This window comes from Mycobacterium sp. AZCC_0083 (assembly GCF_014202335.1).
Classification (GTDB): Bacteria; Actinomycetota; Actinomycetes; order Mycobacteriales; family Mycobacteriaceae; genus Mycobacterium.
This window is the reverse complement of record NZ_JACHGP010000006.1, coordinates 114,231-476,462: the sequence shown is the minus strand read 5'-3', so window position 1 is coordinate 476,462 and position 362,232 is coordinate 114,231. Positions and strand designations below refer to the sequence as shown.

The 362,232-nt window shown below is 66.1% G+C and carries 327 protein-coding genes, 1 tRNA gene and 9 pseudogenes (1 of these 337 cut by a window edge); 165 read left to right on the top strand and 172 right to left on the bottom strand.

Annotated features, from left to right (window positions below; genetic code table 11):
- Window positions 1–539: fumarylacetoacetate hydrolase family protein (locus HNP02_RS17820; protein ID WP_184440750.1), on the top strand; the 539-nt coding region annotated here is incomplete at its 5' end.
- 366 nt (window positions 540–905) lie between these two features.
- Here the strand turns inward: HNP02_RS17820 and HNP02_RS17815 are convergent.
- On the bottom strand, window positions 906–2,138 hold the full coding sequence (locus HNP02_RS17815; protein WP_309241600.1) for an FAD-dependent oxidoreductase: 1,233 nt from the start codon (window positions 2,136–2,138) through the stop codon (window positions 906–908).
- Between the two features lie 257 nt (window positions 2,139–2,395).
- Between HNP02_RS17815 and HNP02_RS17810 the strand changes: the two genes are divergently transcribed.
- Window positions 2,396–2,857 carry a hypothetical protein gene (locus HNP02_RS17810; RefSeq protein ID WP_184440747.1) on the top strand — a complete coding sequence of 154 codons (462 nt, stop codon included), beginning with the start codon at window positions 2,396–2,398 and terminating at the stop codon, window positions 2,855–2,857.
- A 21-nt stretch (window positions 2,858–2,878) separates the two neighbouring features.
- Here the strand turns inward: HNP02_RS17810 and HNP02_RS17805 are convergent, their stop codons facing one another.
- Entirely contained in the window at window positions 2,879–3,508 is a 630-nt protein-coding gene (locus HNP02_RS17805; protein ID WP_184440745.1) for a TetR/AcrR family transcriptional regulator, read from the bottom strand.
- Between the two features lie 161 nt (window positions 3,509–3,669).
- Between HNP02_RS17805 and HNP02_RS17800 the strand changes: the two genes are divergently transcribed.
- Together HNP02_RS17800 and HNP02_RS17795 are read left to right on the top strand one after the other, a co-directional pair.
- On the top strand, window positions 3,670–4,533 hold the full coding sequence (locus HNP02_RS17800; RefSeq protein WP_184440743.1) for a phytanoyl-CoA dioxygenase family protein: 864 nt from the start codon (window positions 3,670–3,672) through the stop codon (window positions 4,531–4,533).
- On the top strand, window positions 4,530–6,092 hold the full coding sequence (locus HNP02_RS17795) for an APC family permease (protein ID WP_184440740.1): 1,563 nt from the start codon (window positions 4,530–4,532) through the stop codon (window positions 6,090–6,092). Before HNP02_RS17800 ends, HNP02_RS17795 begins: the two co-directional genes overlap by 4 nt.
- A gap of 17 nt (window positions 6,093–6,109) precedes the next feature.
- On the opposite strand, the gene HNP02_RS17790 is transcribed toward HNP02_RS17795, so the two are convergent.
- Window positions 6,110–7,015, bottom strand: coding sequence for an alpha/beta hydrolase (locus HNP02_RS17790; protein ID WP_184440738.1), 906 nt, complete (start codon window positions 7,013–7,015; stop codon window positions 6,110–6,112).
- Window positions 7,016–7,551: 536 nt separating this feature from the next.
- Here HNP02_RS17790 and HNP02_RS17785 point away from each other — a divergent pair.
- The 10 genes from HNP02_RS17785 (at window position 7,552) to HNP02_RS17740 (ending at window position 17,745) form a co-directional block, all read left to right on the top strand.
- Window positions 7,552–8,361 carry an ABC transporter permease gene (locus HNP02_RS17785; protein WP_309241599.1) on the top strand — a complete coding sequence of 270 codons (810 nt, stop codon included), beginning with the start codon at window positions 7,552–7,554 and terminating at the stop codon, window positions 8,359–8,361.
- A 92-nt stretch (window positions 8,362–8,453) separates the two neighbouring features.
- Window positions 8,454–9,221 (top strand): ABC transporter permease, encoded by a 768-nt coding sequence (locus HNP02_RS17780; RefSeq protein WP_184440855.1) that lies wholly within the window; start codon window positions 8,454–8,456, stop codon window positions 9,219–9,221.
- 2 nt (window positions 9,222–9,223) lie between these two features.
- Window positions 9,224–10,738, top strand: a complete 1,515-nt coding sequence (locus tag HNP02_RS17775; protein ID WP_184440735.1) for an MlaD family protein — start codon at window positions 9,224–9,226, stop codon at window positions 10,736–10,738.
- Window positions 10,735–11,775 (top strand): MCE family protein, encoded by a 1,041-nt coding sequence (locus HNP02_RS17770; protein WP_184440733.1) that lies wholly within the window; start codon window positions 10,735–10,737, stop codon window positions 11,773–11,775. The genes HNP02_RS17775 and HNP02_RS17770 overlap by 4 nt, the downstream gene beginning before the upstream one ends.
- Before the next feature lie 5 nt (window positions 11,776–11,780).
- Window positions 11,781–12,806, top strand: coding sequence for an MCE family protein (locus HNP02_RS17765; RefSeq protein WP_184440731.1), 1,026 nt, complete (start codon window positions 11,781–11,783; stop codon window positions 12,804–12,806).
- Window positions 12,803–13,912, top strand: a complete 1,110-nt coding sequence (locus HNP02_RS17760; RefSeq protein ID WP_184440729.1) for an MCE family protein — start codon at window positions 12,803–12,805, stop codon at window positions 13,910–13,912. The genes HNP02_RS17765 and HNP02_RS17760 overlap by 4 nt, the downstream gene beginning before the upstream one ends.
- Window positions 13,913–13,968: 56 nt before the next feature.
- The gene (locus HNP02_RS17755) at window positions 13,969–15,030 is read left to right on the top strand and encodes an MCE family protein (protein WP_255506606.1); all 1,062 of its coding nucleotides are present in this window, start codon (window positions 13,969–13,971) and stop codon (window positions 15,028–15,030) included.
- On the top strand, window positions 15,027–16,295 hold the full coding sequence (locus tag HNP02_RS17750) for an MlaD family protein (protein ID WP_184440724.1): 1,269 nt from the start codon (window positions 15,027–15,029) through the stop codon (window positions 16,293–16,295). Before HNP02_RS17755 ends, HNP02_RS17750 begins: the two co-directional genes overlap by 4 nt.
- A gap of 10 nt (window positions 16,296–16,305) precedes the next feature.
- Window positions 16,306–16,965 (top strand): Mce protein, encoded by a 660-nt coding sequence (locus HNP02_RS17745; protein WP_255506605.1) that lies wholly within the window; start codon window positions 16,306–16,308, stop codon window positions 16,963–16,965.
- Window positions 16,966–17,022: 57 nt separating this feature from the next.
- Window positions 17,023–17,745: a DUF3298 domain-containing protein gene (locus tag HNP02_RS17740; protein ID WP_309241596.1), complete on the top strand. Its 723-nt coding sequence runs from the start codon at window positions 17,023–17,025 to the stop codon at window positions 17,743–17,745.
- 9 nt (window positions 17,746–17,754) lie between these two features.
- On the opposite strand, the gene HNP02_RS17735 is transcribed toward HNP02_RS17740, so the two are convergent.
- Complete coding sequence (locus HNP02_RS17735; RefSeq protein WP_184440859.1) at window positions 17,755–18,060, bottom strand: hypothetical protein; 306 nt, start codon at window positions 18,058–18,060, stop codon at window positions 17,755–17,757.
- A 74-nt stretch (window positions 18,061–18,134) separates the two neighbouring features.
- On the opposite strand from HNP02_RS17735, the gene HNP02_RS17730 reads away from it, so the two are divergent.
- Both HNP02_RS17730 and HNP02_RS17725 read left to right on the top strand, forming a co-directional pair.
- Window positions 18,135–18,881, top strand: coding sequence for a class I SAM-dependent methyltransferase (locus tag HNP02_RS17730; RefSeq protein WP_255506649.1), 747 nt, complete (start codon window positions 18,135–18,137; stop codon window positions 18,879–18,881).
- Between the two features lie 76 nt (window positions 18,882–18,957).
- Complete coding sequence (locus HNP02_RS17725; protein ID WP_184440720.1) at window positions 18,958–19,218, top strand: hypothetical protein; 261 nt, start codon at window positions 18,958–18,960, stop codon at window positions 19,216–19,218.
- Between the two features lie 157 nt (window positions 19,219–19,375).
- Here the strand turns inward: HNP02_RS17725 and HNP02_RS17720 are convergent, their stop codons facing one another.
- Complete coding sequence (locus HNP02_RS17720) at window positions 19,376–19,984, bottom strand: TetR/AcrR family transcriptional regulator (protein ID WP_184440718.1); 609 nt, start codon at window positions 19,982–19,984, stop codon at window positions 19,376–19,378.
- Between the two features lie 25 nt (window positions 19,985–20,009).
- On the bottom strand, window positions 20,010–21,056 hold the full coding sequence (locus HNP02_RS17715) for a TIGR03857 family LLM class F420-dependent oxidoreductase (protein WP_184440716.1): 1,047 nt from the start codon (window positions 21,054–21,056) through the stop codon (window positions 20,010–20,012).
- 91 nt (window positions 21,057–21,147) lie between these two features.
- On the opposite strand from HNP02_RS17715, the gene HNP02_RS17710 reads away from it, so the two are divergent.
- Window positions 21,148–22,197 (top strand): phosphotransferase family protein, encoded by a 1,050-nt coding sequence (locus HNP02_RS17710; RefSeq protein WP_184440714.1) that lies wholly within the window; start codon window positions 21,148–21,150, stop codon window positions 22,195–22,197.
- Window positions 22,198–22,271: 74 nt separating this feature from the next.
- Here the strand turns inward: HNP02_RS17710 and HNP02_RS17705 are convergent, their stop codons facing one another.
- The 3 genes from HNP02_RS17705 to HNP02_RS17695 all read right to left on the bottom strand — a co-directional run bounded on the left by HNP02_RS17705 (window position 22,272) and on the right by HNP02_RS17695 (window position 24,336).
- Window positions 22,272–22,838 (bottom strand): YceI family protein, encoded by a 567-nt coding sequence (locus tag HNP02_RS17705; RefSeq protein WP_184440712.1) that lies wholly within the window; start codon window positions 22,836–22,838, stop codon window positions 22,272–22,274.
- A gap of 140 nt (window positions 22,839–22,978) precedes the next feature.
- Entirely contained in the window at window positions 22,979–23,605 is a 627-nt protein-coding gene (locus tag HNP02_RS17700) for a TetR/AcrR family transcriptional regulator (RefSeq protein ID WP_184440710.1), read from the bottom strand.
- 104 nt (window positions 23,606–23,709) lie between these two features.
- Complete coding sequence (locus HNP02_RS17695) at window positions 23,710–24,336, bottom strand: VOC family protein (RefSeq protein ID WP_184440708.1); 627 nt, start codon at window positions 24,334–24,336, stop codon at window positions 23,710–23,712.
- Between the two features lie 112 nt (window positions 24,337–24,448).
- Here HNP02_RS17695 and HNP02_RS17690 point away from each other — a divergent pair, with 112 nt between their 5' ends.
- Window positions 24,449–24,985, top strand: a complete 537-nt coding sequence (locus tag HNP02_RS17690; RefSeq protein ID WP_184440706.1) for a carboxymuconolactone decarboxylase family protein — start codon at window positions 24,449–24,451, stop codon at window positions 24,983–24,985.
- A gap of 34 nt (window positions 24,986–25,019) precedes the next feature.
- On the opposite strand, the gene HNP02_RS17685 is transcribed toward HNP02_RS17690, so the two are convergent.
- Entirely contained in the window at window positions 25,020–27,026 is a 2,007-nt protein-coding gene (locus tag HNP02_RS17685; protein ID WP_184440704.1) for an NAD(P)/FAD-dependent oxidoreductase, read from the bottom strand.
- 128 nt (window positions 27,027–27,154) lie between these two features.
- Entirely contained in the window at window positions 27,155–27,562 is a 408-nt protein-coding gene (locus tag HNP02_RS17680) for a nuclear transport factor 2 family protein (RefSeq protein WP_184440702.1), read from the bottom strand.
- Between the two features lie 135 nt (window positions 27,563–27,697).
- Between HNP02_RS17680 and HNP02_RS17675 the strand changes: the two genes are divergently transcribed.
- From HNP02_RS17675 to HNP02_RS17665, 3 genes are all read left to right on the top strand, one after another.
- On the top strand, window positions 27,698–28,816 hold the full coding sequence (locus HNP02_RS17675) for a nitronate monooxygenase (protein ID WP_184440701.1): 1,119 nt from the start codon (window positions 27,698–27,700) through the stop codon (window positions 28,814–28,816).
- Window positions 28,817–28,917: 101 nt separating this feature from the next.
- Window positions 28,918–30,468, top strand: coding sequence for an acetolactate synthase large subunit (locus tag HNP02_RS17670; RefSeq protein WP_184440849.1), 1,551 nt, complete (start codon window positions 28,918–28,920; stop codon window positions 30,466–30,468).
- A gap of 73 nt (window positions 30,469–30,541) precedes the next feature.
- Window positions 30,542–30,958 (top strand): aldehyde dehydrogenase family protein, encoded by a 417-nt coding sequence (locus HNP02_RS17665; protein WP_184440691.1) that lies wholly within the window; start codon window positions 30,542–30,544, stop codon window positions 30,956–30,958.
- Between the two features lie 55 nt (window positions 30,959–31,013).
- Here HNP02_RS17665 and HNP02_RS17660 read toward each other — a convergent pair whose 3' ends face one another.
- Window positions 31,014–32,006, bottom strand: coding sequence for an aldo/keto reductase (locus HNP02_RS17660; protein WP_184440689.1), 993 nt, complete (start codon window positions 32,004–32,006; stop codon window positions 31,014–31,016).
- A gap of 112 nt (window positions 32,007–32,118) precedes the next feature.
- On the opposite strand from HNP02_RS17660, the gene HNP02_RS17655 reads away from it, so the two are divergent.
- From HNP02_RS17655 to HNP02_RS17635, 5 genes are all read left to right on the top strand, one after another.
- The gene (locus tag HNP02_RS17655; protein WP_184440687.1) at window positions 32,119–32,571 is read left to right on the top strand and encodes a nuclear transport factor 2 family protein; all 453 of its coding nucleotides are present in this window, start codon (window positions 32,119–32,121) and stop codon (window positions 32,569–32,571) included.
- Between the two features lie 3 nt (window positions 32,572–32,574).
- Window positions 32,575–33,279, top strand: coding sequence for a siderophore-interacting protein (locus tag HNP02_RS17650; protein WP_184440685.1), 705 nt, complete (start codon window positions 32,575–32,577; stop codon window positions 33,277–33,279).
- 225 nt (window positions 33,280–33,504) lie between these two features.
- Window positions 33,505–34,146 (top strand): hypothetical protein, encoded by a 642-nt coding sequence (locus tag HNP02_RS17645; protein ID WP_221317730.1) that lies wholly within the window; start codon window positions 33,505–33,507, stop codon window positions 34,144–34,146.
- 2 nt (window positions 34,147–34,148) lie between these two features.
- Window positions 34,149–36,149, top strand: coding sequence for a YhgE/Pip domain-containing protein (locus tag HNP02_RS17640; RefSeq protein WP_184440683.1), 2,001 nt, complete (start codon window positions 34,149–34,151; stop codon window positions 36,147–36,149).
- Window positions 36,150–36,185: 36 nt separating this feature from the next.
- Window positions 36,186–36,767 carry a GNAT family N-acetyltransferase gene (locus tag HNP02_RS17635; protein WP_184440681.1) on the top strand — a complete coding sequence of 194 codons (582 nt, stop codon included), beginning with the start codon at window positions 36,186–36,188 and terminating at the stop codon, window positions 36,765–36,767.
- A 30-nt stretch (window positions 36,768–36,797) separates the two neighbouring features.
- On the opposite strand, the gene HNP02_RS17630 is transcribed toward HNP02_RS17635, so the two are convergent.
- Entirely contained in the window at window positions 36,798–37,502 is a 705-nt protein-coding gene (locus tag HNP02_RS17630) for a cutinase family protein (protein ID WP_184440679.1), read from the bottom strand.
- A 235-nt stretch (window positions 37,503–37,737) separates the two neighbouring features.
- Here HNP02_RS17630 and HNP02_RS43730 point away from each other — a divergent pair, with 235 nt between their 5' ends.
- Entirely contained in the window at window positions 37,738–38,658 is a 921-nt protein-coding gene (locus HNP02_RS43730) for an FHA domain-containing protein (protein ID WP_184440677.1), read from the top strand.
- Here HNP02_RS43730 and HNP02_RS17620 read toward each other — a convergent pair.
- Complete coding sequence (locus HNP02_RS17620; protein WP_184440675.1) at window positions 38,652–41,738, bottom strand: FAD-dependent oxidoreductase; 3,087 nt, start codon at window positions 41,736–41,738, stop codon at window positions 38,652–38,654. The genes HNP02_RS43730 and HNP02_RS17620 overlap by 7 nt on opposite strands.
- A gap of 188 nt (window positions 41,739–41,926) precedes the next feature.
- Here HNP02_RS17620 and HNP02_RS17615 point away from each other — a divergent pair, with 188 nt between their 5' ends.
- Together HNP02_RS17615 and HNP02_RS17610 are read left to right on the top strand one after the other, a co-directional pair.
- Complete coding sequence (locus HNP02_RS17615) at window positions 41,927–42,670, top strand: Rv3717 family N-acetylmuramoyl-L-alanine amidase (RefSeq protein WP_184440673.1); 744 nt, start codon at window positions 41,927–41,929, stop codon at window positions 42,668–42,670.
- A 75-nt stretch (window positions 42,671–42,745) separates the two neighbouring features.
- Window positions 42,746–43,657, top strand: coding sequence for a hypothetical protein (locus HNP02_RS17610; RefSeq protein ID WP_255506603.1), 912 nt, complete (start codon window positions 42,746–42,748; stop codon window positions 43,655–43,657).
- A 13-nt stretch (window positions 43,658–43,670) separates the two neighbouring features.
- On the opposite strand, the gene HNP02_RS17605 is transcribed toward HNP02_RS17610, so the two are convergent.
- Both HNP02_RS17605 and HNP02_RS17600 read right to left on the bottom strand, forming a co-directional pair.
- A complete protein-coding gene (locus HNP02_RS17605; RefSeq protein WP_184440663.1) occupies window positions 43,671–45,272 on the bottom strand; it encodes a serine/threonine-protein kinase in 1,602 nt (533 codons plus the stop codon).
- A 161-nt stretch (window positions 45,273–45,433) separates the two neighbouring features.
- Window positions 45,434–46,360, bottom strand: coding sequence for a zinc-binding dehydrogenase (locus HNP02_RS17600; protein WP_184440661.1), 927 nt, complete (start codon window positions 46,358–46,360; stop codon window positions 45,434–45,436).
- A 100-nt stretch (window positions 46,361–46,460) separates the two neighbouring features.
- Here HNP02_RS17600 and HNP02_RS17595 point away from each other — a divergent pair, with 100 nt between their 5' ends.
- The 6 genes and pseudogenes from HNP02_RS17595 to HNP02_RS17570 all read left to right on the top strand — a co-directional run bounded on the left by HNP02_RS17595 (window position 46,461) and on the right by HNP02_RS17570 (window position 52,772).
- Window positions 46,461–46,955 (top strand): MarR family winged helix-turn-helix transcriptional regulator, encoded by a 495-nt coding sequence (locus tag HNP02_RS17595; protein WP_184440659.1) that lies wholly within the window; start codon window positions 46,461–46,463, stop codon window positions 46,953–46,955.
- 136 nt (window positions 46,956–47,091) lie between these two features.
- The gene (locus tag HNP02_RS17590) at window positions 47,092–47,937 is read left to right on the top strand and encodes a cutinase family protein (RefSeq protein ID WP_184440657.1); all 846 of its coding nucleotides are present in this window, start codon (window positions 47,092–47,094) and stop codon (window positions 47,935–47,937) included.
- Window positions 47,938–48,075: 138 nt separating this feature from the next.
- Window positions 48,076–48,564, top strand: a complete 489-nt coding sequence (locus HNP02_RS17585) for a hypothetical protein (RefSeq protein ID WP_184440655.1) — start codon at window positions 48,076–48,078, stop codon at window positions 48,562–48,564.
- A gap of 82 nt (window positions 48,565–48,646) precedes the next feature.
- Window positions 48,647–49,378 (top strand): annotated as a pseudogene (locus HNP02_RS17580) (acetaldehyde dehydrogenase (acetylating)); the annotation flags it as partial.
- Window positions 49,375–50,454 (top strand): 4-hydroxy-2-oxovalerate aldolase, encoded by a 1,080-nt coding sequence (dmpG, locus tag HNP02_RS17575; RefSeq protein WP_184440653.1) that lies wholly within the window; start codon window positions 49,375–49,377, stop codon window positions 50,452–50,454. The pseudogene HNP02_RS17580 and the gene dmpG, both read left to right, overlap by 4 nt.
- A gap of 323 nt (window positions 50,455–50,777) precedes the next feature.
- Complete coding sequence (locus HNP02_RS17570; RefSeq protein WP_184440651.1) at window positions 50,778–52,772, top strand: universal stress protein; 1,995 nt, start codon at window positions 50,778–50,780, stop codon at window positions 52,770–52,772.
- Between the two features lie 42 nt (window positions 52,773–52,814).
- On the opposite strand, the gene HNP02_RS17565 is transcribed toward HNP02_RS17570, so the two are convergent.
- The 3 genes from HNP02_RS17565 to HNP02_RS17555 all read right to left on the bottom strand — a co-directional run bounded on the left by HNP02_RS17565 (window position 52,815) and on the right by HNP02_RS17555 (window position 55,176).
- The gene (locus HNP02_RS17565) at window positions 52,815–53,852 is read right to left on the bottom strand and encodes a Gfo/Idh/MocA family protein (protein ID WP_184440649.1); all 1,038 of its coding nucleotides are present in this window, start codon (window positions 53,850–53,852) and stop codon (window positions 52,815–52,817) included.
- Window positions 53,853–53,945: 93 nt separating this feature from the next.
- Window positions 53,946–54,125, bottom strand: coding sequence for a hypothetical protein (locus HNP02_RS17560; RefSeq protein ID WP_184440647.1), 180 nt, complete (start codon window positions 54,123–54,125; stop codon window positions 53,946–53,948).
- 148 nt (window positions 54,126–54,273) lie between these two features.
- A complete protein-coding gene (locus HNP02_RS17555; protein WP_184440843.1) occupies window positions 54,274–55,176 on the bottom strand; it encodes a LysR family transcriptional regulator ArgP in 903 nt (300 codons plus the stop codon).
- Window positions 55,177–55,347: 171 nt separating this feature from the next.
- Here HNP02_RS17555 and HNP02_RS17550 point away from each other — a divergent pair, with 171 nt between their 5' ends.
- The gene (locus HNP02_RS17550; RefSeq protein ID WP_221317673.1) at window positions 55,348–56,985 is read left to right on the top strand and encodes an NPCBM/NEW2 domain-containing protein; all 1,638 of its coding nucleotides are present in this window, start codon (window positions 55,348–55,350) and stop codon (window positions 56,983–56,985) included.
- A gap of 133 nt (window positions 56,986–57,118) precedes the next feature.
- On the opposite strand, the gene HNP02_RS17545 is transcribed toward HNP02_RS17550, so the two are convergent.
- The 9 genes from HNP02_RS17545 to HNP02_RS17510 all read right to left on the bottom strand — a co-directional run bounded on the left by HNP02_RS17545 (window position 57,119) and on the right by HNP02_RS17510 (window position 67,545).
- The gene (locus tag HNP02_RS17545) at window positions 57,119–57,949 is read right to left on the bottom strand and encodes a hypothetical protein (protein WP_184440645.1); all 831 of its coding nucleotides are present in this window, start codon (window positions 57,947–57,949) and stop codon (window positions 57,119–57,121) included.
- Between the two features lie 187 nt (window positions 57,950–58,136).
- A complete protein-coding gene (locus HNP02_RS42770) occupies window positions 58,137–58,262 on the bottom strand; it encodes a hypothetical protein (RefSeq protein WP_255506602.1) in 126 nt (41 codons plus the stop codon).
- On the bottom strand, window positions 58,259–59,290 hold the full coding sequence (locus HNP02_RS17540; RefSeq protein ID WP_255506646.1) for an aminoglycoside phosphotransferase family protein: 1,032 nt from the start codon (window positions 59,288–59,290) through the stop codon (window positions 58,259–58,261). Before HNP02_RS17540 ends, HNP02_RS42770 begins: the two co-directional genes overlap by 4 nt.
- 119 nt (window positions 59,291–59,409) lie before the next feature.
- Window positions 59,410–60,201, bottom strand: a complete 792-nt coding sequence (locus HNP02_RS17535) for an SDR family NAD(P)-dependent oxidoreductase (protein ID WP_184440641.1) — start codon at window positions 60,199–60,201, stop codon at window positions 59,410–59,412.
- Window positions 60,198–60,665, bottom strand: a complete 468-nt coding sequence (locus HNP02_RS17530) for an SRPBCC family protein (protein ID WP_184440639.1) — start codon at window positions 60,663–60,665, stop codon at window positions 60,198–60,200. The genes HNP02_RS17535 and HNP02_RS17530 overlap by 4 nt, the downstream gene beginning before the upstream one ends.
- A complete protein-coding gene (locus HNP02_RS17525) occupies window positions 60,662–62,176 on the bottom strand; it encodes an aldehyde dehydrogenase family protein (protein WP_184440637.1) in 1,515 nt (504 codons plus the stop codon). Before HNP02_RS17525 ends, HNP02_RS17530 begins: the two co-directional genes overlap by 4 nt.
- Window positions 62,173–65,544, bottom strand: coding sequence for an AMP-binding protein (locus tag HNP02_RS17520; RefSeq protein ID WP_184440635.1), 3,372 nt, complete (start codon window positions 65,542–65,544; stop codon window positions 62,173–62,175). The genes HNP02_RS17525 and HNP02_RS17520 overlap by 4 nt, the downstream gene beginning before the upstream one ends.
- A 72-nt stretch (window positions 65,545–65,616) precedes the next feature.
- Window positions 65,617–66,030: an SCP2 sterol-binding domain-containing protein gene (locus HNP02_RS17515; RefSeq protein WP_184440633.1), complete on the bottom strand. Its 414-nt coding sequence runs from the start codon at window positions 66,028–66,030 to the stop codon at window positions 65,617–65,619.
- A gap of 33 nt (window positions 66,031–66,063) precedes the next feature.
- Window positions 66,064–67,545 carry a carotenoid oxygenase family protein gene (locus HNP02_RS17510; RefSeq protein ID WP_184440631.1) on the bottom strand — a complete coding sequence of 494 codons (1,482 nt, stop codon included), beginning with the start codon at window positions 67,543–67,545 and terminating at the stop codon, window positions 66,064–66,066.
- Between the two features lie 348 nt (window positions 67,546–67,893).
- On the opposite strand from HNP02_RS17510, the gene HNP02_RS17505 reads away from it, so the two are divergent.
- The gene (locus tag HNP02_RS17505) at window positions 67,894–68,952 is read left to right on the top strand and encodes an Lrp/AsnC family transcriptional regulator (protein ID WP_184440629.1); all 1,059 of its coding nucleotides are present in this window, start codon (window positions 67,894–67,896) and stop codon (window positions 68,950–68,952) included.
- Window positions 68,953–68,976: 24 nt separating this feature from the next.
- On the opposite strand, the gene HNP02_RS17500 is transcribed toward HNP02_RS17505, so the two are convergent.
- The 13 genes from HNP02_RS17500 to HNP02_RS17440 all read right to left on the bottom strand — a co-directional run bounded on the left by HNP02_RS17500 (window position 68,977) and on the right by HNP02_RS17440 (window position 81,171).
- A complete protein-coding gene (locus HNP02_RS17500; RefSeq protein WP_184440839.1) occupies window positions 68,977–70,134 on the bottom strand; it encodes an acyl-CoA dehydrogenase family protein in 1,158 nt (385 codons plus the stop codon).
- Window positions 70,135–70,136: 2 nt separating this feature from the next.
- Window positions 70,137–70,973: a hypothetical protein gene (locus HNP02_RS17495; protein WP_184440627.1), complete on the bottom strand. Its 837-nt coding sequence runs from the start codon at window positions 70,971–70,973 to the stop codon at window positions 70,137–70,139.
- Window positions 70,974–71,316: 343 nt separating this feature from the next.
- A complete protein-coding gene (locus HNP02_RS17490; RefSeq protein WP_309241593.1) occupies window positions 71,317–71,715 on the bottom strand; it encodes a hypothetical protein in 399 nt (132 codons plus the stop codon).
- Between the two features lie 22 nt (window positions 71,716–71,737).
- Window positions 71,738–72,385 carry a hypothetical protein gene (locus HNP02_RS17485; protein WP_184440625.1) on the bottom strand — a complete coding sequence of 216 codons (648 nt, stop codon included), beginning with the start codon at window positions 72,383–72,385 and terminating at the stop codon, window positions 71,738–71,740.
- A 67-nt stretch (window positions 72,386–72,452) separates the two neighbouring features.
- Window positions 72,453–73,421, bottom strand: coding sequence for an MlaD family protein (locus HNP02_RS17480; protein ID WP_184440624.1), 969 nt, complete (start codon window positions 73,419–73,421; stop codon window positions 72,453–72,455).
- Window positions 73,418–74,416 (bottom strand): MlaD family protein, encoded by a 999-nt coding sequence (locus tag HNP02_RS17475; RefSeq protein ID WP_184440622.1) that lies wholly within the window; start codon window positions 74,414–74,416, stop codon window positions 73,418–73,420. The genes HNP02_RS17480 and HNP02_RS17475 overlap by 4 nt, the downstream gene beginning before the upstream one ends.
- A complete protein-coding gene (locus tag HNP02_RS17470) occupies window positions 74,413–75,495 on the bottom strand; it encodes an MlaD family protein (RefSeq protein ID WP_184440620.1) in 1,083 nt (360 codons plus the stop codon). Before HNP02_RS17470 ends, HNP02_RS17475 begins: the two co-directional genes overlap by 4 nt.
- On the bottom strand, window positions 75,495–76,454 hold the full coding sequence (locus HNP02_RS17465) for an MlaD family protein (protein WP_184440618.1): 960 nt from the start codon (window positions 76,452–76,454) through the stop codon (window positions 75,495–75,497). The genes HNP02_RS17470 and HNP02_RS17465 overlap by 1 nt, the downstream gene beginning before the upstream one ends.
- On the bottom strand, window positions 76,451–77,452 hold the full coding sequence (locus HNP02_RS17460) for an MlaD family protein (RefSeq protein ID WP_184440616.1): 1,002 nt from the start codon (window positions 77,450–77,452) through the stop codon (window positions 76,451–76,453). The genes HNP02_RS17465 and HNP02_RS17460 overlap by 4 nt, the downstream gene beginning before the upstream one ends.
- Before the next feature lie 5 nt (window positions 77,453–77,457).
- On the bottom strand, window positions 77,458–78,489 hold the full coding sequence (locus HNP02_RS17455) for a Mammalian cell entry related domain protein (protein ID WP_184440614.1): 1,032 nt from the start codon (window positions 78,487–78,489) through the stop codon (window positions 77,458–77,460).
- A 7-nt stretch (window positions 78,490–78,496) separates the two neighbouring features.
- A complete protein-coding gene (locus HNP02_RS17450; protein WP_184440834.1) occupies window positions 78,497–79,357 on the bottom strand; it encodes an ABC transporter permease in 861 nt (286 codons plus the stop codon).
- 8 nt (window positions 79,358–79,365) lie between these two features.
- A complete protein-coding gene (locus HNP02_RS17445; protein WP_375373681.1) occupies window positions 79,366–80,301 on the bottom strand; it encodes an ABC transporter permease in 936 nt (311 codons plus the stop codon).
- Window positions 80,302–80,574: 273 nt separating this feature from the next.
- Window positions 80,575–81,171, bottom strand: coding sequence for a hypothetical protein (locus HNP02_RS17440; protein WP_184440610.1), 597 nt, complete (start codon window positions 81,169–81,171; stop codon window positions 80,575–80,577).
- 249 nt (window positions 81,172–81,420) lie between these two features.
- On the opposite strand from HNP02_RS17440, the gene HNP02_RS17435 reads away from it, so the two are divergent.
- The 3 genes from HNP02_RS17435 to HNP02_RS17425 all read left to right on the top strand — a co-directional run bounded on the left by HNP02_RS17435 (window position 81,421) and on the right by HNP02_RS17425 (window position 83,199).
- A complete protein-coding gene (locus tag HNP02_RS17435; protein WP_184440608.1) occupies window positions 81,421–81,879 on the top strand; it encodes a hypothetical protein in 459 nt (152 codons plus the stop codon).
- 157 nt (window positions 81,880–82,036) lie between these two features.
- Window positions 82,037–82,675 (top strand): hypothetical protein, encoded by a 639-nt coding sequence (locus tag HNP02_RS17430; protein ID WP_184440606.1) that lies wholly within the window; start codon window positions 82,037–82,039, stop codon window positions 82,673–82,675.
- A 2-nt stretch (window positions 82,676–82,677) separates the two neighbouring features.
- Window positions 82,678–83,199, top strand: coding sequence for a hypothetical protein (locus tag HNP02_RS17425; RefSeq protein WP_184440604.1), 522 nt, complete (start codon window positions 82,678–82,680; stop codon window positions 83,197–83,199).
- An 84-nt stretch (window positions 83,200–83,283) separates the two neighbouring features.
- Here HNP02_RS17425 and HNP02_RS17420 read toward each other — a convergent pair whose 3' ends face one another.
- Window positions 83,284–84,408, bottom strand: coding sequence for an oxygenase MpaB family protein (locus HNP02_RS17420; RefSeq protein WP_184440602.1), 1,125 nt, complete (start codon window positions 84,406–84,408; stop codon window positions 83,284–83,286).
- Window positions 84,409–84,848: 440 nt separating this feature from the next.
- Between HNP02_RS17420 and HNP02_RS17415 the strand changes: the two genes are divergently transcribed.
- Complete coding sequence (locus HNP02_RS17415) at window positions 84,849–85,442, top strand: TetR/AcrR family transcriptional regulator (protein ID WP_184440600.1); 594 nt, start codon at window positions 84,849–84,851, stop codon at window positions 85,440–85,442.
- Between the two features lie 169 nt (window positions 85,443–85,611).
- Here the strand turns inward: HNP02_RS17415 and HNP02_RS17410 are convergent, their stop codons facing one another.
- The 3 genes from HNP02_RS17410 to HNP02_RS17400 form a co-directional block, all read right to left on the bottom strand.
- Entirely contained in the window at window positions 85,612–86,232 is a 621-nt protein-coding gene (locus HNP02_RS17410) for a TetR/AcrR family transcriptional regulator (protein ID WP_184440598.1), read from the bottom strand.
- Window positions 86,233–86,297: 65 nt separating this feature from the next.
- Window positions 86,298–88,472, bottom strand: a complete 2,175-nt coding sequence (locus HNP02_RS17405) for a 3-hydroxyacyl-CoA dehydrogenase NAD-binding domain-containing protein (RefSeq protein ID WP_184440596.1) — start codon at window positions 88,470–88,472, stop codon at window positions 86,298–86,300.
- A gap of 23 nt (window positions 88,473–88,495) precedes the next feature.
- Window positions 88,496–89,707 carry an acetyl-CoA C-acetyltransferase gene (locus HNP02_RS17400; RefSeq protein WP_184440594.1) on the bottom strand — a complete coding sequence of 404 codons (1,212 nt, stop codon included), beginning with the start codon at window positions 89,705–89,707 and terminating at the stop codon, window positions 88,496–88,498.
- Window positions 89,708–90,115: 408 nt separating this feature from the next.
- Here HNP02_RS17400 and HNP02_RS17395 point away from each other — a divergent pair, with 408 nt between their 5' ends.
- A complete protein-coding gene (locus HNP02_RS17395; protein WP_184440592.1) occupies window positions 90,116–91,696 on the top strand; it encodes an NAD(P)/FAD-dependent oxidoreductase in 1,581 nt (526 codons plus the stop codon).
- On the opposite strand, the gene HNP02_RS17390 is transcribed toward HNP02_RS17395, so the two are convergent.
- The 4 genes from HNP02_RS17390 to HNP02_RS17375 form a co-directional block, all read right to left on the bottom strand.
- Window positions 91,678–92,367 (bottom strand): TetR/AcrR family transcriptional regulator, encoded by a 690-nt coding sequence (locus HNP02_RS17390; protein WP_184440590.1) that lies wholly within the window; start codon window positions 92,365–92,367, stop codon window positions 91,678–91,680. The two genes, HNP02_RS17395 and HNP02_RS17390, sit on opposite strands and share 19 nt — an antisense overlap.
- A 158-nt stretch (window positions 92,368–92,525) precedes the next feature.
- Window positions 92,526–93,338 carry a hypothetical protein gene (locus HNP02_RS17385; protein WP_184440588.1) on the bottom strand — a complete coding sequence of 271 codons (813 nt, stop codon included), beginning with the start codon at window positions 93,336–93,338 and terminating at the stop codon, window positions 92,526–92,528.
- Complete coding sequence (locus tag HNP02_RS17380) at window positions 93,335–94,096, bottom strand: hypothetical protein (protein WP_184440586.1); 762 nt, start codon at window positions 94,094–94,096, stop codon at window positions 93,335–93,337. The genes HNP02_RS17385 and HNP02_RS17380 overlap by 4 nt, the downstream gene beginning before the upstream one ends.
- A gap of 444 nt (window positions 94,097–94,540) precedes the next feature.
- The gene (locus tag HNP02_RS17375; RefSeq protein WP_184440584.1) at window positions 94,541–95,260 is read right to left on the bottom strand and encodes a hypothetical protein; all 720 of its coding nucleotides are present in this window, start codon (window positions 95,258–95,260) and stop codon (window positions 94,541–94,543) included.
- Between the two features lie 204 nt (window positions 95,261–95,464).
- Between HNP02_RS17375 and HNP02_RS17370 the strand changes: the two genes are divergently transcribed.
- On the top strand, window positions 95,465–95,929 hold the full coding sequence (locus HNP02_RS17370; RefSeq protein ID WP_184440582.1) for a hypothetical protein: 465 nt from the start codon (window positions 95,465–95,467) through the stop codon (window positions 95,927–95,929).
- 124 nt (window positions 95,930–96,053) lie between these two features.
- On the opposite strand, the gene HNP02_RS17365 is transcribed toward HNP02_RS17370, so the two are convergent.
- Both HNP02_RS17365 and HNP02_RS17360 read right to left on the bottom strand, forming a co-directional pair.
- On the bottom strand, window positions 96,054–96,560 hold the full coding sequence (locus tag HNP02_RS17365) for a DUF417 family protein (RefSeq protein WP_184440580.1): 507 nt from the start codon (window positions 96,558–96,560) through the stop codon (window positions 96,054–96,056).
- On the bottom strand, window positions 96,550–96,825 hold the full coding sequence (locus HNP02_RS17360) for a hypothetical protein (RefSeq protein ID WP_184440578.1): 276 nt from the start codon (window positions 96,823–96,825) through the stop codon (window positions 96,550–96,552). Before HNP02_RS17360 ends, HNP02_RS17365 begins: the two co-directional genes overlap by 11 nt.
- 155 nt (window positions 96,826–96,980) lie before the next feature.
- Between HNP02_RS17360 and HNP02_RS17355 the strand changes: the two genes are divergently transcribed.
- From HNP02_RS17355 to HNP02_RS17340, 4 genes are all read left to right on the top strand, one after another.
- Window positions 96,981–97,703, top strand: coding sequence for a response regulator transcription factor (locus HNP02_RS17355; RefSeq protein WP_184440576.1), 723 nt, complete (start codon window positions 96,981–96,983; stop codon window positions 97,701–97,703).
- Window positions 97,700–98,842 carry a cell wall metabolism sensor histidine kinase WalK gene (locus HNP02_RS17350; protein WP_255506600.1) on the top strand — a complete coding sequence of 381 codons (1,143 nt, stop codon included), beginning with the start codon at window positions 97,700–97,702 and terminating at the stop codon, window positions 98,840–98,842. The genes HNP02_RS17355 and HNP02_RS17350 overlap by 4 nt, the downstream gene beginning before the upstream one ends.
- Window positions 98,843–99,107: 265 nt before the next feature.
- On the top strand, window positions 99,108–100,289 hold the full coding sequence (locus tag HNP02_RS17345; protein ID WP_184440574.1) for an MFS transporter: 1,182 nt from the start codon (window positions 99,108–99,110) through the stop codon (window positions 100,287–100,289).
- Window positions 100,290–100,349: 60 nt separating this feature from the next.
- Window positions 100,350–100,907 (top strand): TetR/AcrR family transcriptional regulator, encoded by a 558-nt coding sequence (locus tag HNP02_RS17340; RefSeq protein ID WP_184440572.1) that lies wholly within the window; start codon window positions 100,350–100,352, stop codon window positions 100,905–100,907.
- Window positions 100,908–100,920: 13 nt separating this feature from the next.
- Here the strand turns inward: HNP02_RS17340 and HNP02_RS17335 are convergent, their stop codons facing one another.
- On the bottom strand, window positions 100,921–101,412 hold the full coding sequence (locus HNP02_RS17335; RefSeq protein ID WP_184440830.1) for an Lrp/AsnC family transcriptional regulator: 492 nt from the start codon (window positions 101,410–101,412) through the stop codon (window positions 100,921–100,923).
- A gap of 130 nt (window positions 101,413–101,542) precedes the next feature.
- On the opposite strand from HNP02_RS17335, the gene HNP02_RS17330 reads away from it, so the two are divergent.
- Window positions 101,543–103,888, top strand: a complete 2,346-nt coding sequence (locus HNP02_RS17330; RefSeq protein WP_184440570.1) for a pyruvate dehydrogenase — start codon at window positions 101,543–101,545, stop codon at window positions 103,886–103,888.
- Between the two features lie 164 nt (window positions 103,889–104,052).
- Entirely contained in the window at window positions 104,053–104,625 is a 573-nt protein-coding gene (locus tag HNP02_RS17325) for a hypothetical protein (protein WP_184440569.1), read from the top strand.
- Between the two features lie 166 nt (window positions 104,626–104,791).
- Here the strand turns inward: HNP02_RS17325 and HNP02_RS17320 are convergent, their stop codons facing one another.
- A complete protein-coding gene (locus HNP02_RS17320) occupies window positions 104,792–105,298 on the bottom strand; it encodes a hypothetical protein (RefSeq protein WP_184440567.1) in 507 nt (168 codons plus the stop codon).
- Between the two features lie 58 nt (window positions 105,299–105,356).
- Here HNP02_RS17320 and HNP02_RS17315 point away from each other — a divergent pair, with 58 nt between their 5' ends.
- Genes HNP02_RS17315 through HNP02_RS17305 form a run of 3 tightly spaced genes read left to right on the top strand, consistent with a single transcriptional unit; the run spans window position 105,357 to window position 106,835 of the window.
- The gene (locus tag HNP02_RS17315; protein ID WP_184440565.1) at window positions 105,357–105,758 is read left to right on the top strand and encodes a hypothetical protein; all 402 of its coding nucleotides are present in this window, start codon (window positions 105,357–105,359) and stop codon (window positions 105,756–105,758) included.
- Window position 105,759: 1 nt separating this feature from the next.
- Window positions 105,760–106,482, top strand: coding sequence for a hypothetical protein (locus HNP02_RS17310; protein ID WP_184440563.1), 723 nt, complete (start codon window positions 105,760–105,762; stop codon window positions 106,480–106,482).
- Window positions 106,479–106,835, top strand: coding sequence for a hypothetical protein (locus HNP02_RS17305; protein WP_184440857.1), 357 nt, complete (start codon window positions 106,479–106,481; stop codon window positions 106,833–106,835). The genes HNP02_RS17310 and HNP02_RS17305 overlap by 4 nt, the downstream gene beginning before the upstream one ends.
- Before the next feature lie 84 nt (window positions 106,836–106,919).
- Here the strand turns inward: HNP02_RS17305 and HNP02_RS17300 are convergent, their stop codons facing one another.
- The 4 genes from HNP02_RS17300 to HNP02_RS17285 form a co-directional block, all read right to left on the bottom strand.
- Window positions 106,920–108,122 carry a hypothetical protein gene (locus HNP02_RS17300; RefSeq protein ID WP_184440561.1) on the bottom strand — a complete coding sequence of 401 codons (1,203 nt, stop codon included), beginning with the start codon at window positions 108,120–108,122 and terminating at the stop codon, window positions 106,920–106,922.
- A gap of 278 nt (window positions 108,123–108,400) precedes the next feature.
- Window positions 108,401–110,467 carry a serine/threonine-protein kinase gene (locus tag HNP02_RS17295; RefSeq protein ID WP_184440559.1) on the bottom strand — a complete coding sequence of 689 codons (2,067 nt, stop codon included), beginning with the start codon at window positions 110,465–110,467 and terminating at the stop codon, window positions 108,401–108,403.
- A 99-nt stretch (window positions 110,468–110,566) separates the two neighbouring features.
- The gene (locus tag HNP02_RS17290) at window positions 110,567–111,748 is read right to left on the bottom strand and encodes a hypothetical protein (RefSeq protein WP_184440557.1); all 1,182 of its coding nucleotides are present in this window, start codon (window positions 111,746–111,748) and stop codon (window positions 110,567–110,569) included.
- 44 nt (window positions 111,749–111,792) lie between these two features.
- Complete coding sequence (locus tag HNP02_RS17285; RefSeq protein ID WP_184440555.1) at window positions 111,793–112,884, bottom strand: FHA domain-containing protein; 1,092 nt, start codon at window positions 112,882–112,884, stop codon at window positions 111,793–111,795.
- 174 nt (window positions 112,885–113,058) lie between these two features.
- Between HNP02_RS17285 and HNP02_RS17280 the strand changes: the two genes are divergently transcribed.
- From HNP02_RS17280 to HNP02_RS17260, 5 genes are all read left to right on the top strand, one after another.
- Complete coding sequence (locus HNP02_RS17280) at window positions 113,059–114,015, top strand: hypothetical protein (protein WP_184440552.1); 957 nt, start codon at window positions 113,059–113,061, stop codon at window positions 114,013–114,015.
- Between the two features lie 65 nt (window positions 114,016–114,080).
- On the top strand, window positions 114,081–117,407 hold the full coding sequence (locus HNP02_RS17275; RefSeq protein WP_255506599.1) for a sensor domain-containing protein: 3,327 nt from the start codon (window positions 114,081–114,083) through the stop codon (window positions 117,405–117,407).
- 163 nt (window positions 117,408–117,570) lie between these two features.
- Window positions 117,571–118,290, top strand: coding sequence for an LppX_LprAFG lipoprotein (locus HNP02_RS17270; protein ID WP_184440550.1), 720 nt, complete (start codon window positions 117,571–117,573; stop codon window positions 118,288–118,290).
- A 74-nt stretch (window positions 118,291–118,364) separates the two neighbouring features.
- A complete protein-coding gene (locus HNP02_RS17265) occupies window positions 118,365–118,742 on the top strand; it encodes a DUF4189 domain-containing protein (RefSeq protein ID WP_184440540.1) in 378 nt (125 codons plus the stop codon).
- Window positions 118,743–118,821: 79 nt separating this feature from the next.
- Window positions 118,822–119,295, top strand: a complete 474-nt coding sequence (locus tag HNP02_RS17260) for a hypothetical protein (protein WP_184440538.1) — start codon at window positions 118,822–118,824, stop codon at window positions 119,293–119,295.
- 33 nt (window positions 119,296–119,328) lie between these two features.
- Here HNP02_RS17260 and HNP02_RS17255 read toward each other — a convergent pair whose 3' ends face one another.
- On the bottom strand, window positions 119,329–120,210 hold the full coding sequence (locus HNP02_RS17255) for an FHA domain-containing protein (RefSeq protein WP_184440536.1): 882 nt from the start codon (window positions 120,208–120,210) through the stop codon (window positions 119,329–119,331).
- Window positions 120,211–120,554: 344 nt separating this feature from the next.
- Here HNP02_RS17255 and HNP02_RS17250 point away from each other — a divergent pair, with 344 nt between their 5' ends.
- The 8 genes from HNP02_RS17250 to lysE all read left to right on the top strand — a co-directional run bounded on the left by HNP02_RS17250 (window position 120,555) and on the right by lysE (window position 127,300).
- Window positions 120,555–121,295: a sensor domain-containing protein gene (locus tag HNP02_RS17250; RefSeq protein WP_184440534.1), complete on the top strand. Its 741-nt coding sequence runs from the start codon at window positions 120,555–120,557 to the stop codon at window positions 121,293–121,295.
- A 41-nt stretch (window positions 121,296–121,336) separates the two neighbouring features.
- Window positions 121,337–121,819: a WhiB family transcriptional regulator gene (locus tag HNP02_RS17245; RefSeq protein WP_184440532.1), complete on the top strand. Its 483-nt coding sequence runs from the start codon at window positions 121,337–121,339 to the stop codon at window positions 121,817–121,819.
- Between the two features lie 57 nt (window positions 121,820–121,876).
- Window positions 121,877–122,473: an FxLYD domain-containing protein gene (locus tag HNP02_RS17240; protein WP_184440530.1), complete on the top strand. Its 597-nt coding sequence runs from the start codon at window positions 121,877–121,879 to the stop codon at window positions 122,471–122,473.
- A gap of 73 nt (window positions 122,474–122,546) precedes the next feature.
- On the top strand, window positions 122,547–123,518 hold the full coding sequence (locus HNP02_RS17235) for a sensor domain-containing protein (protein ID WP_184440528.1): 972 nt from the start codon (window positions 122,547–122,549) through the stop codon (window positions 123,516–123,518).
- Complete coding sequence (locus HNP02_RS17230; protein ID WP_184440526.1) at window positions 123,515–124,447, top strand: sensor domain-containing protein; 933 nt, start codon at window positions 123,515–123,517, stop codon at window positions 124,445–124,447. The genes HNP02_RS17235 and HNP02_RS17230 overlap by 4 nt, the downstream gene beginning before the upstream one ends.
- Before the next feature lie 15 nt (window positions 124,448–124,462).
- Complete coding sequence (locus HNP02_RS17225; protein WP_184440523.1) at window positions 124,463–125,590, top strand: sensor domain-containing protein; 1,128 nt, start codon at window positions 124,463–124,465, stop codon at window positions 125,588–125,590.
- On the top strand, window positions 125,587–126,615 hold the full coding sequence (locus tag HNP02_RS17220) for a sensor domain-containing protein (RefSeq protein WP_184440521.1): 1,029 nt from the start codon (window positions 125,587–125,589) through the stop codon (window positions 126,613–126,615). The genes HNP02_RS17225 and HNP02_RS17220 overlap by 4 nt, the downstream gene beginning before the upstream one ends.
- Window positions 126,616–126,700: 85 nt before the next feature.
- The gene (gene lysE, locus HNP02_RS17215; RefSeq protein ID WP_184440519.1) at window positions 126,701–127,300 is read left to right on the top strand and encodes an L-lysine exporter; all 600 of its coding nucleotides are present in this window, start codon (window positions 126,701–126,703) and stop codon (window positions 127,298–127,300) included.
- 335 nt (window positions 127,301–127,635) lie between these two features.
- On the opposite strand, the gene HNP02_RS17210 is transcribed toward lysE, so the two are convergent.
- The 8 genes from HNP02_RS17210 to HNP02_RS17175 form a co-directional block, all read right to left on the bottom strand.
- A complete protein-coding gene (locus HNP02_RS17210; RefSeq protein WP_184440517.1) occupies window positions 127,636–128,136 on the bottom strand; it encodes a hypothetical protein in 501 nt (166 codons plus the stop codon).
- A 32-nt stretch (window positions 128,137–128,168) separates the two neighbouring features.
- Window positions 128,169–130,196, bottom strand: a complete 2,028-nt coding sequence (locus tag HNP02_RS17205) for a CocE/NonD family hydrolase (RefSeq protein WP_184440515.1) — start codon at window positions 130,194–130,196, stop codon at window positions 128,169–128,171.
- Window positions 130,197–130,210: 14 nt separating this feature from the next.
- A complete protein-coding gene (locus HNP02_RS17200; RefSeq protein WP_309241591.1) occupies window positions 130,211–131,287 on the bottom strand; it encodes an ABC transporter ATP-binding protein in 1,077 nt (358 codons plus the stop codon).
- A 14-nt stretch (window positions 131,288–131,301) separates the two neighbouring features.
- Entirely contained in the window at window positions 131,302–132,111 is an 810-nt protein-coding gene (locus HNP02_RS17195) for an ABC transporter permease (RefSeq protein WP_184440513.1), read from the bottom strand.
- On the bottom strand, window positions 132,108–132,914 hold the full coding sequence (locus HNP02_RS17190) for an ABC transporter permease (protein ID WP_184440511.1): 807 nt from the start codon (window positions 132,912–132,914) through the stop codon (window positions 132,108–132,110). Before HNP02_RS17190 ends, HNP02_RS17195 begins: the two co-directional genes overlap by 4 nt.
- 100 nt (window positions 132,915–133,014) lie before the next feature.
- Window positions 133,015–134,139 carry a PotD/PotF family extracellular solute-binding protein gene (locus HNP02_RS17185; RefSeq protein WP_184440509.1) on the bottom strand — a complete coding sequence of 375 codons (1,125 nt, stop codon included), beginning with the start codon at window positions 134,137–134,139 and terminating at the stop codon, window positions 133,015–133,017.
- Window positions 134,140–134,304: 165 nt separating this feature from the next.
- Entirely contained in the window at window positions 134,305–135,135 is an 831-nt protein-coding gene (locus HNP02_RS17180; RefSeq protein WP_309241590.1) for a nitrilase-related carbon-nitrogen hydrolase, read from the bottom strand.
- Window positions 135,132–135,923, bottom strand: a complete 792-nt coding sequence (locus HNP02_RS17175; RefSeq protein WP_184440505.1) for an IclR family transcriptional regulator — start codon at window positions 135,921–135,923, stop codon at window positions 135,132–135,134. Before HNP02_RS17175 ends, HNP02_RS17180 begins: the two co-directional genes overlap by 4 nt.
- Window positions 135,924–136,095: 172 nt before the next feature.
- Here HNP02_RS17175 and HNP02_RS17170 point away from each other — a divergent pair, with 172 nt between their 5' ends.
- From HNP02_RS17170 to HNP02_RS17145, 6 genes are all read left to right on the top strand, one after another.
- Window positions 136,096–136,764: a DUF1028 domain-containing protein gene (locus tag HNP02_RS17170; RefSeq protein WP_184440503.1), complete on the top strand. Its 669-nt coding sequence runs from the start codon at window positions 136,096–136,098 to the stop codon at window positions 136,762–136,764.
- Complete coding sequence (locus HNP02_RS17165; protein WP_184440501.1) at window positions 136,761–137,960, top strand: M20/M25/M40 family metallo-hydrolase; 1,200 nt, start codon at window positions 136,761–136,763, stop codon at window positions 137,958–137,960. Before HNP02_RS17170 ends, HNP02_RS17165 begins: the two co-directional genes overlap by 4 nt.
- Window positions 137,961–138,142: 182 nt before the next feature.
- On the top strand, window positions 138,143–139,327 hold the full coding sequence (locus HNP02_RS17160; protein ID WP_184440499.1) for an acyl-CoA dehydrogenase family protein: 1,185 nt from the start codon (window positions 138,143–138,145) through the stop codon (window positions 139,325–139,327).
- The gene (gene solA / locus HNP02_RS17155; RefSeq protein ID WP_221317671.1) at window positions 139,324–140,520 is read left to right on the top strand and encodes an N-methyl-L-tryptophan oxidase; all 1,197 of its coding nucleotides are present in this window, start codon (window positions 139,324–139,326) and stop codon (window positions 140,518–140,520) included. The genes HNP02_RS17160 and solA overlap by 4 nt, the downstream gene beginning before the upstream one ends.
- Window positions 140,517–141,752 (top strand): aromatic ring-hydroxylating dioxygenase subunit alpha, encoded by a 1,236-nt coding sequence (locus tag HNP02_RS17150; protein WP_184440497.1) that lies wholly within the window; start codon window positions 140,517–140,519, stop codon window positions 141,750–141,752. Before solA ends, HNP02_RS17150 begins: the two co-directional genes overlap by 4 nt.
- Window positions 141,749–143,032: an MmgE/PrpD family protein gene (locus HNP02_RS17145; RefSeq protein ID WP_184440495.1), complete on the top strand. Its 1,284-nt coding sequence runs from the start codon at window positions 141,749–141,751 to the stop codon at window positions 143,030–143,032. The genes HNP02_RS17150 and HNP02_RS17145 overlap by 4 nt, the downstream gene beginning before the upstream one ends.
- 80 nt (window positions 143,033–143,112) lie before the next feature.
- Here HNP02_RS17145 and HNP02_RS17140 read toward each other — a convergent pair whose 3' ends face one another.
- Window positions 143,113–143,361, bottom strand: coding sequence for a hypothetical protein (locus HNP02_RS17140; protein ID WP_184440493.1), 249 nt, complete (start codon window positions 143,359–143,361; stop codon window positions 143,113–143,115).
- 55 nt (window positions 143,362–143,416) lie between these two features.
- Here HNP02_RS17140 and HNP02_RS17135 point away from each other — a divergent pair, with 55 nt between their 5' ends.
- Window positions 143,417–144,214 carry an SDR family oxidoreductase gene (locus HNP02_RS17135; RefSeq protein WP_184440822.1) on the top strand — a complete coding sequence of 266 codons (798 nt, stop codon included), beginning with the start codon at window positions 143,417–143,419 and terminating at the stop codon, window positions 144,212–144,214.
- A 2-nt stretch (window positions 144,215–144,216) separates the two neighbouring features.
- On the opposite strand, the gene HNP02_RS17130 is transcribed toward HNP02_RS17135, so the two are convergent.
- Window positions 144,217–145,941, bottom strand: a complete 1,725-nt coding sequence (locus HNP02_RS17130; protein WP_184440492.1) for a BCCT family transporter — start codon at window positions 145,939–145,941, stop codon at window positions 144,217–144,219.
- 235 nt (window positions 145,942–146,176) lie between these two features.
- Here HNP02_RS17130 and HNP02_RS17125 point away from each other — a divergent pair, with 235 nt between their 5' ends.
- The 4 genes from HNP02_RS17125 to HNP02_RS17110 all read left to right on the top strand — a co-directional run bounded on the left by HNP02_RS17125 (window position 146,177) and on the right by HNP02_RS17110 (window position 150,615).
- On the top strand, window positions 146,177–147,289 hold the full coding sequence (locus tag HNP02_RS17125) for a phenazine antibiotic biosynthesis protein (protein ID WP_184440490.1): 1,113 nt from the start codon (window positions 146,177–146,179) through the stop codon (window positions 147,287–147,289).
- Between the two features lie 44 nt (window positions 147,290–147,333).
- Window positions 147,334–148,695: an aldehyde dehydrogenase family protein gene (locus HNP02_RS17120; protein WP_184440820.1), complete on the top strand. Its 1,362-nt coding sequence runs from the start codon at window positions 147,334–147,336 to the stop codon at window positions 148,693–148,695.
- 108 nt (window positions 148,696–148,803) lie between these two features.
- On the top strand, window positions 148,804–149,757 hold the full coding sequence (locus HNP02_RS17115) for a ferritin-like domain-containing protein (RefSeq protein WP_184440488.1): 954 nt from the start codon (window positions 148,804–148,806) through the stop codon (window positions 149,755–149,757).
- 156 nt (window positions 149,758–149,913) lie between these two features.
- Entirely contained in the window at window positions 149,914–150,615 is a 702-nt protein-coding gene (locus HNP02_RS17110) for a hypothetical protein (RefSeq protein ID WP_184440486.1), read from the top strand.
- Between the two features lie 3 nt (window positions 150,616–150,618).
- Here HNP02_RS17110 and HNP02_RS17105 read toward each other — a convergent pair.
- Both HNP02_RS17105 and HNP02_RS17100 read right to left on the bottom strand, forming a co-directional pair.
- Window positions 150,619–151,855, bottom strand: a pseudogene (locus HNP02_RS17105) (fatty acid desaturase family protein).
- A 15-nt stretch (window positions 151,856–151,870) separates the two neighbouring features.
- A pseudogene (locus tag HNP02_RS17100) lies at window positions 151,871–153,002 on the bottom strand (ferredoxin reductase).
- Between the two features lie 291 nt (window positions 153,003–153,293).
- Here HNP02_RS17100 and HNP02_RS17095 point away from each other — a divergent pair.
- From HNP02_RS17095 to HNP02_RS17055, 9 genes are all read left to right on the top strand, one after another.
- On the top strand, window positions 153,294–154,418 hold the full coding sequence (locus HNP02_RS17095; RefSeq protein ID WP_184440484.1) for a YeiH family protein: 1,125 nt from the start codon (window positions 153,294–153,296) through the stop codon (window positions 154,416–154,418).
- 17 nt (window positions 154,419–154,435) lie between these two features.
- Window positions 154,436–155,416 (top strand): ABC transporter substrate-binding protein, encoded by a 981-nt coding sequence (locus HNP02_RS17090; protein WP_184440482.1) that lies wholly within the window; start codon window positions 154,436–154,438, stop codon window positions 155,414–155,416.
- A 12-nt stretch (window positions 155,417–155,428) separates the two neighbouring features.
- Window positions 155,429–156,112, top strand: coding sequence for a queuosine precursor transporter (locus tag HNP02_RS17085; RefSeq protein WP_184440480.1), 684 nt, complete (start codon window positions 155,429–155,431; stop codon window positions 156,110–156,112).
- Between the two features lie 74 nt (window positions 156,113–156,186).
- Window positions 156,187–156,855 (top strand): allophanate hydrolase subunit 1, encoded by a 669-nt coding sequence (locus HNP02_RS17080; protein WP_184440473.1) that lies wholly within the window; start codon window positions 156,187–156,189, stop codon window positions 156,853–156,855.
- A 10-nt stretch (window positions 156,856–156,865) separates the two neighbouring features.
- Complete coding sequence (locus tag HNP02_RS17075; RefSeq protein ID WP_184440471.1) at window positions 156,866–157,747, top strand: 5-oxoprolinase/urea amidolyase family protein; 882 nt, start codon at window positions 156,866–156,868, stop codon at window positions 157,745–157,747.
- Between the two features lie 39 nt (window positions 157,748–157,786).
- The gene (locus tag HNP02_RS17070; RefSeq protein WP_184440469.1) at window positions 157,787–158,380 is read left to right on the top strand and encodes a GNAT family N-acetyltransferase; all 594 of its coding nucleotides are present in this window, start codon (window positions 157,787–157,789) and stop codon (window positions 158,378–158,380) included.
- A gap of 127 nt (window positions 158,381–158,507) precedes the next feature.
- Entirely contained in the window at window positions 158,508–159,656 is a 1,149-nt protein-coding gene (locus HNP02_RS17065; RefSeq protein ID WP_184440467.1) for a uroporphyrinogen-III synthase, read from the top strand.
- Window positions 159,653–160,333, top strand: coding sequence for a sirohydrochlorin chelatase (locus HNP02_RS17060; RefSeq protein WP_184440465.1), 681 nt, complete (start codon window positions 159,653–159,655; stop codon window positions 160,331–160,333). The genes HNP02_RS17065 and HNP02_RS17060 overlap by 4 nt, the downstream gene beginning before the upstream one ends.
- Before the next feature lie 15 nt (window positions 160,334–160,348).
- Window positions 160,349–161,239 (top strand): hypothetical protein, encoded by an 891-nt coding sequence (locus tag HNP02_RS17055; RefSeq protein ID WP_184440463.1) that lies wholly within the window; start codon window positions 160,349–160,351, stop codon window positions 161,237–161,239.
- 3 nt (window positions 161,240–161,242) lie between these two features.
- Here the strand turns inward: HNP02_RS17055 and HNP02_RS17050 are convergent, their stop codons facing one another.
- Window positions 161,243–162,478: an LLM class flavin-dependent oxidoreductase gene (locus HNP02_RS17050; protein ID WP_184440461.1), complete on the bottom strand. Its 1,236-nt coding sequence runs from the start codon at window positions 162,476–162,478 to the stop codon at window positions 161,243–161,245.
- Window positions 162,475–163,128: a hemerythrin domain-containing protein gene (locus HNP02_RS17045; RefSeq protein WP_184440459.1), complete on the bottom strand. Its 654-nt coding sequence runs from the start codon at window positions 163,126–163,128 to the stop codon at window positions 162,475–162,477. The genes HNP02_RS17050 and HNP02_RS17045 overlap by 4 nt, the downstream gene beginning before the upstream one ends.
- 132 nt (window positions 163,129–163,260) lie before the next feature.
- On the opposite strand from HNP02_RS17045, the gene HNP02_RS17040 reads away from it, so the two are divergent.
- On the top strand, window positions 163,261–163,833 hold the full coding sequence (locus tag HNP02_RS17040; RefSeq protein ID WP_184440457.1) for a TetR/AcrR family transcriptional regulator: 573 nt from the start codon (window positions 163,261–163,263) through the stop codon (window positions 163,831–163,833).
- Here the strand turns inward: HNP02_RS17040 and nirD are convergent.
- From nirD to HNP02_RS17020, 4 genes are all read right to left on the bottom strand, one after another.
- On the bottom strand, window positions 163,830–164,201 hold the full coding sequence (gene nirD, locus HNP02_RS17035; protein WP_184440454.1) for a nitrite reductase small subunit NirD: 372 nt from the start codon (window positions 164,199–164,201) through the stop codon (window positions 163,830–163,832). The two genes, HNP02_RS17040 and nirD, sit on opposite strands and share 4 nt — an antisense overlap.
- Window positions 164,198–166,726: a nitrite reductase large subunit NirB gene (gene nirB / locus HNP02_RS17030; RefSeq protein WP_184440452.1), complete on the bottom strand. Its 2,529-nt coding sequence runs from the start codon at window positions 166,724–166,726 to the stop codon at window positions 164,198–164,200. The genes nirD and nirB overlap by 4 nt, the downstream gene beginning before the upstream one ends.
- A 96-nt stretch (window positions 166,727–166,822) precedes the next feature.
- Entirely contained in the window at window positions 166,823–167,197 is a 375-nt protein-coding gene (locus HNP02_RS17025; protein ID WP_184440450.1) for a hypothetical protein, read from the bottom strand.
- A 43-nt stretch (window positions 167,198–167,240) separates the two neighbouring features.
- Complete coding sequence (locus HNP02_RS17020) at window positions 167,241–168,014, bottom strand: isocitrate lyase/phosphoenolpyruvate mutase family protein (protein ID WP_375373680.1); 774 nt, start codon at window positions 168,012–168,014, stop codon at window positions 167,241–167,243.
- Window positions 168,015–168,113: 99 nt separating this feature from the next.
- Here HNP02_RS17020 and HNP02_RS17015 point away from each other — a divergent pair, with 99 nt between their 5' ends.
- The 5 genes from HNP02_RS17015 to HNP02_RS16995 all read left to right on the top strand — a co-directional run bounded on the left by HNP02_RS17015 (window position 168,114) and on the right by HNP02_RS16995 (window position 172,267).
- Window positions 168,114–168,404 carry a hypothetical protein gene (locus tag HNP02_RS17015; protein ID WP_184440448.1) on the top strand — a complete coding sequence of 97 codons (291 nt, stop codon included), beginning with the start codon at window positions 168,114–168,116 and terminating at the stop codon, window positions 168,402–168,404.
- Between the two features lie 45 nt (window positions 168,405–168,449).
- Window positions 168,450–169,271: a hypothetical protein gene (locus HNP02_RS17010; RefSeq protein ID WP_184440446.1), complete on the top strand. Its 822-nt coding sequence runs from the start codon at window positions 168,450–168,452 to the stop codon at window positions 169,269–169,271.
- Between the two features lie 44 nt (window positions 169,272–169,315).
- Window positions 169,316–171,265, top strand: coding sequence for a fumarate reductase/succinate dehydrogenase flavoprotein subunit (locus HNP02_RS17005; protein ID WP_184440443.1), 1,950 nt, complete (start codon window positions 169,316–169,318; stop codon window positions 171,263–171,265).
- A gap of 1 nt (window position 171,266) precedes the next feature.
- Window positions 171,267–172,016: a succinate dehydrogenase/fumarate reductase iron-sulfur subunit gene (locus HNP02_RS17000; RefSeq protein WP_184440441.1), complete on the top strand. Its 750-nt coding sequence runs from the start codon at window positions 171,267–171,269 to the stop codon at window positions 172,014–172,016.
- Window positions 172,017–172,105: 89 nt separating this feature from the next.
- The gene (locus tag HNP02_RS16995) at window positions 172,106–172,267 is read left to right on the top strand and encodes a hypothetical protein (RefSeq protein WP_184440439.1); all 162 of its coding nucleotides are present in this window, start codon (window positions 172,106–172,108) and stop codon (window positions 172,265–172,267) included.
- A 116-nt stretch (window positions 172,268–172,383) separates the two neighbouring features.
- On the opposite strand, the gene HNP02_RS16990 is transcribed toward HNP02_RS16995, so the two are convergent.
- Both HNP02_RS16990 and HNP02_RS16985 read right to left on the bottom strand, forming a co-directional pair.
- Window positions 172,384–172,869 carry a flavin reductase family protein gene (locus HNP02_RS16990; protein WP_184440437.1) on the bottom strand — a complete coding sequence of 162 codons (486 nt, stop codon included), beginning with the start codon at window positions 172,867–172,869 and terminating at the stop codon, window positions 172,384–172,386.
- A gap of 40 nt (window positions 172,870–172,909) precedes the next feature.
- A complete protein-coding gene (locus HNP02_RS16985) occupies window positions 172,910–173,923 on the bottom strand; it encodes an isopenicillin N synthase family oxygenase (protein WP_184440435.1) in 1,014 nt (337 codons plus the stop codon).
- 168 nt (window positions 173,924–174,091) lie between these two features.
- Between HNP02_RS16985 and HNP02_RS16980 the strand changes: the two genes are divergently transcribed.
- Entirely contained in the window at window positions 174,092–174,766 is a 675-nt protein-coding gene (locus HNP02_RS16980) for a GAP family protein (RefSeq protein WP_184440433.1), read from the top strand.
- Between the two features lie 24 nt (window positions 174,767–174,790).
- Here HNP02_RS16980 and HNP02_RS16975 read toward each other — a convergent pair whose 3' ends face one another.
- The 4 genes from HNP02_RS16975 to HNP02_RS16960 are packed head-to-tail and all read right to left on the bottom strand — an operon-like array spanning window position 174,791 to window position 182,176.
- Complete coding sequence (locus HNP02_RS16975; protein ID WP_184440431.1) at window positions 174,791–176,530, bottom strand: AMP-binding protein; 1,740 nt, start codon at window positions 176,528–176,530, stop codon at window positions 174,791–174,793.
- Between the two features lie 13 nt (window positions 176,531–176,543).
- Window positions 176,544–177,653 (bottom strand): acyltransferase PE, encoded by a 1,110-nt coding sequence (gene pe / locus HNP02_RS16970; RefSeq protein ID WP_184440429.1) that lies wholly within the window; start codon window positions 177,651–177,653, stop codon window positions 176,544–176,546.
- Window positions 177,654–177,710: 57 nt separating this feature from the next.
- The gene (locus HNP02_RS16965; protein WP_184440427.1) at window positions 177,711–180,710 is read right to left on the bottom strand and encodes an RND family transporter; all 3,000 of its coding nucleotides are present in this window, start codon (window positions 180,708–180,710) and stop codon (window positions 177,711–177,713) included.
- Between the two features lie 44 nt (window positions 180,711–180,754).
- The gene (locus HNP02_RS16960) at window positions 180,755–182,176 is read right to left on the bottom strand and encodes a condensation domain-containing protein (RefSeq protein WP_184440425.1); all 1,422 of its coding nucleotides are present in this window, start codon (window positions 182,174–182,176) and stop codon (window positions 180,755–180,757) included.
- Window positions 182,177–182,407: 231 nt separating this feature from the next.
- Between HNP02_RS16960 and HNP02_RS16955 the strand changes: the two genes are divergently transcribed.
- On the top strand, window positions 182,408–193,549 hold the full coding sequence (locus HNP02_RS16955) for a type I polyketide synthase (protein WP_184440423.1): 11,142 nt from the start codon (window positions 182,408–182,410) through the stop codon (window positions 193,547–193,549).
- 10 nt (window positions 193,550–193,559) lie between these two features.
- Here the strand turns inward: HNP02_RS16955 and HNP02_RS16950 are convergent, their stop codons facing one another.
- A complete protein-coding gene (locus HNP02_RS16950) occupies window positions 193,560–194,642 on the bottom strand; it encodes a dihydrodipicolinate reductase (RefSeq protein WP_184440421.1) in 1,083 nt (360 codons plus the stop codon).
- A 246-nt stretch (window positions 194,643–194,888) separates the two neighbouring features.
- Between HNP02_RS16950 and HNP02_RS16945 the strand changes: the two genes are divergently transcribed.
- The gene (locus HNP02_RS16945) at window positions 194,889–196,724 is read left to right on the top strand and encodes an acyl-CoA dehydrogenase (RefSeq protein ID WP_184440419.1); all 1,836 of its coding nucleotides are present in this window, start codon (window positions 194,889–194,891) and stop codon (window positions 196,722–196,724) included.
- 49 nt (window positions 196,725–196,773) lie between these two features.
- On the opposite strand, the gene HNP02_RS16940 is transcribed toward HNP02_RS16945, so the two are convergent.
- The 4 genes from HNP02_RS16940 to HNP02_RS16925 all read right to left on the bottom strand — a co-directional run bounded on the left by HNP02_RS16940 (window position 196,774) and on the right by HNP02_RS16925 (window position 200,336).
- Window positions 196,774–197,214, bottom strand: a complete 441-nt coding sequence (locus tag HNP02_RS16940; RefSeq protein WP_309241588.1) for a DUF2510 domain-containing protein — start codon at window positions 197,212–197,214, stop codon at window positions 196,774–196,776.
- A gap of 29 nt (window positions 197,215–197,243) precedes the next feature.
- Window positions 197,244–197,891 carry a response regulator transcription factor gene (locus HNP02_RS16935; protein ID WP_184440417.1) on the bottom strand — a complete coding sequence of 216 codons (648 nt, stop codon included), beginning with the start codon at window positions 197,889–197,891 and terminating at the stop codon, window positions 197,244–197,246.
- On the bottom strand, window positions 197,888–199,177 hold the full coding sequence (locus tag HNP02_RS16930) for a sensor domain-containing protein (RefSeq protein WP_184440414.1): 1,290 nt from the start codon (window positions 199,175–199,177) through the stop codon (window positions 197,888–197,890). The genes HNP02_RS16935 and HNP02_RS16930 overlap by 4 nt, the downstream gene beginning before the upstream one ends.
- 238 nt (window positions 199,178–199,415) lie before the next feature.
- A complete protein-coding gene (locus tag HNP02_RS16925) occupies window positions 199,416–200,336 on the bottom strand; it encodes a TIGR03564 family F420-dependent LLM class oxidoreductase (protein WP_184440411.1) in 921 nt (306 codons plus the stop codon).
- 42 nt (window positions 200,337–200,378) lie between these two features.
- On the opposite strand from HNP02_RS16925, the gene HNP02_RS16920 reads away from it, so the two are divergent.
- Window positions 200,379–201,509 (top strand): TDT family transporter, encoded by a 1,131-nt coding sequence (locus HNP02_RS16920; RefSeq protein WP_184440409.1) that lies wholly within the window; start codon window positions 200,379–200,381, stop codon window positions 201,507–201,509.
- A gap of 117 nt (window positions 201,510–201,626) precedes the next feature.
- On the opposite strand, the gene HNP02_RS16915 is transcribed toward HNP02_RS16920, so the two are convergent.
- Window positions 201,627–202,940 carry an acetyl-CoA C-acetyltransferase gene (locus HNP02_RS16915; RefSeq protein WP_184440407.1) on the bottom strand — a complete coding sequence of 438 codons (1,314 nt, stop codon included), beginning with the start codon at window positions 202,938–202,940 and terminating at the stop codon, window positions 201,627–201,629.
- Between the two features lie 85 nt (window positions 202,941–203,025).
- On the opposite strand from HNP02_RS16915, the gene HNP02_RS16910 reads away from it, so the two are divergent.
- Both HNP02_RS16910 and HNP02_RS16905 read left to right on the top strand, forming a co-directional pair.
- Window positions 203,026–204,378: a 3-oxoacyl-ACP reductase gene (locus HNP02_RS16910; protein ID WP_184440405.1), complete on the top strand. Its 1,353-nt coding sequence runs from the start codon at window positions 203,026–203,028 to the stop codon at window positions 204,376–204,378.
- A gap of 17 nt (window positions 204,379–204,395) precedes the next feature.
- On the top strand, window positions 204,396–205,256 hold the full coding sequence (locus HNP02_RS16905; RefSeq protein WP_309241587.1) for a MaoC/PaaZ C-terminal domain-containing protein: 861 nt from the start codon (window positions 204,396–204,398) through the stop codon (window positions 205,254–205,256).
- A 48-nt stretch (window positions 205,257–205,304) separates the two neighbouring features.
- Here the strand turns inward: HNP02_RS16905 and HNP02_RS16900 are convergent, their stop codons facing one another.
- Window positions 205,305–205,448 (bottom strand): hypothetical protein, encoded by a 144-nt coding sequence (locus HNP02_RS16900; protein ID WP_184440401.1) that lies wholly within the window; start codon window positions 205,446–205,448, stop codon window positions 205,305–205,307.
- A 96-nt stretch (window positions 205,449–205,544) separates the two neighbouring features.
- Entirely contained in the window at window positions 205,545–206,192 is a 648-nt protein-coding gene (locus tag HNP02_RS16895; RefSeq protein ID WP_184440399.1) for a class I SAM-dependent methyltransferase, read from the bottom strand.
- 117 nt (window positions 206,193–206,309) lie between these two features.
- Between HNP02_RS16895 and HNP02_RS16890 the strand changes: the two are divergent.
- Window positions 206,310–206,450, top strand: a pseudogene (locus tag HNP02_RS16890) (dehydratase); the annotation flags it as partial.
- On the opposite strand, the gene HNP02_RS16885 reads toward HNP02_RS16890, so the two are convergent.
- Complete coding sequence (locus HNP02_RS16885; RefSeq protein WP_184440397.1) at window positions 206,437–208,284, bottom strand: ABC transporter ATP-binding protein; 1,848 nt, start codon at window positions 208,282–208,284, stop codon at window positions 206,437–206,439. The pseudogene HNP02_RS16890 and the gene HNP02_RS16885 overlap by 14 nt on opposite strands.
- Window positions 208,285–208,445: 161 nt before the next feature.
- The gene (locus HNP02_RS16880; protein ID WP_184440395.1) at window positions 208,446–208,784 is read right to left on the bottom strand and encodes a hypothetical protein; all 339 of its coding nucleotides are present in this window, start codon (window positions 208,782–208,784) and stop codon (window positions 208,446–208,448) included.
- 286 nt (window positions 208,785–209,070) lie between these two features.
- On the opposite strand from HNP02_RS16880, the gene HNP02_RS16875 reads away from it, so the two are divergent.
- Window positions 209,071–209,673: a TetR/AcrR family transcriptional regulator gene (locus HNP02_RS16875; protein ID WP_184440393.1), complete on the top strand. Its 603-nt coding sequence runs from the start codon at window positions 209,071–209,073 to the stop codon at window positions 209,671–209,673.
- Between the two features lie 152 nt (window positions 209,674–209,825).
- Here the strand turns inward: HNP02_RS16875 and HNP02_RS16870 are convergent, their stop codons facing one another.
- The 3 genes from HNP02_RS16870 to HNP02_RS16860 are packed head-to-tail and all read right to left on the bottom strand — an operon-like array spanning window position 209,826 to window position 212,177.
- A complete protein-coding gene (locus HNP02_RS16870) occupies window positions 209,826–210,506 on the bottom strand; it encodes a TetR/AcrR family transcriptional regulator (RefSeq protein ID WP_184440391.1) in 681 nt (226 codons plus the stop codon).
- Window positions 210,507–210,531: 25 nt separating this feature from the next.
- Window positions 210,532–211,389, bottom strand: coding sequence for a MurR/RpiR family transcriptional regulator (locus HNP02_RS16865; RefSeq protein WP_184440390.1), 858 nt, complete (start codon window positions 211,387–211,389; stop codon window positions 210,532–210,534).
- Window positions 211,386–212,177: a class II glutamine amidotransferase gene (locus HNP02_RS16860; RefSeq protein WP_184440388.1), complete on the bottom strand. Its 792-nt coding sequence runs from the start codon at window positions 212,175–212,177 to the stop codon at window positions 211,386–211,388. Before HNP02_RS16860 ends, HNP02_RS16865 begins: the two co-directional genes overlap by 4 nt.
- Window positions 212,178–212,317: 140 nt before the next feature.
- Here HNP02_RS16860 and HNP02_RS16855 point away from each other — a divergent pair, with 140 nt between their 5' ends.
- The 5 genes from HNP02_RS16855 to HNP02_RS16835 are packed head-to-tail and all read left to right on the top strand — an operon-like array spanning window position 212,318 to window position 219,101.
- Window positions 212,318–213,643, top strand: a complete 1,326-nt coding sequence (locus HNP02_RS16855) for a glutamine synthetase family protein (RefSeq protein WP_184440387.1) — start codon at window positions 212,318–212,320, stop codon at window positions 213,641–213,643.
- 47 nt (window positions 213,644–213,690) lie between these two features.
- Window positions 213,691–215,190 (top strand): APC family permease, encoded by a 1,500-nt coding sequence (locus HNP02_RS16850; RefSeq protein WP_184440385.1) that lies wholly within the window; start codon window positions 213,691–213,693, stop codon window positions 215,188–215,190.
- Window positions 215,187–216,494 (top strand): aspartate aminotransferase family protein, encoded by a 1,308-nt coding sequence (locus HNP02_RS16845; RefSeq protein ID WP_184440383.1) that lies wholly within the window; start codon window positions 215,187–215,189, stop codon window positions 216,492–216,494. Before HNP02_RS16850 ends, HNP02_RS16845 begins: the two co-directional genes overlap by 4 nt.
- Window positions 216,481–217,656 carry an amidohydrolase family protein gene (locus HNP02_RS16840; protein WP_184440381.1) on the top strand — a complete coding sequence of 392 codons (1,176 nt, stop codon included), beginning with the start codon at window positions 216,481–216,483 and terminating at the stop codon, window positions 217,654–217,656. Before HNP02_RS16845 ends, HNP02_RS16840 begins: the two co-directional genes overlap by 14 nt.
- Window positions 217,653–219,101, top strand: a complete 1,449-nt coding sequence (locus tag HNP02_RS16835; protein ID WP_309241586.1) for an aminotransferase class I/II-fold pyridoxal phosphate-dependent enzyme — start codon at window positions 217,653–217,655, stop codon at window positions 219,099–219,101. The genes HNP02_RS16840 and HNP02_RS16835 overlap by 4 nt, the downstream gene beginning before the upstream one ends.
- 3 nt (window positions 219,102–219,104) lie before the next feature.
- On the opposite strand, the gene HNP02_RS16830 is transcribed toward HNP02_RS16835, so the two are convergent.
- Window positions 219,105–220,262: a glycoside hydrolase family 3 N-terminal domain-containing protein gene (locus HNP02_RS16830; protein WP_184440379.1), complete on the bottom strand. Its 1,158-nt coding sequence runs from the start codon at window positions 220,260–220,262 to the stop codon at window positions 219,105–219,107.
- Between the two features lie 40 nt (window positions 220,263–220,302).
- Here HNP02_RS16830 and HNP02_RS16825 point away from each other — a divergent pair, with 40 nt between their 5' ends.
- Window positions 220,303–220,476: a DUF2613 domain-containing protein gene (locus HNP02_RS16825; RefSeq protein WP_184440377.1), complete on the top strand. Its 174-nt coding sequence runs from the start codon at window positions 220,303–220,305 to the stop codon at window positions 220,474–220,476.
- A 16-nt stretch (window positions 220,477–220,492) separates the two neighbouring features.
- A complete protein-coding gene (locus tag HNP02_RS16820; protein WP_184440812.1) occupies window positions 220,493–224,668 on the top strand; it encodes an alpha-(1->3)-arabinofuranosyltransferase in 4,176 nt (1,391 codons plus the stop codon).
- A 202-nt stretch (window positions 224,669–224,870) separates the two neighbouring features.
- Here HNP02_RS16820 and HNP02_RS16815 read toward each other — a convergent pair whose 3' ends face one another.
- The 6 genes from HNP02_RS16815 to HNP02_RS16790 form a co-directional block, all read right to left on the bottom strand.
- Window positions 224,871–225,023, bottom strand: coding sequence for a DUF1490 family protein (locus HNP02_RS16815; RefSeq protein WP_184440375.1), 153 nt, complete (start codon window positions 225,021–225,023; stop codon window positions 224,871–224,873).
- Complete coding sequence (locus HNP02_RS16810) at window positions 225,020–225,973, bottom strand: metal ABC transporter permease (protein WP_184440373.1); 954 nt, start codon at window positions 225,971–225,973, stop codon at window positions 225,020–225,022. Before HNP02_RS16810 ends, HNP02_RS16815 begins: the two co-directional genes overlap by 4 nt.
- Window positions 225,970–226,821 carry an ATP-binding cassette domain-containing protein gene (locus HNP02_RS16805; RefSeq protein ID WP_309241585.1) on the bottom strand — a complete coding sequence of 284 codons (852 nt, stop codon included), beginning with the start codon at window positions 226,819–226,821 and terminating at the stop codon, window positions 225,970–225,972. The genes HNP02_RS16810 and HNP02_RS16805 overlap by 4 nt, the downstream gene beginning before the upstream one ends.
- Before the next feature lie 2 nt (window positions 226,822–226,823).
- Window positions 226,824–227,825 carry a metal ABC transporter solute-binding protein, Zn/Mn family gene (locus HNP02_RS16800; RefSeq protein ID WP_255506594.1) on the bottom strand — a complete coding sequence of 334 codons (1,002 nt, stop codon included), beginning with the start codon at window positions 227,823–227,825 and terminating at the stop codon, window positions 226,824–226,826.
- A gap of 181 nt (window positions 227,826–228,006) precedes the next feature.
- Complete coding sequence (locus HNP02_RS16795) at window positions 228,007–228,465, bottom strand: Fur family transcriptional regulator (protein ID WP_184440371.1); 459 nt, start codon at window positions 228,463–228,465, stop codon at window positions 228,007–228,009.
- A 256-nt stretch (window positions 228,466–228,721) separates the two neighbouring features.
- On the bottom strand, window positions 228,722–229,627 hold the full coding sequence (locus tag HNP02_RS16790) for a dioxygenase (protein ID WP_184440369.1): 906 nt from the start codon (window positions 229,625–229,627) through the stop codon (window positions 228,722–228,724).
- 357 nt (window positions 229,628–229,984) lie between these two features.
- Between HNP02_RS16790 and HNP02_RS44050 the strand changes: the two are divergent.
- The 4 genes and pseudogenes from HNP02_RS44050 to HNP02_RS16775 form a co-directional block, all read left to right on the top strand.
- Window positions 229,985–230,209, top strand: a pseudogene (locus HNP02_RS44050) (helix-turn-helix transcriptional regulator); the annotation flags it as partial.
- Window positions 230,210–230,393: 184 nt separating this feature from the next.
- Window positions 230,394–230,888, top strand: coding sequence for a hypothetical protein (locus HNP02_RS44045; protein WP_375373686.1), 495 nt, complete (start codon window positions 230,394–230,396; stop codon window positions 230,886–230,888).
- 10 nt (window positions 230,889–230,898) lie between these two features.
- Complete coding sequence (locus HNP02_RS16780; protein WP_184440367.1) at window positions 230,899–231,876, top strand: phosphotriesterase-related protein; 978 nt, start codon at window positions 230,899–230,901, stop codon at window positions 231,874–231,876.
- A gap of 1 nt (window position 231,877) precedes the next feature.
- The gene (locus HNP02_RS16775) at window positions 231,878–233,353 is read left to right on the top strand and encodes an AMP-binding protein (RefSeq protein WP_184440366.1); all 1,476 of its coding nucleotides are present in this window, start codon (window positions 231,878–231,880) and stop codon (window positions 233,351–233,353) included.
- Window positions 233,354–233,368: 15 nt separating this feature from the next.
- Here the strand turns inward: HNP02_RS16775 and HNP02_RS16770 are convergent, their stop codons facing one another.
- Window positions 233,369–234,478 (bottom strand): acyltransferase, encoded by a 1,110-nt coding sequence (locus HNP02_RS16770; protein ID WP_184440799.1) that lies wholly within the window; start codon window positions 234,476–234,478, stop codon window positions 233,369–233,371.
- Between the two features lie 202 nt (window positions 234,479–234,680).
- On the opposite strand from HNP02_RS16770, the gene HNP02_RS16765 reads away from it, so the two are divergent.
- Together HNP02_RS16765 and HNP02_RS16760 are read left to right on the top strand one after the other, a co-directional pair.
- Window positions 234,681–235,889: a DUF3068 domain-containing protein gene (locus HNP02_RS16765; protein ID WP_184440365.1), complete on the top strand. Its 1,209-nt coding sequence runs from the start codon at window positions 234,681–234,683 to the stop codon at window positions 235,887–235,889.
- 77 nt (window positions 235,890–235,966) lie between these two features.
- Window positions 235,967–237,622, top strand: a complete 1,656-nt coding sequence (locus tag HNP02_RS16760) for a hypothetical protein (RefSeq protein ID WP_184440797.1) — start codon at window positions 235,967–235,969, stop codon at window positions 237,620–237,622.
- Here the strand turns inward: HNP02_RS16760 and HNP02_RS16755 are convergent.
- Entirely contained in the window at window positions 237,619–238,779 is a 1,161-nt protein-coding gene (locus HNP02_RS16755; protein ID WP_184440364.1) for a glycosyltransferase family 4 protein, read from the bottom strand. The two genes, HNP02_RS16760 and HNP02_RS16755, sit on opposite strands and share 4 nt — an antisense overlap.
- 115 nt (window positions 238,780–238,894) lie before the next feature.
- Here HNP02_RS16755 and HNP02_RS16750 point away from each other — a divergent pair, with 115 nt between their 5' ends.
- From HNP02_RS16750 to HNP02_RS16740, 3 genes are all read left to right on the top strand, one after another.
- Window positions 238,895–239,641 (top strand): class I SAM-dependent methyltransferase, encoded by a 747-nt coding sequence (locus HNP02_RS16750; RefSeq protein ID WP_184440796.1) that lies wholly within the window; start codon window positions 238,895–238,897, stop codon window positions 239,639–239,641.
- A 55-nt stretch (window positions 239,642–239,696) separates the two neighbouring features.
- Window positions 239,697–241,172 (top strand): aldehyde dehydrogenase, encoded by a 1,476-nt coding sequence (locus tag HNP02_RS16745; protein ID WP_184440363.1) that lies wholly within the window; start codon window positions 239,697–239,699, stop codon window positions 241,170–241,172.
- A gap of 69 nt (window positions 241,173–241,241) precedes the next feature.
- Window positions 241,242–241,463, top strand: coding sequence for a hypothetical protein (locus HNP02_RS16740; protein ID WP_184440362.1), 222 nt, complete (start codon window positions 241,242–241,244; stop codon window positions 241,461–241,463).
- 10 nt (window positions 241,464–241,473) lie between these two features.
- Here HNP02_RS16740 and HNP02_RS16735 read toward each other — a convergent pair whose 3' ends face one another.
- Genes HNP02_RS16735 through HNP02_RS16725 form a run of 3 tightly spaced genes read right to left on the bottom strand, consistent with a single transcriptional unit; the run spans window position 241,474 to window position 244,260 of the window.
- Window positions 241,474–242,190, bottom strand: coding sequence for a DUF6199 family natural product biosynthesis protein (locus HNP02_RS16735; RefSeq protein ID WP_184440361.1), 717 nt, complete (start codon window positions 242,188–242,190; stop codon window positions 241,474–241,476).
- A 46-nt stretch (window positions 242,191–242,236) separates the two neighbouring features.
- Window positions 242,237–244,072, bottom strand: a complete 1,836-nt coding sequence (locus tag HNP02_RS16730) for an acyl-CoA dehydrogenase (RefSeq protein ID WP_184440360.1) — start codon at window positions 244,070–244,072, stop codon at window positions 242,237–242,239.
- Between the two features lie 53 nt (window positions 244,073–244,125).
- Window positions 244,126–244,260, bottom strand: a complete 135-nt coding sequence (locus HNP02_RS16725) for a hypothetical protein (protein WP_255506593.1) — start codon at window positions 244,258–244,260, stop codon at window positions 244,126–244,128.
- Window positions 244,261–244,429: 169 nt separating this feature from the next.
- Here HNP02_RS16725 and HNP02_RS16720 point away from each other — a divergent pair, with 169 nt between their 5' ends.
- The 3 genes from HNP02_RS16720 (at window position 244,430) to HNP02_RS16710 (ending at window position 247,068) form a co-directional block, all read left to right on the top strand.
- Window positions 244,430–246,127: a hypothetical protein gene (locus HNP02_RS16720; protein ID WP_184440359.1), complete on the top strand. Its 1,698-nt coding sequence runs from the start codon at window positions 244,430–244,432 to the stop codon at window positions 246,125–246,127.
- A gap of 180 nt (window positions 246,128–246,307) precedes the next feature.
- Window positions 246,308–246,445 carry a hypothetical protein gene (locus HNP02_RS16715; RefSeq protein ID WP_184440358.1) on the top strand — a complete coding sequence of 46 codons (138 nt, stop codon included), beginning with the start codon at window positions 246,308–246,310 and terminating at the stop codon, window positions 246,443–246,445.
- Window positions 246,445–247,068 carry a TetR/AcrR family transcriptional regulator gene (locus HNP02_RS16710; protein ID WP_255506592.1) on the top strand — a complete coding sequence of 208 codons (624 nt, stop codon included), beginning with the start codon at window positions 246,445–246,447 and terminating at the stop codon, window positions 247,066–247,068. The genes HNP02_RS16715 and HNP02_RS16710 overlap by 1 nt, the downstream gene beginning before the upstream one ends.
- Before the next feature lie 17 nt (window positions 247,069–247,085).
- On the opposite strand, the gene HNP02_RS16705 is transcribed toward HNP02_RS16710, so the two are convergent.
- The 4 genes from HNP02_RS16705 to HNP02_RS16690 all read right to left on the bottom strand — a co-directional run bounded on the left by HNP02_RS16705 (window position 247,086) and on the right by HNP02_RS16690 (window position 250,025).
- The gene (locus HNP02_RS16705) at window positions 247,086–247,607 is read right to left on the bottom strand and encodes a dihydrofolate reductase family protein (protein ID WP_184440357.1); all 522 of its coding nucleotides are present in this window, start codon (window positions 247,605–247,607) and stop codon (window positions 247,086–247,088) included.
- A 1-nt stretch (window position 247,608) separates the two neighbouring features.
- Window positions 247,609–248,523 carry a helix-turn-helix domain-containing protein gene (locus HNP02_RS16700; RefSeq protein ID WP_309241584.1) on the bottom strand — a complete coding sequence of 305 codons (915 nt, stop codon included), beginning with the start codon at window positions 248,521–248,523 and terminating at the stop codon, window positions 247,609–247,611.
- Window positions 248,524–248,652: 129 nt separating this feature from the next.
- Window positions 248,653–249,078 carry an SRPBCC family protein gene (locus HNP02_RS16695; RefSeq protein ID WP_184440356.1) on the bottom strand — a complete coding sequence of 142 codons (426 nt, stop codon included), beginning with the start codon at window positions 249,076–249,078 and terminating at the stop codon, window positions 248,653–248,655.
- Entirely contained in the window at window positions 249,075–250,025 is a 951-nt protein-coding gene (locus HNP02_RS16690; RefSeq protein WP_184440355.1) for an NAD-dependent epimerase/dehydratase family protein, read from the bottom strand. Before HNP02_RS16690 ends, HNP02_RS16695 begins: the two co-directional genes overlap by 4 nt.
- A gap of 95 nt (window positions 250,026–250,120) precedes the next feature.
- Here HNP02_RS16690 and HNP02_RS16685 point away from each other — a divergent pair, with 95 nt between their 5' ends.
- The 4 genes and pseudogenes from HNP02_RS16685 (at window position 250,121) to sigJ (ending at window position 254,396) form a co-directional block, all read left to right on the top strand.
- The gene (locus HNP02_RS16685) at window positions 250,121–251,080 is read left to right on the top strand and encodes a GlxA family transcriptional regulator (RefSeq protein ID WP_184440353.1); all 960 of its coding nucleotides are present in this window, start codon (window positions 250,121–250,123) and stop codon (window positions 251,078–251,080) included.
- A gap of 129 nt (window positions 251,081–251,209) precedes the next feature.
- Window positions 251,210–252,358, top strand: a pseudogene (locus tag HNP02_RS16680) (acyl-CoA dehydrogenase family protein); the annotation flags it as partial.
- Window positions 252,335–253,393 (top strand): acyl-CoA dehydrogenase family protein, encoded by a 1,059-nt coding sequence (locus HNP02_RS42765; RefSeq protein WP_375373685.1) that lies wholly within the window; start codon window positions 252,335–252,337, stop codon window positions 253,391–253,393. The pseudogene HNP02_RS16680 and the gene HNP02_RS42765, both read left to right, overlap by 24 nt.
- 82 nt (window positions 253,394–253,475) lie before the next feature.
- Complete coding sequence (gene sigJ, locus HNP02_RS16675) at window positions 253,476–254,396, top strand: RNA polymerase sigma factor SigJ (RefSeq protein ID WP_184440351.1); 921 nt, start codon at window positions 253,476–253,478, stop codon at window positions 254,394–254,396.
- Here the strand turns inward: sigJ and HNP02_RS16670 are convergent.
- Window positions 254,380–254,808 (bottom strand): hypothetical protein, encoded by a 429-nt coding sequence (locus HNP02_RS16670; protein ID WP_184440349.1) that lies wholly within the window; start codon window positions 254,806–254,808, stop codon window positions 254,380–254,382. The two genes, sigJ and HNP02_RS16670, sit on opposite strands and share 17 nt — an antisense overlap.
- A gap of 101 nt (window positions 254,809–254,909) precedes the next feature.
- On the opposite strand from HNP02_RS16670, the gene HNP02_RS16665 reads away from it, so the two are divergent.
- Window positions 254,910–255,344: a carboxymuconolactone decarboxylase family protein gene (locus HNP02_RS16665; protein WP_184440347.1), complete on the top strand. Its 435-nt coding sequence runs from the start codon at window positions 254,910–254,912 to the stop codon at window positions 255,342–255,344.
- Here HNP02_RS16665 and HNP02_RS16660 read toward each other — a convergent pair.
- Window positions 255,341–256,198 carry an arylamine N-acetyltransferase gene (locus tag HNP02_RS16660; RefSeq protein WP_184440345.1) on the bottom strand — a complete coding sequence of 286 codons (858 nt, stop codon included), beginning with the start codon at window positions 256,196–256,198 and terminating at the stop codon, window positions 255,341–255,343. The two genes, HNP02_RS16665 and HNP02_RS16660, sit on opposite strands and share 4 nt — an antisense overlap.
- Before the next feature lie 139 nt (window positions 256,199–256,337).
- Between HNP02_RS16660 and HNP02_RS16655 the strand changes: the two genes are divergently transcribed.
- The 7 genes and pseudogenes from HNP02_RS16655 to HNP02_RS16630 all read left to right on the top strand — a co-directional run bounded on the left by HNP02_RS16655 (window position 256,338) and on the right by HNP02_RS16630 (window position 262,460).
- Window positions 256,338–256,817: a hypothetical protein gene (locus HNP02_RS16655; protein ID WP_184440343.1), complete on the top strand. Its 480-nt coding sequence runs from the start codon at window positions 256,338–256,340 to the stop codon at window positions 256,815–256,817.
- A gap of 725 nt (window positions 256,818–257,542) precedes the next feature.
- Window positions 257,543–258,283, top strand: coding sequence for a 1-acyl-sn-glycerol-3-phosphate acyltransferase (locus HNP02_RS16650; protein ID WP_255506621.1), 741 nt, complete (start codon window positions 257,543–257,545; stop codon window positions 258,281–258,283).
- Between the two features lie 80 nt (window positions 258,284–258,363).
- Window positions 258,364–259,971, top strand: coding sequence for an acyl-CoA ligase FadD12 (gene fadD12 / locus HNP02_RS16645; RefSeq protein WP_255506620.1), 1,608 nt, complete (start codon window positions 258,364–258,366; stop codon window positions 259,969–259,971).
- On the top strand, window positions 259,961–261,184 hold the full coding sequence (locus tag HNP02_RS16640) for an alpha/beta hydrolase (RefSeq protein WP_184440786.1): 1,224 nt from the start codon (window positions 259,961–259,963) through the stop codon (window positions 261,182–261,184). The genes fadD12 and HNP02_RS16640 overlap by 11 nt, the downstream gene beginning before the upstream one ends.
- Window positions 261,185–261,273: 89 nt before the next feature.
- A pseudogene (locus HNP02_RS43560) lies at window positions 261,274–261,426 on the top strand (acyl-CoA dehydrogenase family protein); the annotation flags it as partial.
- A 14-nt stretch (window positions 261,427–261,440) separates the two neighbouring features.
- Window positions 261,441–261,545, top strand: a pseudogene (locus HNP02_RS44040) (acyl-CoA dehydrogenase family protein); the annotation flags it as partial.
- Window positions 261,546–262,460: an alpha/beta fold hydrolase gene (locus tag HNP02_RS16630; RefSeq protein WP_184440339.1), complete on the top strand. Its 915-nt coding sequence runs from the start codon at window positions 261,546–261,548 to the stop codon at window positions 262,458–262,460.
- Here HNP02_RS16630 and HNP02_RS16625 read toward each other — a convergent pair.
- On the bottom strand, window positions 262,435–263,847 hold the full coding sequence (locus tag HNP02_RS16625; RefSeq protein ID WP_184440338.1) for a wax ester/triacylglycerol synthase family O-acyltransferase: 1,413 nt from the start codon (window positions 263,845–263,847) through the stop codon (window positions 262,435–262,437). The genes HNP02_RS16630 and HNP02_RS16625 overlap by 26 nt on opposite strands.
- A gap of 21 nt (window positions 263,848–263,868) precedes the next feature.
- Window positions 263,869–265,092 (bottom strand): alpha/beta hydrolase, encoded by a 1,224-nt coding sequence (locus HNP02_RS16620; RefSeq protein ID WP_184440337.1) that lies wholly within the window; start codon window positions 265,090–265,092, stop codon window positions 263,869–263,871.
- 132 nt (window positions 265,093–265,224) lie between these two features.
- Between HNP02_RS16620 and HNP02_RS16615 the strand changes: the two genes are divergently transcribed.
- Both HNP02_RS16615 and HNP02_RS16610 read left to right on the top strand, forming a co-directional pair.
- Complete coding sequence (locus HNP02_RS16615) at window positions 265,225–267,396, top strand: acyl-CoA dehydrogenase (protein ID WP_184440335.1); 2,172 nt, start codon at window positions 265,225–265,227, stop codon at window positions 267,394–267,396.
- 78 nt (window positions 267,397–267,474) lie between these two features.
- On the top strand, window positions 267,475–268,866 hold the full coding sequence (locus HNP02_RS16610; protein WP_184440332.1) for a septum formation family protein: 1,392 nt from the start codon (window positions 267,475–267,477) through the stop codon (window positions 268,864–268,866).
- A gap of 86 nt (window positions 268,867–268,952) precedes the next feature.
- Here the strand turns inward: HNP02_RS16610 and HNP02_RS16605 are convergent, their stop codons facing one another.
- From HNP02_RS16605 to HNP02_RS16580, 6 genes are read right to left on the bottom strand one after another with little or no spacing between them, the layout of a single operon-like run.
- On the bottom strand, window positions 268,953–269,750 hold the full coding sequence (locus tag HNP02_RS16605; RefSeq protein ID WP_184440331.1) for an ABC transporter permease: 798 nt from the start codon (window positions 269,748–269,750) through the stop codon (window positions 268,953–268,955).
- Window positions 269,725–270,654 (bottom strand): 2-aminoethylphosphonate ABC transporter permease subunit, encoded by a 930-nt coding sequence (locus tag HNP02_RS16600; protein WP_184440329.1) that lies wholly within the window; start codon window positions 270,652–270,654, stop codon window positions 269,725–269,727. Before HNP02_RS16600 ends, HNP02_RS16605 begins: the two co-directional genes overlap by 26 nt.
- Window positions 270,651–271,880 (bottom strand): ABC transporter ATP-binding protein, encoded by a 1,230-nt coding sequence (locus HNP02_RS16595; RefSeq protein WP_184440327.1) that lies wholly within the window; start codon window positions 271,878–271,880, stop codon window positions 270,651–270,653. The genes HNP02_RS16600 and HNP02_RS16595 overlap by 4 nt, the downstream gene beginning before the upstream one ends.
- A 2-nt stretch (window positions 271,881–271,882) precedes the next feature.
- Entirely contained in the window at window positions 271,883–272,947 is a 1,065-nt protein-coding gene (locus tag HNP02_RS16590) for a 2-aminoethylphosphonate ABC transporter substrate-binding protein (protein ID WP_184440324.1), read from the bottom strand.
- 31 nt (window positions 272,948–272,978) lie between these two features.
- Window positions 272,979–273,629, bottom strand: coding sequence for a phosphonatase-like hydrolase (locus tag HNP02_RS16585; RefSeq protein ID WP_221317705.1), 651 nt, complete (start codon window positions 273,627–273,629; stop codon window positions 272,979–272,981).
- A gap of 47 nt (window positions 273,630–273,676) precedes the next feature.
- Window positions 273,677–274,792, bottom strand: a complete 1,116-nt coding sequence (locus HNP02_RS16580) for a TIGR03364 family FAD-dependent oxidoreductase (RefSeq protein WP_184440320.1) — start codon at window positions 274,790–274,792, stop codon at window positions 273,677–273,679.
- Between the two features lie 110 nt (window positions 274,793–274,902).
- Here HNP02_RS16580 and HNP02_RS16575 point away from each other — a divergent pair, with 110 nt between their 5' ends.
- Window positions 274,903–275,457: an HD family phosphohydrolase gene (locus HNP02_RS16575; protein ID WP_309241581.1), complete on the top strand. Its 555-nt coding sequence runs from the start codon at window positions 274,903–274,905 to the stop codon at window positions 275,455–275,457.
- A complete protein-coding gene (locus HNP02_RS16570; RefSeq protein ID WP_184440782.1) occupies window positions 275,436–276,149 on the top strand; it encodes a GntR family transcriptional regulator in 714 nt (237 codons plus the stop codon). The genes HNP02_RS16575 and HNP02_RS16570 overlap by 22 nt, the downstream gene beginning before the upstream one ends.
- Window positions 276,150–276,178: 29 nt before the next feature.
- Here HNP02_RS16570 and HNP02_RS16565 read toward each other — a convergent pair whose 3' ends face one another.
- Entirely contained in the window at window positions 276,179–276,550 is a 372-nt protein-coding gene (locus HNP02_RS16565; protein WP_184440318.1) for a nuclear transport factor 2 family protein, read from the bottom strand.
- Between the two features lie 123 nt (window positions 276,551–276,673).
- Between HNP02_RS16565 and HNP02_RS16560 the strand changes: the two genes are divergently transcribed.
- On the top strand, window positions 276,674–277,585 hold the full coding sequence (locus HNP02_RS16560) for an alpha/beta hydrolase (protein ID WP_184440316.1): 912 nt from the start codon (window positions 276,674–276,676) through the stop codon (window positions 277,583–277,585).
- Here HNP02_RS16560 and HNP02_RS16555 read toward each other — a convergent pair.
- On the bottom strand, window positions 277,557–277,826 hold the full coding sequence (locus tag HNP02_RS16555; protein WP_184440780.1) for an aldo/keto reductase: 270 nt from the start codon (window positions 277,824–277,826) through the stop codon (window positions 277,557–277,559). The two genes, HNP02_RS16560 and HNP02_RS16555, sit on opposite strands and share 29 nt — an antisense overlap.
- A gap of 209 nt (window positions 277,827–278,035) precedes the next feature.
- Between HNP02_RS16555 and HNP02_RS16550 the strand changes: the two genes are divergently transcribed.
- Window positions 278,036–281,317: a LuxR C-terminal-related transcriptional regulator gene (locus HNP02_RS16550; protein WP_184440314.1), complete on the top strand. Its 3,282-nt coding sequence runs from the start codon at window positions 278,036–278,038 to the stop codon at window positions 281,315–281,317.
- Between the two features lie 22 nt (window positions 281,318–281,339).
- Here the strand turns inward: HNP02_RS16550 and HNP02_RS16545 are convergent, their stop codons facing one another.
- From HNP02_RS16545 to HNP02_RS16535, 3 genes are read right to left on the bottom strand one after another with little or no spacing between them, the layout of a single operon-like run.
- Entirely contained in the window at window positions 281,340–282,644 is a 1,305-nt protein-coding gene (locus tag HNP02_RS16545; protein ID WP_184440312.1) for an amidohydrolase family protein, read from the bottom strand.
- Window positions 282,638–283,831, bottom strand: a complete 1,194-nt coding sequence (locus HNP02_RS16540) for a CoA transferase (RefSeq protein ID WP_184440310.1) — start codon at window positions 283,829–283,831, stop codon at window positions 282,638–282,640. Before HNP02_RS16540 ends, HNP02_RS16545 begins: the two co-directional genes overlap by 7 nt.
- 49 nt (window positions 283,832–283,880) lie before the next feature.
- Window positions 283,881–284,876, bottom strand: a complete 996-nt coding sequence (locus HNP02_RS16535; protein ID WP_184440309.1) for a MaoC family dehydratase — start codon at window positions 284,874–284,876, stop codon at window positions 283,881–283,883.
- A gap of 60 nt (window positions 284,877–284,936) precedes the next feature.
- On the opposite strand from HNP02_RS16535, the gene HNP02_RS16530 reads away from it, so the two are divergent.
- Both HNP02_RS16530 and HNP02_RS16525 read left to right on the top strand, forming a co-directional pair.
- Window positions 284,937–286,088 carry an acyl-CoA dehydrogenase family protein gene (locus HNP02_RS16530; RefSeq protein ID WP_184440307.1) on the top strand — a complete coding sequence of 384 codons (1,152 nt, stop codon included), beginning with the start codon at window positions 284,937–284,939 and terminating at the stop codon, window positions 286,086–286,088.
- Window positions 286,089–286,092: 4 nt separating this feature from the next.
- Entirely contained in the window at window positions 286,093–286,821 is a 729-nt protein-coding gene (locus tag HNP02_RS16525) for a GntR family transcriptional regulator (RefSeq protein WP_184440305.1), read from the top strand.
- On the opposite strand, the gene HNP02_RS16520 is transcribed toward HNP02_RS16525, so the two are convergent.
- The 3 genes from HNP02_RS16520 to fadD4 all read right to left on the bottom strand — a co-directional run bounded on the left by HNP02_RS16520 (window position 286,818) and on the right by fadD4 (window position 289,641).
- Window positions 286,818–287,117: a hypothetical protein gene (locus tag HNP02_RS16520; protein ID WP_184440302.1), complete on the bottom strand. Its 300-nt coding sequence runs from the start codon at window positions 287,115–287,117 to the stop codon at window positions 286,818–286,820. The two genes, HNP02_RS16525 and HNP02_RS16520, sit on opposite strands and share 4 nt — an antisense overlap.
- A 131-nt stretch (window positions 287,118–287,248) precedes the next feature.
- On the bottom strand, window positions 287,249–288,130 hold the full coding sequence (locus HNP02_RS16515) for an enoyl-CoA hydratase/isomerase family protein (protein WP_184440300.1): 882 nt from the start codon (window positions 288,128–288,130) through the stop codon (window positions 287,249–287,251).
- Entirely contained in the window at window positions 288,127–289,641 is a 1,515-nt protein-coding gene (gene fadD4 / locus HNP02_RS16510) for a fatty-acid--CoA ligase FadD4 (protein ID WP_184440298.1), read from the bottom strand. The genes HNP02_RS16515 and fadD4 overlap by 4 nt, the downstream gene beginning before the upstream one ends.
- A 105-nt stretch (window positions 289,642–289,746) precedes the next feature.
- Here fadD4 and HNP02_RS16505 point away from each other — a divergent pair, with 105 nt between their 5' ends.
- Together HNP02_RS16505 and HNP02_RS16500 are read left to right on the top strand one after the other, a co-directional pair.
- Window positions 289,747–290,406, top strand: a complete 660-nt coding sequence (locus tag HNP02_RS16505; RefSeq protein ID WP_184440296.1) for a hypothetical protein — start codon at window positions 289,747–289,749, stop codon at window positions 290,404–290,406.
- Window positions 290,407–290,481: 75 nt separating this feature from the next.
- Window positions 290,482–291,720, top strand: a complete 1,239-nt coding sequence (locus HNP02_RS16500) for a cytochrome P450 (protein WP_184440294.1) — start codon at window positions 290,482–290,484, stop codon at window positions 291,718–291,720.
- A gap of 30 nt (window positions 291,721–291,750) precedes the next feature.
- Here the strand turns inward: HNP02_RS16500 and HNP02_RS16495 are convergent, their stop codons facing one another.
- The 3 genes from HNP02_RS16495 to HNP02_RS16485 all read right to left on the bottom strand — a co-directional run bounded on the left by HNP02_RS16495 (window position 291,751) and on the right by HNP02_RS16485 (window position 295,825).
- A complete protein-coding gene (locus HNP02_RS16495; protein WP_184440292.1) occupies window positions 291,751–293,577 on the bottom strand; it encodes a phosphoenolpyruvate carboxykinase (GTP) in 1,827 nt (608 codons plus the stop codon).
- 92 nt (window positions 293,578–293,669) lie between these two features.
- On the bottom strand, window positions 293,670–294,827 hold the full coding sequence (locus HNP02_RS16490) for a hypothetical protein (protein WP_184440290.1): 1,158 nt from the start codon (window positions 294,825–294,827) through the stop codon (window positions 293,670–293,672).
- Window positions 294,824–295,825 carry a hypothetical protein gene (locus HNP02_RS16485; RefSeq protein ID WP_255506591.1) on the bottom strand — a complete coding sequence of 334 codons (1,002 nt, stop codon included), beginning with the start codon at window positions 295,823–295,825 and terminating at the stop codon, window positions 294,824–294,826. Before HNP02_RS16485 ends, HNP02_RS16490 begins: the two co-directional genes overlap by 4 nt.
- A gap of 137 nt (window positions 295,826–295,962) precedes the next feature.
- On the opposite strand from HNP02_RS16485, the gene trmB reads away from it, so the two are divergent.
- The 5 genes and pseudogenes from trmB (at window position 295,963) to HNP02_RS16460 (ending at window position 303,959) form a co-directional block, all read left to right on the top strand.
- A complete protein-coding gene (gene trmB / locus HNP02_RS16480) occupies window positions 295,963–296,727 on the top strand; it encodes a tRNA (guanosine(46)-N7)-methyltransferase TrmB (RefSeq protein WP_184440288.1) in 765 nt (254 codons plus the stop codon).
- Window positions 296,724–297,425, top strand: coding sequence for an NYN domain-containing protein (locus HNP02_RS16475; protein WP_184440286.1), 702 nt, complete (start codon window positions 296,724–296,726; stop codon window positions 297,423–297,425). The genes trmB and HNP02_RS16475 overlap by 4 nt, the downstream gene beginning before the upstream one ends.
- Window positions 297,426–297,478: 53 nt before the next feature.
- The gene (locus HNP02_RS16470; protein WP_184440284.1) at window positions 297,479–300,316 is read left to right on the top strand and encodes an MMPL family transporter; all 2,838 of its coding nucleotides are present in this window, start codon (window positions 297,479–297,481) and stop codon (window positions 300,314–300,316) included.
- Between the two features lie 14 nt (window positions 300,317–300,330).
- Window positions 300,331–300,609 (top strand): annotated as a pseudogene (locus HNP02_RS16465) (NYN domain-containing protein); the annotation flags it as partial.
- Window positions 300,610–300,662: 53 nt separating this feature from the next.
- Window positions 300,663–303,959, top strand: a complete 3,297-nt coding sequence (locus tag HNP02_RS16460; protein WP_184440282.1) for an MMPL family transporter — start codon at window positions 300,663–300,665, stop codon at window positions 303,957–303,959.
- Here the strand turns inward: HNP02_RS16460 and HNP02_RS16455 are convergent.
- Complete coding sequence (locus tag HNP02_RS16455; RefSeq protein ID WP_184440280.1) at window positions 303,956–305,119, bottom strand: AI-2E family transporter; 1,164 nt, start codon at window positions 305,117–305,119, stop codon at window positions 303,956–303,958. The genes HNP02_RS16460 and HNP02_RS16455 overlap by 4 nt on opposite strands.
- A 100-nt stretch (window positions 305,120–305,219) precedes the next feature.
- Between HNP02_RS16455 and HNP02_RS16450 the strand changes: the two genes are divergently transcribed.
- The 3 genes from HNP02_RS16450 to HNP02_RS16440 all read left to right on the top strand — a co-directional run bounded on the left by HNP02_RS16450 (window position 305,220) and on the right by HNP02_RS16440 (window position 308,106).
- On the top strand, window positions 305,220–306,404 hold the full coding sequence (locus HNP02_RS16450; RefSeq protein WP_309241597.1) for a YbhN family protein: 1,185 nt from the start codon (window positions 305,220–305,222) through the stop codon (window positions 306,402–306,404).
- A 102-nt stretch (window positions 306,405–306,506) separates the two neighbouring features.
- On the top strand, window positions 306,507–307,745 hold the full coding sequence (locus tag HNP02_RS16445; RefSeq protein ID WP_184440278.1) for a M23 family metallopeptidase: 1,239 nt from the start codon (window positions 306,507–306,509) through the stop codon (window positions 307,743–307,745).
- Window positions 307,732–308,106 (top strand): DUF3054 domain-containing protein, encoded by a 375-nt coding sequence (locus HNP02_RS16440; protein WP_184440276.1) that lies wholly within the window; start codon window positions 307,732–307,734, stop codon window positions 308,104–308,106. Before HNP02_RS16445 ends, HNP02_RS16440 begins: the two co-directional genes overlap by 14 nt.
- Here the strand turns inward: HNP02_RS16440 and HNP02_RS16435 are convergent.
- The 4 genes from HNP02_RS16435 to HNP02_RS16420 all read right to left on the bottom strand — a co-directional run bounded on the left by HNP02_RS16435 (window position 308,021) and on the right by HNP02_RS16420 (window position 311,377).
- Window positions 308,021–309,451, bottom strand: coding sequence for a HAMP domain-containing sensor histidine kinase (locus HNP02_RS16435; RefSeq protein ID WP_184440274.1), 1,431 nt, complete (start codon window positions 309,449–309,451; stop codon window positions 308,021–308,023). The genes HNP02_RS16440 and HNP02_RS16435 overlap by 86 nt on opposite strands.
- Window positions 309,452–310,129 (bottom strand): response regulator transcription factor, encoded by a 678-nt coding sequence (locus tag HNP02_RS16430; RefSeq protein ID WP_184440774.1) that lies wholly within the window; start codon window positions 310,127–310,129, stop codon window positions 309,452–309,454.
- Between the two features lie 86 nt (window positions 310,130–310,215).
- Window positions 310,216–310,599, bottom strand: coding sequence for a heme-binding protein (locus tag HNP02_RS16425; protein ID WP_184440272.1), 384 nt, complete (start codon window positions 310,597–310,599; stop codon window positions 310,216–310,218).
- A gap of 172 nt (window positions 310,600–310,771) precedes the next feature.
- Window positions 310,772–311,377: a hemophore gene (locus tag HNP02_RS16420; protein ID WP_184440270.1), complete on the bottom strand. Its 606-nt coding sequence runs from the start codon at window positions 311,375–311,377 to the stop codon at window positions 310,772–310,774.
- A 311-nt stretch (window positions 311,378–311,688) separates the two neighbouring features.
- Between HNP02_RS16420 and HNP02_RS16415 the strand changes: the two genes are divergently transcribed.
- Genes HNP02_RS16415 through HNP02_RS16395 form a run of 5 tightly spaced genes read left to right on the top strand, consistent with a single transcriptional unit; the run spans window position 311,689 to window position 317,708 of the window.
- Window positions 311,689–314,625, top strand: coding sequence for an MMPL family transporter (locus tag HNP02_RS16415; RefSeq protein WP_184440268.1), 2,937 nt, complete (start codon window positions 311,689–311,691; stop codon window positions 314,623–314,625).
- Window positions 314,622–315,143, top strand: coding sequence for an XRE family transcriptional regulator (locus HNP02_RS16410; protein WP_184440266.1), 522 nt, complete (start codon window positions 314,622–314,624; stop codon window positions 315,141–315,143). The genes HNP02_RS16415 and HNP02_RS16410 overlap by 4 nt, the downstream gene beginning before the upstream one ends.
- Before the next feature lie 10 nt (window positions 315,144–315,153).
- On the top strand, window positions 315,154–315,846 hold the full coding sequence (locus HNP02_RS16405; RefSeq protein ID WP_184440264.1) for an alpha/beta fold hydrolase: 693 nt from the start codon (window positions 315,154–315,156) through the stop codon (window positions 315,844–315,846).
- 58 nt (window positions 315,847–315,904) lie between these two features.
- Window positions 315,905–317,230, top strand: a complete 1,326-nt coding sequence (locus HNP02_RS16400) for an O-acetylhomoserine aminocarboxypropyltransferase/cysteine synthase family protein (protein ID WP_184440262.1) — start codon at window positions 315,905–315,907, stop codon at window positions 317,228–317,230.
- Window positions 317,223–317,708: a CoA-binding protein gene (locus HNP02_RS16395; protein WP_184440260.1), complete on the top strand. Its 486-nt coding sequence runs from the start codon at window positions 317,223–317,225 to the stop codon at window positions 317,706–317,708. The genes HNP02_RS16400 and HNP02_RS16395 overlap by 8 nt, the downstream gene beginning before the upstream one ends.
- Here HNP02_RS16395 and HNP02_RS16390 read toward each other — a convergent pair.
- Window positions 317,661–318,239 (bottom strand): TetR/AcrR family transcriptional regulator, encoded by a 579-nt coding sequence (locus HNP02_RS16390; RefSeq protein WP_184440258.1) that lies wholly within the window; start codon window positions 318,237–318,239, stop codon window positions 317,661–317,663. The genes HNP02_RS16395 and HNP02_RS16390 overlap by 48 nt on opposite strands.
- A 79-nt stretch (window positions 318,240–318,318) precedes the next feature.
- Between HNP02_RS16390 and HNP02_RS16385 the strand changes: the two genes are divergently transcribed.
- Window positions 318,319–319,080 carry an SDR family oxidoreductase gene (locus HNP02_RS16385; RefSeq protein ID WP_184440257.1) on the top strand — a complete coding sequence of 254 codons (762 nt, stop codon included), beginning with the start codon at window positions 318,319–318,321 and terminating at the stop codon, window positions 319,078–319,080.
- Between the two features lie 13 nt (window positions 319,081–319,093).
- Here the strand turns inward: HNP02_RS16385 and HNP02_RS16380 are convergent, their stop codons facing one another.
- Together HNP02_RS16380 and HNP02_RS16375 are read right to left on the bottom strand one after the other, a co-directional pair.
- The gene (locus tag HNP02_RS16380) at window positions 319,094–319,783 is read right to left on the bottom strand and encodes a hypothetical protein (protein WP_184440255.1); all 690 of its coding nucleotides are present in this window, start codon (window positions 319,781–319,783) and stop codon (window positions 319,094–319,096) included.
- Window positions 319,780–320,370 (bottom strand): hypothetical protein, encoded by a 591-nt coding sequence (locus HNP02_RS16375; RefSeq protein WP_184440253.1) that lies wholly within the window; start codon window positions 320,368–320,370, stop codon window positions 319,780–319,782. The genes HNP02_RS16380 and HNP02_RS16375 overlap by 4 nt, the downstream gene beginning before the upstream one ends.
- A gap of 59 nt (window positions 320,371–320,429) precedes the next feature.
- On the opposite strand from HNP02_RS16375, the gene HNP02_RS16370 reads away from it, so the two are divergent.
- Window positions 320,430–322,451: a M13 family metallopeptidase gene (locus HNP02_RS16370; protein WP_184440251.1), complete on the top strand. Its 2,022-nt coding sequence runs from the start codon at window positions 320,430–320,432 to the stop codon at window positions 322,449–322,451.
- A gap of 7 nt (window positions 322,452–322,458) precedes the next feature.
- The gene (locus HNP02_RS16365; protein ID WP_184440249.1) at window positions 322,459–323,475 is read left to right on the top strand and encodes a magnesium transporter CorA family protein; all 1,017 of its coding nucleotides are present in this window, start codon (window positions 322,459–322,461) and stop codon (window positions 323,473–323,475) included.
- Between the two features lie 10 nt (window positions 323,476–323,485).
- Here HNP02_RS16365 and HNP02_RS16360 read toward each other — a convergent pair whose 3' ends face one another.
- Window positions 323,486–324,505, bottom strand: a complete 1,020-nt coding sequence (locus tag HNP02_RS16360) for a L,D-transpeptidase family protein (RefSeq protein ID WP_184440247.1) — start codon at window positions 324,503–324,505, stop codon at window positions 323,486–323,488.
- Window positions 324,506–324,743: 238 nt separating this feature from the next.
- On the opposite strand from HNP02_RS16360, the gene HNP02_RS16355 reads away from it, so the two are divergent.
- The gene (locus HNP02_RS16355) at window positions 324,744–325,133 is read left to right on the top strand and encodes a PPOX class F420-dependent oxidoreductase (protein WP_184440245.1); all 390 of its coding nucleotides are present in this window, start codon (window positions 324,744–324,746) and stop codon (window positions 325,131–325,133) included.
- A gap of 3 nt (window positions 325,134–325,136) precedes the next feature.
- On the opposite strand, the gene HNP02_RS16350 is transcribed toward HNP02_RS16355, so the two are convergent.
- From HNP02_RS16350 to HNP02_RS16330, 5 genes are all read right to left on the bottom strand, one after another.
- Window positions 325,137–325,427 carry a metal-sensitive transcriptional regulator gene (locus HNP02_RS16350; protein ID WP_184440243.1) on the bottom strand — a complete coding sequence of 97 codons (291 nt, stop codon included), beginning with the start codon at window positions 325,425–325,427 and terminating at the stop codon, window positions 325,137–325,139.
- 1 nt (window position 325,428) lies between these two features.
- Window positions 325,429–326,085: a DUF305 domain-containing protein gene (locus HNP02_RS16345; RefSeq protein WP_184440241.1), complete on the bottom strand. Its 657-nt coding sequence runs from the start codon at window positions 326,083–326,085 to the stop codon at window positions 325,429–325,431.
- A 97-nt stretch (window positions 326,086–326,182) separates the two neighbouring features.
- Window positions 326,183–327,232, bottom strand: coding sequence for a hypothetical protein (locus tag HNP02_RS16340; RefSeq protein ID WP_184440239.1), 1,050 nt, complete (start codon window positions 327,230–327,232; stop codon window positions 326,183–326,185).
- A gap of 526 nt (window positions 327,233–327,758) precedes the next feature.
- A tRNA-Thr gene (locus HNP02_RS16335) sits at window positions 327,759–327,857 on the bottom strand.
- 28 nt (window positions 327,858–327,885) lie between these two features.
- Window positions 327,886–328,533 carry a DUF222 domain-containing protein gene (locus HNP02_RS16330; RefSeq protein WP_184440237.1) on the bottom strand — a complete coding sequence of 216 codons (648 nt, stop codon included), beginning with the start codon at window positions 328,531–328,533 and terminating at the stop codon, window positions 327,886–327,888.
- A 91-nt stretch (window positions 328,534–328,624) separates the two neighbouring features.
- On the opposite strand from HNP02_RS16330, the gene HNP02_RS16325 reads away from it, so the two are divergent.
- Entirely contained in the window at window positions 328,625–329,236 is a 612-nt protein-coding gene (locus HNP02_RS16325) for a LysE family translocator (protein ID WP_184440235.1), read from the top strand.
- Window positions 329,237–329,361: 125 nt separating this feature from the next.
- Here HNP02_RS16325 and HNP02_RS16320 read toward each other — a convergent pair whose 3' ends face one another.
- Window positions 329,362–329,802, bottom strand: a complete 441-nt coding sequence (locus tag HNP02_RS16320) for an SPW repeat protein (RefSeq protein WP_184440233.1) — start codon at window positions 329,800–329,802, stop codon at window positions 329,362–329,364.
- Window positions 329,803–329,995: 193 nt separating this feature from the next.
- Window positions 329,996–330,226, bottom strand: coding sequence for a hypothetical protein (locus tag HNP02_RS16315; protein ID WP_184440231.1), 231 nt, complete (start codon window positions 330,224–330,226; stop codon window positions 329,996–329,998).
- Window positions 330,227–330,299: 73 nt separating this feature from the next.
- On the opposite strand from HNP02_RS16315, the gene HNP02_RS16310 reads away from it, so the two are divergent.
- Window positions 330,300–330,512 (top strand): hypothetical protein, encoded by a 213-nt coding sequence (locus HNP02_RS16310; protein ID WP_184440229.1) that lies wholly within the window; start codon window positions 330,300–330,302, stop codon window positions 330,510–330,512.
- A 391-nt stretch (window positions 330,513–330,903) separates the two neighbouring features.
- On the opposite strand, the gene HNP02_RS16305 is transcribed toward HNP02_RS16310, so the two are convergent.
- From HNP02_RS16305 to HNP02_RS16280, 6 genes are all read right to left on the bottom strand, one after another.
- A complete protein-coding gene (locus HNP02_RS16305; RefSeq protein WP_184440227.1) occupies window positions 330,904–332,145 on the bottom strand; it encodes a hypothetical protein in 1,242 nt (413 codons plus the stop codon).
- A gap of 195 nt (window positions 332,146–332,340) precedes the next feature.
- Complete coding sequence (locus HNP02_RS16300) at window positions 332,341–332,826, bottom strand: DUF6790 family protein (protein WP_184440225.1); 486 nt, start codon at window positions 332,824–332,826, stop codon at window positions 332,341–332,343.
- Window positions 332,827–332,835: 9 nt separating this feature from the next.
- Complete coding sequence (locus HNP02_RS16295) at window positions 332,836–333,507, bottom strand: O-methyltransferase (protein WP_309241580.1); 672 nt, start codon at window positions 333,505–333,507, stop codon at window positions 332,836–332,838.
- Between the two features lie 14 nt (window positions 333,508–333,521).
- Complete coding sequence (locus HNP02_RS16290) at window positions 333,522–334,013, bottom strand: TIGR04338 family metallohydrolase (protein ID WP_184440223.1); 492 nt, start codon at window positions 334,011–334,013, stop codon at window positions 333,522–333,524.
- Window positions 334,014–334,022: 9 nt separating this feature from the next.
- Window positions 334,023–334,772: a DUF2786 domain-containing protein gene (locus HNP02_RS16285; protein ID WP_184440221.1), complete on the bottom strand. Its 750-nt coding sequence runs from the start codon at window positions 334,770–334,772 to the stop codon at window positions 334,023–334,025.
- Between the two features lie 44 nt (window positions 334,773–334,816).
- Window positions 334,817–335,749, bottom strand: a complete 933-nt coding sequence (locus tag HNP02_RS16280) for an NADP-dependent oxidoreductase (protein WP_184440219.1) — start codon at window positions 335,747–335,749, stop codon at window positions 334,817–334,819.
- Between the two features lie 115 nt (window positions 335,750–335,864).
- Between HNP02_RS16280 and HNP02_RS16275 the strand changes: the two genes are divergently transcribed.
- Window positions 335,865–336,986: an epoxide hydrolase family protein gene (locus HNP02_RS16275; RefSeq protein WP_184440217.1), complete on the top strand. Its 1,122-nt coding sequence runs from the start codon at window positions 335,865–335,867 to the stop codon at window positions 336,984–336,986.
- Between the two features lie 30 nt (window positions 336,987–337,016).
- Here HNP02_RS16275 and HNP02_RS16270 read toward each other — a convergent pair whose 3' ends face one another.
- Window positions 337,017–338,075 carry a hypothetical protein gene (locus HNP02_RS16270; RefSeq protein ID WP_184440215.1) on the bottom strand — a complete coding sequence of 353 codons (1,059 nt, stop codon included), beginning with the start codon at window positions 338,073–338,075 and terminating at the stop codon, window positions 337,017–337,019.
- A 26-nt stretch (window positions 338,076–338,101) separates the two neighbouring features.
- Window positions 338,102–338,941, bottom strand: coding sequence for an alpha/beta hydrolase (locus HNP02_RS16265; RefSeq protein ID WP_184440213.1), 840 nt, complete (start codon window positions 338,939–338,941; stop codon window positions 338,102–338,104).
- Between the two features lie 66 nt (window positions 338,942–339,007).
- On the opposite strand from HNP02_RS16265, the gene HNP02_RS16260 reads away from it, so the two are divergent.
- A complete protein-coding gene (locus HNP02_RS16260; RefSeq protein ID WP_375373684.1) occupies window positions 339,008–340,042 on the top strand; it encodes a sigma-70 family RNA polymerase sigma factor in 1,035 nt (344 codons plus the stop codon).
- Here HNP02_RS16260 and HNP02_RS16255 read toward each other — a convergent pair.
- The gene (locus tag HNP02_RS16255; RefSeq protein WP_184440770.1) at window positions 340,039–341,871 is read right to left on the bottom strand and encodes a CocE/NonD family hydrolase; all 1,833 of its coding nucleotides are present in this window, start codon (window positions 341,869–341,871) and stop codon (window positions 340,039–340,041) included. The genes HNP02_RS16260 and HNP02_RS16255 overlap by 4 nt on opposite strands.
- 210 nt (window positions 341,872–342,081) lie before the next feature.
- On the opposite strand from HNP02_RS16255, the gene HNP02_RS16250 reads away from it, so the two are divergent.
- On the top strand, window positions 342,082–343,206 hold the full coding sequence (locus HNP02_RS16250) for an NDMA-dependent alcohol dehydrogenase (RefSeq protein WP_184440209.1): 1,125 nt from the start codon (window positions 342,082–342,084) through the stop codon (window positions 343,204–343,206).
- Window positions 343,207–343,210: 4 nt separating this feature from the next.
- Here the strand turns inward: HNP02_RS16250 and HNP02_RS16245 are convergent, their stop codons facing one another.
- Both HNP02_RS16245 and HNP02_RS16240 read right to left on the bottom strand, forming a co-directional pair.
- Window positions 343,211–343,987, bottom strand: a complete 777-nt coding sequence (locus HNP02_RS16245) for an SDR family NAD(P)-dependent oxidoreductase (protein ID WP_184440207.1) — start codon at window positions 343,985–343,987, stop codon at window positions 343,211–343,213.
- A gap of 9 nt (window positions 343,988–343,996) precedes the next feature.
- Window positions 343,997–344,452, bottom strand: a complete 456-nt coding sequence (locus HNP02_RS16240) for a MarR family winged helix-turn-helix transcriptional regulator (RefSeq protein ID WP_184440768.1) — start codon at window positions 344,450–344,452, stop codon at window positions 343,997–343,999.
- A 74-nt stretch (window positions 344,453–344,526) separates the two neighbouring features.
- Here HNP02_RS16240 and HNP02_RS16235 point away from each other — a divergent pair, with 74 nt between their 5' ends.
- From HNP02_RS16235 to HNP02_RS16225, 3 genes are all read left to right on the top strand, one after another.
- Window positions 344,527–345,291 (top strand): pirin-like bicupin family protein, encoded by a 765-nt coding sequence (locus HNP02_RS16235; protein WP_184440205.1) that lies wholly within the window; start codon window positions 344,527–344,529, stop codon window positions 345,289–345,291.
- Window positions 345,269–346,576, top strand: a complete 1,308-nt coding sequence (locus HNP02_RS16230) for a sorbosone dehydrogenase family protein (protein WP_184440197.1) — start codon at window positions 345,269–345,271, stop codon at window positions 346,574–346,576. Before HNP02_RS16235 ends, HNP02_RS16230 begins: the two co-directional genes overlap by 23 nt.
- A gap of 146 nt (window positions 346,577–346,722) precedes the next feature.
- On the top strand, window positions 346,723–347,805 hold the full coding sequence (locus tag HNP02_RS16225; protein ID WP_309241579.1) for a phosphodiester glycosidase family protein: 1,083 nt from the start codon (window positions 346,723–346,725) through the stop codon (window positions 347,803–347,805).
- A gap of 4 nt (window positions 347,806–347,809) precedes the next feature.
- On the opposite strand, the gene HNP02_RS16220 is transcribed toward HNP02_RS16225, so the two are convergent.
- The 13 genes from HNP02_RS16220 to HNP02_RS16160 form a co-directional block, all read right to left on the bottom strand.
- On the bottom strand, window positions 347,810–350,407 hold the full coding sequence (locus HNP02_RS16220; protein WP_184440195.1) for a hypothetical protein: 2,598 nt from the start codon (window positions 350,405–350,407) through the stop codon (window positions 347,810–347,812).
- 332 nt (window positions 350,408–350,739) lie between these two features.
- Entirely contained in the window at window positions 350,740–351,510 is a 771-nt protein-coding gene (locus HNP02_RS16215; protein WP_184440193.1) for a fructosamine kinase family protein, read from the bottom strand.
- Between the two features lie 9 nt (window positions 351,511–351,519).
- Window positions 351,520–352,350: an SDR family NAD(P)-dependent oxidoreductase gene (locus HNP02_RS16210; protein ID WP_184440191.1), complete on the bottom strand. Its 831-nt coding sequence runs from the start codon at window positions 352,348–352,350 to the stop codon at window positions 351,520–351,522.
- A gap of 8 nt (window positions 352,351–352,358) precedes the next feature.
- Window positions 352,359–353,051 carry a YoaK family protein gene (locus tag HNP02_RS16205; RefSeq protein WP_184440189.1) on the bottom strand — a complete coding sequence of 231 codons (693 nt, stop codon included), beginning with the start codon at window positions 353,049–353,051 and terminating at the stop codon, window positions 352,359–352,361.
- A gap of 7 nt (window positions 353,052–353,058) precedes the next feature.
- Entirely contained in the window at window positions 353,059–354,066 is a 1,008-nt protein-coding gene (locus HNP02_RS16200) for a mammalian cell entry protein (RefSeq protein WP_184440187.1), read from the bottom strand.
- Window positions 354,033–354,587 carry a mammalian cell entry protein gene (locus HNP02_RS16195; protein ID WP_184440185.1) on the bottom strand — a complete coding sequence of 185 codons (555 nt, stop codon included), beginning with the start codon at window positions 354,585–354,587 and terminating at the stop codon, window positions 354,033–354,035. The genes HNP02_RS16200 and HNP02_RS16195 overlap by 34 nt, the downstream gene beginning before the upstream one ends.
- On the bottom strand, window positions 354,584–355,555 hold the full coding sequence (locus HNP02_RS16190) for an RDD family protein (RefSeq protein WP_184440183.1): 972 nt from the start codon (window positions 355,553–355,555) through the stop codon (window positions 354,584–354,586). Before HNP02_RS16190 ends, HNP02_RS16195 begins: the two co-directional genes overlap by 4 nt.
- Window positions 355,552–356,274: a hypothetical protein gene (locus tag HNP02_RS16185; RefSeq protein WP_184440181.1), complete on the bottom strand. Its 723-nt coding sequence runs from the start codon at window positions 356,272–356,274 to the stop codon at window positions 355,552–355,554. The genes HNP02_RS16190 and HNP02_RS16185 overlap by 4 nt, the downstream gene beginning before the upstream one ends.
- The gene (locus tag HNP02_RS16180) at window positions 356,244–357,791 is read right to left on the bottom strand and encodes a virulence factor Mce family protein (RefSeq protein ID WP_184440178.1); all 1,548 of its coding nucleotides are present in this window, start codon (window positions 357,789–357,791) and stop codon (window positions 356,244–356,246) included. The genes HNP02_RS16185 and HNP02_RS16180 overlap by 31 nt, the downstream gene beginning before the upstream one ends.
- Window positions 357,792–357,794: 3 nt before the next feature.
- Entirely contained in the window at window positions 357,795–358,946 is a 1,152-nt protein-coding gene (locus HNP02_RS16175) for a virulence factor Mce family protein (RefSeq protein WP_184440176.1), read from the bottom strand.
- Window positions 358,946–360,559 carry a virulence factor Mce family protein gene (locus HNP02_RS16170; RefSeq protein ID WP_184440174.1) on the bottom strand — a complete coding sequence of 538 codons (1,614 nt, stop codon included), beginning with the start codon at window positions 360,557–360,559 and terminating at the stop codon, window positions 358,946–358,948. The genes HNP02_RS16175 and HNP02_RS16170 overlap by 1 nt, the downstream gene beginning before the upstream one ends.
- A gap of 9 nt (window positions 360,560–360,568) precedes the next feature.
- Window positions 360,569–362,173, bottom strand: coding sequence for a virulence factor Mce family protein (locus HNP02_RS16165; protein WP_184440172.1), 1,605 nt, complete (start codon window positions 362,171–362,173; stop codon window positions 360,569–360,571).
- Window positions 362,170–362,232, bottom strand: partial view of a virulence factor Mce family protein gene (locus HNP02_RS16160; RefSeq protein WP_184440170.1) — the end only. It continues 969 nt past the right edge of the window; only the last 63 of its 1,032 coding nucleotides appear in the window; its start codon lies off the right edge, out of view — the gene reads right to left on this strand; the stop codon is at window positions 362,170–362,172. Before HNP02_RS16160 ends, HNP02_RS16165 begins: the two co-directional genes overlap by 4 nt.

Here is a 362,232-nt window from a genome sequence, read left to right as displayed (position 1 = left end):
ACGCGGTGATCGCCAGCGGTGACGTCATTGCGGTACCACCGTCGGCACCCAGTCAGGTGGACTACGAAGGTGAAATCGGGGTGGTCATATCTCGATCTGCCCACCAGGTCCCCGCGGCCGACGCCTGGTCCTACGTTGCAGGGTTGACACCGGTCAACGACGTGAGCGCGCGCGACGTGCAGAAAGCCGGCGCCGCGCAGGGCGACATGGACCGCGTGCTGTCCTCCAAACGCTTCCCAGGGTTCAAGCCACTCGGACCCGGAATCTTGATTGGCGCTCAGCACGCCGACCTCGCAGTGACCACATCGGTCAACGGCGAACTGCGACAGCAGGCCACCCTCGGGGACCTCATATTCGACGTGCCGACGTTGATCGAAACAATCACCGCCAGCATCGAACTTCGGCCCGGCGATGTCATCTCCACCGGTACGCCCGCGGGTGTCGGGTTCGTCAGCGGACGCTACCTCGTTCCCGGCGACGTCATCGAGATCACCCTCGGCGACCTCCCGCCGCTGCACAACGCATTCGGCCACGGCTAACCGGCCCGCCACCAAGGTCCACCAGCCGCTGGTGCCTACGAAGTGAGCACGACGGTGAGGCCGGCGAATTCGCCCTCGGCATGTATCTCGACAACGCGCCAGCGGGCGCGAAATTTCAGCGCATCCGAAGAAACTCGGCAAGCCACGCATCTGTGGAGCCGTACAGAGGTCAGTGACCTCACCATCGAAGGCGCCTGGGCAGGCCCTGTGCGGCTGCACCAGTTCGACCACGCGCTGGCCCGTGGCCGAAGTGCCCGTGCTGGAAATCGTTGCTGCCAGCCACATTTTGGCGGACCGCTCGCCGGCCCCCACCACGGTCGTGCACTATTTCAGGAGCCCGGCGGAACTGGAAATGGAGGATGGCCTTCACTGGACTCGGTGGCGCCGTAGATACCACGGCATGACCAGTGACCGGCGTACCCAGGTGTTGAATCTTGGCGCATTGAGCACCAACCGCCCGATCACGAGCAACGCCGCCCCGCCGATGTTGACCCCGTAAGGGGCTCGGTTGTGCAGGCGGTAGGACGCAAGCGGTGGTGCCCCGTTGGGATAGTGAGGTGGCTCCGCTGCCAGCAGCATGATGTTGCGCGCAACGACTTTGGCCTGCGGTGAACACTCAGACGCCCGTTGTACCGTCGGCCACTCGCTGGTTCCGTCGACCACACGAACCGCGTCCCCGAACGCAAAGATGTCGGGCTGGCTCGACGGCGCAGGAAAGCACTGGAACGTAGGACCGACAGCCAGCCAGCCGGTCGGCGTGCGCGGCAGATCGAGGTCCGCGATCACCTCCGCCGGTTGCAGCCCGCCCGCCCAGTACGTCCCATCGCAGGGTATCTCCTTCGCGCCGTCGGGTCCGTCCACCGTCACCGCTGCACGCGCGACCTGGACCGCACGCGTCCGCAAGAGTACGTCGACGTGCTGCTGTTGTAGGAGGTGTCCTGCTCGACGACCTGCCCGTTCGGATAGGAATGGAAGCAGCCGCGTTCCGCTGTGGATGAGGGTCACCGCGGGCGCCCGCCATCCCGGTGGTCGGACCCGCGCCAAGCGGGCCAACTCGCCCGCCAGTTCGACCCCGCTGATCCCACCGCCGATGACCACGAGCCGAGGCTCGCCGACCGTGTCAGTGCCATAGGGCTGGCCCCGCGTTCCGTTGGCCTGCAGAATCTGCGCATGGGAGCTGTCGAGCAACGCGACGAGATGCGCGTGGGCCGCGTCGAACTCGCCGGCGAACTTGTAGCCCAGCAGGAGCTCGCGGCCCGGTAGCCACTGCGGCGCCGCCAGTGCCGACCCGAGCGCGACTACGACAAATCGCCCACTGAGCCGTTCGCCCGAGGCGAGCTCGACCGTCTTCGTTGGCACGTCCATTCCCACTACGTCACCGAGCACGTACCGGTATCCGGCGTTCTCCACTTGCTGCGCGGTCGCCAGCTCGCTCTTCGACATGGGCAGCCGCAGGCAGAGGCGCTCGTGCGCCAAGGGGATGTACCCGTGTGCCGCCTGACGGTCGATCACGACGATCCTGAGGGCCCGCCCGGCCGGGATGCGTCGCAGCTGATGGACCAGCTCTATGCCGGCCATGCTTCCCCCGAGAATCAACACGTCACAATCGGCAACGGATTCTTCTCGAGGCACATTTCCTCCTGAAGGAGCTGGGTGTTCGAGGGCAGCTTGCGCTCAGTCTGATCATCGAAAGACAAGGCAGAGAACGAGTATATCGGAACGGGTCCATTCAATGGCTAATGCTAGTAACTCTTGTAACAGTGCGAATTTCGGGGTACCGTTCCGATCTGTTGAACTCGATGGGAGGGACCGCGATGGCTGCCACCCAGTCAATTTCAGCTGTCTTCGCTGCAGGGATGGCTCTGTTGCTAGCAGCAGAGCCATCCGATAGTCCGGGGGGTGGTCAGGAGTTCGGTCAAAGTGAGCGCGCCACCGCTGCAACCGATTCCGAACAGGCCATGGCAGTCGGGCTGGGCTGGGCCCGGGCCGCCCTCGGCGCCGTCATCATCACGGTGCCCGGGTTCTTGCTAAGCCGGTTGTTCCCCGGCAAGGATCCCGACCCGGTGGCGGTGGCCATCGCGCGCGGGTTCGGGGCCCGAAACATCGCGGTGGGCGCCGGCATCGTGTGGGCCCACCAGTCGGGCGACGCGGAATTCGAGCGCCGGTGGTATCTGGTCGCCGCAGGCACCGACCTCGTCGACGCGCTGGCCATGGTGGTGGGCCGGGGCCTGCCCAAGGCGCACCGAGTAATCGGGGCGCTGGCAGCCGGTTCGGCCACCGCCGCCGGGGTAGCCGCCGGCCTGCGGGCGGGTGACTAAGGACCACCCCGCTGCCGGCCGCTAGCAGCCACCGTCTCCGGATGACTCCGCGGACAGGAAAGCGCGCATCGCAGTTTTCGCCTTGTCCTTCGCCTCGAGGTCTACGTCGCCGTTGCGGTATGCGTAGCGCGAGAGATGATCGGACATCTCGACAGCAACGATGCAGGTCACTTGGGAAAGATTGAGTTCGAATTGCTCGTTCAAGACGGTTCGAAAGCGCTCGGCGATGTATTGATTGGTGACGCCATCGAGTTCTTTCATTGCCCTTGAGATGTAGCCACGACACCACAACTCGTAGGGCACGGGGCGACTGTAGAAGGCGCTGAATGTTTCGAGAAACGAGTCACACGCTGCGTCAAGACTCGCGAACGGGGTGTCCCCGAACTGATCGGCCAGCCGTCGGCATTCCTCCATCGACTGTTCGGCTAGGGCGTCAGCCACGTCGGTGAGGTTCTCGAAGTACGCGTAGAACGCACCGCCAGTGACAGCCGCCCGGTCGAAAAGCTTTGTGGGGCTGAGGATAAACGCTTCGTACCCGATCTCGGACATGAGTTCTCCCGCAACCGCGAGTATGTGCTGCACCTTTTCGCGGCTGCGTTGTTGCCGTGGAACTCGCCGCATCACTCTGCTGCCCTTACCCTCGCCGGTCATCCCGCGGTCCGCTCAACCCTAAAGCGAAATGCAGATTTAACGCCCTGCAGGTTGCGTGGCGGGGCTTCGGCAGCGACGATGAACACGACCAGAGTCTAGACTCCAGTCTGATATGTGGCCCACTGGTGTGCCGCGCATGCCGCCGCCGCTGAAGGATCGCCATGAGAATCGTCAAGCTAAATCACTTGCCCGCAACGACCTCGCCGTCAGACATTGCGACCGCGCTCCGCGAGGACGGCTACGTCATCGTCGACAAGCTCGCCTCCGATGACGTCATGGACCGGTGCGAACGCGAGCTCAATCCCTATATCGAGGCGACCGGCACTGGCCTCGACGCCATCGCAGGGCGCCAAACGCGGCGCACCGGCGCCCTGGTTGCGCGCTCCCCTGCCGCCCGCGAACTCATCACCCATCCCCTCGTGCTGGGAGCTGTCGGTGAGGTGCTGTCCCACGCCCACACCTATCAGCTTCATCTCACACAGGTGATCTCCATCTACCCCGGCCAACCGGCACAGGTCATTCACCGGGACGAATTCGCTTGGGACGGCTTCAAATTCCCGAGCGACTACGACGTCCAGTGCAACACCTTGTGGGCGATGAGCGAGTACACCGATGAGATCGGCGCAACCCGGGTGGTCCCGGGAAGCCACACGTTGTCCGACCACCACACCTTTACCCCGGCGGACACGGTGCCTGCCGAAATGGAACGCGGCTCGGTGTTGATGTACACCGGCAAGCTGTATCACGGGGGCGGCGCCAATCGCACCGCGGATCGGGTCCGAAAGGCGATCAACATCACCTACGCCGTCGGGTGGGTCCGTCAGGAGGAGAACCAATACCTCTCGACGCCCCTCGATGTCGCGAAAACCCTTGATGATGGTTTGCTGCGCTTAATGGGCTATCAGATGGGGAATCCGGTAATCGGTTACATCAACGACAACGAAGACCCGATATCCGCCATTCATGGAGACCGCCGGCCACTCAACTGGTCGAACGTCGACATCAGCTATGCGGACAAGAAGTGAAAGCCCCGATCCCGAGCGTGGTCCTCGCTGCACGTGACGACGAGGATCTGCAATCGCTCGGCTACACCTCGCAGCTCAAACGCAAACTCGGCCAATCGGCGACGTTCGCGGCGGGCTTCGCGTTGATATCGGTCCTGGTCGGAACCTCGGTCACCTACGGTATCGGTTGGTCGAGCGCAGGTCCGGCAGCCGTGTGGCTCGTCCTCGTCGTATTCCTCGGACAATTGATGACGACACTGGTGTTCGCTGAACTCGCCGCGAAATACCCGATATCGGGGTCTATCTACCAGTGGGCCAAACGGATTGGTGGCGAGTTCCTTGGCTGGATGACGGGCTGGGTGTACACGGTGGCGTGGTTGATCGTCGCCCCCACCATTGCTCTTGGACTGCAGGCAACCTTGACCGCTTTCTCGCCACGCTTTCAACTGTTCGGTTCGGACGTCGTCGCGGCGACGGACCCCCTGTACGCCGCGAACGCAGCGCTTCTTTCGCTCTTTCTCTTCGCGGTGACCACGGCCGTCAATGTCATGAAGGTGTCCGTTCTGCGGCTGTTGAGCTACATCGGAGTGTTCGCGGAGCTGGCCGGCGTGGCGCTCCTGCTGGTGGTGTTGATGTCTCATGTGCGGCGGGGTCCGTCGGTCCTCGCCCATGGCATCGACGTCACCGCAGGCGGCACTCAAGCCGTCGGAGGTCTCCTCATTGCCGCGTTTCTGCCGCTCTACGTTTTGTTCGGAATGGACGAAGCGACATCGCTGGCCGAGGAAACGCGGGACCCGCGCCGCAATGGTCCGCGGGCGATGTTGAAAGCGCTCGGCGTCGCCGGAGGATTGTGTTTTCTCATCGTGGCTCTCGTCCCAATGGCCATTCCCGATCTCACCGATCCCCATATCGGAGACGGGCTGAGCTACGTCGTAAATCTGCTCGCAGGACCCGTGGTCGGCAAGGTCTTCTCGCTGGTCGTGTTGATCTGCATCGTGTGTGCCGCCACGGCTGCCCACGCCCTCGTGGCACGCATGATCTTCTCCCAGGCCCGCGACGGTCGATACTGGGCGGCGACGAAACTGTCACGGGTATCCCATTCCGGGCATACCCCAATTTGGGCAACGCTCCTCGTTGCCGTGCTCTGGTTTACCGCCTTGCTCATCAACATCGCCGTGCCGAGGGTGTTCAGTGCAATCATCGGTGCCGGCACCTTTCTGATATACCTGGGCTATCTGACGGTCAGCGCCCTCGCGCTCCGAAGCAGGCTCCGCGGAGACTGGTCGACACAGCCCGGTCATTTCAGTCTCGGGCGGTGGGGTCTCTACATCAATGCTGCTGCCGTTCTTTTCGGGGTCCTGGCGTGTGTGAACATGATGTGGCCGCGAGCCGCTTTCTACGGCAGCGAATGGTGGCAACGTTATGCCGGAATGTATGTGCCGGTAGTCGTCATCGGCGTGGGCCTCGTCCATTATCTCGCGGCCGGGAAACGGAATCGTGACGTGATCCCGGGCAGCCCCACCGCGAGCTCGCAGCCGATCGGTCCCGCCCAATGGGCGGCCACGCCGCCGGCTTCCTGAGCGATCCGGGTCCGTGACTAGGCCGCGCTGCCTGCGGTGAGAGCATCGTGCAGGCTCGCGCACTGGCTGTCGAAGAAGGATTGCGACACCGGCGCGCCGGGAGCCACCGTGTCGAAGCCGTGGAAGGCGCCGGTAACCACCTCCACGCGGCACGGCACGCCGGCCTTCTTCAGCCGCTCGGCGTAGGCCAGATTCTCGTCGTGGAAGAGGTCGAGCGTGCCAACGCCGATCCATGCCGGCGGGAGGCCGGCCAGATCGGTGTTCCGCGCCGGGACGGCGATGTCGGGGTTCGCATTCCCCAAGTACGCCGCCCACCCGAACCGATTGCTGCGCTCGGTCCACACTCGGTAATTCCGCGCGTCCGATGGGCTCTTCGCCACGGTCCTGTCGTCGAGCATCGGATAGACCAAAAGCTGTAGGGCAGGGTCGATTTCGCCGCGGTCGCGGGTCATCAGCGCCAATGCGGCGGCGAGGCCGCCACCCGCGCTGGCGCCACCGATCGCCACCCGCGCAGGGTCCACGCCCGGCAGTGCCACCAGCCGCTGCAAGGCGGCGTAGCAATCTTCGAGCGCAGCAGGAAACGGATGCTCGGGTGCGGGCCGGTACTCGACCGACCCGACAGTGATCCCCAGCTTCAGGGCGAATCGCCGGCACAACGCGTCGTCCTGCCGTGCATTGCCGAGCAAGTACCCGCCGCCGTGGATCCACAGCAGGGCACCAGCAGTAGCGGCCGACTCCAGCGGCCGGTGCAGCCTGACACCGGCGCCGGCAGCGAACGTGACTACCTCCACATCGTCGCGCCGACGAGGCAGGTGCAAAAACGCTAGCGCGCGCAACAGCGGCAAGGTCCGACGGGAAACCAGTGGGCGCGGCGCGAACCGGGCAACCCGTCGCAGGTCGGGGTGAAAGTCTTCGCTCGGCACGGTTCGAACCCCCTACTTCAACGACGGCCTCGGGGCGATGCGAAGCCCAGCTCTGTTATGTGTTGCGGCCGTTGGTTATCGGCATTCCGGTGACGTTGCCGTCGGTCCGGGCTCCGCGCCCGCGATGGCCCGGCGGAGGTTGAGCCGGCGCAGGGTCGAGGTTGAGCGGACGGGCATGGCGATCTCTCCTCGCTCGGGTGAAGGCAGGTCGGACGTCCAGTCTGCGCGCAGCTACCTAGGTTTCGCAAGCCACTTGCATAATCACGTTACTGGCGGTAATACTTGCACCGATCAGCCGTGACTGTCGTCACATTGCGCTGGTCCGGCCGAGGCGAGAGCGGGGATACGAGATCGATACAGCGAGACAATCCGCGATCGGCATTGACGCCGGTGAGGCCGATGCTGACCAGACGGATGTGGGCGAGCCTGCGGGGTCATCGCGGCCCATAGCACGCTCCACAGCGGCCCACGGAGAATCGTCGACAGTCTCTGACGGTCCGCGACCGCCGGTCGAGGAGCGTTCGGCCGTCGGGGAGATCAGCAATTGGGGCCGCCGGTATCTACGGTCTCATCCGTTGATGTCGCTGGGCACAGTGGGCGGCCAGGTGATGCTGGGTGTGCGCACTCTGCAGTACTTCTTCGTCGACCTGTTCAGCCGCCGATTCAGGATGGGAGAATTCGTCCGGCAGGCCGCCTTCATGGCCGGGACAGCCTTTGTCCCCACACTTTTCGTGACAATTCCGATTGGCGTCACACTATCCATTCAGTTCAGCTTGCTTGCCGGTCAGGTCGGCGCCACCTCGTTGTCGGGCGCGGCGACCGGGATGGTGGTGATCCGCCAGGGCGCACCGTTGGTGGCGGCGATCCTGCTCGCGTCAGCGGTTGGCTCGGCTGTGTGTGCGGATCTGGGAGCGCGGACGATGCGCGAAGAAGTCGATGCGATGGAGGTGATGGGTGTTTCGGTGATCCGCCGGCTGGTGGTTCCCCGGTTCGCCGCGGTCATCGTAGTGGGGGTCGCTTTGACCGGGTTGACGTGTTGCGTCGGGTACATCGCCGGCTACCTGTTCAACGTGTACATGCAGGACGGCACCCCGGGCTCGTTCGTAACGACGTTCGCATCATTCGCCACCGTCGGTGATCTGTTACTGGCTTTGGTCAAGTCGGTGGTCTTCGGGGCGATCGTCGCGATTGTCAGCTGTCACAAGGGCTTGGACACCCGCGGCGGTCCGGCCGGGGTGGCCAACTCGGTGAACGCGGCGGTGGTCGAGGCAATACTGCTGCTGATGCTGGTCAATGTCGTGATGAGCCAGCTCTATATCCTCGTCTTCCCGAGACAGAGTCTGTAGTCGTGGCGACCACAACGTATCGTCCCCGCGGCACCGGCCCGGTTGTCGAAGCGGCGGGTACGGTCGGCCGAACGGTGGCCAAAGCCGGCCACATGATGTATCTGTTCGGCCGGGTTGTGACGTCGATCCCGATCATGCTGCGGCAGTACCGGCGAGAATTCCTCCGGATTCTGGCGGACGTCGCGTGGGGTAACGGTTCGATCGTCGTCGGTGGCGGGACGGTTGGCGTCGCGTTGGTGTTGGGGGTTAGCGCAGGTGCGCTGACCGCCGTCGAAGGCTACAACGCGTTGAACCTGCTGGGCCTGGGTCCGGCGACCGGTCTGATCTCCTCGTTTGGGTCTACACGCGAACTCGCGCCGATCATGGTTGGCCTCGCGTTCGCCATTCAGGCGGGATGTCGCTTCACGGCACAGCTGGGCGCCATGCGCATCGCCGAGGAAATCGACGCCATCGAATCGATGGCGATCAACCCCATCCCGTATCTGGTGACCACCCGGGTCGCGGCATCCGTCGTTGCCGCTATTCCTCTTTTCGTCGCGTGCTTGGCGGTGACCTACTTGTCTGCTCAGCTCGTGGTCGGAATATCCTCAGGTCAATCCGCCGGGACATACCTGCACTATTTCTCGTTGTTCATCAGCGGTCGAGATGTGCTGTACGCGACGGTTAAAGCCGTCGTCTTCGTCTTCGTCGCATCGACGATTCAATGCTATTACGGATACTTTGCGTCCGGCGGTCCTGAGGGTGTGGGCGTGGCTGCGGGACGGGCGATGCGCGCGAGCATCACCGTCATCATCATCGTGAACATGTTTCTGACCATGGCGCTGTGGGGCGTGGACAGCGGCGCAAGGTTCGGCGGGTAGCGATGCCGAACTCCTTCGACTACGACTCTCGCAGCCCGTCCAACCGTCAGCTATTCGTAGCGGGCGTGTGCTTCGTGCTGGTCACGGCCGTCATCGTCGCGCTGCTTACCGCGAAATCCGAAGGCAAGCTGGACAGACTGGTGCGGGTCAGCGCCGAGTTGGTCAATGTCGGCGACGGTCTGCCGGCCAAATCGGACGTCAAGTTCCGTGGTGTTCTGGTGGGGTTCGTGACCGATGTCGTTCCCGCCGGGACTGGACGGCCGAACATCGTCCACATGAACCTCATGCCCGAGTACGCCCGTGGTATCCCCAACACCGTTACCGCGCGGGTGGTGCCGTCGAACGTCTTCGCGGTGTCGTCGGTGCAACTGGTGGGCAATGGACAGGGTTCGACCCCATTGCGGTCGGGCACGGTGATCCCCGCGGATCAGAGCATGCCGACGGTGCTATTCCAAACCACGTTGAACAAGGTCCGCGAGCTGCTGACCGCCGTGGGCCGTGAGCCCACCGGTGACAGTATCGGGATGCTGGCCACCCTGGGTGAGGCCACACACGGTCGCGGCGACCGAATGCTCGACGCTGGACGTGACCTGAATGAGATTGTGACGCAACTGAATACCGTGGTTGCCAGCGATACCGGCCCGTCCACGATTTCCGCCCTGACCGACGCCGCGAACGGCTTGCGGGACGTCGCACCCGACCTTTTCGACGCACTTGGTAGCGCGGTAAAGCCGATGCAGACCCTCGCCGAGAAGCGATCGGCGTTGTCCAATTTCGTGTCTGCTGGTCTCGGCACGGTCGGCACGCTGGCCGATGCCTTCGACCATCAGACCGACAAACTCATCAACATCACCACCCAAATGACACCAGTGGTGGGCGTCCTTGCCGATAATCGCGGCCAGTTCCAGCCGATCTTCACTCGGATGCAACGCCTCGGCAACAAGTTCTACGACGAGGCGTGGAACCAGGAGAAAAGCCAGTTCACCATCAAAGCGGTCGTGTCGTTTACCCCAACTCGGACGTACATTCGCCAAGACTGCCCCCGCTACGGCGAAATGGCCGGCCCGAGTTGTCAGACCGCGCCGGAAGTGCCGACCGCCCCGGCGTTGTTCCCTGCACTCGGGTCTCGGGGATACCCGCCAACTCCGGGCCTCACCGAGAACAGAACCAACCTGGCGCCGCCACGCAATTCGGTACCGGCACCCGACCCCGGCTCTCCCCCAACGCAAGACAGTCCACCCGGCCCGCCGGCCGAGTTGCCGGCCGCGCCGCCAGCCGACACGCCCCTGCTCCCGGCCGAGTCGCCTCCGCCCGCTGAACCCACTCCGCCTGCCAGTGTCCAGCCACAATCGATTGTCATCGGCGGAAATGTCGGACCGGTGGGCAGCCCTCAGGAGAACGACCAACTGAGCCGCATCGTGGGCGGTGAAGCCAACGCGGCCACTCAGTTGCTGTTGGGACCGGTCGCGCGCGGCGCGACGGTGCGCATCGCTCCGGATCCAGGAGGGGGACAATGAATTACCGCAAGCCGTTGATCGGCCTGACCCTGTTCGTGGTCATGGCAATCGTGCTTACTTGGATGGTCTTCGTCACGCTACGGCGTGAGATCGCGGGTCCGACGAACACCTATTCGGCGACGTTCACCGATATTTCCGGAATGCATCCCGGCGATGACGTTCGGGTTGCCGGGATTCGAGTCGGCCGGGTTGACAGCGTCGACCTGGAGGGCACCCTGGCCAAGGTCACCTTCAGAGTGCAAAAGGATCAAGTGCTCTACAGCAACACCATCGCGTCGGTGACCTATCAGAACATCATCGGTCAACGTTACCTGGGACTGTCGCCAGGCCCGGCGGGAGACCAAAAACCGCTTGCGGACCGAGGCCAGATACCGCTGGAACACACTGAACCGTCCTTCGATATCGCCTATCTGCTCAACGGATTCGAGCCGCTCCTCACGTTGTTGGACCCCCAGCAGGTGGACAACCTCACGAACGGGATCATCCAGGCGCTGCAGGGGGATTCCGGCTCGGTACTGACGCTGATCACCCAAACATCCGCATTGACTGAGTCATTCGCCGGACCCGACCAAATCCTTGGCGAGCTCATCACGAACCTCAACGACGTGGTGACCAACCTCGCGGGGCAGAACGCCAACCTGCAGACCGTCATCGGGCACACCCGGGATGTGATGGTCGGTCTGGGGAACCGCCGGGCCGAGTTGGTGGCGTCCGTGGGTTCCATCAACGCGACCGTGGGGCGGCTGGCGACGATCACGTCCAACGTGTATCCCGATGTGCAAGAACTCATCCGGCGGGAACCGGGTTTCACCGCTCACCTCGCAGGCGACGGTCGGAACCGGATTGCCTTCATGGGGGCGAACCTTCCATTTCTCCTCAAGGGCCTTGCCCGAGTCACTCAGGAGGGCAGCTACATCGACGCATATGGATGCGACGTCACCAGCACCATGTTCGCCTTCCTCGGCAGGCTGATTCCCAGCGTCGTCCAACGGGCGACACCAGGTGGTGTCGCCCAACACTCTCCGATATGCAGGTAGGTGCGATGTTCGTTCACTTCAAACGCCCGGTTGAGGCGTACAACAAGATTTGGCTCGGGACCGTCTCGTTGGCAGTCGTTGCGGCCGTCGTGGCGGGCGTCCTCTTGATCGGCTCGCTCTCCCTGGGCCAGACCCGATACCGGGCCGATTTCGCCCAGGCCGCCTCGATCCGCCCGGGCGACCAGGTCACCGTCGCGGGGATCTCAGTGGGCGCGGTCGACAAACTGGCACTCACTGGTGACCACGTGACCGTTGCATTCAATATCCGCAACGACGTTCACCTCGGCAGCGACACCCGCGCCGCCATCAAACTAACCACGATTCTGGGGTCCCGGTATGTCGAGTTGTCTCCGGCTGGCAGCGGCGACCTCAACGACCGGATGATCCCGTTGGCGAACACATCGGTGCCCTATGATTTGCAGAAGACACTGGCCGATGCGACGACCACCTTCGAACAGGTCGATGCCGATCGTATCGCCGAATCGATGGCGGTTCTTTCTCGAAGCCTCGACGGGGTCCCCGAAGCGTTGCCGCAAGCATTGGACAACCTCAAGTCGCTATCCGCCGTCATCTCCAGCCGACGCCAGCAGATCGGCACCTTGCTGACCAGTGCCGACAGCGTCACAACGATGATCCGGGATCAGCACGCCAATCTCGGGTCATTGGTGTTGCAGGGCCGCGACTTGATCGGCGAGCTCGTTGCCCGCCGCGCCGCGGTGCAGCGGCTCTTCGCCAGTACGACTGCGCTGGTCGACGTGATCAAGTCGATCGTGTCCGACGAGCCAGCCCTCAACGAAACCCTGGCCGCGCTAAGGGATTTCTTGCGCATGGTCGGTGAGCACGACGCGCTGCTTCGTAACGTCTTGCAGGCGTTGCCCGTGCCCATGCGCAATTTCGCCAACGCCACTGGCAGCGGGACTGCGATCGACATGAACATGCCGGCCGGCACCATGTTCGACTCGTGGATGTGCGCGATCAGCGGACGGGCCACGCAGTTCAACCTGCCCGAGTACTTCAAGGACTGCAAATGAGCCGCAAACTTGGGCGAACCGTTGCCGTGCTGCTGATCGTCGTGGCTGGGTTGGCCGTTGCGGCCTTCACCCTGATCCCACGCAGCGCGGACCAGCCGATGACGGTGACGGCTCAGTTCGAGGACAGCGTTGGACTGTACGAGGGCAACGCGGTCTCGGTGCTGGGAATGCCGGTCGGAAAAGTGACCAGCATCGTTGCCAAGGACAGCTACGTCGAGGTCAAGCTCGCGATCGACAAGGGTTTCGATGTACCTGCCAATGTTTCAGCCGTCACGGTATCGACATCGATTCTGACCGATCGCCATATCGAGCTCACACCGGTCTACCGCGGCGGACCGAAGTTGAGGAACGGGGATGTATTGAGCCTGGCCCGTACCCGCACACCGGTCGAGTTCGACCGAACGCTCGCGATGGTCGACAAACTGTCGCGCTCCCTGAGCGGAGACGATCAGGGTCACGGGCCGCTGGCGGGCCTCATCGATATCGGCGACAAGGTCACGTCTGGCAACGGCCCGAACATCAAGACCACCCTCGATCAGCTGTCCCAGGCACTGCGGCTGAGCGCCGACAACGGCGCCGGCAGCAAGAAGGACATCCAGGCGATCGTCGCCAATCTCGCGGACTTGACGCAAGCTGCTGCCGACAACGATGCCGCCATCCGCGAATTCGTGTCGAACATCCGCCAACTCAGCGACATCCTGGCCGATGAAGACTTCGGCGCGGGGACCACCGGCACGAAGATCAATGAGATTCTCGCTCAAGCCACTTCGCTGCTGGACCACAACCGCGAGGGCCTGAAGGGCACCGTTACCGATGCCCAGGCAATCACCACGACGGTCAACGACTACCGCCGCGAATTGGCGGAATTCTTCGATGTGACACCGCTGGCCATCGACAACGTCTACAACGCAATCGACGCCAACGCCGGCAGTCTGCGCGTGCACGCATTGGCCGACAAGATTCTCTTCGACGGTCAGATGGCAAAGGAACTGTGCAACCTCATCGGGGACAAACAGCTGGGGTGTTCGACCGGCACAATTCAGGACTACGGACCAGACTTCGGCGTCACCGGCATGCTCGAACTGATGGCGGGCGTTCAGCGATGAGGGCCGGCCGACGCGCCACGCGCCGCCGTGGCTTTCGAGGTGGCATCGCGGCCGCAATGATCGTGCTGCTCGCCGGATGCGCGACCGGTTTGGAGAGTTTGCCGCTGCCGGCCCCCGGGGTCACCGCCGACAGCTACACGTTGACCGCCGCATTCTCAAACGCGTTGAATTTGCCGGCCAAGGCGAGGGTCAAGCTCAACGGCGCCGACATCGGTGAAGTCGAATCGTTCCGAGCGAAGGACTTTACCGCGTACGTGACGATGCGGATCAACGCCACTATTCCGTTGAGGGTTGGCAGCACCGCCGAGTTGCGCTCGGCCACCCCGCTCGGCGACCTCTTCGTCGCGATCCGACCCGCTCCGGACCAGGCTCCCAACGCGGCGCTCCTGCACGACGGAGACGCGATCCCCTTGAGTTCGACCTCTGCTGCCGCAACCGTCGAAGAACTGCTCAGCGCGGCGGCGCTACTGGTCAACGGGGGTGCAATCCGGCAGCTGACGTCCATCGTCAACGGTGCGGGCACGGCGATGGGCGGACGCGGCGCGAAGATCGCCACGCTCCTGCAACAGTCCAACACGTTGATCTCTCGGCTGAACGCGCGGTCGGCACAGATCGAGACGGCGGTGCGCGGTACATCGGCGCTGGCCACCACGCTTTCCGCGCGCCAGAACACGCTCAACGAGGCCCTCGCTGCCGCCGGGCCAGCGACAAGCGTCATCGCCGACAACACCGCGCAGCTGGCCGACCTGGTGGATTCGGTCGCGCGCATCACCAGCCAACTCTCCCGGTTCCCGTCCTTGCAAGGGACCGACACCCGCAGTTTGATCGCCGATCTCAACCACCTGTCGGCGGTGTTCAACGATGTCAGTCTCGACCCCAATCTCTCGTTGACGGCGTTCAACAAGCTGATCGGGATCATGATGAAGACCACCAACGCAACGGCGGCGCACGCCAACGGGGACTTTGCGCAGCTCGCGTTCGGTTCCCTACCTGACATGAACTATCCCGGTGATCCTGAGTTTCACGGGCCTGACGGCACCGATTATCACGCGATGATCGGGAGTCTGAGATATCAGTGGAATCTGTTGCTAAACAAAGCGTTTGGACCCGGGCGATGACGGCGTCACCGAACCCGCTCGAAAGGGCCGCGCGACTCATCGTCGACTGCGTCCGCGCGGTGACACGACGCCGCGTCGCGGTGGCATGTATTGGCTTGGTCCTGACCTTGATCGCCGCGGCGGGCTATGTCACGTTCGGGTCGCTTCGCGTCAACCCGGCGCGTTCCACCATCGCCGTGCGGGTGTTGTTACCCGAGTCGGGTGGGCTTCTCGCCAACCAAGACGTCACCCTGCGCGGTACACCGATCGGCCGCGTCGAATCGGTCAGCTTTACCGACACCGGTGTGGTGGCGGTAGCCGCCATCGATGCCGACGTGCGGATCCCGCAGGACAGCCTCGTGCGCGTCTCGGCCCTGTCGCCGGCCGGCGAACAGTACCTGGATTTCCGGCCGCAGGACGACCACGCACCGGCCCTGACCGACGGCAGTGCCGTCGGCGAGCACCAGACCACCATTCCAGTGTCGTTGGCGCATCTACTCGGTGACGCCGACGGTGCGCTGGCTCAGCTGGATCCCGCGAAGCTCGCAGCCATCACCGATGAACTCCGCGTCGGACGCCAGGGTCCGCAGAAGCTGGCGGCGCTGCTCGACGGGGGCACCTTCTTGATCTCCACCCTTGATTCCGTGCTGCCACAAACCGTTAGCGTGCTGAAGAACAGCCAGATCGTCTTGACCACACTGGCCGACGTCAATCCCGGGCTCCGGCACACCACGCAGAATTTGCGGCAAATCTTGCGCGGTGTGAATGCCATGGACGGCGGTTTTCGGACCCTGCTCGACCGTGGCAGCGCACCGATGACCGCGCTGGACAACGTCATCGCCGACAATTCCGAGACCATGTCCCAACTGCTGGGCAATCTGACCACGATCGCACAACTGTCGTATGTCCGGGTCCCGGCCCTGCAGGCGCTCTTCCCCACCACTCGCGGGTCGATGCTCGACGCGGTCGCCAGCATGATCCGCGATGGTGGCGCGTGGTCGATCGTGGACATCTACCCGCGCTACAGCTGCGACTACAACCTTCCGCGGCGACCACCCTCGACACCCGATTTCCCCGAGCCCTACCGCTACACCTACTGCGCCAACCCCGATCCCGCCGTTCTGATTCGCGGCGCCCGCAACGCGCCGCGCCCCCCCGGCGATGACACCGCGGGGCCGCCGCAGGGCTACGACCCACTCGCGCACACCGACCCAACACCGGTGGGTCCCAACTCAATACCGACGCCATACGGGGGACCTCAGCTCCCCGCAACACCACCGAATTAGGACGGCCAACATGGAGATGAAGGTTTTCAAGCCCACGAACGGCAGTAGCGACGTCTTCGACATGCTCCGCCTGCGCGACGATCTCCCAGACATCGAGGAAGCGAATAGCGCAGCAGACGACGAGGCCGCGGAGGCGACCGAGGACGCGCTGGACGACGCCCACGAGACCCCAGCAGTGTCACGGTCCCGTCGTCTGCTGCGCAGAGGCATCGTCGTGGCGGCCGGCATTCTCTTCGTGGCGGCGCTGGGAATGTCGGGGTTCCTGGGCTGGCAACTCAAACAGGAACACGACACCGCCGCCGCCGGCCGCGCCGCGCTGGCGGTAGCGCAGAGCTATGCCGTCACGTTGACCAGCGTCGACACCAAGGACATCGACCACAATTTTGCCCAGGTGCTCGATGGCGCCACCGGAGAATTCAAAGACATGTACAGCCAGTCGGCCACCCAACTACGACAAGTCCTGATCGACAACAAAGCAGTGAGCCATGGCACCGTGGTCGACGCGGCCATCAAATCGACCACGAAGACCAAAGTCGAAGTGCTGCTCTTCGTCGACCAATCAATCAGCAACGTCGTGAATCCCGAGCCCCGGATCGACCGCAACAGAGTCGAGATGACCATGGAACTCATCGACAATCGCTGGCTGGCCAGCAAACTCGACATCCAATAACGTCGTGACCGCGACCGAGTGCTTACCCGTGATTGCCGGCTCGCCGTGGGGGCAGGCGTGAAGCTTGCGAATATCGGCCGCATCACGCTGATGGCAGTCGCAACCACTTTCTTGTGGTCTGCGGGCGATGCTCACGCCGACTCCGTGTCGAATGGTGTCAGCTACTCCGTGGTGCCGGATCTGCTGGCTGGCGGGAGCCCAAATGGTTTGGGGGACTGGACTGTTCAATATCAACGAATCGCGGGTGGCGACCAGGAAATCACAGACGCGATCAACGGTATCCTCGAAGACGAGGCCCATGGCCAGGGTTGGTTGCACGTAGCCAGCGCAAGTAAGACCAACCATTGGACGTTCCACACAACCGGCACGCTGGACTTCCGTCCAATCACTATTTCCGAGGTATTTCTTGGCGAGTACAACACCGACATGCCAAACATGCCTTTTCAGACGGTGGCGACGCGAGTGTTCGACGCTCGCAGCGGTGTCCAGATCGTCTGGGACAATTTGTTCCGGGACGAACGCGTCGGCCTCGCTCGGCTGTCTGAACTGACGAAAGCGATTCTGCCGACCGCATATCCGCCGCCACTGGGCGGTTGGGAGCAGTACAGCGCCGGCTTGGCTCCCACCGACATAAACTTCAAATACTGGGTTCCGAGGACCGGCGGTGTTGAATTGCACTTTCCTGACTATCAATTCGGTCGCGGACTTCACACGATCACCATTCCGTGGACAGCGGTAAGCGACCTCTTTGCCCCGGAGTTCCTGCCCATCATCGAGTAGTCCGCCTACTCAACCCTCAAGGCGGCGGCCGCTGCGCCGCAATGCGTTCGAGAGTCGTGTCGTGCAGTTGCGGGAGACGCCATGCAAGGCTTGACGGACAAGGTTTTCATCGTTACGGATGTTGTCCAGGTTTACGGTCTGATTGACGAAGAGCAGCACCACGGCTTGGTTCTCCGACACCGACGCCGCCGCGGGGACGGTGGCCGCCGCAGACACCTGCCTTTCCTTCGCTCCGGGGACGACGACGTCGCGGGTATGCGGAATGAAGCCCCATGCGAGCGTGCGATTCTGTTTCGCAGAATGTGGGCGCAGCACCGCACCGCACCGACCGAGCTGCGAAGTACGCTGCGAGAGTGACGACTCCAGGGACCTTCACTCCGCCCCCCGAAATGTACGACAAGCTCTACCGCGGCGAGCCCACCTTCGCAGGGGCGCCGCCACCGACCGCGATTCCCTGGGACATCGCCCAGGCGCAGCCCCGGCTAATGGAACTCGAAGCGCTCGGTGCCATCACCGGCGACGTGCTCGACATCGGCTGCGGCCTCGGCGACAACGCCATTTTCCTTGCCTCCCGGGGACATTCGGTGACCGCGCTCGACGGGTCTGCCGCCGCGATCGAGCAGGCCCGCGGCCGGGCTGCCGAGGCCGAAGTGACGGTGACCTTCGGCGTCGCCGACGCAACGGACCTGACCGGGTACGACGGACGGTTCGACACGGTGATCGACAGCGCGCTGTATCACTGCCTCGACGACGAAGCCCGCCTGGCATACGCGGCCGCCCTGCACAGGTCGACGCGACCCGGCGCCCGCTGGTACATCTACTGTTTTTCCGACCGCAGTGTCAACGGCATCATCGCGTCGATGGGTGCCGTGCCGGAGTCGAACATCCGTAGCACGCTCACCGCGAACGGGTGGCGAATCAACTTCCTCGGCCCGACGACTTACCTGGGCAATGGCGCCGCGCTCAGCGGTGGTGTGGACGAAATCCCGGCACCGATCCGGGAACAAATGGCCCCCGAACAGCTCGAACAGATGCGGGACGTAACCGGCCGGTACGCCACGATTGCTCCGCTGCTGGGTGGCGACAGGGTGCTGCACATGCCCTTCATGGTGGTGCACGCCGAGCGCGTCGACTGAGGGGGTCGCCAACTTTCGCGCGCCCTCAACTAAGCGAAACTCCGTCGAGCCAAACGTCTTTCAGAGTTCGACATCGATGCTGCAGCCGCCATTCAGCCTGCCCAACTGGCCAACCTGGCCTCTGGGGCGCTATCTCAAGGCCAGCGAGCCGGTCGTGCTGCCCGGTGACAGCGGCACTGGCACAACCCATTTGCTCATCGGTCTCGGCGCCCACATCCTCGAAACCCAGATGTCAAACGGAGAGATCGACTTGGCTGTCGGCACGAATATCCCGAACCCTGTCACGGCGCACCAAAACGGTCGCCTACTGGACTGCGACCGGTTTGGTCGTAGCTGAGCTAGCTCGGCGCGGCTGCACTACTTGCACGGCGGTTTCCTTTTCTAAAGGAGTGGGCCTACGCTGGCGCGTTCTGGTCGCCGACACCGACGCCTCGGCGGGGACAGTGGCCACCGCAGACACCTGTTTCGCTGCTCTCGTCCCCGACCGCGGGATGTCAGTGATCGGCCTCGATGTCGTCGAGTGCGGCCTGGAGGAGTCGGCTGGGGTCGGTCTGGTCGCCGTCAAGCAAGTACAGGTAGGCCGAGCCGATGGTGAGGGCCAGGAGCTCTCTGGCCTTGTTCTCGGGGTGGACCGAGAGCCGGATGGAACCATCACCGATGCCTTCGGCGACGTGCGCCCGGAAGTTCCGTTCGACCTCCCCTAGCCACACCGTCATGCGCGGCTGGAGCTCGGGGATCGACGTGGCGGCTTCGAGGTTCAGGACGAAGACCGCTCGCAGGAAGACGGACGATTCGTCGGCGAGCTCCTTGAGTGCGTGCGCTGACGCGCGCAGTCGAGCGAGCCCAGTGTTGGCCGACGGCACCGAAGCACTCAGAAGACGTCGCTGGTAATCACTGGCGAGGATGTCGGCGATCAGTCCGGCCTTCGAGCCGAAGCGCACCCGGACCATCTCCCGGCTGTAGCCGGCCCGCTCGGCGATCTGGGCTGCGGTCGTCCGGTGGTAACCCTGCTCGGCCACGAGCTGGGCAGCCGCTTCGAGCAGGCGATGGGTGGACTGGTCGACCCGTTCGGCTTGCGTCGGCCGTTGGAACGAAGCGGGCATTCCTCGATTCTGCCCGCCGGATCCCCTACGGGCTGGTTTGGCCCTCGCGGTAGGCGGTGACGACGGGGGCCAGTTCGCTGGGCGTGGCGCCGTGCAGGATCACGGCGTCGGCACCGAGGGCACGTTGGCCGCGGATGGCACGGGCGCACGCCTCGGGTATGCCCGTTGCAGCGGGCGCGAGCCACTCCTCGGGGATGAGTGTGGCGATGTGCTCGAGTTGGTCGGTCGTGGCGTGCCCGTCGATCGAAGCGGTGAAGCCAGCAACGAGCGGGTCGGCGCGGAAGCGGGCCAGTACCACCGGGTCCCAGCCGTTGGTTTCGACGAGCAGGTCGCCGTATGCCTGTAGGTAGGTGGCGAGCCGGCCGACGGACTTCTTGAGCCGCAGCGGCTCGGGGATGTGGTCACCGATCGTGGCGAAGCAGGACCACACCCGCACGTCGTCCGGGTCGCGGCCGGCGTCGGCGGCCGCGTCCTTCACGATCCCGACACAACGAGCCAAGGTCTCATCGGCGAAGTACGTATGCAAGATGACGTCGTCGAACAATCGGCCGCCGAGGGCGAGCGAGTTGGGACCGAACGCCACCAGGCCGAGCGGGATGGTCTCGTCGAACCCTGGATCGAGCCGAAGCAACGGATAGGACCCGGCTGGTCCGTTGTGGCCGATGATCGCCTCTCCCTTCCACAGACGGCGCATCAGGCCGACGAAGTCCTCGAGCTGGGCGGTGGTGATGCGGGACAGCCCCATGGCGTCAAGAAGGAGTGGGATACCGCGACCGAGGCCAAGCGTGAAGCGCCCCCCGGTCATGCGGTGCATCGTCGTGGCGTAGGAGGCGGTCACGATCGGATGCCGACTGTTGTGGTTGGTGGCCGCGGTGATGATGCGCAGACGACTGGAGACCGCAGCGGCGGCGCCCGAGAGGGTCACCGCCTCCTTGAGGTCGAACCGCTCGGAGATGAAGAGAGCGCCGAGACCGAGATCCTCAGCGTCGCGAACCTCGTCGATGAGCGCGCGGGGAGACTCCGGCGCGCCGCCCAAGACATAGAAGCCGAGTTCGGGTAGTAGCTCCTGCATCCCGTCAGCCTATGCAGATAGTTGCGGATCCGCAAATAAACGCACTACTGTCACACGCATGGGTTCAGTGGCCGCGAGTTCGTCTGCGTCGATGCCGTTTTCGATTGGGGAGGTGACGCCCGAGTGGCTGACTGCAGTGCTGCGAGCCGACGGTGCGCTCGCCTCCGAGGGCACCGTGACGGGAGTCGCCGCCGAGCAGATCGCCGTTGGCACCGGCTTCCTGTCCGACTTGTTTCGTCTACGTCTGCAAGGCGACGGGCCCGAGAGCCTCATCCTCAAAATTCCTGCGACGTCCGCGCTGTACCGGGCCACGGCCAAGGGCGCCAACGTGTACCAGCGCGAGGTCGTGTTCTACCGGGACCTGGCAAGGTCCTGCCCGCTGCGAACGCCACGTGCGTATTACGCGGAGTTCGAGGAGTCCGGCGCGATGGTGCTCCTCCTCGAAGATCTCGGCCTCCTCGAAGCACCCGACCATCTCGAGGGCCTGCAACTCGGTCGGGCCGGCCAGGTGATCGATTCCCTTGCCGAATTCCACGCTTGGGGAGCTTCGCCCAACCGTCCACCCCTGGATCCAGCAGTCTTTCCCGCAGTGGTCGACCAAGTCGGACAACTCGGCTCCGTCATCCCGCTCGGGTGGGAGATCTATCTCGCCAACCGCAGACAGGACCACCCGCCCGCCGTCGACCGATTGATTGAACGCCTGCCCGATCTGACCCTCGAGCTGGCGGCTTCGCTGACAGATCCGGCCTGCCTCGCGCACGGCGACCTGCGGGTCGACAACCTGTTCTTCGACGGCAACGAAGTAGCCGTCGTCGATTTTCAGTTCTGCACGCGGGCCAGCGGCATCTACGACGTCGCCTACTTCCTCTCCCAGGGCCTGGACACGACCGTCCGTCGCGGACACGACCGCGACTTGGTCGGCCGATATGTCCGCGCACTCGGCTCCGCCGGGCTCGTCATCGATGATGACACCGCTTGGGAGCAGTATCTGCGGGCCACTGCCCTCCTGGTGGTGTTCCCGCTGGGCGCAATCCTGGGCTGGCCCACGCTCGGCGAGCGAGCGCGAGATCTCGTCCTCACGCTCATCGAACGATGGGTGGCCGCGGCAGTCGACGTCGACGCCACGACGCTGGCGTCATGAGGACGCGCCGAGAAGGAGGTCGTGTGGCAATGACGCGAGCTGGATGACGTTGGCCGCGGTCGCGAACGGCGCCGTCAGCTGGCTGGCTCGAGCAGCTCGAAGTCGAGCTCGACCTTCACCACCTCGCCGAGCATGACGGCACTGACCCCGGGCGGCAGCTGGACATCGATGCCGAAGTCCTTGCGGCGGACCTCCATCGTGGCCTCGAAGCCGGCGTGGCGCGGCCCGCCCGGGAAGCTCTCGATGCCGCCGAACTCGACGGCGAGGACGGTCGGACGGGTGACCTCGCCGATCGTCAGCTCGCCGTCGACCCGGTACTCCGAGCCTGCGCCGGTCACCCGAGTGGAACGGAACACCATGGTCGGACGCTTCGCGACATCGAGGAGGGCAGGTGACAAAGCGTTCTTGTCACGGTCGGCGTTGGCCGTGTCGATCGATGCGACGTCGACGGTTGCGGTGAGGGTGGTCGTGTCGAGTGTGTCGCCGACGACGATCTCGGCGTCGAAGCGGTTGAAGCGCCCCCGCACCTTGGACACGCCGAGGTGCCGGATGGCGAACCCGACGAACGAGTGGTGGGGGTCGACCGCCCACCGGCCGGGGGCCAAGGGCAGCGAGACGACGTTGGTTGATGCGGTGGTCATACCTGGAACGCTCCTCGACGGTGGCGGGACGGAAAGGCGACCGGTGCCAGCCGGCCCCCCGACGGCGTTGAGCAAGGGCGCCCGATACATGCAAGTTACAGCATTACGCCAGTCACTAGCAATAGATTGTTGATCGCATCTTACTCGGCGGACGCGGCGACGAAACCCCGGACGAGGTCGATGATGCGATCGACTGCATCTTCGGCCGAGCTGGGCAGGTCGCCGGTCCGCACTACATAGTCGCGATACCAGTTGGCGGCGAGGATGCAGGAGGCGGCGAGCAGGTACGGTCGACCGTCGCGTGCTGGGTCAACGGCCATGCGGTCGGCGATGGCCAGAGCTACCCCCTCGATCAGTGCCTCGCGAACGGCGAGTCCTTGGGCCCGGACACTGGGGGAGGACTTGGTGAGCTGGGCGCGGTGGCGCTCGTTGTCGACGTCGACCATCAGATTCGCCGCGAGGTCCTTGAGGCCCGTGCGCATCGTCTCGAGCAGGGGCAGCTCGGCCGGCTGGGCGCGGACGGCGTCGCCGAGGTGTCCGGTCCAGTCGCCGAGGTCCGAGAAGATCACCGCCTCCTTGGAGCCGAAGTGGCGGTAGAACGTGGAGGGGTCGACATCGGCGCGATCCGCGATGTCGTTCACGGTGACGGCGTCGAAACCCCGTTCGGCAAAGAGCTCGAGCGCGACTGCCGCCAGGCCATTTCGCGTCTCGAGGCGCTTGCGGTCACGCCGACCGAGCACAGGGCGGACATAGGCATTCTCGGGCACTGCGGGCTCCCGCCTCAAAGGGGACTTGTAAATGTTAGTCCCTCGCAGAGTCGAGTCGCTGCCGACTTTGGCGAGCCGGTCGCTTTGCGGCGTAACCGGCGGGGTCAAGTTCCGGAAGGACTGGTCGCGTATTGGTCGCGACCAATCGTCATCAGCTCGGCGAGCGGCATTCCGGCCTCGTAGCCAGCCAGCAGGTCCTCAGGGTCGAAGGGCCAGCCGACCGGATTGACGGCGAACTCCGGGCTGTGGATCCACTCGTCGGCCAGCTCCATCGGCATCGCCTCGACCATCATCTCGTTCTTGTGGCCGTCAGGATCCGCATAGTAGATGCTCACCGTCGCACCGTGATTCATGCAGTACACCGGCTTGAAGCCCGCCGCCTTGGCCCGCACGTACATGCCGAGGAGCGCCCCCATTGACTCGAAGACGAACGCGAGGTGCTCGAGGCCCGGGGCCACGGCGACGTCCACCCCGACGGCGCCGGTGGCGTCGGCGACGCGGAGGCCCTCGCCCGCGCTCTTGTCGGCCAGCTCGGGCACGGCGACGAACGCGAGGCGGTGGTGCTCCTCGTCATAGGTGATCGCAGCCCCGTAGGGGCGCTGGTCGAAGACCATCCGGGCATTGAGCAGCAACTCGTAGTGGCGGATCGTCTCGTCCAGATGGGCGGTGCGCAGCACCGCGTGGGCCAGCTTGTAGGGCGCGACCGGCTCGGTCGGCAGGGTCCTAGCCATGGGGGCTCCTCGGGTGGATGGCCATTGGTGCGTGGGGCGATTTGCCCACTATATGCAAGTTACATGGTTACGCAAGTTGCTTGCAATACCCAGTTCCTTGTACCGTCAGCCTATGACCGGACCGCGCATCGCACCCTTGCCTGCCGACCAGCTAGAGGCGGAGCACGCCGACCTCGTCGACAGGATCAACCGTGACGGGACCGGGGCGAGCAACGTCGTAACCACGCTCCTGCGCCACCCTCAGCTGTTCCGCCTGTGGGCGCCGCTGTCGGGTGGGCTCCTCTACGGTTCGCTTCTCCCCCACCGTGACCGCGAGCTGCTCATCCTGCGCACCGCCTCGAACTGCCACGCGCAATACGAGTGGGCCCACCACGTCGCGCTCGGCAAACAGGCTGGCCTAACCGACGAGGAGATCGAACGCGTCCGCAACGGACCGACCGACGCGAGCTGGAGCGGCGAGGACGCCGTCCTTCTGACCGCGGCCGACGAGCTCCACCACGACAGCCACATCAGCGACACGACGTGGGCCGCGCTTGCAGCTCGCTATGACGAAAAGCAGCTGATCGAGCTGCCGATCCTGGTGGGCCAGTACCACGTGGTCGCCTTCAGCCTGAACTCCTTCGGCGTCGAGCTCGAACCCGGCTTCTGAGCTCGAACTCGGCTTCTGACGCCGAACCGCACGTTCACTGCACGACGAGGTCGTGGCCGAACTGTGGCACGACGGCGCAGTCGGTGGCCGTCTCACCAGCGGCCTGCCGCTCAGAAGCAGTACGGGCATTTTCCGGGTTGCGGAGCCACCGCCACATCTTCCGTATGTCGAAGGGAAGGTTGCCTGCTGACCGCCCGTGTTCGTTCTTGAAGTAGTTCTGCGCGCGGGGGTCGGTATACATCTTGGTGGCCTCCACGCGATCCAGTTCGTCGTTGTATCGCCGGTACGCGTCCATGGTCACCTCCACCATCGACTGGTTCTCGTCGGTGGCCAGGTGTGCGAGGCACCCGAGGATGAATCTGGTCACCATCTCCTCGACATCGACGATTCCGAGGCCCCCGGTGGCGTTGGTGTTCGGCCCGTAGAGCATGAAGAAATTGGGGAACCCCGGCAGCATCGTTCCGAGGTAGGCGCGGGCACCATCCTTCTGCCACAGCTCCTCGACGCGCCTGCCGCCGCGTCCGCGCACCTCCATGGGCCACAGGAAGTCGTTCGCCTTGAAGCCCGTCGCAAAGACGATGGCATCGACCGGGCATGTGCCTACGCCGTCGACCTCGATCGCCGTCGGCGAGATGCGTCGGATCGGATCCGTCACCAGTGTGACGTCGGGTCTCAGCAGCGCGTCATAGATGCTGTTCTTGTCGTCGATCAGCACCGGTCGTGAGGACATCGGCGGCGCGGTAGGCAGCATCCTGTCGACGAGTTCGGGGCGATCGGCGAACTTCTTGCGCAGAAACTCGAGGCGGCCCTCACGCAGCCGGTGGTTCCACTCGCTCCTGGTGTGCGGATCGTCGAACGCCGGGTCGATCTCGAATGCGCGCATCATGCCTTGCGGGCCGAAGGGCCAGCTGGACCGGAAGCGCATGAAGTTGGTGTGGAACGGCAGGTTACGGTCCAGCCAGCTCACCTGCGGGGGGAAGGTGGCCAGGTATCCGGGAACCGCGAAACACCAACTGGGCGTGCGTTGGAAGACATAGAGGTGGCCGGTCGACTTCGCCAGTTCGGGCACCAGTTGGTAACCAGTGCAGCCGGTGCCGATAACCGCGACGTGCTTGCCGGTGAGGTCGGCGCCCTGAGGCCAGCGGGCGGTGTGGAAGGTGGAGCCGGCGAATTCGTCGAGCCCCTCGATGTCGGGAACGTTGGGGCGCGAGAGGAATCCCACTGCGCTGATCACCGCGTTCGCTCGCCAAAGACAGGGTCCATCGGGACCTTCCGCCCGGATCTCCCAGACCGCGTCGTCCTCGTTCCAGATCATCGAGGTGACCTCGGTGTCGAACTCGATGTGCTTGCGGACGTCGAAGTGATCGGCGACCCAGTTGAAGTACTTCTCATTGGCCGCCTGCTCTGAGAAGGCACCGGGGAGTTCGAAGTCGACGCCGTAAATATGGGTGTAGGCGCGGCTGGGTGAATCGACCCTGGCGCCGGGATAGCGGTTCTCGTACCACGTCCCCCCCACCGCGGAGTTCTTCTCGAGAAGGGTGAACGGAATTCCGGCATGTTTCAACTGGACGGCGGCATTGAGCCCGCCCATACCGGCGCCGATCACCGCGACCGAGAACTGTTGGAGTCGTTCTGGGGAGGGCTGCTGCTCGTGCCAGGCGTGACCCCGCGCCCACGGGTCCAAAGCCAGTTGCTCGAGCCACATTTCGATTTCGGTGTCGGGGATGTCGACTCCAGCGGCCAGGCTCAGGCTGCGTTGCAGGCGCGTCTGTGGGCCGATGGAGATGTCACCGGCCCCGCGGTCACGGTAGGACTTCAAGAACTCTGCTGCTTTGGACTGAATCAGCGCCCACGCCGCCGGACTGGCCGGCATGTGCGCCTCGAGGAAACCAAGCTGTACTGACGTGACTTCGGTGGCTTGCAGGCTCTCATCGCCCGTGAGTTGATAGAGGAGACCGCGCAGCACCATGGGGTCGGCGTACTTCACCGCGTCGTCGATCATCTCATCGGTCGCGTCGAGCAATTCGGGCCGTTCGGTCATCTGTGCACCGCTCCTGTCGGGTTCGCGTTCAGGTGCCACGGGCGAGGGCGGTTGGCCGACGGTCACGGACGCTTCTCGTCGCCGTCGCGGCGGGCCGCACCCACAGTCGTCTGAAAGAGCTGCACGGGCTATGCCGGCGGCGCGTCGAGGACGGGTGTGATCGTGCGGGACGCGAGGCGCCAGCCTTCCGGCGTCCGTGCCCAGCGGTCGGCGAAGTCGGCGATCGTGCGCGTGGTGACCTCCGCGCCCTCGTCTTGGCGATGAACGCACATCACGAACGCGATGTCTACGGCATCGCCATCGACGGCGAGGACCCGCAGGCCGCTCCACTGATGCCGCGTCTCATACGACGCCGCGACCCGGGCGGTCATCATCTTCTCGAACTGCTCCAGGTCAAGGTCGACCCCTGGCCCGTGCAGCGCGAACCCTTGGGCGCATAACTTCGGCACGCGATCGGCCTCGCCGTGGTCAACCCACGCGAAGGTGTCGCTGAGCAGCTGCTCGATTTCCTTGCGCTCTGACGGTTCGACCAACATGCAAGTCAACCTACGTGCGCAAGTAACTTGCAGTCAACAGTTACTTGCACAATCATCACTGAGTGCCGGCCCGACACCATCTTCGACGGAGGACCACATGACACGACACCTCGCAATCGGCCAAGGGCTCCCGCTGTGAAGCCAGCCATCTGTGAGAAGTTCGGTATCGATTTCCCGCTCTTCGCGTTCAGTCACTGCCGCGATGTCGTTGCGGCAGTGACGAATGCCGGCGGATTCGGCGTGCTCGGCGCGGTCGCGTACACCCCGGACCAGCTCGAGCAGGAGCTGTCCTGGATCGACGAGCACGTGCACGGCAAGTCGTACGGCGCCGACATCATCGTGCCGGGGAAGTTCGAGGGCAAGGGCGAGAAACTTTCCCGCGACCAGCTGGCCGAGCGGATCCCGGACGACTATCGACGCTTCGTCGCCGAACTACTGGCCCGCCACGACATCGACACCGAGCAGACTGCGCGGGTCGGCGCGCCGGCACTGACCGGTGACAGCGGCCGCGCGCTGCTGGACGTGGCGATGAGCCATCCCATCAAGTTGATCGCCAACGCGCTCGGTGTGCCGCCGGACTACATGATCGAGGCGGGCAATGAACACGGGGTGTGCGTGGCTGCATTGGTCGGAGCCAAGGAGCACGCGATCAAGCAGGTCAACGTCGGCGTGGACCTGCTCGTCGCACAGGGCACCGAAGCCGGCGGACACTGTGGCGAGGTCACGACCATGGTTCTGATTCCCGAAGTTCTGGAAGCCATCGGCGACGCCATCCCGGTCCTCGCCGCTGGCGGCATCGTCACCGGAAGGCAGATGGCCGCCGCGGTCGCGATGGGCGCGGCCGGCGCATGGACGGGCTCGGTGTGGCTCACCACCGAGGAAGCCGAAACCGCGCCGCACACCGTCGAAAGGATGCTCGCCGCGACCTCACGCGACACCATCCGTTCGGCCGGACGCACCGGAAAACCGTCTCGGCAATTGGTGTCGGAATGGACCGATGCCTGGCAGCCTCACGAGGGCGGTAAGCAGCCGCTGGCGCTGCCGCTGCAGTCAATGATCAGCGAGCCCGCGCTGCGCCGCATCGACGCGTTGGCCGCCAGAGGTCATCCCGGCGCGAAGGCGTTGGCCACATACTGGGTCGGGCAGGGCGTCGGCTTGATGAACAAGGAGATGCCGGCCCGCGACGTGGTGATGGCGTTCATCGAGGACTACCTCGCCGCCACGGAGCGACTGAGTAACTCGCTGCCGGAGTAGCCAATCGGTGGAGGTGGGGCGCACCGAGCTCCACGACATCTTCGCCCCGGGCAGGCGCTCGGCGGCACCATCTTCGACGAGGACGACACATGACGCAAAACATGAACGGTGCCCAAGCCCTGATCCGCACGCTCGTCGACTGCGGCGTCGACACGTGCTTCATGAACCCGGGTACTTCGGAGATGCACTTCGTCGCCGCCCTCGATGCCGTGCCCGAAATGCGCAGCGTGCTAGCGCTCTTCGAGGGCGTCGCCACCGGGGCGGCTGACGGCTACGGCCGCATGACGGGGGGCCCGGCCGCCACGTTGCTGCACCTCGGGCCGGGGTTGGGCAACGGCCTCGCCAACCTCCACAACGCCCGCAAGGCCCGCACGCCGATCGTCAACATCGTCGGTGATCACGCCACGTACCACAAGCAGTACGACGCCCAGCTCGAGTCCGACATCGAGACGGTGGCACGCAACGTGTCGACGTTCATCCGCTGGTCGGCCAAGCCCGACGAGGTTGGCGGTGACGCGGCCGAGGCCGTCTCCGTGGCCAGCGGCCCGCCGGGCCAAGTAGCCACGCTCGTGCTGCCCGCCGATGTGTCGTGGTCGGAGGGCGGCGTGCCCGGCCGGCTGTCCGCTCCGACGCGTCTGGAGTCGCCCGACGACGCAGCGATCGCCGAGGTCGCCGCCGCGCTGCAATCGGGTGAGCCCGCCTGCGTCTTCGTGGGCGGACGGGCGTGTCGAGCCGAGCCGCTGGCCCAGGCGTCGGGCATCGCCGCCGCCACCGGCGCCAAGCTGCTGTGTGAGACGTTCCCCGCGCGGCTCGAACGCGGCGCGGGGCGGGCGCCGGTCGACCGCCTCGCCTACCTCGCCGAGTTGGCGGCGATGCAGCTCGACGGCCTACGCCATATCGTGCTCGTCGACGCCAGAGCGCCGGTCTCGTTCTTCGCCTACCCGGGCAAGGCCAGCGACCTGGTTCCAGAGGGCTGCCGCATCCACGTGCTCGCCCCGCCCGACGGCGACCTCGCCACCGCGCTGGCCATGCTCGCCGAACGCGTCGGGGCTTCGACGGCACCCGTGCAACAAGCAGCCGTCCCCGGGCTGCCGACCGGCACACTCACCGCCGACGCCGTCTGCGCCGCGCTCGCAGCGTTGATGCCCGAGGGCGCGATCGTCTCCGACGAGGGCAACACCTCGGGGCTGTCGGCCGCGGGATACTCCGCGGGCTCGCCCCCGCACGACTGGCTGTGCCTCACCGGCGGCGCCATCGGCCAAGGACTCCCAGTAGCGGTCGGCGCAGCCGTCGCGTGCCCCGACCGCAGGGTGATCGCGCTCGAGTCCGACGGCAGCGCGCTCTACACCATGCAGTCGTGGTGGACGATGGCCCGCGAGAACCTCGACGTCACCACCATCCTGTTCAACAACCGGTCCTACGCGATACTCAACATGGAGCTGGGCCGGGTCGGTGCCGGGGCCGGCGGCCCCAGAGCCAAGGCAATGCTCGACCTGTCCCGCCCCGACATGGACTTCACCGCCATCGCCAAGGGCCTCGGTGTCAACGCCACCAGGGCCACGACTGCCGATGAATTCGTCGACCAGCTCGGCCGCGCCCTCGCCACTCCGGGCCCCACCGTCATCGAAGCGATGGTCCCCTCGATCCTCTGACTCGCGCCAAACGGATGAGCGCCGCAGATCGCGCTTCGTCCCAGTCTTCCGAACCCGCTGAAAGGGACTTGCCATGCGGAATTACACCAAGAACTACATCGATGGACAATGGGTCGATTCGTCTGGGAGCAGGGTCCACGAAGTGGTAGATCCAGCCACCGAGGAAGTGATCGGCAGCGTGGCGCTGGGCGGCGCCGTTGACGTGGACCGCGCCGTGACAGCCGCTTACCGGGCGTTCGCTACCTACTCGAGGACGTCCCGCGAGGAACGGATGGCGCTGCTCAAGCGGATCTGCGCCGAATACGAGCGCCGCTCGCCCGAGCTCGCGGAGGCCGTCATCGCCAGCGGGACCGACTTGTTCGATCCCACCGTTCCCTTTGGCGGGCACAAGAAGTCCGGCAACGGCAGGGAGTGGGGCGAATACGGCTTCGAGGCATTCCTCGAGCCGGTGTCACTGGTGGGATACCACCCCGCGCCTGTCACCCCATAGACGGCATGGTGGCCGACCTGTGGCCTTCGGGCTCAAGTCGGCCGCCATACGCCTGCTACAGCGTGATCCGATCGACCTCGGCCATGTCGGCGTCGGTCAGAACCCAGCCTGCGGCACTGGCGTTGGACTTCACCTGCGCCGCCGAGGTCGCTCCGGCGATCACCGTTGCGACCCTGGGCAGACAGGCCAGCCACGACATCGCCAGTTCGACCAGCGTGTGCCCGCGCTCAGCGGCGAACGCCTCGAGAGCCTCGACGATGTCGAAGTTCTTCTCGTTGAGCAACGAGTCTTTGAAGGCCTTGAACATTGAAGCCCTGCGCTCCTCCGGCGCCGTGCCCAACCGGGTGCCGGTGGGAGGCTCCACGCCCCGTCGATATTTGCCAGTGAGCATGCCGCTCGCCAGTGGGAAGTACGGGAGTACCGCCAGATCGTGGCGCTCGGCCGTCGCGATCAGTTCGGCTCCGCGGGCGGGTCGCGCTTCGAGAGTGCTTGCGTGTGCACCGGAGGTCTCCCGCCGAAGCAAGCTGAGTTCGTTCTCCACCGCCACGAACCGCGCCGTACCCAGGCTCGCAGACGCCTTCGCTGCTTCGTCGATCTGGCTGGACGCGAAGTTGGAGCACGCGATCTCGATAACCTTGCCGGCCTTGACCAGCTCGTCGAGCGCGCCGAGGGTCTCCTCGATCGGCACCGTCGAGTCGGCGATGTGCTGGTAATAGAGATCGATGCGGTCGGTGCCGAGTCGCTTCAGGCTGGCGTCGCACGCGGTGCGCACGTACTCGGGCGACGCATCGGGTTTCCCGTCGGAGAGTGGCATGCCGAACTTCGTGGCGATCACGACGTCGTCACGCCGCGAGCCGAGCGTCCTACCGAGGATTTCCTCCGACGCGCCGCTGGCGTAGACGTCGGCGCAGTCGAAGAAGTTGATGCCCGCGTCGAGGGCGGCGTTGGTCACTTCCTTGGCGACGGCTTCGTCGATGTATGCACCGAAGCTGTTGGTCCCGAGGCCGACAACGGTGACCTCGAGGCTGCCGATGGGACGTGTCTCCATGTGCTGTGTCTCCTTGTATCAACTCCTGCGGGCGGCAGATCCGCCCGCACACCACCATCTTGATGCCAATGACTCTTGACTGCAAGTAACTCGCACAAGTAGGTTCACTTGCATGTTACTTGAGCCGTCCGAACACATGGAGCTCGAGCAGCTCCTCAGCGATTCCTGCGCGTGGGGCGACCATGGCGATCCCGCTGATTGGGTGCTGAAGCTGTGCACTGAAGGTTTTGCCTTGCGCGGCCCGGGAGTCGACCTGACCCGGGGACAGTTCGAGCAGTGGATCACCATGCGGGCCGCGGCGCCGTTCGAGACGCGGCATCAGTGGACCAACCTGCGGATCCTCGCTGTCGATGGCGATGCCGTCGACATCGAGTGGCTGGAGTGCGTCCATCGCCGCGACGAGGGCTCGGACATCACCATTCGCACGGTCGGTGACATCGCCGACCGCTGGGTTCGGACGCCGGATGGCTGGCGCCTCGCGTCCCGCACGATCACACCCGTCTTCGACCCGCCGCCGGCCTACTGGAATGGCGCCGAAGTGAGCGCAGCTCACCCAGACGTGTGATTCATGAGCCGCCTCCACGACCTCGTCGCCGACACGGTGTCGAACCGGCTCTTCCGCGCCGTGCGAGTCACGAAGGTCTCCGACCTGGGACCGTTTCGAGAGATCAGCCTGACGAGCGTCGCTTCCTGGACCCCGGGCGACAAGATCCAACTCCGCGTCGCCAGGGATGGGTTGACGATGCGCACCTACACGCCAGTCCGCTGGGACAACACCACCGGTGACACCACTATCCTCAGCTATTTGCACGGGGCCGGGCCGGGCTCCGCCTGGGCCCAGAACGTCGCGGCTGACGACTCCGTCCAGGTCGTCGGCCCTCACCGGTCGATCGACCTGAGGAGATTTTCCAGCGCGCCGATCTTCGTCGGCGACGAGACGTCGGTAGGTCTTCGCATGGCGTGGACGGCCGCTCACCCGAACCTCCATCCCGTGCGCGACATCTTCGAGGTGGGCGCCGACAGTCCGACTGCACTTCGTGCACTCGGACTGGAACCCATGCTCGTCACGCGCGAGGAGGCAGACGATCACCTTCCGTCGCTCGTCGAACTGGTCGTCGCTGCCGCCGCCGAGCACCACGAGTCGCCGCTCATCCTCACGGGCCGCTCTACGACCATCGCCGCGATCCGCCGAGCGTTGAAAGCAGCCGGACACGCACAACGCATGACCCGTGTGAGGACATATTGGGATCCCCGACGAACGGGACTTGACTAGAACGTGGCTTCAGAACTGTGCGGTCAAGCCACGCTGTTCAACGACGTCTTGACATCACTCGCCGACCAAGGTGTCGTCCTCCCCACACCGCTCGATCGCGTGACTTCGGCGCCTCGCCCGTAGCGTGAGCGGGTGGCACCTGAAGAGAGCAACCCCGTGGACGCACCAGACGAGCAGGAAGCCGAAGCGCCGCAGGAGTCGACCGATACTCCCCCCGCCCCAGCGCTGATCACCGCCACCGGACTGGGAGTGGACGGTGAGCACGGGCCGCTGTTCTCGGGCATCGACCTTGCGCTCACGTCGGGATTTCACGCCATTCAGATGCCCGGTGGACCGGGGCAGACCGCACTGTTGTTGACGCTCGCGGGCCGCTTCAAACCGAGCCACGGCAGTTTGACGGTGCTCGGCGACACCGGGCCGCGTGCCATCCGCAGGCACTGCGTGATCGCAGCGTTCGAGGACATCGACGAACTGGACGAGTCGGTGACCGTGAAGACCGTGCTCGCCGAGCAACGGCGGTGGCTGGCGCCGTGGTACTCGCGGGTGCCGATCGACGCCGGCCGGGTCGAACTGGACTTGGTGTTCGGCGAGATTCGCCCGCCCTCTGCCGACACCTTCATCGTCGAGTTGTCCGACCTAGAGCTGTTCTTGCTGCGGATCACGTTGGCACTGCTGTCGGGACGCCCCATCCTCGTGGTCGGGGACCTCGAACAGGTTCGCGACATCTCACGGCGGGCGGTCGCGGTCGAGAGACTCGGCGCGATCGCGACGCAACGCACGGTGATCGTCGGGGTGACCAACCCACTGGGCGCGCAAGCTCCCGAGCACGATCTGCACGATCACCGCATTCTGACCGGGAGGGACTGACAATGCTGGCTGGACTCGCATTCGGTTCGGAGCTCAAGCGTTTCGGCCGGAACCGGATGACGCGCATAGCGATCGTGGTGCTGATGCTGCTGCCGCTGGTGTACGGGGCGCTCTATCTGTGGGCGTTCTGGAACCCGTTCGGCAACGTGGACAAGATGCCCGTGGCCCTTGTCAACGCCGACCGCGGGACCGTCGTATCCGGCCAGCAGATCAACGCGGGCGCCGAGATCGCCAAGAGTCTGACGGCCGACAAGAGCCTGGACTGGCACGTCGTGGACGCCGAGGAAGCACGCAACGGCGTGGAGCACGGCAAGTACTACTTCATGCTCGAGTTGCCCGCGGACTTCAGCGAAGCGGTCGCCTCGCCAATGACCGGGCAGCCGAAGAGGGCCGACATGCGCGTGGTGTACAACGACGCCAACAACTACATCTCGTCGAGCATCGGTCGCAGCGCGATGAGCCAGGTACTCAACGCGGTATCGTCCCGGATCTCCGGGCAGGCCGTCAATCAGGTTCTGTCTCAAGTGGTTTCGTCCGGTGCGGGGATCAAGCAGGCCGCCGACGGTGCCCAGCAGCTCGCCGACGGCGCGGCAAAACTCGACACCGGAATAGGGCAGGCCGACGATGGCGCCGGTCGCCTGGTATCGGGCCTGGATACCGCACGCTCGGGCTCGGCGAGGCTAGTCACCGGCGCCCAGCAACTCTCGACCGGCATCGATCAGGCCACCGACCCGCTGCTCAAGCTGACCAAGGCGCTGTCACTCATCGGCGGCAACACCGATCAGCTGCAGAACGGCGCCAACGCGATCGGGCAAGCCGCCGACCAGATCGGCGCGATCGCATCCGCGCAGGACGCCGCCGCCTCCGTGATCGCGTCGGTCATCCAACAGCTGTCCACTAGCCCGGATCCGGTGGCAGGCGGCGCCGCCCAGACCCTGCGCGGACTGCAAGACCAGCTCCAGGCGCATCAGTTCACACCCCAGATCCACCAGCAGCTGACCGACGCACAGAACGCCGCGATATCGCTGACGTCGACGCTGCGCACACCGGGCAGTCCTCTGCAAACGGCCCTCGATCAGGTGGGCAGCACCGGCCAGCAGCTGACCAGCAAGCTGAACCAACTACGCGACGGCGCCCAGCAACTCGCCTCCGGCAATGCCCAATTGTCGCGCGGCATCGTACAACTCGACGACGGCGCACGGCAGCTCAAGTCGGGCACCGCACAGCTCAAATCCGGGTCGGCCCAACTCAAGACCGGGTCGGCCGAGCTGGCGACCAAGCTCGGAGACGGCGCCAAACAGGTGCCCAGCTGGACGCCCCAGCAGAAGAATGCGATCGCCGACACCATCGGCGGACCGGTGCAACTCAACGTCACCGACGACAACCCCGCACCCAACTTCGCCACCGGCATGGCCCCGTTCTTCCTCACGCTGGCCCTGTTCTTCGGCGCGCTGGTGCTGTGGATGGTGCTGCGGCCGTTGCAGAGTCGCGCGATCGCCGCGGAGGTGCTCGCGATCCGGGTGGTGCTCGCCAGCTATCTGCCCGCCGCGGCCATCGGGATCTTCCAGGCGATCATCCTGTATTGCGTGGTGCGGTTCGCCCTTGGCATGCAGGTGGTGCATCCGGTCGCGATGTTGGGATTCATGATCCTGGTGTCGTTCGCGTTCGTGGCCGCGACGCAGGCGATCAACGCACTCGTCGGCCCAGCCGTGGGCCGCGTGCTGATCATGGCGTTGCTCATGCTGCAACTGGTCAGCGCGGGCGGCATGTACCCCGTGGAGACCACGTCGCAGCCGTTCCAGACGCTGCACGGCTTCGACCCGATGACCTTCGGTGTCAACGGATTGCGACAACTCATCCTCGGCGGAATCGACGGCAGGCTGTGGCAGGCGATCATCGTGTTGCTCGGCATATGGGCCGTCGCACTGGCGATCTCTTGCCTGTCCGCCCGACGTGACCGACTCTGGAGCCTCGAGAGATTGATTCCGGCCATCAAGATGTGACGGACGTGCTCCGCCAACCGAAGTGAGGAGAGCCGAATGCCCCAACTCGTTGCTCCGGTCATCGCGGCCGGCTCGCTGGGCGAGGTCGAACAACCTCGTATGTCGGGGGCGGATTTGCTTCTGCGGCCTTGGGTGCCTGCAGACGCGCCATGGATCGTCGATGCATTCCGCGACCCGGCCGTTCGACACTGGCACACTCGTGCGGTCGATTCGATTGGAGAGGCGGAAGAGCTGATCGAAGCGTATTCGCAGCGATGGCGCGCCGAGTCCAGCGCGAACTGGGCAGTAGTGGCGCCAGACGGCGAAGTGCTCGGCAGGGTGGCGCTCTGCGCCATGTCCCTCGAATCCGGCGAGGCTGAAGTGGGGTACTGGGTTCGCGCCGCGACTCGGGGCCGCGGCACTGCCAGTTCCGCGGTGCGGATCCTCAGTTCCTGGTCGTTCGGCGCCGGATTCCATCGGCTGTTCCTGCACCATTCGACCGCCAACGCGGCATCGTGTGGCGTCGCCCGAAAGGCCGGTTTCACCTTCGAAGGCACCAAGCGCAGCGCGGGGCTGCACACCGACGGATGGCACGACATGCATCTGCACGCCTTGGTCGGCCCAACCTCGAGCGGCTGACCGCAGCGATCAAGATGTGACGAGTGGGCGCTACTGGCTACCCGCCCCGCTTCCGCTCAGGCGACTTGCGGCATAGTCGGCCGCCTGACCGGCCAGCCCGTTCACCGCGTACTGGGTGTGCGCGGCCTGGTCGTTGCCGCCCGGCGCGCAGACCGGATCGTCGGGAATGCAGATGTCCGTGGTCTTCCCCGTGTAGAGGTCACCCACTGAGATCGGCGGCGCTCCGGTGTAGATCTGCTGCAAGAAGCCGCTGGATGGCTTTCCGAAGAGAGCGACCGCCGCGACGTGGTTGGCCACCTCGGGCGCCATCGGGCCGGTGATGCCGGGCGGCAGGGTGTAGCCGGCGGGTATCGAGTCCTCGGTGGTGTAGGCCATCACGGCCGCCCCCTGGGAGTAACCGCCGAGCACCATCTTGGTCTTCGGACAGGTTGCCGCCACGTCGCGGACCTTGTTGCTCGCATCGATCACACCCGCGGCGGCAGTGGAGAAGTCGAGCGACGCCGGATAGTTCACCGGATACACGTCGACCGACTTGCCGCCGAGTTTCGCGCGCAACGCATCGACGAAGGCTTGCCCAGTGTCGCCGACGCCTGGTGGCTCGAATGTGCCGCGCGCAAATAGCACCTCGACATCGGAACACGGGGCAGCGGACGCGGACGGCATACCGATCGCTGGGCTCACGACCCCCGCGAAGGCAACCACCGCAGCACCGAACAGACGACTGATCACGCTCATTTCGACTCCACCGCCTCATACTGATTCCCGACCCGGCGCCAGGCCCCGATGCCCGCTCCACGGAGACACAATTTTTTACCCGTTACCGCACCCGGTCAAACCCGGCGACATCACCTCGTGACGGACACCACATCCGTCGTCGCCGACCGGCACCGGCGGCCGATGGATTCGTGCAAGATGATGCCCTGACAACCATGACGACGGGCGGCCCGGGGTGGATCTGAGAAGTTACCGAGTGGCCGTCGGGCGCGGCGACGGTCTGGTGGCACGCACCGGCGATGCGGTGATGTACATCGCGGACGAGACCGCTGGTGCCGCTCCCCTGCTGGCCGCCCTCGACGCAACCGCGGGCGTCGAGTCGCCCGGTCGCGCTCTGGCCAAGGCGCTCGCCACCATCGCACTGGGTCCCGACTCGGCCCTGATTCCCCCATTCGGTCTCGTCGCTCCCACCGCTGACGGTCTGCTGTTGATTCTGCGAGGGCCGGTGACCGCCGACGTCGAATCCGATGGCCAGGGCCGCAGGCTGACTGGAGAGCGAGCGCTGACCTGGGTCGACGAAACGCTCCCCCCAACAATCGACAAAGTCACGATCGGCGGCCCGGGCGGCCTGGCGGTCGGCATGGGAGGCCACACAGTCCTGCGCGCGGGCGTGGTACCCGCCGGAGGCTTTGCCGCGCTCAAGTTGGATTCATCGAAACCGGTTGCACCCCAACCACACACGCCCGAGAGGCGTGACCCGCCGCCGCGCCAAGCCCCTCGGGCCCGACCTCCGGCACAGGCACCAGCCGCCGAGACGGCCAACCCGCGCCCGGTTGCCGGTGCCCTGACCACTGGTGGCGATGCGGTCTACCCGCTGGACCGGCCCTATGTGATCGGACGCAACCCGCTGGCCGACCCGATGGTGCGCGACTCGGCGGCCTCTCCCATCGTGCTGGCCGATGACCCGCAGATATCCCGGGTGCACGCATACGTCACCGTGGGCGCCGAGTCCGTGTTTGTGCGGGATGCCGGCACGCCGGCAGGCACGTACGTCGCCGCACCGGGCGCCTCGGAATGGACCAGGGTCGGCGTACAACCCGTGGTGCTGCAGCCCGGATGGTGTCTTCGGATCGGCTCGAAGATGCTGACGTATCAAGCAACCGGTCCTGCTCAGTAGGCCAACCGTTCGCGGTCGCCGAGCACACTCCAATTGCCTGAGCGCAGCATCCCCATCGACATGGGGCCTACCGCCGCGTTGTCCCGGACCACCTTCTGCGCCGCGGCCAGGTCGGCGGGGTGGTGACCCAGAACGGTAGCCCCCACCGCACGGCCCCGCGAAACCACCAGGCGCCGGTACGAGGGGATGGCGGGCAGATCCGACGTGACCACCTCGTCGCCCGGTTCAGGTTCCACTTTTCCGATCGAAAAGAGTTCCAGATCAACGCCTTTGAGGATGGTCGCAGGGTTTTCCATGGGCACGACCTGGTGCCCGCCCAACGCGTTGACGGCCGCGGCCTCCGCCTGCTCGGTGGCCACCGGCCACAATCCCAGTACCTTGTCGCCATGCTCGGCGACGTCTCCCGCGGCGAACACGCCGGGCACCCAGGTCTGCATGCGGTCGTCGACCAGCACGCCCTTGCCCACCGGTACCCCTGCGTCTCGGGCCAGCGCGACATTGGGACTGTTGCCCGTCGCCGCCAGGAACACCTCACACGGCAGGGTGCGGCCATCTTTGAGCGCCACACCGGTGACTGCCGGTGACCCGACGACATGGTCGGTTTCGGCTTTGCGTGCCACCGCGATTCCCACCCTGGCGAAATGATCGGCCACGATCTCGGAGCATCGCGGGTCGACCGAACGGCTCAGCAGCCGCGAACCACGCTCGAGCACCGTCACGTCGAGCCCCAGTTGGTGCAGACCGTAGGCCGCCTCCAGCCCCAGCAGCCCGCCGCCGGCCACCACCGCACGATGGGCGCGGTGCTGCTGAGCGTAGGCGCGGATGCGCATCGCGTCGCCGGCCTCGCGGAGCACGAAACTGCCTGGCCTTCTGATCCCGTCGATCGACGGGATCGCCGCGCTGGCGCCCATGGCCAGGATCAGTCGGTCGTAGGGCAGCGTGTCCCCGGTGCCCAGCCGTACCATCCGCGAGCGCAAGTGGATACCGGTCGCCACCGTGTTGAGCCACGCGGTCACGGCGTGCTCGTCGTACCACTGTTCGGGTAGTAGGTACAGACCTTGCATCGCCGAACGGCCGTACACCAGGCGGGAAATGCCCATCCTGTTGTAGAGGGCATGGGGCTCGGCCCCGATGAGGTGGATCTCGCAGTCGGGGTGACCGCGCCGGATGAAGTCGGCGGCGGTCACCCCCGCGATGCCGTTGCCGATCACTACGACGCTGACGATGGACTTGTCGTAGCTCACCGGTGCGCTACCGGTCGTGGTGGCCCGTTCGGGGGTCAGCGAGACGGTGACCTCGCCAGTCTTGATGCGCGCACAGCAGGCCATCCGGCTCGATGCGCCAAGGCCCAGCCGTTTGAGCGTCTTCAGTTCGTCGGCCTCCGGCGCCGACAGCTGGTCCATCCCGGCGAGCACCGCGACCGGGTCTGCCCCGCACACCCCCATCCGGCAGCCCGCCTCGATCGGCTGGCCGCCCTTCTCGGCGATGTCGAGCAGGCTCATCCCGACGTCGGCGCCCACCGGCGGCCCGTCGACTCCGAAACGCACTCGCGCCGCGGCGCTTTCGGCGGACGGCGCGGCGCGCACCTTGGGGGATTCCAGAAGCACGGGTTCCTTGCGTGTGCCGGTGGTCCAGGCGAACTGCAGTTCGCTCACCCTCGTCCTGGCGATCCACAGCACGGTCAAGACGGCGATCGTGATGGTGATCGGCCAGCGCAGCCATGCGGCCTGGATTCCGGTGACCTGCGCGAGCGAATCGGTGATGATCGGTCCGGTGAACCAGTAATACGCATTGAGCGCGATGGCAGCAAATCCGACCGTCAGCATTGCGGCGCTCAACGGGGTCATTGCGTTGACCGCGTAGAACAGTCCGACGCTGACGAGTACGAAAAGTACCAGCAAGCCGTACTTTTCGGTGGTAGCGGCGTCGACCTGCGCACGCACGGTGAAGAACCCGAGAATGAAACCGGGCAGCGCGGCGACGAACAGCATCCGCGGCGCACTCCACTTCGGGTCGGCTTCGGCCATGTCCGCCTGCCACGCCGCCCTCGGCTTGAAGTCATAGCAGTTCTTCGTGCAGCCAACGCAGGGACGGCAATGGCTGTTGGTCGACGTGACGTAGGGCGTCTGCCCGTAGGCGCGCTGAAGCGGAAGCAGCGGGCACACACTGCTGCACCAGCCGCTCTTGCCCTTCAGGAACACCCCTCCGGTGAAGGCGGAGGCAATGATCACCGCGAGTACGACGGCCATCGCGGGACCGTTGCGGTCCAAACCGGCGATGCGTGCACCGGCAATGCCAAGGAACAAACTGGTGGCTATCAGGAAACCGTTGCGCGAGAACCAATTCGGCGCAGTGCCAGCGCGGCTGAACCCGGCGACGCGCGGAATTTGATTCGACGCCGCGAGCGGGCAGATGTTGCGCCACACTCCTGGCGCGATGAAGAACAGCGCAGGCCACAGCGGGACGATGACGTGGAAGAACACGAACAGTCCGCCTGCGGGCCGCACGAACAGCGCCACGATCACCGCCAGATAGGCCAGTACGCTGCAGCCGCGCAGCACCTGCCAGACCCGCAGCGGCACCGTCTTCGGCAGATCGGTGTAGGCGGGAAACAGCTCATGGGTGCCCGTCGGGTCGATCCCCAGGATGCGTTCGGCGAGTTGCAACGCCCCCGAACGGGTGGGGTCCGCCGCTGCCGGCGGTGGCGGGAGGTGAGCGACCGCGCCAAGGTCGATGAGGCTCGTCGGATCGTGCTCATACCTCGCGGCCGGTTGTTCGACTGCCGCCGGAGCGCTCAGCACGATGAGCTCGGTGCGGCCAAACCGTACGACGTCGCCTGCCGACAACGTGCCGCGGCCCGTCAGCGCAACGCCGTTGACCGTGGTGCCGTTGCGGCTGTCCAGGTCCACCACCGAAAGCGCCGTGGGACTCGGCACCAACCGCAGGTGCTGTCGCGAGACTTCGTCGTCGGCGACGTTCTCCCCTGCACATTCCCGGCCCATCAGCACTGGCCGGCTCAACGTCAGGCGCCGGGGGGGACGACCCCATTCCCGGATCTCTATCACGGGCGGGACAGCCATAGTTAGTTCCCCCGAACCACTTCTGAGTTCCCCGAACTGCTGATGAGTGAATGCGGGTTCCCGTAGGGCTGTACGGGCCCGCGCCGTCAGCATAAATTGCCCGCGGCGTGGCCACAGGCTTTGTCGACCTTCCTGCGATGAACGGCGCACGGATCGGCCATCCATCCCAGCTGAGGCACCATGGTGCGATGCGTACTTCGCGCGCCGTGCTCGTCGCGGCTCTGGTGTGTGCCCTCGTGAGCGTTACCCCTGGTGTTGCGTTCGGCGCTCCGAACCTGGCAGGGATGTCGGTCTTCCTCGACCCCGGGCACAGTGGCGTCAACGACTCCAGTCTCGACCGGCAGGTGCCCACCGGGCGGGGAGGCACCAAGGACTGTCAGACCAGCGGCACCGCCACCGACTCCGGCTACCCCGAGCACGCCTTCAATTGGGACGTCGTGCAGCGAATCGCCGTCGCGCTCAATCAGATTGGTGTCAGAACGGAGTTGTCCCGGCCGGATGACGACTCCGCGGGTCCTTGCGTCGACCAGAGAGCAGCGAATGCCAACGCGATGCATCCCGACGCGATCGTGAGTATTCACGCCGACGGTGGGCCGCCTTCTGGACACGGGTTCCACGTCAACTACTCGTCTCCGCCGCTCAACGGTGCTCAGGCCGGTCCCGCAATGCAGTTGGCGACGGTGATGCGCGATTCGCTAGTGGCGGCGGGTCTGCAGGAGTCCACGTACATCGGTTCGGACGGTCTGTACGGTCGCGCTGACCTTGCAGGCCTGAATCTGGCGGAGTATCCCGCTGTCCTGGTCGAACTCGGCAACATGCGCAACGCCGACGAGGCAGTCCAGATGCAGTCGGCCGACGGCCGGGCACGGTATGCCGAGGCCGTGATGCAGGGCATCATCGCCTATCTCACGGCCAAGGCCCCTGCCTCGTAGCAGCGCGGGGCGCTGCCCGGCGACACGTCGGAAGTGGTGACGGAGGCGTTGGCGCCGACCAGCGACACTAGACGTATGCCGAAACGAAGGAACCCAGCCCGCTGGATCGTCGCGGGCACGGCCTTCGTCTTGGTGACGGTCGCGATATCCGCTGGTGGGGTGATTGTCGGCCGCCATCTCTCGCCGAGTACGGCGTCGTCCCCGCAATCGAGCCTGTCAGCCCCGCAGGCACCGGCGGCGCCGCCGATGGTCGGAACCGTGCCGTCGAATCTGGAAGCCGCCTTCGCCCAGCTGCAGACGCAACTGCACGCCCCGGTCGGCATCGCGGTGACCGCGGTCGGCTCCAACCAACCGCCGATCACCATGGGCGATCTGCAAAGCGGTCCGGCCTGGTCGACGATCAAGGTACCGCTGGCGATTGCTGCACTGCGACAGGAGAATTCGCCGACTCCCACAGCCGCGATGACTGCGGCAATCACCGAATCCGACAACGCGGCGGCCGAATCCATCTGGGCGGGGCTCGGCGATCCGGTCACCGCAGCGCACGACGTCGAAGCAGTGTTGCAGGAGACCGGAGACCCGACCACCGTCGAATACCGGAAAGTGCGACCCGAGTTCACTGCCTTCGGCCAGACGGACTGGTCGCTCGAGGATCAAGTGAAGTTCCTCTCGAGTGCCGTCTGCGACTCTCGCAACGACCCGATCTTCGCGTTGATGGGCGAGGTGGTGTCCGATCAGCGTTGGGGCATCGGCACCATTCCCGATTCGCGTTTCAAGGGCGGGTGGGGTCCGTCGCCCACCGGGAACTACCTCGTCAGGCAGATCGGCACCCTGAACGCTCCAACCGGCACCGTTGGGGTGGCGATCGCCGTCACGCCCGCTTCGGGGTCCTTCGACGAGGGCACCTCGGACCTCACGGAGGTCGCGAACTGGCTGCACGACCATCTGGCGGCCCTTCCTGCAGGCCACTGCTCCTCGCCAGGGTGAGTTCGGCCCGCTTTCAGTACAAGTACACGCGGGCGTTGTTTCCTCCGGTGCAGGTGATCCAGTTGTCCGTGCCGACCGCCGCGCATTGCATGAGGAAGTTCGGCCCGGCGCACTCGGCGCCGGCGATGGTGTTGCAGTTCACTGCGCCGGGCGCCGCCACGGTGCGCGGCAGGCGACTGGCATTGCCGTACTGATTCCAGTACGAGGTGAGCACGCTGCTTGCGAAGTAGCAGGATGTCTCGGGAGTCCCTCGCCCGGCGTGGCTGCCGAATCCTGAGGCGGTGGGCAGCGAAAATCCCTGGTCACACGACTGATGGCTGAGGCTGCTGTCGGGACCTTGAATGATCGGCGGCAGCCCGCCCGCCTGGGCAGGTGAGGTCGGTGTCTGAGGCAGGCTGACGACGGTCTGGCTCGATTGCCCGCCGATCGGCGTCGGGCCGGCGGCCTGTCCCGAATTGCCCCTGCCTGCCAGAAGTCCGATGACTACCCCGATGGCGCCAAGCAATACCGCTGCGAACACGATCCCTGCAGGGAGCAGCCAGCGCGGGCGGCGTTCGGCCGGCCTCGGCGCTGAACTGGCTACCGTCGAGCTTGCAGGCATAGGCCAGGATGGAGGCCCGCCGTTGTAGGCCGCCCAGGTTTGTGGCGAGGCTGGCACTGGCGGGGAGCCACCGTAGGGGGCCGTCTGCATTACCGCCCCCGGAGGCCCGGCGTGCGTCGGGTCGTCGTAGGGCGCCGAGTTCGGCGTCGAGAACGGTCCCACCGTCGTTACGAAGTTTCCCTGCGGCTGCCCGGTCTGCGCGAGGGCGCGCTGAGCAGCACGCCCCAACGCTGCCGCCGAGCCGTAGCGGTCATCGGGATCTTTTGCCATGCCGCGGGCGACGACCGCATCAAAGGATGCCGGCACGCGTCGATTGACTTCACTGGGCCGGGGAGGCGACTGGGCGATGTGCGCCGCGATGACGTGTTCCACGTTGTCGCTCGGAAATGGCCGATCCCCGGTGAGGCCCTCGTAGAGCACGCACGCCAACGCGTAGATGTCGACTGCCGGTGTGGCCGGTTGATTGTTGAACCGTTCCGGGGCCATGTATGCCATGGGCCCAATGTGGGTGCCCGCCATGGTGAGTCGTGTGTCGGTTCGGGTCTGGGCGATTCCGAAGTCGACGAGGTACGCAAAGTCTGCAGGGGTCACGATGATGTTCGCCGGCTTGACGTCGCGGTGAATCAGGCCATGTGCGTGCGCTGCGTCCAGGGCGGCACCGATCTGAGCGACGATGGCCACCGCCCGCTCCGGAGCGAGCGCACTGTCGGCGATCAGATCGTCCAGCGTCTGGCCGGTGACGAGGCGCATGTCGATGAACAGGTTGCCGTCGACGTCACCCCAGTCATGAATCGGGATGACGTGCGGTTCCTGTAGCACCGCCGCGGAGTGAGACTCACGAAGAAACCGGGCACGAAACGTCTCGTCCTGCGAGAACTCTTCACGAAGGATCTTCAGCGCAACCGTTCGGTTCTTGCTGGTGTCGTGGGCTTCATACACCTCGCCCATTCCGCCCCGCCCCAGCAAGCTGATGATTCTGTACTTGCCGAACGTCTGACCGACGCGCGAGCTCACTGATTCCCCCTCGAATTCGCACTGCGAATGGAGTATCCGCCTGATCGCCTTACGGTGCACCCATTGCCGACGAAACGCCTGCACGGACGATGCCTTGCGGCGCTTACCGACGGTTTGCAATCGCCTCGACGAGGGTGCAGGGGCCCGAACTGCGGTCCGGATCAGCGGACGAGCACGATGCGGCCGCCGTCGGCCGTGCTCCGTGCGATGACCGCACCGGCGAGCTGATCGAAGGACACGGTGCGGTGCACATAGCTGTCCAGGCGGTGCGCGGCGACCTTGAACAGGAGATTCATCAGCTCGTGTCCGCTCGGGGCGACGTTGGTCGGCACGAAGCCCCCATGCGTGTCGAAAACGGATCCGTCGGCAACGGAGGTGAACCTCCCACCCGGCCGCACCACGCCCGCGACAACGGCGCGGTGTCCGGCGACGTGGATGGCGGTGTCGACGCCGCCGCCAAAGATGCTCTGCACCTTCTCAATTGATCGTGTGGCGCTTGGGCCGTCCGGAATGACGACGTCGGCACCGAGCGCCAACGCCAGGTCAGCTTGCTCCTGCGGGGTGATGGCCGCGACAACGGCGCCGCGTGCCTTCGCCAGTTGTAGCGCGAATCCGCCAACCCCGCTCACGGGACCGTGGACCACCATGTGCCCAAGGCTTGCCAGGCCCAGCGCGTCGACTGCGTCGGAGGCCGTCACCCCAGCCAAACCCACGGCCGCGGCTTCCACGACGTCGACACCGTCGGGGATGGGAGCTAGCAGTCTTGCCGGAACCGCAACCTTGTCGGTGAAGGTGCCTGGCTGGCCCGCCGGTTGCGGCGCCAGAGCTCCGGCCACGTACATGCCGACGTCGATGTAATCCACGTCATCGCCGACGGCGGCCACCCTGCCGACGAAGTCGCGGCCCAGCAAGATGGGCGCGAATTGGTCTGTCGCAGCGAGGTAACGCCCGCGGACGGCGGCTCGGTCGAAGTCGTTGACCGAGGCGGCGATCACGTCGACGACGACTCCGTCGGGCGCGGCGAATGGTTCGTCGACGTCGAAGAGGCGCGGCATGAAGTCCGGCCCGGTCACTCCCATTGCCTTCATGGCTGACCCTCTTCCGTACTGTGGCCTTCGGCCCTCTTCTCGGTTAAACACTTAAGCGTGGGCAGCATTCCCGGTTCAACGATTAAGTTAGGATGAGAACATGAGTACCGCCGACACGACTCGATGGCTGGACCCGCAGGAGCAACAGGTTTGGGCGCAGCTGTCGACGATGGTCCTGCGATTGCAGCCGGTGTTGAGCTCACAGCTCCAGCGCGAGTTCGGGATCAGCCAGTACGAGTACCTGATCCTGGCGCGGCTGTCGGAGGCGCCGAAGACGAGGCTTCGGATGAGCGTTCTCGCCACGGTCGCGGGCAGCTCGCTGCCGCGGTTGTCCCAGGCCGTAGGCCGTTTGGAGAAACGCGGCTGGGTATCACGTCGGCCCGATCCGCAGGACAGTCGTTACACCCTTGCGGTTCTGGCCCCCGCGGGACATCGCAGCCTGAAGGAAGCCGCCCCGTCGCATGTCGGCGCGGTGCGCGAGCTCGTCTTCGACCGCTTGACCCAGGCTCAGGTTCGTCAGCTTGGCACGATATGCCAGCGCATCATCGATGGCCTACCCGCGGACGACAGCTGGCCCAGCGCCGCACCATCCTGAGCCGCACCTTTGCTCAAGTGGTGTAGATCACTTGACTTCGCGGAATCGTCGGTCCGGTATCCCACTTGTACGTGCCAGGAAGCCACTTAAACATTGAAGTGGCGACAAGCAGGGTACTTGGCAGAGGAGCCGGATGATGAGCACCGTTACACCCCAGGCAGTGAGGAAGAATAGCTTCACCCGCGCAGCGGTGTCGGCGGTCTTCGCCGCACTCGCCGTGGCTGGGATCTACGCCGGATCGTTTGCCGCCCCGGCCGGATGGTCCGCCCAAGCCCGTGCCGCCGACGACGCATGCGCCAACGTCGAAGTCCTCTTCGCCCGCGGCACCAACGAAGCACCCGGAGTCGGAGCCACCGGCCAAGCCTTCGTCGACGCGCTGAACGTTCGGATGCCCGGCAAGTCGATCGCGGTCTACCCGATCAACTACCCCGCATCGCTGAACTTCGGACAAGCCACCGAAGGCATCGCCGACGCGAGCAACAAGATCCAGTCGATCGCCACCAGCTGCCCCGACACCAAGATCGTCCTCGGCGGTTACTCCCAAGGCGCCGCAGTCGCCGGCTACACCACCGCCGACAGCGTCCCCGCAGGCATCGACCTGCCCGCAGGCCTGACCGGCCCCATGGCTCCCGCGGTCGCCCCGCACGTCGCCTCAGTGGTGCTGTTCGGAACCCCCGACCCGTGGTTCATGAACCTGGTCGCCAGCGACGCACCAGCCATCAACATCGGCGGGGCGTACGCACCCAAGACCCTGCAGCTGTGCGCCACCGGCGACCCGGTCTGCTTCCCCGGTGGACTCGACCGCTCCGCGCACAGTTCCTACAAGGACAACGGAATGGCCGTCCAGGCAGCTGACTACGTGGCCAGCAAGTTGGGTGTTCCGGCCCCCTCGGCCACCGTGCAACAGACCGCAGGCCAGGTCGGCACCGACCAGCCCGCCGCCCTCCCCGCAACCGAGAACGACGCACCGTTCGGCAACTGAATGACACCGCCAGCAAGGCGGTAACCGACCAACGGCCGGAAGTGAGTCCCCAGGACCACTCCCGGCCGTTGGTCCATTTCGTGGTGAGAATATGCTCTAGGGAAGACGTGCGACCCCCAATGGCCTTACCCTTCGGCGATGAGATCATTCGTCTCCGCCCTATCAGCGTTGCTGCTGGCGACCGTCTGCTCCTCGTGTGGCATCGCCGATGGCGCGTCCAACTCGACCGTCAGACGAACCAGCTCCGACGTGCCGGAGACGTTGTCAGCAGCCGTTGCCGCAGCACAGTCAAACGCCGACCGCTTCTCATCAGGCGATTTCGCCGGGGTGTGGGAACGCATGTCGCACGAGGTCCGCGACCGGATCACCCAGGACGACTTCGTGACTTTCTACGAAACCTGCAAGAAGGCTGGCCCGACGATCCGGGTCGCCGGGGTGAGCCTGGACGCTGCGGCAGGCACGGCGGTCGTGCGCATGGACGTCGGAACCACCGAGCAACCTCGGATCATGCTCTTCGAGGACGGCAAGTGGGTCATGAAGCCCACACCGGGTTTCGCGGCGCATCTCGGCCAGCCGGTCGCGCAGATCATCGCAGAAGAGACGTCCGCGGGCCTCTGCCCGCACTGATCACCTCGCCCGCAGGCCCCCCGCGCAGGAGCTACTCGGCGACCTCCAGTCGCCACATGTGACGTCGCCTAGCGCCGCTAGCATCGTCTTCGATTCGACGTCCGCCAAGGCGCACGTGGCCAACGAGGAAGCATTGCGCCAGTACGGAAAGCGCCTCATCGACCTCACACCGGCCGCGATTGGGCCGTACGTGGTGCCTGCGGTCAACCTGCACGAACATCGTGACGCTCCAGACGTGAACATGGTGACCTGCGGTGGCCAGGCAACCATTCCGATCGTGGCGGCGATTTCGTCGGTGACGACCGTGCACTACGCAGAGATCGTTGCCTCGATTGCGTCGAAGTCGGCCGGGCCGGGAACCCGGGCGAACATCGACGAGTTCACCGAAACTACTTCAGCGGCAATCGAAATGGTGGGGGGAGCAGCGCATGGCAAGGCGATCATCGTGCTCAATCCGGCAGAGCCGCCGCTGATCATGCGCGACACGGTATTGGCGCTGGTGACGAATCCGGACCAGGACGAGATCCGCAAGTCGATCGGCCAGATGGTCTCGAAGGTGGCCGCCTACGTTCCGGGTTACCGGCTCAAACAGGAGGTGCAGTTCACCGCCCTCGACGATGCCGAGTCCGTCACCACGCTGACCGGGGGTGTCGACGTCGGCCCGGGCTTGTGGAAGGTGTCGGTGTTTCTCGAGGTCGAGGGCGCCGCGCACTACCTCCCGGCGTATGCCGGAAATCTCGACATCATGACTTCTGCAGCCCTCCAGGTGGCAGAGAGAATCGCCGAAGACAAGACTTTGGAGGTGGCACGGTGACCGATGTGAAATCGCGTCCGAACGCGAAAGACGGTGCGGCCCTGTACATTCAGGATGTCACCCTGCGCGACGGCATGCATGCAATGCGTCATCGAATCAGCCCGGACAACGTGGCGACGGTCGCCAGCGCACTCGATCGCGCTGGCGTCGACGCCATCGAGGTCACCCATGGTGACGGTCTTGCCGGACACAGCCTCACCTACGGGCCGGGCAGCAACACCGACTGGGAATGGATCGAAGCGGCGGCGTCCGTGGTTCATCGCGCCAAGCTCACCACGCTGCTGCTGCCCGGTGTCGGTACGGTCGCCGACCTCGAGCACGCATTCGCGCTCGGCGTCACCTCGGTGCGTGTCGCCACTCATTGCACCGAGGCCGACGTCGCAGCCCAACACATCGGCAAAGCGCGCGAACTCGGCATGGATGTGTCCGGTTTCCTCATGATGTCGCACCTCGCCGAGCCCGCCAGGCTGGCCGAGCAGGCGAAGCTGATGGAGTCATACGGTGCACACTGCGTGTACGTGACCGACTCTGGTGGTCGATTGACGATGGACGGGGTCCGTCAGCGCGTACGCGCGTATCGTGCCGTGCTGGATCCCGACACCCAGATCGGTATCCATGCACATCAGAACCTGTCGTTGTCGGTCGCCAATTCCGTTGTGGCCGTGGAGGAGGGCGTGGCGCGAGTCGATGCTTCGCTCGCGGGTCACGGTGCCGGCGCGGGTAATTGCCCGATCGAGCCGTTCGTTGCCGTGGCAGATCTGTATGGATGGAAGCACGGTTGCGATCTGTTCGCGTTGCAGGATGCGGCCGACGACATCGTGCGGCCGCTGCAGGATCGACCGGTCCAGGTGGACCGCGAAACCCTGACGCTGGGCTATGCGGGTGTCTACTCGAGTTTCCTGCGTCATGCTGAAACGGCGGCGAAGCAATACGGACTCGATACGCGCGCGATCCTGCTGGCAGTGGGTGAACGAGGACTGGTCGGCGGTCAGGAAGACCTGATCACCGATATCGCACTGGACCTCGCGGCAGAGTCGGTGTCGGGTCTTCGCGATTACGGCAATCTGCGCAGCTAATTCGGACCACGCCGTACGGCCCTTCGCCGCGCCTGCCGGGACCTGATCGGACGCCGACCGACCCTCGTTGGGCGTTCACCGATAACATAGAGTCGTTGCTTCGGCTAACGAAGCTATTACCACGATCACGTTTTCCCGAACATCTCACTGGCCGTTCGTAACTCGTGAACACCACCGTTTCGGAAGGCCGTCTCGATCGCCAATGCCGGAACAAACCCCGCCAGGAAGGAGTTGCAGCACCACGTGCCTGCCCCGATCCCCTCGACTAGCCGGCCGAATCGCATCCCGCATTGCCAACTAATTCACAGTTTCGAGCAAAGCTGATGCGCCAAGGCCCACTCGCAGGCCGCTATCCGGCGGTCGCCGCCATGGTCACGCTCGCGTTGATCCCGTACCTGGCGCTGTCCGCGGCGATCGACCCATTGGTGCCGATCATCTCCGAGCAGTTGCACATGACCGCTCAGGAGATGAGCCTCAGTTCCGGTCTTGGCAACGCGGCGTACGCCGTCGGCACGGTGCTGGCGGTCCAGTTCGCACAACATCTGCCGCAGCGCAGGATGCTGCTTGGATACGCGGTGGTGCTGGTGCTGGGCTCGGTACTCGCCGCCGCTGCACCCAACGCCGGCACGTTCATCAGCGGGCACGTGCTGCAGGGACTGGCGACCAGCATGCTGTTGATCGCGGCCGCGCCTCCACTCACGATCGGATTCCCGAGAGACAAGCTCAGGAACACGGCCGTGATCATGAACATGTGCGTGTTCGGGGCGGTCGCCCTCGGCCCGTTCATCGGTGGCGTGCAGGCCGAGTCGCACGCGTGGCGACCGCTGTTCTGGATCGTCGCCGGGATTGCGTCGCTGGCTCTGATCCTGGCCGCGTTGACGTTCGACGACGCCCCGCCCGCCGACCTCGACGCACCACGTGACCTGCTGGCGATCGCACTGGCGGCCGTCGGGTGTACGGCGGCGTTCGTCGGCGCTGCTCAATTGACCACCCACGGTTTCGGGGATGCCGCGGTGACCGTTCCGATGCTCGGCGGTCTCGCCCTGATCGTGGTGTTGATCGTCTACCAATTCCGCGCTCGCCGTCCGCTGCTGACGGTCCGAACGATGCTGACGAGTGCGATTCCAGTCGCAGGCGTGGGCGTCGCACTGTTCGCCGCGGCCGCGTCGGTGGCAGCGACCGTGCTGACGGCCAACGTGTTCCTGCGTACCTACAGCCCGGTCCACGTCGGGCTGCTGTACCTGCCAGAACTCGGCGGCGCCATCGTGATGGCGTTCGTGTTCGGGGCGGTCATCTCCCGACGTGCCATGCACTACCTTCCGCTCGTCGGGATGGCGTTCCTTGCGGCCGGGATCCTGGTGTTTCGGCTCGCGTTACCCGCCAACCAGCCACTTGCCCTGCTCGGCGCGGCACTGACGGGGCTTGCCCTCGGTGCCACCGTCGCACCCGCACTGTTCGTCGCGGGCTTCTCGTTGCAGTCCAACAGCCTGCAGCGCGTCTTCGCGATCATCGAACTCCTGCGGGCAGTGGCGGCGTTCCTGGTCGCGCCAATCTTCGTGCACTTTGCGGTGACGTTCTCGGGTGATGTCGTCGTCGGCACCGGAATCGCACTGTGGATCGGATTCGGGCTCGCGATCGGCGGAGCCGTTTTCGGGGTGGCGATCTACGTACTCAGTGGAGCTCGGCCGCAACCGCCCGATCTGGACCGATTCCTCGACGGCGAATCCCCCGCCTGGTACTCGCCGCCATTGCTGGCGCGACTCAGGAAGGGTCTGCCACCCCAGGCCGAACCCGCACGGGTCGTCGCGACGCCCCTCCGGCCCGAGGCGCCGATACCCGTCGGCCCCGTGGTCTTCGCCTACGACGGATCCGATCTCGCCGCCTTCGCCATCCAACGGGCCGCGAGCCAGTTGGCGCCGGGACGCGACGCCCTCGTCGTGTGTGTCTGGCAGCCCGTCGACGTCGGATTCACACCCACCGACAACGGCCATTTGGTTGGGCACTTCGACGCCGACCAAGCCACCGAGGTACGGCGAGCCGCCGAACGGACGGCCGCCCACGGGGCGTCGCTGGCCGTCGCGGCCGGATTTCAGGCGTATAGCAAGGCCGTTGAAGCGACGCCGACGTGGAAGGGCATCGTTGCGGCAGCCGACGAACACGAAGCAAGCTTGATCGTGCTCGGACCGCACCGCCGCAACGGGCTGCTGGGACATTTGCAGGGCAGCGTGGCGGCCGCGGTCGTCGCACACACCAGCACTCCTGTCCTCATCGTTCCGCAGAGCTCAGCGGCGTCGAACCTCTGCACGACGGTCGCCTGACGGCTAGGGCGAACCGTCAGGGCGAGCCGGCGTTCGCCTAACTCAGCGGGCAGTTGCGGCGTCCTGGAAGTCCACGGCGACACGGGTTCCGGTACGTGCGGACTCGAGGATCGATTCGCACACTGCCAGAGCATTCACCGCGTCCTGGCCGTCGACCACCGGGCGGCCGTCGCCGACGACGGCGCGGGCGAAGTGTTCGATGGTGATGTCGTAGGTGTGTCTGTGGTCTGGCACGTCGACCTCGGTCTCGCCCCGCGCGGTGCGCAGCAGCACCGTGCCGATCGGTTCCGGAGTCATCACGTCTGGCGCGACGATGCTTCCCTCGTCGCCGTGCACCTCGAGATAGGTCGGGGTGTGCGGTGTTGTGAACGCGTCGTGGAACCGGACGAGGACGTCGTCCTCGTATCGGATCACCGCGGCCGACGCGTCCTCGGTGGCGGTCTCCCAACGTCCTTGCCGCACGGTGATCGCGACGGTCTCCAATGCCCTGGTGCCCAGCAGCGGATTGACCACCGACGCGTCGTGGCACGACAGATCCATGACCACTCCTGCCCCTGGCCGATCACTGAGCCGCCAGCCGCGCAGCCGTTCTGGCAGCAGTGAGGTGTGCCGCACGTTCACCGACAGCACGCGCCCGATCGCCCCGTCGCGCACCAGCTCCCGCACGGTGCGGTGCGTCCCGGCTGCTGGCAGGTGGTGGTTGACGCCGAGAACGATCCCGTGCGTGGCACATGCGGCGGTGATCTGTCGTGCGCCGTCGAGATCGACCGACAGCGGCTTCTCGCACAGCACGTGCTTTCCGGCGACGGCAGCGGCCTCGGCATGCGCCAGGTGGTGCTCATTGGTGCTGGAGATGTAAACGGCGTCGATACTGGGGTTGGCGAGCAACCCATCTAGGCTGTAATCACCATTGTGCGAAGGTATTTCGTTGCGAGCCGCGTAGTCAGCGGCATGGTCGGCGTTGTTGCTCGCCAAGCCGAGGATGCCTTGGTTCATCCGCCGCAACGCGGGAATCATCAGAGTTTGGGCGATGTCACTGGCGCCGATCAGACCCCAGTTCAGCGGTGCGCTATCCGACATGCCCTCATCTTGCCGCCTTCGACACTGGGAGACACAAAGACACTGGCCGTGGTGCACCGCAATGGTGCGCCACGGCCAGTTGGGTGGTGCCGATCAGAAGGGGATGTCCACGAACCCGTCGGTGGTGCTCACTTCGTCGTGGTTGTCGACGGAGTAGTGCGGCAAGGCGGGGGTGGGGCTGGTGTTGATGCTGGCCTGGGCCGGTCCCGCGAAACCCAGCAGGGCTGCGGTCAGACCGCTGGCGATCAGTGTGGCAAATCCGAACTTCTTCATCTCAGTGTCTTCCTCTACATCCGGCCGTATTGCTAACCTCTTTGGCCGACCTAAAGGGTTAAACGCACTGTTCGGAGGGTTAATTCCGGCGTCAGGAACTGATCGGCGATTGGCAGGAATCGGCCGCTTTTCGGACTTCCGCCGGCGGCTAGCGCCGATGCCTGCGAAGACCTGCAGCAGCTGACCGCACCGCATTCGTGACGGTCTCGATGATCGGACTATCCAGCTTCCAGCACTGCCAGTACAGCGGCACGTCGAGATGCGCATCGGCGATACGGACGAAGGACCCCTCGGCCACCGCCGGGCCCGCCGTCTGCTCCGGGTACATGCCCCACCCCAGGCTGGCCCGCACCGCGGCCCGAAAGCCCTCTGCCGTCGGTACCAAGTGCACTGGCCGGGTAATAACGCGGCGAAACACCTTGCGCAGCAACATGTCCTGCAGTGCGTCATCGGGATTCCAGGCCAGGGACGGAGCCACCGCGACGGATTCCGCGGTGAAGCCCTCTGGCAGGTACCGCTCGACGTAGGCCGGGCTCGCCACGGACACGTAGCGCATCACACCCAGCGACTGCACCCGACACCCCGGAACCGACGTGCGCTCGGTGGTGACCGCGCCCATCACCGTTCCGTCGCGCAACAGCCGAGCGGAGTGATCCTGATCCTCGATGCGGATGTCGAACAGGACGTCGTCCAGCTGGCCAAGCACGGCGGTGAACCACGTCGACATCGAATCGGCGTTGACCGCGATCGCGACCCGCTGCCGTCCCGCGCCTGCACGGTGCCCCAGCGCGTCGAGCGCCTCCGACTCCAGCATCGCGGTCTGCGCCGCCAGCCGGATCAGTGGAACGCCGGCCGCAGTTGCCTTACAGGGCTTTTCGCGGACGATCAGTACTTGGCCAACCCGCTGCTCGAGGGCCTTGATGCGCTGGCTGACCGCCGATGGGGTCACGTGCAGTCGCTCGGCGGCGGCGTCGAAGCTGCCGAATTCGACCACCGCAGCCAGGGCCGCGAGCTGGTCGGCGCCGAGCCGATTCTCGTACTCGTGGCGCATTTTGACCTGCGGCTTTCGTCGGTGCTTCACGGCGTTGTCGTCCAGTTTGCCTCATGTAATGATGCATCTCCTGGAGCGCACCGCACCCGTGCTCACACATACATTCGCAGCAAAGATTCCATAAGCTCGTCGGGTGGAACCGACCGCCGCCGCGACCCTCGGACGCGAACAGTGATTGGCGGACGCACGATCGCGATCCTCATCACGTTCGGCGCCATGGTCGGCGGTGCCATCGTGTGGCCATGGACGTCCCCGCCAACCGCATCGGATGGACTGGCACCGACCCCACCCATGGGTTTCAACAGCTGGATCACGACGTACTGCGACGGCAGCCTCGACGACGCGATGATCAGGGGCATCGCGGACGCGATCGTGGACAAGGGCTTGAAGGACGCCGGCTACCAGTACGTAAACATCGATGATTGTTGGGCACTGCCGGAACGCAACGCCGAAGGAAACCTCGTACCCGACCCGAGGAGGTTCCCCGACGGCATCAAGGCACTCGCGGACTACGTCCACGAGAAGGGCCTCAAGTTCGGAATCTACACGAGCGCCGGTACCAAGACCTGCGACCCCAACGGGTTTCCCGGCGCGCTGAACCACGAGGTCGAGGACGCGAACTTGTTCGCATCCTGGGGAGTTGACTTCCTCAAATACGACAACTGCAACAACCAGGGCGTTGACGCCCAACAGCGTTACCGCACGATGCACGACGCCTTGAGTGCGACCGGTCGCCCGATCGTGTTGTCGATCTGCGAGTGGGGTCAGAACAAGCCGTGGGAGTGGGCTGCCGGCATCGCAGACCTGTGGCGCACCGGCGGCGACATAGCAGACAATTGGGACAGCGTGCTGGACAATCTGAACAGCAACCTGTCGCCCGCGCGGTACGCAAGCCCGGGCAATTGGAATGACCCGGACTTCCTTCGAAGCGGCAACGGGGGCATGACCGACACCCAGTACCGCAGCCAATTCAGCCTGTGGTCGGTCATGGCGGCGCCGCTGCTCATCGCGAGCGACCTGCGCAACGCGTCGCCGGAGACGATGGCCACGATCACCAATGCCGATGTGATTGCGGTGGACCAGGATCCACTGGGCATCGGAGGTCGCGAGGTTCAATCGGGCGATGGCTTGCACGTGATCGTGAAGCCACTGGCGGGCGGTGACCAAGCCGTGGCTCTGTTCAACGAGACCAATACCGACGCGACCATCGAGACCAACCTCGACAAGATCGGGTTCGACGCCGGAAGGTATGTCGTCAAGGACCTGTGGTCCAAGGCCACTCGTGTCGCAACCGGTGGCACGCTGAGTGCATCGGTGCCTGGCTATTCCACCGTTCTTCTTCGCATCAGCCCCGTGGCCGCACGGCACGCCGGGCGATGGAACCTGTCCCACGTGGTCGAGCTCAGCAGTTCCAACGGTTGGGGCCCATTCGAGACGGACCGAAGCAATGGCGACCAACCCATCGGCGACGGGCGAGCGCTGACACTGCACGGCGTCAAGTTCACGAACGGGCTTGGCGCGCACGGTCCCAGCGAGATCGCGTACTACCTCGGCGGGTCGTGTTCGACACTGACCGCCACGGTCGGCATCGACGACGAGGTACAAGGACAGGGCTCCGTGGCGTTCAAGATCTACGCCGATGACAAGCTGGTCGCCGACAGCGGGCTCGTGTTCAACGCGACGCCCCCGAAGTCGCTGGCCGCCAACATATCGGGCGCTGAGACCGTGAAGCTCGTCGTGACCGACGGCGGCGACAACATCGAATTCGACCACGGCGACTGGGCCGACCCGATGATCGACTGCGCCTGACGCTGGCCGCAGTTACGTCAGGGATACGGACGATCGGTGAAGTCAAGCTGATGTGCGTCATCCAAGCGACAGATCGGCAGGCCCTCGTAATCTGGCCGCCCAAATTGGTGCCGGCTGGCGATCTGAGGCAGGACTAGCCAGCTCTGGCAGCGGGGTGGGCAGTTCCCACGCCGCGGCGCTGCGGTTCCGCGTCGGAGGGTGACAACGACGCCGATGTGCGCGATCGGATCTCACTGTTGGCGAAGGCGACCACTGCGAACGCCATCGAGATCGCATACGCACCAGCCACGTAGCCCAGCCAATGCGGCGCGTTCGAGTGTAGGCAGACCCAGACCGGCCACGCGCAGGTCGCATGCGTCGCGCCGAACGCGGTGGCCGACACCGGCAGCAAACCGATACGTCGCCATCCAGTGAGCCGGGGCTCCAGAACGATGAGCAGCCAGACCCCGACGGCGCCGGCTGCACCGTTGACAAATGCCCACCAGATTGGAAAGCCCAGCACATTGAATGGTGAGAAGTCGTAGTAGACACCAACTTTGAGTATCGGTGCTCCCAAGTACTCGACAAACAAGTCCATCGCGAAAACGGTCGCGAAGACCTTCCACAGACTTGTTCCGTTCAAGACAAATCGTGAACCCACGTAGACGCTGCCGCCCCAGAACAGCGCATAGCCAAGCACGAGGAATGCCGGCTGCGGAACGCCCATCCCGGTATAGACGACCCACGGATTGTCACTGGCGTACCAAACTTTGCCCATGGTATCGACAACCGGTTCCAACCCGACCGATAGCAGACCGCTGCCAAGCATCACCAGCGGCAGCACATCTCGACGGTGGATGGCGTAGGTGAGACACCAGGCCGCAACCAGGACGAACCCGATCCCGACGACGAGAGTGAACACCCAAGCCGCGCCAGAGGCATGCATGTCCTCTGGACGTGGACCCAGTGCTGCCAGCGCTTCCACGTTAGGCACCATCAGTTAGCCTTCTTCCCTCGTTAACGCCGAATACAACCGTCGCACGTCACCGGGGTGTGTACCAACCATTTTCGTGCCAACGATCCGCGTCACGACGGCCAGTCGATCGTCTCCAATATGGCCCAGATGTCGGACGCCGGAGCCTGTGCGAGGACGGGCTAGACGCGAGTGGCCGTTATGCATCGATCGCGTCGAGATCGTCGATGGCTGTGAGAATGCGCCGCAGCATCTCGGTGGTCATGGATCTGGGCTGCATGGCGGGCAGGAATCGCGGTGGGTGATGGGTCGGTGTCCACATCACCAGGGCACCAAGCGTCTGCTGGCGGTAGAGGTCCCACGTGGCGGGGAATCGAGTGCATCTCCTCCAGCCTCCGCGAGCCGCTCGAGATAGTTCGCGATCAGGTCACGTTCCCAGTCGCGCCGCTGGTCGACCGTCAGTGTCGAGGTCAAGGCGTAGGCGAGGTCGCGTGACCAATGTCCGGCTGAAACACACTGCCAGTCGCAGAGTCCCATCCCGCCTGCGGCGGTTAGGTACCAGTTGCCCAGGTGTACGTCGCCGTGAATCAGGGTGTGCGGCAGTGCGAGGTGGGCGTCGACGGATTTCACGAAACGGTTCCACAGCGCGGACGATCGGCCACGCAAGCGCGGAGGCGTTATCTCCTCGTTGTCGGCGGCGGCCTGCCCGCGGTGGTGATATCTGCGGATGTAGGTCGCCGAACTCGCCGCCTGCCACCACTGGGGGTACGTCCGAAGCCACGGTGGTTGCTGCTGGCACCCCACACCCAGGGTGGTTGCCGTCCCGTGCAGCGTCGCCAGTTGGTCAACGATCTGCTCCGCCTGGTTCCGCGATATCGACGTCGTCGGCGTGCAGAAGACAGCGTTTCTCGTCGATACGAGATCCTCAAGGAGATGAATCGTGCGAAAGGACCGTGAGTCGATGGTGCAGTGGTAGCCCCTAGGTGCCTCCAGGGACAAGTGTGGGCGTAACTCGTTGTAAAAACCTGCCTCGGCGCGGGCGGTGCCGGTGATGCCATTGGCAATCCTGGTGACCAGCGTCGGCGTGCTCTTAGCGAACAGGGTTTCGGGGAGGTCGTGCAGAGGTCCGAACCGGTTGTACTGCAGATGAAGTCGGCCACGAACCGACGTTCCTGACGTTTGATCACCGACGGACACGCCCGTCACGCGAGCGTCCCGATGCGGTCCGCAGAGAATCGCGGTCAGCCACTCCTCGGTGACGTCCTGTATCCGGGCGGGCACCTGCGTGCGTTCCCACACCACCGACCGGCGGATCTTGTCGAGTGCGGTGTGCGTCCCCGCGCGGGCCACCATCACTGCGACTCGCCCGGCGTCACCCAGCGAGGGGGCGTCACGAAAATGACTCGCAGCACGGCGATCTCGAGAAGACCTTGTCTCCAGGTGCTCCTCGGGGAGGGCTCGACGTTTGTCCATCAGAAGATTGCCGGCGATACACCGCCTCCGTCGAGGACGAGGCGCTGGCCGGTGATGTATCCGGCGTGGTCACTGGCCAGGAAGCACACGGCGGCGGCGATATCCGCGGGCTCGCAGATCCGGCCGAACGGGCCGGTCGCGGCGGTGTCCTGGAGGCTGCCTCCGTTGGTGCTGGCCTTCACCAGCCGAGCGCCCATGTCGGTATTCACCAGTCCCGGAGCGAGAATGTTGACGTGAACGCCGTACTGGCGTTCCTCGCGGGCCAGGGTGCGACAGGCGCATTCCATCGCCGCCTTCGCCATCGCGTAAGGGGCGGACCGTTCGGGTGCCTCCGAGGTGATGGCGCTGGAGATCATCACGATGTCCGCCCGGTCGGCGGTGCGCATGCCCGGGAGCAATCGCTGGATCAGTGCCAACGGACCGAAGGCGTGCACGTCCATCAACCGCGCGAACTCGGTCAATGGTGTGTCGAGCACGGACCTGCCGGTGCTGGCCGATCCGGCGTTACTGACCAGCAGATCGACCGGACCGAACCGGGCGTCGACGACGTCGGCTGCGGCGTTCCAGGACTCTGGGTCTGCGGCGCTGGCTTGAATGGCGACGGCCCGGCCACCGCTGCCCCGGATGGCATCGACCACGGCGTCGGCGGCGTCCGTGTCCCGGTGGTAGCTGAGGGCGACCGCGCAGCCCGCGTCCGCCAGTCCGCGGGCCACCCCCGCACCGACACCACGCGACCCACCGGTGACCAGAGCGATGCGCCCCTTCAACGATTCGTGCAAGACCGCGTTCATGACGACGCCTGGTCGGTCCACGCCGCGTTGTCGGCGGCATGCGCCAACCGAGCGGCCAATCGCTCGATGACACGCGACAGAACACGATGTGTCGGCGCACCAAACGCCGCGAAGCGAGTGGTGAATTCGACCTGCCAGGTGATCAATGTGCCGGTGCCGCCTGGGGAGAACACCGTGACGCGGCCGACGTAGTCGCGGAACAAGTGCGGGCTGAGCACGGTGTATTCCTGGTGATCGCCGCGTTGGTACGAGGTGATCTGCTCGCGGATGAAGATCGGCCACAGTCCGAGGCGGCGAACCGCGCCGGCGCCCCCTGGTGCCGGACTCCCCCACCGCTCCCACACCGTTTGACTCAGCAGCGGACGACTCCACGTCGACCACGAATCGACGTCGTCGAGCAGGTCGGTCACGGTCGCCGGGTCGGCGAGAGTGCGCGCGTGATGGGTGAATCCTCGCGAGGTCATGGGTTTCCACGGCTTCTCTTGGAGAATCGCAGCGCAGTCATGAGACGCAGCGCCCGCATCGTCACCGCGGGACGGTCCAGCCTCATCGCGTTCATCCCGGGTACGTCGTAGCGCTTCGTGGCAACCGCCTTCGGGACCGAGAATTCCCGGAGCCCCTCGTCGCCGTGGATCCGGCCGTATCCGCTGCTGCCGACGCCGCCGAACGGCAGCGCTGGGATGCTCACGAACGCGATGACCGAGTTGATCGACACCATGCCGCAGCGCAGTTGCGCAGCGATGCGCTCACCGTGGCGTTTGGAGAAGACGGCTGCCCCGAGTCCGAACGGGCTGGCGTTGGCCAGCCGGATCGCTTCGTTCACGTCGGGCACCGTGCGGACCGTCACGATGGGACCGAACGTCTCTTCCTGCACCGCGGCACTGCTCTCGGCGCAGTCAACCAGGATGATCGGGTCGATGTAGCGGCCGCGGATCCGTTCCAAACCGCCAAGGGGCAGTGCGGCTGCCGATTCGATGCCGTCCAGTAGATGGCGGCGCACGGTATCGACCTGAGCGGGAACGGTCATCGGTCCGTAGTCGCCGCCGGGCCGCGGGCCGGCCTTGACGTCGTGCAGGGCGGCGGTGAGCGCCTCGATGAACGGTGCCGCGACCGATTCGACGACATAGATCCGTTCCACTCCGACGCAGGTTTGACCACCGTTGCTGAAGCCGCCCCAGGCCGCGGCTCGAGCCGCGGCCTGCACGTCGGCATCGGCGTCGACGATCAGCGCGTCCTTCCCACCGCATTCCATCACCACCGGCTTCAGCGACGCCGCGCACGACGCGAGGATGCGCCGGCCGGTGGCCGGCGAGCCGGTGAACTCGATCTTGCCAACGGCACTGTCCACCAACGCCGCCCCGGTTCGCCCGTCACCGGTGACCAGAGCCAGAACAGAGTCGGGCAGCGACGGGTTCGCCGTGGTGAAGCAGTCGACGAGCAGCGCGGCGACCGAGGTGCCGTACTCACTGGGCTTGAGGACGACGGTGTTTCCGGCCGCCAGCGCCGAGGCCAGCGCGGCCACCGGGGCGAACAACGGATAGTTCCAGGGACTGATGACGCCGATGACGCCGTACGGTTCGTGGTGCACCGTCGCCGAGTAATTGGCCATCAGAAGACCGGAACGCACCTTGCGCGAGCGCAGTACACGCTCTGCGTTGCGGGCCACCCACACGATGTGTTCGACGGTAATGATCAGCTCCATGTAAGCGTCGTCGGCGGGCTTACCGTTCTCGCACCCGATTTGTGCAACGAATTCATCAGAGCGCGAAACGATTTCGCGTGCCCATCCGGTCAGCGCGCGACGGCGGACGGCGAACCCCGCACTCGACCACACCTGGGCGGCGCCGCCCGCCCGTGCGACGGTCGCGTCGACGTCGGCCTGACCCATCATCGGGAAGGCGCCGAGTTCGATCCCGGTCTCCACGTCTCGAGAGACCATGGTTTCGGCGTCGCCGAGGCGGTCGTCGACGGTCACGAGGTCACCCGCGCTTCGGAGTACAAGGCGTCGATGTCCGCCTCGTAGCGTTCGGCAATCTTCTTCCGCCTCAATTTCAGCGTCGGGGTGAGTTCGGCACCACCGGGTATCCAGACATCGCCGACGAGGACGTGCCGCTTGACCTGCTCGACCCGGGACACCTGCGCATTAGCAGTAGCCACCGCGTCCTCGATGATCTGCCGGATCCGGTCGTCGCCGGCCAGCTCGTCGAGCGCGGTGGCGGTGACGCCGACACCGGCCGCATACGCCGGGGCCGCTTCGGGATCCAACACGATCAGCGCCGTGATGAACGGGCGCCCGTCACCGATGGCCACCGCCGCACCGATCAGCGGAGACGCCGCTTTGAGCGCCGCTTCGATCCGCAGGGGCGAGATGTTCTTGCCCGCCGCGTTGACGATCAGTTCCTTCTTGCGGTCGGTGATCGACAGGTAACCGTCGGCGTCGACGGTCCCGACGTCACCGGTGGCCAGCCAACCGTCGGAGTCGACGGCCTCGGCGGTCTGCACCGGATCGCCGCGGTAGCCGCGCATCACGATCGGTCCACGCACGAACACCTCGCCGTCGGCCGCAATGCGAACTTCGATGTCGCGTAACGGTTTCCCCACCGTCGCGGCCTTCGACACCCCGGCCGTATTAATGGTGGCGACCGCACCCAACTCCGACATCCCCCAGACTTCGACCACGTTCAAGCCCAGCGCCGCGATGAAGTCCATGACGTGCGGCGGTGTCGGCGCCGCTCCGACCATCAGCCATCGCAGCTGATCCAGCCCGAGTGACTGCCGGATCGGGGCCAGTATCCGTCGGTCGGCATCGGCGTAGGCGGTGGCCAGCTCGGGTGACAGTTCTGCGTCGCCGTCGGCCTTGCGGGCTGCCACTACCGCCTGGCCAATCTCAAGCGCCCAACTCACCGCGGCTCGCTTCTTGAGATCAGTCTCAGCGGCGAACTTCGTCTGCAGTCCAGCGGTGATCTTCTCCAGGATCCGCGGCACCGTTCCCCAGATCTGCGGCCTGACCCGCACCAGGGCGGGCAGCAGCGCGGCGACGTCGTCGACGCAGGTCACGTCGAGGCCGAACGCGACGCCGGCGTAGTGCGTGCCCCAGCGTTGGGCCGCATGCGCCATCGGCATGGCCGACGGCACCCGATCACCGGCGCGGAAGTCGAGCACTTCGCTGGTCAATTCCAGCTCGGCGAGCATCGCGGCGTGGGTCAGTTCGACACCCTTCGGAGTGCCGGTGGTACCCGACGTGTAAATCAGCGTGAGGACGTCGTCGGGGCCGACCGTACGCCAGGTCACCTCGAAGTCGAATTCGGCGGGCGCGGGACGCGGGAGATCGTTCAGCGCGACGGTGCCATCGACATCTGCTGCGGTGCAGATGATTTCACACGTCGCGGGGGCCGCAGCGGCGAGCTTCGTAGCATAAATCTCTTCGCATATCGCAAGCGTCGCACCGGAATTGGTTAGCACGTATGCGATGTCGGCGACCGGTGAGGTGTTGTAGACCGAACAACTGGTGGCCCCGAGGTGCATGACCGCGGCATCGACGAGGTGAAACTCCGGGCGGTTGTCGAACATCAATGCCACCACGTCCCCATGCCGGACGCCGCGCAGGTGCAGTGCTCCGGCGATGTCCACCACGGCGTCACGGTATTGCCGGTAGGTCAGGGTGAGTTCGCCGTCGGTGGAATGCAGAGCCGGTTGATCGGCGTACGCCTTGGTCGTCGCATCGAACAGTTCACAGATACTGCGGGCCGACCGGAACGGTCGTGTCGCCGGACCCGAAGGCGTTTGCGCCGCAGTGCTTGTCGCGGAGATCGGTGCGGATACCGCGGCCGCTCCCCGCGAAGCGCTTACGGCGACCACGTACCGCTCGGGATGGAAGCGTGCGGTAGCGCGGGCATAGGCCAGGTGCGAGGCCGGCCACATCGCCGTGACCTTTCCTTCGGCGTTCGTGTACCAGCCTGGGCAGTTGTCGGTGAAGACCGTGGCGTCGAGCTTCTTCTGAAGCCAATCTTGGAAGAGGTCGTGGGTTTCACGGCTGACGTCGATCCACGCCGCGTGGTGTTCCTCCTTGTAGTCCAGGGCCTGCCGGATGTAGCTGGCTTGGCGTTCCAGGAGGAACACGATGGTGTTGGTGATGCTGTTCGTATTGGGGCCGAACAGCATGAACATGTTGGGGAAGTTGATGGCGCTGATACCGAGGTACGCCTCGGCGCCGTGCCGCCACTGGGCGTGCAGGTCGATTCCGTCGCGGCCGATGATGCTGATGGGACTGAGGAATTCGCTGGCCTTGAACCCGGTGCACCAGATCAACACATCAGCGTCGATGCTGCGGCCGTCGGCGGTCACCACACCGGTCGATGTGACCCTCTGCACCGCCGATCCGACCAAGTGCACGTCGTCGCGGCCCAGCGTCGGGTACCAGTCGTTCGACAGCAGCAGCCGGTTGCACAGCAGCCGATAGTCGGGAATGGCCGCCGCAATCTCGTCGGGGTCGCTCATGTGGCGTTTGATGATGTGGATCAGCAGCCATTGCGACAGCTTCCGAACCGGATTGGCCGCGCGGGTGACAAGGGGGTATCGACTCTCGTAGGCGAGGAAGAGCACGATGTGGTGGATGGTGCGGAGCAGGCCGAAACGCCGCATCAGCGCGGTCTGCAGGGCTCCGGGCTTGCGACGGCTCTTCCACATCACCCAGTTGGGTGAACGCTGCACCACGGTCAGGTCGGCGGTCGTCTCGGCAATGGCAGGCACGATCTGAATCGCGCTGGCGCCGCTACCGACGACGACGACCTTCTTGTCCGTCAGGTCGACGTCGTGGCGCCATTGCGCCGAGTGGAATGCATCCCCGCCAAAGATCTCGAGGCCTTCGACCGTGGGCATCTTGGGTCGGCTCAGCTGACCAGTGGCCATGACGAGCGCGTCCACCCGCAGCGGCTCCCCCGCCGCGGTGGTGACCACCCATTGGCCGGTGTTCTCGTCGAACACCGCAGAGGACACTTCGGTGTCGAACCGGATGTGTTCGGTGATGCCGAAGTCGTGTGCGACTTCTTCCAAGTACCGGTGGATTTCGCCCTGCTTGCCGAACAGGCCGGACCAATCCGGTTTCAGCGCATAGGAAAACGAGTAGATCGGTGACGGGACGTCGCAGGCCGCGCCGGGATAAGTGTTCTCGCGCCACACGCCGCCGACGGAACTTGCGCGCTCGAAGATGACGAAGTCCTCGAAGCCCGAACGTTTCAGTTCGATGGCGGCGGCCAAACCACCGAATCCGCTCCCGACGATCGCGACCGACGTGGTACGTGGCGTGGCCCCGCGGTCGCTGAGCCGGAAAGTGCTAGTGCTCACCGGGATGAACCTCCAAGATCTGGTGACGGGATCCGGTGTTGGCCGCATCCGCGATGGTGTGGAGCCGTTGCCTCACGGGCCGACGAGGTTTGAATAGCCCTTCTCGGCGAGGTACGTCCGGTACCGCGCGAAGGCCGGATCAAGCGCCGGAAGTAGGTTCATCATCTTCGTCACTTGCCCGTTGACTTTCACTTTTCGCTTCGTGATCGCCGTGGTGATCTTCAGCTTGCCGATCCAGAAGAGGTGGCCGTTGTCTGCCGACATCGTCAGCTCCACATCGGGTTTGACGTCCGAGGGTCCCCGCGTGACGTGGATCGGGTCGTGCGTGCAGTCGATGAGGATCGATGCCTCGGGGTCGGCGTAATTGATGCGGAAGATCGTCTTGGACTTCACGAATTTCGGGCCAAGCACGGGGTCGGCAGCCATGTCTTCCATGAAGCCGACGAAGACGTCGTAGAGCTGGTCAGAGGACGTGAAGATAGCCAAGGATCGGTCTCTCTATCGGCGGGGCAGGCGTCGTCACTTCGCGAAGTTCATGTAGTGACCGTGAGGCGTCCAGCCGATCTGAAACGGTAGATCGATTCGGGCCACTGGTCCACTTGCGAAGTCGCGGGTATCGAAGATCTGGTACTCGGAGGTGTTCTCCATGAAGTGCGAGATCGGCACGATCAGGAAGCCGTCCGCTTCCGGCGAATCCGTTGCCCGGGGCGCGAAGGTCGGTTCGAACAGCACGGCGGACTGTTCCTCATTGTCGATCGTGTAGCTCTCTTCACTGCCGGTGCGTACGTTGCGGCGGACCAGGGTGTCCAGTGACCACAGGCTGTCGCCCGCGGTGAGGAAGGCCCATTCGTAGTTCTTGCCGTAAAACCGTTCGTCGACCTTGGGGAATTCGACCGAGCGGTCGTCGAGTCGTTCACTGGCCATGACACCGGTGTTCAAGTCCACGGTCCATCGGCCCGTGACGCCGGAGCCGAACGGTACGAAGTCCACACCGAATTCGACCTGGTCCTCGAAGGGAAACGGGGGGCGATCGAAGATCGGCCCATCGAGGACCAACGTGTCCCCAATGTGATTGGCCGACATCGTATGCATGATGTATTCCTCGTTGAAGTCAGCGGTGATCCACTTGATCGGCGCGTTGATGTCCTTGCGCGAGATCAATGCCAGCTTTGTCGGGAGGGAGGGTTCCCAACCAAACACCGAGAGCCCCTTGGTGATTCGATCCTCGCCGACGATGAACGGCTGGAACGGCAGTACGACGTAGCTCTCGGTCAGCCACATGTCGTGCGCGTTCTGGGCGTATGGCGCATCGTCGATGTCGCGGGTCTCCACGTGTCCGTCCGGATGTACCCAGTGCAGCGTCACATACGGCTCGGTATCGCGATAGGTCCAGCCGTACAGAACTCCGGTGTCGTTGTCCCACTTCGGATGGGCAGTGAACGCGTTGTCGCCGAAACAGGCCGGCGGTGTCATCCCCGGAGAAAGCTTGTCCGACCAGGTGACGAAGCCTCGAGTCTCCAGCGTGATGGGGTCGACGGCGACCGGCGGCAGTCCCTGCTCGCCACTGCCGAGGATCTCCCCCGCGAACGGAAAGACGTTCACGATCGGGCTGCCACTCGGCACGCCGTCGGTGAACTCATTGGGGATCGAGCGGCCCAACCCGTAGCCTCGCCAATCGCTGAACTGGCCATCGGTCCATTCGAAGAGACCAACGCCGTGCTTCTGCTCCAGGAGGTACTTGGGCGTCTTGACCCATTTGTTGGTGAAGTCGGCCTTGCCGTCGCGGAATACCAAGCCCTGCACCATGCCGTCGGTGGCGGCAAACCCATTGAACCCCTGCTTGGTTGGGCGTTTCCAGGTCGGACCGATGCGATAGAACCCGCCGTTGAGCTCGCGGGGAATCTCGCCGTCGGAGACCACGCAGTCTTCGATGTGGGCCTCGAAGCGCATCGGCTTCAGTGGGCCGAACAAGCGGATGTCATCGGGGATCGCGGTAACCATGAGCGGGTCCTCCTGCATCGTCGGTGACGACAGTCACTTTATGCACTTCACAGTGAGTCTGTCAAAGATCCGCACAATTAACCCCCTATATGCGACGCAAAACATGCCTCGGATCGGACATCGCATGGCATTTGCGGATACGACTGTCCGTACCAAACTGCAGTCATGTGGGCTCGTCCGCTCGATACTGGTCGCTCCCACGTTGCATCGAACAGGTCGACGAATCGATGGCGAGGCATCGGCGCGGCGTGGTTCGCCGGGCTGGTCGAAATCCCGTCCGGACCCGAACGCCACCGCTCATCGCTAGAATTGTGCGATGGACGTCAGGCAACTTCGGGCAGGGACACGATGAGCGACACGTCCAGGCCGGACCGGGCGAGGCTGCTGCCGCCGACGGTCCAGGGGGCGTCGGCTGGCGCCCAGCTCTTCGGCGGCGACGGCGCCGCTCCGACGACGACGCTCGACGACCTCGACCGCACACTGGTCGAGAATCTGTTGCTCGACGGCAAAATGACCAACCGCGAGCTGGCACTGCACACCGGGATCAGTGAATCGGCGGTCAGCATCCGGCTGCGCAAGCTGGCAGCCAGCGGCGCGATCATCTTCACGGCACTCATCGATTGGGAAGTCGCCGGATTCGAGTGGTTCGTCGTCGTCCGCATCAAGACCCGGGCCCGATCGCCCCGCGACGTCGCGGTCGACGTCAGCGGATTGGAACAGTGCGAGGCGGTCTCGGTCGCGCTCGGATCCCACGACGTCATCGCCTACTTCCTCATCAAGGACCGGGCGGAGCTGCGCCAACTGACCAACGACGACCTGCCTTCCATCGCCGGCATTGCCGAAATGAGCGTGGACCTGGCGACCGACACCTCGGTGAGTCCTAACGGTCGACGATTGTTCCTGGCACGTGGTGCCCCACCGATCCGGCTACCCGCACCGCGCATCGACCTCGACGACCTCGACATCGCCATCCTGCAAGCGTTGATCGACGACGGCCGTCAATCAAGCCGCAAGATCGCACGGACACACGACGTTTCGGAGGGCACGGTGCGCGCTCGGGTGAACCGGCTCTCTCAGGCTGGCCTGGTACGCGTCGCGGCGATGGTGGAGCCCGTCGCGCTCGGGATCGCCGGCGTCATCGCCTGTGTATCCCTGCGCGTCGACCGCGCTCAGCTGGGTGCCATCCAAAAGGAACTCAACTCGATGGCCGAGATCGTCTTCCTCGCCGTGTGCGTCGGCAGTTCAGACCTGCACGTGACGTTGACCGCGGCAAACCCCCAGCAGCTCATCGAAACGGTGTCGACTCGCCTGCAAACAATCGAGGGCGTGTCGGCGACCGACACCCTATTCATGGTCGACGTCATACGGTTCAGCCCGTACATGAAGCGTCTCGACACCGCTGACTGAATCTTGGCACTGTAGCGCGCTGACTTAAAGTGAGCGCGAGATGAGCTCCTTCATCACTTCATTGGCGCCCGCGTAGATGCGTTGAATCCGCGCGTCGGCATACATCTGCGCAATCGGGTATTCCAGCGTGTAGCCGTAGCCGCCAAAGAGTTGCAAACACCGGTCGATCACGGCGCACTGTTGATCGGACAGCCAGTATTTCGCCATCGCCGCAGTCGCACCATCGAGTTCGCCCCGCAGATGGCGATGGACGCAGTCATCGAGGAACACCCCAGAGACCCGCGCAAGCGTCGCACATTCGGCGAGCTCAAAGCGGGTGTTCTGCAACGCAAATAGCGGAGCACCAAATGCCTGCCGCGACTTGGTGTACTCCACGGTGAGCGCGACGGCGCGCTCCATGGCGGCCACCGCCGATACACCCAGTATCAAACGCTCTTGGGCAAGTTGAGTTTTCAGCTGGGAGAACCCGGAATTCTCGGCGCCCAGCAGAGCTGAAGCCGGTACGGCCACGTCCTCAAAGAACAGCTCGGTGGTGTCTTGGCCCTTCTGCCCGAGTTTGTGGATCGGCTGCCCACGGCGAAAGCCCTTCGGCTCCTCGGCGACGTCGACGATGAATAACGACACTCCCGCTCCGCGGGCCTCGGGATCTGTCTTTGCGGCCACGATGACGACGTCACAGTTGAGGCCGTTGGAGATGAACGTCTTTGCCCCCGTGATCCGGTAGCCGTCGCCATCTCGGACGGCGCGGGTGGTGATCGCCTGCAGATCGCTTCCGGTGCCAGGCTCGGTCATCGCGATCGCGGCGACCCATTCACCGGATGCGAAGCGCGGAAGGTACCGCGATTTTTGCGTCTCCGAGCCGTACGCCAGGATGTAGTGCGGAACGATCCCCGAATGCACACCCAGGTGCAGCGACGAATCCCCGGCCAACGCCTGTTCGCGGAACAGAACCGCCTCGTGCGCGAATGTACCTCCGCCGCCTCCGTACTGCTCGGGCACCGACATACACAACAACCCAAGCTCGCCCGCCCGTCGGTAGAGGTCTTTATCGGGATGACCTTGCGCGGTGAACTTTTCGATCTTCGGGATGACCTCGCGGGTGAAGAAGTTTCGCGCCAGCTCGGCAAGTGCACCGAGTTCGTCATCGCCGGGCGGCACGGCCGAGGTCTGTTGGTAAGCAATGCTCACGACGAAACCATCTTTTTCACTGCACCCGGTTCACTGAGTCCTACACCAGCTTTCGATTTCAAAACGTCGAGAAGTGTTGCCGAAGTGTCTACTTCGATGCCGGCATGGCGTTGAGCGCGCCCGATCTCGCCGATCACCAGCCACAAGAAGAACAGGCACAGCGCAATTGTTCCGGTGCCACCAAGCCAGACCAGCGGATCTGAGGCATTTCCGTTGCGCGTGGCGTCGAAGTTGCTGTTCAATGCCGCGAACACGGGGACGCCGGCGGCCCCGTTGAGTGCTGCATAGAGTGCCGGGACCAACGGAATCAGGATTAGCCGACCCCATCCATGCAGGCGGTGCCTGAGCGCGAAGGCGATCAGCGCGGTGAGGATCGGCATGACCGCGTCGATGGAGAACCACCATGCTGGGGCGCCCAAGATCATGTAGGGCTGATTCCCGTAGTACTTGTACAGCCCGAATGCGCTGCCTGTCGCCTGCAAGGCGAGGTCGAACACCCACGACACCGCGTAGGCATAGACGAAGAACCGCGCGCCCTTGCCGACGGTGATCGCCAGGTACATGAAGTAGGCCTGCAAGCCGAAGAAGAACGAATACCCCATCACCACATAAAGCGGGATGTGGCGGCCAAACATGTTAATGGCGATCGCAGCGTTGTCTTGGGCAAACCACAGCAGACCGAGGTAGTCGAGACCCGGCTCCAACGTGCCCATGAGCAAACCCGCGGCCAGGAAGTACACACCGAGGACATCGCCGTGGACCGCCCGCCAGGCGACATAGCCGACGGCGGCCGCCATGAAGACCGAGCAGATGATCAGAAAGGCGACGCTCATCGGTTGTGATGCCGACAGGTCGGCTGGCGGGACGGGGTACTGCGGACCCGCCGCCAATACGTAGTTACCCATGGGTGTGCTCCCCCTTGTTCGCGGGACGAAGTAGCCGGGCAAAATGCTAGTCGATTTTGCGTACTAGTCTCGATAATATTATACGCACAATTCACTATTCCATCGCATTTCGACAATACCGGGCGGTCAGCAGAAGTTCATGATCCGCAAGATCCATACATCCTTCAGACGTTCGGCGTAGACAAGCGCCTCGTCATGGAGCAATCGAGCGTGCCCACGCCAATCCACGCAGGCCGCGTCCGTTCTGCCGGCATCGCCCGCCGGCACCGGATTATGTGTACCGCTTACCGTCGTACATGTGTGGCGTGTTCCCGTAGCAAGTGGCGTCACCGACGTCGAGAGTGCTCTCGCACAACAGGTCCGGGCCGTCGTAGATCCGGACCGTCACGTCCCGCCACTTCGACTTGAGCGGGCGCCAGTCGGCGCGCAGCTGAGCGCCGGGCCCGGTCGGCCCACGGGCGTCGTCGAGCGTTACATCGATTCGCCAGGGCAGGGCGACCGCCTCCAGAAGCTGCCGTCCGGACGCATCGACGTACTCCACGTTCGCCTGCGGAATGGTGTCGGAGACGACCTCGTAAGTGACGACGTCGCTGGCATGCGCAGTGGGTGCCAGCATGGCGGCCGCGGCACCGACGATCAGCGACAGCACCGCAGCGCAGCGGCGCATCATGTCGACGTCCCGAAGTGAGGCATTACTTCGCCCCAGCGACCGCACCGATGCCACCGACATCGCTGATCTGCCAGCCGTTGTTGCTGTCGATGGTGATGCTGTAGGTAGCGGTGGATTGCAGATTGTCCGGCGCCTGCGTGGTCTTCGTCAGCACGCTCACGAACGTGTCGATGACGTAGACGCCGTTCGTGTCCGATCGGACCTTGGCCACCAACGGTTGCGCGGTCGAATTCCATTCCAGCGGAACGAGAATCTGTTGCATCGAGCCGGCCGCCTTGGTCAGCTTGTCGTTCAGGGCGGGGGTCGTGCCGTTGACCAGTTTGGTCTTCCAGGTGTTGAGATCCCGGAAGTTCATCGTCGCCGCGCTCACTGCGTAGTCGAGGGCGATTTGCTCAGCGTGCTGATAGTTGGCGACCTGGCTGTGCTGCGCCTCGACCTTGTCGCGCTCACCAAGGTACAACCAGGTCATCACGGCGACTCCGGCGACAAGAGCCAGGATCACGGCCGATGAGATCAGCGTCCGGATGCTCAACGACACCTGCCGCGACGACGTCGTGCGGGTGGCCGGAGGCTCGTCGCTCTCACCGCTGACCGGCGTGGACACCGGCAGACCGTCGAGCTCCGAGGGACCCCCACCTCCAAGTACGACGTCGTCGTCCGAATCCGGCACTGCGGACCTACTCTCAGTGATTTGCAAACCTCTCACGTAGATCATCGTCCTTTCGTAGTTCTGGAAGCTAGGGGCCGGGTGGCGGCCCGGGCGTCGTGACGTGGAGTGTGATCGTGCCGTCCTCCGGTACCGAATCGAGCATGTTGGACAGGAGCTGGCCGGTGTCGAAGTTCATCAGCGCCCCACTGATGTTTTGGATTTGGGGCATGAAGGCCTCTGCGTACACCTTGAGATCGGGCCCTCGGGTGTCCAGGAAGTTCTGAACCCTTGCCAGCAACCGCCCGAAGTTCTTGATCGACTCCGGCGCGCCCGTGTCGGTCACGACGTGGTACGCGGCCCAAAACAGTCTGTACAACGGCGTTCCCGTGGCGAGCAGACCCGGACTGATCTCGGAGAGGATCGGGCCGACGAAACCTGCGTTCTGCAACAGGGTCTGGAAGTTGGTCATCATGGCGGAGCCACGTCCCTGCATGCTGTTCGCGGTGTCACGGAGCAGCGTGCTGGCGCGAGACAAGTTGGGCAGCACCTCATTTGACGGAGGCAACCCTTGGTCGACTTCGTCCACCATCCGGTTGAGCTGACCGGGGTCCATCTGGTTCAGCACGCGCACGACGCTGGTGGCGAGTTCGGATATCGACGACGGCTGTGTCACGTTCTCCGTCGCCACCTGTTGTCCGTCGTGGAACGTCGGACCGTCGGATGTGCGGGGCACCAACCCGATGTAGGACTCACCCAGTGCCGACAGGTTCTCCAGCCGGACGTCGCTGTCGACGGGGATCGGGTACTGCTTGTCGATGTAAAAGTGGACGGTGGCGCTTTGGATCGTGGTGTCGATTCCGGTCACCTTGCCGACCGGCACGCCTCGGAGCAGGACGTTGGAGTCGACCACCAGGCCGTTGATGTCCGGGACCTGCATCGCCACGTTCACGCGGTCATCCGGTGGTCCGACTCGGACTCCGAGCTCCGCGATGTAGTACACGGCGTAGGCCACGATCAAGCCGAAGGCAATGAATGACACGGCGTGGCTGATCTTCACGGTGTCGCTCCTAGGATGCGCAAGACCTCTTGGACGTTTCCGGTGATGTCACGTCCGTCTGGAGCCACGACCGAGGTGATGTTCATCGCTGGATACTTGTCTGCGGGGAGGAACATGTCGGTGAAAAGCTGTCTCCACGCCGGATACTCGCTTTCCACCGCGACCTTTGATTTCTGCACCGCACCCACCGCAATGCCCAACGATTCCAGTAGGGGCACCAGCCAGAACCCGCCGGTGTAGATGCTGCCGATGGACGGCAGCAGCGTGCTGATCGCGACCGAGGCCTCGGTGACGCGGTTGAACGCCAGCATCCCTGCCGGTGAGAACCAGTACTGCAGCTGCGGGATGCGACGAGCCAACACATCGGCCGTCCCCGACACACCGTTGAGCCATTGATCGACAGTGGCGATGTTCCCGGACAGGTCGGACAGGTCGCGCGATACCTGGGAGGCGATCTCGCGCACCTGGCCTGCACGCGCGGGTGTCACCTGATTGATGTTGATGATCGAGCTCTGGATGCGTTGGATCGACCCGCTGGCCACGAAGTTCGCCAGATTCGCGAGGGTGTCCTCCAGTTGGGGGGGCGAGGTGGTCTGGGCCACCGGAATGCGGCCCCCCGCGGGCAGAGGGCCGCCACCGCCGGCGGCGGCTGTGGTGGGTCGGTCGAGCGCGACGTATATGTCGCCGAGAACCGTGGCTTGCTGGAGCACTGCACGGATGTCCGACGGCACCTGGATCGACTGATCGATGCGAGCGGTCACGTCCACGTCGGATTTGCCGACCGCGACGCGTTCGACGACTCCGATCGTGGTGCCATCCATCACGACTTTCGCGCGATCGGGCAGGTTGAGTACGTTGGCGAACTCGATGACGATGTCGTACCCGTCGCTGTAACTGTTTCCCGGCTCGGGCAGGGAGTTTGCGTTCAGCGACGCGCAGGACGACAAGACGACCGCGCACAGCAGCGAAAGCATTACCGATGGTCGACGCATCATTTGTTCGCCTCCGTGAAGACGTACTGCAGCAGATTGACGTCAACGGCGTAGGGCTGTCCGGCGACGTTGGCGCAACTACCGGGCATCGAGAAGTTCATGAGGTTGCAGGTCGCCACACCGTCCGGTGTTCTGATTCTGTAGAGCGGCGGGCGGTAGAAGAGGTCGAACTGCTTGTTGTTGAAGTGGTTGTCGGCGGTATTTATCAAGAACGGGATTCCTCCGAGGAGGCTTGCCAGGCCGCGGGCGTGCGGGGTGAAGATGCGCACGGCGTCCGACACGGTGTCCAGGGTCAATTGCAGTTCGTCACCGGCGTGGATCTCGAGGTCGGAGACCATGGTGATGATGGGCGGAAGCGGCTCGGCCAAGTTTTGCGATCCGACGATGGCGTCATGGACGTATGGGGTAGTCGTCACCGAATCGTTGAGGATCTCTTTGAGGGGGTCGCGCATGTCGACCAGCGTCGAGGTCAGCGTGGAGAGGTTGCCCACGATGGAGCCGATGTCGCTGATCGGCTGGTCCGGGTTGTCCAGCAGTCGCGAGGACGTCGTCAGGATCTGGTTGATGCCGCCGCCATTTCCGTGGGCGGCCTGGTCGACCTGGGCCAGAGCGGCCTGGATGTTCGTCGACCTCTCCGGGGTGATGCCGCTGACGAACGCATTGGCCGACCCGATCACTTGGGACAGGCTCTTGGGCGTGACCGACCGGCTCAACGGGACGCATTCCCCTGGTGCCAGTTTGGGTCCGGATTCGTAGTTGCCGACCAGCTCCAAGGCTCGGTCGGCGAGTATGGACGTCGAGCGGATGACCGCCTTCGCGTCATGTGGGAGCGGGCGAGTGTCGGTCACCGAGAATTCGACCCGCACGCTGGTGTCGCCGGGCGTAATCGAGTTCACCGTGCCGATCGGATATCCCATCTGAGTGATGGGGTTGCCGACGTACAGACCGATGGAGTCGGGAAGGATCGCGCAGTACCCGGTCGCGTGGGACCCGCTTGAGCCGCCGCACGACGTGCTGGCGATCATCACTGCGCACGCCGCGAGCAACCCAGCGGCGGTGCGCACGCGTCGTATCATCCTCATCAGCAAGGACTTTCGGGCAACGGGATGCACACGTCAGTGGCCAGCAGTTCGGGGGGCGCGTTCTGTGTTCCCAATGTGCGCTCCATTCTGTCGCGGGTTCGACGGAGAATCCTGACGACAAGCCCGCTTCGGTCGGCCCAAGCCCTGACGACCTGCTGCCCGTGGATGAACCGCTCGAGGAATTTGTCCCGGTGCTTGGCGTAGAACACGCCGAGCGGACCAATCCCCTGGACGATGTTGCCCATCCCGACAAGGGCCCCAGCGAAGCCCTTTCCGTACAACACCAGCGTCTGCTCGAGGATGGAGATCTTCTGGATCAGCTGTTGAAGTTCGCCGCGGTAGTTGGCGAGTTGCGCGATGTACTCGTCGCTGAGGTTCAGAATCGCCGACATTTGTCCGCGTTGCTGGTCGAGCGTGGCGGTGAGCCTGTTGCCTGCATCGACGATCGAAGAAACCGAGTCGATGTTCGCGCCAGTCAGCCCCTGCTGGACCTGGTCCAGGGACTGACTGATCGGAGCGGTCTGGACGCCCTCGGTGATCTTCGTGCTGTCGGTCAGCGTCCGAATCAGACTGTAGGGCAAGGTGACTCGTTCTCGCGGGATCGACCGCTCGCCGAGCGGCGAGTCGCCGAGCGAGTCGACGTTCACGTAGTAACCACCGACGACGGTGAGCATGCGAACCTGAACGTTGGATTGGTCGCCGACGAAGGCGTCGCCCTTGACCGTTGCGCGGACCCGCACCTGCTCGGGTTCGATCGACAAATCCTTGACGGTGCCGACGGTGATGCCTGCAATCCGGACGGTGATGCCAGGCGTGATCGATGACGCGTCGTCGGTGTAGAAAGTGACGATCTTGTCTCCGGGCGGGCTGACGTAAAGCATCGCCGCGACCAGGCCGAGAATCGCAAGCAGGGCAAACGCACTCGCCCCCCATAGTCGCGGGTCCCGGATGACCCTCATTGGTTGCACAGTGTCACCTTCTGGCCGTTGAGCAGCACCTCGACTGGAAAGGGAAGCTCGGCGCGCCCGGCCGAGCACTCCAGGGGATGTCCCTGCTGTGACGGCGGAGGGATGTTCTCCCACATCACCGGCACCAACTTGACCGCCTCAATGGTGTTGTCCAGGTTGATAAGTGCTTTGTCGATCGCGTCGTCGATGTTGATGCCGGGCTTGAACCCAGCGTTGTTGAGAAGGTCGACCACGGAGGTGGTGAAAGCAGGACCATAGATATCGGACTTGCGGAATTCGTCAAGCACCGACAGCGCCCCGTCGATGGGCCGATTGGCCCAGTCGATGATCTGCGTGAAATCGCGAGCATGACCGGACATCGTTTCGGCGACCGCCTTGAGATTCGCGATGAGCGTGGAGACGATCTGCTGGCGATCGGCGAGGAATTGCGTGAGCGTGTGGATGCTCTCCAGTACCGGTCCGAGCCCGCTGCCGTCGCCGGAGAGAAACGTGTCGACGTTGGCGGTGAAGGTGTTCAAGTCGTCGGGGCTTAGCGTCGCCAGCACCGGTTGCAAACCGTTGAACAGCGCGGTGATGTCGAAGGACGGTTGGGTCATCGAGGTAGGTACGTGTTTCAGCGCCGAGCCCGCCGGGGCTCCGTCGGAGGGATTTGCCACGTCTAGGTACCGCAGGCCTGTCAGTGCCTGGTACTTCACTGCTAGCCGGGTGTTCTCGCCAATGCCGTAGCGGGAGTCCAGGGTGAAGGCGACCTCGGCGATGCTCTGCCCGGAACGTCGGAGAAGCTCAACCGAGTCGACCTTCCCGACCCGAACGCCGCGAACCCGGACGTCGGCGCCGGTGTGCAGGCCTGAGATGTCAGTGAAATCCGCTGTGTAGATGCCCAGTTTGTCAGCCACGGGATTGGTAATCACATTCGACACCAGGACCATCAGCAAGACCGCCGCAATCACCGCGATGGCCAACCGCCACAGGGCTGCAAGGGGTGTCATTCGTTTCATTGCGGGCCTGCCACGGCTTCGATGGGGGCCGCTACGCCAGGCAGGACGTCCAGCATCACCCGCACATTGACAGCGCGTTGGTCTGGCGACCCGGCGAAGAGCCGCTGCAACCGAGTCCGCAGTTCGAATGCCGTGTCGGCGATGTCGTCGGAGGGCACCAGTCCTGGGGCGACATCGGTCAGGACCTTGATCATGTTGGTCAGCGGAGCGAGGTCGGTGCTGTGCTTGCTCACCAACGTTCCGACCGCGCCGAACAAGCCCGTGGACGTGATGGCGATGGTGGGTTTGTAGGTGTTCTGGAAGAAGTCGTCCGTGACGTTGTCCAGGCTGGCGTGCACGAAGTTGTCGCCAAGGTCAGTCGTTGCGTTGACGAACCCGGGGAATGCCACGCTGATCCCGGTAGCGTTCGTCAAAAGTTGTGCAGTGCTGACCTTTTGGACGTTCGCGAGCGAGGTGGATACGACGAGCATCGTCTCGAGCAGCGGATCCAGACCGTCGGTGTACTGCGTGGCGCGCTGAATGACGTCGACGAGGCGGGGCGTCAACACCCCGTGGGATATCTCCCCCAGCCGGGAAAGCAACGCCTGCAACGTGAAATTGCCCGAAGGCGTGGTCTTGATGACGCTTCCATTGGCGAGGGCCCGACCCCCAGCGCCGGGCACCAGGTTGATCCCGGTGACGCCGAAGTAGTTGGCAGGCCTGAAGTCGATGGTCATGGCATCGGTGAGGCCCGTGGTTGGCCCGTGGCGCAGGTTGGCGGCCAGACGGACCCCGCCGCCAGGAAGGCTCGCCACCTGCGTGACTTCGCCGACCTTCACGCCGTGCACGAGAAGGGATGTTCCCGCGGCGACACCTTCGCCAACGTAGGGCGATTCGATCACCACACCGAACTGATCACTGGGACGCCCGCCGAACGGATCGACCACGGCGAACGCCGTGACGGCCAACACCACGCATATCGCCAGGCCCATCCCGACCGCGGTCAGGATCCGCGCCTCGCGTTCCTCCGATGCCTTGTGGAACAGCAACTGCCACCTATCCTTTGAACACGAAAACAGGCTGAAGGCCCCACAACACCACGGTGAGCGTGAAGTCGAGAACCATGATGGCGACCAGGCTCGCCCGGACCGCGCGCCCGGATGCCAGGCCGACACCCACGGGGCCGCCGGTGGTGAAGTAGCCGTAGAAGCAGTGGATCAGTGTTACTGCCGCGCAGAAGATCGTCGCCTTGATCAGGGAATACGCGATGTCGGTCAGCGGCAAGAACTGGACGAAGTAGTGATCGTAGGTGCCGCCTGGCTGGTCGTGAAAGACGCGAATCACGGTGTTGGACACGAAGAAACTGACCACCAACGTCATCAGGAACCCGGGGATGACGCAGATCATCGCGCCGACCAGGCGGGTGCCGACGACGAACGGGATCGCCCGTAGGCCCAGTGCCTCCGTGGCGTCGATCTCCTCGGAGATTCTCATGGCACCGATTTCAGCGGTCATGCGGCAGCCGGCCTGCGCCGCGAAGGCGATACCAGCGACAAGAGGCGCCATCTCACGGACGTTCGCGAGGCCACCGACGATCCCGGACAGCGCCCCGAAACCGATCAGATTCAGCGTCGCAAAGGCCTCGACGGCCACCGATGCACCGATGGCGATGCCCAGGATGAGCAGGACACTGATCACACCCCCGTCGACGATGATCGATCCGCGGCCCCAGGCCAGACTGTTCATGGCTTGGAAGGTTTGGCGACGGTAGCGCCGCACGGTAATGGGCAGTAGCCACAAGGTCTGAACGGTGAACACGACGAACTGGCCGATCGTGCGAAACGCGCCTTGGGATATGCGTGCAGAGACCAGTCGGGAGGCAAAGGGCACCGAATGCGCGGACGGACCGCTCGCCATCGGGGTCACTACGAGATCTCCATCGGAAAGAACATGGTCTGAAGCTGGGTGACGGCCAGGTTCGCGAGTGCGATGCATACGACGTTGAGCACGACCGACGAGTTCACTGCGTCCGCGACGCCGCGCGGTCCGCCCTTGGCCTCCATGCCGCGAAGGCACGAAATGATGGCGACCATCGCGGCGAAGAGAACCGCCTTTCCCATGGTGAACCAGACGTCCACCATTTTCGCGAAGGAGCCAAATGACATCCAGAAGCTGCCACTGCTTACGCCGCTGACCGTCACAGCCAGCGTGTATGAGGCGCCCACCGCAGCGGCGATGATGATCGCGCACAGGATCGGCGCGATGATGATCAGCGCCAAGAAACGGGGCACGACAAGACGGCGGACGGGATCGATGCCCAGGACGCGTAAAGCATCTAGCTCTTCGCGGATCGCGCGGGCGCCGAGGTCTGAGGCTATTGCTGCCGCGGCGGCGCCACCCATGAGCAGGCCTGCCGTGATCGGCGCACCCTGTCTGATCACGCCGACTCCGCTGGCCGCTCCCACCAATGAACTTGCTCCGACCTGGTTCACCAAGCCCGAGGTCTGCACGGTCACCATCGCGCCGAACGGGATGGCCATGAGTAGCGCCGGAGTTGCGGTGACCTTGAGCAAGGTCCAGGCCTCGACGACGAGTTCGCCGAACGGAAGCCGCATCGAAATCGTGTCGATCACCGAGTACCGCACCACGGACACTGCCATCGCGACTCCCCGGCCGGTCGTTGCCGCACTCAGAACGGGGATCATCAAGATGTGTGACACGACGCGCGATACGGCGCGCCACGACTTGTTCGCTGACGACCTCGCCGATTCGCCGGAGGTCTGCGCGGGTGGCTGCGACGCCGGCGCCGGCGTCGCGGGGGGTGTCCGCGTGTCGGAAACTACTTGCAAGGCGCTGATCATTGGTGCGGTGCGCAACCTTCCGGTGTTGGATGCCCAATGCCGTGAGTTTGCACGATCAGCCCCTCGCTTTCTTACGGATTATGAGTCGCGACTATGACTGTGTACACACCTTACTGACCTTGTGTCAATGCTCACACGGCGAAGGGCCGATTTGCCGCGTGGCTCCCTCGATGGGCGAGCCGCGCACCGGGGCGAAGGGCCACCCTGCAACGCGATTTCCTGATTCGCGCAGGCACGCGGAGAACGGTCGACGGCGCTGGCGGGGCATGACGACTAGCGGCACACGTGAGAACGATTGATTTCGCTGCCCCACCGCATCGCACGTTGGTACGCCGGGCCGACGAACCAGGCGGGCTGGTGGCCGTGGATACCGGCACTCACTTCCGACAGGAGCTGCCAGAGTATGTAGAAGCTACGGCCCTGGTACAGGGGAAAGTACTGGTCGCCCGCGAAGTCCTGGCTTTGAGTTAGAGCCTGGGCGCGAGGAGCCAGGAACGCTTCTGTTTGGTCGATGTTGGCTACGACGGCATCCGCGGTTTGCTGATTGTCGCTCACCGCGTAGTCGCCGTTGTCCTTGATCAGGTTCGCGTTGAACCTCTCGATCTGGGTCATCAGCGTGTCGTACTGCGCGTTGTACCACTGGCACATTTCGCGTTCGGCATTGATGTCTGCCGCGGTAACGCTGCCCCTCGTTTGGTCGAACGGGTGGGGGAACTGAGGCGTGAAGTTGCTGGGCATCGGGACGAACACAGGCAACGGAGGGGCGATCTCAGCGGCGCTGGGATCGGCGACAGCGGGTCCGATAAAGACCATCGTCGCCGAGGACAGTACTGCGATAATCGATAGGAATATGCCTACGTGTCGGCGCATCCTTCACCTCCTGATGTCATAGACTTCAATCCGCGTAGGCCATACCGTACTAAATTGACGGTCTTTGTTTGGTCGGCTTCAAGTCTGGACCACGCTCATCGGGTCCGCCGAGTTTTGCGGGATCCGCTAGTTTTCGCGGTCGACACTGGCACTACCGCAGCTCAGTCGGCGCTGGAGCACGCATTCTTTCGCTAGCGTCGGCTGGTGGTATATCTTTGCTCCACACCTAGGCTTGGACAGCGAGGAACGATGCAACGTAGCCGAACCGCTCATTTCGCCGCGGTCTCGCTTCTGGGCCTGGCAGCGGCGGTGGTGACGGCACCAGCGGCGACCGCGGACCCACTGTCGAGCCTGACCAGTGCCGTCGACACGATCCGCAGTACGTCGTCATGTCCACCGCTGAAACCCGACGCCCTCGTCCAACGTGCCGCTGAGATGGCCATGCAGGCGACCAGCGACTACATCAGCCATCGCAGCGCTGCCGTTCCGTTCACCGACCCGATGCCTGCGCTGAAGACCATTGGCTACACCGGAGGCAAAGCCCTACTCCTGTCGGGTTACGGCTCCGACGAAACGGACGCCAATCACGGGCTTGTTCTGCAAGGCCGAGAGTTGATTTCGGACTGCGCATACACCCAGTACGGAGTGAGCGCCGCACGAGACGGCGGAGGGTTCAATCTGACCTCCGTGGTCCTGGCTGCCCCGTAAGTCGACGACTGCAGTACGGACGTACATTGCCGCCGTCCGCGCCCCTAAAGTACGCAATACCCGAGCATGCGCGCCGATGACGCATGATTCGCGCGGTATGACAACCATGTCAATGCGGATAATTGACTAATCGAAAGCGGCCTCCTAGGGTGATGACGTGGTCGACGTCACAGATGCGGTGCCCACCCACGCCGCCGTCGATCGGCCTTTGCGTTTCGTCACGGTGACGATACGAGTCGCACGTCACCTTTTCGGCGGCGTTGCGGATTCGGCGTGCCCAAGGCGGGTCAAGCCGGTGGCAGCCCGACTCGGTGTCCGTGGAGTACTCGCATTGATCGCAGTTGCCGCGACCGCCATGACGGGGCCCGTCATGGCGGCCCACGCTGACCCCGCCGCGGCCGACGCGCCCTCCGACCCTTACCCAGAGCTGCGATACTTCACCGAGATCGATTCTGCACCTTACTTTTTGGAAAACTCTGGCGTGTGGTTCGTGACCGCCCAGGGTTTGAATTGCGGCATCTGGTGGCGCGGAAGCTTCGGTTGCACCGGCGATATCCCCGGCGCTCCGGCTGGCGTGCACCAGATCGGGTGGATCACCGGGGACGCACGCGTCCACTACGACTGGACGATGGCCATCCGGTTCCCTCTGTCGCAGGGCTCGATGACGATACCGCCCTTGAACTACATCACCTTTGAGGGCACCACGTGCGCAACGACTTTCGACGGCAGCACGTATTGCGAGCGTGGGCCGTTCCGCATGTTCATCACGCCGACGCACACCTGGCTCAACGGGTAGTCATGCGTCGATTCGTCGAGGCGCCGGGGCGTCTGTTCGCTGGGGTCCTTGCCTGCACCTTCATCGGGGTGAGCGTCGCGGCGCCTGCCGCGGGGATTCCCTCCACGGGGCCATATCCGGACATCGCAAAGTACCAGCCGGTCAGCAACATCTTCAACTACATCGTCACCGACAGAGACGGCATCTGGTTCACCACCCCCGAGGGCGTGTACTGCGCGATCGAGGATGACGGCAGCTATGGATGCTCAGGAGACCTGCCCGGAGCGCCTCCCGGAGAGAACGAAGTCGCATGGTTCGTCGGTGACCCCTTTCCTCGCCTGTACCACACCGACGAACCTCGGTTCAATTCCGGTACACGCCAGACGATTCTGATCGGAGAGACATACCTCGACTACCGCGGATCGCGCTGCGCCGTCAACCGGGAGTCGGCGGTCTACTGCATCCGCGGCGGCGACCCCAACAGCCAGTTGATGGTCTCCACCACCATGACCTGGCGCGGCAGCGACGCGACGTCGAGTACGTAGGAGTCCACTCTTCCGAACCGCAGGGCGGTGCCAGACTAGCGCCCCGCCGGAGGGTCGGGCTTGTGGACTCCTACGTCTCTACGGTCAAGACGACGCAGTGGTGCGGCGCAATACGGTCGGTGCAACAACCGTCGTCGAGTCCTCGCGCCCGTCCGCGCCAAGTGCGTACTTTTCAGGGGAGCCGGGCCAGTTGCGGGACAGGTCAGCCAGCCTCACCAGGCTGGGTGCAGCGTCGGGAACGACGAACTGCGCCGCACGGGTCCGACCGCCCGGCGCCTCGTCGGCCGCAACGCCCCGGCGGTAGATCCCGGCGATGTGCTCACCGAGGAAGTCATCGAACAACGCCTTACCCCTGTGGCTGCCGAAACCCTTGGACAGCAGACGCAGCGAAGCCTTGACCATGCGTGCTGATCCCAACTTCGGCCGCCTGTTGACCGAGACCAGCTCACGCTCCTCCCACGACATCGTGAGCATCGCCATGTCGGCGAAGGATCTCAGGACGAACATCGCAGGACGCCGGATCAGTGGGTGAAGATCACCGATCACGGTGCCCGGGGGGTATTCGCCGGTTGCGAACGGAGACAGGATCTCTCGGGCCTGCAGACCGGTGGCGAATCGGTTGCGAGCATGGGCGAGCTGATCGATCATCTCGCCGTAGGTGACCGGCAGGTGTTCGGGGTTGGTGCCCAACAGTGCCGCGGGCACCATCTGCTCCCGAAAATATTGATCGCGTTGAGCGCTCGTCAGTTCGCCGTACAACAGTTCATATGTCGCCAGGAAAGACGCCGAGAGCATCGCTTGGGTCAGCGCCAGTTCGTATTCGGAGTCGGCCCGGTATGGCAACTGAGTAAGCGGCTCCATGCCGACGATGGTGGTGTGGCGGCGTCGCACGATCGAGCTGACGTATTCGGCGTCGCTTGGCGTGCCGTAGGTGGCGGCGTACGTGTACCAGGCGACGTGCTTGAAACGTCCGATGGGGTCATCACCGAAGCTATCGTGATCGACCGCAGCGGCCGCGAAGGCGGGGTGCAACGTCAACAGCATTGCCTCGCGGAGCAGGCCCACGATGAATACCGTCGGATCCCTCATCACCTTCCAGGTGACCGAGCCAGGCCCCAGCGCCCAATTCACCTGCTCGTCCGCGGACTGAGTGTGAGTCGGCCCCGACCCGTTCGAGGTGCTCTTCGTGTTCGCAGCGGCGATCTTCACGGTCGGCCCTTTCTTCGTTGTTGAGGCACTCCAAACCCGATGGGCAGGAATGCGCGACACCTGAGGTGATGCGAGATCCCGGCTTGGCCGCAACCACTATCCGGGTTCACCATAACCAAACTGGCCGATGCGGCGACCAATTAGGATCTAATCCGCACACTATTTACCTCACTCTACCGGGGTCAACAGTTTGCGCAATATTTGACATCATTTACACTGCAGTCATCACTGAGCCTGGACGCCTCTTCTGAGCGGCCGGCCCTGTACGGCACGCCCTCGTCGACTTCGGCGGCGCGGCAGAGACGGAGAGTCTGTGGTTACAGTGACCCCGCGGGTACCGACCCGCGCACGGACAGGAAAGAGATTGGCAGGTCATCCGGCTTCGACGGCCCGTGATCGAGGAGTGCGCCATTAGCGGCGGCGCCCCAGTGCGGCAGCGCATGGGCCCGACCGAGCGTCGCGAACAAATCTTGGCCGTGGCGGCCCGGCATTTCGAGGGGCGCTCCTATTCCGAAGTGTCGACCTACGCCATCGCTGAGGAAGCCGGCGTCGGCCGGCCGCTGATCCACTACTACTTCGGCACCAAACGCGATCTCTACCTCGAGGTGGTGCGGCGCTTTGCCATGGTGCCCCCGGACGTCCCAGCGGCCGCCGTCCGAGGGATCGCCGAAGATGCCCTCGACGAAAGGATCCACGCCAGCATTGACTACTGGCTGTCGGTAACCTCACGCCACCAGTCGATGTGGATTTCTACGATCAGCTTCGATGCACCTACTCGGGATCGCGAGATCGCGCAAATCATCGAACAGGCGGATGAAATCGCCGCTGACCGAATGCTCGAGGCACTCGGCTTGACGACGCACCCTCAACGGAAACGTTTGCACGCGATGTTCTTGGCCTTCGGAGGACTTGCGCGTGCGGCCGCTTGGCAGTGGTTGGAGCGCCACGCATTGACCCGGGAAGAGGTCACCGTGTTGTTGAGCCAATCGCTGCTGACCATCATCAAAGACATTGCGCCGCAGTTCGACTCCTGAACTCGCAACGGGCATTGCTTTCGGTGAGAGATGTTGCCGCAGTGTGCTAGTCGTAACTCGAGCGGCGACTCCGTTGCGGACGGTGGGCATGCCTCTGCGCCCGACGCATCCACAGGCCAGCGCGTTGTGATCCGCTGCGGAGTCTTGGAGACTACAGACGCTCTCTACGCTACGCGGAGGCCAGCATTGCCAAGGCGAGCTCTTTCCACTCGGCGAGGTGCGGATCGGAGTGCGGATCGCGAGGTTCGATGGCGTAGGTCAGTGCGATGCCACGCATCGCCGCGATGAGGACTTCCCGCACCGGACGGTAGCTCGGTTGTCGGGACAGCTCAGCTCCGAAGAACGCGTCGGTGGATTCCCGAAGAAGCCGGCCGAGACGTCTCTCCTCGGGAAGGAGAGCCTGTCGCAGCTCGCCGTTGGACCTCGCCGCCAACCACAACTCCGTCGCTGCCCAGAAGTAGGGCTGGTGGTATGTGCTCCACATGGTGTCCACTGCCTGGTCGATCCGCGTGAGCGGATCGTCGGACCAGTCGTCACGATGCCGGAGATCGTCGATCCGCGACGCCGCTAGATGCTGCACTGCCGCGACGAGCAGTAGGTCTCGTGACGGAAATTGGTGCAGCAGGCGACCTCTCGACACGCCGGCTGCCTCCTGGATGCGCAGGGTACTGGTCGCCGAATACCCCTCTGCGCTCAGAATCTCGACCGCCGCATCGAGGACCCGGCGACGTGAGATCTGACTACGCTCCTGCTGCGTCTGCTTCTGGGTGCCCTCGGTGCGCTCCGCCATCACGCTCCTTTCTTCTGGTGCATGCTTGCACAGTCGAAAGCGATCGCGACTCGCCGACTTGTCCTCTAGTCGTAGGTACCGCCGGCCGCGGCCTTGGCCAGCAGCGAGTCCGGCGGAGTGAACTGAGCTCCGTACTTTTCGGCGAGTTGGCGGGCGCGTTCGACGAAACCACTGACCCCACCGGGATAGCCGTTGATGTATTGCAGTACTCCACCGGTCCAGGCCGGATAGCCGATGCCGAACAACGACCCGATGTTGGCATCGGCGACAGAGTTCAGCACGCCCTCGTCGAAGCATCGGACCGTTTCGATCGCCTCTGCGAACAGCATTCGTTCCTGGACGTCGCGGAAGGAGATGTCTGTCGTGCCGGTGCTGAATGCGTCCCGCAGGCCTGGCCAGAGCGCAGTGCGCTTGCCTGACTCGTCGTAATCGTAGAAACCCGCGCCCGTCGAGCGGCCCTTGCGGTCGTACTTGTCAATCATTGCCGCCAAGACGGTATCGGTCCCATGCTCGACCCAAGTGCCACCGCTGCTCTCGGCCGCGGCCCTGGCCTCGGCGCGAACCTTGCGGGGCAGCGTCAACGTCAACTCGTCCAACAACTGCAGCGGAGGTGCCGGGTAGCCCGCTTGAGCGCCCGCCTGCTCGATGACGGCGGGGTCCACACCCTCGCCGAGCGCGGCCAAGGCCTCGCCGAGGAAGGTGATGATGACTCGGCTGGTGAAGAACCCGCGGCTGTCGTTCACCACGATCGGGGTCTTGCGGATCTGCAGTGTGTAGTCCACGACCTTGGCGAGGGTCTGTGCCGAGGTGTGCTCGCCCGCAATGATTTCCACGAGCGGCATCTTGTCTACCGGTGAGAAGAAGTGAATGCCGATGAAGTCGGCTGGCCGGTCCACACCCTCGGCCAGTGCAGTGATCGGCAGCGACGACGTATTCGATCCCAGTACGGCGTCGGAGTTGACGATGTCCTGAATCTCCTTGAACACCGAGTGTTTGAGCTCGACGTTCTCGAACACCGCCTCGACGACGAAGTCAACGCCGGCGAAATCACCTGCACTGTCGGTGGGCGTGATCAGGTCCAACAACGCCTGGGACCGCTCGGCGGTCGTCGCCCCCTTCGCCAGGGCCTTGGCTTCGAGTCGCTGGGCATAGGCCTTACCGGCGCGTGCCGCCTCGAGACTGATGTCCTTGAGCAACACGGAGATACCGGCTTTGGCCGACACATAGGCGATCCCTGCGCCCATCATTCCCGCTCCGATCACCCCGACTTTGGTGGCGGTGAACGTGTCGAATCCTTGCGGGCGGCTGCCACCGGAGTTGATGGTCTGCAGATCGAAGAAATTGGCCTTGATCATGTTCTTCGACACCTGCCCCGTGACCAGGTGCACGAAGTAGCGCGTCTCGATCAGGGACGCTGTGTCGATGTCGACCTGGGCGCCCTCCACGGCGGCCGCCAGAATCGCGCGCGGCGCCGGTGCGGGCGCACCGTTGAGCTGTTTACGCAGGATCGCGGGTAGCGCGGGTAGTGTCGCGGCGAACTCCTGGCTGGCCGGCGCACCACCGGGAATGGTGTATCCCCGGACGTCCCACGGCTGGGTGGCAGCCGGGTTGGCGACGATCCAGGCCTTGGCCGCGCCGAGCAGATCATCGGTCGAGGAGACGACCTCGTCGATCAGTCCCAGTTGGCGGGCCTTCTCCGGGCCGAAGCGTTGACCTCGTAGCAGCACCTCGGTCAGTGCGGTCTGAATGCCCAGCAGGCGAACGGTGCGCACCACTCCCCCACCGCCAGGCAGTAGGCCCAGTGTCACTTCGGGTAGTCCGAGGACCGCACCCTTGACGTCGACGACTATCCGGTGGTGAGTCGCGAGTGCGATCTCGAGGCCGCCGCCGAGTGCCGCGCCGTTGATCGCCGCAACCACCGGCCTCCCAAGGGTTTCCAGCCGGCGCAGCTGGGTCTTGATCCGGTTGACGTGCTCGGTGACCGCGGGTGCATGCGCGGGTGTGAACGTGATGAGCTCGTTGAGATCGCCGCCGGCGAAGAAGGTCTTCTTCGCAGAGGTGATCACCACACCGGTGATGGAGTCCTTCTCGGCCTCCAGTCGGTCGACGGTCACGGCCATCGACTCGACGTAGTCGGTGTTCATGGTGTTGGCCGATTGTGCGGGATCATCCAACGTCAGCACGACGATTCCGTCGCTGTCCTGGTCCCACCGGATTGTCTTGGACACGGATGTAGCCATGGTTTCGTCGCTCCCTGTTCCTGTCAGACCCGCTCGATGATGGTGGCGACTCCCATGCCGCCGCCGACGCAGAGGGTGATCAATGCGCGGTGCTCGCCGCGGCGTTCGAGTTCGTCGACCATGGTGCCGACGAGCATCGCGCCGGTCGCCCCGAGCGGGTGGCCCATCGCGATGGCTCCCCCGTTCACGTTGAGTTTCTCGTCGGGAATCTTCATGTCCTGCTGGAACTTCAACACCACCGATGCGAACGCCTCGTTGAGCTCGATCAGGTCGATGTCCTCGATGGACAGGCCGGCCACCGCCAGAGCTTTCTCGGCAGCGGGCTGCGGGCCGGTCAGCATGATGGTGGGATCGGAGCCCGTTACCGCGGTGGCGACGACCCGCGCTCGAGGCTCCATCCCGAATTGCTCGCCCGCCTTCTCGTTTCCGATCAGCACGACAGCGGCGCCGTCGACTATGCCCGAGGAGTTGCCGCCGTGGTGAACGTGGTTGATTCTTTCCACCGAGGTGTACTTCTGCATCGCGACGGCGTCGAAGCCCAGCTGTCCCAGGCCGGCGAAGGACGGCTTCAGGGCCGCCAGGGATTCCAGCGTCGTTCCCGGGCGGCGGTGTTCGTCGTGGTCGAGGATCGTGACGTCGTTCATGTCCTTCACCGGGACAACTGATTTGGCGAAGTAACCACCCGACCACGCGGCGTCGGCACGCTCCTGAGACCGCACGGCATAGGCGTCGACGTCGCTGCGAGAGAAGCCCTCGATGGTCGCGATCAGGTCAGCCCCGATGCCCTGCGGAGCGATGTAATGGTCGTAGACGAAGGCGGGGTCATTGAACATGGCGCCGCCGTCAGAGCCCATCGGTACCCGCGACATCGACTCGACGCCGCCGCCGATGACCAGATTCTCGAAACCCGACCGCACCTTCTGGACCGCGAGATTCGTCGCCTCCAGGCCCGAGGCGCAGAAGCGGTTCACCTGAACACCGGCGACCGATTGCGGCAGGCCCGCCTGCAGGGCAGCGCTGCGCGCGATCACGGCGCCCTGATCGCCCACGGGAGCGACGACGCCCAGCACGACGTCGTCGACGTAGCCGGGGTCCAGATCGGGAAAGCGGACCTTGAGCTCGTCGATGAGACCCACGACCAGGTCCACCGGCTTGACCCCGTGCAGCGTCCCAGTGGCCTTGCCCTTGCCGCGGGGCGTCCGAATCGCTTCGTAGATGTATGCCTGCTCAGACACAATTCGCCTCTCCTCGGTGGATGTGGGACGTCGGAAGCCTGCGCGTGCGGGTTCGCCTGGACACCTCGCGCCACGGTGCGGCACTGGTCCGCGGCGCCCGGCGACGAGTTGAAGCTAACCCAGTTTCATTATTCAGTCAATACTGACCGTAAGGTGCGTTGCGGTCGGCGAATGCTGGCCTGCGACTGAGGGATCCCGTCTTGATGGAACACGGTGAACGTGTTACTAATGAGCTGTGTTCAGTAACGTTGGTGATATGGTCGGCAACGGTGACCATTCCGGTCCGTCAGCAGAACGAGTGGCCCGCAGGATGCCGAACACACCGTCGCACCCCCGGGCCGAGCGCCCCCCGACATGCAATACCACTGCGAAGGTGGCCCCACGCGAGAAGGCCGCGGCGTCCCGCCCATGAGCACCGCCGAAATCTTCGATGTGGTGGTCATCGGCGGCGGCCACAATGGCCTGGTCGCAGCCTGCTATCTTGCCCGCGCCGGGCAATCGGTTCTGCTGGTCGAACGACACCACCAACTCGGGGGAATGGCACTGAGCGCACCGTTGATCGACGGCGCTCCCAATCACATGGTCAATCCTGGTGCCTACGAGAACGTCTATCTGCGCTCCGGTGGCGTGGTAGAGGATCTGGAACTGCGCCGCTACGGCTACCGTGAGGTCGACAGCGTGGGATGGGCCTGGCTCGGCGACAACGGCGAATCCTTGCTCTTCCAGGCAAGCGTCGACGAGACCGCGAACGACATCGCCCGCTTCAGCACGCGGGACGCAACTGCCTACCGGGAACTGGTCGCGGTCGCGATGAAAGCCGTTGAACTCCAGGGCCGTTACGCCTCAGGGCTCCCGGGGCGCCCTACTCTGGGAACTGTAGCGGTTGGCCTCCGGACGCTAGTGGGTGACCGCAAGCTCCGCTCGACCCTCGCGGGACTACTCACCGGCACAGCCGCCGACGCGATCGTGTCAACGTTTGAGTCGGATCAGATGCGCGGCGCTTTCGCCTCCATCGCCACCATTCTCGGCGCCCCGACCGCGGAAGGTAGCGCGCTCGCGCTACTGGGGACATCGACGCTGCACGGAGCGGGCGCCGCACGACCCATCGGCGGCATGGGCGGACTCGTTCTGGCACTGGAGAAATGCCTGACCTCGCACCGCGGGGTCGTGCGCACCGGAATCGCGGCATCAGAAATCCACCACGATGCCAAGCGTGCCACCGGCGTCACCCTGAGCGACGGCACCGCCGTCACCGCACGAAGTGCGGTCGTCACGGCGATTCCGCCGCAGCGAGTGCCGGATCTCGTCGGTGACGGGATCCCGTCAGCACATATCGAGCGTCTGCGAGCCGCCCCCGCAAACGCCGGAGGTGTCGCAACTCTGACCGTCAACCTTGCACTCTCCGGCCGGCTGGAACTGCCCGCGCATCAGCCGTCACGCACCGATGTCGACCTTCGTCAGCCCGCGCTGTTCACCGGCTCCTTCGACGGTGTCATGACGAGCTGCGTGCAGTCCTCACGAGGTGAGCTCCCCACCCATACGCCTTGGTGGTGCACCATCTTCACCGCGATGGACCCGTCACAAGCTCCATCAGGCCAAGACACGGCGCAGCTGTACGGTCCCGTGCCGGTCGCAGCGGCAGGAGGGTGGGCCCAGCGTCGCGACGAGGCGGCCAAATTATTGGTCGACCAGGTCGCCAGCGTGCTGCCCGCAGTGCACGAACTCGAAATCGGGCGGTTCGTGGAAACCCCGGACGACCTCACCGATCGCACCACGACCGTCAACGGTTGCCTCTATCACGTCGATCACCTGGCGACCCGGATGGGGCCGCTGCGTCCGGCTCTCGGAGCCGCGGGATACCGAACGCCGTTGACGGGGCTCTACTGCACCGGCGCGGGATTCCACCCGAGCGGCGGCATTTCGGGCCTGCCGGGTAAGCATGCCGCCACCGCGGTGCTGCGCGACCTCGGTCATAAACTTCGTCGCTGATCGCAGCCGCGCACGACTGACCGCTGCTCAGCGCCAAGGATTCGTTCGACGACCTTGCGAAGGAACGCGCGTCTCACGGCCCGGGACTTCCGCAGGGCTGGATCCGGCACCAACACCAACGAGACCACCAGTCTCATCAGCAGGCTGCCGACGAGCTCGGCTTCCTTCTGCGGCAACGGATCAGCGAGACGACTGTCGTGTAGCAGATACGCGATCAACGCAGCGCCGACCGCCTGCCCATCGAAATCTGTTCTGCCGCTCCACAGTTCGAGTATCGCCGCGGGCTCGACTTGCACCAGCCGAATGCAGATTGGATTTGCCTCCGCGCTGCTGATCAGTTGCACCACAATGATCTCGGCGCGGTCGACGGCAGCTGATACCGATTCCGCGGCAGTCGTTACCTCTTCGAGGACCAGGCGAAGTTCACGGGCATACGTCGCCCGCAGGAGCTGATCGCGGCTGCCGAATCTGCGAAAGACCGTCATGCGCGTGAAACCGGCGCGTTCGGCGACTTGGTCGATGGTCAGGTTGCGTTCACCGGCGACACTGATGACTTCAGCAGCGGCTTTGAGGATCGTCCCGTCAGTACGGTTCTCGCCTTCGCCTGGCGAAGCACCAGTCGTTGCCGCGATGAGCCCTTGCAATGCCACACGGGTACCGGCGGACGTCATTGCTCGATCGTGGCACGGTTGCCACCCCGTCGACCAGTTCAGCAGCAACGACGCTGCGCCGTGAAACAGATCGGAGTGTCAGCATCGCGCCGACGGCCAGCCGTCAACGTCACCCCAACGACGAGCCTAGATACGGGCGCCCGATATCCCAGCTGACATCAGACGAGCGCCGGATCCGTTTGCGGAGTGCTCTGTCGACTACCTAGTCCCGCCCGCCACTTCTCGGCAAGGAACGTCGCCGCCACGCCCATCGCGACACACAGCCCCAACATCACCACCGACAAGAGCCAGTCGAGCCCGGCGGGAAGATCGGAGTACAGCGCTACATAGACCGGCCACGACGCTCCGGCATAGACGATGGGCAACGCGACGGCCGCGACGACGAACCCGATCGCGGGACGGCGCCACCCGCTCGCCTGACCGGCGAGCGCATACAGCAGGAACCCGCCGAGCAGCGGAAGAGCCACCTGTTGAGGTGCAACCACGAGGAACTTCATCGGCGCCTCCCCGTAGTAGAGCCAGAGGTGAAGCAGGTTCCCGAACGTCTCGATGACGACCACCGAAACGAAGAGCAGCCCCGCCGCGATGTGCAATGTCCGCCGGCTGATGCCGGCTTCCATTTTCTTGTAGACGACGTAGGGCGCCAGGCCGACCCACGGAAGATAACCGATGACCAGGAACCACGGGATCGCCCTACCGAACGCGTTGAACGCCATCGGGTTGTTCTCCGCGTAAACGATCTTGCCGAGGATGTCGTATATCGGCTCGTTGAAGGACGCCACCAACGCACCCGCGCAACACGCGATTGGCAGAAAGTCCCGCTCCTTCACGGCCAGTGATATCGCCCACGCGATCGCCGCGACCACGATGGCACCGAAGACGCCCAGCAGCAGCCACGGGCTGACATCCGAGACCAGCGGCGGCGGAGCCGGGAGCCCTGCGTCGGCCAGCGTTGCGACACGTCCACTCACGACACGTCCTCCATCACGGGGTTTGGCTTGATCGATTGACCGGTTTTCACGGGCTGAAAGACGAGCCCTCCGCCGTTACGCCACAGTTCGGTGAGGTGCACCGTACCGACGACGGACGCCCAGATCAGCGCCAAAAGAGCCACGACGGCAACATAATTGAACGCGGGCGGGAAATTGCCGTATAGCGCGATGTAAAGCGGCAAGCCGGTCGATGCGAACATCATTGGCAGCGACAGGAGAGGGATGAACAGCCCGGCGATGAGCCGGCGAAAACCTTTGGCGGGCAAGGCCAGTGCGTACAGCAGGAAGCCTGCCACCAGCGGTACCGACGCCATTGCGGCCACTCCACCGAAGAACTGCAGGGGCGGCTCACCGTAGTACTTCCAGGCGTGCACGAATCGATTGACGACTTCGGTGCCGACGACTGACAGCACCCCGAGCACTGATACCAGATACAGCCGGCGCTTGGACCATCCCGCCGCCATCCATCCCGCGATGACATAGGGGAACAGGCCAACCCACGCGATGTAGCCCACGACGAGGAACCACGGGATCGCCCTGCCGAACGCGGTGAACGCGATTGGATTGTTCTCGGCGTAGGTGATCTTGCCCAGAATGTCGAAAATGGGTTCATTCAGTGCACAAACCGCGGCGCTGAGGCACGTGACGATGGGTAGCGCGTCGCGGCGAGTGAAAGCCCAGTAGCAGGCCAGGCCGAGAGCAGCTACAGCGGTCGCACCGAAGAACAGCAGCATCACAGCCGGATGGAATTCCGACACGAGGACGGGCGGATCCGGTAGCCCCACAATGACTTCCCTCATTCGCGGATTCCTCTCCCACACAGATGGGGTGGCCGGTGCGAACGGCCACCAGTCGGCCACCGCCGATGACCGCGACCGGGCTGTGGCGAAGCGGCGGTGACGTTGATTGGATCGCCGCCACGAAAGCAACCAGCCCGCCTGGAGCGAATCAATGGCACCTCATACTTCAACACCGAGCAAGTCAGATTGTAACGCAACCCAGATGTTTCCCGCAATTATATTAAGATAACAGCAGCATCAACGCCAAATCGATACGCAATCTACGCAAGATGCTCTGGGTTCGCTTGCTCCAGCCCGAAGGCGGTGACCGTTCGCAGTCAGAAAATTAGTGCGACCGCCCGCGGTCTATGCACGTAGTGCACTTTTGCCGGTGACCTACTGCTATTCGAAGCTGATGTCGCTGAAGTCGATCGCCACCATGAGCTGATCTTCGATGCCGTTGCCGTGGTCGTCCGCGCGGTAGGCCCGTCGCTTCGAGGGCAGTTTGATGCCGTCGGCCTCCACGATGTCGTAGGTGTACTGGACGGCGGGAAACGCGCCCGCCACCTCGACGCGGTAGTCGTGGCGGCGCAGCAAGCGATCGTCGCCGAAGTAGAACTCCTGAACCGTGGAGTGCGTCGCGACGTCGGCGGGGAACGTGGCCTGTAGGCCAACCCAGGTCTGCCCATCGTCTTCGACCGGCGCGATCTCGCGCACCGAGACGCCCTCCAGCGCCAACAGGAACGGCGTCGTGAGGTACGTCCACATCGCGTAGCCGTTGAAGTAGGCACGCTGCAGCGGGTTCCACGGTGTGGCGAACTCATGCCCGTCGAACGATTCCCGCGGGTCATGCCGTTCGGAAACCACTCTGCCGTCCAGCTTTTCGATGGCAACGCGCTGCGGAGTGAAGTCACTCTTCTGATCGTGAGCACCGAACGGCCGTACCGAGGCCCATTCGTGGTCCAAGGCGACGCTCATCCTTCGCGGGAGCGGGTCCTGGGGCTGACCCTTGATGGCCCACAGCTGACCTCCGGTGACGATGGTCGCCTGTGCTCGGCTGAACTGCCGCCAGTGGTCGAGCCCGCCGTGCGCGAGCAGAACTTCGTCGAGTAAGTCGGCCATATGAATCCCCTTGGTGTCAACCGAGTATCGGTTTTGACTATGTCGTGGTGAACGCGCGAACGTTGACGTTCACTCCCTCGATCCGATGCCAAGGGTGTTCCTGCGGATACCAGTCCCAAGCGGGCCCGGCTGCCAATGCCTTCGCCGGAATCGGGCACGGCCGGTGTGCGCTGTTTCTGACACATCTATTGAAAGGACCCTCCAGTGGCCACCATTCGCTTCCATCAGACCACTACCGCGACGCCTGAGGACTTCGTCGCGGGGCTCACCGACTTCGGACCCGGCCGGTCGAAGCTGTTCAAGAACAGCGCCGATGGCTACCTCGTCGTTCACAGCTTGGGTGCCAATCGGGCCGACGTCACGGAGGGCTCGGGTGGCATCTGGGAACGGCTGCACTACGACTGGTCGGATCCGCGCCACATCAAGCTCACCACCGTCGACTCCAATCTCTTCGGTGGCGCATCGGGTCACACGTACACCCTGACACCGCAACCCGACGGCACGACCGAGATCGACGCCGTGCTGGTTCGCGAGGGCAAGAACCTCCGCGGACGGGTCATCGCATCCTTCCTCCGATCGGTCGGAAAGCGCTCCCTGGCCAAGGCGTTCGCCGGCACTGTCAAGGCCATCGAGGCCCGCAGCAATGCTGGTGCGGTGGAGCGCTCGTAGCGGCAATCCGGCACCGTAACGACTGTTCCGCAGCGGATTTCGTAGCCGCCCACCCCCGAGTCACGTCTTCGGGACCACGGGCAGCTACCGCGGGTCTCGCGGCCGTAGGTGATCTTCTGCTTGCCTAATTGGCGTTGGCTATCCGGTGGCGGCGCGCGGGCACGTCGCCGCGCAGTGCTTCGCCCAGCGTCCAGATCGCCACGCCGATGAGCACCAGGTCCTTGAGAAGGAACTGTCCAGGCTGGGCCGACAGCACGGGCAGACCCGCGGCGTGTGTGGCCACGACCCCGGCCGTGGTGAACAAGAAGCTCAACGTTCCGATGAACAGCACGACGGCTAGCGCGCTGCCTACTGCCGAGACGCGCGGCCACACCGAACGCAACGCAATGAGAACCGCCGCAACGATTTCCATCGTGCCCAACCCGCGGGCAACCGCAGTGACGCTGAGATAGTCGTAGATCCAGCTCATCAATGGGCTGTGCTCGATCAACACACGCGATTCCATCTTCACGTACTTGCCGAACCCAATCCAGGCCAGGACGACGACCAGGCCGTAGCGGGCGACGTTCTGGCCCACCCGCATCAGCAACGGGGCAACCCTGTCCTGCAGCGTGGTGGCACTAGTGGTCATCGGGGCAAGACACGTCGACGTAGACGGTCGTGAACGAGTGCGCGCCCGTGGCGGGAACGCCGTGGACCGCGGTGGTTCCGCAGGCGGACAGCGCATCCGTCACGCTGCCGTTGATCTGCACGCTGTAGCCCTGGGCTTGGAGCTCCTTGACGGCGTCGGCGGCGTTGCCGCCGCCCGTGGGAGCCGCCGCTGCGGTGCCGGCCAATCCCACCGCCAGGGCGCTGAACGCCGTTGCGGCCGCGACGGTGAAGCTGATCTTCTTCATCTCGGTACTCCTTGGTGACGTGTTACAAATCTCTTTGCTTGGACACCAAGAGCCTGACCGCGGGGAACGTACTTCTGCTGTTCCTTCATTGAAGTTTCGATAAAGAATCGCGGCCCCAGCAGAGACATTGCTCCGATCCGGGGCACTATGGATCCATGGACGATGCCGCACCCGACTTGCGGGCGTTGGTGGTCGATGACGAAGCCCCGTTGGCCGACGTGATCGCGAGCTACCTCAAGCGCGAGTCGTTCGAAGTCCACCTCGCCCACGACGGCCACAGTGCCCTCACCCTGGCACGCGAAGTCGATCCCGACATCGTCATCCTCGACATCGGACTACCCGGCGTCGACGGCATCGAGGTGTGTCGACAACTCCGAGTGTTCTCCGACGCATACGTGATCATGTTGACCGCCCGCGACACCGAGGTGGACACCATCGTCGGGCTCTCCGTCGGCGCCGACGACTACGTCACGAAACCGTTCAGCCCCCGCGAGCTCGTGGCCAGGGTCCGCACGGTGCTCCGACGGCCGCGCCGGACGGCCGCGCATAGCTCGGACCCAGGCCACGTGCTGAGCCCGCCCCGCGGGTTCGGCGCTCTCCGGATCAACGTCGACAGCCGGGAGGTAGACCTCGGCGGCACACCGATCATGTTGACCCGCACGGAATTCGACGTGCTCGCCGCCTTGTCGTCGCGTCCGGGTGCGGTGCTCAGCAGACGGCAGCTGCTCGAATCGGTATGGGGCGACACGTGGGTGGGCAGCGACAACATCGTCGACGTCCATGTCGGGCATCTGCGGCGCAAGCTTGGCGATGACCCAGCGCTGCCGAAATACGTCACCACCGTGCGCGGCGTCGGATATCGGATGGGTTCGGGATGACGACCATTGCGCGACGTCCGACGCGGGGCGCTGGCATCCGGATGCGGCTGGTGGTCGCCAATTTGGCGGTGGTCATCGCAGGCATCGCCACGACGATCGCCGTTGCCGCCATCGTCGGTCCACCGATGTTTCGTCGGCTCATGGACCAGGCGGTGCAGCCTGGCGCCAACGGCAATCATCCCTACGAGCGCGCCTTCCGAGATGCGACCGCGATGTCCGTGGGTATCGCGCTGGCAGTGTCCGCACTCACCGCATTGACGCTGAGTTGGTACCTCAGTCGTCGCGTGCACCGGTCGGCGACCGCCTTGTCGGAAGCGGCCTCCGCGGTTGCAGGAGGCCACTACGACATCCGGGTTCCACCACCACGTCTTGGCAAGGAATTCGACGCGGTCGCCGCGGCCTTCAACAAGATGGCCCAAGAGCTCGGCGTGGTCGACGAGACACGGCGCCAGATGCTCGCCGATCTGGCCCACGAGATCAGGACCCCGGTTGCGGTGCTGGACGCCTACATGGAGGCGTTGGAAGATGGAGTGCGCCAGCTCGACCAGGACACCATCGGCACGCTGCGCGACCAGACCCGCCGGCTGACCCGGTTCAGCGTCGACGTCAATGCACTATCTGCCGCGGAACGTCGCACGACTTCCATTGACTCTCAGTGGATATCACCCAATGCCTTGATCGACACGGCGGTGGCGGCGTTCGCTCCTCGTTACAGCTCGAAGGGCGTGGACTTGACGTCTCACATCGACGATGGTCTACCCACCTTGTGGGCCGACTACGAGCGGCTCGGGCAGGTGCTCGGCAATCTGCTCGACAATGCGTTGCGCCACACCGGCCCTGGTGGTCGCGTCGACGTGACGGCCGCCGTCGACGACGACGAACTGTTGATCGCGATCTCGGACACCGGCGCCGGGGTGGCGCGCGAACATCTTCCTCGGTTGTTCGATCGCTTCTATCGGGCCGACGCCGCCCGCGATCGCCAGCACGGCGGGGCTGGCATCGGGTTGTCGATCGCCAAGGCACTCGTCGACGCCCACGGCGGCCACATCGAGGCGCACAGCGAAGGCCACGGAACCGGAACCACCTTCACCGTCATCCTGCCATGCAGCCGGCAGCCAATCGACGGCATGCCGTCCTAGGCGAAGCCTCGCCCGGTTTGGTATTGCGCCTAGGGCTGCGATCCGGCCGTCGGGACGACCCTGCACGCAATCTCGACACGAAATGTGGCGCATAGGCCGGCCGTCCAGAGGCGTCTCCTGAGATGCCGAGCGTGGTTCCACCGCTTTCCAAAAAGTCCTTTGATTACTGTACCGTCCGGACGGTACAGTTCTGCAGGTCATCCATGCTCGACACGGCGTAGTGCGGGCTGGAACACACCTGCTCTTCGCCATCCAAGGAGGTCCCGTGGGCAGCTACTTGCGGTTGCTCCGGACACCCGGCGTGTTCCGAGTGACGGCGTCGCAGCTGTTCGCGCGACTGCCGCTCGGAATGCTGTCGCTGGCGATCCTCATGCACGTCTCGGAGACGACCGGGTCGTACGGGCAGGCCGGTCTCGTCGTGGCGTGCGTCAGCATTGCCGAGGCGATCGCGATGCCCATCAGCGCCCGGCTCACCGGGAGATTCGGTGTCACGCCCGTCGTGCTGATAGCCGCGACGATCAACAGCATCGGTTTCCTGGCATTGGCACTGGCGCCCGCGCACCTGGTCTTACTGTGTGCCCTGGGTGTCGTCGTGGGGGCGTCGATCCCACCGATGATGCCGGTTGTGCGCGCTCTATACCCACGGATGGTTCCCGCCGATACGGTGCGCGCGTTGTTCGCGTTCGATACCACTGCGCAAGAACTGATTTGGGTGACCGGCCCGGTGGTGGTGACCGTGTTGACCTCACTGGTGTCCACCGCTGCCCCGCTGCTGGCCGCGGCGGGTATCACGCTCACCGGGTCCATCGCGTTCGTGCTCAGTCTGCAACCGCGACAGCCCCTGATCGCCCGTAGCAGTTCGTCATTCGGCCGGGTACTGGCCCGCCAAGAGGTGCTTCTGGCCTTCGTCGCCAATCTTGCTCTGGTTGCGTCGTTCATGGCCTTGGAGGTCGGCGTGGTCGATCAGCTGGGTCACTCGATGGCCGGTGTGGCGATTTCGGTGTCGAGCCTTGGATCGCTGATCGGCGGCCTGCTGATTGGTCAGCGCCAACTCGGTCTTGGGGGGCTGGCGGCGACACTGGCGGTGGTCGTGGTGGGGACGGCAGGGACCGCAGTCGTCACCGGACCGCTGCAGTTCGTGGCGTTGTTCGTCGCTGGATTCGGCTTCGCACCTGCGATGGCAGTTCTCTACCACGCGGTCTCCCGCGGAGTCGCCGAAAGTGCTGCCGCCGAGGCCTTCGGCTGGCTCAACACCGGTGCGCTGGCCGGTGGCGCGGCCGGCACCGCGGTGTCGGGTGTTCTCAACGACGCATGGGGCCCAATCGGGTCGTACGCGGTGGCGCTTGCCCTGGCCGTTGGCGCGGCGGTCAGCCCACTGATCGCGCGGTTGGCCGGTCCGGTCCGCGGATTCTCAGCGGAACGGCAGACAGTGTCCACCGCGAGTTAATCTGGACCGCGACACATCGCATATCCAGGCCTCCCAGGAGGCAGACGATGAGAGTGCTCAGTGCCAAGAGGGGAACGACGCGACGAGCTGCTGGACGCCGCCGAACAGGTGTTGTCCCGAGGCGGCCCACAGGCATTGACCCTGCAGGCGGTCGCCGATGAGGCCGGGGTGTCCAAGGGCGGGCTGTTGTATCACTTCTCGAACAAGAGCGAGCTGGTTCGCGGACTGGTGGAGCGGCTGGTCGACGATACGAACACCAACTACGCCCATTGGGACGACGGCGAACCCGGCTCGTACACCCGCGCCTACATCGCATCTACCTGTCATCACCTAACGGCCGCGGACGCCGACCGGGTGCTACGCCGGTGGTCGGTCATTCTGGCTGCCAGTACCGAACCGGAGATGCGGGGACCGATCGCTGAAGCGTTCGAGGCGTGGATGTGGCCGGCGCCGGGGGTGGACCGTTACCCGGCGCGCGCGCAGATCGCCCGGCTTGCAGCCGACGGATTGTGGTGGAACGCCATGTTCGTCAACGCCTTTCGTGATCCCGAACTCAACAAGCGGATCAGTGCCGCACTCGTCGACTACGCCGAGGGCAGAGACCAACCCGAGGAATGACGAGGGGATCGGTTCATTCCGGTGTCGTGCCATCGAGTAGCCGATCCACCAGTGGTGCGAGACGGAAGTCCACCAGCTCGCGCATCACCAGCGCGGTATTGGTGCGCTTTACCCCCCGGATGCCGAGAATCTGTCCCGCGACTCGATACAGGTCGTCGGCGTCGCGTGCGACAACCTGGATGAGTAGATCGGCAACACCGCTAAGGCCGTAGACCTCAACGACTTCGGGCACATCCGCCAGTGCGACGGATACTTCGCCGAGCCGCCGTTGCTTGACATTGGTCAACATGAAGGCGCGCAGAGGGTAGCCCAGAAAGTCTGGGCTGATGGTGCGTTCGAATGACGTGAGCGCGCCGGTCTGTTCCCACCGCGACAATCGTGCTTGCACGGTGTTACGTGAGACGCCGGTGCGCTCGGCGAGCGCGATGGTCGCTGCGCGTGGGTCGACGGTAAGTGCCCGCAGCAATCTAGCGTCAATCGCGTCGGCGGTGTTCTTGCTTGCCAATGTGGTCACCTCGGGTTCATCAAATGCGGAATCGGTGTGCAGATTGTTCAAATTGTGCGGACGTGATTGCCAGTATCGTCGCAGAATGCTCGACTAGTGGAACATCTGCCAAGTAGGCAGTCGTGCCCTCATGCAGGAAGTGACCGTGAACGCCGCCATTCTCGACCCGCAGCCAGCTTCCGCCGCCGCAATCGATCCGCTCCGGGAGATCGAACGGCGGGTGTTGTGGTTGTCGACGGCGATCATTCATCACGCCAACCGAATCCGGCCCAACCCGTCAGGCTTGAAGGTCGGCGGCCACCAGGCCTCGAGCACGTCGATCGTGTCGATCATGACGTCACTGTGGTTCGAACAGCTCGAGTCAGGCGACCGGGTGTCGGTCAAACCTCATGCGTCCCCGGTGCTGCATGCCATCAACTACCTGTTGGGCCAGCTCGACGAGAAGTACATGACCACCCTGCGCGAACTCGGCGGACTACAGTCCTATCCCAGCAGGGCCAAGGACCCCGACCCCGTTGACTACTCCACCGGATCGGTGGGAATCGGCGCCACAGCACCCATTTGGGGTGCGTTCGCCCGCCGCTACGTCAATGCCACGATCACGGATACTGGTCGGGGCCGGCAGTACTCGTTGGTCGGCGACGCGGAGTTGGACGAAGGCGCAATCTGGGAGGCGGTCCTGGACTCCTCGGTCAGCGAACTCGGAGAGATCGTCTGGATCGTCGACCTCAACCGACAGTCGCTGGACCGGGTCGTCCCCAACATCGCCGCCGGGCGCCTCGAGAAGATGTTCACCGCAGCCGGTTGGCAAGTCATCACGGTCATCTTCGGCAAGCTGCTGGAGCAGCTGTTCACGCGCCCCGGCGGTGACGCGCTCCGAGCGCGCATCGTGGAGATGCCCAACCCCGAGTACCAACGTCTGCTGCGGTGCAGCGCAGCAGAATTGAGGGACCGGCTCCCGGGCACCGGCGCGACGGCGAGCGCCATCGCCGCTCTGATCGGCGAGCTCGACGACGGTACGCTCCACGACGCAATCCGCAATCTCGGTGGCCACGACCTGGAGGCGCTACGCGGTGCCTACCGCCAGATCGACGACGCACGGCCCACCGTGATCATCGCCTACACGATCAAGGGTTACGGCCTGCCGATCGAAGGACACCCGCAGAACCACTCCTCGCTGCTGACCGTGGAGCAGTTCGACCAGTTGGCCACCGCACTCGACATGGACGCCGCTCATCCGTGGCGCCGACTCGACCCCGACACCGCGGCCGGGAAGCTGTGCGCACAGGCGGCCGATCGGCTGCAGCGAGACGAGTACGCCTACACCCCACCACCATTGGTGCCGACCGACATGGGGCGCACTCCATCCGGTACCGCAACGACCCAGGCCGCTCTTGGCCGCGCACTGCTCGACCTGACCCGCGAAGCGCCCGAGGCCGCCAAACGCGTCGTGACGGTCAGTCCCGACGTCAGCTCGTCGACCAACCTCGCCGGCTGGTTGAACAAGGTGGGGGTGTGGTCGCCCAACGAGCGTCAAAACTGGTTCGCCGACGACGCCGAGACGATCATGCACTGGCGGGAGAGGCCCACCGGCCAGCACATGGAGCTCGGCATCGCCGAGGTCAACCTGGTGGGACTGATGGGGGAACTCGGCGCAACGTGGAGCCGGTGGGGCCAGCCACTCTTCCCCATCGGCGTGCTCTACGACCCGTTCGTCGAACGCGCCCTCGAGCCATGGTCCTACGGGATCTACGCAGGCGGCCAGTCGATCCTGGTCGGCACACCCGCCGGTGTGACCCTTGCCACCGAAGGTGGGGCGCATCAATCCATCAAGACTCCGTCGATCGGGCTGGAGCAGCCGGGCTGTATCAGCTACGAGCCGGCATTCGCCATCGAAGTGGAATGGACCCTGTTCGACGGCATCGCTCGGTTGGGCCGCCCCGACGGCAGCTCGTCGTACCTGCGACTGTCGACCCGTCCCGTCGATCAGACCCTGGCCGCCGTGCCGACCGATCCTGCGGCCCGTGAGCGCCGCAGGCGCCAGGTGATCGCAGGCGCCTACACACTGCGCCGCAGCCCCGGACGCCCAGCAGTGACACTGGTCGGAATGGGCGCCATGATCACCGAAACGCTGCAGGCGGCAGACCGGCTGGCAGAGAACGGCACTGCAGCCGACGTGGTGTGCGTCACGAGTCCCGGTCAGCTATTCGATGCGGTACAGGCCCGCGGTGGTCTGACGAACGCGCCGAGCTGGATCCTCGAGCAAGTGCTGCCACCCGAGCGCGCGGCACCGATGGTGACGGTGCTGGACGGGCACCCGCACACCCTGGCATTCCTCTCGACGATCAACCGTGTCCCGAGCACCGCTCTTGGGGTCTCGCAGTTCGGCCAAGCGGGTGGGCTCGACGACGTCTACCGCTACCACGGCATCGACACCGACTCGATCGTCCGCGCTGCCCTCGACCTGACCACGTAGCGCGCATATTCCGCGATGTGAGATCCATCGCTCTGACCGGCCAAAACTGGCAACTCGGCGGCTCTGGTGTCACCATGGGAAAGGTGTTTGCGAGAAATGGAGAAATCCCGGCTAGGTCGACTGTAACGGGCGTCACATCGTTTGCTGGACGCCTGCGCTGGCACGTGCAAGCTCTCGGATTCAACCCGCTGATTCGCACCACCGATCGACTCGAAGCGCTCGCAGTCCTGGCCGCGCTCCTCATCGCACTCATTGCGATCCCCGCCGCGGCGCAGGCAGGAGACCTGGTCTACGCATCGTCTGCACACACTGCCGATTTGCAGGCACACGATCGCCACCCCGTACAAGCTCTGGTGGTTGACGGCGGCGGACGCATGCCGTCGGATGTCGAAAGCTCTGCTTCCGGCGGTCCCACTTCAGTCACGGCGCAGTGGCACGAGGGAACGCGGATGCGGACCGAACAGATCACCAGCACTTCGACGGCCAAAGCGGGCGAGTCACTGACGGTCTGGCTGGACACCACCGGCAAGGTGGTCGCCGCACCGATGACGGCGGATGACGCCGAGCTGAGTGCGGCCATCGCTTCGGGGACGGTGTGGATCGCGATCGTCGCCTGCGGCGCACTGGCGGTCTTCCTGATCCGCAGGGGGCTGGACCGATCCCGCGACCGCGCATGGGACAGCGCACTGCACCTGCTTGCCCACAACGACGACGGCTGGGCCAACCGGCACGCGTAAGAGTTTAACCCGTTATGGGTCATGCAGCGCCAATCAGCTTGGGTGCTAATTGTTTTCGGCTGGTCCCGTGACGTCCACGCTGCGGGCGTGGTCTGTTCGGGGGCGTGCAGGCCGTCAAGGATTTGGATGACAAGCGCCTGCCGAATACGCCTCGAGCAGAGCCCGTTCAGGCCCGGCCCCGCCGCTTCCTGTCCGCCTCAAAGGCCGCAGCGGTGCCGAGTTCGTGGAGATCATCGATGAATTCGTGAAAGGGAGAGTGGTTCCATTCCGCGACGACAGCGTGAAATCCGGCCCGGTACTTGATCGGCTCGCCGGCCACGGCGGCGATGGGCGTGACTTCCCTATCGGCCAGCCAATCGCTGTAACGGTTGTCCATCCAGTAGGCGAAGGTCTCTTCCGGCAGAAGTCCTTGACACCACGATTGGTATTGGTCGAACTGTAGGTTCCAAAGACGGTCGTAATAGAGCGTCGGGTCACGCTGATGTTCCGGCTTTTGCTGCATCTCCAGCACCTGCGTGTAGCGCCGATTGAATTCGCTCAGCAGGTCGGCTTGCTTGCTCTGTCGAGCGAGTTCCTGGCCCTGCCGCGCCAATTCGTGGCCGACGAAGCCCGCCACGAGTGGCAGCGCTACCGCAATCAGGTAATCGGCCGGCACACCGACTAAGCCGCCCAACGACTAGCGCACCGTTTCACACCGAACCCCATAGCCACTCAGGATAGGAAGATCACCCATGTATGCACCGCATCAGCCCACCAACTACGGTCCGCAACTTCAGGTTCCACCGGCTTGGCACAGCCACGCCGTTCGTGAACCCATCTTCCAGGTGCGCGTGATGAAGCACACCGGCGCGCTGGTGCTGTGGATCAACCAGAGTTCCACCGTCACCGGCACATACAGCCAATGCGACGCGGCGATCCGGTCGGCCCAGCTGCACTGCCTGCTCGTCGGATGGTGGAGCCCAGTGTCGCTGCTGCTATTGAACTGGATCGCATTGCTCGTCAATGTGTCGGCGCGCAAAACACTGCAGCGCAGCGCAACCCAGGCGCACGGGCAGATCGGCTACGTCCCCCATATGGCAATTCGTCCTGCCGCCCCTTGGGGCCCGCCGGCACCGCAGTTGCAAGCGCGCTGAGATGTCGACCTTTTCCGTTGGGTCTCGACTGCTGTTGTTCGCCGGCGTTGCGGTGCTCTGCGCCGCGATGATGGGCTCGCACTTCTTCTCCGGTCGAAGCAGACAGCGTCGCGCGTACTGGCTGGGCTGGCTGCTCGGCGGATCGCTGGTGGTCATCTCGGTCGCACACCGCGGCCTGGACTGGGCTCTGATGCTGGCCGGCACCATCACGTTCTACGCGGTGTTCTGGGCCTTCATGAAGACGCCATACCTCAAACTCGGTGACCGAATCCTTGCGCTGACACTCGACAATCGGCGTCCCGACCCGTCTAGCCGGGCAAACGACCACGACCCGTCACCGGACCTGCCGGCCGACCGGTATGGCAACTTGTCGGCCGGCGCCTTCTGGTGGCTGGCCACGCTCATGATCTCCGCCGGCGGCGCCGCAGTGACAATTGGCGGCTGGCACAACATCAGACTGAGCCTGTGGGCCGGATTCCTCACCCTGGCAGCGGGATTGGTGGGCTACCGCGACGCGACCGGAGGCTTCGCTCGGGCCCGCGGCCAACGCCTTCCGGCTCTGCTCGCAACCGCGGCCTCGGTCCTGCTCTTCGGTGTTCCACCTGTGCTGTACCTGCTCGCATACCAGATCGGATATCGGACACAGGCCGAGCACGGCGGCGATCCCAACGGGAATGAGGGCGCGGCACCGTACATGCGACCCACCGGACGGCTGCGGCCGTGACCCGCAGCCGCGCGGCACGCGGATGGCTGTCGCTGATCATCGCCACGGCAGTCGTTGCGCTATCGCTCACCGGCTGCGGCTTCCCCAACCGTCGCGGGGCAGCCGACGCGATCGACAAGGCGATTCGAACGATGCCCGGCGTCGCCAACACCGACATCCGCTACGACACCTCATTCGACGGCGGTGCGTACTTCTCCATGACTGTCACCCTGACTGCACAGACGTCCCATGATCAAGCCGCCAGAAGTCGCAATGCCAGAACGCATGTCCGGCGCTCACCGAGAACAGCTGCGACGACCGGGCTCAGCGGATGGTACGTCCAATCCGGCACCCCCCGATTGTCACATGGCTAGGTGGGCAGGCTGGTCGGGGGTGATCGACGTTCAGGACGGTCAACACTTCCGGTGAGCCGTGGGCGACCGCCGCTAGGCCCGCGCTTACTTTCCGAGCAGCAGCAGGTACTGCGCCGAAACCTGTTGGGCGATGTCAGTAGCTTGCTGGGCGGCGGCGAGCACCACCCACCGACCCATCGGGGTGACGCACCGGTAGTTCGGAGGGGCGGTCGGATCGGGGGTGGCGGTGTGGGCTTTCGCCGATTCCAGGCATTTCGCCGCCGGTAACCCAGCCACCGTGGGTCCGGGCTTGTCGTCACCCTTGTTGGCATCGAAGATCACCGACGCCAGCGTGGTCGCCGCGGCAGGGTCCTTGGTCTGGATCACCGCGGTCCCGCCGTTGGACTGGTAGTCCATGCCGGCCGCAGTGCGGCTCTGTGCGGTCTTGAGCGGATCGTCGGAGAAGTGCAGTTGTCCGTAGAACCCGAACACGGAGACGTTGTGGGTGTTGGGGCTCGGAATCGTCTTGGCTACCAGACCCGTCGGATCCAGCGACTGCGGTTGCGCCGGATCACTCGGGTGATACTCGTCTATCCGCGGCGCCTGCAGATCCAGGGTCTTTCCCACCAGCGTGGCGGCGGCCTCGGCATTCTCCGGTGACTGCGCTTCCTGGTAGAGCACGAACGGACCGTGTGCGGTCAGGCCGGTCACCTGATACTTCCCGCCCGGCTGAGGTGACTGGGTGGCGTGCGTCTCGGGATGGCCCGGGATGAACGCCGTCTCCTGGGCGCCAGCCTTGAGGTAGGAGCCCAGTTCTGCGCTGAGGTCGCCGGCGGCCGCTTCGGCGTCCTCGGGCGTCGGGAAGCGCATCACCATCGTCACCAGACCCTTACCGTCGGGATTGTTGCGGTCGACTCGACTGTCGGCGAAGGCGTTGAGGAAGTGATGCTCGGCGGCCGTCGTTCCTTCCGTCGTCAGGACTGCCCTCAGGTTCTTGGCGTCGGTGATCGTAAAGGCTTGCAGGCCAATTCCGGTGAGATCTGGATCGACCTCCCAGGGACCCACCACGAAGTCGGCCATCTGCTCTGCTTGCATCACCAGGGCTGCTTGCAGGCTCCAGGGTTGCGCTGGCGCCGGCGTGACGGGGTAGTTCCCCGTCTTGAGCGCCCCGGTGTCGACGCCGGTACTCGTCGTGCTGGTTGCCGGCGGGGCCGCGGTGGTGCCCGCCTGGTTGGGCGGGTTGCTGCATGCGGCCAGCGCGACTGCGGTGAGCAGTACGGTTCCGGCGTGCATGAGGTTGCGGTTCATGGTGTTTCCCCCTTCGTTGAACTTAAGCAAAGATGCCGTCCTCACTCGCGGCCCGTGCTGGGTTTCCGTGTCACGGCTCGAGCATCAAGTATTGCGCGACTGCCCGCTGCCAACCGACACTCTTCTGGCGGGGCACACCCCGAGGGGGTAGCGGCTAGCCGTCAGCCGCGAATTGCAGTGCCGCATAGGGATAGCGCGGATAACCAGGCTGCTGGGGATATAGGCCGACCCCTGTTGCAACGGCGGGCAGGCATTGATGCGACAACACGTCGTCGTCCTCATGCTGGTATTTGGCTGGCGAGATTGGGCACGAAGTGCGAATCGAGGAACTGGTAGGCGAGGACGCCTCCGGGTTCGGCGAGCGCGGCGATGGTGTCGGGGTCATCGACGATGACCATGACACCGCGGTAACCGTTGAGTTGCGTGGGCAGCCCCGCGGCGCCGCCCCCGCCGGCGGTCTTGTCGGTGCGCACCACCACCAGGACGTCGGTATCGATCATGTATAGCTTGGCGAGGTCGGTGACCGCCCGCGTCACGCCTTGATCAGTGGGTTGACGTTGCAGCGAATCGCCGAAGCTCGATTTGCTATAGCTCAACCCCAGTGACGTCAGGAAATCCGCCGCGTTGGACGGCGTCAACGTTTGGCTAACCCCACCGTCAGAGATGTTGAGCACGGAGACGGTCTTGCCGACGACCTTGCCGTTCTGATTCTTCAAGTCGTTCTGCTGGGCAACGACCGTGCTGATGAGCTGCGTCGCGTCACTGTCGCGGCCCAGAATCCGTGCGATCCAGTGCAATTGGGTCTGCCAATTCCACCCCTGACTGGTGTCCGAGGGTCTGGTGATGGTCGGGGCGATCGCCTGCAACTTTTGATAGGTGGCGTCGTCCAGGTCTCCAGTGGCGATGATGAGATCGGGTTTGGCGGCCTGAATTGCGTTGGTGTCGACGAAGGTCATGATCGCCGGTGAACCGGTGATCTTGTCGTGCAGCCACGACGGTAGCGGCCCGTTCGCCGAGTCGATCGCCACCGGTTGAACACCCAGCGCCAGCACGGCATCGGCATCACCGGGGCCGACCGCTGCAACCGCCGTGGGTGCTTCGCTGACTTGGGTGGTGCCGTGCACGTGAGTGAATGTCTGCGCTTTGTACGCCGACTTGCGTGACGAGCCGTTGAAGAGCAGCACCGCGCCCACCGCGACGACGGCGATGACCATCAGAAGCGTGCCTGCGATCACCAACCGGCTCTTCAACGGCTTCTTGGGGACCGGCGGCAGGCCCGCCGGTGGTGGTGCTTGCGGGCCTGGTGCGAATTGTCGAGGCATGGTCTGGCCTTGCGGCCCGCTGAAGTGTCCAGTGGGATAGGTGATGGCCGCAGGGCCGCTGTGCGTCCCGACCCCTGCGGGCGGGGTGTTGTAGGTCGGTGGACGCGGCGCTGCACCCGTCGGCGAAGGCGTCGACCATTCCTGAGTCAACGTCGACCTCGGAATGGCGGTGGTGGTGTCCGCGATCGCGGCGGTCGCCGCGTCAGCCAACTCCCGCGCTGTCTGGTATCGCTGCGCGGGGTCCTTGGCCATCGCGCGGGCGATCACGTCGTCCAGAGCGCGCGGCAACCCCGGAACCAGATCGGTCACCCTTGGCGGTGGTGCCGTCATGTGCGCGGCGGCCATCGCCGCCAACCCGCCCGGCAGCCCGGAGTAGGGCCCCTTGTTGGCGAGCATCCGAAACAGGCTGCACCCCAACGAGTAGATGTCGGCGCGACGATCGACGCCCACCCCGGTCAACACCTCGGGGGCGGCGTAGGCCACCGATGCCATCACGGTGCCGTCGGTGGTCAGATGGGCGGCATCGTCGAGGGCGCGGGCGATGCCGAAGTCTGCGAGAAAGACTCGCTCGTCGTCACTATCGTGTTCGGCCGGCGAGATCAGGAAGTTGGCGGGCTTGACGTCGCGGTGCATGATGCCGCGACGGTGCGCGTAATCCAAGGCCTTGGCGACCTCGGTGATGATAAGGGCAGCCCGCTGCGGGGTCATGGTGCCCGCCTTCAATTCCCGGTCGGCGTCGGAACCCGGCACGTATTGCATGGCGATCCACAGCTGCCCGTTGAACTCGCCTCGGGTGTAAACGGCAACGATGTTGGGGTGATCCAAGGTGGCCGCGACGTCGGCCTCACGCTGGAATCGCGCCCGGAATTGGTCGTCACGGGAGAACTCGGCACTGAGGACCTTAAGCGCGTCGCTGCGCGGCAAGGTGGGGTTGGTGGCCCGGTACACGGTGCCCATGCCGCCCGAACCCAAGACGCTTACGACGGTGTATCCACCGACGACATCACCGGCATTGAACTCCATTGCGCCCCTTTTACTTTCCGACCAGCATCAGGCACTGGGCTGCGATCTGCTGGGTGACGTCGTTCGCCTGCTCAGAGAGGGCGGCCGTTGTGGGCCGACTCATTTTGCCGTCAACGTGATGTACTGCGCGGCCGTGCGCTGGTATACGTCATTCAATTGGAGGCCCGACACCTCGAACTCGTAGCGGTCGACGGTGGCCACACACCAAAAACCGCCGTCCTCACCGCTGAATTTGAGGCAGCGACTGCCGGGCAGGTTTGGTACCGGATCCACAGGCGTAGCCCCAGTGCCGGTGAAATCCTTCACTGCATCATCCGCGACCGCTGCCGCACCGGCAGCGTCGCGGGCTTGGATAACCCAGTCATCACCACTGACCCCCACGTCCACTCCAGCGTCGGCGAACACCTTCGCCGAAGCCACCGGGTCGATCTGGTAGTGCAACAGCCCGTACCCGAACAAGGTCGCCCTGTTGTTGAGCCTTCCGGACCCTTCTGGCACCGGCAGCGCCTTGGCAAGCAGTCCACTGGGGTCACGTGGCAAGTTGGGCAATTGCGCGGGATCGGTTGGAGTAAACCCGTCGATACGGGGGGCCTGCAGGTCTATCGCCTTGGCGATCAATCCTACTGCGATGTCGCTGTTTTCGGTCGATTGAGCCTTCTGCATCAGCACGTAAGGCCCGTGCGCGGTATACGATTCGACGACATTCCACCTGAGGTTGCCGCCGTACTGGTCGAACGAATGGCTGATCGCGTTCGCCTCGGGATGCCCGGGGATTCGTATCGGCGACATCGCCGCTGGCGATGTGCCTTCCGCCGGATTGTCACGGGTAGCCTGCGCCATGTCTCGAGCGGCGGCGCTCGCCGACTTCGGATCGGCCGTGCGCAGCACGAAGTTGAACAAGACCTTCTGCCCCTGGACTTCTCGGGCGTCGACGTAGCCACCGATGTAGTTGTGCTTGTAGACCGCCTGGGCCACCGGCGGGAATACAACCGCTTCGAGGCCGTCGGACTTGAGCGGAAACGCACCTGCGGTGCCCAAGAAGTGATAGCCGGCGACCAACGCCGGATCGACTTCCCAAGGGCCGATAACGAATTCGGCCATCCGCCGGCCCTCCAGCAGCGCGCCCGCCGCCGGGCTCCCCGCGACACCCATCGGCGGTTGCGGTTTGGTCGGGTAGTTGCCCGGGTTGAGCAACGCGACGTCAATAGTGCCGGGCGCCGGCCCGCCCGCCACCGTCACTGCGCTGCCGTCCACCACCGCGGTGCATCCGGCGACCAGCACTGCAACCGCCGCCAGAAGGGAAACCCCGCGAGCCTGGTGGCACCTCATTGTTGCAACGCTGCCAGCAGACGGTTCAGCGCGTCGAATTGAGCCGGCGCGACCGCGTTGCCCGCCTCGGCCGCCGCGACGTCATCGGGTGTGAGCCCTGCCATCGTGGCAGCCTCCTCCACGCTCAGTTCGGCTCGGTGACGGGCGGCAAACAATCGCTGCCCCACCGTTGCATGCGGCGACTCAGCCGCCCGCAGCAGAAGTCCGCGCCTCGCGCGTCGGATGGCACCCAGTACGCGAAAGATGTCCTCGGCACCACTGCTGCCGCGCGAGGCGTTGGACGCCAAGGCTTCCAACCGGCTCAGATCGGCGATCAACCCCTTGACCGATGCCTGAAACGCGGACGCAGAGGGAGCCGGAAGTACCTCGATCTGTCTGGTGATGTTGTCCAACGCCATTGCGGCGGTTTCGGCCATGTACTTCGAGTCGACCGTCGTGGTACCCCCGGTTTCCAGCATCACCGTGCGTTCCCCATCGTCAACGGTCTGGGCTGAGTCAGCTCCCGCCGCGGAATCGCTGCCGAACTGGCGGCGCAGCCGCGCTATTTCACCCGGCGGCCACCCTAACGCTTCCTCCAGTTTCGTGCGCGTGGCTTCCCGCGGCCAGCTCCGCCCCTTCTCGAACGCGATCAGCGTGCCGGCGTTGATGATCTTGTTCTCGGCCAGCTTTCGTTGGGAAAGGTCGAGTTCATTGCGCCTCTTGGCGACCTGCGCCCCGACGTTGACCACTGCGGGGTCGAGCGTGGTGAAGTGCACCGGAATGCCGCCGACCGGATGTCCGAGGGTCGCGGTCAGCCCGTCGTCCGGGATGACGAACTCGCCGGTTACTTCGCGGCCATCAATGAATGTGCCGTTGCGTCCGGTGGCCTCACCGATCCACTGGCCGCGGCGGACGTCGACGACGATGTGTTGGCGCGAGACCCGGGAATCCGAGATGCGGATGTGGGCCTCTTGGCTGGCGCCAGGATCCGGGCGGCCGATGATCACGGGGGCGTGTTCGGGATCCACCCGATGCGTCTCGCCCATCACCCGGATGGTCAGCGGGAGGACCGCGTCGGAGGCTGCGTCGTCGACCTCAGTGGATGCCATAGTCACATCGTAAACCGTAGCGGTGCTACATGTTGCGCCGCCGACACTTGAGTAGAATTGAAGCGCTTCGATTTCGCCGGACGCCCGGGCGCCGTCCAAAAGTGGTGTCGGTGATCCGTCGCAATGCCACGTACCGTAGCCGTCGAACATCCCGTGAAGTGAGGAAACATCAGCATGGCTGACGAAGAACTGACCCAGCGCGTCACCAGTGCCTCACCGGCGCCATCACCTGCCGATGAGGACAAGACACAGGTGGTGCCCCGTATGACGCCCACCGATGACGCGACGGCGGTTGACCCCGAAGCCGAAGAGAAGACGACGCTCATCGCCGCCAGCCAACCGCCCCCGGCTCCGCAGCCCCCGACTGCGCCGCCTCCCCCACCCACCGGTCAGCAGCAGCATCGCGCTGGGCCGCCGCCTCAGCAGCCCTACGGTCCTCCCCCCTCGGCACCGACACCGCCGCCGTACGGCGGTCCCGGCCGTGGCGCACCGCAACCGCCACCGGGATACGGCCCGCAGTTTCCTCCACCGCCGGGATACGGCGCGCAGTTCGCACCCCCGCCGCCCCAGCAGCCCTACACCGCCGGCGCACCAACCGCGCCGCCGAACGGGTACGGAACGAACGCCTCGCAGAACCCCATGGAGGCCGCCAATGCCCTTCTCGCCAAGGGTAATTCGCTGATCTCCAAGCTGATGTACCGCGGAATTCGCGGTGAACTCATTCGCCAGCCCTGGTTCGTGAACTTCCGTCAGCAGTCAGCCGATCAGTTCGTGTACATCACCTATGGAATCGGACTGTTCCTGGCGATCGTCATGAGCCTGCTGCCCGGCTTCATCGGCACCATCATCACCGACCTCATCTTCGCGGGACTGATCTATCTGTACTTCGCACTCGGCACCAAGCTCGCTCACCAATTCGTGGCCTACGGCATCTGCGGTGTCGGAGCCGTCCTCGCATTGTTGAGCGCGCTCTACGCGGTCGCCACATTCTTCGACCTCGCGTCGCTGCACTTGGCCGGATACGCCATCACGCTGCTCTTTAGCTTGGCCGTCACCGTGGTCAGCGGCCTCGTCTTGGCCTACATCGGCTTCCAGGTGTATCGCGGGATCCAGCGGCTGTCCTCGCAGTAAGTAGGGCGGCTAGCGAGCCGCCGCATACAGTCTCAGCTGGAGGAGCCAGAAGCATGGGAGGGGCCATGGTGACCCGGGATGTGACGCCTCCGCTGGTGGTGCGGCTCGGAGAGTCGATGTTCGCGTTCGCCCCTGGCCCGGACATCACCGTTGGCCGCGATAGCAGCCGCCCTGGCCAGGACCTACACCGTCACATCCGCGTCGATACCGCTGCCAAGCAAGCGATTTCGCGGGTTCACATGGTGCTGCACGCCGACGGACCACAGTGGGTCGCGATCGACAAGAGCCGCAACGGCATCTACGTGAACGGCAAGCGCGTGGGCAGCGTGCCGATCGACGATGACGTGCGCATCAATCTCGGCGCTCCGGATGGGCCTGCGCTGACGTTCCAAATCACCACGCAGCAGCTACAAGTCGCGCGCCTCGTGCCACCGCGCCCGGGGCCGCCAACAGTACCGCCCCCGATGCGGCCGTCACCGCCCCCGCGACCCGCAGCACCACCACAGCAGCGGGGCACGCCACCTCCGGTGCAGCGACCGCCGCAGCCACGCCAGCCGGGGCCGCCCGCACCACCGCAGCCAAGGCCCCCCGTCCCACCGCAGCGGCCGCCCGCAGCACCGCGACCGGCACCGCCCCAACCGCCGGCGCCCTCCCCGGCGGCCCCGCAGGATGCCGACATGGTCGGGCGGATGACGGGCGTGGTCAAGAAGGTTCTGCCGCAACGCCCGTCCGAACCGCCGCCAGGGGCGGTCACGATCGGCAGGCATTCCACCTCGACCGTCCGCATCGACGACTCACTGACCTCGCGCACGCACGCCTACCTGGTGGCGGCACCTACGGGCACTCAGCTGTTCGACAACGCCAGCGGCAACGGCACTTTCGTCAACGGGGTCCGCATCACCGCGGTGACGCTGCGGGCCGGCGACGTCATCACCATCGGCAACACCGACCTGGTCTTCGCGGGCGGGACCACGGTGACGCCGCGGACGGCGACCGAGACGACCGGCGGCGTTCAGGCCCATCAACTCGGTCTTGCCATCGACGGCCACCAGCTGCTGACCAACGTGTCGTTCACTGCGCGGCCTGGCACCCTCACGGCGGTGATCGGGCCCTCCGGCGCGGGCAAATCCACGCTGATCAAGCTGCTCGGCGGCGCCGCGCAACCCACCTCGGGGCAGGTGACGTTCGACGGGCACGACGTGCACGCCGAGTACGCCTCCATGCGCTCCCGGATCGGCATGGTCCCCCAAGACGACGTCGTGCACCGGCAGCTCACCGTCGACCAGGCGTTGTCGTATGCCGCGCAGCTGCGGCTACCCCCGGACACCAGCAGGGCCGATCGGCGGGCGGTCGTAGACCGCGTGCTCGGCGAGCTCGAGCTCACCGAGCACCGCAACAAGCGCGTCGACAAACTGTCTGGCGGGCAACGCAAACGCGCCTCGGTGGCGTTGGAGTTGCTGACCGGCCCGTCGCTGCTGATCCTCGACGAGCCGACGTCGGGTCTGGACCCAGCCCTGGACCGCCAGGTGATGTCGATGCTTCGCCGGCTGGCCGACGCCGGGCGCACCGTGGTCGTCGTCACCCACTCCCTGACCTACCTGAGCATGTGCGACCAGGTGCTGTTGCTGGCCCCCGGCGGCAAGACCGCGTACGCCGGTCCGCCGGCGGCGATCGGCGCTGCGATGGGCACGACCGACTGGGCCGACATCTTCGCCTGGGTGTCCACCCGGCCGGACGACGCCCATGCGGCCTTCCTGGCCCGCAACCCCGAGGCGGCGCAGCCGGCGGCGCCCGCCACCCCGGCCGGACCGCTGGGCGAGCCTGCCCACACCAGCACCACCCGTCAAATGCTCACGCTCGCAAGGCGACAGGTGCGGCTGATCTTCGCCGATCGTGGCTACACCGCCTTTCTGGTGCTGCTGCCGTTCGTCCTCGGCGCGCTGTCTCTGGTGGTGCCCGGCAAGGTGGGCCTCGGTGTGGCCACCACGGCCAGCGGGGCACCCAACGAACCGACCCAGCTGCTCATCCTGGCCAACATCTCCGCGGTCTTCATGGGTACCGCCTTGACGATTCGCGACCTGGTCGGTGAGCGCACCATCTTCCGGCGCGAGCAGTCCGTGGGGTTGTCATCGGGGGCGTATCTGGCGTCAAAGATCTTCGTGTACAGCGGATTCGCCGCGTTGCAAACCGCGATCGTGACCGCGATCGTCGTCTACGGCAAGGGCGGACCCACCCAAGGCGCCATCGCCTTGGGCAACCCGATCTACGACCTCTACGCCACCTTGGCGCTGACCGCGATCGTGTCGGCGATCTTCGGTCTGCTGTGGTCCTCACTCGCCCGATCCAACGAGCAGATTCTGCCCATGCTGGTCGTCGTCATCATGCTCAGCATCGTGTTCTCCGGCGGATTGATCCCTGTCACGGCCCGCATTGGGTTGGAGCAGGCATCGTGGTTCCTGCCTGCGCGTTGGGGTTTCGCGGCGTCGGCGTCGACCATCGACCTGCTCAAGGTCGCGCCGTTGATCACGGTCGACGACCCGCTGTGGCGCCACACCCTGCCGTGGTGGGCGCTCGACATGGGTGTGCTGCTGCTTCTTGGCATCGTGGCCGCCATTCTGGTGCGACGCCGACTACGTCTTCCCACCCCGGATGGTGGCGAACGCACGCGCGGCGTGGCGTCGAAGGTCGCCGGCATCGTCGTGGTGGTGGTCCTGGTGGCCGCATTCATCGCGGGCCTTTCGGTGCTCACCCGTGGCGGCGGAACCCGCGACCCCGCAGCCAATGCGGGGATGCCGTCCATCCCCACGCAGGGCGAGGCGCCGCCGCAGCAGCCCGTTGCGCCCGACCAGCTCGGCGGGCTCCTTCTAGACGCCAAGACGGTGAGCTCCGTGATGAACGCGCCGGCCCTGGCTGATCTCGTGCCGTCCCCGTCGACCACCCACCGGGTAAGCACCGCAGCGCCGCCGAATTGCGCGGGCGCCGCTGATGCCGGCAACGCTGCGATGTACCCCGGCACCGACTTCACCGCGACGGCAGGCAGCGACCTGTCGATCCCGAGTGATCCCACCATCGCCGCCACCCAGTTCGTCACCAGCTACCCCAGCGCGGAAGCTGCTGCGACAGTGCAGGATACGCAGATCAACGAGTGGCGTAACTGCGCCAAGACCGCGGTCACCCTCACCAGCGACGGCAAGCCGCCCCGCACCGTCACCGTCGGTGAGCCCAAATCCGTGGAAGGTCGCCTCACCGTCACCTCCACCGAGCCAGGGCGGTCCTGCCAGCACGTGCTGACCACCGATTCCAACGTCGTCATCGACGTCGCGGCGTGCACCTCGACAGGCGGTCAGCAGGCCGACGACATCGCCAAGCAGATCACCGACAAGATCGCCTGACGCGCAGCCCAAAACGTCGATGAGCAGCCCTGATTCCGCTCACGTCGGTGCTCGACGTGAGTCTCCAGATGTGTCAGCGGGGGTCGTCGCTGAACGTTTAATGTGTGATCCGACCAAGGCGCCGCGGACAGCCCGGGTGCTGGCTACCAGAAAGCGAGAATGTATGAGGCTTCGATTCGGTGCAGCGCTAGCGCTCACCGCTGCGGCTGCGATCACCCTGTCGGGCTGCTCGTCGAGCCCAGACACGGGAACATCCGGCGGTGGCGCAGACGCCGCCACTTTGGTCAAGCAATCGTCGGATGCGATGAAGAATCTGACCAGCGCCCACTTCGTGGTCACCGCCGACGGCCAGATTCCCAATCTCAAGGTCACCAAGCTCGAGGCCGACGTCGCGTCCAAGCCCGCCGTGGCCGCCACCGGGACTGCCTCCATCCAGATGGGCCAAGACACGCAGGAAGCCAAGCTCATCTACGTCGACGGCAAGCTCTACTCCGACATCGCCGAGCCAGGAATATTCGTCGACTACGGACCGGGCAGCTCGATCTACAACCTGTCCGTTCTGCTCGACCCGCAGCAGGGCTTGGCCAACGCGCTGGCCAAGCTCAAGGATCCCAAGTCCGCTGGCACCGAAGACATCAACGGGACCAAAACCACCAAGATCACCGGTACGGCGTCCACCAACGACGTCGCCGAACTGGCCGGCGCGCGCAAGGCACCCGAGAAGGAGCAGACGGTGCCGATGACGGTGTGGATCGCCGATAGCGATCCGCACTATCTGGTGCAAGCCCAAATCGACCCGACGCCCGACACGAAGCTCGTCATGACGCTGTCCGACTTCGGCAAGCAGGTCACCGCCACGAAGCCGGCATTGCCCACTCCCTGACCGAATTCTCTTCACTCCCAAACCCGTTCACATTGTCCGGCGCGCCGAACCGGCGCCCAGAAAAGGATCTAGTCATGAAGGTGTCTGTCCTCTCTCAGCGCGCGGCCATAGCGGCCGCGGGCGTTATCGCCGCCGCAGCGGTCAACGTGGTAGTCGCCCCACAAGCAGAAGCTGCGTTGGCCTACGGAGCCATCGCCTACGCCACCAATGGTGCCGGCGGTTCGGTGTGGAACTACCCGTCGCGTTCCAACGCCGAACAAGCCTCACTGAGTTACTGCGGGTACTCCAGTTGCGAGGTACTGAGCAGCTTCAAGGACTGCGGCGCCGTGGCCTTTGACGGCAGCACCTTGCAAGGGGGCTATGGACGTAGCCTGTCGGCGGCCATCGCCGACGCCAAGAGCCGCCTCCCCGGCGGCTGGGTCGACTCCTGGGCCTGCAACACCCTGAGCTGATCGTCGAGTACTTCTCCTGGCCGGTGACGACGACATCGCCGGCCAGGATGCTTTGTGGCGGACCCGGAGGCAGAAACCCATGAGAACACGGCTACTCATCGTCGGTGTCACTGCCGTGGTTCTGGTCGTCGCCGGTATCGTCATGGCGCTCGTCGATCGTCCCCATGGTGATGACTGCCGACAAGCCGAGCGTGCCCTGCAGCCCTGGGGCGCCACCATGCCCGACGTTTACCAGAATCTCCCTCCCGACATCGCGTCTCCCCCTACAGGGGACGACGAGCAGCCCGACTACGCGGCCGCCGCTGCCCGGGAGGCGCAGGCAGCCAACGACATTCGCACTGCAGCCGATCTCGTCGGATCTGCGACGCTTCGCGCCAACCTCTACACGGTTGCCGACGCGTTCGACGAGCTCAGCCGGAGCCGGCTGACGCCCTCGTCGCCATCGGCCCCCAGCACGGACTTCTTCCGCGCGACCACCCGCATGACCGCCGCAATTCACGACATCAAGCAGGCATGCCCAACCATCGGTGAGGGGACGCCGGTCACTCCGTGACGGCGGGGACAGCCAACTCATTCGCCAAAACCGTCACCTCGCGGCGCCGGCAAGCGTGAGGATGCTGGTATAGACGCGCGTGACGGTGCGCAGCATTTCCGCGCCGCCACCATCTTCGAGGGCGGGGGTGGTGCCCAGTGAGTTCTCCAGTGCGGCCAGGAGGTTCAGCAGCCGTTCGGCCTTGGTGGTGAACCGGGGGTCGGCGGCCGGGGGCAGGTCGGCGATGGCCCTGTCGACGTTGGCCAGCGTCAGGGCTGCGGCATCGATCAGTAGTGCCCGCCGCATGGCGGGTGTGATGACTTCGGTGATCTCGCCGTCGGGCTCGCCTCGGCGGACCTCCTCGAGGGCAGCCGTCGGCCAGGCCAGGGCGGTCTCGATTGCGCCCCGTGCTGCCGCGTCGGGCCAGCTGAGTCCTGCGATCAATCCGTCCACTATCGCTGTGTCGATGCCGGCGTCCTTGCCGAGTTCGCGTGCGGACAGTCCCAGTTCTTCGAGTCGGTCGGCGACGGCATGACCAGTGCGCTGCACGTCCGGGTCGAAGACTTCATCGGTCGGCGTGTGCTGCTGCTCGGCGGGGACGTAGAGGAAGGTGACGGGGATTCCGTCGTAAGCGCCGAGGTGCACGGTCATGCCGTCGGTGATTGGCATTTCGTATTCAATCCGGTGCCCATCTAGGTACACACCGTTTCGACTGTCGTAGTCGACGAGTTCCCAGCGGGCCCCCGGCAACAGGCGGACGTGCAGGCGCGAGATCCCCGGGTGATCGATCCGTATGTGCGATGGCGGGACGTCGCGCCCAATGATGAATGCGCCGTCCACTGCGCGGCGGAGCACCCGCGCCCCGTTGACGTTCACGAGTAGATCGTCGCCGACGGCGTTGGTCGGCCCACGGCGATCGGCGGATGCGATGTCCACGGGGTCCCCTGTCTGAGCATCGGCAACATTTCGGAGTGACAGTCGTAGCACTGGGGCGCTGCGACTGCTTGAAACGTAGCGCAAGGCGCATCGACTACGCAAGTTCTTGTTGCAGCACTGCGGCGATTCGACGTCGTTAGATGCAATGGATTCATGGGTCAACAGCGTCGGCACACAAGCAACAGGCTTCCGCTTGGTTGACTATATTCGCACGTAAATCGCTTTTCAGCCGCGCCCAGCGGCGTCGGTCGACACCAATTTCACCGTTCTTCTTGCGCTACGACTTACGCTATGGTTATAGTCATCGCATCGCTACAACTTCACTTCCCCCGAGAGGTCAGCTCATGAGCATCACCGCCCGCCAGAACAACGCCCGCGCACTCGTCGTTCGGCAGACGTCCGCCCACGCTCGTCCCACCGTGGTGCGACTGGCCACCGCCAGCGTGCTTGCCGGCATGGCCGTCGCGGTCAGCGCGGGAACCGCCGCCGCCACGCCCGCCGCTCCGCTCCCCACCTTCACCGGAACGACGAGCCTGGAAGCCCTGCTCGTCACCGACCGCGAGGCAGGCAGCCTGCTCGGCGCCCGCGACCTCGACGAGGTCAGGTCGGGCAACAAGCTCGGAACGGGGTCGGTGCGGCCCTCCCAATGTGTCAGCGCATTCAGCCCGGGCCAGGCCGCTTCCTACGCCGACACCGACCCACAGGACGTCGCGTTCAAGGTCCTCTCCGACGACGGTTCGGGACCGAACTTGATCGTCACCGAGGCGGTCGTGCAACTGGACAGCAAGCGCGAGGCCCTTGCCCACATGACGGCCACCGCCGACGCGTGGGCGGATTGCAAGGGCAGGACCGTCACCGCTGGCGGCGACTCCTGGGTTCTCGACGCACCGCGCGTCAACGACGCCCACACCATCGTCACCTTGGGTCAGACATCAGTCGGCGGCAGCAGCACCTGCGAGCGCGCGATCGCCACCTATCGCGACATCTTCATCGACGTGATGTCCTGCTCGACGGGTCGCGCCGAGGAGCAGGCCGTCAAGATCACCCAGGCCATCGCCGACAACGCCGACTCGCAGTCGGTATGAGCCCGTTACCACATCCAAAACCAGAGATACGGCGAAACATCATGCACTCCAACACCATTGCAACCGACACTCTCAGCGGCACCGGTGCAGCTCCGTGTAGCGCCGACCCGGATCTGTTCTTCGGCGGGCACACCGAACGCGAAGACGGAGACATGGGTGGCCCCACTCTCGAGGTGATGCAGCGGGCAGCACGCCTGTCCGAAACCGCGCGTACCGCCTGCCTTCTGCGTTGCCCCTTGGCCCAGCAGCGCCGCTGCGCCAAGGAAGCCCTGCACCAGGAAATCGCCTACGGCGTGTGGGCCGGTGTGCAGCTGCCGGGCGACCTGGCCCGCAAGATTCCCGTGTTGAACGCCCAGCGCGAGATCCTGCGAGGTATCGCCGATGGCACCATCGACCCGCGTACACATCCCAGCAACGCCCCATTGTTGCGCGCAGCGAGCGACGAAACCGTGCCCGCCGTGGCGCAACTGCGTCCACCACGCAACCCGTCCTCGCCGGCACTGCGCACCGCCGCCACCGCGTAGTTCAACAATCTCGCCAAACCCGCTACACCCCAAGACTTTCAAGAAAGGTCACACGACATGTCCTACCCATCACCGCATTCAGGCTGGCAACCCAACCCCTACGAGCAGTCCACTCCGCCGTACGGCTACGGGGCCCCGGCTCCCTTGCCGCCCAACGGTTACGGATATCCGCCAGCACCTCCGAAGAAGCGCAACAACGGCGTGATCATCGCGGTCATCAGCGGCGTCGTGGCGATCGTCCTTGCCTTCTTGGTGTTCGTCGCACCATTCATCTTGATGTCGAGCAGCGTCGACGAGATGACCAGCAACAGCAACGAGCTTCTCAACAACAGCTCGGGCGCCAACACCGAGAAGATCCTCGATGACGACCTCGACGTCGACTTCGGCACCTTCACCAGAGACCGCACCTACAGCAGCATCACGGTCGGCAAACTGCCCGTCACCGTGCACAACAAGGGCAGCGAGCGAGCCACCTACAGCATTCAGATCGAGGCCGTAGACGCAAACGGTGACCGCATCGCCGAAGACACCGTCTACGTCGCCAACCTCGCACCTGGCCAATCCGTCACCAATGACGCCTTCACCACCAACTCCGACAACTACTACGAGCTGACCAAAGCGACGTTCAAGGTCGCAGGAATCAGCAAGTACTGACACGGCGGCCGAAACCCCTTTCCGGCCAACGCATCCAGAAACCCGCTGACCGCCCTACGCACAGGAGACGTTGATGTACAACACCACCCCCAACGCCTGGGGCGAGAACGACCCCGGCATCCCCGCCCAACAGCGCCCGTACGGGCAGCCACCGACTCGTCCGCAGTGGGGCGGTCCGCCGGCCGGCGGCTACGGCGCCGCATTCACCGAGCCGCCGCCGTCAATGCCGTATCCCGGTGGCACCCCCTGGGCGGCCCCCGGCTGGCCGGGGGCACCGGCCACCCCGCCGCCCGCTCAGCGCCGCGGCCGTCGGTGGGTGGCGGCAGTCACCGGCGTCGCCGTGCTCGGCGCGGTCGCCTCCGCGATCGTGTGGTGGCCGCTCGGCACCGGTGAGAGCGGTTCACCGACTGCGGCGGCGACAGCGGCCCCCATGGCAGCAATTCCGGTGTCGGCGATGGACGAACTGCTGCTCACCCGCGCCGAAGCCGGCAAGATCTTCGGCACCGGCCCGCTTGGCCCCCGCGGGGCGCGCTCGGATCGGGTCTACACCCAGATGACGGCGCATCAAGCCACTGTCGACGATGACTGCAACGTGGGAGTGCCCGCAGCAGCCAACGAGCACGAGGGCAGCGGATGGCAAGCGGTGCGCCGGCAGTTCCTTGCCACCCAGGACGACCCGACCCCCCAGGACAACCAGTCTCTGATTCAGGCGGTCGTGAACTTCCCCGACGCCGCCACCGCAACCCAATTCGTCGACACCAGCACGACCGCATGGCAGCGCTGCGTCAACCGCAGCATGAACCTCAAGGTCGCATCCGACGCCAGCGCGCCCAACGACTATTGGAACTCCAGCGAGTTCTCCGACGCAGGCGGCGGGATCGGGATGACGTTCACCCAGGAAGGCGCTGACGGCTGGGCCTGCCGTGATTCGATGACCTCGGTCAACAACATCGTCATCGAACTCGAACTGTGCGGGCTAAGCCCATCAAAGCCCGTCGACGAAGTACTCGCCCAGATCACCGCCAAGATTGAGTCCAGCAAGTGACACACGACAGCGATGGGGAGCTGACCCGGCCCTACATCGGGCCCCCGTCAACCCCGGTCGGCGCGCCCAGACCGCCCGCCATGGCACCGAACCAGCCACAGTGGACACCACACCCAGTGAATCCGTGGCCGCCGCACGTCCCGCCGCCGGCGCCGGCACGCGGAAAGGCGCTGCGCTGGGCCGTGATCGGGGTATCGGTAGTCGCGGTGATCGCCGCCGCACTCGCCGCCCGAGTCACCATGCATCAGGCGCCCGCCCAGGCCGCCGGCACCGAGCCCAGTGCGGAGTCATCCCCGGGCGCGAACACCGCTGACGCTCCAAGCACCACTGCCAGCGCGCCGGCAGTCGGCTCGGTGAGCAGTGCGCGCCTACCGGAGTTTCTGCCCAGCGCAAGCACTCTGGCCGATCTGCTCGTCGTCGAGGGCCTCGTCCAGGTCGCCGACGGCGAAGCCCTCTACACCACCAGCACCACCGATCGCCCGGACTGTGGCGGCGCGATCAACGTCGGGCTGCCGGTGGCCTACGACGGTTCTGGCTTCACCGCGATCCGGCTGCAGGAGTACCACGACGTGCCTGGGCAGACCTATCAGTACGGCGTCACGGAGGCGGTCTCGGCATTCCCCAGCGACCAGCAGGCGCAGGCCTTCGTGAGCACCGAGGCCAGTCGGTGGGCCAAGTGCAAGTACAAGTCAGTCGTACTCGTGAACAGCGGCAGTGAGGCGTTCTCCGCCATCATCCTGCCGCCCGAAACCAACGCAGGCGTCCTGTCGGCATCGACGCTGAACAAGCAGTCCAGCGGGCTGGGCTGCCAACGCGCCCTCAAGGCACAACGCAATATCGTGATCGACGTGCAGATCTGCAGTCCGGGCGGGAGCGCTCAAGCACCGGCGCTGGTTGCTCAGATCGCTGACCGCATCCCCACCACATAAGGCAGGCTGAACTCGATGAACACACCCGACGACGACCGCGATGCCGAGATGACCACCGACTGGCCGGGCACCCAGCGTGGCCCCGCCGCCGACGACGGCGAAGCCACCACGGTGGTCCCGAGAACGCCGCAGCAGAGCGCACCACCGCCGATGAGCCCGCCGCCACGGCCCGCGCCGCCGCCGGCCGCCCCACCGCCGATGTCACCTCCCCAAGCCGGGCAGTGGGATCCCCGATGGAACACCCCATCCGGGCCCGGTTCGCCTCCGCCCGGCGGCGGCGCGTGGGCACCGCCGGTGCCTCCCGGCCCATACCCGCCGAGCCCGTACCCGCCGGTGGCCCCGAAACCGCGGAAGGGGCCGCGATGGGGCCTGCTCGCCATCGGCGCTCTCGCCCTGGTCGTAATCGCCGTTGCCGTCACGGTATTCGTCACACGAGGTGGCGACTCGTCAACGACGACCGCGCGGTCGTCGACGTCCGCGGCTTCCACCCCAACGACCAGTGCATCGTCATCCGCGCCGAGCACCGGAGCCGCGCCATCGACTGGATCCTCCGCACCGACGTCCGCAGACGTCGTTGATCCCACGGCGCTGAAGGGCCTTCTCGCCTCCGTGGCCGACGTCACTCAGCTCGCCGACAACGCGATGATGACACCCCAAACCACTCAGAGCTCGCCGCTCGGCGGCGCCATCGTCACCCCCGACAGCTGCACCGGCGCGGTGATGCCCGGACTTGACTCCGTCTACCGCGGCGCGGGATTCACCGGATTCGCCGTCCAAGTGCTCAGCAACGAGCCCCAGAACATCGCCGTGATCCAGTCGCTAGCGTCGTTCCCCAGCGAGGCGGAAGCGCAATCGTTCGTCGACAGACAGTTCGCCGACTGGCAGGCCTGCAAGTACACAGACGTCACCGTCACGATCGGCAGCTCGACATCACGCAGCAAGGTCGCCATCAGCGCCAACACTCTGGGCACCAACAACGTGTTCATCTTCCCGCCCACCGGAGGCGACGGTCGCCAATGCCAGCATGCGATGTCAGCCCGCAAGAACCTCGTCGTCGACGTGCGAGCCTGCGCCCCTAGCGTCGGCAGCATGGGATGGACCCTGGCCCGCGACATCGGCGAGAAGATCACCGGGCAGCGATGAGCACACCCGACGACGGCGACGCCGAGAGAACCACCGACTGGCCAGGCGCCCAGAATGCGCCCGCCGACGACGGTGAAGCCACGACAGTGGTACCGAAAACACCGCAGCAGAGCCCCCCTCCACCGATGAGCCCACCGCCGCGACCTGTGCCGCCACCCCCGATGTCACCTCCGCAAGCCGGGCAGTGGGACACCCGATGGAACACCCCACCGATGCCGGGCTATCCGCCGGGCCCGTATCCTCCGGTGGCCGCAAAACCGCCGAAGGGGCCGCGGTGGGGACTGCTCGGCATCGGCGCCCTCGCCCTTGTCGTAATCGCCGTCACCGTAACGGTATTCGTCACCCGAGGTGGCGACTCGTCAACGACGACCGCACGATCGTCGACGTCCGCGGCACCCACCCCGACGACCAGTGCCTCGGCATCGACGCCCAGCACGACGGCCGCAGACGTCATCAACCCCGCTGCGCTGAAGGGCCTACTGTCCTCGGTGCCCGAGATCAACCAACTTGCCGACAACGCGATGATGACACCCTCGCCAGTCGTCGCCGCTCCGTTCAATGGCGCTACCGTCACCCCTGTCAGCTGCGCCGGCGCGGTGAATCCCGGAATAGACATCGTGTATCTCGGTTCAAGCTTCACCGGATTCGCCGGCCAATTGCTCGACAACGAGCCGCAACATGTCAGTGTGATGCAGGCGCTCGCGTCGTTCCCCGGTGCCGCAGACGCACAAACCTTCGTCGACCAGCAGTTCGCCGACTGGCAGCACTGCAACGACGTCGACATCACCCAGACTGTTGGCAACGAGACCCCGCAATACCCCAAGGTCGCCACCAGCGCCAAAACTCTGGGCACCAACACCGTCTTCATTTCCGTTCCCGTCGACAGCGGCAAGCGCGAATGCCAGCGTGCGATGTCAGCCCGCAAGAACCTCGTCGTCGACGTCCGCATCTGCGCCGCCAACGTCGGTAGCAAGGGATGGACCCTCGCCCGCGACATCGGCGAGAAGATCACCGGGCAACGGTGAACGCTTCGCCTTGCATTAGTTCTGCTAATTCAACTGAAGAATCATTAGCTGTACTGCTGCGGCCATCGGCCCTAGCGTCGATGGCGTGAACTCACCCCTACTCGTCGGATTCGTCGCGTCCTTCACGCTGATCGCCGCCATCGGCGCGCAGAACGCGTTCGTCCTGCGCCAGGGGATCCGCCGCGAGCACGTGCTGCCGGTGGTGGCCATGTGCACGGTGTCCGACATCGTCCTCACCGCGACGGGCATCGCGGGGTTCGGCGCACTGGTCAATGCCCACCCTGGCGCCGTGAACGTGGCGAAGTTCGGCGGCGCCGCGTTCCTGGTGGGCTACGGGCTGTTGGCTGCGCGCCGCGCATTCCGGCCATCGGCGCTGACCCCGGCCGACGCCGCGCCCGCGCGACTGGGCGCAGTACTACTCACGTGCGCCGCGTTGACGTTCCTCAACCCGCACGTCTACCTGGACACCGTCGTGCTGCTCGGCGCACTGGCCAACCAACACCAGGACAGTCGCTGGTTGTTCGGCGTCGGAGCGGTCGCGGCCAGCGCGGTGTGGTTCGTCAGCCTCGGACTCGGCGCCCGATGCTTGGCCGGCCTCTTCGCCACCCCGTTGACCTGGCGCTTCCTCGACGGGTTCATCGCCGTAATGATGATCGCCCTTGGTGCCTCGCTGGTGTTGACCTAGCCGGCGCGCCCTGAGTGTCAAGAGACCGGTGCTCGTCGGTTGTTCGGTGGCTTTCGTTGGCGCACAACACCTCCGGCGGCCACGACGATCGGGGTGCCGCTGGTGTAGGTGGGCGGACGCGGCTGCGGAACGGAATCGATCGATGGTGCGCCGACCCGGCCGAGGATCTTGCCAGCGCAAAAGGCACCGATCCCGCGACAGATGAATCAGTGACGTCCGCCGCGCGGGGTCCCTATCGGATCCAAGTGTTCCGTTGTAGCCCAGTCTGTTTCCAGGCGTCGTATCCTTACAGCCTCGCGATGGACGCCGACGCGGTCAACGTGGAGACGGTGGGTTTATCCGGGCTCCTCGGCGAGCTCCATGCGGTGCACCTGTTCCATCATCTGCTCGATGGACCCGACGATCAGTGGCGCCTGGCGACGGATCTCGGCGAGATCGTGCCGATATGCCGTTACGTCGGGAACCTTGGCCGCGACGATCTCCTCGACCTGCTCGATTTGCGTCGCGATCCAACCGAGGGGATCCGCCTTGATCGCAGGTTCGAACTGGCGATCACCGGGTTCGTCATCGGCCATCAAGGGGTGGTAGTGCATCCTGTCGCGGGCACCGGGCCCCGCGGCGACGGAGCCGAGCAGATCGGCGCGCCATATCGCGGTCCCGATGGAGATGGGATAGGCAGAGTATCGAGAGCCTGACAGCGGGTGGTTCTCGATGTGCCGAACCTCGACTCGGACGCCGCGCTCAGGCCCTTCCTCCCCGGGGTCCGGGTTCGGCTCGACGAAGTAGATGTCCTCGATCACGATTCCCAGACGTTGGTAGAGATAGGCGACGTTCATGAGGGCTCCAATGTTGGCCGATCGTTGGTTCGCTAATTGTGGTGTCGTGCAACGGCTGCGTCGTAGTCACGGGAGAAGACCAGATCCTCGCCCTCCCATGCCCGCAGCGTCGTCCGCACCAAGAAGTCGTGGGCTGTGCTGCTCATCGTCGAGCTGGTCTCCACTCGCGTCGACCAGCCATCGCTTCTCGACATCACGACAGTGCGGCTCAGCTCTAGACGCGCCGAGAGCGGATCACGATCTCTGATCACAAAATGCCCATCCTCGGTGTCGTCGTATAGCAGTCCGTTGGGAAAGCGTTGGATCCCGTTGAGGTCTCGGCGCAGCGTATAGACGTGCTCGCCAGTCTGCGGGTCCACGGCCGTCTCCCCCATCAGCGGCCGCCGAGGCCGCAGTGATTGGACCGCCGGCGCCGCGGTAACGACCGGTGGACCCCAGATCGGCGGAGGCAGCACCGCCTTGCCCGGCTGTTGTGGCAGCGCCAGTCTTCCTCCGCGGACAGTCACGGTCGCCTCTTCGGGGGCCGGCCAAATCCATGGCCAATAGGTGGTGGAGAGCGCGACTCGGAGCCGGTGCCCTGGTGCAATCGTTGCCGCCACCCCTTTGAGTGGGATTGCGACGTCGTAGACCTTGCCCGACTCGAGCGCCACGGCATGGTCGTGGCCTTCGCGGTGGGTGAGGTTGAGCGCGCCACGTGTCAGCAGCAACGACGTGCCGTCAGGTGCGACGTCGCACAGACGCACGATCACGTGTGCTTGTGGTTTGTCGGCCTCCACGGCAAGCCGCAGCACCGGCTCCCCGACGAACTCCAGTGGTGTGTTCTGTCGCGGCCCATCGAATGTCAGCGACGCGGTGTCCTCCGGAGCCTGATCGGCCGGCAGGTCGGTGGGATTGCCCCACGGCAACCAGGATCCCGCCAGCGAACCGAATGATTGCGGAGTACGGCAGGTCAACGCGAACGGACCCGACGGTGCGCGGTCGAGCACTCCGTCGGAAGAGAGATGCAACACGACGGCACCGCGATCTATCGTCGGCACCAGGGCACTGGAACGCCATGAGCCGCAGCGGGTGTCAGAGTCGGCGGCAGGCGGGTCCCACTGCTCCTGGTAGTACCGGAGTGGCGGCTCGTCCTCGATTCCGTTCGCAACACCCTTGAGCCAGTGGTCCCACCAGCGCACCGCCAGCTGGAGGTAGCCGATCGAGGGTCCGGGTACGGCGCGCTCGGGCCACGTGTGACCCCACGGTCCGATGATCACCCACACCGGAGCGTTGTCGACGTGGAGCCCCATTCGCAGCGCCGAGTCGGTATAGGCGTCTGCCCAGCCGCTCAGCGCAAGCGTCGGCACCTCGATACGCCCGTAATCGGCGGCAATGGAACCCGTACGCCAGTACTCGTCGCGGGTGGGGTGCAAGAGCCAGTGTTGGCTGAGCATCCGATTGGCTTCCAGCCGCTCCAGCCACATCCGCCGCCAATCCGATCCGACGACGGCAGGGTCGGGGGGACGGGCGTTGAAGGCAGTGACCACATGCGACCAGACGTGCATGTAAAAGCCCAGTACCGCGCCGCCGATGTAATGCACGTCGTTGAGGAAACGGTCATCGCTCGAACATGCGGTGATCACAGCCGCCAGGCCAGGTACCTGGTTCCATGCCGCAAGCGCTGACGAACTACCGCTCCACGAGATCCCGGTCGCACCGACCTTGCCGGTGCACCAGGACTGTTCGCTCGCCCACGAGATCGCATCGGCAACGTCGGCCTGTTCCTGTTCCGAATACTCGTCATCGAGAACGCCGTCGGAGTCCCCGCTGCCGCGCAGATCGACCCGGATGCACACGTACCCGTGTGCGGCGACGTAGCGGAACCGCATCTCATCGTCGACCAGACTGATATCGGCGCGACGGTACGGCATGGCTTCCAAAACCGCTGGTACCACCGGGGTCTCGGGGAACCACACTCGAGCCGAGAGCCGTCGCCCATCCCGCATCGGGATCCACACCGGGTCGACGATCCGGACGCGCTGTGGCAGTTCCTCCTGCGGGATGACGGTCGGTTCACCCATGAGGGCATGCGAGGTCACAGTGTCGGGATGACCCATAGGTCTTCTCCTGCGATGTCGACCACGACCTGTTCTCCGCGCACGAGCCCGGCCGGAATGGTGTGGCTCGGCTGCACCAGTGTGAGACTGACACCAGCTCCACCCTGTACGAGGACGGAGGTCTGGGGACCTTGGAAACTGACGTCCTCGACCGTGAATCTGGCCCCGGTACCGGACCGCGTCAACGTCGCCACCTCCGGTCGGATGATCACCATCGCTTCCGATCCCAATCCGTCCGCAGCGGGAGCCCTGCGGCGCCCGAACAGCGGGATGTCGACATCGGCCGTATCCGGCTCCTGCGCTATCACCTTGGCAGTCAATTGATTACGTGCACCTACGAAGTCGGCGACGAACGGCGTAGCCGGCCTGCCATATACGTCGCGTGGTGTCCCGACCTGGACCAGCACCCCCTGGTCCATAACTCCGACCCGATCGGACATCGAGAAGGCCTCTTCCTGGTCATGCGTGACATAGACGAAGGTGATCCCGACTTCGTGCTGAATCTGTTTGAGCAGCAACTGCATTTGGCGCCGCAGACGCAGGTCGAGAGCACCGAGGGGTTCATCGAGGAGCAGCACCGCCGGGTCTAGCACCAGGGCGCGCGCCAATGCGACACGCTGCTGCATTCCGCCCGACAGCTCACGGGGCCGAGCGTGCTCGCGCCCGGCCAGCTCAACCAGCTTGAGCATGTGTTGCACCTTGTCCCGCACATCGCGTCCCTTGCCATGCTTCTCCTTGAGGCCGAAGGCGATGTTCTCGGCAACCGTAAGATGGGGAAACAGCGCGTAATTCTGAAACACGGTGTGCACGTTGCGGTCATACGCCGGTTTCGCGGTCACGTCGCGTCCCTCGAGCACTATGGTGCCCGACGTGGAGTTCTCCAGGCCTGCGATCATCCGCAGGGTTGTTGTCTTACCGCAACCACTCGGACCGATGAGCGAGAAGAATTCACCGTCCTCGAGCGCGAGGTCGATACCTTCGACGACGACTTTCTCACCGTAGCTGCGTCGTAGCCGACGCAACTCGAGCACCGCCCATTCGCCAGACTGATTCACGGCGGATGTCTCCTTCAGGACTGCGGCCGGTCACGCGTACCCGCGACCGATCGAATGTTGGTCACGGCGACGAGCAGTGCGACCGCTGCGAGTGTCACGATCATGACCGTGGCTGCGATGGCGTTGACCTCGGGGGTTACGTGCTGGCGGATCATTCCCATCATCAGGATAGGCAGGGTCTCGGTATCGGGCCCGCTGAGGAAGGTCGTACTCAACACGTCGTCGAAGGAGAATGCGAACGACAGCAGCGCCGACACGAACAGCGCGGGCGCAAGCAGCGGCACCGTCACTCGCCGGAACGTCCTCATCGGTGTGGCGCCGAGATCCGCGGCCGCGTCGGCGTAGCCGTCGGAAATCCCGGCATATCGGGCCTGAATGACCACCGTCGCATATGCCGAGCAGAACAGCGCGTGCCCGACAACGACGGTCGCGACGCCAAAGCCGATGCCGAGGTAGCTGAACAGCAGATACAATCCGACGGCGGTCACCACCTCGGGCAGGATCAGGCGGGCATAGGTGGTGAGAGTGAACGCGGTTTGGGCCCGTTTCGGCAACAAGCGGGCGGCCAGCGTAGTCATCACACCGATGACCACCGAGACCACAGTCGCGAACAGCCCGATGACAACGCTGTTCCAAAAGGCGGCACGAATCCGGTCGTCGCCGATGATCTCGCCGAACCAGCGCAGACTCACGCCGGTCCAATCCGTCACTGTGTCACCGGCATTGAGCGAATTGATCGCCACGGCCAGGATGGGCAGGTTGAGCAGCAGCAGAACCGCGCCCAGCACGATGGTGGGAAACAGCGGGCGCTTTCGGGCCTTCACAGCACATCCTCGAGTTGACGAATTCTCTTGCGGCTGGCGACCAGAACCACGATGAGCAGCCCCATCAAGGTGGCGGCGAGAGCTGAACCCAATGGAAAGTCGCCCACACCAAGGAATTTGTCGCGGATGACGTTGCCTACCATCAGCGTCTTCCCACCACCCAGGATGGCGGGAATCGTGTACTCCCCTGTCGCCGGGACGCCGACCAGGAGTACTCCCGCGATCAACCCGGGAGCCGACAGTGGCAGGACTACCCGTCGGAAGGCGTGGACACCGTGCAAACCGAGGTCTGCAGCAGCGTCCAGTACCGCCGGGTCAATGCGCTCCAGTGCCACGTAGATCGGCAGGATCATCAAGGGCAGATAGCTCGAGACCATGCCGATCACGATGGCGGTGCTGGTGTAGCGCAGGTCTTTTCCGACATCGACGACGTGCACCGCCTCCAAGCATCTGGTGACCATCCCGTCGGGACCCAGCAATGTCAGCCAGGCATAGTTGCGCACGACGAAGCTGATCCAGTACGGCACGATGACGGCCAGCAGCAGGATGTTCTGCATGCGAGCGGGCATCCGGGTCATACCCAGTGCGGCGGGGAAGGCGATCAGAACGCACAATGCCGTGGAGACCACGGAAAGTACCACCGAACGCAGGAGTGCTGAAGCATAGATTCCGGTGAAGACGGTCCGCCAATTCTCGGTCGTCCAGCCGAAGCTGATCTGGAAGGTCAAGATGTCCATCTGGCCGAAGCTGTAGAGCACCAGCAGCGCGAGCGGCGCGACGAAGAAGATCAGCGTAAACAACATCGGAGGCGTCGCCAGCGCCCATCCCCTGAACGATCGAGGAACCCGCGCCTGCGACGCTTTGTTCTGCAGACGTGAACGAGTGAGGCCCGATGCGGACATCTCAGGCGGCCTTGATTTGTTCCCAGATCTGTGAGCGGAGTTTGACCGCGTCGGCGCCCTTGAACTCGTAGAACTTGAGGTTCAGCGACGGGTCGTACTTGAGCGCGGGGTCGTTCTTGATGGCAGCGTCGATGAAGGGCTCGGCATCGGGCAGGAGGTAGGAGGCGCGTGTGGCGTTGATGAAGCCGCCGTACACCTTCGGTTGCAGCTGGAACTCCATGAACTTCGCCAGTTGCGACATGTGTTGTGTTCCAACGAGTGGCGCCCAGCCGTCGACATAGGCCGGCAGGCCCTCAGATGGCGCCGACCATTTGATGGCCGCGTTGTCCGGCGCAACTGAGGCGTAGCTGTAGTCATAGAAGACGGCCAGCGCGGAGGAGCTGTCGGCCAGACTCGCACCTTGATCCGTGGACAGGAACGCCTTCAGGTGTGGTTTGACGCTGATGATCAGATCCTTGGCCGCGTTGAGTTCTGACTGGTTGTCCGAGTTCAGGTCGTGCCCCAATGCGAGAAGCGCGATGCCGAGGACATCTACGTCATAGTTGGGGAAGATGACCTGACCGGAGTACTGCGGGATGATCTCGAACAGTTGCTTCCACGTCGTCGGAGGACTCTTCACCAGATCGGCGCGGTAACCGATCCCGACCTTGCCGAGATCGGTGGGCAGGCCGTAGGGGAAGATGTCGCGGAAGTTCTGTGGGATTTTGGTGAGGCTTGGAACTAGCCCGGGGTCGAACTCCGCCAACAGGCCGCCGGCCTTCAACTGAGCCGCGTTCAACTCACCGAGCAGTGCGAAATCGAAAGTGCCCTTGTTCTGGGCGATCTGGGCCGAGATCGCCGACACACCGCCTTCTGCCGCTGCCGTCTCGACAACTGTCACTCCTGGAGTGGCGGCCGCAAACGCCGAGTACTCGTCCTTGCCGATCCAGTCGGGGTAGTTGAGGAATCGCAGGGTGGCCGATCCATTCTCCGCGCTGCCGGGTGCGGTAGCCGGCGAACTGCCGGTGCTCGATCCGCAGGCCGCAAGGGCTGCAACGCCGGCGAACCCCAACCCCAGTCCGAGAACCGAGCGGCGGGAGAGCGGGCGCGGAGCGGCCAGGTCGAATGGCGCGCGAGATGCACTCATCTGGGTTGGTTCCTCTGTCGGTGTAAGTGAAGCGACCACTCAGATTGTTGTCATGTTTCCAACAATGATTGACGTATTGACATCATTGCCACTATCGCGGTGGCGCACAAGTGCACCGACAAACAGAAACAAAGGCCTTACCCGCACGTAACACCGCTCACCGGCTCAGGACGGGTAGAGCTCAGGACGGCGATCCCCCCACATGTGGTTGACCTCGCTGAGCTGCCGATCTCGCGACGCAGCGAGATCCACCCAGGCAAGGGCCATCCCTTCTGAATCAGGTGTGGACAACACCCAGCCCTCTGGATCTACGACTGCGCTCCCGCCGGTCCAACGCTGGTCCCGCTCGATGCCGCAGCGATCGCACACGGCCAAGAAGACGTGACTGGCGCGCGCGGCCATCCGCGCGTTGAGAAGCTGGGGAGCCGATTCTCCAGCGGGACGATGCAACAGACCCCAGTTGGTCGGGACGAGCAGCAGATCGGCACCACGAAGGGCGAGCGAGCGCGGCATCTCGGGGAACTCCAAGTCGTAGCACACCAGAACGCCCACCATCCCGTGCGCGGTCCGGATCACCGGGGCGGCCTGACGACCCGGTGCGAAGAACCGCTTTTCGCGATTCCACAGATGAATCTTGCGATAGACCGCCACCACACCCGAGGCGTCCAACATCACCGCGCTGTTGTAGACGTTCCCGTCCTGCCCCCGTTCGGCGATCCCGGCCACTAGGAATGCCTCGGACCCTGCCAAGGCCCGGCGCCAGACGTCCAGCCTTAAGTCATCCACCCCGAGCGCCACGGCCTGAAGCTCGTCTGCGCTGCCGAACATGTACCCGCTGGTGACCAGCTCGGGCAGAACGACGAACGATGCACCCGCTTCCACGGCCTGGCGCACTGCCGACGCACTGCGCACGAGATTGCCCTCCAGATCCAACATCTGGGGATCCATCTGGACACACGCGACCCCGATGACTGCGCCCCTGGGGTTCGGGCTCACCGGGCGCCGACATCGCGCAGGCCATGGGTCACGCCGGCCGCCGCGCTGCACGCCAGCGCGGCCGCCTCGTCCACCCGCGGCGCGAATCGGAAGGAAGGCCCGGATACACCGACTGCGGCCAGCACCTGGCCATCGCCATCCGACACCGGGGCTCCCACCGCCGTCAGCCCGATCTCGAATTCGTCGACCACGATCGCGTAGCCCTGCTCCCGTACCTGTGCCACACGCTCGAGGAGAAGCTCGGTGGCCGCCGAGCCCTTCTGCTCGAGGAAGCGAAAATCTCTGCCGGAGTAGCGCCGTCGCAGATCGACCTCTGTGAAAGAGGTCAGCAGAACCTGCCCCACTGCAGTCGCGTGCAGCGGCCAGTCGCTGCTGCGTGCCTGGACCGCATGGGATGACTCGTAGCTGAGCACCGTCAAGGCATTCGGCCCGCCGACGACTGCCAGGTAAACCGACTCCTCGATCTTGACGAGCAGGCCCTTGAGGATTGGTTCGGCGACCGAGAGCAGCCGCCGGTCGCCGCTCAGTCCGGCCATGGCATACAGCTGCCACCCGAGTCGAAAGGCGCGGGTCCGCGCGTCGCGCTCGATCATCCCGTACTCGGCCAACACCTTCAGGCTGCGCGAGATCTGACTCTTGTCCTGACCCAACAGTTCGGCGACGCGAGTGACGCCGAGGCCACCAGATCGCTGGGCTTCCGCACCGGCCAGGCACGTGAGGATGTCCAGACCCCGGCGAAGACCGGTATCGCGATCTGCCGAGGTGCGTACGTCATCGTTCGTTGCCACAAAGCTCCTTGGGTTCGTTGGCTCATAGTCGCTTCGGGTTGCCACTATCGCAACTGCAGCAGAAGTTACGCCGACGAAACCCAGCGGAACCCGGTGGTATCTACTATCACAATTTCAGATGACACTATTGCAAATAGTGCGTCGTGGCCCGGCGTCAATACAGCGGAGGATCATGACCTTTTCGATCGTCGGGCGATGTGAACGAACCGGCCAGCTCGGCATCGCGACCACAACCTCCGACATCGCAATCGGTTCCCGAGTGCCCTGGATACGCGCGAGAGTCGGAGCTGTGGTCACCCAGCACCGCACCGACCCGCGACTCGGTCCACGCATGCTCGAACTGATGGCCCTGGGTGCGACCGCTCGGGAATCCGTCGACGGGACAAGGTCTTCCACCGTCCACGCGCAATGGCGCCAGCTCGCCGCCATCGGCACGACCGGACCGGCCTACGTGTGGACCGGCGATCGGGCTGATCGGACCGGTCTCGCAGAGATCGCAGCCTGTGACCATGGGGTCGCGGGCAACATCCTCGCTACACCCGCGGTCGGACCGGCAGTGAGCGATGCATTCACAGCCTCGCCCGATGACGCCCTGTCCCGCCGGCTGCTCGAAGCTCTGGAAGCAGGACTGAGCGCAGGCGGCGAGGTGAACCCGCTGCGCTCGGCTGCGCTGCTGGTCTACGCCGAGAATCCGTTCCCCTTCATCGATCTGCGGGTCGACGATCACTACCGGCCATTGACCGAACTTCGCAGGCTGCACGAGCTCTACGAGCCCGCAGCGCACGAGTATCGAAGCCGCGCCCTGAACCCCGACGCAGCAAGCGGATCGATCTCCGCATGAGCAATGCTCTCCCGTCAGTCATGGAGCAACTCTCCGGATTACTCGGCAATCGCCTCGACGCGATCATCGAGCAAACCGGGGTACTGGTCGAAATCGACAGTGGCTCACATGATCCCGACGGTGTCAACGCTGTCACCTCGGTGATCGGCGAGGCGCTGAATCCATTGGGCTTCATCAGTCGCCACCGCGAGATCGGACCGGACCGCGGTCGGCTGTTCACCTCCTCCCTACGGCTCGGCAGTGGCCCGAAGGTGCTCGTGCTGGGACATGCCGACACCGTCTGGCCGCGGGGAACCGCCGCGCAGTGGCCTTTCGCCAATGACGGCACCCGGTTGAGCGGACCCGGCGTCGGGGACATGAAGTGCGCATTGGCGATGGCGGTGGAAGCGATTGCCGCCGCCATCACCATCACACCGCAACACATAGGCGAGATCACCTATGCGCTTGTCCCCGACGAAGAACTCGGCAGTGTGGGCAGCCGGGCCATGATCGAGGAGCTCGGACGAGCCGCGGATTTATGTCTGACATTGGAGGCCGGTGCCGAAGGCGGCGGAACGATCACTTCCCGGGGTGCGGTCGGCGCCATGGTTGTTCGATTCATCGGCCGGACATCACATTCGACCGACCCCAGCGGGATCAGCGCACTGAGCGCGGCGGCCAGACTCGTCATCGCAGTCGAAGCGCTCACGGACCGCGATGCTGGCCGCATCTGCACGGTCGGCATCCTGAATGCCGGGACCGCACGACAGGTGGTACCCGATCACGCCGAACTCCACATCGATCTGCGGGCCCCCGACACGCAAACGGGATGGCAATTGGCGCAACAGATCCGAGACCTCGCGTGCACGGTGCCGTGCGGGCGGCCCGAGGTTGAGGTGCTCGGTGGTATCACCCGGCCCGCCATGGCCGCCGAGCGCTCCGCGCCCGTCTTCGCCATGGCCGTCGAGCTGGCTCAAACCGCCGGTTGGACACCGTTCGGCGTCGCCGAGGCGGGTGGGTCCGACGGCAGCTTCGTTGCCGACCAGGGCACGCTCGTGCTCGATGGTCTGGGACCCGTCGCGTTCGACGAGTGCAGCAGGCGCGAAACCGTCGAGATCGCGAGCATCGTCCCCCGCACCGCACTGCTGGCCGGTCTGATCGCCCACGCCGGTGTGATCGCGGAGATGGAACCAACGACAACCCGCTTTCGGAGTTAACGCAGTCTTCACACCCGACACTTGGCTCGGCGGCGGCGATCATGTGAGGATTGTTGCAATAAACCCCACTCAAATTGTCATAGTTGCAATTGATGCCCTCGCAGCAGACTCGGGCACCGCTCATTTCTCGAGGTCAAGTCCATCCTGCGCCATCCACTCAGGCGCCAGATCCAAGGAGCACGATGACAACCGAAAGCAATGCCAAGCGGCTGGCAACCCTCGATGCGCTCGCTCCGGCCTTCCGGGAACGTGCCGCACGGTACGACTCCGAAGCAATCTTTCCCGAGCAGAATTTCGTCGACCTCGCCAACGCCGGACTCCTGGCGTTGACCGTTCCGGAGAAGTGGGGCGGGGACGGGCTCTGGCGCGACGAAGGGTACGTCGAGTACTACGAGGTTCTCGAGCACCTGGCCAGCATCGATCCGCCCACTGGTCAGCTACTGCAAGTGCACTCCCACGCCATGGGCATGCTCGCCCACGTCGCCACCGAGGAACAGGCCAAGGAGTACCTGATCCCGATCGCGAAGGCCGGGCAGCGAGTCGCGTCCATCGGCAGCGAATCGGTGCCTGGCAAGACCAACAAGGGCAACTCCACCTCCGAACTGGTCCGTGGCGACAACGGCCGGTGGCGTCTGACGTGCGAGAAACACTTCGCGTCGGTCGGGCCGGGCGCGGACTACCTGATCATCTGGACGTCCGTCCCCGGTGATGAGGACTACGACGCCCGCAGCGTGGCCATCCTGGTGCCCCGCGATAGTCCCGAGATCGATTGGATCAACAACTGGGACACCCTCGGTATGCGCTCCACAGTCAGCTGGGGATTGCGCATCAATGACTGGGAGGTACCCGACTCGGCGGTGTTCGGTCACAGCGGCTGGTTCGAGAACAGCGACCCGCGAACGTTCACACTGGGGTTCGCCGCCAACCACATCGGTTCCGCCCGAGGCGCTTTGGAGTTCGCCATCCAATGGGTGCAGGAACGTCCGCACCTGAGTTCCGATCACCTGATTCAGCATCGACTTGGCATGATGTCGTCCTACGTGCAGGCCGCTCGCACATCGCTATTCGCAGCCGCACGGGCGTGGGAGGAACACCCTGGCGCATCCGCCGAGCTGGCGTCGGTACAGGCGCTCGCGGTGGCCAAGGAGATCTCCCTGCAGGTGACGCAACAGGCCTTCGACGTATGCGGTGCCCGGTCGATCTTCAAGAGCTACCAGCTCGAGCAGATCTTCCGCGATACGCGCACCTTCACCCTGCACTACCGCGTCGACGGTTACGTCAGGGACCTCGGCGCGTCTCTGATCGCCGGCAACTACGACCTACGGGGCCATGGCGGCGTGGCACCCGCGCCCGCCATCGAGGCATGAGCTCCGTCATGAATCGCGACTTCGGCACCATCGTCGTCGGTGTGGGCGGGATCGGCTCGGCCGCATGCTACTGGGCGGCCCGAGCCGGCGAACGCGTCCTCGGCTTGGAGCAGTTCAACCTGCGTCACTCCAACGGCGCCTCGCAAGACCACTCCCGCATCATCCGGCTGGCTCAGTTCGAGGAGCCCTACGCAACCCTTGCGCCCGGCGCCTACCGCGCCTGGCACGACGTCGAGACTGAGTCGGGGATCCAGCTCGTGCTGAAAACCGGCGGTCTGATCATCGAAGACGTCACTGCGCGTGCCGGACTCGACACGGGAGACAGGAATATCGCAGGCTACGTCCGCGCATTCCGCGATCATGGTGTGGACTTCGAGCTGCTCACTGCGGACGAGGTGATGGCGCGTTGGCCGCAGTACACCCTCCGGGGCGACGAGATGGCGATCTTTCAAAGGGAATCCGGTCTCGTCGACGCAGCCAAGGGCGTCGCAGTGCACGTCGCGCTGGCTCGCTCACGAGGCGCGGTGATCAAGGAGGACAACCCCGTCCGCGCGCTGCGGTCGTCGCCCCGCGGCGTGGAGGTGGTGACCGACGACGAGACCTACCTGGCCCGCCGCGTGATCACCGCCGCCGACGGCTGGACCAATGAGATTCTGCCGCCCGAAGCGACACCGCTGCCCTATGTCGTCACCCAGGAGCAGGTCACGTACTACGCGACCCAGAATCTTGCCGACTTCGCTCCCAAGAGATTCCCGGTGTTCATGTGGCACGGCGAAGACAACTTCTACGGATTTCCCGTCTACGGCGAGGTCGCCACGAAATTGGGCCAGCATCTGGGCGGTCACCACGTCACCGCGCGCTCACGGTCATTCGTCGTCGATCCCGTCAGGATCGAAAGGCAGCGAAACTTCCTGGCCGAACGCATCCCGGGATTCCTCGGACCGGAGCTCTACACCAAGACCTGCCTCTACACCATTCCCCCTGACAACAACTTCGTCCTCGGTCCGCTGAAGTCCGATCCCCGGATCTGCGTCTTCATCGGCGCTGGACACGCATACAAGTTCGCCAGCCTGATGGGAAAGGTCCTCACCGATCTCGCGCTGAAAGGGACGACGTCACAAGACATCACGGGTCTGGAACCCGGCCGACCCGCATTGACCGACCCCGGTTTCAGCGCCCACTATCACCGATGAGAGCTGACGCGACCATGATGACCTCACACCAGCCGGCTCCGGTGCCGGGCGTTCGGCCTGGGTGGGCGCTGCCGAGTGCCGCCTATCACGACCCAGCGATCTTCCAGCGGGAACTCACCGACGTCTTCCACGGCGGATGGTTGCTTGCCGCCACCTCTGCACAGATCGCGAATCCGGGCGACACCCTCACGTGGACCGTGGGACCAGAATCGGTGCTGCTCGTCCGCACCGCAGAGGGCACCCTGACCGCCATGCACAACACCTGCCGCCACCGCGGTTGCCGGATCAAGCCGGATGGGACAGACCATGGCCGAGCGTTGGTGTGCCCGTATCACAACTGGGCCTACCGGCTCGACGGGTCCTTCGTCGGTGCGCCCCATATGGGTGATGCCATTACGGCCGAACTGCGATCCGATCTCGGTCTTGCGCCAGTATCGGTGCGCGAATTCGCAGGGTTGGTCTTCATCTGTTTCTCCGAGAATCCACCACCGATCGATCCCGCTTCCGATGCGATCACTGCGCACGTCGCACGGTATCGCCCCGAGGCCACACAGATCGTCTCCATTCACCATTACGAGGTGGCCGCCAATTGGAAGGTGTTGGTGGAGAACAACCGCGAGTGTTATCACTGCTCGCCAAATCACCCTGAGTTCTGTCTGTCCAATTACGAACTCGGCATGTCCGGCGACAGCCGAACGAACAAGCGCTACGAGGCGGTAGTCGCGCAGCAGCGGAGTCGCTGGGCTGAACAAGGATTCCCCGTCGACGATGTCAGCTTCCCCGATGGTGACTTCTTCCGGGTCGCACGTCTCCCGCTCAAGGACGGCTTCTTGACCGAGTCCATGTCCGGCCGACTGGTCGGACCGCTGCTCGGTGACCTGACCTCACCCGATGTCGGCAGCGTCCGAATAGTGACGTTGCCCAACAGCTGGATTCACGTGAACGCAGACTATGTGATGACCACGCGGCTCACACCGATCGACGAGAGAACCACCCACGTCGACGTCACGTTCCAGGTACGAGAGGGAGCCCGCGCCGGTATCGACTACGAGATCGGCGACGTCGCGGCGGTGTGGGTCGCCACCTCCGAACAGGACTGGGCGTTGTGTGAGAAGACTGCTGCCGGAATAGCGTCCTCTGGCTATCGCCCCGGCCCGCTGTCTCCCATCACCGAGAGCTCGGTCATGGACTTCCACGCATGGTGGGCACGCAGACTTGGCCGCGTCTCGTGAGCGCTGCACGCACCGCTAGTGAGTTCGCGACGACATTCGAACTCGTAGATCTGTCACAGTCGGCGCGGCGCCGCCTCGAACTGGCCGTGCTCGATCTGGCAGCGGTCTGTCATGCCGGGCGACCGGCACCGGCGGCCCACATTGCCGCCGACACGGCGCAGACGATCTTCGGCACTGGCCGTTCAACCGCCTGGCTTGACGGCCGACAGTTGAGCCCGGCAGCCGCAGCCTGGGCCAATGGGGTGCTGGCCAACGTCTTGGACCTCGACGACGGGCACAGCCTGACCAAGGGGCATCCGGGCGCCGTCGTCATCCCGGCAGCGGTCGCGGTCGCCGAGCACGTACAGGCGTCGGCAAACGAAGCGCTCGCCGCGATTGCCGTCGGCTACGAGGTTGCGGTGCGCGCCGCCATCGCCCAACATGACCGGTCGCCGCAGTACCACGGCACCGGCTCTTGGGGTGCCGTGGGTGCCGCCGCGGCAGCCGCCCGACTGCTCGGGTCCGATGAGGCGGCTTGTCGTCACGCGATCGGTCTCGCCGAGTACCACGCCCCGCTCGCACTGATCATGCGATCGGTGGCAGAGCCCGCCATGACCAAGGACGGCATCGGTTGGGGAGCAATGGTCGGGGTCTCCAGCGCATTTCTCGCAGCTTCCGGTTTCACGTCCACGACAGGGCAATTCGCGGATTTGGAGCTCACCGACTGGGATCGGCGCCGGGTGGTCGAGGAGTCGTATGTAAAGCCATTCCCCTGTTGTCGGTGGGCGCAGTCGGCTGTCGTAGCCGCCAAGACCATCACGGAAACAGCGGAATTCGACCCGGCGAAGGTCATCTCCATCGAAATTCGTACCTTTGATGCCGCCGCAGCACTCGCGACCGCGCCGCCCACCGACACCGAGCAGGCTCAGTACAGCCTCGTCTGGCCGGTCGCCTGCCAACTGGGGTTGGGCCGGTACGGGGTGCCAGAGGCATTGGGCGACTTCGACAACCCCGCCGCGAACCGGCTGCTGCCACTCATGCGCGTCGTCGTGGATCCGGACCTCACGGCCGAGTTCCCGAGACGACGGCTGAGCTCAGTCGTGGTACGAACCGACGACGGTACCGAGTTGTCATCGGGCATCACCGAACCCTGGGGAGAGGGCGACGACCCGCGTTGGGAACACCGCACCCTGGACAAGGCGCGCCGCCTGCTGGGACCGGTGCCGATATGGCCGACCGCGTTCACCTCGATCGGCCTTGCGGACGTCGTGTCCGTTGCCCTGAATTCGCCACCCCTTTGACCTGGCGCTTCCTCGACGGTTTCATCGCCGTCATGATGATCGCCCTTGGTGCCTCGCTGGTGTTGCCCTAGCCGAAAGGCCTAGGGCCCGACGGGGACCGACGACCCGAAGCTGCCGTAGCAGATGTAACCGCAGCCGTAGCCGAAGCCAAACCCGTAGGCGGGCCGACTCGGCGGTGGCGCATGCGTGCCACGGATGTCGCCCTGCGCGCAGACCGTCGTCCCACTGGAGTCGTTGCAGTCCGCCGCGGCCACCGGCGCAGCGATCAGTCCTGCCAACCCGAGTGCGACCAGGCAACCCGGTATGGCGAGGTGCGCGAGCATTCGCATGGCCACTCCTTTGGTGCCCCCCAAGCATGCACCCGCACGAGACATCATGACCACTATGAACAACCAGAAGTCCGTCTTCATTACCGGTGCCGCCGCGGGCATCGGCCGTGCGACCGCGTTGTCCTTCGCCAAGAACGGCTATCTGGTCGGGGCGTACGACATCGACGAGGTCGGCCTGAAGTCCTTGACCGACGAGATCGACGAGTTCGGCGCGAGGGTGGTCACGGGCCATTTGGACGTCACCGACGCCGACGAGATGGCCGAGCGGGTCGCCGAGTTCGTGCAGGCCGCCGACGGCCGCCTGGACGTGATGATCAACAACGCGGGCATTCTGTTGGCCGGCCGCTTCGAGGACATCGCGGTGCGGGCACACCACGAGGAGATCGACATCAACACCAAGGGCGTGGTCAACGGATTACACGCCGCGTTTCCCTACTTGAAGTCCACGGCAGGCGCCGTCGTCGTCAACCTGTCATCCGCGTCGGCGATCTACGGCCAGCCCGAGCTTGCGAACTACAGCGCGACGAAGTTCTTCGTCCGCGCCATCACCGAGGCACTCGACATCGAATGGAACCAGTACGACATCCGTCTGGTCGCCATGTGGCCCCTGTACGTGCAGACCGCGATGACCGAGAACGTCAAGACCGGCACGACGGAATCGCTGGGCATCCGCTTGACCGCACAGGACATCGCCGACGACATCGTCAAGGCCGTCGACCCGTCGTGGCCGCGGCGAGTGCTCCACCAAGTGCACTACCCGGTCGGTTCGCAGGCCAAGTCCTTGGCGTTGGGATCCCGGTTCTCGCCGGCCTGGTTGACGCGGCTGGTGAACAAGCGGATCTCACACAACTAACGTCAGTCGTCGACTCCCGTTGTGACCGTGGGTTTCTCGGTCTCGGCGACCTCCCCGTCGTAGGTGCCGTCGCAGCCCAGTGTCGCCAGCGCAATCGACTGATGCTGCAACCGGTCTTGCTGCTGGGCGTGGAGTACTGCGCGGCGTACCCGCGGCGGCAGCGTCGATTCGTACGGTTCCTCCCGCAATGCCTTCAACGTGGATACGCACATCGCGATCAGCACCAACATGAACGGCCCGGCTACCAGGATCACCAGCGTCTGCAATCCACTCAGGCCGCCGGCCCACAGCAGCACCGCAGCGACGGCTCCCGTCGTGACACCCCAGAAGACGATCAGCCCGCGCCGGGGTTCCTCGCAACCCTTCTGGCTGAGCATGCCCATCACGATCGAGGCGCTATCTGCACCGGTGACGAAGAAGATCGCGATGAGGAACACCGCCAGCGCAGAGGTGAAGGCCCCGAGTGGGAAGCTGCCGAGCGTCTCGAACAGGGCGCCCTCCATGCCCGCGTTGACGACCGCACCCATGTCCTTGCCTTCGTTCAACTGCAGGTCGAGCGCCGAGCCACCGAGGATCGAGAACCAGACGAAGGACACGAAGCTGGGGACAAGGATCACGTAGACCACGAACTCACGGATCGTGCGGCCCTTCGAGATCCGGGCGATGAACATGCCAACGAACGGCGTCCAGGAGATCCACCACGCCCAGTAGAAGATCGTCCAGGTCGACAGCCACGGCGCGGCAACGCCCGAGTCGAAGACACCGTCGCGGAAGCTCATCGCAGGCAGATTCGTGAGGTAGCCGCCCAGCGATTCTGTGAAGGTGCCGAGGATGAAAACCGTTGGCCCGACCACGAATAGGAACAGCGCCAACACCGCGGCGGCCACTGCGTTGGCGTTCGACAGCCACTTGACGCCGCGCTCGATCCCACTGACCGCAGAGATGACGAAGCACGCGGTGAGGAACACGATCACCCCGACGGCCAGCCACTTGGAGTTGGCGCCGTGGCCGAAGAGCCGGTCGATTCCCCCGGTGATCTGCAGCGCCCCAAGGCCCAGCGACGTCGCCGAGCCGAACAGGGTCGCGAAGATCGCGACGATGTCGATCGCCTTGCCCGGTGCCCGGTCGACCCGGTCACCCATGAGCGGCCGGAATGCCCCCGACACCAGGTTGCCGTTGCGCTTGCGGTAGGCGAAGTACCCGATGGACAGGCCGATCACGGCGTACATCGCCCAGGGGTGGAAGCCCCAGTGGAAGAAGGTGTACTCCATCGCGAGCTGCGCGGCGGCGGGCGTGCCGGGCTCGGCCATCCCCATCGGTGGGGCGTTCAGGTGGAACAGCGGCTCGGCAACGCCGTAGAACATCAGCCCGATGCCCATGCCGGTGGCGAACATCATCGACACCCAGGAGAACTTGGAGAACTCCGGCACGGAGTCATCGGGGCCCAATTTGATGTTGCCGTACCTGCTCAGAGCCAGGTATGCGGAGAACAGCACGAATGCCGCGCTGGTCAGGATGAACAGCCAACCGAACGACCCGGTCACCCAGGACATGGCCTTGCCGGTGAGGTCATCCATCTTCTTCGGCGCGACCACACCCCAGACCACGAAGGCGACGGCGAGGGCGGCGGCCACCGCGAAGACCACACGGTCGACCGGCGGGCCCTTTCGAGACCTCACCTCACCGTCTGAGGCGTCCTCGGTGGACTCGGACACGGTGCTGGTCATCGGGCCTCCATCTTCGGGGTGGGCTGCGATTTGGTGAGCATGTTGCGCATTGCACACCTTCTCGCGCTATGCGCAACAGTTCATGCCATGTATGTTGGGCGCCCAACACTCCTGAGTCAAGTGCTGAGCGAACGTTCGGCGCACTTTCCGGACATCGCTGCATACCCGCTGTTCGCCGTCCGGACACCGAATGTTTCGTGGCGCCAACCGCTTACGACCGGCGCGCTGCGTCAGGATGGGCGACGTGGCCGATTCCGATTTCACGGCAGACTTCACCCTGCTCGACGTGCCCCGCGAGACACCGCCGACGGACGCCGACGCCTACCTGCGGGCAGCGATTGCGTGGCACTTCGGCGCCGACACCGGGTCGACGTTCTGGTTGCAAGCCGCCAAGGGCCTGGACTTCGACGCGCTGACCGAGATCCGGACGTACGCCGACCTTCGCCTGTTCCCGAACCTGGTCGACGAATTGCGAAGCGTGCCAGTCGAAGACCTCATCCCCCGCGGCTACGGGTCACCGCTTCCGATCCCCCGGATCTACGAATCCGGCGGCACGACGGGAGCCCCGAAGCGGACCGCGCAACTCCCCGACTGGGTCGAGCAGGTCACCCGCTGGCAGGTCCAGGACTTCACGGCGGGCGGTTTCGTGCCTGGCCGCGGGCTGCTGTGCATGATGCCGAGCGGCCCGCACGGCGTCGGCCACTTCGACCGCGAGGTCGCCGAGCGCCTCGGGTCGACGTTCCACCCGATCGACCTCGATCCACGGTGGGTGAAGAAACTCGCCGCCCGCGACGCGACCGCCGAGGTGGCGGCGTACGTCGACCACGTGATCGATCAGGCTCGTTTCATCCTCGAGACGCAGTCCGTGGCCAACCTGCACGCCACACCCCCGCTGCTGGAGACCATGGCCCGCGACGACGCCCTCGTGGACCTGCTGAACGAGAAGATCCGGTACATGCTGCTCAGCGGTGCGCACGTCGACCTGGACACCCTCGACGTGCTGCGCGACATGTTCCCTGACACTGCCGTCGCGACGGTGTTCGGCAGCACCATGATCCTGTCGCAGGCCGCCACAAGAATCGCGGGCGACACGTTCGTCTTCGACCCGAGGAGCCCGTACGTGGTGTTCTGGGTCATCGACCCCGACACCGGTGAGCAGGTGCCGTACGGCGAGCGGGGCCAGGTGGTGATGAACCACGTCAGCAAGGGCATGTTCATTCCGAACAACCTGGAGCGCGATACCGCGATCCGGACACCAGGCCCGGCCGGACACGTCGGCGACTCGGTCAGCGAGGTCGCGCCCGTCGCCGTGTTCGGCGGTGAACCCGTCATCGAAGGCGTGTACTGACCATGACGGGTGACCTGGGGCGAGCGAAGCGACGGGAATGTGATCTGGTCGCGCTCGACGCCCTCGGTCCGAGCAGCGAATACCCAACGCGCAAGCGTGAACTCATCTGCGATACGGGCGGGGTGCCCGTCGCCGCGATGAGCCTGGTGCCGCGACTGTTCGTCACGCGGTCGATCAACGCGCAGCGGGCGGCACCGCCCTTGCCGTTCGCCGATCGCGAGGCGGCGTTGCCCCACGCGGCGGAGATCTTCGTGACGTCCTCGATCGCCGGACTCGGCTTCGACGACTACGTCGCGCTCACCTGCCGCGTCTCGGGCCTGCCGCTGGCCGTCGCCCGTGCGGGCGCCCGCGTCGTCGCGGACTCCCTGGCCACCGCCCTCGACGCGGTGCGGCCGGCCCGCCCGACCGGCGCGACCCTCGACTGGCGCGACCAACCCGGCGGCGCGGTGTGGGCGCGCCGCGGTGAGGTGCTCGCCGTGCACGCACCCGGCAACGCCCCCGGTGTGCACGGCCTGTGGCCGCAGGCCCTCGCACTGGGCTACCGGGTTGCGGTACGGCCGTCGCGGCGGGAGCCCTTCACCGCGCACCGGCTCATCACGGCGTTGCGTCGCGCCGGCTTTCACGACGAGGACGCGCTGTTCCTGCCGTCCGATCACGCCACCGCCGACGAACTCGTCCGCGCCGCCGACCTCGCGCTGGTGTACGGCGGTCAGGACGTGGCGAGCCGCTACGCCGACGACCCGACGGTGCTGGTGAACGGCCCCGGCCGGACCAAGATCGTCATCACCGCCGAGCAGGACTGGCGCGAGCACCTCGACGTGATCGTCGACTCGATCGCCGGACTGGGCGGCATGGCGTGCGTGAACGCCACCGCCGTGCTCTACGAGGGCGACCCCGCTCCGCTCGCGGACGCCATCGCCGCGCGGCTGTCGGCACTCAAGTCACTACCGAACATCGACGAAAATGCGACTCTCCCAACCACCCCCGTCGCCAACGCGCACGCTCTCGCGGAGTACCTCGCCCGCGCAGCGGTCGGCGCGGAGGCGTTGCTCGGCGCCGATCAGGTGGTCGCCGACCTCGGCGACGGCTTCGCGGCGCTGCGCCCGGCGGTGCACCTGCTGCGCCGACCCGACGTGCGCATGATCAACGTCGAGCTTCCGTTCCCCTGTGTGTGGATATCGGGCTGGCAGCGCGAGGACGGCCTGGCTGCGCTGCGGAACTCCCTGGTCGTCACCGCGATCACCAGCGACGACATTCTGATCGACGCACTGCTCGCCGAGCCCAGCGTCACCAATGTCTACCGCGGTGCCGTACCCACACACCTTGCGGCACAGCACATTCCGCATGACGGCTATCTCGCTGACTTCCTGATGCGCACCAAGGGGTTCATCCGCCGCGCGGAGTGACCTAGGACACACCGGCCTCCGCGTTAGTCCCCGGCGCGACCCGGGTAGCCGAATTAGTGGTGCAGCCCGCGCCGACACATTCCGTCAACGCCAAAGGGGCGAAACACCATGACAGACACCACCACGCTGGTCACGCAGCTGCGTGCCGTACTCGAACTGACCAATACCGAAATCCAGGTCGCGCAGACCCGAATCGCGCAGGCCCGGACGGACGCGGTTCGCAAGGAACTCACCGAGAACGCCTCCAACGCGCGCGACCGCGCGGAGTCCATAGAATCGGCCATCCGCGAACTTGGCGGCTTCCCCGACGTGATCGGGCCGTTCATCGGCCGCCTCGCCGCGGCGGTCAAGGCCCTCACCGAGCAAGCCCAGCCGTTCGACGAGGCGCTGCTCGGAGACCTGGTGCTCGAGCACCAACTGCTCGACCGCGCCCGCTACCTGAAGGCTCTGGCCGTTTCCGCCGGCAACATCGACGTCGAGAAGCTGGCGACCCGATTGATCACCGCGCACTCGGCCACGGTCGACTGGTGGACCATCGTGCTGGCCGAGGACGCCCTCGGCGGCCCGGCCGCACTGCGGCGCACACCCCTTCAGGTTGCAGCGGGTACTGCGGTCAAGCTGGTCAACCTCCCCGTGACGTGGTCCGCTCGCCGATTGGACCGGGCCTTCGAAACCGTCCGCTCGGCTCCCCCGGCCGTCAGTGAGCTGTTCAGCCGCGGAGCCCATGCCGGCGGCGTGGCCGTAAAGACCATGACCGCGTCGCGCGACGCCGCCTTGGACGCCGCCGAAACCACTTCCCGACAGGAAGGTGCCGACGACGCCGCGGACGCAATTCACTCGGTGCGCACCGCAACCGGCGCACTCGGGGTCGACGAGCTGCCGATCACCGAGTACGACGACCTCAACGTGAACCAAGCGGTCGCGGCGGTGAGGGAGCTTGAGGCTCCTGCCGATATCCGCGCGATCATCGCCTACGAAGAGGCCAACAAGGATCGCCACGGCATCGTCTCGGCCGCTCAGACCCGCATCGCTGCCCTTGCGCAGGAGATCGTCGGCGTCTGAGTCCCCACCTCGACACCGCGCCCCCGGTCATCGGTGACCGGGGGCGTTGGCGTTGGTAAACGAGCGGTTCATCCGCGCTTGTCCTGCCCGCCGGCTGCGAGTCGGTCGGGCGGTGTGGACTGACTGGAGTTCCAACACTGCGACGGAGGACCCCTGATGCCAGACCAAGACACCACCATCGATCAAGAAGCGGCCATCGATCCAGAGACCACCATCGATGAAGCCCAGGCCGCGGAGGAGGTCCGTTCCGAGCCGACCGAGGTCACCGTCGTCGAGGTCGTCAACACCGACGACGACCGTGCAGAGATCGACGGCGGAGAGCGCGAATCGACTCGCAGCATCGTCATCCGCCACGTCCTTGAGCGCCAGCTCGTCGCAGGCCAGGGTCTGAGCACCCAGCTCGTCGACGCTGCCACCGACGTGACGGTCGCCCTCGCTCAGGCGCCGGCCGGCGTCGTCGGCGAGATCCGTGGGGGCGCAACGCTGCCGACGGCCTTCGCCCGCACCGGTACCTCCGTCCGCGAGGTCGTCACCGGCGCAGGTGGCCGGGTTCGCAGCGCGGTCGGCGAGTACGTCGGCAACCAGGCCACCCTGCCCAACGCCGTCGTCGTCGGGGCCGCCGACGTCGCCGAAACCGTCGTGCGCGCTCAGGGCACCGTCACGGCATCGGCGCTCAACGCCGCGTTCACGCTCGCCACGTCGGCCACGCAGGGCGGCGACCTGCGGGAGGTCTTCAGCCGCGAGCGCCACGAGGTCGGCGCCGTGGCAGACGCCGCCCGCGGCCGCATCGGCGAGTCGGTGAGCCGTGCGCGTGACGAGATCCGCAGCCGTATCAACGATTACGACGCGCTGACCTGACGCTCAGGCGGTGGCCATCGCGCCGTTCTGCACCTCGCGGATCGCGGTACGGAGACCACGTCGCCTACCGGTGGCCGGGTCGACTCCGAAGCTCTCCCGCATTCCGTCATAGATGCGGAACTTCAGTTCCGAGTGCGTCTCGGGCGCATCGTCGGAGCTGGCCTTGAGCAGCTTGTTGGGCAGGGCCAGCTTGAGAATCGCCCAGAACGACTGCATGTACTGGCTACCAAGTGATCCCGTCGTGTACGGCAGGTCGTATTTGTCGCACAACGCCCGCACCCGGACGCCGATCTCCGCATAGCGGTTGCTCGGCAGGTCGGGGAACAGATGGTGCTCGATCTGGTAGCACAGATTGCCGCTCATGAATGCCATCAGTGGTCCGGCGTGAAAGTTGGCCGATCCCAGCATCTGTCGTAGGTACCACTCCGCATGGGCTTCGCTGTCGAACTCTTCCCTTGTGAATTTCTCTGCGCCATCCGGGAAGTGTCCGCAGAAGTTGGCCATGTACGACCAATAGTTTCGAATCAGATTGGCGACCGCGTTTGCGCCAAGCGTGTGCTTCCAGGCCTTCCCGGTCAATGCCGGGAAGACGAGGTAGTCCTTGCCGACCTGCTTGCCGACCTTCTTCCCGATGATCCGCAGGTCCTTGCGAACCTCGGCCATGGACTTCTCGCCCCTGCGGTACTTCGTCGTCCAGTCCGTGTGCGGCGACGCCCCATTCGAAGAGTGTGCCGAGCAACAGGTTGTAGACGGGGTTGCCGATCATCCACTTCTCCCACCGTTGGTCGCGGGTGAGACGCATGATGCCGTAACCGATGTCGTCGTCCATGCCGACGATGTTGGTGTACTTGTGGTGGATGAAGTTGTGCGACTTCTTCCAGTGCACACTCGGTGAGGTGGTGTCCCACTCCCACTCCGTGGAGTGGATCTCGGGGTCATTCATCCAATCCCACTGCCCGTGGGTGATGTTGTGTCCGAGTTCCATGTTCTCGATGATCTTGGCGGTGCCCAGCATGGCCGTCCCTGCAACCCAGGCCACCTTGTTCCGGCTGGCGAAGAGGGCGATCCGACCGGCCGCGGCCAGTCCACGCTGCAGCTGGATGGACCGGCGGATGTAGCGGGCGTCGCGCTCGCCGCGGGATTCCTCGATGTCGGCGCGGATGGCATCGAGCTCGCCCGCCAAGGATTCGACGTCCTCGGCGGTGAGGTGTGCGTACCGCTTGATGTCGGTGATGGCCATGTGTCGTCCTTCCTCTTAGATCTTCAAGGTGCAGTCTCCGGATGCGGTGGAGATGCATGTGTTGATGCGGTCGCCCGCGCCGTGCTCGTCTCCTGAGCGGAAGTCGCGGACGTAGCCGGATTCCAGAGGCAGCACGCAGGTTTGGCAGATGCTCATCCGACAGCCGAACGGCATCTGAATCCCGACCTTCTCTCCGGCTTCCAGAAGCGAAGTGGCACCGTCGATGTCGATGGTCTTGTCCGAGATCTCAAAGGTGACCGTGCCACCCTCGCCACCCTTGTCGGTGCGCGCAATGGCGAACCGCTCGGTGTGCAGGTCGTCCCGCCGCCCGGCGGCGTCCCATACCGCTTCGACCGCGTTCAGCATGGGAGTGGGACCGCACGCCCACGTTTGTCGATGTCTCCAGTCCGATACCAGGCGATCGATGCGTTCGAACTCGACCTTGCCGTCCTGCTCGGTCAGCTGAAGATGCAGTCGGTAGCCGGGCTGCGTCGTCTCCAATTCGCGGACCTCGTCGTGGAAGATCACCGAATCCGCCGATGGAGCGGAGTGAACGTGCACGATGTCCGGTCGCTGCCCGCGTGCCTTCAACGAGCGCAGCATCGCCATGAGCGGGGTGATGCCGCTGCCCGCGCTGACGAACAGGACCTTCGGTGGCGGCGGGTCCGGCAGCGCGAAGTCTCCCTTGGGTGCGGCGAGCCGGACGATCGTTCCCGGCTTTACGCCGTTGACCAGGTGTGTGGACAGGAAGCCTTCTGGCGTCGCCTTGACGGTGATCGTCAGGAGCTTGTTGTCCCGCAGGGGAATCGAGGTGAGCGAGTACGAGCGCCAATGCCAACGGCCGTCGACGCGCAGGCCGATTCCCACGTACTGCCCCGGTTGGTAGTCGGCCGAGAAGCCCCACCCCGGTTTTGATCGTGACGGTCGCGGAATCCGCCGTCTCGGTCCGAACGCCCACCACTTCGCCTCGGAGTTCCCGCGCCGTCCACAACGGGTGGAGCAGCTTGAGGTAGTCGTCCGGCAGCAGCGGCGTCGTGGCGCGGGCGGCCAGACCCCGCAGAACGTTGACCTTCGGAGTCAGCGCCGTCTCGACGTGTCTGGCAGGCGCGACGCTCCATCGAGTCAGACTCTTGAGTTTCGAACCCATTCTGCAGCTCCGCTCTGGTGCGGTATGGCGAACGTTTCGGTGTACGTCTGTTCACTGGTACCCGGACCCGAACTGCTACGAACATCACCCTTGGCGCGATCGATCGGTGTTCCCGTCACAGGACATCCGCAGTGCTCGCTCAGGATTGTGTTCGCGCTGATCGCAACCGGGGCTACCGCTCGCGCCCGTCGGTAGCGTGCGGCCGATGAACGAGGATTGGCTCGCCGTCATCGTCGGCCTGGCACTGTTGGCGTTCGTGCTCGCCGGCGCCCTACCGGGCGGCGTGATCCCATGACCGAACAGACGACCACCGAGGACGCCGAGGAACACCCCGCGACCACGCGACCCGTACTGGGTTACGCGATCGCGGGTGTCCTCGTCGTCCTCGTTCTTGGTTCTGCAACCCGCTTCCTAGAAACCCAGGTACCGCACTGGGCGGCGGGCACACCGTTCGCCAAGGTGGCAAATTCGATCGAATTCCCCATCTACGCAATCGCATTGGGGCTGATCGGCAACGCGATACTGACCAAACTGGCCGTGCGCGACGCGCTCTCACACGGCTTCCGCACCGAGTTCTTCATCAAGACCGGCCTGGTTCTCCTGGGCGCATCGATCAACCTCAAGGTGCTCGTCACCGCCGCAGGACCCGCGATCATCCAAGCGCTGCTGTTGATCTCCATCGTGTTCGGCTTCACCTGGTGGCTAGGCGGCAGGCTTGGCCTCGACGACAAGCTGCGCGCCCTGCTCGCCTCCGCGGTGTCGATCTGCGGGGTCAGCGCCGCCATCGCCGCCGCGGGCGCAGTGCAGGCCAAACGCGAACAGCTGGCGTATGCCGCCTCCCTGGTGATCGCCTTCGCGTTACCGTCGATCTTCTTGTTGCCGTGGCTTTCTGACGTGTTGCACCTCTCCGATGCCGTGGCCGGTGCCTGGATCGGCGGCAACATCGACACCACCGCGGCCGTCGCGGCGGCCGGTGCACTCGCAGGGGAAGACGCACTGCAGATCGCCACCATCGTCAAGACCACGCAGAACGCGTTGATCGGCGTCGTGGCGATCGCCCTTACCGCCTACTTCGCGTTGAAGATCGAACGCAAGTCCGCCGAAGAAGCCCGGCCATCCATCGGGCAGTTCTGGCAGCGCTTTCCGAAGTTCGTGCTCGGCTTCATCGCTGCGTCGGTGATCGGCACCCTGTACCTGCAGTGGGGCGGCGACAAGAACGCCATCGCCACCGTCAACGACCTGCGCACCTGGTTCCTGATCTTCGCGTTCGTCTCGATCGGCCTCGAGTTCAGCCTGAAGGGCCTTCGTGAGGCGGGCTGGCGACCGATCGCGCTGTTTGCGTCGGCCACCGTGGTGAACATCGTGGTCGCGCTCGGCCTGGCCGCGGTGTTGTTCGGCAGCTTCACTCTGGGTTAGCGGTTACGCTCGGCCGCGTGCGCTCAACGTGGTCCAGGCGGAGTTTCCTTGCGATGACCGCGGGCCTCGCGGTCACTGCCGCTGCCTGCAATTCGGAGAAGCCCGGCGTGGTAGCCAAGGACGGCTCCGTCACCATCAGGCACGCCTTCGGCGAGACCAAGATCCCCGGCCCGCCCAAGCGCGTGGTGAGCGCCGGCTACACCGACCAGGACGACCTGCTTGCAGTAGGCGTGGTGCCGGTCGCCGTGACGACCTGGTTCGGCGATCAACCGTTCGGCGTGTGGCCGTGGGCGCAGCCCAAACTGGGCACCGCGCGGCCGGTCGTGCTCGACCTGTCCAACGGTATCCAGATCGACCAAATCGCCACGTGCAAGCCCGATCTCATCGTCGCGACCAACTCAGGCCTCGACGCCGACACCTACGCCAAGCTGACGGCGATCGCCCCGACCATCGCCCAGTCCGGTGAGGACGCCTTCTTCGAACCGTGGAGGGGCCAGGCCACCACGATCGGCCAGGCGGTGTTCAAGGACGCCGAGATGGGCGCGCTCATCTCGGGTGTCGACGATCGGTTCGTCAAGGCGGGCAAGGACAACCCCTCGTTCAGCGGCAAGAAGGTGTTCCTGGTGCGTGGCAATTTCGCCGGGGACGTCGCCCAGATCACTCCTGCGGGTTGGCGTACCGACTTCCTGGCCCAGATGGGGTTCGTCATACCCGACGGCATCGACAAGTACGTCAAGGCCAACGAGGCACTGGTCCCGCGCGATCACGCCGCGTCGATGCTCGACGAGGCCGACGTGCTGATCTGGACCACCGAGAGCGACGAGGAACAAGCCGCCCTGCTGGCCGATCCGACGTTCGCCCAGTTGAAGGCGACGAAGACCAACCGCAACGTCCTCACGGGCAAGGATTTGGCGGGGGCGATAGCCTTCGCCAGCGTGCTGTCCTACGCCGTGGTGGCCGACCAACTGCCACAGCTGATCGCCAAGGTGCTCACCTGAGAAGATGACCGGGTGACAGAACTCGTCGACGGAGATCGGCCCACCTTCGCCAAGGTCGGATCCGCCTACTATCCGATCCTCGTCGCGGTCTTCACGGCGTTGGTGATCATCTCGAATGTGACCGCCACCAAGGGCGTCGCGTTCGGCCCGATCGTCACCGACGGCGGCTTCATCGTGTTTCCGTTGACCTACGTGATCGGCGACGTGCTCTCCGAGGTGTACGGGTTCAAGGCCGCCCGTCGCGCGATCGTGCTGGGATTCTCGATGAACGTCCTGGCCGCGGCCGCGTTCTGGGTGACGATCTACCTCCCGGCTGCCGACTTCTACCCCAACCAAGCGGCGCTCGAGAACGTCGTGCACGCCTATACGCAGCTGATCATCGCGGGGCTGGCCGGGTTCATCGTCGGCCAGACCATCAACGCCTGGGTTGTCGTCGCTATCAAGGAGCGCACCAAGGAGAAGCACTTGTGGGCCCGGCTGGTCGGCTCGACCTTCGCCGGCCAACTCGGCGACACACTGGTGTTCTGCAGCATCGCGGCCAACGCGATCGGCATCGACAGCTTCAAGATCTTCGTCATCTACACCGCGCAGGGCTGGTTCTACAAGACGGCCGTCGAAGTGGTGATGCTGCCCATCACCTACCGCGTGATCGCCTACATCAAGCGAAACGAACCGACTTACCAGCTCGCCGTATGAGCCTTTGCTAAGGCTCCTCTGGCGAGGTGTTAAAGCTTGGTATGAAGTTACCTACTCGTGGGTAGCTTATGAGGATGACCGTGACCGCGGAATCGATGGACGTGATGTCGCTGGGCACCGTTCATGACTACGGAGACCAAGGGCTGCTGCTCGAGTTCGAGAGCACTGCCGAAGTGCTGGCATGGAACGGCGCCTTGCGCGAGGCCGATCTGCTCGGCGTGCTCGACATCGTGCCCGCGTCCAGGACCGTGCTGCTCAAGCTGGCTGGCCCGCGATACCAGGAGCCGACCCGGCTGCGGCTCTCCAAGTTGCGGATCGAGCAGGTCGCGGTCGATGACGCCACCGCACCGATCGACCAACGGGCCGACGTCGAGATCGACGTCACCTATGACGGGGCCGACCTCGAAGAGGTGGCCCGACTGTCCGGCCTCACTCCTGACGAGGTGGTGGCCGCGCACACTGCAGCCCCGATGCGCGTTGGATTCGGCGGCTTCGCACCGGGTTTCGCGTACCTCGTCGGCGGTGACGAGCGCCTGAACGTCCCGCGCCGCGCGGATCCACGCACCCGGGTACCGGCCGGCTCGGTGGCCCTTGCCGGCGAGTTCAGCAGCGTGTACCCCCGCGAGTCACCCGGCGGCTGGCAGCTGATCGGGCACACCGACGCCGTGATGTGGGACATCGACCGAGATCCACCCGCACTGCTGACCCCCGGCTCGTGGGTCCGCTTCCGCGCGATCGGTTAGGAGGTCACCGATGAGCACGCTCGAAATCATCAAGACCGGACCGCTGGCCCTGCTCGAGGACCTCGGCAGGCCCGGCCTCGCACACATGGGTGTGACCCGCTCCGGGGCAGCCGACCGCCGCTCCCACACCCTGGCCAACCGTCTCGTCGCCAACCCCAACGACCGCGCCACCATCGAGGTGATGTTCGGCGGCTTCTCCGCGCGGGTGCACGGGGACGACGTGGCGATCGCCGTCACGGGTGCCGACGCCAATCCCTCGGTCAACGGAGTTCCCTTCGGCACCAACAGCATTCACTATGCCCACGACGGCCAGGTGATCTCGCTGGGGTCACCGAATTCCGGCCTGCGCAGCTATCTGGCGGTCCGTGGCGGCATCGAGGTGGCACCGGTGCTCGGCTCGCGCAGCTATGACGTGATGTCGGCGATCGGCCCGCAACCCCTGCAGGCCGGCGACGTGCTGAACGTGGGCGATCACACCGACGACTTCCCCGAACTGGATCAGGCGCCGGTGGCCTCGATCGCCGACGACCTGCTCGAGGTGCTGGTGGTGCCCGGCCCGCGCGACGACTGGTTCACCGACCCGGACGCGCTCGTGCACACCGACTGGATCGCCACCGACCGCAGTGACCGGGTCGGCATGCGACTTGCGGGCCGGCCACTGCAGTACCGGTGGCCCGACCGCCAGCTTCCCAGCGAGGGCGCCACCCGCGGTGCAATACAAGTGCCGCCCAACGGGTTACCGGTGATTCTGGGCCCCGATCATCCCGTCACCGGCGGCTATCCGGTGATCGGTGTGGTGGCCGACGCGGACATCGACAAGATCGCCCAGATCCGCCCCGGCCAGCACGTTCGGCTGCACTGGTCGCGGCCGCGCCGCCCGAATGTGAACTGAGCACGACACGGGTCGGCTCACCCTGGTAGGAACTTAGGTGTGATCGCAGAGGTACATGGTGCTCCTCGCGTGCGCGGGGTATTGACCGCGCGCCTGGTCCACACCGCAGACCTCGACGCCGAGACCCGTGAGGGTGCCCGGCGGATGGTCATCGAAGCGTTCGGCGACGGCGAAATCGACTTCACCAACGACGACTGGGAACACGCGCTCGGGGGCATGCACGCCCTGATCTGCCAGCACGGAGCCCTGCTTGCGCACGGCGCCGTCGTGCAGCGCCGAATGATCTTTCGTGACACCGCGCTGCGCTGTGGCTACCTCGAAGCGGTCGCCGTGCGCGAGGACGCGCGCGGTCAGGGTCTGGCGATGGCCGTGATGGACGCGCTCGAGCAGGTGCTGCGTGGCGCGTATCAACTGGGCGCGCTCAGCGCCTCGGAGGCGGGCAGGCCTCTGTACGTCGCGCGTGGCTGGCTGCCGTGGCTTGGCACGACGTCCGTGCTGGCTCCCGCGGGGGTGACCCGCACGTCGGACGACGACCGGTCGTTGTTCGTGATGCCCGTCGGCTTGCCGCACGGCATGGTGCTCGACACCACGGCCGAGATCACCTGCGACTGGCGTGACGGCGACGTCTGGTGACCGACTAAGAGTTCACAGACCCACCGCCTCAGCAGTGAGGGGAAGTTCTCGTGTCCGTTCACCCGCGACATGGCCCGGCAACGGCCGGGTAATCGCTCGGAAACACGCGGTGCATTCACTGTTGGGTATGGCCGAGCCCACCTGGGCACCGCTCACCGGTTTCCGTGTGGCGGTGACCTCCGCACGACGCGCCGAGGAACTGAGCGCGCTACTCCAACGCCGCGGCGCCACCGTGACCAGCGCCGCAGCCATCGCCATGGTCCCGCTGCCCGACGACGACGAGCTACACCAGCACACCAAGGCCTTGATCGCGGCACCGCCGGACGTGGTGATTGCGACCACGGGCATCGGCCTGCGCGGCTGGATCGCCGCCGCCGACGGCTGGGGGCTGGCCAATGACCTGATCGAGGGACTGAGCAAGGCCAGGGTCGTCTCGAGGGGGCCGAAGGCCACCGGCGCGTTGCGGGCGGCCGGGCTGCCCGAGGAGTGGTCACCCGAATCGGAGTCCTCCCGTGAGGTCGTCCACTATCTGGTCGAAGGGGGCATCAACGGGCTGCGGATCGCGGTGCAGTTGCACGGCGCCACCGACGACTGGGACCCCTACCCCGAGTTCCTCGACGAGCTGCGTGCGGCGGGCGCCGAGGTGGTGCCCATCCGTGTCTACCGCTGGCATCCCGCACCCCGCCACGGCGCCTTCGACCAGCTGGTGGCTGGCATCGCCGAGCGCAAGTTCGACGCCGTCAGCTTCACCTCCGCTCCTGCCGTTGCGGCGATGCTCATGCGTGCCGTCGAACTGGGCCTCGAAGACCGGGTGCTCTCGGCGTTGCGGACCGACGTCCACGCCATGTGCGTCGGGCCGGTGACCGCCCGGCCGCTCGTGCGTCTCGGGGTGCCGACGTCCGCGCCGGAGCGGATGCGGCTTGGCGCATTGGCCCGCCACATCACCGACGAGCTCCCGCTGCTGCAGTCGCGGACCGTGAAGGTGGCAGGCCACGTGCTGGAGATCCGGGGCACCTGCGTGCTTGTCGATGGCGTGGTCAAGGAACTCTCGCCAGCGGGCATGGCGACCATCCGCGCGCTGGCCCATCGGCCCGGCACCGTGGTGGCCCGCCGCGACCTGCTCAACGCGCTACCGGGGTGCGGCACGGACACGCATGCCGTCGAGACCGCCGTGCTGCGGCTGCGAACGGCGTTGGGCGACAAGCAGATCGTGTCGACCGTGGTGAAGCGCGGGTACCGACTGGCCGTCGACGAGTTCCCCGCGGGCGTGGCGTGAATCCCATTCTGGTCGCGCATGGCACCCGCAAGGCCCACGGCGTGACGATGATCGGCGATCTCGCCGAACGGGTAGGCGACGTGCTCGGCGTCCCGGTCCGCACCGCGTTCGTCGACGTTCTCGGGCCGACGCCTGCCGACGTGCTGCGTGCAGTGCCCGGCCCCTCCGTGCTCGTCCCCGCGTTCCTCGCAAGCGGATATCACGTGCGCACCGACATCCCAGCGCACGTCGCCGCCAGCCGTCACCCCGACGTCATCGTCACCGATCCACTCGGCCCGTCCGCACAGCTGGTGCGCGTGATGACCGACCGCCTGGTGGAATCTGGTTGGCGACCTTCTGATTCCGTGGTCATGGCCTCGGCGGGCACCTCGGATCCCTGTGCACTGCGCGACCTCCGCGTGACCGCCGCACTGTTGTCGGCCGCGATCGGACGCCGGGTCGAAATGGCCTACGCGGCCACCGGGGAACCCCGTGTTGCCGACGTCGTCGACCGTCTGCGGTCCCGCGGCGCGCGCCGGGTGGTCGTGGCGTCATATCTGTTGGCTGACGGGCTGTTTCAAGATCGACTGCGGGCTTCCGGCGCCGACGTCGTGACCGACCCGCTGGGCACTCATCCCGGAGTCGTGCGGCTCGTCGCAAGCCGGTTCCGGCGAGCCCGGCTGCCTGTCGCCGCCTGAGCGCAGAATGGCGGCATGGACCGCGACACCGCCTTGGACACCTACCGGTATCTGCGCGGCGGCATCCCGGTCATGCTGGTACTGCTCGCCGCGGCGCTGATCATCGAGCGCGCGGGCGCGACCTGCTGGCAGACGTCCATCAGCGCGTACTACTTCACCTCGGCGCACGGTGTGTTCATCGGCGCGATCTGCGCGATCGGCACACTCCTGATCGTCTACAAGGGCAGCAGGGACACCGAGGACATCCTGCTGAATCTGGCGGGGATCCTGGCGTTCGTCGTCGCGTTCGTGCCGACGTCGCGGCCGGTGCTGCTGTGCGGTGAATCCGCCCTTCCGGTCGGCGCCCTGACCGACGACGCGGTCGTCGACAACGTGTGGGCGCTCGTCATCGCGCTGGTGCTGGCCCGCGTCGCGTCGTGGTGGATGTACCGCCGCACCAGGACCGGGCGCACCCGCAGCCCGCTCGGCGAGGTCGCCACGTGGATCCAGCGGGCCGTCCTCGCGGTCGGCCTGCTGACGCTCATCTTCGCTCCGCAGTGGTTAGTGGCGAACGCACACGGAATGGCTGCAGTGACGATGTTCGTCTCGTTCATCGTCACGGTGCTGATCAACGCGTTCCTCGCCGGGCGGCAGGACGAGGACAAGTGCCCGAACACGCGGACGTATCACCGTGTCTACCAGGTGATCTCGCTGGCGATGGCGCTGACGCTGGTCGCTGCGGTGACGACGCACCTGGTCCTCGACGGTTTCAACCACGCGGTGCTCGTCGTCGAGGTGGCGCTGATCGCCGAGTTCGGCGCCTACTGGCTGGTGCAGACGGTCGAGTTGTGGAACACCTCGATCCGTGACGACGTCGTCGACGTCGATTGCCAGCCCGCAGAGAAGCGACTGCTGCGCGCGCTGTAGCGGTCACCGGAACGCCGGTATGACCTCCTTGGCGTAGGTGCTCAGCTGGTAGCGGTGGACGTCGCCGTCCTCGTCGTCGGGCAGTGACTGGCCCCAGGTCTCGTAGATCAACCACTCGAGAGCACCGCCACCGTAGACGCTCGCCACCTCCGTGATTTGCTCGCGGACCTGGTCGGCAGTGCCGCACAGCAGATGGCCGCTGTCGATCATCCGTTGTGTCAACGCCCGTGCATCACCGAGGTCGAATGGTGCGTTGGGGTCGTCGGCTTCGGTGCGGAACACCTCGGTGAACCGAAACTTCTGGAAGAAGTTCTGGTACCAGAAGCCGTAGGTTCGGACGGCGTAGTCGAACGCGTCGTCGTAGGTGTCGCCGAAGGCGATCTTCGCGAGGACTCCGAAGTTCTGGCCCAGACGCAGATCTCGGCCCGCGTCGCGCGCGGTGTGGCGGTAGAGCTCGGCGGTGGCGCGCGCCCGCTCGCGGCTTCCCGCCGCGAAGACCAGGGTGCGTCCGTGTCGGGCGGAGTCGATCGCCGTCTGCGGCGAGAACGTGTTCGGAATGAAGACCCTTGGCTGGTGCAGCGGTTTCGGCACGACGCCGATCTCGCGGACCGTACCGTCGGCGTCGACCTCCCCGGGCCCACCGTAGGCGCGCGTCCAGCCGGCGAGCGGCCAGTCACGGATCCCGTCGGCCGGGTAGGGCGCTTGGTAGAACTCGCCGTGGTGGTTGAAGGAATCCTCTGTCCACGCCTTCTCGATGACCGATAGGTAGTCGTTGAACCTGTCGCGATTTCGCTGATCGGACAACGGGTTCAGGGCGACGACGTTTTCGGACTGGGTCAAGGTCTGCATCCAGCGGGTCTGATAGCCGCGGGCGAACTGAACACCGGCCAACCGGCCAGGGAACATGTGCGTGAACAGGGCAAGGTCCTCGGCAACCCTGATCGGATCGTGCGACGTCACGACGACCGACATGGGCATGAACTGAAGCCGAGAGGTAACCGCCGCCAACTTGGCATAGAGCAGAAGGGGATTCGGCATCGACTCCCCGCCTTCGGTTTGCAGATGGTGTTCGGTACTACCGAGACCGTCGAAGCCGAGTTCGTCGGCCAGCCGTGCCGTCTGCTCGTACTTGCGCAGCATGCGTTGGTAGAGCTCGACGTCGCGCGCTACCGGGCGACGCGAACTGCGTTCTTCGGGAGTCACCGGGATGGCCGCGGTGCTCATCAGCATGGTCTTCATGAATCCTCCTGTACGAGTGGGTTGCTGGGCGTGAGATGCCACGGCGATCGACGCCGATACCGTGGCTCCCAGATCAGTCGGTAGACCACCCGCAGCGGCGCCGGGACGATGGCCAATACCGTCGCTTGAACGTCAGGCGACGTGCCGTCGAGCAGCCACGGGAAGAACCAGCCCGCGCCGCTCACGCCGACACGGCGCCGCTGGTCGTCGCCGAACGCCTTCCACTCCGCTGCGGTGAGCGTCTCCCGTACGAGCGGCAATGCGTCGGCCTCCTCGTGCTCGAGGTGCCCGGCCAAGAGGTCGGCGAGAGCGCCGAACAGGACGACCAGGCGTGGGGCAGATCCCTGCGTCAGGTTGTCGTCGATGTCGTGCAGCACGGGGTCGAGCTGGGAATGCTCGTCGGCCATCGCGTCGAGCAAGCGCGTCTCGTCGATCCGATCGCGGAGCTTCGCCCGCATCGGCGGCCACAGCGTGTGGTCTTCGGCGACGTGATGGATGGTCAGGTACTGACTGAACCTCGCCCAGCCGGCGCGCAGTGCCTTGCGGGTGACCGGATCGTCTACCCGCGACGCCGCCGCCTGCATTCGGGCCAGATCGCGTCGGAAAGCGTTGTGTGCCACCAGCATCATCGTGACGTCCGGACGGTCCATGACGGTCTTCCCCTCGCTCAGTTTGTGAAACATTCTGTTCCATATCTATAGAACAGTGTGTACCACAGTTGACTTTGGTGCAAGATGTTCCACAAGATGTGATCCCCACCCCATCGCGGAGGACCCGTTTCAGTGAGCGACGATCGTGGCCCCGACCCACGGGTGCTGAGGAGCCAAGAGGCCGCCCTGACCGCAGTCCGAGAACTCCTCGCCGAGCAAGGCTGGACCGGCGTTACCCACGTCGCCGTCGCAGGCCGCAGCGGAGTCGGCCGCACCACGCTGTACCGGCACTGGCCCGATGTCGCAGCGCTCATCCACGACGCGATCGTCGAGCGGATCGGCCAGGCCAGGACCACACGAACCGGAGACGTGCGCGCCGACTTGATCAGTGAACTGAACGGATTGCGACGCCTGCTCTACGACCCGGCGAGCGAACGGACCATGCGCGCAGTGCTGGAGCGCGCGCCATTCGATCGCTCATTCGCCGAACTCAAGGAGACCCTCTACCTGTCGGGCTCTGCCGGGTTTCGGGCGATCCTGGAAGCCGCCGCGAAAGGCGGTGAACTGCAACCGGATATCGACGTCGACATGGCCATCGATCAGCTGGCTGGCCCCGTGATGTACCGGCGTCTGTTCGCCGGCCTCACCGTTGACAAGAAGTTCGTCGAGGCCATCGTCGACGGGGTCTTGCGGCTCCTGCGCTAGGCGGCGACCTGCACGTCACCGTCGGCGGTCAAGCGGGTCCGGAAGATGGGCAGCGCCACCGCGGCATCATCGAGGCACTGGCCGTCGTCGAAGGCGAACGCCTGCTTCTTGACCGGCGTCTGCACACAGGCGCGGCCCGACCGGTCTCCGACTATCCCCCTCGACATCACCGCGGCACCCGAGAAGGGGTCGATGTTGCCGACCGCCCGCAGCGATCCGTCGTCGAGACGAAAGAGCGCCACCTGCGTGCCATCGGGCAACAGCACGCCGACGCCGCGGCAGGGCACCAGACGGTCATAGCCGCATGCGGTCGTCCAGACCGGGTCGTCCTGCAGGTCGAGGTCGTCGAGGTGCTCGAGAAGGGTCACGTGGTCTCCTGAAGGGGACGGAACTTGGGCATGCCGATCGGTACCTTGCGGCCGGACCGCTCCGTAAAGGCGACGGTGGGGTCGGCGACGTCGGGCGCGTTGACGAACGACACGAAGCGCGACAGCTTGTCCGGATCGTCCAGTACGCCCTTCCACTCGCACGCGTACCCGTCGACGTGGCGGGCGACCGCGTCCTCGAACTCGGCGGCAAGGCCGAGCGAATCGTCGCAGACGACTTCCCGAACGTGCTCCAGCCCAAGCTGTTCCACCCACGGCGCGGTGCGCTGCAGCCGGTCGGCAGTGCGGACGTAGAACATCAGGAAACGGTCGATGTAGCGGACCAGCGTCTCGTCGTCGAGGTCACCGGCCAGCAGCTCGGCGTGCCGTGGCGTCGCGCCACCGTTGCCACCGACGTAGAGGTTCCAGCCGGTCTCGGTGGCGATCACGCCGACGTCCTTGCCACGCGCCTCCGCACACTCGCGGGCGCAGCCCGACACCCCCATCTTGATCTTGTGCGGGGCGCGCAGGCCGCGGTAGCGCAGTTCGAGATCGATCGCCATCTGCACGGAATCCTGCTGGCCGTAGCGGCACCAGTCGCTGCCGACGCAACTCTTCACGGTCCGCAGCGCCTTGCCGTACGCGTGGCCGGATTCCATTCCGCCGTCGACCAGGCGTCGCCAGATCTCGGGTAGCTCGTCGACCCTGGCGCCGAACATGTCGATCCGTTGGCCTCCGGTGATCTTCGTGTACAGGCCGAAGTCGCGGGCGATCTCACCGATGAGGATCAGCTGCTCGGGGGTGATGTCGCCGCCAGGCACCCGCGGCACCACCGAGTAGCTGCCGTTCTTCTGGATGTTGGCGAGGAAGTGGTCGTTGGAGTCCTGCAGGGAGGCCTGCTCGCCGTCGAGGATGTGGTCGCTGCTCGTCGACGCCAGAATCGACGCGACGACGGGTTTGCAGATGTCGCAACCCATTCCGGTGCCGTGACGTGCGATGAGCCCCGAGAAGGTGCGCACCGAGGTGGCCGAGATGATCTCGAAGAGCTCCGCACGCGACACCGCGAAGTGTTCGCACAACGCCTTGGACTGCTCGACACCCTCCGCTTCGAGCAGCTGCTTGAGCAGCGGCACGCACGACCCGCACGACGTGCCCGCCCTGGTGCAGGCCTTCAGCGCGGGAACGTCTCCGCAGCCGGCCGCGATCGCATCGGTGACATCGCCCTTGGTCACGTTGTTGCACGAACAGATCTGCGCGGCACCCGGCAGCGCGCCGACGCCCAGTTGCGCACCGCCCGAATCACTTCCGCTCGGTGCGATGATCCCCAACGGGTCGCCAGGCAGGAGTTCGCCGACCATCGGCCGCAGCATGCCGTAGGCCGAGGCATCGCCCACCAGGATGCCGCCGAGCAGCGTGGCGGCGTCGTCGGACAGCACCAACTTGGCGTAGGTCTGCTTGACCGCGTCGTTGATCACCACCTCGAGGCAATCCGGGGTGCTACCCATCGCATCGCCGAAGCTCGCCACGTCGACGCCCAGCAGCTTGAGCTTGGTCGACGTGTCCGCCTCGCCGAACTCGGCGGCACCACCCATCAGCCGGTCGGCGACCACCTCGGCGCTGGTGTACCCAGGCCCGACCAGCCCATAGCAGCGCCCGTCGATCGCCGCCACCTCGCCTATCGCGTAGACGTTGGGATCCACTGTGGCGCAGGATGAGTCGGTCAGCACGCCACCACGGTCGGCAATGGGCAACCCCGCCGACCGGGCCAGGTCATCGCGCGGCCGGACACCTGCGGCGAAGATCACGACACCTGCATCGATGAGCGTGCCGTCACCGAGCAGCACCCTGACCGCGTCGTCACCGAGCCGTTCGATCGAGTCGGTGCCGACGTCGACGTGCACCGAGATGCCCAGCCCGCCGATCATCCGGCTCAGCAGAGCGGACCCGGCCTCGTCGAGCTGCTGGTTCATCAGGCGCGGTGCGCGCTCCACGATGTGTGCATGCAAGCCGAACTGGCGCAACGCATTCGCGGCCTCTAAGCCGAGGAGCCCACCGCCGATCACCACTCCGGCCGCGGTGCCTGCCGACACGGCACGGGTCGCGTCCGCGCGAATCGCGTCGAGGTCGTCCAGCGTGCGGTAGACGTGGCAGTTCTGCAGGTCGTGGCCGGGCACGGGCGGGATGAACGCATACGACCCGGTAGCCAGCACCAGCGCGTCGTAGGAGATGCGTCGGCCCTGCGCCGTCGTCACGTGCTTCGCGGACCGGTCGATGTCGGTGACGCGGTCGCGCAGCGTCAACTCGACGAGGTCGTCGCCCCCATACCGGTTGCCCGGCAGAGCGAGAAGGCCACGGTCCCAATGCTCGGTGTAGCCGGTGAGCCCAACGCGGTCGTAGGCGGCGTCGTCCTCCTCGGCGAGCACCACGACGCGCCAGTCGCCAGCGTCGTCGCGGGAACGCAAGGCCTCGACGAACCGGTGGCCGACCATGCCGTGCCCGACAAGGACAGCCGTCTTCGCAAAACCCATGGCCGAAGGCTAGGGAGCCGATATTGCCGACATGTCGCGTCGTGTGAAGCGCCCATCACGGTGTGCTCACGCGTGCTCGGCGGTCGCTGTGAGCCGTCAGATGTGGCCGGCATTGGTCGGGGTGGTCGAGCTGTACGGGTTGTAGATCGTCGTGGACGTCGTCGTCTCCGTCGGCCCGGACCGATCCTCCGTCGACGCCTCCGGCGGCGGGCCCGTCACCGGCGCCCCGGTGTCCTCACTGGTCTGCACGCTCGGCACCGCGTAGCTGGTGGTCGTCGAGTTACCCGTGCTCGACGACGTGGTGGCATAGGAGGTGGCCGTCGGCGCGTCGCCAGGCAGCAGCGACGACCCGCCCGACACCCGGATCACCGCGTACACCAGCAATCCCACCAGGGCGAGCGCGGCCAGACCCGCGGCCCAGATCACGCCAGGGTGGTCATGCCAGTCCAGCCGCCCGTCCTCGTCCTTCACGGGCGGCATGCTAAACCGGCCAGCCGAACGGCCGGGAAACGAGCTAACTCCAGCGCGCCAGAATCTCCTCTGCCCGCCCCGAGAGCGCGCGCTGGAAGAACGGGCCGAAGCTGATCCGGCCGACGCCAAGAGGGCCGAACGACGCCGGGTCGTCCTGATCCGGTATCGCGATCGCATTGATCGGCAACGGCAGCTCGGAGGCCAGGCGCATCAGGGTGTCCGCGTCATGGCGGCCGACCGGATAGAGGCTGTCCGCACCGGCATCGGCGGCCAGCTTCAACCGGGCCACCGCCCGCTCCACGCGGTCCGCGTCGTCCCCGTCGTTGCGCAGGAACAGGTCCGTTCGGGCGTTGAGCACGACGTGCACTCCTGCGGCGTCGGCCGCCTTGCGCAATTCCCCGACGAGCGCTGCGTGCTCCTCTGGCGCGCGCAGCCGCTTGCCCTCCTTGTGCACGGTGTCCTCGATGTTCAACCCAACCGCGCCCACCGAGAGCAGCCCCTCGATGATCCGCTGCGGCGCCTCGCCGTAACCGGATTCGATGTCGACCGAGATCGGCGCGTCGACCGCGCCGGTGATCTGACCAACTCGATCGATCAAGTCGTCGAACGACATTCCCTCACCGTCGGCCTTGCCGACCGAGTCGGCCACTGGATGGCTGCCGACGGTGAGCGCGGCAAACCCCGCGTCAACGGCCAACTTTGCCGACCACGCGTCCCAGATCGTCGGCAGAATCACCGGATCGCCGGGTACGTGCAGGGCCAGCAATGCGTTGGCCCGCTCCTCAAGAACCTGCTTGGACAACTCGTCAACCTCCACTCTTGAACGTGACCTGTGTCACGCCGATCTGGCGATGTGGCTAGCATCGATTGTCGTACTGTGATTGCTGACACCCTTCAGCCCAAGGAGGTCGATCTCTTGTCCACCACTACCGAACTCGCCCAGCTACACGAACTGATCGGTGGCTTACGGCGGTGCGTGACGTCACTGGCTTCACGCTACGGCGACACCCCTGCGATGCGCCGCATCGTCAATGATGCCGAGCGCATTCTCAACGACATCGATCGGCTCGACATCGACGCCGAGGAACTCGAAATCACGAGAGGGACGGCGCAGCACCACCACGCCGGGGAGAAGATCGCGATTCCGGACACGCAGTACGAGACCACCTTCTGGGGCGAAGTCGACGACGGGGGCGTCGCCGGCTAACTCCGCGGCAGACGTTTCCGGGACAACCACCATCGAGAGGGAACAGTGAGCGCACCCACCGCCGGCCGCAAAGCGACCGGGGTCTTCTCACCGAGCCGTGCCCAGATCCCGCAGCGCACGCTGCGCACCGACCGATGGTGGCAGTCGCCGCTGATCGTCGACCTCGGCTTCGCCGCGTTCGTGATCTACGCGACGGTGCGGGCGTTCCTGCAGAACAACTACTTCGTCCCGGAATACCACTACCTGACGCCGTTCTACTCGCCGTGCATCAGCACGGGCTGCACCCCTGAAGCCAGCGGCTTCTGGCCACAGATCCTGCCCGACGTGTGGTGGCTGCCCTATGCCGCTGCGTCGCTGCCGTTCCTGCTGCTGTTCCGGTTGACCTGCTACTACTACCGAGGGGCCTACTACCGCTCGGTGTGGCAGTCGCCGACCGCATGCGCCGTCGCCGAGCCGCACGCGAAGTACACCGGCGAGACCCGGCTTCCGCTGATCATCCAGAACACGCACCGGTACTTCTTCTACATCGCCGGGATCATCTCGTTGATCAACACCTACGACGCGATCGAGGCGTTCCACTCGCCGACCGGATTCGGATTCGGTTTGGGCAACGTCATTCTCGTCGTCAACGTCGTGATGCTGTGGATCTACACGCTGTCCTGCCACTCCTGCCGCCACGTGGTCGGCGGCCGGCTCAAGCACTTCTCCAAACACCCAGTCCGCTACTGGATGTGGGGACAGGTGAGCCGGCTCAACACCCGACACAAGATGTATGCGTGGATCACGCTCGGCACGCTGATGCTCACCGACTTCTACGTGATGCTGGTCGCCAGCGGCACCATCTCCGACCTGAGATTCATTGGTTAGCAAGTCAATTCACAACTGTATTTTCGATAGGCGAGTGAGGTTTGATGGTTGAGGTCGAGCGGCACGAATACGACGTGGTCGTCATCGGTGCCGGCGGCGCAGGGCTTCGAGCGGTAATCGAGGCGCGCCAACGGGGCCTACGCGTCGCCGTGGTGACCAAGTCACTGTTCGGCAAGGCGCACACGGTGATGGCAGAAGGCGGCTGCGCGGCCGCCATGAAGAACGCCAACGCCAAGGACACCTGGCAGATCCACTTCGCCGACACCATGCGTGGCGGCAAGTTCCTGAACAACTGGCGGATGGCCGAACTGCACGCGCAGGAAGCCCCGGACAGGGTCTGGGAGCTGGAGACCTACGGCGCGCTCTTCGACCGCACCAAGGACGGCAGGATCAGCCAGCGCAACTTCGGTGGCCACACCTACCCGCGGCTGGCCCACGTCGGTGACCGCACCGGCCTGGAGATCATCCGCACCATGCAGCAGAAGATCGTCTCGCTGCAGCAGGAGGACAACGCCGAACTCGGCGACTACGAGGCGCGGATCAAGGTCTTCCACGAGTGTTCGATCACCGAGTTGGTCTTGGATGAGGGGGCGAGCGGAGCGACGGGGGAAGGGCAGCGCCGGATCGCCGGGGCGCTCGGCTACTTCCGCGAGACCGGCAAGTTCATCCTCTTCGAGGCACCGGCAGTGGTGCTCGCGACGGGCGGCATCGGCAAGTCGTTCAAGGTGTCGTCGAACTCGTGGGAGTACACCGGCGACGGACACGCCCTCGCGCTGCGGGCGGGTGCCTCGCTGATCAACATGGAGTTCATCCAGTTCCACCCGACCGGGATGGTCTGGCCGCTGTCGGTGAAGGGCATCCTCGTCACCGAGGGCGTCCGCGGCGACGGCGGTGTGCTGAAGAACTCCGAGGGCAAGCGCTTCATGTTCGACTACATCCCCTCGGTGTTCAAGGGCCAGTACGCCGAAACCGAGGAAGAAGCCGACCAGTGGCTCAAGGACAACGACTCCGCACGCCGCACCCCTGACCTGCTTCCCCGCGACGAGGTGGCCCGCGCCATCAACTCCGAGGTCAAGGCGGGCCGCGGCAGCCCACACGGTGGCGTCTACCTCGACATCGCATCGCGCATCCCCGTCGAGGAGATCAAGCGCAGGCTGCCATCGATGTACCACCAGTTCATGGAGCTGGCCGAGGTCGACATCACCAAGGACGAGATGGAGGTCGGCCCGACCTGCCACTACGTGATGGGTGGCATCGAGGTCGATCCCGACACCGGCGCCGCAACCACACCCGGCCTGTTCGCCGCAGGCGAGTGCTCGGGCGGCATGCACGGCTCCAACCGGCTCGGCGGCAACTCGCTGTCGGACCTGCTGGTGTTCGGCCGTCGCGCTGGCATGGGTGCCTCCGACTACGTCGTCAGTCTCAAGGAACGGCCGAAGGTCCTCGAGCACGCCGTCGACGCCGCCACCACGATGGCGCTGTCACCGTTCGACGAGCACCCCGAACCGGAGAACCCGTACACGCTGCACGCCGAGCTGCAGCAGTCGATGAACGACCTGGTCGGCATCATCCGCAAGGAAGACGAGATCCAGGCGGCACTCGACAAGCTCGAAGAGCTCAAGGTGCGGGTGCACAACGTCACCGTCGAGGGCGGCCGCTTCTTCAACCCCGGCTGGCACCTTGCCATCGACATGCGCAACATGCTGCTGGTCAGCGAATGCGTGGCCAAGGCGGCGCTGCAGCGCACCGAGAGCCGCGGCGGGCACACCCGCGACGATCACCCGGAGATGGACGCCCACTGGCGCAACACCCTGCTGGTGTGCCGCGCAGTCCTAAACGATGGGGCTGGCGATCCCATCGTCCCTGACGTCACCGTCACTCCCGAGCCGCAGACGCCCATGCGTCCCGACCTCCTCGGGTGTTTCGAGCTGTCCGAGCTGGAGAAGTACTACACCGACGGTGAACTGGCCGAACACCCGGAACGGAGCAGCTGAGATGGGTGCCTATCAAGCGAGCATGCGGGTCTGGCGCGGCGACGACACCGGCGGTGGACTGCAGGACTACACCGTCGAGGTCAACGAGGGCGAGGTCGTCCTCGACATCATCCACCGGATCCAGGCCACCCAGGCAGGCGATCTGGCGGTGCGATGGAACTGCAAGGCAGGCAAGTGCGGCTCCTGCTCGGCAGAGATCAACGGCCGTCCCCGGCTGCTGTGCATGACCAGAATGTCGACGTTCGACGAGAGCGAGACCGTCACCATCACGCCGTTGCGCGCGTTCCCCGTGATGCGCGACCTCGTCACCGACGTGTCCTTCAACTACACCAAGGCGCGCGAGGTCCCGTCGTTCACGCCGCCGAAGGATCTGCAGCCGGGCGACTACCGGATGCAGCAGGTGGACGTCGAGCGGTCCCAGGAGTTCCGCAAGTGCATCGAGTGCTTCCTGTGCCAGAACACCTGCCACGTGGTGCGTGACCACGAGGAGAACAAGCAGGCGTTCGCCGGGCCGCGCTACCTGATGCGCGTCGCCGAACTCGACATGCATCCGCTGGACGTGCTGGACCGCAAGGACATGGCCCAGGAGGAGTTCGGCCTTGGCTACTGCAACATCACCAAGTGCTGTACCGAGGTCTGCCCCGAACACATCAAGATCACCGACAACGCGCTGATCCCGATGAAGGAGCGCGTCGCCGACCGCAAGTACGACCCGGTGGTGTGGCTCGGGAACAAGCTCTTCCGGAGATAACGCCCCAGCTAGTTCACGTTGGAGGGTTGGACGCGAACCAAACGCGGGTATTCTCGTGGCAGCAGCCAATCAACGACGAAGGGCAGCCAATGAGCACTGGAGAAACCCAGAGCGTCAACGACATTCGCACCGCGATCCGCGAACTCTCCGCACGCGCTGAGCTGGCGCGCAAGGAGGGCAGACCCGCCGACGCGGCCGAGATCGAGCGGCGCATCGACGGCTATCGCGAGGAGCTTGGCGCCCGCCCTTGACGTCCTAGCCCGACAGCCACGGCACACCGCGAGATGAACGTTTTGCAGGCCGCTACTCGCACTTTTCCTGCAAAACGTTGATTTCGCGGACGGGGTGGGGTGGTCCCTAGCTATAGCTAGCTGCCGAGGCGGCGGAACGTGCTGCGGTGAAAGACGATGGGCGCGACGTCGTCGTGCACCGTGATCTCGTGCACCCGCAGCACCACGATGGTGTGATCGCCTGCCGGGACGAGCTGCTCGATGGCGCTCTCCAGCCACACGCTGGTGCCGTGGATGAATAGCGCGCCGCGCTCGGTCGACTTGGTGTCCAGCCCGGCGAACCGGTCGCCCGTCTTCGCGGCGAGTGACTTCACGGCGGCGTCGTGCGACTCGCCGAGCACGCTGATCCCCAGGAACGGCAGATCCTTGAGCTTGGGCCACGTGGTCGACGTGTTCTGCACGCAGAACGACACCAACGGCGGGTCGAGGGAGACGGGAACGAAGGTGCTCGCGGCGAGCCCGACGCGGACGCCGTCGACTTCCGCCGCGATCGCGATGACTCCCGATGGGAAATGGCCGTATGCCTCACGCAGAGACGCTGGGCTCAGCTCGATGCCGCTCATATCAACTCCATCTTCACACGAGATTTGATGGCCCACCCCGCTACGCCCGCCCGTACCCATGCCGGGCTGCCACGTCAGGATGAGCCCGCAGCCTGCTCTTCCACGCATTCCGGCCGTAGATCGAGAAGATCCGCTCATTGGCCGGATCGACGCTGACGCCGCGGGCATGCGCGGCCAGGTCGTCGGGCAACTCGAGCACCGGCATGGCGGCGTCGAGTCGAGGGTTGAAGAAATAGGGCACCGAGACGCGCTCATGCGACGACAGGCGCACCCGGTGTTCTGTGGCACGAAGATATCCGCCGCTGGCGACCTCGAGCATCTCGCCGATGTTGACGATGAACGCGCCGGGCACTGGATCCACGTCGATCCACTCCCCTGCCCCATTTCCCGTCGCTTCGCTCGCCCCGGGGGGTCCGCGGACCTCGAGACCACTGCTCCCCGGCTCGGCCAGTAGCAGCGTCAGCACGCCCGCGTCGCGGTGTGCGCCGACGCCCTGCGGGGTGTCCGCCTGCGCGGGATAACGGACGATCTTGATCAAGGTCGCAGGGGTGTCGGCGAACGCGTCGTCGAACACGTCGGCCGGGCTGCCCAGCGATATGGCCCAGTGCCGCAACAACGTTCGCCCGACCTCGGCCAGCGCGGCGTCCCATTCGGCGATCACGGCAGGCAACTCGGGCAGCGCAGGCGGCCACTGGTTGGGGCCCTGCAGCCACAGGTAATCGGGCTTGCCAGGACCTCCGATCGGAGCCCGCTGCGCTCCGATGTCGATCTGTTCGCGCCAATCGACGACGCCACCGGTGAGTTCGCCCCCGAGCCGCGTGTAGCCGCGGAAGTGCGGGCTGTTGCGCATCGCGACCGCGTCCTTGTCGGCGTCGGGCAGTGCGAACAGCCGACGTGCCTCGGTCAACAGTCGATCAGTCAGATCCTCGGAGACGCCGTGGCCGGTGAGGTAGAAGAAGCCGACCTCGTGGGCGACCGTGCGTAGCTGCCGACGCAACGCGATGGGATCGTCGCGGAGGTCGACCACGGGCAGGGCGGTCCGCACGGAGCTCACGTCGCCATGATGGCTGGAAACCCCGGCACCCGCCAGGGTCGCAATCGTCGTGAATGCAAGCGGCCGGATGTCGGTCGAACTGGGGCGGTAACCTGACGCTCATGCCCGCGCCGTCCCTTCTGTCCGTGCTGCGCGGCTAAGCGAAGCTCGACAAACCGTCACCTCATCATGTGGATCACACTCCTGTTGATGGCCGTTGCGGTGAGTCTGGAGCCGTTCCGGATCGCGATGACGGTGGTGATGATCAACCGACCCCGGCCGCTGCTCCAACTTCTCGTCTTCCTCGCAGGCGGCTTCGCGATGGGCATCGCGGTGGGCGTGGTCGTGCTGTTCCTGCTCCGGCCAGCGCTGGGGTCAGCCCATTTCACCCTGCCAAGGGTGCAGATCGTGGTCGGCGCGGTGCTGCTCGGCTACGCCGCAGTAGTGGCAGCAAGCGCGTTGAGGGGTCGCCGCGACGACGAAAGTGCGGGCCGGGTCGAGCGAAGAACCGGACCGCTCGCGACGCGCACTCGCCGACTGCTCAACGACCGCTCGCTGTGGACCGCGGGGGTCGCGGGCCTCGGCATCGCCCTGCCGTCCGTCGACTATCTCGCCGTGCTGGCACTCATCGTCGCCTCCGGCGCCGCCGCGACCGCCCAGTTCGGCGCCCTGCTGCTGTTCAACGTGGTGGCATTCGGGTTCGTGGAACTCCCGCTGCTCGCCTACCTCGTCGCCCCGGACCGCACGCGCGCGACGATGTCGGCACTGCAGGACTGGGTGCGGAGGCGACGCCGCCGCGACGTCGCCGTCTTGCTGGCCGTGGTCGGCTGCGTGCTGCTCGGAGCGGGGTTGGCCGGACTGTAGGTGTCGAGCCCGGCCGCTGGCGGCTTAGGCGTCCAATCGGCTGAATTGATTCTGGCTGTACTGCTCGACGCAGGCGGCGCGCCGAATCTTGCCGCTAGTCGTGGTGGGAATCGAACCTGGCGGTACCAGAACGAGATCCCCGACGTTCAAGCCGTGCGCATTGGATATCGCAGAGGTGACGTCGCTCTTGACCCCGCTGAGCCAGTTCATCGCCTCGGAATCACCCTGCTTCTTGACCTCGATGACGGTGACCAGCTTCTCGGTGCTGTCCAGCGAGACCGATATCGCTGCGACCCGACCGCGTGTGATCTCGTGAACCGTCGCCTCGATGTCCTCGGGGTAGTGGTTACGGCCACGGATGATCAGCAGATCCTTGATACGGCCGACGATGAACAGCTGACCCTCGGAGATGAAACCAAGGTCACCGGTTCGCAGCCAGGGGCCATCTGGCGTGCCCTGCGAAGCGTCGACGAGGGTTGCGCCAAAGCACAGCTGCTCCTCCGGTGGCCTGCTCCAGTAGCCGGCCGCGACATTGTCGCCATGGACCCAGATCTCGCCAACCAAGTCCGGTGGGCACTCGCGGCGTGTGTCGCTGTCGACGATCCGTACCGTGGGCGATTGCGGCACTTTGTAATTCACCAGTGCCGTGCCACTGCTTGCCGCACACCGCTTAACGCGCCCCACGGATAGCTCTTCGACATCGAAGTGCGCCGCTTGCGACGATTCACTCCAGGTGCCGGCCGCGACGAAGACGGTCGCCTCCGCCAGTCCGTAGGAAGGACGCAGCATGTGGTCCCGAAAGTTGAAGTGAGCGAACCGATCCGTGAAGCGTTCCAAAGTGGCCGGGTCGACACGTTCGGCGCCGTTGATGATGCCCAGCACCCCGCCGAGGTCGAGTCCGGCAAGGTCGCCGTCGGTGGTTTTGCGGGCGGCCAGGCCAAAGGCGAAGTTGGGCGCCGCCGAAAAGGCGTGAGAATTCTCGGCCAGTGCTCGCATCCATCTGGAGGGCCTCTCCAAGAACGCAACCGGGCTCGTCAATGCGCCATGATGGCCGCTCAGGATGGGGGCGCAGATGCCAAGCACCAAACCCATGTCGTGGTAGAAGGGCAACCACGACACGAAAGTGGCGCCGGTGGTGCTGATGTGCGAATCCGCAAAATAGATTCGCATCAGCTGCTCGAAATTCACCTGGAGATTGCGGTGCGAGATCATGACCCCGGTTGGCAGCCGGGTCGAACCCGAGCTGTACTGCAAATACGCGATGCTGGGCACATCAGCCGTCTCGATGCTTGGTCCGAGCTCGACGTCCAGATTCATCGAATCGATTTCGACGATCTTCGGAACGGCGTCCAGGCGTGCTTGATCAACGTAATCGCCGACATCGCCAGCGACCGCGGAGGTGGTGAGCACGACCGCGGGCGACGTGTCGGCAAAGATCGCGCCCACACGCTCGTGACTCGAGCCGCGATGCGGCAGGGGGAGCGGCACTGCGATCAGCCCAGCCTGCATGGATCCCAGGAAAGCCAGAATGTAGTCAAGACTCTGCGGAGCCAGGATCACTGCCCGGTCTCCGACAGACGCATGAAGGCTGAGCTCGCGTGCCACGTTCATCGTGCGGTGGGACACCTGCGCCCACGTGAGACTCTCGGTAACACCCGCCGGGTCCAGTGCGTAGTCGGTGAAGCTGAATGCCACGTCATCGGGACGCAGACTGGCGCGTCCATGCAGCATCGAGAGAATGGTCGATTGAGGTCTAGGCGTCACGTCACGTCCGTTACTAGTGCGCGCCGTTTGTGAACAGGGACATCGCCCCGTTGACAAGCGTTGACATGGGGTCGGTGCCGCCGCCGAACGTCGCCTCGTTGGCCCCTTCGGTGACCTGCATTGGGTCGAAGCCGTGCACTGGATCCACTTGGACCGGTGCAGTCGCCGGATCGTCGTTGCGCGAATAGCCCGCATTCACCCGCGGCATCAGTATCGCGTCAAGCTGATTGAGGGTGTCCTCCTTGTACCCGAGGTACTTGAACGCCAGCACGATGGGAAGGTGCTGCTCGGGAACCATGTACGTCGTCGTCGTTCCACCCTTTGAGTTGACCGTCGTGATGATGTTCTGCGGCGGAACATTGCTCGGGTTGGTGAACGCGATCGCGGTGTGACCGGTAGCCAAGCCGGCGATCGAGTTGGCTAGGGCAAACAGGTTGTCCGGCCGGTCGGGAAAGTCGGCGATGCTGTCGTAGGCAGAGACGAACTGATCGGTGTGGTACTGGCTCTCCACCGGAGCGGGGATGCGGTAGTCCATCGCAGGCACGACGCTCCCGACGGGAAACATCTGGGTCAGGAAACTCTCCCCGAAGGGGGACTGCGCGATCGGGTCGCCAAACGTCGCGAAGCTCAATTGATCTGGCGGCGGAGCGGTCGGATCATTTGCCAGCTGCGCCTTCACGGCGTTGAGCACCAGCGCTCCCTCGGACAACCCCATTGCCGTCCCGTGGCCTCCACTGCGGATGGCCGTCTCGAGGTTTGGTTCTCCGATGTCGATCGACTCGCCGATACTGGGGCCGTCGAGACCAATGCCGGGATAGATGTCCTCCCCCACCCGGCCGATGCCGGGAAACAGACGCTCCAGGACATGTCCCTGCACCTGCCCTGCGGGATAGTCGACCTTCACCCGCTTCATCCCAGGGAACCACTCCGCGCCCGTGCGACGGATGTACTCGTCGTAGGGAATACCGAGCACGTGGGCGCCGCCAAGGGCGTACGCGGTCCCGGGGTCTGGCGTCCCTGGCGCAGGCGGCCGTGGAGCCAGCGAGTCATCGGCAGTCGCGCTCCCGACGCCGAAACACCCTGTGACACTGATACAAACCAGCACCGTAAGGAGTTTCTTCATCCCTACTCCTGACCGCTCGGTTTCGTTTCGTAGTTTCACATACATGGCGGGCCTGCGCTAACTCGACTGCTCGGCTGGTGCGCGCGGCGTCGACCGCCGCGCGCCGACTTCTGACGGCCAAAAGTTGGCCCGCCCGACCAATGCTGCGATGGCGGGCACCGTGATGGTGCGGACCACGAAGGTATCCAGCAGGATTCCCACGGCGATCACGAAACCGCCCTGGATCACGATACCGATGCTGGAGAACAAGAGCCCGCCCATGGAGGCGGCGAAGATCAGTCCCGCCGCGGTGATCACCCCGCCCGTCGAACCCAGGGTGCGAATGATGCCGTATCGCATGCTGTGCGCAGACTCGTCCCGCATTCGCGACACCAACAGCATGTTGTAGTCGGCGCCCACTGCGACCAGCACCACGAAGGCCAACGGGGGCACGCTCCAATGCAACTGTTGACCGAGGATGAATTGGAACGCACACACGCCGATGCCGATTGCCGCGAAGTAGGAAATCACCACGGACCCGACGAGATAAAGGGGTGCGACGATCGCACGCAGCAGCGCCATCAGGGTCAGCAGGACGACGATGAGGGTCGCGATGATGATGTATCGGATGTCGTGCTCGTAGTAGTCGCGCGTGTCCCGCAGCGCGGCGGGGAACCCGCCCATCGAGATCGTCGCGTCTGACAGTGTGGTGTTCGGCTGGGCGCCATGAGCGATGTCACTGATCTCGTTGACCTGATCCATCGCCTCGGAGCTGAACGGGTTGAGTTTGGTTTGAACCAGGTACCGCACCGAGTGGCCGTCTGGTGAGATGAACGCCTTGGCCGCCTTCTGGAAGTCCGGCAGATTCAGCACTTGTTGCGGAATGTTGAACCCCGCCTGTGACGGGTCCGCGGCGTTGTCCTTCATCGTCAACAGAAATGCCGATGCCTCGTCGAGTCCGGAGGCCACTAGCTTGATCTGATCGATGAGTTGGTCCACTCCGCCTGCCACTTGCTGGCTTCCGCCGGCCAGCCGGTCGGCGTTCTGCTTCAGCTGGGCCAGGCCCGCCTGCGGTCCGCCCGGCTTGTTCAGGCCCATCGCGTTGACGGCATTGGCGACGTTGGTGAGCGCACCGTTCAGCTTGTTCACCGTGGTGTTGAGCGTCTGCCGGTCACCGAAGCCCTGCAACTGGTGCGCGAGGTCGTTGATCTGGTCGAGGTTTCCGGCGTTACTCGGGTCGACCAGGTTCCGAAACTGCGTGCGGGTGTCGCTGCAAGAGGGATTGGCGTCGCAGATCGCGTTGCCGTCCAGCGCCATGAGGACCGGACCGATCCAGGCGAAGAAGTTCTTGCCTGCGGTGAAGTTCACGCCCATGGAATTGCCGAGCGCGTTGATGCTGTCGACGAGCTTGGCCGCGTTGTCGACGTCCCGCACCAGCTTGTCTCCACCGTATTGGGTCCTCATCGAGGAGAACTCAGTGACCAGACTCTGGATACTCGGCACGATCTTGTTGATCTGTGCGCGCACGTCACCGAGGCTGCCGGCCAGCGTGTTGGCCCCGGCCGCCAGTCGGTTGAGGTCTCCGGTGCGCTGCCCGATCTGGTTGGAACCGTCGGCCAGCCGGGTGCCGACGAGCCCGGCCTGATACGTGGCCCGAAACTCCGGCGGCACGTCTCCAAGGGGTCGGGTGATGCCGCTGACCAGACCGACGTTGGGCAACTGTGCGACGCGCGAAGCCATCTGCTCCAGATCCGCAAGAGCCCGCGGGGTACGCAGGTCCTGCGGCGACTGAACGAGGATGTACTCGGGAATGGACTGATTGATCGGGAAGTGGCGTTCCAGCGCTGCGTACCCGATCGAACTCGGCGCCGACGCCGCCACGACCTTTCGATCGTCGTAGTTGTATTTGGCGAACGTCGCGAGGCTGGCCAGGATGGCCAGGACGAGCAGACTGGCAACCAGGTGCGCCACCGGCCTGCGCACGATGCGGATCCCGGAACGTCGCCAGAATCGAGCAGTCAGTTCGCGCCGTGGCTTGACCCAGCCGCGCGGCCCGGCGAGCACCAGAATCGCCGGCAGCAGAGTCACTCCGGCCAGGAATGCGACGCCGATGCCAATCGCCGACGAGATTCCGACCGTTCTGAACACGCCCATCTTGGCGAAGCTCAATAGGAGGAAAGTGATCCCCACCGTGGTGGCGGAGGCGGTGATCACCTTCCCGATCGAGATCATTGCCGCCTTGACCGCCTGGTCGGAGTCCATACCCGACCGCACGTAGTCGTGATAGCGGCTGATGAGAAAGACCGCGTAGTCCGTTCCCGCGCCTGCCATGATCGCGCTCAGGAACACGATCGACTGGTTCGAGATGCCCGCCCCAGTCAACTGGGAGAAGCCCGCCACCACTGCCTGTGCGATTACCAGGGACGACCCGATCGTCACCAGCGGCAGCAGCATCGTGACCACGTTGCGGTAGACCAACAACAGCACGATGAGAACCAAGACCCCGATCGCGAGCTCGATCGGTAGCCGATCCTGTTCACCCGCGACGGTGAGGTCCGCGACGGTGGCCGCCGGCCCGGTGAGGTGCACCGTAAGGGAACTACCGGCAACGTTGTGTCTGACGACGTCGGCCACCCGGTTGAACGATTCGAACGCTCGCGGCGTGCCCAACTCACCCGCGAGGCCCACCGGCAGCACCCAGGTCTTCTTGTCCTGACTCGTCAGGAACTCTCGCAGTTGTGGCGTATTGACGAAGTCCTGCACCGAGACGACATCTGTCACGTCGTCGTGCAGCGCGTCCACCAGCTTGCGGTAGGTAGCTTCGTCGGTGGGTCCCAGCCCGTTCTCGTTGATCAACGCCACCAACAGGAGGTCGTCGTTGCCCGGTTCGTGAAACGCCTCGACCATCTTTGCTGCGGTGACACTCGACGGGGCATCGCTTGGCAAGATGGCGAGCGGATGCTTCTGAGCCATCTCGCCGAGCGACGGGACCGCCAGCGGCAGGGCGACCGCCATCACGATCCAGACCCCGATCACCATCCAGGGCCATCGCGCCACGAGATCGGCTAGCCGCCGCATGTCGCCGTCACCTCGCCCTCGCCTTCACCCGGAATGACCCCACGCTATGCGACGCGTCCCCAGTGCCCGCTGTCAGCGACCCGCACGGCCACCGACCTCATCGCCTCCATGTAGCGGGTAACTGATTTCTGGGCCACCGGATTGTCGGGATGCATCATCGCCATGACCGTGCCCTCCCCGTAACGGAATATGTAGATCGTCAATTGATATGAGAACCGGTCGTCGGGGTAGATCCCGATATTGTTCGCAAGGCCCATGTCGGCGGCGGCGAGAATGCCGTTGAGCGGAGCAGCGCCACCGTGAAAGAAGTTCGCCACCGGAAAGTTCGCCCGTGGCCAGTTCAACCACGGCGCCAACTCCAATACGCGGTAATACGGCACCCTCGACATGTCCAGGCCCGAATCGAAAGAAGTCTGCGCTGCCCATGCCGCGTCGCTGAAAGAGGTCGCCGCTATCGGGACAACGATCGGGATCAAGCCGGTAAACCAACCCTGAGTCATGAAATTGTCGCTGGCAGTGCGGGAATCCCTCGGAGTGAGCCCGTAATACGTGAGCGCACCGGTGAACTCGTGCTCCACGAGGCCGAGACAGGCGAACAAGCCGCCGACGAAGCGCGCACTGGCCGCCGTACATGCTGACTCGAAGCGTTCGGTCTGTGGCGTGTCCATCAGAATTTCGGAGGTCATGGCACTGCTGGTCGACTTCTTCGGGTCACCAAGAGGAAGCGGGAATTCGGGAAAGCCAGCAGTGTTGTTCTCAGCGAAGTCAATCCACGTGCGTACCCCCGGCGAATCCACCGTCAATGCAGACGTGTACTCGCGCTCGCGAACACAAAAGTCGTCAAAGCTACCGGCATCGGGCAGGGTAAGGGCCTGGCCGCTTGCGCTCAACGACGAATACATTCCGTTGGCTTCCATCATCGTCGTGCCGATCAACGTCGCATCCCCGTGCACGTGATCCATGGCGGCAAAGAACGTAAAGTGGCTCTCGTTCTGGATTATGCCGAAAGTAAAGCAGCCCCACTCCAACGGATTCGGTATGGCGACGACGTGAGCGCGTATTTCGTCAACCGTCATGGTGCCCTGATCGATCGGCACGAATTCAATCTCAGCCGGATCGTCGATCGCATGCCGGATGAACTGTCCATCACCGGACTGTTCGAACCAGCTGCGGAACGTGTCGTGCCGACGCAGGTAGGCGTTGACGGCATGATCCATGGCTGAAATATCGCATTGGCCGGCCATCTCACAGCTCGCGATGATTTGCCGGGAGAAGTTCAGTCCCTCGGCCGTCCGTTCGCAGTAGTTACGAAGATGTTGGTGCTGCATGTAGCTGACCGGCACCGAACTCACAGGCGCTCGGCGCGCCGTTTCCTGAGCTGCGGCAGTGGGATGCCAAGAGGTAACCAAACCGGCATTCAACGACCATTCATCGAGTGCACCCACCGTGATCTTCCCGATGCGCAAAACTTGGTCCTCTCAGATTGGCTGGCTCCGGGGCCAGCATCACCCGTTGCTGGCTCAACATACCCTCGGGTCGACGGTGGCCGCCCGCGCCGGCCCGACCCCGGAGCGCGACGCCGCGCATGGCACAGGTCCGCGTGCAATAGTGTCCGTCGGGGGTTAAGTCGATTCTCGGGCGCGACAGGTGTCCCGAAAAGTCACGTTCTGACCGCCGATGCAAGGAGGGACAACGGCATGGGTTCTGCCCCACAACCGATCGAGTCAGCCCCGCGTTTCGCAATCGTCGGCTATGCAGCCCGTTTCCCGGGCGCACCGGATGCCGACGCGTTCTGGGACGTGCTGCGCGAGGGCCGTGACGCGGTATCGGAGGTGTCCAAGGACCGCTGGGACGTCGAAGAATTCTTCGACCCTGAACCCGGCGTGCCCGGCAAGGTCGTGACCCGCCGTGCAGGTTTGGTCGACGACGTGACGGGGTTCGACGCGCCGTTCTTCGGCATGTCGACGCGCGAGGTCAGGTGGATGGACCCGCAGCACCGCCTATTGCTGGAGACGGCGTGGCGCGCGGTGGAGCATTCGGGCACCGCGCCAACGGCTTTGGCCAACACCAACACCGGCGTGTTCGTGGGTTTGGCCACCCACGACTACCTGGGAATGGCATCCGACGAGCTGGCTTACCCCGAGATCGAGGCCTATCTGGCCATCGGGACGTCGAATGCCGCAGCAGCGGGACGGATCAGCTATCGGTTGGGGCTGCAGGGCCCCTCGGTCGCCGTCGACACGGCGTGCAGCTCCTCACTGGTGGCAATCCATCAGGCGTGCCAAGCGCTGCGCTTGGGAGAATGCGACCTCGCACTGGCCGGCGGCGCGAACGTCCTTCTCACCCCGGCCACCATGATCACTTTCTCCCATGCGCAAATGCTCGCGCCCGACGGGAGATGCAAGACATTCGATGCGGCCGCAGACGGTTACGTGCGCGGCGAGGGTTGCGGCGTCATCGTCATCAAGCGGCTTGAGGATGCGATCCGCGACGGTGACCGGATTCGCGCCGTGATCCGGGGTAGCGCGATCAACCAGGACGGCGCATCTGGTGGCTTGACGGTGCCGAACGGTGTTGCCCAGCAACGAGTTATCGCCGATGCGCTGAAGCGCGCCGGCGTCGCACCCAGTGATGTCGGATACCTGGAGGCACACGGCACCGGAACATCGCTTGGCGATCCGATCGAGGCCCAGGCCGCCGGTGCGGTGTTCGGCGTTGGCCGCGAGGCGAATCGGCCACTCTTGATCGGCTCGGCGAAGACGAATATCGGACACCTGGAAGCAGCCGCGGGTATCGCGGGTGTCATCAAGGTCATCCTGTCGCTCGAGAACGAGTTACTGCCACAGCACCTCCACTTTCAGAACCCGTCGCCTCACATTCCCTGGGACCGCCTTGCGGTGCAGGTCGTGCAGGAGGCCACCCCCTGGGAGCGCAACGGCCTGCCACGCATTGCGGGAGTCAGCTCGTTCGGATTTGCTGGGACCAACGCGCACGTCATCCTCGAGGAGGCACCCGAGGAAGCAGCCGCTGTCGCACTCAGTTCGCTCGGGGACCCCGAGCAGGATGTCGCCGCCGGGGCGGCTCCGCGCTTCAGCGTTCTTCCGCTCTCCGCGCGGACACCCGCCGCATTGCTGCAGGTCGCCGATCAGTACCGCAGCTGGTTGAGCGCGCACCCGGAGGCCACCTTGGCCGACGTGTGCTTCACCGCCGGGGTGGGTCGTGCGCACTTGGAGCACCGGGCCGCGTTGGTGGTCAATTCGAGGGAATCTGCCATCGAGCTACTCGGCGCGCTCGCGGACGACCGGCCGGCAACCGGTCTGGTCCGCGGAGAATCCCATGACACGCCGAAGACGGCGTGGCTGTTCACCGGTCAAGGCAGCCAGTACCCCGGCATGGCCCGGGAGTTGTTCGACACCGAGCCGGTGTTCGCCGAGACGCTGAATCGTGTCGCGGCAGCGGTCGCCGACGTTCTCGAAAAGCCGTTGTTGGACGTGATTTTCGATACAGGGGCGAGCGAAGCGACGGGAGAAGGTGGCGACGGCGACGAAACGCTGCGGCAGACCTCCTATGCACAGCCCGCCTTGTTCGCGGTGGAGCTGGGCCTGGCTCGGCTCTGGCAGTCGCGGGGCTTCGAACCCGACGTGGTGCTTGGCCACAGCGTTGGCCAGTACTCGGCGGCCTGCGTCGCTGGCGTATTCAGCCTCGAGGATGGCGCGCTGTTGATGGCCGAGCGCGGCCGCCTCTTCGGCAGCTTGCCTGCGGGTGGTCGGATGGTCGCCGTGTTCGCCGCCGCGGAGCGTGTCGAGAGCCTCGCCGACGAGTTCCCGACTCTGTCGGTTGCCGCCTACAACGGCGCCAACACCGTGCTGTCGGGACCCGCACGGGAGCTGGAGCAGGCAGTGGCCGGGCTGGTGGGCGACGGTGTCCGGTGTGACTGGCTGGAGACCAGCCACGCGTTCCACTCAGCGCTGCTCGACCCGATCCTCGATGAATTCGAGTCGTATGCACAACGATTCAATTTCGCGCCACCACAACGGATTCTGATTGACAATCGCACCGGCGCCGCACTCGGCAGGAGTGTGAAACTCGATGGCGCCTACTGGCGTCGTCACGCGCGCCAACCGGTGGAGTTCGCCAAGAGCGTGCAAACCCTTGCCGAGCTGAATTGCAAGGTGCTGCTCGAGATCGGCCCACAACCGGTGCTCACCGCCGCTGCCCTGCGGGCATGGCCCGACCCGGCCACCGCACCGCGCGCGATTGCGTCTCTGCGTCGGAACACCGCCGACCACCGACAGGTCACCGAAGCCGTCGCCGACGCGTACGTCCTTGGCCACCTGCCCGAGTTCGCCGCATTCCGGCAGCCGCACGCGCGAAAGCTCGACCTGCCCACCTACCCGTTCGAACATCGCCAGTACTGGTTTCGGGACAATCGTGATCCCGCCAGCCAGCAGCAGCCCGTTTCCGCGCGTACCCAAGCCGTCCGCCTTCTCGAGGATGGCCGGATCGAAGAACTCGCGACCCTGCTCAACGGTGCGAGCGGTGACCACGACACCATGAACGTGCTGACCAAGCTTGCGGCACAACACAACCAACAACGGATGACCCAGGCAACGGCGGACGACCGCTACGAGTTCCACTGGGAGAAATCCACTGCTCCGAATTCCAGCGCGGAAACCGGCGACGGATCCGCCTGGATCCTCATCGGCGATGATCCCGACGCCGTCCAGCCTCTGGTCGACGTGCTAACTGCACGTGGCGACCGGCACCGGATCGTCGGGTTGCCTGCGTCCGACGCGGACGAGGAACAGCTCGCGGTCACGTTGCGCGTTGCGGCAGTTGATGATCCGACGACACGTATCGTGCATTTCGCCGCCCTCGGTTCCGGCGATGCACCGTCGATGCGGTCACTGTTGCGGATGCAACACAGAATCCTTGGCGGAACACGGCGGATCTTCCGTGCCGCGATCGCCGCTGAGTTGCGCAGACCCATCTGGTTGGTGACCCGCGGCGCGCAACGAGTCACCGACGCGGACACCGTGTCGCCCGATCAGAGTTGCCTGTGGGGATTCGGTCGTGCCGCCGCGCTGGAGGTTCCGCAGGTGTGGGGCGGACTGGCCGACTTGTCGGCAGGCACCGGGGCGAGCGCAGCGACGGGAAGAGTCACTGCCGACGAATGGTCACGGTTCGTCGACCACGTGGTGGCAACGCCGCGCGAGTCGGCTTCCAGGGAAGACCAAATCGCGCTGCGTGAACGCGTTGTCTATGTCCCACGGCTCGTCCGTCGGGTTGGGCAGCCAAACGCCACGCCGTTGGAACTGCGGGATGACGCAACGTATTTGGTGACCGGAGGCCTCGGATCCATCGGGCTGGAGATCGCCGGATACCTGGCCGCGCGCGGCGCCAAGCACCTGGTGCTGACCAGCAGGCGCGCGCCAAGCGATGCCGCGCAACAGCGCATCGACGCGCTGGGCGAACAGCACGGCTGCGAGTTCCGGGTCATCGCTGCCGACGTCGCCGATGCGCACGACGTCGCACGCCTCTTGGCTACTGTCGGGGCCGAGCTACCGCCGCTGGCCGGCATCGTCCATGCCGCTGGGGAGCTTGGCACCACCGCGTTGAGCAACCTTGATGACTCCGAAGTAGATCGCATCTTTGCTGGGAAGGTATGGGGTGCTTGGCATTTGAGTGAAGCGGCCGCCGACCTGAAGCTGGACTTCTTCATCAGCACCTCTTCGATCGCCTCGGTGTGGGGCGGATTCGGTCAGACCGCCTACGGTGCGGCCAACGCCTTTCTCGACGGGCTGGCCTGGCGCCTGCGGGAGCAGGGCATCCCAGGGATCAGCGTCAATTTCGGTCCATGGTCGGCGGGCATGGCCGACGCGGAGTCGCGTGCGCGACTGGAGAAGCGAGGCGTCCGGACACTGTCACCTGCCGATGCACTGGCAGGACTGGCCGACGTCGTGGCGACCTCTGGTGCGCAGGGCCCGGCACAAGGGGTCGTGGCCCGGATCGACTGGGCCCGTTTCCTTCCGCTCTACCAGCAGGCCGGGAAACGCGCATTCCTGGCCGAGTTCGAGAGCGAGGTGCCCGAAACGGCGCCTGCGCCAACCGCGTCCGGAAAGAACCCGTTCGTCGAGCGGCTCACCAATGCTCCAGTGCAGCAGCGCAAGAAGCTCATGACGGATTACCTCCGCGACGCGGTGGCAGAGGTGACGCGCGTCGATGCTTCGGAGATCCGCGAGGACGAGGGATTCTTCGACCTCGGCATGGATTCGCTGATGGCTGTCGAATTGCGGCGCCGCATCGAACAAGGGGTGGGCAAGGAGATCCCGATCACCCTGGTGATGGATCACCCCAGGGTGTCCGACGCGGCCGACTACCTGCTCGGCGAGGTGCTCGGGCTCAGTGCGCAGGCTTCCACCAAACCTCAGCTCGCGTCAGTTGCGTCGACGCCCGCGGACGAACCCATCGCGATCGTCGCGGTGTCGTGCCGTTTCCCCGGCGCGCCCGACCCTGAAGCCTTCTGGGACGTACTGTTCGGCGGCGTCGACGCGATCCGGGAAGTCCCTGAGGACCGATTCGACATCGACGAGTTCTACGACCCGGATCCAGAGGCTCGTGGCAAGACCTACACGCGCTTCGGCGGATTCCTCGACGGGATCGATGGATTCGATCCCGAATTCTTCGGCATCTCCCCGCGCGAGGCCGTCTGGATCGAGCCGCAGCAGCGACTGACGCTCGAAACGGCATGGGAAGGTCTCGAAAGGGCCGGATACTCGCCAGCAGCCCTGCGCGGGAGCCAAACCGGCATCTTCATGGGTGTCGCCGCCAACGAGTACGCGCATCTGCTGTCGTCGGAGTCGATCGACAAGATCGAGCCCTACTTCATCACCGGCAACGCGCTCAACGCCATTTCCGGTCGGGTTGCCTTCGCGCTGGGACTCGAAGGACCGGCGATGGCGGTCGATACCGCATGCAGCTCGGCGCTGGTGGCCGTCCATCAGGCCGTCCAGGCCTTGCACTCCGGTGACTGCGACTTGGCGCTGGCCGGCGGTGTGAACGTCTTGCTGAGTCCGGTGACGGTCGTCGCCGCCTCACGCGCCAGGATGCTTTCGCCAGTCGGGCGGTGCAAGACGTTCGACGCTTCCGCCGACGGCTATGTGCGCAGCGAAGGTTGCGGAATCCTCGTACTCAAGAGGCTGAGCGACGCGGTGCGCGATGGCGACCGGGTCTGCGCGGTCATTTCCGGCAGCGCGGTCAACCAGGACGGCGCTTCCAGTGGTTTGACGGTGCCCAATGGTGGTGCACAGCAACGGCTCATCGGGACGGCGCTGGCTCGCGCCGGTCTGGCAGGCGGGGATGTCGACTACCTCGAGGCGCACGGGACGGGCACCCCGCTTGGCGATCCGATCGAGGTGCAAGCCGCCGCAGCCGCCTACGGCGGGTCGCGTGACGCGGACCGCCCGTTGCTGATGGGATCGGTGAAATCGAATATCGGTCACACCGAGTCGGCGTCTGGCGCAGCAGGTCTGATCAAGGTCGTGTTGTCACTGCAGCACGAAATGCTGCCGCAGAGCCTGCACTTCGACAATCCGTCGCCGCACATCCCGTGGGACTCACTGCCGGTGAAGGTCGTGGACAAGGCGATTCCGTGGCAGGCCAACGGCAGGCCGCGACGCGCAGGGGTGAGTTCCTTCGGATTCACCGGCACCAACGCGCACGTGCTGATCGAGGAAGCGCCTGCGCAAGAGGCGGAACCTGCAGACTCGGCTGACTACGTCGCGATCGCCACGGAGCTCGGCGCTGACACGCAGCCTGCCGTCAACGTGCTGGCGCTGTCCGCGCGGTCACCGGAAGCACTGGTGGCGTTGGCGCAACGCTACGACACCTGGTTGACCGCCCACCCGGATGCCGACCTGGCCGACGTATGCCTCACCGCTGGGGCAGGCCGTTCGCACTTCGAACATCGCGCCGCGCTGGTCGTCGATTCGATCGAGGGTGCGCGTCAGGGCCTGGCCGAGCTGGCCGAGAACCGCCTGCGACCAGGTGTCGTCCGTGGCGAGCACACGAATCGCCCGACGACGACGTGGTTGTTCACCGGGCAGGGCAGCCAGCATCCTGGCATGGCGCGTGAGTTGTTCGACACGGAGCCGGTCTTCGCCGAGACCGTGACACGCTGCGCGGAGGCGGTCGAGGGCATGCTGCCGCGGCCGTTGCTGGAGGTAATGTTCGCCAGCGATCGTAGAGTGCCGGAGGACGCCCAAGAAACACTGCGGCACACGTCGTTTGCCCAACCGGCGCTATTCGCCGTCGAGATGGGCCTGGCCCGTCTCTGGCAGTCGTGGGGCATCGAGCCCGACGTGGTGTTGGGGCACAGCGTTGGCCAGTATGCAGCGGCATGCGTGGCCGGAGTCTTCAGCCTCGAGGACGGCGCACGCCTGATGGCCGAGCGCGGCAGGCTGTTCGGCAGCCTGCCAGAAGGTGGACGAATGGTGGCGGTCTTCACCGACGCCAAGCACGTCGAGGAGATCGCAAGCGAGTTCCCGCGAGTATCCATCGCCGCCTACAACGGACCCAACACCGTCGTGTCGGGTCCAGGTGAGGATGTGGAACAGGTCGTCGCCAAGTTCGAGGACGAGGGGATCCGCTGCACCTGGCTCGACACCAGCCACGCCTTCCACTCGGAATTGCTGGATCCGGTGCTCGACGAATTCGAGAAGTACGCCGCGCAGATGCAGTTCGCCGTACCGACGTTGCCGCTGGTCTGCAACCGAACCGGCGCGGTACTCACGGCCCAGACCCCGCTCGACGCGGGGTACTGGCGGCGGCATTCCCGCCAGCCCGTGCAATTCGCCGAAAGTGTGCGCACCATCGCGGGGCTGGGAAGTTCGGTGTTGATGGAGCTCGGTCCGCAACCGGTGCTGACCGGGGCTGCGGTGCAGGTCTGGCCGGAGCACTTGGCCGCGCCGCGGGCGATCGTCTCGCTGCGCAAGGGCGTTGGCGACCGGCGCCAGATCGCCGACGCGCTGGCCGCGGCCTACGTCGGTGGCCACAGGCCCAATTTCGCCAGCCTGCATCGTGGGCAAGGTCGCAGACTCGAATTGCCCACCTATCCGTTCCAGCGCCGTCGCTTCTGGCCCAAGACATCCGGCATCGCCGGCTCCGATGGTTACGGTTCCGGTGCTTCAGGGATTCTCGGTAGTGCAAAGGACCTTGCCTCCGGCGACTCCGTCTACACCAGCAGGTTGTCCGTCAAATCGCAGCCATGGCTGTCCGATCACGTCATCTACGGCACCGTGGTCGTCCCAGGGGCGACGTACGCGGCGATGGCCCTGGCCGCCGTCGGTCTGCCGGCTGGGGTGAAGGATGTCTTCTTCTACGAGCCGATCATCCTGCCCGAGAAGAGTTCTCGCGAGGTGCAGCTGACATTGCATCCACTGGAGAACGGCAGCAGTTCGACGTTCGAGGTGCACAGCCGCCCGTACGGCGTCCGTGATGCCGAATGGTCGTTGAACGCCGAAGGCACCATCGTCACCGGCGCCTCGGACCTCACAGCCGAGCCGGCGTCTGAGCAGGCGGAGCCCGTCGACGCGGCAATCGAGCGGCTGAACCGCATGCGTCCTCAGGATCTGTTCGGGACGTTCGCCGACCTGGAGCTGGCATGGGGACCAACCTGGTCTGGTTCCCTGAAGTCGCTGTGGCTTGGTGAGGGTGAGGCGATCGGTGACATCGTCGTCGGCGAAGAACTCACCGAACATCTCGGAACCGAACCGATGCACCCGGTGCTGATGGACCTGTGCACCGGAGTCGCCTTCCCTGCGTTCCCGGCGCTTCTCGCGGCCGAACAGGGTGTGAACGATCTGTACTTGCCGTTGCGGTACGGGCAAGTGACGCTGCGCGAGAAGATGCCTCGGCGGTTCTATTGCCGGGCGAGGTGGCACGAGAGTGCCCTCGACAGCGAAACCCAGGTCTTCGACCTCGATTTCGTCGACCGAGATGGCCACCAGCTGGGTGGAATTCGCGAGTTCACGGTCAAACGCGCGCCCCGCGAGGCGTTGTTGCGCGGGCTCGGTGGCGATGTCACCCGGATGCTGTACACCCTTGGTTGGCACGAGGTGCCACCGGCGGCTCCAAGCGACGGCGCCGAGAAGGCGAACGGCACCTGGTTGATCGCCAATTTCGATGCGTTGGCCGACAAGGTGCCTGGCTGCATTCCCTTCGACCGAACCTCGGATCCAGAACTCTTGGGACCGTTGTTGGCACAGGCGCACCAGCGCGGCGCGGGGTTCTCTGGAGTCGTCTGGCGCAGTACCGGCCGGAGCCCAGAGGAGTCGAGCGTCGACGTCGCCGAGCGGATCGAGACCGAGCTCGCCAACCTGCTGAGCGCCGTACACACCGTGCAGGGCGGCTCAGAAAACGGCAGCGTGAAACTTCCGAATGGACTGTGGATCGTCACCGAGCAGGCCGTGGCATGCGAGTCCGGCGAACCGGTCGATCCGGTGCAGGCCGCGCTGTGGGGGTTCGGGCGCACGGCGATCAACGAGGAGCCTGCGCTGCGCTGCCGACTCGTCGATTGCGACGGATCGCCTGAGGCCGTGCACGCACTGGCGAACCTGCTAGCCACACCGGTTGACGAGCCGGAACTCGCACTGCGGCAAGGCAAGCTCTTGGCCTCGCGGTTGCTGCCATGGTCGCGCAGCGGTCATCTCACGGTGCCGCGCGGCAGCGATTACGTCTTGGCGCCCACCGAACGCGGCGCGATCGACAACCTGCGGCTGACCGAGACGGACGTGCCGCTGCCTGCCGAGGGTTACGTACAGGTCCGGGTGGAAGCCGCGGGTCTCAACTTCCGCGACGTGCTCAACGTGCTCGGGCTCTACCCGGGTGATCCCGGACCGATCGGCGGGGACTTCGCCGGCGTCATCACACAGTTGGGTAATGGCGTCACCGGACTCGAAGTCGGCCAGCGCGTCTACGGTTTCATGCAGGGCGCCTTCTCCAGCCGGTTCAACGTGCCGGTCCAGTTGCTGGCGCCCATTCCCGACGGGGTGAGCGCGGTGGATGCGGCCACCATTCCCGCCGCGGCGCTCACGGTCCGACTCGCATTCGACTGGGCGCAGTTGCGACCCGGTGACCGGGTGCTCATCCACGCCGCCAGCGGCGGCGTCGGGCTCGCCGCGATCCAGATGGCGCAGCAGCACGGCGCCATCGTCTTCGCGACGGCAAGCACCTACAAGCGCGAGACCCTGCGCAAGATGGGCGTGAAGTACGTCTACGACTCGCGCACAACGGATTTCGCAGACCAGATCCTGACCGACACCAACGGCGTCGGAGTCGACGTCGTGCTCAACAGCCTGACCAACGAGGGGTTCCTCGAAGCGACCGTGCGAGCCACCGCCCAGAACGGCCGTTTCGCCGAGATCGCCAAGCGCGATATCTGGACGCACGAGCAGATGGGTGCGGCGCGTCCCGACATCGACTACGAGATCGTCGCACTGGACGTGACCACCCTGCAGAACCCCGCGCACATCAAGCGGCTGTTGACCGAGGTGTCCGACGGGTTGGCGAAGGACGAGTGGGCACCGCTGCCCGCCGAGATCTATCCAGTGACGGAGGCCAGAGCGGCGTTCCGCCGCATGCAGCAAGCGCGGCACATCGGGAAGATCGTGGTGCAGATCCCGACCCCGCTGCAGCCGCGTGCCGATCGGACCTATCTGATCACCGGCGGACTCGGTGCAATCGGTCTGCACACGGCCGCGTATCTGGCCCAACTCGGCGCAGGGGACATCGTGTTGACCAGCCGGCGCGCGCCCGACGCGGATGCGCTACGGGTCATCGCGGAGCTCACCGAGCGCTACAAGTGCCGCATCCATACCTTCGCAGCCGATGTCGGCGACGAGTCCGAGGTCGAGAAGCTGCTGGACCGCATCCGTGCGGAGTTGCCGCCGCTCGCCGGAGTGGCACATTTGGCCGGCGTGCTCGACGATGCGCTGCTGTCGCAACAGTCCGTGGAACGCTTCCGAACGACGTTGGCGCCCAAGGCGTTCGGCGCCCTCCACTTGAACCGTCTTACGGAGGACGACGAGCTGGACTTCTTCATCGTGTCCTCATCGGTGTCCAGCTTGTTCGGTTCACCAGGACAGTCCAACTACTCGACTGCCAACGCGCTGCTCGACGGACTCGTCGCGCAGAGAAGGGCGAGAGGTCTGCCTGCGACCGGAGTCAACTTCGGCCCGTGGGCCCAGGGTGGCATGGCATCGTCGGAGGCGGCGCGCGCCAATATCGGTGCGCAAGGCCTGATCCCACTGGAGCCCTCGGTCGCGCTGGCCGCACTCGCCGAGGTTGTCGCCAACGGAACCGGGCAGGCAACCGTCATCAAGGCCAACTGGCAACGTGCCGCGAAGGTGCTTGGCAGTTCGCGTCCGCCGATTCTCGACCTCGTGTTGCCAAGTGCCGTCGGGGAGGTGACCGGTGACAGCGAGTTGCTCAAGCAACTGCAGGAGATCCCGGTGGCGCAGCGCGCCAGTTTCGTGACCGAGTTCCTTCAGCGCGAGGTGCAGAACTTCCTGCGGCTCGCGCAACCGCCCGCGGCAACCAGCCGCTTCCTGGACCTTGGTACGGATTCACTGATGGCGATCGAACTCCGCAACCGGCTGCACAGTCAGTTCGGCGGCGCGTTCACGATCAACGCGACGGCCGTATTCGACTATCCGTCCATCGGGGGGCTCGCCGAGTACCTCGTGGGTCAGCTGTCGGATGCCGAATCTCCAGCATCGCCGCAGGAGGGTGCACCGTCGGCCGAGTCGGAGGCCGTGGCGGCTCCCCAATCCGGAGACTGATCCTCGGCGATCAATCGGCCCAGCGCGTCGCCTCGACTTCATCCGGTAGCGGCGTGTGCAGCGGAACGTCCAGGCCGTCGTAGATGCCAGGCTTCTGGGTGGCCAGCCACTCGATGGCGCCGAGCAGCCGGTTGGCGGCCGTCGTATTGCCGCCGCCGGCGCGGTTGCCGCCAGGCAGATCGGCACGGCTGACGATGGTGAGCTGCGGGTCGCCGTCGACCACGACGCGGTGGTCGCCCGCACCCTCGTCGGGCTGTGGCCACTGCGGCGCACAGGACGGGTGGATACGGGTGATGTGGTCGACGACGATCCGCTTCTTGCCACCCGACCAGCCGATGATCTTCAGCCAGAACGCGCCTTGCGTGCCCTTCTCGAAGGGCCCCATCACGGTGTCGACCGATTCCTCGAGAGGCAGCCGCTCGAGCTCTTCGGTGATCTCGTCGATCTCGAGCCCCAGGCCGCGGCCGATGAGCCGGATGTTGCCGCCCCAGACCATGGTCGGGATGGAGGGCAACAGCATCATCGGCATCTCATCCATGGATCCGCCGAATCCGCACGACACCTTGACCGCATAGGGCTGGTCGTAGGTCGAGTAGTCGAAGATCTCCTGGCAGTAAATGGTCTTGATCCGCGTGCACAGCCCGGCCGCCATCACGGCCAGCGCGTCGTTGGCCCAACCCGGGTCGACGCCACTGACCAACAGCGTGGCGCCGCCCTCCTCTGCCGCAGCGGTCAGGCGGTCGACCCACTCCTTCGGCGCGGATCGGGGGTCGTATAGCGAGTACAGCGACGGCGTCACGACGTGGACGCCCGCGCGCAGGCAGCGCACGATGTCGTTGATCGCGTCGTCGGGACGGATGTCACCGGACGCCATGTAGGCCACGGCATCGCTGACCGACAGTGCGGCGTCGACGTCGGTGGTGGCGGTGACGCCGGTGGGTGAGTCCAGCCCGGCGAACGTCGCCGCGTCCCTGCCTTCCTTGTCCGGCGATGAGGTGATCACACCGGCCAATTCCAGCCCTGGAAAGGCCGTCACCGAACGGATCGCCGTCGACCCCATGTTGCCCGTTCCCCACACCGCTACACGCCTCATTCGAGACACCCTATCGGCCGACTCACAGGTTCTCGTGGCCGATATCACAATCCGACGAAGTCGCAGGTCAGAGCTATTTTGTTGGTACCAGTGGGACCCAATCAACCACTGGGTTACTTAGCTGGCAGAAATTTGCTCGAAGGGGCTTTGCGTTGAAGTTACCGAACGGTATAGTTGGCCGCAGTTACTGGTGGGTAACTTATCGTGAGTACCCAACCGCAGACGGAATCTCATCGAGGAGACATCGTGAGCCATTACAAGAGCAACGTCCGTGACCAGGTGTTCAACCTGTTCGAGGTATTCGGCATCGACAAGGCGCTCGGCGAAGGTCAGTTCAGCGACCTCGACATCGACACCGCTCGCGAGATGCTCGAGGAGATGAGCCGGCTGGCCGCAGGCCCGATCGCCGAATCATTCGCCGAAGGTGACCGCAACCCCCCGGTCTACGACCCCAACACTTTCTCGGTGACGCTGCCCGAGGCCTTCAAGAAGTCTGTGCGCGCCGTGCTCGACGCCGGTTGGGACCGGGTCGGTCTCGACGAGGCGCTTGGCGGCACGCCAACGCCCAAGGCACTGATGTGGGCGCTCAACGAGCACATCCTCGGCGCCAACCCGGCTGTCTGGATGTATGCAGGCGGCGCCGGATTCGCGAACATCTTCTACCACCTCGCCACCGAGGAGCAGAAGAAGTGGGCCGTGCTGGCCGCCGAGCGCGGCTGGGGCTCCACCATGGTGCTGACCGAGCCCGACGCAGGCTCCGACGTCGGCGCTGGCCGCACCAAGGCCGTCAAGCAGGACGACGGCTCCTGGCACATCGACGGCGTGAAGCGCTTCATCACCTCGGGTGACTCCGGCGACCTCTTCGAGAACATCTTCCACCTGGTGCTGGCCCGCCCCGAGGGCGCAGGCCCCGGCACCAAGGGTCTCTCGCTGTTCTTCGTACCGAAGTTCCTCTTCGACTTCGAGACGGGCGAGCCCGGCGAGCGCAACGGCGTCTACGTCACCAACGTCGAGCACAAGATGGGGCTCAAGGTCTCCACGACCTGCGAGCTCTCGCTCGGCCAGCACGACAAGCCCGCCGTCGGGTGGCTGGTCGGCGAGGTTCACGAAGGCATCGCGCAGATGTTCGACGTCATCGAGCAAGCCCGAATGATGGTGGGCACCAAGGCGATCGCGACCCTGTCGACCGGATACCTTAACGCGCTGGACTACGCCAAGAACCGCGTCCAGGGTGCTGACCTCACGCAGATGACCGACAAGGCCGCACCCCGCGTGACCATCACGCATCACCCCGACGTGCGTCGCAGCCTGCTGACCCAGAAGTCCTACGCCGAGGGTCTGCGCGCGCTGTACATCTACACCGCGACGTTCCAGGACCCCGAGGTTGCCAAGGCCGTGCACGGCATTGACGCCGACCTGGCCGTCAAGGTCAACGATCTGCTGCTGCCCGTCGTCAAGGGTGTCGGCTCCGAGCAGGCCTACGCGAAGCTCACCGAGAGCCTGCAGACCTACGGTGGCTCCGGCTTCCTGCAGGACTACCCGATCGAGCAGTACATCCGCGACGCGAAGATCGACTCGCTCTACGAGGGCACCACGGCCATCCAGGCGCAGGACTTCTTCTTCCGGAAGATCGTGCGCGACAAGGGTGTTGCCCTTGCCTACGTAGCGGGCCAGATCGAGCAGTTCATCAAGAACGAATCGGGCAACGGCCGGCTGAAGGCCGAGCGCGAGCTGCTGGCGACCGCGCTGGCAGACGTGCAGGGCATGGCGGCGACGCTGACCGGCTACCTGATGTCGGCGCAGGAGGATGCGGCGAACATCTACAAGGTGGGCCTTGGCTCGGTGCGCTTCCTGATGAGCGTCGGCGACCTGGTTCTCGGCTGGCTCCTGCTTGAGCAGTCGGCCGTGGCCATCGCAGCGCTCGACAACGGCGCAACCGGCGATGACCGCAACTTCTACGACGGCAAGATCGCAACGGCGTCGTTCTTCGCGAAGAACTTCCTGCCGCTGCTGACCAGCACCCGCCTGGTGATCGACACCATCGACAACGAAGTGATGGAGCTGGACGAGGCGTCCTTCTAAACCATCTCGAACCAAAATGCCCCCGCAGACCCCGGGGGCATTTTGCGGTTCAGAGGGCGTCGACTCCTGGCCTGCCGCCGTCGCTGACGTTCTCGGTCCATCGGCCGCCGTCCCACCAGCGCAGCTGGTGGCGCCCCGACGGGTCGCGCTGCCAAGAGCCGGTAGGCCCGGACGGGGCGGCGAGACGCTCCGAGAGGCGGCGGAACACCCGTTCGACATTCGTGGAGTTCTTGCCCCAGTCGACGAGGCCGAACTTCAGGGCCGACGTGACGGTGACCTCGACGGCGTCGGCAGCGACCGCCCGGAGCCTGACCTCGAGGTTCTCACCCCAGGTCGCCAGGTTCGCGCCGGACGACATCTTGACGAAGCCCGAGCCAGGATCAGCAACGCTCACCGTCATCGCCTCGGCCTGCGCGGTATCGCACACTGCGCGAAAGACGTTGTCGTAGTTACCCGGATACACGTGCGATTCTGTCTTGGAAATTGCCACCGGGACAGTATTCACGCACGCATTGACGGTCAAGAGTCGAGGTACGTCACCACCGCGAGCACGCGGCGGTGATGGGCCTGCGACGGTGGCAGGTCCAGCTTGGCGAAGATGGCCGAGACGTGCTTCTCGACCGCACGCTCGGTGATCGAAAGATGTTGCGCCAGCGCGCTGTTGGAATGACCTTCGGCCATCAACGACAGCACCTCGTGTTCGCGCGGGGTCAACCGGTCCAAGCTGGCGGACTTGCTGCGGCTGCCCATCAGCTGGCGCACCACCTCGGGGTCCAGCGCGGTGCCACCCGCCGCGACGCGGCGCACTGCGGCGTCGAACTCGCCGATGTCGGTCACCCGGTCCTTCAGCAGGTAGCCAACGCCTTCCGGCTGGTTGGCCAGCAGCTCGGTGGCGTACCGGGTCTCCACCCACTGGGAGAACACCAGCACGCCGACGTCGGGATGCGACCGGCGGAGCGACACCGCAGCCACCAAGCCCTCGTCGGTGAAGCTCGGTGGCATGCGGATGTCGACGATGACCACCTCGGGCGCGAATTCGGCCACTGCGTCGATCAATTCGCCTGCGGTGCCGACGTTCGCGACCACCTCGTGGCCCCGTTCGACGAGCAGTTGCACCAGCCCTTCGCGCAGGATGGCACTGTCCTCCGCGATGACGAGGCGTGTCACTGGCCGGCACCCGGCGGCACCACGACGGTCACCACGGTTGGGCCGCCCGCCGGGCTGTCGATCTCCAACCGACCGTCGAGCATGGCGAGCCGGTCCCGCAAGCCGATCAGCCCGGATCCGTTGCCCACCTGTGCGCCGCCGGAGCCATTGTCCTCCACGGTGATTCGCAGCTCGGCGGTGTCGCCGCCGATCCGCACGGCGATCTGGCTGGCACCGGAGTGCCGCGACGCGTTGGCCAGCAGTTCTGCCACGCAGAAGTAGGCCATGGTCTCGACGCCGATCGACGGTCGCGCCGGAAGGTCGACGGCAACATCGACGGGGATCGGGTTGCGCGCCGCAAGGGTCTGGATCGCCGGTCCCAGGCCGAGATCGAGTGCGGGCGGCCGGATTCCGCGAACCAGGTCACGCAGCTCGACCAACGTGTCCTTGGTGTTGGCCAGTGCGCCGGACACCAGTTCGCGGGCCAGGGGCGCATCGGATGACGTCGCGAGTTGCTCCTCGGCGCGCGCCAGCGCCATCGCCACGGTGATCAGCCGGGCCTGGGTGCCGTCGTGCAGGTCGCGTTCCACGCGGCGCAAGGTGGCTGCGGAATCGTCGACGGCATCGGCGCGAGCCCTTTCCAGCTGCACCATGCGACGCTCGCGGTCGGTCGGACCCAACAGCGCATTGGCCAGCCACACGTGGCCGCGACTGAGACCCCACATCACCCAACCCAGCAGGTACAGCGCGACGACACCGCCGATCGAGAGCAGCAGGTAGCCACCCAGCGAGTCAACGGGCTCGCCAAGGGTGACGAACGGCTCGTCTGAGATCAACCACACGACGGGCGATGTCACCAGCACCGCCGACATCGCGACACCGACGATGACGACGTAGCCGATCGGGGTCATCAGCACGGAGTGCAGTGCGAGGAATCCAAGGCTGCGCCACCCCACGGCATCGGTCAGGGCGGCCACCACCGACTGCAATCGGCCGGCAGGCCGGACGAACGGCGGCGGGGCATCGATCTCGGTTCCCGTCAGCCGGGCGAGCGAACGGTACAACCGGTTCCACGCCCGGCCGCTCAGCACCACCAATGCCAGCAGGGGTATGCCGACGAGTGTGACCATCAGCAGTCCAGACGCGAGACCGACGCAGAAGAGGAAGACGACCCCGACGATCGCGAGGACGCTGATCAGCAGGAAGTACAGGTAGGTCTGCCACGCCGGCTTGCGCAGCGGGGTGCGCAGCGTGTTGGTCCAATCGAATTCGGTGGGCGGCGCGGCGGTAATGGTCACGTGTCCCATCGTGGCCCGCCGTCGTACCCACGATCCATGGTGTAGCCCGGCGAATGACTGGTGTGGCTAGCTACACCAGATGAAGACATGAAGGCGGGTTCGGGAGGACACATGAGGGCGTCACATTAGTTCTCGCGCGTCCGGCTTTCGCCTCTTGGCCGGCACTTCGGACTGGTCACTCCCGAACCCGTCGTGCGATCGATCGTACGCCTGTGACTGCGGTCATACCAGAAGAAATTTTGGGCGCTCAGGAGTCCTTCGAGAGCAGCAGGGCGCGGGTGCGTTCGCGCACCTCAGGGGATGCATCGAAGACCACGGCGGAGAACTCGTCGACACCGAGCGCACCCAATTCGTCGAGGCGCTCGGACACGGTCTTCTCGTCGCCGATGATCGCTGCGTCCTCGGGGTTCGCGTAGCCCTCCCGGTCGAGCATCGCGCGATAGGCGGGCAGCGTTCCGTACAACGCGAACTGCTCGGCGGCCTGCGCTCGTGCGCCGTCGACATCGTCGGTGACGCAGATCGGCAGCCCCGCCACCACCGCAACCGCATCCTCCGGCCGTCCTGCCTCTGCGGCCGCAGCGCGAATCGTCGGCCCGATGTGCTCACCCAACGTCTTGGGTCCGCACATCCACGTCAACGTACCGGCCGTGCGCCTGCCCGCCACCTTCAGCATCTGAGGCCCGAGCGCGGCGAGGTAAACGTCGGGTGTCGGGGCGTCGGTGATCTGAAGCGCCCCACGCGCCGTCACCGTCTCACCGACCGCGTTGACCGGCTCCCCGGCCAGCAGCGGCTGGAGCGCATCGAGGTATTCGCGCATGCGGCGCAACGACTTGTCGTAGGGGATTCCCCACATTGCCTCGGTGACCGCCTGATGTGTCATGCCGAGGCCAAGAAGGAACCGGCCGCCCGCGATCTTGTTCAGCGTCAGGGCGCGCTGGGCGAGCAGCATCGGGTGCTGGTTCTGGATCGGTAGCACCGCGGAGCCCACCTCGACGGTGTCGACCTCGCGCAGGGCCACGGCCAACACGGTCAGGAGGTCGCCGTCGAACGGCATCTGAGCCATCCAGACCCGCCGGAAACCCTCGTCGCGCAATTTGGCAAGGGCTTCCACCGTGGAGTCGATCGGCGATGCACCGACAGCGCTGGCAAGGTTGATGCTGATTCGCATGGCTCCATCGAAGCACGTCCGTCCGTGTAACGATGAGCGGCGATGACGACCACTCAGACCCGGCTTGGGAACTTCGGCCCGAACTGGTTCGCGTCGGTGATGGGCACCGGGATCGTCGCGACGGCAGGGGCGACGCTGCCGATGCGGATACCCGGATTGCACGTGTTTTCCCGGGTCGTCTGGGTGGTCGCGGCGGTACTGCTGGTGATCCTCGTCATCGCGGTGACCGCTCAGTGGTTCCGGCACCCGACAGTGGCCCGCAGCCACGCGCACAACCCGCAGATGGCCCACTTCTACGGAGCGGCGCCGATGGCGCTGCTGACCGTCGGGTCAGGGGCGATCCTCGTCGGCAAGGATCTGATCGGCGCGCGCCTCGCCGTCGACATCGACTGGGTGCTCTGGACGGCGGGCACCGTCGGCGGCCTCTTCACCGCCCTGACCATTCCGTATCTGATGTTCACCGAGTTGAACGTCGCACCCGATGCGGCCTTCGGCGGCTGGCTGATGCCGGTGGTGCCGCCGATGGTGTCGGCTGCGGCAGGTGCCCTGCTGATCCCGCACATGGCACCCGGTACGGGGCGCACAACCATGCTCTACGGCTGCTACGCGATGTTCGGGCTGTCGCTGATCGCGGCGCTGATCATCATCTCGATGATCTGGAGCAGGTTGGCGCACTACGGAACGTCCGGCACGGCCAGGGTGCCCACGCTGTGGATCGTGCTTGGCCCGCTGGGCCAGGGCATGACCGTCGCGGGACTGCTCGGGACGAACGCCGCCATTGCCCTACCGACGGACCTCACGGGGCTCGCTGAGGGCATGAGCATCTTCGCGATCCTGTTCGGCGTCCCGGTGTGGGGCTTCAGCGTGCTGTGGATCGCACTGGCCACCTCTTTGACGGTGCGCACGCTCCGACGAGGCATGCCGTTTGCACTGACCTGGTGGAGCCTGACGTTCCCGGTGGGGACCTTCGTCACTGGGACCACCCAGCTGGCCATCCACACGGGGTTGCCCGCGTTCCGGATCGCGGCCGTGATCGCCTATGCCGGGCTGCTGGGCACCTGGGGCTTGGTCGCGGTCCGGACCGCGCGCGGCAGTCTGGCTGGCAGCCTGTTCCAGCCGCCTGCGAGCTCGGGTCCGGTCAAGGCCACGAAGGATCAACCGGCTGCGGGCTAGCCGGGAAAAGTAAGTGCCCCGTGTTGCCGTCGGGTCGGGGGGTCAGACGGCAACACGGAGCTACACACTTCATCGGCGCCCCCTGCCGGGGCGTTACACCGATCGCAAACTTTCTTTCTAGGCCTCGAGAATGGCCGTGACGCCCTGGCCGCCAGCTGCGCAGATGGAGATCAGGCCACGCACTGGGCGTGCCACGTCCCCATCCGAGCGAGCCTTCTTCTCCGCCAACTGCTTGGCCAGCTGAGCCACGATCCGGCCGCCGGTCGCGGCGAACGGGTGCCCGGCCGCAAGCGACGATCCGTTGACGTTGAGCTTGGCCCTGTCGATGCTGCCCAGTGCACTGTCCAGGCCGAGGCGCTCCTTGCAGTACTCCTCGGACTCCCACGCCGCTAGCGTCGCCAGCACCACCGACGCGAACGCCTCGTGGATCTCGTAGTAGTCGAAGTCCTGAAGGGTCAGGCCGTTGCGGGCCAGCAGACGGGGCACCGCGTAGGTCGGCGCCATCAGGAGCCCGTCGTCACCGTTGACGTAGTCCACCGCCGCGGTCTCGCCGTCGACGAAGTAGGCAAGCACCGGCAGTTTGCGCTCGGCGGCCCACTCCTCGGTCGAGAGCAACGCCACCGAAGCGCCATCGGTCAGCGGCGTCGAGTTGCCCGCGGTCATCGTGGCGTCGCCGTTCTTCACGCCGAACACGGGTCGCAACTTCCCCAACTTTTCTGGGGTGGAGTCGGCCCTGAGGTTATTGTCGCGGTACAGCCCGAGGAACGGTGTGACGAGGTCGTCGAAGAAGCCGCGGTCGTAAGCGGCGGCCATGTTCTGGTGGCTGGCGGCGGCCAATTCGTCCTGGTCGACGCGCTTGACGCCCATCTTCTTGGCCGTGATGGCGGCGTGGTCACCCATCGACAGACCGGTGCGCGGCTCGCCGTTGGTGGGGATCTCGACGCCGAGCGCTGCGGGCAACTTGCCGACCAGCTTGAGCCGGTCGACGTTCGACTTCGCGCGCCGCAGCCCGAGCAGGACGCGGCGCAGATCGTCACCGAACGCGATGGGCGCATCGGAGGTGGTGTCAACGCCGCCTGCGACGCCCGAGTCGTACTGACCGAGGGCGATGCCGTTGGCGACGGCGATGGTGGACTGGAGGCCCGTCCCGCAGGCCTGCTGCAGGTCGTAGGCCGGGGTGTGCGGGTTGAGCGATGTTCCGAGCACGGACTCGCGCATCAGGTTGAAGTCGCGGCTGTGCTTGAGCACGGCACCGCCGACCACCGCACCGAGTCGCTCTCCGCTCAGGTTGAACCGATCGATGAGCCCGGTCAGCGCCGCAGTGAACATGTCCTGGTTGGACGCATTGGCGTAGGCGCTGTCCGAGCGGGCGAACGGGATCCGGTTTCCGCCGAGGATTGCTACCCGTCGGGCAGCCTTGTTGTCAGACATAGGGGTCATACTACCCACCCTTCTTACTCTGGAGTAAGTTAGGTATTCGACACAAGAGTATCGATCCGCTTTGAAAGGCAACGCAGTGGCTACCGACCTGTTCTCACAAGTCGTCAACTCCGGGCCGGGATCCTTCCTGGCCAGGCAACTGGGCGTACCCCAGCCCCAGGACCTGCGTCGTTACCGGGCGGGCGATCCCCCGCTGGCCGGGTCGCTGCTGATCGGCGGCGACGGCCGCATCGCCGAGCCGCTGCGCGCCGCGCTGGCCGAGGACTACCAGCTCGTCGGCGACAACCTCGGCGGCCGCTGGGCCGATTCGTTTGGCGGGCTGCTGTTCGACGCGACCGGCATCACCACCCCCGAGGGCCTCAAGGCGCTGCACGAGTTCTTCACCCCGCTGTTGCGCAACGTCGGCGCCAGCGGCCGCATCGTCGTGGTCGGCACCACCCCGGAGCAGGCCGCGACCGTCGACGAGCGGATCGCGCAGCGCGCGCTCGAGGGCTTCACCCGCTCACTGGGCAAGGAGCTGCAGCGCGGCGCCACGATCGGCCTGGTCTACGTGTCGCCTGACGCGAAGCCCGCCGCCACCGGGTTGGAATCCACCGTGCGGTTCCTGCTGTCGGCGAAGTCGGCCTACGTCGATGGGCAGGTGTTCTACGTCGGTGCCGCCGATTCGGTGCCGCCCGCGGATTGGGACAAGCCGCTCGACGGCAAGGTCGCACTGGTCACCGGTGCGGCGCGGGGCATCGGCGCCGAGATCGCCAAGGTGTTCGCGCGCGACGGCGCCAAGGTGGTGCTGATCGACGTGGAACAAGCGGCCGAAGCGCTGTCGGAGACGGCGACCAAGGTCGGTGGGACGGCCCTGACGCTCGACGTGACGGCGCCCGATGCAGTCGAGAAGATCGCTGCCCACTTGTCCGAGCATCACTCGGGCAAGGCCGACATTCTGGTCAACAACGCTGGCATCACCCGCGACAAGCTGCTTGCCAACATGGACGACGCCCGCTGGGACTCGGTCATCGCGGTGAATCTGCTTGCCCCGCAACGCCTCGCGCAGGGCCTGGTGGCCGACGGCGTCCTCGGCGAGGGTGGCCGCATCGTCGGGTTGTCGTCGATGGCGGGTATCGCGGGCAACCGTGGTCAGACCAACTACGCCGCCACCAAGGCAGGCATGATCGGCATGACGCAGGCGCTGGCGCCCGAGTTGGCCGAGAAGGGCATCACCATCAACGCGATCGCCCCCGGCTTCATCGAGACCAAGATGACCGAGGCCATTCCGCTGGCCACCCGAGAGGCGGGCCGACGGCTCAACTCGCTGTTCCAGGGTGGTCTGCCGGTCGACGTGGCCGAGGCCATCGCCTACTTCGCCAGCCCGGCGTCCAACGCGGTTACTGGCAACACGATTCGGGTGTGCGGCCAGGCCCTGCTCGGGGCCTAAGAACTATGGTGAACATCGTGGCGCAACGCACAGAGGGTCAACCCAATGGATTGCTGAACCTGGTCAGGGCGGCAGCGGGAGCGTTGCCGTTCGTCCCGCGCAATGGCGCTCTGCCCGATCGCACGGTGGCCGTCGACGGGTTGGCCATCGACCCGACCAACGTCGCCGAGTACGCCGCGGTCACCGGGCTGCGGTTCGGCGACACCGTGCCGCTGACCTATCCGTTCGCGCTGACCTTCTCCTCGGTGATGGCGTTGGTGAGTGGTTTCGACTTTCCCTTCGCCGCAATGGGTTCGGTACACGTCGAGAACCGCATCACGCAGTACCAGCCGATCTCGGTCACCGATATCGTCGACGTGGCCGTGCACGCGGAGAACCTCCGCGAACACCGGAAGGGTCTGTTGGTCGACCTGGTGACGGACATCAAGGTCGGCAACGACACCGCGTGGCACCAGGTGACGACGTTCCTGCATCAGCAGCGGACCAGCCTGTCCGGCGAACCCAAGCCGGAGCAGAAGAAGCAGGCGAAGCTACCACCGCCGAACGCGGTGTTGCGCATCACGCCTGGCCAGATCCGCCGCTACGCGTCGGTCGGAGGGGATCACAACCCGATCCACACCAACGCGATCGGGGCCAAGTTGTTCGGCTTCCCCACCGTCATCGCGCACGGAATGTTTAGCGCTGCAGCAGTTCTGGCGAACATCGAGGGCCAGCTTCCCGACGCCGTCGAGTACGCGGTGCGGTTCGGCAAGCCGGTGCTGCTGCCTGCGCGGGCAGGCCTCTACGTCGACCGGACCGCCGACGGCTGGGACCTGACACTGCGCAACCTCAGCAAGGGTTACCCGCACCTGACGGGGTCGATCCGCGCCGTGGGCTGAGGGCAGCACGAAGTTCGCGTCGAACCTGGCGTTCAACACCCAACTGAGCTATCCCGCATGTCTTCGCGCGAGACCGCTGACGACCCGGGCCGACTCCGTGAAGTTCGTCAGATCATCGTTGATCTTGTTGTCCGCCTTGGCGAATCGCCATCCCAGCCAGGTGCCGTACCCGAGGCCGAAGGTGAATGTCACGATGGCGATCATGCCACTGGATGCACTTGCAGCGCGCAGGCGACGATGTTGGCGACTACGGCGACCGAGATCGTTTCGGTAGAGCTTGGTGTCGCATCATGCGAGGCCTTCGGCCGAGCGAGTGACGACGAGTAGATGGTGCGGGATCGCAATGTCGTCGAGGTGCTGGTGGTCCGTCAGGTCGAAACCGGCCGTGCGCAGGGCGGCAATCACGTCGTCGACGGGTCGGAGGATGAATCCGTAGCCGGTGAACGGCAGCCGCGCCATGGCCTCCGGGTCGCCGATGCCGACGACGAGGCGCCCGCCGGGACGCAGGACGCGCGCCAGCTCGGAGCAGGCCTCGTCGAGGTCTGCGACGAAGTAGATGGTGTTGACGGTGATGGCGGCGTCCAGGCAGTGGTCCGGCAGCGGGAGCGCCGTGATCGAGCCCTCCGACAGCCGCAGTTGACCAGCGGCCCGGTGCCGGATGTTGCGTGCCCTGGCTCGGTCGAGCATCTCGCGGGAGATCTCGATTCCGTGGACGACGCCGCCGGCGCCGACGCGATCCAGCAGCATCGAAAGGCCGACGCCGCCACCGAAGCCGATGTCGGCCACCACGTCACCCGGCGCGGCGGCCGACGCCCGCACGGCCGCGGCCACCGCGGGTCGGTTCCCCCGGTTGAGCGCAATGGCGACGACTCGGTTGAGGCGACCGTGTGGACGACCGAGCTGTCCGGCGATCGCCGACAACAGTTTTCTGCGCATGCCCGTAACTATCACGACTTCCGGCGCCTCCGCGCCGCTATCAGCAATGGGCGACGTCGCGCAGCGATATCTCGTCTACCCAGCGCTCCCAGAACAACTCCTGCACAGACTCGATGATCTTGGCGGTTCGGCAAGCCGGTGCTGCTGCCTGCGCGGGCAGGCCTCTACGCCGATCGGACCGAAGACGGCTGGGACCTGTCACTGCGGAACCTGTCGAAGGGCTACCCGCACCTGACCGGAACCGTCACGGCGCTGTAGCCGGATAGACCAAGTCGGGATCCACGTTCTGCGCCTCGTATAACCGCTTGTAGAGCCCGCCCTCCGCGATCAGCGTCCTGTGGTCGCCCTGCTGCGCGATGCGTCCGTGCTCGATGACCAAGATGCGATCGGCAACGGCGGCGATGAAGTCCATGTCGTGACTGATCACCAGACACGTGCGGCCCTTCGCGTAGCCGCGGATCACATTTGTCAACCTGGCCCGCTGGTCGGCGTCGAGGTTCTCGGTCGGCTCGTCGAGCAGTAGCACCTCCGGTTCGCGTAACAGGCAGCGCGCCAACGCAATCAGTCGCTTCTGACCGCCTGACGGGACCTGCACGTCCACCACGGTGTCGTACCCGTCGTGCATCTTCGTCGGGTCGACGATGACGGAGTGGACGTTGGCGTTCTCGGACGCGGCTTCGATGTCTGCGTCAGTTGCCTCCGGCCGTGCCAGTCGGATGTTCTCGCGGATGGTGTCCTTGGTGAAGAAGGGGAACTGGGCGAGCTTGGACACCTGGCCGCGCAGCGAGGCGATGGTGACCTCCGTGATCGGGCGGCCGTCGAGCAGAATCCTGCCCCGCTGCGGGTCCAGGAATCGCAGGAGCAGGTTGTACACCGTCGACTTTCCCGACCCGATGCCACCGACCAGGGCCACCGTCTCACCCTCCTTGATGGAGAACGAGATCCCGTCCAGCACCATCTGCCCTGCGGCGTAGCCGAAGGCCACGTCCTCGAACACGAGATTGCCATGCACCTCGCCGAGTGCGGCTGCGGTCGCGTGCTCCTGAACCGTCGGGCGGGTGTCGAGCAACTCGTACGTCGAGGCAGCGCTGGGCGAGACCGACTGGTACGTGGTGTACGCGCCCATGACCCGTTGCGCCGCACCGAACATCGTCGGGACCATTCCGGCGAAGACCATCAAGCTTGCGAACGTGAGGCCGAAGCTCGAGCTGAATCCGATACCGACCAGCAACACCACGACGGTGCTCAGGGCGATGAACACCTGAGATCCGTTCGCGGTGGCCTGCATCCACATCACGGTCGACGCGTCACTCTCGGCTGCGCGGTCCGACACTTCGCGAAAACGCTTGCTGCGCACGGACTGGGCGTTGAACAGCTGGATCTCAGAGATCCCGTTGATGGTTTGTTCCAGTTCCGCACCCATGGCGCGGTCCTCGTCCATCGTCCGTCGCACTGCCGCCTGGACGTGGCGGCCCGCGTACTTCAGCACCAATAGGGCCAACGGCGTGAGGACGAGCGCGGCAACCGTCATCTGCCACGACAGCGCCACCAGATAGGAAACCGCCACCAGAAGGACGACGGTATCGATCAGCGGCGGCAGCAGGCAGCTGGTCAGAAGCCGTTGCACACCAGTGGATTCCACCGTGACACGCTGCATCAGCGCACCACTGCGCGAAGCCGTGAAGAAGTCCAGCGACAGTGTCTGGAGGTGATCGTGGACGCGCTGCCGGATGTCGGTGACGAGCACCTTCTCGACCTTGGTCCCCACCCAGGCGTTCACCAGATACATCAACTGCGCCAGCAACAGCGAGACCGCCCACGTCGCCAAGAGCACCGCGAAGGGCACCGAGCCGGCCACCCCGCTGAGCACACCGTTCTCACGGGCGACCAGTGGGCCGCGCAAATCCCATACCCCGCTCAGGTTTCCGCTCATACCCGCGTCGGCGACGACCTGCATCATGGGCCCGAATGCCGCAGCCGAGACGTAGGGCAACGCGGACGCGATCACGCCGACGACGAGCAGGACCACGATCAGGCCACGGACGGCGCCGAGCATACCGAGGCTGCGCCTGATCAGACGATCGGGACTCATCCGAGCTGCCGACACCGCCTCGACCAAATGAGTCCACCTCTTTCGAGCAAGGAGGCAAGTTCGCATCGTGAATCGACGGTGCCTGGCGTGCTGCTGCGGAGCCTATCCGTCGAAGTTCCCGGCTGCGGCGGGAATCACCTGACCGTCGACTGCGCTGTGGTTCACTCCTTGGATACCGCTTCGCGAGCCTGGGTTTGAGACTGCGGCCGGCGGCCCAGCGCAATCACGCCCACCACGATCACACCGGCCAGGGTCAGGGGCACCGACCAGCCCCGCCGGATCCAGACGGCCTGGTTGCATTCCGCCGCATAGTCGGTGGGCCCCGACGAGGCTGCCTTGACTGGCGGGTTCGCGGTGTACATGTCGGCTTCGACCGCTTGGTCGACGTCCGGTGACATCGCGGTGCCGCAGGGAATCTTCATCCCCCATGGGTCGTAGGCGCTGAGCTGAATCGGATAGTAGAAGGCGACCACGCCAATGATGGCGATGAGGCCGGCCACGACGGCGATAGTGAAGCGATCTCGGATCAGGTTCTTCACGCCCGCCCGCCCGTCAGTCGCGTGCCGTCACCGGACTGACTCATCAACCGTGATCGCATTCGGTCCTCCCCGACCTTGAACGTGCGCATGTTAAGTTACCAGTAACAGCATAACAACGGTGCTGTCAACTTGCCTGTGCAGAAGTCCCTCCGGATGGCACCGATGCGTACCGTCGGATCGGCGCGACGCCGTGACATACTCGCTGTTAGCAACCGCGTAACACGTTAACTATCGAAGGACCACGGCCTTGGCCGACGATCAAGAGCCCGACCGCACAGGCGTCGCGATTCTCGACGCGGCCCTGCGGGTTCTCGTCGACTTCGGCGTGAAGCGCGCGACCGTCGAGCAGGTCGCCAAGTACGCAAGCGTCTCGCACATGACGGTGTACCGGCGCTGGCCAGCAAAGAACGAGCTACTCCTCACGGCCGTGATGACCGAGTTCAGACGGCTCTTCACCGACGTGTACGAGGAAGCGAGCCAGCTGGACTCCTTCGACGACAAGGTCGTCTGCGGCTTCACCGGAATCTTGTGGTGCGTCCGCAGCCACCCACTCATGGCGCGGGAGTTGGCGACCGAACCGGAAGTGGTGCTGCCCTTCTTGACCACTGCCGCGGGCCCGTCCATCGACATGGCGATCGCGTTCGGCGCGGAGAACATGCGGCGAGCCGCCAAGGCCGACGGCCTCACCATCGCCGACCCCGTCGCACTCGCCGAGGTACTGGTGCGGATCGCACACTCGCTACTGCTGGCACCCCACTCTGGACCGGCCCTGCAGAGCAAGGCGGAGGTGGCCGAATACGCCCGCCGCTACATTCTTCCGATCACCCGTAGCGCGGCAGTGCCCGCCTGACCTGCGGGGCACTCGCCCGGAGATAGAAAAAGAAGAAGGTCGACGCCACGAACACCCCGGTCGCCGCGCCGACCTTCTTGCGTACACCATCGTGTTAACTACTTAAAAAGTCAATAACATTCTAACGCCGCGGAAGCGATGGGAGCGAGTGCTCAGCTGGCGGCAGCGGCCGGATCGATGGGAGCTGAATCAGCCGCCCCGGTGTCAATCCCCAAGTCGCTGCGCTCCTGCCCGCCGGTATCGGATGGCCTGCCCTTCAACCCCCGCCAGAACAGGTTGATCATCAACTCGGCAGCCTCGTTGACGTCGGCGTCGCCGGTGCTGACCCGAGTGGCCACCGCCTCTCCCGCGCCCACCAGTGCGACGGCCATCATGTCGAAGTCGGTGTCCGGCTCGGGGTGCCGAGTGCCCGACAGCAGCAGCCTGCCCACCAGGTCGATGATCCGCTCGCGACCCTCACGCACGGTGTGGGCAAACGCCTGCGAACTGGTGGCCTGGGTGTAGAGCACCATCCACGACGCCCTGTTGGCATCGATGTAGCTCAGGAACGACACCACGGCGTTGCGCAGCAATGTCTTTGGATTCTGAGTGAAGTCGATGTCGGCACGCACCTTCTCGACGAAGCGACCCAGTTCACGGTTCAGGCACGCACCGAACAACTCTTCCTTCGACCCGTAATAGAGGTAGAGCATCGGCTTGGAGATCTCGGCCTGCGCGGCGATCGCGTCCATCGAGGTCTCGTGATAGCCGTTGACCGAGAACATCTGCACCGCGGCGTCGAGCATCTGCTGCTCACGCACGGCGCGCGGTAAGCGCTTCGTCCCTCCGGCCATTTGATCAGGGTATGCAATGGAGCGCTCAGGGCAACAGTTCGGCGCGGCGCTGCTCCTCCCACAACGCCATGCGGGTGCGCGCGGGTTCACCGATGGCATCCATGACCAGCGGGATGAGGAGCTCGGTCAGGAGGAAACCCGCCGCCATGCTCTGGTAGACCGTGCCGACGGTGCTCGACGCTGCGAGCACGACCTCGGCCTCGGGGGCCACCGGGCAGGCGAGGTCGTCGGTGATCAGCAAGATGGTGGCACCGGCACGATGCACGGTGGCGGCCAGCTCCTCCGAGCTGCGTTGATACCGGTGATAGTCGAACAGCACGACGACGTCCCTGCGGGTCAGCTCCATCATCGTGCCGAGGTCGCGGCCACTGGGATCGGCGAGCAACCGCACCCCGGGACGCAGCTGTTCGAGATGCGCGGCCAGATGCATCGCCAGGAGGTGCGAGAACCGCCCGCCGTGCAGATGCAGCGGCCGACCGACATCCGACAGGAGCGCCACCGCGGCCTCCAACGCCGAATCCGGAAGCAGGGCCAGCGTCTCGATGGCGCGGTCGTTCTGGCCGCGGGCCTGCTGCAACAGCCGGTCGAGCAGTCCACCCGCCGCGGGTGCCTCCGGCAGCCGGGTGATCGGCCCGCTGGATTGCGCCGTCAGCTCGGCGCGCAGCGCGACCTGCAGGTCGGTGAACCCGTCGTAGCCGAGCGACTGGGCGAACCTCAGCACGGTTGGCGGGCTGACCTCGGCGCGTTCGGCAAGCCTTGCGGCACTGGCCAACCCGGCACTGGGATAGTCCGCGAGCAGCGCGCGTCCCACCCGTCGTTCCGCGCGGCTCAGCGCTGGAAGCGCCGCATTGGCGCGGGTGGCCACGCTCTCTCCTGCCGTCATCCGAGGGGATGCTCTGTCATGGACGAGTCCGCCAGGGAGATGGCGACGACGCACTCCGGCGGCAACGGTTCCCACGCAAGGTCGCCGAAGCCGGTGGATCCGACGATCAGGGTGCCGTCGTCGGTGCGCGTCGACCGCAGCGCGAAGTAGTCCTCGAGGTGCTCGGCAGGCAAGTCGGCGGCAGTGATCTCCTCGATGTCCTCGTCGACCAACTGGCTCTTGGCATGTGCGTGGACGACGATCAGCTGGTCCTCGCCGAGAAGGAGCGCGTTCAGGCTGGCATCGGGGTAGATCTGGCGCAGTTGCGTCACCGCCCGCCGGACGGCCTCGGCGAGATTCGGTGCCACACTGCGGTGCTGGCGGATCAGTCCGAAGTAGCGCTCGCTGTCGGTGGTACCGCGCAGCGACGCGGCGACCTCGGGTTCGAGGAGGCCGTCCAGCAGTCCCATCGGCTTGATGGAACCGTTGTGCGCCATGGCTATTCCGTCGGCAACGAAGGGGTGGGAGTTCTGCGGCTGCACCGCAAGTCCACTGGTGGCCCAGCGCAGGTGGACGATGGCGGCGACGGCCCGCTGATCGTGTGTGACCGCGGTGAAGGCCGGGTCGTCCAGTGCGCTGCCCGCCGAGACCGTGGCGTGCGGATCGTCGCCTCGTTCGTCGACGGCCGCGATACCCCAGCCGTCGCCGTGCACCTTGGTCAGCGCGACGAAGTCCTTCAGCACACTGTCGCCGACGGCGTCGGCGACGGTGATCGGTGTTGCGGAGACGACACCCAGCAGCCGGCACATCAGACTTCCCCCTGTCTAGATCTTATGAATCGATCCTAATCGGAGTATTTTAAAGAATCTGAAACATTCATGACATAGCTTTCTCGAAGACGCACATTGCGCTCTCACCCGGAGCCCTGTCACACGGAGGAGGAGGTTGGATGCCGGTGTCGAGCGACGATCGCATCGAGGAACTGCGCGCCGACGGGGTGGAACTCGTCGCCGGTTCGGTGACCGATCTGGCAGGCGTCACGAGGGCCAAGTACGTGCCGCTACGGCGACTCGGCGACTTCCAGCGCTCGGGGATGGGCGTGTCACCGTCGTGGAGCGTGTTCTGCGTCGACAGCGGTATCGCCTTCACGCCAACCATCGGCGTCGCCGGTGACCTGAGGATACGCATCGATCCGGCCAACGTCCGGGTGGTCGACGACGGGGTGGCCTGGGCGCCAGGCAATCTCGACGACCAGCACGGCCACCCGTCGCCGCTGTGCGCGCGCTCGATCCTGGCGGCCACCGAACGGGCCGCGGCGGACCGCGGGCTGAGCGTCAAGCTCGGTGCGGAACTCGAGTGCACGTTGGTCGCCCTCGACGGCAGTCCCGCAACGACGGCGCCGTGGTCGCCGTACGGCATCCGCACGTCGCTCGAGCGCTCCGCATTCCTCGTTGACCTCGCCACTTCGGCCGAGCGGGCCGGGCTCAGCATCGAACAGATCCACACCGAGTACGGCCACGACCAGATCGAGGTCTCACTGGCGCCGGACACCCCCGTCGCCACGGCCGATGCCGTGATCCGCGCGCGGATCGTGATCGGGCGGGCCGCCGCCAGGCACGGACTGCAGATCTCGTTCTCCCCGGTGCCCTTCGAAGGAGGGGCCGGCAACGGCGCACACCTGCACCTGTCCTTGGTCGACGAGCAAGGCCCGTTGTTCGGCGGCGGCGACGGCCCGTACGGGATGCGGCCTGCAGGCGGTTCCGCCATCGCCGGGATCATCGACACCCTGCCGGATCTGCTTGGCGTCTACGCCGGTTCGGTGTTGTCGTCACTGCGTCTCAAGCCCGGCAACTGGGCAGGCGCGGCGGCGTGCTGGGGTCTGGAGAACCGCGAGGCGGCGGTCCGGTTCATCGCGGCCACGCCAGGTAACCCGCACGGCGCCAATGCCGAACTCAAGCTCATCGACCCGAGCGCCAACCCGTACCTTGCCGCCACGGCGCTCCTCGGCAGCGCAGTGCGGGGCATCGATCGCGAGCTCGAGCTGCCAGGCGAGGTACCCGACGCTCCGGCGCGCTCGGGCGCGACACCACCGCCGCTGCCGATCGACCAGGCCGCCGCGATCGACGCCATGGAGGGCTCGGCGATCGCCGCTGAGTTGCTCTCGCCGGAAGTCATCGACGCGCTGGTTGCGGTGCGACGGTACGAGATCACCACGTACGGCGGGCTGCCGCCTGCGGACACCACCCGGGCGCTGCGCCTGGCCTGGAGCTGTTGAGCCTGCTGCGGACGCGAGGAGCACAAAGTGCACGAGAAGGAGACATCATGAGTACCAACGTGTCGGCTGGTCAATCAGAGGGCGCCGATCGACTTCCGCACCGCCGCTTGCCGTTCTGGGTGGCATTGGCGTTGTCCGTCGCCCTGGTGGGGCCGACCCTGGCGATGTCAGGGAACGGTCAGGGCCTGATCGGTACCGTCGGCAAGGCCATTCCACTGGTGTTCGTGATCGGCCTGATCGGTGTGTCGCTGGTCGGCTATAGCTTCGTCCGGCTGACCCGCCACCTCAACCACGCCGGGTCGGCGTACGGATTGGTCGGCGGCACGATCGGGCCGAGGACCGGATTCTTCTCCGGCTTCGCGATGCTCGGGGCCTACTGGGGTTTCGCCATCGGGACCCTGGCCTTGACCGCCGCGTTCGTCAACGCGTTCATCGCTGAACTGCAGGCGGGCAACGACCACCCATACCAGCTGCCGTGGTTGATCGTCGTCGTCGTGGGCGCCGTCATCTCATTCCTATTGTCCGGCCGCGACATCCGGCTGCTGGCGAAGATCCTGCTCGCCATCGAGGGCATCGGCATCCTGTCGATGATCGTGCTGGTGGTGGTGATCTTCGCGAAGGGCGGTGCCCCGACGACCGGGGTCGATTTCAGCGCGTTCTCGTTCGACGGCGTGTCCGCCTCGGCCGTACTGAGCGCCGTCGTCGCGGCCTTCCTCTCATGGGCAGGTTTCGAGGCGTGCGCGTCGATGGGCGAGGAAACCGACGATCCTGGCCGCAACATCCCGCGGGCGCTGGCCGGGACATTGATCCTGACCGGCGTGCTGTTCGTCGTCGTGATGTTCGCCCAGGTCGTCGGTTTCGGAACTGATCAGGCCGGGCTCGACGCCTTCCAGAATTCCGGAAACACGTTGGGGGACTTGGGCAGTAGCTACGTCGGTCAGTGGTTCAGCCTGCTGATCATCTTCACCGCGATCGTGTCGGCGTTCGGCTGTCACCTGGCCTGCGCGGCGACGTCCGGTCGGATGCTCTACGCGTTCGGGCGCGACGGCTTCGGCCCGAAGGCGTTGGCGCACATCCACGCCGGAACGGGCGGTCCCCGTCGCGCCACCTGGCTGGTGGTCGGGGCCGCGTTGGTGGTCGTCCTCATCTGCGGTGCTCTTGGCTGGCCCGACATGGGTACCGGCAACGATGCGATCAACACCTACTTCCTGTTCGCCGTGGCCGGTTCGGTGTGCCTGATGGTCTGCTATCTGCTCGTCGAGGTGGCGGCAGTGTGGTTCGTCGGCGCTCCCAAATTTACCGACGTGCACGGCGGCAAGGGCAAGATTCTGGGCCTCGTGTTGCCGACCCTTGGAGCCGTGGTGATCGCGGTGGTGTTGTGGTTCAACGTCAAGGGTGCGCAGACCTGGTTGGATGCCCCGTTGCTCGGATTGTATTGGTGCGCCGTTGGGTTGGTGATCGCCATCGCCGCCTCTGGGATTGCGAAACGCGTTGGGGAGTCGCTGGCCGCAGAGCTGGCGAACACCCCTCCGGTGCATGCGGAGTGAGCGCGCTGTACGACCGCGACGAGGCGGCGATCGCGGGAATCGAGAAGCTGCGCTTCTTCCCGCTGGAGGTGGTCTCCGGCCACGGCTCAACTCTGGTCACGCCCGACGGGCGCGAGTTGCTCGACCTGTCGGCGACCTGGACGGCGTCCGGCCTCGGACACGGCCACCCAGCCGTCGTGGAGGCCGTGACTCGGGCAGTGCGGACGGCGCCGGGATCCGGCGGCTTGTCCGCCGTCCACCCCGATTCGGTTGGCCTCGCCGAGGACCTGCTCGCGCTGGTCCCCGGTAGCGGCGAACGGCGAGTCTATCTGGGGCACGCGGGCTCTGACGCCAACGACGTCGCACTTCGGGCCTGCAGGCATGCCACCGGGCGGCGCACCATCATCGCGTTCGAGCACAGCTACCACGGCGGTGTCGGCGTGGCGATGGGTGTGTCTGGCGTGCACGTCGACGCAGGTTCGCCACCGGACCCCGACGTCGTCTTCCTGCCGTATCCCAACCCCTTTCGGCCCGGCCTGGGCGGGGTCGACGAGGACGTGACCGCCTGTCTGGACCTGGCGGAGCAGCATCTGGCCGGCGGCTCCATCGCGTGCCTGATCGTCGAGCCGATCCTGTCCGACGGCGGCTTGATCGTGCCGCCCGACGGCTTCCTCGCCCGCCTGCACGAACTCTGCCGCAGGCACGGAGTCCCGATGATCTGCGACGAGGTCAAGATGGGGCTGGGCCGACCGGGAACGCTGCACGCCTTCGACCACGACGGCATCGCGCCAGACATCGTCACGTTCGGCAAGGTGCTCGGCGGTGGTCTGCCGTTGTCGGCGGCGGTGGGGCCGGCGGAACTGCTCGACTTCCCGCCCGCCGCAGCACTTCTCACCACTGCGGGCAATCCGGTGTGCACGGCAGCAGGACGCGCCGTATTGGCCACCATCGTCGGCGATCGACTGGCCGAGCGCGCCGCGACCGTGGGGGCGCTGCTGGCCGACGGGCTGAGCGCGCTGGCCGGATCACCGGGCTCCGAGCGCATCGGCGACGTTCGCGGGCGCGGCCTGGCGATCGGCCTCGAACTCGTCGACCCGCACACCGGCGACCGCGATCCCCATCTCGCCGCGAACGTGGTCTACCGTGCCTGGGAGTTGGGTGCGGTCGTCTACTACGTTGGCGGCAACGTCCTGGAGATCACGCCACCGCTGGTGCTCACCGACACCGAGGCGGCCCGCGCGGTCGAGATACTCGGCGCGGCCATCTCCGATGCGGCGGCTGGCAGAGTGGATGCCATGGAGGTCGCGAAGTATGCCGGTTGGTGAAGTGCAGGACGTCTTCGGCGGGGTAGCGGCCGAGGTGCCGCACGCGCTGGCCGATCATCTGCGCGGCGTCGCGCTGATCGATCACCACGTGCACGGCGTCTTCACCGCGCCCCTCGACCGAGACGATTTCGAGGCATCGATCAACGAGGGGTCCACCGACCCAGTACCTGCCTTCATGTCCCAATTCGATTCGCCGCTGGGCCTTTCCATCCGGCGCTGGTGCGCACCGCTGCTCGGACTCGATGCGCTGGCCAGTGCCGACGACTACTGGGCGGCCCGCGCCGAGTCGACACCCGACGAGCTGGCCAAGCTGATGCTGCCCGCCGCTGGCGTGTCGCGCTGGATCGTCGACACCGGGTTCAAGGGGGACATGATCACGCTGCCCCAGCGGCTCACCGAGCTAAGCGGTGCCCCGTCGTCGGAGATCCTGCGCCTCGAGCGCCTCGCTGAGGACCTGCTGGAGAGCGGGACGTCGCCCGACGACTTTCCCGGCGCCTTCCGGTCGGCATTGCGGGCTGCGGCGGACTCGCCGGACGTGGTTGGTACCAAGACGATTTCGGCCTACCGCACCGGTTTCAACATCGACTGGACGCAACCGAGCGACGCCGACGTCGTCGCCGAAGCACGCGAACTGGCAGGCCGGGCGCACCCGCTGCGGCTCGACAGCCCGGTGCTGATCGCGTTCGCCGTGCACGAGGCGGCCGCACACGGGCTGCCGATCCAGGTGCACGTCGGCTTCGGGGACCGCGATCTGGACCTGCATCGCACCGATCCGATGTTGCTGCTGCCGCTGCTGCGCACGATGGCGCCCGTCCCGGTACTTCTTCTGCACTGCTATCCGTTCCATCGGCAGGCCGGCTATCTCGCTCAGTCCTTCGACAACGTGAACTTCGATGTGGGACTTGCCATCAACTACCTCGGGGTCCGTTCGACCGGGCTGGTCGCCGAGGCACTCGAGACCGCGCCGTTCGCCAAGCAGCTGTACTCGTCCGACGCGTTCGGGCCACCCGAACTCCACGTACTCGGCTCGGTGCTGTGGCGGCGTGCGATGGGGCAGGTGCTCGGCGGCTGGGTGCGTACCGGGGACTGCACCGAGCAGGACGCGATCCGGATCGTCGACATGATCGCCGTGCACAACGCCGAGCGGGTGTATTCATTGTGAAACATGACACCGCACCGCTTTTCGAGTCGCTCCGTCAGTTCGTCGAACGCGAGCAGGCGCCGTTCTACAGCCCTGGCCACAAGGGTGGCCGAACGCTGGACCCGTGGTTCCGCGATCACATCGCGGCGATCGACCTCAACAACCTGCCGGATACCGACACGCTGCACTGCCCTGAAGGGCCGATCCTCGAGGCCGAGCGCCTGATCGCCGATGCGTGGGGTGTCGGCCAGAGCTTCATCCTGGTTCAGGGGTCGACGAGCGGCAACATCACCGTCGCGCTCTCGGCGCTTCGGCCCGACGAACCGGTACTGATCGCCCGCAACGCGCACAAGTCCGTGCTGGCGGGGCTGGTGCAGGTCGGCGCAAGGCCGGTCTGGCTGGAACCCCGCTGGGACGACCGGTTCGGTGTCGCGCACGGTATCGACGCCGACGTCGTCGAGCGGGCGTTCCGTGACAGCGGCGCCAAGGCGTTGTGGGTGCTGCACCCAACGTATTACGGCACCACCGGCGACATCGCAGCGCTGGCCGAACTGTCCCGTCGTCACGACGCCACGCTGCTCGTCGACGGCGCCCATTCGCCGCACTTCGCGTTCCATCCGGATCTGCCGACCCCAGGTGAAAGTGCCGGTGCCGCAGCGACCGTGCAGTCCGTGCACAAAATCCTGTCCGGCTTGAGCCAGGCCGCGGTGCTGCACATCGACCCCGAGGTGCTCGATCCCGCGTCGGTGCGCAGGGGTCTACAGCTGGTCCAGACCACCAGCCCGCACTTCGCGATCATGGCGTCGATCGACCTCGCCCGGCGAGAGATGATGCTGCACGGCCGCGACCTGCTCGACCAAGCCCTTCAGCGGGCGAGGAACGCGGCGACCCGGCTGGCCGCCATCCCGGGGCTGCGGGTGCTGCGCCCCGACGATCTCGCAGGCGCGGGCACCGGGCTGCACCAACTCGACGAGACCAAACTGCTCATCGGAACGTCCGGTCTTGCGGCCGACGCCCGGGGCATCGTCGAGCGACTCAACCGCGTGCACGGCGTCCAGCCGGAGTTGAGCGGCACCGGACATGTGTTGTGCATCAGCACGATCGGCAATACCGACGAGGACTTCGAGCGGTTGGTCGCCGGGTTTGCCGAAGTTGCGAGGCACGCAGGCAGGACGAGTGCGGGCGCCAAGACCGGGTTGATCGGAGATCTGCTCGCCGTGCGTCCGGAGACGGTCCTCACGCCGCGGGAGGCGTTCTTCGCAGCCGACGAGGCGGTGTCGCTGCAGGCCACGGCCGGACGGATCGCGGCCGAGGCCATCACGCCCTACCCGCCGGGTATCCCCCTCGTCATGCCCGGTGAACGGCTCGACGCGGACGTCATCGACCTCCTGCTGGCATTGCGCAACGCCGGAAATCCGATCAGCGCATCGGATCCCACGATGGAGCAGGTCTTGGTCGTCCGCTGAGGGTCAACCTCCGCAGTGGGGTGGACCCTTCATCGCCGCGACCCGCTGCAGAGATGCATCCACCGTCGACATGTTCAATTCGCCTGCAGCCACGGCCTGTTCGAGGCGGTCCAGGGCGGCGGGGACCTCGTCGGTGGTGGTCCACAGGGCCACGTCGGCACCGGCTTGGAACGCCTTCAGTGCCGCCTCGGAGACGCCGTAGCGCTGATTGACCGCGGCCATGCTGGAGATGTCATCGGTGAACACCAGGCCGTTGAACGGCGGTCCGCCGTAGCCGCCGGAGCGCAGCAGCTGGTACGCCGCCGGGCTCAGGCTGGCCGGGTCGGTACCGGTCAGCCCGGGCACCTCGAGATGCCCGACCATGACGGCGACCGGAGCCGCGGTGGTCAGCGTGCGATACGGCACCAGATCGTCGTTCATCAGATCGGTCAACGGCGGCGTCGTCACGGCGCCGGTGTGCGAATCACCCGAGCCGTGGCCGTGTCCGGGGAAGTGCTTGAGCACCGGCAGTATGCCGGCGTCACGCAGGCCTCGGGCGTAGGCGCCTGCGTACTCCGTCACCTTCGCCGGGTCGGAACCGAAGGACCTGTCGCCGATCACCTCGTCGTCGGGCTCGGTCGTCACGTCGGCGACGGGCGCGAAGTCGATCGTGATGCCGAGGCCACGCATCTCGTGACCGCGGTCCAGCGCGATGGCATACACCTCGTCGGGGGTGTGCGTCGCGGCCAGCACCCGCGCCGATGGCTGCGGTCCGATGATGCTCTTGAGCCGGGAAACCCGGCCACCCTCTTCGTCGACGCTGACCGCGAGCGGCAGCGGCCCGCCCGAACTGGCGATGCCGGGCAACGAGCCGTCGGTCAGCATCGAGAGGTCGGTCCAGCTGCCGATCATGATGCCGCCGACGTGGTGGTTGGCGACGACCGCGCGAGCGTCGTCGGCACCCGTGACACCGACGACCAGCAACTGGGCCAGCTTGTCGCGGGTCGGCCACGTCGCGATGTCGCACCCCAATGTTGCGGCGGGTGGTTGGCTGGTCGACGGCGCGTTCGACGAGGTAGAGCCGGGCGATGGGGGCGTCGCAGCGGGCTCGGCGGCCGGCGAGCAAGCCAGCAGCAGACCCGAAAGGGCCATCAGCGCACACACGGCGCGGGGCATGGACATGACACCCGAGACTAGTGGGGACGCGTGCTACCTTGGCCCGGTGGACCGCTTCGTCTTGCCCGCCGCCGCGAGCGTCGTCGTCGGACTTCTGCTCGGCGCGGCCGCCGTATTCGGTTTGACGCTGATGGTCCAGCAAGACACCAAGCCCCCCGTCCAGGCCGGTGACCCCGCGTCGTCGGTACTCAACAGGGTCGAGTACGGCGACAGAGGTTAGCTCCGTGGTCGCGCCCCTGGCGCGGCGCTGGCTGTGGGTGGTCGCTGCCGCAGCACTGATCCTCGCGTTCGCGCAGTCGCCAGGACAGATCTCCCCCGACACCAAACTTGATCTCACCGCCAACCCGCTGCGCTTCCTCGCGCGCGCGGCGAATCTGTGGAACAGCGACCTGCCGTTCGGCCAGTCGCAGAACCAGGCCTACGGCTACCTCTTTCCGCACGGGGCCTTCTTCCTCGCCGGTGATGTGCTCGGGCTGCCTGGCTGGGTGACGCAGCGGCTGTGGTGGGCACTACTACTCATGGCCGGATTCTGGGGTCTGCTGCGCGTCGCGGAGGCGCTTGGCATCGGCACCACCTCGTCCCGGGTGATCGCCGGATTGGCGTTCGTGTTGTCCCCGCGCGTGCTGACCACGCTCGGCGCGATCTCGTCGGAGACGCTGCCGATGATGCTGGCGCCGTGGGTGCTGCTACCGGTGATCCTGGCCCTGCGAGGCGATCCCCGAGTGCGGGTACTGGCCGCCCGCTCGGCGGTGGCGGTCGCCTTGATGGGGGCGGTCAACGCGGTGGCCACCCTGACCGCGTGTCTGGCCGCGGTGATCTGGTGGGCCGCACACCGGCCGAACAAATCGTGGTGGCGGTTCACCGCGTGGTGGGCGGCGTGCACGGTGCTCGCGGTGCTCTGGTGGGTGGTCGCGCTGGTGCTGCTCGGCCGGGTCAGCCCGCCGTTCCTCGACTTCATCGAATCCTCCGGCGTCACCACGCAATGGCTGTCGCTGACCGAAATCCTGCGCGGAACCTACAGCTGGACCCCCTTCGTCTCGCCCAACGCGACGGCGAGTTCGTCGCTGGTGACGGGTTCGGTGGCGGTCCTGGCGACGACGCTGGTTGCCGCGGCGGGACTGGCAGGCCTTGCGATGCGGACCATGCCTGCGCGGGGTCGGCTGATCACGGTGCTCCTGGTCGGCTTGGCACTGCTGGTGGTGAGCTACTCCGGTGGCCTCGGGTCGCCCTTCGCCCACCAGGTGCAGACGTTCCTCGACGCGGCGGGCACCCCGGTGCGCAACGTGCACAAGCTCGAGCCGCTGATCCGGCTTCCGATCGCGCTCGGCCTTGCCCATCTGTTGAGCCGCGTTCCGCTGCCGGGCAGCATGCCACGACGTCAGTTGGTGAGCGCTTACGCACATCCCGAACGCGACAAGCGGGTGGCCGTCGGCATCGTCGTGCTCGTCGCGCTCGCAGCGGGCACGTCGTTGGCATGGACGGGCCGGCTCGCTCCGCCTGGCACGTTCACGGCGATCCCGCAGTACTGGCATGACACCGCCGACTGGCTCGACTCGCACAATGCAGACCGGGGCCGGGTGCTTGTCGTGCCAGGCGCCCCCTTCGCCACTGAGACGTGGGGCAACAGTCACGACGAACCGCTGCAGGTTCTCGGCGACAGCCCGTGGGGGGTTCGCGATTCGATTCCGCTGACACCGCCGCAGACCATCCGCGCGCTTGACTCGGTGCAACGTCTGTTCGCCGCCGGGCGCCCGTCCGCAGGTCTCGCCGATACCCTTGCGCGGCAAGGTATTTCGTATGTCGTGATGCGCAACGACCTGGACCCCGACACATCGCGTTCGGCACGCCCGTTGCTGGTTCACCGCACCATCGACGGATCGCCGGGCCTGACGAAGGTGGCGCAGTTCGGCGATCCGGTCGGCCCGGGAACGCTGGAGGGGTTCATCACCGACAGCGGGCTGCGGCCACGCTACCCGGCAGTGGAGATCTACCGCGTGGACGCCTCTGGACCGAATTCTGTGCCCACCCAGCCGTACCTCACCGACGCCGACGCGATGGCCCGCGTCGACGGCGGACCGGAGGCGCTGCTGCGACTCGACGAGCGCAGACGCCTGCTCGGGCAACCACCGCTAGGCCCGATGTTGCTCACCACCGACGCCGAACGCGCCGGGTTGCCCGCCCCTGTCGTCACCGTCACCGACAGCCCGCTCGCGCGCGAGACCGACTACGGCCGCGTCGACGACCACTCCTCGGCGATCCGCGCCCCCGGCGACATCAGACACACCTTCAACCGGGTCCTCGACTACCCGGCGGGAGGCGCCGACCTCGTCTACGGAAAGTGGCCTGGTGGAAGGCTTTCGACGTCGAGTTCGGCAGCCGACTCGACGTCGCTGCCCAACGTCGCCACAGCACTTGGTCCCGCCGCGGCCATCGACGGGGACTCGTCGACCAGTTGGGTGTCCAGCGCCCTGCAATCCGCCGTCGGACAGTGGCTGCAGGTCGACTTCGACCATCCGATCGCGAACGCGACGATCACCATCACCCCGAGCGCCACCGCGGTCGGCGCGCAGGTCCGCCGCATCGAGGTGGCCACCGCCAACGGCACCAGCACGATTCGGTTCGACGAACCAGGCAAGCCGCTCACCGCCGCCCTGCCGTACGGCGAGACCCCGTGGGTCCGGTTCACCGCGGTCGGCACCAATGACGGCTCGCCGGGGGTTCAGTTCGGCATCACCGACTTCACCGTCACCCAGTACGACGCGTCGGGGTTCGCCCACCAGGTGAGCCTGCGGCACACCGTCATGGTGCCTGGCCCGCCACCGGGATCGACTGTCGCGCAATGGGATCTGGGTTCTGATCTGCTCGGCCGCCCCGGTTGCGCGGACGGCCCCGTCGGCGTGCTGTGCGCCGCGGCCATGGCGTCATCGCCAGAGGAACCGGTCAACTTGAGCCGCACTCTGACCGTGCCGGAAGCCACCCAGGTGGTGCCGACGGTGTGGCTGCGCGCGCGGCAGGGCCCCAACCTGGCCGACCTGATCAGACCGCCGGGCACGACGTACGCGGTGGGCGACGCCGACCCGATCGACGTGCTCGGTTCGACCTACGCCGCCACCGACGGCGATCCCCGCACCGCGTGGACCGCGCAGCAGAACGTGGTGCAGTACCGGACCGCACCCAACCTCCAGGTCCGGCTACCCGCCCCGACGGAGGTCACCGCGCTGCGTCTGACGCCGAGCGCGTCGCCGCTGCCCGCGCACCCGAAGATGGTCGCCGTCGACCTCGGCGACGGGCCGCAGGTCCGTCGGCTCGACCCCGACGGCGGTGCACAGACGGTGCCGTTGCGCCCAAGGGTGACCGACACCATCAAGTTGTCGATCCTGGACTGGGACGACGTAATCGACCGCACCGCACTGGGTTTCGACCAGCTCAAGCCACCCGGCTTGGCCGAGGTCACGGCACTCGACGCTCGTGGAGCGCCCATCGCCGCCGCCGATCCGACGCGCAACCGGGCCAGGACCATCTCGCTGCCGTGTGGGCGTGGCCCGATCATCGCCATCGCAGGGCAGTTCGTACAGACGTCGGTCACCACCACCGTCGGCGCCCTGCTCGACGACGAACCCATCCCCGCACGGCCATGCCAGACCGCACCGATCGCCCTGCCGCCTGGCGAGCAGGAGTTTCTGGTCAGCCCCGGTCCGGCGTTCGTCGTCGACGGAGTCCAGTTGGCGGGCCCGCTCGCCGCGCAGGTGCGCGGCGCCCCCGCCACCCCGGCCAAGACTGGACGCTGGGCCTCCGATCACCGCGAGGTCGACGTCAGCGCATCCCCGACGGCTCAGGTGCTGGTGGTGCCCGAGAGCATCAACCCGGGATGGCGGGCGCACGCACCCGACGGATCCACCCTGACCCCGGTGACGGTCAACGGCTGGCAACAGGGCTGGGTCGTTCCGCCGGGCACGTCCGGCCCGATCGTTCTGGAGTTCGCCTCGAACACCACCTACCGCATCGGGTTGTTCGGCGGCCTGGCGCTGCTGCCGTTGCTCGCCCTGCTGGCCTGGCTTCCCGTCCGAAGGAAGGTGCCATCCAGCGAACCGGCGCGCCCATGGCAGCCCAACACTCTGGTGGCCGGACTCGCCGTCCTCGCAGTCGGATTCGTCGCCGCAGGCCCCGTGGGAGCGGTGGTGATGGCCGCCTGCATCGCGCTGCGCCGGTTCCTGCCACCGAAGTCGTCGGACCGGGTCACGGTCGGCGCCGCCGCTGGCGGGCTGATCCTGGCGGGTGCGGCGCTCAGCCGATACCCGTGGCGCTCGGTCGACGGATACCTCGGCCACTCCTGGGGCGTTCAGTTGCTGGCGCTGATCAGCGTGGGTGCGTTGGCCGCATCGGTGGTGCCGCTGACGCGACGCCCGATGTAGGTTGTCACTCTGCGCGGCGGATCGGGACGCCTCTACACGCGGCCTTGCGGGATTGTCATCATGATGGCGGATGAGATTTTGTCATCTTCGTGGCGGTTCCTAGAACCCTACGGTTGTGCAAGTCTCCATGTGCAGCGTCGGCGTGGGCCGATGACGATTCATCTATCTACTGGTTTGCAGACGCCTGATCGAAACCGGCGTCTCACGGTGTTGCTGGCCAGGTCGACGAGATTGCGGCAGCCTCGTGGACGGGCGCCTTGGCAGCAACCCGGCGCAACGCATCGTAGGCGGCCGCCCCGAGAGCCCCGGTAACCACAGTTCCAGCAACATTGGCGAAGAATCCGTGCGCGATCATCCGACCCCGTCCCCTCGCTCAGAAGTCGCCACTGACGTTACGCCAGCGCCGCCAGGTGCCGGGTCGCGCGCGTGGGCATGCGGCATCGTCTCGCCGCGGGTGCCGGAATGTCCCGACGCATGTCGGCGGCTGGTGAGTGCAGGCAGGATCCACCGGGCGCCCACTCGGGCAAGGACATAGAACGCGAAACTGATCGCCGAGATGAACACACTGGCTTTGACGTCCGAGTGAATGAGGCTCAGCGCCAAGCCGCCATCGGCTGCGATCAGAGCAAACGCGATCGAGATGCCGATGACAACCGGGGTTCGAGCGCTGAGGCGGCTGGCCGCCGCTGCGGGCGTGATGGCCAGGCTCAGGACCAACAAGGTGCCGACAACCTGGGCGGCCTCGGTGACGGTGAGCGCCAGGACGTAGACGAACAGCAGACCGACCAGCCGGGTGCGCACGCCGCGGGCCTCAGCCAGCTCGGGATCCACCGACGCGAACAGCAGCGGCCGGTACAACAGCACCATTGCAATCAGTACACCGACCGCGATGGCCGTGAGCAGGGTGATCTGACCGGGACTCACCCCGAAGATCTGCCCGAACAGGATGTTGGTCGCCGCAGTGGCGAACCCTTTGTACAGCGACAGCAGATAAACACCGACGCCGAGTCCGAACGCCAAGATCACCCCGATCGCCGAATTCCGTTCGCGTACACGGTTCCCCAGGAAGCCGAAAGCAGTTGCCACCACGATCGAGCCCAACAGTGCACCCAGCAGCGGATCGTCGGCCACCAGCAGGCCTGCCGCGGCTCCGGTGAACGCCAACTCGGCGGTGCCGTGTACGGCGAACGCGAGGTCGCGCATGATGACCACCGGCCCGATCAGCCCTGCGGTGATCGCCACCAGGGTGGCGGCGATCAGCGCGTTGCGGACGAAGGTTTCCGTCAGGTAGTCCGACAGCGTCATCGGACGATGACCTCCTGGCCCAAAGGGTGGTGGTAGTGCGAACTACCGGCCTCGGCGTGCTGGCTGTCCGGTGCACCGACGACGACGATGCGCCCGCCCGCCTCCAGCACCTCGACGTCTGTTTGATACAGCTCGGAAAGCTTTGCGCTGGTGAAGATCTCCGCCGGTGTTCCGACCGCCCATCGAGTGCCCACCAGGTACAAGACGCGATCCACGACGGCCATGATCGGGTTGATCTCGTGGGTCACGAACAATACCGAGATGTCGGATGTGCGGCGCTGGGCGTCGATCTGCTCGACGACCTCGCGCTGGTGCTTGAGATCCAGGGACAGCAACGGTTCGTCGCACAGCAGCAGCTGCGGGTCACCCACGAGTGCTTGGGCGATGCGCAACCGCTGCTGCTCTCCTCCCGAGAGGCTTCCGATGGGAGAGCGTGCGAAACGCGTTGCGCCCACGGACGCGATCGCCTCCTCGACCCGCCGTCGCCGCCGCCGGCTCGGCAGCCCGATACCCCACCGGTGCCCGTCCAGGCCCAGGCGCACCAGGTCGATTCCCCGGATCGGCAAATCGCGGTCGAAACTCTTCTGCTGGGGGATGTAGCCGATGTCGCTGCTGCCCCGGCGCGGCGGGGCTCCGCAGACCTGCACTGATCCTGAGGACAGCAGAGTCAACCCCAACAGCCCCTTGACCAGCGAGGTCTTGCCGCTGCCATTGGGGCCGAGCACGGCGACGAACTCACCCGGCGCCACGGTGAGGTCCATGTTTTGCCACAGCTGACGGCCCCCGTAGGCCAGGCCGGCCCGGCGCAGCTCAACGGTCGGTTGCGCTGACGACACGGTCTCGGCCACGTTCACCGCCCGAGCGCGGTGGTGATTTCGTTGATCTGGCGCACCTGCCAGTCCTGGAAGTCCTTATCGGTGGGCGGCAACGTCTCGGTCACCCCGACCACCGGCACCCCACTCTTCTGCGCCAGCTCCTTGACCGCGTCGGTCGCCGGGCTGGTCACCTGCCCGTTGTAGAGCAGCACCTTGACGGCCTTGCTCGTGAGGGCGGCATCCATGGCCGAATTGTCGGCTGGGCTCGGATCGTTGCCATCCTCGATCGACTGTGCGAACGACGCGGGTGTCGCCAACTTCAAACCGGCGGCCTCCACCAGGTAGCCCGGCACGCGTTCGGTGTAGCCGACCGGGGCGCCTGGGTACTTGGCCTCGATGTTGGCGATCGCTGCGTTGATCGGCGCGAGGCTATCGCTGAACGTCTTGGCGTTGGCCGTGAATGTGGCGGCATCGGCGGAATCAAGCTTGCCAAGCCGGTCGGCGATCCCCGACGCCACATCGGGAATCTTGGCGATGTCGTACCAGATGTGCGGGTTGGCGTCCTGCCCCGAGGTCTTCATGGCATCAGCTGCGTTGAGCACGGCCCGGCTCGGGTTCGGTGACGCCGATAGCAATTTGTCCATGAAATCGTCGTAACCCAAACCATTTTCGATCACGAACTGCGCCTTGCTCAGTGCGGCCGCGGTCTTGGCGTCCGCCTCATACTGGTGCGGGTCGGCGTTCGGATCGGACATGATCGACGTCACCACGACGTGATCCCCACCGATTTGCTTGGTGATGTCACCCCACACATTGGTGCTCGCGACGACGTTGATGGGGCCGGCGGCTGCCGCGCTCGAGGGCGCACCGGACGGAGTCGTCGACGACGATCCCGTCGACGAGGTGGAGCCGCAGGCGGCCAGCACGAGGGTGATTGCGGCCAGAGCGCCGACGGCGGCGATCCGGGGACGGAAGCGCGGGGTCATGGAGGTCCTCCGGAATCTTAATGGAAATGAGAATCGTTTCCGATAGACCATAAACCATCCGTCCGCCCCTCGCACCTGTCACCAGACTGCCGATTGCCTTCAACTTCGCTGGGCGAACCTTCAGCGCAGCGCGCCACCCAGGAGCCATTGGATCCCACGCGGCGTCCGAGCCGAGCATGACGTCGCGTCCATCCGGCGGGTGCGCGCTCCTTTACGTCGCAGTTGCACGCGACTACTGCCGTTCCGGCCGATGCGCGCCGCCGTCGGCAGCGGCATCTGCTGCGGTTCGACATTGCGGGCAGATCCCATACAGATCGAAGTGATGGGTGACCTCGGTATAGCGGTGTCGGCGAACGAGATCGGCCGTGTCGTCTTCGATCGTGGCAAGGGTGAATCCAACGGCCCCGCCGCACCATCGGCACAGCAGGTAATGGCGATGTTCTGGCGATCCGCGCAGCCTGTAGAGGATCTCCCCGCCTTCCGCCCGTTGAGTTTCGACGATCCGGTCGTCGGCGAGGGTGCGCAGGATGCGGTAGACACTGGTCAGGCCAATGCGAACGGGCCGTTCGCGACGGATGTGCGAATAGAGCTCCTGAGCACCGCGAAACCTGTCGCTGCCGCCCAGCACCTCCAGGACCACCTGCTGCTTGGCGGTGTTGCGTCGCCTCTGCGGCGTCGGGGATGCGCCCACGGGAACCCTCCAAAGTCATGCCAGTTCAACAGGTCACCGGCCAGCAGCGGTCGGATGGGTCGCACAGGACATCAGCGATCGCGTGATCGAGTCAGCACCATAATGACAACGATAACCGTTCCTAAACACGACGCGACGCTAGAAGGGATTCCTTACCCCGGACATGGGCGGCACCGCCAGCACCAAAGGGTCGGGCAAGGCCTCGCCGACGCAGTCACTGCGTCATGACGACCATTGGCGGACTTAAGCGGCTACGTCATGCACTCGATGCGGTCGACTTCGGTGCGGCACTCACCTCGGCGGGATCGAGGACGATGTCGAATTCGATGAACCCGAAGGGATTTGCGACACCATAGTGACGTGCCAGGTCCTCGTCATCGATCTGCTGGACCGCACGAACCAGACTCTTCTTCACGCCGAACACGGTGTCGTTGTCCAGAAAGGGGCTGCCTTCGATGAACAGGTGGGTGACCACGGGGCTGAATCCTTCTGCGCCGCCGATGAAGTGGATATGGGCGGGCCGGTGCGGGTGGCGATTAGTGGCGTGCAGCATGCGACCGACAGGACCATCGTCGGGAATCGGGTAGTACTGCGGGACGATGGTGCGGAACCAGAACCGGCCCGCGTCGTCGGCGGTGAACAAGCCACGGAGGTTGCGCTCGGGCAGTTCGTCGGGCAGCTGGATGTCGTAGTGGCCGGAGTCGTCGGCCTGCCACACGTCGAGCAACGCCCCCGGCAGCGGCTGTCCGTCGACGGTGCGGACGTGGCCGCGCACCACACACCGCGGCGAGTCACCGACGAGGGCGATGTCGTCTCCCAGCTCGCAGACGGGAGAGTCGACGACGTGGAACGGGCCCAGGACAGTGGACTCGGTAGCGCCCACCGGTTTGCGGTTGTTGATCGCATCGACGAGCATCGACACGCCCAGCACATCGGAGAGCAGGATGTACTCCTGGCGGTTGTCGGTGCACCAGTGCCCGACGTCGGTGAGGAAGGCGATGCCCTGCTCCCATTCCTGCTGGGTGGGTTCCACCTCACGGATAAAACCGTGCAAATGTTTGACCAAGCTCTCCATGACGGACCGGAACCGGTCGTCGGGGCACTTGGCGAAGCTGTCGACGACGGCCGCGGTGGCGGTTTCTTCACTGAAGTCGGTGGCCATGCTTGTAGCCTCTCTGCTGTTCAGGATGGGGACGATCCGGCCCGCGTCTGTCAACGCGGCATGTGCGGCGGCGTACACCAGCTATCGGGCGGGTCAATGGCCTTATTCAGGGAGAGCCGAGGTTTCGGCGCCGGTCAGCCGAGCCGCGCGGTACACGTGCACTACACGGATGGGCGGCCTCACCAGTTCAACGATTGACGACGGTGAAAATGCGCGCCAATACGAGGCGTCGAGGAATTGGGCGGTCAGGCCGGGTCCGTTCCGGTCACGGGCCACCAGTGCCATCTCGACCACCCCCATCGCCAAGCACTGTCCGCGCCCTCTGAGCCGGGCCGGCCGGCGGCGGTCCGTGATGCGATGGACATCATTGAGGGCGGACCGCACCTGCCGTTGACCATCTCGACACTGGCGAGGCAATGCCACGTCAGCGTTCGCACGCTGCAGGAGGGATTCCAGCGTCACCCGGGCAAGTCGCCGATGGCGTATGTCTGGGTGGTCAGACTCCGCCGTGCCCACCGGGACCTGCGGTCCGCAGATCCCTTCCGCAGCACCGTTTCCGCCATCGCGCACTGCTGGGGGTTCACTCACTCGGCCGCTTCGCCGCTGCGCACAAAACGATGTACGGCCAAACACCGCTGCAAGCCCTGCGCGCTGCACGTTGCCAGGGCCATCATCCCTGTCGCCGATCAGACCCCCGCCCCGACCCGGCTCGCGCTGGGCCCCGATGCGTACGACTACATCCACGAAGAACTGACCACCCGAATCGCTGAGCTGGAATCGCTCGCAGACGTCTCCAGGCCGGCGACGTCTACGAGCAGATGCGGGCGATGGCGCACAGCCACTACGTCAGTCAGGTGGTTCGAGCTGCCGCCGACCTGTCGCTCGCCGACCATCTGGGCAGAGACAGGCTCACGGCAGCCGACCTGGCCGAACGCGAGGGAAGCGCGCCAAGTACGCCCGCGATCGTCATCAACGAGGCGATTGCCGGGGCCACCGCGACGACCGGGCCAGGGCGTCGGTACGACAATGTTTCTACTCCGTGTCGGCCCGCTACGCCGGGCGACGCCTACCGGTCCGTTCGGCCGCACGGACCGTCGAAATCTACGACGGGCCAAGGCTTGTCGCTCGCCACGATCGGGCGGTCGGACGTTACGTCGAGGTCCTGGCGCGGCTGCTGCCGGCTGCGGGCAGGGCAACACCCGACGTAGCGGCACCGCCCTTTCGCAAGCGTTTCGCACTCACCCTCAGCTCGCGTGTTTAAAGTCGGTTGAGTGCCACTACTCAATACCGCGCGAGGCGCCATCGACACCGCCGATCTCGGCGTGACGCTCATGCACGAACACGTCTTCACGATGACCACCGAGATCATGCAGAACTACCCAGAGGGCTGGGGCGACGGCGCCAACCGCGAGGCTGACGCCATCGAGCGGCTCAACGAGCTGAAGTCCCGTGGGGTGGACACCATCGTCGACCTCACCGTGATCGGCCTCGGCCGCTACCTTCCGCGCATCGCCCGCATCGCGGCGGCCACCGAACTGAACATCGTGGTGGCCACCGGCCTGTACACGTACAACGACCTGCCCATGTACTTCCACTTCGTCGGCCCGGGCACTGCGCTGGGCGGCCCGGAGTTCATGACCGAGATGTTCGTCCGCGACATCGAACACGGCATCGCCGACACCGGGATCAAGGCCTCAATCCTGAAGTGCGCCACCGACGAACCCGGCGTGACGCCAGGGGTGGAGCGGGTACTGCGGGCCGTCGCGGCCGCGCACCGCCAGACCGGGGTGCCGATCTCCACGCACACGCACGCCGCGTCGCGCCGCGGTCTTGAGCAGCAGGCCATCTTCGCCGAGGAGGGCGTCGACCTGTCGCGCGTGGTCATCGGGCATTCAGGTGACACCACCGACATCGCCTACCTGGAGGAACTGATCGCGGCGGGCTCCTACATCGGCATGGACCGGTTCGGCGTCGATGTGTTCCTGTCCACCGAGCAGCGCGTGAAGACGGTCGCGACGATGTGCGAGCGCGGCCACGCCGACCGGATGGTGTTGTCCCACGACGCGTCCTGCTACTTCGATGCGCTGCCCGAGGAGACGCTGCCGATCGCGTTGCCCAACTGGCACTACCTGCACATCCACAATGACGTGATTCCCGCGCTGAAAGAACGCGGGGTGACCGACGAGCAGCTCACCACCATGCTGGTGGACAACCCGCGCAGGATCTTCGAGAACCAGGGCGGTTACTGACGTGGTCGACGAGGTCCCACCGATCAGCACGCAGATCTCCGCGCTCGCCAAGGCCGCGCCCGACGCACCGGCCGTCACCTGCGAGGGCCGCACCCTGTCCCGCGCCGAACTCGACGCGTCGACCAACCGGCTGGCCCGGGCCTACGCCGAACGGGGCGTCGGGGTCGGCGACTACGTGTCGATCGCGATGCCGAACTCGATCGAATGGATCCAGGCCGTCATCGCCTGCTGGAAGCTCGGCGCAGTGCCGCAGCCGTTGTCGGCGCGGCTGCCGGACGCCGAGTTCGTCGGCATCCTCGACCTGTTGCCGCGCGCGCTGATTGTCGGCCGGACCGATCCACTCGGCGAAGTGCCAAGCGTGCCAGCCGATTTCGTGCCGGACCCGAACCTCTCGGACGCACCGCTTCCCGAGGCGGTCTCACCGGTGTGGAAGTCGATGACCTCCGGTGGCAGCACGGGACGCCCCAAGCTCATCGAGGCGGGTGGGGACAGTCGGATACCGGCGCTCATCGGCCTCCCGCTCGGCATGGCCGAGGATGACGTCAACCTGCTGTCCGTGCCGCTCAGTCACAACACCGGCTTCACCACCGCGGCGGCGGGCCTGCTGCTTGGACATCACCTGGTGGTCATGCCGCGGTTCGACGTCGACGAGTTCCTGCGCCTCGTCACCGAACACCGGGTGACGTTCCTGGCCACGGTGCCGACGGTGATGCAGCGGCTGCTGCCGGTCTATCGCGCCAACCCGGACGCCTACGACCTGTCGTCCATCCGGCGGTTCTGGCACCTCGGCGCGCCGTGTCCTCCCGTGATCAAGCTGGCCTGGATCGAAATACTCGGACCCGAAGCGATCTGGGAGTTGTACGGCGGCACCGAACTTCAGGCGCTGACCTTCATCTCGGGAGACCAGTACGTTACGCACCCAGGGTCGGTGGGCGTCGTCGTCGCCGGCGAGATGAAGGTGCTCGACGACGACGGGAATGAATGCCCGCCCGGCATCGTCGGCGAGATCTATATGCGCCCAGCACCTGGCAGCGCGCCCACCTATCGCTACGTCGGCGTCGACGCCAAGAGCCGCGACGGCTGGGACTCGCTCGGCGATCTCGGGTGGTATATCGATGACGGCTGCCAACGCTTCTTTTACCTGTCCGATCGGCGCGTCGACATGTTCACCGTCGGCGGGCGCAACGTCTACCCGGCCGAGATCGAGGCGGCGTTGGCTGCGCACCCAGACATCTTGTCCTCCTTGGTCGTCGGCGTGCCAGACGACGACCTCGGCCAGGTTCCACACGCGCTGGTGCAGGCCGAGGGGCTCGATGAGGCGGCGGTGCAGGAGTTCCTCGGCGGCCTGGTCTCGAACTACAAGGTGCCGCGCACCGTGGAGTTCGTCGACCGGCCGCTGCGTGACGATGCGGGCAAGGCGCGCCGATCGGCGGTGCGCGCCGAAGTCATCGCGCGGCGGGCCGCGCAATCCAGCTAGCGCGCGGCGGGCCGGCTAGCGCGCGACGGCAGGCTCGGGCGAGTCAGTGACCGAGCTGTCCAGCGGTGTCACGTCGTTCCTTCTCTCCCAGCGCCGCAACGCTTCCCGGCACGGCGACTCGACCAGCGCGTAGCTCACCGCGGCGATCGCGAAGCCGATGACGACCGTCAACACCAACACCACCGGCATGTGCCCGTTGAACTGGAACGCCCCGATCATCGGGAACACCATGGCCAACGCCGCAAGGTGCCAGACGAACAGTCCGTATGACCATTGGCCCAGCGTCACCATGGCGGTGTTGGCCAGGAACCGGTGACTGGTGTCGGGCCGGTCGAGGACCAACGGCGCCAACAGGGCTGCGGCCACGATCGAACCCATCGCCACCTTCACAACGAACTGGCCGAGGTTGCCAGGGATGAGACCCTCGGGACCTGCCAGCGGCGAGGCGGCCACCGCGAAGGCGGCGAGAGCGATCAGCGCCATCAGCATGCGGCGGCGCGCCAGCCGGTGCACCCATCCGACCGGGCTGACGGTCAGCTCCGCCAGCACCATGCCCCCGGCGAACCAGGAGAAGAAGGCGGGCGGCCAGGTCAGCGGGTTCACTCCGAAGGGCGTCTCGATCGGAAGCAGACCCCAGCCGAAGCTGGCCGCCGCGACCGCCACGATCACCGGGATGCGCGCGCGGACCGGCAGCCTTCGGGCCAGCTGGGCCAGGAATGGCAGCGCCAGATAGAAGGTGACCTCGACGGACAGGCTCCACATCTGGGTCAAGCCCGCGGTCAACGTCAACGGCACGTAGATCTGGGTCAGCGTCAGATTGGCCAGCCACACCACCAGGTCGGCCTTGACGTCGGGCAACAGACACAGGATCACCACGACCGCCACCAGGTAGCCGGGCATGATGCGCACGATCCGGGACCGCAGATAGTGCCCCGTCGGAGGCGCATGCCGCAGGCCGCGGGCGGCGGCCGCGTGCCCGCGCCACAACAGGAACCCCGACAGCGCGAAGAACACGGCGACGGCGAGGTCGAATCGGCCGAGCAGCCGGCCCGTCGCCCACGTGGTGTGCCCGGTCTGGAAGGCGACGTGCGTGATGACGACGCCGACGGCAGCGCAGGCGCGCATACCCTCGACGGCAGGGAGGAACCCTCGCTGTCCTCCGGTCAGATCTCCCACGGCGCCCAGTCTGCCGTATGGGCTCGGAGTGAGCGTCGGCCCAACCGGAGGCTGTTAGGGTCGTTCGAGTTGCCTCCGCCGCCTGGTCTAGGCAGGTGGCAGCATGTGGACACCGAGTCGTGTGGTCACCAAGAGGACGAGGAGGCACGGTTTGAACCGCGCTGTGGCGCTGCGTATCGCAGCGTGCGGGCTCATGGGATTGGGCGCCGCCCTACTCATCGCCGCGCTTCTGCTGTCGACCTACACCGAGAGCAAGATCGCCAAGATCCCGCTCGACCTGGACACCACGCTGGTCAGCGACGGCACCGGTACCTCGTTCGACCCAGCGTCACTGATGGCCGAGAAGTTCGTGATCACCAAGAACGTGCCGCTCTCGCTGCAGCAGCAGCTCAGCGTGGAAGCGCCGTCGAACGCGGACGTGGTCACGCTGCAGGTCGGCAGCTCGCTCAAGCGCGCCGACAAACAACAGGACAACGGCCTCCTGCTGGCGATGGTCGACACCGTGACGCTCGACCGCAAGACGGCCATGGCCGTGTCCAGCGACACCAATCCTGGCGGCGCAGTGCAGAAGCCCCGCAGCATGGAAGACGAGAACCCGCCGACCAACGTCGCGCTACCGCACGAGGGGTTGTCCTACCGCTTCCCGTTCAACACCGAGAAGAAGACCTACCCGTACTTCGACCCGATCGCGCAGAAGCCGTACGACGCGAACTACGAGGCCGAAGAGGACGTCAACGGCCTGACCACGTACCGGTTCACCCAGAACGTGGGCTACGACGGCGACAACAAGCTCGTCGACCCGATCAAGTACGCCTCGCTCTACGACAACGACGAGGACAGCCAGGTCACCGCACGCGCCGAGCTGTGGGGCCTGCCGGGTGACCCCGCCGAACCGGTCACCATGACGCGCTACTACGCCGCGCAGCGGACGTTCTGGGTGGATCCGGTGTCGGGCACCATCGTCAAGGCCAAGGAACACGGCTTCCACTACTACGCGCGCGACGCCCTCAAGCCAGAGGTGACGTTCGCCGACTACAACGTCACCTCCACCGAGGAGACCGTCGAGGCGCAGGTGGCTGCCGCGCGTGACGAACGCGACACGGTGGCACTGTGGGGCCGGATCTTGCCGATCACGTTCACCGGGCTCGGCCTGGTCTTCCTGGTCGGCGGCGTGCTGCTGGGATCGTTCACCCTGCGCGCCGAGTCGGCATTGATCGATCCGGGGCTGGACGGCGCCGACCACGGCTTCTTCTCCAGACGCGGCGCCGACGATTCCGGTCCGATGCCCGCCGCCGAGGCGCAAACCGAGAAGCTGCCCACCCAGCGGCCGTCCGACCTGCCGCCGGATAGACCGGTCTGACCCCGACAGCTCTGACTCAGCGCCCAGGCATCCGTTGGGCGGTGCCCGCGTACGCGCTGGCGCTGTCACTGTTGGTGATGGCGCCGCTGCTTGCGCCGGGCTACCTGTTGATTCGCGACGCCGTGTCGACGCCGCGGTCGTACCTGTCCGACGCGGCGCTTGGGTTGTCCGAAGCCGCGCCGCGGGCACTGCCGCAGGACTTCGCAATCGCCCTGGCCTCACACGTCGTCGACGGCGGCGTGGTGGTCAAGGCACTGCTCATCGCCGGGCTGTGGCTGGCCGGGTGGGGTGCCGCCCGGCTCACCGCCGTAGTGCTGCCCGACGCTGGGCTGCCGGGGCAGTTCGTCGCGGTCACGCTGGCCATCTGGAATCCGTATGTCGCCGAGCGCATGTTGCAGGGGCATTGGAGTCTGCTGGTCGGCTACGGCTGCCTGCCGTGGGTTGCGGCGGCAGTCCTTCGCCTGCGCGCCGGCGACGGCAGCTGGTGGCCACTGCTGTTCTGGACGGCGCTTGCGGGCCTGACGCCGACGGGGCTGCTGCTGGCCGCCGCCGTCGCAGTGACGTGCAGTCTGGCGCCGGGGCCGGGCCGGCCGCGCTGGGCATGCACGGCGGTGAGCCTGGGCAGTGCGGTGCTGGCGGCGCTGCCGTGGCTGGTCGCTTCGGCGGTCGCCGGGTCGCTCCCGTCGTCCCAGGCGGAGGGAGTTGGCGCGTTCGCCGCGCGTGCCGAACCGGGACTTGGGACGTTGTTCAGCCTGGCCGGGCTCGGTGGCATCTGGAACGGTCAGGCCGTACCCGGTTCGCGGACAACGCTTTTCGCGGTCCTGGCGACCGTGGTTCTGCTCGCCGTCGTGGCCGTCGGCCTGCCGAGCGCACTGCGCAGGCCCGCCGCGGTGCCGCTGCTGGCGTTGGCTGCCGTCGCGGTCGTGCTGCCCGCGTTGATGGCGACGGGCCCCGGTCTGGCGTTCGTCGAGTCGACCGTGCGGACGCTGCCTGGTCTGGGGTTGGTGCGCGACGCGCAGAAGTGGGTCGCGTTGGCGATGCCCGGGTACGCCGTCGCCGGCGCGGGCGTAGTCGTCACGCTGCGGCACCGCATGCCCGCCGTGGCCACCGCCGTTGCCTGCTGCCTGGCGCTTCTGGTCGTGCTGCCGGACCTGGCGTGGGGGGTGGGCGGCAAGGTCGCCTCGGTGCGCTACCCGCAGGGATGGGCGACGGCGGCCGCGCTGATCAACGCAGATCCCCGGCCGGTCGCCGTGCTGCCGCCGGACAGCATGCGGAACTTCGCCTGGGCAGGGGCCGCACCGGTGCTCGATCCGCTCCCGCGCTGGGTGTCGGCGGACGTGCTGGCCACGGGTGACCTGATGATCGGCGGCAGGACGGTTCCCGGTGAGGGCGTGCGGGCGAGGGTGGTGCAGCGATTGCTGACCTCGGGCGCCGACGCCGCGGAGGTCTCGCACGCGGGCGTCGGCTGGGTGGTGGTCGAGTCCGGCGGCGCGCCGCTGGCACTGCCGGTCGCCTACCGCGACGACGACCTGACGCTGTATCGGGTCGGGGGCGAGCGAAGCGACGGGGGAAGGGTCGGGGGCGAGCGAAGCGACGGGGGAAGGGTGGGCGGTGATCATCCGGCGTCGGCACACCGCGGCGTGCTCATCGCCGCGCACCTGATCTGGCTGGCGGCGTTGATCGTCGGCGCGACCGGATCGGTCATCTCGATGCGCCGGGCATCCCGCAGTTAAACGATGCCGCTGACCATCCGGCCGGCAAGCACCGACTCGAGCACCTCGTGCATGGCGTCGGCGCTCTGCCGCCAGGAGAACTCGCCACTGCGCAGCTGAGCCTTCACGCCGAGTTGCTCGCGCAGCACGTCGTCGCCGAGCAACTGCTCCAGCCGGGCCACCAACTCGCGCTTGTCGTCGACGAGCACGCCAGTCACCCCGTCCACGATCGAATCGGTTAGCCCGCCCGAGGACCGGTAGCCGATGGTGGGCACCGCGTGCTGGGCCGCCTCCGTCACGGCAAGGCCCCAGCCCTCCTTGCAGGACGGCAGCAGATGCACCCAACTCCGTTGCAGCAGTTGGTGTTTCGTGAGTTCGTCGACGTGGCCGTGGAACGTCACCGCATCCGATACGCCCAGCAGGTCGGCGTGGTCGACCAGACGGTCCTCCCACCAGCCGCCGCCGACGACGTCGAGGTGCAGATCGGGCAGGTCCTGGCGCAGGCGGGCGACGGCGTCCAGCGCGTCCTCGATCTGCTTGTGCGGCACCAACCGCGACAACACGACTATCCGCGGCGTCGCCGACTTCGGCAGATCGAGCGTTTCCGCGGGCGCCTCGTCGAGTCCATTGCGCACGACCGCGACGCGGTCGGCGTCTACGCCGAGATCGGTCAGGTCGCGCGCCGATGGCAGGGACACCGTGACGTACTGGTTGCGCCGATGCAGCCACGGCGACACCGTCGACTCGACGAACCATCCCACCTTGCTCATCAGCCACCCGGCCACCGGCCACAGCTCGCGGTGGCAGTGGTGCACGAGCACCGTCACCCGTCGCCCGAAGGCGAGCCGGGCCATGAAGGGCAATCCGTTCTGGGTGTCGATCACCACGTCGGGCCGCGCGTGCCGTAGCGGGCCGAGCCCGACGCGGGCCAGCACCATGGCCAAGCCCGCCCAGACGTAGACGGTGTACGGCCCACCGGCCCGGTCGATCCGCACGCCGTCGATGACCTCGCGCCGTTGCGCGCCCGGATAGCGTGCGGTGCGCAGCGTCACCTGCACCCCGGACGCGGCCAGTTGCGCGCCGATGCGCTGAAGATACGTTTCGCTGCCGCCGCCCTGGGGGTGACCGGTGTCGCGCCAGCACAACAGCAGCACGGAGCGCACACGACGGTCGGACATCGTGTCGAGGATAGCCGCTGGTTACTGTTCCTCCGTGCCCGATGCTCCTCGCGCAAGCGCTCGTCGGAAGCCCGTCACCGACCTGTTCTCCCGCCGGGCCACTCTGGCGCGATCGATGCGCCTGCTCGCCGAGTTCCGCTTCGAACAGCGTGATCCGGCCCGCTTCTACGGCGCACTGGCCGACGACACCGTCACACTCGTCACCTCGCTGTGGACCTCATTGCACGGCACGGCACCGACCGGGCGCACCCTGCTCGACGTGGGCGGCGGCCCCGGCTACTTCGCCACCGCGTTCACCGACGCCGGGCTGAACTACGTGGGAGTGGAACCGGACCCAACCGAGGCGCACGCCGGAGCCGCGCTGGCGGCGACATCCAGCAAGAGTCCGGCAGGAGAGCCGGGCGCAGGCACGTTCGTCCGCGCGTCCGGCACGGCGCTGCCGTTCGCCGACGACAGCGTGGACGTCTGCCTGTCGTCGAACGTCGCCGAGCACGTCGCGCAGCCGTGGCGACTGGGCCGCGAGATGCTGCGCGTCACCCGCCCCGGCGGTCTGGTGGTGCTGTCCTACACCGTCTGGCTCGGCCCGTTCGGCGGGCACGAGACGGGGCTCTTCCACTATTTGGGTGGCCGCCGCGCAGCCGATCGATACGCCCGCAGGCACGGTCATCGACCGAAGAACGACTACGGCTCGTCGTTGTTCGCGGTGTCGGTCGCAGGCGGCCTCGAGTGGGCGGCCAGTACCGGGACGCTGGTCGCCGCATTTCCCCGCTACCACCCGCGATGGGCCTGGTGGATGGTCCGCGTTCCGTTGCTGCGGGAATTCGCGGTGAGCAATCTGGTGCTGGTGTTGCAACCGCACTGAACCCATGAACTGGAACAGGTTCTCGTTTCACGATTCGATGGGTAATGTGATGCTCATGACACAGAGCACTGCCTTCAAGACCGAGTGGGACAAGCTGTTCATCGGCGGCAAGTGGGTCGAGCCGGCCACGTCCGACGTCATCGAAGTGCACTCGCCCGCTACCGGCGAGCTCGTCGGCAAGGTGCCGCTGGCATCCGAGGCCGACGTCAACGCCGCGTGCGCAGCGGCCCGCAAGGCCTTCGACGAGGGCCCGTGGCCGCACATGTCGCCCGACGAGCGTGCCGCCGTGCTCGGTGCCGCCGTGAAGCTGATGGAGGAGCGCGCCGACGAGCTGAAGTTCCTGCTGGCCGCCGAGACGGGTCAGCCGCCGACCATCGTCGACATGATGCAGTACGGCGCGGCGATGGCGTCGTTCAACTTCTACGTCGGTGCCGCGGACAAGTTCACCTGGCAGGACATCCGCGACGGCATCTACGGGCAGACCCTGGTGCTCAAGGAGCCGATCGGTGTCGTCGGCGCGGTCACGGCGTGGAACGTGCCGTTCTTCCTGGCTGCCAACAAGCTGGGCCCCGCGCTGCTGGCCGGCTGCACCGTCGTGCTCAAGCCCGCCGCCGAGACCCCGCTGTCGGTGTTCGCGATGGCCGAGATGTTCGCCGAGGCCGGGCTGCCAGAGGGCGTGCTGTCGATCGTGCCCGGCGGTGCTGAGACCGGTCGCGCGCTGACCGCCAACCCGGAGCTGGACAAGTTCACCTTCACCGGCAGCTCTGGCGTCGGCAAGGAGGTCGCCAAGATCGCGGCCGAGAAGCTGAAGGCCTGCACGCTGGAGCTCGGCGGCAAGTCCGCGGCGATCATCCTCGAGGACGCCGACCTCGATTCGACGCTGCCGATGCTGGTGTTCTCCGGCCTGATGAATTGCGGCCAGGCCTGTGTGGGCCAGACCCGGATCCTTGCGCCGCGGTCGCGCTATGACGAGGTCGTCGAGAAGTTGTCCGCTGCCGTCGCCGCCATGCCGATCGGCTTGCCCGACAACCCGGGCGCCATGATCGGCCCGCTGATCTCGGAGAAGCAGCGCGAGCGCGTGGAGGGTTACATCAAGAAGGGCGTCGACGAGGGTGCCAGGATCGTCACCGGCGGTGGCCGCCCCGAGGGCCTTGACAGCGGATGGTTCGTTCAGCCAACGGTTTTCGCCGACGTGGACAACTCGATGACCATCGCCCAGGAGGAGATCTTCGGGCCGGTCCTCGTCGTGATCCCCTTCGACACCGAGGACGACGCGATCCGCATCGCCAACGACTCGGTGTACGGCCTGGCGGGCAGCGTGTTCACCCAGGACTTCCCGAAGGCCATCGAGATCGCGAAGAAGATCCGCACGGGCACCTACGCGGTCAACATGTACGCGTTCGATCCTGGTGCGCCGTTCGGTGGCTACAAGAACTCCGGCATCGGCCGCGAGAACGGGTGGGAAGGGATCGAGGCGTACTGCGAAGCCAAGAGCGTGCTGCTGCCGTTCGGTTACACGCCGGACAGCTGAGTTTCAGTTTCGTCGGATACGGTAACCCTCCCGTTTTCAACAATTGGTTCAAACGACGAGGAGTTACGCATGGCGGTATCCGTTGACCTGGCCAAGGCACTCGACAAGGCGTACGAGGACAAGTCGCTGAAGGACATTCTGGAGGCGTCACCGGCGGCGCTGGCCGGGGTGACCGACGCCGACGCCAAGCACCTCGAAGAGGCGTTCAACATCAAGACAGTGCGCCAGTTCGGTGAGAACAAGTACTTCGCGATTGCCGCAGCGCTGGCCGCGGTCGAGAACGCCGGCTAGCACCGGTCCATCAGCCGGGCACCTGGTCCCCGAGCGGACCCGGCGCTTCGGCCAAGCGGGGCAGCGGCGTATCCGCCTCGGGGTTGCTGGTGAACAGCTTGGCCGACGGAGACACCGGCCCGATGACGTAGGACCGCCGCACTTGGTGGCCGCGAGTCGCGTTGCAGTCGTAGTTCATTGGCAGCCCCGCCGTCGATGTCGGCGACCAGATCAGGTCGACGTCGACGGTGACGTGGTCGGTGCCCGCTCCCTGCACGTTCGGCCCTAGCTCGCACGGCGCTGGGGGCGGCGGGTTGCCCGCCGGGATCTTCGACGCGACCTCGGGCGCCCAGAAGTAGACGGTGGCGATCAGCGTGCCGTCGGGTTGCGGGCTGGTGAGGTAACCGATCATGGCCAGCGACCCGCGGGTCATCACCGGCGGAGGCATGAAGGCGGTGGGCGGTGGCAGCGAGAATGTCGTCGATGGGCGCGACGAGTACGTCGGGCGCGTAGACGTCGTCGACGCCGAGTCGACGGAATCGGGTCTGGTGAAGGCCAGCACGGCCAATAGCACCGTGAGCGCGGTGGTTCCGATCGCGCCGAGATGGTAGGCGAAGTCGCTGGGCTCGTTGGCCTCGGGGTTGCGGAACTTCCAGCTCTCCGTGGCACGCCACAGCTCTCGGGGCTTGAACCACATCAGGAAACTGACGGGTACGCCGATCAGCAGCACCACGATGCCCAGTCCCATGCATCGACCCTAGGGCGGTTCGGCGCGCGATTCTGACACCAGTCGACTAGAAGGCGGCTTCCGATAGGTCCATCGCCGTCAGGTCGACGGCCTCGACCATCCTGCGTTCGGCCGACAGGCGCGGGAGCACGTTCTTGGCGAAGAAGTTCGCCGCGGTGACCTTGCCCTCGTAGAAGGCACGGTCCCGGTCGGAGGGGCCTTCGTCGATCGCCTTCAGTGCGACCTCGGCGTTGCGCAGCATCAGCCAGCCGATCAGCAGGTCGCCGACGGCGAGCAGGAACGGAACCGATTCCAGCCCAAGGCGATACAGGTCGCGCGGGTTCTGTTGCGACGCCATCAGGTAGCCCGTCATGGTGACCACCATGGCCTGCAGGTCGGCCAGCGCGGTGGCCAGCGCCTCGCGGCTCTCGGCGAGTTCGGGATGTGCGGACTCGGCGTCGAGGAAGGCCTGGATCTGGCCCGCCACGTGACCAAGTGCGCCACCGTGGTCGCGGGCGATCTTGCGGAAGAAGAAGTCCTGCGCCTGGATCGCCGTGGTGCCCTCGTACAGCGAGTCGATCTTCGCGTCGCGGATGTACTGCTCGATCGGGTAGTCCTGCAGGAATCCCGACCCACCGAAGGTCTGCAGCGACTCGGTAAGGCATTGATAGGCGCGCTCGGAACCGACGCCCTTCACGATCGGCAGCAGGAAGTCGTTCACGCGTTCGGCCATCCCGGCGTCCGCGCCGGATACCAGCGCCGCGGCGGCGGGGTCCTGGTGGGCGGCGGTGTAGAGGTACAGCGCGCGCAGTCCTTCTGCGTAGGACTTCTGCACCATCAACGCCCGTCGCACGTCGGGGTGGTGCACGATCGTGACGCGCGGCGCGGTCTTGTCGGTCATCTGGGTCAGATCGGCGCCCTGGATGCGGGCCTTGGCGTACTCGAGGGCGTTCAGGTAGCCGGTCGACAGCGTGGCGATGGCCTTCGTGCCCACCATCATTCGCGCATATTCGATGATCTTGAACATCTGCGCGATGCCGTTGTGCACGTCGCCGACCAGCCACCCGACGGCGGGCTTGTCGTGCTGACCGAACGTCAGCTCGCACGTCGCGGACGCCTTGAGGCCCATCTTGTGTTCGAGACCCGTGACGTAGACGCCGTTGCGCTCGCCGGGGTCGCCGGTCTCGGGGTCGGGCATGAACTTCGGGACGAGGAAGAGGCTCAGCCCTTTGGTGCCTGGCCCTGCGCCCTCGGGGCGGGCCAACACCATGTGCAGGATGTTCTCGAACAGGTCGTCGGTGTCGCCGTTGGTGATGAAGCGCTTCACGCCGTCGAGGTGCCAGGTGCCGTCGGGTTGCGCGACGGCCTTGGTGCGGCCTGCGCCGACGTCCGAGCCGGCGTCGGGCTCGGTGAGCACCATGGTGGCGCCCCAGTTCCGGTCGATCGCCATGGCCGCCCAGTGCTTCTGCTGCTCGTTGCCGACGTGGTGGAGGATGTCGGCAAGGATCGGCCCCGCGAGGTAGATGAAGGCCGCGGGCTGGGCGCCGAGCGCAAACTCGTTGATGGCCCAGGCCAGCATGGCAGGCGCGGGCACGCCGCCGATCTCCTCGGACAGCCCGATGCGGAACCACTCACCCTGTTGCCAGGTACGCAATGACTTCTTGAACGGCTCGGGCACGGTGACGGTGTGCGCGTCCGGGTCGAACGTTGGCGGGTGGCGGTCGGTCTCGGCGAACGCCTCGGCGAGGGGTCCCTCGGCCTGCTTGGCCGCCTCGTCGAGCATCTGCCGCACCGAGTCGGGGTCGAGATCGCCGAATTCGCCGGTCGCCAGAACCTTTTCCAGGTCCAGAATCTCGAAGAGGTTGAACTCGAGATCACGCACGTTGCTCTTGTAGTGACCCATGGCCGCGCCTTTCGCGATCGAATAGCGCCACCCAGCCTAGCTGCGACTACCGGTCAGTAGCCACGAAATTGGGCGGCCCGACGCTCGATGAACGACTGCACGCCCTCGGCCGCATCGGCGGTGCCGAACAGGCGGACCACCTCGGGCCGGAGCCGGTCGACGGCAGCCGACTGGTCGTGCTCGATCACGGCGAAGTGACCAATGGTCTGGTGTGCGACGTGGTGGAGGTTTGACCTGATTCTGCGCCCGCTTGTATGGGCGCGTTAGCACGCAACGGGGCGGTCGACGCGGTCGGTTGAACAGGGCGTGATGCCGGTCCGGCCGGGGTTGTCGGTGCCGACGGTCAGGATGTAGGGCATGGGTGAGCGTCGAGCGCTGCGCCGGATCGGTGATCCGGTGGTGGCGGTCGCGCCGGCGGGGGTGCGGGTGCGGACCCGGATTCACCTGACTGATACCGAGGCGGTCGTGCTGGGGGCGATCGGGGCGTTTCTTGGGTCGGTGTACCGGGCGGAGTTGACCGCACGGGTGGAGTTGGGTCGACTCGATCGGCCATGCCATGGGCGATGGCGCGTGGAGCGCAAACAGGCGGTCACTGCGGTGGCCTCGTCGCGGTGGGCTGGGGCGATCACCCGGGCCGTGGAGGACCAATACCAGTTGGGCATGCGCGCCCTGAGCGCCCATGTCGCCGATCTTCGCCAAGCTGTCGAGGTGCTCGAGCAGCGATGCGCGCTGCGCCCAGGGCAACAAGATTGCATGCCCACCGCCCGCGGCCTACGGCGCCGCAGTGGTTACCGATCGGCCAATGAACGGTTCGCCAAAACCCGCAGACTGGCTGTGCTGCGAGCCCGGCTGGTTGTTGCCGAGGGCGCCTTGTCCTCTGGTCGGCCATCGATCACGGTGGGCGGGAAACGCTTGTGGCGAAACCGTAACCACCTCGCCGAGGCGGATATGACTGCACAGCAGTGGCGGGCACGCTGGGATGCGGCACGGATGTTTCTGACCGCCGATGGGGAATCGGGCAAGGCTGGCGGCAACGAAACCATCCGCGTCGACGAGACGGGTCGGCTGCGGATCAAGGTCCCGGCCGCCTTGACCGCCCAATACGGAACCCATCTCAACATCGGGGCACAAGTGGCGTTCGCCCACCGCGGCGCCGAATGGGCCGAGCGAGTAGGCGGCCGGCGTGCGGTGCGCTACGACATCAGCTACGACTCTTCCCGTGGTCGTTGGTATCTCGATGCGTCCTGGAAACAGGACGTGCTCACAGCGGCGCCCTCGATCGAGGACCTGCGCACCGGGCCGGTGTTGGGTGTCGATCTGAACGCCGATCACCTCGCATGCTGCGTGCTCGACAGGTCGGGTAACCCCGTCGGGGAACCCATCACGATCCCGCTCGACACTGCCGGATTCGCGGCTTCGCGGCGCGATGCGCGGGTCCGCGCGGCGATCACCGCCCTGCTCGATACCGCGGCCAACGCTGGGTGTGCCGCGGTGGTCATCGAGAACCTCGACTTCGCCGATGCCCGCGCCGCCGGGCGCGAGACGATGGGCCGCGGCACCCGAGGGAAACGGTTCCGCCGCGCCGTCGCCGGGATCCCCACCGCGCGTTTCCGTACCCGACTGACCTCTATGGCGGCCCGCCGCGGCATCGCGATCATCGGGGTGGATGCGGCTTACACCAGCAAGTGGGGTGCCCAGCACTGGGCCAAACCCTTGCAACAACAGACTTCCGAACCGGTCACCCACCATCACGGTGCGGCGACCGCGATCGGTAGGCGTGGCCTCGGATTGAGGATTAGGCGACGGCCGGCAGGACCCCGCACCCGACAGAGGATGCGTGTGGGCACTCCACCGGCCAGGCCCGATCAACAACCGGACCACGTTGGCAGGCACGGCAGTTCCGACCCACCGCGACGCACACGATGCGCACCGGTCCACCGGAAAACACCCGCCTCCCGCGGCCAACACCGTTCGGGCCGCGACCGAGCAGCACCAACACCCACTGCTGCTCACTCCCAAGGAACGGTCGGAGACGCTGGTCATGGGATGGAGTGAACCTCCTTCGACCAAATTATGCAATATAGCATAATTCTGATTGTGAGACTTTGGACGTCATCCGGGACCGCAGGCCTGCGTACCTGCCGATTGTTCAGTACGGGATGTGACGGGGAATACATTCGTTGCCCCCGAGTGTTGTGAGTTCTATGCTTTTGCTCATAGCCAGGGAGGCACCCCATGTGGATCGTTGAGGTCAACGTCCTCGGTCGCAGGTTCACCTACCAAACGCACGACCATGCCGAGAAGCTCCGGCACACCCAACGCACCGTGCAGTCGCGCCTGGCGCAGTTTCGGCACGTGCGGACCGCCGCCTGATGCCGGCAGCCGTCACCAAGAGCACCAACAAGCGGGGTGCCACCAGGATCCGGATGCTCCTGAGCGCCGCCGAGGTGATGCGCGAACGCGGCGCCGCCGGTGTGACGATCGACGAGGTCCTCACGCGCAGCGGTGCGCCGCGCGGGTCGGTGTACTACCACTTCCCCGAGGGCCGCAACCAGATCCTCACCGAGGCCCTTCGGTTCGCCGGTGACGCGATCACGGCGACCATCGACGGGGCCGAGGGCGGAATTCCCTTGGTGCGCAACTTCGTCGAGTTCTGGGAGCACTCGCTGGCCGAGAGCGACTTCAATGCGGGATGTCCGGTGGTCGCGGCCGCGATCGGCTCGGCCGACGACGACCCCGCGCTGAGCCTCGTCGCAGGCGAGATCTTCGATCGCTGGCGCGCCGCGCTCAGCCGCGCGTTCGTTGCCGACGGCTTCGACGACGCCGACGCCGGATCACTCGCGGTGACCTGCATCGCCGCCCTTGAGGGCGCAGTCGTGCTGTGCCGGTCCACCCGCAGCGCCGATCCGTTGCGCGACGTCGCCCAGCAGCTCGAGTTCCTGATCAAGTCACGGGAATTCGTGCACCGCTACGGCCTGCCCGCCGTCGAGCACTAAGTTTTGGGCTTCCATTTCTACAAGGAAGCCCAACGCGCACAGACGAAGTCGCCGTTGACCGCACTCTCCTCCAACCGCCACTCCGATCGAAGCGGCAGCACCGGCGCCCCCGTGCCCAACGAGCAGGGCGCGTAGCTCACGATCATCTCGTCGATCAATCCAGCAGTGACGAACTGCGCAGCCACCTGGCCGCCACCGACCACCCAGACGTCCCTGCCCGCCGCCGCCGACACCAATTTGGGTTGCAGCTCGGCGACGTCACCCTCGAACGTCTGCACCGGATGGCCCGCCTCGACGATCTCGGGGCGGCTGGTCAGCACCCACGACGGCTGCTCGTACATCCAATCCCCTGGATGGTTCTTCACGATCCACTCGTAGGTAGCCGAGCCCATCACCAGCGACCCAACGGATTTCGCGAACGCCTCGTAACCGAACGGACCGTCGGCGTCGATCGCCCGAGACGTCAACCAGTCCAGGCTGTCGGCGTCGTCGACGATGAACCCGTCCAGGCTCGACGCGGTGAAGTACACGGTGGCCATCTCAGTTTCCCCTCATCCAGTCCAGCGGGTCGCCCATCTTGGTGCGAATTCCGTGGCGCCCCAGCATGATGCGGGCAAGCCCCCGCCTCAAGGCGGAGTAGGTCAAGACGTGCGCGACGATGCCGTACAGCTGAAACGACTCCGGCGGATCGCACAAGGCGTCGATCACCGTGTCCGCGAGCCGACCCTGATCGGCGTAGTCGACGACCATCGCGGTCCACCGCGATGCGACGTCGTCGTGGTCGGCGGCCAATTGATCCGGCGGCCGCAGGTCGGGGCGCGTCGGCAGATCGCGGCCCTCGATGCTGGCCAGCCACACCTCCTTGGTCCACACGATCGCGCCGAGCACCGCCCCTACACTCGGCTCCTCGCCGTCCCAGTCGAGGACGACCTGGCCCGGTGAAACTGGTTCGGCCCATTGATCTTCCGACAGTTTTGCGCCGCAGGAGATCAGGTATGCGGTGTCGGCGACGTCGTGCGCCATCATCAACCGCGATACGTCGGGTTGGCTGGCGTCGGCGTCGGCGTCCAGCCACAGCGACTGCGGCGGGTGGAAGTGCACTCCGTTGGGCGCGGGTAGCCGGAACCCCACCTCCGAGGCCTGCGACGGCGGCACCCCGAACGTCCGGCGGAACGCGCGCGAGAACACTTCCGGCGAGGACCAGCCCTCGTCGACTGCAACCGCGGCGACGCCCTCGCCGCGCTGCAGCCGCCAGGCCGCACGCTCGAGCATCACCCGCCTGCGCAACGCTGCGGGCGGCTCGCCGGTGAGCCGACTGACCTCCCGGGAGAAGTGGAACTCAGAGGCGTGACTGCTCCGTGCCATCCCTGCGACGTCCGTGTTCTCACCGCCGACGACCGCGTCGAGCAGCTCACGCAGTCGATCGCGACCAGGGGACGTCGGTTGCACGCTCACGATCACCGAGTATCGTCGCGCGCCCCGACGAACGACATGACTTTTCCTGCTGCGTTCGCGGAGCGACAACATCGTCACCCTGCGATTGTGGATGCGTATCCGGTCTGCCGATGCACTACTTGGACGGCATCATACACCAAACCGCCGTTGCATCAACGCGATTCCTTCCACGTAGACGGCGCGAATCGCGTCCGCGGCCTCACGTTCAGCTCCATCAAGGGGGACGAAGCACCCGGTCCACTGCAATGCGCATCGGTCGGCGGAAACTGCAGTGAGCGCAATGGTCGCCTGGTAGTCGGATATGGGGAACGGTCCGGTGACCAACATCGAGTATCGCGTCCGGAAGTTGTCCTCGTCGATCTCTTCAAGCCGCTCCAACAGGAACTGTCCGTCCACCCGGACAGCGCGGGTCATGCCCACTCCCGCGCCGCTAATCTGCACGTTGCCGTTGCGTGACGCGACGAGCATCTCGGCGAAGCCGGCGAAATCAGCGACCAAGCTCCACACGTGGGGCGCCGGCACTCCGAACTCGCACGACTCCCGTACTTCAGTCACGAGTTGATTCCGCCCTGCGTCGCGATGGGACCCGACGAGCCCAACAGTCCGTCTTGCAGGATGTCGGTGAGCGGAGTCGGACTCAGCCCGAACTCGCGTTGCATGCGGGAGGAGTCCACGATGAACGGCTTCTGCAGCTGATACTGCATCTCGGGCAGCTCTCGCACCACCTTTGAGGTCAACGCCGCCGTATCCAATAGCCAGCCCGGCATCCGATATAGCTTGGGTGCGCGCACATTCGCGCAGCGGGCCAGTATGTCGGCCAACCTGCGGGCGGATACGGCGTCATTGGTCGGGGCGTGCCAGGCACGTCCCGAGGCGCGCTCGCTGGCACCCGCGGCGATCAAGGCTCGAGCGGCGTCGATGGTGCCGGTCCAGCTGTGGGGTGCGTCGAGGTCGGCGGGAAAGAGAGCGGTCTTCTGCGCGAGAATCTTCGGCGCGACCATGATCGTGAAGACCGACATCGCACCCCGGCCGATGAAATCGCTGGCCCTTACCTCGGTTACCCGTACCCGTCCGGCATCGTGTGCGGCCTTGGCGTCAGCCCACATTTCTGCCCGCAGCGCACCCTTGACCGAATTGGGCCGCATCGGAGTGCCCTCGGTCATCGGCGCGTCCACGGGCCCGTAACCGTAGAGGTTTCCCAGCATCACGTAGTCCACGCCGGTGGTGATCGCCGCATCCAGCAGGGCGGCGGCCAGCGGGGGTAACTGCGTGGGCCATAGGTGATATGGCGGTGCGGCGCAATTGAACATCGTCGCGGCGCCGCTGATCGCCGTGACCAGTTCAGCGGTATTGGTCGCATCGAGGGCGACGCGTTTGATGCGCGGGTGAGACGGTCCGCTGCCTCGGCGGGTGATCAACCGCACTTCATGCCCCGCTCCGGCGAGCAACTCGGCGGTTGCGACGCCGGCACCACCGGCACCGACAACGACGTTCAACGACATGGCTTCTCCCTTGCGTGTGTGGGTGCGCCTCACTATCGCCAGGGGAGATCGGCTACGGTAGTGGCTCGAATGCCATAGATGCGGAGGTTCTGGCCATGCATCAAATCGCCGTGGTCGCCGTCCCTCCTGTCGGGGCGTTTGAACTGTCGATACCGGATCTGTTGTTCAGCGGCGTGGACATCGACGGCCGTCCCGCGTACGCGATCCACACGTGCACGTCAGAACCGGGATCTTTGGCGACCCGCGGAAGCTTCGACGTCGTTGTTACCCGCGGCCTCGACGCGATCGCCCAAGCCGACACCGTTGTGGTCGCAGGAACCGGTGCCCGCGAAGAGTTCGCCCCAGAGCTGTTGTCTGCGTTGCAAGATGCGGCCGCACGGGGAGCGCGCATGGCATCGATCTGCACCGGCGTGTTCGTGTTGGCCGAGGCAGGCCTTCTGGACGGACGTTGCGTGACGACGCACTGGCGCTACGCCGACGAACTGTCACGAGCCTTTCCGCGGGTGCGTGTGCGACCGGAGGTGCTGTACCTCGAAGACGGCCCGATCGTCACCTCCGCCGGTCTGGCTGCTGGTATCGACCTGTGTCTGCACCTGATCCGTACCGATCACGGTGCGGCGGTGGCCAACACGGTGGCTCGGCTGGCAGTTGTCGCCCCGGTGCGGCCCGGCGGGCAGGTGCAGTTCGTCGATACCCCTGTCGCATCGACCAGCTCCACCACCCTGGACCGCACCCGCGCGTGGGCGCTGACCAGGCTGCAGGATCAGCTCACGCTGGCCGACCTGGCCCGCCACGCCAACATCAGCATCCGCACGCTCAACCGCCGGTTCCGTTCCGAAACCGGGCTCAGCCCCCTGCAGTGGCTGCTGCAACTGCGGGTGGACCGCGCTAGAGAACTGCTGGAAACCACCGACCTCCCGCTGGGCGTGATCGCTCACCGCAGTGGCATCGGGACCGTCGACTCTCTGCGCGACCACGTGGTCCACAAAACCGGGCTGACTCCGAGCGCGTACCGCGCCTCATTCACCCACTCCCCTGGCCAATCAGCCGGATAGCGCCCCCGTCGCCTGCACGCACACGAGACCCGGGCCGAGGTCAGGCGGTCGCTCGGGAAATGCCGCGACGTTCCGGCTCTTCCTGCTGCATTCGCCGCCGAAAGGCCGAGCACTAGACTCACCACTCCAGTGAGCGAATTCGATGCACTGTGCGCCAATGACGCCGAACTGGCCGAACTGCGGTCGGCCATCCGGGACTTCCTCGCCGCCGACCGCGAGCGGTTCGGCTGGCAGCCCGCCGTCGACTGCTGGCTGTCGCGATGGGACACCGACTTCAGCGCGCGCCTCGCCGACGCCGGGTTCATCGGGCTCACCATCCCCGCCGAGTACGGCGGCCGCGCACCTGCGGATGGCGCCGGCTACCTGCACCGCTACGTGGTCACCGAGGAACTGCTCGCCCAGGGCGCCCCGGTCGGCGCACACTGGATCGCCGATCGGCAGGTGGCCCCGGCACTGCTCACCTATGGCACCGAGGAACAGCGCCGTCGCCTGTTGCCGAAGATCGCGGCGGGGCGACTGTACTCGGCGATCGGCATGAGCGAGCACGGCGCGGGATCCGACCTCGCCGCGGTGCAGACCAAGGCGACGCCCACTGACGGCGGGTGGGTGCTGAACGGCACCAAGGTGTGGACCAGCGGCGCGCACCTCGCCCATCAGATGGTGGTGCTGGCCAGGACCAGCCCGCGAGATCCCGAGCACCGCCACGCGGGTTTCAGCCAGTTCATCGTGCCGACCGATGCGGCCGGGGTGACCATCGATCCGATCATCCTGATGGACGGCGAGCACCACTTCAACGAGGTGCAGTTCGACGACGTCGCGCTGTCCGACGCCGACGTGCTCGGTGACATCGGGGACGGCTGGCACCAGGTCACCGCGGAGCTCGGTTTCGAACGCAGCGGACCCGAACGCATACTTTCCACCGCCACAATGCTTTTCGACGTGGCCCGCAGCCTGGCTCGGCAGGGCGACACCGACGACCGCACCGCCGCAGAGATCGGCGACCTGATGGGCCGGATGATCTCGCTGCGCCAGATGTCGGTATCGGTGGCGCGGGCGCTGACCGACGGCCAGGACGCCGCGGCACGCGCCGCCATGGTGAAGGACCTCGGCACCCGCTTCGAGCAGGAGTCCGTCGACGTCGCCGCCGACCTGATCGACGGCGTCGAGGCCCCGGATGCCACCCGCCTGCGCGCGATGCTGGCCACCGCGCGGGTGCACTCGCCGCTCTTCACGCTGCGCGGCGGCACCAACGAGGTGCTTCGCGGGGTGGTCGCCAAGAGCCGCGAGGTGCAGCAGGGGGCACCCGGGGACGAACTCAGCCAGCTCGTCGACGACGTGGGCCGCCGTGCCTTCGACGCCAAGCTGGGCCAGCGCGGCCTGCCGGACGAACTCGACGTCGACCTGTGGCGCACGCTCGAGGAGACCGGGCTGACCCGGCTGACCAGTGCCCAGGACGCGAGTCTGCAGGAATCAGCGGTGGTGCTCGAAGGGCTGGCGCGCTGGGCGGCGGCGGTGCCGGTCGCCGAAACCGACCTGCTCGCAGCATGGTTGGCGGGGCAAGCGGACCTCGAGGTGCCCGAGGCCGGCCCGCTGTCCGTCGCGATCGCCGATGCGCGGGCCGTCGACGGCACGATCGCGGGCACGGCCGCCGGCGTACCGTGGCCCCGCTCCGGCCCAGTGCTGCTGGCCGTGCGTGGTGACGACGCCACCTTCGTCACGGTCCTCGACGGCGCCGAGATCGTCGATTCGTACACCTTGGCCGGTGAACCGCGCGGCGCGATCACCTTCGACGTATCGGTGGCCGACACCGTCAGGCTGTCCCGCGCCGTCGGCGACGAGCTGGTGCGCCGCGGCGCCTGGGCGCGGTGCGTGCAGATCCTCGGCGCCTTCTCCGCGGCCGCCGACCTCACGACCAAGCACATCGGCGAGCGCCAGCAGTTCGGCCGCCCACTGAGCAGGTTCCAAGCCGTCCAGCACGCGCTGGCCGGGATGCTCGGCGAGATCGAGCGGTCGAGGGCTGCAACGGCTTTGGCTACCGCTGCAGCGTCCGACTTCGGGTTCGACAGCAGGCGAGCCGACTACGCCGTGACGGCGGCGAAGGTAGCGGTGGGTCGCGCGGTCGGCCCGGTCACCACCATTGCCCACCAGTTGCACGGCGCCATCGGGACCACCATGGAACATCCCCTGTGGCTGGCCACCATGCGCGCCAGGAGCTGGGCCGACGAGTACGGCACGACGGGCTATCACGCGAAAAGGCTTGGGCGGATGGCGCTCTCGGGCGACGACCCGTGGGATCTGGTCGTCGGCCGGTAGTCGAGCGCGAGCCGAGACGCACCCGTGTAGTGATCCAGAGCACGGCCTGTCACACATCGAGACTCCGCGGTGTCTCATATGTGTGACTGCACTTGGCATCGAACATACCGTGGACCGTCGGCTGCTCATCAACGTGGCGTACCGCCTCCTCGGCACCATGACCGACGCCGAGGACGTGGTGCAGGAAACCTACGTGCGGTGGTACCGGCTGACCGACGAGCAGCGCGAAGCCATCGAATCGCCCCCGGCATGGTCCGTGCGCGTGGCAACGCGCATCTGTCTCGACATCCTCAACTCTGCGCGACGGCGCAAGGAACGCTACGTCGGGCCGTGGATACCCGAACCGGTCCCCGGGCGGGAGCTCGTCGAATCATCGTCCGCCACCACTGATCCGGCCGATCTGGTCACCCTCGACGAGTCGGTAACGATGGCGGTTCTGGTCGTGTTGGAGTCGATGACTCCCGCCGAACGGGTCTCGTTCGTGATGCACGACATCTTCCAGTACTCGTTCCGGGAGATCAGCGAGATCGTCGGCCGCTCCGAGCCTGCCTGCCGTCAGCTCGCGTCGTCGGCTCGGCGCCGAGTCAATGCCGCCCGGCCTGCGCCCGCGGACGCGCAGCGACATGCCGCCACCGTGATCGGCGTGAAGGCCGCGCTCGAGCGTGGCGACGTCGACGCGATCATCGGGTTGCTCGACCCGCAGGTGACGGCCATCAACGACGGTGGTGGACGCGTGCGGGCCGCGCTTCGGCCGGTCCTCGGAGCGGACAAGGTGGCGCGCTTCCTCGTCGGTGTGCTCAAGAAGGTGCCGGGGATCGAGATGTCGGTCGTCGACGTGAACGGCGAAGCCGGGCTGATCCTCCATGTCGACGGCTCGCCGATGGCCGTCGCCGCGATGGAACACCGCGATGGACTGATCACTCAGATCTGGATGGTGCTCCATCCGGACAAACTGGGCTTCTGGACCGACGCCCGGGAGTCGACGACTACGCGGATTGCGTGACCTTCGCGGGTTGTCGAGCCGGGATGAAGAGCGCCACGCTCGCCAACAGAATCACCGTCAGCACAATGGCATTCAGGACCTGGTCCCTTGGGGAATACATCCCCAGCATCTGCATGTGGTAGATGAAGTGCAACAGATTGAAGACCGTCCAGGTGCCTGCGGTGACCTTGACGAGCGTGGTGTTCGCGATGTGGATGATCGTCAGAACGCTCAGAAGCGTCAGCCCCAGGAACATCGCACCGACGTCCTTGGCGAAGTGCTCGTTGTACGGGCCGAGTTGAGGAAGCCAGCTCAGCCCCATGCCGGGAAAGGTGTCATACCAGTTGCGCGGCGCCACGTACGCCCATAGGCCCGTGACGGCCCCAGTGGCGGCCAAGAAGGCGAGCAGTCCGCGTTGCAATGAAGTGTTCATGCCCCTATGACCCCGTAGCAGCCCGGTATGTGACGGCTTGAAAGCCGATGTGAGGCAGCTCACACGGATCACGATTCCGGGTGCTGCCTCGTCAAGAGGTCATGACGAAACCCAGCCTTCTGAGCTCAGCTGTGCCCGAGGCGTATCAGGCGATGTTGACCCTCAACGAACAGTGCGACAAGGCCGCCGCCGAGGCCGGCATCGAACCGTTGACCGTTGACCTGGTTCGGATTCGGGTGTCCCAGCTCAACGGCTGCGCGTTCTGCTTGCGGATGCACGTACGTGACGCCTTGGAGAAGGGTGAAAGTACCGACCGCATCGCGGTGGTGTCCGCATGGCGCGAGACCGCGTACTTCACCGAGACCGAACAGGCCGCACTCGAGATCGCCGAGGGGATCACCCGCATCTCCGAAGTGGGTGGCGAGGACAGCGCGGCGCTCACGACGCAGCAGGCGGCGGTACTGAAGTGGATCGCCATCACGATGAACGCGTTCAATCGAATTGCGATTGCTAGCCACTACAAGATCGGGCCCTAGGTGTCGAGCACCGCATCGACGCGTGCCTCGACGACGGAGCGGTCGCCGAGGTCGTCGAGATCGATGCCGAACCGCTCGGTCAGGGCGTCGAGCACCTGCGCGGCGGTGTCGAACCGGATCCGCTCGGTCCCGCCGTCGCGGTGGATCGCCAGGTTCCGGCCGCGCAAGTTCCTGCGCTCGTCGTCGGTCACCAGCGCCACCGTCAGCCCGGTGACGAAGTAGGACTCGGGATGCGTTGAGACATACCAACTCCCGACCTCGAGATCGATTCGCGGTTGCGGCCGGGTGGTGAACCGGTAGAGCGGCTGCCATTCATCGCGAACCTGGGCCTGCAGCGTCAGCTCAGTGCCATCGGAGCCGTCGGCGACCAACCGGTACGGCTCGTGGCGCGTGGACTGCACGGGCCCGGCCTCCAGTCGGATCGGCGACGTCAGCGTCTGACCGCCAAATCCGACGTCGACCAGGAATGGGCCGCCGTCCACGCCGGGGATCGTCACCGACAGCACGGTGTGCGTCATCGCGGGCAACGGCGCGTCCGGCTCCTTCATCCAGACCACGCGGCCGGCGAAACGCTCGATGCCGTAACCCAATTCCTCCAACACGTAGCCCATCAGACCGTTGTGCTGGTAGCAGTAGCCACCGCGACGGCGATGCACCAGCTTGTCGGTCAGCGCGGCCGGGCCGAGGTCGGCGACCGGAACGCCGGTGAGCGGGTCGAGGCACTCGAACGGGATCGACCGGTTGTGCGCGGCCACCAGGCCCTGCAGCGTCTCCAGCGTCGGATCCGTCGATCCCCCATACCGGACGCGGTCGAGGTACCCAGCCAGATCCAGTTCCGAGGCGACGGTCGTCATCGATCCATCGTGCGACCTCAACGGCCGTTCAGGTCAAGAACGAACAGCCCGAGCTGTGATCTGGGATACAGATCGGCCCTGGTTGTGACCGCAGATACAGGCACCGCACAGCGAACCGAAAATCAAGCAAGCTGGACTAATGAGAAAATTGACGCAAGCGGCGGTGGTCGCCGCCGCGGGTGTGTTGGTCATCAGCCCGGCGGTCGCCTCCGCGACTCCCGGATCCACCGCCGTCATGCCATTGATCGGCAAGTTCCGGGCCTGCGACTTCACCTTGGAGAAATGGGTGAACGCACACGGCTACACCCGAGGGGTCGCCCACCTGAGCACGTCGGGACCGAACGTCGTGGCCACGGTCGACCTGGCGACCGCCGAACCCAACACGAACTACGACGTCCGGATCATTCAGACTCCGCGAGCGTCGATCGGTTGCGCACCTGGCGCCCCCGGCGTCGTCACCGGCAGTGTGCAGACCGACGCAGGCGGCGCGGGCAGCACGACGCTGCAAGGCCCGATCGACCCGGGCGCAACAGGCGCCTGGGTGATTGTGCAACGCCCGGCGCCCTACTCCCAGACCCCCGCCGAGTTCTACACCTCGGAGTTCATCGGCTCGATCTGAACCGGAGCCACGAACACACAGGGCACGCTGTACCCATGTCTTCGGCCTTGAGCGACGAACTGCGCGACGAACTCCTCGACCGCTGGTCGGAACCGCAGCGCCGACACCACAACGTCGCCCACCTGCGCGAGGTGCTCGCGGCCGTCGGCCTGCTGGCCGACAGTGGGCTGGTCTTCGACCGCGACGCGGTGGATCTGGCCGCCTGGTTCCACGACGCCATGTACGACGTCGGCCGCGACGACAACGAGGACCGTTCGGCCGACCTGGCACGTGAGCGGCTGGCCGCGTCGCCCCTGCGCGACGAGGTGGCCCGGCTGGTGCTGCTGACCAAGACCCACCTGCCTGCCGACGGCGACGTCAACGGCGCCGTCTTCAGCGACGCCGACCTGTCGGTGCTCGGCAGCGACCCCGCTCGCTACGCGCGATACGCCGCAGCCGACCGCGAGGAGTACGCGGCGGTCCCCGACGACGTGTTCGCACGGGCGCGGGTCCGCGTGCTCACCGCGTTGCTCGAAGGCTCGGTCTTCCACACCCAAGCCGGACGCGAGCTGTGGGAGGACCGCGCGCGCAGCAACCTGACCGGCGAAATTCGGGATTTGACCTCACCCGGTACCATCAAAACTAGAACACGTTCCAGTTCCGATGATGCAGGGGGCCCCGTGACCACGACCGATATCGAACCGTCGGAAGTCACCAAGTGGGATCCCGGCCTCACCGAACGGGTGATGGGCTGGATCCGGCCGCTGATCAAGGGCTACCACCGAGCCGAGGTGCGCGGGCTCGACGACTTCCCGCCGGGCGGCGCGCTGGTCGTGTCGAACCACTCCGGCGGGCTGTTCGCCATGGACGTCCCCGTGTTCGCGACCGGTTTCTACGAGAAGTACGGCTACGACCGGCCGGTCTTCACGCTCAGCCACGACATCATCTTCACCGGGCCGACGGCCGACTTCTTCAGGAAGACCGGCTTCATCCCCGCCAACCACGAGAACGCCGACGAGGCGCTGCGCTCGGGCGGCGTGGTCGTCGTCTTCCCCGGCGGTGACTACGACGTCTACCGGCCCACGATGTCGGAGAGCAAGATCGACTTCGACGGTCGCACCGGCTACGTGCGTGCCGCGCTGAACGCAGGCGTGCCGATCGTGCCGTCGGTGTCGATCGGCGGGCAGCAAGCACAGTTGTTCCTATCCCGCGGCGAGTGGCTGGCCAGGGCGGCACGGCTGGACAAGCTCATGCGGGTCAAGATCCTGCCGATCTCGTTCGGCTTTCCGTTCGGCTTGTCGGCGGTGCTTCCGGTCAACGTGCCGCTGCCGACCAAGATCGTCACGCAGGTGTTGGCACCGATCGACATCGTCGCGCAGTTCGGCGAGGACCCCGACGTCGACGAGGTCGACGCCCACGTCCGGCACGTCATGCAGCGCGCACTCGACGAATTGGCAAGGGAACGCCGCATTCCCGTGCTGGGCTGAGCGTGGCGCTGACCGACATTCCCCCGTCGCTTCGCTCGCCCCGGTACCGACTGGCCAGCACGGTGGGCCTGGTCTCCACGATGGTGCGCGCGGGCGTGATCGCACCGCTTCGGCCCGACAAGTACGTCCGGATCGCCGCCGCGATGGCGCGCGAGAACATGGGCATCACTTCGGGTTTCGCGAGCGCGGCGCAACGCTGCCCCGACCGGGCCGGGCTGGTCGACGAGCTCGGCACGCTGACCTGGCGGGAGATCGACCAGCGAAGCGACGCCTTGGCCGCTGCGCTACAGGCCCTGTCCGGCGGCCCGCCCAAGGTAGTCGGGATCATGGCCCGCAACCACCGCGGCTTCGTCGAGGCACTGATCGCCGCCAACCGAATCGGCGCCGACGTACTGCTGCTGAACACGTCGTTCGCCGGCCCCGCCCTGGCGGAAGTGATTGAACGCGAGGATGTGTCGAACTCCCTTGCCGTCATCTACGACGAGGAGTTCAAGCCCATCGTCGAGCGTGCGCTGGCCGACAAGCCGCGCGCAGTGCGGATCGCGGCCTGGCACGACGGCAGAACCCCTGACCTCACCGTCGAGAAGTTGATCGACGCGGGGTCGGGACACCGACCCACGCGCACCAAGACCAAGAGCCGGGTGATCCTGCTGACATCGGGCACCACCGGATCACCCAAGGGCGCCAGCCACTCCGGCGGTGGACCCCAGACGCTCAAGGCGATCCTCGACCGGACTCCGTGGCGCGCAGGGGAGGCGACGGTCATCGTCGCGCCGATGTTCCATGCCTGGGGCTTCTCGCAACTGGCGTTCGCCGCGTCGATGGCCTGCACCATCGTCACCGGGCGCAAGTTCGACCCCGAGGCCACCCTCGCCCTGGTCGACCGGCACGCGGCCACCGGATTGTGCGTCGTCCCAGTGATGTTCGACCGAATCATGGAACTGCCCGACGACGTCCGCGCGCGATACAGCGGCCGGTCACTGCGGTTCGCCGCCGCGTCGGGATCGCGGATGCGGCCCGACGTCGTGATCAAGTTCATGGACCAGTTCGGCGACGTCGTCTACAACAACTACAACGCCACCGAGGCCGGCATGATCGCCACCGCGACCCCCGCCGACCTCCGTGCCGCCCCCGACACCGCGGGTAGGCCCGCCGAGGGCACCGACATCCGCATCCTCGACGCCGACTTCCGTGAACGGCCCACGGGTGAGGTGGGCACCATCTACGTCCGCAACTCCACCCAGTTCGACGGCTATACAGGAGGTGCTACCGAGAAAGGTAAAGCCTTTCATGACGGTTATATGCATTCCGGCGACGTCGGTTACCTCGATGATGCGGGCCGGTTGTTCGTGGTGGGCCGCGACGACGAGATGATCGTGTCCGGCGGCGAGAACGTCTATCCCATCGAGGTGGAGAAGACGCTGGCCGCTCATCCCGAGGTGGCCGAGGCCGCGGTGCTGGGTGTGGACGACGAGCAGTACGGCCAACGGCTGGTGGCGTTCGTCGTACTCGACGCCGGGGCCGCCGCCACACCGGAGACCCTCAAGGCACACGTCCGGGAGAACCTGGCGAACTACAAGGTGCCGCGCCAGATCGCCGTGCTCGACGAATTACCGCGTGGAAGCACTGGCAAGATCCTCCGCCGTGAGCTTCAGGCGCTTCTCGATGCGGCCGACGATGAGACGTAGGCGGTATCCGCTGCTGCGTGCGGTCGCCGAACTGGTGAACGCCAGCAACGCGGTGCAACCGTTGGGCCGCAAGGGGTACGTCACCATCCCGGTGTTCGCGTTCGGCTGGCCGACGGGCGAGGCGGCCCCCGTGGTGGCCGGGTTGTCGATGCTGGACGCGGCGCGCCGCGGCCTGCGTGGCGACTTCAGGGGCCGGCGTGGCTGCATCGCGCTGGCCATCACGGCGCTCAGCTGGGGCGTGCTGGGTTTCGTCTACCGCCGCGCCTCGCAGTCCCAGCCCCGCTTCGAGGATCCGCTGCGCGAGACGCTCGGCGAGAACTACGAGGCAGTCGTCGCGCAGGAGCGGCGCCGCAGGCCGGGCGGCGTGCTCCGCACGTCGTGGAGCAGGCGGCAGTACGTGCAGAAGACGAGCACGGTCCGCTACGGACCGCACCGGGTCAACGTCGCCGACGTGTGGCGGCGCGCCGACCTCCCTCGCGACGGGCGTGCACCCGTGCTGCTGCAGGTGCCCGGCGGCGCATGGGCCATCGGGATGCGCCGTCCGCAGGCCTACCCGCTGATGAGCCACCTGGCCGAGCGCGGCTGGGTGTGCGTGTCGATGGCCTACCGGGTGAGCCCGCGCAATACTTGGCCCGCGCACATCGTCGACGTGAAACGGGCATTGGCGTGGGTCAAGGAGAACATCGCCGAGTACGGCGGCGACCCGGACTTCGTCGCGATCACGGGAGGTTCGGCCGGCGGTCACCTGACCGCATTGGCGGCCCTGACGCCGAACGATCCGCAGTGGCAGCCCGGCTTCGAGGACGCCGACACGTCGGTGGTGGCCGCCGTGCCGGTCTACGGACGCTACGACTGGTTCAGCGCCAGAGGATCGGGCCGCCCGGAGTTCATCGCGTTCCTGCAGAAGTTCGTGGTCAAGAAGCGCTTCACCGAGAACAAGCAGGTGTACCTGGACGCATCGCCGATGACCAAGGTGCGGTCGGACGCTCCGCCGTTCTTCGTACTGCACGGCGAGGACGACTCGATCATCCCGGTCAGGGAGGGACGCGCGTTCGCCAAGGCACTCAAGGAGGTGTCGGAGAATCCGGTGGCCTATGCCGAGATCCCGCACGCCCAGCACGCTTTCGACTTCTTCGGCTCACCGCACGGCCACTTCACCGCCACGGCGGTGGCGCATTTCCTGGATTGGGTGAAGGCCACCAAGGGCGGTTGACATCTCGAGGAGGCGAGCCCACCGATTTGACAAATATTTCGACCCTGTCAAGGCTCATTCGGAGCTCGTAGGTCGATGAGGGGGAGTTCATGTCCACGTGGGGTGGTAATCCATCGTTCGACGCGTTCAAGCTGCCGGACGAGCACGAAGAGCTGCGCTCGGTGCTCCGCGATCTGTGCGAGACCCAGATCGCCCCGTACGCCGCGGACGTCGACGAGCGCGCGCGCTTCCCCGACGAAGCGCTCAAGGCGCTGACGACTTCCCCGTCGAGCGGTTCATGCGCGATGCCAAGATCACCCAGATCTATGAGGGCACCAACCAGATTCAACGCGTCGTGATGGCGCGGGCTCTGCTCAAGTAGATGGCCGGCGATACCGAACCAACCCGCGACGAAATGGGCTCTGGCGTCGAGCCGCCGGTCTCACCGAGGGTGCGACGGGCCTTCGGGATCCTTGAGCGCGTTGCTCCGGCGATCGGATCGCGATGGGCCGTCGAACTGTGGTGCACCCCGCCCGTGATGGAGTCGAGTTTGCGCATGCCGCCGGGTGTTTCGCCGGGCGAACCGGTCGAGGCGACGTGGTCCGGACACCGGATCGCCGGGGAGTCATGGGGTGCCGGTCCAACGGTGTACCTGGTGCACGGCTGGGGCGGCCAACGCGCCCATCTTGCGGTCTTCGTCAAACCGCTCGTCGCGGCGGGCCACCGGGTCATCGCGTTCGACCTGCCGAGCCACAACGAGTCCGATCCCGGCGCACTCGCCCCGGGTCGCACCACGATCGTCGAGTGCGCCGAAGCGGTGCTCGCCGTCGTGCAGACCCACGGGCCCGCGCACGCGATCGTGGCGCACTCCCTCGGTGCGAAGGCCACCGCGCTCGCGACGGCTTGGGGCGCACCGGTCGAACGGTTGGTGTTCTTGGCGCCGATGGCTGGCTTCTCGCTGTATCTGGATCTCTTCACCGATCGCCACGGCTTTGGACCCCGCATCCGCGCCGGGCTCCATCGCCGTCTCGACCGACGAATCGGCATGCCGCTGTTCGACACCGACATCGCCAAGGTCGCTGCGCGACTGGACGATCCGCCGCCGCTACTGATCGTCCACGACCCCGATGACCCCGACAGTCCGCACGCCGCGAGCGAGAACATTGCCGACGTCTGGCCTGGCGCGAGCCTGGTAAGCACCCGTGGACTCGGGCGCCTTGCGCACTACCGCATCCTGCGGCATCGCCCAGCGATCAATGCAGGCGTCGAGTTCATAGGACACCCTCTACCGCAGTGATCTCTTCGGATAGTCCTGCCGCACGGCGGATTTCGATGAACGCCTCGATCATGGCATCAGTCAGCTCGTGCGGGTCCTCCAGCGTGGCGCCGTCCGACAGCACCGAGATATTCAGCTGGTCGACGTAGCTCCACACGGTGATGTTCAGCCCGCTGCCAGTGGTGAGCGGGCCCACCGAGTAGATCTCGGTGACCAGCGCGCCACCCACCCGGCCGTGCTCCCGCGGGCCCGGCACGTTCGAAATGGGAATGTTGAGCACCTTGTTCTGGCCGTCCTTCTCGGCGAGCCATCCGAACAGCCGCTCCGCGGGGGCGGGCGGGAAGTAGGCCGACCATCTTGAGACGAGTTCGGGCCCGAGCAGATTGTGGGTCTCCTTGGCGTCCACCGCGGCGTCGTGTACGGCCTGCACCCGCTCGAGCGGATCGGAGAGTTCCACCGGAAGCGTCATCATCACGCCGGAGAAGCGATTGCCGGAGATGCGCTCCCGCGAGAAGTCGAAACTCACTGGGACGGAAGCCAATAGCGGGTGGTCGGCGTGACCGTCGTACTTCAGTGAAAGCTGGCGCAACGCTCCAGTCGACATCGCAAGCACCATGTCGTTGATCGTGGCGCCGAGATGCTTACCCGTCTCCTTGACATCGGCGAGCGCCAACGTCGCCGTCGCGAACTTGCGCTGCGCATCGACGCGGTGATTCATGAACGACGGCGGCGGCGTGAACGGTCGGGTCAGCTCGGGTGACAACTTCTTCGAACTCCTGCGTACCCTGCCGACCCCCTGCGCGGTGTAGCGCACCACGCCGGGTAGCCGCCCGATCTGGCGGAGGTGGTCGCCGAACGCCGTGCGGACCAGTTCAGGTCGGGTCGGCGCGGGATCGGTTGCGTACCCGTCCCGATCGGCCTGCGTGCCGTCCGTCAGATCCATGCCGCGCGCCATCAGATTCGCTGAGGCGACCCCATCGGCCAAGGCGTGGTGGATCTTTCCGAGGACCGCGATCCTGCCGTTGGCCAAGCCCTCGATGAAGTACATCTCCCACAGGGGCCTGCTGCGATCGAGTGGTGTGCTCGCGATCCTGCCAACCGCCTCGTCGAGCTCGCGCCGCCCACCCGGGCTCTCGACGCGGTAGGGGCGTACGTGGTAGGAGATGTCGAGTTCGCAGTTCTCCCGCCACATCGGATGGTGGAACTTGAACGGGATGTCGACGAGCTCGTAGCGGAAGGGGTCGAGCTTGTAGAGCCTGCCGTTGATGACCTGGCGAAATTCGTCGATGCCGAACTGCCGGCCGTTCAACTCGGAGACGTCGATGACCGCCAGCTTCAGCGTGTGCATGTGCACCGACGGCGTCTCGCTGTACAGGAGCACGGCGTCCCACCCGCTAAGCCTCTTCAAGACAACCTCCTACCCCGGAGGCTATATAACCTGCTTGGCGCCGGCGATCGTCCGCTTTCGGTGAACTTCGTTGAGGAACAAGCCGATTGCCGTGGCCATCGAGCCGGTGCGGGCACCGTCGGTCATGTCGAAGCCGTGCCCGGCACCGGGCAACTCGACGTATCCGACCAGCGTGCGCGACACCGACCGCAGTCTGGCCACGAAGTCACGGGCCTGCTGCACCGGGATCACGGTGTCGCCGCTGCCGTGGATGAGCAGGAACGGCGGCGCGTCGGCGTGCGCGCGAGCGATCGGCGAGGCCTTGCGGAAGATCTCGGGGTGCTTTGCGATGCTGCGCTTGACCACCACGCGCTCGAGGAAGTCGACGAAGCGTTCCCGCTCGGCGGAGGAGCGGTCCTCCCAGTCATAGCGGCCGTAGATGCCGACGACGGCGTCGACGGACGTGTCAGACCCCTCGGGCAGCTCCTCCTGGAGGTCGGGATCGTTTGCGGTCAGGCCGGCCAGTGCCGCAAGATGGCCACCGGCCGAGGTGCCGGCGATCGTCACGAAGTCACGGTCGCCGCCAAACTTGTCGACGTTGGCGCGCGCCCACGCGATGGCGGTCTTCACGTCGGTGATGTGTTGGGGCCAGCGGTGATTCGGTGCAACCCGGTAGTCGATGGACAGGCACACCCAGCCCATCTCAGCCAGGTGCGACATCAGTGCGTAGCCCTGCAGCAGCCGACCGCCGTGCACCCACGCGCCACCGGGAACGAACACCATCACCGGGGCGGGTTGGGTGGGCAGTTCCTTGCTTCGCCACACGTCGAGCAGTTGGGCCGGGCTGTCGCCGTACCGCACCGAGGACCGGTAGACGTTCTTGCGGTGCTCGAACGCCTTCCAGACCGGCGGGGTGCGCTCGGGCGCTGGCCAGGTGATGTCGAGATCCTTCGCAGGGACGACCCCCTGCAGGGCGGCCTCGGTCACCGCGTTGGTGGCGTCGCGCTCGAGTTTGCGTACCTCGCCGATGCCCGGCGTGAACCACGACTTCACCGCAGCCGCGAGGAAGTCCGGCATGTGCCGCACACCCCAGATGCTCATCGCCGTGACGCCGCCGAGGGGTTCCAGGTGCTTGCCGACCACGGGCAACGAGGTGGACGCGACGCTCATCGCCAGCATGTAGTCGGCGGGACCCGCCTTCATCAACCAACGCGCTCGCGTGGTCCAGGTCGGTCCGGGATACCGGGTGTCCGGTCGAGCCGTCATGGCGCGACTGTACCTCTGGCACTCGCCGACACACGACAACTCTGGAATGTTGTCTACCGACAACACGCCGACCTCCTGATTGTGTCCTGGATCACAGGTACGAGCTGGGGTTTCCGGTGGTTAAGTCGAGGAATGGCCACCTCTGCGCTTGCGATTACCGACGACCACCGCAATCTCGCCGATGCCGCGAACGGCCAGCTCGCCAGGTTGCACAGCCGCACCGCGGCAAGGGCCACGCTCGACGGGGAGGGCTCGAGTCATCCCGCGGGCCTCTGGTCGGCTGCCGCCGACGTCGGCTGGCAGGGCCTTGCCATCGCGGAGGAGTACGGCGGCTCGGGTTTCGGCCTCTCGGAGTTGGCGGTGGTGCTGGAGGCGCAGGGCCGCGAACTGTGCCCCGGCCCCTTCCTGCCAACCGTGGCGGCCGCGGTGGTGATCGACCGCTGTGCTCCCGATTCGGTACGGGCGCAGCTCCTTCCGGGTCTGGCCGACGGCACCGTGGTCGGTGCGCTCGGCTTGTCGGGCGGCGTCACCGTCGGCTCGGACCTGGTGGTCGCCGGCGAGAGCCCCGCGGTGCTCGGCGCCCCTGATGCGCGTGTCCTGGCTCTGATGGCCGGCGACGACGTCGTGCTGGTGGACGCGGATGCCGACGGCGTGACGGTGACCGCACTGTCGTCGCTGGACACCACCCGCAGCATCGGCTCGGTCGCGCTGCGCGACGTCACCGTCGCCGAGGAACGCGTGCTGCGCGGCGCGGGGCGGCGCGCCCGCACCGTGTTCCGCATCCTGGCTTCCGCCGAGGCCGTCGGAATCAGTTGGGCCACATTGGACATGGCCGTGGAGTACGCCAAGGTACGGGAACAGTTCGGCCGCACCATCGGCACCTTCCAGGCCGTCAAGCACCACGCCGCGAACATGCTCGTCAACGCCGAGCAGACCACGGCGGCCACCTGGGACGCCGCCCGTGCCGACGACCTCGACAGCGCGTGGTTCGCAGGCGCCGTCGCGGCGTCGCACGCCATCAGAACCCAGATATTCAACGCGCAGTACAACATTCAGTTGCACGGCGGCATCGGCTACACATGGGAGCATGACGCGCACATGTACCTGCGTCGGGCCCGCACGCTGGCGGCCGTGACGGCTGACGGAGCCGATCCCCTCCTCGATGTCGTCGACGGCCAGCGCAGCGGTCAGGCGCACGGCGCGTCGTTCACGCTGCCCGCCGAGGCCGAGGAGTATCGCGCCGCCGCCCGCGACGCCGCAGCCACGTGGCGGTCCCTGCCCACCGAGAGGCAGCGCGACTTCCTGGTCGACTCCGGGTATCTGGTGCCGCACTGGCCGAAGCCCTTTGGCCGGGGCGCGGGCGTGCTTGAGCAGCTGGTGATCGAGGAGGAGTTCCAAAACGTCGAGCGGGCCGACATGGGCATCACCGGCTGGGTCACGCTGACCATCGCCCAGGCGGGCAACGACGACCAGCGTGAACGCTGGGTCGAACCGGTGCTGCGCGGTGAGGTGATGTGGTGCCAGTTGTTCTCCGAGCCGGGGGCGGGCTCGGACGCCGCGGCGGTGCGCACGGCCGCGAAGAAGGTCGACGGCGGCTGGCGGATCACCGGGCAGAAGGTGTGGACCAGCCTGGCGCAGCAGTGTCAGTGGGGGCTGGCGACGGTGCGCACCGATCCCGATGCGCCCAAGCACGCCGGCGTCACGATGGTGGCGATCGACATGAGCGCGCCGGGGGTGACGGTGAACCCCCTTCGCGGCATGACGGGTCACTCGCACTTCAACGAGGTGTTCTTCGACGACGTGTTCGTCCCGGACGCCGACGTCGTCGGCGACGTGAACCGCGGCTGGCTGGTCGCCCGCGCGACGTTGGGCAACGAGCGGATCTCCATCGGCGGTGGATCGTCGGCGCCGACGGGATTCACCGTGGACGACCTGATCAAGCTGCTCGACAGCGCACCGGCCGGCACGGCCACCAGCCACGTCCGGCGTGCGGGCGAGGTCATCGCCGAGGGTCACACACTGCGGCTGCTCAACCTGCGGCGGGTCACCAGGGCGATTTCTGGCGCCGAACCGGGCCCCGAGGGCAACGTGACCAAGCTGCTGCTCGCGGAGCAGTCACAACACCTCACCGAACTGGGCTTCGACCTGGCCGGGACGGCCGCCGTCGTCGGACTGACCCCGCAGCTGACGACCGCATACCTGGGTAACCGCGCGATGACGATCGCTGGCGGAACGTCGGAGATCACCCGCAACACCATCGCCGAGCGCATCCTCGGCCTGCCACGGGACCCGCTGCTCAAGTAACGGGGCGGCCACGGGTCGAGTAACGAAGGGGCCTCGTGGCTGGGCACGACGTCCCGGACTGTGCCAAGCTGGATCATCGTGGCTAGCAAACTCGGCCCGGCGAGCGAGTCGCCATCGTCGAGCAACGGCGCAGAGACCGTCGACCTCGCGTCGGTGCTGGCCGCGCTGGGCACCACGCAGACACCCGTCGAGGAACAGCAACGGACCGCAAGGGCGAACCGGCGCGGGCTCCTGACGTTGGCGTTGATCGGCCTGATCCTCGGCGGCGTGATCCAACTCGCCACCTCGACGCCCCCGCGTGAACGGACCGCATCCAACGGCGAGAGCCGCGCCGACGTGGTCTTCGGCAACGCCAACAGCGGGACCTGCCTCGGCTGGCCACCCGACGAGCCGGACAAACCGTCATTCGTCCAGTGCGCGGGCGACCACATGTTCGAAGTCATCAAGCCGGTTCCGATGAACAACTTCGGCGAGCCGTGCCAGCTGGCGGCACGCGAGTACCTCGGCAACCGGTACGACCCGTCCAGCAGGTTCACGATCAGCGTCATCTGGCCCGGCGACGCCATCGGAACACCGGCGAGTGAGCGAAACCTGCTCTGCGGATTGCAACTCCTCGGTCCAGGAGGCCGGGCGGTCCCGTTCAAGGGCAAGATCGCCGAACTCGATCAATCGAGGGTGTGGCCTCCTGGCACGTGCATCGGCATCGACGAGGCCACCCATCGGTCGACGGACGTGCCTGCGGACTGTTCGTCGCCGCATTCCTTGGAGGTGGCCGGGGCGGCGAACCTCGCCGAGCGGTTCACCGATGGATTTCCCGCCGAGCCCGACCAGTTGGCCTTCCTGGCAGACGTGTGCACGCGGACGGCCGACACCTACCTCGCTCCCATGACGCTGCAAGGCGTCGACATGGAGGTCCACTACGACACCGTGTCACCGGTGAGCTGGGCGGCAGGGAGCCGACAGGTGTCGTGCTCCATCGGCACGCCTGCCGACGGCGGCTGGGCCTCCAAGGTCGGAAGTACGAGGGTCCAACCCCTCGTCGACGGACCGGCGCCGGCGCCGCCACCGCCGCCACCGCCGAGCCCACCTGCCGAACCACCGCGGGAAGCGCCCGCGGAATCGCGCACCCCGACGCCCGTGACCAACACGCCACCCAGCAGTGCGCCGTCGACGGCCGCGCCGTCGACCGCCACACCGTCGACCAATGCTGCCCCGCCTCCGGTTTACACAACCCCGCCGGAGGCCTTGCCGACGACCGTCACCGCAGCGGCACCACCGCCGGGGCCCCCACCACCGCCCGGCGCACCACCGCCGGGGGCTCCCCCGCCGACGTCCACCGAGACCACCGGCCCGCAGCCGGGAGTGATCGAAATCCCCGGCATGGCTCCGATCACGCTGCCGTGGCTGGTGCCGCCGCCACCGGAACCCGCGCCAGCACCGCTCGGACCCGCACCCGGGCCGCCGGCCTAACTAACTCGCCGAACGTACGGTTGTTCGCAGGGTCTGACCGGGCGATGTGTTCGACACCCGTACGTTCGGCGTGTGGTTGATAGGTCTCAGCGCAATGCCGCGCGGCCGCGGATGCGACCCAGCAGCACCAGCGCCAGCAGCGTGACCAGCAGCAGGATCGCCGTGCAGGCGGCGGCCTGGAAGGCCTGGCCACGGTCGGTCAGCGCGAAGATCGTGACGGGCAACGTCTTCCACGTCGCTGGGTAGACCATCACGGTCGCTCCGAGCTCGCCCATCGATAGCGCGACCGCCAGCCCCGCGGCCGCACCGAGGGACGGCAACAGCAGCGGCAGCGTGATCCGCGTCAGCACCCGAACCGAGCCCGCACCAAGGGATTCCGCCGCCTGACGGTACGCCGGATCGAGGCGGTCGAGGGCCGCCGATACCGCGCTGAACGAAAACGCAAGCACCAGAACGGTATGCGCGAGGATCACGATCCAGCGGGTGCCGCCAAGCAGCAGCGGCCGCGAGTTGAACGCGATGAGCAGGCCGAGGCCGATCGCCACCGATGGCACGGCGATCGGCAGGTGGAACACCGCGTCGACGACGCGGCTGAGCCACCCCGGCGCCTCGCGTGCGGCCAGCGCCGCCCAGGTTCCCAGCACCAGCGCGATCGCACCGGCGACGAACGCGGTCTGCAGGCTGACCGAGAGGCTGGCCAGGTTCTCCCCGGACAGCGCGTCGCCGAAGTGGCCGAAGCCAAGGTTCGACGGGAGCGCACCGGTCCACGAACCGGCAAGGCCGGCCAGCACCACCGTCGCCAGCGGGGCAACGAAGACGACGAGCACCACGACGGCGAAGACGCCGATCAAGATTGCCCTACTTCGCCGAGTCCACAACAACATCTCCTGCTGCCTCCTTTTCGTGGTTCCCACGGCCTTGCATGACCCGGCCGAAGATCACCCGGTAGAGGGTGTACAGGGCCAGCGACAGCGCGATCTGCACCGTGGCGATCACGGCCGCACCCGGCAGGTCGAACGTCACGATCCCGCGGGTGTAGATGAGCACCGGCAGCGTGATGACGCCCTTGGCGCCGGTGAACAGGACGATGCCGAACTCGTTGAGCGACAACAACAGAACCAGACTGCCACCGGCCATCAGCGCGGGCCACGCCTCGGGCATCATCACCGTCCGCAGCACCCGCAGCGGCGACGCCCCGAGGCTCGCCGCCACGTCGAGCTGCGCCCTCGGCAGCATCGAGAACGACGCAAGCAGCGGCCGGATCACGAACGGCGTGAAGAAGGTGACCTCCGCCGCGATCACACCTGCCGGGGTATAGAGGAAGTTCAGCACCGGCGAGGCTCCGGTGAGGCCGGCGATCGCGGCGTTCACCGCGCCCGCCGTGCCGTACAGAAACGTGAACGCCAGCGTGACGAGGAACGACGGCAGCGCGAGGACGGTGTCGATGAGCCGGCCGACGAGCTGCGAGCCGGGAAACGGCACGAACGCCAGCACGATGGCCAGGAAGGTACCCAGGATCAGACACCCGACGGTCGAGGTCGCCGCGATGGCCACCGTGCGCCACAGTGCGTCCAGGAAGGCCTCCGACGAGAGCACCCCGGCCCAGTTCGACCAACCGCTGCCCGTGTCACCGGTCTTCAGCGACTCCAGGCATACCCTGATGAGCGGGTACACCGCGGCGATGAGCACGATCACCAACGGCGGCACCGCCCACCACGCGGCGAACGACCTCGGCGGCGCGGGCCGCTCCGGTGCATCGAGTGCCGGCTGGTCCAGCAGCGTCGTCACGCCGGAACCTGGACAAGGACGCCCGACGGATCCGGGAACCGCACACCGACCTCGCTGCCGATCTCGAACTGCGCGTTGCCGGGCACGTCGATGTCGATCAGTTGATCCGGCAGCCCGCTGACCGACACCACAAGGCGGGTGGTGGACCCACGCCACACAGCGGCATTGACGGTGCCGCGGACGGCGTCGCGGTGACCGAGCGAGACGATCTGCAGGGCGTGCGGCCGAATGCACAACAGCGCCTTGGATTCCGGCGCCCAGTCGATCTTGCCGACCGCGGGTTGTGGCGCCTCGGCACTGACCGTCTTGCGCGCGAAGCTGACAAGTGCCGACGTGCCGATGACGCGGCCGACCGTGCACGGGATCAGGTTGGCGCCACCGAGGAACGCGGCGGTGAAACTGGTCGGCGGTCGCTTCCACAGATTCTCCGCGGTATCGACGTCCATCAGCCGGGCGTTGTTCATCACCACGATCCGATCGGCCAGGGCCAACGCCTCGCTCTGGTCGTGCGTGACGTACAGCATCGCGGTGTCCGGCAGGGCCTCCTTGAGCCGTTGCAACTCCGCGAGCATGGAGTGCCGCAACTGCGCGTCGAGCGCGGCGAGCGGCTCGTCGAGCAGAAGCACCTTCGGCTGGATGGCCAGCGCGCGGGCGATCGCGATGCGCTGCTGCTGACCGCCGGAGAGCTCGCGGGGCAACCGCTTCGCGTACGCCGACATGCCGACCATGTCCAAGGCCTCGGCGACGCGAGATGCGATGTTCCCGCGAGGAACCCGCTGCGACTTCAGCCCGAAGGCGACGTTGTCGGCGACCCGCATATGCGGGAACAGTGCGTAGGACTGCAGCACCACCCCGATACCCCGTTTGGCCGGGGGCAGGTCGGTGACGTCACGCCCGCCGAGGAGGACGGCGCCCGTCGTCGGGCGCACGAAACCGGCGAGCGCGTTGAGCGCGGTGGACTTGCCCGATCCGCTCGGACCGAGCAGGGCCACCGTCTCGCCGGGTGCCACGCGCAGGTTGAAGTCGACAAGCGCATCGGTCGCCTTCTTGCCCCTGCCGTAGGCCACGCCGACCCGATCGAACGTGATGGCCGGAGCGTCGGGCTCGGCAATCGTTTCGTCGGTTTTCCCCGTCACAGCGTTCCCCGTCACAGCCGTCGCACGGCCCTTCACTAAACCCCCGGTCGCTGCGCTCCTGCCGGCCGGACCGACCCCGAATCTGGCCATGCTCAGCTACCGGTGACCTTCTGGTATGCGGCGACGTCGGCGTCGAGGTCGGCCAGCACGGCCTTCCAGTCCGGCACCCACACGTCGACGCCCTTCAACACGCCTGCAGGCGTATTCGGGCCTGCCGCTTCTTCCGACGCCGCGACGAGTGAGTCGAGCACCGGGATGCCGAGCGCGTCCGGAGCGACGGTCTTCTGCACGTCCTGGGACACCAGGAACGCCAGCAGCTTCTTGGCGCCGTCGGCGTGCGGTGCGCCCTTGGTGACGCCACCGACGTAGGGCAGCGAGACGGTGGTCTTCTTACCGTCCGCGGAAACGGGGATGAAGATGTCGAACTTCGAGCCGTCGTCCTTGATCGAGCCAAGGTTCATCTGCACGTCGCCGTTCGCCACCAGCAGCTCACCGTTGCTCACCTTGGGCTGCAGCTTGCCGGTGGACGACGACGGTCCGACGTTGTTGGCCTGCAGCTTGCCGAGGTAGTCCAGCGCACCCTGCTTGCCGAGCAGGTGCTGCAGCAGGACGAGCACCGCGGTGCCGTCACCTGCCTGCCCTGGCGTCGAATACTGCAGCTTGCCCTTGTATTCGGGCTTCAGCAGGTCGTCCCAGCTGACGGGCTGCGGGTTGGCGCTGGGGTTGGAGATGAAGCTCAGTGCGTTGTTGACGATCGGCAGGTAGTTGCCGCCGGGGCCGACCTGCTCGGCGGGAATGGCCTTGGTGTCGACGCCGCTGGCCTGAAGCAGCCCGGTCGCGTCGGCCTTCTGAATGAACGGCGGCAGGGTGACCAGCAGGTCGGCCTGCGGGTTCGACTGTTCCTTCTCGACTCGCGAGACGACCTCACCGGAGCCGGCCTCGACGACGTTGACGTTGATGCCGGTGTCCTTGGTGAACTTGTCGAACTGGCCCTTGTACCAGGTGGCGAGACCGTCGGCGCTGTAGACGGTGACGGTTTCACCGCCACCCGAGCCCGAAGAGCCGGTGCCGCCGCAGGCGGTCAACGTGACGGCGAGCGCTGCGACGGCAGCCGCCGCCACCGTCTTCTGGAGAATCGACGTCTTGCGGAGTTTCATGTGTCAGCCCTTCGGTTGGCGCGGGAGGTGGTTAGGACTCGTTGAGGATCAGATCGGCGAACTGGACGACGCTTGGCACGACGTGGGTGGCGCCGGCTTCGCGGAGTTGGCGCTCGTCGTGCGCACCGGTGAGAGTTCCTGCGGCGATGGCACATCCGGCCCTCAGCGCACTGTCGATGTCATTGCTGGTGTCACCGAGCGCGGCGACGCGCGAGACGCCATCGGCCTGCAGCCGGATCAGCGCGGTCAGGATGAGGTCCGGATACGGGCGGCCGCGCACCCCGTCACCGGGCGCCAGCACCAGATCGGCCAGCGACTGCCAGCCGAGCGCTGCCAGCAGCTTCTCCTGTGTCGTGCCGCTGAACCCGGTGGTGAGCGCGACCTTGACCCCGGCGTCGCGCAGCCGGGTGATCGCGTCGGCCGCGCCAGGGATGGGTTCGGCGTGCCCGGTCTCGATCAGGCCTTCGTAGGCGCTCTCGAATGCCACGTTGGCGCGCTGCGCGAGCTCCTCACTGCCGAACAGGGCACGGAAGACGACGATCTTCGACTGGCCCATGGTGTCGAGGACGTACTGGCGCGCGCTCTCACGCTCGGCTCCGGTCTCGGGCAGGCCTCCGGCCGTTGCCGCTGCCTCGAACGAGCGGACCACCAGACCGTCGTCGGCGACGGTGGTACCCGCCATGTCGACGACGGCCAATTGAATGTCGTTGTTGGTCACTAGTTTTCCTCTCACAGATTGATCAGTTCGGCGGTCTGTTCGGCGAATGCCGGGGACATGGTCATCCCGCGCCCGCCGGGGCCGGTGATCACCCAGACACCGTCGCCGGCGTCGGTGCGGGACACCAGTTGGTTCGGTTCGACGCACTGGCTGTACACCCCGGCCCAGCGCTGTCGTATCGGTGGCAGTGGGCGGCCAAGGAACTCTTCTGCAAGCGCGGCCAGGTACGCGTACGGCGCCTCCTGGACGTCGAACGCGAACGGCTCTTCGTACTCGTGGGTGTCGCCGATGGTAAGTCCGCCGTGCAGGCGCTGCACGCACAGCAGTTGCATGCGATGGTCGCCTGCCACCTGATCCTGAGGCTCATTGGCCTGCAACTCATCCAGCGTGGCACCCGCGTAACCCGGGTAGTACCGCAAGCTGTCGCCGTCGGCGATCGCCGTGGTCAGCGGTTCGCCGAGCGGTTCGGTCTGCATCATCTGCAGGCGCACGCGGCGAACCGGCAGCACACCTGCGATCTCACGAGTCAGTCCGCCGTGGGCGGCACCGGGGCAGACCAGAACGAGATCGGCCTCGTAGCTCCTGCCCTGGTCGTCGCGCACCACGCGTCCCTCGACGGACCGCGCCTCGGTGCCCGGCACGAATTCGTAGCGCCCGGTGGCTGCCATGTACTCGCGAATCGCGGGCATCGCCTGGCGCGACTCGACCGCGGCGTCGGCCGAACAGTGCAGTCCGGCAAGAAACTTCCCGCGTAGTGCAGGGTTGAGCGCCCGGACCCGGTCTGGTTCGAGGAGTTCGAACCCGCGGCGGGCGGCGTCGGATCGCGCGGCGACGTCCTGCGCCACCGCGACCTCGCGGGGGGTGCGCAGCAGGGTCATCGAGCCTGCGGGCCGGAACCCGACCCCTGGGACGCGTGAGCCGATGTCCTCCCACAGTTCGCGGGAGCGAAGGGCGACGTCGAGTTCGAAGGGGGCCCGACCCGACACCCACACCAGTCCGAAGTTCCGCACGGTGGCGCCGCGGGCCTCGACTTCACGTTCGAGTTGGGTCACCTGGTGGCCGCGTTGCACCGCCTCGAGTGCATGGGCAGTCCCGAGGACGCCACCACCGATGATCGTCAATCGCATGCGAAGAGACCTTTCATAGTCAGGAAGTCGGGCCGCCTACCAGCCGATGTTCTACGTCCGAACAGGAAGTTAACAATTGGTATAGACCAATCGAGTGTAAGCTGCAAGCCGTGGATCTGCTCGCTGAAACCGTGCTCGAAGAGGTCGCGACGCTGCTGAAGTCCCTGCGCGGCGTGTGGGACGAAGAGGCCGTCGACGAACTGAATCACGCACTTCAGTCGGCGGCCCGCGCCATCGACGACGGCGCCGACGACGAGTTGGTTCTGGCCGCTGCGATGCACGATCTGGCGCACAGCCCGCTGTTCGACGCGGCCGCGGCCACCCACCACGACACGACAGCGCGGGACTGGCTGGCACCGAGGTTCGGCGAGCGCGTCGGCTTCCTTGCCGGATCACACGTCGCCGCCAAGCGGCACCTGGTCGCTACCGAACCCGGCTACGGATCCTCGCTCACGGAGACGTCAGTGCTGTCGCTTGAGGCCCAGGGCGGCGCAGGCGTCGACGCCGCGCTCGTCTCACATCCGTGGTGGCCCGACGCGCTGCGCCTGCGCCGCTACGACGACGCCGCGAAGGACCCCGAGGCCGGGGGTGTGACAATCGATGACGTGCTGACGATCGCGAAACGGGTCATGGGGCAACGACAATCGGGCAGGCAGTCGCCGTGAGCAAGCCCTACGCCATCCGCACCGCCCTCGACGCGATCCTCGACGATCTCGTCGAGGGTGACGCCTTCCCGCCCGAGCGCGAGCTCGCAGTGCGCTTCGGCGTCGCACGCGAGACCGTGCGGCAGGCGCTGCTGGAGCTACTGGTCGAGGGCCGCATCGAGCGTAGGGGCCGGGGCACGGCGGTGGCGAAACCGAAACTGGTTCAACCGCTTTCGCTCACGTCGTACACCGAGGGCGCGGTGCGGATGGGCCGCAAGCCCGGCCGCATCCTGGTCACCTGGGAGGACGTCGACGCCGCTGCCGACCTGACCGCGGCACTGGACGTCCCCGCGGGCGAAGCCGTCATGCACCTTGAGCGCTTGCTGCTCGCCGACGGTCAAATCATCGGGTTGGAGAGCACCTATCTGCCCAAGCATCGCTTCGGGCACTTCACCGAGACCTTCGACCCGACGACGTCGCTGTACGCCGCGATCCGTGCGACGGGGGTCGTGTTCGGCTCAGCGGTCGAACGCATCGAGACGGCGCTCGCGAGCCCGCGGGATGCAGCGCTGATCGAGTCGACCACGGCGATGCCGATGCTGCGCCTGCACCGGCGCTCACTCGACACCGAAGACCGGCCGATCGAAGTGGTGCGCTCGCTGTACCGCGGTGACCGCGTCGCGTTCGAGGCCATCCTCAACGACCGCGCCTGACGACGACGGCGGCGCGATCGTCACGCCCTTCAGTAGCCGGGCTTGTTGGCCAGGATGATCAGGCGGCTGATCTTGTCGTCGTCCAACGAGAAGTAGAACGTGAGCACCAGCGGGTCGGGCAGTCCCGTCTTGTCGTACTCGCCATCGATTTCAGCGCTGACGAAGTAGTCGCCGTGATGTTCGCGTGTCTCGGTGAACTTGGTGGTGACGGCCTTGTCGCCGACGATTTCCCGATCGGTCCAGCGTTGGATCGACTGATGTCCCAAGAACTCCCGCTGGATGTCGTTCACCACGGCGTCGTCGGCGAAAGCCGAGACCATGCCCGAGCCGTCGAAGGCGTTCATCGCCGTGAAGTACTGGCGGACAGGTGTGGGCATCACGTCGGTCGTGATTGCGGTCATGATTTTCTCCCTTTCGTGGCATCGGGCTGATTGGACCCACCACCCACCCTGTTGCCTCCACCTGCCGGAGGGTCAACCCCGGTCGCCAACAAGCCGGCGGCCCGAGAACGTAAGGTCGTTAGCGTGGCTGACTTTCACCCGGACCTGGCGCGCGCAGCCCGGTTCATCCCCCGCACTCTCATCACTCCGTACACGCTGCCCTTGCTTCGAGGCGCCGACCGGCTGTTGTCGCGCCGCGGGCGCAGCGCAGCCGGCGTCGAGGTACTGACCCTCGCCTCTGGCGTCGGCGTCCGTCTGCACCGGCCGCCTGGCGCGACGGAATCCGCGCCGGGCATGGTGTGGATTCACGGTGGCGGTTACCTGATCGGCACCCCGGCGCAAGACGACGGCATCTGCCGCCGGTTCGCACGCGAGCTCGGCATCACGGTCGCCGCCGTCGACTACCGGCTGGCACCGGAGTATCCGTATCCGATTCCGCTCGAGGACTGCTATTCGGCGCTGACCTGGCTGGCCGGGCTGCCCGCGGTCAACCCGGCGGCGGTGGTCATCGCAGGCGCCAGCGCAGGCGGAGGCCTCACGGCGGCGCTGGCGCTGCTGGCCAGGGACCGCGGTGAGATCGACGTCGCCGCACAGGTTTTGGTCTACCCGATGCTCGACGACAGGTCGTCGACCGCGGAGGGAATCGACCGCAGCGGTCACAAGTTGTGGTCGCAGTCGTCCAACCGGTACGGCTGGTCGAGCTACCTCGGCGACGCCGACCCGAACGTCGCCGTGCCATCTCGGCGCGACGACCTCGGCGGGCTACCGCCTGCGTGGCTCGGCGTCGGCACCCTCGACCTGTTCCACGACGAGGATGTCGCGTACGCCGAGCGCCTGCGGGCGGCAGGCGTGCCGTGCCAGCTCGAGATCGTCGACGGCGCATTCCACGGCTTCGACGGCGTCGCCCCGAAGGCGCCGGTGTCGCAGGCGTTCGCCAACAGTCAGATCGAGTTCCTGCGCCAGATGCTCAAGCAGACGGAACCGTCGGACGCCTGAACCCAGCGCCGCCCACCACGACGGTGGACCTCTCGGCGTTCTGCTCGTGCGGCTGGCCGAGCGGGATCGCGCTGGCCCGGTCCAGCTCGTCGTAGGTGTCCGCGTCGAGCCGGACGTCGAGTGCGCCGAGGTAGTCGTCCAACTGCTCGACCGTGCGCGGGCCGATGATGGGCACCACCCCTGTCGATGAGCGGCGGGCGCGCTCGAGCAGCCACCCCACCGCAACCTGCGGCACCCTCATCGACACGGCCGCCGGTTACCAGGCCGGACAGTCCGAGGAGTTCCTCGGCCGCAGGGGCAAGTCGCTCGGTGCTGAGTTTATTTCGCAGTACTCAGCTGCTTCGGGTTGGCCGGACCAAGCGACGACACACCAAATACGCGGGGTCCCGGGCGGCATCTACGCGTCTGCGCCGATGTTTTGCACGTGGTGGTGGCTGCAGGGTAGCTAGCATGAGCGAGATTGACGCGGTGCCGTTGAACTGGAGCGACCTGGGCGTGAGCGAACTGGTACCGACCGGAACGGTGACGTTGCTGCTGGCCGACGTCGAAGGCTCAACACGGCTATGGGAGACCCAGGCCGAGGAGATGACGGCCGCCTTCGCCACTCTCGACCGCACCCTGGCCGAGGTGGTGGGCGCCCACGGCGGTGTGCGGCCCATCGAACAGGGTGAGGGCGACAGCTTCGTCATCGCATTCGGGCGTGGTAGCGATGCGGTGGCGTGCGCGCTCGAACTGCAGCGGGCCGCGCTCGCACCGATCCGGCTACGCATCGGCCTGCACACCGGAGAGGTCCAGCTGCGCGACGAAGCCAACTACATCGGGCCCACCATCAACCGCACCGCACGCATTCGTGACCTCGGACACGGCGGGCAGACCGTGCTGTCGGGAACCACGGGCGATCTGGTCTGCGACCGGCTTCCCGCGGATGCCTGGCTAACCGAACTGGGCACGCACGCCGTTCGTGATCTGCCACGTCCCGAGCGGGTCGTGCAGCTCTGTCACCCGGACCTCCGCAATGAATTCCCTCCGCTGCGCACGGCGAAGGCGCCTCGAACACACAACCTCCCGGCGCAACTGACCAGCTTCGTCGGACGGGCTGCGCAGATCGACGAAGTACGTCGCCTGCTGCTCGACAACCGGCTCGTGACACTGACCGGCGCCGGTGGAGCGGGCAAGACCCGACTCTCCGTCGAGGTCGCGAGCCGACTGGCCGACGAGTTCCCCGACGGCATCTGGTGGATCGACTTTGCGCCGGTCGGGGATCCCGTCGTGGTGCCGGTTGCCGTGGCCCGCACTCTGGGGCTGCCCGACCAGCCGGGCCGTTCACCGATCGAGACGGTGCAGCGTTTCATCGGTGATCGGAAAGTCCTTCTGCTGCTGGACAACTGCGAGCACCTGCTGGATGCCAGCGGCGACGCGATCATGACACTCCTCAACGCGTGTCCGCAGTTGACGGTGCTGACCACCAGCCGGGAGCCGATTTCGGTGAGCGGCGAGGTGACCTGGCGCATCCCGTCGCTGTCGTTGGACGAAGAGGCGATCGCGCTGTTCACCGACCGGGCCAAACGGGCGCGGCCCACCTTCCGTGCCGCCGGCGACGACGCCGACCGCGTCGCCGACATCTGCCGACGGCTCGACGGCATGCCACTCGCGATCGAGTTGGCGGCCGCGCGGGTGCGGGCGTTGTCGCTACGGCAGATCTCCGACAGCCTCAACGACAGGTTCCGTTTGCTCACGGGTGGCGCGAGGAACGCACTTCGCCGCCAGCAGACACTGCGCGCGTCTGTGGACTGGTCGCATGCGTTGCTGACCGAACCCGAGCGCACCCTGTTCCGCAGGCTCGGTGTCTTCATGGGCGGCTTCGATCTCGATGCCGCCCAGGCCGTCGCGGCCATGACTGAAGGGGAAGAGTTCCAGATCCTCGACCAGCTCAGCCTGCTCGTCGACAAATCCCTCGTCATCGCCGACGACGACATCGGCGCCATGCGGTATCGCCTGCTCGAGACGGTCCGCCAGTACGCGCTCGAAAAGCTCAGTGAGTCCGGCGAAGCCGACGAGGTGCGTAGCCGCCATCGCGACCACTACACGGCAACCGCGGCCGAGCTCGCGAGCAATGCCCGGCTGGTGGAGTGGGCCGAAGGAGAGATCGACAACATCAGAGCGGCGCACACATGGAGCCTCGACAAGGCAGACTTCGAGATGGCACTGCTCTTGGTCTCGTCGCTGCAGCGATTCTGGACGATTCGCGGCCGCATGCGCGAAGGAATCGCCGGGTCGCAGTTGGTCTTCGACGACGGACGGTACCGAGATGCAGATGTCTCACCCATCGTCTGGACATCTGCCGTCGCGTACATGAGCACCCTGGCCGCGTGGATCACGGCGCCTGCCAGTCTGGAGCGGGCTCAGGAGGCGCTGGACGTCGCCCGCGGGCTCGGTGACAAAGCCCTGATCTCACTATGTCTGGGCGCCTGCGGGGCCGTCGCGTACTTCACCCCGGACGTAGCGCTGTCCTATATCGACGAGGCCGTCGACGTTGCCCGCGCCTCGGGTGACGAATCGATACTGTGCGACGTCCGCAGCTACCAGGCGTTCGCGTGCAATGCCGCCGGTCTGCCATCAGCGTCGCAGGCCGCCGCCGAAGAAGGTCGTGGCATCGCCGACAAGCTTGGAGATGGGTTCAGGTCACGACACTGCCGGATCTGGCTGGGCGCCGCGGTCGGCATCCAGGGCAACCTGGCGGCCGGACGGAGTTTGGCGAACCAGGTCGTCGAAGAGGCGGACGCCGCACGCGAACACCTGCTGACGCTCATCGCTCTCATAGGACGTGCACAGTGGGAAGCCGCGATGGACGAGCCCGAACTGGCTAGGTCGACGGCGGAATCCGCGCTGGCGAAATCCGTTGCCATGGGTGGCTATCACGAAGACAGCGTCTACATGACACTCGCAATCATCGCACTCGTGGCGGGCGACGCCGCCGCGGCGAAACACGCCTGCGAGACGGCTATCAACACGGCTGCGCCCCAGCGTCTCGCGTACACGAAGGCGTTGGTCCCGATGGCTGAGGCCTTGGCGGGATGCGGCGACCTAATCGCCGCACGACGCTGGGCAGACGAGGTAGTCGGGTTCGCGCCTGGCGCGCACCGAATGGCCGCGTTGATCGTGCGCTCCTTCGTCGCCCTGTCTCAGGGTGAGCCGGATCAATCCGAGCGCGACGCACACGCCGCGCTGGCCATTGCCTCAGACACCGGAGCCCGATTCCGCGTTTCAGTGGCCCTCGAATGCCTTGGGCTGCTGCGCGCGACAGACGATGATCATCGTGCCGCCGCACGTCTCCTCGGCGCCGCGGCGGGCATCCGAGAGCGCACTGGTGAGGTTCGCTTCATCCTGGGTCGGGAGTGCGACACAGCTGTTACCGAACTCCGAGAGCAGCTCGGACAAAAGGACTTCGATGCCGGGTGGGCCGAAGGGGCCGCGCTTTCAACAGACGAGGCGATCGCCTATGCGCAACGAGGCCGCGGAGAACGCAAGCGACCGACCAGCGGCTGGGGATCACTGACACCTACGGAGCTCGACGTCGTCCGACTCGCCGCAGAAGGTTTGGGCAACAAGGACATCGCCGAACGGATGTTCGTCTCACCTCGCACCGTGCAGACCCACCTCACGCACGTGTACGCCAAACTGGCCATGACCTCGCGCATCAAGCTCATCCAGGAGTCCGCCCGCCACGCATGACCGACACCGACGGATCAGAACGTCACGCCCGTTCGAACACCACGCTTCCCTCGATGATCGTCGCGGCGACCAGGTCGGCGTCCAGTTCGCGGAGCAGTTCCTCTGGCGATGCGGCGATCACGCACAGGTTCGCCGCTTGGCCGGGTGCGACGGTCCGCGGTCTGGCCGGAACACCGGGGTCGCCGAGGAACATGTCCAATGCGGTGCGTGCGTCGATGCGTTCGGCCGGCCCGAGGACCGCGCCCGACGGGGTGGTGCGATGCACAGCGGCCCGCATCGCTGCCCACGGGTCGGCGTCACCGAACGGCATGTCGGTGGACAGCGCGACCTTGATTCCCGCCGCCAACAGCGACGCAACGCGCCACAGGTGGTGGTGCTCGTCGTCGGCGACGTCGGCGAGGTACTGGTCGCCGCGTTCGGCGATGAAGTTCGGTTGCGTGGCGACGGTCACGCCGAGCCTGGCCAGTTCGGGCAGGCAGTCGTCGGGGACGACGGCGGCGTGCTCGATGCGGTCGCCCGGCCGGACCCCCGCCGCGTCCAGTGCGGCGATGGTGACGACGAGTTGGGCGGCAGTGACGCAGTGCAGCGCGACCGTGCCGCCCGCGGCGTGCGTGGTACCGATCCAGCGGGTCAGCTCGTCGAGGTCGAGGCCGTCGTCGTGCAGGATCCGCTTGCCGGGCGCAAGGCCCGTCACGTGTTGGACGAGTTCGCCGTGGCGCTGGGCCTCGGCGAACTTCATCAGGTCCGCGATGCCGAGGCCGGGGGTGGCGTCGGTGACGCCGGTGACGCCGTAGGACGCCAGCCGTCGGCTGACCTCGGCCAGCCCGGTTTCGCGGCGCTGCAAGGAGTTCGACCAGTTCTGGTCGGCGCTGCGCAGCCGTCCGTCGGGATGGTCCGGCAGCCCGACACAGGCCAGCCCGGCCGAGTTCAGCGTCCACAGGACCCCGCTGCGATGCTGCACCCGAACCGGTACGTCAGGTGCGACCTCGTCGAGCGTGGCGCGGTTCAACGGCCCGGCGACGGCTTCGTGGTATCCGACGGCCCTGATCCAGCCGTCCTCGCCGATCACGGCCCCGGCCAACACGCGGGCGAGGTCGATTCGACCGTGCACCTCCCGTGGCCCGACGGTGACCGACGTCAACGCGGCTGCCGCGGAGTGTAGGTGGACGTGGTGATCGTGCAGGCCGGGAATGACGGTGCGGTGGGCGGCATCGAAAACCGACTCCCCTGCGGACGGGGTGAGGTTCTCGGCCACGTCGACGATGGACTGTTCGGCCCTGATGTCGACGACCGTGCCGTCGAGCAGCCGTGCGCCCTGAATCAGCATGCGGCGAAGCTCCTTTCGCTGACCAGGCGGTGTACCCGAGCGTTGTCCAAGCCGAGTTCGGCGGCAGGTAATGCCACTGTCGGCGCAGCGGGTGGCAGTGCGGCACAGTCGCTTTCGCCCGGCAGCTCGGGCAGTGCGGCGTAGCTCGCGGCGACGGCGGCCATCGCGACGTCGACGAGTTCGCCGCCGCCGCGGCCGAGGCTCTCGGCAACCGCCAGCGCGGCATGCAAGCCCGTAATGGGGTCGGCGACGGCATCGGCGCAGAACACCGGACCTTCGGCGCTGCGGCCGACCAGGCCGCCCGACACCGCGGCATCGTCGCCGAAGGCCACCAGGTTCCCGAGGTCGCCGTCGGCACCGTGGCCGGTGATCCGCAGCCACACCCGGCCGTCGCGCGCGGGCACGTCGCCGGGACCGAGGCCGCGCCGGGCCAGCGCGGCGGGACGCGACGAGGTGATCACCACGTCGGCCGCTGCGAGCAATGCGCGCAGGCTCGACGGATCATCTAAATCTGCTGCGTAGGACAGCTTTCCGCCGTTCATCCAGTCGAAGAATGCCTTCGGGCCGAGCCGGGTTCCGTCGGGCCGCCTCCTGCTCTCGACCTTCACGACCGTGGCACCCGCCCACGCCAGGATCTGCGCGCACAGCGGGCCCGCCCACATCGAGGACATGTCGGCCACCAGAAGGTCCGCAGTTGGGCGGGGCGACGTCGTCGCACCGATTCGCCGCACGACCGGCAGCCCGGCAGACGTCTCGCCGAGGACCGCCGCGGGCAAGTCGAGCAGGCGGGCACGGGCGACCACCTCGTCGGCCGATCGGGCTGCAGCCCAGCGTTCGACGGCGGGCCAGGTGTCCTCGGGGGCGATCTCGGTTTCCAGCATGGCGGGCACGTCGTCGACGTCATCGGGCCGCGACAACGTGATGGCTGCCCAACCGTCGCGGGTGGACAACAGTCGGGTGGCCCCGCCCGCGGAGACTCGGCCGCCGCGGGACAACCCGAGTTGAGCGGCGCGCCCGGTCAGCAGTGTGGCGGCGTCCAACTCGACCCCGATCCGGCGGCCGAGGTCGGCGGTGACCTCGCGGGTTCTTGCCAGCACCGTGGCACGGGAGAAGTCGGCGGGACCGTCGGGCAGGCCGGTCAGGTGGGCCAGGCCGCTGGCGCCCCAGTCCCGCGCCACCGCATCCACGGCACCATTGTGACGGAAGCGACCCCTGCGGCGACGTCGAACCGGGTCGCTAGAAGTTCAGTGCGGTGAATCTCCAGTCCAGCACCTGGCGGTCGGTCTCATCGACCGCGTAAACCAGCGACCGCAACGACAACACCGCCCCGCGGCCACCGGGCAGGACCGCCGCCTCCTCCACGTGGATCTCGCTGTAGAGGGTGTCGCCCTCGTGCACCGGTCCGGTGTGGTCGCAGGACGCCCAACCGAGCACCGTGACGAGGTTCGGCAGCGCCCGCGTCACCTGGGCCAGCGCCAGTCCTATGGTGTGCCCGCCGTACACCAGACGCTGCCCACCGACGCGTGAATCATGGTGTGTCGCTGCGATGTTGAGCGTGAGGCGGGCGAGTTCCGGTGCGCTGCTGACCACGTCGGCGGTGCCATGCAGCACCGCACCGACGATGGACGGATTGAAATGTGGGCCAGCCACCCTGGTGCGGAAGGCGTCGGCATCCCAGGCTTCGGTCGGATCCGGCGGAGCTGGCGCATCGGCGCCGATGGCCGACAGGTCGTCGGCATGGCCCGTTTCAGCGGCACCCTCGCGCAGCGGCAGCATTGCGCAGCGGTGGAAGTCGAGCACCAGACGGTCGGCCTGGTCGATGGTCGTCATCCGCAGAGCCGCCAGACCCGTTGGCGTGCGCCCCGACTTGGCCGAATTCTGTTTCAGGCCAACGATCTCCGTGCGGGTGTAGAGGGTGTCGCCAAGTACCGGGAACCGGTGAAACCGCAGGCCGCGGTAGAACAGGTTGGCCTTCACGCGCTGGGTAGCCAGCGTGCTCTGACCGATCGCGACGTCGCAGACGAATGCAGGGTGGGCCAGCGCGGCAGACGCTCCGGTGACCGCATGGGTCAGGGTCTGGTCCAGCGGCAGCCGCATGCGGTCACCGAGGATCGCCTGGTGCACGGCGGCGGCACCAGCGCTCAGCGTCATCGACGGCGCCCAGCCGAATACCTGGCCGACGTGTAGTTCGTCGAAGTGCGGGCCACCCGAGATATGGCCGGACAAAGTCACAGCTTCACATGCTGACAGCCTCTTGATCTGCGTGTCAATATGGCCGTACATTTGGAATCGATGAACACTCTCAACGACGAAGAAGCCATGCTGGTGCAGACGGTGCGGGCGTTCGTCGACCGCGACGTGCGCCCCACGGTGCGCGACGTCGAGCATGCCAACGACTACCCCGAGGCGTGGATCGAGCAGATGAAGTGCATCGGGATCTACGGCCTTGCCATCCCCGAGGAGTACGGCGGGTCGCCGGTGTCGATGCCCTGCTACGTGCTGGTGACCCAGGAACTGGCCCGCGGTTGGATGACCCTGGCAGGCGCGATGGGCGGGCACACCGTGGTGTCCAAGCTGCTGACGCTGTTCGGCACCGAGGAACAGAAGCAGCACTATCTGCCCGCAATGGCCACCGGCGAGATCCGCGCGACGATGGCGCTGACCGAGCCCGGCGGCGGGTCGGACCTTCAGGCGATGACCACCGCCGCGCGCACCGACGGCGACGACCTGGTGATCAACGGCGCCAAGACGTGGATCACCAACGCGCGACGCTCGGGGGTTATCGCTCTGCTGTGCAAGACCGATCCGAACGCCACGCCGAGACACGCGGGCATCTCGGTGGTGCTGGTCGAGCACGGCCCTGGACTGACCGTGTCGCGGGATCTGCCGAAGCTCGGTTACAAGGGCGTCGAGTCCTGTGAATTGTCGTTCGACGACTACCGCGTTTCCGCGTCCGCGATCCTCGGCGGCACTGCGGGCAAGGGCTTCTCGCAGATGATGACGGGGCTGGAGACCGGGCGGATCAACGTCGCCGCGCGGTCACTGGGAGTGGCGACGGCGGCACTCGAGGATTCGTTGAAGTACGCGCAGGACCGCGAGAGCTTCGGCAAGCCCATCTGGAAGCACCAGTCGATCGGCAACTACCTCGCCGACATGGCCACCAAACTGACTGCCGCGCGCCAACTGGTGCTGCACGCCGCGCGCTGCTTCGACAGCGGCGAGCGTTCCGACATGGAGGCAGGCATGGCCAAGCTGTTCGCCTCCGAAGTCGCGATGGAGATCGCGCTCAACGCCGTTCGCATTCACGGCGGCTACGGCTACTCCACCGAATACGACGTGGAACGCTACTTCCGCGACGCCCCGCTGATGATCGTCGGTGAAGGCACCAACGAGATCCAGCGCAACGTGATCGCCGCGCAGCTGGTCGCCCGCGGCGGCGTCTGAGACCATGCGATCTGCCCCGGCGTATCAGACACTGCGCCAACAGCTTCAGGACGAGATCGCGGCAGGACGGTATCGCGACGGCGCCCGGCTGCCGACGGAGTCCGAGCTGGTCGCCAGCCACGGCCTTTCCCGTCAGACGGTGCGGAGGGCCTTTCAGGACCTGGTCGCCGATGGGTTGGTGTACCGGGTGCCCGGCCGCGGCACCTACGCCAGCGAGTCCGGCCACCGATACCTGCGCCAGCTCGGCTCGATCGAAGACCTGATGAGCCTGTCCGACGACACCACCATGGAGGTGCTGTCGGGCTTGCGCCGCCGCGTCGACGTCGAGGCCGCCAGCCGGCTGCGCCTGGTCGAGGACGTCGTGTACACGGTGGTGTTCCGGCGCTGTCACGACGGGGTCCCGTTCGTGCTCACCCGGGTACACCTGCCTGAGTCGGTGGCCCGGAGGGTCCTCGATGCGCCCGAGATGGCCGACGGCGCGATGAGCACCACCACCGTCATCGGCCTGACCGAGCCACACCTCGGTGCGCCGATCGTCGAGGCGGCACAGTCGATTACGGTCGGGGCGGCGGATCGCGAGGTGGCGGACGCGGTGGGCTGCACGCGAGGCCATTCGATGCTGCGGGTGGACCGGTTGTACGCGGACGCCACGGGCACCCCGGTGGAGTTGGCGGTCAGCCATTTTCTGCCCGAGCAGTACACCTACCGGGTGACGCTGCGCCGCTCCAATTAGTCGGGATACGACGACCAGGTGCGCACCGATGGCTCAAGACCGAGTGCGGTCAGCCAGCGGGACTCCCCGGCCTGGATGATCTCCTCCGCTCGGCCGCAGAGCACCTCGCCGAGATCGGCCGCGTCGTCGACGCCCAGCGCCGCCCGCAGATCGGCGACCTTGACCGACACCGAGTACTCGTACTCCGACGTGCCGGACCAGCTGGCGGTGTCCAGCCCGCTGAAGGTGACTGTTTCGTCGTCGTAATCCAGCTCGACGGTCAGCGTGTCGGTCTTCCAGAACCGTCGGCTGCGCACCTCCCGATCATGGCAGTTCGCCAAGCGTCACCCGAAGGACCGCGGCGCGTTCATTTTGCAGTGAGGGTCGTGAACTTCGACAAAGCACGACCCTGCACGCAATCTCAACGCCCGAAACGCGGCGCGCGCCCCTAACCCACCTCGTCGACCAGGCCCCAGTCCAGCGCGGTGGCGGGGTTGATTGCCTTTCCCGACAAGACGAGATACGCGGTGCGCCAGCGCCCGATCCGCCGGGTGACACTCACGGTCCCGCCCGCGCCGGGGATCAGGCCGAGCACCAGTTCGGGCAGCCCCAGCGTGGCGCCCGGCCGACACGTCACGTGCCCGCAAAACGCCGCCATCTCCAGCCCGCTGCCAAGCACCTGACCGTGCACCTCCGCGCGGCACGCCTTCCCAAGCCGGGCGGTGATCTCGTCGAGCACCAATGCTGGGCTGTGCCGCGTGCGGGAAACGTGTGCGGTGGCCGGGTCGGTTAAGCTGCCGAACTCCGCGAGATCGCCTCCGCTGCAGAAGGACTCGCCGTTGCCGGTGAGCACCACCTCGGTCACGGACGGATCAAGGCGAGCCACCTCGAGTGCCTCGAGCAGTGCCGCCCGCGCGTCGGTGGAGAACGCGTTGTGGCGGCGCGGCCGGTTGAACCGCACCCGCAGCACGTCGCCGTCCCGCTCCGCCTGAACGGGATCGGGGATGTCCGGCACCGTCGCCGGTCCGCGCTCCGCCAGCCACGTGGCGAACTCCGGCCCTGACTGCAGCGTCGAGTAGGCCAGCGACTCCATGATCAGCCCGACGGAAGCGGGTGCCGCGACGTCCACGGCGCGCAGTACGTCGTCGCAGACCGTCGCGGCGATCGGCCACCGCGCGATCCGCTCCGCCAACCCGTCGAGCGCCGCTTCGATCGACGGCACCGTGACCGTGCGCGGGTCGGTGCTCGGCTCCTCGGTCAGCGTGAAGCTGGCCAGGTCCGCGGACTCGGCCGTGGAAAGGACGCCCCCTTGGACGGCAACGTGTCTCATGAGTACTTCTTGATGAGCTCCTGCTTGTAGAGCTTGCCCGTGTCGGTGCGCGGGAGCTGCGCCTCGAACGAGATCGACCGTGGACACTTGTAGTGCGCCAGCCGATCCCGCAGCCACGTAAGGAGCTCACCCTCGAACTCGGGGGTGGCATCGCTCGGGTCGACGGTCTGCACCGCCGCCTTCACGCTCTGACCCATCTCGTCGTCGGGGACGCCGAACACCGCTGCGTCCATCACCAACGGATGCGTGACGAGCAGGTTCTCCGCCTCCTGCGGGTAGATGTTCACCCCGCCGGAGATGATCATGTGGTGGCGTCGGTCGGTGAGGTACAGGAACCCGTCCTCGTCGAGATAGCCGATGTCCCCCACCGTCATCCAGCCCCTTGAGTCTCTCGACGACGCCGTCTTCTCCGGGTCGTTGAGGTACTCGAAGGAAACACCGCCCTCGAAGTAGATCTCGCCGGCCTGCCCCGGCGGCAGCTCGTTGCCCTCCTCGTCGAGGATGTGCACACCGCCGATGTTCGCCTTGCCGACCGAGCCAGGATGCGTGAGCCAATCCTCCGCGAGGATCAGGGTCGAGCCGTGGGCCTCTGAGGACGCGTAGTACTCGTCGACGATCGGCCCCCACCAGTCGATCATCTGTTTCTTGATCTCGACCGGGCACGGGGCGGCTGCATGGATCACGCGCTCCAGGCTGGATACGTCATGCGACTTGCGTACGTTTTCAGGCAGTTTCAGCATCCGGGTGAACATCGCGGGGACGAACTGCCCGTGCGTGACGCGGTGGCGTGCGATGGCGTCCAGGCAACCCTCGGCGTCGAACTTCTCCAGCACGACAGTCGTGATCCCAGCGGCCTGCATGCTCATCGACCACACCGACGGCGCGGTGTGATAGAGCGGAGCGGGACTCAGGTAGACCGCGTCGGGGTGCGACCAGAACCCGACAAGCGCCGACATCATCCCCGGCGTCTCGGACGGCGCGACGTGCTGCAGCGGCCGCTTGATGCCCTTCGGCCGGCCGGTGGTACCAGACGAGTACTGCAGCAGATCGCCCTCCCACTCGTCGTCGATGGGCGTATCGGGTTGGTCCACAACGCATTCCGGATAGCGCGTCCAGCCGTCCAGATCGCCGTCGGCGATCAGCAGCACCTCGGGCAGCCCACTCGGCAGCCCACTTGACAGGCCCTCGCACGTCTTGCTCAGCGCTGCAGAGGCGATGATCCCCTTCGCATTGCTGTTGTCGATGATGTACGCGGCCTCTGCGGGGGTGAGGTGCGTGTTGATCGGCACGTAGTAGAGCCCGCTGCGCCGCGCCGCCCACATGACCGCGTGGATGTGCTCGTTGTTCTCCATCAGAATCGCCACCACGTCGCCCTCCCGCAGGCCGTGCGCGCGGAAGTAATGGGCCAGGCGGTTGGCCCTGGCCTCCAAGCCATCGAAGGTGACGACGGTGCCCGTCGGGTACAGGATGACGGCCGGTTTCCCAGTACCCACGTGCTCGCGAATCTGCATGGGCAGCACTTTACGACGAGCCAAGTTGACAGGTGTCAAGTGGGTCCGATAAGTGGCCAGGGACCACCGCGAAACCGATCGTGTGGCGAGGTCACAGGCCATACCATGACATCGCCGGGAAGTCCCTGGGAAGTGCGGGAGTGGTGCTCGATGGATATGCGGGCGGACGAACCGGTCAAACCGTCGGGCGTCGTCACGTTTCTGTTCACCGACATCGAAGGATCGACCCGGCGGTGGGAAGCACACGCTCAGTCGATGCGGGCGGCGCTCGCTGCGCTCTTCGCGTACGGCTGGGCCCGTTCCGACGTCGAGCCCGCGGCAGCATACGAAGCCCTCCGACGGGCGCTGATGATGGCGCGGGACAGCGGCAATCGTCAGATCGCATCGCACATCGCGGTGAACCTGACCAGACTCGCCACCAACCGCGACGACACCGACGCCGCGCTCGATTACGTGACCCTTGCGGTCCGCAGCTACTACGACTGCGGCAACTTCTCCCTACTGCCCACCGCCTTGGCCGTGCTCACTGCACTCTTGGACCGGCTCGCGCGTGCTGAGCCCGCGGCCACAATGAGCAGGTTCGCGACCACGACGTTCACGCAACTCGCCTACCCGGAGCTCGCCGCTGCGATCCGGCATCTTCGCGAAGTGCTCGGCGACGACGGCTACGAATCCTTGGCACAGGTAGGCGCAGTGATGACGCCGGCCGCCATGGCCACGTATGCCATCGACCAGATCGATGAGGCCCGCGCCGAACTCGAGTAGTCGACTACTCTAGGCCGCTCCCCGTAACCGCTCGATGCTCTTCTAGATAGTCGATCGCCCTGCGAGGAGCCCCCGATGACCATCGAACTCGACCGACCAGGCCCGCCGAGCGTGTTCGACGCCGGCCTGCCTTCCATCGACTACTCGCTCGTCCAAGATCCCGAGGAGGCGCACGAGATCTTCAGGCAGGCGCGGGAACTAGCGCCGATCGCGCTTGGGCCACACGGTCCCGAGCTGCTTACCTACGCTCTGGTCCACGCCGTGCTGCGCGATCCGCGATTCTGCCCGCCGCAGGGGTTCAGCCTTGCCGCACAGGGCATCACCTCCGGCCCGCTGTGGGATCGGGTGGTCAACAGTCTGCTGTGCATCGACGGCGCCGAACACCACCGGCTCCGCCGACTCGTATCCAAGGCGTTCGCCCCCCGCGCCGCCGCACGTCTGTGCACCACCATCGCGGCGGTCATCGACGAACTGGTGGCACCACTCACCGCCACCGGAAACTGCGACATCGTCGACGACGTCGCACGGCAGTATCCGATCCCCATCATCTGCGCGCTGCTCGGCACGGACCGCCGGGATTGGAAGCTGTTCTCCGACTGGACCGACGACATGATGAAGACGTTCAGCTGGACTGCCGCCCAGGACCAGGCCGACATCCTGCGGTCGTGGAGCGCTGTCGACGCCTACCTCGACGACATGATCGCCGAGCGGCGCAACGCCCTCACCGACGACCTGATCTCCGACTTGATCCGCGCCGAAGACGACGGCGACCGATTGACGCATGACGAACTGCTCATGCTCGCCGCCGGCCTACTAATGGCAGGCACCGACACCACGCGAAACCAACTGGCTGCCGCCATATATACCTTGTGCGACCACCCCGACCAATGGGAGCTGCTGGTCGAGCATCCAGAACTCGCACCGAAGGCGGTCGAGGAGATCATGCGCCATTCCCCGGTGGCCGCCGCGACCTTCCGCACCGCGGCGGTCGACGTCGAACTGGGTGGGGTCACGATTCCGGCGGGCACACTCACCATCGTCAACGCGGCCGCCGCCAACCGCGACCCCGCCATATACGACGATCCCGGTCGCCTCGACATCACCCGCGATGCCCCGTCTGCGATGCTGACCTTCGGCGGCGGCGTGCACTACTGTCTCGGATCACACCTCGCCAGAGCCGAACTCGTCGAGGCGTTGACCGTCATCACACGGCGCATGCCGAACGCGCGACGCACCGGACCCGCCCCTTGGAAACCATTGACCGGGATGAGCGGCCCAGTCACGCTGCCCATCGAATTCGACACCGGCCACTGATACGCATCCTGGCGAGCCGTAGCTCGGGCTTTAGGCCTCTTCGGCGAGCCTGGTCTTGAGCGCGTCGAACTCGTCCTTGATGCCGGTCGGCAGCTTCTCACCGACGAACTCGAACCACTCCTCGATCTGCGGCAGTTCCTTGCGCCACTCATCGGCGTTCACTGCGAGCGCCTCGTCCACGTCGGCGGCCTGCACGTCGAGCCCGGACAGGTCCAGGTCGGCGGCGGTCGGCACGATGCCGATGGGCGTGGTCTTGCCATCTGCCTGGTGCTCGATGCGCTCGATGGCCCACTTCAGCACCCGGCTGTTCTCGCCGAAGCCCGGCCACAGGAAGCGACCGTCGTCGCCACGGCGGAACCAGTTGACGAAGAAGACCGCAGGCATCTTGGACTCGTCGGCGTTCTTGCCGATGTCGATCCAGTGCTGGAAGTAGTCACCGACGTTGTAGCCGAGGAACGGCAGCATCGCCATCGGGTCGCGCCGGATGGTGCCAACCTTGCCCTCAGCGGCGGCGGTCTGCTCGGAGCCGAGCGTGGCACCGATGAAGACGCCGTGCTGCCAGTCGCGGGCTTGGGTGATCAGTGGAACGGTCGTCTTGCGGCGGCCGCCGAACAGGATCGCGGAGATCGGCACGCCCTGCGGGTCGTCCCACTCGGGCGCCAGCGTCGGACACTGCGAGATCGGGGTGCAGTAGCGCGAGTTCGGGTGCGCCGCCTTGTCCTCCGATTCGCGGTACCAGTCGTGGCCCTTCCAGTCGACCAGGTGATCCGGGTCGCCTTCGAGGCCCTCCCACCACACGTCGCCGTCGTCGGTCTTGGCGACGTTGGTGAAGACGGTGTTGCCCGCCGCGATGGTCTTCATCGCGTTCGGGTTGGAATTCCAGTTGGTGCCAGGCGCGACGCCGAAGAAGCCGAACTCGGGGTTGACGGCGTACAGCCGGCCGTCCTTGCCGAAGCGCATCCAGGCGATGTCGTCGCCGACGGTCTCGGCGCGCCAGCCCGGAATCGTGGGCTGAAGCATCGCGAGGTTGGTCTTGCCGCACGCCGACGGGAACGCTGCGGCGATGAAGTACGCCTTGTTCTCCGGCGAGATCAGCTTGAGGATCAGCATGTGCTCGGCGAGCCAGCCCTCGTCGTGGGCCATCGCCGACGCGATGCGCAGCGAGTAGCACTTCTTGCCGAGCAGCGCGTTGCCGCCGTAGCCGGAGCCGTAGCTCCAGATCTCGCGGGTCTCGGGGAAGTGGGTGATGTACTTCGTGTCGTTGCACGGCCACGGCACGTCGGCCTGGCCGGACTCCAGCGGCGCGCCGAGCGAATGCAGCGCCTTGACGAAGAAGCCATCCTCGCCGATCTTGTCCAGCGCCGCCTGGCCCATCCGGGTCATGGTCCGCATCGAGACGACGACGTACTCGGAGTCGGTGATCTCGACACCGAGCTTGGGGTCCTCGGCGTCGAGCGGTCCCATGCAGAAGGGCACCACCCACAGCGTGCGGCCACGCATGCACCCGCGGTACAGGTCGGTCATGAGGCCCCGCATCTCGGCGGGATCCATCCAGTTGTTGGTCGGGCCCGCGTCGATCTCGCGCTCCGAACAGATGTAGGTGCGCGACTCGACGCGTGCGACGTCGGACGGATCGGATAGCGCGAGGAACGAGTTCGGCTGCTTCTCGGGATTGAGGCGCTGGAAGGTTGCCGCCTCGACGAGCTGAGTCGTCAGCCGCTCGTACTCCTCCTCGGAGCCGTCGGCAAACGCCACCCGGTCGGGCTGGGTCAGCTCGGCAATCTCTTGAACCCAGGCAAGGAGGCCCGCGTGCTTGGTCGGCGCCGTATCCAGGCCCGGAATGGTCGCTGAAGTCATCGAATTCTCCTGCTGGCGGTCACGGTCATCGCATTTACTAGAGGTTAACGCGGGTGACATACCCGCGGAGAATCGAGCCTATGTCCGATCGCTCACAGGAACGATTCAGATGCCGAATTTCGCCGTTTTCCGTGATTCTCCGTCGATCTGGGCCATCTATTGTGCGTCCGCAACTCGCTGTTATTCGCCCGCAACTCGACGGTGAACGCGATCTCGGCATCCAGCATCCGGCGTGCGACCGTCTCCTCCCCACCGCTGCGCAGCGTGGCGATGACCTCCCCGACCCACCTGTCCATCAGCGCCCGGTCGTGCAACACGCCACGGATGCCGACCACCCAGATCGTCAGGAGCAATCCGACCACGCCACCGACGACTAGACCGATGAGGTCCGAGCCGGGGCCCAGCGCAGTTGTCAGACGGCCGAGCGTCAGCGCCACCCCCAGGCCGAAGCCGCCACCGAGCACCAACATCAGCCGGGTCTCCAGCCGACGCGACGATGGTCGCGGCAGGGGCAACTGCGGCGGCGGCCCGGCCGAGGCCCGTGCTGGCGTCAACGTGCGTGGCGTCAACGTGAGTGGCGTCAACGCGAACTCACCGATGGCTCGGTCGACGGCTTCATCAATCACGACGTCCAACTCCGCACCGAAGTCGGCCACCGCGTCGCGCACCCCGTCACCGAACCGCGCCACCCCGCCACGCGGCAGTTCCGCCGCCTCCGCCCGCAGGTCGGCGCCGATCTCCGCGCAGCGCCTGCGCACGAAGTAGGTCAGCGTCAGGCGGGCCCGTTGGATTCCGCCCCGCACGGCGATGGCGTCCATCGATCTCGACGCCTGACGCGCACGGGGCAGCCGATCCGGCTTGGCAAGGCGGGCGACCAGTGTGCGGACCAGTTCGTCCACGTCGGGCTCACCGAGATCGGGCGCCGCGGCGACCCCCACCCACGGCACTTTCTGGTAGCGCTCGTCGCGGCGGGCCAGCAGTGCGCGGTCGGCGGCCTGCACGTCACGCCACCCTCTGTGAGCGTCGATCTTGGAAACCGCCCCAATCACCAGGTCGGTGCCCGCCGCCGCCCGTTCGATCAGGTCGACGTCGGAGTCGGCCAGCGGTGCGACGGCCGAGGCGACCACGACGACCGCATCGGGTGCCAGGGAAGCCTCGACCACGGTGTGGTCGGGCAGGCGGTCGGCGAGCGCCGCGGCGAGGCTGGAGACGCCTGCCGACGGCGATCCGACCACCGCGATGACGCTCACCGGCGGCCGTCGAGCAGCCGCAGCGATCCACGGGTGATGTCCGCGCTGCAACTGCGATGCAGCGCGTTGACGGGCCCGCCGCCGTAGCGCCGCCACTGCAGGGCGCGACGGTGGTGTGCGTCGGGGTGATCACCCGGGTCGACCCGGATGCCGTCGGCCTCGACCACGTCGACGGCCGCGGCCATCGTCGCAAGCACGGCTGCCTCGGAATTCAGCAGCCCGAACAACCCTTCGTCGTCCAATTCGATTGCCAGGGAATGTATTTCGGCCAACGCCGCGCGAAGACGCCGGTAGCGGACGGGGGCGGTGCACGTGCGGAGCCCGCCAAGGACGGCGTCGACGTTGCTCAGCCGCTGCAGGAGTGCGGGCAGCGTGGCCGGTTCGTCGCCGCGGGCCAGTGCGAGCACGGCGTGCGCGATGCCGAACCGGTCCAGCCGCTCGAGCAGACGTGTTCGCATGTCGCCTCCTACCGGGTGCTCGCCACGCGTGAAGGCGTCGACGGACCCGAGGTCGGCTGGCGTGCTGACCAGCGTCCGGAGCGCATCGACGAGTTCGTCGTCGAGCGCCCCTGTCGCAGCCAACAGGCCGACCATGGCGACGGTCGGTGTCCCGGTGCGCCGTTGCACGTCAGCCGCCCTGCGGTGGGCCTTCGGTATCGCGCCGCCGGAGCGCGACCCGGTCAGGTCGGCCTTGTTCAGCACGATGAGCGTTGGCGGGCCTGCCGCCGCCATCGCCCATTCCTCTGGCTTGAGTGCTTCGGCGATCACCAGTACCTGGACCTCTGCCGTGGCGGGGTCGGCAGTGACGGCGACACCGTGGTGCCGGAGCGCGGCGGCCACGGTGTTGCGGCCCGCCCCGGCCCGGCCCACCACCGCAACCCCGATCCGGCGCCGAAGACGGCCGATGATCGGCGGCAATCCTGGCGTCGCGCTGGCCTCAGCGAATCGCGTCAGATAGTCGTCGAAGGCGCCGGGAACCTCGGCTGACGGACTTGGCATCACGGTGTTCACCCCCAGGCCATCGTCGCATTTCGGCGACGTCGTCAAGCGCGGAGATTTTGCGGTACCCGATCCCCGCCGATGGAAGGCAACTGTTGGGTATCAATCCGTACCGCGATGCGAGTCCACCGGCCTTGATGAGCGACTATGGACGGATGCATGCCCAGCGCGAGGAGGCCGCCCTTGAAGCGGCCGGGATCCCTGCGCACCCCTATCCCCGCATCACCAGTTTCCGGTCTCGGCGCTCTGCGCTCTCGGGCGGCCAGCAGGAGACCTGGGAACGTCGCTGGCCCGACCTCGGCATGCAGCCGAGGGACTCCGACGGCAGGCCAACCGGAACGTTGGACACCGAGGCGTGGTTCGGCAGGTCGGCACCCGTCGTTCTGGAGATCGGCTGCGGTGCCGGAATCTCGACACTGGCGATGGCCGCCGCCGAACCCGACCTCGACGTCGTGGCCGTCGAGGTCTACCGGCGCGGCCTCGCGCAGCTGCTCAGCGGCGTCGACCGGGCGGGCCTGACCAACGTCCGCCTGATCCGCGGCGATGGCATCGACGTCCTCGAACACATGCTGGCACCGGGATCGCTGACCGGCGTGCGGGTGTTCTTCCCCGATCCGTGGCCCAAGGCGCGCCACCACAAGCGCCGACTGCTGCAGTCGTCGACGGTGGCGCTGATCGCCGACCGGCTCCGGCCCGGCGGCGTGCTGCACGCCGCCACCGATCACGCCGGGTATGCCGAACAGATCGCCGAAGTCGGCGATGCCGAGCCCCTACTGCGCCGGGTCGGCCTCGACGCGGATCATGTGCCGATCTCGGTCAGTCGCCCCGTCACGAAGTACGAGGCGAAGGCCCAGAACGTCGGCAGTGCCGTCACCGAATTCCTCTGGGAGAAGGCGCGATGAGCGTGACCGAAGAGATCGACACTCTTGGCGAGATCCCCGAAGCGCCCGCCCCGCCGGTGGCGGTGCCGCAACGCGTGCTTCTGGTGTGGGACGCCCCCAACCTCGACATGGGTCTCGGCTCCATTCTCGGTGGCAGGCCGACGGCAGCGCACCGGCCCCGATTCGATGCGCTTGGCCGCTGGCTGCTGGCCCAAACCGCCGACCTGTCCGCGGCCCGCGCCCACGAGGATCCGCAGGTCACGCTCGAGCCGGAGGCCACGGTCTTCACCAACATCGCCTCGGGCAGTGCCGACGTCGTGCGCCCGTGGGTGGAGGCACTGCGCAACGTCGGCTTCGCGGTCTTCGCCAAACCCAAGATCGACGACGACAGCGACGTGGACAGCGACATGCTCGACCACATCGCGCTGCGCCACCGCGAAGGTCTGGCCAGCGTCTATGTGGCGTCCGCGGATGGGCAGGCGTTCCGGCTGCCGCTCGAGGAACTGGCCCGCGACGGCGTCGGCGTGCACGTTCTCGGATTTCGCGAACACGCGAGTTGGGCACTAGCGTCCGATTCCTTGGAGTTCGTCGACCTCGAAGACATTCCTGGTGTCTTCAGGGAGCCGTTACCGCGGATTGGCCTTGATTCGCTGCCCGAGCAGGGCGCCTGGCTGCAGCCGTTCCGGCCGCTGTCGTCGCTACTGACCTCGCGCGTCTGACAACTGAAGCAGCGCAGGCCGAAAGACTTGAAGAAGATCAGTTAGGAGCTGACGTGTTCGCCTGGTGGGGTCGAATGGTCTACCGCTACCGATTCATCGTGATCGGTGTGATGGTAGCTATCTGCCTTGGCGCCGGGGTCTTCGGGGCGAGCCTCGGCAAACACGTCACCCAGAGCGGCTTCTACGACGACGGAAGCGAGTCCGTGAAGGGCTCGGTGCTGGCCGACGAGGTGTACGGCCGCGACAGGTCCAGCCACATCATCGCCGTGTTCACCGCTCCGGAGGGCAAGACCGTCGACGACCCTGAATGGTCGAAGAAGATCGTCGCCGAGCTGGACAAGAACGTCGCCGATCATCCCGATCAGATGCTGCCGTGGGCCGGTTACCTGAAGGCCCCCAACGCCGAGGCCGTCCGCAAGCTCGCCACCGAGGACAAGACCCGAACGTTCGCCACGCTGCCCCTCAAGGGTGACGACGACGACGAAATTCTGAACAACTTCAAGATCGTCCAGCCCGATCTGCAGAAGATGGACGACGGCAAGGTGGAGCTCGCCGGGTTGCAGCCGGTGGCCAGCGAGCTGACCGGCACCATCGGCAAGGACCAGCAGCGCATGGAGTTGCTGGCACTGCCCCTCGTAGCCGTGGTGCTCTTCTTCGTGTTCGGCGGCGTGGTCGCCGCCTGCCTGCCTGCCTGCGTCGGCGGTCTGTCCATCGCCGCCGGTCTGGGAATCATGCGGCTCATCTCGCTGTTCGCCCCGGTGCACTTCTTCGCCCAGCCCGTGGTCACCCTGATCGGTCTCGGTATCGCGATCGACTACGGCCTGTTCGTGGTGAGCCGCTTCCGCGAGGAACTCGCCGAGGGCTACGACACCGAGACCGCGATCCGGCGCACCGTGATGACCGCAGGCAGGACCGTGACGTTCTCCGCGGTCTTGATCGTGGGATCGCTGGCGGGCCTGCTGCTGTTCCCGCAGGGCTTCCTGAAGTCGCTGACCTACGCGGGTATCGCATCGGTGATGTTGGCGGCGATCCTGTCGATCACCGTGCTGCCTGCGGTGCTGAGCATCCTTGGCCCCAACGTCGACGCGCTCGGCGTGCGGACGCTGCTGCGGGTGCCGTTCTTCCGCAACTGGAAGCCGATGCGGATCTACCTGGAGTGGATGGCGAACAAGCTGCAGAAGACGCAGACCCGCGAGCAGGTAGAGAAGGGCTTCTGGGGCAAGCTCGTCAACGTCGTGATGAAACGACCGGTCCTGTTCGCCGCACCGATCGTCATCATCATGATCTTGTTGATCATTCCGCTTGGCAAGTTGTCGCTCGGCGGCTTCAGCGAAAAGTACCTTCCCCCAACGAATTCCGTGCGCATGGCGCAGGAGGACTTCGACAGGACCTTCCCCGGCTTCCGCACCGAGCAGATGACCCTCGTCATCCAGAACGCGACGCCCGCGCAGATCGAAGAGATCGAACAGAAGGCGTCCGCGATTCCCGGTTTCACCGGGTCATGGACTCCCAGGAACGCCACCGACGAAGGCACCAAGGACCCGAAGGTCACCGTCATCCAGAACGGACTGCAGGTCCGCAACGACGCCCCGAAGAAGATCGACGAGCTGCGCGCGATCCAGCAGCCCAAGGGTGTGACCATCTGGGTTGGCGGAACCCCGGCGCTGGAACAGGACAGCATTCACAGCTTGCTCGACAAGGGGCCGCTGATGCTGTTGATCTTGATCACCACCACGACGCTGTTGATGTTCCTGGCGTTCGGATCGCTGGTGCTGCCGATCAAGGCCGCGGTGATGAGCGCGCTCACCCTCGGTTCGACGATGGGCATCCTGACCTGGATATTCGTCGACGGGCACGGGTCGGGTCTGCTGAACTTCACGGCGACGCCACTGACCGCACCGGTGATCGGACTGATCATCGCGGTGATCTACGGCCTGTCTACGGACTACGAGGTGTTCCTGGTGTCTCGCATGGTGGAGGCCCGCGCCCGCGGTATGTCCACCGCGGAGGCCATCAGGATCGGCACCGCCACCACCGGGCGCATCATCACGGCGGCCGCGCTGATCCTCATCGTGGTGGCTGGCGCGTTCGTCTTCTCTGATCTGGTGATGATGAAGTACCTCGCGTTCGGCCTCGTCGCGGCGCTGCTGCTCGACGCCACCGTCATCCGCATGTTCCTGGTCCCCGCGGTCATGAAGATGCTCGGCGACGACTGCTGGTGGGCACCGCAGTGGATGAAGCGCATCCAGGAACGCATCGGACTCGGTGAGCTCGAGCTGCCCGACGAGCGCAAGCGTCCCACCTTCCGCGAGCCGGAGGGCGCACTGGTCGGGGCGGGCGCGCCCCTACGCCCAAGGCCTCCGCACGATCCAGGGCATCCAGATGGCGGAACTCCGCGGCCCGGCGGCCCCACGGGACCCGCCCGCCCGCCCGCTCCCCCGCGGGCCCTTCCGCCGTCGACGGCGGGAACCACCCGGATCCCCATCGCGCCTGGTGCACAGCCGGGCGAACCCCCCACCACCCGCTTCAAGGCGCCGACGGACGCCGCTCCGGGCGCAGGAGCAACCGCGGTGCCCGATGCACCGACGACCCGCACACCCCGGGCCACGCCACCCGCGTCGACGCCGCCGCCGCCGCCGCCCTCGACCAGGGCATCCCGCCGCGCCGAGTCTCAGCGCGCATCGACGCAAGACCGCGAGATCGAATCGTGGCTCGGTGCGCTGCGCGGCAGCAACGGCGCACCGTCCCAGCCGGTCGACGAACCGACGACGGCGATCCCGACCCAGCGTCCGCAGGAACCCGGGGCCTCCGACGACGAACCCAAGCGTCGTGGCGGTGGCCGTGGCGGCGTCAGTGCTGCGGATCTACTGCGGCGCGAAGGCCGGCTCTAAACTTTTGGCGGTAGGGTCTGGCCAGCGTCTACGTGGCGTCCGCGGATGGCCAGGCGTTCCGGCTGCCGCTCGAGGAACTGACCCCCTACGGCATCGGCGTGCACGTTCTCGGATTTCGCGAACACGCGAGTTGGGCACTACCGTCGGATACCTTGGAGTTCGTCGACCTCGAAGACATTCCTGGTGTCTTCAGGGAGCCGTAACCGCGAATCGGCCTTGATTCGCTGCCCGAGCAGGGCGCCTGGCTGCAGCCGTTCCGGCCGCTGTCGTCGCTACTGACCTCGCGCGTCTGACAACTGAAGCAGCGCAGGCCGAAAGACTTGAAGAAGATCAGTTAGGAGCTCACGTGTTCGCCTGGTGGGGTCGAACGGTGTACCGATTCCGATACGCGGTGATCGGAGTCATGGTCACGCTGTGCCTCGGTGGCGGCATCTTCGGCATCGGCCTTGGCGAGCACGTGACGCAGAGTGGCTTCTACGACGACGGCAGCCAGTCGGTCCACGCGTCGGTGACCAGCGACGAGGCCTACGGGCGTGACACGTCGGGCCACATCGTTGCCATCTACACCGCGCCTGACGGCAAGACGGTCGACGATCCGGCATTCCGGAAGAAGGTCCTGGACAACCTCGCCCAGGTCGAAAAGGACCACCCCGACCAGATTCTGCGCTCGATCGGTTACTTCAAGAGCCCCGAGCTCCTGAAGACCATGGCAGACGCCGACAAGAAGCAAGCCTTCATGTCCGTCCAGCTGAAGGGCAACAACGACGACCAGATCCTGAACAACTACAACAAGAACGTCGGCGAGGACGGCAAGACCGTCAAAGAGGCCCTGAACATCGACGGCGTCAACGTTCAGCAGGCCGGCCTACAACCGCTGGCCAGTGAACTGACCGGCACCATCGGCGACGACCAGAAGCGCGCCGAGGTGGCCGCCATCCCTCTGGTCTGCGTGGTGCTGTTCTTCGTGTTCGGCACCGTGATTGCGGCCGCACTCCCAGGGATCATCGGCGGCCTGACCATCGCGGGCGCGCTCGGCGTCATGCGCGTGATCGCCGAGTTCATCCCCGTGCACTTCTTCGCCCAGCCGGTGGTGACCCTGATGGGGCTCGGCATCGCGGTCGACTACGGCCTATTCATGGTGAGCCGATTCCGGGAGGAACTCGCCGAGGGCTACGACACCGAGGCAGCGGTGCGTCGCACGGTGATGACCTCTGGCCGGACCATCATGTTCTCCGCAGTGATCCTGGTGGCGTCGTCGGTACCGCTGCTGTTGTTCCCGCAGGGCTTCCTCAAGTCGATCACCTACGCGATCATCGCCTCGGTCATGTTGGCGGCGATCCTGTCGATCACGGTGCTGGCCGCCGCCCTGGCCATCCTCGGGCCTCGCGTCGATTCCGTTGGCGTGAAAATGCTGGTGCGGTTCGCCCAGCCCGATCCCATCACCTCTGACCCCGCCAATCCGCGCTCCAATCCCCTTGCACTGGCGTCGATCCCGGTCGGGATCCTGCTTCCGCCGCTTGGCATCGCGTTCGGACACATCGCCCGCTCCCGCATCAGGACGACCGGTGAACGCGGCGCAGGGCTCGCCCTCATCGGTTTGGTCGTCGGCTATGTCAGCCTGATGTGCGCGCTCGGATACGGAGTGGTCGCCCTTCGCGACGCAGGCATCGTCGAAAGTGCGCTGTACTGGATCCTGCTTGGCGTCGTGATCTTCGTCTCGGTGGTCATCGCCGGACTCGCCCTGGCGCGGGCCGTGCCGCTCCTACGCGGCCCGATCGTCTGGTGGCTGAACTGGCTGGCCGAGAAGACGCAGAAGACGAAGACGCGCGCCGAGGTCGAGAAGGGCTTCTGGGGCAAGCTCGTCAACGTCGTGATGAGGCGCCCCGGCGCATTCGCGCTGCCGATCGTCATCGTGATGATCATCCTCATCATTCCGCTGGGCCAACTCGCCCTCGGCGGCATCAGCGAGAAGTACCTGCCGCCCGACAATGCGGTCCGGGTGGCGCAGGAAGAGTTCGACAAGACCTTCCCCGGCTTCCGCACCGAACCACTGACGCTGGTGATCGAGAGCGACAACGGCCAGCCGGTCAGCAACCAGCAGATCGCCGAGGTCCGCAACGACGCGATGCAGATCCCCGGCTTCATCGAGCAGAACAACGATCCCTCCACCATGTGGAAGGAACGCCCGTATCTCGATGGAGCGTCCAAGGACCCGAATGTGCGGGTGCTCCAGAACGGCCTCGTCACGCGGGGCGATGCCTCCAAGAAAATCAACGAGTTGCGGGCGATGGCGCCGCCGCGAGGAGTCACCGTCTCGGTGGGCGGAACCCCCGCGCTGGAACAGGACAGCATCCACAGCCTGTTCACCAAGCTGCCGATGATGGTGGTCGTGCTGATTCTCACGACCACGGTGCTCATGTTCCTGGCATTCGGCTCGCTCGTACTGCCGATCAAGGCCGCGTTGATGAGTGCGCTCACGCTCGGTTCGACGATGGGCATCCTGACGTGGATGTTCGTCGACGGGCACGGCTCTGGCCTGATGAACTACACGCCGCAGCCGCTGATGGCACCGATGATCGGGTTGATCATCGCGGTGATCTGGGGTCTGTCGACCGACTATGAGGTGTTCCTGGTGTCCCGCATGGTGGAGGCCAGGGCCCGTGGCATGTCCACCGCTGAGGCCATCCGCATTGGCACGGCCACGACTGGCCGGTTGATCACCGGCGCTGCACTGGTCCTCGCGGTCGTCGCAGGCGCGTTCGTCTTCTCGGACCTCGTGATGATGAAGTACCTGGCCTTCGGCTTGCTGCTTGCTCTCCTGCTCGACGCAACGATCGTCCGAATGTTCCTCGTCCCCGCGATCATGAAGATGCTCGGCGACGACTGCTGGTGGGCACCGCGATGGATGAAACGGATCCAGGAACGCATCGGGCTCGGCGAGCTCGAGCTGCCCGACGAGCGCAAGCGTCCCTCCTTCCGCGAGCCGGAGGAGGCGCTGCTCGGGGCGGGCGCACCCGCACGCCCAAGGCCTCCGCACGATCCAGGGCATCCAGATGCGGGAACTCCACGGCCCGGCGGTCCCGGCCGCCCACCGCCTCCCCCCCGGGCCCTCCCGCCGTCGACGGCAGGAACCACCCGGATCCCCATCGCGCCTGGTGCCCAGGCGGGCGAACCCCCCACCACCCGCTTCAAGGCGCCGACGGACGCGGCCCCTGGAGCAACCGCGGTGCCCGATGCACCGACTACCCGCACGCCGCGGGCCACACCGCCGACGCCGACGACGCCGCCCTCGACCAGGGCGTCCCGTCGCGCCGAGTCCCAGCGCGGATCGACGCAAAATCGCGAGATCGAGTCATGGCTCGGTGCGCTGCGCAGCGGCAATGGCGCACCGGCAGGCGGATCGTCCCAGCCCTCTGCGGAGCCGACGCGATCGATGCCCGAGCAGCGGCCCACACCACGGCAGGCCCGACCGCAGGCGCAGCCGGTCGACGAACCGACCACGGCAATCCCAACCCAGCGGCCGCAGGAGCCGGGAACCACCGAGAAGATCGCCACCCGTGAGGCAGGCGACGATGAACCCAAGCGTCGCGGCGGTGGCGGCGTCAGTGCTTCAGATCTGCTCCGGCGCGAGGGCCGGCTCTAGTCCTTCGGGGGCTTCGGCGGTAGGTCGTCGGATTCGGCACTGATCGCCGGGCCCACTTCGGCTTCGAGTCTTTCCTCCTCGACCTTCGGATCGTCGGCCAGCAGCACCCGCACCGCGCTATTCACCATCGCCACCGTCGGCACGGCCAGCAGTGCGCCGACGATGCCCGCCAGCACGGCACCGGCGGCGATCGCCAGTACGACGGCAAGTGGGTGCACCGAGACCGCACGACCCATCACCAGCGGTTGCAGCACGTGTGCCTCGAGCTGCTGTACCGCGATGATCACGCCCAACGTGATCAGCGCGAAGACCCAGCCCTTGGCGATCAAGGCGACGATCACGGCCAGGCCGCCTGCGATCACGGCACCGACCAGCGGAATGAACGCGCCGAGGAACACCAGCGACGCCAGTGGCAGCGCCAGCGGGATGCCCATGATCGCCAGGCCGGTACCGATGCCGACGGCGTCGACGAGGGCCACCAGGAACGTCGCCCTGACGTAGCCGATCAGGGAGTGGAAGCCCGCCCGGCCCGCGTCACGGACCCGGTCGCGAACGGTCATCGGGAAGATCTTGGTGACGTAGGCGTAGATGTTGCGGCCACCTTGCAGCAGGAAGATCAGGGTGAAGAACATCAGCAACGCACCGGTGACGAGCTCGGTGATGGTGCCCGCCGTGGACAGGGCGCCGCTGGTCAGTTTGGCCTGGTTGTTCTTGAGGGCCTCGATTGCGGCGTCGGTCGCACTCTTGATCTGGTCGTTGCTGAAGTGGGACAGCACACCGGTGTTCAGTGAGTTCCTGGCGTTCGTGATGCTCTGCGTCACCTGGTCGACCAGTGCCGGCGCGCCGTGGATGAACTGGCTCACCACGAACGCCAGGATGCCGCCCACCACGACGAAACTGCTGAGCAGGACTGCGGCCACGGCCACGCCTCTCGGCAGACCGCGCCGGTCGAGGGCGTCGACGAGCGGAACCAGCATCGCGGTCACCATGATCGCGAGCAACACCGGCACCACGATCACCTCGAGGTGCCCGACCACCCACAGCAACGCGACGAGCGCGCCGAGGATGATCAGCAGTCGCCAGCTCCAGGCGGCGGTCTTGCGGACTATGGGATGAACAGCTGCATCGGCCTGCGAATCTAGCGAGAACCGGTCTGGCATGTCGGTACTGTAACGACTCGGCGCGCCCCTTCCAGGCACGCTGATTCGGCGAGGCGCCGCCATTACCCTGGTGGACGTGCCGGAGGGCAGGAGTGCAGCGATCCGGGTAAGAGTCGGGACCAGCGACGCCAATCGCCGAGATGGCCGCCAACGCGGCCGGTACTGGTGGCTGCGGTGGGCGATCATCGGGGTCGCCGTCGTGGTGCTCGCCGTCGAAGTGGTGCTGGTCTGGGATCAGCTCGCCAAGGCGTGGAAGAGCCTGCTCTCCGCGAACTGGTGGTGGGTGCTGGCCGCCGTCGCCGCCGCACTGGCGTCGATGCACAGCTTCGCCCAGATTCAGCGCACCCTACTGAAGTCAGCGGGCGTGCACGTCAAGCAGTTTCGCTCGGAGGCCGCCTTCTACTGCGGCAACGCGCTGAGCACCACGATGCCGGGCGGCCCAGTGTTGTCGGCCACCTTCGTCTACCGTCAGCAACGGATCTGGGGCGCCTCTCCCGTCGTTGCGTCCTGGCAGCTGGTGATGTCGGGTGTGCTGCAGATCGTGGGCCTGGCCCTGCTTGGCCTCGGCGGCGCTTTCCTTCTCGGTGCCAGCAAAAACCCTCTGTCGCTTATCTTTACGCTCGGCGGGTTCGTCGCCCTATTGATTCTGGCGCAGGCCGTCGCCTCGCGCCCTGATCTCATCGACGGGATCGGCGTGCGCGTCCTTTCGTTGTTCAACTCGGTTCGTGGCAAACCAGCCGACGTCGGCTTGGACAAGTGGCGTGAGACGCTGGCGCAGCTGGAGTCGGTGAGCCTGAGCCGCCGCACTCTCGGCGTGGCGTTCAGCTGGTCGATGTTCAACTGGGTCGCCGACGTGGCCTGTTTGGCCTTAGCCTGCTACGCCGCAGGCGGCCATCCGTCGCTGGCCGGGCTGACCGTCGCCTACGCCGCGGCGCGCGCCGTCGGGTCGATCCCGTTGATGCCCGGCGGACTGCTGATCGTCGAGGCGGTGCTGGTGCCTGGCCTGGTGTCGAGCGGGATGACCCTGGCCTCGGCTATCTCCGCGATGCTCATCTACCGCCTGGTCAGCTGGATCTTCATCTCCGCGATCGGATGGGTGGTCTTCTTCTTCGTGTTCCGCACCGAGAAGGACATAGATCCAGATGCCGACCCCGATGAGCCGTCGGGTGACGAACCGGCCGAGTTCAGCCCCGACCCCGAGGCGATCTACGCCCCCGAGGCGCCGGAGCCCGAGCAGGTCGCTACCGACCTCGACGCGAAGCGCGAGCCCGAACCCGAACCCTAGATCGCTTCGAGCCAGGTGCGGATCCGCTGGGTGACGGTTTCCCACCCGGGGCTCGGGCGGGATGGATAGTGCCGCCAACGTTGGCCGCCATAGGATCGGCTCATGCTCCCCGGCATCCGCGGCCTCGCAGCGATCCTCGGCGTGGCCCTCCTGGTGGCGGGATGTTCGTCGTCGGCCGAGCCCCCTGCGCAATCCGCCGAACAGTCACCCGCCCCCTCGACCGCCGTCGAACCTGCCGCCGCCACGCCATTGCTCGCCGAAGTGCTCTCGCCGCCGATTCCGGTGCCCGCCACCGACGGCAAGGTGCATCTCGCCTACGAACTGCAGCTGACCAACGCGCTCGGACAGGACGTGACCGTGTCGTCGGTGGCCGTGAAGGCAGGGGACAAGACACTGCTGAGCCTGGCAGGCGATCGACTCCCGTACTGGATGCGGACACTCGGCGGCACGGAGCCGACCTCGAAGCTAGGCCCCGGCCAGAGTGCCGTGGTCTGGCTGGACGTCGTCATCGACGGACCCACTGACAGCACACCCGCTGTCCCACAACAACTTTCGCACGCAATCGTGACGAACCTGACCAAGCCGATGCCACCATTGCTGCCCGCAACGATGACCGAGGACGTCGCCCCGGTGACGGTCTCCACTCACGAGCCGCCCGTCATCTCCCCTCCCCTGGACGGACCACGCTGGGTAGACGGCAACAGCTGCTGCGACATGACGCCGCACCGGATAGCGCTGAACCCGCTGAACGGCAAGCTTTGGGCTGCCGAGCGATTCGCGATCGACTACGTGCAGATGAGCCCCGACGGCACCATCTACCGTGGCGACGCGTCGAAGCCGGAGAGCTACCCGTACTTCGGGGCCGACATCCACGCCGTCGCCGACGGCCCCGTGGTCGGTGTCGTCGACGGATTGCCCGAACAGGTGGCAGGTCGGTCTCCGACCGGGTTGCCCCTCGACCAGTACGGAGGCAACCACGTCGTTCAGGACATCGGAGACGGCAACTACGCGTTCTACGCTCACCTCAAGACCGGAAGCGTCAAGGTGAAGCCGGGTGATCGGCTCACCACCGGGCAAGTGATCGGCAACCTCGGCAATACCGGCAACACCGACGCGCCGCACCTGCACTTCCACGTGATGAGCGCGCCGGATCCGTTGATGGCCAACGGTATTCCGTTCATCTTCAAGTCGTTCAAGCTCGACGGCCGACTCGCCTCGATGGACGGGATCGGCGACCTAATGACCGGCAAACCGGCCCCCGCCCAGCCGGGGTTCACCGCAAGGGACGAGGAAAATGTCAGCCCACTGTTACTCGACGTGATGACCTATGCCGCAGGCTAGCGCCACCGGGGTACGACCGGCCACCGCACTGCTGGCCGATGTGGTGTGCGTCGTCGTGTTCTGCACGATCGGCAGGCGCAGTCACGCCGAGGGGATCACCATCGCAGGCGTCGCCGAGACGGCGTGGCCATTCCTCGCAGGGACCGCCGTCGGGTGGCTCGCGGCACGGGCGTGGCGCCAGCCAGCAGCACTCGCACCGACCGGGCTGACCATCTGGCTGAGCACCGTGGTGGTCGGAATGCTGTTGCGCAAGGCCACTTCTGCGGGCACGGCGGTCAGCTTCGTGGTGGTCGCTTCGCTAGTGACCGCCATCCTGCTACTTGGGTGGCGCGCCGCCGTATCGGCCCTGGCTCGGCGCTGACGGTCTCGCCGTCATCCGGATCCTCGTTCGGCTCAGGCGAACTCGTCACCGTCAACGTGGCACGCAACCCGCCATGCGGCCCGTCCGATAGCTCGATGCTTCCGCCGTGCAGTGCGGCCTGCTGCGCAACCAGGGCCAGCCCGAGCCCCGACCCACCGGGCGCCGCGGTGCTTCCCCGCGCGAACCGGCCGAGCACCACCTGATGCTCGTCGATGGGCAGCCCGCCGCCGTTGTCGTCGACGACGATGGTCAGCACGTCACCAGTTCGGCGCGCTGTCAGCGTGATTCGAGTGGCGGCGCCGTGCGCTATGGCGTTGCGCACCAGGTTGTCCACGGCCAGCCGCAGACCACCGGGCCATCCCCAGATGAAGCCGATGTCGTCGGCGTCGACGACGATCTCGACCGCGCCTGCCACGCGGGCGTTCTCCCGCGCGACCCGGTCGAGCATGTCGGTCACGTCGATCAGTTCGCGATCCTCGACCTGTGCGAGCTGTCCCGACGCCAGTTGGCCAAGCGCGGTGATGATCGCCTCGACGCGACGCTGTGCGCGCAGCAGGTCGCCAACGACTTCCTCGCGTTCCTCGAGGGGCAGGTCGTGGATCCGCAGGGTGTCCAGATCCGCGCGCATGGCCGTCAGCGGAGTGCGCAGCTCGTGCGCGGCGTTGGCCGCGAAGTCCTGCGCCGCCTGCAACGAGTTGGTCGTCGCCTGCTGCGCGGCCGCCAACCGGTCGAGCATGCCTGCCATGGCGTCGGACAGCTCCTCTGCTTCCCGCGCGCCCGTCACCGCCTCCATCGTGTCGGTGCCCTTGCCGAGCCGCATGGTCTGCGCGGTCAGCCGGCGCAGCGGCCGGATCGCAGGTCCGGCGAGCAGCCAGCCCAACCCAGCGGCGATCAGCACCGTCGCCACGCCGACCGCCGTGTAGAGCGGTATCCGGGCACGGCTCAGCAGGATGCTGTCGGCGCGGATGCCGACCGACATGACCACGCCGCCCTGCTGATCCATCGGGATGGTGCGCACCCGGTACTCGATGCCGTTGACCAAAACGTTCTCGGTACCGGGCGCCAACCGCGGCAACTGAAAGCCGCGCTGGAACACCACCTGGCCCGACGACGGCGACCGACCGGTGGTGAGCACGCCGCGGCTCGGATCGCTGAGCTGCTCGGGATACATGCTGGCGTCGACGATGGAGTCGAGCCTGCGGTCCAACTGCGCGGCGTCGTTGTTGGCGAGCACCACCGACGTCAGGACCGTGAACACCGCGACGACCGCCGCCGCTGCGGCGGCCGACGCCAGCGCCACCCGCGTTCGTAGCGAGGCCGACCGGCCGAATCGAGGGAATCGCACTTACGGATCGTCGCGCAGCACGTAGCCGATTCCGCGCACGGTGTGGATCACCCGCGGATGACCCTCCCGTTCGAGCTTGCGCCGCAGGTAGCTGATGAACACGTCGGCGACGTTGGTGTCGACGTCGAAGTCGTAGCCCCACACCAGTTCCAGGAGCCGCTGCCGGGACAGCACCACACCGTTGTTCTCCGCGAGCACTGCCAGCAGGTCGAACTCACGCTTGGTCAGCTCGGCCCGCTCACCGTCGACGAACACCAGACGCCGTGCGGTGTCGATGGTCAACGGCCCGACCGTCATGGTGTCCGACTGCTGATCGGAGTGGCTCGACCGGCGCAGCAGTGCGTGCAGTCGGGCCACCAGCTCACCGAGATCGAACGGCTTGGTCAGGTAGTCGTCCGCGCCAGCCTCCAGGCCGGCGATGCGGTCGTTGACCGTGTCGCGCGCGGACAGCACGCAGATCGGGATGTCGTTGCCGAGCGCGCGCAAGGCCGTCACCACCGCGACACCGTCGAGTTCGGGCATCTGCACGTCGAGCACGAGCGCGTCGTGCGTCTCGTTGGACAGCAGCCGCAGCGCTTCCTTGCCGGACGCGGCGACCCGCACGTCGAACCCGGAATGGCGCAATCCGCGCGATACCGACGTCCTGACGTCCGGATCGTCGTCGACCATCAGCACCATGCGGCCCGAGACCTCGTGCCCTGGCGCGTCGTTCCCGACGTCCCCCTCGTTGCTCGGAGGTGCCCCCTGCCGTACCGGCACGGGGTCTACGGCAGATCAGGCGCTGGTGATGAGCCGCAGCGATTCTTCAGATCGACCAACGGCTGCCGGATGCCCGTCAGGTCGGCCTTCACTCCGGGGTTGTTGTTCATGTAGTCGGCCACCTCGGACCTGACCTTGTCGCGCGGCAGACCCTCGAGGCTGGTGAAGAACCAGTTCACGTCGGGGTGGGTGAAGAGGTATGCGGACGTGGACGCGGACACACCCGATGAGACGCCCGCCAGGTCTGCGGCGGTGCAGTCCGGGGGATTGAGGGCCGGGTCGTCGGCCATGGCGGACGGGATCGCGCCGAACAGCACTGCGCCGGCGATTGCACCGGCGCCAAGGGCACCGGCAACCGCGCGTCGCCCTGTACGCATCGAGACCAACATGGTCAAGCTCCTTCATCGAAAGCGGAGAGATCGTAACCACGAGCGGTTACCGACACCGAAAAGCTAAGCAGAATCTGTGGAGACTTTCTTGCCTTGCGGTTAACCAATCGTGAGAAACCTCAAATATCGAGGTCAAGGCGTCGCTGAGCGGCGTATCGCGCGCCGGTGCGGACTACCTCGTGGTGATCGCCGAAGGCCCGGGAAGCGGTCCGGGGCCCTGCGTGACGGCCGAGGCAGGCGACGGCTGCGCGGGCGACGCGGCTCCCGGCGGGCCGACCGTCTGCGCCGTTTGCAGCGCGCCCGGCAAACTGCCTGGCAACGACGTACCAAGCGTCGTCCCCGGCAGGGTCCCACCAGGCAGGGCGCCCTGCGCGTTCTGCATCAAGCCCATCAACTGCGGAAGGGTCAGCGGCAGCCTGCACTTCGTCGACAGGTTGACGAGAGGCTGCTGCAACTGCTCCATGTCCTTGCTCGCTTGGGGGTTGGCGTCGAAGTACGTCTTGAGCGCCACCAGCGACTGCGGTCCCCCCTGCTGCTGAGAGATGGTGGTCAGCGCGGCGTTGGTTTGGGGGTGCGAATCGAGGTAGCTGCCCATCGAGGTGGCTACCGAGCCCACGGTCTTGGCGACCTCGCTGGCTGCACAGGGATCCTGCGCTGCCGTCGCCGACGGCGATCCTGCGGCCAGCGCGGCCACCGCCACCCCGCCTGCCGCAGTTACGGCGAATGCCGCACAGAGTGCGCGCCGCGCGGACGCGACAGTCTTGAGAGCCCCGGTCATGGGTTGACTCCTTACGAATTTCCATTCGGCCGACGGCGCGCAAATGGCGTGCGATCGGCGGCTGTCCAGTCCCGACCCGGAAGCGTTCGGGCGCCATCTTGCCATCACGGCGGTGCACCCGCGCAAGTCGTCCAGCAACCATGCAGGTCAATTCAAGAGGGATGTCAGGCTAATCTTCGGCCCGTAACGGGCCGGGGCCTGCTCCGGTTGGCGTCACGCCACCTCGCAGAACTGCGGACTCTACACCGTGCTGTTGTACCGTTACGCTACGCAACGCCGGGGAGAAGGCAGGGTTCGTCATCCAGCAGTTCATGATGCGGTTGAGCAGCAACCTGCGCAGATTCCGCTGGGTGGTCTTCGCGGCCTGGCTGCTCTTGCTGGTGCCGTCGGTGTACCTGGCCCTGAACCAGTCGGGCAATCTGACCGGCGGCGGTTTCGAGGTCGCCGGTTCACAGTCGCTGCACGTCGAGTACGAGACCGAGGACCACTTCCCCGACCAGGGCGCCTCGCCGCTTGCGCTCGTCGCTGCCCCCCGCGCGGATGCCTCGTTCGAAGACATGAACGCCGCCGTGGCGCAGCTGGAGCGCATCGCGGCCGAGGTCCCCAACGTCAAGATCGTCCCCAGCCCGCAGCCGCCTCCGCAACCCGACCGGCCCTACGTCGTCACCCTGCAGACGGACTTCGACAGCGGCAGCGTCGACGTGGCCAAACAGTTGCGCAAGAAGGTCGGCATCGACGGTGACCAGCCGGGGCAGATCGACAACGGCAAGGTCAAGCTCTACGTCATCGGGCAGGGCGCGCTCGGCGCCGCCGCCAGCGAGGCCACCAAGCACGACATCACCCAGGCCGAGAAGTGGAACCTTCCGATCGTCCTGATCGTCTTGTTGGCGGTCTTCGGATCGCTTGCGGCCGCGGCCATGCCGCTGGTACTTGGCATCTGCACGGTCGTGGTGACGATGGGCCTGGTCTATCTACTCTCGATGTTCACCGAGATGTCGGTGTTCGTGACGTCGACCGTCTCCATGTTCGGCATCGCGCTGGCCGTCGACTATTCGCTTTTCATTCTGATGCGGTTCCGAGAGGAGCTGCGATCGGGCCGTGAGCCTGCTCAGGCCGCCGACGCCGCGATGGCGACATCCGGGCTCGCCGTGCTGCTGTCCGGGTTGACCGTGATCGCCTCGATGACCGGCATCTATCTGATCAACACGCCGGTGTTGGCCTCGATGGCCACCGGTGCCATCCTTGCCGTCGCCATCGCGGTGCTGACGTCGACCACTCTCACCCCTGCAGTGCTGGCCACCTTCGGCAAGGCCGCCGCCAAACGCTCGTCGTGGCTGCACTTCTCCCGGCGGCCCGATACGACGCAATCCCGGTTCTGGACACGCTGGGTCGGGTGGGTGATGCGCAGACCGTGGCTGTCCGCGGCAGCGGCAACGGCATTCCTGCTCACCATCGCCGCGCCTGCGTTTGCGATGACCCTCGGCAACAGTCTGCAGCGCCAGTTCGAGCCCACCCACGAGATTCGCGGCGGCGTCAACGCGGCCGCCGAGGCACTTGGGCCTGGTGCGCTCGGCCCGGTGCGGGTGCTCGTCACGTTCCCGACCCTCACCGCCAACGAACCGCAGAACGCCGCGGCACTCGACGCCGTGCACCAGAAGTTGGCGCAGGCGCCCGACGTGGTCACGGTGACGCCCCCGGTCTTCAGCGACGACAACCACAGTGCGTTGCTGTCCGCCGTGCTGTCGGTGGATCCCGAGGACATGGGCGCGCGGATGAGCATCGACTGGATGCGTCAGAATCTGCCAGGGACGGCCGGTCAGCGGGTCAGCATCGACGTCGGCGGGCCCACCGCGCTGATCAAGGACTTCGACGACCGGGTGGCCGCCACCCAGCCCGCGGTGTTCGGGTTCGTCGCGGTGATCGCCTTCGTCATGCTGCTGATCTCGATCAGATCGGTGTTCCTTGCCCTCAAGGGCGTGCTGATGACGGTGCTGTCGGTGGGTGCGGCGTACGGCAGCCTGGTTGCGGTATTCGAGTGGGGATGGCTCGAAGCGCTTGGCTTCCAACGGATCTCGTCGATCGACAGCACCATTCCGCCGCTCGTCCTCGCGATGACCTTCGGGTTGTCGATGGACTACGAGATCTTCCTGCTGACCCGCATCCGAGAGCGGTTCCTGCAGACCAACAACACCCGCGACGCCGTCGCCTACGGAGTGAGCACCAGCGCCCGCACCATCACCAGCGCGGCGCTGATCATGATCGCGGTGTTCATCGGCTTCGCATTCGCGGGCATGCCGTTGGTCGCACAGCTCGGCGTGGCCTGCGCAGTTGCGATCGCCGTGGACGCCACCGTGGTTCGCCTCGTCCTGGTGCCCGCGTTGATGGCGATGTTCGCGCAATGGAACTGGTGGCTGCCCGGCTGGCTGGACCGCATCCTGCCGTCGGTGGACTTCGAGAAGCCGCTGCCGAAGGTGGACATCGGCGACCTCGTCATCATCCCCGACGACATCTCCGCGCTCGGCCCCTCGGGCTCCGACATCCGGATGGTGGTCAAGTCGGCGGCCAAGCTCAAGCACCTCGCCCCGCAGACCATCATCGTGGCCGATCCGCTGGCGTTCAGCGGTTGCCTGCCGACCGGGCGCGCGCTCACCAACCTCGTCAAGCGCGGTGAGGAGGCGGTGCCGGGAGTGCGGACGACGGGCCGGTTCCACCGGACGAACGGCATCCGCAACGGGGCGGGCCAGACCAAGGCGATCCCTTGTCGTGCGGTGCATCCGGTGACCATGTGGCGCGGTCGTCTCTCGGTTGCGCTCGACGCGCTGGCGACCGCGGCGGCCGACGGCGAACAGCCCGTGGTGGAACGTCGCAGCCCGATGGAGACCACCAACGTGCAGCTGCCGACCGGCGACAGGTTGCAGATCCCGACCGGCGCCGAGACGCTGCGGCTGAAGAGCTACCTGATCATGTGCCGCAACAGCGCCAAGGATTTCGCTGAGCTTGCCGATCTCGTCGACTCGATGGAAACTCAGACGGCCGCGGTGGTGCTGGCCCGGATGGACCGGTATTACTCTGGACAGCACGCAAGAAATCAGTGGGTGGCCACACAGCTGGTGCGTCGGCTTGCCGACCCGCACCCTTCCGACGTGGACGACGGTTCGATGTCGGGCCCCGACGCTGAGGCTGATTGGGAAAGAGTCAGGCAACGGTGCCTGTCAGTAGCAGTAGCGATGCTGGAGGAGGCGAGGTGACGTTGGCTGCCGACGCGCGTCGCGATTCTGACGCCGGCCGCCCGGAGGCAACCGCGCGCCGCCGTCCCTTGGCGGAGGTCGACAGCCGGCCCGTCGAGTTCTGGCCGACGTCGTCGATCCGGGCCGCCCTGGACACCGATGACCTCTCGGTCTGGCAGCGCATCGTCGTCGCGATCAAGCGCGACCCGTACGGCCGCACCGCCCGCCAGGTCGAAGAGGTGCTTGAAACCGCACAGCCGTACGGCGTTTCGAAGGCGCTTGCCGAGGTGCTGATCCGCACCCGCGAACACCTCGAGGCCAACGAACGCGCCGAAGTGGGCCGCCACGTGCGGTTGCTGCTCGAGCGGTCCGGTCTTGGCCCGCAGGAGTTCGCGTCGCGCATCGGCGTGCCGACCGACCAGTTCAACGCCTACCTCGACGGCTCGTCCAATCCGCCCGCGTCGCTGATGATTCGCATCCGCCGGCTGTCCGACCGGTTCGCCAAGATGCGCAGCGAGCGAGCCGGCCAGTCCGGCTGACCGTCACACCGTGGCTGCCACGCTCGTCCTGATCCCAGGGGCCGGAGGCAGTGCGTGGTACTGGCATCGCGTCACCCCACTCCTGGCCGACGCCGGTGTGGACAGCATCGCCGTCGAGCTTCCCGCGGCTGACGACTCCGCCGACCTCACCACCTACGCCGACGCCGTTTGCGACGCCATCACCGACGTCGACGGGCCGCTGCTCCTGGTCGGACAGTCGATGGGCGCCTTCACCGCGCCGATGGTGGCCGACCGGATCGGCGCCGCCATGGTCGTGCTGGTCAACCCGATGGTGCCGACGGCGGGCGAGTCGCCGGGACAGTGGTGGGGCGCGACCGGACAGGACCAGGCGATGGCCGAGCACTTCCGCCGAATCGGCCTGCCCGACGAGGATTTCGACCCGGTCGAGGACTTCTTCCACGACGTGCCCGCGCAGGTTCGCGACGAGGCGTTCAGCCAGCCGCCGCCCCGTCAGTCCGACACCCCGTTCGGCCAAACGTGGCCATTGGACGGGTGGCCCGACGTGCCAACCCGGGTGGTGGCAGGCAGCGACGACAGGTTCTTCCCGCTGGAGTTCCAGCGCCGGGTGGTCCGCGAACGCCTCGGCCTGGACGTCGACGTCCTGCCCGGCGGGCACCTGATGGCACTGAGCCGGCCGCGCGAGTTGGCTGACCACCTGTTGGCATTGCACTCAGGGCTGTGAGATTCCGGGCGATTGCAACCCTGGGCGCAATCTCGACCAGCACCTAGGCTGCACAGCCGTGACTGACCGAACCTATGGACTGGCCACCCGCGCAATCCATGCCGGCCAGCGTCCTGACGCCGGCACCGGCGCCCGCGTCGTGCCGATCTACCAGAACGCGAGCTTCGTGTTCAACGACACCGACGACGCGGCCAACCTGTTCGCGCTCCAGAAGTACGGCAACGTCTACAGCCGCATCGGGAACCCGACCGTCGCCGCATTCGAGGAGTGCATCGCCAGCCTCGAGGGCGGCCTCGGAGCGGTGGCCACCGCGAGCGGGCTGGCGGCCCAGTTCGCGGTGTTCGCCGCGCTCACCGGCGCCGGCGACCACATCGTGGCGGCGGCCAGCCTGTACGGCGGCACCGTCACGCAATTGGACGTGTCGCTGCGGCGCTTCGGCGTCGACACCACGTTCGTCACCGGGACCGACCCGGCCGACTACGCCGCCGCGATCACCGACCGCACCCGCCTGGTGTACGCCGAGGTGATCGCCAACCCGTCCGGCGAGATCGCCGACCTGGCCGGACTGGCTGCGGTCGCCAACGACGCAGGCGTGCCGCTGGTCGTCGACGCGACGGTCGCGACGCCGGTGTTGTGCAGGCCGATCGAACACGGCGCCGACATCGTGGTGCACTCCGCGACCAAGTTCATCGGCGGCCATGGCACGACGCTGGGTGGCGTCGTCGTCGATTCCGGCGGATTCGACTGGAGCGCAGGCAAATTCCCCGCACTCACCGAACCTGTCGCGTCATACGGCGGGCTGAGCTGGTGGGGCAACTTCGCCGAGTACGGCTTCCTGACCAAGCTGCGCAGCGAGCAGCTACGCGACCTCGGCGCGGCCCTTGCACCGCAGTCGGCGTTCCAATTGTTGCAAGGTGTGCAGACGCTGCCGCAGCGGATGGCCGCGCACGTCGCCAACGCCGGCCGGGTGGCGCAGTGGCTGGAGGCCGACCCACGCGTGGAGTACGTGCGCTGGGCCGGCCTGCCATCGCACCCCAATCACGACCGCGCCGCGCACTATCTCCCCGATGGACCGGGTGCGGTGTTCGCGTTCGGCGTTCGTGGCGGCCGGGCCGCAGGAGAGCGGTTCATCAACGCCGTCCAGCTCGCCAGCCACCTGGCCAACATCGGCGACGTGCGAACGCTGGTCATCCATCCCGCCAGCACCACGCACCGCCAACTCACCGACGACCAGTTGCGCACGGGCGGCGTCGGCCCCGAACTCATCAGGATCAGCGTCGGCATCGAGGACGTCGACGACATCATCTGGGATCTCGACCAGGCCCTGGCTGCGGCGGCGAAGGCCGATGAGCCGCTTGCGCGAAGAGAAACAACAGATGTCTGAGCCCCGCACCTGGATCGGACCCGAAGCACTGGCGCGGCATCGGATCCTGCGCGAGACGTGCACCGTGGCGATCGTCGGGGCCTCGGCGAACCCTTCGCGGGCAAGCTATTTCGTGTGGACGTACCTGAAGTCGACCAGCGACTACGAGGTGTACCTGGTCAATCCGACCATCACCGACGTCGAGGGCACGCCGGTGTATCCGAGCCTGGCCGAGTTGCCTGTGGTGCCCAATCTGGTCGACGTGTTCCGCCGCCACGACGAACTGCCGTCGGTGCTCGACGACACCATCGCAGTCGGGGCGAAGACCATCTGGCTGCAGTTGGGGCTGTGGCACGACCAGGTCGCGCGCGACGCCGAGGCCGCAGGCCTGCAGGTGGTGATGGACCGGTGCTTGAAGATCGAGCACGCGCGCTTCCACGGCGGGCTTCACCTAGCTGGGTTCAACACCGGCGTGATCGACTCGCGCCGGCCGCGCTAGGGGTGCCGCCGACGCCACTCGGTCGGGGTCGTCGCAGGCGAGCAGATCGAGCAGCAGACCACGCACCAGGGCGAGTTCGCGGGTGGCCCGTGCCTCGGCAAGCGGGCGTGGCGTCGAGGGTTGGGCCGCGATCAGCAGATCCAGCCAGTCCCTTGCCGTTTCGGCGGCAAACCCGGCCCACGGGCCGGGATCTCGGCTCACCGATCGCAGGAACGCTTCGTAGGTCAATCGCACCATCGGACGTTGTTCCTGGGCCGACAGCGTCGCCCACAGTCGAGCGACCAGCAGGTCGAAATCGCCGCTCTCCGTATCGAGGGCGCCCGCGACCAAGGACTGCTGTTCGCGGCGCGCCCGCGCCAGCAGCTCGCGAACCAGCTCCTCCTTGCTGCCGAACAGGTACAGCAATACCCGGGGGCTGGTTCCCGTGGCTGCGGCCAGCGGGCGAAGCGAAAGCCCGTTGAGCCCCCGGTCGACGACGTAGGCGTAGCAGGCGTCGAGGAGCTCATCGCGTCGCGGCGAGGTGCTGGACACGGCAGCGCTCCTTACGGTCGGCGTGGGACGGCCACATGGCCTAATCTAACTGAAACAGCTGTTTCAGTGGGTGAGGGACATGACACGGGACGCAGACTTTTCACTCGTGGGGCGTCGGGCGCTGATCACCGGGTCGGCGCGGGGCCTTGGCCTACAAATGGCACGTGGCTTGGCGCGGGCAGGCGCTCACGTCGTGCTCAACGGACGCAATCCCACCGCCCTGACCGCGGCAGCCGAGCAGCTTCGGGCCGAACGACTCGACGTCACCACCGCCGCCTTCGACGTCGCCGACCTGAACGAGGCACGCAAGGTCGTCACCGCACTCGAACCCATCGACATCCTGGTGAACAACGTTGGTCAGCGCGACCGGCGCGGCGTCGACGGACTGTCATCCGATGATCTGGCCCGAATGTTCGACGTACATCTGGCGTCGGCGTATTCGCTGAGCCGTTGCGTCGCAACGAATCTGGTGGAGCGCGGACTACCGGGGCGGATCATCAACATCTCGTCGGTCATCGGCCAACTGGGCCGGTCGGGCGACGTCGGCTACGCCGTGATGAAGGCCGGGCTGGACGGCCTCACCCGAGCGTTGGCGGCAGACTTGGGTTCCCGATCGATCACCGTCAACTCCGTGGCACCGGGAACGTTTGCGACCGAAGCCAATTCAGCGTTGGCCGCCGACCCAACGTGGGAGCAGTGGCTCCAGACGCGAACCGCGCTCGGCCGCTGGGGGCGACCAGAGGAAATCGCGGGCATCGTCGTGTTTCTTGCCAGCGAGGCCTCGTCGTTCATCACGGGCCAAACCATCGCCGTCGACGGTGGCCTCACCACCGCCTTCTAGAGCTAGAGGCCTTCTAGCGTGCGTTGATCGGCGTCACGTCGACTACCAGCCACTTGCCGCTGTCCTTGGAAAGGGCGACCCGCAAGGCCAGCACCGCGACGTCAGGCGGCTTGCCAGGAGCGTTCTGGGTGCCCCGCATGACCACGGCGACGCTGGCCGCGGCGGGCCCGATGGCCTCGACCCCCGCCGAGATCGTGCTGGCCTGCCCTGCGACGTTTCTGCTCGCCAAATCCTTTGCCACCGCGGCGAACTCCTTGCGGTAGGCGTCGGCGCGCTCGGGTGTCATCAGACCGGCCGCCCTGTCGATCGACGCGTTCGGATCCTGCGGCGTGAAGGTCGCCGACGCCTCGGCGACGCTGCTGGCGATGCCAACCACCTCGCCGATGTCGGCGTTCATGGTGCGATCCGGCACCGTCCAGCGGGTGTAGCCGACCACCACGGCAACCGAAAGGGCGACCGCGGCCAAGCCGACGACGACCAGTCGCAGCACCGGACCTTCGTCGTCGGTGCCAACGGTGACGCCGTCGCGGCGATACAGCACGAAGTCGACGATCATGCCCTGCACGATCAGCAAGCACAGCACCGAGCAGACCGAGACCCACCACGTCGGCCAGTCCAGCGCAAGGCCGACGTAGACGAGTCCTGTGATCGCGGCCAACGGCGCGAGGACGTCGAAGGCAAGGACGCGCAGCGCGTTCCTCATCGCATGGTCTCCAGCCGCGAGATCAGCAGCTTGCCGTCGACGTCGGAGACCCCGAGCCGCAGGTTCCAGCGCACCGGCTGCGGCTGGGCACCGCCCGCGTTCTGACTCCTCGACGTCGCGACCACGAGCACGGTGTCGGTGCGCGACGCCACCGTCGACAGTTCGGGCTGCGGCGATGGCGCACCTGGCTGGCCGGACTGCTGGTGGTGCAGCGACTCGATCGACACCGAGTCGACCTGGCCGACGGTCTGCGACTTCAGCTTCAGCACCAGCTGCTTGAACGGCTCGACCGTCGACTCGAAGTCGGCGTTGAGCTGGCCCACCGTGCCGTCGTGCAGCGTGCGCAGGCTGGTGTCGACGGTATCGGCGCTCATGTTGATCAACACGTTGGTCCAGTCGGCGGCGGCCTGCATCGCGCTGGTCTGATAGGAGAGTTCGTCGTTCTGATTGCGGTGGCCCGACCACACCATCAGGCCAAGCACGACGGCAGCTACCGACACCAGCCCGAGCACCGCGGAGCCGATGCCGTAACCGGTGAAGACGCCGCCAGCGCGGTCGGTGCGCACCTCATCGGGCTCGTCGGGCATGGCCGTGAGGCTACCCGGCGGAAATCCCATCCCCCGCGGGCGTCTGGAAGGATGTGGGAGTGACGCTAGAAGCCATCAATTCCGGTATCGACCTGAGCTACGTCGACGGCGATGCCCGCCCCCAGGACGACCTGTTCGGCCACGTCAACGGCCGCTGGCTGGACGACTACCCAATCCCCGCCGACCGGGCCACCGACGGTGCCTTCCGATTGCTCGCCGATCGCGCCGAGGAACAGGTCCGCGATCTGATCACCGAGGCCGCCGGCGGGCAGGAGCGCAGCGACCGGGGGATCGACACCGCGACGGACTCCCCGAGCGGGACCGACCAGCAGCGCATCGGTGACCTCTACGCCAGCTTCATGGACACCGACACCGTGGCCCGCATCGGGGTGCAACCGCTTCTCGACGAGCTCGCGACCGTCAACGCCGCACCGACGGCGGACGCGCTGGCCGTCGTGCTCGGCGGGCTCCAGCGCACCGGCATCGGCGGCGGCACCGGCGTGTACGTCGACACCGACTCCAAGAACTCCACCCGCTACCTGCTGCACCTGTCGCAGTCCGGCCTCGGCCTGCCCGACGAGTCCTACTACCGGGACCCCCAGCACGCCGAGATCCTGGCCGCCTACCCCGGCCACATCGCGCGCATGTTCGCGCTGGTGCTCGGTGGGGACGCGGAATCGCACGCCGATGACGCCGCCCGGATCGTCGCGCTCGAAACCGACCTGGCCGCCGCGCACTGGGACGTGGTCAAGCGCCGCGACGCCGACCTGACCTACAACCTGCGCACGTTCACGGACCTGCCCGCCGAGGCACCGGGATTCGACTGGGCGAACTGGGTCACCGCGATCGGCACCTCACCAGAGGCCGTCTCCGAGGTCGTGGTCCGCCAGCCCGACGTGCTGACGTCGTTCGCCGCACTGTGGTCGGGCCGCGATCTCGAGGTCTGGAAGCTGTGGCTGCGGTGGCGGGTGATCAGCTCACGCGCCTCGTTGCTCACCGACGAGCTGATCGCCGAGAACTTCGACTTCTACGGCCGCACGCTGAGTGGCACCGAGGAGATCCGCGAGCGGTGGAAGCGCGGCGTCGGCCTGGTGGAGAGCCTGATGGGCGACACCGTCGGCAAGCTCTACGTGGAGCGGCACTTCCCGCCTGGCGCAAAGGCCAGGATGGACGAGCTGGTTGCGAACCTGCGCGAGGCCTACCGGGTCAGCATCAACGACCTGGAGTGGATGACGCCGGAGACGCGTGCCCGTGCGCTGGCCAAGCTGGACAAGTTCACCCCGAAAATCGGCTACCCGGTGCGGTGGCGGGACTATTCGGCGCTGGTGATCGACCGCGACGACCTCTACGGGAACGCCCTGCGGGGTCAGATAGTCGAGACCGACCGCGAGCTGGCGAAGCTGGGCGGCCCCGTGGACCGCGACGAGTGGTTCATGACGCCGCAGACCGTGAATGCCTACTACAACCCCGGCATGAACGAAATCGTCTTTCCCGCAGCCATTCTGCAGCCACCGTTCTTCGACGCCGAGGCCGACGACGCGGCCAACTACGGCGGCATCGGCGCGGTGATCGGGCACGAGATCGGGCACGGGTTCGACGATCAGGGCGCCAAGTACGACGGCGACGGAAACCTCGTCGACTGGTGGACCGACAGCGACCGAACCGAATTCGGTTCCCGCACCGATGCATTGATCGCGCAATACGAAGAGTTCGTCCCACGACAGCTGACGGGCGGCCAGCACGTCAACGGCGCGTTCACCGTCGGCGAGAACATCGGTGACCTCGGCGGCCTCTCGATCGCGCTGCTGGCGTACGAGCTGTCGCTGGGCGGCAAGGAGGCGCCGGTCATCGATGGTCTGACCGGTGTCCAACGAGTCTTCTATGGCTGGGCACAGGTGTGGCGCACCAAGTCCCGCGACGCCGAAGCCATCCGGCGGTTGGCCATCGACCCACACTCACCGCCGGAGTTCCGGTGCAACGGCGTGATCCGCAACATCGACGCGTACTACGACGCGTTCGAGGTCAGCGAGTCCGACGAGCTGTACCTGGATCCCCAGCGCCGGGTGCGGATCTGGAACTAGTGCACAAGTGAGCCAGGTACGTGGCCGCGTGTGGCGGGCGGGCAAGTCTCAGGATGACTTCGAGTTCGCCTCCATCTCCGACTATCTCGTCGAGAAGGACACGTTGGTGTGGGCCGACATCTACGACCCGGACCACGCCGCGCTCACCGAGCTGGCCCAGGAACTCGGACTGAACGACTGGGCGGTGGAGGATGCGGTCGGTGACGCCGAGCGCACCAAGGCCACGGTCTACAAGACGCACACGTTCTTCACGGTGTACGCCGTCGCGCCGACGAACCCCAAGGACGACACCGAGTCGGCGCTGTCACTGCACCGCATCTCGGGGTTCGTGCTGCCGCAGGGTCTGATCACCGTGCGGCTCGCCCCCAGGTCATCCCCCGTCGCTTCGCTCGCCCCCGGGGACGACATCGACGCCATCTCCCAGCGCTTCGACGAACTCGGCGGGCAGGAGTACGGGGTCGGCGCGCTCGTCCACGGCCTGCTCGACGTCGTGGTTGACGGTCACTTCGAAGCCGTGCAGTGCCTCGACGATGCCGTGGAGTCGATCGAGGACGACTTGTTCGCCGACGCCAGCCCAAAGTCGGGCCTGCAACGGCGTACGTTCCGGCTGCGCAAGGACCTGGTCGAGCTGCGCCGGGTGGTGCTTCCCATGCGGGAGGTGGTCAGTGCGATCCAGCACCGCAGGCTCGACGCGAAGACGGCACCGGAACTCGACCCGCTCTACGCCGACCTCTACGACCACGTGCTGCGGGCCTCGGAGTGGACGGAGTCGTTGCGCGACATGGTGTCCACGGTGTTCGAGACGAACCTGAGCCTGCAGGACGCCCGGCTGAACACAGTGATGAAGAAGCTGACCGGGTGGGCGGCCATCATTGCGGTGCCCACCGCGATCACCGGCTTCTACGGCCAGAACGTTCAGTACCCAGGCATCCAGACCGTGGCAGGCTTCATCACCAGCACTGCACTCATCGTGCTACTCGTAACCGTGCTCTACGTCAGCTTCAAACGGCGAGACTGGTTGTAGCGCAGACCGCTTAGAACATCTGCCAATCGGACGCGCCGTCGGGCTGGGTGTAGGTGCCCTTCGAGTTCTTGACGACGATCGCGTCGCCGCTGCCGAAGTTGTCGTAGAACCACTTCGCGTTGTCCGGGCTGATGTTGATGCAGCCGTGGCTCACGTTTCGCTTGCCCTGATCGGCGACCGACCACGGCGCGCTGTGCACGAAGTTCCCGCTGTTGTCGATTCGCACGGCCAGCTGCACATTCAGTTTGTAGCCGTTGGCCGAGTCGACGGGCACGCCGTACGTCGACGAGTCCATGACGATCGTCGGGAACTTCTCGAGCACGTAGTACGTGCCATTGGGAGTCGCGTGTCCGCCGCCCGACATACCCATCGACACCGGGATGGTCTTCTCCACCTTGCCGTTACGCGAGACGGTCATCTGGTGTGTCGCGTCATCGATGGTGGCGACTAGCTGCTCGGGAACGGTGAAGCTCGACTTGGTGCCGCCTGCGTCGATGTTGACGACGGTGCCCGCGGGCCAGAAGTCCTGCGGCCGCCACCTCAGCTGGGTGTCGTTGGTCCAGTAGAACCTGCCTGGGACGGGCGGTACCGACGAGATGTGCACGGCGGCCTGGGCCAACGCCCGGTCGGCGATCGGTCGCGCGAAGTTGATGTAGATCGGCTTCGCGGCGCCGACCTTGGAGCCGTTAGTCGGATTGAAGGTCGGCGGTGCGAACACGGGCGCACCGGTGTACGCCGTCGGGTCCTGGCCCGCAGGCGTTCCCTCGGGAATGACAGTGGGCTGCGGAGCTGGGGCCGGGGCCGCGAGCGGATCAACCGGCGGCGGGGCATCCCACGGCATCGGAGGCAGCTCGAGGGGCGGCGGAGGTGGCGGCGGCACGGGCTGCTCCACCGGCGCTGCGTCGATGGCAGCGGGGTCTGGATTGACCTCCGGATCGGCCCAGGCAGACGGGCTGTTGACGGCCAATCCACCGACCAGCCCGGCCGCGAAGATCGCGGTGACCAGTCTCTTCATCTTCCCCTGCGGCATGTGCCACCTCCAATAGAATTCTCGATCCAGTGTGGCACAACGGCAAGGCCACCCGTCTCCGGCGACGCTCGCCGGCACCCGACCGCAGTGCCGGGAAACGGCACTGAGCTGCGGTGTTGATCGCCCCGGAGCGGTCAAGTGTTACCTGGCCCCACCCCCCGGGAAGCCAGAAAGGGAACGGGACGCCCGGTTTCGGTGTTGCACACCGGGTCATGTCCGCCGATTGAGAGGAAATGCCGTGGTAGCGATACCCGATGGGTACGAGGATCTGCTGGAACGGCCGCTATACGGCCACTTGGCGACCACCCGACCGGACGGCACGGCCCAGGTGAATCCGATGTGGTTCGACTGGGACGGCGAGCTGCTGCGGTTCACCCACACCAACAAGCGGCAGAAGTACCGAAATGTGGCAGCACATCCACAGGTAGCGATGTCGATCGTGGACCCGGACAACCCCTACAAGTACCTCGAGGTACGGGGCGACGTGGAACGGATCGATCCCGACCCCGACGGCGACTTCTACATGCACCTCAACAACCGCTACAGCGGGCCGTTCAGCGAGCCGCCGCCGGATCACCCCGACCGGGTGGTGTTCGTGGTGCGGCCGACGTCGTACAGCAAGCAGTAGCGGTCAGGACCGCACCAGCCTGGCAATCGCCGCCGACGCCTCGGCCAGCTTCTTGTCCGCTTCGTCGCCGCCTTCGGCGACGGCGTGGCTGACACAGTGGCCGAGGTGTTCGTCGAGCAATCCGAGCGCGACGGACTGCAGGGCGCTGTTGACGGCGCTGATCTGGGTGAGGACGTCGATGCAGTATTTGTCGTCCTCGATCATCTTCGCGATGCCACGGACCTGACCCTCGATGCGGCGCAACCGCTTCGCATAGTTGTCCTTGTCCGACGAATACCCGTGTGTAGCAGTCAAGTCAGCCTCCCAGCATCTGCTTCATCTGAGTGATCTCGCCCTGCTGGGCCGTCACGATCTGTTGCGCCAGGCTCTTCGCGTCGACGTTGGCGCCACCGGCGATCTCCGCGTTGGCCATCGCGATGGCCCCTTCGTGGTGACTGATCATCGCCTGCATCCACGACTTGTCGAACTCGGGGCCCTTGAGCGACGCGAGATTGGCGATCGCCGCGGCGTCGACCATGCCCTGCATGTTCATGCTGGGATCCATGCCGCCGTGGCCCTGGTGGTCTGCCGGGTCGTCAGGGGTCGCTGAGGGGGCGGCGGTGTCTTGGGGAGTGTCAGAGCCCTGCTTCCACTGCACCAGGAACACCTTCAAGGTCTCGATCTCGGGGCCCTGCGCTGCCGAGATGTCGGCGGCGAGCTTGAGCACCGCGGGATTGGTGGACCGGTCGGGCACCATCGCCGCCATCTCCACCGCCTGCTGGTGGTGCGGAATCATGTTTGTGGCGAAGTCGACGTCCTTGTCGTTGAATCCGGCGGGCTGCGCCGCTGGACTGGACTGGCTGGATTCGCTGCCTTGCTGGTGGTTGGCGTGTTCGTCAGAGGCTGGACTGGTACACGCCGACAACAACACGGCGGTGGGAACTGCGGCTAGCAGAGCGATGAACGACTTCATGCCATCCACCGTACCGGATACCCCACCGGGGTATCCAAAACGGTTTGGTCGGCCAGTAGTGCGAAGGCATACTTGATAAATGCCCTCAGCGTCTTCTTCAGACCAAACTGGTAGCACGCCCGACATCAAGCCCCGCAGCCGCGACGTCACCGACGGCCTCGAGAAAACCGCAGCCCGCGGCATGCTCCGGGCCGTCGGCATGGGTGACGACGACTGGACCAAACCGCAGATCGGCGTCGGCTCGTCGTGGAACGAGATCACGCCGTGCAACATGTCGCTGCAGCGTCTGGCACAGGCGGTCAAGGCTGGCGTGCACGCGGCCGGCGGCTACCCGCTGGAATTCGGCACCATCTCGGTGTCCGACGGCATCTCGATGGGCCACGAGGGCATGCACTTCTCCCTGGTCTCCCGCGAAGTGATCGCCGACAGCGTCGAGACCGTCATGCAGGCCGAGCGCCTCGACGGCTCGGTGCTGCTCGCCGGCTGCGACAAGTCGATCCCCGGCATGCTCATGGCTGCCGCACGGCTGAATCTGGCGAGCGTCTTCCTCTACAACGGCTCGATCATGCCGGGGCTGGCCAAGCTCACCGACGGCACCGAGAAGGAAGTCACCATCATCGACGCCTTCGAGGCGGTCGGGGCCTGTGCGCGTGGGCTGATGTCGCGCGCGGACGTGGACATCATCGAGCGGGCCATCTGTCCCGGCGAGGGCGCATGCGGCGGCATGTACACCGCCAACACCATGGCGTCGGCCGCTGAGGCGTTGGGCATGTCGTTGCCGGGCAGCGCATCGCCCGTGGCCATCGACAAGCGGCGCGACGACTACGCACGCAAGTCCGGCGAAGCGGTGGTCGGGATGCTGCGGCGCGGCATCACCACCAGCGACATCCTCACCAAGGAGGCGTTCGAGAACGCCATCGCCGTCGTCATGGCCTTCGGTGGGTCGACGAACGCCGTGCTGCACCTGCTGGCCATCGCCTGGGAGGCCAACGTCAAGCTCACGCTTGCGGACTTCACGCGCGTCGGGCAGAAGGTGCCGCACCTGGCCGACGTGAAGCCGTTCGGCCGCCATGTGATGAAGCACGTCGACGAGATCGGCGGCGTGCCCGTCGTGATGAAGGCGCTGCTGGACGCCGGTCTGCTGCATGGGGATTGCCTCACCGTCACCGGCCAGACCATGGCCGAGAACCTCGCCCACATCGACCCGCCGGACCCCGATGGCAAGGTGCTGCGGGCGATGAACAACCCGATCCACCCGACGGGCGGCATCACGATCCTTCACGGCTCGTTGGCTCCCGAGGGTGCCGTGGTGAAGTCGGCGGGCTTCGACTCCGACGTGTTCGAAGGCACCGCAAGGGTTTTCGAGCGTGAGCGGGCAGCGCTGGATGCGCTGGAGGACGGCACCATCACGCACAATGACGTCGTCGTCATCCGCTACGAGGGGCCCAAGGGCGGACCCGGCATGCGGGAGATGCTGGCCATCACCGGTGCCATCAAGGGTGCGGGCCTTGGCAAGGACGTGCTGCTGATGACCGACGGCCGGTTCTCCGGTGGCACCACCGGCCTCTGCGTCGGACACATCGCGCCGGAGGCCGTCGACGGCGGGCCGATCGCCTTCGTGCGCGACGGTGACAAGATCCGCCTCGACGTCGCCAACGGCACGCTGGACCTTCTGGTCGACAAGGACGAATTCGAGTCGCGCAAGGTCGGTTTCGAGCCGCTGCCCCCGGTGTACAAGACCGGCGTGCTGGCCAAGTACACCAAGCTCGTCGGCTCGGCAGCTACCGGCGCGGTCTGCAGCTAGTTCGGTGTTGGTGGTGGTAGGGGCTGGAAGGGTTGGTACCACCACCAGTCGGCGCGTTCGCCGGTCGGTCCGGCACATGGTTTGACCGCGGGTGGGGGTGTGGTCGGGAGACGCGCTAGCGATCCCGCCTTCAGCGGTCTGCCTTGTTGGTCGGTGACGACGAGGTGCTGGGCGGGTCCGGTGATGGTGATGACACCCCGATGGTGGGCCCGGTGGTGATATGGACACACCAGTTTGATCGCGCTGCGCAGCTGGTTGACCGTCGAGTAGGCGGCCATCTCCGCGTAGTGCGCGTCGGATCCATCCGCTGCATTCTCGGCGATGACACCGACCTGATCCAACGAGAACCGGCCCTCCCGCATGCCTTTCGCGCAGCGCGGAAACTCCTCGATCCGCTGCGCGATGGCGACAACCGTTTCAGCGTTGCGGGGTGACACACCGGTCATCCAGGCCACCAACGAAGGCACCGAGCGTGCACCGGTGGCGCCCCACAGCCCGTCGTGGTCGATCTCGGCCACGATCTCCACGATCTGCCCGTCGATCGCGTTGCGCTGGCCGGTCAGCTCCGCCACCTTGTCCAACAACACCTCGAGACGCTCAACCGGGCTCACCTCAGGAGCGAAAGAGGCTGCCGGCGAAGACATACCACCATCAAACCAGATCAAACCAGAGGGGTACGACATTTCTGTACCCCGTCACTAACACATGGGCGTGGGCTGGACGTACGGTTTGGGTATGACGCTCGCCTTCCTGGTCACCTCGCTGATCGTCGTCGCGACACCGGGCTCCGGCGCGCTCTACACCGTGGCCACGGGCCTGGCGCACGGAACGAGGGCGAGCTTCTTCGCGTCGGTGGGCTGCACGATCGGCATCGTGCCCGCCATGCTGGCTGCGGTCACCGGCCTGGCCGCGATCATGCACAGCAGCGCGATCGCGTTCCAGACCATCAAGTGGGCTGGCGTTGCCTACCTGCTGTTCCTGGCCTGGATGGCGTGGCGCGACAAGTCCGAACTGATCGCAGGCGCAACCGATTCCACGCATCCGGGACCGTGGCGCATCACCTGGACGGCGGTCGCGGTCAACGTATTGAATCCGAAGCTGACGCTGTTCTTCGTCGCGTTCCTTCCGCAGTTCATCGACCCGGCCCGGCCGCCGGTGGGTCAGATGTTGTACCTCAGCGGCGTCTTCATGGCGATGACGTTCGTCGTGTTCGCGGTGTACGGGGCGTTCGCGGCAGGCGTGCGCAACCACGTCATCCGCAAACCTCGGGTCGTGACGTGGATGCGACGCTCGTTCGCCGCGTCCTATGTCGCGCTGGCCGCGCGGATGGCGGCCACGGCGCGGTAGTGCCCGCTGATAGCTCAGCGGTCACCGAATCGTGCAGCCCGTCCAAGCGTTGAGCACGAACGGGCCTGTCCGGCCGGGGAATGCATCCGGCCGGTCACTCGCACCTGGCTCAGTGAGTTACGGGGCTACCCGTGGCGGGCTTCGGAATCGCGGACGCGCATTCCGAAGTACACGGCGTTCATGCCAAGCACCGTGATCAGCACACCGCAGATCACATGTGACCAGATCATGCCCGCGGTCGGCGACGCAACGAAGATCCACGGTGAGGCGATCAGCCACAAACCGAAGACGGGCAGCGTCCACGTCATGCCGTGGGTACGGTCCAGTGCCGAACCGAAACACATTGCCAGGACAGCGACGGTGATTCCTACGATCAGATCGTTGAAGGGCAGCCGCGTGAAGGCGTCGAAGCCGAGGATATACGGTGCCAGGGCAACGTAGATCGCCGTCAGCAACGTCAGGCCGAAGGTGGCTTGCGCGGTCATCGACTCGGCGGCGCGGTCGTAGCTCGCGCGCAGAGCCAATATATCCGGATGCTGATCGATTGATGTATGGGCCGTTGTCATTTCGTTTCCTTTCCGTTATGCAGCAAGCTTTTTGAGGCCTACTGCAACCCCATTCATCACTGTCCAAAGTACGCTTTGTCAAATGGGCCAGCAATCAAGATCCGGCCGCGAGCAGCTCGCGCCGAAGGGTTCGTGGAACGCGGGCAGAGGCGGGGCCAGGTGGTTCATCTCCCGGGCACAGTGTCCAGCACCATCACGACGCCGGATGCTCGCCGAAGAACGCGAGGATCCGGCGCCTGGGATCCTCGGATTCTGGCCGCGAGTAGGCAAATCCCGCGGTGCGCACGATGATTCGCGGCGGGGCCGGCTCGCACCAGCCATTCATGAAGGAATGCCCGACGTCGGGATACTCCTTGAAGTCGTGCGGAACGCCACCCTCGGGACCCGCCACGTAGGCAGGCAGCGGCCCCGGCGGGTACGACATTACGTTCCACGTTGTCCACGGTCGTGAGGCTATCTCGGTCAGCTTCGTCGGCGCTGCTGACTACGATCCCGTCATGGACGGGCACGAGAAGGCGGTGGTGATCGCGGCGATTCAGCTTCTTGCCGAGGAGAACGGCGGGATGTCAGTTGGCAGAGATCGCTTCATCCCCGAGACAGGCTTTCCCGAGTACCTATTCCAGGGCTTCGGATGGCGTCGAGCGGCCGCTCGGGGTGTGACAAACGACGGGCGCGACGCGAAAATGGACCGCGGTAACTTCAGGGAGTAACAGCAAAGCTTGGGATATAAATCACAAGGAAGGCGTTGTCACCCAAAGCGGGGATACTTGGTTATGCGTTCGATTACCGTTGCGCGGTGGTGGCGATGGCTCATGCGCGGATATTGATGGCATGACGAGCGGAGCGCCGTTGCTGTTGCCACAGTTCGATCTACCTCCAGTTGTTGAGGTCGCTCTGGGGTGTCGAGTTCCTGTCGCTACCGGCATTGACTGTGGTGCCGATGGTCGAGATGCGACCTCTGTGGCATGACAGCTACCCCCTCATTGAGGAACAACCTGCGCTGCCGCCCAGCACAGCGGGTAACTTGAAGCCGGACTTTGGATTCGAGATTGGGGCGGGCGAAAAGCGGCTTGGATGTCCGCGGTGTCCAGACGCGGATGGTCATCCGTCATGTCCAACATTCCGCGCACCGCGCAGCAGGTCCGCCGCCTCCGACTGATAGGCGTGCTCGGCCCATCCGAGCGGCGTCGAGCCGAACCGCCCGTCGGTGATCGACGGGTCCGCTCCTGCGTCGAGCAGCACGCGCATCCGGTAGAGATCCCCTGCCCACGCGGCGTGGTGCAGCGCGGTACTTCCCTCTGCGTCAAGCTCATTCGGATCTTCGGGCAGTGACTGCTCGACGACCTTCACCCCCGACACGTCGACGCCGTGCTCACCGAGGAGCACCAACCGGTCGGCGAAACCGTGCTCGGCCGCCCAGCCGACCTGGCGCGCCCACATCTGCTCCTGGGTTTCCATCGCCTCGCCCAACCGTCGGTGCCACGGCCCCGGCTCGACGCGTCCCAACCCGTGCGCGAACAACAGCTCGAGGTGGTCGTCGCCCGGTCGGAACATCCGGTTGTAGAGCGTCTGCTGGTCCTCCGGATGTGCACCCCGGTCGAGCAGCAGAGCCGCCAGCGCTTGGTCGTACGGGTGCCTCGGCTGCCGCCGCGGTCCCTGCTCGCCCTCGCCGAACGCCCCGGTGAGCGCGGTGAACGGCGTCGACATCCCGCACCACAGGTAGCCGGCGTTCGGGTCGGCACCCGCGTCGAGCAGCACCGCGGCGGCCTCGAGCGCCTCGTCCTGGCTGCGGCCAAGCGGGGCGCGGGAGTAGGTCAGGTGCAACAGTGGCGCCCAGCCGAAAGGTCCACCCGCACGCCGGGCGAGCGTCGGATCCGCGGCCAGGTGCCTGCGCAGCGCCGCGGGATCGGACGCCGCGGCCGCGGCCCACACGTGCCGGTCGACGAGCATCGGATCGGCGGCGAGCAGATCCGCGGCGGTCTGCCAGCGCGGCGGGGCGTCGTCATCGTCGTAGCGCAGTGCGCTGAGCGCACAGAACCGATCAGCTGGGTCCAATGTGTCCTCGTCGACCGCATGCGGGTCGACGGTGAAGTCGGCGGCGATCCGCAGGTAGTGCACCAGCGCAGGCCATCCGGTGAAGCCGTACGACCTGGCGATGGTCAGCTGCGCGTCGTGCAGGGCGAACCGGGATGGCGATTCGGCCAACGCAATCGACGGCTTCGGGTGGCACCGCCGGACGAGGTCGACGGCGTCCCGATCGCCTGTGGTGATGCCGCGCTGCAATCGGCGCGCATCGGCCTTGAGCCGATCCAGTGACGGGTTGTTGGGCAGAGAGCTGGCCATGACGGCCTCCTTCCGAGCCCGGCGTCCGCGAGGTCGGGCCGAGGAAAGAGGTCGATCGGCACGAGCGTGGTCTTGCTGGCAGGGAGGCTGAGCCTCTTCGAGCGGACGTCGGGCGGTCCTGCGCGCCCCGACATCACGATAGGTCGGCGGTCCTCGCGGGTCAACGGCTCCGGCCGCATCACCAGCGTGGCGGGTCTAACCACCCTGCTGCATAGCGGGTTTCGATCGTCGCGCGAGGAACCACAGGGTCCACAGGATGATCGGCAACAGGATGTCGGTCCACAATGGGAACCCGATGTTGTAGGGCCTGGTGTTGTCGTCAACCACCCAGAAGTAGACGTGCCCGGCGGCGTCGCCGAAGTACTGGATGGTCTGCACCACGATCACGCACAGCCAGAAGTTGTCGCGGTACCAGTAACACATCAACCCGGCCACGCCGACCGCCAAGTCGCCCATGGCGGTCTCCCACTGGAAGCCGCCGTCGCCGCGGGTGTATCCGATCATCTCCGCGGTCGCCGGCCCGTCGAAGATGTGGAAACCCGCGGTGATCAGGCCCGTGACACCGACCACGGCCACCAGCCACCACAGCAGATGGATTCGGGCGGCGGGGGTCTGCTCATCCCTCCTGCTCTGAGCGGTCGCTCCGACGATCGCGACGATCACTGCGATGACCACGAACACGACAACCCCCTAACCTGCGGCCTTCACCAGCGCCAGCGCGAAGCCGTCCCAGCCCTTCGTTCCCACGGTCTGCACGGCGGCGGTGTCCAGCCGCGGGTGTTCGCCCATCATCTGGAACATCTCGCGCACAGCGCGGGCCTGCTGGTCGTCGGGTGCGGGGTCGAGGACACGCCCTGCGCGGGCGATGTTGTCGACCACGATGAGTGCGCCCGGCGTGGACAGCTCGATCGCCCATTGCACGTAGGCGACGTTGTTCTCCTTGTCCGCGTCGATGAAGAACATGTCGAAGCGCTCGCCACGTTCGCCGAGTTGCGGCAAGGTGTCCAGCGCCGCACCGACGATGACCTCGACCCGGTCGTCGACGCCTGCTCGGGCGAAGTTCGCGCGCGCGACGTCGGCGTGCGCCTGCTGGTACTCCAACGTCACGACGCGGCCGCCGGATCCAACGGCGCGGGCCAGGGCGATGGTGCTGTAACCGGCGAGGGTGCCGATCTCCAGCACCCTGGTGGCCTGCCTCAGTTCGGTGAGCAGCCCCAGCAGTTTGGCGTGCTGCGCGGAGAGCTCGATGGCAGGCATCCCGGCGTCGACGGCGGACTGCCTCGTCGCGGCGAGCACGTCGTCCTCGGTGTGCAGCAGCTCGTTGAACATTTCGTCGAGGGCCTGCGGATCAGGTTCAGTCACCGGCACCACGTTAGTTACCGCACGCCCTCCTTGGCGTAGGTCACGCGCAACACGTGGCCCACCTCCGGGCCCATCACCGCATCGGTCAGCTCACAGAACGTCGCGACGAACTCCGGCCCGTGGGCGGGCTCCGCGCGGCAGACGTGGTGGGCGATCTCGTGCAGCACCACCAGTTCCCGCAGTGCCCACGTGGTTTGCCGTTCGGGCACCGCGATGGTGGCGACGTTTCCGTCGTACTCGTAATGCGCTGCGGTGACGCCGCGGCGGGCGCGCACGGTCAGTGACTCTGTGTCGGGCCACCTCTTCCGCACGGACGGATGGGCGAGCACGTCGTCGGCGTAGCGCTGTACCGAATCCACCGAGGCGAACCGCGCCTCGGGTGGCAGGGTGATGTTGGCGCCGAAGAACTCGACGGTGCCGTTGCCGTGTTCGTGCACGCGGTCGAACAGCGTCCGCACGAACTGCTCGGCGGCGTAGACCCGTGCCCGTTGATCGTCACGCGGCACGGCGCGCCATCAGCGGTCCAGGGCGCCGCGTGGCCCGGCGAATTCGGTGCTCGGCCCCAGCCGGGCCCGCTTCCCTGCGCGGTCACCGGCGCGGCGTGCGGCCGAGGAGTAGCCCGCCGATGCGCTGTTGGCACGCCAGGTTCCCCTGGCCTTGGACGCCTCGCGGTAGAACGACTTCAGCTCGATGTCCTTGTTGCGCAACGCGAGTTCGGTGCCTGGGCGGCGCTCGCGGTCCTTGCTGGCCTGCGCCTTGACCTCCTCCCGCGCATCGGTCAGCCGCTGGCCCACCCGGGCGCCGTACGCCAGCTGGAAGTTCAGCCTCGCGGTGATGGTGGGGGTCGGCCGGTGCTGGCCAGACGCGATGTACCCCTCGGAGGCCTTCACCATCTGCATCACCAGGCTGGCGTAGAGCGCATGGGTGGCGTCGATGTCCTCGGCGAATCCGTAGGCGTAGACGAACGTCGAGTTGGATGCGACGTCGCACTTCAGGTCGTTGGCGAGACCGATCACCACGAACAACTGAACGTAGGTGCGCAGCCCCTTGGTGCCTGCCTCGCCGATGGTGATGGTGCGTTGCACCGGCGCCTGCGCAGGCGAGCGGGTCGCAGCGTGCGCGCGGGCCACGGCCAGGTCGATGGACGTCGTGGTGGCCAACCGTTGCGCGGCCGCCATGAACGCGTCGGCTTCGTGGGTGTTGTCGGTGCTCTCGGCCTGGCGCAGCAGTGCAGCGATGCGCGCCAGCATCTTGTCGTCGGTCATGCGCGGATCCGCTCCGCTTCTCGCTTGTAAGTCATGGCGTCAACTTATGGAACCAGTACGACTTTCCCTCTGGCGTGGCCGGTCTGCAGGTACCGGTGCGCCTCGGTCGCCTCATCGAGGGAAAGCGTCTTGTCCACCGTCACGTCCAACTTGCCGTCGGCCGCCAGTGCGATGACTTTCGCGCGGGACGCGTCGCGGATCTCCTGACCGCCGTCGGCGCCGGTCAGCACCGCGATGCCCAGCTCGCCGGCTCTGGCGAATCCGGCGATCGTCGCGATGCGTCCGCGGTCGGCGACCAGCTCGACGGACGTGTCCAGCGCCTCGTCGGTGCCGACGAGGTCGAGCGCGGCGTCGACCGCACCGATGGCCCGCACCCGATCGGCCAGCCCTTCGCCGTACGCGACGGGCTCTGCGCCGTATCCACGCAGCTGATCGTGCCGCGCAGGGCTCGCGGTGGCGATCACCTTGGCCCCGCGCGCGACCGCGAGTTGCACCGCCATCAGGCCGACGCCACCGCTGGCGCCGTGGATCAGCACGGTGTCGCCCGCCCCCACAGCCGTCTTCGTCAACAGGTGCCATGCGGTGCCTGCCACCAGGAGCAGCCCCGAGGCTTGCTCGAAACTCAATGAGCCGGGCTTGTGGCCCACGTCAGAGGCGTCCGCGAGCACCTGCTGGGCGTAGCCGCCGCGGATGTTGGTGACGATCACCTCGTCGCCGACTGTCAGTGGTCCGGTGTATCCGGTCGCGCCTGGTGTGACCGCGGCGATCACACCGGCCACCTCCATGCCGATCGGCATCGGCAGATTTCCGGGATCGCGGCCCATGTCGCCGCTGTAGAGCTTGTAGTCGATCGGGTTGGTGCCCGCCGCGCGGACGTCGACGAGCACCTGACCCGACCCAACATTGGGCAGCTCGATGTCTTGCAGCGCAAGGACTTCCGGTCCTCCGTAGCCTTCAGCGAAAACAGCTCTCGTCATGGGGCGAAGTCTAGTCGGTTCCACGCTCCGAGCTGCGGGCCCGGTCCGCCGATGAGTTTCGTGCCGCCCGTCGGTCTCACCTCTGCACCAGAAACCGACGACGCCAAGGACCCGAATGACGACTGACCACGACGTAGTGCCGTTCCGGATCGAGATCCCCGACCACGACCTGGAGGACCTGCAGTCCCGGCTCGCCCAGGTCCGATGGGCACCGGAACCGGTGGGCGGTGGCACGGGTTATGGCGTGCCCGTCGCGCGGGTTCGGGAACTGGTCGAATTCTGGCGCGAACGCTACGACTGGCGCGCCTGGGAAGCGCGACTCAATGTGCATCCTCAGTTCACCACCGTGATCGATGGGACCAAGGTGCACTTCCTGCACGTTTGCTCACCGGAGCCGAACGCGCTGCCGTTGATCCTCAGCCACGGCTGGCCCGGCTCGATCGTCGAGTACCTCGACGTCCTCGGGCCGCTGACCGACCCGCGCGGACATGGTCTCGATCCGTCGACGGCGTTCGACGTCGTGCTGCCCTCGTTGCCGGGGTTCGGATTCTCGGGTCCAACTCCCGACACCGGGTGGGGGCCCCGACGCATCGCCCGAGCCTGGGCCGTACTGATGCAGCGACTCGGGTACCAACGCTACGGCGCGGCAGGCAATGACTGGGGCTCGTTCATCTCACCCGAACTCGGCAGGGTGGCCCCAGACGCCGTGGTCGGCGTCCACGTCACCCAGGCCTGGGCCACACCGCCGGACGACGACCCCGCTCACGTCGCCGCATTGTCGCCTCGGGATCTCAACGCGTGGAAGGCTTTCCGAGACTTCGATGATCTCGGCTCGGCGTACGGCATGGTGCACGCCCAGGTGCCTCAAACGCTGGCCCACGCGCTCGCCGATTCGCCCGTCGGGCTGCTCGGGTGGAACGACCAGTGCATGAACGACCTCGACACCGACACCCTGCTCACCCACGTCTCGATCCACTGGCTGACGGGAACTGCCGGTTCGGCGATTCGCATCTACGCCGAAGACGACCGCCAGGAGGCGCTCATCGGTCCCACCACCGTGCCCCTCGGCGTCGCCCAGTTCCCCGGCGACCTTCCGTCGGTCAGGGCCTTCGCCGAACGGGAACACGCGAACATCGTGTCGTGGACCGACTATGACAGGGGCGGCCACTACGCCTCCCACCAGGCGCCCGACCTGCTGGTCTCCGGCCTTCGAGAGCTGTTCGCCGGGTTGCGCTGAGGCCGTGCGGAACTATGAGGTCCTGCGGAACTACTTGCCGACGAAGCCGTCGAGTCCGGCCACCAGCTGGGGCGATAGCGGATCTTGTTTGGAGTAGTTGGCAACGTTGTCGGTCGGGTCGTCGCGCAACACGTGGTTGACGCCCTTGAGTTCGACGACGGTCAGGGCTGTGTGACCGAGCGCGGTAGTCAGTGGCTTCTCGGCTGCGCAACCGGCCTGGGAGTCGGAGTCCGAACACGTGACGAGCACGGGGGTGCCCGCGGCCAGCTTGGCGGCGAGCGCGAGCGGATCGATGGCGTCGGACTCGACGACGGCCTTGACGTTGCCGGGGTTGAGGATGGCGCCGAGCCCCTCCGGCAGCTTGGCGGGGGCGGTGCCCTTGGTGCGTGCTTCCTCGACGGCGGCGTTCCATGCGTTGACTACGTCGTCGGCCTGTTGGCGGGTCTTGGCCCCGGATGCCACGTCGGCGTCGATGCTGGTGTGCACCCTGGCGGTGATGATGTCGAGGTAGCGATCCGGCAGCGGCTGGAAGAGGCCCAGCGAGTGGACTTTCGGCGCATCCGGCGCGGTATCGGTGGCCAGCGCCATCGCGTGGACGGTGCCCTCCCCCAGCGCGTACACCGAGATCCGCGTCTTCTCGGTGCCCGGCTTCTTGGCGAGGAAGCGCACTGCCGCCTTGGCGCCCGAGGTGTAGACGGCGCTGCCGACGTCGGCGGGGTGCTGCGCATAGGGACCGATGCCGGTCTTGCCGGTACCGACCTTGTCGTAGCGCAGGCTCGCGATCCCCTTGCCGGACAGGTACTCCGCCAACTGGCGCATGTTGCCGACCGGGCCCGCCACCGCGTTGTCCCCGTTGCGGTCGGTGTTGCCGCTCTCCGAGATGAGCAGGGCGGCCGGGCCTGGCGCGTCGCCGCCCTGGTGACGGTAGGTGCCGTAGATGGTCAGACCGTCCGCGACGAAGGACACCTCTTCCTCAACCCAGCCCGCAGGAGACACCGTGGTCGTGGCCGCTGTCGTTGCGCTCTGGCTCGCCGCAGGGGTGTCGGCGCCGGATGAGCAGCCCGCGATGGCAAGCACCGCGGCTGCCATCCAAACGAGCTGTCTGCCAACGGCTCTCACAACCGAACCTCGATCCAGGACACCACGTCGTCGAGCACCAGCGCTTGTTCGGGCTCGTTGAAGACTTCGTGATACAGCTCGGGATAGACCTTGAGATGCGCGTCGATCGGCCCGACGCACTCGAGGAGCCTGCGGCTGCCTTCGACCGGAATCAGCTTGTCCTCGGCGCCGTGCACCACCAGCAGCGGCGCGGTCAACGATGCGGCCCGCTGCGGCATCCTCTCACCGACGCCGATCAGTGCCTTGGCGATCCCGGCGGGCAGCTTGCCGTGGAAGACCAAGGGATCGGCCTCGTATGCGGCGACCACCTCGGGATCGCGCGAGACCGCGTCGGCAGGGAGATTCTCGACGGGCAGGCCGGGCAGCAGGCTGCCGACCACCTTCGCGACGGTGATCATCACCGGCGACACCGCGTCCTGGGCGAACACCGCAGGACCGGACAACACCATGGCCGAGTAGTCGTCGGGGTGCTCGACGCCGTAGGCGAAGACGATGCCGCCACCCATGCTGTGGCCGAGCACGATGCGCTTGAGCTCGGGGTGCGCGGCGGTGGCGATGCCGACGAGGTGATGGAAGTCGTCGGTGTACTCGGACATGTTCTTGAGGTAGACGCGCTTGCCGCCGGAGCGGCCGTGACCGCGGTGATCGAGCGCGTAGGTGATCAGCCCGCCCTCCCCGAAGCGCTGCGCGACGTGGTCGTAACGACGGGCGTGCTCGGCGTAGCCGTGTGCCAGGATCACCACGCCGAGCGGGTCGGTGTCGGGTGTCCACACGTCATAGACGATGCGGACCCCGCCAACACCGTCGAAGCTGCGTTCGCTGCGGGTCGTGGCCATCAGGGGAGACTATCTGCCTGTCCTGAACGCGGTTCTTCCCAAATGACGACGTTCGCCGTTGCGTGCATGTTGTCGGTGCCCGTGGGTACCCTCGTGAGCGTGAGCGTCCTCGCGGAAGATCCGGTCGGTTTCGAGTCCAAAGACGCCTTTCTCGCCGATGCCCAGCGGTATCGGCGTGAGCTGCTCGCGCACTGCTACCGGATGACCGGTTCGCTGCACGACGCCGAGGACCTGGTCCAGGAGACCTACCTGCGAGCGTGGAAGTCCTACGAGGGCTTTCAGGGCAGATCGTCGGTGCGCACCTGGCTGTACCGCATCGCCACGAACACCAGCCTGACCTCGCTCGAGGGTCGCCAACGCCGGCCGTTGCCGTCCGGGCTCGGGCAGCAGGCGTCCGACCCCCGTGGCGAGATCACCGAGCACAACGAGGTGCCCTGGCTCGAGCCGCTGCCCGAGTCACCGCACGAGACCCCGTCCGATCCGTCGGTGATCGTCGGTTCCCGCGACTCGGTGCGGCTGGCGTTCATCGCGGCCCTGCAGGTTCTGCCTGCCCGCCAGCGTGCGGTGCTGGTGATGCGCGACGTGCTTCAGTGGAAGGCCGCCGAGGTGGGCGCGGCGATCGGTACGTCCACCACCGCCGTCAACAGCCTGCTGCAGCGCGCCCGCGCGCAGCTCGAGGCGGTCGGCCCCAAGGAGGACGACGCGATCACCCCGCCGGAGGACCCCGAGGCGCAGGACCTGCTCGGCCAGTACATCGCCGCATTCGAGGCCTACGACATGGACAAGCTCGTCGAGCTGTTCACCGCGGAGGCGATCTTCGAGATGCCACCGTTCGACGGCTGGTATCAAGGCCCGGAGAACATCATCGCGCTCTCCAAGACGCACTGCCCCGCCGAAGGCCCTGGCGACATGCGCTTCCTGCGGACCATCGCCAACGGCCAGCCGGCTGCCGCGCTCTACATGCTCAACCGGGAGACCGGCGTGCACGAGGAGTTCCAGCTGCACGTGCTGGAGATTTCGGCTGGCGGTGTGTCGCACGTGGTGGCATTCCACGCGGGCGACGGAATGTTCGAGAAGTTCGGGTTGCCGGCGCGCCTCTAGCCCTCGGGGATCACCGGCAACGTGACACTCGACGGGTGCGCCGCGTCGTGCAGGATCGTCTGCGTCGCGGGCACGGTTGCCGCGCTCTGGCCGAACGGTTCGCCGGTATTGGGGTTGGGGGCGAACTGCGGATAGTCGCTACTCGAGATCTCGAGCCGAATGCGATCCCCGGTCCGCAATTCGTAACTGGTGGGCCATATCTGGATCCGGTAGGCGTACGGCTGATTGGGCGTGGCCTGCGTCGGATTCGACAGCGAGTCGCGGAACGACGTGCGCAGGATCCCGTTGTTGAGGTTGATGACCTGACCGTCCGGCTTCACCACCGTCAGCTTGGCGGTGAAGTCGGTGTCGGGAGCCGTTGACTGGGCCCACAGGTTCACCGTGGTGGGTCCGGTGATCTCGGTGTCGTGCGGCAACGGAGCGCTGCTGTAGACGAGGACGTCGGAACGCTGCTCGACGGGGTTCTGGTCGTAGGGACCTTGGGGGCCGGACTGTGGGCCACAGCAGGAGTGCCCGCCGAGGCTCGGCGCGGGGAAGTTCGGGTCGTAGGTGTAGACGTCGGGTGACTCCGCCCCAGGGGGAGCCTCGACCAGTTGGCCCTTGCGATCGGCAATGCCACCCGGTCCGGACAGGTAGTAGGCCGTCGGCTTGGTCTGCGGCAGTGGCCAGCCCGTTGCGGTCTTCCAGACGTTGGCACCCATCAGGAAGTAGTCCACCCGTGGTGTGCCCGCGGATGCCTTGGTGCCGTCGTCCGTGCCGTTGTCCTTGCCCTTGAGGAAGTGGTCGTACCAGTCGAGCATCAGTCCTTTGATCGGGCTGTTCGCGACGGGGCCGATCGCCTTGAGCATCGGCGCGGGTTCTGATTCGGGTCTGCCCCAGTCGACGTGGTCCCACGGTCCGATGACCAGGCGCTGATTGGCGCGGGCGTTGGCGTTCGCGCCGTGAGCCACCATGCCTGCGAAGTTGTCGACACCGCCGGCCAAGAAGGCGTCGTACCAGCCTTCGAAGTGCAGCACTGGCACCGTCACCGACTGGTACCGGTCCCGGATGCTGAACTGCCGCCAGAAGTCGTCGCGCGTCGAGTGCCGGATCCAGTCGAAGTACCACGGCGCGACGGCCGGGTTGTCCGGTTGCATCGGTGGTAGGTCCTTGAACGGACGGAAGTCGAGCCACCTGGTGGGATCGGCTGCGGCAGAGGCGAGTTCGTGGACGGTCGCTTGGTCGTTGCGGTTCTTGGCGGCAGTCGTGGCGATCGACTCGATGGCCCACGGCAGCACGAAGGCCAAGCGGAACTCGCCACCCTCGTACGTCCAGCCGTCGTAGTAATCCGATGCGGTGTTCGCCGGAACGATGGTGACGAGATGTGGCGGGGCGGTGACGGCGGCAAGCCACTGTGTGGCGCCCACATAGGAGGAGCCATACATGCCGACCTTGCCGTTCGAACCGGGCAACGCCGCCGCCCATTCGACGGAGTCGTAACCGTCGGTCTGCTCATGGGTGAACTCACTGAACGTGCCGCTCGACGTGCCCTGCCCCCGAATATCCTGCACGACAACGAGATAACACTGCGACGCAAACCAGTCAGGCGACTGGTAGCGGGACCCGGCCTGCGCGCTGGTCTTGCCGTACTGGGTGCGCATCAGGATCACCGGAACACCGTCTTGGCCTTGCGGCCGGTAGACGTCGGCACGCAGAACGGTGCCGTCGCGCATGGTCGCGGGGACGTTCTCCTGTTTGGTCACCGCGCATGGTCCGCGACCCGGGTCCGACGCCCATGGCCCCGCGCTGGGCTGGCTGCCGCGGTCCCCAGAGCACCCGCCGAGGACCATGGTCACGACGGCGACGATGGCCGCGACCCGAATCACGACGGAGGGCACGCGATCACGCTAGCGCGGTCGACTAGACGCGCGTACGTACCCCCCGCCGCTTCGCTCGCCCCAGTCAGGCGCGGACACGGAACGAGACGTTCTGACTACCCATAACCACTGGTAGAAGGCCTCTCGATTGCGCTTTCTGGAACGTGTTCTATGATCGCCGCCATGAAGACCAAGGGTGCTCTGCTGTGGGAACTCAACTCACCGTTCAAGGTCGACGAGATCGATCTCGGCGATCCGGTCGCCGATGAAGTGCAGATCAAGATGCACGCCGCAGGCATGTGCCACTCCGACTATCACCTGACCACCGGCGCCACGCCGATCGGTCTGCCTGCGCTCGGCGGACACGAGGGTGCGGGCGTGGTGACCAAGGTCGGCAAGAACGTCACGGGCATCGAGGAGGGCGATCACGTCATCCTCGCCTTCATCCCCGCGTGCGGGCAGTGTCCGTCCTGCCTCAAGGGCTACCGCTCGCTGTGCGACCGGGGCGCGCTGCTGCTCGGCGGCAAGGCCATCGCCGACGGGACGTCGCGCGTGCACGCCGGCACGCACGAGGTGTCGCCGATGAACCTCCTCGGCACCTTCGCGCCGTACATGACGGTGCACAAGGACTCCGTGGTGAAGATCGACTCCGACGTGCCGTTCGAATCCGCGGCCATCATGGGCTGCGCGGTGCCCACCGGCTTCGGCTCGGCCACCAACGTGGCCGACGTTCAGCCCGGCGAGACCGTCGTGATCGTCGGCGTGGGTGGCATCGGCATGAGCGCGCTGCAGGGTGCCGTGATCTCCGGCGCCCGCAACGTCATCGCGATCGACCCCAACGAGTGGAAGCGCGACCAGGCGATCAAGTTCGGCGCAACGCACGTCTACCCGTCCATGGCCGAGGCCATCGGCCCGATCATCGACGTCACCCACGGCGTGATGGCCGACAAGACCATCATCACCGTGGGCGAGATGCGCGGCGAGTACATCGAAGAGGCGATGACGCTGACCACCAAGACCGGCACCTGCGTGGTCACGGGCATGGGCTCGATGATGGACTTCGACGTCAAACTCAACCTGTTCCTCTTCACGATGATGCAGAAGACGTTGAAGGGCAACATCTTCGGCGGCGGCAGCTCGCACATCGAGACGCCGAAGCTGGTCGGCCTGTACAAGGCGGGCCTGCTGAAGATCGACGAGATGGTGACCAGCACCTACTCGCTGGACAACATCAACGACGGCTACCAGGACATGCTGGACGGCAAGAACATCCGCGGCGTCATCAAGTTCGACGAGTCGGACTGGTAGCGCCCTACTTCGGCGGCATCCGGATGCCGCCGTCCACGCGGACGACCTCGGCGTTCATGTAGGAGTTGGTGATCAGCTCGACGACCATCGAGGCCAATTCCTCTGGCTTGCCGAGGCGGTGCGGGAACAGCACGGACTCACCGAGCTTGGCCTTGAACGCCTCCGACGCCTCCCCCTCGCCGTAAATCGGGGTGTCGATGAGACCGGGGGCGACGGTGTTGACGCGGATGCCGACCGCCGACAGGTCGCGAGCGACCGGAAGCGTCAGGCCGACGACGCCGCCCTTGGACGACGAGTACGCGGCCTGCCCGATCTGACCGTCGAATGCAGCGACGCTGGTCATGTTGACGATCGCGCCGCGCTCACCGGTATCGGTCGGATCGAACCGGCTCATGGCGGTGGCGGCGATCCGGATGCAGTCGAAGGTGCCGACCAGGTTGATGGCGAGCACCTTCTTGTAGGCATCGAGGTTGTGCGCCGAGGCGAACTCGCCGTCCTTACCGATGGTGCGCTGGGCCCAGCCGATGCCCGCCGAGTTCACCAGGGCCCGCAACGGTCCGAGGTCGACCGCGGTGTTGACGGCGTCCTCGATCTGCTCGGTGTTGGTGACGTCGACCGTGACGAACACGCCACCGATCTCCTTGGCGAGCGCCTCGCCGCGTTCGGCCTGAAGGTCGGCGACGACGACGCGTGCGCCCCGGTCGGCCAACTGACGTGCCGAGGCCGCTCCGATGCCGGATGCCCCACCTGTGACGATTGCGCTAGCTCCATTGATGTCCACGTGGACAGATTAAGCAGGAGACTGCCCCAGCCGTGCCAGGACCTGCGATGTCCACGTGTCCAGCGCGCGCAACTGGGCGGCGCTCGCCCCCTTGAACACGACGTCCCTGACCAATTCGGCGTGACCCGGGGCGGCTGACGTCAGCGCCGCACGGCCGTCGTCGGTGAGGTCGACGGTGGCCGCCCGGCGGTCGTCCGCGGCGCCGCTGCGCACGACCAGTCCACGCGCCCGCATCCGGCTCAACTGGTGCGAGAGTCGACTCTGCTCCCACCCCAGTCGCTCGCCCAGCTCAGCGATCCGGCACCCCCGCTGTTCCTCCAGTGCGACCAGCACGTCGTAGTCCGCCAGCGAGAGCCCGCAATCGGCCTGCAGCTGTCGGCTCATCGCCGACTGCAGGCGTGCCGTCATCGTCAGGTAGTTGCGCCACACCCGTTGCTCATCCGCTGACAGCCACACGAAATATATGACACATCATCTATGTTGTCTTGTCCAGTGCCTGCCACCTAGGCTGGCGAAGACCTCCCGAGGAGTCACGACCCATGACCAGCACCGAAACCATCGACATCAGGCGTGCAACGGATCGCGCCGCCACGAAGATCTCGTGGCTGGATTCCAAGCACTCGTTCTCGTTCGGCGCGAGCTATGACCCCACCAACACCCACCACGGGCTGCTGCTGGTGAACAACGACGACCGGGTGGCACCGGGTACCGGATTTGATACTCATCCGCACCGCGACATGGAGATCGTCACCTGGGTGCTGCGCGGGTCGCTGGTGCACCAGGACTCCACCGGCCACTCCGGTGTCATCTATCCCGGTCTGGCGCAGCGGATGTCTGCCGGGAGCGGGATCCTGCACTCCGAGAAGAATGACTCGTGGACGCTCACCGGTGACGAAACCCACCAGGAGCCCGTGCATTTCGTACAGATGTGGGTGGTTCCCGACGAGTCCGGCGCCACCCCCGGCTATCAACAGCTCGAGATCGACGACGAGTTGCTCCGCGGCGGCTTGGTGACCATTGCCTCCGGCATGCCCGAATACGCCGACGACGCTGCGATCACGATCCGCAACCGCTACGCCGCCCTGCGCGGTGCGCGCCTGCAACCCGGACAGAGCATCGAGCTACCTCACGCTCCCTATCTGCACCTGTTCGTGCCCCGCGGCGAGGTCACCCTGGAAGCGGCAGGCCCGCTGTCCGAGGGCGACGCCGTCAGGTTCACTGCGTCCGGTGGCCAGCGGGTGACCGCGACGGCACCATCCGAGATCCTGGTCTGGGAGATGCATGCGGGTTTGGCTGCGGCGTAACCACCTTCGAGCGAGCGTGGCCGTCGGTCTGATCGGCGTGCTGCTCGCGGCGTGTTCGTCGGGCCCAACGCCCACCCCCGCGTCGACCACGCGCCCGCCCGCCGAGGTTGGCCTCGAGGAGGTCACCGTCCAGGTGCCCGACGAGCTCGCGGCGCGACCGTTCGACGAACCGCGAAAGGCGCTGGTGCCCAAGGGTTGGACGCTGTCCGTGTGGGCCCGCATACCGAAGCCGCGGCTCGCGGCGTGGACTCCAGACGGCAACCTGTTGGTGTCGGTGCCGAGCACCGGGCAGGTGATCCGACTGCAGCCTACGGGCGTGGGTCCGCGGGTCAATCTGCTCCTCGAGGGCCTTGACCAGCCGCACGGGCTGACGTTCTCGGGTTCGACGCTCTACGTCGCCGAGAGCGACCAGGTGGATGCGTACGACTATGCCGACGGGAACGCGACCAACCCGACCATCGTCGCGTCGGGCCTGCCCGACGCGCGGAGCGCAGATCTGGGTGGCGCCTACTCGCATGCGTTGAAGAGCGTCGCCGTGGGACCCGATGGCGCCGTGTACTTCTCGATCGGGTCGACCGGAAACGTGTCCGCCGGTGACCGCACCGCGACCCCGCCGCGCGCAACCATCATGCGGGTGCCTCCCGGCGGCGGCCCTGCCCAGCCCTTCACCACGGGCGTGCGCAACGGCACCGGCCTGGCGTTCGCACCGGACGGCACGCTGTGGGCGGCGGTCAACAACCGCGACAACGTCCCCGTCCCCGACCAGGGCCCGTCCTACGGCCAGGTGGTGCCCGACTACGTCGACGAACGCCCTCCGGAGTCGGTCGCCAGGCTGACTCCGAGCCGCGAATTGGGTTGGCCGTACTGCAATCCCGATGGCGGTCCGGCCAACCTCCCTCTGATCCGCGACGTCCAGACCAACGCGGACGGCAGCAAGCTCGATTGCTCCGCGCTTCCTCCGATCGAGCAGAGCCTCGGCGCGCACTCCGCGCCGCTGGGTTTGAGCTTCGTCGACGGCACTCTGCCGGAGCCCTATTCCCACGGTGCTCTGGTTGGCGTGCACGGGTCGTGGAACCGTCAGCCCCCGCGCGCACCCGAGGTGTCGTTCTTCCCCTGGCGCAATGGCGGTCTCGGCGATCAGCAGACCCTGGTCGGCGGCTTCCAGGCCTCCGACGGTTCACGGTGGGGTCGCCCGGTCGCCGCAGTCCTCGGCCCGGACGGCTCGGTGTACATCACCGATGACTACGCCGACGCGATCTATCGGCTGGCCCCACCCGGGCGCTGACACACGCGTGCAGCAGTAGCAAACAACTTCGCGGGCAACGCAATTCGTCTGTTGCGCGATCGTGATGCGGCTGTGATGAAAGTTGACAGTGAGTTAACTGTGAATATTGTGTTCTCATCGGGTAGGGATCAGCCGAAGGGACGACAGTGCCGAAGACTGCCGCAAAGTTTCGACGGTTCGGCGCGTGCGCGACGACGTTGGCGCTGTGCGCCGTCCTGGCAACGACGATGGGAGCCCCCACCGCGCGGGCGGCCGACGGTCGCGAACTCCTCGCGAATGCCATTGCGGCAACCCGCGGTCAGTACCTGGTCTACAACTTCGGCGGTGGCAACGCCGCACCGATGCTCAACGCCGGCGGCTCCTGGTACGAGATGAGCAGCGGCGGGCACTTGATGATCATCAAGTCCGCGTCACAACGGCTAACTCCCCGGCTCCTCGTCGACTCGCACTCCGGCTACCAATCCCGCTGCGAACGGACCGCAGGCGCGCGTACCAGCGAGGGGCTCTGGCAGGCCTCGGAGGTCTACACGCCGCTGCAGGCCTGGAATGCGCTCGGGTCGCCCACGATTGCGATCAACGCCAACTTCTTCGACGTACGCGGACAGAAGGGCGGCTCCTGGAAGACGACCGGCTGCAGTTCACCGCTTGGGGCATACGTCGACACCACGCGCGGCCAGGGCCGCGCCAACGCCGCCGTCACCGGCACCATCGCCTACGCCGGGAAGCAGGGCCTGTCCGGAGGCGACGAGACCTGGTCGGCGTTGACGACCATGATCCTTCCCGTCGCGGGCGTGCCCTTCGTCATTCCGCCGAAGTCGACCAACGACTACGACGCCGCCTCCCCCGTGATCCAGGATCTGATGGACAAGGGCACGCGGTTCGTCGCGGTCAGCGGTCTCGGCTTGCTGGCGCCGGGCGACACCGGGCAGATGAACGACCCTGGCCCTAGCGCGGCCCGTACCGCGATCGCCTACGCCAGGCAGAAGGACGAGATGTACGTCTTCCAGGGCGGAAGCTACACCCCCGACCAGCTCCAGGACCTGTTCCGCGGGTTGGGCAGCGACTCCGCGATCCTGCTGGACGGTGGCGGTTCGTCGGCGATCGTGCTGCGGCGCGAGGCCGGCGGCATGTGGGCGGGCGCCGGGGTGCCCAAGGGCTCCTGCGACACCTACCAGGTGCTGTGCGACTCGCGCGAGCGCGCGCTACCAAGCTGGCTGGCCTTCGCCTAACGCCTCAGGCCGCGTTGCTCGAGGAGCCACCCGCCGACGAGCCGCTCGACGATGCTGCGCTCGATGATCCGGCGCTCGACGCTGCGGCACCGGCGGGTTCATCCTTCTTCGCGCCTTCGTCCTTCTTGCCGCTCTCGGACGCGCCCGTCTTCTCGCCGGGCTTGGCGTCGGTGGACGCGTTGGGGCTGTTGCGCACCACGTTGAGCGACGGCTTGTCCTTCTTGGGCGTCTTGTCGGTGCTGCTCGACGTATCGGCGCCGGGCTTGCCGTCCTCGTCGGCCTTGGCGTGCTTCGGCGTCGAGTCCTTGGCGGCCGGAGGCGCATCGGTGTCGGGCTTCGCATGCTTCGGACCCAGCGAACCATCGGTTCCCGCTTCGGATTCCGTCGACGCTGGCTTCTCGACCGGCTTGGTGACGGTGTCTTCCGCAGCCGGCGTGGTGACGGGTTCGGTGGCAGTGGTTTCGGTGTCGGTGGTCGGCTTCTCGACCACCGTCGGATCCTTGACCGTCGCCTCCGTGGTGGCGGTCGGGTCCTTGACCGTCTCCTCCGTGGTGGCGGTCGGGTCCTTGACTGTCTCGCCTGCGGCGTCGGTGGTGGCAGTCTTCTCGGAATCGGCTGCCGGAGTGACAGTTTCGTCGGTCGCTCCGCCGGAGATCGACAGCCGGGAGAACGCAGCGTTCGCCTCGGGGATCGAGGAAGCCGTCAGGTTCGACGTGGCCAGCGGGGCCGCAGCTGCACCAATGCCGAGTCCACCGAGGAGTCCGCCGAGCAGCCCACCAAGTCCACCGAGGATGTCGCCGAGGCCGCCGAGCGGATTCGTCGCTCCCGAGCCACCGGCCGCAGGCGCGCCGCCGGGCAGGATGCTCCCGAGCCCACCACTGAGCAGCCCGTTGAGCAGGTTGGAGAGCACGTTCGGGGTGTTCGGCGTCGGGTTGGCGCTGAAGAACTCCTTGGTGAAGCCGCCAACCAGCTGGTTGATGACGTCCCCGAGCACCCGACCGTAGTCGATGTTGGCGAAGGAGAAGAACGGCGTCTCCGTGCCTGCGTTGGTGAAGTCCCGGGTATAGGTGCCGTCGGGGTTCTGGACCACGTTGGCGTAGCCGATGTTGATCAGCGTGTTCAGCGCCGGGCCAAGCGCATTCGCCAGCTTCATGGGGATGGCCGCCAGCGGCGAGAGACCCACGATGTTCAGGAAGTCGGAGGCCAGGTACAGCGGCTCCAGCATCGGCGATGTCGCCGAGTGCAGCGTGACGTACACGTTGAGCGACAACGGCTTGTTCAGGTCCAGAGCGTCCTTGACCAAATCGTCGACCTGACCGAGGATCTGGTCGCCAAGATTGTCGAGGCTCAACCCGCGAAGCATGTAGGTGGGCAACAACCCGGCCGCGAGGTTGTTCGCGAGCGTGAACGGATTCGGCCAGGACGCCAGGTCCGACAGCGGCTGGTACTCGTAGGTCGCATCGATCAGGATCGGCAGCACGTTCGCCGCACCCAACTCGATGCCGGTGCCGAGTACGGGAACGCCCGTCCCGTCGTTGGTCACCTGGGTGGTCGGGTTCACGGTGTTGATGCCGAACAACGACGCCAGTGCCCCGAACCGGGCGAAGGCGCCGCCATCGGGGCGCGCCGGGTTGTTGATCAGTATCAGCGGGAGGATCGTCAGGCTGCCGACCAGCGGGTCGAGGCCGGCGTACGCCGAGCCACCCGGCTGGTACTTCAGTTGATCCAGCACCTGCTGGTAGGCCGTTGCGGCGGCGAATGCGCCCAATCCGCTCCCGACGGTGGGAATGACGCGCAGGTCGATGACGTCGGGGAGATTGCTGGTCAGTGGATCGGTGATGCGACCGATCAATGCGGCCAGCTGAGTGATGAGGGGCCCTATCACGGGGATGGGAAGCCCGCTGTTCTCCAGCTTGTCGAGCACCAGGTCGAGCACGCCGTCGACGCCAAGCTTGAGGTAGGGGGTGTTGTTGATCTCATTGGCCACTCCGTTCGGCGTGGCAGGCAGCCATCCGAGGTCGAGGCCGAGCAGCTTGAGCCCGGTGAATATGTCACCCGTGGTGACCACGTTGAGGCCGGGCACGGCAAGACCCGCGAGGTTGAGCGGATCGGCTAGATCCAGCCCCAGCAGGGCCAGGAGTCCCGTCAGGGTGCCGTCCGCAATCTGGGTTATGCCGAGCAGGTTCAGGATGCCGGTGAGGAGCCCAAGGTCCCCGCCCGTCAGTTGCCCGAGCGCCGGCCCCAGGATCGGAAGGTCGAGCGAGAGGGCGGCCAGGATCCCCGGAAGCAGGTTCGCCGGGAGATCGGCGAGCAAGGTCTGGAGCAGGTGCTTGGGATCGATGCCGACCGCCTGCGCCAGGCCGGTCAGGTTGATCCCGTTGATCACGGCTCTGGAGATCTGGTCGGTGAGGGCCTGCCCGCCGCCGTAGATCTGGCTGCCAAGGCCTCCGGTGAGGTCGGGCACCTGATCGTGGTTTGGCAGCAACCTGATGGCGGCCGCGAGGTCGACTGGTGTTTGGACGACTTCCGAGTGGACCGTTGCTGGCGGTGCGGCGATGCCGACGGTCATCGCGCTCGCCGTTGCGGTAGCCGCGCTCAGCATGGCGACCCGCCTCGCCCTTGCGCCGATTTTGCGATGCCTGCCGGCCATCCGACCAGTCCTTTCCCCGAACGTGTCGCCCACTTACGTGGACGTTAACATTTACGCAGGCGCCAATACTAGAAATTGCTGGCAAATTCCCATCGCAAGTACGTGCAGCTCCCGTGTCGCCGGGATCAGCGCCGCCACAACGAGGTTCGACGGCCTTGCGTCCCGCAAACATCACTGGCAGCGCTCTTCGTATTTCGATTAGATGTACTCATTATCTTTACGATAGCGGCCACCTGCGCTGCGGGCTCGGCCTGAGCTGGGCCAACTCATGACGTTTCCGTCAATTAGGAGGCAGTGAGCGCGGTGCTGGCGGCTGAACCGGCCTGCGCGGCGTAGCCTGCGCCGAACAGCACGACGTGCGCCAGCAACGGGTACAGCTGGTGCAGCCCGGTTCGTAGACGCCAGCCAGGCCGTAGCCGCCGTCGCTCCTGGTAGCCGTCGATCACGGTGTCGAGGAAGGGACAACCGAACAGCGCCAACATTGCTAGGTCGGTCTCGCGATGGCCACCGTGCGCGGCGGGATCGATCAGGACCACGCCGTCGGCGGTCCACATGACGTTGCCACTCCACAGGTCGCCGTGCAGTCGTGCAGGCCGGTCGTCGTCGTCGAAATCCCCCCGGCTGCACCTCGAGATCACCGCCTCGACGTCAGCGCTAACGTCCGCACCCAACCGTGGCGCGGCCAGTTCGGCCATCGGCGCGAGACGTTCGGTCGCGTAGAAGGCGCCCCACGTCCGGTGGCCGGTCAGCGACATCGGCAGCGGCTGGTGCAGCGGACCGAAGAACCCGGGTCCGGTCCAGCCGTCGGGCGGCGCACCGAACGCCGTGGCACCGGCATCGTGGGTGTTGGCCAGCGTTGCACCGAATCGGTGGGCTGTTGCGCGGTCGGGCGCCACCGAGCTCAGCCGCTCCAGCGTCAGACTCGTTTCGTCGTGACCGATGACCCGCGCGCAGGCCGCTCCGCCCTGCGCCGCCGCGAGCCACCTCAGACCCGCGACTTCGCACGCGAAGAAGCCTGGCGGTGCCGCGGGCGCACGCTTGACGAAGACCTGCACGGATTCTGACTACGGCTGTCCGGAGACCTTGCGCAGCACCAGGTCGCGAACGGCGGCGGGCAGGTTGGCCATCAGGATCACCTGGGCCTTGGGGCCGGCGCCGACGACGTAGCGAGCGCGTGGCCGTCGCGTGGTGAGCGACGTCTCGACCACGGCAGACACCTTGGCGGGATCCACCGCCATCCGTTGCGCCATGGGGACCATCTTCTTCATGCCAGCGATGTGCCTTGCGTACAAGGCGCGCTGGTCGGGCGTCAGCGCGGCCTCGGCCTCTTCGACCATGGTGTCGGCCGTTCGCCACATGTCGGTGTCGGTCTGCGCGGGTTCGACGATCACCACCGGAATGTGCCACGGCCGCAGCTCCATTCGCAGCGCGTCGGCGGCGGCCTCCAGCGCGAACTTCGATGCGCAGTACGGCCCGACCATCGGCATCGACAGCCTGCCGTTGACGCTCGAGATGAACACGATCCTGCCGTGCGACGCCCGCAGCCGTGGCAGCACCGCGCGCGTCACGGCCAGCTGCCCGATGACGTTGACCTCCAACTGCCTTCGCCAGTCATCGGTACCAACGGCCTCGATCGGCCCGCCGACGGCGATGCCTGCGTTGTTCACGATGCCGTCGAGACGTGCTGGCAGCGATTCGGAGAGTTCGGCGATGTGCGCATCATTGGTCACGTCGAGAATGACGGCCTTGATCCGGCGTGGATTGGCCGCGGTCACCGCAGCGGCGGCCGTCTCGCTGCGCACCCCGGCGATCACATCCCAGTCACGACCCGCGAGGTGCTCGGCGATCGACCGACCTATGCCCCGGCCAGCGCCGGTGACGAGTACAGATGGCATGACTCAGGCTAACCGTGGTCCGTGGGGACCCGAGCGGGACCGAACCTGAAGATCGCGGCGCTGACGGCGACCACGACGGCGGCCAGTCCGATCACCGGTGACACGGTGAACCGCGTCATGGTGGCACCGACGACCGCGCCCCCGAGCATCGTCAGGACCACCCCGTAGCGGAGCTTCTCCCGCTGTCCGGTGCCGCCTGCGAGTCGGCTGTCGAACCCGATGCCCACGATGGTCTGCGTCAGGACGGTGGTGCTGAGTTCCTGGATGCCGAACTGCCTGGCCGCCGCGTTCTGGCTGCCGAAGCTGACGGCGAGTCCGGCGATGATGATGAGCCGGTCGTAGCCCTGATAGGCCAACACGCCGGTGCCTGCCAGGATCGACAGGGTCGTCAAGATCAGCACCTCGATGCCGAGCGCGACCGTCAGCCAGCGGCGCACCTCGGTGTCGAGGTGGCGCGCAAGTCGTCCGCCGAGCACCGTGCCTGCGACGAAGCTGACGAATGCGACGACGGCGGCGGTCAGGTCGACGACGGTGTGCTCCACGAACCAGAAGCCAAGGAAGATCACGTTTCCCGTCATATTTGCGACGAAGACGTGGCCGAGCACCAGCACGCTGATGGCGTCGACGAGCCCGGTGGCGAACGTCAGCAGCATCAGCGCGACGACCGTCATCCGTTGGGACACAGGCGATTCAACTGCCATGGCGGCGCTAGAGCTTGGGCGTCAGGTCCAGCGACGTGACCGCCGTCATCTTGGTGATCAGCCACTCGCGATTCCGCAGCTCCATCGTCAGCCGGTAGGACAGATACCGCAGCGACGGGATGCCCTTCGTCACCGGACTGGTGGCGACCGAGTTCGTGTACACGATCGCGGACGCCTCCGTCGGTGCCAGCGACTCCACTGCCGCACCGAGCACCTGCGTGTTGTTGGTGACCTGAGCCTGCTTGTTTGTCTCGACGATGGCGTCGATGTAACGGCGGTACTCGGAAGCGAAGTCACCCGAGAGGAACTTGCCCGCGCGGTCGGGCAGCCCGTCCATGTCCTCGGGGGTATAGGTCCACAACGTCGTGATGGCTTTCGCCGCCGTCTCGGCGATCTCGAACTTGGTTTGCGCTGCCGCCCGATCGGCAAGGTAGGGCTGCATCGTCGAGCCTGCGAACGCGGCCGCTCCGACGAACAGGATGCCTGCGACGATCGCCGTGACCTTGAGCGCCAGGCCTGCGGTCCGGTGTGGCACCAGAACGGGTGGCTCCTCGGGTTCCGCCTGCTCGTCGGGCTCCTCGCCGGACGCGCCTGATACCTCGGTGTCCTCGGCGGACTCGGTGTCCTCGGCAGCCTTGGTCTCGGGTTCCGTTGTCTCCGTGCTGGATTCGGGTACTTCGACGAAGGATTCGGTTATTTCGCTCTCCGCCGCGATCGGCTGCTCGACCGTCTTCGACCGGCGCCACCGAAATCGGCGGCGCGGCGCGGCGGGTTCGACGACGGCGGTTTCTGGTTCGGCGATCTCGGTGTCGGCGGCCTCTGTTTCGACCTCGGCTTCGGCCTCGGCGACCACCTCAGTGGCCTCCTCCGTGCTCTCCTCCGTGGTGCCATCCTGCCCCTCCTGCCGCAGCTTCTGCCTCGGCAGGCGGTGACGCGTGCGCGCCGACTTCCCCTGCGGCACTGGGGCGGCGGCGTCGGTGGTCAGATCACCTGAATCAGTTGGCTGATCTTCCACTGCTGTCCTTCCTCGATCGTCGTGACCACCCAGCGATTGCCGCTCTCGATGGTGGACTTTCCGTCCGGACCCGTGGTGCTGATCTTCGTCGCCACCAGCACGTCGGCACCGCCGTTGTCATTCCAGCGCTGGACGCCGGCCTCGAGAACGGTGCCGGTGGTGGGTTCTGCCCGCGCCACCTGCACGATGATCTCGTTCATCTTCTCCTTGAACGACTTCGCGAAGTCGCCGGTGCCCTGCGCAAGGATGCGGTCCGCATAGTCGTTGGCGTGGAACGGGTCCAGCGACGTGTAGCTGGTCATGAAGCCGCGCACGTAGTCGAGTGCGGACGCGTCTCGAACCTGGGTGCGGCGATAGCTCTCGTGGCCCACCGCCATGAAGATGCTCGCGGCGAGCGCCACCGCGACGACGAGGACGGCCAGCGTGGTCGCCAGCGGAAGGCCCCATCGCAGTGGCGGTTTCGGCGGCGGGGCCGTGAAGTACTCGTGGTCGGCGGTGTCGACCTGCCTGCGCGGGCTCATTTGGCAGGCTCGTTCGTGATGGGCTTCTTCAGGACGGTCAGGTTCGCGACGCGCCAATGGCCGTCGCCGGATCGCTCGAAGTCCACCCGGACGGTCGCGGTGATGAACTTCAAGCTCTGCGCGTCGGCCCCTCGCTGTCCTTGTAGCGCCACCAACATCGCGGCCTGATTCGGCGACGCGGACAGCACCGCGCTGCTCACGGCCCAGTATTCGTTGGCGGTAACCCCCGCCTTCTGGACGGCCTCCTGCTGGTTGATCAACTGCGACCGGTACCCGTCGGTGGCCAGTGACTGTGCCCTGGCGAAGTCGTCCTTCAGCGTTGCGCTGCCGTAGCTCAGCATCTGCTCGACCATCCGGGGACCCTGCTCGGCGATCTCCGTGCGCGTCTTCTCGACGGCGCGATCGTGCCGGTACACCGTCTGATAGCCCAACCCACTGCCCGCTACGCATAGCAACGCGGCCACCAGGAACACGATGCCTGCAGTCCGGCGGACGGTGCCCTTCGCGGGTTCGACGGTCCTTGCCTCGGTGCGCAGCAGGAGGTCCGCGAAGGTCCGGTTCCGGCCGTCCCACAGAGGCCACAGCCATCCGACGAACAGGCTCGCCGTGTCCAGCAGGTGAGCGACATCGCGCAGCAGCAATCGAGCGATCCCTGCCTTAGCGCCGGACCGGGTCACGACGCGGATGCCGAACAATGCGCGGCCAAGGCTCCAGCCGGTCAGAACCGGTAGCAACCATCTGTTCACCACCGTCGCGATGAAGGTCAACACGACGACCACCACGTACACCCACCACAGCCAGCTCCACTGCGATGTGGTCAGACCGAGCAGCCACATCGTCGCGATCACGGCTACGCCGGGCAGCACGTCCACCGCCAGTGCCCCTGCGCGCGCGGGCCATGAGGCGTAGCGGATCGTCTCCTGATCCGTAGCCAGTGACTCCGTCGTCGCCTCGAGCAGTGCGGTCACGATGTGACCTGGTCCAGCTTGGCGACCTTGTAGGTACCGTCGGCCGGGGCCATCTGCACCCGCAACCTGTAGCCCTGCTCCTGATCGGCCGCCTGAGAGTTGGTCACCTTGACACGAACCGCCACCAGCACGTCAACCGAATCGTCGGGGTTGTGCCGTTCCACGGCGGCCCGCAGGTCGGACACCTTCACATTCACGCTGGCCACCTGATAGGCGTCGACCAGCATTCCGGCGAACAAGTTGGCCTGTACGGCGAAGTCGCCGGTCGAGCACTCGAGGATCTTCGTCTGGCTGGCCGCCATCGCCGCGGTGTCGGGAGCCTGCGTCGCCGCGACGCATTCCTTTGCGCGTTCCAAGGCGACGGCGTCATCGCGGGCGATCGCCTCGCTCTGATCATGGGACCGCAGCGCGAGGTATCCACCAACGCCGACGCCGGCGGTCAGGAGCAACAACACCGCACAGATCGCGGCGAACCATCCCCGGCCCAGATGCTCGGGACGCCGTGTCACGGCATCCTGCTCACCCGAATCCGCAGGCTCTGCGTCCTCGCTTTGCTCCGTTAGTTCTGTCGCGACCGAATCATCCGGCGCGTCGGTGTCATCCAGTGCTTCGGTTTCCTGTCCTCCGACCACGTCTCCCGGGTCGCTTCGCTGGAGCCGCGCTTGCGCGGACTGCACTCCGGTGGGGTTCAGCTGGCTGGCGCCAGCATCTCCTTCCATCCGTCGTCTCCTGTTTTGCTTGAATTGGTCACGGAATACTTGGTCCCGTCGGGTCCAACGACCTCACCACTGGACGGGCTGTAGATCGCCGCCGGACCTGATGCCGGAGTGTAGATGCACGGGTTGGGCTGCTGGCCACTGCATGCGACGCTGCCCTGGCCTGGCGCGGTGAGCGGGTCGCTGGACGGTGGCGGCGTTCCGGGCAACTGGTCGGCAGGCAGTGGGTTCATCCCGTTGTTGATCGACGGTGCCGGAATCACGTAGCCGGGTTTCACCGGCTGATCGCATCGTGCGCCCGCGGCCGGGCAGGTGAGGATCTGATTCGGGTCCCCGTACCACGGGTTGGTGCCCAGCGGAACGTACGGTTCGTTGCTGTGGCATTCAGCAGGCGACGCCGCACGCTTGCCTGGTACATCGGCACACGGATAGTTGCGCGCACCGCGAACCACGTTGCCCTGGAAGTCCTTCGGGATCTTGCAGTAGGTGGCCGCGGGCAGCGGCGCCAGGCTGGTGTCGGCCGGTGAACGCCACTCCGATGCCGGCAGGAACCCCGTGAGACATGGTGGCGGCTGGCCGATCGACAGGCCGAAGTGCAGCAGACCCTCACCGTCGAAGATGGTGGCGGTCTGGGCGATCGTCCCGATCTGGGGCAGGATCACCAAGGTCTGTTCGAGTCCCTTGTGGTACCGCTTGAGCATGTCGGCGACGACCGCCACGTTCGCCAACGTCTGCGGCAGTGAGTCGCGCACACCGCCGAACACGTCGTTGAGCTGATCGGCCGTGGGGGCAGCCTGCTGCAACCCGCTCCGCAATGCCTGATCCTGCTCCGCCGTCTGGGACGTGATGGTGTTCAGGTTGGCCGCCCACTGCGAGATGGCGTCACCCGAGTTGACCTGGCTGTCCAGGATCGGTGTCGCGTTGTTGACGATGTCGTTGACCGGGCCGAGGTTGTCCTTGAAATCGCTGGCGATCGCGGTCGTCGAATCGACGAGACGCTGCAACGCGGGACCTAGTCCGCCCACTGCCTGCGACGTCTCGGTCAGCAGGGAGTCGATCTTGTCCTTGGGCAACACTGCAAGGCCCGCGTTCGCGGAGTCCAGCGCGGGGCCGACCTCACTGGGCACCGAGCTTTGGGTGATGGTGGCGCCCCCGGAGAGGTACTGGCCTGGGTTGCCCGTGGACACCAGGTCCAGGTACTGCTCGCCGATCGCCGACACCGAGTGCACGTTGGCCGTCGCATCGGCCGGAATCCTGATGTCGCTGTCGATGCTCATCTCGGCGAGTGCCCCCGTTTCGGTGGGCACGACGGATTTGACCTTTCCGATGGCGGTGCCGCGGTAGGTCACGTTGGCTGTGGCGTACAAACCGCCCGACCTCGGCAGGTTCGCATACAGCTTGTACTGGCCGATACCGGCAAGGGCCGGTAGCCGGAGGTAGTACCAGCCCAGCACCACCAGGGCGATCATCGTCAGAATCACGAACAGGATCAGTTGGATCTTGATGAAGCGGGTCAGCACGGCTCACTCACCTCTTTCGACCAGCGGGCCACCAGGCACGTTGTGCGCGTTCGGCGTGAACCGCACATCCGGGATCATCGTCGCCGGGTCGCGTCCCCACGCCTGCTCGAGTGCCCGCAGCATGCCCGACACACCCGTGCCCGTGAGGAACCCGTTGTCGATGGCCGACAGCGTCAGGTCGATGTTGCCCGAGACGTTGATGTAGTCGCCGCGGACCACCTTCGGCACGTTCTCGATGCTGAACGGCGCCGTGAACAGCAACTTCGTCGCGCCGATCACGTAGGGCCCGGCCTTGCCCAGTTGGACGAGCGGCCTCTGCAGGTTCTGCAAGTTGGTGTGGATGTCCGGATTCGCCTGCGACAGCGTGTCGTTGGCGGCCTTGCTGATCCGGCCCAGCGCGGTGACCGCGTCGGCGAACAGGTCGCGGGTGTCGGCGAAGTGCTTGATCAACGGCGGGAACTCGGTCAGTACGCGATCCAGGGTGTCGTTGCGCTGCGCGACGATCGCCAGCAGCCGGTTCGTCGAATCGATGGCGCGGACGATGTCCTGGCGCTGTGCGTTCAACTCACGGGTGAAGGTGTCCAACCGGCCGAGGAACTCGCGGATCTGATCCCCACGACCCGACAAGATGTTGTTGATCTCGGTCTGGATGGTCTCGAGGTTCGGGATGCCGCCACCGGTCAGGATGGTGCCGATGCTCGCCAGCACCCGCTCGGTGGTGGGGAACGACGAGGAGTTCTGCAGGGGGATGGTGTCCCCGTTCTTCAGTACCTGGGCAGACGGGTCCTTCGGTGGGTCGAGTTCCACGTGCTGCGAACCCAACAGTGAGGTCTGGCCGATCTTCGCCAAGGTGTTGGACGGCAGCTTGAGGTCCGACTGGACGTCAAGGGTCAGCGTGGCCACCCAGTTCTTCAGCTCGATGGCGCGGACGCTGCCGACGAACACGTCGGCGACCCGCACCCGGCTGTTGACGTTGAGCGCCAACGTATCCGGCATCTGAACGTAGAGCGTCATGGTGCTCTTGCCGCCTTCGACACCGCCCGGCATCGGTACGTTCGCGATGCCCTTCCATCCGCAGGAGGTCAGGATCAGCCCTGCGGCGAGCAGTGCTCCACCCCGCCGGGCGACCGTTCTCAACTTCAAGCGCTTCAGCATTACCCAGCCCCCTGCTCAGCGGGCAGCGGCGGCCCCGCGGGTGCGGGCCCGGCGTCCGGAGGTGCGATGGCGCCCAACGGATCACCGGCGACCACCCCCGGTGCGGGACCGGGAGGCGGTCCTGGCTGCGGGTACCACGGCGGTGGCAGCGGACTGTTCTCGGTGTAGGCGTCCGGCGGACCTGCCTGGTGCGGCCCCCCGAACGTCGGCGGAGCGGGGGGCACCACGATGTCGGGTCCGCCCATCAGCTCGGACAGCGACTCCGGGGTCAGCATGTTCTGGGTGAACGGCTGCACGTCGACTCCCTGCATGCCTGGCGCGACGACCCAGCCGGGCTCGTGGTTGCCGTGCGAGAACAAGGTGTCCCGCGACCAGATCCCTGGCACGGTGGTGTCCTTGTAGCCGGGAGGCGGCTGCAACCGCGGCTCGGAGTACGCGATTTGCTTGGGCAGCGTCATCGCGGTGGTGAGCATGTTCAGGCCGAACGGCAGGGTGTTGAACTTGATCGCGTCCAGGATCGGCCCGAGGTACTGCGCGCACAGTTCGGCGGAGTCCTGGTAGCCAAGGCGGCTGCCCGCCTGGATCGCGCTGCACAGGAACTGCATCGGGTTGGCGAAGTCGTTGATCACCGGCAAGCCGACGACGCCACCCGCGACGGGCGATGAGATGTTCACGGCGTTGGCGGCCAGGTTGGGGAACACGTGCAAGGTCGTCTCGAGGCCGTTGCGCGGCTCGGGCTGCAGGATCGCGTTCGTCACGTCGGCGAGCTTGTTCACGTCGCCGGTCAGCACAGAGGCGTTCTCGTTGAGGAAGCCTCGCGTGGTGGTCAGCAGCTGGTTGAGGTCCCGCAGGGCCGTGGCCACTTCCCGGTCGGTGTTGGTGAACGCGTTGGTGAACTTCGCGAGATCGTCGTTGAGCTCCACGAACTGCTGATCGCTCTTGTAGAGCGCGTTGACGAACAGCGCCAGGCTCTTCACGACGCCGAAGAAGTCGCCGCGACCCTGGTTCAGGGTGGTGAGCGCCTCGGACAGGCTGTTGAGCGTCTGGTTGATCTGCTGGCCCTTGCCGTTCAGACCGTCGGCGAAGGATTCGATCACGTCACCGAACGGGCCCTTGGGCTGTTCCTTCGTCGGGCCCAGATCGGTGAGGATCCGGTTGATCGAGTCACGCAGCTCGTCGTACTCGACCGGCACCTGGGTGCGGTCGATCGGGATGACGGCGCCGCCTTCCAGCTCCGGTCCACCGGTGTAGGGCGGCGCCAGTTGGATGGTGCGCGAGGCCACCAGACTCGGGTTGAGCACCGACGCGGTCACGTTGGCGGGCACCTTGTATTTGGAGGCGTAGGTGAACGTCACCTTCATCTTGTCGCCGGCCGGCTCGATCGAGTCGATCTTGCCGACTTGCACGCCCATGATCTGGACCTTGTCACCTGCGTAGAGCGCCAGGGTCTGGGGGAAGTAGGCGACGACGGTGTTGGTCGTCAGCTTCTTGTAGAACTGCCACCCGACGGTCGCGACGATGAGGCCAAGGATCACCACGATCGTTCCGATGATCACCGAAGCGCGGCTCAGCGCAGGCAGCCGCAGGTTGCGGATGTTGAAGATGGTCGACATCTCGTGCCCCTATCCCTGTGATCCGGGGGGGAGGAACGGCGGGTTGCCTGGTAGCGGCGGCGCGCCGGCCGGGCCCGCGTTGGGGCCTGGTCCGGGAGGCGGCGGCGGTCCGTCGAGTGCCGGCGGCAGCGGCGACGTGCCGTCACCCTGCAGGGATCCGGGCGCGATGTAGGGATCAGACGGACCCGGGGTGGCCGGAACCGTCCTGGCTCCTGGCGGACCAGGCGCGAACGGCGGCGGCGGAATGCCTGGCACGAAGGACGGGAACTCGCCGGGGAACGCGGCGCTCGGGACGCCGGGAGTGGGCACGGCCGCAGCCGGGTTCGGCGGCAGCCCAACAACGTCGGGCCCCTGCCCCCCGTAGTTGGCGCCGTACGGGTTGTTGCCGAACGGTCCCGTGTCCAGGTGCGAGCACGGCAGCGGGTCGGCCGACGTCGGCAGACCGTCCGCGGGCGGGGTGTAGGAGCATGGCGTGCCCGCGAGGACGGCAGGACCCGGATGTTCCGGGGTGCCCTCTAGCGGAGTCGGCGCAGCAGGCGGGGCGCCGTTGGCCTGTCGTTGGCCGTTCGGATCGGGGAATCGGAACGCAGGCAGGCCGGAGTTGCGCCAGAACTCCTCGGGATCGATGCCACGCTTCTTGAATGCGGCATCGACCCACGGCTGAATGATCCAGTACGGCAACAGGTTTACCAGCATGACCTTGAAGTAGGGACCGGACGCAATGGCCTCGCCGAGGGCCGCGGCGAACTTGCTCGCGGTCGACAGCACGTCGACCAGGTCGTACTTGCGCGCCTCAAGGACATCGCTGATCGTGTTCAGCTGGGTGAGCACCTTGTTGAGGTTCGGGTTGTCGTCGATGAAGCCCTTGAGCTGTGCCGAGAACTTCCCAATGCGTTCGAGCAGCTGGCTGACCGCGTAGTAACGCTCGTTGACCGCCCCCAACAACGTCTTGGCGTTGACCAGTAGCTGGTTGATCTGCTCGCTGCGGTTGCCGAGCACGCCGGCGATCTTGTTCGCGTTGGCCAGCAGCGTCTTGATGTCCTCGTCGCGCTTGCCGATGGTGTCGGAGAAGCGCTTGACGCCATCGAGGGCAGCGCTCAGATGCGGTGAGGTCTGATCGATGGTCTCCGACAACACGTTCAGCGACTGCTTCACCGTGTCGGTGTCCCAGCCCGAAGCCGCCTTGGTGAGGTCGAAGAAGGCGTCGTAGATCTGGTACGGCGTGGTGGTCTGGCCGAGTGGCAGAGTTCCGTTGGCGTCCAACGGCTTCGAGCCGCGCGGTTCGATCTCGAGGTTCTTGCGGCCAAGGATCGTGTCGGTGCGGATGTTGGCCCGGCTCTCGCTGCCGATCTTCTGGCCGTTCAGCGAGTACCCGATGACCACCTTGTCGCCGTCGATGTCCATGGACTTCACTAGGCCGACGTCCACGCCCGCGATCTGGACCTTGTCGCCAGGGATGAGCCCACCGGTGTCGGTGAACTGCGCGTAGTACTTGGGCGTCGCGAAGATCATCGGCACGCTGGCAAAGCTCTGCCCGACGCCCACGACGAGCAGCAGGATGAGGATTCCCATCATGCCGTTGTGGACCCGGTTCGATCCTTCCAGCGTCCTCATTGCGGCGTGCACCTTCCAGAGGGCTGCGACCACACCTTGACCGTGCGGACGGGTCCGCC

Coding starts and splice junctions, on each gene's coding strand:
- HNP02_RS16485 (WP_255506591.1), bottom strand. CDS start 295,825: ATGCCAAGTCCGTCAGCCGAGGTTCCCGGCGCCTTCGACGACTATCTG.
- HNP02_RS17160 (WP_184440499.1), top strand. CDS start 138,143: ATGACAACCGAAAGCAATGCCAAGCGGCTGGCAACCCTCGATGCGCTC.
- HNP02_RS17225 (WP_184440523.1), top strand. CDS start 124,463: ATGAACACACCCGACGACGACCGCGATGCCGAGATGACCACCGACTGG.
- HNP02_RS16665 (WP_184440347.1), top strand. CDS start 254,910: ATGACGAAACCCAGCCTTCTGAGCTCAGCTGTGCCCGAGGCGTATCAG.
- HNP02_RS16265 (WP_184440213.1), bottom strand. CDS start 338,941: ATGGCCACGACCCGCAGCGAACGCAGCTTCGACGGTGTTGGCGGGGTC.
- HNP02_RS17620 (WP_184440675.1), bottom strand. CDS start 41,738: ATGGCTGTCCCGCCCGTGATAGAGATCCGGGAATGGGGTCGTCCCCCC.
- HNP02_RS17310 (WP_184440563.1), top strand. CDS start 105,760: ATGTCGACCTTTTCCGTTGGGTCTCGACTGCTGTTGTTCGCCGGCGTT.
- HNP02_RS17540 (WP_255506646.1), bottom strand. CDS start 59,290: ATGGTGGCCCGCGCGGGGACGCACACCGCACTCGACAAGATCCGCCGG.
- HNP02_RS17685 (WP_184440704.1), bottom strand. CDS start 27,026: ATGACCGAACGGCCCGAATTGCTCGACGCGACCGATGAGATGATCGAC.
- HNP02_RS17615 (WP_184440673.1), top strand. CDS start 41,927: ATGCGTACTTCGCGCGCCGTGCTCGTCGCGGCTCTGGTGTGTGCCCTC.
- HNP02_RS17690 (WP_184440706.1), top strand. CDS start 24,449: ATGACCGGACCGCGCATCGCACCCTTGCCTGCCGACCAGCTAGAGGCG.
- HNP02_RS17245 (WP_184440532.1), top strand. CDS start 121,337: ATGCACTCCAACACCATTGCAACCGACACTCTCAGCGGCACCGGTGCA.
- HNP02_RS16395 (WP_184440260.1), top strand. CDS start 317,223: ATGTCTGAGCCCCGCACCTGGATCGGACCCGAAGCACTGGCGCGGCAT.
- HNP02_RS17095 (WP_184440484.1), top strand. CDS start 153,294: ATGACCGAACAGACGACCACCGAGGACGCCGAGGAACACCCCGCGACC.
- HNP02_RS17765 (WP_184440731.1), top strand. CDS start 11,781: ATGTTCGTTCACTTCAAACGCCCGGTTGAGGCGTACAACAAGATTTGG.
- HNP02_RS16445 (WP_184440278.1), top strand. CDS start 306,507: ATGCTCCCCGGCATCCGCGGCCTCGCAGCGATCCTCGGCGTGGCCCTC.
- HNP02_RS17265 (WP_184440540.1), top strand. CDS start 118,365: ATGAAGGTGTCTGTCCTCTCTCAGCGCGCGGCCATAGCGGCCGCGGGC.
- HNP02_RS16915 (WP_184440407.1), bottom strand. CDS start 202,940: ATGTCTGACAACAAGGCTGCCCGACGGGTAGCAATCCTCGGCGGAAAC.
- HNP02_RS17275 (WP_255506599.1), top strand. CDS start 114,081: ATGGTGACCCGGGATGTGACGCCTCCGCTGGTGGTGCGGCTCGGAGAG.
- HNP02_RS16965 (WP_184440427.1), bottom strand. CDS start 180,710: ATGCGGCGGCTAGCCGATCTCGTGGCGCGATGGCCCTGGATGGTGATC.
- HNP02_RS16250 (WP_184440209.1), top strand. CDS start 342,082: ATGAAGACCAAGGGTGCTCTGCTGTGGGAACTCAACTCACCGTTCAAG.
- HNP02_RS16950 (WP_184440421.1), bottom strand. CDS start 194,642: ATGAGGCGTGTAGCGGTGTGGGGAACGGGCAACATGGGGTCGACGGCG.
- HNP02_RS16305 (WP_184440227.1), bottom strand. CDS start 332,145: ATGGCCAGCTCTCTGCCCAACAACCCGTCACTGGATCGGCTCAAGGCC.
- HNP02_RS17780 (WP_184440855.1), top strand. CDS start 8,454: ATGATGTATCTGTTCGGCCGGGTTGTGACGTCGATCCCGATCATGCTG.
- HNP02_RS16955 (WP_184440423.1), top strand. CDS start 182,408: ATGGGTTCTGCCCCACAACCGATCGAGTCAGCCCCGCGTTTCGCAATC.
- HNP02_RS17570 (WP_184440651.1), top strand. CDS start 50,778: ATGCGCCAAGGCCCACTCGCAGGCCGCTATCCGGCGGTCGCCGCCATG.
- HNP02_RS16720 (WP_184440359.1), top strand. CDS start 244,430: ATGGGTGAGCGTCGAGCGCTGCGCCGGATCGGTGATCCGGTGGTGGCG.
- HNP02_RS17600 (WP_184440661.1), bottom strand. CDS start 46,360: ATGAAGGCAATGGGAGTGACCGGGCCGGACTTCATGCCGCGCCTCTTC.
- HNP02_RS16185 (WP_184440181.1), bottom strand. CDS start 356,274: ATGGAAGGAGATGCTGGCGCCAGCCAGCTGAACCCCACCGGAGTGCAG.
- HNP02_RS16310 (WP_184440229.1), top strand. CDS start 330,300: ATGGACGGGCACGAGAAGGCGGTGGTGATCGCGGCGATTCAGCTTCTT.
- HNP02_RS16175 (WP_184440176.1), bottom strand. CDS start 358,946: ATGCTGAAGCGCTTGAAGTTGAGAACGGTCGCCCGGCGGGGTGGAGCA.
- HNP02_RS17720 (WP_184440718.1), bottom strand. CDS start 19,984: ATGCCCGCTTCGTTCCAACGGCCGACGCAAGCCGAACGGGTCGACCAG.
- HNP02_RS16525 (WP_184440305.1), top strand. CDS start 286,093: ATGCGATCTGCCCCGGCGTATCAGACACTGCGCCAACAGCTTCAGGAC.
- HNP02_RS16455 (WP_184440280.1), bottom strand. CDS start 305,119: ATGCCAGACCGGTTCTCGCTAGATTCGCAGGCCGATGCAGCTGTTCAT.
- HNP02_RS17660 (WP_184440689.1), bottom strand. CDS start 32,006: ATGGAGACACGTCCCATCGGCAGCCTCGAGGTCACCGTTGTCGGCCTC.
- HNP02_RS17150 (WP_184440497.1), top strand. CDS start 140,517: ATGAGAGCTGACGCGACCATGATGACCTCACACCAGCCGGCTCCGGTG.
- HNP02_RS16850 (WP_184440385.1), top strand. CDS start 213,691: ATGAGTACCAACGTGTCGGCTGGTCAATCAGAGGGCGCCGATCGACTT.
- HNP02_RS17670 (WP_184440849.1), top strand. CDS start 28,918: ATGAACGGTGCCCAAGCCCTGATCCGCACGCTCGTCGACTGCGGCGTC.
- HNP02_RS16750 (WP_184440796.1), top strand. CDS start 238,895: ATGCGCCTGCTCGCCGAGTTCCGCTTCGAACAGCGTGATCCGGCCCGC.
- HNP02_RS16380 (WP_184440255.1), bottom strand. CDS start 319,783: ATGAGGAACGCGCTGCGCGTCCTTGCCTTCGACGTCCTCGCGCCGTTG.
- HNP02_RS16920 (WP_184440409.1), top strand. CDS start 200,379: ATGACGACCACTCAGACCCGGCTTGGGAACTTCGGCCCGAACTGGTTC.
- HNP02_RS17760 (WP_184440729.1), top strand. CDS start 12,803: ATGAGCCGCAAACTTGGGCGAACCGTTGCCGTGCTGCTGATCGTCGTG.
- HNP02_RS17045 (WP_184440459.1), bottom strand. CDS start 163,128: ATGGACCGTCCGGACGTCACGATGATGCTGGTGGCACACAACGCTTTC.
- HNP02_RS16260 (WP_375373684.1), top strand. CDS start 339,008: ATGTTGTCGGTGCCCGTGGGTACCCTCGTGAGCGTGAGCGTCCTCGCG.
- HNP02_RS17635 (WP_184440681.1), top strand. CDS start 36,186: ATGCCCCAACTCGTTGCTCCGGTCATCGCGGCCGGCTCGCTGGGCGAG.
- HNP02_RS17350 (WP_255506600.1), top strand. CDS start 97,700: ATGACGACCATTGCGCGACGTCCGACGCGGGGCGCTGGCATCCGGATG.
- HNP02_RS17450 (WP_184440834.1), bottom strand. CDS start 79,357: ATGGCGAGCGGTCCGTCCGCGCATTCGGTGCCCTTTGCCTCCCGACTG.
- HNP02_RS16855 (WP_184440387.1), top strand. CDS start 212,318: ATGCCGGTGTCGAGCGACGATCGCATCGAGGAACTGCGCGCCGACGGG.
- HNP02_RS16655 (WP_184440343.1), top strand. CDS start 256,338: ATGAGAAAATTGACGCAAGCGGCGGTGGTCGCCGCCGCGGGTGTGTTG.
- HNP02_RS17140 (WP_184440493.1), bottom strand. CDS start 143,361: ATGCGAATGCTCGCGCACCTCGCCATACCGGGTTGCCTGGTCGCACTC.
- HNP02_RS17425 (WP_184440604.1), top strand. CDS start 82,678: ATGCGTCGATTCGTCGAGGCGCCGGGGCGTCTGTTCGCTGGGGTCCTT.
- HNP02_RS17495 (WP_184440627.1), bottom strand. CDS start 70,973: ATGAGCGTCGCCTTTCTGATCATCTGCTCGGTCTTCATGGCGGCCGCC.
- HNP02_RS17715 (WP_184440716.1), bottom strand. CDS start 21,056: ATGCAGGAGCTACTACCCGAACTCGGCTTCTATGTCTTGGGCGGCGCG.
- HNP02_RS17435 (WP_184440608.1), top strand. CDS start 81,421: ATGCAACGTAGCCGAACCGCTCATTTCGCCGCGGTCTCGCTTCTGGGC.
- HNP02_RS16320 (WP_184440233.1), bottom strand. CDS start 329,802: ATGACAACGGCCCATACATCAATCGATCAGCATCCGGATATATTGGCT.
- HNP02_RS17555 (WP_184440843.1), bottom strand. CDS start 55,176: ATGCGCCACGAGTACGAGAATCGGCTCGGCGCCGACCAGCTCGCGGCC.
- HNP02_RS17315 (WP_184440565.1), top strand. CDS start 105,357: ATGTATGCACCGCATCAGCCCACCAACTACGGTCCGCAACTTCAGGTT.
- HNP02_RS16815 (WP_184440375.1), bottom strand. CDS start 225,023: ATGATCGCGCACGGATTCTTCGCCAATGTTGCTGGAACTGTGGTTACC.
- HNP02_RS16545 (WP_184440312.1), bottom strand. CDS start 282,644: ATGCTGATTCAGGGCGCACGGCTGCTCGACGGCACGGTCGTCGACATC.
- HNP02_RS17165 (WP_184440501.1), top strand. CDS start 136,761: ATGAGCAATGCTCTCCCGTCAGTCATGGAGCAACTCTCCGGATTACTC.
- HNP02_RS17710 (WP_184440714.1), top strand. CDS start 21,148: ATGCCGTTTTCGATTGGGGAGGTGACGCCCGAGTGGCTGACTGCAGTG.
- HNP02_RS17630 (WP_184440679.1), bottom strand. CDS start 37,502: ATGAGCGTGATCAGTCGTCTGTTCGGTGCTGCGGTGGTTGCCTTCGCG.
- HNP02_RS16590 (WP_184440324.1), bottom strand. CDS start 272,947: ATGAAACTCCGCAAGACGTCGATTCTCCAGAAGACGGTGGCGGCGGCT.
- HNP02_RS16340 (WP_184440239.1), bottom strand. CDS start 327,232: ATGCAGCAGACCGGCGTCCAGCAGCGCCTTCATCACGACGGGCACGCC.
- HNP02_RS17210 (WP_184440517.1), bottom strand. CDS start 128,136: ATGAACGTCGCCTATCTCTACCAACGTCTGGGAATCGTGATCGAGGAC.
- HNP02_RS16170 (WP_184440174.1), bottom strand. CDS start 360,559: ATGTCGACCATCTTCAACATCCGCAACCTGCGGCTGCCTGCGCTGAGC.
- HNP02_RS16990 (WP_184440437.1), bottom strand. CDS start 172,869: ATGAGCGGCATCGAGCTGAGCCCAGCGTCTCTGCGTGAGGCATACGGC.
- pe (WP_184440429.1), bottom strand. CDS start 177,653: ATGAAGAAACTCCTTACGGTGCTGGTTTGTATCAGTGTCACAGGGTGT.
- HNP02_RS16735 (WP_184440361.1), bottom strand. CDS start 242,190: ATGGGACTGGGCATCGTGGTGCTGCTGATCGGCGTACCCGTCAGTTTC.
- HNP02_RS17695 (WP_184440708.1), bottom strand. CDS start 24,336: ATGGCTAGGACCCTGCCGACCGAGCCGGTCGCGCCCTACAAGCTGGCC.
- HNP02_RS16715 (WP_184440358.1), top strand. CDS start 246,308: ATGTGGATCGTTGAGGTCAACGTCCTCGGTCGCAGGTTCACCTACCAA.
- HNP02_RS16580 (WP_184440320.1), bottom strand. CDS start 274,792: ATGCGATTGACGATCATCGGTGGTGGCGTCCTCGGGACTGCCCATGCA.
- HNP02_RS16740 (WP_184440362.1), top strand. CDS start 241,242: ATGGCGGTATCCGTTGACCTGGCCAAGGCACTCGACAAGGCGTACGAG.
- HNP02_RS17250 (WP_184440534.1), top strand. CDS start 120,555: ATGAGCATCACCGCCCGCCAGAACAACGCCCGCGCACTCGTCGTTCGG.
- HNP02_RS16865 (WP_184440390.1), bottom strand. CDS start 211,389: ATGACGGCAGGAGAGAGCGTGGCCACCCGCGCCAATGCGGCGCTTCCA.
- HNP02_RS16730 (WP_184440360.1), bottom strand. CDS start 244,072: ATGGGTCACTACAAGAGCAACGTGCGTGATCTCGAGTTCAACCTCTTC.
- HNP02_RS16230 (WP_184440197.1), top strand. CDS start 345,269: ATGCGGGTTTGGCTGCGGCGTAACCACCTTCGAGCGAGCGTGGCCGTC.
- HNP02_RS17055 (WP_184440463.1), top strand. CDS start 160,349: ATGGACCGCGACACCGCCTTGGACACCTACCGGTATCTGCGCGGCGGC.
- fadD12 (WP_255506620.1), top strand. CDS start 258,364: ATGGTGCGCGCGGGCGTGATCGCACCGCTTCGGCCCGACAAGTACGTC.
- HNP02_RS17130 (WP_184440492.1), bottom strand. CDS start 145,941: ATGACCAGCACCGTGTCCGAGTCCACCGAGGACGCCTCAGACGGTGAG.
- HNP02_RS16620 (WP_184440337.1), bottom strand. CDS start 265,092: ATGACGGCTCGACCGGACACCCGGTATCCCGGACCGACCTGGACCACG.
- HNP02_RS17110 (WP_184440486.1), top strand. CDS start 149,914: ATGCCAGACCAAGACACCACCATCGATCAAGAAGCGGCCATCGATCCA.
- HNP02_RS17490 (WP_309241593.1), bottom strand. CDS start 71,715: ATGATGCGCCGCTGCGCTGCGGTGCTGTCGCTGATCGTCGGTGCCGCG.
- trmB (WP_184440288.1), top strand. CDS start 295,963: ATGAGCGACTATGGACGGATGCATGCCCAGCGCGAGGAGGCCGCCCTT.
- HNP02_RS16345 (WP_184440241.1), bottom strand. CDS start 326,085: ATGAAGTCGTTCATCGCTCTGCTAGCCGCAGTTCCCACCGCCGTGTTG.
- HNP02_RS16755 (WP_184440364.1), bottom strand. CDS start 238,779: ATGTCCGACCGTCGTGTGCGCTCCGTGCTGCTGTTGTGCTGGCGCGAC.
- HNP02_RS17475 (WP_184440622.1), bottom strand. CDS start 74,416: ATGATGCGTCGACCATCGGTAATGCTTTCGCTGCTGTGCGCGGTCGTC.
- HNP02_RS17465 (WP_184440618.1), bottom strand. CDS start 76,454: ATGAGGGTCATCCGGGACCCGCGACTATGGGGGGCGAGTGCGTTTGCC.
- HNP02_RS16550 (WP_184440314.1), top strand. CDS start 278,036: ATGAGCGAGATTGACGCGGTGCCGTTGAACTGGAGCGACCTGGGCGTG.
- HNP02_RS17295 (WP_184440559.1), bottom strand. CDS start 110,467: ATGGAGTTCAATGCCGGTGATGTCGTCGGTGGATACACCGTCGTAAGC.
- HNP02_RS17505 (WP_184440629.1), top strand. CDS start 67,894: ATGAGCGACACGTCCAGGCCGGACCGGGCGAGGCTGCTGCCGCCGACG.
- HNP02_RS17530 (WP_184440639.1), bottom strand. CDS start 60,665: ATGACCTCGCGAGGATTCACCCATCACGCGCGCACTCTCGCCGACCCG.
- HNP02_RS16275 (WP_184440217.1), top strand. CDS start 335,865: ATGACGACTGACCACGACGTAGTGCCGTTCCGGATCGAGATCCCCGAC.
- HNP02_RS16685 (WP_184440353.1), top strand. CDS start 250,121: ATGCATCAAATCGCCGTGGTCGCCGTCCCTCCTGTCGGGGCGTTTGAA.
- HNP02_RS17665 (WP_184440691.1), top strand. CDS start 30,542: ATGCGGAATTACACCAAGAACTACATCGATGGACAATGGGTCGATTCG.
- HNP02_RS16870 (WP_184440391.1), bottom strand. CDS start 210,506: ATGGCCGGAGGGACGAAGCGCTTACCGCGCGCCGTGCGTGAGCAGCAG.
- HNP02_RS17745 (WP_255506605.1), top strand. CDS start 16,306: ATGGAGATGAAGGTTTTCAAGCCCACGAACGGCAGTAGCGACGTCTTC.
- HNP02_RS17330 (WP_184440570.1), top strand. CDS start 101,543: ATGCAGGAAGTGACCGTGAACGCCGCCATTCTCGACCCGCAGCCAGCT.
- HNP02_RS16565 (WP_184440318.1), bottom strand. CDS start 276,550: ATGACCGCAATCACGACCGACGTGATGCCCACACCTGTCCGCCAGTAC.
- HNP02_RS17805 (WP_184440745.1), bottom strand. CDS start 3,508: ATGACCGGCGAGGGTAAGGGCAGCAGAGTGATGCGGCGAGTTCCACGG.
- HNP02_RS16425 (WP_184440272.1), bottom strand. CDS start 310,599: ATGTTGGTCTCGATGCGTACAGGGCGACGCGCGGTTGCCGGTGCCCTT.
- HNP02_RS16430 (WP_184440774.1), bottom strand. CDS start 310,129: ATGGTGCTGATGGTCGACGACGATCCGGACGTCAGGACGTCGGTATCG.
- HNP02_RS17565 (WP_184440649.1), bottom strand. CDS start 53,852: ATGTCGGATAGCGCACCGCTGAACTGGGGTCTGATCGGCGCCAGTGAC.
- HNP02_RS17185 (WP_184440509.1), bottom strand. CDS start 134,139: ATGAGTGCATCTCGCGCGCCATTCGACCTGGCCGCTCCGCGCCCGCTC.
- HNP02_RS16995 (WP_184440439.1), top strand. CDS start 172,106: ATGAGCACTGGAGAAACCCAGAGCGTCAACGACATTCGCACCGCGATC.
- HNP02_RS17610 (WP_255506603.1), top strand. CDS start 42,746: ATGCCGAAACGAAGGAACCCAGCCCGCTGGATCGTCGCGGGCACGGCC.
- HNP02_RS16980 (WP_184440433.1), top strand. CDS start 174,092: ATGTGGATCACACTCCTGTTGATGGCCGTTGCGGTGAGTCTGGAGCCG.
- HNP02_RS16475 (WP_184440286.1), top strand. CDS start 296,724: ATGAGCGTGACCGAAGAGATCGACACTCTTGGCGAGATCCCCGAAGCG.
- fadD4 (WP_184440298.1), bottom strand. CDS start 289,641: ATGCAGATTCGCGAGCACGTGGGTACTGGGAAACCGGCCGTCATCCTG.
- HNP02_RS17440 (WP_184440610.1), bottom strand. CDS start 81,171: ATGCGCCGACACGTAGGCATATTCCTATCGATTATCGCAGTACTGTCC.
- HNP02_RS16220 (WP_184440195.1), bottom strand. CDS start 350,407: ATGCTGAGCGCGGCTACCGCAACGGCGAGCGCGATGACCGTCGGCATC.
- HNP02_RS16195 (WP_184440185.1), bottom strand. CDS start 354,587: ATGAGCCCGCGCAGGCAGGTCGACACCGCCGACCACGAGTACTTCACG.
- HNP02_RS16360 (WP_184440247.1), bottom strand. CDS start 324,505: ATGCCGCAGGGGAAGATGAAGAGACTGGTCACCGCGATCTTCGCGGCC.
- HNP02_RS16800 (WP_255506594.1), bottom strand. CDS start 227,825: ATGGTCTATCGGAAACGATTCTCATTTCCATTAAGATTCCGGAGGACC.
- HNP02_RS16235 (WP_184440205.1), top strand. CDS start 344,527: ATGACCAGCACCGAAACCATCGACATCAGGCGTGCAACGGATCGCGCC.
- HNP02_RS16165 (WP_184440172.1), bottom strand. CDS start 362,173: ATGAGGACGCTGGAAGGATCGAACCGGGTCCACAACGGCATGATGGGA.
- HNP02_RS17170 (WP_184440503.1), top strand. CDS start 136,096: ATGACCTTTTCGATCGTCGGGCGATGTGAACGAACCGGCCAGCTCGGC.
- HNP02_RS17260 (WP_184440538.1), top strand. CDS start 118,822: ATGAGAACACGGCTACTCATCGTCGGTGTCACTGCCGTGGTTCTGGTC.
- HNP02_RS16925 (WP_184440411.1), bottom strand. CDS start 200,336: ATGCGAATCAGCATCAACCTTGCCAGCGCTGTCGGTGCATCGCCGATC.
- HNP02_RS17050 (WP_184440461.1), bottom strand. CDS start 162,478: ATGAAGACCATGCTGATGAGCACCGCGGCCATCCCGGTGACTCCCGAA.
- HNP02_RS16515 (WP_184440300.1), bottom strand. CDS start 288,130: ATGAGACACGTTGCCGTCCAAGGGGGCGTCCTTTCCACGGCCGAGTCC.
- HNP02_RS17595 (WP_184440659.1), top strand. CDS start 46,461: ATGAGTACCGCCGACACGACTCGATGGCTGGACCCGCAGGAGCAACAG.
- HNP02_RS16210 (WP_184440191.1), bottom strand. CDS start 352,350: ATGCCATCTGTACTCGTCACCGGCGCTGGCCGGGGCATAGGTCGGTCG.
- HNP02_RS17705 (WP_184440712.1), bottom strand. CDS start 22,838: ATGACCACCGCATCAACCAACGTCGTCTCGCTGCCCTTGGCCCCCGGC.
- HNP02_RS16640 (WP_184440786.1), top strand. CDS start 259,961: ATGAGACGTAGGCGGTATCCGCTGCTGCGTGCGGTCGCCGAACTGGTG.
- HNP02_RS16860 (WP_184440388.1), bottom strand. CDS start 212,177: ATGTGCCGGCTGCTGGGTGTCGTCTCCGCAACACCGATCACCGTCGCC.
- HNP02_RS16710 (WP_255506592.1), top strand. CDS start 246,445: ATGCCGGCAGCCGTCACCAAGAGCACCAACAAGCGGGGTGCCACCAGG.
- HNP02_RS16205 (WP_184440189.1), bottom strand. CDS start 353,051: ATGGCAGTTGAATCGCCTGTGTCCCAACGGATGACGGTCGTCGCGCTG.
- HNP02_RS16690 (WP_184440355.1), bottom strand. CDS start 250,025: ATGTCGTTGAACGTCGTTGTCGGTGCCGGTGGTGCCGGCGTCGCAACC.
- HNP02_RS17135 (WP_184440822.1), top strand. CDS start 143,417: ATGAACAACCAGAAGTCCGTCTTCATTACCGGTGCCGCCGCGGGCATC.
- HNP02_RS16375 (WP_184440253.1), bottom strand. CDS start 320,370: ATGCCCGACGAGCCCGATGAGGTGCGCACCGACCGCGCTGGCGGCGTC.
- HNP02_RS16325 (WP_184440235.1), top strand. CDS start 328,625: ATGACGCTCGCCTTCCTGGTCACCTCGCTGATCGTCGTCGCGACACCG.
- HNP02_RS17800 (WP_184440743.1), top strand. CDS start 3,670: ATGAGAATCGTCAAGCTAAATCACTTGCCCGCAACGACCTCGCCGTCA.
- HNP02_RS16420 (WP_184440270.1), bottom strand. CDS start 311,377: ATGACCGGGGCTCTCAAGACTGTCGCGTCCGCGCGGCGCGCACTCTGT.
- HNP02_RS17460 (WP_184440616.1), bottom strand. CDS start 77,452: ATGACACCCCTTGCAGCCCTGTGGCGGTTGGCCATCGCGGTGATTGCG.
- HNP02_RS17205 (WP_184440515.1), bottom strand. CDS start 130,196: ATGGGTGAACCGACCGTCATCCCGCAGGAGGAACTGCCACAGCGCGTC.
- HNP02_RS16495 (WP_184440292.1), bottom strand. CDS start 293,577: ATGACTTCAGCGACCATTCCGGGCCTGGATACGGCGCCGACCAAGCAC.
- HNP02_RS17755 (WP_255506606.1), top strand. CDS start 13,969: ATGATCGTGCTGCTCGCCGGATGCGCGACCGGTTTGGAGAGTTTGCCG.
- HNP02_RS17730 (WP_255506649.1), top strand. CDS start 18,135: ATGTACGACAAGCTCTACCGCGGCGAGCCCACCTTCGCAGGGGCGCCG.
- HNP02_RS17655 (WP_184440687.1), top strand. CDS start 32,119: ATGTTACTTGAGCCGTCCGAACACATGGAGCTCGAGCAGCTCCTCAGC.
- nirB (WP_184440452.1), bottom strand. CDS start 166,726: ATGGGTTTTGCGAAGACGGCTGTCCTTGTCGGGCACGGCATGGTCGGC.
- HNP02_RS16605 (WP_184440331.1), bottom strand. CDS start 269,750: ATGTTGTTGTGGACTCGGCGAAGTAGGGCAATCTTGATCGGCGTCTTC.
- HNP02_RS17240 (WP_184440530.1), top strand. CDS start 121,877: ATGTCCTACCCATCACCGCATTCAGGCTGGCAACCCAACCCCTACGAG.
- HNP02_RS17585 (WP_184440655.1), top strand. CDS start 48,076: ATGAGATCATTCGTCTCCGCCCTATCAGCGTTGCTGCTGGCGACCGTC.
- HNP02_RS17360 (WP_184440578.1), bottom strand. CDS start 96,825: ATGAAGAAGATCAGCTTCACCGTCGCGGCCGCAACGGCGTTCAGCGCC.
- HNP02_RS17300 (WP_184440561.1), bottom strand. CDS start 108,122: ATGAACCGCAACCTCATGCACGCCGGAACCGTACTGCTCACCGCAGTC.
- HNP02_RS16770 (WP_184440799.1), bottom strand. CDS start 234,478: ATGCGCGCCTGCGCTGCCGTCGGCGTCGTCATCACGCACGTCGCCTTC.
- HNP02_RS16315 (WP_184440231.1), bottom strand. CDS start 330,226: ATGTCGTACCCGCCGGGGCCGCTGCCTGCCTACGTGGCGGGTCCCGAG.
- HNP02_RS17375 (WP_184440584.1), bottom strand. CDS start 95,260: ATGGCCGACTTACTCGACGAAGTTCTGCTCGCGCACGGCGGGCTCGAC.
- HNP02_RS17190 (WP_184440511.1), bottom strand. CDS start 132,914: ATGTTGTTTACGCTGATCTTCTTCGTCGCGCCGCTCGCGCTGCTGGTG.
- HNP02_RS16330 (WP_184440237.1), bottom strand. CDS start 328,533: ATGTCTTCGCCGGCAGCCTCTTTCGCTCCTGAGGTGAGCCCGGTTGAG.
- HNP02_RS17080 (WP_184440473.1), top strand. CDS start 156,187: ATGACCGTGACCGCGGAATCGATGGACGTGATGTCGCTGGGCACCGTT.
- HNP02_RS17640 (WP_184440683.1), top strand. CDS start 34,149: ATGCTGGCTGGACTCGCATTCGGTTCGGAGCTCAAGCGTTTCGGCCGG.
- HNP02_RS17115 (WP_184440488.1), top strand. CDS start 148,804: ATGACAGACACCACCACGCTGGTCACGCAGCTGCGTGCCGTACTCGAA.
- HNP02_RS17285 (WP_184440555.1), bottom strand. CDS start 112,884: ATGGCATCCACTGAGGTCGACGACGCAGCCTCCGACGCGGTCCTCCCG.
- HNP02_RS16745 (WP_184440363.1), top strand. CDS start 239,697: ATGACACAGAGCACTGCCTTCAAGACCGAGTGGGACAAGCTGTTCATC.
- HNP02_RS17725 (WP_184440720.1), top strand. CDS start 18,958: ATGCTGCAGCCGCCATTCAGCCTGCCCAACTGGCCAACCTGGCCTCTG.
- HNP02_RS16760 (WP_184440797.1), top strand. CDS start 235,967: ATGGCGCCGCTGCTTGCGCCGGGCTACCTGTTGATTCGCGACGCCGTG.
- HNP02_RS17280 (WP_184440552.1), top strand. CDS start 113,059: ATGGCTGACGAAGAACTGACCCAGCGCGTCACCAGTGCCTCACCGGCG.
- HNP02_RS16595 (WP_184440327.1), bottom strand. CDS start 271,880: ATGGCCAGATTCGGGGTCGGTCCGGCCGGCAGGAGCGCAGCGACCGGG.
- HNP02_RS17775 (WP_184440735.1), top strand. CDS start 9,224: ATGCCGAACTCCTTCGACTACGACTCTCGCAGCCCGTCCAACCGTCAG.
- HNP02_RS17075 (WP_184440471.1), top strand. CDS start 156,866: ATGAGCACGCTCGAAATCATCAAGACCGGACCGCTGGCCCTGCTCGAG.
- solA (WP_221317671.1), top strand. CDS start 139,324: ATGAGCTCCGTCATGAATCGCGACTTCGGCACCATCGTCGTCGGTGTG.
- HNP02_RS16615 (WP_184440335.1), top strand. CDS start 265,225: ATGGCCACCTCTGCGCTTGCGATTACCGACGACCACCGCAATCTCGCC.
- HNP02_RS17410 (WP_184440598.1), bottom strand. CDS start 86,232: ATGGCGGAGCGCACCGAGGGCACCCAGAAGCAGACGCAGCAGGAGCGT.
- HNP02_RS16630 (WP_184440339.1), top strand. CDS start 261,546: ATGGCCGGCGATACCGAACCAACCCGCGACGAAATGGGCTCTGGCGTC.
- HNP02_RS17365 (WP_184440580.1), bottom strand. CDS start 96,560: ATGACCACTAGTGCCACCACGCTGCAGGACAGGGTTGCCCCGTTGCTG.
- HNP02_RS17470 (WP_184440620.1), bottom strand. CDS start 75,495: ATGAGGATGATACGACGCGTGCGCACCGCCGCTGGGTTGCTCGCGGCG.
- HNP02_RS17390 (WP_184440590.1), bottom strand. CDS start 92,367: ATGACGTCCGCCGGTACCCGTGTGGCATTGCAAGGGCTCATCGCGGCA.
- HNP02_RS17065 (WP_184440467.1), top strand. CDS start 158,508: ATGGCCGAGCCCACCTGGGCACCGCTCACCGGTTTCCGTGTGGCGGTG.
- HNP02_RS16810 (WP_184440373.1), bottom strand. CDS start 225,973: ATGACGCTGTCGGACTACCTGACGGAAACCTTCGTCCGCAACGCGCTG.
- HNP02_RS16280 (WP_184440219.1), bottom strand. CDS start 335,749: ATGACGAGAGCTGTTTTCGCTGAAGGCTACGGAGGACCGGAAGTCCTT.
- HNP02_RS16830 (WP_184440379.1), bottom strand. CDS start 220,262: ATGTCCATGCCCCGCGCCGTGTGTGCGCTGATGGCCCTTTCGGGTCTG.
- HNP02_RS16705 (WP_184440357.1), bottom strand. CDS start 247,607: ATGGCCACCGTGTACTTCACCGCGTCGAGCCTGGACGGGTTCATCGTC.
- HNP02_RS16790 (WP_184440369.1), bottom strand. CDS start 229,627: ATGGCCACCGACTTCAGTGAAGAAACCGCCACCGCGGCCGTCGTCGAC.
- HNP02_RS17510 (WP_184440631.1), bottom strand. CDS start 67,545: ATGGTTACCGCGATCCCCGATGACATCCGCTTGTTCGGCCCACTGAAG.
- HNP02_RS16585 (WP_221317705.1), bottom strand. CDS start 273,629: ATGGCGGGTACCACCGTCGCCGACGACGGTCTGGTGGTCCGCTCGTTC.
- HNP02_RS16505 (WP_184440296.1), top strand. CDS start 289,747: ATGACATCGCCGGGAAGTCCCTGGGAAGTGCGGGAGTGGTGCTCGATG.
- HNP02_RS16840 (WP_184440381.1), top strand. CDS start 216,481: ATGCCGGTTGGTGAAGTGCAGGACGTCTTCGGCGGGGTAGCGGCCGAG.
- HNP02_RS16415 (WP_184440268.1), top strand. CDS start 311,689: ATGATGCGGTTGAGCAGCAACCTGCGCAGATTCCGCTGGGTGGTCTTC.
- HNP02_RS17125 (WP_184440490.1), top strand. CDS start 146,177: ATGGGCGACGTGGCCGATTCCGATTTCACGGCAGACTTCACCCTGCTC.
- HNP02_RS16885 (WP_184440397.1), bottom strand. CDS start 208,284: ATGAGTCCCGATCGTCTGATCAGGCGCAGCCTCGGTATGCTCGGCGCC.
- HNP02_RS17405 (WP_184440596.1), bottom strand. CDS start 88,472: ATGGCTACATCCGTGTCCAAGACAATCCGGTGGGACCAGGACAGCGAC.
- HNP02_RS16285 (WP_184440221.1), bottom strand. CDS start 334,772: ATGACCGACGACAAGATGCTGGCGCGCATCGCTGCACTGCTGCGCCAG.
- HNP02_RS16385 (WP_184440257.1), top strand. CDS start 318,319: ATGACACGGGACGCAGACTTTTCACTCGTGGGGCGTCGGGCGCTGATC.
- HNP02_RS17415 (WP_184440600.1), top strand. CDS start 84,849: ATGGGCCCGACCGAGCGTCGCGAACAAATCTTGGCCGTGGCGGCCCGG.
- HNP02_RS16555 (WP_184440780.1), bottom strand. CDS start 277,826: ATGAGGGTGCCGCAGGTTGCGGTGGGGTGGCTGCTCGAGCGCGCCCGC.
- HNP02_RS17810 (WP_184440747.1), top strand. CDS start 2,396: ATGGCTCTGTTGCTAGCAGCAGAGCCATCCGATAGTCCGGGGGGTGGT.
- HNP02_RS17000 (WP_184440441.1), top strand. CDS start 171,267: ATGGGTGCCTATCAAGCGAGCATGCGGGTCTGGCGCGGCGACGACACC.
- HNP02_RS17680 (WP_184440702.1), bottom strand. CDS start 27,562: ATGTTGGTCGAACCGTCAGAGCGCAAGGAAATCGAGCAGCTGCTCAGC.
- HNP02_RS16660 (WP_184440345.1), bottom strand. CDS start 256,198: ATGACGACCGTCGCCTCGGAACTGGATCTGGCTGGGTACCTCGACCGC.
- HNP02_RS17650 (WP_184440685.1), top strand. CDS start 32,575: ATGAGCCGCCTCCACGACCTCGTCGCCGACACGGTGTCGAACCGGCTC.
- HNP02_RS17355 (WP_184440576.1), top strand. CDS start 96,981: ATGGACGATGCCGCACCCGACTTGCGGGCGTTGGTGGTCGATGACGAA.
- HNP02_RS17005 (WP_184440443.1), top strand. CDS start 169,316: ATGGTTGAGGTCGAGCGGCACGAATACGACGTGGTCGTCATCGGTGCC.
- HNP02_RS17270 (WP_184440550.1), top strand. CDS start 117,571: ATGAGGCTTCGATTCGGTGCAGCGCTAGCGCTCACCGCTGCGGCTGCG.
- HNP02_RS17220 (WP_184440521.1), top strand. CDS start 125,587: ATGAGCACACCCGACGACGGCGACGCCGAGAGAACCACCGACTGGCCA.
- HNP02_RS17770 (WP_184440733.1), top strand. CDS start 10,735: ATGAATTACCGCAAGCCGTTGATCGGCCTGACCCTGTTCGTGGTCATG.
- HNP02_RS16440 (WP_184440276.1), top strand. CDS start 307,732: ATGCCGCAGGCTAGCGCCACCGGGGTACGACCGGCCACCGCACTGCTG.
- HNP02_RS17445 (WP_375373681.1), bottom strand. CDS start 80,301: ATGATCAGCGCCTTGCAAGTAGTTTCCGACACGCGGACACCCCCCGCG.
- HNP02_RS16530 (WP_184440307.1), top strand. CDS start 284,937: ATGAACACTCTCAACGACGAAGAAGCCATGCTGGTGCAGACGGTGCGG.
- HNP02_RS16255 (WP_184440770.1), bottom strand. CDS start 341,871: ATGGTCCTCGGCGGGTGCTCTGGGGACCGCGGCAGCCAGCCCAGCGCG.
- HNP02_RS17395 (WP_184440592.1), top strand. CDS start 90,116: ATGAGCACCGCCGAAATCTTCGATGTGGTGGTCATCGGCGGCGGCCAC.
- HNP02_RS16930 (WP_184440414.1), bottom strand. CDS start 199,177: ATGGGACACGTGACCATTACCGCCGCGCCGCCCACCGAATTCGATTGG.
- HNP02_RS16650 (WP_255506621.1), top strand. CDS start 257,543: ATGGGCTGGATCCGGCCGCTGATCAAGGGCTACCACCGAGCCGAGGTG.
- HNP02_RS17235 (WP_184440528.1), top strand. CDS start 122,547: ATGTACAACACCACCCCCAACGCCTGGGGCGAGAACGACCCCGGCATC.
- HNP02_RS17535 (WP_184440641.1), bottom strand. CDS start 60,201: ATGAACGCGGTCTTGCACGAATCGTTGAAGGGGCGCATCGCTCTGGTC.
- HNP02_RS16270 (WP_184440215.1), bottom strand. CDS start 338,075: ATGGCAGCCGCGGTGCTTGCCATCGCGGGCTGCTCATCCGGCGCCGAC.
- HNP02_RS17750 (WP_184440724.1), top strand. CDS start 15,027: ATGACGGCGTCACCGAACCCGCTCGAAAGGGCCGCGCGACTCATCGTC.
- HNP02_RS16670 (WP_184440349.1), bottom strand. CDS start 254,808: ATGAACACTTCATTGCAACGCGGACTGCTCGCCTTCTTGGCCGCCACT.
- HNP02_RS17590 (WP_184440657.1), top strand. CDS start 47,092: ATGAGCACCGTTACACCCCAGGCAGTGAGGAAGAATAGCTTCACCCGC.
- HNP02_RS17560 (WP_184440647.1), bottom strand. CDS start 54,125: ATGAAGAAGTTCGGATTTGCCACACTGATCGCCAGCGGTCTGACCGCA.
- HNP02_RS16895 (WP_184440399.1), bottom strand. CDS start 206,192: ATGCGCAGAAAACTGTTGTCGGCGATCGCCGGACAGCTCGGTCGTCCA.
- HNP02_RS16500 (WP_184440294.1), top strand. CDS start 290,482: ATGACCATCGAACTCGACCGACCAGGCCCGCCGAGCGTGTTCGACGCC.